Annotated in this window: 426 protein-coding genes, 5 tRNA genes and 1 riboswitch (2 of these 432 cut by a window edge); of the genes, 225 read left to right on the top strand and 206 right to left on the bottom strand. The window is 65.6% G+C overall.

The features are described 5' to 3' along the window. From ASG11_RS03015 to ASG11_RS02985, 7 genes are all read left to right on the top strand, one after another. On the top strand, positions 1–1,008 hold the 3' portion of the coding sequence (locus ASG11_RS03015; RefSeq protein ID WP_082472767.1) for a flagellar basal body P-ring protein FlgI. 204 nt of this gene lie to the left of the window's left edge; the window shows 1,008 of its 1,212 coding nt (coding positions 205–1,212); its start codon lies off the left edge, out of view; the stop codon is at positions 1,006–1,008. Continuing rightward, positions 1,005–1,361, top strand: a complete 357-nt coding sequence (locus ASG11_RS03010) for a rod-binding protein (protein ID WP_055774995.1) — start codon at positions 1,005–1,007, stop codon at positions 1,359–1,361. The genes ASG11_RS03015 and ASG11_RS03010 overlap by 4 nt, the downstream gene beginning before the upstream one ends. Beyond that, entirely contained in the window at positions 1,358–2,701 is a 1,344-nt protein-coding gene (flgK, locus tag ASG11_RS03005; protein ID WP_055774992.1) for a flagellar hook-associated protein FlgK, read from the top strand. The genes ASG11_RS03010 and flgK overlap by 4 nt, the downstream gene beginning before the upstream one ends. Before the next feature lie 11 nt (positions 2,702–2,712). Further along, positions 2,713–3,624 carry a flagellar hook-associated protein FlgL gene (flgL, locus tag ASG11_RS03000; RefSeq protein ID WP_055774989.1) on the top strand — a complete coding sequence of 304 codons (912 nt, stop codon included), beginning with the start codon at positions 2,713–2,715 and terminating at the stop codon, positions 3,622–3,624. 97 nt (positions 3,625–3,721) lie between these two features. Further along, positions 3,722–4,585: a flagellar motor stator protein MotA gene (motA, locus tag ASG11_RS02995; RefSeq protein WP_055774986.1), complete on the top strand. Its 864-nt coding sequence runs from the start codon at positions 3,722–3,724 to the stop codon at positions 4,583–4,585. 3 nt (positions 4,586–4,588) lie between these two features. Beyond that, complete coding sequence (locus ASG11_RS02990; RefSeq protein WP_055774983.1) at positions 4,589–5,494, top strand: flagellar motor protein MotB; 906 nt, start codon at positions 4,589–4,591, stop codon at positions 5,492–5,494. A 59-nt stretch (positions 5,495–5,553) separates the two neighbouring features. After that, complete coding sequence (locus ASG11_RS02985; RefSeq protein ID WP_055774980.1) at positions 5,554–5,997, top strand: DUF3429 domain-containing protein; 444 nt, start codon at positions 5,554–5,556, stop codon at positions 5,995–5,997. Here ASG11_RS02985 and ASG11_RS02980 read toward each other — a convergent pair whose 3' ends face one another. From ASG11_RS02980 to murI, 3 genes are all read right to left on the bottom strand, one after another. Further along, positions 5,998–6,426 (bottom strand): DUF695 domain-containing protein, encoded by a 429-nt coding sequence (locus ASG11_RS02980; RefSeq protein ID WP_055774978.1) that lies wholly within the window; start codon positions 6,424–6,426, stop codon positions 5,998–6,000. It lies immediately after the preceding gene. Next, positions 6,426–7,670 carry a 5-aminolevulinate synthase gene (hemA, locus tag ASG11_RS02975; protein WP_055774975.1) on the bottom strand — a complete coding sequence of 415 codons (1,245 nt, stop codon included), beginning with the start codon at positions 7,668–7,670 and terminating at the stop codon, positions 6,426–6,428. Before hemA ends, ASG11_RS02980 begins: the two co-directional genes overlap by 1 nt. Positions 7,671–7,756: 86 nt before the next feature. Then, the gene (gene murI / locus ASG11_RS02970; RefSeq protein ID WP_055774972.1) at positions 7,757–8,554 is read right to left on the bottom strand and encodes a glutamate racemase; all 798 of its coding nucleotides are present in this window, start codon (positions 8,552–8,554) and stop codon (positions 7,757–7,759) included. A gap of 97 nt (positions 8,555–8,651) precedes the next feature. Here murI and plsY point away from each other — a divergent pair, with 97 nt between their 5' ends. The 7 genes from plsY to ASG11_RS02935 all read left to right on the top strand — a co-directional run bounded on the left by plsY (position 8,652) and on the right by ASG11_RS02935 (position 19,792). After that, on the top strand, positions 8,652–9,257 hold the full coding sequence (plsY, locus tag ASG11_RS02965) for a glycerol-3-phosphate 1-O-acyltransferase PlsY (RefSeq protein WP_055780150.1): 606 nt from the start codon (positions 8,652–8,654) through the stop codon (positions 9,255–9,257). Then, positions 9,250–10,356 (top strand): DNA-processing protein DprA, encoded by a 1,107-nt coding sequence (dprA, locus tag ASG11_RS02960; protein ID WP_055774970.1) that lies wholly within the window; start codon positions 9,250–9,252, stop codon positions 10,354–10,356. Before plsY ends, dprA begins: the two co-directional genes overlap by 8 nt. 606 nt (positions 10,357–10,962) lie before the next feature. Beyond that, positions 10,963–13,395 carry a TonB-dependent receptor domain-containing protein gene (locus ASG11_RS02955; RefSeq protein WP_236697360.1) on the top strand — a complete coding sequence of 811 codons (2,433 nt, stop codon included), beginning with the start codon at positions 10,963–10,965 and terminating at the stop codon, positions 13,393–13,395. Between the two features lie 194 nt (positions 13,396–13,589). Then, positions 13,590–16,082 carry a TonB-dependent receptor domain-containing protein gene (locus ASG11_RS02950; RefSeq protein ID WP_055774965.1) on the top strand — a complete coding sequence of 831 codons (2,493 nt, stop codon included), beginning with the start codon at positions 13,590–13,592 and terminating at the stop codon, positions 16,080–16,082. Positions 16,083–16,209: 127 nt separating this feature from the next. After that, on the top strand, positions 16,210–17,247 hold the full coding sequence (locus ASG11_RS02945) for a DUF2332 domain-containing protein (protein ID WP_156363625.1): 1,038 nt from the start codon (positions 16,210–16,212) through the stop codon (positions 17,245–17,247). 55 nt (positions 17,248–17,302) lie between these two features. Continuing rightward, positions 17,303–19,102, top strand: coding sequence for a methyl-accepting chemotaxis protein (locus tag ASG11_RS02940; RefSeq protein ID WP_082472766.1), 1,800 nt, complete (start codon positions 17,303–17,305; stop codon positions 19,100–19,102). A gap of 345 nt (positions 19,103–19,447) precedes the next feature. Beyond that, positions 19,448–19,792, top strand: a complete 345-nt coding sequence (locus ASG11_RS02935) for a response regulator (protein WP_236697359.1) — start codon at positions 19,448–19,450, stop codon at positions 19,790–19,792. On the opposite strand, the gene ASG11_RS02930 is transcribed toward ASG11_RS02935, so the two are convergent. Both ASG11_RS02930 and ASG11_RS02925 read right to left on the bottom strand, forming a co-directional pair. Then, positions 19,789–20,967 carry a PAS domain-containing sensor histidine kinase gene (locus ASG11_RS02930; RefSeq protein ID WP_082472557.1) on the bottom strand — a complete coding sequence of 393 codons (1,179 nt, stop codon included), beginning with the start codon at positions 20,965–20,967 and terminating at the stop codon, positions 19,789–19,791. The genes ASG11_RS02935 and ASG11_RS02930 overlap by 4 nt on opposite strands. Further along, a complete protein-coding gene (locus ASG11_RS02925; RefSeq protein WP_055774953.1) occupies positions 20,897–21,685 on the bottom strand; it encodes an alpha/beta fold hydrolase in 789 nt (262 codons plus the stop codon). The genes ASG11_RS02930 and ASG11_RS02925 overlap by 71 nt, the downstream gene beginning before the upstream one ends. Positions 21,686–22,496: 811 nt before the next feature. On the opposite strand from ASG11_RS02925, the gene ASG11_RS02920 reads away from it, so the two are divergent. Next, complete coding sequence (locus ASG11_RS02920; protein ID WP_055774950.1) at positions 22,497–23,720, top strand: SGNH/GDSL hydrolase family protein; 1,224 nt, start codon at positions 22,497–22,499, stop codon at positions 23,718–23,720. A 51-nt stretch (positions 23,721–23,771) separates the two neighbouring features. Here ASG11_RS02920 and ASG11_RS02915 read toward each other — a convergent pair whose 3' ends face one another. The 3 genes from ASG11_RS02915 to ASG11_RS02905 are packed head-to-tail and all read right to left on the bottom strand — an operon-like array spanning position 23,772 to position 25,908. Then, positions 23,772–24,902 (bottom strand): HlyD family secretion protein, encoded by a 1,131-nt coding sequence (locus tag ASG11_RS02915; protein WP_082472556.1) that lies wholly within the window; start codon positions 24,900–24,902, stop codon positions 23,772–23,774. Next, positions 24,899–25,318 carry a PaaI family thioesterase gene (locus ASG11_RS02910; RefSeq protein ID WP_055774948.1) on the bottom strand — a complete coding sequence of 140 codons (420 nt, stop codon included), beginning with the start codon at positions 25,316–25,318 and terminating at the stop codon, positions 24,899–24,901. The genes ASG11_RS02915 and ASG11_RS02910 overlap by 4 nt, the downstream gene beginning before the upstream one ends. Continuing rightward, positions 25,315–25,908: a TetR/AcrR family transcriptional regulator gene (locus ASG11_RS02905; RefSeq protein WP_055774945.1), complete on the bottom strand. Its 594-nt coding sequence runs from the start codon at positions 25,906–25,908 to the stop codon at positions 25,315–25,317. Before ASG11_RS02905 ends, ASG11_RS02910 begins: the two co-directional genes overlap by 4 nt. A gap of 126 nt (positions 25,909–26,034) precedes the next feature. On the opposite strand from ASG11_RS02905, the gene ASG11_RS02900 reads away from it, so the two are divergent. Continuing rightward, positions 26,035–27,585, top strand: coding sequence for a DHA2 family efflux MFS transporter permease subunit (locus tag ASG11_RS02900; RefSeq protein WP_055774942.1), 1,551 nt, complete (start codon positions 26,035–26,037; stop codon positions 27,583–27,585). Positions 27,586–29,208: 1,623 nt separating this feature from the next. Here ASG11_RS02900 and ASG11_RS19065 read toward each other — a convergent pair. The 7 genes from ASG11_RS19065 to ASG11_RS02870 form a co-directional block, all read right to left on the bottom strand. Beyond that, positions 29,209–30,258 (bottom strand): type ISP restriction/modification enzyme, encoded by a 1,050-nt coding sequence (locus ASG11_RS19065; RefSeq protein ID WP_201781255.1) that lies wholly within the window; start codon positions 30,256–30,258, stop codon positions 29,209–29,211. After that, positions 30,240–32,414, bottom strand: a complete 2,175-nt coding sequence (locus ASG11_RS02885) for an N-6 DNA methylase (protein WP_201781254.1) — start codon at positions 32,412–32,414, stop codon at positions 30,240–30,242. The genes ASG11_RS19065 and ASG11_RS02885 overlap by 19 nt, the downstream gene beginning before the upstream one ends. A gap of 36 nt (positions 32,415–32,450) precedes the next feature. Beyond that, a complete protein-coding gene (locus ASG11_RS02880; protein ID WP_055774933.1) occupies positions 32,451–33,569 on the bottom strand; it encodes a tyrosine-type recombinase/integrase in 1,119 nt (372 codons plus the stop codon). Continuing rightward, complete coding sequence (locus tag ASG11_RS18580) at positions 33,566–34,051, bottom strand: helix-turn-helix domain-containing protein (RefSeq protein ID WP_156363624.1); 486 nt, start codon at positions 34,049–34,051, stop codon at positions 33,566–33,568. The genes ASG11_RS02880 and ASG11_RS18580 overlap by 4 nt, the downstream gene beginning before the upstream one ends. An 11-nt stretch (positions 34,052–34,062) precedes the next feature. Then, complete coding sequence (locus ASG11_RS02875; protein WP_055774930.1) at positions 34,063–34,230, bottom strand: helix-turn-helix domain-containing protein; 168 nt, start codon at positions 34,228–34,230, stop codon at positions 34,063–34,065. A gap of 110 nt (positions 34,231–34,340) precedes the next feature. Next, a complete protein-coding gene (locus tag ASG11_RS18575) occupies positions 34,341–35,141 on the bottom strand; it encodes a hypothetical protein (protein WP_156363623.1) in 801 nt (266 codons plus the stop codon). 371 nt (positions 35,142–35,512) lie between these two features. Next, on the bottom strand, positions 35,513–35,905 hold the full coding sequence (locus tag ASG11_RS02870) for a hypothetical protein (protein ID WP_055774927.1): 393 nt from the start codon (positions 35,903–35,905) through the stop codon (positions 35,513–35,515). A 1,424-nt stretch (positions 35,906–37,329) separates the two neighbouring features. On the opposite strand from ASG11_RS02870, the gene ASG11_RS18570 reads away from it, so the two are divergent. Beyond that, the gene (locus ASG11_RS18570; RefSeq protein WP_156363622.1) at positions 37,330–37,863 is read left to right on the top strand and encodes a hypothetical protein; all 534 of its coding nucleotides are present in this window, start codon (positions 37,330–37,332) and stop codon (positions 37,861–37,863) included. A gap of 99 nt (positions 37,864–37,962) precedes the next feature. On the opposite strand, the gene ASG11_RS18565 is transcribed toward ASG11_RS18570, so the two are convergent. Together ASG11_RS18565 and ASG11_RS19145 are read right to left on the bottom strand one after the other, a co-directional pair. Beyond that, positions 37,963–38,520: a hypothetical protein gene (locus ASG11_RS18565; protein WP_156363621.1), complete on the bottom strand. Its 558-nt coding sequence runs from the start codon at positions 38,518–38,520 to the stop codon at positions 37,963–37,965. A 72-nt stretch (positions 38,521–38,592) separates the two neighbouring features. Beyond that, on the bottom strand, positions 38,593–38,856 hold the full coding sequence (locus ASG11_RS19145; RefSeq protein WP_156363620.1) for a hypothetical protein: 264 nt from the start codon (positions 38,854–38,856) through the stop codon (positions 38,593–38,595). A 217-nt stretch (positions 38,857–39,073) separates the two neighbouring features. On the opposite strand from ASG11_RS19145, the gene ASG11_RS02865 reads away from it, so the two are divergent. Further along, positions 39,074–39,307 carry a hypothetical protein gene (locus tag ASG11_RS02865; RefSeq protein ID WP_156363619.1) on the top strand — a complete coding sequence of 78 codons (234 nt, stop codon included), beginning with the start codon at positions 39,074–39,076 and terminating at the stop codon, positions 39,305–39,307. A 1,290-nt stretch (positions 39,308–40,597) separates the two neighbouring features. Here ASG11_RS02865 and ASG11_RS18555 read toward each other — a convergent pair. After that, a complete protein-coding gene (locus ASG11_RS18555; protein ID WP_156363618.1) occupies positions 40,598–40,945 on the bottom strand; it encodes a hypothetical protein in 348 nt (115 codons plus the stop codon). Here ASG11_RS18555 and ASG11_RS02855 point away from each other — a divergent pair. Beyond that, entirely contained in the window at positions 40,944–41,558 is a 615-nt protein-coding gene (locus tag ASG11_RS02855; protein ID WP_055774918.1) for a hypothetical protein, read from the top strand. The two genes, ASG11_RS18555 and ASG11_RS02855, sit on opposite strands and share 2 nt — an antisense overlap. A gap of 1,742 nt (positions 41,559–43,300) precedes the next feature. On the opposite strand, the gene ASG11_RS02845 is transcribed toward ASG11_RS02855, so the two are convergent. Further along, positions 43,301–43,699, bottom strand: a complete 399-nt coding sequence (locus tag ASG11_RS02845) for a VOC family protein (protein WP_055774912.1) — start codon at positions 43,697–43,699, stop codon at positions 43,301–43,303. Positions 43,700–43,937: 238 nt separating this feature from the next. Between ASG11_RS02845 and ASG11_RS02840 the strand changes: the two genes are divergently transcribed. After that, positions 43,938–44,381 carry a hypothetical protein gene (locus ASG11_RS02840; protein ID WP_055774910.1) on the top strand — a complete coding sequence of 148 codons (444 nt, stop codon included), beginning with the start codon at positions 43,938–43,940 and terminating at the stop codon, positions 44,379–44,381. Positions 44,382–44,479: 98 nt separating this feature from the next. Here ASG11_RS02840 and ASG11_RS02835 read toward each other — a convergent pair whose 3' ends face one another. From ASG11_RS02835 to ASG11_RS02825, 3 genes are all read right to left on the bottom strand, one after another. Then, positions 44,480–44,785: a hypothetical protein gene (locus ASG11_RS02835; RefSeq protein ID WP_055774907.1), complete on the bottom strand. Its 306-nt coding sequence runs from the start codon at positions 44,783–44,785 to the stop codon at positions 44,480–44,482. A gap of 43 nt (positions 44,786–44,828) precedes the next feature. Beyond that, positions 44,829–46,061, bottom strand: coding sequence for a tyrosine-type recombinase/integrase (locus ASG11_RS02830; protein WP_055774904.1), 1,233 nt, complete (start codon positions 46,059–46,061; stop codon positions 44,829–44,831). 174 nt (positions 46,062–46,235) lie between these two features. Beyond that, positions 46,236–46,322: transfer RNA gene (locus ASG11_RS02825), tRNA-Leu, on the bottom strand. A gap of 101 nt (positions 46,323–46,423) precedes the next feature. Between ASG11_RS02825 and ASG11_RS02820 the strand changes: the two genes are divergently transcribed. The 8 genes from ASG11_RS02820 to ASG11_RS02785 all read left to right on the top strand — a co-directional run bounded on the left by ASG11_RS02820 (position 46,424) and on the right by ASG11_RS02785 (position 56,545). Next, positions 46,424–47,359, top strand: coding sequence for a complex I NDUFA9 subunit family protein (locus ASG11_RS02820; protein WP_055774903.1), 936 nt, complete (start codon positions 46,424–46,426; stop codon positions 47,357–47,359). 33 nt (positions 47,360–47,392) lie between these two features. Continuing rightward, positions 47,393–48,199 carry an undecaprenyl-diphosphate phosphatase gene (locus ASG11_RS02815; protein ID WP_055774900.1) on the top strand — a complete coding sequence of 269 codons (807 nt, stop codon included), beginning with the start codon at positions 47,393–47,395 and terminating at the stop codon, positions 48,197–48,199. A 159-nt stretch (positions 48,200–48,358) separates the two neighbouring features. Then, entirely contained in the window at positions 48,359–49,795 is a 1,437-nt protein-coding gene (locus tag ASG11_RS02810) for an NAD(P)-dependent oxidoreductase (protein WP_055774897.1), read from the top strand. 182 nt (positions 49,796–49,977) lie between these two features. Further along, a complete protein-coding gene (locus tag ASG11_RS02805; RefSeq protein ID WP_168371682.1) occupies positions 49,978–50,436 on the top strand; it encodes a DUF2059 domain-containing protein in 459 nt (152 codons plus the stop codon). Beyond that, positions 50,433–54,950: a glutamate synthase large subunit gene (gene gltB, locus ASG11_RS02800; protein ID WP_055774891.1), complete on the top strand. Its 4,518-nt coding sequence runs from the start codon at positions 50,433–50,435 to the stop codon at positions 54,948–54,950. The genes ASG11_RS02805 and gltB overlap by 4 nt, the downstream gene beginning before the upstream one ends. A 60-nt stretch (positions 54,951–55,010) precedes the next feature. After that, a complete protein-coding gene (locus ASG11_RS02795) occupies positions 55,011–55,682 on the top strand; it encodes a glutathione S-transferase family protein (protein WP_055774889.1) in 672 nt (223 codons plus the stop codon). Then, a complete protein-coding gene (locus ASG11_RS02790) occupies positions 55,682–56,053 on the top strand; it encodes a tRNA-binding protein (protein ID WP_055774886.1) in 372 nt (123 codons plus the stop codon). Before ASG11_RS02795 ends, ASG11_RS02790 begins: the two co-directional genes overlap by 1 nt. 78 nt (positions 56,054–56,131) lie before the next feature. After that, positions 56,132–56,545, top strand: coding sequence for an endonuclease domain-containing protein (locus ASG11_RS02785; protein WP_055780140.1), 414 nt, complete (start codon positions 56,132–56,134; stop codon positions 56,543–56,545). On the opposite strand, the gene pepN is transcribed toward ASG11_RS02785, so the two are convergent. Further along, positions 56,542–59,151, bottom strand: a complete 2,610-nt coding sequence (gene pepN / locus ASG11_RS02780) for an aminopeptidase N (protein WP_055774883.1) — start codon at positions 59,149–59,151, stop codon at positions 56,542–56,544. The genes ASG11_RS02785 and pepN overlap by 4 nt on opposite strands. A gap of 225 nt (positions 59,152–59,376) precedes the next feature. Between pepN and ASG11_RS02775 the strand changes: the two genes are divergently transcribed. Continuing rightward, entirely contained in the window at positions 59,377–60,951 is a 1,575-nt protein-coding gene (locus ASG11_RS02775) for a M28 family metallopeptidase (RefSeq protein ID WP_236697486.1), read from the top strand. Positions 60,952–60,957: 6 nt separating this feature from the next. After that, a complete protein-coding gene (locus tag ASG11_RS18205; RefSeq protein ID WP_082472554.1) occupies positions 60,958–61,794 on the top strand; it encodes an NAD(P)-dependent oxidoreductase in 837 nt (278 codons plus the stop codon). On the opposite strand, the gene ASG11_RS02765 is transcribed toward ASG11_RS18205, so the two are convergent. Both ASG11_RS02765 and galE read right to left on the bottom strand, forming a co-directional pair. Then, positions 61,704–62,636 (bottom strand): DMT family transporter, encoded by a 933-nt coding sequence (locus tag ASG11_RS02765; RefSeq protein ID WP_055774875.1) that lies wholly within the window; start codon positions 62,634–62,636, stop codon positions 61,704–61,706. The genes ASG11_RS18205 and ASG11_RS02765 overlap by 91 nt on opposite strands. After that, positions 62,633–63,628: a UDP-glucose 4-epimerase GalE gene (galE, locus tag ASG11_RS02760; protein WP_055774872.1), complete on the bottom strand. Its 996-nt coding sequence runs from the start codon at positions 63,626–63,628 to the stop codon at positions 62,633–62,635. Before galE ends, ASG11_RS02765 begins: the two co-directional genes overlap by 4 nt. 136 nt (positions 63,629–63,764) lie before the next feature. Between galE and msrA (ASG11_RS02755) the strand changes: the two genes are divergently transcribed. Further along, positions 63,765–64,310 (top strand): peptide-methionine (S)-S-oxide reductase MsrA, encoded by a 546-nt coding sequence (msrA, locus tag ASG11_RS02755; protein ID WP_055774869.1) that lies wholly within the window; start codon positions 63,765–63,767, stop codon positions 64,308–64,310. Between the two features lie 208 nt (positions 64,311–64,518). Here the strand turns inward: msrA (ASG11_RS02755) and ASG11_RS02750 are convergent, their stop codons facing one another. Further along, positions 64,519–65,487, bottom strand: coding sequence for an L-threonylcarbamoyladenylate synthase (locus ASG11_RS02750; protein WP_055774866.1), 969 nt, complete (start codon positions 65,485–65,487; stop codon positions 64,519–64,521). A gap of 44 nt (positions 65,488–65,531) precedes the next feature. On the opposite strand from ASG11_RS02750, the gene ASG11_RS02745 reads away from it, so the two are divergent. Continuing rightward, on the top strand, positions 65,532–67,253 hold the full coding sequence (locus ASG11_RS02745; protein ID WP_055774863.1) for an acyl-CoA dehydrogenase: 1,722 nt from the start codon (positions 65,532–65,534) through the stop codon (positions 67,251–67,253). Next, entirely contained in the window at positions 67,250–68,065 is an 816-nt protein-coding gene (locus ASG11_RS02740) for an arylamine N-acetyltransferase family protein (protein ID WP_055774861.1), read from the top strand. The genes ASG11_RS02745 and ASG11_RS02740 overlap by 4 nt, the downstream gene beginning before the upstream one ends. 105 nt (positions 68,066–68,170) lie before the next feature. On the opposite strand, the gene ASG11_RS02735 is transcribed toward ASG11_RS02740, so the two are convergent. Continuing rightward, the gene (locus tag ASG11_RS02735) at positions 68,171–68,527 is read right to left on the bottom strand and encodes a GntR family transcriptional regulator (RefSeq protein ID WP_055774858.1); all 357 of its coding nucleotides are present in this window, start codon (positions 68,525–68,527) and stop codon (positions 68,171–68,173) included. 41 nt (positions 68,528–68,568) lie between these two features. Then, positions 68,569–69,144, bottom strand: coding sequence for a nitroreductase family protein (locus ASG11_RS02730; RefSeq protein ID WP_055780137.1), 576 nt, complete (start codon positions 69,142–69,144; stop codon positions 68,569–68,571). Positions 69,145–69,262: 118 nt separating this feature from the next. Here ASG11_RS02730 and ASG11_RS02725 point away from each other — a divergent pair, with 118 nt between their 5' ends. Continuing rightward, entirely contained in the window at positions 69,263–71,074 is a 1,812-nt protein-coding gene (locus ASG11_RS02725; protein WP_055774855.1) for a peptide MFS transporter, read from the top strand. A gap of 21 nt (positions 71,075–71,095) precedes the next feature. Here ASG11_RS02725 and ASG11_RS02720 read toward each other — a convergent pair whose 3' ends face one another. Beyond that, a complete protein-coding gene (locus ASG11_RS02720; protein ID WP_055774852.1) occupies positions 71,096–73,189 on the bottom strand; it encodes a RelA/SpoT family protein in 2,094 nt (697 codons plus the stop codon). 48 nt (positions 73,190–73,237) lie between these two features. Next, complete coding sequence (locus ASG11_RS02715; RefSeq protein WP_055780134.1) at positions 73,238–73,540, bottom strand: CC_3452 family protein; 303 nt, start codon at positions 73,538–73,540, stop codon at positions 73,238–73,240. Between the two features lie 131 nt (positions 73,541–73,671). Here ASG11_RS02715 and ASG11_RS02710 point away from each other — a divergent pair, with 131 nt between their 5' ends. Then, a complete protein-coding gene (locus ASG11_RS02710) occupies positions 73,672–74,163 on the top strand; it encodes a winged helix-turn-helix transcriptional regulator (protein ID WP_055774848.1) in 492 nt (163 codons plus the stop codon). Between the two features lie 64 nt (positions 74,164–74,227). Here ASG11_RS02710 and ASG11_RS02705 read toward each other — a convergent pair whose 3' ends face one another. From ASG11_RS02705 to ASG11_RS02695, 3 genes are read right to left on the bottom strand one after another with little or no spacing between them, the layout of a single operon-like run. Next, positions 74,228–74,647 (bottom strand): acyl-CoA thioesterase, encoded by a 420-nt coding sequence (locus ASG11_RS02705; protein ID WP_055774846.1) that lies wholly within the window; start codon positions 74,645–74,647, stop codon positions 74,228–74,230. Then, positions 74,644–75,273 (bottom strand): hypothetical protein, encoded by a 630-nt coding sequence (locus ASG11_RS02700; RefSeq protein ID WP_055780131.1) that lies wholly within the window; start codon positions 75,271–75,273, stop codon positions 74,644–74,646. Before ASG11_RS02700 ends, ASG11_RS02705 begins: the two co-directional genes overlap by 4 nt. Continuing rightward, positions 75,270–75,539, bottom strand: a complete 270-nt coding sequence (locus ASG11_RS02695; RefSeq protein WP_055780128.1) for a DUF3572 domain-containing protein — start codon at positions 75,537–75,539, stop codon at positions 75,270–75,272. Before ASG11_RS02695 ends, ASG11_RS02700 begins: the two co-directional genes overlap by 4 nt. 43 nt (positions 75,540–75,582) lie before the next feature. Here ASG11_RS02695 and ASG11_RS02690 point away from each other — a divergent pair, with 43 nt between their 5' ends. Beyond that, complete coding sequence (locus tag ASG11_RS02690; RefSeq protein WP_055774843.1) at positions 75,583–75,948, top strand: response regulator; 366 nt, start codon at positions 75,583–75,585, stop codon at positions 75,946–75,948. Between the two features lie 450 nt (positions 75,949–76,398). Here ASG11_RS02690 and rpmG read toward each other — a convergent pair whose 3' ends face one another. Then, positions 76,399–76,566 (bottom strand): 50S ribosomal protein L33, encoded by a 168-nt coding sequence (rpmG, locus tag ASG11_RS02685; protein WP_055774840.1) that lies wholly within the window; start codon positions 76,564–76,566, stop codon positions 76,399–76,401. A 177-nt stretch (positions 76,567–76,743) separates the two neighbouring features. Between rpmG and ASG11_RS02680 the strand changes: the two genes are divergently transcribed. From ASG11_RS02680 to ASG11_RS02670, 3 genes are all read left to right on the top strand, one after another. After that, positions 76,744–77,076: a hypothetical protein gene (locus ASG11_RS02680; protein WP_055774837.1), complete on the top strand. Its 333-nt coding sequence runs from the start codon at positions 76,744–76,746 to the stop codon at positions 77,074–77,076. Positions 77,077–77,080: 4 nt separating this feature from the next. After that, on the top strand, positions 77,081–77,647 hold the full coding sequence (locus tag ASG11_RS02675; RefSeq protein WP_055774835.1) for a TMEM165/GDT1 family protein: 567 nt from the start codon (positions 77,081–77,083) through the stop codon (positions 77,645–77,647). A 105-nt stretch (positions 77,648–77,752) separates the two neighbouring features. Next, positions 77,753–78,250, top strand: a complete 498-nt coding sequence (locus tag ASG11_RS02670; RefSeq protein WP_055774832.1) for a Dps family protein — start codon at positions 77,753–77,755, stop codon at positions 78,248–78,250. Here the strand turns inward: ASG11_RS02670 and ASG11_RS02665 are convergent. After that, the gene (locus ASG11_RS02665; RefSeq protein ID WP_236697357.1) at positions 78,247–79,122 is read right to left on the bottom strand and encodes a metallophosphoesterase; all 876 of its coding nucleotides are present in this window, start codon (positions 79,120–79,122) and stop codon (positions 78,247–78,249) included. The two genes, ASG11_RS02670 and ASG11_RS02665, sit on opposite strands and share 4 nt — an antisense overlap. Positions 79,123–79,171: 49 nt before the next feature. Here ASG11_RS02665 and ASG11_RS02660 point away from each other — a divergent pair, with 49 nt between their 5' ends. Next, positions 79,172–80,767, top strand: a complete 1,596-nt coding sequence (locus ASG11_RS02660; RefSeq protein WP_055780121.1) for a cisplatin damage response ATP-dependent DNA ligase — start codon at positions 79,172–79,174, stop codon at positions 80,765–80,767. Here the strand turns inward: ASG11_RS02660 and ASG11_RS02655 are convergent, their stop codons facing one another. Next, positions 80,768–81,277, bottom strand: coding sequence for a thioredoxin family protein (locus ASG11_RS02655; protein ID WP_055780118.1), 510 nt, complete (start codon positions 81,275–81,277; stop codon positions 80,768–80,770). Between the two features lie 152 nt (positions 81,278–81,429). Here ASG11_RS02655 and ASG11_RS02650 point away from each other — a divergent pair, with 152 nt between their 5' ends. Together ASG11_RS02650 and ASG11_RS02645 are read left to right on the top strand one after the other, a co-directional pair. Next, positions 81,430–81,852: a GFA family protein gene (locus ASG11_RS02650; protein WP_055774827.1), complete on the top strand. Its 423-nt coding sequence runs from the start codon at positions 81,430–81,432 to the stop codon at positions 81,850–81,852. Between the two features lie 435 nt (positions 81,853–82,287). Next, on the top strand, positions 82,288–82,602 hold the full coding sequence (locus ASG11_RS02645; RefSeq protein WP_055774825.1) for an antibiotic biosynthesis monooxygenase family protein: 315 nt from the start codon (positions 82,288–82,290) through the stop codon (positions 82,600–82,602). 151 nt (positions 82,603–82,753) lie between these two features. Here ASG11_RS02645 and ASG11_RS19400 read toward each other — a convergent pair whose 3' ends face one another. Then, positions 82,754–83,575 (bottom strand): cold-shock protein, encoded by an 822-nt coding sequence (locus ASG11_RS19400; RefSeq protein WP_055774822.1) that lies wholly within the window; start codon positions 83,573–83,575, stop codon positions 82,754–82,756. Between the two features lie 205 nt (positions 83,576–83,780). On the opposite strand from ASG11_RS19400, the gene ASG11_RS02635 reads away from it, so the two are divergent. From ASG11_RS02635 to rpoN, 6 genes are all read left to right on the top strand, one after another. Further along, on the top strand, positions 83,781–84,578 hold the full coding sequence (locus ASG11_RS02635) for a TerC family protein (protein ID WP_055774819.1): 798 nt from the start codon (positions 83,781–83,783) through the stop codon (positions 84,576–84,578). A gap of 31 nt (positions 84,579–84,609) precedes the next feature. Beyond that, on the top strand, positions 84,610–85,230 hold the full coding sequence (locus ASG11_RS02630; RefSeq protein WP_055774816.1) for a ribonuclease D: 621 nt from the start codon (positions 84,610–84,612) through the stop codon (positions 85,228–85,230). Then, positions 85,223–85,861 (top strand): LPS export ABC transporter periplasmic protein LptC, encoded by a 639-nt coding sequence (gene lptC, locus ASG11_RS02625; protein WP_055774813.1) that lies wholly within the window; start codon positions 85,223–85,225, stop codon positions 85,859–85,861. Before ASG11_RS02630 ends, lptC begins: the two co-directional genes overlap by 8 nt. A gap of 5 nt (positions 85,862–85,866) precedes the next feature. Further along, positions 85,867–86,421, top strand: a complete 555-nt coding sequence (locus ASG11_RS02620; RefSeq protein WP_055774810.1) for an LptA/OstA family protein — start codon at positions 85,867–85,869, stop codon at positions 86,419–86,421. Between the two features lie 156 nt (positions 86,422–86,577). Continuing rightward, complete coding sequence (gene lptB / locus ASG11_RS02615; RefSeq protein ID WP_055774807.1) at positions 86,578–87,354, top strand: LPS export ABC transporter ATP-binding protein; 777 nt, start codon at positions 86,578–86,580, stop codon at positions 87,352–87,354. A gap of 119 nt (positions 87,355–87,473) precedes the next feature. Next, on the top strand, positions 87,474–88,982 hold the full coding sequence (gene rpoN / locus ASG11_RS02610) for an RNA polymerase factor sigma-54 (RefSeq protein ID WP_055774804.1): 1,509 nt from the start codon (positions 87,474–87,476) through the stop codon (positions 88,980–88,982). A 252-nt stretch (positions 88,983–89,234) separates the two neighbouring features. On the opposite strand, the gene ASG11_RS02605 is transcribed toward rpoN, so the two are convergent. Beyond that, on the bottom strand, positions 89,235–90,236 hold the full coding sequence (locus tag ASG11_RS02605; RefSeq protein ID WP_055774802.1) for a ligase-associated DNA damage response exonuclease: 1,002 nt from the start codon (positions 90,234–90,236) through the stop codon (positions 89,235–89,237). A gap of 131 nt (positions 90,237–90,367) precedes the next feature. On the opposite strand from ASG11_RS02605, the gene ASG11_RS02600 reads away from it, so the two are divergent. The 3 genes from ASG11_RS02600 (at position 90,368) to ASG11_RS02590 (ending at position 95,273) form a co-directional block, all read left to right on the top strand. Further along, complete coding sequence (locus ASG11_RS02600) at positions 90,368–92,824, top strand: ligase-associated DNA damage response DEXH box helicase (protein ID WP_082472553.1); 2,457 nt, start codon at positions 90,368–90,370, stop codon at positions 92,822–92,824. A 44-nt stretch (positions 92,825–92,868) separates the two neighbouring features. After that, on the top strand, positions 92,869–93,780 hold the full coding sequence (locus ASG11_RS02595; RefSeq protein ID WP_055774798.1) for an aspartyl protease family protein: 912 nt from the start codon (positions 92,869–92,871) through the stop codon (positions 93,778–93,780). 83 nt (positions 93,781–93,863) lie between these two features. Beyond that, positions 93,864–95,273, top strand: a complete 1,410-nt coding sequence (locus tag ASG11_RS02590) for a M20/M25/M40 family metallo-hydrolase (protein ID WP_055774795.1) — start codon at positions 93,864–93,866, stop codon at positions 95,271–95,273. Between the two features lie 123 nt (positions 95,274–95,396). Here the strand turns inward: ASG11_RS02590 and ASG11_RS02585 are convergent, their stop codons facing one another. Then, positions 95,397–97,277: a potassium transporter Kup gene (locus ASG11_RS02585; RefSeq protein ID WP_236697356.1), complete on the bottom strand. Its 1,881-nt coding sequence runs from the start codon at positions 97,275–97,277 to the stop codon at positions 95,397–95,399. Between the two features lie 226 nt (positions 97,278–97,503). Here ASG11_RS02585 and pdeM point away from each other — a divergent pair, with 226 nt between their 5' ends. Beyond that, the gene (gene pdeM / locus ASG11_RS02580; protein WP_055774788.1) at positions 97,504–98,163 is read left to right on the top strand and encodes a ligase-associated DNA damage response endonuclease PdeM; all 660 of its coding nucleotides are present in this window, start codon (positions 97,504–97,506) and stop codon (positions 98,161–98,163) included. A 72-nt stretch (positions 98,164–98,235) separates the two neighbouring features. Here pdeM and msrA (ASG11_RS02575) read toward each other — a convergent pair whose 3' ends face one another. The 4 genes from msrA (ASG11_RS02575) to pabB form a co-directional block, all read right to left on the bottom strand. Then, complete coding sequence (msrA, locus tag ASG11_RS02575; protein ID WP_055774785.1) at positions 98,236–98,895, bottom strand: peptide-methionine (S)-S-oxide reductase MsrA; 660 nt, start codon at positions 98,893–98,895, stop codon at positions 98,236–98,238. Positions 98,896–98,975: 80 nt separating this feature from the next. Beyond that, positions 98,976–99,113 carry a hypothetical protein gene (locus ASG11_RS18935; RefSeq protein WP_168371681.1) on the bottom strand — a complete coding sequence of 46 codons (138 nt, stop codon included), beginning with the start codon at positions 99,111–99,113 and terminating at the stop codon, positions 98,976–98,978. 173 nt (positions 99,114–99,286) lie between these two features. Then, on the bottom strand, positions 99,287–100,486 hold the full coding sequence (locus ASG11_RS02570; protein ID WP_055774782.1) for a pyridoxal phosphate-dependent aminotransferase: 1,200 nt from the start codon (positions 100,484–100,486) through the stop codon (positions 99,287–99,289). 33 nt (positions 100,487–100,519) lie between these two features. Next, a complete protein-coding gene (gene pabB / locus ASG11_RS02565) occupies positions 100,520–102,316 on the bottom strand; it encodes an aminodeoxychorismate synthase component I (RefSeq protein ID WP_055774780.1) in 1,797 nt (598 codons plus the stop codon). Between the two features lie 83 nt (positions 102,317–102,399). Between pabB and ASG11_RS02560 the strand changes: the two genes are divergently transcribed. Next, complete coding sequence (locus ASG11_RS02560; RefSeq protein ID WP_055774776.1) at positions 102,400–103,068, top strand: MBL fold metallo-hydrolase; 669 nt, start codon at positions 102,400–102,402, stop codon at positions 103,066–103,068. Between the two features lie 136 nt (positions 103,069–103,204). On the opposite strand, the gene ASG11_RS02555 is transcribed toward ASG11_RS02560, so the two are convergent. Beyond that, a complete protein-coding gene (locus ASG11_RS02555) occupies positions 103,205–103,645 on the bottom strand; it encodes an MAPEG family protein (RefSeq protein ID WP_236697355.1) in 441 nt (146 codons plus the stop codon). A gap of 221 nt (positions 103,646–103,866) precedes the next feature. On the opposite strand from ASG11_RS02555, the gene rpmF reads away from it, so the two are divergent. The 5 genes from rpmF to ASG11_RS02530 all read left to right on the top strand — a co-directional run bounded on the left by rpmF (position 103,867) and on the right by ASG11_RS02530 (position 106,887). Beyond that, positions 103,867–104,046 carry a 50S ribosomal protein L32 gene (gene rpmF / locus ASG11_RS02550; protein ID WP_055774773.1) on the top strand — a complete coding sequence of 60 codons (180 nt, stop codon included), beginning with the start codon at positions 103,867–103,869 and terminating at the stop codon, positions 104,044–104,046. Positions 104,047–104,098: 52 nt separating this feature from the next. Continuing rightward, positions 104,099–105,130 carry a phosphate acyltransferase PlsX gene (gene plsX, locus ASG11_RS02545; RefSeq protein ID WP_055774770.1) on the top strand — a complete coding sequence of 344 codons (1,032 nt, stop codon included), beginning with the start codon at positions 104,099–104,101 and terminating at the stop codon, positions 105,128–105,130. Further along, a complete protein-coding gene (locus ASG11_RS02540) occupies positions 105,127–106,098 on the top strand; it encodes a beta-ketoacyl-ACP synthase III (protein WP_055774767.1) in 972 nt (323 codons plus the stop codon). Before plsX ends, ASG11_RS02540 begins: the two co-directional genes overlap by 4 nt. A 102-nt stretch (positions 106,099–106,200) precedes the next feature. Continuing rightward, the gene (locus ASG11_RS02535; RefSeq protein ID WP_055774765.1) at positions 106,201–106,500 is read left to right on the top strand and encodes an integration host factor subunit alpha; all 300 of its coding nucleotides are present in this window, start codon (positions 106,201–106,203) and stop codon (positions 106,498–106,500) included. A 42-nt stretch (positions 106,501–106,542) separates the two neighbouring features. After that, positions 106,543–106,887 carry a MerR family transcriptional regulator gene (locus ASG11_RS02530; protein WP_055774762.1) on the top strand — a complete coding sequence of 115 codons (345 nt, stop codon included), beginning with the start codon at positions 106,543–106,545 and terminating at the stop codon, positions 106,885–106,887. Positions 106,888–107,077: 190 nt separating this feature from the next. On the opposite strand, the gene ASG11_RS02525 is transcribed toward ASG11_RS02530, so the two are convergent. Together ASG11_RS02525 and ASG11_RS02520 are read right to left on the bottom strand one after the other, a co-directional pair. Further along, the gene (locus tag ASG11_RS02525) at positions 107,078–107,617 is read right to left on the bottom strand and encodes a SixA phosphatase family protein (protein ID WP_055774759.1); all 540 of its coding nucleotides are present in this window, start codon (positions 107,615–107,617) and stop codon (positions 107,078–107,080) included. 10 nt (positions 107,618–107,627) lie between these two features. Next, on the bottom strand, positions 107,628–110,384 hold the full coding sequence (locus ASG11_RS02520) for an ATP-dependent DNA helicase (protein ID WP_443024425.1): 2,757 nt from the start codon (positions 110,382–110,384) through the stop codon (positions 107,628–107,630). A 160-nt stretch (positions 110,385–110,544) separates the two neighbouring features. On the opposite strand from ASG11_RS02520, the gene ASG11_RS02515 reads away from it, so the two are divergent. The 6 genes from ASG11_RS02515 to ASG11_RS02490 all read left to right on the top strand — a co-directional run bounded on the left by ASG11_RS02515 (position 110,545) and on the right by ASG11_RS02490 (position 116,808). After that, the gene (locus tag ASG11_RS02515; RefSeq protein WP_055774754.1) at positions 110,545–112,125 is read left to right on the top strand and encodes a lysine--tRNA ligase; all 1,581 of its coding nucleotides are present in this window, start codon (positions 110,545–110,547) and stop codon (positions 112,123–112,125) included. A 63-nt stretch (positions 112,126–112,188) separates the two neighbouring features. Continuing rightward, on the top strand, positions 112,189–112,761 hold the full coding sequence (locus ASG11_RS02510) for a 2'-5' RNA ligase family protein (protein ID WP_168371680.1): 573 nt from the start codon (positions 112,189–112,191) through the stop codon (positions 112,759–112,761). A 169-nt stretch (positions 112,762–112,930) separates the two neighbouring features. Then, entirely contained in the window at positions 112,931–114,109 is a 1,179-nt protein-coding gene (gene nhaA, locus ASG11_RS02505) for a Na+/H+ antiporter NhaA (protein WP_055774748.1), read from the top strand. Between the two features lie 4 nt (positions 114,110–114,113). Continuing rightward, entirely contained in the window at positions 114,114–115,139 is a 1,026-nt protein-coding gene (locus tag ASG11_RS02500) for a histone deacetylase family protein (protein WP_055780109.1), read from the top strand. After that, a complete protein-coding gene (locus ASG11_RS02495; RefSeq protein WP_055774745.1) occupies positions 115,136–116,359 on the top strand; it encodes an MFS transporter in 1,224 nt (407 codons plus the stop codon). The genes ASG11_RS02500 and ASG11_RS02495 overlap by 4 nt, the downstream gene beginning before the upstream one ends. A 50-nt stretch (positions 116,360–116,409) precedes the next feature. Further along, on the top strand, positions 116,410–116,808 hold the full coding sequence (locus tag ASG11_RS02490; protein ID WP_055774742.1) for a (R)-mandelonitrile lyase: 399 nt from the start codon (positions 116,410–116,412) through the stop codon (positions 116,806–116,808). Positions 116,809–116,821: 13 nt separating this feature from the next. Here the strand turns inward: ASG11_RS02490 and ASG11_RS18200 are convergent, their stop codons facing one another. The 7 genes from ASG11_RS18200 to ASG11_RS02460 form a co-directional block, all read right to left on the bottom strand. Then, positions 116,822–117,103 (bottom strand): type II toxin-antitoxin system YafQ family toxin, encoded by a 282-nt coding sequence (locus ASG11_RS18200; RefSeq protein WP_082472552.1) that lies wholly within the window; start codon positions 117,101–117,103, stop codon positions 116,822–116,824. Then, positions 117,090–117,353, bottom strand: a complete 264-nt coding sequence (locus ASG11_RS02485; RefSeq protein ID WP_055774738.1) for a type II toxin-antitoxin system RelB/DinJ family antitoxin — start codon at positions 117,351–117,353, stop codon at positions 117,090–117,092. Before ASG11_RS02485 ends, ASG11_RS18200 begins: the two co-directional genes overlap by 14 nt. Before the next feature lie 110 nt (positions 117,354–117,463). Continuing rightward, a complete protein-coding gene (locus ASG11_RS02480; protein WP_055774735.1) occupies positions 117,464–118,393 on the bottom strand; it encodes an electron transfer flavoprotein subunit alpha/FixB family protein in 930 nt (309 codons plus the stop codon). Then, positions 118,390–119,136, bottom strand: a complete 747-nt coding sequence (locus ASG11_RS02475; protein ID WP_055774732.1) for an electron transfer flavoprotein subunit beta/FixA family protein — start codon at positions 119,134–119,136, stop codon at positions 118,390–118,392. The genes ASG11_RS02480 and ASG11_RS02475 overlap by 4 nt, the downstream gene beginning before the upstream one ends. A 54-nt stretch (positions 119,137–119,190) precedes the next feature. Further along, the gene (locus ASG11_RS02470; RefSeq protein WP_055774729.1) at positions 119,191–119,433 is read right to left on the bottom strand and encodes a hypothetical protein; all 243 of its coding nucleotides are present in this window, start codon (positions 119,431–119,433) and stop codon (positions 119,191–119,193) included. A 19-nt stretch (positions 119,434–119,452) separates the two neighbouring features. Next, entirely contained in the window at positions 119,453–120,652 is a 1,200-nt protein-coding gene (gene sucC, locus ASG11_RS02465) for an ADP-forming succinate--CoA ligase subunit beta (protein ID WP_055774726.1), read from the bottom strand. A 96-nt stretch (positions 120,653–120,748) separates the two neighbouring features. Then, positions 120,749–121,048 (bottom strand): hypothetical protein, encoded by a 300-nt coding sequence (locus ASG11_RS02460; protein ID WP_156363617.1) that lies wholly within the window; start codon positions 121,046–121,048, stop codon positions 120,749–120,751. Positions 121,049–121,198: 150 nt separating this feature from the next. Between ASG11_RS02460 and ASG11_RS02455 the strand changes: the two genes are divergently transcribed. Further along, positions 121,199–121,717: a sterol desaturase family protein gene (locus ASG11_RS02455; RefSeq protein ID WP_055774720.1), complete on the top strand. Its 519-nt coding sequence runs from the start codon at positions 121,199–121,201 to the stop codon at positions 121,715–121,717. Further along, on the top strand, positions 121,714–122,463 hold the full coding sequence (locus ASG11_RS02450; RefSeq protein ID WP_055774717.1) for a sulfite exporter TauE/SafE family protein: 750 nt from the start codon (positions 121,714–121,716) through the stop codon (positions 122,461–122,463). The genes ASG11_RS02455 and ASG11_RS02450 overlap by 4 nt, the downstream gene beginning before the upstream one ends. 144 nt (positions 122,464–122,607) lie before the next feature. On the opposite strand, the gene ASG11_RS02445 is transcribed toward ASG11_RS02450, so the two are convergent. Continuing rightward, positions 122,608–123,543 carry a ribose-phosphate pyrophosphokinase gene (locus ASG11_RS02445; protein WP_055774714.1) on the bottom strand — a complete coding sequence of 312 codons (936 nt, stop codon included), beginning with the start codon at positions 123,541–123,543 and terminating at the stop codon, positions 122,608–122,610. Positions 123,544–123,647: 104 nt separating this feature from the next. On the opposite strand from ASG11_RS02445, the gene ASG11_RS02440 reads away from it, so the two are divergent. From ASG11_RS02440 to ASG11_RS02400, 9 genes are all read left to right on the top strand, one after another. Next, on the top strand, positions 123,648–124,973 hold the full coding sequence (locus ASG11_RS02440) for a glutamate--tRNA ligase (protein ID WP_055774711.1): 1,326 nt from the start codon (positions 123,648–123,650) through the stop codon (positions 124,971–124,973). Between the two features lie 238 nt (positions 124,974–125,211). Continuing rightward, positions 125,212–125,883, top strand: a complete 672-nt coding sequence (locus ASG11_RS02435) for an energy transducer TonB (RefSeq protein ID WP_055774708.1) — start codon at positions 125,212–125,214, stop codon at positions 125,881–125,883. Positions 125,884–125,939: 56 nt separating this feature from the next. After that, complete coding sequence (locus ASG11_RS02430) at positions 125,940–126,287, top strand: hypothetical protein (RefSeq protein WP_055774705.1); 348 nt, start codon at positions 125,940–125,942, stop codon at positions 126,285–126,287. A 14-nt stretch (positions 126,288–126,301) separates the two neighbouring features. After that, on the top strand, positions 126,302–127,249 hold the full coding sequence (gene ribD, locus ASG11_RS02425) for a bifunctional diaminohydroxyphosphoribosylaminopyrimidine deaminase/5-amino-6-(5-phosphoribosylamino)uracil reductase RibD (RefSeq protein ID WP_055774701.1): 948 nt from the start codon (positions 126,302–126,304) through the stop codon (positions 127,247–127,249). A gap of 35 nt (positions 127,250–127,284) precedes the next feature. Continuing rightward, the gene (locus ASG11_RS02420) at positions 127,285–127,902 is read left to right on the top strand and encodes a riboflavin synthase (protein ID WP_055774698.1); all 618 of its coding nucleotides are present in this window, start codon (positions 127,285–127,287) and stop codon (positions 127,900–127,902) included. A gap of 219 nt (positions 127,903–128,121) precedes the next feature. Next, complete coding sequence (gene ribB, locus ASG11_RS02415; RefSeq protein WP_201781253.1) at positions 128,122–129,423, top strand: 3,4-dihydroxy-2-butanone-4-phosphate synthase; 1,302 nt, start codon at positions 128,122–128,124, stop codon at positions 129,421–129,423. Positions 129,424–129,453: 30 nt separating this feature from the next. Next, positions 129,454–129,873, top strand: coding sequence for a 6,7-dimethyl-8-ribityllumazine synthase (gene ribH / locus ASG11_RS02410; protein WP_055774697.1), 420 nt, complete (start codon positions 129,454–129,456; stop codon positions 129,871–129,873). A 2-nt stretch (positions 129,874–129,875) separates the two neighbouring features. After that, on the top strand, positions 129,876–130,424 hold the full coding sequence (locus ASG11_RS02405) for a GNAT family N-acetyltransferase (protein WP_055774693.1): 549 nt from the start codon (positions 129,876–129,878) through the stop codon (positions 130,422–130,424). A 47-nt stretch (positions 130,425–130,471) separates the two neighbouring features. Beyond that, positions 130,472–131,857 carry a cytochrome P450 gene (locus ASG11_RS02400; RefSeq protein ID WP_055774690.1) on the top strand — a complete coding sequence of 462 codons (1,386 nt, stop codon included), beginning with the start codon at positions 130,472–130,474 and terminating at the stop codon, positions 131,855–131,857. A 102-nt stretch (positions 131,858–131,959) separates the two neighbouring features. Here the strand turns inward: ASG11_RS02400 and ASG11_RS02395 are convergent, their stop codons facing one another. Both ASG11_RS02395 and ASG11_RS02390 read right to left on the bottom strand, forming a co-directional pair. Continuing rightward, a complete protein-coding gene (locus ASG11_RS02395) occupies positions 131,960–132,160 on the bottom strand; it encodes a hypothetical protein (protein WP_082472550.1) in 201 nt (66 codons plus the stop codon). Positions 132,161–132,253: 93 nt separating this feature from the next. Next, a complete protein-coding gene (locus ASG11_RS02390) occupies positions 132,254–133,342 on the bottom strand; it encodes an alkene reductase (protein WP_055774684.1) in 1,089 nt (362 codons plus the stop codon). An 83-nt stretch (positions 133,343–133,425) separates the two neighbouring features. Between ASG11_RS02390 and ASG11_RS02385 the strand changes: the two genes are divergently transcribed. The 6 genes from ASG11_RS02385 (at position 133,426) to ASG11_RS02360 (ending at position 139,376) form a co-directional block, all read left to right on the top strand. Continuing rightward, on the top strand, positions 133,426–134,364 hold the full coding sequence (locus ASG11_RS02385; RefSeq protein WP_082472549.1) for a DMT family transporter: 939 nt from the start codon (positions 133,426–133,428) through the stop codon (positions 134,362–134,364). Next, positions 134,361–135,023, top strand: coding sequence for a COQ9 family protein (locus tag ASG11_RS02380; protein WP_055774681.1), 663 nt, complete (start codon positions 134,361–134,363; stop codon positions 135,021–135,023). Before ASG11_RS02385 ends, ASG11_RS02380 begins: the two co-directional genes overlap by 4 nt. A 61-nt stretch (positions 135,024–135,084) precedes the next feature. Further along, a complete protein-coding gene (locus ASG11_RS02375; RefSeq protein WP_055774679.1) occupies positions 135,085–135,351 on the top strand; it encodes a FeoA family protein in 267 nt (88 codons plus the stop codon). Positions 135,352–135,373: 22 nt separating this feature from the next. Continuing rightward, the gene (feoB, locus tag ASG11_RS02370; RefSeq protein ID WP_055774677.1) at positions 135,374–137,233 is read left to right on the top strand and encodes a ferrous iron transporter B; all 1,860 of its coding nucleotides are present in this window, start codon (positions 135,374–135,376) and stop codon (positions 137,231–137,233) included. Positions 137,234–137,244: 11 nt separating this feature from the next. Further along, entirely contained in the window at positions 137,245–137,808 is a 564-nt protein-coding gene (gene ssb / locus ASG11_RS02365) for a single-stranded DNA-binding protein (RefSeq protein ID WP_055774674.1), read from the top strand. After that, positions 137,805–139,376: a PAS domain-containing protein gene (locus ASG11_RS02360; protein WP_082472548.1), complete on the top strand. Its 1,572-nt coding sequence runs from the start codon at positions 137,805–137,807 to the stop codon at positions 139,374–139,376. The genes ssb and ASG11_RS02360 overlap by 4 nt, the downstream gene beginning before the upstream one ends. Before the next feature lie 62 nt (positions 139,377–139,438). Here the strand turns inward: ASG11_RS02360 and ASG11_RS02355 are convergent, their stop codons facing one another. The 4 genes from ASG11_RS02355 to metX form a co-directional block, all read right to left on the bottom strand. Further along, entirely contained in the window at positions 139,439–139,840 is a 402-nt protein-coding gene (locus ASG11_RS02355) for a response regulator (protein ID WP_055774671.1), read from the bottom strand. 84 nt (positions 139,841–139,924) lie between these two features. Then, positions 139,925–140,512, bottom strand: coding sequence for a methionine biosynthesis protein MetW (gene metW / locus ASG11_RS02350; protein ID WP_055774668.1), 588 nt, complete (start codon positions 140,510–140,512; stop codon positions 139,925–139,927). Further along, positions 140,509–140,946 carry a GNAT family N-acetyltransferase gene (locus tag ASG11_RS02345; RefSeq protein WP_055774664.1) on the bottom strand — a complete coding sequence of 146 codons (438 nt, stop codon included), beginning with the start codon at positions 140,944–140,946 and terminating at the stop codon, positions 140,509–140,511. Before ASG11_RS02345 ends, metW begins: the two co-directional genes overlap by 4 nt. Then, a complete protein-coding gene (metX, locus tag ASG11_RS02340; RefSeq protein ID WP_055774661.1) occupies positions 140,943–142,076 on the bottom strand; it encodes a homoserine O-acetyltransferase MetX in 1,134 nt (377 codons plus the stop codon). The genes ASG11_RS02345 and metX overlap by 4 nt, the downstream gene beginning before the upstream one ends. Before the next feature lie 66 nt (positions 142,077–142,142). Between metX and hisC the strand changes: the two genes are divergently transcribed. Then, positions 142,143–143,255 (top strand): histidinol-phosphate transaminase, encoded by a 1,113-nt coding sequence (hisC, locus tag ASG11_RS02335; protein WP_055774658.1) that lies wholly within the window; start codon positions 142,143–142,145, stop codon positions 143,253–143,255. After that, a complete protein-coding gene (locus ASG11_RS02330) occupies positions 143,255–144,163 on the top strand; it encodes a prephenate/arogenate dehydrogenase family protein (RefSeq protein WP_055774655.1) in 909 nt (302 codons plus the stop codon). Before hisC ends, ASG11_RS02330 begins: the two co-directional genes overlap by 1 nt. A 7-nt stretch (positions 144,164–144,170) precedes the next feature. Here the strand turns inward: ASG11_RS02330 and ASG11_RS02325 are convergent, their stop codons facing one another. From ASG11_RS02325 to ftsE, 4 genes are read right to left on the bottom strand one after another with little or no spacing between them, the layout of a single operon-like run. Beyond that, entirely contained in the window at positions 144,171–144,863 is a 693-nt protein-coding gene (locus ASG11_RS02325) for a lysophospholipid acyltransferase family protein (RefSeq protein ID WP_055774652.1), read from the bottom strand. After that, entirely contained in the window at positions 144,860–145,396 is a 537-nt protein-coding gene (locus tag ASG11_RS02320) for a YdcF family protein (RefSeq protein ID WP_055774649.1), read from the bottom strand. Before ASG11_RS02320 ends, ASG11_RS02325 begins: the two co-directional genes overlap by 4 nt. 10 nt (positions 145,397–145,406) lie before the next feature. Then, positions 145,407–146,300 (bottom strand): cell division protein FtsX, encoded by an 894-nt coding sequence (locus ASG11_RS02315; protein ID WP_055774646.1) that lies wholly within the window; start codon positions 146,298–146,300, stop codon positions 145,407–145,409. Next, the gene (gene ftsE, locus ASG11_RS02310) at positions 146,300–147,013 is read right to left on the bottom strand and encodes a cell division ATP-binding protein FtsE (protein ID WP_055774643.1); all 714 of its coding nucleotides are present in this window, start codon (positions 147,011–147,013) and stop codon (positions 146,300–146,302) included. Before ftsE ends, ASG11_RS02315 begins: the two co-directional genes overlap by 1 nt. Positions 147,014–147,204: 191 nt before the next feature. Between ftsE and ASG11_RS02305 the strand changes: the two genes are divergently transcribed. From ASG11_RS02305 to ASG11_RS02290, 4 genes are all read left to right on the top strand, one after another. Next, complete coding sequence (locus tag ASG11_RS02305) at positions 147,205–147,972, top strand: MJ0042-type zinc finger domain-containing protein (RefSeq protein WP_055774640.1); 768 nt, start codon at positions 147,205–147,207, stop codon at positions 147,970–147,972. 89 nt (positions 147,973–148,061) lie between these two features. After that, positions 148,062–148,148, top strand: a tRNA-Leu gene (locus ASG11_RS02300). A gap of 119 nt (positions 148,149–148,267) precedes the next feature. Beyond that, positions 148,268–149,377, top strand: coding sequence for a hypothetical protein (locus tag ASG11_RS18550; protein WP_156363616.1), 1,110 nt, complete (start codon positions 148,268–148,270; stop codon positions 149,375–149,377). Further along, on the top strand, positions 149,374–149,685 hold the full coding sequence (locus ASG11_RS02290) for a hypothetical protein (RefSeq protein WP_055774633.1): 312 nt from the start codon (positions 149,374–149,376) through the stop codon (positions 149,683–149,685). The genes ASG11_RS18550 and ASG11_RS02290 overlap by 4 nt, the downstream gene beginning before the upstream one ends. A 71-nt stretch (positions 149,686–149,756) precedes the next feature. Here ASG11_RS02290 and ASG11_RS02285 read toward each other — a convergent pair whose 3' ends face one another. Both ASG11_RS02285 and ASG11_RS02280 read right to left on the bottom strand, forming a co-directional pair. Next, positions 149,757–150,971 carry a DUF1501 domain-containing protein gene (locus ASG11_RS02285; RefSeq protein WP_055774630.1) on the bottom strand — a complete coding sequence of 405 codons (1,215 nt, stop codon included), beginning with the start codon at positions 150,969–150,971 and terminating at the stop codon, positions 149,757–149,759. A gap of 18 nt (positions 150,972–150,989) precedes the next feature. Then, positions 150,990–152,522 carry a DUF1800 domain-containing protein gene (locus tag ASG11_RS02280; protein WP_055774627.1) on the bottom strand — a complete coding sequence of 511 codons (1,533 nt, stop codon included), beginning with the start codon at positions 152,520–152,522 and terminating at the stop codon, positions 150,990–150,992. Positions 152,523–152,743: 221 nt separating this feature from the next. Here ASG11_RS02280 and ASG11_RS02275 point away from each other — a divergent pair, with 221 nt between their 5' ends. Next, a complete protein-coding gene (locus tag ASG11_RS02275) occupies positions 152,744–153,727 on the top strand; it encodes a polysaccharide deacetylase family protein (protein WP_236697354.1) in 984 nt (327 codons plus the stop codon). Between the two features lie 23 nt (positions 153,728–153,750). Here the strand turns inward: ASG11_RS02275 and ASG11_RS02270 are convergent, their stop codons facing one another. Continuing rightward, on the bottom strand, positions 153,751–154,566 hold the full coding sequence (locus ASG11_RS02270) for an APH(3')-I family aminoglycoside O-phosphotransferase (protein ID WP_055774624.1): 816 nt from the start codon (positions 154,564–154,566) through the stop codon (positions 153,751–153,753). A gap of 263 nt (positions 154,567–154,829) precedes the next feature. Here ASG11_RS02270 and ASG11_RS02265 point away from each other — a divergent pair, with 263 nt between their 5' ends. From ASG11_RS02265 to ASG11_RS02250, 4 genes are all read left to right on the top strand, one after another. Next, complete coding sequence (locus ASG11_RS02265) at positions 154,830–155,915, top strand: type III polyketide synthase (RefSeq protein ID WP_055774622.1); 1,086 nt, start codon at positions 154,830–154,832, stop codon at positions 155,913–155,915. Continuing rightward, positions 155,912–156,598, top strand: coding sequence for a methyltransferase domain-containing protein (locus tag ASG11_RS02260; RefSeq protein ID WP_055774619.1), 687 nt, complete (start codon positions 155,912–155,914; stop codon positions 156,596–156,598). The genes ASG11_RS02265 and ASG11_RS02260 overlap by 4 nt, the downstream gene beginning before the upstream one ends. Next, positions 156,577–157,683 carry an NAD(P)/FAD-dependent oxidoreductase gene (locus ASG11_RS02255; protein ID WP_055774616.1) on the top strand — a complete coding sequence of 369 codons (1,107 nt, stop codon included), beginning with the start codon at positions 156,577–156,579 and terminating at the stop codon, positions 157,681–157,683. The genes ASG11_RS02260 and ASG11_RS02255 overlap by 22 nt, the downstream gene beginning before the upstream one ends. A 71-nt stretch (positions 157,684–157,754) precedes the next feature. Further along, on the top strand, positions 157,755–159,926 hold the full coding sequence (locus tag ASG11_RS02250; RefSeq protein ID WP_055774611.1) for a transglycosylase domain-containing protein: 2,172 nt from the start codon (positions 157,755–157,757) through the stop codon (positions 159,924–159,926). On the opposite strand, the gene ASG11_RS02245 is transcribed toward ASG11_RS02250, so the two are convergent. From ASG11_RS02245 to ASG11_RS02235, 3 genes are read right to left on the bottom strand one after another with little or no spacing between them, the layout of a single operon-like run. After that, on the bottom strand, positions 159,902–160,579 hold the full coding sequence (locus ASG11_RS02245; protein WP_055774608.1) for a M48 family metallopeptidase: 678 nt from the start codon (positions 160,577–160,579) through the stop codon (positions 159,902–159,904). The two genes, ASG11_RS02250 and ASG11_RS02245, sit on opposite strands and share 25 nt — an antisense overlap. 5 nt (positions 160,580–160,584) lie before the next feature. Beyond that, the gene (locus ASG11_RS02240; protein ID WP_082472546.1) at positions 160,585–161,019 is read right to left on the bottom strand and encodes a YcgN family cysteine cluster protein; all 435 of its coding nucleotides are present in this window, start codon (positions 161,017–161,019) and stop codon (positions 160,585–160,587) included. After that, the gene (locus tag ASG11_RS02235; RefSeq protein ID WP_055774601.1) at positions 161,016–161,612 is read right to left on the bottom strand and encodes an SCO family protein; all 597 of its coding nucleotides are present in this window, start codon (positions 161,610–161,612) and stop codon (positions 161,016–161,018) included. The genes ASG11_RS02240 and ASG11_RS02235 overlap by 4 nt, the downstream gene beginning before the upstream one ends. 98 nt (positions 161,613–161,710) lie before the next feature. On the opposite strand from ASG11_RS02235, the gene ASG11_RS02230 reads away from it, so the two are divergent. Beyond that, positions 161,711–162,316 (top strand): ankyrin repeat domain-containing protein, encoded by a 606-nt coding sequence (locus ASG11_RS02230; protein ID WP_055774598.1) that lies wholly within the window; start codon positions 161,711–161,713, stop codon positions 162,314–162,316. A gap of 115 nt (positions 162,317–162,431) precedes the next feature. Here the strand turns inward: ASG11_RS02230 and ASG11_RS02225 are convergent, their stop codons facing one another. From ASG11_RS02225 to ASG11_RS02175, 11 genes are all read right to left on the bottom strand, one after another. Further along, positions 162,432–162,932, bottom strand: coding sequence for an MmcB family DNA repair protein (locus tag ASG11_RS02225; protein ID WP_055774597.1), 501 nt, complete (start codon positions 162,930–162,932; stop codon positions 162,432–162,434). Positions 162,933–162,981: 49 nt separating this feature from the next. Next, a complete protein-coding gene (locus tag ASG11_RS02220) occupies positions 162,982–163,635 on the bottom strand; it encodes a cell wall hydrolase (protein ID WP_055774594.1) in 654 nt (217 codons plus the stop codon). A gap of 167 nt (positions 163,636–163,802) precedes the next feature. Continuing rightward, positions 163,803–164,144 carry a DUF1491 family protein gene (locus ASG11_RS02215; protein ID WP_055774590.1) on the bottom strand — a complete coding sequence of 114 codons (342 nt, stop codon included), beginning with the start codon at positions 164,142–164,144 and terminating at the stop codon, positions 163,803–163,805. Next, positions 164,141–164,611: a PaaI family thioesterase gene (locus ASG11_RS02210; protein ID WP_055774587.1), complete on the bottom strand. Its 471-nt coding sequence runs from the start codon at positions 164,609–164,611 to the stop codon at positions 164,141–164,143. Before ASG11_RS02210 ends, ASG11_RS02215 begins: the two co-directional genes overlap by 4 nt. Then, positions 164,601–165,068, bottom strand: a complete 468-nt coding sequence (locus ASG11_RS02205) for a PTS sugar transporter subunit IIA (protein WP_055780095.1) — start codon at positions 165,066–165,068, stop codon at positions 164,601–164,603. The genes ASG11_RS02210 and ASG11_RS02205 overlap by 11 nt, the downstream gene beginning before the upstream one ends. Positions 165,069–165,162: 94 nt before the next feature. Beyond that, positions 165,163–165,744 (bottom strand): ribosome hibernation-promoting factor, HPF/YfiA family, encoded by a 582-nt coding sequence (gene hpf / locus ASG11_RS02200; protein ID WP_055774584.1) that lies wholly within the window; start codon positions 165,742–165,744, stop codon positions 165,163–165,165. Between the two features lie 49 nt (positions 165,745–165,793). Next, positions 165,794–166,501, bottom strand: coding sequence for a DNA polymerase III subunit epsilon (dnaQ, locus tag ASG11_RS02195; protein ID WP_055774581.1), 708 nt, complete (start codon positions 166,499–166,501; stop codon positions 165,794–165,796). Between the two features lie 17 nt (positions 166,502–166,518). Then, positions 166,519–167,103 carry a dephospho-CoA kinase gene (gene coaE / locus ASG11_RS02190; protein WP_055774578.1) on the bottom strand — a complete coding sequence of 195 codons (585 nt, stop codon included), beginning with the start codon at positions 167,101–167,103 and terminating at the stop codon, positions 166,519–166,521. A 13-nt stretch (positions 167,104–167,116) separates the two neighbouring features. Then, positions 167,117–167,929: a shikimate dehydrogenase family protein gene (locus tag ASG11_RS02185; protein ID WP_055774576.1), complete on the bottom strand. Its 813-nt coding sequence runs from the start codon at positions 167,927–167,929 to the stop codon at positions 167,117–167,119. After that, complete coding sequence (locus tag ASG11_RS02180; protein ID WP_055774574.1) at positions 167,926–168,474, bottom strand: Maf family protein; 549 nt, start codon at positions 168,472–168,474, stop codon at positions 167,926–167,928. The genes ASG11_RS02185 and ASG11_RS02180 overlap by 4 nt, the downstream gene beginning before the upstream one ends. A 44-nt stretch (positions 168,475–168,518) precedes the next feature. Next, positions 168,519–169,355, bottom strand: a complete 837-nt coding sequence (locus ASG11_RS02175) for a pyruvate, water dikinase regulatory protein (protein WP_055774571.1) — start codon at positions 169,353–169,355, stop codon at positions 168,519–168,521. A gap of 301 nt (positions 169,356–169,656) precedes the next feature. Here ASG11_RS02175 and hemE point away from each other — a divergent pair, with 301 nt between their 5' ends. The 4 genes from hemE to ASG11_RS02150 all read left to right on the top strand — a co-directional run bounded on the left by hemE (position 169,657) and on the right by ASG11_RS02150 (position 173,679). Beyond that, positions 169,657–170,697, top strand: a complete 1,041-nt coding sequence (gene hemE, locus ASG11_RS02170) for a uroporphyrinogen decarboxylase (RefSeq protein ID WP_055780093.1) — start codon at positions 169,657–169,659, stop codon at positions 170,695–170,697. After that, complete coding sequence (locus tag ASG11_RS02165; RefSeq protein WP_082472543.1) at positions 170,697–171,143, top strand: CopD family protein; 447 nt, start codon at positions 170,697–170,699, stop codon at positions 171,141–171,143. The genes hemE and ASG11_RS02165 overlap by 1 nt, the downstream gene beginning before the upstream one ends. 257 nt (positions 171,144–171,400) lie before the next feature. After that, complete coding sequence (gene rho / locus ASG11_RS02160) at positions 171,401–172,657, top strand: transcription termination factor Rho (RefSeq protein ID WP_055774565.1); 1,257 nt, start codon at positions 171,401–171,403, stop codon at positions 172,655–172,657. A gap of 335 nt (positions 172,658–172,992) precedes the next feature. After that, positions 172,993–173,679, top strand: a complete 687-nt coding sequence (locus ASG11_RS02150) for a YjbE family putative metal transport protein (RefSeq protein ID WP_156363766.1) — start codon at positions 172,993–172,995, stop codon at positions 173,677–173,679. 101 nt (positions 173,680–173,780) lie between these two features. On the opposite strand, the gene ASG11_RS02145 is transcribed toward ASG11_RS02150, so the two are convergent. Next, complete coding sequence (locus ASG11_RS02145; protein ID WP_055780090.1) at positions 173,781–174,470, bottom strand: dienelactone hydrolase family protein; 690 nt, start codon at positions 174,468–174,470, stop codon at positions 173,781–173,783. Between the two features lie 5 nt (positions 174,471–174,475). Then, positions 174,476–174,958, bottom strand: a complete 483-nt coding sequence (locus ASG11_RS02140; RefSeq protein ID WP_055774555.1) for a methylated-DNA--[protein]-cysteine S-methyltransferase — start codon at positions 174,956–174,958, stop codon at positions 174,476–174,478. A 49-nt stretch (positions 174,959–175,007) separates the two neighbouring features. Between ASG11_RS02140 and ASG11_RS02135 the strand changes: the two genes are divergently transcribed. Genes ASG11_RS02135 through ASG11_RS02110 form a run of 6 tightly spaced genes read left to right on the top strand, consistent with a single transcriptional unit; the run spans position 175,008 to position 180,715 of the window. Next, positions 175,008–175,241 (top strand): DUF6489 family protein, encoded by a 234-nt coding sequence (locus ASG11_RS02135; protein WP_055780087.1) that lies wholly within the window; start codon positions 175,008–175,010, stop codon positions 175,239–175,241. Between the two features lie 2 nt (positions 175,242–175,243). After that, positions 175,244–176,533, top strand: coding sequence for a tRNA uridine-5-carboxymethylaminomethyl(34) synthesis GTPase MnmE (gene mnmE / locus ASG11_RS02130; RefSeq protein ID WP_055774552.1), 1,290 nt, complete (start codon positions 175,244–175,246; stop codon positions 176,531–176,533). 54 nt (positions 176,534–176,587) lie between these two features. Continuing rightward, a complete protein-coding gene (gene mnmG, locus ASG11_RS02125; RefSeq protein ID WP_055774548.1) occupies positions 176,588–178,417 on the top strand; it encodes a tRNA uridine-5-carboxymethylaminomethyl(34) synthesis enzyme MnmG in 1,830 nt (609 codons plus the stop codon). Continuing rightward, positions 178,414–179,028 carry a 16S rRNA (guanine(527)-N(7))-methyltransferase RsmG gene (gene rsmG / locus ASG11_RS02120; protein ID WP_055774546.1) on the top strand — a complete coding sequence of 205 codons (615 nt, stop codon included), beginning with the start codon at positions 178,414–178,416 and terminating at the stop codon, positions 179,026–179,028. The genes mnmG and rsmG overlap by 4 nt, the downstream gene beginning before the upstream one ends. Beyond that, the gene (locus ASG11_RS02115; protein ID WP_055774543.1) at positions 179,025–179,816 is read left to right on the top strand and encodes a ParA family protein; all 792 of its coding nucleotides are present in this window, start codon (positions 179,025–179,027) and stop codon (positions 179,814–179,816) included. Before rsmG ends, ASG11_RS02115 begins: the two co-directional genes overlap by 4 nt. Continuing rightward, positions 179,813–180,715 carry a ParB/RepB/Spo0J family partition protein gene (locus ASG11_RS02110; protein WP_055774540.1) on the top strand — a complete coding sequence of 301 codons (903 nt, stop codon included), beginning with the start codon at positions 179,813–179,815 and terminating at the stop codon, positions 180,713–180,715. Before ASG11_RS02115 ends, ASG11_RS02110 begins: the two co-directional genes overlap by 4 nt. A gap of 1 nt (position 180,716) precedes the next feature. Here ASG11_RS02110 and holA read toward each other — a convergent pair whose 3' ends face one another. The 4 genes from holA to ASG11_RS02090 are packed head-to-tail and all read right to left on the bottom strand — an operon-like array spanning position 180,717 to position 185,246. Further along, positions 180,717–181,730 (bottom strand): DNA polymerase III subunit delta, encoded by a 1,014-nt coding sequence (gene holA, locus ASG11_RS02105; protein ID WP_055774537.1) that lies wholly within the window; start codon positions 181,728–181,730, stop codon positions 180,717–180,719. Between the two features lie 21 nt (positions 181,731–181,751). Then, the gene (lptE, locus tag ASG11_RS02100; protein WP_055774533.1) at positions 181,752–182,264 is read right to left on the bottom strand and encodes an LPS assembly lipoprotein LptE; all 513 of its coding nucleotides are present in this window, start codon (positions 182,262–182,264) and stop codon (positions 181,752–181,754) included. Beyond that, entirely contained in the window at positions 182,261–184,819 is a 2,559-nt protein-coding gene (leuS, locus tag ASG11_RS02095; RefSeq protein WP_055774530.1) for a leucine--tRNA ligase, read from the bottom strand. Before leuS ends, lptE begins: the two co-directional genes overlap by 4 nt. A 13-nt stretch (positions 184,820–184,832) precedes the next feature. Beyond that, the gene (locus ASG11_RS02090; RefSeq protein WP_443024471.1) at positions 184,833–185,246 is read right to left on the bottom strand and encodes a DUF3576 domain-containing protein; all 414 of its coding nucleotides are present in this window, start codon (positions 185,244–185,246) and stop codon (positions 184,833–184,835) included. Between the two features lie 237 nt (positions 185,247–185,483). Here ASG11_RS02090 and ASG11_RS02085 point away from each other — a divergent pair, with 237 nt between their 5' ends. Continuing rightward, positions 185,484–186,245 (top strand): hypothetical protein, encoded by a 762-nt coding sequence (locus ASG11_RS02085; protein ID WP_236697352.1) that lies wholly within the window; start codon positions 185,484–185,486, stop codon positions 186,243–186,245. Between the two features lies 1 nt (position 186,246). Here the strand turns inward: ASG11_RS02085 and ASG11_RS02080 are convergent, their stop codons facing one another. Continuing rightward, positions 186,247–186,777 carry a thiamine phosphate synthase gene (locus tag ASG11_RS02080; RefSeq protein ID WP_236697351.1) on the bottom strand — a complete coding sequence of 177 codons (531 nt, stop codon included), beginning with the start codon at positions 186,775–186,777 and terminating at the stop codon, positions 186,247–186,249. Positions 186,778–186,823: 46 nt separating this feature from the next. Here ASG11_RS02080 and ASG11_RS02075 point away from each other — a divergent pair, with 46 nt between their 5' ends. Then, positions 186,824–187,492: a YggS family pyridoxal phosphate-dependent enzyme gene (locus ASG11_RS02075; RefSeq protein WP_055780078.1), complete on the top strand. Its 669-nt coding sequence runs from the start codon at positions 186,824–186,826 to the stop codon at positions 187,490–187,492. Beyond that, positions 187,489–188,202 (top strand): HAD family hydrolase, encoded by a 714-nt coding sequence (locus ASG11_RS02070; protein WP_055774524.1) that lies wholly within the window; start codon positions 187,489–187,491, stop codon positions 188,200–188,202. The genes ASG11_RS02075 and ASG11_RS02070 overlap by 4 nt, the downstream gene beginning before the upstream one ends. Here ASG11_RS02070 and ribA read toward each other — a convergent pair. The 4 genes from ribA to ASG11_RS02050 form a co-directional block, all read right to left on the bottom strand. Continuing rightward, a complete protein-coding gene (gene ribA / locus ASG11_RS02065) occupies positions 188,199–189,260 on the bottom strand; it encodes a GTP cyclohydrolase II (RefSeq protein WP_055780075.1) in 1,062 nt (353 codons plus the stop codon). The two genes, ASG11_RS02070 and ribA, sit on opposite strands and share 4 nt — an antisense overlap. A 14-nt stretch (positions 189,261–189,274) precedes the next feature. After that, entirely contained in the window at positions 189,275–190,069 is a 795-nt protein-coding gene (locus ASG11_RS02060) for an exodeoxyribonuclease III (protein WP_055780072.1), read from the bottom strand. Between the two features lie 687 nt (positions 190,070–190,756). Further along, on the bottom strand, positions 190,757–191,326 hold the full coding sequence (locus ASG11_RS02055) for a LolA family protein (protein ID WP_055774523.1): 570 nt from the start codon (positions 191,324–191,326) through the stop codon (positions 190,757–190,759). A 107-nt stretch (positions 191,327–191,433) separates the two neighbouring features. Next, positions 191,434–193,734: an FtsK/SpoIIIE family DNA translocase gene (locus ASG11_RS02050; RefSeq protein ID WP_055774519.1), complete on the bottom strand. Its 2,301-nt coding sequence runs from the start codon at positions 193,732–193,734 to the stop codon at positions 191,434–191,436. A 132-nt stretch (positions 193,735–193,866) separates the two neighbouring features. On the opposite strand from ASG11_RS02050, the gene ASG11_RS02045 reads away from it, so the two are divergent. Next, positions 193,867–195,084: a UbiH/UbiF/VisC/COQ6 family ubiquinone biosynthesis hydroxylase gene (locus ASG11_RS02045; protein ID WP_055774518.1), complete on the top strand. Its 1,218-nt coding sequence runs from the start codon at positions 193,867–193,869 to the stop codon at positions 195,082–195,084. 8 nt (positions 195,085–195,092) lie between these two features. Here ASG11_RS02045 and ASG11_RS02040 read toward each other — a convergent pair whose 3' ends face one another. From ASG11_RS02040 to ASG11_RS02030, 3 genes are read right to left on the bottom strand one after another with little or no spacing between them, the layout of a single operon-like run. After that, positions 195,093–195,497 (bottom strand): hypothetical protein, encoded by a 405-nt coding sequence (locus tag ASG11_RS02040; protein ID WP_055774515.1) that lies wholly within the window; start codon positions 195,495–195,497, stop codon positions 195,093–195,095. After that, positions 195,494–196,135, bottom strand: a complete 642-nt coding sequence (locus ASG11_RS02035; protein WP_055774511.1) for an LON peptidase substrate-binding domain-containing protein — start codon at positions 196,133–196,135, stop codon at positions 195,494–195,496. Before ASG11_RS02035 ends, ASG11_RS02040 begins: the two co-directional genes overlap by 4 nt. Continuing rightward, positions 196,132–197,028, bottom strand: coding sequence for a tetratricopeptide repeat protein (locus tag ASG11_RS02030; RefSeq protein WP_055774508.1), 897 nt, complete (start codon positions 197,026–197,028; stop codon positions 196,132–196,134). Before ASG11_RS02030 ends, ASG11_RS02035 begins: the two co-directional genes overlap by 4 nt. 182 nt (positions 197,029–197,210) lie before the next feature. On the opposite strand from ASG11_RS02030, the gene ASG11_RS02025 reads away from it, so the two are divergent. After that, a tRNA-Gly gene (locus tag ASG11_RS02025) sits at positions 197,211–197,285 on the top strand. Positions 197,286–197,434: 149 nt separating this feature from the next. Here ASG11_RS02025 and ASG11_RS02020 read toward each other — a convergent pair. Then, positions 197,435–200,047, bottom strand: coding sequence for a chemotaxis protein CheW (locus ASG11_RS02020; protein ID WP_156363615.1), 2,613 nt, complete (start codon positions 200,045–200,047; stop codon positions 197,435–197,437). 186 nt (positions 200,048–200,233) lie between these two features. On the opposite strand from ASG11_RS02020, the gene ASG11_RS02015 reads away from it, so the two are divergent. Beyond that, a complete protein-coding gene (locus ASG11_RS02015) occupies positions 200,234–201,031 on the top strand; it encodes a DUF72 domain-containing protein (RefSeq protein WP_055774499.1) in 798 nt (265 codons plus the stop codon). A gap of 48 nt (positions 201,032–201,079) precedes the next feature. On the opposite strand, the gene ASG11_RS02010 is transcribed toward ASG11_RS02015, so the two are convergent. The 3 genes from ASG11_RS02010 to hemC are packed head-to-tail and all read right to left on the bottom strand — an operon-like array spanning position 201,080 to position 203,592. Then, the gene (locus ASG11_RS02010) at positions 201,080–201,955 is read right to left on the bottom strand and encodes a hypothetical protein (RefSeq protein WP_055774496.1); all 876 of its coding nucleotides are present in this window, start codon (positions 201,953–201,955) and stop codon (positions 201,080–201,082) included. A gap of 31 nt (positions 201,956–201,986) precedes the next feature. Continuing rightward, complete coding sequence (locus tag ASG11_RS02005; protein ID WP_055774493.1) at positions 201,987–202,649, bottom strand: uroporphyrinogen-III synthase; 663 nt, start codon at positions 202,647–202,649, stop codon at positions 201,987–201,989. Between the two features lie 25 nt (positions 202,650–202,674). Further along, a complete protein-coding gene (gene hemC, locus ASG11_RS02000) occupies positions 202,675–203,592 on the bottom strand; it encodes a hydroxymethylbilane synthase (RefSeq protein WP_055774490.1) in 918 nt (305 codons plus the stop codon). 64 nt (positions 203,593–203,656) lie between these two features. Between hemC and tsaD the strand changes: the two genes are divergently transcribed. The 3 genes from tsaD to ASG11_RS01985 are packed head-to-tail and all read left to right on the top strand — an operon-like array spanning position 203,657 to position 206,204. Next, positions 203,657–204,688 (top strand): tRNA (adenosine(37)-N6)-threonylcarbamoyltransferase complex transferase subunit TsaD, encoded by a 1,032-nt coding sequence (tsaD, locus tag ASG11_RS01995; protein ID WP_055774486.1) that lies wholly within the window; start codon positions 203,657–203,659, stop codon positions 204,686–204,688. Positions 204,689–204,696: 8 nt separating this feature from the next. Further along, the gene (locus ASG11_RS01990; protein WP_055780068.1) at positions 204,697–205,671 is read left to right on the top strand and encodes an NAD(P)H-dependent glycerol-3-phosphate dehydrogenase; all 975 of its coding nucleotides are present in this window, start codon (positions 204,697–204,699) and stop codon (positions 205,669–205,671) included. Beyond that, positions 205,668–206,204 (top strand): DUF1697 domain-containing protein, encoded by a 537-nt coding sequence (locus ASG11_RS01985; RefSeq protein ID WP_055774483.1) that lies wholly within the window; start codon positions 205,668–205,670, stop codon positions 206,202–206,204. The genes ASG11_RS01990 and ASG11_RS01985 overlap by 4 nt, the downstream gene beginning before the upstream one ends. Here ASG11_RS01985 and ASG11_RS01980 read toward each other — a convergent pair. Both ASG11_RS01980 and ASG11_RS18190 read right to left on the bottom strand, forming a co-directional pair. Next, positions 206,201–208,066 carry an AsmA family protein gene (locus ASG11_RS01980; RefSeq protein WP_236697350.1) on the bottom strand — a complete coding sequence of 622 codons (1,866 nt, stop codon included), beginning with the start codon at positions 208,064–208,066 and terminating at the stop codon, positions 206,201–206,203. The genes ASG11_RS01985 and ASG11_RS01980 overlap by 4 nt on opposite strands. 45 nt (positions 208,067–208,111) lie before the next feature. Then, positions 208,112–208,276, bottom strand: coding sequence for a DUF1674 domain-containing protein (locus tag ASG11_RS18190; protein ID WP_082472540.1), 165 nt, complete (start codon positions 208,274–208,276; stop codon positions 208,112–208,114). Between the two features lie 104 nt (positions 208,277–208,380). Here ASG11_RS18190 and ASG11_RS01975 point away from each other — a divergent pair, with 104 nt between their 5' ends. From ASG11_RS01975 to purH, 4 genes are read left to right on the top strand one after another with little or no spacing between them, the layout of a single operon-like run. Beyond that, positions 208,381–209,661 carry an RsmB/NOP family class I SAM-dependent RNA methyltransferase gene (locus ASG11_RS01975; protein ID WP_055780064.1) on the top strand — a complete coding sequence of 427 codons (1,281 nt, stop codon included), beginning with the start codon at positions 208,381–208,383 and terminating at the stop codon, positions 209,659–209,661. A gap of 52 nt (positions 209,662–209,713) precedes the next feature. Then, on the top strand, positions 209,714–210,415 hold the full coding sequence (gene rpe, locus ASG11_RS01970; protein WP_055774480.1) for a ribulose-phosphate 3-epimerase: 702 nt from the start codon (positions 209,714–209,716) through the stop codon (positions 210,413–210,415). A gap of 38 nt (positions 210,416–210,453) precedes the next feature. Next, on the top strand, positions 210,454–212,133 hold the full coding sequence (locus tag ASG11_RS01965; RefSeq protein ID WP_082472762.1) for a heparinase II/III family protein: 1,680 nt from the start codon (positions 210,454–210,456) through the stop codon (positions 212,131–212,133). A 49-nt stretch (positions 212,134–212,182) separates the two neighbouring features. Beyond that, positions 212,183–213,748 (top strand): bifunctional phosphoribosylaminoimidazolecarboxamide formyltransferase/IMP cyclohydrolase, encoded by a 1,566-nt coding sequence (purH, locus tag ASG11_RS01960; protein WP_055774475.1) that lies wholly within the window; start codon positions 212,183–212,185, stop codon positions 213,746–213,748. Positions 213,749–213,986: 238 nt separating this feature from the next. Here purH and ASG11_RS01955 read toward each other — a convergent pair whose 3' ends face one another. The 4 genes from ASG11_RS01955 to nadB all read right to left on the bottom strand — a co-directional run bounded on the left by ASG11_RS01955 (position 213,987) and on the right by nadB (position 221,510). Continuing rightward, entirely contained in the window at positions 213,987–215,414 is a 1,428-nt protein-coding gene (locus ASG11_RS01955) for a lipopolysaccharide biosynthesis protein (RefSeq protein ID WP_082472761.1), read from the bottom strand. 231 nt (positions 215,415–215,645) lie between these two features. Further along, positions 215,646–218,420 carry a DNA polymerase I gene (polA, locus tag ASG11_RS01950; protein WP_055774472.1) on the bottom strand — a complete coding sequence of 925 codons (2,775 nt, stop codon included), beginning with the start codon at positions 218,418–218,420 and terminating at the stop codon, positions 215,646–215,648. Positions 218,421–218,505: 85 nt separating this feature from the next. Beyond that, positions 218,506–219,609, bottom strand: a complete 1,104-nt coding sequence (locus ASG11_RS01945; RefSeq protein WP_055774470.1) for a serine hydrolase — start codon at positions 219,607–219,609, stop codon at positions 218,506–218,508. Positions 219,610–219,920: 311 nt separating this feature from the next. Further along, entirely contained in the window at positions 219,921–221,510 is a 1,590-nt protein-coding gene (gene nadB / locus ASG11_RS01940; protein ID WP_055774467.1) for an L-aspartate oxidase, read from the bottom strand. Between the two features lie 147 nt (positions 221,511–221,657). On the opposite strand from nadB, the gene ASG11_RS01935 reads away from it, so the two are divergent. Then, positions 221,658–221,834 (top strand): hypothetical protein, encoded by a 177-nt coding sequence (locus ASG11_RS01935; protein WP_236697349.1) that lies wholly within the window; start codon positions 221,658–221,660, stop codon positions 221,832–221,834. Between the two features lie 110 nt (positions 221,835–221,944). Here the strand turns inward: ASG11_RS01935 and ASG11_RS01930 are convergent, their stop codons facing one another. After that, entirely contained in the window at positions 221,945–222,871 is a 927-nt protein-coding gene (locus ASG11_RS01930) for an ABC transporter ATP-binding protein (RefSeq protein ID WP_055774463.1), read from the bottom strand. A gap of 185 nt (positions 222,872–223,056) precedes the next feature. Between ASG11_RS01930 and ASG11_RS01925 the strand changes: the two genes are divergently transcribed. The 3 genes from ASG11_RS01925 (at position 223,057) to ASG11_RS01915 (ending at position 226,588) form a co-directional block, all read left to right on the top strand. Continuing rightward, positions 223,057–223,287: a zinc-finger domain-containing protein gene (locus ASG11_RS01925; RefSeq protein WP_055774460.1), complete on the top strand. Its 231-nt coding sequence runs from the start codon at positions 223,057–223,059 to the stop codon at positions 223,285–223,287. A gap of 19 nt (positions 223,288–223,306) precedes the next feature. Further along, positions 223,307–224,737, top strand: coding sequence for a metalloprotease TldD (tldD, locus tag ASG11_RS01920; RefSeq protein ID WP_055774457.1), 1,431 nt, complete (start codon positions 223,307–223,309; stop codon positions 224,735–224,737). Between the two features lie 102 nt (positions 224,738–224,839). Continuing rightward, positions 224,840–226,588 (top strand): aspartyl protease family protein, encoded by a 1,749-nt coding sequence (locus ASG11_RS01915; RefSeq protein WP_055774454.1) that lies wholly within the window; start codon positions 224,840–224,842, stop codon positions 226,586–226,588. A gap of 4 nt (positions 226,589–226,592) precedes the next feature. Here ASG11_RS01915 and ASG11_RS01910 read toward each other — a convergent pair whose 3' ends face one another. Next, positions 226,593–226,883, bottom strand: coding sequence for a hypothetical protein (locus tag ASG11_RS01910; protein WP_055774451.1), 291 nt, complete (start codon positions 226,881–226,883; stop codon positions 226,593–226,595). Positions 226,884–227,036: 153 nt separating this feature from the next. Between ASG11_RS01910 and ASG11_RS01905 the strand changes: the two genes are divergently transcribed. From ASG11_RS01905 to ASG11_RS01895, 3 genes are all read left to right on the top strand, one after another. After that, a complete protein-coding gene (locus ASG11_RS01905) occupies positions 227,037–227,240 on the top strand; it encodes a putative signal transducing protein (RefSeq protein WP_055774448.1) in 204 nt (67 codons plus the stop codon). Positions 227,241–227,392: 152 nt separating this feature from the next. Beyond that, positions 227,393–227,731 carry a P-II family nitrogen regulator gene (locus ASG11_RS01900; protein WP_055774446.1) on the top strand — a complete coding sequence of 113 codons (339 nt, stop codon included), beginning with the start codon at positions 227,393–227,395 and terminating at the stop codon, positions 227,729–227,731. A gap of 26 nt (positions 227,732–227,757) precedes the next feature. Continuing rightward, on the top strand, positions 227,758–229,122 hold the full coding sequence (locus tag ASG11_RS01895; protein WP_055780055.1) for an ammonium transporter: 1,365 nt from the start codon (positions 227,758–227,760) through the stop codon (positions 229,120–229,122). A 303-nt stretch (positions 229,123–229,425) separates the two neighbouring features. On the opposite strand, the gene ASG11_RS18545 is transcribed toward ASG11_RS01895, so the two are convergent. From ASG11_RS18545 to recQ, 6 genes are all read right to left on the bottom strand, one after another. Beyond that, entirely contained in the window at positions 229,426–229,602 is a 177-nt protein-coding gene (locus ASG11_RS18545; RefSeq protein WP_156363613.1) for a hypothetical protein, read from the bottom strand. Between the two features lie 38 nt (positions 229,603–229,640). Then, positions 229,641–231,221, bottom strand: coding sequence for a GMC family oxidoreductase (locus tag ASG11_RS01890; protein ID WP_055774443.1), 1,581 nt, complete (start codon positions 231,219–231,221; stop codon positions 229,641–229,643). Continuing rightward, positions 231,155–232,123 carry a sterol desaturase family protein gene (locus tag ASG11_RS01885; RefSeq protein WP_055774440.1) on the bottom strand — a complete coding sequence of 323 codons (969 nt, stop codon included), beginning with the start codon at positions 232,121–232,123 and terminating at the stop codon, positions 231,155–231,157. Before ASG11_RS01885 ends, ASG11_RS01890 begins: the two co-directional genes overlap by 67 nt. Positions 232,124–232,135: 12 nt before the next feature. Then, positions 232,136–232,525: a hypothetical protein gene (locus tag ASG11_RS01880; protein WP_055774438.1), complete on the bottom strand. Its 390-nt coding sequence runs from the start codon at positions 232,523–232,525 to the stop codon at positions 232,136–232,138. Then, on the bottom strand, positions 232,522–232,977 hold the full coding sequence (locus ASG11_RS01875) for a TIGR01244 family sulfur transferase (protein ID WP_055774435.1): 456 nt from the start codon (positions 232,975–232,977) through the stop codon (positions 232,522–232,524). The genes ASG11_RS01880 and ASG11_RS01875 overlap by 4 nt, the downstream gene beginning before the upstream one ends. 204 nt (positions 232,978–233,181) lie before the next feature. After that, on the bottom strand, positions 233,182–234,966 hold the full coding sequence (gene recQ, locus ASG11_RS01870) for a DNA helicase RecQ (protein ID WP_055780052.1): 1,785 nt from the start codon (positions 234,964–234,966) through the stop codon (positions 233,182–233,184). A 53-nt stretch (positions 234,967–235,019) separates the two neighbouring features. Here recQ and ASG11_RS01865 point away from each other — a divergent pair, with 53 nt between their 5' ends. Further along, positions 235,020–235,292 carry a GNAT family N-acetyltransferase gene (locus ASG11_RS01865; protein WP_055774432.1) on the top strand — a complete coding sequence of 91 codons (273 nt, stop codon included), beginning with the start codon at positions 235,020–235,022 and terminating at the stop codon, positions 235,290–235,292. A 1-nt stretch (position 235,293) separates the two neighbouring features. Here ASG11_RS01865 and ASG11_RS01860 read toward each other — a convergent pair whose 3' ends face one another. Both ASG11_RS01860 and ASG11_RS01855 read right to left on the bottom strand, forming a co-directional pair. Next, positions 235,294–237,369 carry a M3 family metallopeptidase gene (locus tag ASG11_RS01860; RefSeq protein WP_236697348.1) on the bottom strand — a complete coding sequence of 692 codons (2,076 nt, stop codon included), beginning with the start codon at positions 237,367–237,369 and terminating at the stop codon, positions 235,294–235,296. Between the two features lie 268 nt (positions 237,370–237,637). Next, complete coding sequence (locus ASG11_RS01855; RefSeq protein ID WP_201781252.1) at positions 237,638–239,452, bottom strand: ABCB family ABC transporter ATP-binding protein/permease; 1,815 nt, start codon at positions 239,450–239,452, stop codon at positions 237,638–237,640. Between the two features lie 105 nt (positions 239,453–239,557). Between ASG11_RS01855 and ASG11_RS01850 the strand changes: the two genes are divergently transcribed. Both ASG11_RS01850 and ASG11_RS01845 read left to right on the top strand, forming a co-directional pair. After that, entirely contained in the window at positions 239,558–239,791 is a 234-nt protein-coding gene (locus ASG11_RS01850) for a hypothetical protein (protein WP_055774426.1), read from the top strand. A gap of 249 nt (positions 239,792–240,040) precedes the next feature. After that, the gene (locus tag ASG11_RS01845; RefSeq protein ID WP_156363612.1) at positions 240,041–240,454 is read left to right on the top strand and encodes a hypothetical protein; all 414 of its coding nucleotides are present in this window, start codon (positions 240,041–240,043) and stop codon (positions 240,452–240,454) included. On the opposite strand, the gene ASG11_RS01840 is transcribed toward ASG11_RS01845, so the two are convergent. From ASG11_RS01840 to crtY, 5 genes are all read right to left on the bottom strand, one after another. After that, the gene (locus ASG11_RS01840) at positions 240,443–240,655 is read right to left on the bottom strand and encodes a hypothetical protein (protein ID WP_055774420.1); all 213 of its coding nucleotides are present in this window, start codon (positions 240,653–240,655) and stop codon (positions 240,443–240,445) included. The two genes, ASG11_RS01845 and ASG11_RS01840, sit on opposite strands and share 12 nt — an antisense overlap. A gap of 317 nt (positions 240,656–240,972) precedes the next feature. After that, positions 240,973–241,926, bottom strand: coding sequence for a phytoene/squalene synthase family protein (locus tag ASG11_RS01835; RefSeq protein ID WP_055774417.1), 954 nt, complete (start codon positions 241,924–241,926; stop codon positions 240,973–240,975). A 103-nt stretch (positions 241,927–242,029) separates the two neighbouring features. Beyond that, entirely contained in the window at positions 242,030–242,611 is a 582-nt protein-coding gene (locus ASG11_RS01830) for a TIGR00730 family Rossman fold protein (RefSeq protein ID WP_055774414.1), read from the bottom strand. Beyond that, positions 242,608–244,113 carry a phytoene desaturase gene (locus ASG11_RS01825; RefSeq protein WP_055774411.1) on the bottom strand — a complete coding sequence of 502 codons (1,506 nt, stop codon included), beginning with the start codon at positions 244,111–244,113 and terminating at the stop codon, positions 242,608–242,610. Before ASG11_RS01825 ends, ASG11_RS01830 begins: the two co-directional genes overlap by 4 nt. After that, positions 244,110–245,285 carry a lycopene beta-cyclase CrtY gene (crtY, locus tag ASG11_RS01820; RefSeq protein ID WP_055774409.1) on the bottom strand — a complete coding sequence of 392 codons (1,176 nt, stop codon included), beginning with the start codon at positions 245,283–245,285 and terminating at the stop codon, positions 244,110–244,112. The genes ASG11_RS01825 and crtY overlap by 4 nt, the downstream gene beginning before the upstream one ends. 257 nt (positions 245,286–245,542) lie before the next feature. Here crtY and ASG11_RS01815 point away from each other — a divergent pair, with 257 nt between their 5' ends. The 8 genes from ASG11_RS01815 to ASG11_RS01785 all read left to right on the top strand — a co-directional run bounded on the left by ASG11_RS01815 (position 245,543) and on the right by ASG11_RS01785 (position 254,015). Next, positions 245,543–246,337 carry a sterol desaturase family protein gene (locus ASG11_RS01815; RefSeq protein WP_055774405.1) on the top strand — a complete coding sequence of 265 codons (795 nt, stop codon included), beginning with the start codon at positions 245,543–245,545 and terminating at the stop codon, positions 246,335–246,337. Beyond that, complete coding sequence (locus tag ASG11_RS01810; protein ID WP_236697347.1) at positions 246,279–246,698, top strand: DUF2141 domain-containing protein; 420 nt, start codon at positions 246,279–246,281, stop codon at positions 246,696–246,698. Before ASG11_RS01815 ends, ASG11_RS01810 begins: the two co-directional genes overlap by 59 nt. Positions 246,699–246,772: 74 nt before the next feature. After that, on the top strand, positions 246,773–247,651 hold the full coding sequence (locus ASG11_RS01805; RefSeq protein ID WP_055774401.1) for a MipA/OmpV family protein: 879 nt from the start codon (positions 246,773–246,775) through the stop codon (positions 247,649–247,651). A 261-nt stretch (positions 247,652–247,912) separates the two neighbouring features. Beyond that, entirely contained in the window at positions 247,913–248,917 is a 1,005-nt protein-coding gene (locus tag ASG11_RS01800) for a ferritin-like domain-containing protein (protein WP_055774398.1), read from the top strand. Positions 248,918–248,978: 61 nt separating this feature from the next. Next, positions 248,979–250,028 carry a ferritin-like domain-containing protein gene (locus tag ASG11_RS01795; protein ID WP_055774395.1) on the top strand — a complete coding sequence of 350 codons (1,050 nt, stop codon included), beginning with the start codon at positions 248,979–248,981 and terminating at the stop codon, positions 250,026–250,028. A gap of 84 nt (positions 250,029–250,112) precedes the next feature. Beyond that, a riboswitch (TPP riboswitch) is annotated at positions 250,113–250,220 on the top strand. Between the two features lie 39 nt (positions 250,221–250,259). Next, positions 250,260–252,173 (top strand): phosphomethylpyrimidine synthase ThiC, encoded by a 1,914-nt coding sequence (gene thiC / locus ASG11_RS01790; RefSeq protein WP_055774392.1) that lies wholly within the window; start codon positions 250,260–250,262, stop codon positions 252,171–252,173. 61 nt (positions 252,174–252,234) lie between these two features. Next, the gene (locus tag ASG11_RS18185; RefSeq protein ID WP_082472539.1) at positions 252,235–253,587 is read left to right on the top strand and encodes an SIR2 family protein; all 1,353 of its coding nucleotides are present in this window, start codon (positions 252,235–252,237) and stop codon (positions 253,585–253,587) included. A gap of 2 nt (positions 253,588–253,589) precedes the next feature. Continuing rightward, positions 253,590–254,015 carry a VOC family protein gene (locus ASG11_RS01785; RefSeq protein WP_055774389.1) on the top strand — a complete coding sequence of 142 codons (426 nt, stop codon included), beginning with the start codon at positions 253,590–253,592 and terminating at the stop codon, positions 254,013–254,015. 216 nt (positions 254,016–254,231) lie between these two features. On the opposite strand, the gene ASG11_RS01780 is transcribed toward ASG11_RS01785, so the two are convergent. Further along, positions 254,232–254,495, bottom strand: coding sequence for a type II toxin-antitoxin system ParD family antitoxin (locus ASG11_RS01780; protein WP_055774387.1), 264 nt, complete (start codon positions 254,493–254,495; stop codon positions 254,232–254,234). 127 nt (positions 254,496–254,622) lie between these two features. On the opposite strand from ASG11_RS01780, the gene ASG11_RS01775 reads away from it, so the two are divergent. Then, complete coding sequence (locus ASG11_RS01775; RefSeq protein ID WP_156363611.1) at positions 254,623–255,654, top strand: hypothetical protein; 1,032 nt, start codon at positions 254,623–254,625, stop codon at positions 255,652–255,654. Positions 255,655–255,777: 123 nt separating this feature from the next. Here the strand turns inward: ASG11_RS01775 and ASG11_RS01770 are convergent, their stop codons facing one another. The 6 genes from ASG11_RS01770 to ASG11_RS01750 all read right to left on the bottom strand — a co-directional run bounded on the left by ASG11_RS01770 (position 255,778) and on the right by ASG11_RS01750 (position 259,273). Then, positions 255,778–256,239, bottom strand: a complete 462-nt coding sequence (locus tag ASG11_RS01770) for a pyridoxamine 5'-phosphate oxidase family protein (RefSeq protein ID WP_055774382.1) — start codon at positions 256,237–256,239, stop codon at positions 255,778–255,780. Positions 256,240–256,288: 49 nt separating this feature from the next. Continuing rightward, the gene (locus ASG11_RS01765) at positions 256,289–256,720 is read right to left on the bottom strand and encodes a DUF1810 domain-containing protein (protein ID WP_055774379.1); all 432 of its coding nucleotides are present in this window, start codon (positions 256,718–256,720) and stop codon (positions 256,289–256,291) included. Then, positions 256,717–257,352, bottom strand: a complete 636-nt coding sequence (gene ung / locus ASG11_RS01760) for a uracil-DNA glycosylase (RefSeq protein ID WP_236697482.1) — start codon at positions 257,350–257,352, stop codon at positions 256,717–256,719. Before ung ends, ASG11_RS01765 begins: the two co-directional genes overlap by 4 nt. A gap of 78 nt (positions 257,353–257,430) precedes the next feature. Further along, positions 257,431–257,730, bottom strand: a complete 300-nt coding sequence (locus tag ASG11_RS01755; protein WP_055774376.1) for an alkylphosphonate utilization protein — start codon at positions 257,728–257,730, stop codon at positions 257,431–257,433. A 3-nt stretch (positions 257,731–257,733) separates the two neighbouring features. Then, positions 257,734–257,859 carry a hypothetical protein gene (locus ASG11_RS19350; protein WP_269083364.1) on the bottom strand — a complete coding sequence of 42 codons (126 nt, stop codon included), beginning with the start codon at positions 257,857–257,859 and terminating at the stop codon, positions 257,734–257,736. Positions 257,860–258,253: 394 nt separating this feature from the next. Further along, positions 258,254–259,273 carry a GGDEF domain-containing protein gene (locus ASG11_RS01750; RefSeq protein WP_055774374.1) on the bottom strand — a complete coding sequence of 340 codons (1,020 nt, stop codon included), beginning with the start codon at positions 259,271–259,273 and terminating at the stop codon, positions 258,254–258,256. Between the two features lie 207 nt (positions 259,274–259,480). Between ASG11_RS01750 and hisN the strand changes: the two genes are divergently transcribed. Together hisN and ASG11_RS01740 are read left to right on the top strand one after the other, a co-directional pair. Continuing rightward, entirely contained in the window at positions 259,481–260,263 is a 783-nt protein-coding gene (hisN, locus tag ASG11_RS01745; protein ID WP_055774372.1) for a histidinol-phosphatase, read from the top strand. Positions 260,264–260,270: 7 nt separating this feature from the next. Further along, on the top strand, positions 260,271–260,663 hold the full coding sequence (locus ASG11_RS01740) for a ribosomal maturation YjgA family protein (protein ID WP_055774370.1): 393 nt from the start codon (positions 260,271–260,273) through the stop codon (positions 260,661–260,663). A 113-nt stretch (positions 260,664–260,776) separates the two neighbouring features. Here ASG11_RS01740 and ASG11_RS01735 read toward each other — a convergent pair whose 3' ends face one another. Next, a complete protein-coding gene (locus tag ASG11_RS01735; RefSeq protein ID WP_055774367.1) occupies positions 260,777–262,906 on the bottom strand; it encodes an AsmA family protein in 2,130 nt (709 codons plus the stop codon). Positions 262,907–263,066: 160 nt separating this feature from the next. On the opposite strand from ASG11_RS01735, the gene rpmI reads away from it, so the two are divergent. The 6 genes from rpmI (at position 263,067) to ASG11_RS01705 (ending at position 270,397) form a co-directional block, all read left to right on the top strand. Beyond that, positions 263,067–263,270 (top strand): 50S ribosomal protein L35, encoded by a 204-nt coding sequence (gene rpmI / locus ASG11_RS01730; RefSeq protein ID WP_017977259.1) that lies wholly within the window; start codon positions 263,067–263,069, stop codon positions 263,268–263,270. 13 nt (positions 263,271–263,283) lie between these two features. Continuing rightward, positions 263,284–263,649, top strand: a complete 366-nt coding sequence (gene rplT / locus ASG11_RS01725; protein ID WP_055774364.1) for a 50S ribosomal protein L20 — start codon at positions 263,284–263,286, stop codon at positions 263,647–263,649. Positions 263,650–264,019: 370 nt separating this feature from the next. Next, positions 264,020–265,105: a phenylalanine--tRNA ligase subunit alpha gene (pheS, locus tag ASG11_RS01720; protein WP_443024469.1), complete on the top strand. Its 1,086-nt coding sequence runs from the start codon at positions 264,020–264,022 to the stop codon at positions 265,103–265,105. Between the two features lie 121 nt (positions 265,106–265,226). Then, a complete protein-coding gene (pheT, locus tag ASG11_RS01715) occupies positions 265,227–267,623 on the top strand; it encodes a phenylalanine--tRNA ligase subunit beta (protein ID WP_055774362.1) in 2,397 nt (798 codons plus the stop codon). 141 nt (positions 267,624–267,764) lie between these two features. After that, a complete protein-coding gene (locus tag ASG11_RS01710) occupies positions 267,765–268,646 on the top strand; it encodes an aldose 1-epimerase family protein (RefSeq protein ID WP_055774360.1) in 882 nt (293 codons plus the stop codon). A gap of 179 nt (positions 268,647–268,825) precedes the next feature. Then, positions 268,826–270,397 (top strand): peptide chain release factor 3, encoded by a 1,572-nt coding sequence (locus ASG11_RS01705; RefSeq protein ID WP_055774357.1) that lies wholly within the window; start codon positions 268,826–268,828, stop codon positions 270,395–270,397. Positions 270,398–270,785: 388 nt separating this feature from the next. Here the strand turns inward: ASG11_RS01705 and ASG11_RS01700 are convergent, their stop codons facing one another. Both ASG11_RS01700 and ASG11_RS01695 read right to left on the bottom strand, forming a co-directional pair. Further along, complete coding sequence (locus ASG11_RS01700; RefSeq protein ID WP_082472538.1) at positions 270,786–272,054, bottom strand: spinster family MFS transporter; 1,269 nt, start codon at positions 272,052–272,054, stop codon at positions 270,786–270,788. Between the two features lie 78 nt (positions 272,055–272,132). Continuing rightward, on the bottom strand, positions 272,133–274,505 hold the full coding sequence (locus ASG11_RS01695) for a TonB-dependent receptor (protein ID WP_055774355.1): 2,373 nt from the start codon (positions 274,503–274,505) through the stop codon (positions 272,133–272,135). Positions 274,506–274,630: 125 nt separating this feature from the next. On the opposite strand from ASG11_RS01695, the gene ASG11_RS01690 reads away from it, so the two are divergent. Next, positions 274,631–275,305 carry a TetR/AcrR family transcriptional regulator gene (locus ASG11_RS01690; RefSeq protein WP_055774352.1) on the top strand — a complete coding sequence of 225 codons (675 nt, stop codon included), beginning with the start codon at positions 274,631–274,633 and terminating at the stop codon, positions 275,303–275,305. A 1-nt stretch (position 275,306) separates the two neighbouring features. Here the strand turns inward: ASG11_RS01690 and ASG11_RS01685 are convergent, their stop codons facing one another. Further along, positions 275,307–275,831, bottom strand: coding sequence for a YceD family protein (locus tag ASG11_RS01685; protein WP_055774349.1), 525 nt, complete (start codon positions 275,829–275,831; stop codon positions 275,307–275,309). After that, positions 275,828–276,334: a ubiquinol-cytochrome C chaperone family protein gene (locus ASG11_RS01680; RefSeq protein WP_055774347.1), complete on the bottom strand. Its 507-nt coding sequence runs from the start codon at positions 276,332–276,334 to the stop codon at positions 275,828–275,830. The genes ASG11_RS01685 and ASG11_RS01680 overlap by 4 nt, the downstream gene beginning before the upstream one ends. 111 nt (positions 276,335–276,445) lie before the next feature. On the opposite strand from ASG11_RS01680, the gene ASG11_RS01675 reads away from it, so the two are divergent. Beyond that, positions 276,446–276,928, top strand: a complete 483-nt coding sequence (locus tag ASG11_RS01675; RefSeq protein WP_082472537.1) for an outer membrane protein assembly factor BamE — start codon at positions 276,446–276,448, stop codon at positions 276,926–276,928. 125 nt (positions 276,929–277,053) lie between these two features. Then, positions 277,054–277,569 carry a DUF1090 family protein gene (locus ASG11_RS01670; RefSeq protein ID WP_055780035.1) on the top strand — a complete coding sequence of 172 codons (516 nt, stop codon included), beginning with the start codon at positions 277,054–277,056 and terminating at the stop codon, positions 277,567–277,569. 56 nt (positions 277,570–277,625) lie between these two features. Here the strand turns inward: ASG11_RS01670 and pbpC are convergent, their stop codons facing one another. After that, positions 277,626–279,752, bottom strand: a complete 2,127-nt coding sequence (gene pbpC / locus ASG11_RS01665; RefSeq protein ID WP_055774341.1) for a penicillin-binding protein 1C — start codon at positions 279,750–279,752, stop codon at positions 277,626–277,628. Between the two features lie 276 nt (positions 279,753–280,028). Continuing rightward, positions 280,029–285,839, bottom strand: a complete 5,811-nt coding sequence (locus ASG11_RS01660) for an alpha-2-macroglobulin family protein (RefSeq protein ID WP_055774338.1) — start codon at positions 285,837–285,839, stop codon at positions 280,029–280,031. Between the two features lie 161 nt (positions 285,840–286,000). Between ASG11_RS01660 and ASG11_RS01655 the strand changes: the two genes are divergently transcribed. The 5 genes from ASG11_RS01655 to ASG11_RS01635 all read left to right on the top strand — a co-directional run bounded on the left by ASG11_RS01655 (position 286,001) and on the right by ASG11_RS01635 (position 291,812). Further along, the gene (locus ASG11_RS01655) at positions 286,001–287,386 is read left to right on the top strand and encodes a glycosyl transferase family protein (RefSeq protein ID WP_236697346.1); all 1,386 of its coding nucleotides are present in this window, start codon (positions 286,001–286,003) and stop codon (positions 287,384–287,386) included. Beyond that, the gene (locus ASG11_RS01650; protein ID WP_055774336.1) at positions 287,383–288,363 is read left to right on the top strand and encodes a hypothetical protein; all 981 of its coding nucleotides are present in this window, start codon (positions 287,383–287,385) and stop codon (positions 288,361–288,363) included. The genes ASG11_RS01655 and ASG11_RS01650 overlap by 4 nt, the downstream gene beginning before the upstream one ends. Before the next feature lie 52 nt (positions 288,364–288,415). After that, positions 288,416–289,330 (top strand): sulfite exporter TauE/SafE family protein, encoded by a 915-nt coding sequence (locus ASG11_RS01645; protein ID WP_055774333.1) that lies wholly within the window; start codon positions 288,416–288,418, stop codon positions 289,328–289,330. Positions 289,331–289,362: 32 nt separating this feature from the next. Then, a complete protein-coding gene (locus ASG11_RS01640) occupies positions 289,363–290,082 on the top strand; it encodes a TIGR02186 family protein (protein WP_201781319.1) in 720 nt (239 codons plus the stop codon). Positions 290,083–290,159: 77 nt separating this feature from the next. Next, entirely contained in the window at positions 290,160–291,812 is a 1,653-nt protein-coding gene (locus ASG11_RS01635) for an ATP-binding protein (protein ID WP_055774328.1), read from the top strand. Between the two features lie 135 nt (positions 291,813–291,947). Here ASG11_RS01635 and ASG11_RS01630 read toward each other — a convergent pair whose 3' ends face one another. Then, positions 291,948–293,450, bottom strand: a complete 1,503-nt coding sequence (locus tag ASG11_RS01630; RefSeq protein WP_330218884.1) for a M23 family metallopeptidase — start codon at positions 293,448–293,450, stop codon at positions 291,948–291,950. Positions 293,451–293,670: 220 nt separating this feature from the next. On the opposite strand from ASG11_RS01630, the gene ASG11_RS01625 reads away from it, so the two are divergent. The 5 genes from ASG11_RS01625 (at position 293,671) to ASG11_RS01605 (ending at position 298,259) form a co-directional block, all read left to right on the top strand. Further along, positions 293,671–296,178, top strand: a complete 2,508-nt coding sequence (locus tag ASG11_RS01625) for a helicase-related protein (protein ID WP_055780028.1) — start codon at positions 293,671–293,673, stop codon at positions 296,176–296,178. Next, entirely contained in the window at positions 296,171–296,476 is a 306-nt protein-coding gene (locus tag ASG11_RS01620) for an RNA-binding S4 domain-containing protein (protein WP_055774322.1), read from the top strand. The genes ASG11_RS01625 and ASG11_RS01620 overlap by 8 nt, the downstream gene beginning before the upstream one ends. Before the next feature lie 55 nt (positions 296,477–296,531). Then, positions 296,532–296,873: a ferredoxin FdxA gene (gene fdxA, locus ASG11_RS01615; protein WP_055774319.1), complete on the top strand. Its 342-nt coding sequence runs from the start codon at positions 296,532–296,534 to the stop codon at positions 296,871–296,873. 300 nt (positions 296,874–297,173) lie between these two features. Continuing rightward, entirely contained in the window at positions 297,174–297,707 is a 534-nt protein-coding gene (locus ASG11_RS01610; protein ID WP_055774316.1) for a CarD family transcriptional regulator, read from the top strand. Positions 297,708–297,866: 159 nt separating this feature from the next. Beyond that, on the top strand, positions 297,867–298,259 hold the full coding sequence (locus tag ASG11_RS01605) for a VOC family protein (protein WP_055774313.1): 393 nt from the start codon (positions 297,867–297,869) through the stop codon (positions 298,257–298,259). Between the two features lie 158 nt (positions 298,260–298,417). On the opposite strand, the gene clpS is transcribed toward ASG11_RS01605, so the two are convergent. From clpS to ASG11_RS01590, 3 genes are all read right to left on the bottom strand, one after another. Continuing rightward, entirely contained in the window at positions 298,418–298,750 is a 333-nt protein-coding gene (gene clpS / locus ASG11_RS01600) for an ATP-dependent Clp protease adapter ClpS (RefSeq protein ID WP_055780025.1), read from the bottom strand. Positions 298,751–298,983: 233 nt separating this feature from the next. Then, positions 298,984–299,787 (bottom strand): phasin family protein, encoded by an 804-nt coding sequence (phaP, locus tag ASG11_RS01595; protein WP_236697344.1) that lies wholly within the window; start codon positions 299,785–299,787, stop codon positions 298,984–298,986. Between the two features lie 125 nt (positions 299,788–299,912). Then, positions 299,913–301,631 carry a PHA/PHB synthase family protein gene (locus ASG11_RS01590; RefSeq protein WP_055774309.1) on the bottom strand — a complete coding sequence of 573 codons (1,719 nt, stop codon included), beginning with the start codon at positions 301,629–301,631 and terminating at the stop codon, positions 299,913–299,915. Positions 301,632–301,740: 109 nt separating this feature from the next. Here ASG11_RS01590 and ASG11_RS01585 point away from each other — a divergent pair, with 109 nt between their 5' ends. From ASG11_RS01585 to ASG11_RS01575, 3 genes are all read left to right on the top strand, one after another. Continuing rightward, a complete protein-coding gene (locus tag ASG11_RS01585) occupies positions 301,741–302,961 on the top strand; it encodes an LL-diaminopimelate aminotransferase (protein ID WP_055774305.1) in 1,221 nt (406 codons plus the stop codon). Continuing rightward, positions 302,961–303,230: a DUF2061 domain-containing protein gene (locus tag ASG11_RS01580; RefSeq protein WP_055774303.1), complete on the top strand. Its 270-nt coding sequence runs from the start codon at positions 302,961–302,963 to the stop codon at positions 303,228–303,230. The genes ASG11_RS01585 and ASG11_RS01580 overlap by 1 nt, the downstream gene beginning before the upstream one ends. Positions 303,231–303,395: 165 nt before the next feature. Then, entirely contained in the window at positions 303,396–303,860 is a 465-nt protein-coding gene (locus ASG11_RS01575; RefSeq protein WP_055774301.1) for a RidA family protein, read from the top strand. A gap of 21 nt (positions 303,861–303,881) precedes the next feature. Here ASG11_RS01575 and ASG11_RS01570 read toward each other — a convergent pair whose 3' ends face one another. Further along, complete coding sequence (locus tag ASG11_RS01570; RefSeq protein WP_055774298.1) at positions 303,882–305,057, bottom strand: phospholipase D-like domain-containing protein; 1,176 nt, start codon at positions 305,055–305,057, stop codon at positions 303,882–303,884. 115 nt (positions 305,058–305,172) lie between these two features. Here ASG11_RS01570 and rpoZ point away from each other — a divergent pair, with 115 nt between their 5' ends. Continuing rightward, positions 305,173–305,517: a DNA-directed RNA polymerase subunit omega gene (gene rpoZ, locus ASG11_RS01565; RefSeq protein WP_055774295.1), complete on the top strand. Its 345-nt coding sequence runs from the start codon at positions 305,173–305,175 to the stop codon at positions 305,515–305,517. Between the two features lie 239 nt (positions 305,518–305,756). On the opposite strand, the gene ASG11_RS01560 is transcribed toward rpoZ, so the two are convergent. The 3 genes from ASG11_RS01560 to ASG11_RS01545 all read right to left on the bottom strand — a co-directional run bounded on the left by ASG11_RS01560 (position 305,757) and on the right by ASG11_RS01545 (position 309,240). Then, positions 305,757–306,926 (bottom strand): hypothetical protein, encoded by a 1,170-nt coding sequence (locus ASG11_RS01560; RefSeq protein ID WP_156363610.1) that lies wholly within the window; start codon positions 306,924–306,926, stop codon positions 305,757–305,759. 567 nt (positions 306,927–307,493) lie between these two features. After that, positions 307,494–308,165, bottom strand: coding sequence for an RlmE family RNA methyltransferase (locus tag ASG11_RS01550; protein ID WP_055774288.1), 672 nt, complete (start codon positions 308,163–308,165; stop codon positions 307,494–307,496). A gap of 10 nt (positions 308,166–308,175) precedes the next feature. Continuing rightward, positions 308,176–309,240 (bottom strand): Ppx/GppA phosphatase family protein, encoded by a 1,065-nt coding sequence (locus tag ASG11_RS01545; protein WP_055774286.1) that lies wholly within the window; start codon positions 309,238–309,240, stop codon positions 308,176–308,178. A 208-nt stretch (positions 309,241–309,448) separates the two neighbouring features. On the opposite strand from ASG11_RS01545, the gene ASG11_RS01540 reads away from it, so the two are divergent. After that, positions 309,449–309,522: transfer RNA gene (locus tag ASG11_RS01540), tRNA-Gln, on the top strand. Between the two features lie 10 nt (positions 309,523–309,532). Here ASG11_RS01540 and ASG11_RS01535 read toward each other — a convergent pair. From ASG11_RS01535 to ASG11_RS01515, 5 genes are all read right to left on the bottom strand, one after another. Further along, complete coding sequence (locus ASG11_RS01535) at positions 309,533–310,612, bottom strand: tyrosine-type recombinase/integrase (RefSeq protein WP_055774284.1); 1,080 nt, start codon at positions 310,610–310,612, stop codon at positions 309,533–309,535. Continuing rightward, positions 310,612–310,806 (bottom strand): hypothetical protein, encoded by a 195-nt coding sequence (locus tag ASG11_RS19125; protein ID WP_055774282.1) that lies wholly within the window; start codon positions 310,804–310,806, stop codon positions 310,612–310,614. The genes ASG11_RS01535 and ASG11_RS19125 overlap by 1 nt, the downstream gene beginning before the upstream one ends. Before the next feature lie 10 nt (positions 310,807–310,816). Then, positions 310,817–311,416 (bottom strand): hypothetical protein, encoded by a 600-nt coding sequence (locus ASG11_RS01525; RefSeq protein ID WP_156363609.1) that lies wholly within the window; start codon positions 311,414–311,416, stop codon positions 310,817–310,819. A 111-nt stretch (positions 311,417–311,527) separates the two neighbouring features. Beyond that, positions 311,528–312,148 (bottom strand): hypothetical protein, encoded by a 621-nt coding sequence (locus tag ASG11_RS01520; protein ID WP_055774274.1) that lies wholly within the window; start codon positions 312,146–312,148, stop codon positions 311,528–311,530. Beyond that, positions 312,145–312,417: a hypothetical protein gene (locus tag ASG11_RS01515; protein ID WP_055774272.1), complete on the bottom strand. Its 273-nt coding sequence runs from the start codon at positions 312,415–312,417 to the stop codon at positions 312,145–312,147. The genes ASG11_RS01520 and ASG11_RS01515 overlap by 4 nt, the downstream gene beginning before the upstream one ends. 907 nt (positions 312,418–313,324) lie before the next feature. On the opposite strand from ASG11_RS01515, the gene ASG11_RS01510 reads away from it, so the two are divergent. Continuing rightward, on the top strand, positions 313,325–313,978 hold the full coding sequence (locus ASG11_RS01510) for a hypothetical protein (protein ID WP_055774270.1): 654 nt from the start codon (positions 313,325–313,327) through the stop codon (positions 313,976–313,978). A 16-nt stretch (positions 313,979–313,994) separates the two neighbouring features. On the opposite strand, the gene ASG11_RS01505 is transcribed toward ASG11_RS01510, so the two are convergent. From ASG11_RS01505 to ASG11_RS01475, 7 genes are all read right to left on the bottom strand, one after another. Next, positions 313,995–314,492: a hypothetical protein gene (locus ASG11_RS01505; RefSeq protein ID WP_055774267.1), complete on the bottom strand. Its 498-nt coding sequence runs from the start codon at positions 314,490–314,492 to the stop codon at positions 313,995–313,997. Then, positions 314,489–318,610, bottom strand: coding sequence for a hypothetical protein (locus tag ASG11_RS01500; protein WP_055774264.1), 4,122 nt, complete (start codon positions 318,608–318,610; stop codon positions 314,489–314,491). Before ASG11_RS01500 ends, ASG11_RS01505 begins: the two co-directional genes overlap by 4 nt. Positions 318,611–318,654: 44 nt before the next feature. Next, the gene (locus ASG11_RS01495; RefSeq protein ID WP_236697343.1) at positions 318,655–319,761 is read right to left on the bottom strand and encodes a phage major capsid protein; all 1,107 of its coding nucleotides are present in this window, start codon (positions 319,759–319,761) and stop codon (positions 318,655–318,657) included. A gap of 78 nt (positions 319,762–319,839) precedes the next feature. Next, a complete protein-coding gene (locus ASG11_RS01490; RefSeq protein WP_236697342.1) occupies positions 319,840–320,673 on the bottom strand; it encodes a S49 family peptidase in 834 nt (277 codons plus the stop codon). A gap of 41 nt (positions 320,674–320,714) precedes the next feature. After that, entirely contained in the window at positions 320,715–321,209 is a 495-nt protein-coding gene (locus ASG11_RS19435; protein WP_443024468.1) for an HK97 family phage prohead protease, read from the bottom strand. 26 nt (positions 321,210–321,235) lie between these two features. After that, positions 321,236–321,922 (bottom strand): hypothetical protein, encoded by a 687-nt coding sequence (locus ASG11_RS01480; RefSeq protein ID WP_156363608.1) that lies wholly within the window; start codon positions 321,920–321,922, stop codon positions 321,236–321,238. A 100-nt stretch (positions 321,923–322,022) separates the two neighbouring features. Continuing rightward, on the bottom strand, positions 322,023–322,484 hold the full coding sequence (locus ASG11_RS01475; protein WP_156363607.1) for a hypothetical protein: 462 nt from the start codon (positions 322,482–322,484) through the stop codon (positions 322,023–322,025). 68 nt (positions 322,485–322,552) lie between these two features. Between ASG11_RS01475 and ASG11_RS18540 the strand changes: the two genes are divergently transcribed. Next, positions 322,553–322,816, top strand: coding sequence for a hypothetical protein (locus tag ASG11_RS18540; RefSeq protein ID WP_156363606.1), 264 nt, complete (start codon positions 322,553–322,555; stop codon positions 322,814–322,816). A 621-nt stretch (positions 322,817–323,437) separates the two neighbouring features. On the opposite strand, the gene ASG11_RS01465 is transcribed toward ASG11_RS18540, so the two are convergent. From ASG11_RS01465 to ASG11_RS01455, 3 genes are all read right to left on the bottom strand, one after another. Beyond that, entirely contained in the window at positions 323,438–326,509 is a 3,072-nt protein-coding gene (locus ASG11_RS01465; protein WP_236697480.1) for a phage/plasmid primase, P4 family, read from the bottom strand. Between the two features lie 537 nt (positions 326,510–327,046). Next, positions 327,047–327,883, bottom strand: a complete 837-nt coding sequence (locus ASG11_RS01460; protein ID WP_055774244.1) for an arginase family protein — start codon at positions 327,881–327,883, stop codon at positions 327,047–327,049. 12 nt (positions 327,884–327,895) lie between these two features. Next, positions 327,896–328,483, bottom strand: coding sequence for a TMEM175 family protein (locus ASG11_RS01455; RefSeq protein ID WP_055774241.1), 588 nt, complete (start codon positions 328,481–328,483; stop codon positions 327,896–327,898). Positions 328,484–328,627: 144 nt separating this feature from the next. Between ASG11_RS01455 and topA the strand changes: the two genes are divergently transcribed. After that, positions 328,628–331,216, top strand: a complete 2,589-nt coding sequence (topA, locus tag ASG11_RS01450) for a type I DNA topoisomerase (RefSeq protein WP_055774239.1) — start codon at positions 328,628–328,630, stop codon at positions 331,214–331,216. Between the two features lie 140 nt (positions 331,217–331,356). Here topA and ASG11_RS01445 read toward each other — a convergent pair whose 3' ends face one another. After that, positions 331,357–331,653: a hypothetical protein gene (locus ASG11_RS01445; protein ID WP_055774236.1), complete on the bottom strand. Its 297-nt coding sequence runs from the start codon at positions 331,651–331,653 to the stop codon at positions 331,357–331,359. Positions 331,654–331,814: 161 nt separating this feature from the next. Then, on the bottom strand, positions 331,815–332,657 hold the full coding sequence (panC, locus tag ASG11_RS01440; protein WP_055774235.1) for a pantoate--beta-alanine ligase: 843 nt from the start codon (positions 332,655–332,657) through the stop codon (positions 331,815–331,817). A 105-nt stretch (positions 332,658–332,762) separates the two neighbouring features. Here panC and ASG11_RS01435 point away from each other — a divergent pair, with 105 nt between their 5' ends. The 3 genes from ASG11_RS01435 to pgmG all read left to right on the top strand — a co-directional run bounded on the left by ASG11_RS01435 (position 332,763) and on the right by pgmG (position 335,299). Further along, on the top strand, positions 332,763–333,569 hold the full coding sequence (locus ASG11_RS01435) for a division plane positioning ATPase MipZ (RefSeq protein ID WP_055774234.1): 807 nt from the start codon (positions 332,763–332,765) through the stop codon (positions 333,567–333,569). Continuing rightward, a complete protein-coding gene (locus tag ASG11_RS01430; protein WP_055774232.1) occupies positions 333,569–333,838 on the top strand; it encodes a molecular chaperone DnaJ in 270 nt (89 codons plus the stop codon). Before ASG11_RS01435 ends, ASG11_RS01430 begins: the two co-directional genes overlap by 1 nt. Positions 333,839–333,916: 78 nt before the next feature. After that, on the top strand, positions 333,917–335,299 hold the full coding sequence (gene pgmG, locus ASG11_RS01425) for a phosphoglucomutase/phosphomannomutase PgmG (RefSeq protein ID WP_055774230.1): 1,383 nt from the start codon (positions 333,917–333,919) through the stop codon (positions 335,297–335,299). A gap of 25 nt (positions 335,300–335,324) precedes the next feature. Here the strand turns inward: pgmG and ASG11_RS01420 are convergent, their stop codons facing one another. Genes ASG11_RS01420 through ASG11_RS01410 form a run of 3 tightly spaced genes read right to left on the bottom strand, consistent with a single transcriptional unit; the run spans position 335,325 to position 338,084 of the window. After that, positions 335,325–336,551, bottom strand: a complete 1,227-nt coding sequence (locus ASG11_RS01420; RefSeq protein WP_055774228.1) for an SAM-dependent methyltransferase — start codon at positions 336,549–336,551, stop codon at positions 335,325–335,327. Positions 336,552–336,591: 40 nt separating this feature from the next. Then, on the bottom strand, positions 336,592–337,350 hold the full coding sequence (locus ASG11_RS01415; protein ID WP_055774226.1) for a molybdopterin-dependent oxidoreductase: 759 nt from the start codon (positions 337,348–337,350) through the stop codon (positions 336,592–336,594). Continuing rightward, positions 337,347–338,084 carry a cytochrome b/b6 domain-containing protein gene (locus tag ASG11_RS01410; RefSeq protein WP_055774224.1) on the bottom strand — a complete coding sequence of 246 codons (738 nt, stop codon included), beginning with the start codon at positions 338,082–338,084 and terminating at the stop codon, positions 337,347–337,349. Before ASG11_RS01410 ends, ASG11_RS01415 begins: the two co-directional genes overlap by 4 nt. An 89-nt stretch (positions 338,085–338,173) precedes the next feature. On the opposite strand from ASG11_RS01410, the gene ASG11_RS01405 reads away from it, so the two are divergent. Beyond that, a complete protein-coding gene (locus ASG11_RS01405; RefSeq protein WP_055774222.1) occupies positions 338,174–338,785 on the top strand; it encodes a flavin reductase family protein in 612 nt (203 codons plus the stop codon). Between the two features lie 3 nt (positions 338,786–338,788). Here the strand turns inward: ASG11_RS01405 and ASG11_RS01400 are convergent, their stop codons facing one another. From ASG11_RS01400 to ASG11_RS01380, 5 genes are all read right to left on the bottom strand, one after another. Beyond that, the gene (locus ASG11_RS01400; protein ID WP_269083391.1) at positions 338,789–339,523 is read right to left on the bottom strand and encodes a sulfite exporter TauE/SafE family protein; all 735 of its coding nucleotides are present in this window, start codon (positions 339,521–339,523) and stop codon (positions 338,789–338,791) included. Between the two features lie 199 nt (positions 339,524–339,722). Further along, positions 339,723–340,124, bottom strand: a complete 402-nt coding sequence (locus tag ASG11_RS01395; protein ID WP_236697340.1) for a GAF domain-containing protein — start codon at positions 340,122–340,124, stop codon at positions 339,723–339,725. Between the two features lie 368 nt (positions 340,125–340,492). Beyond that, entirely contained in the window at positions 340,493–341,701 is a 1,209-nt protein-coding gene (gene rlmN, locus ASG11_RS01390; RefSeq protein ID WP_055774216.1) for a 23S rRNA (adenine(2503)-C(2))-methyltransferase RlmN, read from the bottom strand. A gap of 36 nt (positions 341,702–341,737) precedes the next feature. Further along, the gene (locus tag ASG11_RS01385) at positions 341,738–342,241 is read right to left on the bottom strand and encodes a hypothetical protein (RefSeq protein ID WP_168371677.1); all 504 of its coding nucleotides are present in this window, start codon (positions 342,239–342,241) and stop codon (positions 341,738–341,740) included. Next, positions 342,238–342,903: a histidine phosphatase family protein gene (locus tag ASG11_RS01380; protein WP_055774213.1), complete on the bottom strand. Its 666-nt coding sequence runs from the start codon at positions 342,901–342,903 to the stop codon at positions 342,238–342,240. Before ASG11_RS01380 ends, ASG11_RS01385 begins: the two co-directional genes overlap by 4 nt. 139 nt (positions 342,904–343,042) lie before the next feature. Between ASG11_RS01380 and ASG11_RS01375 the strand changes: the two genes are divergently transcribed. The 10 genes from ASG11_RS01375 (at position 343,043) to ASG11_RS01330 (ending at position 354,006) form a co-directional block, all read left to right on the top strand. Continuing rightward, entirely contained in the window at positions 343,043–343,660 is a 618-nt protein-coding gene (locus ASG11_RS01375) for an outer membrane protein (protein WP_055774211.1), read from the top strand. 153 nt (positions 343,661–343,813) lie between these two features. Continuing rightward, a complete protein-coding gene (gene dnaN / locus ASG11_RS01370; protein ID WP_055774209.1) occupies positions 343,814–344,926 on the top strand; it encodes a DNA polymerase III subunit beta in 1,113 nt (370 codons plus the stop codon). Between the two features lie 48 nt (positions 344,927–344,974). Beyond that, positions 344,975–346,534 carry a hypothetical protein gene (locus tag ASG11_RS01365; protein WP_055774208.1) on the top strand — a complete coding sequence of 520 codons (1,560 nt, stop codon included), beginning with the start codon at positions 344,975–344,977 and terminating at the stop codon, positions 346,532–346,534. Between the two features lie 52 nt (positions 346,535–346,586). Next, entirely contained in the window at positions 346,587–347,378 is a 792-nt protein-coding gene (locus ASG11_RS01360; protein WP_055774206.1) for a Coq4 family protein, read from the top strand. 41 nt (positions 347,379–347,419) lie between these two features. Beyond that, positions 347,420–348,496: a DNA replication/repair protein RecF gene (gene recF / locus ASG11_RS01355; RefSeq protein ID WP_055774204.1), complete on the top strand. Its 1,077-nt coding sequence runs from the start codon at positions 347,420–347,422 to the stop codon at positions 348,494–348,496. Between the two features lie 83 nt (positions 348,497–348,579). Beyond that, positions 348,580–349,341: an OmpA family protein gene (locus ASG11_RS01350; RefSeq protein WP_055774202.1), complete on the top strand. Its 762-nt coding sequence runs from the start codon at positions 348,580–348,582 to the stop codon at positions 349,339–349,341. 102 nt (positions 349,342–349,443) lie between these two features. After that, positions 349,444–350,115 (top strand): hypothetical protein, encoded by a 672-nt coding sequence (locus ASG11_RS01345; protein ID WP_055774200.1) that lies wholly within the window; start codon positions 349,444–349,446, stop codon positions 350,113–350,115. An 85-nt stretch (positions 350,116–350,200) separates the two neighbouring features. Beyond that, positions 350,201–352,699, top strand: coding sequence for a DNA topoisomerase (ATP-hydrolyzing) subunit B (gene gyrB, locus ASG11_RS01340; protein ID WP_055780015.1), 2,499 nt, complete (start codon positions 350,201–350,203; stop codon positions 352,697–352,699). A gap of 34 nt (positions 352,700–352,733) precedes the next feature. Next, positions 352,734–353,483 (top strand): class I SAM-dependent methyltransferase, encoded by a 750-nt coding sequence (locus ASG11_RS01335; protein ID WP_055774198.1) that lies wholly within the window; start codon positions 352,734–352,736, stop codon positions 353,481–353,483. A gap of 52 nt (positions 353,484–353,535) precedes the next feature. Then, positions 353,536–354,006, top strand: a complete 471-nt coding sequence (locus ASG11_RS01330) for a DUF1440 domain-containing protein (RefSeq protein ID WP_055774196.1) — start codon at positions 353,536–353,538, stop codon at positions 354,004–354,006. A 114-nt stretch (positions 354,007–354,120) separates the two neighbouring features. On the opposite strand, the gene ASG11_RS01325 is transcribed toward ASG11_RS01330, so the two are convergent. From ASG11_RS01325 to ASG11_RS01310, 4 genes are read right to left on the bottom strand one after another with little or no spacing between them, the layout of a single operon-like run. Then, positions 354,121–355,149 carry a sensor histidine kinase gene (locus ASG11_RS01325; protein WP_082472532.1) on the bottom strand — a complete coding sequence of 343 codons (1,029 nt, stop codon included), beginning with the start codon at positions 355,147–355,149 and terminating at the stop codon, positions 354,121–354,123. Next, a complete protein-coding gene (locus tag ASG11_RS01320; RefSeq protein WP_055774195.1) occupies positions 355,146–355,589 on the bottom strand; it encodes a response regulator in 444 nt (147 codons plus the stop codon). The genes ASG11_RS01325 and ASG11_RS01320 overlap by 4 nt, the downstream gene beginning before the upstream one ends. Continuing rightward, positions 355,586–357,112 carry a sensor histidine kinase gene (locus tag ASG11_RS01315; RefSeq protein WP_055774193.1) on the bottom strand — a complete coding sequence of 509 codons (1,527 nt, stop codon included), beginning with the start codon at positions 357,110–357,112 and terminating at the stop codon, positions 355,586–355,588. The genes ASG11_RS01320 and ASG11_RS01315 overlap by 4 nt, the downstream gene beginning before the upstream one ends. Positions 357,113–357,169: 57 nt before the next feature. Continuing rightward, positions 357,170–357,940, bottom strand: a complete 771-nt coding sequence (locus ASG11_RS01310) for a 3'-5' exonuclease (RefSeq protein ID WP_055774191.1) — start codon at positions 357,938–357,940, stop codon at positions 357,170–357,172. Positions 357,941–358,110: 170 nt separating this feature from the next. Here ASG11_RS01310 and ASG11_RS01305 point away from each other — a divergent pair, with 170 nt between their 5' ends. The 4 genes from ASG11_RS01305 to ASG11_RS01290 all read left to right on the top strand — a co-directional run bounded on the left by ASG11_RS01305 (position 358,111) and on the right by ASG11_RS01290 (position 365,639). Next, positions 358,111–360,480 (top strand): TonB-dependent receptor, encoded by a 2,370-nt coding sequence (locus ASG11_RS01305; RefSeq protein WP_055774190.1) that lies wholly within the window; start codon positions 358,111–358,113, stop codon positions 360,478–360,480. A 237-nt stretch (positions 360,481–360,717) separates the two neighbouring features. Beyond that, positions 360,718–361,935, top strand: a complete 1,218-nt coding sequence (locus tag ASG11_RS01300; RefSeq protein ID WP_055774188.1) for an argininosuccinate synthase — start codon at positions 360,718–360,720, stop codon at positions 361,933–361,935. Between the two features lie 287 nt (positions 361,936–362,222). Next, complete coding sequence (locus ASG11_RS01295; RefSeq protein ID WP_236697339.1) at positions 362,223–363,971, top strand: hypothetical protein; 1,749 nt, start codon at positions 362,223–362,225, stop codon at positions 363,969–363,971. A gap of 9 nt (positions 363,972–363,980) precedes the next feature. Then, positions 363,981–365,639, top strand: coding sequence for a hypothetical protein (locus ASG11_RS01290; RefSeq protein ID WP_055774184.1), 1,659 nt, complete (start codon positions 363,981–363,983; stop codon positions 365,637–365,639). On the opposite strand, the gene ASG11_RS01285 is transcribed toward ASG11_RS01290, so the two are convergent. Then, positions 365,617–366,762, bottom strand: coding sequence for a GNAT family N-acetyltransferase (locus ASG11_RS01285; protein ID WP_055774182.1), 1,146 nt, complete (start codon positions 366,760–366,762; stop codon positions 365,617–365,619). The genes ASG11_RS01290 and ASG11_RS01285 overlap by 23 nt on opposite strands. Before the next feature lie 63 nt (positions 366,763–366,825). Then, positions 366,826–367,371: a class I SAM-dependent methyltransferase gene (locus tag ASG11_RS01280; RefSeq protein WP_443024423.1), complete on the bottom strand. Its 546-nt coding sequence runs from the start codon at positions 367,369–367,371 to the stop codon at positions 366,826–366,828. 241 nt (positions 367,372–367,612) lie between these two features. On the opposite strand from ASG11_RS01280, the gene ASG11_RS01275 reads away from it, so the two are divergent. Both ASG11_RS01275 and ASG11_RS01270 read left to right on the top strand, forming a co-directional pair. Next, positions 367,613–367,936, top strand: coding sequence for an antibiotic biosynthesis monooxygenase family protein (locus ASG11_RS01275; RefSeq protein ID WP_055774178.1), 324 nt, complete (start codon positions 367,613–367,615; stop codon positions 367,934–367,936). Beyond that, the gene (locus ASG11_RS01270; RefSeq protein ID WP_055774176.1) at positions 367,933–369,231 is read left to right on the top strand and encodes an MFS transporter; all 1,299 of its coding nucleotides are present in this window, start codon (positions 367,933–367,935) and stop codon (positions 369,229–369,231) included. The genes ASG11_RS01275 and ASG11_RS01270 overlap by 4 nt, the downstream gene beginning before the upstream one ends. A 112-nt stretch (positions 369,232–369,343) precedes the next feature. Here ASG11_RS01270 and rarD read toward each other — a convergent pair whose 3' ends face one another. Both rarD and ASG11_RS01260 read right to left on the bottom strand, forming a co-directional pair. Next, positions 369,344–370,225: an EamA family transporter RarD gene (rarD, locus tag ASG11_RS01265; RefSeq protein ID WP_055774174.1), complete on the bottom strand. Its 882-nt coding sequence runs from the start codon at positions 370,223–370,225 to the stop codon at positions 369,344–369,346. A 154-nt stretch (positions 370,226–370,379) separates the two neighbouring features. Beyond that, positions 370,380–372,674 (bottom strand): CDC48 family AAA ATPase, encoded by a 2,295-nt coding sequence (locus ASG11_RS01260; protein ID WP_055774173.1) that lies wholly within the window; start codon positions 372,672–372,674, stop codon positions 370,380–370,382. 358 nt (positions 372,675–373,032) lie between these two features. Here ASG11_RS01260 and ASG11_RS01255 point away from each other — a divergent pair, with 358 nt between their 5' ends. Continuing rightward, the gene (locus tag ASG11_RS01255; protein WP_055774170.1) at positions 373,033–373,923 is read left to right on the top strand and encodes a LysR substrate-binding domain-containing protein; all 891 of its coding nucleotides are present in this window, start codon (positions 373,033–373,035) and stop codon (positions 373,921–373,923) included. Between the two features lie 326 nt (positions 373,924–374,249). Here ASG11_RS01255 and ASG11_RS01250 read toward each other — a convergent pair whose 3' ends face one another. Continuing rightward, positions 374,250–374,705 carry a peptidylprolyl isomerase gene (locus tag ASG11_RS01250; protein WP_055774168.1) on the bottom strand — a complete coding sequence of 152 codons (456 nt, stop codon included), beginning with the start codon at positions 374,703–374,705 and terminating at the stop codon, positions 374,250–374,252. Positions 374,706–374,851: 146 nt separating this feature from the next. Here ASG11_RS01250 and mgtE point away from each other — a divergent pair, with 146 nt between their 5' ends. Both mgtE and ASG11_RS01240 read left to right on the top strand, forming a co-directional pair. Further along, the gene (gene mgtE, locus ASG11_RS01245) at positions 374,852–376,255 is read left to right on the top strand and encodes a magnesium transporter (protein ID WP_055774167.1); all 1,404 of its coding nucleotides are present in this window, start codon (positions 374,852–374,854) and stop codon (positions 376,253–376,255) included. A 24-nt stretch (positions 376,256–376,279) separates the two neighbouring features. Next, entirely contained in the window at positions 376,280–376,708 is a 429-nt protein-coding gene (locus tag ASG11_RS01240; protein ID WP_055774164.1) for a DUF1489 family protein, read from the top strand. An 824-nt stretch (positions 376,709–377,532) separates the two neighbouring features. On the opposite strand, the gene ASG11_RS01235 is transcribed toward ASG11_RS01240, so the two are convergent. The 3 genes from ASG11_RS01235 to ASG11_RS01225 form a co-directional block, all read right to left on the bottom strand. Then, positions 377,533–378,255 carry a head GIN domain-containing protein gene (locus ASG11_RS01235; protein WP_055774162.1) on the bottom strand — a complete coding sequence of 241 codons (723 nt, stop codon included), beginning with the start codon at positions 378,253–378,255 and terminating at the stop codon, positions 377,533–377,535. A gap of 37 nt (positions 378,256–378,292) precedes the next feature. Next, positions 378,293–379,030, bottom strand: coding sequence for a head GIN domain-containing protein (locus tag ASG11_RS01230; protein ID WP_055774160.1), 738 nt, complete (start codon positions 379,028–379,030; stop codon positions 378,293–378,295). Positions 379,031–379,097: 67 nt separating this feature from the next. Continuing rightward, positions 379,098–379,796, bottom strand: a complete 699-nt coding sequence (locus tag ASG11_RS01225) for a Crp/Fnr family transcriptional regulator (protein WP_055774158.1) — start codon at positions 379,794–379,796, stop codon at positions 379,098–379,100. Positions 379,797–379,986: 190 nt separating this feature from the next. On the opposite strand from ASG11_RS01225, the gene murA reads away from it, so the two are divergent. Beyond that, a complete protein-coding gene (gene murA / locus ASG11_RS01220) occupies positions 379,987–381,285 on the top strand; it encodes a UDP-N-acetylglucosamine 1-carboxyvinyltransferase (protein WP_055774156.1) in 1,299 nt (432 codons plus the stop codon). A 4-nt stretch (positions 381,286–381,289) separates the two neighbouring features. Here murA and ASG11_RS01215 read toward each other — a convergent pair whose 3' ends face one another. The 8 genes from ASG11_RS01215 to lgt all read right to left on the bottom strand — a co-directional run bounded on the left by ASG11_RS01215 (position 381,290) and on the right by lgt (position 388,297). Continuing rightward, positions 381,290–381,805, bottom strand: coding sequence for a phosphoribosyltransferase (locus ASG11_RS01215; RefSeq protein ID WP_055774154.1), 516 nt, complete (start codon positions 381,803–381,805; stop codon positions 381,290–381,292). Next, positions 381,802–382,809: an adenosine deaminase gene (locus ASG11_RS01210; RefSeq protein ID WP_055774151.1), complete on the bottom strand. Its 1,008-nt coding sequence runs from the start codon at positions 382,807–382,809 to the stop codon at positions 381,802–381,804. Before ASG11_RS01210 ends, ASG11_RS01215 begins: the two co-directional genes overlap by 4 nt. 46 nt (positions 382,810–382,855) lie before the next feature. Then, complete coding sequence (locus ASG11_RS01205) at positions 382,856–383,254, bottom strand: DUF2147 domain-containing protein (protein ID WP_236697338.1); 399 nt, start codon at positions 383,252–383,254, stop codon at positions 382,856–382,858. A gap of 106 nt (positions 383,255–383,360) precedes the next feature. Beyond that, on the bottom strand, positions 383,361–384,704 hold the full coding sequence (locus tag ASG11_RS01200; RefSeq protein ID WP_055774149.1) for a cystathionine gamma-synthase family protein: 1,344 nt from the start codon (positions 384,702–384,704) through the stop codon (positions 383,361–383,363). A gap of 240 nt (positions 384,705–384,944) precedes the next feature. Next, positions 384,945–385,721, bottom strand: coding sequence for a peptidoglycan editing factor PgeF (gene pgeF, locus ASG11_RS01195; protein WP_055780006.1), 777 nt, complete (start codon positions 385,719–385,721; stop codon positions 384,945–384,947). 5 nt (positions 385,722–385,726) lie between these two features. Then, complete coding sequence (locus ASG11_RS01190) at positions 385,727–386,236, bottom strand: GNAT family N-acetyltransferase (RefSeq protein WP_055774147.1); 510 nt, start codon at positions 386,234–386,236, stop codon at positions 385,727–385,729. Beyond that, the gene (locus tag ASG11_RS01185) at positions 386,233–387,336 is read right to left on the bottom strand and encodes an SAM-dependent methyltransferase (RefSeq protein ID WP_082472530.1); all 1,104 of its coding nucleotides are present in this window, start codon (positions 387,334–387,336) and stop codon (positions 386,233–386,235) included. Before ASG11_RS01185 ends, ASG11_RS01190 begins: the two co-directional genes overlap by 4 nt. 88 nt (positions 387,337–387,424) lie before the next feature. Beyond that, positions 387,425–388,297, bottom strand: coding sequence for a prolipoprotein diacylglyceryl transferase (gene lgt, locus ASG11_RS01180; protein WP_082472529.1), 873 nt, complete (start codon positions 388,295–388,297; stop codon positions 387,425–387,427). 65 nt (positions 388,298–388,362) lie between these two features. Between lgt and ASG11_RS01175 the strand changes: the two genes are divergently transcribed. The 4 genes from ASG11_RS01175 to phbB all read left to right on the top strand — a co-directional run bounded on the left by ASG11_RS01175 (position 388,363) and on the right by phbB (position 394,719). Next, positions 388,363–390,057 (top strand): class I adenylate-forming enzyme family protein, encoded by a 1,695-nt coding sequence (locus tag ASG11_RS01175; protein WP_055774143.1) that lies wholly within the window; start codon positions 388,363–388,365, stop codon positions 390,055–390,057. A 151-nt stretch (positions 390,058–390,208) separates the two neighbouring features. Continuing rightward, positions 390,209–392,452 carry a xanthine dehydrogenase family protein molybdopterin-binding subunit gene (locus ASG11_RS01170; RefSeq protein ID WP_201781250.1) on the top strand — a complete coding sequence of 748 codons (2,244 nt, stop codon included), beginning with the start codon at positions 390,209–390,211 and terminating at the stop codon, positions 392,450–392,452. Positions 392,453–392,937: 485 nt separating this feature from the next. After that, positions 392,938–393,960 carry a ferrochelatase gene (gene hemH, locus ASG11_RS01165; RefSeq protein WP_055774141.1) on the top strand — a complete coding sequence of 341 codons (1,023 nt, stop codon included), beginning with the start codon at positions 392,938–392,940 and terminating at the stop codon, positions 393,958–393,960. Positions 393,961–393,996: 36 nt separating this feature from the next. Then, on the top strand, positions 393,997–394,719 hold the full coding sequence (phbB, locus tag ASG11_RS01160) for an acetoacetyl-CoA reductase (RefSeq protein ID WP_055774139.1): 723 nt from the start codon (positions 393,997–393,999) through the stop codon (positions 394,717–394,719). A gap of 430 nt (positions 394,720–395,149) precedes the next feature. Here phbB and ASG11_RS01155 read toward each other — a convergent pair whose 3' ends face one another. Next, on the bottom strand, positions 395,150–395,569 hold the full coding sequence (locus ASG11_RS01155; protein ID WP_055774137.1) for a glycine zipper 2TM domain-containing protein: 420 nt from the start codon (positions 395,567–395,569) through the stop codon (positions 395,150–395,152). A 172-nt stretch (positions 395,570–395,741) separates the two neighbouring features. Here ASG11_RS01155 and ASG11_RS01150 point away from each other — a divergent pair, with 172 nt between their 5' ends. Continuing rightward, a complete protein-coding gene (locus tag ASG11_RS01150) occupies positions 395,742–396,731 on the top strand; it encodes an esterase-like activity of phytase family protein (protein WP_055774135.1) in 990 nt (329 codons plus the stop codon). Positions 396,732–396,824: 93 nt separating this feature from the next. Here ASG11_RS01150 and rpmB read toward each other — a convergent pair whose 3' ends face one another. Further along, positions 396,825–397,121, bottom strand: coding sequence for a 50S ribosomal protein L28 (rpmB, locus tag ASG11_RS01145; protein WP_055774133.1), 297 nt, complete (start codon positions 397,119–397,121; stop codon positions 396,825–396,827). A 164-nt stretch (positions 397,122–397,285) separates the two neighbouring features. On the opposite strand from rpmB, the gene ASG11_RS01140 reads away from it, so the two are divergent. Continuing rightward, positions 397,286–397,525, top strand: a complete 240-nt coding sequence (locus tag ASG11_RS01140; RefSeq protein WP_055774131.1) for a hypothetical protein — start codon at positions 397,286–397,288, stop codon at positions 397,523–397,525. A gap of 52 nt (positions 397,526–397,577) precedes the next feature. Then, positions 397,578–398,018 (top strand): nucleoside deaminase, encoded by a 441-nt coding sequence (locus ASG11_RS01135; RefSeq protein ID WP_443024467.1) that lies wholly within the window; start codon positions 397,578–397,580, stop codon positions 398,016–398,018. A gap of 114 nt (positions 398,019–398,132) precedes the next feature. Here the strand turns inward: ASG11_RS01135 and ASG11_RS01130 are convergent, their stop codons facing one another. Continuing rightward, positions 398,133–398,810, bottom strand: coding sequence for an OmpA family protein (locus ASG11_RS01130; protein ID WP_055774127.1), 678 nt, complete (start codon positions 398,808–398,810; stop codon positions 398,133–398,135). 197 nt (positions 398,811–399,007) lie between these two features. Between ASG11_RS01130 and ASG11_RS01120 the strand changes: the two genes are divergently transcribed. Further along, complete coding sequence (locus ASG11_RS01120; RefSeq protein ID WP_055774123.1) at positions 399,008–400,324, top strand: hemolysin family protein; 1,317 nt, start codon at positions 399,008–399,010, stop codon at positions 400,322–400,324. A 315-nt stretch (positions 400,325–400,639) separates the two neighbouring features. Here ASG11_RS01120 and ASG11_RS01115 read toward each other — a convergent pair whose 3' ends face one another. Beyond that, positions 400,640–401,275, bottom strand: coding sequence for a hypothetical protein (locus ASG11_RS01115; RefSeq protein WP_055774120.1), 636 nt, complete (start codon positions 401,273–401,275; stop codon positions 400,640–400,642). A gap of 190 nt (positions 401,276–401,465) precedes the next feature. Continuing rightward, positions 401,466–402,728 (bottom strand): phosphoribosylamine--glycine ligase, encoded by a 1,263-nt coding sequence (gene purD / locus ASG11_RS01110; RefSeq protein WP_055774118.1) that lies wholly within the window; start codon positions 402,726–402,728, stop codon positions 401,466–401,468. Between purD and xseA the strand changes: the two genes are divergently transcribed. From xseA to ASG11_RS01095, 3 genes are read left to right on the top strand one after another with little or no spacing between them, the layout of a single operon-like run. Continuing rightward, positions 402,727–404,106: an exodeoxyribonuclease VII large subunit gene (gene xseA, locus ASG11_RS01105; protein WP_055774116.1), complete on the top strand. Its 1,380-nt coding sequence runs from the start codon at positions 402,727–402,729 to the stop codon at positions 404,104–404,106. The two genes, purD and xseA, sit on opposite strands and share 2 nt — an antisense overlap. A 14-nt stretch (positions 404,107–404,120) precedes the next feature. Next, the gene (locus ASG11_RS01100) at positions 404,121–404,324 is read left to right on the top strand and encodes a DUF2093 domain-containing protein (protein WP_055774114.1); all 204 of its coding nucleotides are present in this window, start codon (positions 404,121–404,123) and stop codon (positions 404,322–404,324) included. 52 nt (positions 404,325–404,376) lie between these two features. Then, a complete protein-coding gene (locus ASG11_RS01095; protein WP_082472754.1) occupies positions 404,377–405,258 on the top strand; it encodes a M23 family metallopeptidase in 882 nt (293 codons plus the stop codon). A gap of 1 nt (position 405,259) precedes the next feature. Here ASG11_RS01095 and ASG11_RS01090 read toward each other — a convergent pair whose 3' ends face one another. Continuing rightward, positions 405,260–406,225 carry a TauD/TfdA family dioxygenase gene (locus ASG11_RS01090; protein WP_082472528.1) on the bottom strand — a complete coding sequence of 322 codons (966 nt, stop codon included), beginning with the start codon at positions 406,223–406,225 and terminating at the stop codon, positions 405,260–405,262. Positions 406,226–406,275: 50 nt separating this feature from the next. On the opposite strand from ASG11_RS01090, the gene ASG11_RS01080 reads away from it, so the two are divergent. Beyond that, positions 406,276–407,262 (top strand): hypothetical protein, encoded by a 987-nt coding sequence (locus ASG11_RS01080; protein WP_156363603.1) that lies wholly within the window; start codon positions 406,276–406,278, stop codon positions 407,260–407,262. A 15-nt stretch (positions 407,263–407,277) separates the two neighbouring features. Here ASG11_RS01080 and ASG11_RS01075 read toward each other — a convergent pair whose 3' ends face one another. Continuing rightward, the gene (locus tag ASG11_RS01075) at positions 407,278–407,826 is read right to left on the bottom strand and encodes a hypothetical protein (RefSeq protein ID WP_156363602.1); all 549 of its coding nucleotides are present in this window, start codon (positions 407,824–407,826) and stop codon (positions 407,278–407,280) included. 224 nt (positions 407,827–408,050) lie between these two features. Between ASG11_RS01075 and ASG11_RS01070 the strand changes: the two genes are divergently transcribed. After that, entirely contained in the window at positions 408,051–411,197 is a 3,147-nt protein-coding gene (locus tag ASG11_RS01070; protein ID WP_055774104.1) for a TonB-dependent receptor domain-containing protein, read from the top strand. Between the two features lie 69 nt (positions 411,198–411,266). On the opposite strand, the gene ASG11_RS01065 is transcribed toward ASG11_RS01070, so the two are convergent. Further along, complete coding sequence (locus tag ASG11_RS01065; RefSeq protein ID WP_156363601.1) at positions 411,267–412,916, bottom strand: tetratricopeptide repeat-containing sulfotransferase family protein; 1,650 nt, start codon at positions 412,914–412,916, stop codon at positions 411,267–411,269. Positions 412,917–412,993: 77 nt separating this feature from the next. Between ASG11_RS01065 and ASG11_RS01060 the strand changes: the two genes are divergently transcribed. Then, positions 412,994–413,266, top strand: coding sequence for a hypothetical protein (locus ASG11_RS01060; RefSeq protein WP_055774101.1), 273 nt, complete (start codon positions 412,994–412,996; stop codon positions 413,264–413,266). Between the two features lie 8 nt (positions 413,267–413,274). Here ASG11_RS01060 and ASG11_RS01055 read toward each other — a convergent pair whose 3' ends face one another. Both ASG11_RS01055 and ASG11_RS01050 read right to left on the bottom strand, forming a co-directional pair. Then, positions 413,275–414,450: an aspartyl/asparaginyl beta-hydroxylase domain-containing protein gene (locus ASG11_RS01055; RefSeq protein WP_055774100.1), complete on the bottom strand. Its 1,176-nt coding sequence runs from the start codon at positions 414,448–414,450 to the stop codon at positions 413,275–413,277. Next, on the bottom strand, positions 414,447–415,499 hold the full coding sequence (locus ASG11_RS01050; protein ID WP_082472526.1) for a hypothetical protein: 1,053 nt from the start codon (positions 415,497–415,499) through the stop codon (positions 414,447–414,449). Before ASG11_RS01050 ends, ASG11_RS01055 begins: the two co-directional genes overlap by 4 nt. Positions 415,500–415,572: 73 nt before the next feature. On the opposite strand from ASG11_RS01050, the gene ASG11_RS01045 reads away from it, so the two are divergent. Then, positions 415,573–416,859 (top strand): aspartyl/asparaginyl beta-hydroxylase domain-containing protein, encoded by a 1,287-nt coding sequence (locus ASG11_RS01045; protein ID WP_055779995.1) that lies wholly within the window; start codon positions 415,573–415,575, stop codon positions 416,857–416,859. A gap of 6 nt (positions 416,860–416,865) precedes the next feature. On the opposite strand, the gene clpB is transcribed toward ASG11_RS01045, so the two are convergent. Continuing rightward, a complete protein-coding gene (gene clpB / locus ASG11_RS01040; RefSeq protein WP_055774096.1) occupies positions 416,866–419,445 on the bottom strand; it encodes an ATP-dependent chaperone ClpB in 2,580 nt (859 codons plus the stop codon). A gap of 128 nt (positions 419,446–419,573) precedes the next feature. Here clpB and ASG11_RS01035 point away from each other — a divergent pair, with 128 nt between their 5' ends. From ASG11_RS01035 to cyoD, 5 genes are all read left to right on the top strand, one after another. Then, positions 419,574–421,724 carry a penicillin acylase family protein gene (locus ASG11_RS01035; protein ID WP_055774094.1) on the top strand — a complete coding sequence of 717 codons (2,151 nt, stop codon included), beginning with the start codon at positions 419,574–419,576 and terminating at the stop codon, positions 421,722–421,724. Between the two features lie 188 nt (positions 421,725–421,912). Beyond that, positions 421,913–422,788 (top strand): ubiquinol oxidase subunit II, encoded by an 876-nt coding sequence (cyoA, locus tag ASG11_RS01030; RefSeq protein WP_236697337.1) that lies wholly within the window; start codon positions 421,913–421,915, stop codon positions 422,786–422,788. Beyond that, positions 422,785–424,809, top strand: coding sequence for a cytochrome o ubiquinol oxidase subunit I (gene cyoB / locus ASG11_RS01025; protein ID WP_201781249.1), 2,025 nt, complete (start codon positions 422,785–422,787; stop codon positions 424,807–424,809). Before cyoA ends, cyoB begins: the two co-directional genes overlap by 4 nt. Beyond that, a complete protein-coding gene (gene cyoC, locus ASG11_RS01020) occupies positions 424,806–425,450 on the top strand; it encodes a cytochrome o ubiquinol oxidase subunit III (protein WP_082472525.1) in 645 nt (214 codons plus the stop codon). Before cyoB ends, cyoC begins: the two co-directional genes overlap by 4 nt. After that, positions 425,447–425,845, top strand: coding sequence for a cytochrome o ubiquinol oxidase subunit IV (gene cyoD / locus ASG11_RS01015; protein WP_055774090.1), 399 nt, complete (start codon positions 425,447–425,449; stop codon positions 425,843–425,845). Before cyoC ends, cyoD begins: the two co-directional genes overlap by 4 nt. Before the next feature lie 214 nt (positions 425,846–426,059). On the opposite strand, the gene ASG11_RS01010 is transcribed toward cyoD, so the two are convergent. Together ASG11_RS01010 and ASG11_RS01005 are read right to left on the bottom strand one after the other, a co-directional pair. Next, the gene (locus ASG11_RS01010; protein WP_055774088.1) at positions 426,060–428,405 is read right to left on the bottom strand and encodes a TonB-dependent receptor; all 2,346 of its coding nucleotides are present in this window, start codon (positions 428,403–428,405) and stop codon (positions 426,060–426,062) included. A 100-nt stretch (positions 428,406–428,505) separates the two neighbouring features. Continuing rightward, a complete protein-coding gene (locus ASG11_RS01005) occupies positions 428,506–429,594 on the bottom strand; it encodes a Gfo/Idh/MocA family protein (protein WP_082472524.1) in 1,089 nt (362 codons plus the stop codon). A gap of 24 nt (positions 429,595–429,618) precedes the next feature. Here ASG11_RS01005 and ASG11_RS01000 point away from each other — a divergent pair, with 24 nt between their 5' ends. From ASG11_RS01000 to ASG11_RS00975, 7 genes are all read left to right on the top strand, one after another. After that, entirely contained in the window at positions 429,619–430,527 is a 909-nt protein-coding gene (locus ASG11_RS01000; RefSeq protein ID WP_055779985.1) for an aldo/keto reductase, read from the top strand. After that, positions 430,524–431,591 carry an LLM class flavin-dependent oxidoreductase gene (locus ASG11_RS00995; RefSeq protein WP_236697336.1) on the top strand — a complete coding sequence of 356 codons (1,068 nt, stop codon included), beginning with the start codon at positions 430,524–430,526 and terminating at the stop codon, positions 431,589–431,591. The genes ASG11_RS01000 and ASG11_RS00995 overlap by 4 nt, the downstream gene beginning before the upstream one ends. Before the next feature lie 122 nt (positions 431,592–431,713). After that, complete coding sequence (locus tag ASG11_RS00990) at positions 431,714–432,313, top strand: NADPH-dependent FMN reductase (RefSeq protein WP_201781248.1); 600 nt, start codon at positions 431,714–431,716, stop codon at positions 432,311–432,313. An 8-nt stretch (positions 432,314–432,321) separates the two neighbouring features. Further along, entirely contained in the window at positions 432,322–433,533 is a 1,212-nt protein-coding gene (locus ASG11_RS00985) for a molybdopterin-dependent oxidoreductase (protein WP_055774082.1), read from the top strand. Then, a complete protein-coding gene (locus tag ASG11_RS00980; protein WP_082472523.1) occupies positions 433,530–433,934 on the top strand; it encodes a hypothetical protein in 405 nt (134 codons plus the stop codon). The genes ASG11_RS00985 and ASG11_RS00980 overlap by 4 nt, the downstream gene beginning before the upstream one ends. Continuing rightward, the gene (locus ASG11_RS19345; protein WP_269083362.1) at positions 433,931–434,059 is read left to right on the top strand and encodes a hypothetical protein; all 129 of its coding nucleotides are present in this window, start codon (positions 433,931–433,933) and stop codon (positions 434,057–434,059) included. Before ASG11_RS00980 ends, ASG11_RS19345 begins: the two co-directional genes overlap by 4 nt. Before the next feature lie 33 nt (positions 434,060–434,092). Then, positions 434,093–434,389 (top strand): hypothetical protein, encoded by a 297-nt coding sequence (locus ASG11_RS00975; protein ID WP_055774078.1) that lies wholly within the window; start codon positions 434,093–434,095, stop codon positions 434,387–434,389. Positions 434,390–434,429: 40 nt separating this feature from the next. Here the strand turns inward: ASG11_RS00975 and ASG11_RS00970 are convergent, their stop codons facing one another. Then, the gene (locus ASG11_RS00970; RefSeq protein WP_055774076.1) at positions 434,430–435,299 is read right to left on the bottom strand and encodes a 3-hydroxybutyryl-CoA dehydrogenase; all 870 of its coding nucleotides are present in this window, start codon (positions 435,297–435,299) and stop codon (positions 434,430–434,432) included. A 104-nt stretch (positions 435,300–435,403) separates the two neighbouring features. Here ASG11_RS00970 and ASG11_RS00965 point away from each other — a divergent pair, with 104 nt between their 5' ends. Further along, complete coding sequence (locus ASG11_RS00965) at positions 435,404–437,200, top strand: aminopeptidase P family protein (RefSeq protein WP_055774073.1); 1,797 nt, start codon at positions 435,404–435,406, stop codon at positions 437,198–437,200. Here ASG11_RS00965 and ASG11_RS18920 read toward each other — a convergent pair. Continuing rightward, positions 437,190–437,327 carry a hypothetical protein gene (locus ASG11_RS18920; RefSeq protein ID WP_168371675.1) on the bottom strand — a complete coding sequence of 46 codons (138 nt, stop codon included), beginning with the start codon at positions 437,325–437,327 and terminating at the stop codon, positions 437,190–437,192. The genes ASG11_RS00965 and ASG11_RS18920 overlap by 11 nt on opposite strands. Before the next feature lie 67 nt (positions 437,328–437,394). Here ASG11_RS18920 and ASG11_RS00960 point away from each other — a divergent pair. From ASG11_RS00960 to ASG11_RS00930, 6 genes are all read left to right on the top strand, one after another. Further along, a tRNA-Thr gene (locus tag ASG11_RS00960) sits at positions 437,395–437,469 on the top strand. Positions 437,470–437,818: 349 nt separating this feature from the next. Beyond that, on the top strand, positions 437,819–438,313 hold the full coding sequence (locus tag ASG11_RS00950) for a MarR family winged helix-turn-helix transcriptional regulator (RefSeq protein WP_055774069.1): 495 nt from the start codon (positions 437,819–437,821) through the stop codon (positions 438,311–438,313). Then, positions 438,310–440,598: a TonB-dependent receptor gene (locus ASG11_RS00945; protein ID WP_082472522.1), complete on the top strand. Its 2,289-nt coding sequence runs from the start codon at positions 438,310–438,312 to the stop codon at positions 440,596–440,598. Before ASG11_RS00950 ends, ASG11_RS00945 begins: the two co-directional genes overlap by 4 nt. A 427-nt stretch (positions 440,599–441,025) precedes the next feature. Then, positions 441,026–443,140 (top strand): TonB-dependent siderophore receptor, encoded by a 2,115-nt coding sequence (locus ASG11_RS00940; protein ID WP_055774066.1) that lies wholly within the window; start codon positions 441,026–441,028, stop codon positions 443,138–443,140. Continuing rightward, positions 443,140–443,682 (top strand): hypothetical protein, encoded by a 543-nt coding sequence (locus tag ASG11_RS00935; RefSeq protein WP_055774063.1) that lies wholly within the window; start codon positions 443,140–443,142, stop codon positions 443,680–443,682. Before ASG11_RS00940 ends, ASG11_RS00935 begins: the two co-directional genes overlap by 1 nt. Next, a complete protein-coding gene (locus ASG11_RS00930) occupies positions 443,679–445,193 on the top strand; it encodes a PepSY-associated TM helix domain-containing protein (protein WP_055774062.1) in 1,515 nt (504 codons plus the stop codon). Before ASG11_RS00935 ends, ASG11_RS00930 begins: the two co-directional genes overlap by 4 nt. Here ASG11_RS00930 and ASG11_RS00925 read toward each other — a convergent pair. Both ASG11_RS00925 and ASG11_RS00920 read right to left on the bottom strand, forming a co-directional pair. Further along, on the bottom strand, positions 445,129–446,130 hold the full coding sequence (locus tag ASG11_RS00925) for a threonine aldolase family protein (RefSeq protein ID WP_055779979.1): 1,002 nt from the start codon (positions 446,128–446,130) through the stop codon (positions 445,129–445,131). The genes ASG11_RS00930 and ASG11_RS00925 overlap by 65 nt on opposite strands. Before the next feature lie 52 nt (positions 446,131–446,182). Further along, positions 446,183–446,896, bottom strand: coding sequence for a helix-turn-helix domain-containing protein (locus ASG11_RS00920; RefSeq protein WP_055774060.1), 714 nt, complete (start codon positions 446,894–446,896; stop codon positions 446,183–446,185). 428 nt (positions 446,897–447,324) lie between these two features. Between ASG11_RS00920 and ASG11_RS00915 the strand changes: the two genes are divergently transcribed. Continuing rightward, positions 447,325–448,773: an SGNH/GDSL hydrolase family protein gene (locus ASG11_RS00915; protein WP_156363600.1), complete on the top strand. Its 1,449-nt coding sequence runs from the start codon at positions 447,325–447,327 to the stop codon at positions 448,771–448,773. 6 nt (positions 448,774–448,779) lie between these two features. Here ASG11_RS00915 and ASG11_RS00910 read toward each other — a convergent pair whose 3' ends face one another. Further along, positions 448,780–450,897 carry a transglycosylase domain-containing protein gene (locus ASG11_RS00910; protein WP_082472521.1) on the bottom strand — a complete coding sequence of 706 codons (2,118 nt, stop codon included), beginning with the start codon at positions 450,895–450,897 and terminating at the stop codon, positions 448,780–448,782. 135 nt (positions 450,898–451,032) lie between these two features. Here ASG11_RS00910 and ASG11_RS00905 point away from each other — a divergent pair, with 135 nt between their 5' ends. Continuing rightward, positions 451,033–452,037: a LacI family DNA-binding transcriptional regulator gene (locus tag ASG11_RS00905; RefSeq protein ID WP_055774056.1), complete on the top strand. Its 1,005-nt coding sequence runs from the start codon at positions 451,033–451,035 to the stop codon at positions 452,035–452,037. Positions 452,038–452,067: 30 nt separating this feature from the next. On the opposite strand, the gene ASG11_RS00900 is transcribed toward ASG11_RS00905, so the two are convergent. Beyond that, on the bottom strand, positions 452,068–453,114 hold the full coding sequence (locus tag ASG11_RS00900) for a YeiH family protein (RefSeq protein ID WP_443024422.1): 1,047 nt from the start codon (positions 453,112–453,114) through the stop codon (positions 452,068–452,070). A gap of 204 nt (positions 453,115–453,318) precedes the next feature. Here ASG11_RS00900 and ASG11_RS00895 point away from each other — a divergent pair, with 204 nt between their 5' ends. Beyond that, a protein-coding gene (locus ASG11_RS00895) for an MFS transporter (protein WP_055774052.1) crosses the window boundary here: on the top strand, positions 453,319–453,933 show its 5' portion. Its footprint extends 639 nt past the window's final position; 615 of the gene's 1,254 nt are visible here — the first part of the coding sequence; the start codon lies at positions 453,319–453,321; its stop codon lies beyond the right edge, outside the window.

Here is a 453,933-nt window from a genome sequence, read left to right as displayed (position 1 = left end):
CAGGGCATCCGCTCCAACCAGCTGACCGGTTACGGGGTGGTCGTGGGCCTGCCCGGCACCGGCGACGACAATCTCGAATATACCGTCCAGTCGTTGAAGGCCGTCGCGTCGCGCTTCGGTCTGCAATTGCCCGCCTCCGCCAATCCGGGGATGAAGAACGCCGCAGTGGTGCTCGTCACCGCCGATCTTCCCGCGTTCGCCAAACCCGGCCAGCGGCTCGACATCACCGTCGCGTCGATGGGCAAGGCCAAGTCGTTGCGCGGCGGCAGCCTGATCCTGATGCCGTTGCTCGGCGCGGACGGGCAGATCTACGCCATGGCGCAGGGCAATCTCGCGGTCGGTGGCCTGGGGGCCGAGGGCAAGGACGGCTCCAGCATCGTCGTCAACGTGCCGTCCACCGGGCGCATCCCGGAAGGCGCCACGGTCGAACGCGCGGTGCAGACCGGGTTCGAAAGCAGCCCGACCCTGACCTTCAACCTCGCCCGCGCCGATTTCACCACCGCGCAGAATGTCGCCGCGTCGATCAACGCGCGGTTCGGCGCCGGTATCGCCGAGGCGACCGACGCCGTGTCGGTGTCGGTCCGCGCGCCGCAGGGCGGCGACGTCCGCGCGACCTTGATGAGCCAGATCGAGAATCTCGACGCCACCTCCGCCGAACCGTCGGCCAAGGTGATCGTCAACGCGCGCACCGGTACCGTGGTGATCAACAGCGCGGTGCGCGTCAGCGCCGCCGCCGTCACCCACGGCAAGCTCACCGTGCGCATCGACGAGAAGGAAACCGTCGTCCAGCCCGCGCCGTTCAGCCAGGGCCAGACCGCCAAGGAACAGAAGAGCGGCGTCGCGGTGGATGAGGAAAAGCATCCGATGTTCCTGATCGAAGGCGGCCCGAAACTCGCCGACGTGGTCAAGGCGGTCAACGCGATCGGGGCCTCGCCGGCCGATCTTGTCGCGATATTGGAAGCACTTAAGGAAGCCGGTGCGCTCAAGGCGGAGTTGATCGTGCTATGACCGATATGACCCTTTCGGCGCCAACTTCGCCAACTTCCGGCATCAGCACCGACACCAGCCGCCTCGGCAGCCGCGCCAACCTCGAAAAGGCCGGCAAGCAGTTCGAGGCGGTGTTCGTCGGCATGATGATGAAATCGATGCGATCGGCCCACCTTTCGAGCGAATTGTTCGAGAGCAAGGGCCTCGACACGTTTCGCGAGATGCAGGACCAGAAGGTCGCGCAGTCGATGGCCGACAGCGCGCCCCTGGGCATCGGCAAGGCGATGGTCGATTTCCTTGCCAAGGCCCAGGCCGCGCAAGCGCCCGCCGCCGATGCCGCCCCGGCCTCCACGGCTGGAAGCGCCACGTCATGAGCGATCTGCTCGGCATCGGCGCCAGCGGGATCCGCGCGTATCAGAGCGCGCTGACCACCGTATCCGAAAACATCGCCAACGCCTCGACCGCCGGCTACACGCGCCGCAGCTCGACGATCAGCGAAGTCTCGTCCACCGGCGGTTCGATCACGTCGCGGTCGGTGAACGACGTCAACGGCTCCGTGATCACCGGCATCAAGCGCATCGGCGATATGTTCCGCAGCGCCGACGTGCGCTCGGCCGGTGCCGATCTCGCGCGGTCCGAAGCCTCGATCGGCTGGATGGACAAGATCGAGACGACGCTGAGCAACAATCAGCTGGGCGATCGTCTTACCAGCTTCTTCAACGCCGCAAAGGCGATCGCCGCCGATCCGACGGCCACTACACCGCGTCAGGCGATGCTCGAGGCCGCGACGTCGGTGGCAGGTGCGTTCTCCGCGACGGGCAAGGGGCTGAACGCGATCGATCAGGATATCGACGCCACGGCGGACGATTCGGTCACGACGTTGAACGGTCTCGGTGCCTCGCTCGCCCGGGTCAACGATGCGATCGCGCGGGTCCAGCCGGGCACGGCGGGCGCGGCACAATTGGGCGACCAGCGCGATCAACTGCTCGAACAGATGAGCGCGATCAGCGACGTCGCCGTCACCACCGACGATCTCGGCCGCGCCACGGTGCGGCTCGGCGCGGGAGGGCCGGTGTTCGTCGCCGGCAGCGATGCGGGATACGTCACCTATGCGCGCGGCGATGCGGGCGCGGTCTCGTTCGCTTTGCACCGCGACGGCGCGTCCTCCACGATGACGCCCGGCGGCGGTGTGCTCGCCGGCGTCGGCGAGAGCGCGCAGCGCGTGGCGGCGGCCCGCGATTCGCTCAATACGATCGCCACCGGCTTCGTCGATGCCGTCAACACCGCGCAGGGGATGGGTCGCGATCTCGATGGCAATGCGGGTTCGGCGATGTTTGCCGTGCGCGGATCCCCGACCGATATCGGGCTGGGCCTGACCGACCCGCGCGGCATTGCCGCCGCGGCGGTCGGCGGCGGCACGCGCGACAACGGCAATCTCGCCAATTTCGAAGCGCTGCGCTCGTCGGGCAAGTTCGAGGCGAACACCACGGCGTTGGTCTCCGGCAATGCTTCGGCGCTCGCCGCGCGCAAGTCGGTCGCCGAGGCGCAGAGCGCGATCCGCGACAATGCCGTCGCCGCGCGCGATTCGGTGACCGGCGTCAACCTCGACAACGAAGCGGTCGATCTGATGCGCTTCCAACAGGCGTACCAAGCCTCGGCGCGCGTCGTTCAGGTGGCCCGCGAAACCTTCCAGTCGATCCTCACGATCCAATAGGCGCTCTTTCCATGCAGATCAGCACCAGCCAGCTTTACGATCGCTCGACGACGTTGATGCAGCAACTGACGGCCAAGGCCGACAAGCTTCAGACACAGATTTCGACCGACAAGAAGATCAGCACCGCGTCCGATGATGCGGTCGCCTATCAGAAGCTCGCCTCGATCAAGCGGTCCAACGCGAACGACACAGCGTACGGCGCGAACATCAAGGTCGTGCAATCGCTGCTCGCGCAATCGGATTCGACGCTCGGATCGGTCGAGAGCCAGTTGCAGAAAGCGGCCGAACTGGCGACGCAGGCGAACAACGACACGCTGAACGCGGCGGACCGCAAGGTAATCGGCGATCAGTTGACCGCGATCGTGCAGGATCTGGTCGGCCTGGCCAATACCAAGGACGTGCGCGGCCAGCCTCTGTTCGGCGGATCGTCCGGCGATACCGCCGTGGCGCAGGCGGCAGACGGCAGCGTCAGTTTCACCGGCACCGGCGAACCTTCGGCGATTCCGGTCGGCGACGGCGTGGACGTGCATGCGACCAACAGCGCGCAGCGCGTGTTCGGTGGCATTTCCACCTCCTCGGGCACCAGCGACGTGTTCGCGATCATCTCGAAACTCGCGGCGGCCCTGACCAGCAACACCGATGCCAGCGCGGCCGCGGCGGACGCGGGCAACAGCCTGAAGACGGCGCTGACGCAGATCGGTGCGGCCCGCGGCTCGGTCGGTGCGCGCGGCGCGCGGCTCGATCTGGAAACCGCGCGACTGACCGACGTCGCCGCGACGCGCGAGGCGGATCGCTCCAGCCTGGAAGATACCGACACGGCCGCCGCGATCACCGAATTGCAGAAGACGATGACCGTGCTGTCCGCGACGCAGGCGAGCTTCACCAAGCTCAGCTCGCTCTCGCTGTTCAATTACCTGAATTAACCATTTTTCCTGCCTTGGTTAACCGCTTGGCTACGAAGTCCGGTTAACCATCGCGGACGAGGGCCGCATCGGCCCAACGGGGGAATACGCACTCACCATGTTCGTCGTCATCGGCCTCGTCGTTCTGCTCGTCATGATCTTCGGCGGGTTCGCGATCACCGGCGGCGCGCTCGGCCCGGTGATGGAAGCGATTCCGCACGAGATGCTGATCATCGGCGGTGCCGCGGTCGGCGCATTGATCATCGGCAACTCGATGAAGGAGATCAAAGCGCTCGGCGGCGGCCTTGCCAAGGTGTTCAAGGGCCCGAAATACAAGAAGCAGGATTATCTCGACGTCATCTTTCTCGTCAGCAAGCTGATGAAGATGCTGCGTACCGAAGGCCCGATCGCGCTCGAACCGCATGTCGAGGATCCCAAATCCTCCGCCCTCTTCTCGGAATATCCGCGCCTGCTCAGCGATCACGCGCTGACCAACCTGATCGCCGATACCCTGCGCCTCGTCGTGGTGTCGTCCGGCACGCTCGACGTGCATGCGGTCGAGGACGTGATGGATAACATGATCAAGACCCACCATCACGAGGCGGAAGGGCCGCACGGCACGATCGCGTCGCTCGCTGACGCCCTGCCCGCGCTCGGCATCGTCGCCGCGGTATTGGGCGTGGTCAAGACCATGGGTTCGATCGACAAGCCGCCGGCGATTTTGGGCGCGATGATCGGCTCGGCGCTGGTCGGCACGTTCATGGGCGTGCTGCTCGCTTACGGTATCGTCGCACCGCTCGCCAACCGGCTGAAGCAGGTGCTGGATGCCGACGGCGCGATCTATCACGTCGTCAAGCAGATCATCATCGCCTCGCTCCACGGCCATCCGCAACCGCTCGTCATCGAGGCGGCGCGCTCAGGCATCGCGCACAGCAACCAGCCCGGTTTCGCCGAGGTGTTCGACGGTCTGCGGGGTCGCTAAGCCATGGCGGCGCGCGCTCCCCACGGCAACAATCAGCCCCCGAAGATCATCTACAAGAAGATCTACATCGAGGGACATGGCGGCCATCACGGCGGTGCCTGGAAAGTCGCGTACGCCGATTTCGTCACCGCGATGATGGCATTCTTCCTGCTGATGTGGCTGCTGGGGGCGACCAACGAGAAGCAGCGCAAGGCGCTCGCCGATTATTTCGCGCCGACCCTGATCGAACTGAAGCAGAACAGCGCCGGGTCCAACGGTCTGTTCGGCGGCGCATCGATCATCGACAAGGACAATTATCCCCACAAGGCGGCGCAGACCGGCACGCGATCGATGACCATTCCGGCGGATTCGACCGGTGGCCTGAGCGTCGGCACGGGGCAGAAGGGCAGCCTGAAGAACAAGTCCGGCCTGGGTGCCGAGGACCAGAAGAATTTCGAGCGCACCAAGCGTCGCGTTCAGAATGCGATGAAGGTCAATCCGAGCCTCGCCAAGCTCAGCAAGCATGTCCGCTTCATGCGCACGCAGGACGGCATGCGCATCGATCTGCTCGACGACGCCGATTATTCGATGTTCGCGCTCGGCACGACTCAGCTCGACAGCGAGGCATCGGCGCTGATCGGCCTGATCGCCCAGTCGATCCGCGACACCGACAATCCGATCATGATCCGCGGCCATACCGACAGCGTACCGTTCGGTGATCCGATGGCGATGAACAACTGGATCCTGTCATCAAGCCGGTCCGAGGCGACGCGCCGCCGGCTGCTGGCGGGCGGCATCCCCGAAAAGCGCTTCGAACGGATCGAGGGCGTGGCGGATCGCGAGCCGATGATCACCGCCAACCCGTCCGACCCGCGCAATCGCCGCGTCGCGATCACCCTGCTGTACCGGGCGGGCAAGTTCGGCGACTGATTGTCGACCGACGGGCGGCATCGACGCAACTTGCCGGCGCGCGCCGGGTTGAAAGCGGCATGACACCTCCCCCTATATGGCCGCGCTGGCTCGGTCTGGCCGGCCTGCTGCCGCAATTGCTCGCCATGCTGGCCCTGATCGGCGGCAATCCGGAGGCGCGGTTCGTCGCCCTGGCGTGTGCATTCGCTTATGCCGCGCTCATTCTCAGCTTTTTGGGCGGGCTGTGGTGGGGCTTGGCTGCGGCTCATGGGCGGGCGCCACTCTGGGTGTGGATCGCGGCGGTTGTGCCCTCGCTGATCGCCTTTGCCAGCGCCTATCCTTGGATGGTCGGCGAGCCCTGGCCGGGGCCGTCGCTCGTCGTGCTAGGCCTCGCGCTTATCGCGGCGCTGGGCGTGGACTGGAAATTGCGCGCGATTGGGGTCGCGCCCGACTGGTGGCTGGGGTTGCGCATCCCCTTGTCGCTGGGTCTGGGCGGGCTGACCTTGGCCATCGCCTCGCTGTGATCAGCCCTTGGGCTGTACGTCGCGCAGGCCCTGCCATTCGGGATCGTCCACCGCCTCCAGTTCGATCGGATAAACCGTTTCCCCGGCCAGCGCGGTCGTGAAGCGAGCGATGAAATCTTCCCCATCGGCGGTGTAGAAACGCCACTGCCGCGCGCCGTTGCCGGTGATTGCTGCCGCCTCGGTGGCCCAGTCGCTTTCATCCAAGGCGGCGAACAGCACCTCTTCGAAGCCCTCGATCCGGTCGTACACGGCCCGCGGCGGCATGCCGCCGGTCGCTTCGCCGTCATAGGCCCAGGTGATCGACACCAGCACCGGACGGCTTTTGCGCTGTTCGATCAATGGAACGCGGGCCAGTGCGCGGATGATCGTGGAATTGCCGCCCGCCTTGCCCTGTGCGAGCGTCCAGTCCTCGGCATTACGCTTGGGCATCAGGCCGCCTTGCGCAATTCCAGCCGGCTCCAGATTTCGACCAAAGCCCCGGTCAACTCGCGCATCATCGCCTCGTCATGCGCCGGGCCGGGCGTGAAGCGCAGGCGTTCGGTGCCGCGCGGCACGGTCGGATAATTGATCGGCTGCACGTACACGCCATATTCGGCGAGCAGGATGTCACTGATCTTCTTGGCCTTGACCGGATCGCCGACCATCAGCGGCACGATGTGCGTGGTGGAATCCATCACCGGCAGGCCCGCATCGGCGAACATGCCCTTGAGCATCGCGGCGGCGGCCTGCTGACCGTCGCGCTCCACGCTGGAAGCCTTCAGGTGGCGGACGCTGGCCAGCGCGCCGGAGACCAAGACCGGCGACAGCGACGTCGTGAAGATGAAGCCCGGTGCATAGCTGCGAATCACGTCGATGATCGTCTGGTCGGCCGTGATGTACCCGCCCATCACGCCGAACGCCTTGCCCAGCGTACCTTCGATGATCGTCAGCCGATCGGCGACGGCGTCGCGTTCGGAAATGCCGCCGCCGCGTGCGCCGTACATGCCGACCGCATGGACCTCGTCGAGATAGGTGAGCGCGCTGTACCTGTCGGCCAGATCGCAGATCGCGGCGATCGGCGCGATGTCGCCGTCCATCGAATAGACGCTCTCGAACGCAATCAGCTTGGGCGCGGCGGGATCGACCGCGGCCAGCAATTCCTCGAGATGATCGACATCGTTGTGGCGGAAGACGTGACGCTCGCAGCCGGAATTGCGGATGCCGGCGATCATGGAGGCGTGGTTGAGTTCGTCGGAGAAGATGATGCAGCCGGGCAGGATCTTGGCCAAAGTTGCCAAAGTTGCCTCGTTCGAGACGTATCCGCTCGTAAACAACAGGGCACCTTCCTTGCCGTGCAGATCGGCAAGTTCGGCTTCGAGATCAACATGATAGTGGGTGTTTCCACCGATGTTGCGCGTGCCGCCCGAGCCCGCGCCGACATCGTGCAACGCCTCTTCCATCGCCGCGATCACCGTGTGATGCTGGCCCATCGCGAGATAATCGTTTGAACACCAGACGGTTATCGGCTTCGGCCCGTTATGTCCGGCGAAGCAGCGCGCGTTGGGGAAGGCCCCCTTGTTGCGCAGGATATCGATGAAGACACGATATCGCCCCTCCACATGCAGGCGATCGATCGCCTGGGTGAAGATGCGCGAGTAATCGACTCCGCGCCCGGCCTTGAGGTCCGCGTCCATGGCAGCGCCCTAGCGCCGTTTTTCCCGGATTTCCAGCAACATTCCGCGATCAGTGTGATCGGACGGCACAGCCCTGGGTCCGATGTTCAAAGCGCCTCGAGCGCATGGAGCCCAAACCGTGCCAGTGCCGGGGCGAGCGCTTCCGCCGCCGGGTCGAACCGCGTGAAGACGGCAATACCTTCTCCCGGATGCTCCGGCCAGTCCTGCCCCCGCGTCAGCGCCAGGACGCGACGCGCGATCCCCGCGCTGCCATCGATGAAGCGGACGCCGGACGGCGCGGCGGCGGCCAGCTCTTCGGCGACCAGCGGGAAATGCGTGCAGGCGTTGATGATCGTGTCGATCCGATCGCCGCCGGACTGGCCGAACAGCCCGTGCAGGATCGCCGCATAGCGCGCAGGATCCGTCGCGCAGCCGTGCAGCTTGGCCTCGGCGAGCTGCACCAGTTCGGCCGAACCATGGCGGAGCACCACGCAATCGGCGGCAAATCGCGCGGCGAGATCGTCGACATAAGGCTGGCGTACCGTCGCCTCGGTGCCGAGCACGCCGATCGTGCGCGTGATGCTGGTCTCCGCCGCCGGTTTGATCGCGGGCACCGTGCCCACGATCGGCAGATCGAGCGCCGCGCGCACGTCGGCCAGCGCGATGGTCGAGGCGGTGTTGCAGGCGATGACGATCAGGCGCGGGCGATAACGCTCGGCCAGCCGCCCGAGCAAGGCCGGCACGCGCACCGCGATCTCGCGCTCGGTCTTGGTGCCATAAGGGAAGCCGGCCGAATCGGCGGCATAGACGAACGGCGCGTTCGGCAGCAGCGCACGGGTGGGGCCGAGAACCGACAGGCCGCCGACGCCGGAATCGAAGAACAGGATCGGTCGGATGTCGGCCATGATCCGCGTTTAGGCGAACGGGCATGGCTGTCGATAGGAGATGTTGGCACGGCGCGCGTCCGCCGCTATACGCGAACATAAGGGGGCCGCGCGCATCTTGCAGACCGAAATTCTCTGGATCGCGCCGACCTGCGCGCTGCTGCTGGGCTATCTGCTCGGCTCGATTCCATTTGGAGTGATCCTGACGCGCCTGGGTGGCGCGGGCGATCTGCGGGCGATCGGATCGGGCAATATCGGCGCGACCAACGTGCTGCGCACCGGACGCAAGGGGCTGGCGGCGGCGACCCTGCTGCTCGATGCGGCGAAAGGCTGGGCGGCGGTGATGCTGTGCGAGCAGCTCTGGCCCGGCACCGGCGTGCTGGCGGCGGCCGCGGCGTTCCTCGGGCACCTGTTCCCGGTGTGGCTGAAGTTCCACGGCGGCAAGGGCGTGGCGACGTTGATGGGCATCGTCCTCGCGCTGTGTTGGCCGAGTGCCCTGGTCTATGCCCTGGTGTGGCTCGGGTTGCTCGCGGCCCTGCGCATTTCCTCGCTGGCGGGGATGGCGGCGGCGGTAAGTGCGCCGGTCAGCGCAGCGCTGTTCGGGCGGTTCGACATCGTGTTCCTGCTGGTCGCGCTCGGGCTGCTCGTGCTGTGGAAACATCGCGAGAATATCGACCGGCTGCTGAGCGGCACCGAACCCCGGATCGGGCGCAAGAATGGCTGATGCGGATGCCGTTTCGCGCATCCGCCTGATCCGTACTGCCCAGATCGGCCCAGTCACCTACCGCCAACTGATCGCGCGTTTCGGCAATGCCGGTGCCGCGATCGAGGCGCTGCCCGGTCTCGCACGGCGCGGCGGCGGACGGGCACCGGTGGTCGCGCCCGCCGCGTTGGCCGAGCGCGAACTGACGGCGGTGGCGAAGCTCGGCGCGCGGCATCTGTTCGTCGAGGATGCGGACTATCCGGGATTGCTCGCCGAACTGGACGATGCGCCGCCGGTGCTGACCGTGCGCGGCGATGCCGGGCTGCTCCGACGGACGACCGTGGCAATGGTCGGCGCGCGCAACGCCTCGGCCGCCGCGTGCCGGTTCGCGAGACAATTGGCCTTTCAGCTGGCCGATCACGGCGTAGCGGTGGTCTCCGGACTGGCACGGGGCGTGGATACGGCGGCGCATGTCGGAGCGATCGACCAGAGACAGTCGGGCGGCGGCACGATCGGCGTCATCGCCGGGGGCATCGACATGATCTATCCGCCCGAGAATGCCGACCTGCAGGAGCGGATCGCCACCGAGGGCCTGCTGATCGCCGAGCAACCGCCCGGCACGGAACCGCGGGCGCGCCACTTCCCGTATCGCAACCGTATCATCGCCGGACTTTCGGTCGGAACTCTGGTGGTCGAGGCCGCGCCGAAATCGGGCTCGCTGATCACCGCGCGACTGGCCGGCGAGGCTGGACGCGAGGTCATGGCCGTGCCCGGTTCCCCGCTCGATCCGCGGGCGCAGGGGTGCAACGGTCTCATTCGCGACGGCGCGATCCTGATCCAGTCCGCCGCCGACATATTGGAGACGATCCGCCCGATCGACGCGCGCATGGTGCGGTCTCCCGGCACCCGCTTCGACGGCCCGCCGCCCGAGGATGCAAGCGACCTCGAGCGGCGCGATCTGGTGTCGTTGCTGGGGCCGGTGCCGGTTTCGGTCGACGAGCTGATCCGGCAATCCGGATTGCCACCGGCGATCGTGCAGACCGTCTTGCTCGAGCTGGAATTGGCCGGGCGGCTGGAGCGGCATGCCGCTGGACGGGTAAGTCTGGGCGCCGAACCGTGAGTTTTCCGCAATAGGGACCGCACCTTCCTAGCGCAAATTATCGGCTGGTTGTACTGGAGGACATCGGCCGGCCGCGCCGGATGGGCCATCGCGATCCAAAATCCCCAGATCGTCCCGCCATGGCTATCGCGTCGATCCCATGCAGGTCGCGTCAGTGTCGGCAATTCAAAAGGATTTCGCAGCACATCATCGTCGACGTAATGTCGTCTATCCTAGTATCACACGCATCGACGAACCGTCGCAATCGCCATAAAAGCGCGTTGCAAGCCGCAGCTGCGCACCGAAGCGCGAACGATTCTCATTGAATTCCATCCCCAAGCTCAAAAGCTGGTGGAAGCATGCTGCCAAGGCCGTGAAACGCCAACTCCGTTTTTCGACAGGCGATGTCCGAGCATGCGATTTCACGGCTGGTGCTCGTGATCTCGCAGCTCCTGAATACTTGCCGTTACTGCAAAAATCGAGCGAGATCGACCACCCGATCGAAACCTATCCTATCATGGCAGCGATGACCGCGCATCGTTGCGGACGGGATGCATATCGGGGGACTCGATGAAACTTTTTTATCTTAGCGCGGCAATTGCGCCATTTTGCGTGATGACGCCCGCCATGGCGGAAACGATGCCGGTGGCCGCCCCCGGCGATGCGGACGCGCAGCCCGCTTCATCCCATAAGGATGCCGATACGGTCACCACCGGCGTCGCCAAGGGGCGCGACCGTCTCGACAGCGCGACCTCGACCAGTTCGCTGCGCGAAGCCGATATCGCCAAGCTGGCGCCGCAGTCGATCGGCGAACTGATGCGCGACATTCCGGGCGTGCGGTCGGAAGCGTCGAACGGCGAGGGCAACGCCAACATCTCGATCCGCGGCCTGCCGATCGCGACGGCCGGTGCCAAGTTCGTCCAGTTGCAGGAAGATGGCCTGCCGGTACTCGAATTCGGCGACATGGCGTATACCGCCGCCGACATGTTCCTGCGCGCCGACCTCAGCCTTCAGCAGGTCGACGTGATCCGCGGCGGTTCGGCCTCGACCTTCGCATCGAACTCGCCGGGCGGCATCATCAACTTCATTTCGAAGACTGGCGAGACCGAGGGCGGCGCGGTCGCGCTCAGCACGGGACTCGACTACGACCAGTATCGCGCCGATTTCGATTACGGGATGAAGCTCAGCGATACGTTGCGCCTGCACGTCGGGGGCTTCTACCGTCAGGGGGAAGGCCCACGCCGCACCGGTTACGATGCGCAAAAGGGCGGCCAGATCAAGATGAACGTCACGAAGACGTTCGATGGCGGCTATATCCGCCTGTACGGCAAGTATCTCGACGATCGTACGCCCTATTACGAAACCGTCCCATTGCGCGTGACGGGTACCAACGGCGATCCGCAATATTCGGCCGTTGCCAATTTCGACCCCACAAGGGATTCGATACTGTCCCGATACAATCAGTCGCTCACTCTGCTCGGCCCGGACAATTCGGTCGTCACCGACGACGTCCGCGAGGGGCAGCACGCCATCGTGAAATCGTTGGGCGTCGAAGCGCAGTTGAATGTCGGTGGCTGGACCGTGATGGAAAAGTTCCGTTTCGCCGATATCGGCGGCCGGTTCGTCGGTTCGCTCGCTCCGGTCATCATGCCGGCGGCGGCCACCGCGGCGACCTATGGCGGCGTCGGCGCGACCCTGTCCTATGCCAACGGTCCGCAGGCCGGCACCGCCATCACCAATCCCGCCGGACTGAACGGCAACGGACTGCTGGCCGCGACGACGTTCCAGGACCGGCGGATCGACAGCCTCGCCAACGTCACCAACGATATCCGGGCGAGCCGGACCTGGAACATCGGCGGTGGCGAACTGACCACGACGGCCGGCTTCTACGCATCGCGCCAGTCGATCGACACGAATGTCATGTTCACCACCAAGCTGCTGGAAGTGCGCGGCGACGGTCGCGCGGCATTGGTCAACATCACCAACGCCGCCGGACAGCCGGTGACGCTGGACGGCGTGTTGTCCTACGACATCTATTTCGCTCCCGGCCGGGCACGCCGCCGCACCTATATCGATTATGGCATCAATGCGCCGTTCGGTTCGGTCAATTACCATATCGGCAAGGTCGCGATCGGTGCCAGCCTGCGGTACGATTTCGGCAGCGTCAACGGCACGCTCTTTTCGGCCGACGCCGGTGGCGGTCGCGTCGGCCGGGTGTCGCGCGACATCAATGGCGACGGCGTAATTTCAATCGCGGAAACCCGGGTCGGCATCACGCCGCTCTCCGCGCCGGCGCCGCTCGACTATGATTATCGCTATTTGTCCTATTCGGCCGGGGTGAACTACCGGATCGCCGACGCGTTCGCGGTGTTCGGCCGCTACAGCCGCGGCGCGCGCGCCTCGGCCGACCGCATCCTGTTCACGCCGAGCCTCAGTCAGATCGACGGTAGCCTGCTGGTGCCCAATGCAGCGTACGATCCGGTCCGCCAGGCCGAAATCGGCGCCAAATTCCGTCGATCGGGGCTTACGCTGAACCTGACCGGTTTCTGGGCCAAGGCGCAGGATACCAATCTCGACACCGGCGGCGGCGGGGTGATCAGCCGCCAGTACCGCGCATACGGTGCCGAATTCGAAGGTGGGATCCGCCGGGGCATTTTCGGCCTGACGGCGGGTGCGACCTACACCAAGGCCAACATCGTCGCCGACGGCGTCAATGCGGCGGTCATCGGCAACGTGCCGCGCCATCAGGCGAGCGTCATCTTCCAGGCGACGCCGCAGCTCACGACCGATCGCTTCAGCCTCGGCGCGGTGTTCATCGGCACGACCGGCAGCTATGCGCAGGACACCAACCTGCTCAAGATGCCGGGTTACGTCACGACCAACGCCTTCGTCCAGTTCCGCCCGATGCAGCGCCTGCTATTGTCGCTCAACGCGAACAACCTCTTCGACGTGACGGCGCTAACCGGCGTCGATAGCGCCGCCATCCCGGCGAGCGGGGTGGTGAACGCCAGAGTGCTGAACGGCCGGACCACGGCGTTGACGGCGCGCCTCGACTTTTGACGCGGCAGCGACCGGCCGCGCGAATCATTAACGATATCAGAGTCTTGATCGCAACGACTTGATGGCCGGCGGCGGTGGGATCGCCGGCCTGTGCATCGGGCCGGCCGGTCCCGGCGCGCGTCGTCGATGCGGCGATCGGACGATCCAAGGTTCGCGGGCATGGGGCCATGTCCTGTATATTCACCGGGGGGTTTATGAACAAAGTCACGTTATTGCTGGGTGCCAGCCTGTTCGCCATCGCCGGCCAGGCCCATGCACGCGACGCCGATCCGGCACCGACCGCGGTCGAGCCGGATGCTCGACCCGCGCCGTTGCGGAAGGATGCCGATACGGTCACCACCGGCGTCGCCAAGGGGCGCGACCGTCTCGACAGCGCGACCTCGACCAGTTCGCTGCGCGAAGCCGACATCGCCAAGCTGGCGCCGCAGTCGATCGGCGAATTGATGCGTGACATTCCGGGCGTGCGGTCGGAGGCGTCGAACGGCGAGGGCAATGCCAACATCTCGATCCGCGGCCTGCCGATCGCCTCGTCGGGCGCCAAGTTCGTCCAGCTTGAGGAAGACGGTCTGCCGGTGCTGGAGTTCGGCGACATCGCCTTCACCGGTGCCGACATGTTCCTGCGCGCCGACCTCAGCCTCCAGCAGGTCGACGTGATCCGCGGCGGTTCGGCCTCGACCTTCGCATCGAACTCGCCGGGCGGCATCATCAACTTCATTTCGAAGACCGGCGAGACCGAGGGCGGCGCGGTCGCGCTGACGTCGGGCCTGGATTATCGCCAATATCGCGCCGATTTCGACTATGGCCTGCATCTGAGCGACAGCCTGCGCCTGCACGTCGGCGGCTTCTACCGCCAGGGCGAAGGCCCGCGCCGCGCCGGCTACGACGCGCAGAAGGGCGGCCAGATCAAGCTGAACGTCACCAAGACGTTCCCGGGCGGCTATATCCGCCTGTACGGCAAGTATCTCGACGATCGCTCGCCATATTACGACAATGTGCCGCTGCGCGTCTCAGGCACCGACGGCGACCCCAAATATTCGGCCGTCGCCAATTTCGATCCGACCAGGGATACGCTCCTGTCGAGATACAATCCGTCGATCACCCTGTTGGGCGCCGACAACACCCCGACCAGCGTGGACCTGCGCGAAGGGCAGCATGCGGTCGTGAAGGCGTTCGGGGTGGAGGCCAGGATCGATCTCGGCGACTGGACGGTGATCGAGAAGTTCCGCTTCGCCGATATCGGCGGGCGGATGGTGGCGGCGATCAATCCCAATTTCCTGCCCGCGGCGCAGCCGGCCGCGTTCTTCGCCGGCCCGGGCGCGCGGCTGAGCTATGCCAGCGGGCCGCTGGCCGGTACCGCGATCGCCGATCCCACGACGCTGAACGGCAACGGCCTGCTGGTGGCGGCGACGACCCAGAACATCCCGTTTGCCGGAATGGACAACGTCACCAACGATCTACGGGCCAGCCGGACCTGGCACATCGGCGGCGGCGAACTGACGACGACGGCAGGCTTCTACGCCTCGCGACAGGCGATCGACCAAGACACGCTGTGGACCACGCAACTGATCGAGGTGCGCGGCGGCGGCAATGCCGCGCTGATCGACGTCGCCACCGCCGCCGGGGTGCAGACGACGTCGAATGGCGTGGGATCCTATACCTTCGCCTTCGCGCCCGCCTCGCTGCGACGGCGGCTTCGCGTCGATTACGGCGTCAATGCGCCGTTCGCCTCGCTCAACTATCATATCGGCAAAGTCGCGATCGGCGGCAGCCTGCGCTACGATGTCGGCAGTGCCCGAGGGTCGATCTTCGGGTCGGAGCTGGGCGGCGGACGGATCGGCGTGGTGTCGCGCGACATGAATGGCGACGGCGTCCTCTCGCCGGCGGAAACCAAGGTCGGCGTCACGCCGCTCACGGCTCCGGCACCGGTGGATTACGCCTACCGGTACCTGTCCTATTCGGCCGGCGTCAACGTCCGCATCGCCGAACCCTTCTCGGTCTTCGGGCGCTATAGCCGCGGTGCGCGCGCCAATGCCGACCGGATCCTGTTTTCGCCGATCGTCAGCGCCACCACCGGCGGTCTCAACCTCCCCGACGCGGTCTATGATCCCGTCCAACAGGCAGAGATCGGCGCGAAATACCGCGATGCCGGCCTGACGCTGAACCTGACCGGCTTCTGGGCCAAGGCACAGGACACGAATATCGATACGACGAACGGCCAGCCGATCGCCCGCCGATATCGTGCGATCGGCGCCGAGTTCGAAGGCGGCTACCGGCATGGCATCTTCAGTCTGACCGCCGGCGCGACCTACACCAAGGCGAGGATCGTCGCCGACGGTGTCAGCCCGGAGATCGTCGGGAACGTCCCGCGTCATCAGGCGGATCTGATCTTCCAGGCCACGCCGCAGATCACGACCGATCGCTTCGACATCGGCGCGGTGTTCATCGGCACCACCGACAGCTACGCGGCGGATGCGAATCTGCTTAAGATGCCCGGATACGTCACGACCAACGCGTTCGTGCAGTTTCGGCTCGCGCGACGGCTTCAGCTCTCGCTCAACGCCAACAATCTGTTCGACACCATCGCGATCACCAACATCCTGAGCGCGACGATCCCGGCGAACGGGGTCGTGAGCGCCAAGGTCCTGAACGGTCGCACGCTGTCCGCGTCGGCCCGTTTCGATTTCTGATGATGGGACAGAGCCGGTCGGGCGCGGCCAACATAATCCGGGCTCCGAGCGCCGACCGCGCCGAACCGACGATGCGGCGGACGACGATGATTCAGACCCCGCTCCCGAAAACGTGGACGACAACGCTATGATGCATGCCTGCGTGAATGAAGCTGAGCTGATCCGTCAGGCGTCGGTGGCCCGCAGACTGGGCTCGCCGTTCGTGGCCCGGATATTGGAAGCGGGGCAGCGCCAGCTTTCCCATGCGCCGACGACACGCCAAATGATCGCGAACTGGCCAGGGGATCCCGCCCGCGCCGCAATGGCGATGCGCTTCAACGGCGCGCTGCACGCGCTGGCCCGGCGCGGCGGCGTTCCGGCGCTCGGCGAGCTCTACGCCCGCAAAGGCGGCGATTTCGATGGGCCGGTCGCGGCGGCACTGGCGCAGGAAGACGATTTCATCGCGACATGGATGCGACGTACGCCGCAAACCAACGAGGTCGGACGGTCGGCGGCGATTGTTCTCGCGCTGCTGGTGGCGCACGCCGATCACGGGCTGCCGTTCGAACTGCTCGAACTCGGGTCGAGCGCCGGCCTCAACCTCAATCTTGCGCGCTATTCCTACGATCTGGGCGGGGTCGTCATCGGAGACTCCGCATCCAACGTCCGGCTTTCGCCGCACTGGACCGGGCCGGCAATCCGGCCCGCGGCGATCGACGTGGTGTCCGCGCGGGGCGTCGATATCGATCCGCTCGATCCCGCCGACGCGGCCACGCGCGAACGGTTGCTGGCCTATGTCTGGGCCGACCAGCCGGAACGCGCCGAGCGTCTGGAACGTGCGCTGGCGATCGCCCGCGATCATCCGCCGCGCATCGACCGGGGCACTGCCGCGGACTGGATCGAACGGCAGCTGCTCGGTCCGCAGGACGAAGGCGTCTGCCGCGTCGTGTTCCATTCGATGGTGCTGCAATATCTTCACGCCGACGATCGAGCGCGGGTGGCAAGCGCGATCCAGGCCGCCGCCGGCCGGGCCAGTGCGAAACGCCCCCTGGTGTGGATCCAATACGAATGGAACGCCGATCGCACGGACGTGGTGCTGCAGACGACGAGTTGGCCCGGCGGCATCAAGCGCGATCTCGCCCGCTGCCATGCCTATGCCGCCTGGATCGACTGGACCGGTCCATGACCTCGTCCCGACCGACTTTTCCTTCGAACGCCAACCTTACCCGGAGCATATGGCCATGTTGACCGCTCTCAGCATCCCGCGAAAGCTGGGTCTTTCCTTCATCGCCGTCAGCGCGGCGGCCGCGATCATGATGTTGGTGTTCTTCACGAATATCAGCCAGATCCGCGAATCGACCGAGAAGAACAACCTCAGTCAGTCGATCTTCGCCAAGGCGTTGACGCTGGAAACCTCGATGCTGCGTCAGAACAGCCAGTTCCGTGGCTTCCTGGTGACGTCGGACGCGACGTACCTCAAATCCTACAACGAAGCGCGCGACGAATACGACAAGACGTCGGTCGAGCTGGAAGGCTTGCTGACCGATCCCGCGCGCCGGGCACTGGTCGTCCAGTCGCGTAGCGAGACCTTGGCATGGCGGAAGAATTGGGGCGATCGGCTGATCGAGCGCGTGCGGGACGGCGGGCGCGAGGAAGCCCAGGCGGAAGTGCGCGCGGCCGGCGACAAGGTGCTGGTCAGCAAGGTCGCGATCCCCTTGCGCGAACTCCGTGCGACCGAAACCAAGAACATCGAGGACAATTCCGCGCAGCAGGACAAAGCCATCGCCACCGCGACGATCGCGCTGATCATCGGCGGCCTGGCCCTGATCGGCCTGGCGACTGGCCTGGCGGTGGTGTTGAGCCAGGCGATCGCGCGACCGATCACGCGCCTGACGAAATCCATGGCGGAGCTCGCCACGGGCCAGCACGATCTCGCCGTCCCCGACATCGTCCGCCGCGACGAGCTTGGCGACATGGCCCGCGCCGTCGTCGTCTTCCAGGATGCGGCCCGCGGCAAGCAGGCCGACGATGCCCGCAAGGCGCGTTCGGATGCCGAACAGAAGCTGGTGGTGGAAACGCTCAGCGACCAGCTCGCGACGCTGTCGACGGGCGATCTGACGGCCAGCATCTCGATCGATTTTCCGGCGGAATACGCGTCGTTGAAAAGCAATTTCAACGACGCGCTCGGCAATCTGCGAACGCTGATCGCAGCGGTCGGTGAAAGCGCGACCACGATCCACACCGGGTCGAACGAGATCGCCGAGGCGTCCGAGGATCTCGCGCGGCGCACCGAAAGCAATGCCGCCAGCCTGGAGCAGACCGCCGCGTCGGTGGCGCAGATGGACGGCCGGTTGCGGACCAGCGCCACGGCGGCGGCCCAGACGGCGGAACGCACCGATCAGGCATTGACCATCGTCAGCGACGGGCGGGACGTCGCGGACAAGGCCGTACAGGCGATGGGGCGGGTATCCGGCAGTGCCAAGGGCATCGATGCCGTGATCGAAGGGCTCGACAAGATCGCGTTCCAGACCCGCGTTCTGGCAATGAACGCTGCGGTCGAGGCCGGGCGCGCGGGCGAGGCCGGGCGTGGCTTCGCAGTGGTCGCGGACCTTGTTTCGGCCCTGGCGATGCGCGCCGAGGAGGAGGCCAAGACAGCGCGCGACCAACTGACCGTGACCCAGGCCGATATCGTCACTGCCGTCGATGCGGTTCACAAGGTGGACGACGCGCTGGTGACGATCTCCGACGATGTCGGCGAGGTCCACCGCCTCGTCGCCCGCATGGCGAGCGACAATCAGGCACAGTCCGCCGCGATCACCGAAATCTCCGCCGCGATCGGCACGATGGACCGATCCACCCAGCAGAATGCCGCCATGGTCGAGCAAACCTCGGCCGCCGCGCGCAATCTGGTGTCGGAAGTCGGCCGGCTTTCACAACGTTCCAGCCAGTTCATCGTCAGCAGCGGCGGTCGCGCGGCTGTAAAGCGAGCGGTCCACCTCAGCCCCCCTGCTCGGTCGAGGGCAGCGGAACTTGCCTGTTAAAATTGTGCCGGACCGGGCGTCGTCGCGAATATATTCCCCTTTTCTGGCCACCCACTTCGCTCGAGGTGAGGCTTGCCGTATTTTATGCATATAGGATTTGCGATATTCAGCGTGGGTGGGTGGCCAAAGCCGCCGTCCGAACGCCAGCGGCTTTTTACGGTACGCGAGAGAAAACGGACTAGCCGCAACCGCCCGACTCCTGTTCATCACGTCGTTTTCCGCCGCCAAATTCTGCCCGTCATGATGTCGACGAGCCTTCACGCACCCCACCGCAGTGCGCAATGTGCCCGATCCCATAGCTGACGCGTTGGGGTGGCTTGGGTCTGGAGAAGCGGTTTGTGCCATGTGCTGATCATCGAGGACGAGCCGCTTATCGCGCTCGATTTGGAAGACCTGCTTGGGCGCTACGGTGCGCTGACGTTCAGCTTCGCCGATAGCCAGCGGGGTGCGATCGATGCGTCCCGCACCATCCGGCCCGATTTCATCCTGTCGGACGTATCGCTGCTCGAAGGCACGGGCCCGCTTGCAGTAAAGGCGATCTGCGGTGAACTCGGGGCGATCCCCGTGATCTTCGTGACGGCGACACCGGAGGCCTGCTTGCCGTGCGCGCCGCCGGGACTGGTCTTCCGCAAGCCGATGGACCGACCCGCGATCGGTGCTGCCTTTCGCAAGATGGCGTTCGCGGCCTAACCCGGCGGCTGTCTCGTCAACGGCATCGAAAATGTGAAGCGCGTTTGGTGCTCGTCCGAAGTCACCTCAAGCGTTCCATCGTGCGCCTTGGCGATTTCGGAAGCGATGTGCAGGCCGAGCCCGAGCCCAACCTGGTTGGGTCGAAGCTCGCCTCTGAAAAAGGGCTGAAACAGCTTTTCGCGCGTGACCTTATCGATCGGTCGCCCTCCGTTGGCCACGGAGATTTCGAGCACGCCGTCCAGAGTCGCCGCCCGAACGTGGATCGGGTCGGCTTTCGATCCGTGAGTGACGGCGTTACCCAGGAGGTTGGACAGCAGTTGCCCGAGCCGAACGCGGTCGCAATCCACGTCCTCCCCGATCGCGATCTCGGTCTCTATCCGCCTGTCCGGCGACACCGACACGATCTCCGCGATAACCTGCTCAAGCACCGGAGCGAGTGGCGCCGAGGCGTCCCGGCTCAACGTCAAGCCGCCGCCGAGCCGGCCGCGCGCGAAATCGAGAACATTGTCGATCAGATCGGACGCTCTCAGCACGCTGCCCAGCATCAGAGACAGGATTCGCCGCCCTTTGGGGCTGACGATCTCGCCTTCCGTCAGCAACCGGACGCCGCTGCTGATCGATGCCAGCGGGTTGCGCAGGTCATGGCCGAGCACCGCTATGAACTGTTCGCGCAACTGCGACGCCTCCTGCTCGGCGAGCACGGCGCGGTCGGTCGCGTTCTTCGCCTCGATCAACGCGCGCTCGTAACGGCGACGTTCGGTTGCCTTGAAAATCGCCAGATCGATGCGCGCAAGGCCACCGGTCACGTCCCGGCGCTCGGCGGCGTTCATCAGCGTCTGGATCCTGCTTCCATCGCGCGCGACCAGATCCATCGCCACCTCGTCGACGAACCCCTGCATCCGCAGCAACGGAGAGATGTTCGTCTCGTGGAAGATACGCGCGGGCACGCTCAGCAGGTCTTGAAACCGCATGCCTGGGAGATCGTTCGCAGCGTAACCGATCCACTCCGCCAGCCGCCGATTGGCGGAGGCGATCCTGCCATCGGGCAGCAGCGACAAGAGACCGCAGGGCACGTCGTCGGCGTTATGCCTGTCGGGGCCTGGCTCAGACAAAGGCGCGGATCGCGGCGATGACGTCTTCGGGTGCACTGAGATTGGGGCAATGCCCGGTGGCATCCAGCAGCACCATCTCGCTGCCCGGAATATGGTCGCGGACATACTCCCCCACTTCGACGGGTGCTATCGTGTCCTCGCGACATTGCAGGATGAGCGTTCGTGCAGTGACCTTCGCAAGGTCGGCGCGATTGTCGGAGGTGAAAGTCACACGCGCGAAATCGTGGGCGATAGCCGGATCGGTCCGACAGAAACTGTTGGTCAGTTCCTCGCCGAGCTCGGGCCGGTCCGGGTTGGCCATGATGACCGGCGCCATCATCGCGGACCAGCCGAGATGATTGTCCGCCAGCGAAGCCAGCAGTTCGTCGATATCCGATGCGGTGAAGCCGCCGCGATAGGCGCCGTCATCGATATAGCGGGGCGACGGACTGACCAGAACGAGATCGGCGAACAGCGACGGATCGAGAAGCGAGGCAAGTACCCCGATCATCGCGCTCACGGAATGCCCTACAAAAACCGCGTCGCGCAGGTCGAGTTCGGTGGCGATTTCGATGAGATCGGCTGCATAGCCGGCAAGCGTGCCGTATCGCACGGGATCGTAGAGCGACAGATCGGACCCCCCGGCCCCGACCTGATCGAACAGCACCGTTCGGAAGTCGCGCTCGAACGCCGGCGCGACGAGACGCCACATATTCTGGTCGCAGCCGAATCCGTGCGCGAACACCATCGCACGCTTGCCGCCCCCGGCGATCCGCACATTGTTTCGCTGCAATACAGACATTTGTCCCCCGACACCGGACAGGCTCCGGAACATTGTCTCTAGCCTCCCTGTATCGCAGATCATAGCGTGACCGGCAGAAGAGGCCGCAGCGACACCGGGGTCGACCGATCGACGATCATCGACGGGCAAAACGGTTCCGCAGCACAAGACCAACCGACCGGTTCAGGTCGAGCTGATGGACACGGCCCGAGACTTTCCGCGTGTGATTGGAGCGGCGCGGCGGCACGCTGGGCGATTAGGTCTTTTCACTCGAAAAAGCTGCCCTCGCCCGCTCGCCGACGACCCAAGTTCGGCGGTCCGGCGCAATTTCCAAAGTTCGTCGTTCAGTCGGGCTAGCGGAAAGACAACTTGCCGCCGCGGTCTGCGATCGAATGAGGGAATAACGTTGCAGCCCGGGGTTGCAAGGCGTCGCAAGTTCTCGGCCGCTCGGCAGATGTCTTTGACCGACACGCCAACTTGGACCCGGCTTCAGGTCGTCGCGCTGTCGCAAGGCGTAATGTCTTCCCATTTCCGTTTGAAGAGCGCTTGCCAAGGCCGCACCTATCAGAAACCATCGGTGCCGGTAGCCCGATCGATTCCGTCCGGCTAGATAACGATACGATTTAGGTTGCGGCGATGGATACCGACGAACGCTGGAGACGACCTCTCGACCGTTACGCGTGGGACAGCCCTTGGCCGCTTGGCGGCGTGGGCCGCCGCCTCGGCTGGCGAAGCTCGGCAAGCACGCGCGAGCCATGCCTGTCGACCGGAACTGAGCGGTGACGATCCGGATCGAACTGACCGAATGGATTAAAGTGAAAGCGAGAACGTGATGTCTTTACGTACGGTGGCCTTCGCGCTGATCGTCTCCACGCTGGCGGCCAGCCCCGCCGTTCCACGGTCTCGGCCCGTGTGGTCGGCGAGTTGGGCGGCGTCGCCTGCACCGCCCTTGGCATCGGCGCCGGGGCTGCCTGCCGCCGCCATGGCGCGCGCCTTCAACAACCAGACCGTCAGCCAGATCGTGCGCCTGAGTGTCGGTGGCGACGAGCTCCGGCTGCGGCTGACCAACGAATATGGCAGGAACCCGCTCAAGATCGGTGCCGCGCATATCGCGTTGGTCGATCCGACAGGCCGGGTGATCGGCGGCACGGACCGGATCGTGACCTTTGGCGGGCGTGGCGAGGTCGTGATCCCGCCCGGTGCGCCATGGGTCAGCGATGCCGTCAAGCTGCCGGTGCCGGCACGCGCGCGACTGCGGATCAGCCTGTTCTTCCCCGAAGATACCGGACTGTGCACGTGCCACGCGATCGGCGGACAGACCGCCACGGTGTCGCCGCCGGGCGATTTCAGCGGCAAGGATTTTTCGCCGGTCGCGACGTTTATCGCCCGCGCATTTATTTCCGAGGTCGATGTCGGCGGGCCGCGTGCGAGACCCGTCATCGTTGCCTTCGGCGATTCCATTACCGACGGCTATCTGTCGAGCGTCGATCAGGATCAGCGTTGGCCGGATCGGCTTGCGGAGCGCCTTGCCGCCGACCCGCGATATGCCGGCCACGGCGTCGTGAATGCCGGCATCGGCGGCAATCGCATTCTGGCCGACGGTGCCATCGCGCTGTTCGGCCAGAGCGCGGTCGCGCGGTTCGATCGCGACGTACTGTCCGTTCCCGGCGTCAGCACCATTATCATGCTCGAGGGCGTGAACGATATCGGCCAGGCCCGGGCCACGCCCATCGACGCGGAGACGTTGATCGAGGGCTATCGCCAAATCATCGTACGCGCGCATGCCAAGGGCATCAGGATTATCGGCGGAACGATCCTCCCCTATGAGGGCGCGGCCTATTATCGACCGCAGGGCGATCTGGTCCGTACTGCCGTCAACCGCTGGATTCTCGGGTCGGGGGAGTTTGACGGCACGATCGATTTCGACGCGGCGATGCGCGACCCGTCCAGGCCGAAACGTCTGCGAGCGGAATTGCAGTCCGGGGACTGGCTGCATCCGAACGATGCGGGATACCGCGCGATGGGCGACGCCATCAGGCTGGCGATGTTGCACTGAAGAGGATCGGATCGGCCAGCAGCCGTCCCGATCGTACCGCGTACGGCCCGGTTACTGCACCCGCACCCGAGCCGTAACCGACAGGCCCGACCGCAGCCGGCCGAGCATGGCCTGATCGGGATCGAGCCGGATCCGGACCGGAATGCGCTGCACGATCTTGGTGAAATTGCCGGAACCCGGCTCGAACGGCAGCAAGGCGTATTCCGAACCCGATGCCGGCGCAAAACTCTCGACCCGGCCGGTCAACTCGCCGCCGCCCAGGGCATCGACGGAGATTGATGCCGGCTGGCCGACACTCATGTGCCGCGTCTGGGTCTCCTTGAAGTTGGCGATCACGAAATAGCCCCGGGTCGGCACGATCGTAAGCAATCGCGTGCCCGGCTGCACGAAATCGCCGGTCTGGGCCTGGCGATTGCCGACCACGCCGGAAATGGGCGCCCGGATCAGAGTGAAATCACTATCTTGCCGCGATAGCGCCAGCGTGGCGCGGGCGCGGGCTTCCGCGGCCTGCGCGCGCGCCAGTTCGGCCACCAGCACCGGGCGGCGGGCATGCGCGACCGCGGCCTGCTCGAGCGTCACATCGCGATCGGCGCGCGACCGGTCCCGCGCGGCGTCCGCCCCGATCGCATCGGCGCGCACGCGTTCGGCGTCGCGGCGCGTGGCGAAACCTAGGCCGACAAGAGCCTCGAACCGGGTGCGATCGCTCGCCGCGCGGGCATATTCGGCCTCCGCCGATCCGATCGACGTACGCGCGACACGCACCCGCGCCGCGGCCAGCCCCTCGTCGGCAGCAAGCGCGGCAAGCGCCGCGCGTGCGGTGGCGACGCCGGCAGCGGCATCGGCGACGCCGGCCTCCGCCGCCGCGCGCCGCGCATCGTATTCCTGCGCGTCGATCCGGATCAGCGGATCGCCCGCGCGCACGATCTGATTATCGCGCACCAGCACCTCGGCGATCAGCCCGCCGACCCGCGGCGCGACGGACGTGCTGTCGGCCTTTACGAAAGCGTTGTCGGTCACTTCGCTGGTGCGCGGCCCGAGCAGGTAGAACAGGCCGGCAGCGGCGATCGCCGCTGCGATCAGCCCGATGATTATCGGTCGGCGCACCCCGGAGCTGCGTCGCCTGGGCTGGGCGTCGGTCCTCGGCGCATCGGTCTGCAGGGCCTTGGCGGTCACGGCCGTCATGGCGTGATGACCAGCAGCGTCGATGTCGCGGATGCCATCAACTTGCCCGCCGCATCGACGATCCTGGCCTCGGCAAAGGCGACGCGACGCCCGACCGACAGGATCTTGCCCTCGGCGCGGATCGGCCCGGTCGCCGCCGTCATCGCTCGATGATAGGCCACCTTCAGCTCCAGGGTGGTATAGCTCTGGCCCTCGGCGAGCTTCGAATGTGTGGCGATGCCGCAAGCCGAATCGAGCAGAGTCGCAGCATAACCGCCATGGACCGTGCCAAGCGGATTGTAGGTCCGCGCGTCCGGATGACCGACGAACACCGCGTGACCGTCACCCACCTCGATCAGTGCAAAATCGAGCGTACGGCCGATCGGCGGCTGGTTATCGGTCGCGATCATCGTGCGTAACTGCTCGAGACCGGTCATGTCCGCACGCCCAGTTTCAGACGATGCTTGAGGTCCATTTTCGCCGCGCCGAGGATCGCATCGGACTGCTCCGGCTCGGCAACCGATCGCGCGAGCGCCAGCGCACCCACCAGTTGCGAAAGCATCGCCGAAGCCGTCGCCAACGGATCGGCCACCCCATGGCGATCGAGCGTGTCCGCCAACCAACTGGTCAGCGTCGCCGTCCCCCTGCCGAACCGCTCCCGCGAGATCGTGCCAAGGCGCGGAAGATCGGAGGCCAAAGCAGCCAGCGGGCAGCCATGTTCCCGCGCATCGCGGTGCGCCGACGAGAGATAGAAATCCACATAGGACGACAAGGCGGCGGCCGGATCGCGTTCGGCCAAGCCACGATCGAAACGTGCACGCGCATCTTCGAACATCGTGCCGATCGCTTCCGCGATCAGATCGTCCTTGGACGCGAAATGCGCGTAGAATCCACCATGGGTCAGCCCCGCCCGCGCCATCACTCCGCCGACCGCAACCCCCGCCGGCCCCTTGGCCCGGATTTCGCGCGCCGCCTCCTTCAACACGCGGGCGCGGGTCACGGTCTTGTGTTCGCCATCATAGCGCATGGCCTTGCCTCCGATCTTTATATGATGCACATAATATAAACCGCTGGGATGAGGCAAGGGGTGAACGTGACGACCATTGCTACCCCCGTCCCCCAAGATGCGCGCCAAGCCCCCCCGATCGATCCAATGACGCTGCCGGACGCCACCAAGTTCCTGATCTTCGGGATCATGGCGTTCGGGCAGTTCATGGCACTCGTCGATATCCAGATCGTCGCAGCATCGCTGAACGAGGTTCAGGCGGGCCTGGCGGCGGGGCCGGACGAGATTTCGTGGGTGCAGACCGCGTATCTGATGGCCGAGCTGGTGATGATCCCGTTCGCCGCCTTTCTCGCCCAGGCGATGTCCACCCGCTGGCTGTTCGCGGCCTCGGCCGGGCTGTTCACGCTGGCGAGCGCGTTGTGCGGAACGGCATGGAGCATCGAATCGATGATCGTGTTCCGTGCGATCCAGGGCTTTGTCGGCGGCGCGATGGTGCCGACGGTGTTCGCCACCGGCTTCGCGATGTTCTCGGACAAACAGCGCGCGATGATCCCGGCGATCCTGGGTATGGTCTCGGTCCTCGCGCCAACGCTCGGGCCGACATTGGGGGGGTGGATCACCGATGCGGCCGGGTGGCGCTGGGTCTTCTATGTCAACGTTCTGCCCGGCGCGATCGTCACCGTGCTGGCGATCACGGTGATCCGCGTGGATCGCCCGAACCCAAAGATGCTCGGCCGAGTCGATTGGATCCATCTCGGGTCGATGGCGGTGTTTCTGGGCGGGCTGGAATATGTGCTGGAGGAAGGGCCGAAAGACGGGTGGTTCGACGACGCGGACATCGCCGCGATCGCATGGATCGCGCTGGTCGCGTTCGTCCTGTTCCTCGAGCGATCGTTCCGTTCCGACGGGCCGATCGTCAAACTGACGCCGTTCCGCAAGCCGACGTTCGCCTTTGCCTGTCTGTTCAATCTGGTGATCGGCTTCGGCATCTATGCCGGGACGTATCTAGTCCCGCTCTATCTCGGGCGGGTGCGTGGCTATACCGCATCGGACATCGGCACGACGGTGTTCATCGCCGGGGTCACCCAGTTCCTCGGCGTACCGATCGCCGCCGGCCTGTCGCAGCGCGTCGATCCCCGGATCATGATCACGTTCGGGCTGGTGCTGTTCGCATGCGGGCTGTGGCTGTTCTCGTTCATGACGCCGGAATGGGGCTTCCACGCGTTGCTCTGGCCGCAGGCGGTGCGCAGCTTCGCGATCATGCTATGTATCGTGCCGAGCGTCGGCCTGGCGCTGAACGGGTTCGAAGGCCCCGAGCTGCGCTACGCATCCGGACTGTTCAATCTGATGCGCAATCTGGGCGGGGCGATCGGCATCGCATTGGTCAATACCTGGTTGCAGGATTGGACACGGCTGCACGCGCTACGGCTGAGCGAGACCTTGGGGACGATGCCGCGCATGGCGAGCGATACCGTCGCCGAAGTGGCGCGCCGGATCGCCGCGACGACGCCCGATCCCGATCGCGCACTCGCGATGGCGCAGGCGATGTTCGGCCAGATCGTCGGCCGAGAAGCGCTGACCCTGGCCTTCAACGACGTGTTCCGCACGATGGCCTGGCTGTTCATCGCGGCATTGGTGATGGTGCCGTTCTGTCGCCCACCCAAGCAAGTGGGTAGCGCAACGATCGAGGCCCATTAGGTTAATGAAATAAGGTCTCGGGCAATAACTTGCGGCAACGGGAAAGACGTCCGTGCAGACGTTCGGTATCTGGAACCCGTAACAAATCCCCACGGATCATCGTCTTCCGATGGAGAGACCAGCGACCAACCGTGCAACCATCGGCGAAGAACGCGCCACCGTCCCGACGATCTGGACGAATGCGGTCGGTGCCGTACGCTTGGCGGCGACATGGCTTGCGCAAATCTGTTATGCGAAAATATTGCGAGCAATCGAAAACGGCCGCCCAGCCTTGGAAATCGAACTCCTCACCCGCCAAAACGTCCTGATCCGGTCAATGACGTCCGCCTTGCGCTGAACGCGAAACTTGCTCGCCAGCGCCTCAGGATCGCTGCCGGCTAAATAGTCCGATCTGGAGCGCAGGAACGTTTTTTCGGTATGGCTGCGTTAGACATGGCTCGGGTGAGGTTGGGTCGACGCCCGTGCCATGCCCTTAGGCCTCTACTGCACCAGAACACTCGGCCGGCCTCGAAAAAGTGCAGGTGGCCGCGACTATCGCGCTGATCTTCGGCTCCACACCCGGCGTGCCAGTCGCCGCTGCACTTGCTCTGGCAGTGGCCGAGTCATACGACAGCTATCATCGCCCTGTTATTAGGCAGCAGTGTCGTGACGGATCCCTTCTCATCGGCGCATTTTCTCCCTATCGCGACGCCATCGGCTCCGGTGTCCCGTCACCCTGATCGATGGAGTGGAGGCGCACCGCTGGTCGCTCGACCGGCTCGTCCGTCCGATCGAGACCCTGATCGCCGATCTGCAGAGCTCCATGACGCTTGGAAATGGCGATGCCTTGCTGTCGGGCTGGCCGGAGATGCGCCGACGGCGCGGACGGGACAGGAAATCGTGGTGGAACATGATGCCCTGTCGCCGATCCGAACGCGGCTGGTGGCGGAGGTGCCGGCATGAGGCGCGCGCGGATTAAGCCATGGCGGCCAAGCGATGTGGGATCTGTCGACCGACGGCACGACTGCATTCACCAATTCACTGAAAAATGCTGTAAAACCTGCGGTTTGATGGACGTCTCCGGACCTCGCCGGAAACGCCCTGGTGCCAGAAGAGGCACCTAACCTGCCCACTAAGCAATTGATTATAAACTCTTTTAGTTCATCGTTTTGTGGAAAGGCCCCCAAATAGGCCCCCACCGTTGAAATTCATTTCGCTGAGGCAAGGGTCCGGTGCGCGAATATCGCGATACCCAGGGTGGATCCGTTTCGGCTTTTTCGATGGTTTCGGAAGCGTTAATCGGCTGTGATGATCTACAAGGTGTCCGTCGCGTAGGGTTTGGTCATTTGCGATTTAAATCCGTGCCCATTCCGCTTCTAGCTGTGCTGGCGTTTTCGAACGTGGCGGTCACTTTGCTTTCGCGCGCGGCTTGGATGTTGGCGAGGAGGAGCGGCGTAACGTCGCCTTGGCAAAGCCAGCGCGGGTTATAGTAATCATCCGCCTCGAAACCGAATTCCCCGTGCGGGCGTGGACGTCTAGCTTGGGGCGGCGGTGCCGATCAGTGCGGCGGCACGATCGATGATGATCAAGGCTCCTAACCGTCGAACAGAAGCGGCGGGACGTTGGGTGTTAGGTTGCGTATTGTCATCCGTCGCCAATCGCCGCACCGTCCAAGGGCAACTCGATTTCGTGCATGATGCGATCCGTCTCGGCCAGAATCTTGATGATTTTCTGGTAGTGGCGAATGTCATTCCAACTTAGGGCGCGGCCCCTGCGGTCCTTCAACCACTTCTGTGCTGGCTGATAGCCGCCGATATGGAACCCCCAAGCCACGGCGGGCACATTCTCGAAATACTGCTCCGCGTTGATCCACACTCGTCCCCCAAAGTACCTTGGCTTTCCCACCCCGCCGTCGCGGTCGCCGTGGAACGGATAGGGCGTATCGCCAATGGCAGCTTCTTCCATCAGGTGCAGGCGGCGCAGCGCCTCTCCCTTAGCGCTGACATCGGCGAACACCTCAGGCGAGGGCGGGAAGGGGACACGCGGGAAGTCGATTTTCAGAAATGCGGCATACGTCTCGCGATAGGCCGGGCAATGCAGCACGCCGTAGATGTAGTCGAGCACCTTGACCTCATCGGGGCGTGCACCGCCCGTGGCCTTGCGGAAGGCTTCACTGCCATCGGGCGCGGCTGGGGTGCCGGTGAGGCCCGCCGTCTTGCGTATTCGCGCATACAGCTTCTTATCGAAATTGACCCGAATGGTTTGATCTAGTGTGCCTTTCTCGGGGATAAGATACAGCGGCATGTTATATGTAATGTCGTATGCGCTGAATGCCTTGTGCGCTGCGATGCTATCGCCCACCAATGCTCCAATTTCGTCCTTTGTTTGGCGCGTCATCATGAGGTTAAGATTGCAAGGAGTTGTGAGGTGGCGCATCACGCTTTCGCGCCATCGCCAAAGTAGTCGATTGTCGAAATACGTCCAACGTGTATCGAATGGTCGATAAGAGATTGGGACAATCAGTGCTTCGTCCAGGGAAACTTTAGATCGCCCGTCAACCACCCAATCAGCGTAGTTTTTTCCTAACCCATAACGCGTTTTCAATTCGGATGCGCTGCAGCCTGAGTTGAGCAGATAATCGATGTTTGTTTTTATTTGAGCTGGGCTATCAGCGATTATAAAACCGTCACCCATAGTGACGATTCCGGTGACATTGACTGGCATAAGTTCTGCGACCGAAAAGCTTCGTAATATGCGACTTCCAAACCGTAGTCGCGTATTACGAAAGGATATTGCGGTGCTTTGTGAGGTAGCGGCGTAGCGGCAAGCTGAGCTTTGGAACTCTCCCAAAGCTGGGCATACTTGCCCTCGCGTGTTCCCCAAACTTCGCCGTGGCGGACCGCCGCCAGCGGCTTAGGCGTCTTAGTCTTGTTCCGATGTTTTACGGCGATGATGATCGCGACACCTTGCATAATGTCGAATACATTCTTGTCTGGCGAGCCGTCTGGGCTGACTTCCTTTTTGTTGGCATTGCCGTGCAAGTCCAACACGTGGATCTGATCAAATGTCTGCATCAGGTGCCAGCGCATTCCACGAAAAGTCGGGTTATCCAGATAACCGTGGTTAGTGATAAAGCCTAAAACGCCTTCGCCGTTCTGCTCAATCATGTGTTCGGCAAGGCGCAAGAACTTCACATAGTCATCTTGCAACCAGTGCTTGCGTTCCCCGAAGTGGACGCCATCAACATATTTGTAGTCCTCGATCTTATCGCTGATCCATTTTCCGTTGTTCTGGCTAATTCCTGAATAAGGCGGGTTTCCGATCACGCACATTATGGGCGTCTGGCGCTTGATGTCGCTGGCGGATTTGGCTTCCTCGGCAATTGCCCGGGAGAGGCCGAACAGGGTCTGTTCCACCCGCTCGCCTTCCTCAAGGCTGTTGGTAAGATATACGCCAAGGCGAGGCGGACTGGCCGATGGCTTGTAGCCTAGTCCAGTGAGGATCATGTCCAGCTTCATGTGGCACATGGCATAGCTGGCCATGAGCAGCTCGAACCCGTGGAGGCGCGGGATCAGGTCTTTTTCGACATAGCTGGACCACTGGCCCGGCGCGATGCCCTTCACCCGCTCCGCCACCAACTTCACCACTTCGGCGAGAAAAGTGCCGGTGCCGGTGGCGGGATCAAGAATCTGGACGCGGTGTACTGCCTTGCGGATCGTGGCGGGCTTGCCAGTCTTGTCGTTCTGGCCGGTGTCCCAATCGATGGTAATGCGGCTGGTGTCGGCCAGCCCGTCAGCCAGCCCGAACTCGGTTTTCAGCACCTCGTCCACCGCCCGCACTATGAAGTTCACAACCGGTTCGGGGGTGTACCAGACGCCACGCGCCTTGCGTTTGGCCGGATTATATTCCGCGAGGAACACTTCATAGAAATGCAAAAACGGGTCTTGACGCGCACTGACCTTGCCGAAGTGCCTCAGCACCTCGCCCATATTGACCGCCAGAAACACGTTGCACAGTTCATCGATCACCCGGCGCAGGCGTTCGTCCAGATTCGGCCCGGCGATGTAAAGAAACAGTTCGCGCAGGAACGGGTTGGACTTGGGCAGAAGATTCAGCGCCTCACTCCGCGTAAAGGTGGCGGGCGTCTCATCATGCAGGCGCGCTGCAAACAAGCCGTAGGCTATCGTTTCGGCGTAGATGTCGGCAAAGTCCTCCACGGTGATATCGTGGATCAAATTGGTCTTGAACGCCTCATATTGGCCGATCAGGTCGCTTGGCTGGCTACCGCCTTCCCGTGCTTTCACATCCGCCACCAGCGCACGGCCCATAATGTCCTTGATGATCGCAGCCTTGCCCGCCATCATTTCGGCCAGTCGCTTTGAGGACGTGATGGTGAGCGGCGTGGCGCTGGCAAAATCACTCAGCCGGTTTTTTAGCAAAAGAAAGTCAGCAGGGCGTGCGGGCAGGGTTGGAATCAGATCGGCAATGGTAATAAAATCTACCACCTCGCCTTCGCGGATGAACTCGAAGTCCAACCCGTTGGTGTAAATCAGGTTCGGTAGACCCTTTTTGTATCGTTCCTTTTGGGCCTTACTGTAGTCGTTAGCTGCGAATTTTCGCACATCCTTGCCAATATCTTTGGCCTCGCACCAGCCAATAGCCACCTCGCCCCGATTGAACACAAAGTCAGGCGCGCCAACGTCTGTCAGGTGCTTGGGTTCATTGATAACCGTGATGTCTGGCGCAATCGATCCGAACAGGCGGGCTAGCGCCGGGCGGAAACTGTGTTCGGTGGATTGCCCGCTGGCGTAGAGGTTGCGGATTTCAGTCAAATAACCTTGAATATCCATGTTTCCGCCCCTGGTTGCGGATATGGCGTAGCGACTTCAACTGGCCTCCGACAAGAGCGAAGGTTGATTGGCCTTCAACGAAGCTAGAACGCTTTCCAGCGCCGCAATATGGGCATTGGCGGGAACCTCACGCTGGCGGCTGGCGGTCCGGATCAACTCACCTTGCCGATGGGTCGGTACGTTGCCGTAGCTCGTGAAGGTCGTAAGCACGTCGGCATGGCCAAGGTTTTGCGACCACGCCTTCATTTCTTCGGCAGAAAGGCCAAGTGACATGGCGTGATGCACCAGCATATCGCGCAAGCTGTGCGGGTTGAAATAGGGCAGATCCGCCGCCGTGAACGCTCGCCGGAATATGTCGCGGATCGGCGATGTCGTGGCCCAGCCATTTCGTGATAGCCCGGTTGCAAGAAAGCCACCGGCCTGGCCTAGCCCCATTTGCGACGCAGGGAACAGCGGATCGCTCGCGCTCCACAAATGATCGCGGGCCAGTTCGACGCACCATGCCGAAAGGGTTGCGAGCGCGTCGCCGCCGATCGGCATGAAATACGTCCTGAACGTCTTCGCGAATTTGGTCCGCACCGCTCGCGCATCTTGTTCAACATAGCCGCCTGCGACATCCACGTGGCGAAGCTGGAAAGATGCGAGCGCAGCGACCCTAGCGCCGGTGAGCGCGGTGAAGGCCATAAGCGCACGATCGCGTCGCTCCAATGCCGTAGCGACCGGCATGGCCGACAGGACATGGTGAACCTGTTCCAGTGTCGGCACGCGTTTCTCGCGGACCGCTGTGGCGACTGCGACGTCCTTGTGACTGAGGTTGAAATAGTCGGCGTCGGCATATTGGATATGCGATTTAAAGCCCGGGACGTGCGCCAGCCAAAAGAAGAACGCGCGCAGGTCGCGCATCGTTGCGTTAAGCGTCGCCTTGCTCAATCGTTCGCCGGTTCGCGCGTTAATGGCATCGGCAAGTTTAACCTTGAACGCCACCGCCTGTTCGCGGTGAAACCGCTTGAAGTCGCGCCCCTTCGTTGATTCCTCGAACCGCGCCAGCGACTTTGCGACGCCATCAATCGTGGCCTCGTCCTGCCGCTTCGCCTCCACGAGGTAATGAAAATATTCGCGCTTGATTCGCTCATTTGCCGGGTTGTGTTTCGTCATGTCGTCGGTTGCCTTTCCGCTTCACTGTTTAGGGAGGGCCGCGCGCTCCCCATTAGGCGTTGCGGTGCATCCAGAATCCGAATCTCGATTGACGGCATAATCCGGTGCAGATCGGCCTGGCGTGCGCGACGGTGCATCATGCCGCCGCACGTCTCGCACAGCGCGCGAAGATTGCCGGTGGCGGGATTTAGCGGCACATAATCGACCATTCCCAACGCGGGAGCGCACGGTACGCGGCACCGAAAACAGAAGATCATCCCCGGTCCGCACGGGCGCTTACGATCCGCATTTCGCCTAGTTAGGAACGCCCGGACAATTGCACCTTGAAACAGGATTGGGCGGGCAGTGTCGATCGGCTTCAGGCCGCCGCGTTGCCATTCGCGGACGGTGTTGGGGTGAACGTTCAGGCACACCGACAATTCCGGCACGCTGTAGCTACGGTGCAGCTTTACCCGTTGCGGGTTTGCGCGGCGCGTCGCCATCGCAGATCGTCTCAGACCTGCCCGTTGATCAAGCGCCGGATCGAGTCCGTTTTGATCAACATGCGACGCCCGAGCTTGAATGCGTCGAGCCTACCTTCTCCAATAAGCGCGTAAATAGATGTTCGACCAAGGCTCAGTACCTTCGCCGCGTCGTTGATTGAAATTGCTAAAGGTTCCATGATGGTCGCTCCATTGCCCGCATGAACACCAGCGGACGCGATCGATCATTTCTCGCATGCAAGATTTCGCGGCTAGTTTCGCGGCGATTTCGCGGCGATTTCCCGCGAAATTATTTTGGTCCAGTTTTTCGCGGCCCCATCAATTGACGCATGCGGTCGCGGGAAACGTGATTTTCGGGATAGTTCGAGCGAACCAGCGCCACCAGATCGGCCTCACTTAACAAGTCTCGAACTTTAGAACGCTTCTCCCACCATTCTTTCAGCACCGCGTCGGCCAGCGGTGGTCTGACTCCAAGCGATAGAGCTTCAGAAACAACCGCTTGGAAAGACACCAAGGCGTTGAGCGACTCGCGCAAGAAGTTTACGCTCGAAAGGGTGATGAAGCGAAGGCCGTCCGGTGAGCGGCCCTTCCCAGAAAATTTGCCAAGCTCCCAATCTTGCGCACTTGAGCCATTCGAAGTGAAACCTTCCCAAAACCAAAGCGGGATATCCCATTCTCGTTGTTCCCAACTGTTCTGCACTTCATAGCGATCGCCTTTGAACGCCTCAGCGTGGACAGCGCGTGCAGTTAGAAAGCCGAGTCGTGCTTGCTCTATAACCGCCGTTCCAGCTTTTCCCGGTGTTATACCCCCGCGCTCATAGGCGAATTGTCTCGCCCCCTTTGCCGGAATCCACTCTGGCGAACCGGCCACAGAAAGACCGTGCGCGACGACTCCACGCCGCTCGACCGGCAACATCTCCAGTAGGCCAGACAGACCGAAAGTGACGCCAAAAGCCTGCCAGTGAGCGGAATGATCTATCCATGTTGAAAAATCGCCAGACACCCAATCTTGATCGAGCGCTTCGTGTCCTTCGGCCCCCCAAAATTCCTGCGGCACTTCAACGTCTTCCTGTCGCTCGTCATCGATCAAAAGAACGCTAGCCCGAGCTTTTACTAGTCCCGCTCGAAGCCGCGAGCATATTGACGTGTTTGAGCCAGCCAAACTAAGCGCCGTTGCAACACCGATCCACTGTTCTGTCATAAGGTCTAATATGTTTTACGATTGTGAGCTCGCAAGGCACGCCGCCCATAGTTGCAGGATATTGAATTTGTCGATTTCTCGCCAGAACAGCCGTTATCCCTCGGAACCGCTCTGGGGCGCTTTTGGTTGCAAATTCGATCGCACGGAACGTCTGTCATTGGGCGTTTCCGGCCTGTCCGCCTTCGGGAGGGCGATCGCTCGCGCCGAACGTCCGCTTGTGGTGGAAGGTGGACGGCAGCTTTCGTCCTTTGCCGATGGCGCTAAGCCACCCTCCGAAAACAAATCTCGACGTTGCCGCTTCTGATCGAGCATGCGGTCGAAGCACCTCTCTCGTTGTCCATTATTATCTCTGCGGGTTTTTTGATGCCCGTCGTGTCGAGTACGTAGAGGTCGCCTATGATCGATTTTGTGGAAAGAAACCGCTTACCCTTGCCTGTCCACAGATCATACGGCGCGTGAGAGTTCCCGTAGGAGATCGCGCCGTTTCGCACCGTGATGACCGATCCACTATCGCTGTCTCTGAATGTTCCCTCCTCCAATTTCGGGATTTGGGAAGGTCTTATCAACGAGACTATCGCGATCAGAATGCAAAATATCATAATGGCGGCGAGGTATTTGAGAGGCAGGCTTTCCAGCCGCAACGGCTTCTGCATGCGCTTTTCCCCAAAGCGTCGGTGGGAAAACTTTGCCCAACCGTCGTGAGCATACGGTAGTTTTTTGGGTTGCGCGATCATGTTTGAAATGACCGAGTTTGGGCGTTTTTGGCTTGACCTCCTACAGCATCGCGACCGGATACCCAGAACGGTCAATTGTGATGGTTAGCTGCCGTTCGCGCGAGCAAATACAATGTCATCTCCATTCGTATCGTCACTGATCTCGATCCTACTTGGCTTCGGAACATTGTCCAGCCGCAGCTTTAAGGGATTGCCGTTCCGCTTGACGAACAGCCCACGTTCGGTCGCGCCGACGTAACTCTCTGGCAAGCTGTAACGCGCCGCATTGTCGTGCTCGACGACATAGGCAACTTCTCGCCCTCCTTGAAGTGTTAGCCGCCCATCGCGAAGCCGCACCGCCCCACAGCAGGCACTGCTGTAGACCCCATTGGCCGTGCTGACGGGCAGCCTTGGCGGAAACGCATCCAGTAAAGCGGCATGCCGATAAAAATCACCGCGACCAGGGCAACGCGGAGGAGGAACGTCCGGCTCATTCCGCTGCTATGCTCCAAATGCGATTGAAAGCAACGTCTGCAGTTGGGCGTTTCCAACCTGTCCGCTTTTGACGCCATCGTCTGCCATGCTGAACGACCGATTGTGGAGGAAAGCAATTTATCCGCTTTGAAGCCCGAGACGGCCAACGCCGTAACTTCAAAACAGGCCTTTTCACATTCCAGCCGACCTCCACACAACGGCGCTGCTTACATAGGCCGCTGGCGATGACTTGTCTTCGGACCCACCCCACGCGGGCCTGCCGGGTACCCGGCTCGAACGCTACGAAGAGGCGGCCTGCGCTGTGAGGCAAAGCCGCCCATTGCGCGAGATAGGTCTTGAGAACCACCTGATCGACCGGTGTGCCGTTCCACAGAAAGTCACCGTCAACCGGCACACGAAGGGTGTAGCCGTTTAGAAAGCCGGTCGAACCGTCGAACGGAAGCCCGGCGGGACCGCTCTTTTGGTCGCCGCCTTCCGACGTGCTGGCGCTGCTCGGCAATGCGAAACCGCCTAACACCATCGCCGTAGCTATGATCCTGTATCTCATTGAATTTCACTCTAATGCACTAGCCGTGCCTCGGCTATCGGGAACGCCGAAGCAGACCCGCTATGACCGGGTTCGGGGCGTTTGCGGCCTGTCCACTATCGGCGCGGGCCGTTTCCGTCGCCAACGACCGGAAGAGGTGGGAAGCGGCCATTGCTTTGACCATTCATATGCCTGCGACCATCCGCTGCTCGGCGACTAGCGGACGTTCGCCCGACGGTCATACCAACCGCTAATGCCAACACTGATCCAATAGGCGGCCACCGTCCAAAAGAACACTTTTCGGTAGTTCGGCGACCAGAACCCTAGAGCATCCGCGCATAAAATGACACTGCCGAACAGAAGCAGCGGAACCAATATCGTCAGATGGGCGGGTGAGGTCAGGGCCTTTATTATTCTGCGCATGGGACAAGCTCCTCGGGAGCCTGAACGTCCGCAATTGGGCGTTTCCGGCCCGTCCGCTTTCGGGAAGGCGATCGATCGCGCTGAATGTCGCATTGTGGTGGAAAGCAGACATTTGCCCACGAAGATGATAAGCGTGCTACCGATGTTTACAGTCCGCTACAGCGCCACGATCTCGCGCAATCATATCAGCCTGACCAACACATCGACGGGCGAAACTATCGCGCGAACAGCGTCGAAGGCGTTTTCGTCAGAAGCGCATTTGATATCGGATCAGGAAGGTGCCGCATCGTTCGCGGGCGATTTAATCCGACAGATCGAAGGACGCGGTCGGTGGCTACGTATCTTCCCAATCATATCAGTGAAGATCGCCGGAGAACCTCTGGCGCGGCAAGATTTCGATGACGTCCGTCGCCTCTTCCACGAACAAGGTTTTGTCCGAGTGAAAGTGAAATAGCCCGCGAAAGTCCGCAAATGGACGTTTACGGCCTCTCCGCTTTCGGGAGGGCGACCTATCGCACGGAATGTCACATTTTGGTGGAAAGCGGACATTGCCTTAGGGCTTATCAAAGGCTTCCACTTGACGTGCGGCAGGACACGCGTGCGGCGCAATTTCAAGCTTCACGATTTCACGTCGGCCGTAAGCCGGACTGGCAACGAACGAGACTCGCACTCTGGAATCTGCTCGAACTGCGCCTCCAGCCGTGGAAACTGAGTGAAATGCCGGGCGCACTTCTCCCGCACCATAACTGAATACGAGGCCGCTAACGCTCCATTCTTCATTGCCTGCGGTAGTCTTAGTTCCGTAAGGAGAGCCGGGGCGAAAATATTCTAAGCAGCCCTCTGCCACCTGTATTTTGCGTGCCACGACGGCATTGCGAATTGCGGCAGTATCGCGAACGTCGGTCGCGATGCCGTAGGTGCAGATTGCAACCCATACGGTCGCAAATATCGGTAGTGAGCGACGCCAGCGCCAACGCCTTCTCACTGCCAGCCAAGCCAACATCGCGAGAAAGACGCCAACGAGCGCAAAGATCGCGATAAACCAATATGCGGGGTGGATCAGTGCTGGCTGCCGGGTAAGATCGAAGACGGTGTTGAAGGACCGGTGCATGGTCCGAGGCTAAGCTTCGGGTCGAATGTCCGCAACTGGGCGTTGCCTGGCGTTCAGGCTGCCGCCGTGCGCTTATGATCGAGAGCGCAGATATTCCGCAATGATCAACGACAGCAGCGAACCGATGAACACCCAAAACGATATGTGGTAAGCATGGGCAGTCCAAGCAGATATAATTTTGGGCGGTCCAAGATCAGAAAACATTACTCCGGACAAGCAACATTGCGGATCATGCAATTCGCTGATCGCTTTTTGCTTCAAAAATAGATTTGCAACGATGGATACCGCCGCGATAGCGGGAAGCGTCTTACGCGATGCGCTATAGATCAACCCCATCGCGTCTCATCCCCGTCACGACACAAAGAGGATCAGGGATAGGAGCGTTGTTGAATGTCTGCAATTGGGGCGTTTCCGGCCCGTCCGCTTTCGGGAAGGCGATCGATCGCGCTGAATGTCGCATTGTGGTGGATAGCGGACATTCGTGCTCTACGATGAGCGTATGTCGCTCCCGCCTCGAATAATCCTCCATTCACCCATAGCAGACCACGCAGCCTTGGCGGAATTCGTCGAGCGCTGTCTCCGGGACGGTGTTCGTCTCATATCCATTACGGGTGACGATGCCGAGAAAGTGGAACTTGAGGTTGATTTGCTGGTGATCGGCGACGGACGCAACGAGGGGCGGTTTTTGGTCACAGCGGCCCACCCCGGCGAACCGCTTAACGAAGTGCTGGAATTTGCATCATCTTGGGTTTGCGACCGCGAAGGTCTGCTTGAAGTTCGGCTCTGATGTCGATGTCCGCTATTGGATGTCAGCGGACTGAGGTGGCCCCCCAAATTGCCTGACAGGGTCTTGCTCTTGGATAAGCGATCCGTCGGTCCTCGGATCGCGATTGATCGCGCAGAACGTCCGATCGTGGTGGTTATCCGACAGTCAGCTTTTATACCTCGCGGTCGCCGTTGGGTTGAGCCGGTAGCCCTTTGCTGTCCTGATGAGATCGCGGCGTAGCGGTATGGTGCGACGATCTAATATTGGAAGCGATAGAACGTCCGGCCATCGTGCAGCTATGTCGCGCATGCCTTGTTGCCGAAAGCTGCGAGCCTGCGCTTCGTTGCGTCCTCGCGCAAACATGATCCAGACTTGCCCAATGTGATCCGACTGATCCATTATCGTCGCCCAATTCTCCTCGTCCTTCGCTCCCTCCCATACGGCGGCGTGAACGCTCATCTTAGCCAGTGGCGACGCCTCCGCCGTGGAACGAAGCTCCTTATCACTCGCGGCGTCTAGATGGCCGCCTGCCGCCGTTGCGGTTGTACGCAAGATCGTGAGGAGGGCGGCGCGATCCTTCGCGGTCGGAAGGGCAACTTCGAACGCAGCTACTGTTTCGTTACTTGTCGGCTGCTCCCTTACACTACAGCCCGCCATCGCGAACGGCAGTACCAAAGACCGAAATCGTATAAACATTCCGAGACGCTACTCCAAGCTAGAGCGCCGTCAACCCGTCCGCATCAGCCAGTGAGCAGTGTCCGCAACCGGGGCGTTAGCGGATCGTCCGCTTTAGAGCAGCCGTTTATCGCGCTGTATGTCGCTTTGTGGTGGTTAGCTGCCATTTTTGCGTCGGCTGCTCGCTTTTGTCGCGCTCTCCGTAGCGCGATATTCAGACGGAAGCATATGCTTCCCTTGTCGATCGTATAATCGATCAGTCCTTGTCGCGAATGCCTTAAGCCGTAACCAAGCCCGACAACCTACAAATATCAACCATAGTATATCGAACACTATTATTATCATCGAAGGCAACGACGATGAAATCCTTATTGGCCGAGGTGCAAACAGCACGACAGCAAGCCAAGGCGTAGCTCCAACAAGGAACGATATTCTCCCCCTTGTGGTGAACGGCTGTTGATCTAAATCACGATCAACGAAGCGGATAAGATGAGAAAATATGTTCACGGGTGTCTTTTCGCACGTTTCTCAAATGACCGCTATTGGGCGTTAGTGGCCTGTCCGCTCTCGGGATGGCGATTGACCGCGCTGTAGGTCGCATTGTGGTGGAAAGCTGCCGTGGTGTTGCTTGAGAAATTAGGGGTTCTTGCCGGTGGCAACCGCCACCACAACGCCGATCAACTCAAGAGCGAAAAGCGTGCCAGCGAAGGCAAGAAAGCCAAAGAAATAGCCAACAATCAATGAGATGAGAAAATTGATTGCGTAGGCTTTTAGGCGTGGCTTCGTCCAGCGCGCTCCCATTTCCGACCTTTCGATGCGTCCTGCGGTGCTAATATTAGATGCGTTTCGGTAGTAAATGAATGTCGTCTTGTGGGGCGTAAGCCGCCCGTCCGCTTTCGGGATGGTAACCAGGCACGCTGAACGTCTTATTTTGGTGGAAAGCGGACCTAGATCGCCGGAATTGTAGGGCGTACGGCGGGTCATGGCTTTCACCCGTCATCCCATAGCCCAAGCCGATCTCGTAGACTTGTTACTGTCTCGCAACGGCAGCAGAACCTGCATTACCACTGTTGATGGCGAACCCATGAAGGTCCGAGAGGTCGAAGTGACAGATCTACCTACTGCGGTTGAGTGGGATCATTACGCCGCGCTCGGAGGCGTCGGCCTAAGCGCAGAAGATGGAAAATATTTCTTTTACTCCACGGAAATTGACACGGTCGAGGATAGCGACACCGGTCGCATCATCTTCGCTCGGAATGTCGGAACGATCACGCTAAGTGTGTTGCAGGCTCGCTTGGCGAATATACTGCTGGTGGAAGAAGCGTCCGCACCCGACTGGTTTGCCGTCGAGCAGCTTTGCCAGGAGCTGGACCGCGAGCTTGACGCATCTGGGGATGATGTTCCCGAGATCGTGACGCATTTCCTTTCCGACGCCGACATTCGTGCGCGTGATCGCCGCTATGGAGACACTCAGCGAGAGGCGATCCGTTTGTACGTCGCGACCGGCAAATACGATGATGGAGTGGCATTGCCGTGGTGGGGGTGCTTGGCGCTGCTTGTCTTGATCGGGGCTATGATTGCTTGGGCTTCTGCCTAGCGGAATGTCCGCAATTAGGCGTTTTCGGCCTGTCTGCTTTCGGGATCGCGATTGATCACGCTGAATGTCGCGTTGTGGTTGAAAGCGGGCATTGGCGAAATGCCATTGAGTACGTAAACTAGGCAGATGCGTAGTCCTGTCGTCACGATCCTAATTTCCGCAGCGCTGGCAGAATCCGGATGCACCTATGGCGAAGAGAAACTGCCTGACTGCTTGAGCGAAAATGTCGGACCAAGCGTCAAGGTTCTGTCTCACCTGCCGTCCATCGGTGGGCCTGAAACCATTATACAGCACTCCCTCTGTAGCACCCATGCCGATCGCCTGATCCAAGCTGAAAGGGCGCTTACCAGCGGAGGATTCAGCCATGTTCGTCACACGGCAGAGATAGGCGAGTGTTTGGACGTCGACGTTCATGGTCAAGTTTCGGCATCAACGATAAAAGAGCAGGTTGAAATCATATGCACAATCGCGGCCGCGTCGCGCGTCGATTACTCTGATTGGAGTGGGAACATCGGCGGGCGCTTTGTTTTCGTGCATGGCAAATACGTGTCAGTGCGCGCTCATAGGTAGTAAACGCCGTAATTATCTGGCCCACTCGACGAATGTCCGCTTCTGGGCGTTTCCGGCCCGTCCGCTTTTGGGAAGGCGATCGATCGCGTCGAACGAGCGTTTGGTGGAAAGCCGGCGTAGATCAAACTTGCCTGATGACGCGTCGGCCCGCCTGAAATGCGTCACCTTCTCGAAGGCGGTAGCACTCGGCACATAGTATACCGATGCCGCCCGGCACCTCTACGCTGCCCTCGATCCAATTGCCTCCATGATTATCAAGATATGCGTCGCACTCGCCGCACCAAGCATCGCGGAGGTCGTCTCTACCTTTGGATGGGTAGCTTACAAAACCGATCGTGTTTGGCCGGGACGTCTTCAATATATGCTTACAGACGAAGGTAATCGGCTGGTCGCCGTGCTGACTACAGGCATACACATCATCGCTCATCCGCACGCCTCACCACACAGGAGGCCTATGATAGCGGCTGGACGGGATGTCTGCTATTGGGCGTAAGCGGATTGTCCGCCTTCGAGATCGCGATCGGTCGCGCTGAATGTCCGATCGTGGGAATGGTGGACACTACCCTATGGCTGTTGCCCGGCATGCAACCAGGATAGGGCCGCCTTTCTATCGCTGCACAGCGCCATACCGGGTCTGAGCGAACAAAGCCGATAGATTTGCCGCGCAAGCAAAGGCGAAGCCCCGAAATATGCCACGCGCCTTGCCGCTAACTCTGTTCGCGCTGGATCCATAATCTCTTGTGCCAAAGCGGCAATTGTATCGGGCGATGCAACCTTAGCCTCCGTCAGATCGATCAAACGGCTGTGGCCTCCGGATAATTCGCCCAGTTCAGGTAGACGCGTATCGAGCCGGGCCGATAGGCGAAGTACCTGCTCGACATCTAGATAGCCGACCGCCGCGCAAATAGGATTGAGCTTGAACGGTTCACTGCGGTTAATGGCATGGACGCTCACCTTAATACGTCCGCTTCGGTACAAATCTTGGCTTAATTGATCGTAAACAGGACAGTTATTGGGCCTCGCCGAATGTCCAAGGTTGGGCGTATGCGGCCTGTCCGCTTTTGATAGGGCCGTGTGACCTGCTGAATGTCGCATCGTGGTGGAAAACGGACATTCGCACGACCGCATGATCGAGGTCCGCCAACGTCAGAAGCGGACCCTTGCCGGACGGATCAGGCAGGAAAATGAATTCCGCACAGTTTGTTACCGTCGGGATCACGAAAATAGGCCAGTTCGATGGTGCCCATGGAGGCAGTTTCGCGCGGTCCGGGCGGAGCTTCGATCGAGGTTCCGCCAGCGGCGACGGCAGTGTCGTGAAGCTGCTTCACCTGCTCGGGCGAGTTGCACGAAAAGGCGACCGTGCTACCGTTAGCGACGCTTGCCGGTTCGTCGTTGATCGGCTGGCTGACGATAAAGTTAGTTCCGTTGCCATTATTGTAAATCAGACGTGTATGGCCGCTATCGGCGATGTTCCGCGCCCCTTCCCCTGCACCCAAGGTGCCAAGCACCGTGTCGTAGAAGCGCTTGGACCGTTCAATGTCGTTCGATCCGACCATGGTGTGAAAAAGCACGCATACTCTCCTGAAGCTTGATCGGCTGCCGATCGCCGTTAGCGGTCTTATCTAACCGGCACACAACCCGCAGTCACCCCTGGGCCCGCGGAATGCCCGCTATTAGGCGTTTTCGGCCGGTCCGCTTTCGGGATCACGACCGGAAGGGCGCCACGTCCGGTTGTGGGTGGTTAGGCGACAGTCCGCTTTTGAGAGCATGCGGGTGGCAAGGTGCCGTTGGACCGGCTAGGATCTTTCTGTGGAACTGACATTCGTAAAGCGCAGTGGCAAAACCGATGAACTGACCATCGTGCGGGGCGAGGGTCTGGCCGAAACGATCAAATGCCCAAAACAGGGTATCATTCCGCACGACATGGTGCATTACGGCGTCGAAAGCGTGCTTGCCCATCGCGGCTTCCTGTCGCTCGTAAAAGAAGGGCAAGCAGCCAGTTTCGCAACCGGCAGCGAAGAGAGTGAGGAGGCTGTTGAGCGTCTGGTCGAGACGTTTCAGGCCGAGATGTGGGGCGGGCGCGTCGCCGCAGCGGACCTGCTCGCCACGTATGTTCACGCCTGCAATGCTCGGGGGCACGCTGTGGCTGCCGTCTCTATCAGCGATGTCGAGGCGATCCGTAGTCGCCTTGATGAACTTACGCTGCAATGGGCCACGCTGCCGACGAATGAAGGACTAACCGTCCGCTTCTGATCGATGAGTCAGTGCTCGCGAACGTCCGCAAGCGGGCGTAAGCGGCCTGTCCGCTTTCGAGATCGCGATCGATCGTGCTGAATGTCTGATTGTGGTGGTCAGTTGCCGTTGGGGTTGTGTGACCGGAACGTCCGCAGGATCAAAATACCGAGCATAGCGACGAACAAACCGCCAAATCCAAGCATAGCAATAATAGCAGCTACTGCGGTCGGATCACTTATCTGCCCATTGTTCTTATCATACATCGGAACGCCGTAGCCGTAATGCACGACGGCCAGAACGCTCGCAAATACAAAGACAAGGGAGCCAGTAGCGGTCCACCACCTTCCAAGACGGCGGTAGAAGCTGGTCGGCTGCTTGCGTATCGTGCCAAGAGGGTTTTTGATCGGGTCAATCAATGCCATGTCGGGCAGCTTTGCTCATCCACACAATGACCGCAAGTGGGCGTTAGCAGCCGTCCCCCCCGCCAACGCGGCGAAGCAGAATGACCGAAGCCCCGTCGCGCAGCGTGTCGAGGTAATCGCTCCACCATTGAGCCATCTCAACCCTTTCCGGCCAATGCGCACCACGGTGATAAGCGGCGCGAACTTGATTGGCATCGGCATGCGACAGCGCCCGTTCGATCGCATCAGGGTTCCATTTGCCGCTTTCGTTCAAAAGCGACGATGCCGTCGAACGGAAGCCGTGCGCAGTCATTACGTTTCCGCGAAATCCCATCCGACGGAGTGCGCCGTTGACGGCATTTTCACACATCGGTTTCAGCGGCGAGCCCAGCTTTGGAAACACGTATTTACTGTGTGCGGACAGCGAAGCAGCTTCCCGCAAGATAGCAATGCCTTGACGGGATAACGGCACACGGTGCGGTTGCCGTTGCTTCATGCGTGCCGCCGGGATCGTCCACACCGCCGCGTCGAGGTCGATTTCGCTCCACTCAGCTTGGCGTACTTCTCCCGGACGCTGGAACACGTTCGCGGTGAAGCGCATAGCCAGCGCAGTGATCGGCTGGCCGGAATAGCTTTCGATCGCGCGCAGTAACCCGCCGAACGCGATCGGATCGGTTATCGCGGCGTGATGCTTTGGGACGGGCGAAACCAGCGCCCCTTGAAGAGCCTGCGCGGGGTCGCCGGTGGCGCGGGCGGTAGCCACCGCATACCTGAATACGCGACTGCAAAAAGATCGCAGCCGCCGCGCCGTCTCCCGTTGCCCGGCCTTCTCTGACTTCCGCAGAACCGCCAGAAGTTCGTGGGGGGTTATCTCGGCGATCGGGCGTGTTCCAAGCGATGGTGAAAGCTTTGTCAAAAGCCATCTCGTTTTGGCAACCGTCAGCTCTGCCCGCCCTTCGGCCTCCAGCTTTTCAATAAACTCTTCGGCAATTGCGCCGAACGTGTTCGCGGATGCGATTCGCTGCAAAACACGCGCATCGCGTTTAGCCAAGGACGGGTCGCTTCCCGCCTGAGCAGCTTTGCGCGCCTCATCTCGCTTCAGCCGCGCTTCCTTCAAGCCAACTTCGGGATAAGAACCCAGCGCCAACTTCTTTTCTTTACCGCCGATGCGGTACTTAAACCGCCACAGTTTCGATCCGGTGGCGGTGATTAGGAGATAGAGACCCTTTTCATCGGCCAGTTTCCGGTCGCTTTCCTCTGCCTTCGCCAGCCGGATTGCCGTGTCGGTCAACGCCATTATCGTCCCTTTCCCATCGGTGCGATTGGCCGCTCGCGAAAGGCCCCCAAAAAGGCCCCCGCTTTTCCGCGATTGTTAGCGAACGCCAGCAACCGGAGGCGGTCAATGAATGGGCTAAACTAGCGGATTTCTGTGGTTTTTTCAACCTATCGCGGGCGTCGGCGAATAGGGAAATGGTGCCCAGAAGAGGACTCGAACCTCCACGGCCTTGCGACCGCCAGCACCTGAAGCTGGTGCGTCTACCAATTCCGCCATCTGGGCACGGGGTAGGGGGCGGCCTTTAGGGGTGGGGCGACGGCCTTGTCAACACAGGCTTTGCTGGGGCAAGGGGATCGGCGGAAATAGTTGAGGCAGGCGGTGCGATGAAGGACAGGCTGGTTACGCTGATCGGAGGCGGCGGATTCGTCGGCCGCTACGTCGCGCAGGAACTGCTGAAGGCGGGTGCACGGGTGCGGATCGCACAGCGCGATCCCAAGGCCGCGTTCTACCTGAAGACGCAGGGCGGCCTGGGCCAGACGCAGTTCGCCGCCGTCGACGTGACCAAGCCGGAGTCGGTCGCACGCGCGGTGCACGGATCGGATGCGGTGGTGAATCTGGTCGGCATCCTTTCCGGCGATTTTCACAGGATCCAGGTCGAAGGCGCCGCCAATGTCGCCAAGGCGGCTGCAGCGGCTGGGGTTTCGGCGCTGGTACAGGTCTCGGCGATCGGGGCGGATGCCGAATCGCCGTCGGCTTACGGACGATCGAAGGCCGAGGGCGAGGCCGCGGTGCGGTCGGCATTTCCCGGCGCCACGATCCTGCGGCCCTCGATCGTGTTCGGGCGCGAGGACCAGTTCGTGAACCGCTTCGCGGCGATGATCTCGGCCGCGCCGGTCGTGCCGGTGTTGCGCGCCGGCGCGAAGTTCCAACCGGTCTATGTCGCGGATGTTGCCGAAGTTGTCGCGCAAGCGGTATCGCAACCCGATCGTTTCGGCGGCGAAACGTACGAGCTGGGCGGACCGGACGTGCTGACGATGGGCGCGCTGATTCGCTGGATCGCGCAGGCGATCGGACGTGATCCGACGGTCGTGGAGCTGCCGGATTTCGCGGGTTCGGCGCTCTCCAATCTCGGTTTCCTACCGGGCGCACCGATTACGCGGGACCAGTGGAAGATGCTGCAGACCGACAATGTCGTCTCCGGCACGGACGGGCTCGCCGCGTTCGGCATCACGCCCACACCGCTCGACGCCGTCGCGCCGGGCTGGCTGGTGCGCTATCGCCGCGAGGGGCGCTTCGGCACGCTCGGCCAGGCCGCCTGAGGCATCGGCGCCGCTCCATAAGGGGAAAATTCCGTGGACCTGTTGATCATCGTCCTGCTCGGCATCGTCGAGGGGGTGACCGAATTCCTGCCCGTCTCCTCGACCGGGCATCTGATCCTGGCCGGCGCGCTGCTCGGCCTGCCGCAGGCGGATGCGACGTTCGACATCGTCATCCAGCTGGGCGCGATCCTGGCGGTCGTCGTGTTGTTCTGGGGACGGTTCATGAAGGTCAGGCGCGGACTGCTGGCGCGCGACGCTGCGGCGATCCGTTTCACCCGCAATGTGCTGCTCGGCTTCCTGCCCTCCGCCGTGGTCGGGGCGATCGCATACAAGGCGATCAAGGCGGTGCTCGAAGCGCCGACGATCGGCCCGATGGTGGTGGCGATCGCCCTGATCGTCGGCGGCGTGCTGATCCTGATCATCGAACGGATGTCCAAAAGGATCGTCACCCGCTCGGTCGAGGACATGCCGTGGCGCACCGCGCTCACCATCGGCGTGGTGCAATGCCTGTCGATGATCCCGGGCGTCAGCCGATCGGGCGCGACGATCATGGGCGCGTTGACGCTGGGCGTGGATCGCGAGACGGCGGCGGAATACAGCTTCTTCCTCGCCATCCCGACGATGATGGGCGCAACGGCCTTGGCGTTGTTCAAGAGCCGCCACGAACTGGGCGACGCGCACCTGACCGCGATCGCAATCGGCTTCGTCGTATCGTTTCTGGTCGCTTTGGCGGTGATCCGCTGGTTCGTAGCCTTCGTGGCTCGGCATGGCTTCGCGCCGTTTGCCTGGTACCGCATCGGGGCCGGCGTCATAGCGCTGATAGCGCTCAATTATAGATAAGTCCGATGCGGCCATTTTATTACCGAATCTAATTCGGATCGGCGCGAAATCTCGTTCTGTAGGGTCATATAGGTAAGCTTATCTTACCTAAAAGTCGTTTCTGTCGTGACTCCGATGGAAAGTTGAAATAAAGGGTCCGCAATCAAGCGAGCGAGGCCCATGACCGAGACCATGCTGAAATTCGTGGAGACGCCGCAGGCGTTCCCCGGCAAACGCGCGCCCGAATTGCGCGCCGAGGATTTCCGCGAGATCGCCGATCGCTATGCCACGCCCACCGCCGAGGATCAGGCCGGGCGCTGTTCGCAATGCGGCGTGCCGTATTGTTCGGTGCATTGCCCGCTGCACAATCATATTCCGGACTGGCTGCGCCTGACCGCCGAGGGACGGCTGCGCGAGGCGTACGAGCTGAGCAATTCGACCTCGACGATGCCGGAGATCTGCGGCCGCATCTGCCCGCAAGACCGGTTGTGCGAGGGCAATTGCGTGATCGAATTTTCCGGCCACGGCGCGGTGACGATCGGATCGGTCGAGAAGTTCATCACCGACACGGCGTGGGAAGAAGGCTGGGTCGAACCGCTTGCCGCCGGACAGCCACGCGGACAATCGGTCGGGGTGGTCGGCGCGGGGCCGGCTGGGCTGGCGGCGGCGGAATATCTGCGCGGCTATGGCTATGAAGTGCATGTCTACGATCGCTACGACCGGGCGGGCGGACTGCTGACCTACGGCATTCCCGGCTTCAAGCTGGAAAAGCATGTCGTGATGCGCCGCGTCGAACGGCTGAAGCAGGGCGGCATCGTGTTCCACGAGGGCTTCGAGGTCGGCCGCGATGCGAGCCTCGACGAACTGCGCCAGCGCCATGACGGCGTGCTGATCGCCACCGGCGTTTACAAACCGCGGGCGATCAAGGCGCCGGGCGTGGGCAGCGACGGCGTGGTCGACGCGCTGGATTTCCTCACCGCGTCCAACCGCAAGGGCTTCGGCGATGCGGTACCGGCGTTCGACGACGGATCGATGAACGCGGAAGGGAAACATGTCGTGGTGATCGGCGGCGGCGATACGGCGATGGATTGCGTGCGCACCTCGATCCGCCAGGGCGCCGCGAGTGTGAAGTGCCTCTACCGCCGCGACCGGGCGAACATGCCGGGATCGCAGCGCGAAGTCGCCAATGCCGAGGAAGAAGGCGTCGAATTCGTCTGGCTTTCCGCGCCCGAGGCGTTCGCCGCGTCGGAAAGAGTCACTAGCGTGAAGGCCAGCCGCATGCGCCTAGGCGCGCCCGATGCAAGCGGCCGACGCGCGCCGGAGGTTGATCCGGCCGGCGGTTTCGACGTGTCGGCCGATTTGGTGATCAAGGCCCTGGGCTTCGATGCGGAGGATCTGCCGACGATGTTCGGCGCGCCGGAACTGGGCGTAACGCGCTGGGGCACGTTGCTGGTTGGCAAGACGCTGATGACCTCGCTCGACGGCGTGTTCGCGGCGGGCGATATCGTGCGCGGTGCCTCTTTGGTGGTGTGGGCGATCCGCGACGGGCGCGACGTTTCGGCGGCGATGCATAAGTATCTGAAGGCCAAGGCGGCAGCGGCAAAGGTGGCGGCATGATAATCCGGTTTTCAACGCTTACCCTGCTCGCTCTGGCAACACCGCTGGGGACGCAAACCCCCGCCGCCCCGACGGCGCAGGTCATCCCCGATCCAGTGCGGCAAGCGGCGGCCCAGCGGGTGATCGAGCGGCTTTGGCCACTTGGCACCTATCGCCGGCTGATGGACGGTACGATGTCAAAGATGGTCGATGCGATGATGGACCAAATGTACGCCATGAAGCCGAGCGATGTGGACCCCACAGCGACCGGCAAGCCTGGCGATGAGACGATGGGCAAGGCGATCGCAGCCGAGGATCCCTACTTCCGCGAACGCATGCAGCTCAGCACCAAGGCGATGTTCGATGCGATGCTGCCGCTGATGGACAAGATGGAGCCGACCGTGCGCGACGGCATGGTGCGTATCTATGCGCGCAAATTTTCTGTCGAGGAATTGCGTAGCATGGACGGCTTCTTCGCCACGCCGGCGGGGCAGGCCTATGCCCGCGAATGGCTGCTGAGCTTCATGGATCCGGAGATCGTGAAGGGGATGCAGGGCTTCGTGCCCGAGATGATGAAGGAAATGCCGGCGATTATGAAGAAGGTGGAAGCGGCAACCGCCCATCTGCCGCCGCCGCCGAAAACAAAGGTCACCAAGCCATGAGCATGGAATCCGAGCGCGAACGCCTCGCCGTCGAAGGCATGTATCGCCCCGAATTCGAGGGCGACGCTTGCGGCGTCGGCCTCGTCGCGGCAACCGACGGTTCGCCGTCGCGCCGGGTCGTGCAATCGGCGATCGATGCGTTGAAGGCGGTGTGGCATCGCGGCGCGGTGGATGCCGATGGCAAGACCGGCGACGGCGCCGGGCTGCATGTCGACCTGCCGCTCAAATTCTTCGACGATGCGGTGGCCGCGTCGGGCCACAAGGCGATGCCGAACCGGCTGGCGGTGGGCATGATCTTCCTGCCGCGCACCGACCTGGGCGCGCAGGAGGCGTGCCGGACGATCGTCGAGAGCGCGATCATCGAGGAAGGCTATACCATCTATGGCTGGCGCCAGGTGCCGGTCGACGTCTCTGTGATCGGACAGAAGGCGCAGGCGACGCGGCCGGAGATCGAGCAGATCATGATCGCCGGGCCTTTGCCCGACGAGCAGAGCGCGGCCGAGTTCGAGAAGAACCTGTACCTCGTCCGCCGCCGGATCGAGAAGCGGGTGATCGCGGCGCAGATCCAGGGCTTCTACATCTGCAGCCTGTCGTGCCGGTCGATCATCTACAAGGGCCTGTTCCTCGCGGAATCGCTGTCGGTCTTCTATCCCGACCTGCAGGACCAGCGCTTCGAAAGCCGCGTGGCGATCTTCCACCAGCGCTATTCGACCAACACCTTCCCGCAATGGTGGCTGGCGCAGCCGTTCCGCTGCCTGGCGCATAACGGCGAGATCAATACGATCCGCGGCAACAAGAATTGGATGCTGAGCCACGAGATCAAGATGGCGAGCCTGGCGTTCGGCGAGCATAGCGAGGACATCAAGCCGGTGATCCCGGCCGGCGCATCCGACACCGCCGCGCTGGATGCGACGTTCGAGGCGATCTGCCGCTCGGGCCGCGACGCGCCGACCGCCAAGCTGATGCTGGTGCCCGAAGCCTGGGGGCCGAAAGGCGAGATGCCGCGCGCGCATCTCGATATGTACAAATATCTCGCCTCCGTCATGGAGCCGTGGGACGGCCCGGCGGCATTGGCGATGACCGATGGCCGCTGGGCGGTCGCGGGGATGGACCGCAACGCGCTGCGGCCGTTGCGCTATACGTTGACCGGCGACGGGCTGCTGATCGTGGGATCCGAGAGCGGCATGGTCGTCGTGCCCGAATCGACCATCGTCGAGAAGGGACGATTGGGGCCGGGCCAGATGATCGCGGTCGATCTGGACGAGGGCCGGCTGTTCAAGGATCTGGAGATCAAGGACAAGATCGCCGGCGAGGCGGATTATGCCGCCATGATTGGCAAGTTCCTTAGCGTGGACGATCTCACGCTGCCCGAAGGCGATGCCTGCACGCGCTTCACCCGTGGCGACCTGACGCGGCGGCAGATCGCCGCCGGGCAGACGCTGGAGGATATGGAATTGATCCTGTCGCCGATGGTCGAGGGGGCGAAGGAGGCGATCGGATCGATGGGCGACGACACCCCGCTCGCCGTCGTATCGGACAAACCGCGCCTGATCAGCCAGTTCTTCCGGCAGAATTTCAGCCAGGTGACCAATCCGCCGATCGATCCCCTGCGCGAACGGCACGTGATGTCGCTCAAGACGCGCTTCGGAAACCTGGCCAACATCCTCGACACCGGCGCGCGACAGGACGGCGTGCTGGTGCTCGAATCCCCCGTACTGACCGGCGCGGACTGGGCGCGACTGAAGGGATTCTTCGGCGCGCAGGTGGCGGAGATCGATTGCACGTTCGAGACCGGTGGCACGCCCGAAACGCTGCGCGGCGCGATCGCGCGGATCCGGCAGGAGGCCGAACAGGCGGTGCGCGAGGGCAAGAGCGAATTGTTCCTGAGCGACATGGCGATCGGGCCAGACCGGGTCGGCATCGCCGGCGTGCTGGCGGCGGCCGCCGTGCATACGCATCTGGTGCGCAAGGGGCTGCGCTCCTACGCCAGCATCAATATCCAGACCGCCGAGTGTCTCGACACGCATTATTACGCCGTGCTGATCGGCGTCGGCGCGACGACGGTGCATGCATACCTGACCGAGGCGTCGATCGCCGACCGGCACGACCGCAGCCTGTTCGGCGATCTGTCGCTCGACGAATGCCTTACGCGACACCGCAAGGCGATCGACGAGGGTCTGCTGAAGATCATGTCGAAGATGGGGATCGCGGTGATCTCCTCCTATCGCGGCGGCTATAATTTCGAGGCGGTCGGGCTGTCGCGCGCGCTGGTCAACGATTTCTTCCCCGGCATGCCGGCGAAGATTTCGGGCGAGGGCTATGCCTCGCTGTTCGTCAACGCGACCGACCGGCACGAGGCGGCGTACGATGCGGTGGTCACGCACCTGCCGATCGGCGGCTTCTATCGCCAGCGCCACACCGGCGAGACGCATGCCTATTCCGCGCAACTGATGCATCTGCTGCAGAGCGCGGTCGCGACCGACAGCTATTCGACCTATCTGCAATTCTCGCGCGGCGTGGAGGCTTTGCCGCCGGTGTACCTGCGCGATCTGTTGCAGTTCAACTTCCCCGACGAGGGCGTGGCGGTCGATCAGGTCGAGGCGATCACCGCGATCCGCAAGCGCTTCGTGACGCCGGGCATGTCCTTGGGCGCGCTGTCGCCCGAGGCGCACGAGACGCTGGCGATCGCGATGAACCGGATCGGCGCGAAGGCGGTGTCCGGCGAAGGCGGCGAGGACAAGGCGCGCTACACACCCTATGCCAACGGCGACAATGCGAATTCGGGCGTCAAGCAGATCGCCTCGGGCCGGTTCGGCGTGACGGCGGAATATCTGGGGGCGTGCGAGGAGATCGAGGTCAAGGTCGCGCAGGGTGCCAAGCCCGGCGAGGGCGGGCAGTTGCCCGGCTTCAAGGTGACCGAGTTCATCGCGAAGTTGCGCCACGCAACTCCGGGCGTGACGCTGATCTCGCCGCCGCCGCATCACGACATCTATTCGATCGAGGATCTGGCGCAGCTGATCTACGACCTGAAGCAGATCAATCCGCGCGCCCGCGTGTGCGTGAAATTGGTGAGTTCGGCCGGCATCGGCACGGTCGCGGCGGGCGTCGCCAAGGCGCATGCCGACGTGATCCTGGTCGCCGGCCATGTCGGCGGCACCGGCGCTTCCCCGCAGACCAGCATCAAATATGCCGGCACGCCGTGGGAGATGGGCCTTTCGGAGGTCAACCAGACGTTGACGCTCAACGGGCTGCGCGGGCGCATCAAGCTGCGCACCGACGGGGGCCTGAAGACCGGGCGCGACATCGTCATCGCCGCGATCCTGGGTGCCGAGGAATTCGGCATCGGCACGCTCAGCCTCGTCGCGATGGGCTGCATCATGGTGCGGCAATGCCATTCGAACACCTGCCCGGTCGGCGTGTGCACGCAGAACGACGCGCTGCGGGAGAAATTCACCGGTACGCCGGAGAAGGTCATCAATCTGATGACCTTCATCGCCGAGGAAGTGCGCGACATCCTCGCGCGGCTGGGCTTCCGCAGCCTGGACGAGGTGATCGGGCGGACCGAACTGCTGCGTCAGGTCAGTCGCGGGGCCGAGCATCTCGACGATCTCGATCTCAACCCAATCCTCGCCAAGGTCGATGCACCGGACGACCAGCGCCGGTTCAGCCTGACGACGTGGCGCAACGAAGTGCCCGACAGTCTCGACGCGCAGATGATCAGCGATGCCGCCGCCGTGTTCAGCCGGGGCGAGAAGATGCAGCTGACCTATTCGGTGCGCAACACGCACCGTGCGGTCGGCACGCGCCTGTCGAGCGAGATCACGTCCAAGTTCGGCATGTCAACGCTGGCCGACGGGCACGTCCATGTCCGCCTGCGCGGCTCGGCGGGGCAGAGCCTGGGCGCGTTCCTGTGCAAGGGCATCACGCTGGAGGTGTTCGGCGACGCCAACGATTATGTCGGCAAGGGCCTGTCGGGCGGCAAGATCGTCGTGCGGCCGATGGTCAGCTCGACGCTGGCCAGCCAGGACAATACGATCATCGGCAATACCGTGCTGTACGGCGCGACCTCGGGCAGCCTGCTCGCGGCGGGCCAGGCCGGGGAACGCTTCGCGGTGCGCAATTCCGGCGCGACCGTGGTGGTCGAGGGCTGTGGCGCCAACGGGTGCGAGTATATGACCGGCGGCATCGCGGTGGTGCTGGGCAGCGTGGGCACGAACTTCGGTGCCGGCATGACCGGCGGCATGGCCTTCGTCTACGACGCCGACGACAGTTTCGAACGCCGCGCGAATCCGGAGAACATCACCTGGAACCGCCTGTCCTCGATGCATTGGGAAGCGGTGCTGCTCAATCTGGTGCGCGCGCACCACGCCGCGACCGACAGCAAATGGTCCGGCGCGCTGCTCGACGATTGGGGCCGCGCGGTGGAGCGCTTCTGGCAGGTGGTGCCGAAGGAAATGCTCGGTCGCCTCGCGCATCCGCTGGACGACAGCCTGGAGGTGATCGCGGCGGAATAACCTTCGCCACGATCGTTTCGCCGCTTCCTTCCCCTGCCCGTCGGGCGTAAACCGGCGGGCATGTGGCAACTCCATCAATTCGCGCTGTGTCCCTTCTCCCGCAAGGTGCGCCTGCTCCTGGGCGAGAAGGGCGTCGGCTACGAACTCGTGCGCGAACGGCCGTGGGAGCGGCGCGACGAATTCCTCGACATGAACCCCGCCGGCCAAGTCCCTGTGATGACTGACGAGACTCGCAAGATCCTGCTGATGGATTCGATGGCGATCTGCGAATATCTCGAGGAAACAGTCGACAAGGCGGCGATGATCAACGGAACGGCGACCAACCGCGCCGAAATCCGCCGGCTGGTCGCGTGGTTCGACACGCAATTCTTCGCCGACGTCACCGCGCCCCTGCTGCACGAGCGCATGATGAAACGGCTGGTGACGAAGGAGTCGCCCGATTCGAAGACTCTGCGCGAATCGATGAAGGCGGCGGTCAGGCATCTGGATTATACCGATTACCTGCTGGGCCATCATAACTGGATCGCCGGCACGACGATGAGCCTCGCCGACCTGGCGGCGGCGGCGCAGATTTCGGTGGCCGATTATCTCGGCGGGATCGACTGGAAGAATCACGAGGAAACCGCGCGCTGGTATGCCGGCATGAAGAGCAGGCCCAGCTTCCGCCCTTTATTGTCTGAGCGGATGGAGGGCATCTCTCCACCCGCGCATTACGACGACGTGAACTTCTGATGCACGCGGCGCACGATGCCGGAGCGGGCGCGGCCGAAAGGATCGCGTTCGACGATTTCCTGAAGGTCGATATCCGCGTCGGCACGATCCTGGAGGCGCTGCCGTTCCCGGAGGCGCGCAAGCCGGCGTACAAATTGGTAATCGATTTCGGGCCGGCGATCGGGGTGAAGCGGTCCTCGGCGCAGATCACCGAGCATTATGCGCTGGCGGACCTGCCGGGGCGTCAGGTTGCGGCGGTGGTGAACTTCCCGCCGCGCCAGATCGGGCCGGTGATGTCGGAGGTGCTGACGCTGGGGTTTCCGGACGCGGAGGGCAAGGTGGTGCTGGTGACGCCTAGCGCGGGTGTGCCGGACGGGGGGCGATTGTTCTGATTCTCCTTGCTCCCCTCCCTGGAAGGGAGGGGTTGGGGGTGGGGTGCCATCCTCCAGCTCTGTGGTCAGATTTGGCGGATGCCGCGTGTCTTACCTGTGATGAAAGAGCGCGCTCGCGACTTGCGCAAGCATCGCACCAAAGCGGAAGCGCTGATCTGGCGGCGGCTCCACGACTACCGGCCACGCTTCACAACGCAATTACCGATCGGAAGCTACATCATCGATCTGGCATGCCGTCGGGTAAAGCTGGCGGTAGAATTCGACGGAAGCCAGCACGCGGATTCCGAATATGATCTGAAGCGAACCGTCTGGCTGGAAAGCCTCGGTTGGACCGTGCTGCGGTTCTGGAATTCGGATGTGATGGCTAACCCGGACGGCGTGGCGGAAGCCATCATCGCCGAGGTTGGGAAGTTGGTCGGGCCGACCCACCCCCAGCCCCTCCCTTCCAGGGAGGGGAGAAGAGAGCGGGTGCCTCGTACTCGCTCTATCTAACCCGCCAGGCTCTTCGACGCCTGTTCGAACATGTCCTTCGACAGGCCCGGCGTCGCTACGATCCGCTCCAGTTCGCCGCGCATCAGCGCCGCCCGTGCCTCGCCGAAGCGGCGCCAGCGTCCGAGCGGCGGGATGAGTTTCGCCGCGGTCTGCGGGTTGAGCTTGTCGAGCGCGATCAGCTGGTCCGCGACGAAGCGATAGCCCGCCCCGCTCGCGGCGTTGAATGCGCGCTGGTTGACGCTGAACGCGCCGATCAGCGAGCGCGCGCGGTTGGGGTTGGCGAGCGTGAAATCGCGGTGGCGCGACAGCGCCTCGACCTGCGCCAGCGTGTCGTCGCGCGCCGACAGCGCCTGGGTCTGGAACCATTTGTCGAGCACCAGCGCATTGTCCGAATAGCGATTGTAGAAGATGTCGAGCGCCGCGATCCGCTCCGGCGAATCCCCGGCGACCAACGTCGCCAGCGCACCCTGCCGATCGGTCATGTTGTCCGCCGCCTCGAACTGCTTAAACGCGAGCGCCGCCGCATCCGCCGCGCCGCTCGCCGCGATATAGCCGAGCGCCACCGTCTTCAGCCGACGCAGGCCCTTGGCCGCAGGGGAATAGACGAACCGGTCCGCCCGCGCGCCTTCGTACACCGCGCGCCAGCGCGCATCGAGCGCGCGGCCGAGATCGCGGCGCAACGCTTCGCGTGCACGGAAGATCGCCTCGGGATCGACCAGCATCATCTGGTCGCCGATGAAGCTGTCCGACGGCAGCAGCACCGCCTCAGCGATGAACGCGGGATCGAGCGCGGCATCGTCCAGCGTGTTGGCGACCGCAGCGATCACCGCCTTGTGATCGGCCCGGCCAGTGGCCGCGCCCTCGACCAGAGTGTCGAGCATGAGTTGCTGCATCGCCTCGTAGCGCGCGAACGGATCGTCGTCGTGCGCGCTGAGGAAGGCGAGATCGGCCGGCGTGCGATCCGTTTCCAGCACGATCGGCGCGGAGAAGCCGCGATTGATCGACAGGACCGGGCGTTCGCCGATGCCTTCGAACACGATCCGTTCGCTTGCGCCGTCGAGCAGCACAAGGCGTTCCGGCACCAGCGTGCCCGCCGTTTCCGCGCCGAACAGCTTGAGGCGCAAGGGCAGCACCATCGGCTGCTTGTCCGGCTGGCCGGGCGTCGGCGGTACGCGTTGCGTGAGCGTCAGCGTGGCGCGCGCGCCGCCCGCTTCGTGCGAAAGCGCGGCGGTGACGCGCGGCGTGCCGGCCTGCGAATACCATAAGCGGAATTGCGACAGGTCCGCGCCGCTGCCCGCCTCCATCGACGCGACGAAATCCTCGCATGTCGCCGCCGTGCCGTCGAAGCGATCGAAATACAGGTCCGATCCGGCGCGGAAGCGCTCCGGCCCCAGGATCGTGGCGATCATGCGGATCACCTCGGCGCCCTTGTTGTAGATCGTGGCGGTGTAGAAGTTCGAGATCTCCTGATATTCGTCCGGGCGGATCGGATGCGCCAGCGGCCCCGAATCCTCGGGGAATTGCGCCGCGCGCAGGCCCCGCACATCCTCGATCCGCTTGACCGCGGCGCTGCCCTGATCGGCGGAGAAGCCCTGGTCGCGGAAGACGGTGAAGCCCTCCTTCAACGACAGTTGGAACCAGTCGCGACAGGTGATCCGGTTGCCCGACCAATTGTGGAAATATTCGTGCGCGACGACGGCGGCGATCGCATCGAAATCGTAATCCGTCGCGGTATCCGCATCGGCCAGGATGTAGCGGCTGTTGAAGATGTTCAGCCCCTTATTCTCCATCGCGCCGAAGTTGAAATCGTCCACCGCGACGATGTTGAACACGTCGAGATCATATTCGCGGCCATAGACGTCCTCGTCCCATTTCATCGCGGTCTGCAGCGCGGCGAGCGCATGCTCGGTCTTGGCCAGATCGGCGGCGCGCACCCAGATGGCGAGCGCGACGTCGCGGCCCGACCGCGTCGTGAAGGTCGCGGTGTTGGCGACGAGATCGCCCGCGACCAATGCGAAAAGATAGCACGGCTTGGGAAACGGATCGTGCCACTCCGCCCAGTGCCGCCCGTCCCCCAGATCCCCCGCCGCGACCGGATCGCCATTGGCGAGCAGCACCGGATACCGCTGTCGATCCGCCGCCATGCGCACCTTGTAGGTGCTGAGCACGTCGGGGCGATCAGGGAAGAAGGTGATGCGCCGGAAGCCTTCCGCCTCGCATTGCGTGCAGAGATTGCCACCCGAGGCATACAGCCCCATCAACTGCGTATTGCGATCGGGCGCGATCTCCACCTCGGTTTCGATCACATGGCTGGAACCGGTCAGCGGAATGACCAGAGCGCCCTGCTCCAGCCGCCAATCGTTGACCGCGACGCCGTCGACCTTGACCGATAGCGGCGTCTGCCCGCCGCCGTCGAGCACCAAGGGACGATCGTGCACATCGCCGCGCACGACGTTCAGCGTCGCGCGAACCTGCGTGGCGGACGCGTCCAGCGCGAAATCGAGCGCGATCGCGGGCACCTGCCAGTCGGGCGGGGTATAGTCCGCGCGGCGGGTGACGTGCGGGCCTGCCAGGGACGATGGAGCGGCGGTCTGTATGTCGAGCATGGACCCGACTTACAGGAGGGCGCGGCGGCTATGCCATAGAAATCGCCACACTTGCGCGCCGGCCCGCGCATGCTACCCCGATAATGCGGGGCAGGTAAAAGGCGGATACGGATGGTTCGGACGATCGGCGCAGGCATTCTCCTGGCCATGGCAGCGGCGGCGAGCGCCCAGAAGAAGCCCCCCGCCCCGCCGCCGCCGACGGCACCCGTAGTCAAACCGCGCGACATGAAGGCCATCAACGCCGAGCTGACCAAGCCGCTGCCCGACGATCAGGCGGCGATGAAGACGCATGTCGTGTTCCTCGCCTCCGATGCGATGCGAGGACGCGAGGCGGGCAGCCCGGAATACGATATCGCCGCGCAATATGTCGCGTCGCAATTCTACGCCGCGGGGCTGCGCCCGGCCGGCGACGACAATGGCTATCTGCAGAAGGTACCGCTGACCACGTACCGTGCGACCGATCGCGGCGATTTCATCCTGACGCGGAAAGGCGCCGCACCACAGAAGCTGGTGTTCGGCGAGGATTATACCCCCGGCGTCAATCCCGGCGCGCGCGCGACGGTGATTGATGCTCCGGTGGTGTTCGTCGGCTACGGCCTGATCGCGCCGGACGCCAAGCGCGACGATTATGCCGGGGTCGACGTGAAGGGCAAGATCGTCGCCTATTTAGGTGGCGCGCCGGGCAGTTTGCAGAGCGAGGAGCGCGCGCACTTCTCGTCGCCCGCGACCAAGGCGGCGATCGCCGAGGCGCAGGGCGCGATCGGCGCGATCGTAATCGCGCGTGACGGCGGCCCGGTGTTCGCCCGGACGGCGCAACGCTGGGACGGGGCACGCACCACTTGGGCCAAACCCGACGGCACCGGCGACCGCAACGGCGTACCGGTGCTCGGCACGCTCAGCCCGGCGGGTGCCGCGAAACTGTTCGCCGGCACCAGGACCCCCTGGGCCGACGTGCTGAAACGCTCCGCCGACAGCGAGGCGACGTTCGTCGCCGAGGCGCTGCCGGGCAGCCTCGCGGTGTCGATCAAGACGAGTTTCGAGGCGGGCCTGAGCAGCAATGTCGTCGGCGTCATTCCCGGCAGCGATCCGAAGATCGGCAAGGAGGTCGTCGTCCTCTCGGCGCATCTCGACCATCTCGGCGTCGGCCGTGCGGACGAGACCGGCGACACGATCTATAACGGCGCGGAGGACAATGCGGTCGGCATCGCCAGCCTGATCGAGGAGGCGAAGCGCTTCAAGACCAGCGGCAAGCCGCCGCGCCGCACCGTGATGTTCCTGGCCGTGACGGCGGAGGAGAAGGGCCTGGTCGGCGCGGATTATTTCGCCAACCACCCGACCGTGCCGATCGCGACGATCGTCGCCGACGTCAATCTCGACATGCCGATCCTGACCTTCGCGTTCGAGGACATGACGGTGTATGGCGCGGATCGATCGACGCTGGGGCCGATCGTGTCGAAGGCGGTCGAGGCGCTCGGCGTGCACATGGGCCCGGATCCTGACCCGAGCCAGGGCTTCTTCGTCCGCTCCGACCATTACCGCTTCGTGCAGCAGGGCGTGCCGTCGGTGTTCCTGTGGCCGGGACAGGCCGGGCCGGGCAAGGCGGCCTATGCCGACTTCTTCGCCAAGCACTATCATCGGCCCTCGGACGAGGCGTGGCAGCCGCTGGATTGGGCGCAGGGCGTGCGCTTCGTCAGCGTAAACTACGCGATCGCGCGCGAGATCGCCGACGGCGACGAACGGCCGCGCTGGAACAAGGGCGATTTCTTCGGCCTGCTCTACAAGGGCTATGGGGCCAAGTAGCTATCCATGCCGCGTCTGTTGATCTTTGGTCTGGGCTACACCGCCGTCCGCATCGCCGCCGCGCTGAGCGCCAAGGGCTGGCAGGTCGTCGGCACCACGCAGGACGGGCGTGGCGGCACGCTACGCTTCGGCGACACGCACGCCATCACCCGCGAACTCGCGCTGGCGACGCATATCCTGTCTTCCGTCCCGCCCGCCGACGAGTCGGACCCCGCCCTCGCCACCTATGGCGAGGCGCTGGCCGGATCGGACGCCTGGCTCGGCTATCTGTCTTCCACCGGCGTCTATGGCGACGCGGGCGGCGCGTGGGTCGATGAGCGCGCGCCGATCCGCGGCCGGCGCGGCGCGCGGGCGGCGGCGGACGCGGCGTGGCTGGCGCTCGGCGCGCGTGTGTTCCGCCTGCCCGGCATCTACGGCCCCGGTCGGTCGGCGCTGGACCGCGTGTCGCAAGGCAGGGCGCACCGGATCGACCTGCCCGCGCAGGTCTTCAGCCGCGTGCATGTCAACGACATCGTCTCCGGCGTGATCGCGGCGCTCGACGCACCGGCGGGCGCGTACAACCTGTCCGACGACGAACCGTGCGGACAGAATGACGTCATCGCGCTCGCCGCCCGCCTGCTGGGCCGGGACACGCCTCCCTTCGTTACGCTCGACACGCTGTCGCCGATGGCGCGCGCCTTCTATGCCGAGAATCGCCGCGTCACGAACCTCAAGGCGAAGCGCGTGCTGGGCTGGCGCCCGCTCTACCCCGACTATCGGTTGGGCCTGCGTGCCCTAAGCGCGATGATCAGCCCGGCCCCCGCCAATAAAGCGCCGGATATCGCCAGCGGCGACCAAAGATAGCCCTCGAAGAGGGTGGACAGCAGCATCGCGATCACCGGCACCATCACGCCCGAATAGGCCGCCTTGGCCGGCCCGATCTGCCGGATGACGTGGAAGTATAACGGGAAGCTGAGCGTCGATCCGAACAAGGCGAGATACATTATGCCGCCGGCATAGCTGGCGCGCCATTCGAACGCCGGCGGTCCCGACAGCGACAGCGCGACGACGGCGTCGATCGCCGCGCCGATCAGCATCGCCGCCGCCAGCGTCGGCACCATCGGGTAGCGCCTGGCGGTTTCGGTCGCCTGCAGGATGTTCGCGCTCGACGCGCACAGGATCGCGATCAGGGTGAAGCCGATGCCGAGCATCGTCTCGTCCGCGCCGTTCGGCGACAGGCGTGCCTCGTGGAGGAACAGCAGGACGATCCCGGCCATCGCCACCGCCGATCCGACGATCAGCTGGCCGCCCATGCGCTGCCCCAGCAGGATGCGCGCCAGCACCGCGTTGGGCACGAGCATCAGCGCGAAGACCACGGCGACGATGCCGGACGTGATGTGTTCCTCGGCGCGGTACACGAAGTTGAAGTTGAGCACGAACTGGCTGAGCCCGAGCGCGGCGGCGAACGCCCAGCCGCGCACGTCCAGCGCGAAGCGCTCGCGCCGGAACTTGGCGACGACGATCATCGCCAGCCCCGCGACGAGGAAACGATAACAGACCGACCAGCTGGGCGGGACGCTCGACACCTGGTCGCGGATTACCAGCCAGGTCGAACCCCAGACGAGCGTCACGATGCCGAACGGGATCAGCACCGCCGCCCGCGTCGATCGCGGCGGCGCCCGGTGCGTCGCCGTGTCGTCCGTCACTGGCGTTCGGAGAGTTTGCGCTCCCACGCCACCGCATCCGCCACGATTCCGTCGAGATCGGCGCGCTGCGGCGTCCAGTCCAGCGTGGCGAGGATCGCGCTGTTATCCGCGATCAATTCGCCCGCATCGCCCGCGCGCCGCCCCTCGATCTTGCGATCGAGCTTGATGTTGGTGACGCGATCCACCGCGTCGAGCACTTCGAGCACGGAGAAACCACGGCCATAGCCGGCGTTCAGCGTGTGGCTCCTGCCCGGTTCGGCGATCAGCACCGCCAGCGCGGCGACATGCGCGGCGGCGAGATCGCTGACATGGATGTAATCGCGCACGCCGGTGCCGTCCGGCGTGTCGTAATCGGTGCCGTACACCCCGACGCCGGCGCGCTTGCCCAGCGCCGCCTCGACCGCGATCTTGATCAAATGCGTCGCGCCGACGGTCGACTGACCCGAACGCTGCTGCGGATCGGCACCGGCCACGTTGAAATAGCGCAGCGCGCAATAATTGATCGGGTGCGCCGCAGCGACATCGCGCAGCATCGCCTCGGTCATCAGCTTGGACGTGCCGTAGGGGTTGATCGGGATCGTCGGATCGCCCTCGGCCACCGGCACCTTCTCCGGCGTGCCGTAGGTCGCGGCGGTGGAGGAGAAGATGAAATGCTTCACGCCACACACGACGGCGCTTTCCAGCACGGCGCGGCTGGCGACGGTGTTGTTGCGATAATATTTGAGCGGATCGCTGACCGATTCGGGGACGATGATCGATCCCGCGAAATGCATGATCGCGCCGACCCCATGATCGCGGATCGTGCCGCGCACCAGATCGTCGTCCTCGATGTCGCCTTGCACCAGGGTCGCGCGGGGATCGACCAGCCAATCGAACCCGGTGGTGAGATTGTCGACCACTACCACGCGATATCCCGCATCGAGTAGCGCCAACACCGCATGGCTGCCGATATAGCCCGCACCGCCCGTCACCAGCACCGTCATATCGTGCATGCCTGCCACTCCCCAAACCGCCGCCAATTCGCTCCCGCGTCGGGCGCTGCCTATCAGCGCCGATTGCGCCGCGCCACCGGCTTCCTATCTTGGGCATACATGCTTCCTTGTTGAAGCGAGTTTGGGAGTTTCGAAAATGGCAAATGAAGTCGCCACCCTAGCGGGGGGATGTTTCTGGTGCACCGAGGCCGTATTCAACGACGTGATCGGCGTGACCAAGGTCGAAAGCGGCTATATCGGCGGTCATATCGCAAACCCGACGTACAAGCAGGTATGCGGCGGCGATACCGGCCATGCCGAGGCGATCCGCATCACGTTCGATCCCGCGCAGCTGCATTACGGCGATCTGCTCGACATCTTCTTCGCGACGCACGATCCAACCCAGCTCAACCGCCAGGGCAACGATGTCGGCACGCAATATCGCTCGGCGATCTTCCCGCATTCCGACGAGCAGGAAACCGAAGCCCGCGCCGCGATGGCGCGCGCCGGCGCGACCTCGTCCGGCCCGATCGTGACGACGATCGAACCGCTCAGCGAATGGTATCCGGCAGAGGATTATCATCAGGAATATTGGGAGACGTCCGGCTCCAGCAATCCGTATTGCATGGCGGTGATCCCGCCCAAGCTGCAGAAACTGCGCAAGAGCTTCGCTGCGCGGTCGAAGGCGGCGGTTAGCGCTTAAACAGGATTTTTTCACGCTGAGGCAAAGAAAAAAAGGCGGCAGCACCCCCGACTCCTTCGTTGCGCGCCGCGTGAACATTATCGGGATTCTGCTGGATGATGCAGGCCGAGATTTTTTTCACACAAAGTCACGAAGACACTAAAAGAAGCTAAGCCGACTGACAGTTCTGCCGTCTTTTCGTGGCTTTGTGGCTTTGTGTGAGAAAATTCTATCGATACGCCGCCCGCGCCAACCGGTCGTTGATAGCGGCGCCAATGCCGGTGGCCGGGATCGGCGCGACGGAAATGGTCTCCCGATCGCTGGTGTCGGCGCGGTGGAGCGCATCGAAAAGGTTTGCAGCCGCTTCTGTGAGATCACCTATAACTGACAGAGTGGCGTCACCTTCTATTTCTCCGAAGCCGATCAGCCATTCGCCCTGTTCCGCCTCCGTCGCATTCAGCCGCAAACGCTTGTTGGGCGCATAATGGCTCGCGAGTTGCCCCGGTGCAGTAACCTTCCCCGGCACCGTCGCTGTTTCTCCGCCTTCGTGGGGAAACAAGCCAAGCTGCTCGTGCGTGATCGGCCCTTCGCGCAGAATCCGCACATCCCCCGTCGTCGCGACGATTGTGGACTCGACCCCCGCCTCGGTCGCGCCATCGTCGATCACTAGCGGTATCCGGCCGTTCAAGGTCGCCAGGACATGCGCCGCCCGCGTCGGGCTGATCGCGTTGCTGGCATTGGCGGAGGGCGCGGCGAGCGGCACGCCGCAGGCCGCCAGCAACGCGCGCATCGCGCGGTGCGCCGGCACCCGGATCGCCACGGTGTCCAGCCCCGCCGTCACCAGCGACGCCAGCCCGGAGTCCGCGCGCACGGGCAGAACCAGCGTCAACGGGCCGGGCCAGAATGCCGCCGCCAGCGCGCGCGCATCCGCATCGAACACCGCCAGCGCTTCCGCCGCCGCGAGATCCGGCACGTGCACGATGAGGGGATTGAAGCTCGGACGCCCCTTTGCGGCATAAATCCCCGCCACCGCGCGCGCATTGGTCGCATCCGCCGCCAGCCCGTAGACCGTCTCGGTCGGCACCGCGACGCACCCGCCACCGGCGATGACCCGCGCGGCTTCGGCGATCGCAGCCGCGCCATACGGTACAACGCACGTATCGATATCGGTCTCGACGGAGAGATTTGGATCGGCCATGGCCCGACGCTATAGCCCGTGCAAAGCAACAGGATAAGAGAGCGATGCCCTTCACCCCCGCCATTGCCGACCAGCGTTTCGTGCTGGACCATATCACGCGCATCGCGGATCTCGCCGCGACCGACCGTTTCGCCGCCGCCAGCGACGATGTGGTCGATGCCGTGCTCGAAGGCGTGGGCCAGCTGGCGGAAGGCGAATGGGCACCGCTTGCCCGCGCCGGCGACACGGTCGGCGCGAAATGGACGCCTGAGGGCGTGGTGATGCCGGACGGCTTCGTGCAGGCCTATCACGATTATGTCGAGGGCGGCTGGGGCACGATCGGCGTGCCGGAGGAATTCGGCGGACAGGGCCTGCCCTTCGCGATCCAGACGGCGGTGCTCGACACGTTGGGCAGCGCGAACATGGGCTTCGCGCTCGCCCCCACGCTGACGGTCGGTGCGATCGAGGCGCTGGCGCATCACGGCTCGCCCGAACAGCAGGCGTTATATCTGCCGCACCTCGCGACCGGGGAATGGACCGGCACGATGAACCTGACCGAACCGCAGGCCGGATCGGACGTCGGCGCGCTGCGCACCCAGGCCAAACCGCTGGGGGATGGCAATTGGAGCATCAAGGGCACCAAGATCTACATCTCGTTCGGCGATCACGACATGGCACCGAACATCGTCCATCTCGTTCTCGCGCGCACCCCCGACGCGCCGGTCGGAACCAAGGGCATCTCGCTGTTCCTCGTCCCCAAATACCGTCTGAAGGAGGATGGCACGCCGGGCGAGTTCAACGACGTCCGCGTCGTTTCGATCGAACACAAGATGGGCCTGCATGCCTCGCCCACCTGCGTGCTGAGCTTCGGCGATCATGACGATTGCATCGGCGAGCTGATCGGCCACGAATATGGCGGCATCCGCGCGATGTTCACGATGATGAACAACGCCCGCCTCAACGTCGGCCTGCAGGGCGTGCAGGTGGCCGAGGGCGCGACTCAGATGGCGGTCGCCTACGCGCTGGAGCGCGTGCAATCGGCCCGCGCCGGATCGACCAGCCGCGATTCGGTCAAGATCGTCGAACATCCCGACGTGCGCCGCATGCTGATGCGGATGAAGGCGCAGACCCAGGCCGCGCGCGCGTTGGTCTATCTCGCTGCCGCACAGGTCGATCGCGCGACGTTGGGCGAGGCCGGCGCGCAGAACCGGCTGGAAATCCTGACGCCGCTGGCCAAGGCGCACGGCACCGATATCGGTTGCGAGGTCTCCTCGCTCGGCGTGCAGGTGTTCGGCGGCATGGGCTATATCGAAGAGACGGGCGCGGCGCAGTTCTTCCGCGACGCGCGCATCACCCCGATCTACGAAGGCACGAACGGCATCCAGGCCGCCGATCTGGTCGGGCGCAAGCTTGGCCTCGATAATGGCGGGGCGTTCAACACGCTGATCGCCGACATGAAGGCCGAGGCGCAGGACCGTACGCTCGTGACGCTGATCGACACGTGCGACGAGATCGGCAGGGCGATGATGGCGCTCGACGCCGACGACAAGCTGGCGGGATCGTATCCGTTTCTCACGATGCTTTCGGTCGCGGTGTGCGGCTGGCTGATGGAGCGGCAGGGGCGCATCGCCGCGGCTGAGGCACCGTCCGATTTCCTGGCGATGAAGATCGCGGCGTCGCGCTTCTACGTGGACCAGATCGTGCCGGAGGCGTTGGGGTTGAAGGCGGCGGCGACGGCAAAGGCGGACGTGTTGTACTCGATCGCCGCCGACGTCTTCGCGGCATGAGCTTCGACCTCGACGCCTATCTGGCCCGCGTCGCGCTTGGCGCGCGGCCGTCGCCCGACGCGGCGGGACTGGAACGGCTGCAACGCGCGCACCGCATGGCGATCCCGTTCGAGAACCTCGACGTGATCTTGGGGCGCGGCATCCGCATCGACAGCGAATCGGTGTTCGCCAAGCTCGTGACCGCGCGGCGCGGGGGATATTGCTTCGAACATAACCGCCTGTTCGGCGATGCACTTGCGGCTTTGGGGTTTGCCGCCCGCCCGTTGCTCGGCCGGGTGTGGCTGATGCCGATCGACACCGCCGATGCGGTGCCGGGACAGACGCACACCTTGAGCCTGGTTCAGGCAGAGGGGCAGGACTGGATCGCCGATCCCGGGTTCGGCGGCAGCTACACTCCGCCGATGCCGCTGGCCGATGGTGCCACCGCGACCGCGCCCGATGGTTCGACGTTCCGGCTCGAGAGCGACGACACGTTCGGCTGGATGCTCCTGCGCGACGGCGGCGACGGTTTCCAGCGGCAATACAGCTTCACACTGAACCCGGTATGGGAATCGGACCTGCTGATGGGCAACCATTGGTGCGCCACCGCCCCGGCCAGCCGCTTCACCACGTCGCGCATTGTCAGCTCGGTCCTGCCCAAGGGTTTTGCGAGCCTGAACGGCAATGTCTATCGCCGCCGCGCCGGCGACGAGGAGACGGTCGCCGAAATCACCGACCCGCGCGTGTACCGGCTGCGACTCAGCATGATGTTCGGGATCGATCTAAGCGTGGAAGAGGTCGAGGCTTTGGGAGTGTTTCCGGCTGCCATTTAACGCCGTCACCCCAGCGACGGCTGGAGTCTCCTGCGGCTCTCGTCCGCGCATCGCTAGAGATCCCGGCCTTCGCCGGGATGACGATAACGGCATGACGCAATGGCGTCAGACTCGTTCGCGCTCCAGCAGATCCGCCGCGTCCAGACCGAGCAGATCGATATGGCTGCGAATCCGCGGCCAGCTGGTTCTCAGGAAATGGTCGCGCTCGGCGACCTTTAGCTTCTCCGCCGCCCCCGGAAGCACGAACATGCCGACGCCGCGCCGCACCTCGACATAGCCGTCGTCCTGGAAGCTTTGATAGGCCTTGGCGACCGTCAGCGGATTCGCGCCATGTTCGGCGGCGAGTGCGCGGACCGAGGGCAATTGATCCCCGGCCCGGAATTCACCGCGCAGGATCGCGGCGGAAATCGTCGCACGCAGCTTCAGGTAAACCGGGCTGTCTTCGCTGTTTAGCGCTGTCATGCTGCCTTAATACACCAATGAACCGTTTCGTCCAGCGCAAACTATCTCCAGAAGGAGACGATTTTGTCCATATCGGGACGGGGGCGTTCGTCCAGCGGCCGGCCCGGCGTGCCGATGAACATGAAACCGGCGATCCGTTCCGGCGCCGCGCCGAACGCATCGCGCACCGCATCGCTGAAGCTCGGCCACCCGGTGAGCCAGCCGCCGGCGAACCCGCTGGCATGGACCGCGTGCAGCAGGTTCATGCACACCGCGCCGGCCGACAATTCCTGCTCCCACAGCGGGATATGACTTTCCGTCTTCGGCGAGAACATCACCACCACTAGGGCCGGTGCCTGATGCGCGAATTGCTCCAGCGATTCGATCTCCAGTCGCGCCGCCTGCGGTCGCTCCGCCCGATACGCATCGGTGATGACCTGTGCCAGCGCGCCCCGCCGGTCGTCCGGCACGATCACGAAGCGCCAGGGGGCGAGCTTACCGTGATCCGGCGTGCGCGCGGCGATCCTGAGGATGTCGGCGATCTGCGCGGCGTCCGGCCCCGGCAGGGTCAGATCGCGCGGCTTGCCCGAGCGGCGCGTGGCTAGAAGCGAGAGCGGCGTGGAGGAGTCGTTGAACATGTCCGCCATCTAGGCACGACGCATCCGTATTTACACCCGGGCGATTGGCGTTAGTCTCCGCGCGCATCAAGGTGCCGCTCTCGACGGTGCCGCCAAGTGTTTCAGGGAGCTTAAAAAGATGGTCGACACCCCCACCGCGGATTCCCGCGGCGAGCCGGATATCAGCCACGTCAATCCGGCCGAAACCAAGACCTGGTTCGGCCATCCTGCGTCGCTGTTCTGGCTGTTTGGCACCGAGATGTGGGAGCGCTTCGGCTATTACGGCATGCGCGCCCTCCTGACGCTATATCTCACCAAGCATTTCGTGCTGGGTGATCGCGCATCGACCGGATTGTACGGCGGATATACTGCGCTCGTCTATCTCACTCCTCTCGTCGGGGGCTTGATTGCGGACCAGTATCTTGGTGCCAAGCGAGCGGTTCGCTTCGGCGCAATCCTGATGGCGATAGGCTATTTCACGCTTGCGTTCGGCGGGCAGTCGGCGAGGCCTTATCAGGTGATCGACGGCACGCGCTATGAAGTGCTTATCGAGAATTTTCGCGACGCGCCGACCAGCGATGCGAAGGAAGCGCGCTATTTGATCGACGGTGCGCAAAAGTTAAAAATGCAAGGCAATGAGGATGGCAGCCTTGCATTGCTGGCCGCTAATGGCAGCGTTGCCAAAACCGTACCCGCCGGCCATTTCGTCGAAGGAGCGGACCGCAGCCCGATCCTCGTCACGATCCTGCTGATCGCGCTGTCGTTGATCTCGGTCGGCAACGGCTTTTTCAAACCCAATATCTCTACCATGGTCGGCGAGCTCTACGCTCATGGGGACCGCCGCCGCGACGCAGGGTTCACGATCTTCTACATGGGCATCAACACCGGCTCGATCCTCGGCCAGTTCCTCTGCGCATTCTTCGCAGATTCGTTCGGCTGGCCGTTGGGCCTTGGTTTGGCAGGCGTGGCGATGCTGATCTCCTTCTTCATGATCAGCTATCATGGCGGTCGATTGGACGGCATCGGCAATACGCCTATGCGCAGTGGCCCAGATCGCTCAATGCTGATCTACCTAGGCGCGTTGGTCGCGGTGCCTGTCATGTATTTCCTTTTTGTAAATCTGATGAGCGCGGAGACGCCAGTCGAGGGATCCGGCTTCATCGGCTATCTCGTTTCGCTGTCGCTGATGGGCAAATTGCTGTTCGGCACTTTCCTGATCAGCGTTCCCGGCATCTTGATCTGGTCTTTCGCCAACGGCACGCGCAAAGAATTTCAGATGATGCTGGCGGCTATGGTGCTGGTCGTATTCAACGTTTTCTTCTGGACGCTGTTTGAGCAGGCTGGGTCGAGCCTCACGCTATTTGCCGACCGCAACACCGACCGCAGCGTATTTGGCTTGTTCAGCCTGTCCGCGCCTCAAACGCAGAATTTCAACCCAATCGCGATCGTATTGCTAGCACCTGTCATGAGCGCCCTGTGGGGCGTTTTGTCACGGCGCAACTTGGAGCCATCGATACCCATCAAGTTTGCCATCGCGCTAATGGCGGTCGGCGCGGGCTTTCTGTTCCTCGTGTGGGGTTCGACCTTTGCCGGCACCGATTTCAAGGTCGGCCTCTGGTGGCTCGCCGGCCTTTATGTGATCCACTCGATTGCGGAATTATGCATTTCGCCGGTCGGCCTATCGATGATTACCAAATTGTCGATCGCACGTGTTGTCGGGCTGATGATGGGCGTATGGTTTCTGTCGATCTCGGTTGCGCAGTATTTTGCGGGTATCGTTGCCCAGTTCGCAAGCGTTGATACGGTAGGCGGACAGGTGACCAATTTGAAGGTCAGCCTCGACACATATACAGGGACATTCACAACGATCGCGTGGATCGCAATAACTGCAGGCCTCCTGCTGCTGCTGTTGTCCTGGCCGCTCAAGAAGTGGATGCACGGCATAAACTAGGCCCGGACGGTGGGGCTGGGTTCAGACCCGCTCCACCGCATTCACCGCATCGGCGGCACGTAAAGCGCCGATCACGCGCATCAGATGCTGCGCGTCGTGCACCTCGACGTCGATCGTGTTGGTGTGGAAACCGGTATCGCGATTGTCGAGCCGCAGATTGACGATGTTGGCCATCTGCGCGCCGATGATCGTCGCGATCGTGCCCAGCGCACCGGGCTCGTTCTTGACCTCGACCAGGATGCGGCCCGTCGCGCCTTCGGTCTTGTCGCCCCAGGCGAGATCGACCCAATCGGCATCGTCCGCCGCCGCCAGCACCGGGCAATCGATCGTATGCACCTCGATTCCCGCATCGGGCCGACGCAGGCCGACGATGCGGTCCCCCGGCACCGGATGGCAGCATTCGGCCAAATCGAACGCGACGCCGGGCGTCAGCCCACGGATCGAGATCGCGCTGGATTGCGGCGGCAGCTCGCGCAGGGCATCGGCCCCCGCCGATCCCGGCATCAGCGCCTCCATCACCTGCGCATCGGTCACGCGCCGCCGGGCGATCGCCTCCATCAAGGCCGCCTCGTCGGCAAGCTTCAGCCGGGTCAGCGCCGCCTTCTGCGCGTCCGCCGCCATGGTCGCGGGCAAACGCACGACCAGTTCGTCGTAGATCTTGCGCCCCAGCGCCTGGGTCTCCTCACGCTCCTTCAGGCGCAGATGGCGGCGGATGCCGGCCAGCGCCTTGCCGGTGATCGCAAAGTTGAGCCAGGCCGGTTGCGGCTCCTGCGCCTTGGAGCGCAGGATCTGCACCTGATCGCCATTGTCGATCGGCGTGCGCAACTGCACCACGCGCCCGTTGATCTTGGCACCGACCGCCTGATCGCCAAGGTCGGTATGCACGGCATAGGCGAAATCGACCGGCGTCGCGCCCTTGGGCAACTGGATCAATTCCCCCTTCGGCGTGAAGGCGAAGATGCGATCCTGATACATCGCCATCTTGGTGTGTTCGAGCAACTCCTCCGGGCTTTCCGCCGTGTCGAGGATCTCGACCAGGTCGCGGATCCAGCTGACCTGGGTCTCCGGCTTCACCTTGTCCTGCTTGTAGGCCCAGTGCGCGGCAAGGCCGAGTTCGGCCTCCTCGTGCATCGCCTCGGTGCGGATCTGGATTTCCACGCGCGTATTGTCGGCATGGATCACCGACGTATGCAGCGAACGGTACCCGTTGCGCTTGGGCGTCGAGATGTAATCCTTGAACCGTCCTGGCACCATCGGCCAGCGACGATGGATCTGGCCCAGCGCGGCGTAGCAATCCTCTTCCGTCGGCACGATCGCGCGGAACGCCATGATGTCGGAGAGCTGTTCGAAGCTGATGTGACGTTCCTGCATCTTCTTCCAGATGCTGTACGGATGCTTTTCGCGGCCCGAGATATCGGCATTGATGCCATGCCGGCCGAGCAACAGCTTCAGTCCCGACCCGATCTTGGCGATGCGATCCCCGCCGCCACCGGTCTTCAGCGACTCCAGCCGGCGAGTGATCGATTCGTACGCTTCCGGCTCGAGTTGCGCGAAGGCGAGCGTCTGCATCTCCTTCATGAATTCGTACATGCCGATCCGCTCGGCCAGCGGCGCGTAGATATCCATCGTCTCGCGCGCGATGCGGCGGCGTTTCTCCGGCTTGGCGATATGATGCAGCGTGCGCATGTTGTGCAGCCGATCCGCCAGCTTCACCAGCAACACGCGGATATCGCCCGACATTGCGAGCAGGAACTTGCGCAGATTCTCCGCCGCGCGCTCGTTCTCGGTCTGCGCCTCGATCTTGCTGAGCTTAGTCACGCCATCGACGAGACGCGCGACATCGGGACCGAACAGCGAGGTGATCTGTTCGATCGTCGCGACCGTATCCTCGACCGTATCGTGCAGGATCGCGGTGGCGATGGTCTGATCGTCGAGGTGCAGCTCGGTCAGGATACCGGCGACTTCGATCGGATGGCTGAAATAGGGATCGCCGGACGCACGCTTCTGCGTGCCGTGCGCATTCACCGAAAAAACGTAAGCGCGGTTGAGCAACGCCTCGTCGGCGTCGGGATCGTAGCTCAAAACCCGATCGATGAGTTCGTATTGCCGCAGCACGCGCCCACAATGTGGCCGCGTGCCGCTGCTTTGCAACACAAGTTTCAGTTATTTGGCGCGCGCATTGCACTTCGCCAGCGCGGCCTCGTCGAACGCCTTGCCGTCGGCCGCGAAGCTCGTCAGCGCGCCATAGCGCTTGACGACCTGCTCGCACACGATCGGCGCGCGCGTCGTGGACGCGGGGGCGGTGCATACGCCGTCGGCGCACTTCCACATCACGCCGGCGGTGATCGAGCTGACCTTGGCCGGCGCAGCGACCGGCTTGGCATCGTAAAAGCCCGCACTTGCAGCAGAAACGGCGAGCAGGGCAGACGCGGCGAGCGTGGTGGCGAAAGAAGCAAAACGGATCATCATGACCTCCCGAATATATTGCGCAGCACAATAGGTTGCTAAAGGCCACTTATGCCTATAGGTTGCCGCTTGCAACTGAAAATCGATAAATCGTTGCGACCCTTTTCGGAAATGCGATAGGCTGCGGGATTATGGGCGAAAAATTACGCGAACCGCTGCGCGACCTGGCCGAATGCAGCCTGCCCGCCGCGCTGGAAGCGATGGGCGAACGCTGGTCGTTCCTGATCCTGCGCGGGTCGTTCAACGGCCTGCGCCATTTCGAGGAGTTCCAGTCCGAACTGGGCATCGCGCGCAACATTCTCGCCAACCGCCTGTCCCGGCTGGTCGAACATGGCATCCTCAAGCGCGATGCGCTGCCCGAGGATCGCCGCAAGATCGAATATCGCCTGACCGACAAGGGCGAGGCCCTGCTGCCGACGATGCTGGCGCTGCGCCAATGGGGCGAACGCTGGGAAACCGGCTATGCCGCGTCCCCCGTGCTGGTCGACAAACGCGACATGCGCCCGATCGCCCCGATCCTGGTGCGGGCCTGGGACGGGCGTGCGCTGAGCAAGGGTGAACTGGTCTGGGCCCTGCCCGAGGATGTGGCGACCGGGGAGCCCCACGCCGAGGCCGCGGAATAAAGTCAGGTACCAGACCCCTTTCTCGTCCTCCCCGCCTGCGCGGGGTGACGGAAGAATTCGTGTCTTAACTTCCCGCCAGCCGCTCCAGATACGCGCGCACCGCCGCGCCGTGCGCCACCGGCCGTCCGGTCGCCAGATCGACGTTCACGATCACCATATTGACCGTACAGTGCAATTCGCCGGTGATCGCGTGGCACAGGTCGAAGCGCTGCGTCAGGCTGCTATTGCCGATGCGGTCGATCGCCACGAACGCCTCGATCTCGTCGCCGAGCCGGAAGGGTTTGAGATAATCGATCTCGGTGCGGCGCACGTTGAATTCGGTGTCCTGCCATTCCGGCAGCGCCTCGATCCCGGTCCACGGCCAGAATTCAGTGACGGCGACATCGACATATTCGAGATAGCGCGAGTTAAAGACGATCTTCTGCCCGTCTATCTCGGCATAGCGCACCTTGAAGCGCGTCGAGAAGGTGAACCCCTCCCTCATATCGCGTCCGCCGGCACTCCGGCGACGAAGCGTTCCATGATCCACACCTCCGCATCGTTCCAGTCGTCGATGCGGGCATGCGCAGCCGGCGCCTTGGCGACGTGCGGTGCCATGGCCGGTTCCGAGATCATGTGGAGACGGTGGACTTCCGGAGCGTGGCGGGCGACCGACTCGTGATGGATCGCCAGATCGTCGACGAACACCGTGACGCTCGGATCATATTCCGCGATCAGCCGCGCGACCGGCGTGCCCTTGCCGCCCTGATTGCATTCCACGCGGTGCTGGATGCCGAACCTGGCCAGCTGCTCGATGCGCGGCTGGCGGCAGACGTCCTGCAGATTGGTCAGCACGACGATATCGGCGATCTCGGACAGCGCCGCCAACGCTTCGCGCGCATGCGGGACCAAGGTCTGGCGATCCATCTCGGCCGGGAAGAAGCCGTCGAGCATCCCCCACATATCCTCGCGGGTCAGCGCCGGGCCGCCGCCACGCCGTTGCATCGCGGTCGAGAAATCGCCGCCGCCGATGGTGAAATCGACATCGTGAGTCTCGCCCAGCCAGACGCCGAAATGCCGCACCATGTGCAGCAGCACCTCGTCGCAATCGGTGATCAGCAGCGGCTTTATGCGTCCAGCTCCCCGCGCGCCGCAACCAGGGCCGCCGGGGTTACGCCGAGCCCGTCGGCGCAGGCGATCAGGTCCGGCTCGTGATTCTCCAGGAAACTCAAAGTCGCGGCGAGCACCGCCGGGTCGCTCGCCCGCGTGCGGAGGTCGGCGGGCGTCAGGCCGGTCACGTCGAGCAGGCGGATGGCGCGTTCCGGCTCCACCAAGGTCCATACCAAGGCGCGTAACGCGAGCGCGCTTGCGTCTTCATTTGTCTCGGACGCGCGCATTGCCTATCACTCTCGCATTATCGGCTGGAAGGATCGTGCGGGCGTGGCAAAAAGGGTGCTCGTTGTCGAGGACAATGAACTCAACTTGAAGCTGTTCTGCGATCTGTTGCGCGCGCACGAATATCTCCCCGAAGGAGTCCGCGACGGCCGCGAAGCGGTCGACCGCGCCCGCGATTTCCGGCCCGACCTGGTCATCATGGACATCCAGTTGCCGCATGTCAGCGGATACGAACTGATCCTGCAGCTGAAGGCGGACGCGACGCTGCGATCGATCCCGATCATGGCCGTCACCGCCTATGCCGGCCGCGACGACGAGGACCGCATACGCGCGGCGGGGGCGGATTCCTACGTGTCGAAACCGATTTCGCTGGCGCGCTTCGTGGACGAGGTGAGCGGGCTACTGCCTTAGTGCTTGATGACTCTGGTGCGAATTGCGCCTTCCTTCAATCGTCAATCCCGCGAAGGCGGGAGTCCATAGTCATCGCCCTTTGGGAAACTCACTCGGTTCAGCCGGTATGGATTCCCGCCTTCGCGGGAATGACGGAGTATGTGGCTCAACCTTCCGTCACATGATTTAGCGCCGAGCGACAGTCAGCCGTTGGAGTGCATTTTGTTCTCTACTCACCGTCACCCCGGACCTGTTCCGGGGTCCACCGTGCCGCAAACTCGCCGTCCAATTCACTGTTCGTATCGAAAGCCGCCTCGTGGACCCCGGAACAGGTCCGGGGTGACGAAAAATGCTTAATGTCGATCCGTCCCAGAGATTTCATCCAGGCAGACAAAAGCAAAAAGCCGCAAGGCTTGCGCCCGCGGCTCGGCATCCCGGAGACGGGAACCGGTGGCTCACGCCACCGCAAGATCACTTGATCTTGGTTTCCTTGAACTCGACATGCTTGCGCACGACGGGATCGTACTTCGAGAAGCTCAGCTTCTCGGTCTTGGTGCGCGGATTCTTCTTCGTGACGTAGAAGAAGCCCGTGTCTGCCGTGCTCAGCAGCTTGATCTTGACGGTGGTCGGCTTTGCCATGACCCGAATTCCTGAATCTGTAAAAAAGCAAAAGCGGCAGACGCGCTGCCGCTCACAAGCCGCGTCCGTTGGGCCAAGCGCGCGGCCAAGTCAAGTCCGACGTGCTTCCAAACGGCTCTTCACGGCCTGTTTACCATCACCGGTGCACGCTCGCGACCTTAAGCGGGAGCGTGGGGCATGGTACAAAAAAGAGCGGTGGGCGGAACACTCGGCAGCGTCCGGGAGGAGCTGGCGGCGCGAATCGGCATGCTCGATGCGTGCATCGGCCTGAAACGCCCCGACGACCTAGCGCGCGAGATCGATGCGATCCGCGATCTCGCCAATAGAAACGGCATGCGCCCCGCCGTCACCGTCGCGCAGGCGCTGGAGATGGCGCTGGCACGCGGCGAGCGCGGGCCGCTGATCCATGGCTGGCTCGCCATCCTGCGCGACGCGATCGGCAGCGAACGGCACGACGATGCCGCCTGCGACACGTTCCGCGCCGCCTGCGCCGTGCGCATGTTCGGATGATGTCTTGGACGCATTGATGGCGGCTTTGGTCGCGGCGCTGATGGCGCAGGCGACCGACCGCACCCCCTGGCTGACCGCGATTCTCGCCACCCGATTCGGCCGGCCCGGCGCGGTGATCCTCGGCACGGCGATCGCGCTGGCAATCGGCAATGCGATCGCGGCGGTGTGCGGCGTCCTGATCGCGACGCAGATGTCGCCCAATGCGCGCGACCTGTTCCTCGCCATCGCCCTGATCTTCGCCGGCGGATCGTGCCTGGTGGCGATCAAGCCGCCCGAACGACTCGACAGCTGGAAGATCGGCGCGTTCGCCACCAGCCTGTTCGGCGTGGCCATCCTGGCGCTCGGGGATCGCAGCCAGTTCATCACGCTGGCGATCACGGCGCGCAGCCCCTCGCCCGTGCTCGCCGCGATCGGCGCGACGATCGGCGCGCTGGCGATCAATGTCCCCGCGATCCTGCTCGGCGAGCCAGCGCGCCGCAAGCTGCCGATCACCGCCGCACGCTTCGTGGTCGCCGCGATCTTCCTGGTCGCCGGTCTCGTCATGGCCTTGGGCGCGATCCGGCTGATCTGACCGGTCGATCAGACCAATCGGGCATTTCGGACAAGCTGGGTGGAGCGTTTCGGCTATCGGATCGTTATCGCAACGACTCCATTCCCAATCATCAGGACCCTATCCATGGCCGATCCCGTCGCCCCGCTGAAGACTCCGACCGACATCAAGAGCAATGCCGCCAAATCCGTCGCCGAGGCGCTGAACGGCATCCTCGCCGACAGCTTCGCTTTGTATCTCAAGACCAAGAATTTCCACTGGCACGTTTCCGGCCCGCATTTTCGCGACTATCATCTGATGCTCGACGATCAGGCGACCCAGATCCTGGGCACAACCGACGCGATCGCCGAGCGCGTGCGCAAGACCGGCAACACCACCTTGCGCTCGATCGGCGATATCGCGCGCCACCAGACGATCAAGGACAATGACGACAGCTTCGTCAGCCCGACCGACATGCTGGTCGAGTTGCGCGAGGACAATCTGAAACTGGTCGAGGCGTTGCGCGAGGCGAAGGAGATCGTCGACGATGCCAAGGACAATGCGACCAGCGGCATCCTCGACGAATGGACCGACCTGGCCGAGGAACGCGCCTGGTTCCTGTTCGAAGCCAGCCGCAACGGCTAAGGCTCAGGTCGCGTTGCCGCCGGGCCGAGGGTCAGCACCCAGAGGTCCGGCGGCGCGTCGATTCGGATCGGCAAGATGCTGGTCCCGACCCCGCTGGTGACGACCACCTTGTCCCGGCCCGCGGACGATACGCCACACCGGAATGTCGTCCGGTGATCGATCAGCGTCAGTACGGGCCCCAGCCCCGGCACCGCGATCTGCCCGCAATGCGTATGCCCGGCCACGATCAGGCGTGGGCCGTTATCCGGCAATCGGGTCTCGAGACTGTGCCTCCGCATCGCGCGCACCGCATCGGGATCGTGCATCATCACGATCCGCGCCCCGGGCAGCGACGCCAATGCCCGCATCGTTCCTGGGATATCACCGTGGCGATGGCCGATATCGTCGATCCCGCCGATCGCCAGCGGCCCGCGCCGGGTCGCCTCGTTCTTCAGCACCGTGATGTTCGCCCTGGCCAGCGTGCGGAGCACCGCCGCCACGTCCGTTCCGTAGTCGTGGTTGCCCAGTACCGCGACGACGCCCAGCGGCGCGCGCAATCGCGACAGGCCGGCGGCGAGATCGGCTGACGATGCCCGGGCCAGATCGGCGGTGTGGCCGGCGATGAAATCGCCAGCGATCAGGACGATGTCGGGCTTCAGCGCGTCGATCCGCTCGACGATCCTCCCCAGCCGCTGCCGCCCCATCGCCAGATTGCCGAAATGCACGTCGCTGATCAGCACCGCCCGCACCGGCTTCGCGCCGGCCGGCCAGTCGGCGAGCGGCAATGTGATCCGCCGTACCGCCGGATCGCGCCGCGCCTCGGACAGGCCGTAGAGCGCGACGGCCAGCGCGATCAGGACGCAGGCGCCCAGAATTTTGAAGATCGTCCGCACATCCGCGCCCTAGCGGGAGCGGGAGCGCCGCGCCATGCGTTGTGCCGCCATGCGTGCCTTTGCCGATCTGCTCGATGCCCTGATCTACACGCGTTCGCGGAACGCCAAGTTGAAGCTGATCGGCGATTATCTGCGCGTCACGCCCGATCCCGATCGCGGCTGGGCGATCGCCGCGCTGACCGGCGACCTCGACCTGCCCGGCGTAAAGCCGGCCGTGATCCGGGCGCTGATCGAGGCGCGGGTCGATCCCGTGCTGTACCGCATGAGCCGCGATTATGTCGGCGACAGTGCCGAGACGATTGCCCTGCTGTGGCCCACGCCCCCCGTCCCCCCGGCCGAGGCGGAACCTTTGACCATCACGCAGGCGGTGGAGAGGCTGAATGCGCTGTCGCGCTCGGACGCCCCAGCGGCGCTGGCCGGCATGCTCGACCGGCTGGATGCCGAGGAACGTTTCGCCTTGCTCAAGATGGCGACCGGCGCGTTGCGCATCGGGGTCAGCGCGCGGCTGGCCAAGACCGCGCTCGCTACCGCGTTCGGCATCGATGTCGAGGCGGTGGAGGAAGTGTGGCACGGCATCGACCCGCCTTACGCCGCGCTGTTCGCCTGGGCGGAGGGAACAGGAGAGCAGCCGACCGCCGCCGACGTGCCGGTGTTCCGCCCGTTCATGCTCGCGCATCCGCTGGAGGATCTGCGCGTCGATCTCGCCGATTATGCCGCCGAGTGGAAATGGGACGGGATCCGCGTGCAGATCGTCCATGTTGCGGGGGAGACGCGGCTGTTCAGCCGCACCGGCGACGACGTGACCGGCAGCTTCCCCGACGTGGCGCGTGCCTTCACCACGCCCGGCGTGATCGACGGCGAACTGCTGGTGAAAGGCGAGCATCAGGGCGGCACGCTGGAGGATGGCGGGGGCGCGGCGAGCTTCAACGCGCTCCAGCAGCGGCTGGGCCGCAAGATCGTCTCGGCGAAGATGCTGACGGAGTATCCCGCCTTCGCGCGCATCTACGATATCCTGTTCGACGGCGCGGAGGATCTGCGCGAACTGCCCTGGACGGAGCGGCGCGTGCGGCTCGAGGCGTTCGTCGCGAAGCTCGACCCCGACCGCTTCGATCTCAGCCAGGTGATCGAGGCGGAGGATTTCACCGCGCTCGAAGGCATCCGCGCCGGTGCGCGCGACGCCGCGATCGAGGGCGTGATGCTGAAGCGACGCAATTCGCCCTACGTCACCGGGCGGCGTGTGGGGCTATGGTACAAATGGAAGCGCGATCCGCTGACCGCGGATTGCGTGATGATGTACGCGCAGCGCGGCTCGGGCCGTCGCTCATCGTTCTACAGCGACTACACGTTCGGCTGCTGGACCGAGGATGGCGAGCTGCTCCCGGTGGGCAAGGCCTATTCGGGCATCACCGACGAGGAGTTGAAGATGCTCGACAAGTTCGTGCGGGGCCACACGCTCAACCGGTTCGGCCCGGTGCGCGAGGTCGAGAAGACGCTGGTGCTGGAGATCGCCTTCGATTCGATCCACGAATCGAAACGCCACAAATCCGGCGTCGCGATGCGCTTCCCCCGGATCGCGCGGATCAGGACCGACAAACCGGCCGCCGAAGCGGATACGGTGGCCGGGCTTAGACGCCTGATCGTCTGATCACTTCACCCATCGCGCCAGCCAGTCGGCCAGTCCCTGCGGGCTCATGCTGCGCGCATCGGCCAGCGCGGCGGTGCGGCCGGCATTGATCAGCTTGTCGGTGCGTGGATCGACGATCAGCAGGTTGGGCACGCCTTCCAGCCGCTTGGTGATGCCGTAATGCGCGGGCACCTGAAGGTTCTTGTCGAACCGGCCGATATCGACCGTGACGATCTCGTAATGCTTGTCGACGAATCCCTTCAGCGTGGGCGTATCCATCGTGCCGGCGAGCAGGCGGCAATCGAGGCACCAGTTTCCGCCGAGGTCGATCAGCAGCAATTTACGCCGTGCCTTCGCCCGCGCCTTGGCGGCGGCGACCTGCGCGTCGGCATTGGCCTGTTCGTCGTACGGCAGCGGCAAGGGCTTGGCGAGTTGCTCGAAACTCGCGATGCCGACGCGCGGCGGGGTGGCGGCATTGGCGGCGGGCACGATCAGCGCGAGCGCGGCGAACGTAGCGAGGATATGGCGCATCGAAATCTCCTTGGGACGCGGCACGTTATCACGGCAACCGAGCAGGATTCGAACAACTTTGCCTTTGCGCGTCGAAGCAAACGCCATCGCCTACCCGATACGCCGAAACCCGACGACTTTCGGGCCGGCGGCGGCGCTGCTAGACGGCGGGGATGATCGAACTTTCGTGCCTGTGCGGGCAGATCCGCGTCGAGATGGGCAAGCGTCCGGACTTCATCCACGAGTGCAACTGTACGTTGTGCAGCAAGACGGGCGCGCGCTGGGGCTATTTCGATCCGTCCGACGTGCGCGTCGACGGCAGGACGAAGGGCTATAGTCGATCCGACAAGGACGATCCGTCGGCGGAAATCCGCTTCTGCGCGACATGCGGATCGACCACCCATTTCGTGCTGACCGACGGGGCCGTGGCGAAATTCGGCAACACGATGATGGGCGTCAACATGGCGCTGGCCGACGAACGCGATCTGGCCGGGATAGAATTGCGCTTCCCCGACGGGCGAGCGTGGGACGGAGCGGGCGAGTTCGGCTATGTGCGGGAGGCACGCGTCATCGGAGAGGCCGCAATCGTGCAATGACGTCGGGGCCGAATGTCTTTGCAGTTCAGCACTATTTTCGCAATTTCGACCTCGGCGATACGGGCGAAGGTCACACAAAGTCACACGCTATCGGGGATTGTACGCGCCCGTATACGGGCAGCGCACCGATAATCAGAACGGATAAGGAAGACTGGCATATCCGAGGGTTGTAGGACAGTGCGAGTATCCAGGTCTGGCGACAAAAGCCGTGCGGTTTTTGACCATGGGTGCTGACAAACCGGTGACCGGATGATAGAAAAGCCGCGTCGAGAAGGACCAGAACGGCATCGGTAAGCCCGTTCCCTCGCAAGAGGCTCCGTGCCGCCGCAAGGCGGCCCCGCGACAAGCAACCGGCGCGATCCGCCGGAGCTTGGCGCACGTTGTTGGATGATGGCGGCAAACTCCGGCTGATGCGCTCATCAAGGAGCCACACCCATGCCGATCATCACCGCCAACACCGATATCATCACTCAAATCAACGTCTTCACCGTTCCCCCCGGCGAACAGCAACGACTGATCGAATATCTGTCGAACGCCGCCCAAGTCGCCCGCGAAGTCGATGGCTGGCTGTCGGCCAGCCTTCATCGCAGCCTGGATGGCACGCGGGTCGTAAATTATGCCCAAAGCACGGATGGCGATGCGGCTAGCCGCGTTTATGAACATTTGCAAAGTCGGGGGTTGATCGCGGGCAATCGTCGCTATGGCGATGCTCATCCAGGACTCTACGAAGTCGCCTTTACTTTGGAATGATTGAGGAGCTGCGATCAGGATCACCGTATTCGGAGATCAGACTTTTCAAACTTCACGAAAGTCGGCGCGCTCCCAATCACCGGCACAAAGAAAAACCCGGCGGACCGTGTGGTCCGCCGGGTCTATTCTATCGGCGACTGGACCGGAGCGCTTAAGCGATCGAGGTCAGGTTCACCGCTGCGTGCTTGCCGCGACGATCGACTTCCAACTCGAATTCGAGCCGGTCGCCTTCGTTCAGGCTGGTCATCCCGCCACGCTCGACGGCGGAGATGTGCACGAACGCATCGGGCTGCCCGTCATCGCGCTGGATGAAGCCGAAGCCTTTCATAGCGTTGAAGAACTTGACCGTGCCGGTCGCCTTCTCACCAGTCAGCTGGCGCTGCGGTGCCGCGCCGAAGCCGCCGGCCGCGCCACCACGGGGTGCGCCCGGACCAGCATCACGCTCGCGCGGCGGGCCGCGGTCGGTGACGGCCATGGGCTCGCCGTCGATCTTGAGATCGGTCGCCGAGATGCGGCCACCACGATCGACCAGGGTGAAGCCCAAGGGCTGACCCTCGGCCAGACCGGTCAGGCCAGCCTGCTCGACCGCGCTGATGTGCACGAACACATCCTCGCCGCCATCATCGCGAACGACGAAGCCGAAGCCTTTCTGGCCGTTGAAGAACTTGACCACGCCGGTGCCTTCGCCGACGACCTGCGGGGGCATGCCGCGGCCACCGCCGCCTGCGCCACCACCGCCGAAGCCGCCACCGCCGCCGCTGCGGAAACCGCCGCCGCCGCCGCCGCCGCCGAACCGGTCGCCACCGCCACCGCCGAAGCGATCACCGCCGCCGCCGAAACGATCGCCGCCGCCACCGAAGCGGTCACCGCCGCCGAAGCTGCTGCCGCCGCCGAAATCATCGCCGCCGAAACCGTCCCGCTTGTCGCGGCCACGCCCGCCGCGATCACCGCGGCGTCCTTTATCGAAACTCATGCCCTGTTCGTCTTCCCGGTCCGCCCAACTTGCCTATGAAACCTGGACGCCGGACGAAAAGCGCAGGTCTCCGGACACCAAACCAATCGTGCCGCCGATTCGGTCTAGCCTAAAAACGTCAACGCTGCGAACGAATTCGTCCAAATTGCGGCACGACCCGCATCATATGCTTGCAGCAGTGTGGCCCGGACGGCACAGCGGGACCATGTCGATCCTCGCGCTCCTGTCCGAACCGGCCACCTGGGCTGCCCTCGCCACGCTGATCGTACTGGAGGTGGTGCTCGGCATCGACAACCTCATCTTCATCTCGATCCTCTCGAACAAGCTGCCGCCGGAGCAGCAGGTCAAGGCACGTCGCCTCGGTATCGGGCTGGCGTTGGTCCTCCGCCTTCTTCTGCTGTCGATGATCGCGTGGATCGCCGGGCTGACCGCGCCGGTGTTCGACCTCGGCATCCAGGGTGCCGTCGGGGCAACGGGCGCACCGAGTTTCGAGACCGCGTTTTCGTGGCGCGACCTGATCCTGATCGCCGGCGGGCTGTTCCTGCTGTGGAAGGCGACCAAGGAAATCCATCACAGCATGGACCCGCACGAATCGGGCGAACCGCTCGACAAGAAAGGCAAGACCGCACTCAGCTTCGGCTCGGCGATCGCGCAGATTCTGGCGCTCGACATGGTCTTCTCGATCGATTCGATCCTCACCGCGATCGGCATGACCGACGATCTGCCGGTGATGGTGATCGCCGTGATCGTCGCCGTCACGGTGATGATGCTGGCGGCGACGCCGCTCGCCAATTTCATCGAACAGAACCCGACGGTGGTGATGCTGGCGCTCGGCTTCCTGCTGATGATCGGCGCGGTGCTGATCGCCGACGGCTTCGGCGTGCATGTGCCCAAAGGCTATATCTACGCCGCGATGGCCTTCTCGGCGGGGGTCGAGACGCTCAACATCCTGGCGCGCAAGCGGCGCGAGCGGCGTGAAGCGGCGGCCGCTACTCGCCATTGAGCGTTCAGCTTTTCACGGCTAGGCGGTATCGATGACCGTTTACCTGCATGAAGAAGATCTGCCCGCCGGCGTGTTCGCCGACGGCGCCGACATCGCCGTCGATACCGAGACGATGGGACTGCTGACGCCCCGCGACCGGCTGTGCGTGGTGCAACTGTCGGATGGCGGGCCGGACGAGCATCTCGTGCGCTTTTCGCCCGGCAGCGATTATGCCGCGCCCAACCTGCGCGCGCTGCTCGCCGACCAGAACCGCGTGAAACTCTATCATTTCGGCCGCTTCGATCTAGCCGCGATCAAACATTATCTCGAGGTCGATGCCACGCCGGTCTATTGCACCAAGATCGCCTCGCGGCTGGTGCGCACCTATACCGATCGCCACGGCCTGAAGGAATTGGTGCGCGAATTGCTGCAGACCGACATCTCCAAGGCGCAGCAATCGTCCGACTGGGGCGGGCCGATACTGTCCGACGCGCAGAAGGATTACGCCGCCTCCGACGTGCGCTATCTCCACCGCCTGCGCGAAGAACTGGACCGGCGGCTGGTGCGCGAAGGCCGCGCGGCGCTGGCCCAGGCGTGTTTCGATTTCCTGCCGCATCGTTCCGACCTCGACCTGGCCGGCTGGCCCGAGACCGATATCTTCGCGCATGTCTGACATCGCCGCGAGGACCAGATCCGAGCGGCAGGTCTGGGCCGCGCCGGGCAGCAGCCACGATCGGCTCGTGCGCCTGTCGAGCATCGTGCTGCCGGTGGCGATCGGCGTGCTGGCCGCCTTCCTCGTCATGGCGCCGCTCACCATGCGCGGTGACGTGTCGTTCCTGCTCGACAAGAACAAGGTTGAGGTGGCCAAGGAACGGCTGCTGATCCAGAAGGCGCTGTATCGTGGCGAGGACGGCAAGGGCCAGCCGTTCGCGCTGACCGCCGGCAACGCGACGCAGAAGAGCTCGTCCGAACCGATCGTGAAGCTGAGCGAGCTTTCCGCCGCGATCCGCCTGCCGGACGGCCCGGCAAGCCTGATCGCCAATCAGGGCCGTTACAACATGACCACCGAACAGGTGATGATGGACGGCCCGGTGCTGTTCCGGGCGGCGAACGGATACCGGCTCGACACGCAGAATTCGATCGTCGACCTGAAGACCCGCAAGCTGCAGAGCGGTGGTGCCGTGACCGGCACCGTGCCGCAGGGCAGGTTCAGCGCGAATGCGATGAAGGCCGATCTGGAAACGCATATCGTGACGCTGGATGGCAACGCGCGCTTGCGGATCGTGCCGGGAAGGGCGAAATAGCCGCGATGTCCAACCTTCATCGTCTCGTGGCGCTGGCCGCCTTGCTGTCCGCCGGTGCCGCATCGGCCCAGTCGAAGCACAATTCGAACGCGCCGATCGATTTCGGCGCGGACCATATCGAATTGCAGGACAAGGCCAACCGCGCCGTGCTGTCGGGCAATGTATCGGTCAAACAGGCCGAAATGACGCTGAATTCGGCGCGCATGACCGTGGCCTATACCGGACAGGTGATCGACGGCAGCCCGCAGGTGTCGCGGCTCGACGCGTCGGGCAATGTCGTCGTCACGCGACCGGACCAGACCGCACGCGGCAATTTCGCGGTCTACGATCTCAACCGCCGCGTCGTGACGATGCTGGGCGCGGTGACGCTCACCCAGGGCGGCAATACGGTGAATGGCGGGCGGCTGACGATGAACCTCGACAGCGGGCGCGCGGTGATCGACGGATCGTCGGTCGGCGGCGGGCGCGCCAATGGCGACGGCACGACCACGGCGGCACCGGGCGGGCGAGTCACCGGGCGCTTCTCCGTCCCCAAGCGCGATCAGCCCGCGAGCAACTGATTCCGCGCCGTTCCGGGGCGGCATATCGCGCAAATCGCCGGAGTTCGCCGCTTCGCCCTTCCAACCGGCGCGCGTCTGCGGCATGAGCCATGCAGGAAGCTTGCCAATTTGCTTATGGTAAGCCTTTGCTAACCCTATGCTGCGAGCAAGGATGCGATGACCGACACTGCGATCCTCGAAAAGATGCCGCCGATTCACGAAAAGCCCGTCGCGCAGGGTCTGGCCGTGGTGTCGATCGCAAAATCGTACGACAAGCGCGTCGTGCTGACCGACGTGTCGGTCAGCGTGGGGCGTGGCGAAGTGATCGGCCTGCTCGGCCCGAACGGCGCGGGCAAGACGACGTGTTTCTATTCCGTGATGGGCCTGGTGAAGCCGGATTCGGGCCGCATCATGCTCGACGGCGACGACATCACCGGCCTGCCGATGTACCGCCGTGCGATCCTCGGCCTCGGCTATCTGCCGCAGGAGACCAGCATCTTCCGCGGCCTTTCGGTCGAAAAGAACATTCTGACCGTCCTCGAACTAGCCGAGCCGGACAAGGCGGCGCGGGCCGAAAAGCTCGAAAAGCTGCTCGGGGAATTCGGCCTGACGCGGTTGCGCGACGCGCCGGCGATGGCACTGTCGGGTGGCGAACGCCGCCGCGCCGAAATTGCCCGCGCGCTGGCCGCCGAACCCTCGATCATGTTGCTCGACGAGCCCTTTGCGGGCATCGATCCGATCTCGATCTCCGACATTCGCGATCTCGTCTGCCAGTTGAAGGATCGCGGCATCGGCGTGCTGATCACCGATCACAACGTGCGCGAGACGCTTGACATCGTGGATCGCGCCTACATCATCTATGACGGCCGCGTGCTGTTCACCGGATCGCCGGCCGAACTGGTCGCCGACGCCAATGTGCGCCGGCTGTACCTGGGCGAGAGTTTCTCGCTTTAAGCTTATGACCGCGTTCGCCCCGCCTTTTTCCGTCATCCCGGCGCAGGCTGGGATCTCCCAGTCGCAGAGCGCCCCCTTGCGGCACGAGACCCCGGCCAGCGCCGGAGTGACCTCCTGACATGAGTCTCGCGCCACGCCTCGACCTGCGCCAGTCGCAATCCCTGGTGATGACGCCGCAACTGCAGCAGGCGATCCGTCTGCTCGCGCTGTCGAACCTGGAGGTCGAAGGGTTCATCGCGGAAGAGATCGAGCGCAATCCGCTGCTCGAATCCTCCGCGCCTGACGACGACGGCCCGACCCAAGAGCGCGAGGCTCCGCCCGAGGCACGCGAACCGGCCACCGCCGACCAGCTCGTGATGGGCGGCGATGCCAGCGGCGAGGCCTCGCTCGACGTCGATTTCACCGCCGAGAGTTTCCACCACGACAGCCCGGCCGACGCGATCGGCGGCGACGGTGCCGGCATGGACGGATCCCTCGGCCTGAGCGGCGCCGGCGGGGGTGGCGTTGGAGAGGACGGGCCGGACTTCGATTCGTTCGCCGCCGGCGACATGACTTTGGCCGAGTTCCTGATGGCGCAGGCCGGACCGGTGGTCGACGGATCGGACGCGTTCATCGCCGCGCATCTGATCGACCAGATCGACGATTGCGGCTATTTGACCGTACCGCTGCTGGAGATCGCCAACCGATTGGGCGTGCCGCTCGCCCGCGTGGAATATGTCCTGTCGCTGATCCAGACGTTCGAGCCGACCGGGGTCGGCGCGCGCGACCTGGCCGAATGCCTGAAACTGCAGGCGATCGAAGCCGATCGCTACGATCCGTGCATGGCGCGCCTGATCGAGCATCTCGACCTGCTCGCACGCGGCGAACTTGGCCGGTTGAAGCGCATCTGCGAGGTGGACGACGAGGATATGGCGGACATGATCCGCGAATTGCGCGGCTATGATCCCAAGCCCGGCTGCCGCTTTGGTGGCGAGCCGGCCCAGGCGGTGACGCCGGACGTGTTCGTCGCGCGCCGCAAGGATGGCTGGGCGATCGAGATCAACGCCGCCACCCTGCCGCGCCTGCTGGTCAATCGCGGCTATTATGTCGAACTGTCGGGCGGCGAGCAGGACAAGGCGAGCAAGGCGTGGCTCGGCGAGATGTTGGCCAGCGCGAACTGGCTGGTCAAGGCGCTCGACCAGCGCCAGCGCACGATCGTCAAGGTCGCGACCGAGATCGTCAAGCAGCAGGAGGCGTTCTTCCTGCACGGCGTCGCGCACCTGAAGCCGATGACGCTGCGCCAGGTCGCCGACGCGATCGAGATGCACGAATCGACCGTCAGCCGCGTGACGAGCAACAAATACCTCTATTGCGCGCGCGGCCTGTTCGAGCTGAAATACTTCTTCACCAGCGCGATCCAGTCGTCCGAGGGCGGCGACGCGGTATCGGCGCAGGCGGTGAAGGCGGCGATCCGCACGCTGATCGCCGCCGAGGGCAATGCGATCCTGTCCGACGACACTTTGGTCGAGCAGCTCAACGCCAAGGGCTTCGACATCGCGCGCCGCACCGTGGCGAAATATCGCGAGGCGCTGGGCATCGGCAGTTCGGTGCAGCGCCGGCGGGCGCGGGCATTGGAGGGCGCGGGCTGAGGCTGCCTCTTCGTCATGCCAGCGAAGGCTGGCATCTCATGGGGCTTAGAGCATGATGACCTTACCCTTACCCGTTCGTTTCGAGCGAAGTCGAGAAATCGTCACGAGGGCTGCACCAAGTTTCTCGACTTCGCTCGAAACGAACGGACAGGGGGACGACTCGAACTGAAGTCATCATACTCTCGTACCGCACATCGCCTGATATCCCAGCCGGCGCTGGGATGACGATTGAAGCTAACCTTTACGCCTCCGTCAATCGTCCTCGTCCTCATAGCCGATCAGCGCCAGCGCGCGCGCCTTGATCTGGCGGGTCATGCACCAGTGGACCAGCGCATCCTCCCGACCGTGCGTCACCCACACCTCCTTCGGCGCGATCTCGGTCAAGGTGTCGGTCAGTTCGTCCCAATCGGCGTGGTCACTCAGGATCAGCGGCAGTTCGACATTACGCTGCACCGCGCGCTGCCGGACGCGCATCCAGCCAGACGCCATGGCGGTGATCGGATCGGGCAGCCGCCGCGACCAGCGATCGTTGAGCGCACCGGGCGGCGCGATCACCACTTTGCCCATCAGGTCCGCCTTGGGCGTATCCGCCACCAGCCGCAGATCGCCCAGATCGACGCCGAGTTCGACATACAGGTCGCACAATCGCTGCACCGCGCCGTGCAGGTAGATCGGATCGTCATGCCCGCGATCGCGCAGTTCGCGGATCACGCGCTGCGCCTTGCCCAGGGCATAGGCACCGACCAGCACGCATCGCGTTGGGTTGGCGCGCAGGGCGGCGGTAAGCTTGTCGATCTCGTCGCCGGTTTCGGGATGGCGGAACACCGGCAGGCCGAACGTCGCCTCGGTGATGAACACGTCGCACTTTACCGGCTCGAACGGTGCGCAGGTCGGATCGAGGCGGCGCTTGTAATCGCCCGAGACGACGATGCGCTCGCCGCGATGATCGAGGATGATCTGCGCGGAGCCGAGCACATGGCCGGCGGGCACGAACGTCGCCTCGACATCGCCGGCGAGTTTCAACGTCTCGCCGTACGCGACCGGGTGGCCATTCTGCGGGCCGTAGCGCGTCGCCATGATCGCCAGCGTTTCCGGCGTGGCCCACACCGCATCGTGTCCGCCGCGCGCATGATCGGCATGGCCATGCGTGACAAGCGCCTTGGGGCTCGGACGCGAGGGATCGACCCAGATGTCGGCGGGCTTCACATAGATGCCGTGCGGATGCGGTTCGATCCAGTCGCCGAGCTTTGCCATTGTCCCTATATGGTTGGAATGTCTTTGAGTTCCATCCTTGAGGCGCGTGCCGCCTGCCCCCACTGCCGTCACCCTGAGCTTGGTTCAGGGTCCATCGTGCCACGCGAATGGTTGTCAGCGGAGCGCGATGGATGCTGAAACAAGTTCAGCATGACGGCGGTTTGGCAGGCGGGGCGCAGCCCACCGATCTCCCCGCCCCGATCGCCGACTGGTTCGCCGCCAAGGGCTGGTCGCCGCGCCGGCACCAGCTCGAGATGTTCGACGTCGCGCGGGCCGGGCGGCATGGACTGCTCGTCGCCACCACCGGCGCGGGCAAGACGCTGGCCGGGTTCCTGCCGACGCTCGCCGAACTGATCGAACACCCGTCCAAAGGCCTGCACACGCTCTACGTCTCGCCGCTCAAGGCGCTGGCGGTGGACGTGCAGCGCAACCTGATCACGCCGATCGAGGAGATGGGCGTTGACCTCCGGGTCGAGACCCGCACCGGCGATACGCCGAGCGACCGCAAGGCGCGCCAGCGCATCCGGCCGCCGCAGATCCTGCTGACCACGCCCGAATCGCTCAGCCTGCTGTTAAGCTATCCCGACAGCATGATGATGTTCGCCGGACTGAAGACGATCGTGGTCGACGAGGTCCACGCCTTCGCCACCGGCAAGCGCGGCGATCTGCTGGGCCTGTGCATGTCGCGACTGCAGACGCTCGCGCCGGGCCTGCGCCGCGTCGCATTGTCCGCGACGGTCGCGGATGCCGATGGCTATCGCGCCTGGCTCGCGCCCGATGGCGACATCGATACCGTCACGCTCGTGCAGGGCGAGAATGGTGCCGATCCCAACATCGCGATCCTGCTGCCGCAGGGCCGCGTGCCGTGGTCGGGCCATTCGGGACGCTATGCCGCCGAACAGGTGATGGCCGAGATCGAGACCCACAAGACCGCGATCGTGTTCTGCAACACGCGCAGCCTGGCCGAGCTGATCTTCCAGGATCTGTGGAAGGCGAACGCGATGGGGCTGCCGATCGGCATCCACCACGGTTCGCTCAGCCTGGAAGCGCGGCGCAAGGTAGAAGGCGCGATGGCGGCGGGCAAGTTGCGCGGGCTCGTCGCCACGTCCAGCCTCGATCTCGGCGTCGATTGGGGCGATGTCGATCTCGTCATCCAGATGGGCGCGCCCAAGGGATCGTCGCGGCTGCTGCAGCGCATCGGTCGCTCCAACCACCGGCTCGACGAGCCGAGCGAGGCGGTGGTCGTGCCCGGCAACCGTTTCGAATATCTCGAGGCGCGCGCTGCGCTGGACGCGGTGCTGGCGGGCGAACTCGATCCCGATATCTTCCGCCCCGGCGGGCTCGACGTGCTGGCGCAGCATATCATGGCCTGCGCCTGCGCCGCGCCGTTCCGGGAAGCGGACCTGCTCGACGAGATACGATCCGCGCTGCCCTATTCCGCCCTGACCGACGAAACGTTCAGCCGCGTGCTCGGCTTTATCCGCGACGGCGGCTATGCGCTGAAAGCATACGACAAATTCCGCCGCCTGACGCAGGATGCCGATGGCACGTGGCGCGTCAGCCACCCGAAATTCATCGCGCAGCACCGCCTGAACGCCGGGATCATCGTCGAGGCGACGATGCTGACGGTGCGCTTCAAGAACGGCCGGTCCTTGGGCAAGGTCGAGGAAGGGTTCGCCGCGACGCTGACGCCCGGCGACACCTTCTTCTTCGCCGGGATGAGCGTCGAGGTGGTCGGCATCAGCACCGAGGATCTGCTTGTCCGCGCCACTGCTAGGCCCGCGCGCATCCCGACCTATGGCGGCGCGCGCATGGCGCTTTCGACCAATCTGGCCGATCGGGTGCGCGGCTTCCTGTCGCAGCCGGAGGAATGGCACCGCTTCCCCGACGACGTGCGCGAATGGCTGGAAGTGCAGGCGGTGCGATCCACGCTGCCCAGGCCGGGCCAGTTGCTGGTCGAGACCTTCCCGCACGAGAACCGGCACTACCTGATCGCCTACAGCTTCGAGGGCTGGAACGCGCACCAGTCGCTCGGCATGCTGGTGACGCGGCGGATGGAGACGCTCGGGCTGAAACCCTTGGGCTTCGTCGCCAACGATTATGCGCTGGCCTGTTACGGGCTCGATCCGATCACCGATCCGCAGGCATTGTTCTCGGCCGATATATTGGAGGACGAGTTCGTCGATTGGGTGCAGCAATCGCACCTGCTGAAACGGGCGTTTCGCGAGGTGGCGGTGATCGGCGGGCTGGTCGAGCGCCAGCATCCGGGCAAGCGCAAGACCGGCAAACAGGTGACCTTCTCGACCGACCTGATCTACGACGTGCTGCGCAAGTACGAACCCGGCCATTTGCTGCTGCAGGCCGCATGGGAGGATGCCCGCGCGCGGATGACCGATGTCGGTCGCCTCGCCGGCCTGCTCGATCGCGCCGCCGATACGATGCTGCACGTCGATCTGCCGCGAGTCTCGCCGCTCGCGGTGCCGGTGCTGACCTTGATCGGGCGCGAGAAGGTCGCCACCGGAACCGCCGATGACGCGCTGCTGATCGAGGCCGAGGCGCTGGCCGAGGTGGCGATGCGGCTGGATTGAACGGCGCGCTTGCAAAAGGTCCGGATCGGGCGCACCCTCCGCACATGCCGATCGTGTCCGCCCTGATCGCCCTGCTTCTGGCCACCCCCGGCACCGCTGCGCCAGCGCCGCAGGAACCGATCGACCCGGCCACCACCGAGACCGCGCCGACCTTGAATTTCGGCGATGACGAGGATCGCATGACCCTGCCGGTGACGATATCCGGTGCCGGGCCGTACCGCTTTATCGTCGATACCGGCGCGCAGCGTACGGTGATCTCACGCGAGCTGGCCGGTCTGCTGAAGCTCAACCCCGGCCGCGACGTGCGCATGACGACGATGACCGGATCGAGCAGCGCCAACACCGTGATCATCCCGCTGATCTCGGTCGGTGCGTTCGGCGGCAGCCGGATCGAGGCGCCGGCGCTCGAAGGCGTCAATCTCGGCGCGGCCGGGCTGCTCGGAATCGACACGTTGCAGGATCGCGCGCTGTCGATCGATTTCGACCTGCAGCGCATGACCGTGCGGCCGTCCGTGCGACGCCACAAGGCCGAACGCGCCGGCCCCGACGAGATCATCGTCCACGCCAAGAGCATCTACGGCCAGCTCGTCGTCACCGATGCCTATTACGGTGACGTCAAGGTGCGCGTGGTGCTCGATACCGGCACGGCGGTGACGATGGGCAATCTCGCGCTCAAGAAACGCGTACGCCACGGCAAGATGAAATCGATCGACGTGACGAGCGTCACCGGATCGGTGCTGCAGGCGGACTATACCAGCATCAGCGCACTCAAGATCGGCAGCGTCAGCTTCAACGATCTGCCGATCGCCTTCGCCGATGCCGCGCCGTTCGCGCATTTCGGACTGGACAAACGGCCGGCCCTTTTGCTCGGCATGGATGCGCTGCGCCTGTTCCGCCGCATCGACATCGATTTTCCCAACCGCGAGTTGCGCCTGGCTTTGCCCCGGCGGTTCTAAGGCGAGATCGCGCCACCCTCCCCGTTGCTTTGATCGCGCGGCGCGTTACGCTGGCCCCCTGGAACGACTAAAGGGGCTGAAGCATGCGGATCTTCACACGGGCAATGACCGGCGCGGTGCTGGCGGGGATCGCGCTGCAGCCGGTCGCGGCGGAGACCACGCTGAAGCCGGATCAGCAGGCATTCTTCGGCCTCTACAAGGAATTGGTGGAGACCAACACGACGCTGTCGGCGGGTAGCTGCACGCAGGCGGCGGCGCAGATCGCCACGCGGTTGAAGGCGGCGGGCTATAAGGATGCCGAAGTCACATTGTTCTCCGTGCCCGATCACCCGAAGGAAGGCGGCCTCGTCGCGATCCTGCCCGGCAGCGACAAGAAGGCCAAGGCCGTCCTGCTGCTCGCGCATCTCGACGTGGTCGAGGCCAAGCGCGAGGATTGGGTGCGCGACCCCTTCACGCTGATCGAAGAGGGTGGCTATTATTACGCTCGCGGCAGCGTGGACGACAAGGCGATGGCCGCCGTCTGGGCCGACAGCATGATCCGCTTCAAGCAGGCGGGCTACACGCCGAAACGCACGATCAAGCTGGCGCTGACCTGCGGCGAGGAAACCACCTTTGCGTGGAACGGCGCGCAATATCTGACCAAAACCAAGCCCGACCTGATCGCGGCGGGCGTCGTGCTCAACGAAGGCGGCGGCGGTCGGCTCGATGCGGCGGGCAAGCAGCAGACGCTGGCGATGCAGGTCGGCGAGAAGGCGGCGCAGAATTACACGCTGACCGCCACCAACCCCGGCGGCCACAGCTCACAGCCAGTGCCGGACAATGCGATCTACGAACTCGCCGACGCGCTGGAGGCGATCCGCGCCTATGAATTTCCGATCAAGTTCAGCGAAACGACGCGCGCCTTCTTCACCGCCACCGCGCAGGGCACGCCGGGTCCGATGGGCGATGCGATCCGCAAATTGCTCGCCGATCCGAGCGATGCGGCCGCCGACAAGATCGTCAGCGCCGACAAGACCTTCCACTCCACGCTGCGCACCACCTGCGTCGCCACGCTGCTGAACGCCGGCCATGCCGAAAACGCGCTGCCGCAGCGCGCCACCGCGAACATTAACTGCCGCGTCTTCCCGGGCGAAACGGTCGAGGCGACCGCCGCCAAACTGCAGGAACTGGCGGGGGCGAAGGTGAAGCTGACGATCAATCAGCCGATCCGCCCGACCGCGATCCCCACCCCGCTCGACCCCAAGATCATGGGGCCGGCCAAGGCGGTGGCGGCAAAGCATTTCCCCGGCGTGCCGCTGGTGCCCCTGATGTCGACCGGCGCGACCGACGGCATCTTCTTCCAGGCGATCGGCATCCCGGTCTACGGCGTGCCCGGCATGTTCATCGACAGCGATTTCAACGGCATCCATGGCCTGAACGAACGCATCCGGGTGAAATCCTTGTACGACGGGCGTGATTATCTGTTCGATCTGGTCAAGGCGTATGCGGGATAAGGGGCAGGTTTGAGCCCCCCACATAATCGCCGTCACCCCAGCGAATGCTGGGTTCTTAATCGGGCGGGCGTGCCGCGCGCCTCGCTGAGATCCCGGCCTGCGCCGGGATGACGATCGTGGGGATCACACCGCGACTTGCTCGCCCAGTTCCAGCACCTTGCCCGGCGGGATGCGCAGGAAATCGGTCGGATCGCTCGCGTTACGCTGCAGGAACATGAAGATATGGTCCTGCCATAACGGCATGCCTTCCTTCGCGGCGGGCTTCAGCGTGTTGCGGCCGATGAAATAGCTGGTCTTGGCCGGGTTCAGCGGCTTTTTCGCCGCCGCTGCGCCGAAGCCGAGATCGGCCGGCACGTCGGGCGTCTCCATGAAGCCATAGGTCAGCACGATGATGACGAAATTGTCGTCGACCCGTTCGCGCTTCACCCGGTCCTCGTCCGCCGCGATCGGGCGATCGGTGGTGCGGATGCTGACGATCAGATTGCGTTCGTGCAGCACCTTGTTGTGCTTCAGATTGTGCAGCAGCGCGCCCGGCGCGTTGTGCGGATTGCCGGTGAGGAACACCGCCGTGCCCTCGACGCGCTCTGGCGGGCGGCGGGCGAGCGCGGCGGCGAGATCGGCCAGCGGCACGCTCTGCCGCTCCTCGAACGCGCGCACGATGCCGCGGCCGCGCACCCAGGTATAGATCAGCAGACCGATCGCCGCGGCGATGACCAGAGGCACCCAGCCGCCCTCCACCACGCGCAGGATGTTCGCGCCGAAGAACACCAGATCGAGCGTCAGGAACGGCAGGATCACCGCCAGCGCGAGCGGCCGACCCCAGTTCCAGCGATGCCGCACGACGATATAGGCGAGGCAGGTGGTGACGACCATCGTGCCGGTCACCGCGATGCCGTACGCCGCGGCCATCGCCGAGGATGTCTTGAATTGCACCACCAGCACCAGCACCCCGGCCAGCAGCAGCCAGTTGATCGCCGGCAGATAGATCTGCCCGGCATGATGCGCCGAGGTCTGGCGAATGCGCAGGCGCGGCAACAGGCCGAGCTGGATCGCCTGCTGCGTGAGCGAATAGGCACCGGTGATCACCGCCTGGCTGGCGATGATCGTGGCGAGCAGCGACAGGCCGACCAGCCACGGCCGGAAGCGGTCCGGCGCCATCAGGAAGAACCAGTCCTGATTGACGAAGTCCCTGCCCGTCGCCAGCGCCGTCTCCTGCGCGGCGAGCGCGAAGGCACCCTGCCCGAGATAATTCATGCACAAGGCCGGGAAGACGAGGAAGAACCAGCCGATGCGGATCGGCTTGATCCCGAAATGCCCCATATCGGCGGTCAGCGCCTCGGCCCCGGTCACGGTGAGGAACACCGCGCCCAGCACGAACAGGCCGGGCACGCCGTGGCTGGCGAGGAACAGCACGCCGTAATGCGGCAGAAAGACGCGCAGGATCGTGGGCTCGTCGGCGATGTGCCACAGGCCGAGCCCGCCGATCGCCAGGAACCACAGGATGCACACCGGCCCGAACATCGCGGACACCCGCGCGGTGCCGCGCGCCTGGATCAGGAACAGGCCGACCAGAATCACGATCGTCAGCAACAGGATGAGGTTGCCGTCCACGAACGTCAGCCCCGGAATCGTCTTGATGCCCTCCACCGCCGACAGCACCGACAGCGCTGGCGTGATGATCGCATCGCCGTAGAACAGGGACGCCCCCGCCGCGCCGAGCACGATCGCGATCAGCGAGCGCTTGCCGAGCGCGCGCCGGGCCAAAGCGGTCAGCGCCAGCACGCCGCCCTCGCCCTGATTATCGGCGCGCATCAGGAACAGCACGTATTTGACCGTCACGACGAGGATCAGCGCCCAAAGCGCCAGGCTCAGCACGCCGAGAATCTCGCTCGGGTCGATCCCGCCCTCCGCCGTCTGCCCCAGCGCCTCGCGAAAGGCATAAAGCGGGCTGGTGCCGATATCGCCGAACACCACGCCGATCGCACCGATCGTCAGCGCGATCATCGCCGGATGCGGGGCGGAATGCTGCGTGGAAGTTGGGGAAGGTTGCGCCGATCCGGGCGATTCAGCAGCAGATGACATGCATTTTCGACCGATGATGGAAGACGGCGCGCTCTACGCCTGTTGCGGTGCGGCGCAAGAGGATTCGTGGCCGGTGGCCAGGGGAGATTCGTCGGGCCGTTCGCGGCAAGCCGTTGATCGGCCCGCGCAAACGCGCCATAGCCGGGCGATGGTTCCCTTTTCGTTCGCCGGGCACGATCTGTGTGCATTGCCAGAAGGCGCATTGTTCTGGCCGGCGCGACGCGCGTTGCTGGTCGCCGATCTGCATTTCGAGAAAGCGAGCTGGTTCGCCAAAAGCGGCCAGATGCTGCCGCCTTACGATTCGATCGCGACGCTGACCGATCTGACCGCACTGGCCGAAGCGACCCAGGCGCGCGAGATCTGGTGCCTGGGCGACAGTTTTCACGACTCGGCCGGCTGCGACCGGCTGCCCGAACGCGCGCAGATGCTGCTCCGCGCGCTGACCGCCACGCGCCGCTGGATCTGGATCACCGGCAATCACGATCCCCGCATCGATCGCTGCGGCGGCGAAGTGCTGGACGAGACGATCGTCGACGGGCTGGTGTTGCGCCACGAAGCCGAGCCGGCGGATGCCCGCCCCGAATTGTCGGGGCATTTCCACCCGAAACTGCGCTTGCGGGTACGAGGCAAATTGGTGTCGCGGCGTTGCTTCGTGACCACGCCGGCCAAGATCATCCTGCCCGCGTTCGGATCGCTGACCGGAGGGCTGGACGCGACGCATCCGGAGATCGTGCGCGCGACCGGCGGCGGCGCACAGGCGCTGATCGCGGTGGAAGACCGGTTGCTGCGGTTCCCGCTGGCGGCTTGAGGGTTAACCTCCGGCCCATCGCCACCGTCATCCTGGCGAAGGTCAGGATGACGGCAGTTTTAAAGTCAGGCCTCACCGCGCGAGCGTCGGGAACCCGGCCTTGAACGCGGCGACCTTCGGCTTGTCCCACGTCACGATATACGGATGCGTCGGGTTCCGATCGAAGAAGTTCTGGTGATATGCCTCGGCCGGGAAGAACTGCCCGCCTTCCAGCTTCGTCACGATCGGCTTGCCGAACGCCCTGGTCTTGCCGAGTTGCGCGATATACGCCGCTGCCACCGCCTTCTGCTGCGCATTCTGCGGGAAGATCGCGCTGCGATAGCTCGGGCCGCTGTCCGGCCCCTGGCGGTTCAGCTCGGTCGGGTCGTGCGCGATCGAGAAATAGACCCGCAGCAGCGTGCCGTAGCTGACCTGCGCAGCGTCGTAGACCACCTTGATCGCCTCGGCATGGCCGGTGCCTTCGGTACTGACCTGATCGTAGCTCGCGGTCGCCTTGGTGCCGCCGGCATAGCCTGCCGTGACGGTCTTCACGCCCTTCACATGTTCGAACACCGCCTCCATGCCCCAGAAGCAGCCGCCGGCCAGCACCGCCGTCTGCAGGCCGGGCGTTCTGGGCACATCCTGCGCGGCGGCGGGGATCGGCACGGCGCGCTCGGCACTGGCGCTGCCGGAGAACAAGGCGACCGCGCCCAATCCGGCAATGGCGGCGATCGGCAGGATGGTTTTCAACATCGGAAGCTCCTTGGCGTCGAACCTGTTCGCGCCAGCAACTCAGATAGTTACGCGCAAGGCCGATCCCAAGGGCAGGTTACTTAGCGGTCTGCGTGCGCCACCGACGCGAAGGGGTTCTGGATCGCGCCCTGCGGCTGCAACGTGACCATGCCGACCGCACCGAGCAGGAAACCGGCGGCGAACTGCCAGAGAAAAGCGGACTTCAGGAAACTGCGCATAACTCACCTCCACGGGCCCTGCTACGGGCCGGGCGTCTCGCCTGCATTGCATGGCGGACATAAATCGAAACCATGTCGGCTCGGCAGATCGTCCTTCGACGCGCCACCGACAATGCCGTATTATGAAACGGAACGTTAACGGCCGCTGGCGAGCCCGTTCACCCAGCGCCCATCTACCGTATGTTGGCGCAGGCCGCCTGGATGCGTTCGCACGCCTCGCGCAGCAGATCGTCCGACGTGGCGTAGGAAATGCGCATCGCCGGCGACAGACCGAACGCCGCCCCCTGCACCGCCGCCACCTTGGCGTCATCGAGCAGATAGGCGACGAAATCCTCGTCGGTCGCGATCACCTTTCCGTTGGGCGTGCTCTTGCCGATCAGCGCGGAGAATTCCGGATAGACGTAGAACGCGCCTTCGGGGCGCGGGCACGTGATGCCGTTCGCCTGGTTGAGCATCGACACGACCAGATCGCGGCGCGACTGGAACAATGCGGCATTGTCCTTCAGGAAAGCCTGATCCCCGGTCAGCGCCGCGACGCTGGCGGCTTGCGCGATCGAGCAGGGATTGCTGGTCGATTGCGACTGCAGCTTCGACATCGCCTTGATCAGCCATGGCGCGCCGGCGGCGAAGCCGATCCGCCACCCGGTCATCGCATAGGCCTTCGAACAGCCATTGGCGGTCAGCGTGCGATCGTAGAGCGACGGGCAGACCTGAGCGATGGTGGTGAATTCGAAATCGTCGAATACGATATGCTCGTACATGTCGTCGGCGAAGATCCACACGTGCGGATGCCGCTCCAGCACCTCGCCCAGCGCCGTCAGTTCGGCGCGCGAATAGGCCGCGCCAGTCGGGTTGGACGGCGAATTGAGGATCACCCACTTGGTGCGCGGCGTTATCGCGGCGTCCAGTTGCTCGGGCCGCAACTTGTAGTTCTGCTCCGCGCCGGCCGCGACGAACACCGGCGTGCCGTTCGCGAACAGCACCACATCCGGATAGCTCACCCAATACGGTGCCGGGATGACGACCTCGTCGCCCGCATCCAGCGTCGCGACCATCGCATTGAACAAAGTGTGCTTGCCGCCGGCGTTGATCGTGATCTGGTTGCGCTCGTAGCTCAGTCCGTTGTCACGCTTGAATTTGGCGACCACCGCATCCTTCAGCTCAGGCGTGCCGTCGACATTGGTATATTTGGTCTTGCCGTCGCGGATCGCCTTGATTCCGGCGTCCTTAATGAACTCCGGCGTATCGAAATCGGGTTCGCCGGCACCCAGGCCGATCACGTCGACGCCTTCCGCTTTCAGCTCCGCCACGCGCGTGGTGATCGCCAGCGTCGGCGAGGGCTTGATGCGGTTCAGCGCGGCGGAGGGCTGCATAAGCTGGTTCCTGAAATTGGGGAAGCGCGGGCGCTATAGACTTGGCCGCGTCCAGTTCGCAACCGCAACAACCGCCGGAACCCGCCCGCGCAGGGCATTGCCGAGCGAGAAACCGAGCGTGAGGTCGTCGGGCGTCAGATCCGCTTCGATCGCCTGCCCGCTCTCGATCAGTTCGGCCCGCAACACGCCGGGCAACAGGCCGCGCGACACAGGCGGGGTGAGCAGCACCCCGTCCCGCTCCACGAAGATGTTCGTGAAGCTGCCCTCGGTCAGGAAGCCTGCCCGATCGACGAACACCACCTCGTCCGTTCCCGCAGCGTGGCGAGCGTCATCGTAGAAGGCCCGGTCGCTGGTCTTGTGGCGTAGGCGGAAGTCGGCGGACGCGACCGGCAACGGCACCACCGCCACGCGCGCCGGGCCGTCGAACGGCGCGGGCGCGGGGGCGACCTCGATCGCGATCGCGCCGCTTTTCGCCAGCAGCAGGCGCACGCGACTGGCCCCACGCAGGCGGAAGGTCGCGGCCTGCAATTCGTTGCGCGTATCGTGCCGGTCGAAGGTGAAGCCGAACAGCTCGGCGCTCGCCTTCAGCCGCGCGAGGTGGCGTTCCAGCAGCATCAGCCCGGCCATCGGATCGAACGCCATCGTCTCGATCAGGTCGAAACTCTTTTGTCCCGAGGTGAGGAAATCGCCCTTGGCCAAACTTTCGTCCCATTCTTCGCCGCCACGGGAATCCGCGACGATACCGCCCCCGGCACCGAACATGGCATGATCGCCGCCGATGGGAATCGATAATGTGCGGATCGCGACGTTGAACATCGCATCGCCGCCCCCGCGTCCGGTGGCCGCGTCGATCCGGCCGATCGATCCGGTATAGGTATTGCGGGGCGCCTGCTCGATCTCGGCGATCGCCTGCATCGCGCGGATCTTTGGCGCTCCCGTGATCGAACCGCAGGGGAACAAAGCAGCGAGCACGTCGATCGCGTCCTTGCCCGGCGCGAGGCCGGCGGTGATCGTGGACACCATCTGATGCACGGTCGGATAGGTTTCGATCGCGAACAAGCGCGGCACCGCGACGCTGCCGGCGCGCGCGACGCGCGACAGATCGTTGCGCATCAGATCGACGATCATCAGGTTTTCCGCACGCTGTTTCTCGTCATTGCCGAGCGACACTATCCGTGCGGTGTCGTCCGTCGGCGTCTCGCCACGCCGCATCGTGCCCTTCATCGGGCGGCAGCTGAGCGCATCCCCCTCCAGCGTGAAGAACAGTTCCGGCGACAGCGACAGCAGCAGATCACGGCCGGTCGAGACCAACGCGCCATAGCCGGCGCGCGCCCGACCCCTGAGCGCGGCATAGAGCGCCAGCGGGTCGCCGGCGAAGCGGCAGGTTGCGCGATAGGTGAGGTTGGCCTGATAGAGATCGCCCGCCGCGATAAGATCCTGTACCCGGGCGAAGTGCGCGTCATAAGTGGCACGGTCCTCGTCCGGCCGCGGCGCGCCGATCCACGCGCCCGCCGGATCGGGCAGCACAGCGGCCACGTCCTCGGCGGAAATCTCTTCGTAGCGATCGAACAGGCCGAACCACACCAAGGGACCGCCACCCGAAACAGGCGTTCCGAGCACCGGCTCGAACGCCGCCCCGGCCTCATAGGACAGGAAGCCCGCCGCGTGCAGCCCCGTGGCACCGGCCGCCCGCACCTCCGCCAGCGCCGGCATGACACCCGCCAGCTCATGCGCCGCGATCACGCGCACCGGCGCGCGGTACAGCCGCGCCGGCACGCCACCGGCACGGGCGTCGTCGAGCAACACGAAGGGGGCGTCGAGCGCGAGCATGGGCTCAGCGCCTTGCAATGCGCCATGGGCCACGGCAAGCGCCAAGGTTGCCGCCCGGCCGCTGCCCGCCTATTTCGGGCGCCATGACCACTCAACCGACCCCGCCGCTGCGTGCCGCGATCGTGCCCGTCACCCCGCTGCAGCAGAATTGCACCTTGTTATGGTGCACCGAAACGATGCGCGGCGCCTTTGTCGATCCCGGCGGCGACCTGCCCAAGCTGAAGGCGGCGGCGGCGCAGCACGGGGTGACCATCGAGAAGATCATCCTGACCCATGGTCACTTCGACCACTGCGGCGAGGCCAAGCCGCTGGCCGAGCAACTGGACGTGCCGATCGAAGGGCCGCACGAGGCCGACCTGTTCCTGCTCGAAACGCTCGCCGAGGACGGGATGAAATACGGCATCATGGGCGGCAAGGCGTTCGTGCCCGACCGCTGGCTGGTCGAGGGCGATACCGTCACGGTCGGCAATCTCACGCTCAACGTCTATGAAACGCCGGGCCACACGCCGGGACACGTGATCTTGCACCACCCCGAATCGAAGCTGGCGCTGGTCGGCGACGTTCTGTTCCAGGGCTCGGTCGGCCGTACCGATTTCCCGCGCAGCAATCACCAGGATCTGATCGATTCGATCGTCGCCAAGCTGTGGCCACTCGGCGACGACACCGCCTTCATCCCCGGCCACGGCCCGATGAGCAATTTCGGCCATGAGCGGAAATACAATCCATTCGTCGGCGCGGGCGCCACGGGCTAGCCAAATATCGTCGTCGTCCTGAACTCGTTTCAGGATCCAGGCGCGGTCGGTTCCATAAAAGACGATGTCCGTTAAGCGGCCGACCGCGCCTGGATGCTGAAACAAGTTCAGCATGACGATACTATAGAGGCCTGGCTCACCCCGTCGCCGGCACCACCTCCACCGCCGCCTTGGGCGCGCCGTAATGCGCGATCAGCGGTAGAGCGATGGCGTAGCCGCCCAGCGCCAGCAGCAGGAGGAAGGTGATCAGGATGCCGATCATCCGGCCGCCCTTCATCCCGTCCATGCCAAAGGCGTGGAGCACGCGCGCGATCAGGAACAGGATCGCCGCCACCCACAGCCAGGTCGACGTGCCGCAGGTGAACTCCAGCGCCGCGATCAGCATCACGATGAACGGGGCGTATTCGACATAGTTGGCCTGCGCGCGCATCCGGGCGATCAGCGCCGCATTGCCGCCGTCGCCGATATCGACCTTCGCGGAAGATCGGACCCTGCCGGCGCGCAGGCCGAGCCACAATGCGATGATCCCAGCGCCGCCCGTCGTGACCAATGTCACCGGCATCGTGATGCTTTGCATGTCCGTCCCCCAAATCGTTGAAGCCGCGATTATCGTCCGTGCCGGAGCCTGCCACCCGGCGCGGCGGGTTGCAACGTTCGCAGGAATCGCTATAGGCGCATCGCTTCGCGCGTGTGTCCGGCCGCTGGTGCCACTGCGGCCGACTTCACGTCGGTTGCGTGGGGCCTTCGATTCGGGCTTGCCGCAAAATCAGGTCCGATCAAACACAAGGTTTCGCCGAAATGGCCGTCCCCAAGAGAAAAACCACGCCGTCCAAGCGCGGCATGCGCCGTAGCCACGATTCGCTCAGCATCGACGCGTTCCAGGAATGCCCGAACTGTGGCGAACTGAAGCGGCCGCACAACATGTGCCCGTCGTGCAACCACTACAACGGTCGCGAGATCATCGCGGACAAGGCCTGATACCGGGCCTGACACTGGGCCTAGATCAGGTTCCGAACAGGAACGGAGCGACGTGACCGACAGCTCCTTTATTGCCGTTGACGCGATGGGTGGCGACAAGGGGCTGGCCGTGATGCTGGCCGGCGTCGCGCGCGCGCGTCATCGCTTTCCCGACATGCGTTTCCTGCTCGTGGGGGACGAGGCGGCGATTCATGACGGATTGCGGTCGCATCCGAACCTGACCGCCAATTCGGAAATCGTCCATGCGCCCGAAGTGGTCGGCTCCAGCGAAAAGGCTGGCGTCGCACTGCGTCGTGCTAAGAAGACGTCGATGGGCATCGCCATCGACATGGTGAAGCAGGGCCGCGCGGGGGCCGCGGTGTCGTCGGGCAATACCGGCGCGCTGATGGCGATGGCCAAGATCAGCCTGCGCATGCTGCCCGGCATCGACCGGCCTGCGCTCGCCGCGATGCTGCCGACGCTCGGCGACAATGATGTCGTGGTGCTCGATCTCGGCGCCAATACCGAGTGCGACGCGCGCAACCTGATCCAGTTCGCGGTGATGGGCGCGGCCTATGCTCGCACCAACATGGACCTCGCCTCCCCCCGGGTCGCGTTGCTCAACATCGGCAGCGAGGACCAGAAGGGCACCGACGAGATCCGCGACGCGGCCAGCGCGCTTCGCGCGGCGACTCACCTGCCGCTGACCTTCACCGGCTTCATCGAGGGCGACCGGCTGTCGCGCGGCGAAGTCGACGTGATCGTGTGCGACGGCTTTTCGGGCAATATCGCGCTGAAGACCGCCGAGGGCACCGCCCGGTTCGTCGGCGATCTGCTCAAGCGCGCGTTCAGTTCGTCGTTGCGCTCGAAGGTCGGCTTCCTGATCTCGCGCCCGGCAACCGAATTGCTGCGCCATCATCTCGACCCTAACGTGCATAACGGCGCGGTCTTTCTTGGTCTCAACGGCATCGTCGTGAAGAGCCATGGCGGTGCCACCGAACTCGGCGTCGCCACCGCGATCGCCGCCGCCGCCAAGATGGTGCGCGACGATCTCACCCGCCGGATCAGCGAAGACCTCGGCAATTTCGAGGCGAAAGCGGCATGATTCGTTCGGTCATCACCGGCACCGGTTCCGCGCTTCCGGCGCGCCGCGTCTCGAACGCCGAACTGGCCGAAACCGTCGATACGACCGACGAGTGGATCGTCGAGCGGACCGGCATCCGCTTCCGCCATATCGCCGGCCCGGACGAGACGACGGCCACGCTCGCCGCCGATGCCTGCAAGGCCGCACTCGCCGCCGCCGGCGTTGCGGCGCAGGAGATCGACCTGATCGTGCTCGCCACCGCCACGCCCGACCAGACCTTTCCGGCCAGCGCGACCAAGGTGCAGGCGATGCTCGGCATCGACGATTGCGTCGCGTTCGACGTGGCGGCGGTCTGTTCGGGCTTCCTCTATGCGGTGCAGGTCGCCGATGCGATGCTGCGCTCCGGCACCGCGCGCCGCGCGCTGGTGATCGGTGCCGAGACGTTCAGCCGCATCCTCGATTGGGAGGATCGCACCACCTGCGTCCTGTTCGGCGACGGTGCGGGCGCGATCGTGCTGGAGGCGCAGGAAAGCGACGGCGGCCCCGAGTCGCGCGGCATCCTCGCGACCAAGCTGCATGCCGACGGGCGCCACAACCAGTTGCTCTATGTTGATGGCGGCCCGTCGACCACCGGCACGGTTGGCAAGCTGCGCATGAAGGGCCGCGAGGTCTTTCGCCACGCCGTCACCAATCTGGCCAGCGTGATGAGCGAATCGCTCGCGTTGGCCGGTCTCGAATCCTCCGACGTCGATTGGGTCGTGCCGCATCAGGCGAATGCCCGGATCCTCGATGCGACCGCGCGCAAGCTGGGGCTGCCGGCCGAGAAGGTCGTCATGACGGTCGACCAGCATGCCAATACCTCCGCCGCCTCCGTCCCGCTCGCGCTCGACAGCGCGGTGCGCGACGGACGCATCAAGCCGGGCCAGTTGCTCGTGCTGGAGGCGATGGGCGGCGGTTTCACCTGGGGCGCGGCGGTGGTCCGATTCTAGCCCCGGGACGGCGATCGAAACGGGAGCGTCACAAAGACCTTTCCGCCCGCTTCGTCATTGTGCTAGACCATTGTCCTGCCACGCTGTGGAGAAGGGGAGCGCATGGCGCCTGCTGGAACATTGACCAGGGCCGATCTGGCCGAAGCACTTCACCACCAAGTGGGGTTGTCGCGCGCGGATTCGGCGAAGCTGGTCGAAGATATTCTCACGCACATGTGCGAATCGCTGTCGAAGGGCGAGAACGTCAAGATCTCCGGTTTCGGCACCTTCGTATTGCGCGACAAGGGCGAGCGGGTCGGGCGCAATCCGAAGACCGGCATCGAGGTGCCGATCGCGCCGCGCCGCGTGCTCACCTTCCGCGCCAGCCAGATGATGCGCGATCGCATCGTGAGCGGGGCCTGATGTGTCCTGTAACGGCTCATCGCACGACCGGCGGCTGCTGACATGACCGAGTCCGGCGCTCCCGACAAGGCGGCGGGCGCGTTCCGGACGATCGGCGAACTGTCGCGCGAGACAGGCCTGCCGCAACATATCCTGCGCTATTGGGAAACGCGCTTTCCCCAACTCCGCCCGCTGCAGCGCGCCGGCAATCGCCGCTATTACCGCCCCGCCGACATCGCCTTGGTGCTGCGCATCCAGAGCCTGCTCGAGCAGGAAGGCTATACGATTCGCGGCGTGCAGAAACTCCTCATGACCGAGCGCAAGCGCGGCGGCGGGAAGGTCGATCTGGCGGCGGTGCAGGAGATACGCGATTCGCTCGCCGACGGGCTGGAGCAGGATAAGGGCTGAGGCCCGTAATTATCTTTGACTGCGTTTTCCATCACCCCGGACTTGCTCCGGGGTCCACCAAGCGGCTTTCGATGTGAACATGATGTGATCGCCGAGTTAGCGGCACGGTGGACCCCGGAACAAGTCCGGGGTGACGGTTCTGGTTTGGAAACCGCTAGCAAAGCTGCCGGAAATTGAATTTAAGTCAGACTTAATCCTGATCCGGCCCCAAGGCCGGATCCAGGTCGCGGGGGCGGATGAAGCGCGTCAGCGTCGCCGTGTTCTGGGCGACCTCGACCCAGGCCCCGTCGAACGTCAGTTCCGCCGTGCTCGCGGTAGGAAACTTCTCCTCCACTGTATCGCGCAGCGCGTCGCTCGCTTTGTCCGGCACCAGCATCAGCACGAGATCCTCGAGACCCGGATTGTGCCCGATCATCAGCACGCGCTCCGCGCCTTCGGGCAGTTCATGGATCACGTCGAGCAACGTCACCGCCGAGGCGAGATAGATCCGGCGATCGACCACCGGCGCGATCGTCTCGCCATAGCCGCTGGACAGTTCTGCGATCGTCTCGTGCACCCGTACCGCCGGAGAGGCCACGACATGATCGAAGGAGAGGCGAAGATCGCGCCAATGCCGCCCGACACAGGCGGCGGCGCGCTTTCCTTTGCTGTTGAGGGGACGATCTACATCGCGCACCACCTTGTCGTCCCACCCGGATTTGGCGTGGCGCAGCAGGGTCAGCGTCTTCATGGGCTCTCCGTCAGGCGTCCAGCCGCGATTCATGCACGAGGCGCGTGACGGAAGGAAGACGCGATGCACGCAATACCGCCTCGTCGAGCGTGACGCGTTCGATTCGCACGCCCGGCGGGAAGGCGGTGAGCAGGCGCGACGGCATCGCGGCGGACAGCAGGACGAACATGCCCTTGTCGTCGGCGCGGCGGATCAGCCGCCCGAACGCCTGCGCCAGCCGCGCGCGGACGATGCGGTCGTCATAGGCGCTGCCCCCGCCCGCCAGCCGTCGCGCGGCGTGCAGCACGGTCGGCTTCGACCAGGGCACGCCCTCCATCACCACCAGCCGAAGCGATTCGCCCGGCACGTCCACCCCGTCGCGCAGCGCATCGGTGCCGAGCAGGGAAGCCGAGGCATCGTCGCGGAAGATGTCGATCAGCGTGCCGGTGTCGATCGGATCGACATGCTGGGCGTAGAGCGGCAATCCGTCGCGCGCGAGCCGGTCGGCGATCCGCGCATGCACGCCGCGCAGCCGCCGGATCGCGGTGAACAGGCCGAGCATCCCGCCATGGCTGGCGCAGCCCAGCCGGGCATAGGCGTTGGCCAGCGCGCCCATGTCGCCGCGCTTCACATCGGTGACGATCAGCACCTCGGCCTGGGTCGCGTAATCGAATGGCGAGGGTGCCTCGAAACGGCTCGCCCCGCGCAGCAGGTGCGTGGCCCCGGTGCGGGACTCGGCCACCTCCCACCCCTCGTGGGGATCGGCGCCGCCGCCGCGCAACGTCGCCGACGTGACGAGCGCGCCGTGCGCCGGTTTCAGCACCGTCTCGGCGAACGGCTTGCTGGGATCGAGCCAGTGGCGATGCAGCCCGATATCGTATTCGCGCCCCTCGACCCGGTCGACCGCCATCCAGTCGACGAAATCGGGCGTCGCCGGCCCGCCGATCCGCGCCAGCAGCGACAGCCACGCGGCGACCGTCTCGGCGCGCCAACCGATCGAGGCGATCGCGCCTTCGATCCGCGCCCGCGCCGGCCCGTCCATCCAGTCCGGCCCTTCCTGCAGCACCGCTTCGAGCCGGCGGCCGAGCCCGACCAGCGGGCGCACCAGAGCATCGAGCGCATGCGCCGCCGGCCCCGCCGCCTCGACGAGTGCCGCATCCGGCTCGGCCAGCTCGGTTTCGAGGCCATAGCCCGCATCGCCTTCCGCCTCGGCGCGCGCATAGGTGAGGCCGCGCACCGCCGCGAGCAACGTCTCGATCGGCCCGAACGGCGCGCCCTCGCCCAGCCGCTGCAGCCAGCCCTCGCTCGCCAGCGCACCGGCCGCCGCGACCGCGTCGGAGATCGCGCGCGCGCCGCCCTCGTCATAGCTGGCGACATCGGACAGGCGCGCCTGAAGTCCGCGCCGCCGCCCGCGCCCGCCGGATTCGGGGCCGAGGATCCAGCGCCGGATCTCGATCGTCTCGCCACCGGTCAGCGCGGTCGAGAACATCGAATCCGCCGCATCGAAGATGTGATGCCCCTCGTCGAACACGTAGCGCGTCGGCCGCGTGGTCAGTTCGCGCCCGCGCGCGGCGTTGACCATCACCAGCGCATGATTGGCAATGACGATATCCGCCTCCGCGCTGGCCCGCGCGGCGCGTTCGATGAAACATTTGCGGTAATGCGGGCAACCGGCATAGACGCATTCGCCGCGCCGGTCGGTCAGCGCGGTCGATCCGTTGCGCCGGAACAGGGTCGGCAGCCAGCCGGGCAGGTCGCCGCCGACCATGTCGCCATCCGCACTATACGCAGCCCAGCGCGCGACCAGTTGCGCGAGGATCGCGGCACGCCCGGCGAACCCGCCCTGCAACGCATCCTCCAGATTGAGCAGGCAGAGGTAATTCTCACGACCCTTGCGCGTCACCACCTTGGCCTTACGCACGCCTGCGTCGGGGAAAAGCCGCGCGCTTTCCTGCCCCAATTGGCGTTGCAGCGCCTTGGTGAAGGTGGACACCCATACCGCGCCGCCGGCCTTCTCCGCCCAGAGCGAGGCTGGGGCGAGATAGCCCAAGGTCTTGCCGATCCCCGTGCCCGCCTCGGCCAGCACCATGTTGGGCGTGTCGCGCATCATGCGCGGGCCGAACGCATCCATCGCGGCCTGTGCGAAGGCGCGCTGCCCGGGGCGTTGCTCGGCCGCGCTCCCGGTGAGTTGCGCGAGACGACTTTGCGTCTCGTGCGCCTCCAGCGTGATCGTGCGCGGTGCCGGGCGCGGCGCGCCTTCGGACCACTCGGGCAGTTTCGAAAAAAGCCAGCGCTCCGCCTCGGTCGGCTTGGTCAGATGATCGCCGACCAAGGGTGCCCAGGGCCAGCGCAGCCGGAACAGCGACTGCGCCGAGGTCCATGCGCCTTCCTTTTCCGGCCAGTCGCCCTTGGGCAGCGCGAGCAACGCCTCGGTCGCGTCGAGCAGAAACGCAGCGACCTCCTCGTCGCGCGCCGGCGCGGCCAGCCCGGTCACGCGCGCCAGCCCACGCGGCGTGGGCACCATGAAGCGCGCCGGGCACATGAAGGCGAACAGTTCGAGCACGTCGAGCCCCGACAGATCGGCATAGCCCAGCCGCTGCCCGACCAAGGCGGCGTTGAGCACGATCACCGGCGTGTCGGCGGCGATGCGGATCGCCTCGCCCCGCCCGATCGGGCGCGTGCCGTCCACCGTGGCGATCCAGATGCCGCTATGGCTGGCGTGGATGGCGGGATAGGGCAGCGGTGTGGGCACGGGCGCGACAGTGGCGCGGACGGAACGAAATGGCAACGCCTCACGCTTGCTTCCATCCAAACCGTCATCCCAGCGCAGGCTGGGGTCTCTGCGGGGCTGGCGTCGTGCGCGCCTCGTGGAGATCCCAGCCTATGCCGGGATGACGATGGAGGGGCGGGTTGTGCGTGTCAGTCACCATGCGCTAGGCGAAACCGCTATGACCGACGCCCTCCGCACCGCCGCCCTCGAGTCCAAAGCCTGGCCTTATGAAGAGGCGCGCAAGCTGCTCAAGCGCTATCCGGACGGAAAGCCGGGCGGCGCGCCGATCCTGTTCGAGACCGGATACGGCCCGTCCGGCCTGCCGCATATCGGCACGTTCAACGAGGTGCTGCGCACGACGATGGTGCGCAACGCCTTCCATGCGCTGAGCGACCAGCCGACGCGCCTGCTCGCGTTCAGCGACGACATGGACGGCCTGCGCAAGGTGCCGGACAACGTGCCGAACAGGGCGATGCTGGCCGAGCATCTCGGCAAGCCGCTGAGCCGCATCCCCGATCCGTTCGGTACCCACGAAAGCTTTGCCGCGCACAACAATGCGACCTTGCGTGCCTTTCTCGACCAATACGGCTTCGACTACGAATTCGCCTCCTCGACCGATTATTATGCCAGCGGGCGCTTCGACGAGAAGCTGAAGCAGGTGCTGCGCAACTATGCCGCGATCATGGCGATCATGCTGCCGACGCTGCGCGGCGAGCGGCAGGAGACCTATTCGCCGGTCCTGCCGATCAGCCCGAGATCGGGCATCGTGCTGCAGGTGCCGGTCGAGGTGGTGGATGCCGATGCGGGCATCATCGCGTTCATCGACTCCAGTGTTCCGGGGGGCGAGCGGATCGAGCAATCGATCCTCGGCGGGCAGGCCAAGCTGCAATGGAAGCCCGATTGGGGTATGCGCTGGGCCGCGCTGGGCGTGGATTACGAGATGCACGGCAAGGATCTGATCGATTCCGCGCAGCTCGGCGGGCGCATCGCGCAGGTACTCGGCGGGCGCAAGCCGGAGGGGCTGATCTACGAGCTGTTCCTCGACGAGAAGGGCGAGAAGATCAGCAAGTCGAAGGGCAATGGCCTGAGCCTGGAGCAATGGCTGACCTATGGCCCCGAGGAATCGGTCGCTTTCTACGCCTATCGCGAGCCAAAGAAGGCCAAGCAGCTGCACATGGGCGTGATCCCGCGCGCGGTGGACGAATATTGGCAGTTCCGCGGTAATTATGCCGGGCAGGTGCCGAAGGAACGGCTCGGCAATCCGGTGCATCACATCCATGACGGCGCGCTGCCGTCGGGCGAGATGCCGGTGACGTTCGGGCTGCTGCTCAATCTGGTCAGCGTGATGGGTGATGCGACCAAAACGCAGGTGTGGGGCTATCTCGGCAATTATGTCGCCGACGCCACGCCGGAAAAGTATCCCGAACTCGACCGGCTGATCGATCGCGCCTTGGCCTATGGGCGCGATTTCGTGACGCCGACGTTGAAGCGGCGGGCGCCGGAAGGTGTCGAAGTTGCCGCGCTCGAGCGGTTGGACCGAGAACTTTCGGACCTGCCGGAAGGGGCAAATGCCGAGGATATTCAGAACCTTGTCTATGAAATCGGCAAGACCGGCGGGTTCGAGAACCTGCGCGACTGGTTCAAGGCGCTGTACGAGACGCTGCTGGGTGCCGAACAGGGCCCACGGATGGGCAGCTTCATCGCGCTGTACGGCATCGACAATTCGCGCAAGCTGATCGCGGAGGCGCTGGCGCGCTGAGCGATTCGACACCGGATTTCAGAACATATAAAGAACATGCTTGCCGAGTCGGAGGGTGAGTGGATGTTCGAGAAACGGATCAAGGCAGCGCATCGCTTCTTCTTCGCACTGTATCCGCCGCCGATCCTGGCGCGGCAGACGGTGGAGGCGATGACGCCGTTCGCCGAGGGCGCGCGGATGATGCGGCCCGAACGGCTGCACGTGACGCTCGATATCCTGAACGATTACGCCGAATGGCCGGACGAGATCGTGCCGGCGCTGGTCGCGGCGGGATCGACCGTGTCGGCCGCCCCGTTCGACGTGACGCTGGATACCGTCTCCGGCGGGGCGCATACCGTCGCGCTGCGGCCGCGCCTGAAGAATGCGCCGCTGGAGCGGCTGCACCGCTCGATCGCGGCGGCCCGCGCCGGTCTGGGCGTGGACGGCCGCTACGGCTACGATTTCTCGCCGCACATGACATTGGTCTATCGCAAGGGCGAGTCGGTCAGCCGCCCGGTCGCGCCGATCAGCTGGGCGGCGGAGGAGTTCGTGCTGGTCCACAGCCTGATCGGCCCAGCGCGGCACGAGGTGATCGCCCGCTGGCCGCTGAACGGGGTGCCGGATGCGGCCGATATCGGGCAACTCGCCTTATTCTGAGGCGAGATCGTTGGCGGCCCCCTTGACCGTTCGTTTCGAGCGCAGTCGAGAAACCGGGGCCGGGCGCTACGTGGCGGTTTCTCGACTGCGCTCGAAACGAACGGAGAGGGTTGGCTACCTCGAACCCTGTTCCGATTGCCTGATCGGCGCTGCGCGGTAAGGGTGGGGCATGGCCCGCACTTCCCCCATCTCGGCGCTGCGTGCCTTCCTGAAAGACGAGGCGGCAGGCGGGATCGTGCTGATCGCCGCCGCCGTGCTGGCGATGATCGCGGCCAATGCGCCGTTCGCGGAAAGCTATTTCCACCTGCTCCATGCCGAGACCGGCCCGACGATCTCGCCCGCTTTGGGGCCGATGACCGTGCATCTGTGGATCAACGACGGGCTGATGGCGATCTTCTTCCTGCTCGTCGGGCTGGAGATCAAGCGCGAGCTGCTCGACGGCGAATTGGCCGACCCGCGCAAGCGCCGCCTGCCGGTGATCGCCGCCGCCGCCGGGATGATCGTGCCGGCGCTGATCTATCTCGCCGTCGCGGGGGGCGATGCGGCGCTGGTGCGCGGCTGGGCGATCCCGGCGGCGACCGACATCGCCTTTGCGATCGGGGTGATGGCGCTGCTCGGCAAGCGCGTGCCGGCCTCGCTCAAGCTATTCCTGACCACCGTCGCGATCGTCGACGACATGGGTGCGGTGGCGATCATCGCCATCGCCTACAGCCACGGCCTCGATCTTGGCGCGCTGGCCGCGGCGGCGGGCGTCCTAGCGATCATGGCGGCGCTGAACCGCCATGGTGTGCGCGCCCTAACGCCGTACCTGATCGCCGCCGCTTTGCTGTGGTGGCTGGTGCTGCTGTCCGGCGTGCACGCCACGGTGGCGGGCGTGCTCGCCGCCGCGCTCATCCCGATCGACCGCGACGACCGGCGATCGCCGCTGCACCGGCTGGAACATGCGCTCAGCCCGTGGGTCGCGTTCGCGATCGTGCCGTTGTTCGGGTTCGCCAATGCCGGGGTCGCGCTCGGCGGCATGTCGGCATCGGTGCTGATCGAGCCGCTGGTGATCGCGGTGGCCGCCGGCCTGTTTCTGGGCAAGCAGATCGGGATCCTGGGCAGCATCGCGCTGGCCGAGAGACTGGGCATCGCGCGCCGGCCCGAGCGCGCCAGCTGGCTGCAGGTGTACGGCGTGGCCTCGCTGGCGGGCATCGGCTTCACGATGAGCCTGTTCATCGGCGGCCTCGCCTTTCCCGGGGATGCGGCGTCGATGGACGAGGTGAAGATCGGCGTGCTGGGCGGATCGATCCTGTCGGCGCTCGCCGGTTTCGCGGTGTTGCGCTTTGCCTGGCCGATACGGAGATGACGTGATGCGCCGGTTCTTCGATCCCCGCCAATTGGCCCATGCCCCGGCCAAGGAACTGCACAATGGCGGGTTCGTCGATTATGCCGAGACTCCGCCCCGCGCCGAGGCGATTCGGGCGGCGATCGGTGCGACGGAGGCACCGCACGATCATGGCGAGGCCCCGATCCTGGCGATCCACGACGCCGGCTATGTCGATTTCCTGAAGAACGCGCCGGCGCGCTGGGCGGCGGCGGGCCGGCCGGGCGACGTGATGGGCTATATCTGGCCGATCGTCGGGCGGCGGCCGCTGAAGCTCGACCGGATCGATGCGCTGGCCGGGCGCTACAGCCTCGATGCCTCCACCCCGCTGACCGCCGACAGCTGGACTTCGGCCTATTGGAGCGCGCAGGCCGTGCTGTCGGCGACGCAGGCCGTGCTGGCGGGCGAGCGCGCCGCCTTCGCCTTGTGCCGTCCGCCGGGGCACCATGCCGGGGCGGATTATCTCGGCGGCTATTGCTACCTCAACACCGCCGCGATCGCCGCCCAATACGCTCTGACGTCGGCGCGCGAGGCGGGCGCGAAGCGGGTCGCGATCCTCGATATCGACTATCATCACGGCAACGGCACGCAGGACATCTTCTGGACGCGCGGCGACGTGTTCTACGCATCGCTGCATGCCGATCCGGCGACCGACTATCCGTTCTTTTGGGGCCATGCCGACGAAACCGGCGAGGCCGAGGGAGCGGGCACGACGCTGAACCTGCCCCTACCGCAGGGCGCGACGCTGGACGCGTTCCGCCGCGCGCAGGCGAGCGCCCTGGCGGCGATCGGGCGGTTCGCGCCCGACCTGCTGGTGCTGAGCTTCGGCGCGGATACGTGGGAGGGCGATCCGATCTCGCACTTGAAGCTGACCACCGCCGATTATGCCGTGCTGGCGCGCGATATCGCCGCGTGCGGATGGCCGACGGTGATCGCGATGGAGGGCGGCTATGCGATCGACGCGCTGGGCGCGAACGTGGCGAGCCTGCTCGCCGGGTTCGAACCGGGGTGAGCGCGCTCGCCAAGGGCAGCGCGGGCTATCGTCGGCTGACGCTGGCGATGCTGTTCGCCGGGTTCTCGACCTTCTCGCTGCTCTACGCCGCGCAGCCGTTGCTGCCGCTGTTCGCGAGCGATTTTCAGCTGAGCGCGGAGGGTGCCAGCCTCGCGATCGGGCTGGCGACGGGTCCGCTGGCGATCGGCATCCTGTTCGCCGGCGCGCTGTCGGATCGCTGGGGACGGCGGCCGATGATGGTCGCGGCAATGTTCCTGGCGGGGGCGCTCGGCCTCGCCACTGCTGCCGCGCCGAGCTGGCCGGTGCTGCTGGCGGTCCGCTTCGCCACCGGCGTGGCGCTGGCCGGCGTGCCGGCGGTGGCGATGGCCTATGTCAGCGAGGAGGTCGATCAGGTTTCGGTCGGATCGGCGATGGGCCTGTACATCGCCGGCAGCGCGATCGGCGGGATGGCCGGGCGGCTGGGGGTGAGCCTGCTGACCGACATCGCCGGGTGGCGCTGGGCGATGGCGGCGGTCGGGCTCGCCAGCCTGGCGATGGCGGAGGCGTTCCGGCGGCTGGCACCCGAATCGCAAGGGTTCGTGGCCTCAACGCCGTCGGTGCGGCATGTCGCGCGCGGCATGATCGCGCTGTTTCGGGACCGCGCGATGGCTTTGCTGTTCGCCGAGGCGTTCCTGCTGATGGGTGTGTTCGTCAGCATCTACAATTATGCCGGTTTCCGTCTGATGGGCGCGCCGTACGGGCTGAGCCATGCCGCGGTCGGCGCGATCTTCCTGCTCTATCTGCTCGGTTCGGTCAGTTCGGCCTGGTTCGGCGGGCTGGCCGGCACCTTGGGGCGGCGGGTGTTCTGGGTGCCGGTCATTCTGTTGATCGCCGGCGTCGCGCTCACCGCCGCGCGGCCGTTGGCGCTGGTGATCGCCGGGATCGGCATCGTCACGATCGGCTTCTTCGGCGCGCATTCGATCGCCAGCGCATGGGTCGGCCGTCGCGCCTCGGCTCGCCGTGGGCAGGCGGCGGCGGTGTATCTGTTCTTCTATTATGCCGGATCGAGCGTGCTGGGGTCGCTGGGCGGCATGGCGTGGACGCGAGGCGGATGGAGCGCGGTGGCGTGGTATTGCGGCGGGCTGGGCGCGCTCGCAATTCTGCTCGGGCTGGTGTTGCGGACGATCCCGCCCTTGCCGGAGAATGTCGCGACACCGGCCAAGCCGCTGGGGACCGATTGAACGATCGGCGTGCCGGGTGGTTTCCCCGGTTCATCCTGGGAGACACGATTATGCATATCACCCGCAGCGGATCGACCCCCTCGGTCAAGGGCCCGGCGGACTGGTTCACCGGCACGGTGCGGATCGACCCGCTGTTCGGCGCGACCGATCCCGCGCGTACCGCCGGCAACACCGTGACGTTCGAACCCGGCGCGCGGACGGCGTGGCACACCCATCCGCTCGGCCAGACGCTGATCGTAACGTTCGGCCTGGGCTGGGTGCAGCGCGAGGGCGGCCCGGTGGAGGAAATCCGCCCCGGCGACGTGGTGTGGTTCAAGCCCGGCGAGAAGCACTGGCACGGCGCCAGCGCGACCAACGCGATGATCCATATCGCGATTCAGGAAGCACTGGACGGCAAAGCGGTGGAATGGATGGAGAAGGTGTCGGACGCGGAGTATAGAAAAGGATAGCGACGGTACGCGTTTACCAGCCTAGTTCGGCGTGCGAGCCAAGGCGAACCAACTGCAGCGTGTGATCGTCCGGTTTCCGATAGATCAGCACCAGATCGGGCTTCACATGGCAATCGCGATGATCTTTCCAGTCGCCGATGAGAGCGTGATCGCGGTAATTTGGAGAGAGTGTGCCGTCGCTGGCAAGTTGAACGAGTAACACGGCAAGGTCGCTGGATAGCGTTTGGCGGTGACGTCCTCTGCTTTCGCGCTTGTAATCTTTTTTGAATTGCCCGGTGCGCTCAATCGTCCGCATCGAGATCTGCCATCAAGGCATCGATCGAGGTAAAAGATTTCAATCCGCCGCCGCGCGCTTCCTTTATCGCGGCAATCGTTTCAGCGTTCGGGGTAAGCGGGTCAAACGGCAACGCCTTGTCATGCGCGACACGCGTCAAAAGAAGCCGAACCGCATCCGAAACGGTAAGTCCCATCGTTGCAAGAACGGCGGCGGCCTCATCCTTGACGATGCCGTTGATCCGAGTTTGAACGAGAGCGTTTGCGGCCATGTATTACATTGTAATGCAGGTTACGGCGGTTTTCAACACGGGGCCAAAACGAAAAGGGGCGACGCGATTGAAATCGCACCGCCCCTCTGCAATCTATTTCAAGCTTGGCGTCAGAGCTTCTCGGTCAATTCCGGTACGATCTTGAACAGATCGCCGACCAGGCCGATGTCCGCGACCTGGAAGATCGGGGCGTCCTCGTCCTTGTTGATCGCGATGATCGTCTTGCTATCCTTCATGCCGGCGAGATGCTGAATCGCGCCGGAGATGCCGACCGCGACATATACTTCCGGAGCGACGATCTTGCCGGTTTGGCCGACCTGATAATCATTCGGAGCATAGCCCGCGTCCACCGCCGCACGGCTCGCGCCGACGCCGGCGCCGAGCTTGTCGGCAAGCGGATCGATCAGCGCGTGGAACTGTTCGCCCGAACCGAGCGCGCGGCCTCCCGAGACGATGATCTTTGCGCTGGTCAGTTCGGGGCGCTCCGACTTGGCGATCTCGCTGCCGACATAGGTCGAGACGCCGATGTCACCGGTGGTCGCGACGGCCTCGACCGCGCCCGAACCGCCTTCGGCGGCGGCCTTGGCGAAGGCGGTGCCGCGGACGGTGATGACCTTCTTGGCGTCCTTCGTCTGCACGGTGGCGATCGCGTTGCCCGCGTAGATCGGCCGCGTGAACGTGTCCTCGCTCTCGACCGACAGGATGTCGCTGATCTGCATCACGTCGAGCAAAGCGGCGACGCGCGGCGCGATGTTCTTGCCGCCCGAGGTGGCAGGGAACAGCACGGCGTCGTGGTCGCCCATCAGCTGGACGATCAGCGGCGCGACGTTCTCGGCCAGCGCATGTGCGTAGGCCGCGTCGTCGGCGACGTGCACCTTGCCGACGCCGGCGATCTTCGCGGCTTCGGCGGCGACCGCATCGACGCCCTGGCCGGCGACGATCAGATGGACTTCGCCCAATTGCGAGGCGGCGGTGACCACGGCGAGCGTGGCATCCTTGACGGTGGCGCCGTCATGTTCGACCCAGACCAAAGTCTTCATTTCGCGACTCCCATCGCCTTCAATTTACCGACCAGCTCATCCACGTCGGCGACCTTGATCCCGGCGGAACGCTTGGCCGGCTCGACCACCTTCAGCGTGGTCAGGCGGGGTGCGACGTCGACGCCGTAATCGGCGGCGGTCTTCTGCGCCATCGGCTTGGACTTCGCCTTCATGATGTTGGGCAGCGAGGCGTAACGCGGTTCGTTGAGGCGCAGATCGGTGGTGACGATCGCGGGCAGCTTGAGCGTTTCGGTTTCCGAACCGCCATCCACTTCGCGCGTCACGGTGACGCTGTCGGCGGTCAGCTCGACCTTCGACGCGAACGTCGCTTGCCCGACGCCGAGCAGGCCCGCCAGCATCTGGCCGGTCTGGTTGTTGTCGTCGTCGATCGCCTGCTTGCCCAGGATCACCAGATCGGGCTTCTCCTCGTCCACGATCGCCTTGAGCAGCTTGGCCACGCCCAGCGGCTCGACCTTCTCGTCCGAGACGACCAGGATCGCGCGGTCGGCACCCATCGCGAGCGCGGTGCGCAGCGTTTCCTGCGCCTTCTGCTCGCCGATCGAGACGACGACGATCTCGGTGACGCCCTTGTCCTTGAGACGGATCGCCTCTTCGACCGCGATCTCGTCGAACGGGTTCATGCTCATCTTGACGTTCGCCAGATCGACGCCCGTCCCGTCCGCCTTCACGCGGGGCTTCACGTTATAGTCAAGCACGCGCTTGACCGGCACCAATACCTTCATCTGCGTTCCACTCCAAAGTCCGACCACATTTCCTGGGGAGGCGTGGTTCAATGCTCAGTTCGATAGTTCGAGGCGACGTTCGATGCGGTCGAGCCGATCCTGCATGCCATCCAGCTGTAGCTGTAGATGGGCCGAGATCTCGGCATCGTTGACCTGATCGCGACGCAAGCCGATCACGGCGGTATGCGTGTCGCCTTGCCGGGTCTTCACATCGCGCAAATCACGCTCGATCCGATCGAGCGTAGCCTGAAAGCGCTTGAGATGCTCCAGAATCAGGTTCTCGACATTCTCGGTCATTCTCCACCTATAGCACGAATTACGCCGCCTTCTGCACTTCCGCGACGATCTTCTTGGCCGCATCGCCGAGATCGTTAGCAGCAACGATCGCCAGGCCGGAATTGGACAAAATGTCCTTGCCCTGCTGAACGTTGGTGCCTTCGAGGCGAACGACCAGCGGCACGGAAAGGTTCACTTCCTTCGCCGCCGCGACGATGCCCTCGGCGATGATGTCGCAGCGCATGATGCCGCCGAAGATGTTGACCAGGATGCCCTTCACCGCCGGATCGCCAAGGATGATCTTGAACGCCGCCGTCACCTTCTCGGTCGTGGCACCGCCGCCGACGTCGAGGAAGTTGGCCGGGAACATGCCGTTCAGCTTGATGATGTCCATCGTCGCCATGGCGAGGCCGGCGCCGTTGACCATGCAGCCGATGTCGCCGTCGAGCTTGATATAGGCGAGATCGTACTTCGAGGCCTCCAGTTCGGCCGGATCCTCCTCGGTCTCGTCGCGCAGTTCCATCAGATCCTTGTGGCGGAACATGGCGTTGCCATCGAACGCGACCTTGGCGTCGAGCACCAGCAACTGGCCCTGCTTGGTGACGGCGAGCGGGTTGATCTCGATCTGCTCGGCATCGGTGCCGAGGAAGGCGTCGTACACGTTGGACGCGGTCGACGCGGCCTGCTTGGCGAGATCGCCGGTCAGGCCGAGCGCCGCGGCGACGGCGCGGCCGTGATGCGGCTGGAACCCGGTGGCGCAATCGATGTCGATCGACTGGATCTTTTCCGGCGTGTCGTGCGCGACCGCCTCGATATCCATGCCGCCCTCGGTCGAGACGACCATCGAAACCCGGCCGGTGGCGCGGTTGACGAGGAAGGCGAGATAGAATTCCTTGTCGATGTCGGCACCATCGGTGACGTACAGGCGGTTGACCTGCTTGCCATGCTCGCCGGTCTGGATCGTCACCAGCGTGTTGCCGAGCATGTCGGTCGCCGCCGCACGGACCTCATCCTCGCTCCAGGCGAGGCGCACGCCGCCCTTGGCATCGGGGCCGAGTTCCTTGAACTTGCCCTTGCCGCGACCGCCGGCATGGATCTGCGCCTTCACGACGTAGAGCGGCCCGGGCAGCTTCTTCGACGCCTCCACGGCCTCCTCGACGCTCAGCGCGGCGAAGCCGGCGGGGACGGGGACGCCGAACTTGGCCAGCAATTCCTTGGCCTGATATTCGTGGATGTTCATGAGACGCGTTCGCACCTTTCGCTGAAACGGAGGTTTGCATGGGCCTTAAGCACAGTGGCCGACGCGAATCCACCCCGGGCGTCCACGCCCGCGCGCTCAGTTCAGCCCGACCGAACACAAAGCGGCGGCGGTGGCGGTGACCGAGACGATCTGCGGATCGTCGAGCGACCGGATGCGCTTGAGAAGATGCTTGCGGCCGTGCCCCTCCCCGGACTCACCCGCCGATGTCCCCAGTTTGGCCAGCTTGCGCAGCTGCGCGACCGAAAGCTGTTCGGACATCGGCTTGGCCATGCAGGTGGCGAGCTTGGGCGACAGGCCGGCGCGGATCAGACCATCGCGCGTGCGACTCTCGATCGGCGAGCAGGCGGCGAGTGCGAGCATCAAACCGAGTGCCACCGCCACTCCCGTTCGTTTCGAGCGTAGGCGATAAGCGGGCCGCATGCGCTGCGCTCGGTTTCTCGACTGCGTCCGATACGAACGGGGATGGGTGTAAAAAGGCACGGGTTTACCTCGCAAGCCGAACAGGTAGCCGCTATATCGCAGCGCATGCACTGGGCAACCGGACTCCTTATCGCGCTGGCGACGATCGTCTTCATGGAAGGCTTCGCCTATGTCGCGCATCGCTGGGTGATGCACGGCTTCGGCTGGTTCCTGCACGAGAGCCACCACCGGGTGCGCCACGGCAATTGGGAATTGAACGATCTCTACGCCGTGATCTTCGCGGTCCCCTCGTTCGTCCTGCTGCTGGGAGGCGTGCAACTCGGCTGGTGGCCGGGCTTCGCGTGGATCGGCGGCGGCATCGCGGCCTATGGCGCGATCTATTTCGGCTTTCATGACGTCATCGTCCACAAACGCCTGAACCACCGCTATCTGCCCAAGTCCGCATACATGAAGCGCATCATCCAGGCGCACCGGCTGCATCACGTGGTCGAGACCAAGCACGGCACGGTCAGCTTCGGCTTCCTATGGGCCCCGAAGCCCGAGGAGTTGAAGGCCGAACTCAAGCGCCGCGACCGGGCGGGGGTGCGGGCGCCGGTGGAGCGGTCCGAAACGCCCCCCGCTTGACCGAAAGCGCTTTGTTCTTCGCGCTGGCGGTGCCGGCGGTGATCCTGCTCGGGCTGGCCAAGGGCGGATTCGCCGGGATGGGTGCGTTGTCCTTGCCGATGATGGCGCTGGCGATCTCGCCGGTGCGCGCGGCGGCGATCCTGCTGCCGATCCTGATCGTACAAGACGTCGTCGGCGTGTGGGCGTTCCGCAAGAACTGGGACGGGTACGTACTGGGCTGGACCCTGCCCGGTGCCGCGATCGGCATCGCGCTCGGCTATGTCTTCGCGGCGCGGGTCTCGGCGGATGCGGTGCTGGGGTTGGTCGGCGCGATCAGCCTGGTGTTTGGCGCATACCGTCTGTGGCGCGAGCGCGGCCATCAACTGGCCGCCGCCGCCAACTCCCCCGGCTGGGTCGGCACGGTGTGCGGCGTCGCCTCGGGCTTCACCAGCCAGATCGCGCATGCCGGGCAGCCGCCGTTCCAAGTCTGGGTGCTGCCGCGCCGCCTGTCGCGCGACGTGCTGGTCGGCACGACGGCGATCTTCTTCGCGATCGTCAACTGGGCGAAGGTGCCGGCCTATTGGGCGCTGGGCCAGTTCAGCCACGACAATCTGGTCACCGCCGGGCTGCTGATGCCGGTGGCGATCCTTTCCACGCTGGGCGGCGTGTGGGTGGTGCGGCGGATCGCGCCGGAACGCTTCTACACCGCGATCTACGTGCTGATGATGCTGGTGGGAGTGAAACTGATCTGGGATGCGGTGGCTTAGGTTCGGCCGGCCTGATGCCATTCTCACCCCCCGGTCGTGCCGAGCTTGTCGAGGCGCTGCCCTTTTCTTCGAGCTCCAAAGAGGACGGCCCGTCGACTGGCTCAGGGCGAACGCAAGCGGGGAAGCCGCGTGGCCCGGACGACCCTAGTCGAACAGCGAGGAGACCGAACTCTCGTCCGCGATGCGGCGGATCGCTTCGGCCAGCAGGGGGGCGATGGTCAGGTGGCGAATGCGCTTGGCGGTGGCGACGATGTCGTGGCTGCCGATCGAATCGGTGATCACCAGTTCCTCCAGCGCCGATCCCTCGACCCGCGCCACCGCACCGCCCGACAGCACGCCGTGGGTGATATAGGCGGCGACGCCCGCCGCGCCCGCTTCCTTCAGCGCGGCGGCGGCGTTGCACAGCGTGCCGCCCGAATCGACGATATCGTCGATGAGGATGCAGAAGCGCCCCTCGACATCGCCGATAATGTTCATCACTTCGGATTCGCCGGCACGTTCGCGGCGCTTGTCGACGATCGCGAGCGGCGCGTTGTCAAGTCGCTTGGCCAGCGCCCGCGCGCGCACGACGCCGCCGACGTCGGGCGACACGACCATCAGGTTGCGCCCGCCATAGCGCGTCAGGATATCCGCCGACATCACCGGCGCGGCGAACAGATTGTCGGTCGGGATGTCGAAGAAGCCCTGGATCTGTCCGGCGTGCAGATCGACCGACAGGACGCGGTCGGCCCCCGCGACGGTGATCAGATTGGCGACCAGCTTGGCCGAGATCGGCGTGCGCGGCCCCGGTTTGCGATCCTGCCGGGCATAGCCGAAATAGGGCACGACGGCGGTGATCCGCTTGGCCGATGCGCGCTTCAGCGCATCGATGCAGATCAGCAATTCCATGAGGTTGTCGTTGGCGGGATAACCGGTCGATTGCAGGACGAACACGTCCTCGCCGCGCACATTCTCCTGGATCTCGACGAAGATCTCCTCGTCGGCGAAGCGCCGGACGCTCGCCTGGGTCAGCGGCAGCTCGAGATAGCGCGCCACGTCGCGCGCCAGCGGCAGGTTCGCATTGCCGGTCAGAAGTTTCATCGCGATTTGCTCCCCTGCGCTCCGAGTCCGCGATCCTTTAGGGGCGAATCGCTCGCGGTAAAGGGGGCATTGCCGCTGAGGCGCGCGCTGCCTAGAGCGATGGCATGACCGTCATCACCCGTTTCGCGCCCAGCCCCACCGGGCGGCTGCACGTCGGCAACATCCGCGCCGCGCTCCACAATTGGCTGTGGGCGCGGAAGCATGGCGGGCAATTCTGGCTGCGCATCGACGATACCGACGCCGAACGCAGCGAGGAACACTATGTCGACGCGATCCGCGCCGATCTCGACTGGCTGGGGTTGACCGCCGATGGCGAGGCGCGGCAATCGGCGCGCTTCGATCTGTATGAAGCGAAGTTCGCAGCGTTGCGCGCGGCCGGCCGGGTCTATCCGGCGTACGAAACCGCGCAGGAACTCGACCTGAAGCGCAAGATCGCCGCCGGGCGCGGCCTGCCGCCGGTATACGATCGCGCGGCGCTCGCGCTGAGCGATGCCGAGCGCGCGACGCTGGAGGCGGACGGCGTGCGCCCGCACTGGCGCTTCAAGCTGGATCACGACGCCCCGATCGCCTGGGACGACCTGATCCGCGGGCCCCAGAAGTTCGATGCCACGACGATGAGCGACCCGGTGATCCGCCGCGCCGACGGGTCGTGGCTCTATATGCTCCCGTCGGCGATCGACGATGCCGAGATGGGCATCACGCATGTCGTGCGCGGCGAGGATCACGTGTCGAACGCCGCGCTGCAATTGCAGATGTTCGATGCGATGGGCGCGGCCCGCCCGGCCTTCGCGCACGAGGCGTTGCTGGTCGGCAGCGAGGGCAAATTGTCGAAGCGGCTCGGCTCGCTCGGCGTCGATGCGTTTCGCGAGGCCGGAATCGAGCCCGGCGCGGTGCGGGCGCTGCTGGCGCGGATCGGGACGAGCGATCCCGTCGAGCCGATCGGCGATGTCGCGCCGCTGATCGCGACGTTCGATTTCGCCCGCTTCGGGCGCGCGCCGGCGCGGTTCGACGATAGCGAACTGGCCGGGCTGAACGCGAAGATCGTCCACAGCCTCGATTTCGACTCGGTCTCGGCGCGCCTGCCCGAGGGCATGACCCGCGCGGAATGGGATGCGGTGAGGCCGAACCTGAAGACCGTGGCCGAGGCGGCGGACTGGTGGACCGTGATCGAGGGCGACGTGGGCGGCGGGCGCGACCCCGCCGATGCGGATTTCCTGGCCGAGGCGGCGCGAGTCGCGGGCACGATCGACTGGTCCGCCGACCCGTGGCACGCGCTGACCGGGGCGTTGAAGGCGTCGAGCGGGCGCCAGGGCAAGGCGCTGTTCCTGCCGCTGCGCCGTGCGCTCACCGGGCTGGATCACGGGCCGGACATGGCGGCGTTGCTGCCGCTGATCGGGCGCGAGCGGGCGATCGCGCGACTGGGCGGGTGACTCTATAGCCTTACCCTTCGTGCCGAGCGTGTCGAAGCACCGTAGTTCGAGTCGCGAATGCATCGCTTGGTGATCAAAGAACGGTGCTTCGACAGGCTCAGCACGAACGGGTGAAATGTGATTCCACTCCTTCCCTCATGTAACAAAGTATCACTTGCCTCCGTGATGTTATGATGTATCGTTTCCCGATCAAGTCCGGCGAAGACCGGATTCCTCGAGGAGAGATGGAGACGGAAACATGTACGCGGATCGATATGGCAAGACCGGTATCAAGCCCGGTGCCCTGACTATCGCGATCGGGCTGAATGGCGCGGTGCTGGCGGCGCTGATCTTCTCGGCACCGGAACTGATCAAGCGGGTCGACCCGAAGCCGCTGATCACGACGAATATTCCGATTCCCGTTCCGCCACCGCCGCTGAAGCCGGTCGAACAGAAGATCAAGCCGAAGATCGAACAGCGCGTCATCGATCCGCCGCCGCTGGAGCGTCCGCAGACGGTGGATCCGATCGCGCCGACGCGTACCGATTTCACCTCGACTGGACCGACCGGCCTCGACGGCGGCGTGACCGGCGGCACCGGCACCGTGACGCCACCGTATGTTTCGCCGCACCAGCCGGTGATGATCGGCGCCAAGGTCGATCCGCGCTATGCCCGCTTCCTGCAGCCCGATTATCCCCCCGGCGAACGCCGCATGGGCCGCGAGGGCCAGGTGATGGTGCGCGTGCTGGTCGGGGTCGACGGGCGGGTCAAGCAGATCGAGCAGGTGAACGCGGCGAGCGCGGCGTTCTTCGAAGTGACTCGGCGTCAGGCGCTGGACAAATGGCGCTTCACCCCCGCTACGCGCGACGGCGTGCCGCAGGAGGATTGGCGGACGATGACGGTGACGTTCGTACTCAACGAAGGCGAGTGAGCTTTCGGGCGCGGGGCTAGCGCCGCGAGCCCCGCGCGCTTATCTTGGCCGACAGGATGCAGATTCTCCGCCACTTCAACATACTGCGCGCGATCAACGACCTGCGCGGGTTCCTCGCCCAGGAGGCGCCGCACAAGCTGGCGTTCCTGCTGCTGTCGGTCGTCCTGTTCGGCGCGCTGCTGATCGGCTTCACGATCGATAGCCACGAAGAGCCGGTCTATCACCGCGACATCGTCTACGTGCAGCAATGGCCGGCGGATCGCACGAACGCGCAGATCATCGCGCAGCAGAAGATCGACGGCCCGATCGAGGCGAAGCGCGCGGCCGAAGCGGCGGCGCGCGAGAAGGAGACCCAGGAGGGGTTCAAGCGCCTCGACGACAAATTGAAGAAGCTGGGAATCTGAGCGACGCGCGCTGGATGGCGGCGGCGCTGGCGCTCGCCGAGCGCGGGCGTGGCCGCACCGCGCCCAACCCCAATGTCGGGTGCGTCCTCGTCAAGGACGGTGTGGTGGTCGCACGCGGCTGGACGCAGCCCGGTGGACGCCCGCATGCCGAGGCGATGGCACTGGCAGGGGCCGGCGAAAAGTCGCGCGGCGCGACCGCCTATGTCACGCTCGAACCCTGCGCGCACCGTTCCGCGCGCGGCCCGGCTTGCTCCGATCTGCTCATCGCCGCCGGCGTGGCGCGAGTCGTGGTGGCGCTGGGCGATCCCGATGCGCGCACCGATGGCGCGGGGATCGCGCGGCTGCGGACGGCGGGGATCGTGGTGGATGTGGGGATCGGCGCGGAGGGGGCGCGGCGATCGATGGCCGGTTTCCTGACGCGCACGGCGCTGGGGCGGCCGTTCGTGACGTTGAAACTGGCGTTGTCCTTGGACGGGGCCGCCGCGATGGCGGACGGATCGAGCCAGTGGATCACCGGACCCGAAGCGCGGGGGCACGCGCATCTCGAACGCGCGCGGCACGAGGCGATCCTGGTCGGGCGCGGGACGCTGGAGGCGGATGCGCCCCGGCTGGATGTGCGGCTGGCCGGGCTGGACGACCGTTCGCCGAAGCGTTTCATTCTGTCATCCGCGACCGGAGGTCATGGTTGGGGAACGATTGCCCAACCCGGGGACATTGCCACGCTGGAGGGCGTGGATCACCTGCTGGTCGAGGGCGGCGCGCGGACCGCCGCCGCGTTTCTCGCCGCCGATCTGATCGATCGGCTCCTCCTGTACCGCGCGCCGATCCTGGTCGGCGGCGGGCGCACCTTACCCGAGATCGGGCTGGCCGATCTGTCGCAGGCGCACGGTCGCTGGCGGTTGCACGACGCGCGGCAGCTTGGCAGCGACCGGCTCGAAGTCTACGAGCGGGCCAGAAATTGAGGCGCTCCGCAAGCGCATCGGGGAGCTAAACGCACATGTTCACCGGAATCATCACCGATGTCGGCACGATCGACCGGGTCGAGACGCTGGCCGACACGCGCGTGGTGGTACGCAGCAACTACGATCCCGCGACGATCGATCTCGGCGCGTCGATCTCCTGTTCGGGCGTGTGTCTGACGGTGATCGACAAGGGATCCGACGCCACCGGCCATTGGTTCGCGGTCGACGTCTCGGGCGAGACGATCAGCCGCACCGCCGAGGGCCAGTGGAGCATGGGCCGCCGCCTCAACCTGGAACGCGCGATGAAGCTGGGCGACGAGCTGGGCGGTCATATCGTCACCGGCCATGTCGACGGGATCGGCGAGATCGCCTCGGTGGTCGAAGAGGGCGGATCGAAGCGCATCCGCATCACCGCCGGACCCGATATCGCGCCGTTCGTCGCGGCGAAGGGCTCGATCACGCTCGACGGAGTCTCTCTGACGGTGAACGAGGTGGAGGACGGTCCCGGCACGGTCACGATCGGCGTCAACATCATCCCGCACACCGCCGCCGTGACGACGATCGGGGCGTTGAGCGTGGGGGAGCCGATCAACATCGAGATCGATGTTCTGGCGCGGTATCTGGGGCGGATGCGGTCGTTTTTGCCGGGGTGATTTTTTGTGGCGGGTGTCGATGATTTCACACGAAGCCACGAAGACGCAAAAAGAAGAAAAGGGAAAGATGGCTGCGCCGCGATCGCGGAACGACCTTCTCGAATACCGCTTCAGCATTCACTTCTTTTCGTGCCTTTGTGCCTTTGTGTGAACCCTCTTCTACATCTAATGTGAAAACTCGGATTGACGATCACATCATGATGTGATTTATATCCGCTCATGAGCACATTGTTGATCCAGAAACTGCGCAACCTCGTCACCGATGGTGGCATGTCGCGCTCCGGTCTCGCCCGTGCGGCGGGGCTTCATGCCAATACGTTGCGCGATCTCGACCAGCCCGACTGGAACCCGACCGCCGACACGCTGCGCAAGCTGGAGACGTTCATCTTCTCCAACGACGATACGCCGGCGCTCGTATCGATCGAGGAGATCATCGACGAGGCGCGCAACGGGCGGATGTTCATCCTGGTCGACGACGAGGACCGGGAGAACGAGGGCGACCTGATCATCCCGGCGCAGATGGCCACGCCCGACGCGATCAATTTCATGGCGACGCATGGCCGTGGCCTGATCTGCCTGGCGATGGGCAAGGCGCGGATCGATTCGCTCGGCCTCGAACTGATGAGCCGCGCCAACGGCACGCGCCACGAAACCGCCTTCACCACCTCGATCGAGGCGCGCGACGGCGTGACGACCGGCATCTCCGCCGCCGATCGCGCGCGCACCATCTCGGTCGCGATCGATGCGTCGAAGGGCAAGGACGACATCGTCACGCCGGGCCATGTCTTCCCGCTGGTCGCGCGCGACGGCGGCGTGCTGGTGCGCGCCGGCCATACCGAGGCGGCGGTGGACGTCGCGCGGCTTGCCGGGCTCAACCCCTCGGGCGTGATCTGCGAGATCATGCGCGACGACGGCACGATGGCGCGGATGGACGATCTCGTCGCCTTCGCCCGGCTGCACAACCTGAAGATGGGCACGATCCGCGACCTGATCGCCTATCGCCGCCGCCACGACCATCTGGTCGAGAAGCGCGCGGAAATGGCGTTCGAGAGCAAATGGGGCGGCGACTGGAAGGCGATGACCTTCTTCAACAAGGCCAGCGGCGACGAGACGATCGCGCTGGTGAAAGGCCATATCGACCCCGCCAAGCCGACCTTGGTGCGGATGCACACGATGTCGATGTTCGTCGATGCGTTCGGCGAGGAATCGGAGCGTTCCGGCCTGCTGTCGGGATCGATGCAGATGATCGCGGACGAAGGCGCGGGCGTGATCGTGGTGATCAACCGGCGCATGGTCGACGGCATCACCCGCTTCATCAGGCTGCGCGGCGAGGGCAAGGGCGCCGGCGCGCCGGAGGTCGAGGAATTGCGCGATTACGGCGTCGGCGCGCAGATCCTGGCCGAACTGGGCGTGGAAGAGATGGTGTTGCTGACCAACACGCACCATACGCTGGTCGGACTTGAAGGGTATGGCCTGTCGATCGTCGGCGAACGGCCTATTCCCGGCACCGGAGGCGAATGAGATGCCCCCCCTGAGCGGAGCGAAGACCTGATGGCTACCATTCTCATCGTCGAGGCGCGCTTCTACGATCATCTCAACGATCTGCTGCTCGACGGCGCGCGCTCGGCGATCGAGGCGGCGGGCCACACGCACGAGACGATCACCGTCCCCGGCGCGCTGGAAGTGCCGGGCGCGATCGCACTGGCGGCGGACAGCGGGCAGTATAGCGCGTTCGTCGCGTTGGGCGTGGTGATCCGCGGCGAGACCTATCATTTCGAGATCGTCGCGGGCGAAAGCGCGCGCGGACTGATGGCGCTGTCGATGGACGGCGTGGCGATCGGAAACGGCATCCTGACCACCGAGAACGAAGCGCAGGCGCTGACCCGCGCGAAGAAGAGCGAGAAGGATAAAGGCGGCGAAGCGGCCAAGGCGGCGCTGGCGATGCTGGAGTTGAAGGGGCGGTTCGGCTGATCATGCCGCCGGTGCTGCACACCGAACGCCTGATCCTGCGACCGCTTTCCGGCGAGGATCTTGAGGATTGGGTCGCATTCCATGCCGATCCGGTCACGATGGAATTCCTCGGTGGCGTGCAGGAGCGCTCGGCCGCGTGGCGCGGATTGTGTGCGATGCGCGGCAGCTGGGACATTGCCGGTTTCGCGATGTTCGCGTTGATCGAACGAAGCAGCGGGCGCTGGATCGGCCGGGTGGGACCGTGGCAGCCCGATGGCTGGCCCGGCACCGAAATCGGCTGGGGCGTGGCGCGCGCCTTTGCCGGCCGAGGCTATGCCCATGAAGCGGCCGTGGCGACGATGGACTATGCGGTCGACGTCCTGGGCTGGAGCGATATCATCCACACCATTCACCCCGACAATGCCGGATCGATCGCGCTTGCGAAGCGACTGGGATCGGAAAACCGCGGGCCGACGCGACTGCCGCCACCGATGGGTGATTTTCGCGTCGATGCCTGGGGCCAGAGCGCCGATGCATGGCGCGCGCGCCGGGCGGGGCAAAGCGCACGTTGATTTGTACCGCCGCTTACTGATATCAATGTCAGTAAGGGAGAGATGGCATGGCGCTCGCACATAGCTTCAAGGCCAATCCGCATTGGGCACCGCGCCAGAAGAAGGGCGCGCTGAACGCCATTCCGGGCGAGGACGGCCTGCCGTTCGTCGGCAATACGCTCAGGCTGTTGAAGGATCCGGTCGGGTTCGGGCGGCGCATGGCCGACACCTATGGCCCGGTGTACCGCAACAATACGTTCGGCGGTCCGAACGTCGTCCTGCTCGGGCCGGAAGCGAACGAGCTGGTGCTGTTCGACCGTGAGAAGATCTTTTCGTCCGAGCAAGGCTGGGGACCGATGCTCAACCTGCTGTTCCCGCGTGGCCTGATGCTGATGGATTTCGACCATCACCGCGCCGATCGCAAGGTGCTGTCGGTCGCGTTCAAGCCCGAACCGATGCGCCATTACGCCGAGGCGATGAATGCCGGGATCGCGGCCCAGGTTTCGACCTGGGGCAACAAGCCGATCCGGTTCTACGACGCGATCAAGTCGCTGACGCTCGATCTGGCGGCGGACAGTTTCTTCGGCATGCCGCTGGGCCCGGAAGCGGACAAGATCAACCAGGCGTTCGTCGACGAGGTGCAGGCGTCGATCGATCCGATCCGCGTTCCCCTCCCCGGCACGAAGATGCGGCGCGGCGTCAAAGCGCGCGAATATCTGGTCGGCGTTTTCGGGCGGGAGATTCCGAAGCGGCGGGCGGGCGCCAGTGGGTCCGGGGGGCAGGATTTCTTCTCGCAATTCTGCCGCGCGACCGACGATGCGGGGCAGCCGCTGCCCGATGCCGCGATCATCGATCACATGAACTTCCTGATGATGGCGGCACACGACACGATCACGTCTTCGGCGACCAGCCTCGTCATGCTGCTCGGGCGCAATATGGAGTGGCAGGAAAAGTTGCGCGAAGAGGTGCTGTCGCTCGGCCTGAACGACGACGGCCAGGTGCCGCATGGCCAGCTCGACCGGCTGGTGCTGACCGAATATGCCTTCAAGGAAGCGCTCAGGATGATCCCGCCGGTGCCGTCCTTGCCGCGGCGCGCGCTGAAGGCCTTCCGTTTCGGCGGCTACGATATCCCCGCAGGCACGCCGGTGGGCATCAATGTCGGCCATACGCACCGCATGCCGGACTATTGGCCGGACCCGGACACGTTCGATCCGCTGCGTTTCCTGCCCGAAGCGGTGCGCGCGCGGCACAAATATGCCTGGGTGCCGTTCGGCGGCGGCGCGCATATGTGCCTGGGGCTGCACTTCGCGACGATGCAGATGAAGCTGCTGATCGCCGGGCTGCTCAGCCGCTATCGCATCGTGCTGGACGAGGGATCGGGCGCGCAATGGCAGGCCTGGCCGATCCCCAAGCCGCGCGACGGCTTACCGCTGAGGCTGGTGCCGTTGGATTGAGCTGGGTCGGGGAGCCTCATCCCCCGTTCGTGCCGAGCGTGTCGAAGCACGTGCCCGGAACACGCCCTTCGACAGGCTCAGGGCGAACGGTGAGGGAGGCGCTCAGCCCTTGGGCGTGACCCATACCGTCACCGGTACGGCGAACTTGCCGGGGGCGGGCTTGCCGACATCGACGCGGTCGGCCGTCACCAGTTCGCCGGTTTCGAGATTGAACGATACCCACGGCTTGGGCATGCGCCCGAAGACGAATTTCTGGATCGGCTGGCCGGTGGCCGTATTCATGATCGTAGCGGAAACACCCATGCGCGGGCGATACCAACCGTGCCGGACGTGTCCACCCGGCACCGCATGGGTCGCCGGAATTTCCTGTGGGAAACCCCGGCGACCGGCATCGGATCAGGCGTCCGCCGTCTCCAGCGCAGGGTAATCGGTATAGCCTTCCGCGCCCTGGCTATACATCGTCTTCGGGTTCATCGCGTTGAGCGGCGCGCCGGTGCGCAGGCGTTCCGGCAGATCGGGATTGGCAAGGAAGGTGCGGCCGAACGACACCGCGTCGGCGGTGCCGGCATCGATCACCGCCTGTGCTTCCTCGACCGTCGTATAGTCCGAATTGACCACCAGCGGCCCGGTGAACACCTTGCGGATTTCCGGCGACAGCTTGGGCACGTCGGTGCGGCCGAACGTGCCGTCGGGGCCGGGTTCGCGCAGTTCGAGAAAGGCGATGCCGAGATCGCCGAGCGCCTTGGCGGCGGCGGTGAACAGCGGCTGCGGATCGCTGTCGTCCACGCCCTGCGATTCGCCATTGGGCGACAGGCGGACCGAGGTGCGATCCTTGCCCGCGACCGACACCACGCGCTCGACCACCTGCTTGAGCAGGCGGATGCGGTTCTCGACGCTGCCGCCATATTGATCGTCACGGAAATTGGCGTTGTCGCGCAGGAATTCGTCGATCAGATAGCCGTTCGCGGCATGCACCTGCACCCCGTCGAACCCGGCGGCGAGCGCGTTCTTCGTCGCGCGCTCGTAATCGTCGAGCAGACCGGGGATCTCGCTCACCTCCAGCGGCCGTGCGGTCTCGAACGGCTTCTTGCCTTCATAGCTGTGCGCTTCGCCCGGCGTGGCGGTGGCGGAAGAGGAAACGGGCTGTTCGCCGGTGACCGACGAATGGACCTGCCGGCCCATATGCCAGAGCTGCGCGATGATGCGCCCGCCGGCATCGTGCACCGCCTTCGTGATCGGCGTCCAGGCGGCGACCTGCTCGTCGCTCCACAGGCCCGGCGCGAACGGCCAGCCGAGCCCCTGGCGGCTGATGCCGGTCGCTTCGGAGATGATCAGGCCGGCGGAGGCGCGCTGGCGATAATATTCGATCATGATCTCGGTCGGCACATGCGCCTTGGTGCTGCGACCGCGCGTCAACGGTGCCATCAGGATGCGGTTGGGCGCGGAAATGGCCCCCAGTTGAATGGGATCGAACAGACTCGGCATTACGTTTCCTTTTGCTACCTGACTGCGCACAGATAGGGCGCTACAGGGCGGCATGCATCCCGCCACCCCCAAGAAAAACTAACATGTCGCAAACCGACGCCTTGCCGCAGGAGCCGCCCGTGGGACAGCCAGGCGCGCCCCACCGTCTCGCCTTCCTGGCGCTGATCGGGGCGAACGTCGCGCTGGCGTTCGGGCCGTGGTTCGTGCGGCTGGCCGATACCGGGCCGGTGGCGGCCGGGTTCTGGCGCGTGACGCTGGCGGTGCCGCTGCTGCTGGCGATGTCGCTGGCGAGCGGGTGGCGGCCGGTGCGGCGATCGCCCGGGCTGGGCATGGGATTGTGGCTGATGATCGGCATCGCCGGCGTCAGCTTCGCCGCCGATCTGGCGAGCTGGCATCTCGGCATCCTGCGCACGACGCTGGCCAATGCGACCCTGTTCGGCAATTCGGCGACGTTGATCTACCCGCTCTACGGCTTCCTGATCGCGCGCGCCTGGCCGAGCCGGACGCAGGGAATCGCGCTGGTGCTGGCGGCGATCGGCGCGGCGCTGCTGATGGGGCAATCGTACAGCCTGAACCCGCGCAACCTGGTCGGCGACCTGCTCTGCCTGTTCGCGGGCGTGCTTTATACCTTGTATTTCATCGGCATGGCGCGGGTGCGCGATACGATGGCGCCGCTGCCGGCGCTGCTGCTGTCGAGCGTCGCGGGGATCGTACCGCTGCTGATCTTCGCGCTGGCGCTCGGCGAGAAGGTATTGCCCGATCACTGGACCCCGCTGATCGGTCTGGCGTTGTGCAGTCAGGTGATCGGTCAGGGCCTGATGATCTATGCGCTCGGCCAGTTCTCGCCGCTGGTGGTCGGGCTGGCGCTGTTGACCCAACCGGTGGTCGCGGCGGCGATCGGCTGGAGCGTCTATGGCGAGCGGCTGGGCGTAGCGGATGCGACCGGGGCGGTGCTGGTCGCCATGGCCTTGGTGCTTGTGCGCCGGCCGGCTAAGACGGATGTGGAGGAACGCGCGCGATGAACATTCTGCCGGAAGACCCGACGCTGGACGAGATCCGTGCCGCGATGGCGCCCGTGGTGGCGAGCAACGCCGCGTTCGACGGCTGGGGCGATGCCGCGCGGGATGCCGCCGCCGACGCGCTAGGCGTGGATCGCGACGTGGCGCTGCTCGCCTTTCCGGGCGGTGCGGTGGAGATGATCGCGGCGTGGTTCGCGCATATCGACGCGGGGATGTTGGCGAAGGTGCCGCCGGAACGGCTCGCGACGATGAAGATCCGCGAGAAGATCGCCGCGTTGGTCGAGGCGCGACTGGACGCCGTCGCCGCCGATCGCGAGGCGTTGCGCCGCGCGCTCGCGATCCTCGCCCTGCCCCAGAATCTCGCACGGGCGGCGAAACTGGGCTGGCATGCCGCGGACGTGATGTGGCGCGCGGCCGGAGATACCGCGACGGACTATAATCATTACACCAAGCGGACGATCCTGGCCGGCGTGTACGGCGCGACCGTTGCGGTGTTCCTGGACGACGATAGCGACCAGCTTGCCGATACCCGCGCATTCCTGGCGCGACGGATCGATGGGATCATGCGCTTCGAGAAGGCCAAGGCAGGGTTTCTGGGGCGCACGCAGCATCGGCCGAGCCTGTCGCGCTTCATCGGACGGTTACGGTATCCGGCGGTGTAGCCATGCCGAGGGATAATTTGTCACTGGCGCATCCGCCTAGTTATTGATAATCAGTCGCATCATGAACGCGACCGTCGCCAATGCGATTCCTCTCAGCCTCGAAAAGCTTCCGCGCCGCCAGCATGCGACCGTGGCGGCGATTGACTGGCAGGGGCTGAGTGCGCCCGAGGCGCGGCGGTTGCGCGAATTGGGTTTCGACGAGGGCGTCGATATCGAGGTGCTGCACAAATCGCTGTTCGGCACCGGCCCAATCGCCTGCCGCATCGGCCGCATGACGGTGGCGCTGCGCCGTACCGTCGCCGCGGCGATCGCCGTTTCGCCCGTCTGAAGACCCTCACGTTGATCACATCATGAGCACGCTGCCGCTGGTCGCCTTGGTCGGCAACCCCAATGCCGGCAAGAGCGCCCTGTTCAACGCGCTGACCGGGGCGCGGCAGAAAGTGGGGAATTATCCCGGCGTGACCGTGGAGCGGCATTCGGGCCGGCTCGCTCTGGACGACGGCCGGCCGATCGAACTGGTCGATCTGCCCGGCGCGTACAGTCTCGACCCCTCCAGCCCGGACGAGCGCGTGACCCGCGATGTCGTCATGGGGCAGCAGGCCGGCGAGCGGTTGCCCGATGCGATCGTCGTCGTGGTGGACGCGTCGAACCTCGACAACCACCTGCGCTTCACGTTGCAGTTGATCGCATTGGGCCTGCCGGTGGTGGTGGCGCTGAACATGATCGATCTGGCCGAGCGCGACGGGCTGAAGCTGGATGCCGCGATCCTCGAACGCGAACTGGGCGTGCCGGTGGTGCCGACCGTCGCGGTGCGCAAGCGCGGGCTGGACAAGTTGAAGGCGCGCATGTCGAGCATCGTCGGCCGCGGCGCCGCGATCCGCCTGCGCCCGAACGAGGGCCATGTGGCTGAGGATATCGTCACGCTGCAACGTCGCGCGCGCGCCCTCTCGGTCAAGGCGACGGTGTCGGAGACGAGCGGGCGGCGCTGGACGCACATGCTGGACGCCGTCGCGCTGCATCCGATCAGCGGGCCGGTGCTGCTGCTGGGGCTGCTGTTCGTGATGTTCCAGGCGGTGTTCGCCTGGTCGCAGGCACCGATCGGCTGGATCGAGGCGCTGTTCGCGTGGATCTCGACCGGCGTCACCGAGGCGTTGCCCGCCGGGTTCGTGCGCGACTTCCTTACCGATGGCGTCATTGCCGGCGTCGGCGCGGTGATCGTGTTCCTGCCGCAGATCCTGATTCTGTTCACCTTCATCCTGGTGCTGGAAGCGACCGGATACATGGTCCGCGCCGCCTTCATGATGGACCGGTTGATGGCCGGCGTCGGCCTGTCCGGGCGCGCCTTCATTCCGTTGCTGTCGAGCTTCGCCTGCGCGGTGCCGGGGATCATGGCGACGCGCACGATCGACGACGAGAAGGACCGGCTGACCACGATCCTGATCGCGCCGCTGATGACCTGCTCGGCGCGGCTGCCGGTCTATACTTTGATCATCGGCGCGCTGATTCCCAACAGCCGCGTGCTGCCGTTCGTGGGGTTGCAGGGGCTGGTGATGTTCGCGCTCTACGTGCTCGGCATCGTGTCGGCCTATGTCGCCGCCCTCGTGCTGCGCAACACGGTGACGGCGGGCCCGTCCTCCGGCTTCATGATGGAGATGCCGAAATATCAGTGGCCGCGCCTGTCGGACGTGGGCCTGGGGCTGTGGAGCCGCGCTTTGATCTTCCTGAAGCGTGCCGGCACGACGATCGCGGCGACGGTGGCGATCCTGTGGGTGCTGGCAAGCTATCCGGTCGCGCCCGCCGGCGTGCGGCAGAGCGAATATTCGATCGCCGGGCGCATCGCGAGCGGGATCGAGGTCGTCGTGAAACCGATCGGCTTCAATCACGATATCGCCCTGTCGCTGCTGCCGGCGATGGCCGCGCGCGAGGCGGCGGTGGGCGCGATGGCGACGGTCTATGCGATCGACAATCCGGAGGAACCGGCGGGCGAAGGCAAGCTGGCCGAGAATCTGCGCGGCCGCTGGAGCCTGCCGACCGCGCTGGCCTTCCTGATGTGGTTCGTGTTCGCGCCGCAATGCATCTCGACCATCGCGGTGACCCGCCGCGAGACGAACGGGTGGAAGTGGCCGATGTTCATGGTGGGCTATCTGTTCGCACTGGCATATATCGCCGCCGGGGTTACATACTGGGCCGCAATAGGACTCGGTTTGTAGGAACGAACAATATGGCGGGCAGCGTCAACAAGGTGATCATCGTCGGCAATCTCGGCCGCGATCCCGAAAGCAAGAGTTTCCAGAACGGCGGCAAGGTGGTGAACCTGCGCATCGCCACGTCCGATTCGTGGAAGGACAAGAATACCGGCGAGCGCAAGGAAGCGACCGAGTGGCATTCGGTGGCGATCTTCAACGAAGGCCTGGCGAACGTGGCCGAGCGTTATCTGCGCAAGGGCAGCAAGGTCTATATCGAAGGCGCGCTGAAGACCCGGAAGTGGCAGGACGCGCAGGGCCAGGACAAATATTCGACGGAGATCGTGCTGCAGGGCTTCAATTCCGTGCTGACGATGCTGGACGGGGCGCCGGGCGCCGGTGGCGGCAGCGGCGGTGGTTCGGGCGGCGGCGGCGGCTATGGCGGCGGCGGGCGTGACGATTTCGGCGGCGGCAACGAGTTCGGCGGTGGATCGGGCGGTTATGGTGGCGGCGGTGGCGGAAGCCGTGGCGGCGCGTCCGCCGGCGGCGGTGGAAGCCGGCAGAGCTTCGCCGACGATCTCGACGACGACGTGCCGTTTTGAGGCTCGACAGCGCGCCCGGCAACACCGAACGCTACGACCCCAAGCCGTCCGCCGGCCGCGGCTGGCAGCTTGACGAATCCGCGCGCGCGGCGACCATCGCCAAGCACGACATAGAATCGCTGCGCGACGCGGCGAACCTGCAGGGCATCACCGATTTCGCCGCCGCGCTGTGCGAGGCGCCGATCGCGCTGGTCAGTCTCGTCGAGGAGCGCCGCCAGACGTTCCTGGCGCGTACCGGGCTGAATGCCAGCGAGACGCCGCGCGAGACGAGCTTCTGCGCATTCGCGATGCTCGACCATGAGATCATGATCGTGCCGGATGCGGCCCGCGACCCGCGCTTCGCCGAGAATCCGCTGGTTACGGGCGATCCGAACATCCGCTTCTATGCCGGTGCACCGCTGATCGCGGACGATGGCATGCCGCTGGGATCGCTGTGCATCATCGATACCGAGCCGCGCGCGGGGCTGACCGTGTTGCAGCAGCAGGGGCTGACGACGCTGGCCGAGGCGGTGATGGCGCGGCTGCGCGACAGCCGCGATGCCGCGGCGTGGCGCGATGCGGACAATGCCAATCACCGCGCGCTGACCGAAAGCCATAACCGGTTCCGCGTATTGGCGGATTCGATGCCGCAAATGGTGTGGTCCACGCTGCCCGACGGCTATCACGATTATTACAATGCGCGCTGGTACGATTTCACCGGCGTGCCCGAGGGGTCGACCGACGGCGAGGAATGGAACGGCATGTTCCACCCCGACGATCAGGAACGGGCCTGGGCGGTGTGGCGTCACTCGCTGGCGACGGGCGACCCTTATCAGGTCGAGTACCGCCTGCGCCGCGCGGACGGCGAATATCGCTGGACGCTGGGTCGTGCGCTACCGCTGCGCAACGAGGCGGGTGAGATCGTGCGCTGGTTCGGCACCTGTACCGAGGTGCACGAACAGAAGCAGGCGAGCGAGGAGCGCGAGGTGATCGCGCAGGAACTCAGCCACCGGATCAAGAACATCTTCGCGGTGATCTCCGGCCTGATCGGGTTCGCGGCCCGCGCCAATCCGGGCTTTCGCGGCATTTCCGACGATCTGCGCGAACGCGTGACGGCGCTGGGCCGCGCGCACGATTTCGTGCGCCCGCATAGCGCGCAATCCCGCCCGGCCGCGGCGCAGTCGAGCCTGCACGGCCTGCTCGACGAGCTGTTTCGCCCCTATCAGCAGGGCGAGGGCATGCGGATCTCGGTGATCGGCGGCGATGTGAATATCGACGATCGCTCCGCCACGCCGCTGGCGCTGCTGTTCCACGAACTGGCGACCAATGCGACGAAATATGGCGCACTGGCCAATGACGACGGGCGCATCATGGTCGAGATCGCGCCGAACGACGACAGGGTGTGTCTCACCTGGAGCGAGACCGGCGGACCCCACGTGGTCGGCACACCGGAACCTTCGGGCTTCGGATCGCAATTGATCGAGATGAGCGCGGTCCGCCAGCTCGGCGGCACGGTGGATCGGGACTGGCGGCGGGAGGGCCTCGTCGTCACCACGTGCATACCAGTCAAGGCGTTCAGCCGCACGTAGCGAGCCGCCCACGATGCTGACGATTTCCTGCCCGATCTGTGCGCAGCGACACCGCGTTGGCGTCAGCCGATCTGGGTTTGCCCGATCAGGACGACGTCGTCATTTGCCGGATGGTCCGCCGACGCGCTCGCCAGCGCTGCCGCGGCGAGAATCGCGGCTTCGCTGAACGGCTTGCGGACATAGGCCAACGCGCTGCCGGGATCGCCGATCTGGCCGGGGTTGGCGGTGACGAACACCACCTTCAGTCCATATTCCTGCGCCAGCGTGCGGGCGAGATCAGGGCCGGTCGGGCCGTCGCGCAAATTGATGTCGACCAATGCAAAATTGCATTCGCCCGCTTCCTGCAAAGCCGTCGAGCGATCGGCCGCGATCGCCTTCACCTTGTACCCGGCATCCGTCAGGATTCGCTCGAGATCGAGGGCGACGAAAATCTCGTCTTCGACAATGAGGGCGGTGGCGGTCATTCTAATCCCGTCGGCGATGGTCCGGTACAAACCATCGGTAGAGTGCTTGGTTCCTTGATCCAGATCAACTCGAAATAGGAAAGATCAGCCTTTCAAAAGGAATACGGCATGTTCGGCGCGGAAGTTCGCGGCCGCCGAGCTGGTTCGACGGTCGCCGGACAAAAACCACGCCCCCTCCACCGCCAGCCCGCGATCGGCGACGAAGGCGCGGAAGTCGTCCACCGTGACGTGGTGGATGTTGGGCGTATCGTACCAGCGTTCGGGCAGCAGCCGCGTGACCGGCATGCGCCCACCCCACAAAAGCGACGCCCGCACCCGCCAATGCGCGAAGTTCGGGAACGACACGAAGGCGCGCTGGCCGATGCGGAGCAGATGATCGAGAACGACATCCGGCCGGCGCGCGGTCTGCAGGGTCTGGCTGAGGATCGCATAATCGAAGCTGGCGTCGGGATAGGCGGCGAGATCGGTATCGGCATCCCCCTGGATCACCGATAGCCCGCGCGAGACGGCGGCGGCGACGTTGCTGGCCGCGATCTCCAGCCCGCGCGCGTCGACGCCCTTACGATCCCGCAGCGCCGCCATCAACTGCCCGTCGCCGCAACCGACGTCGAGGGTGCGCGATCCGGCGGCGACATGATCGGCGATGATCGCGAGATCGGGGCGGAGCGTCATGCCGCGCCCCGCGCAAAGGCTTCCGCCTCGGGCGAGAGACGTTCCATATAGCGATCTGCGCGGATCAGCGGGTGGAAGCCGATCTTGTCGTACACGCCGTGCGCGTCGCGCGTGACCAGCCCGATGCGGCGGATGCCGGCAAAGTCGGGATGATCGACGAACCATTGCACCATTCGGCGGCCAAGCCCCTGCCCGCGCCCGGCCTCGTCGACCCACACGTCTGCGATCCAAGCGAAGGTGGCATGATCGGTGATCGCGCGGGCGAAACCGATCTGCTTACCGTCTCGATACGCGCCCAGCGCGTGCGATCCGGCGATCGCGCGTTCGACCAAGGCGCGTTCGATGCCCGGCGACCAATAGCTGCTCGCCAGCCAGTGGTGGATTTGTTCCACGTGTAACAATGCTTTGCCGTCGGATAATAATATGTCGCTCATATTCCGGCCCTCAGGAAGCCGTCCACAACGCGGTTCAACTCGGGTGCCTCGAGCAGGAAGGCGTCGTGCCCGAACGGGCTCGACAGTTCGACGAAGCTGACCGGTGCGCCGGCGGCGTTGAGCGCATGGACGATCGCGCGCGATTCGGCGGTGGGATAGAGCCAGTCAGTGTCGAAACTCACCAGGCAGAAACGCGCCTTGCTTGGCCGGAACGCGCTGGCGAGGCGACCGCCATGTTCCTCGGCAAGATCGAAATAGTCCATTGCGCGAGTGATGTAGAGGTAGGAATTGGCATCGAAGCGATCGACGAACGCGATGCCCTGATGGCGCAGATAGGATTCGATCTGGAAATCCGCGTCGAACCCGAACGTCTTCGTTTCACGCGCCTGCAGCTTGCGGCCGAACTTCTCGGTGAGGCCGGCTTCGGAAAGATAGGTGATGTGGGCGGCCATGCGCGCGACGGCGAGACCGGCGGCCGGCGGATCCGCATCCGCGTAATAATCGCCGCCGCGCCATTTCGGATCGGCCATCACCGCCTGCCGCCCGACCTCGTGGAAGGCGATGTTCTGCGCGGTGTGGCGCGCGGTCGAGGCGATGACGACCACCGCCTTTACGCGCTCGGGGAAGGTCGCGGGCCAGCTCAGCGCCTGCATTCCGCCCATCGATCCGCCGACCACCGCCTTCAGCACGCCGACGCCGAGATGATCGAGCAGCATCGCCTGCGCGCGCACCATGTCGCGGATGGTGATGACAGGGAATGCCATGCCCCATGGCGCTCCGGTCGCGGGATTGATGCTCGCCGGACCGGACGAGCCCATGCAGCTGCCCAGCACATTGGCGCAGACGATGAAGTGCCGCGCGGGATCGATCGGCTTGCCCGGCCCGACCATGCGCGTCCACCAGCCGGGTTTGCCGGTGACCGGGTGATTGCTCGCGACGTGCTGGTCGCCGGTCAGCGCGTGGCAGACCAGGATCGCATTGCCGCCATCCGCGTCGAGCGTGCCGTACGTCTCATAGGCGATATCGACCGGCGACAGCAGCACGCCGCCATCGAGGCGCAGCGGGCCCGGCAGGGTGACGGTGCGCGTCAGTCCGAAGCGCCGGTCGCTGGTGGGATCGTTGAAGCTCACGCATCGGGCGCTAGGGCGGGCGGCCTCGCCTTGTCAATTTCCACGGTGCCGCTATGCCGCGCGACCATGAGCACACCCCAAACCAAGCCCGTTGCGAAGCCCTGGATCATGGCGATCGCCCCCTATGTGCCGGGCCGGTCGACTACCGATGACGGCCGCAAGGTGGTTAAGCTGTCGTCGAACGAAAATCCGCTCGGCACCAGCCCCCGCGCGAAGGAGGCGTTCGTTTCGGCCGCCGACCGCCTGGAACGTTATCCCGACGCAAGCGCGACGGAGTTGCGCGATGTGCTGGCTGAGAAGCATGGGCTCGATCCCGAACGGATCATCTATGGCAACGGATCGGACGAGGTGCTGCATCTCGCCGCCGGGGCGTTCGCCGGCCCGGGCGACGAGGTGATCTACGTCCGCTACGGTTTCGCGGTGTACGAGATAGCGGCGCGACGCGTGGGAGCGACGCCGGTGATCGCGCCGGACACGGACTATGCCACCGATGTCGATGCGATCCTGGCCTGCGTCACCGAGAAGACGAAGCTGATCTACATCGCCAATCCCAACAACCCGACCGGGACCTATTCGACCCGGGCCGAAATCGCACGCCTGCACGCCGGGCTGCGGCCGGACATCCTGCTGGTGCTCGATCACGCTTATGCCGAATATATCGAGGGCGATGCGGAAGACGGCGGCATGGCGCTGGCCGAAAGCGCATCCAACGTGCTGGTCACGCGCACCTTCTCGAAGATGTATGGCCTGGCCGCGGAGCGGATCGGCTGGGGCTATGGATCGGCCGAGATCATCGACGCGATGCACCGCATCCGCCTGCCCTTCTCGATCACCATTGCCGGCACGGCGGCGGCGGTCGCGGCGTTGGGGGATGGCGAATTCGTCGAGTCGACCCGGGCGCATAATGCCGAGTGGCGGCGCTGGTTTAGCCAGGAAATCGACAAGCTCGGCAATGCCGGCCTGCGCGCCGTGCCGAGCCAGGCGAATTTCGTGCTGGTGCTGTTCGAGGGCAAGCTGACCGCGGAAGTGGCATATAAGGGCTTGATGGACGCGGGCTATATCGTGCGCTGGCTGCCCGGACAGGGACTGCCGCACGGCTTGCGCATCACGATCGGCACGGCGGAGGAAACGCAGGGCGTGATGACGGCGCTGCGCGATCTGGTCGAAGCCGCCGGCTGATGCTGCCGTTCGCCAGGGTCACGATCATCGGGCTGGGGCTGATCGGCTCGTCGATCGCCCGCGCGGTGCGCGTCGCGATGCCGACGGTGCGGCTGACCGGGTACGATGCCGACCCCGACGTCCGCAGCGTCGCCGACCGGCTGCAATTGTGCGACGACATCGCGGAGTCGGGCGGCACGGCGGTGATCGATGCCGATCTGGTGATCCTGTGCGTGCCGGTTGGGGCGATGGGCGCGGCGGCGGCGGATTTCGCCGCCGATCTGCCGGCCGAGGCGATCGTCAGCGATGTCGGATCGTCCAAGGCCGAAGTGCTGCGCGTGCTGACCGAGGCCCTGCCCGGCACCATCGTGATCCCGGCGCATCCGGTGGCGGGCACCGAGCGCAGCGGGCCGGAAGCTGGCTTCGCGAGCCTGTTCCACAAGCGCTGGTGCATCGTGACGCCACCCGAGGGCGCGGATGCGGCGGCGGTGGAGCGCGTCGCCGAATTCTGGCGCCGGCTGGGCGCGGATATCGAGATGATGGCACCCGAGCATCACGATCGCGTGCTCGCCGTGACCAGCCATCTGCCGCATCTGATCGCCTATACGATCGTCGGCACCGCTTCCGATCTGGAGGAAGTGACCCAGTCCGAGGTGATCAAATATTCCGCGGGAGGCTTCCGCGATTTCACGCGCATCGCCGCCTCCGACCCGACGATGTGGCGCGACGTGTTCCTGACCAACAAGGACGCGGTGCTGGACATGCTGCAGCGCTTTTCCGAGGATCTGACCGCGCTGCAACGCGCGATCCGGCTGGGCAAAGGCGAGGAATTGTTCGACCATTTCAGCCGCACGCGGGCGATCCGGCGTGGGATCATCGAACAGGGGCAGGACGATCCGGCCCCCGATTTCGGGCGCAGCCACGACTAGACTGACGTCACGCCTTCACATCCAGCGCGTTGATCGCAGCATGCACCCGCGCCTCGGCCTCCTCGCGCGGCAGGCCCGCCGGAATCGCCTCGCCGAAGCGGAACGTAACCGTGCCGGGCTGTTTCGGCCCCTGTCTCGGCCAGACCATCCCCGAATCGATCGCGATCGGGATCACCGGGATCTTCAGCATATGGTACAGGCCGGCAAACCCCGCGCGGAGCGGCGGCTGATCCCCGGGCGCGACCCGCGTGCCCTCCGGGAAGATCAGGATTGACCGCCCCTCGGCCAGCGCCGCCTTGGCCTCCCTGACCATCCGCCGCAGTGCGCCGGCCGACGCCTCGCGATCCACGACGATGCAGCCATAGATGCGCGCGGCCCAGCCCCAGACCGGGATGCTGGCGAGTTCCTGTTTCATGACGATCGCCGGCGTATCCAGCATGCGGCCGAGTTCCAGCGTCTCGTACATCGCCTGATGCTTTGCGGCGTAGATCACCGGGCCATCCAGGAATTGCGTACCCTCGACATGCTGGTGGATACCGAGAAAGGTCTTCGTCGCCCAATGGTGGAATTTCGTCCAGATATGCGTGTTGACGATGATCGCGCGGCGCCCGAACACGGCGCTGATCGGCGTGGCCAGCACGATCGGCACCGAGATCGTGTAGAATACGATCTGGAACAGCAGGTTGCGCAAGCCGATCATCGTCCGATCCCCGTCCACAACGCGACCTGGCGCAGCAGCAATTTGTTGTATTCCGCGATCAGCGTGGCGAAGCGCGGATGGCTCGGCACGCCTTCGCCGATCACCTGCACGTCGCGGTCCAGCGCATAGGCCAGCTCGAGCCGCGCGCGCGCCATATGCCAGTCCGACGTGACGAGCCGCACCGTCTTGTAGCGATGGTCGCGCACCCAGCGCGCGGTCTCGATCGCGTTGGAGCGGGTATCGACCGCCTCCTGCCCGAGGTCGATACAACAATCGAACAAGGCCAGCGGGGCCTTGTATTCCGCCGCAAGTTCGTCGGCCTCGACCTCGGGCGCGACGCCGGTGATCAGCATGCGCTGTGCCGCATGCGCCTGAAGCAGTTCCAGCCCGCGCTGAATGCGCCCCGCGCCGCCGGTCGGTACGACGATGGCGTCGGTCTTCGCATCCTCGAGCGGGCGCGGCAGCAGCAGCATGAACACCGCGAAGCCGAGCAGCCACAAGATCAATGCGAGCGAGAGCAGGCGCCGGATCACGGAATCGTGCTCACAAGATCTTACTTAACGCCGCCGTCACCGCGACGCGCGCGGCGAGCGTGGCGAGCAGCGAGAAGATCACCGGCAGCAACAACAGCAGGATCCAGTCGCGCGGACTCAGCGCCACGCCGCTCAGCAGATCGGATCCGATCGCACCGAGCCGGACGCCGATCAGCAGCACGAGTGCGCAGGCGATCCCCGTGCCGAGCAACCCACCGACCAGGGTATCGAGCGCGATGCGCCGCTGGAACAGGCGCGAGACCTGGATGTCGGTGGAGCCGAGCATGTGCAGCACCTGGATCGTGTCGCGGTGCGTATCCAGCCCTGCGCGTGCGGCGAGGATCACCACCGCCGCGGTCGCCGCCGCCATCAGCAGCACCAAGGCGCCCGCGAGGCTGGTGATCATCGCCATGAAGCTGCTGACCGGGGCCATCCAGCTTTCCTGCCGGTCGATCCGCGCGGTGGGCGCGACCGCCTGCACCGCCGCCGTCGCCCGCGCGACCGCCGCGTCGCTCGGCGTGGCGAGGTCGACGTCGATCATCGCCGGGATCGGCAGATCGGGATCGGCCCCGTCGCTGCCCAGCCACGGGCGCAGCAGGGCGGTGAGTTCGGCGCGATCGACCTGCCCAGCGCGCTTCACCTCGGGCAGGGCCGTCAGCGCACGGAGCGCAGCGGCCGCCTCCCGCTCGCGCTCCGTCGCGATTGGCGCGACGATCTGCACGGTCAAACGCCCGGCCAGCTGCCGGTCGAGCGACACAGCCGCGGACCTCGTGCCCAGCCCCAGCGCGCCGGCCAGCACCGTCAGGAACAGCATGATCGCCATGATCCACGTCATCGCACGCGTGCCGCGGCTTTCGTCGAGCAGGCGGCGATCGGCGGCGGAGGGGATCAGCTTGACCGGCATCAGTCTTCGCCGTCCTGGCTGGGCGGCGGAAAGCGCAGCGAGCCGGTGGGATCGAGGAGACGACCGCCGTCGAGCCGCATCATGTGTGCGCCGGGGATGCGGCCGAGCAGGTGGAAATCGTGCGTCGCGACGACGACGGTGGTGCCGAGCCGGTTGAGCGAATCGAACAGGTGCAGCAGGCGTTCCGCCATGTCGGGATCGACGTTGCCGGTCGGTTCGTCGGCGACGAGGATCTCGGGCCGGCCGATCACCGCGCGGGCGATGGCGACGCGCTGCTGCTCGCCGCCCGACAGTGTCGGCGGTTTGGCCTCGGCGCGGTCGCTGAGGCCCACCCAGGCGAGCATCTCGCGCACCGGGGCGGCGATGTCGCTCTCCGGCACGCCCGAGACGCGCAAGGGGAGCGCGATATTGTCATAGGCCGAGAGGTGCGGGACGAGCCGGAAATCCTGGAACACCACGCCGATGCGGCGGCGGAAGCCGGGCAGTCGCTTGCGCGGCAACGTCACCGCGTCCTCGCCGAACAGCCGGATCAACCCGCGCGTCGGGCGTTGCGCGAGATAGAGCAATTTCAGCAACGACGTCTTGCCCGCGCCGCTCGCCCCAGTGAGGAAGTAGAACGCCCCGCTGGCCAGCGTGAACGAAACGTCGGACAGCGTTTCCTGGCCGGTGCCGTAGCGCAGCCCAACATTCTCGAACTGCACGATATTGGCCATTACCGGCGTGTGCCCGCTTCGCTACCTGATTATGCCCCTGCGCCCAGCCTTCGCACGTTCCACGCCCACGCGGCAAGCCGGGCAGCATGCCGGCCGGCGGCAGGATATCGTGCGCACTTGCCAGTTGGCGTCATCGCGTGTTTAGTTTTGAAACACTCATGATCGTGGGTGCATAGCCGCGAAGTCCTTTCATGATCCTCGAATGCACAGAATGCCGGACCCGCTATATCGTCCCCGATAATGCGATCGGGGCCGAGGGCCGCACCGTGCGCTGCGCCAATTGCCGGCACAGCTGGTTCCAGGCCCCGGCGCCGGCGGACGAGCCCGATCTGGTCGAGCGTGCCGAGGCTCCTTCGGCCGTACCGCCGGCGCCGGTGGCCGCATCTCAACAAGCGCCGGAACCGGACGTCGAACCGCCAACGGCCGCGCGCGACACGCCGCCATCCACCCCGCCGCCGGTCCGCGACGTATATCCCGACGACGCTCAACCGGAATATGACGCCTTCGCCCACCGCGCACCGTTCCGCCCGCGCCGCAATCGGGCGAAGCAATGGACGGTGATCGCGTTCGCCGCCGGTTTCGCGATGCTCGTCGGATTGATCGCTCTGATCTACGCCGGGGACAGCAGCTTCATCCAGCGGCTCGGCCTGCCGATCGCGCCACAGGAAACGCCGCTGCGGCTGATCGACAATCCGATCGAGCGGCGCGAGCTGAGCAACGGCAGCGAGATGTTCGCGGTGAGCGGCAAGGTGACCAACCCGACCGACACGCATCAGAGCGTGCCGGACATCCGCGCCGAGCTGCGCGATGCGCAGGGGCGGCTGGTCTACAGCTGGACGATCCGGCCCGAAGTGACCGCGCTGCCGCCGCGCGGATCTGTCGATTTCAACAGCGCCAAGCTGGACGTGCCGGTCAATTCCGAAAAACTGGTGCTGAGTTTCTCGGGCGCGACGCGCTGAACCGCCCCAACCCGCGCTTGCCAATGGGCGAAGCGCTTGCTAGGGGCGCTCGCCTACCAGCTGCCGGGTCTGCCCGGCGAGTGTTACGTGCGGCCGTGGCGGAACTGGTAGACGCGCAACGTTGAGGTCGTTGTGGGCGAAAGCCCGTGGAAGTTCGAGTCTTCTCGGCCGCACCACTCTCCCATAGAATCTTTGGTATATTCGAGGCCCTCAACAGGACGGGGGCCGTCGCGCGCGCTTGACTTGTTGGAAAATGTTCCTGAAACGTTCCCACCGCAGCGACAGGTGGGGCGGCATGATCGAGACTTCCGGCAACAGGCGAAAAAGCGCGTTTTCACGTTGGCTGCGAACCGGCAGACGGCCGTCAACGCCCGATCCCGACGGCCTCGAATTCAAATACAATCCCTGGCACGATCCGGATGACGGCAAATTCACCTTCGCGGGAACCGGACGCCATTATGGCGCAGGCGGCGCCAGTGCGGCCAACCGCGCAGGCGGTCAGTCGGCGGGCCGTTCTGTCGGAGTGCCGGGCATCGACTCTCGCAAGCCCGCGCGGATCGCGGCAGCACCCAAGATGCCGGCGCCGCGCGCAGGGCCGTCAGCAGGAGGTGCTTCCAGGGCGGTCGATCGTGGCTCAGTCGACGCACCGCGCAAGCCTGTTCCGACGACTAGCCCCAACCAACGGGCAAATCCGGTCACTGAATTCGTCGGTGGCGTTGGCGAGCGACTGTACGGTGCCGCGAAGGGAACGGCGGCGGGAATATACTCCGCGGTCACCACCCACCCGGCCACCACCGGCTACAATATCGTTCGCAGTGCCGCAGGCATGATCGACGGTGCCATAGCGGTGGAGGATATACCGGCCCGTCGCCAGGTTGCGCGCGCGGCGGATGCGGTCGCCAACGCCTCGGCCCGCGATATCGGTCGCGCCGTAGGATCCGTCGCCGGGAACGTTGTGTTGACCGCTGCGCCAGGGGCGGCCGTGGCCAGGTTTTCCCAGCTGAACCGCCTCCGCACAATGCGGCCTCGCGTCACCTACGATCCGCCGCAGATCGGCTGGGTGAAAGAGAATCTGAAGAGCGACAAGCCCTGGAAAGCTTACAATGACTCGGCCCCCGGAGCACGGCCAGGCCAAGCGCCGACATTGACTCGCACGATGCCCGACGGCTCGAAGCGGCCGGTCAAGTTCGACGGCGTGCAGGGCGATTACATGATCGATCGCAAGTGGGGAGTGCGGGACGCGGCGCGGGGGCGCGCCCAAGCGGTCCGTCAGTCGGAAGTGCTGGCGCAGCACCGCTCCATCGGGCTTTGGGAGGTTCCTACACCCGTCCAGAAGACCAAGGCTCTCAAACTTCTCAAGAAGAAGAATATCACCAACATCAAGGTCAAGGTAGTCAAGCCATGATAGCAACGCAGATCGCACGTATCATTGCCAGTTTCGTCGTTTTTCTGGATCTTGCCGATGACGAAAAACTCGATGCCGACGATGCCGTCGAAATTATGGAATATATCGGAAGCCAGCTTGATGCGCTGGACAAGACGTTCCTTCGTGAACTGGTAGACGCTTTTCCGGTGGTTGCGTTGGAGTATAGCGGCGAGGCGCAAGAACTGGTGCGCGATATACCGTACAGCTTCTATCTTGAGGAAACGCTGGCGGCCGACGATCCGGTGCGATTGGCCGAACTCGAAGCCCTGCGCGACGCGAGGGATTGAAGACGGACGTCTAGCCGCGGCAGGACTACCGCGCTTCCGGGTGCTCGTCTGCTTCTACCGCAGGCCGAGATTCAGAGGAGGTGCAGATCCACCGGCGGGGTGGCCGGAAAAACCGTGGCCAGGCGGTCTGCTCCGAGCCCGTACTGCCGGGCGACGAGCCCCCCGATCATCGCTCGGTAATCGGTCAGCACCGGCAGGTCGCGACCCTGGTTGAGGGTCGTTTGCGATAGCGCGACCTGCGGCCCCGCCAGGCGGCCTCCGTTCACGCCGCCGCCCAATACCCAATAGATGCTGCCGTGACCGTGATCCGTGCCCTTGTTACCGTTCTCGTGAAAGGTACGGCCGAATTCGGACACGACGATCACCGTCGTGGTCAGCCAGGCTTGGGCCCCGATCTCGTCGGCGAAACCGGCCAGCCCGCGCCCCAGTTCGCCGACATGGGTCGCGAGATAGCCTTGCGCCCCGCCCTGATTCACGTGCGTGTCCCAGCCGCCGACATCGACGAAGGCGAGATTGAACTGATCGCGCATCAGGCGTCCGATCCGCCGCGCCGACAGCTCGAACCCCTTGGGGCTGACCGCGCCGCGGCTCGCCTGCCGCATTTCCTCATCGACCGTTCTGAACACGGTGTCGCGAACCTGGAACCCCTCGGCGACCGAACTGCCAAGGTCGTTCGCACCGCTGCGCTGCCCCTTGTACATCGCCGCGATCAGCGCGGCGTCCCTCGCCGGAACGGCGGGCTTCGATCCCACCGCATTGAGCGCGACATTGGGAATGACCGGGCCACCCCGAAAGCACAAAGGCAGTTGATCGGTGAACGCGATCGGCTTGTCCTGCCCCAGCGTCGCGGCGAGCCGTGCCATGAAGCCCGAATTGTAATCGCGATGGCCACCGATCGGCTGGCCCAGCTCGATCGTATCCTGCGTCTCGAAATGGCTGCGGCTCATATCGTCCGTCCCGACGAAGGGGATGAAAGCGATCTGCTTCTTCTGCCACAGCGGATAGATCGTATCTCTGAGCGCGGGATGCAGGCTCCAGTCGGCATCCAGCGCGAGCGGGGCATTGGGATCCGCCGGATCGGGCTTGCCGAGCGCGATCGTCGGGCGGGAAGTGTGGTAGAAATCGCTTCCCGTCGGCGCGATGACGTTGGCCGCATCGTAAGCGCCGCGCAGGAATATGACGAGCGTCCGGCTACCGGCTTGCGGCGCGGCGAACGCGCGGCCGGCGACGACGAGCGGGGCCAGCGCGACGGCACCGGCCAGAAGTTCACGGCGGTCGAGCAACATGTCCGTTCTCCGTTCGCGTCAGCGGCGCATGAATTCGGGCGAGGACAGGAACAGGGCGTTCCATTCCTGCGGCGAATTGGCCTGGGTGAGGGCGGTTCGGGTCGATTCGCCCAAGGTCGGGGCGATCGCGCCGTAATAGGCCGCCGCCTGTAGTCTGGGGAGCGGTGGCGGCGTGGTCGATCCGGCCGGTGGCATCTCGGCCAGCACCGGAGCCGATACCGTCGGCGCGGGCGGCCTGAACAGCGCGGCGGCACCTCCGCCGATCTGCCGCGCGATCTCGAAGCGCACCGACATCTGGCCCGGCCCGGTCCAGGCCGCGGCGGCGATCGGGTAGCCGTCGGGCGTCTCGTGCGCATAAAGGCCCTCGCCCATGCGGTTCAGCCAGCCGATGATCGGCCGGGCATTCACGATCGTTCGGTCGCCATACATCAGCCGCACGGCGGACACCGTATACTGCACCGGATCCTTGAACGCGGTCCCGAGCGACCGCCGGAATTTCGGTGCCTGGATCATCGTGCGCAGGACCGCGGAGATGGTGCCGTGGCTCCGCGCCCAGGTTCTGGTCATGCGATCGATCACCGCAGCGGGCGGATCGTCGCCCATGAAATAGGTCGCGAGCTGCCGGGACACGTGGCGCGCCGTCGCCGGGGCATTGGCGATCAGGTCGAGCGCGTCCTCGACCTCGCCAAATCCCCGGCCCTTGATCGTATGACCGAGAAACTGCTTGTCGCCGAAATCGTGGCGGTTGGGATTGAATTCGAACAGCCCGGCGCGGACGTAGAGCGGCCGTCGCTCCGCGCTGAGTTTGGGATCGGCGGTGTTCAGATCCACGCCCACGCCGGTCAGGATGCGCGCCAGCTCCTGCACGTCCTTCTGCGTATAATCGGACCCCACCCCCATGGAATGCAGCTCCATGATCTCGCGCGCATAGTTTTCGTTGACGTGGTTCGCCGCATTCTGGTCGTTGTCGAGATAGCGCAGCATCGCCGGATGCCTCAGCGTCGCCTCGAGCAGGTCGCGGAAGGTGCCCAGCGCATGCGCCCGGAGCGTATCCTCGTAATCGGCGATCATCGGCCGGATATCGCGCTTCTGCGCCTGAACGTTGAAGTGGTTGAACCAGAACCATGTCAGCTGTTCGCGAAGCTGGTCCGGCGCGTAGATGTCACGCAGCAGCGACCGCGTCGCCGCTTCGGTCGCCAGCCCGTTCATGTCCTGCTGATAGGTCTTGCGCGCGGCATCCCGCTGGGCCGGATCGGCGAGTTTGTTGGCATAGCGGCTGGCCGCGTCCGCATCGACCACCAGCGCCGCCATCGACTGGCGGGTGATGCGCATGGCCGCAACCTGCGCGGCGATCTCGGGCGGCAGCGTGTCGTCCGGATGCCCGAGTTGCGCGTCCAGCCAGCGCGCCGTGCCGGGCTGTGCGCCGTCCGCCGGCTCCGCCGACACGCCCCAGGTCAGGCGGTTGCTCCAGGCCGTATCGTTTCGCGCCGCCGCACGCGCACCGGGGGCGATCGTGGCGAGCAACGGGATGATCAGGGAAAATGCACGCATACCGGCTTTCCTTCGCCATCTGCCTACGCGCGAAAGCCTGAACTGCTCCTGTCTTGCGGGGAAGATGACACCGATTTCATGCGATCGTCATGCGGCGCCGGAGGCACATCAAACGCCATCGGTCCGGCATCTCCCCGGTCCGGAGCGCTCGCCAGGGGTGGACAGCGTCGGTCGCGGATGAAACGGAGCAGACCGACCGCAATATAGATCGAGGGGATGCCGTGACGTCGAACCTAGCCGCGCTGTGCCGTGCCGCCGTCGTCCTCGCAGCCGTCGTCCTTGCAGCCGTCGCCTTTCCCTACCTTGCCGACGCCCGGAACGATCGAGCGGAGATCGCCGTCACCTTCGACGATCTTCCGGCGCTGACCATTCTGCACGACCAGCCCTATGTCACCTATTTGAACAGGATGATCCTTCGCGGGCTGAAACGGCACCGGATACCCGCCACGGGGTTCGTGAACGAATCGAAGCTCGACGAACTCGACCGCGCGCAGCAGATTGAGATTCTTCGGCAATGGCTCGATGCGTCGATGGATCTCGGCAACCATACGTTCTCGCACGAATCCCCCAACACGCTCGGCGCGGCGGGCTATATCGCGGACATCATCAAGGGGGAGCCGGTCACGCGGGATTTGCTGGCGGCGCGCCACCGCCGCCTCGCATGGTTTCGTCACCCCTATCTGGAGACGGGCACGCCGCTCGCCGTGAAGCGCGAGATCGACGGCTGGCTGCGAACGCACGGCTACCGGATCGCGCCGGTCACGATCGACGGCGACGATTGGGAATTCGCCGAACCGTATGACGATGCCATCGCGCGCCACGACGAACCCCGTCGCCAGCGCATCCGGCGCGAGTATCTCCTGCACAGCGCCAGGACCGTTCGCTGGTATCGCGCCGCGGCACACGCCCTGTTCGGGCGGGATATCGCCTATGTCATGCTGCTTCACGCGACACGACTCAACGCCGATTGCATCGACGACATCGCAGCCTTGCTCAAGCGCGAGAGGCTGCAGCCCGTGTCGCTCGCCCGGGCCATGACCGACCCCGCCTATCGCACGCGAGATCCCTATGCCGGGAAGGACGGGATAGAATGGCTCGAACGGTGGTCGCTGACGCTGCGCAAGGACCTGCCTTGGGACAGCTATAGCGACGTCCCCAAGGATATTTCGGACGAATACGACAGGGTCGACGCCGATCGGCACTGACGGCGACGAGGCTTAGGCCGGCCTCAAAAGAGTTCGTCCAGCATCAGATGAAACCGGATCTTTCGCTCGTCGGGTTCGGCGATGCCGTAGCTGTCGAACAGCCGCCGCTGCAGAGCCGTACCGAATTCGGCGAGGCCGTGCCATAGGATGGCGAGGTCCTGATACCGGTCGGCCACGCCTGCCCTGCCGACATCGATGCACCCCGCTTCCGCGCCATCCGCCAGCAGGATGTTGTCCAGCGAGAAGTCGCCATGGGTCACCACCGGATCCGGCGCCATCGGCAACACCTCCGTCATGGCAACCCACACCGCTTCCGCCGACCAGCCGGCACGTTCCACATCGAAATCGTCGACATCCACCAATCCGCGATCGATGCGCCAACGCGCTTCGCCGAGCCGCAGCTGGTGATCGCTGTTGAACGGGCAGCTTGCGACCGGGATCGCATGAAGGCATCGCAACAGGCGAGCGAGCCGGTCGACGATCGCGGGTCGCTGATCGGGACAGGATTCCAGCCATTGATAGGCGGTCTTGCCCGGCAAGGCGGTGATCAGCAGCCATGCCTCGTCCGGCGTGGCGAAAAAGGCCCGAACGGCCGGAACGGCGATATGATCGCGCAGCCACTGCAACCGTACCATCTCGCCCGCGACGTCCCGAACGGATATGGCGGGCGCGCGCTTGAGAAACAGATCCGGCGCGACCCCAGTCTTCCGCAGCCGATACACGGCGTCGCCGGATTCGCCGACCATGTCGCGCGACCAGTCATAGCCGTCGAGCAGGTCCGTCAGGACCGTCGGCGTCTTCACCGGCCGAACAGGCTGCTCTCGCTGATCGCGTGTCATGGCCAAGGCGTCCGATCCCCGAATGTGCCAAATTGCATCAAGCGATGATGTGCACGTTCGGCGATATCAGGACAATGGGTGCGGGGCGGCTCGGTGATGCACGCGGGCACGCCGATCCCGACGATCGGCAATATCGCCGCCGATCTGGCGCTATAGATCCCGGTGGCTGCGGACCATATTCGCGCTGGCGGATCGAGAGCAAAGGAGTAGCGTTGTAGGGAACGACGCAAGGGCCGAACCCTCGCGCGCCTGAAAGCCGCTTCTTGCCCCTAACGTCACGGTCTGAATCCTATCTCAACGCGATCGGCACCGCCGTGCCGGAACACGACATCCACCACGCCTTTATCGGCTGGGCACGGGCGCGGCTCGGCGATCCACGCGAGGCGAAGCTGTTCGACCGGATGGCGGCACGCGCGGGAATCGGCCATCGCTGGTCGATCCTGCCGATCGGCGAGGATGGTGGATCGCCGGTCGATCGGGGCGGTTTCTATGCGGATGCCATCCTGCCGGGCACGGCCGAGCGGATGCGGATTTATGCCACGGCGGCGCCGGATCTTGCCGTGGCCGCCATCGATGCGCTGCGCGCCCGCCAGCCGTTGGGCGAGATCACGCATCTGGTCGTCGCCAGCTGCACCGGCTTCGTCGCGCCGGGCGTGGACCAGATCGTGGCGAAGCGCATCGGCCTGGCACCTTCGGTCGAACGGCTGCTGATCGGCTTCATGGGCTGCTATGCCGCCGTCGCCGCCTTGCGCAGCGCGCGACATATCGTGCGGTCGGAACCCGATGCGCGCGTGCTGGTCGTATGCGTCGAACTCTCGACGCTGCATCTGCAGGACAATCCCGCGATCGAACCGCTGCTCGCGATGTTGCAGTTCGGCGACGGGGCCGCGGCGGCGCTGGTGACGGCGGATCCGGCCGGCTTCGCGCTCGGCCAGCCGTTCGCGACGACCTTGCCGGACTCGGATGCGCTGATCCGCTGGGACATCACCGATCGCGGCTTCGCGATGCACCTGTCGGGCGAGGTGCCGGGCCGGATCGCCGCCGGGCTGGCCGATCCGGACTTCGCGCGGGCCGCCACGGGCGGGCGCATGCCGACCGAGATCGACGGCTGGGCGGTGCATGCCGGCGGCCGATCGATCCTCGACGCAGTGGAAAACAGCCTGCACCTGCCGCCCGAGGCGCTGGCGGCCTCGCGTGCGGTGCTGGCGGAGAATGGCAATATGTCGTCCGCGACGTTGATGTTCGCGCTCGCCCGGCTGCTGGACGGACCGCCGGTTCGCGACGGCGTGGCACTCGCGTTCGGGCCCGGCCTCGCCGCCGAGGGTTTCGCCTTTCGGAGCTTGTCGTGACCCTCGCGCGGCGCGCCATCGCCGAGGAGCTGATGGACGCCGACGATCTTGCGGCGGAGACCTATGCCGCCGTGGTCGGCGATCTGGCGCGGGTCAACGTCGTGACGATGGCGGGCCGGCCGACGCTCGATTTTCTCGCGCGCGGCACTGAGGGGATGACACGGTTCAGCCTGCTCGACGTCGGGTTCGGCGATGGCGACATGCTGCGCCGCATCGCGCGCTGGGCACATAAACGCGGGCTGGAGGCCGATCTGGTCGGCGTCGATCTCAATCCGCGAAGCGAGCGTGCCGCGCGTGCGCATACCCCGCCGGGCCTGCCGATCCGCTGGGTCACCGGCGATTATGCCGATCAGGCGGGTCCGTTCGATTTCGTGGTCAGCAGTCTGGTCGCGCATCACATGACGCAGGATCAACTGGTCGCGTTCCTGCGCTTCATGGCGGGGCACTCGGCGAAGGGCTGGCTGATCAACGATCTGCACCGCCACGGCTTCGCATATCGCGGCTTTCCGATCCTTGCGCGTCTGTTCGGCTGGCACCCGATCGTGCGGCATGACGGGCAACTGTCGATCGCGCGCTCCTATCGCCCGGACGAATGGCCACCGATCCTCGCCGAGGCCGGGATTTCCCGTGCCCGGATCACCCGCGTCTTCCCGTTCCGGTTATGCGTCGAACACCTGCTCTGATCCTGGGCGGCGGCCCGGCGGGGGCGAGCGCGGCGATCCGCCTTGCCGGCGCGGGCACGCCACATCTGCTGATCGAGCGCAGCCGCGAGACGGGCGATGCGATCTGCGGCGGGTTCCTCAGCTGGCGCACGCTCGAATCGCTCGCCAGCCTGGGGATCGAACCCGAAGCGCTCGGCCCGGCGCGCGTCTCCAGCGTCCGCCTCTTCACAGGCGACCGCGTGGCGGAAGCGCGTCTGCCCCACCCGGCGCACGGCGTGTCGCGCCGCCATCTCGACACGCTGATGCTCGCCCGGGCGGCCAAGGCCGGGGCGGCGATCGAACGCGGCGTAACGGTCAAGGAGACGACGAGTCGCGCGGCGCGACTTCAGGACGGGACGATCCTGGAGGCGGATGCGCTGTTCCTCGCCAGTGGCAAGCACGACGTGCGCGGCCTCGCCCGACCCGAGGCGGCACGCGGGGCGGATCCGACGCTGGGCCTGCGCGTCCGGCTCGGCCCAGCGCCGGCACTCGACCGCCTGATCGGAGAAGCGATCGAGCTGCATCTGTTCGACCGCGGCTATGCTGGGATCGTGCTGCAGGAAGACGGCACCGCCAACCTCTGCATGGCGGTTCACCGATCGCGCCTGACCGAGGCGGGCGATCCGGAGACGCTGCTGACGGCGCTCGGCGTGGAAAGCCCGCGCCTCGCCGAACGCCTCGCTTATCGCAGTGGCGGCGCGATCGATGCCGTCGCCAACGTTCCCTATGGCTGGCGCGTGCAGGCGGGCGAGGCCGGGCTGTTCCGTTTGGGCGATCAGGCCGGGGTGATCCCCTCGCTCGCCGGAGAGGGGATGGGCATCGCCATCGCCAGCGGCATCCGCGCCGCCGATGCCTATGGCAGCGGTGGCCCCGCCGCCGCGACGATGTTCCAGCGGCGGCTGGCGCGCGATCTGGCGCGGCCGATCGGGCTTGCCGGGTGGATTCGCGCCGCCGCCGAACGCCCGGGCATCGCGCGCGCGCTCCTGCCGCTGGCACGGACCAGTCCGATGCTGGTCGACACCATCGCCCGCGCCACCCGGATCGGGCACGTCGCGCCGCCCCGGTGACGTCAAAAAATCATCTCTGTCCGGGCGCTTGTTCACCTCACGTATAACGCCTATCCGTATCGGCGCTTCATATGGCCCGCGCACCCTCCCCCAAATCCAGTCTCAAGACCCGCTCGCCCTGGCGTCGCCGTTTCGTGCGCACGATCCAGGTGCTGATCGGGCTTGGCGTGCTCGCGCTGATCGGCGTGGTCGTCGCGATCTATGTCGCGCGCGCGCAGTTGCCGAGTTTCGACGAACTGAAATCCTCGCCCAACGGCCAGATGATCCGCGTTCATGCCGCCGACGGCACGGTGATCGTCTCGCTTGGCCCGAGTTACGGCGAATGGCTGCCCTACGACCGGATCCCGGCGGTGATGCGCGATGCGATGGTCTCGGTCGAGGATCGTCGGTTCCGCTCGCATCTCGGCGTCGATCCGATCGGGCTCGCCCGATCCGCCAAGCTGGCGTTCCAGTATCGCGGCACCGGGCGGCGCCTGCAGGGTGCGTCGACGATCACGCAGCAGGTGGCGCGCACGATCTTCCTGTCGAACAAATACGATGTCAGCCGCAAGGCGCGCGAGGCGATCCTGGCGCTGGCGATGGAACGCAAGTTCAGCAAGGATCAGATCCTCGAATTGTACCTCAACAAGGTGTATTTTGGCGGTGGCGCGTACGGCATCGACGCCGCGTCGCGCAAATTCTTCGGCCATGGCGCCGAATCGCTGTCGCTCAACGAGGCCGCGGTGATCGCCGGGCTGGTGAAGGCGCCGTCGCGTTATTCGCCCACCGCCGATGCCGAGGCCGCGATCGGCCGCGCCGGCGTGGTCATCAAGCTGATGCAGGAGACCGGCAGCATCACGCCCGCACAGGCCGCCGCCGCCGATCCCAAGAGCGTGACGCTCGCCCCCGAGCCGAAGCAGAACAGCGTCCGCTACTTCACCGACTGGGCGTTGCCGCAACTGGAAGTGCTGATCGACGAGACCAGCCGGCCGCTCGAGGTGTGGACGACGCTCGACCTGAACATGCAGCGCGCCGCCGATGCCGCGGTCCAGGCCAACGCGCCGAAGGGCGCGCAGGGCGCTCTGGTATCTATCGATCGCGACGGCGCGGTGCGCGCGATGGTCGGCGGCACGGATTATGTCAGCTCGATCTACAACCGTGCCACCCAAGCCGTCCGCCAACCCGGATCGGCGTGGAAATTGTTCGTGTATCTCGCCGCGCTGGAGGCGGGTCACAAGGCCGAGGACAATGTGGTCGACGAACCCGTGACGATCAACGGCTGGAGCCCGCGCAATTCCTCCGGCGCCAATCGCGGCGCGATGACGCTGCGCACCGCCTTCGCCTATTCGGTCAACACCGTCGCGGCCAAGCTAGGGCAGGAGGTCGGCTTCGGCACCGTCGCCGCGATGGCGCAGCGTTTCGGCATCTCGACGCCGATCGACACGCATCCGGCCATGGTGCTGGGCACCAGCGACGTGCGCCTAATCGACATGACCCGCGCCTTCGCCAGCGTCGCCAACAAGGGCGTGGCAGTGACGCCCTACGGCATCACGAAGGTGACGGCGCAGGGCGAGACGATCTATCAGCAGCAGGTCGATCGCAGCCATGTGCTGGTCGCCCCGTACGTGGCGGCGCAGATGACCGACCTGTTGCAGACCGCGGTCAACACCGGCACCGGCAAGGCCGCGCAGATCGGCCGTCCGGTCGCGGGCAAGACCGGTACGACCACGTCGAACAAGGACGGCTGGTTCGTCGGTTTCTCCTCGGGCCTCACCACCGGCGTGTGGATGGGCCGTGACGACGCGCGCGTCGTGCCCGGCCTGCAGGGCGGCACCGCGCCGGCCCGGGCGTTCGCCGCGTTCATGAGGCCCGCCGTCGCCAACCGCCCGATCGAGGAATTCGACACCAAGGTGACGCTGCCGGAATGGCAACTCGAGCCGGACGAGGAGAGCTATTTCGGCCAGGCCGACAACGGCCTGTTCGTCGATGCCGACGGCAATCCGGTCGATCCGGGCGCGCAACCTGGGCAGGGCGACCCGCAGGTCGATGCCGACGGCAACCCCGTCGCTCCGCCCGCCGCCGGCACGACGACGACCACCACCACGACTGCGCCGCCTTCGGAAAAGCTCGACCAGCAATGGATCGATCGCGTGCTCGATCGCAACGCCCCGCCGCGCCCCGCTCCCACGTCGCGCACACCGGCCGCCGCACCGCCGCCGGAGCGGCCGTCGGACCGTGCTCAGGAGTCGCGCCCGAACCAGTGAAGCGCCGCGCCATTGGCCCGAAGCCAGGCGCGCGAGTCTTCCGGATGACCCTCGGTCAGCGCATCGGCCAGCGCATGGAAATCCGGGCCGTGATTCATGTGCACGCGGTGCGCGATCTCGTGCGCGACGGTCGATCGGCGCACGAAGGCGGGGGCGAGGATCAGCCGCCAGCTGTAGCGGATCACCCCAGACGCACTGCAACTGCCCCAACGCCCCTTGGGATCGCCGATCGAGACCTGCGCAACGGTGACGTCCGCTTTCGCGGCGAACTCCGCCGTCTCCGCGCTCAGCACACGCAACGCCTCGCGCTTTAGCCAGGTCTCGATCCGCCGCGCCAGGCCCTCGCTCGGCCCGCCGCAGCGCAATTCCTCCCCGTCGCGCACGATCCGGCGCGGTGCGGCCCCGTCCCACACGATCGACAGCATGACGTCATCGAACGGCACGGCGGCGCCCGGCGCGAAGGGCCGCGCCCGGGGCAGGCGCGCGCGCTGCCGGTCGATCCAGGCCTGCTGCTCCTGCGCCCAGTGCAACGCAGCCTTCAGCGGCGCGCGCGGCGGGAGGGTCAGGCGAACGCGCCCGCTCGCCGGATCGACCGACAGCTTGGCCCGCCGCGACCGCGCGTTGCGCACCACCTCGATCTCGCCCGACGACATTGCCGTCACAACCGCCGATCGACGATGTGATTCTCCAGCTCTCCGGCATCGACCTCGGACACCGTCCAGCCGCGCACCGACTCGCCCGCGCGGTGCACCGCCTCCCGGTCGCCGCAGACGAGATAATGCCAGCGCGGCAAGGGCTCGTCCTCGCGGCGCAGGCGATAGGCGCAGGTACTGGGCAGCCAGTCGATCTCACGCACATTGTCGCGCGTGAGCCGCACGCACTCGCTGACGAAGGCGAAGCGATGCTTGTAGTTGGAGCATTGCGCGCTGCGCCGATCGAGCAACTTGCATGAGACGTTTGTCGTCAGCAGCTCGCCGGTTTCCTCATCTTCCAGCTTGTGCAGGCAGCATTTGCCGCACCCGTCGCACAAGGCTTCCCATTGCCCGCGATCGAGGTCCTCGAGACGCTTGGTCTCCCAGAAATTGTCGCTCAACGGACCCAGCGCTTCAGTTCGGTGGCGATCGCCTGGGGCGTGCCCTCGCTCGGCAGCAAGGCGAGCGGCTTGCCCTCCGGGCTCATCAGATAGGCGACGCGGCTGTGATCCATCATGTATCCGCCATCCGGCGATACATCGCCTTTCTTGTAATAGACGGCATAGGCCTTGGCGATGGCGGCTATCGCCTGGTCACTCCCGGTCAGTCCGACCAGGCGTGGATGGAAATTGCCGACGAACTGCTTGAGCACGGCGGGCGTATCGCGCGCCGGATCCACGCTCACGAACACCGGCACCACCTTGGTTGCGAGTTGGGGATCGCTCTTTTCGAACGTTCGCAGGCCGGAGGCGATATTCTGCATGTCGACCGGGCAGACGTCGGGGCAAAAGGTGTAGCCGAAATACATGATCGCATATCTGCCGGCGAATGTGCGCTCGGTCGCGGGCTTGCCGTCCTGATCGGTCAGCGCGAACGGGCCGCCGATCCGCGCACCTTCCAGCGGCGGGCTGGCGGCGGGTGCGGAAGGGCTGGAACAGGCGATGGGCAGACACGCGATCGACAGCGCGGCGGCCAGACGGACGATCTGGTTCATGGCGCCGCCAGCCATGATCTGTTAAGGGCGGGGACGCAAGTTGGGCGACGTTCAGGCCCGCAAATCCCGTTCCATACTCTGCCGAGGTTTCCGTCACGATGGTCGCAAAATCCATTCGCATCGCACTCGCCGCCGCCCTTATCGCCGCCGCACCGGGCATCGCCTCGGCCCAGCAACAATCCGAAGGCTACAAATTCCTCGATGCGGTGAAGAACGAGAAGGGCAACGATGTCGAGGAGGCGCTGAACAAGCCCGGCACCACGGTGATCAACACGCGGTCGGTGAGCAACGGCGAGACCGCGCTGCACATCGTGATTCAGAACGGCAACGGCACCTATCTCACCTATCTCCTGTCTCGCGGGGCCAATCCCAATGTGCGCGACAATGCCGGCACCGCGCCGATCGTGCTGGCGGCAAGCCGTGGGCGGAACGACCTGGTCGAGAAGCTGATCGCGGGCCGGGCGAACGTCAATTACGGCAATTCCAATGGCGAGACGGCTCTGATCGTCGCGGTGCGTCGCCGCGATCTGGCGATGATCCACACCCTGCTCACCGCCGGTGCGGATCCCGACCAGCCCGATCTGCTCTCCGGTCAGTCGGCACGCGATTATGCGAAGCTGGATGCGCGTTCGCCGGCTGTGGCCAAGGAACTGGCGGAAGCGCCAAAGGCGAAGCGCGCGGCGGTGGCAGGACCCAAATTCTAAAGGCTGTCAGTTAAAACTTTTGCCGTTCGCGCTGAGCCTGTCGAAGCACGTGCCCCGAACATGCCCTTCGACACGCTCGGGGCGAGCGGGGTTAGGCATGGCTCGAACGCAAACCTTACGGCCAGGTCAGGCCGTCCGCATCGGGATCGATCGCCCCGATCAACCGCCGCCCCGCCCGTCGGGCGAAGGCCAACGTGCAACGCTTGCGCGTCGCGGCCGGCAGCGGGTCGCTATGCGCCTCGCGTACGATCGCGGCGTCATAGCGATCTGCGACGATGATTCCGGTACGTTCGGGCAGGAACGCCGAACCTTCCAGCGGCGACGCGTCGAAACCGGCGGGAATCGCCCAGTAGAACCGATCGCAATGTCCGAGATAGTCGGTCCATTTTCCGTCGCCGAGCAGATCGGCGCGCGACACCTTGATCTCGACGATGACGATCTGACCCCGCGCATCTATCGCCATCAGGTCGGCCCGGCGCCCGCCGTCCAGCGGCACCTCGCCCATCGCGACGAGATCGTGCCGCAACAGCATCCGCGTCGTGCCGCGACAGACGTCGAGGGCGCACAGCGGCGAACCGGGGGCGTCGATACAGGAATCGGGCGGACGCGACAGCATCCGCCCGATCTAGAACATTACACGAACAGGTAAAGTCCAAACCGCTGTTTCAGCGGTAGAAGACATGATTTCCGATCGCCGCGACCTTCTGCATCCGCCAGCTCGGCGAGACGCGGCGGGCATGGAAATACAGCGCGTCGGGCGCGGGGCTTTCCCAATCGTCGCCCATCGCGACCTGAGCGACGGCGACAGCGGTGCGATAATCGCGGTTGTTGGCGACTGCGGGGATCTGGCCGCCGCGTACGAACGAGAATTGGCCACGCTGCTTGACGACACCGCAGATCGACGAGCCGAAGCGGCCCGACTTGGCGCGATTGATGATCACTTCGGCGACGGCGAGCTGGCCCGAAAGCGGTTCGCCCTTCGATTCGAAGTAGATCGCGCCGGCGAGGCAGGTGAGATCCTGGTTCAGATCCGCCGGCGTGTCCTGATCGGCGACGGCGGCGGAAAGGCTCTCATAACCGCCATCGTCCTGAACGACGTCCTGATCGGACTGGGCAACCGCAGGCTCGGCGGCCGGCAGAGCTGGAGAAAGCGTATCGGTCTCGGCAGGAATCTGTGCGGGCACGGGAACGATTGCCGGTTCGGCCGCGTTTACCCCATGATTGCGCTGATATGCGAAGCCCGGAGTGCTGGCACCGATCATGGTGACCATTCCGAGCGTCATCGCCGCAAAGGTCGCGGCGCGTTGAAGAAACGACATTCAGACTTCATATTATGCGGTTGGTGCGCGGAAGCGATCGCGATCTCCACCCTGAATGGAGCGATCGTCCGGGCGAGCCCCCCGACTGCGTAATCGACCCGGATCGCACCCGCTTCGACACAACGCTTTTGACAATCCGGTGCTCCTGCATGGTGCACCGCAACACGTCAATCGGCGAGGATCGTTTCAGCGGCGAACCGTTCGACAAACGGGATGTCCAGTTCGATCACCCACAGATCGGGATCGTTTTGCCGCCGACGTAGCCAATAGTCGGTGATCTGGCGACGATCCTCCCTATCCGGCGGCGTCCAGGCGATCAGCGTCACCTGTCCGTCGGGCCCGATGCCACGCTCCAAAGCGCGCGGATTAGCATTGTTTTCCAACGCGATAATTAGAATGCCACCGCCTTGCGAATCGCCCCGTGCGAGCATCATGCCCATCCCGCCGGCATCGTTGACCCGCCGCAGCAGCGCGCTGACGAGCATGGCGCTGGGCAGGCGCGCACTCATCGGGTGGCGCGGTATCCCGGCAAGCCGGCGAGCGGAATGCGCGACTTCATGAATGTGCCCGTGCCGCGCGCCGCTTCGTCGCCCTCGGCGTCGATCAGTCGCGCCTCGGCGACGAACACGCGACGTTGCCCGCTAATCCAGCGCCCCTCGGCGATCACCGGCCCCGCCTTCAACGGCTTGGTCAGCAGCAGGTTGAATGCGGTGGTGAGCATAAAGCGATCGGTGACCAGACTGTTGGCGGCATAGAAGGCGGCATCGTCGAGCATCTTGAAATAACTCGTGCCATGCGCCGCGCCGGCGGCATGGAAATAGCGTTCGTCGATCTGGAAATGGATCCGAGCGATGCCGCGTTCGGGGATTTCCAGCGCGGATTCGAACAGGCGGTTGATCGGCGCGGCGGCATAGAGCGCCTCGAGCGCGCGAAAATGCGCCTGTTCGCCTTCGACCGCGCCGGTCTCAGGCGGCATCGCGGGCTTCGTCGGCGGTGAGCAGAGCATACAGCGCGTCGCGCGACCCCGCACCGCGCAGCTTGGCGACGAATGCCCGATCGCGCAGCCGCCGCGATACGCGCGCCAGCGCCTTCAGATGCTCCGGCCCGGCGTCGACCGGCGAAAGCAGGACGAACACCAGATCGACGGGTAGATCGTCGATCGCCTGGAAATCGATTCCCTGCGTCAGACGGGCGAACAGCCCGACCACCTTGGTCAAACCGGGCAGCTTGCCGTGGGGAATGGCCACGCCGCCGCCGAAACCGGTCGAGCCGAGCTTTTCGCGCGCGATCAGCACATCGCCCACCGTCCTGGCGTCGAGATCGTGCGCGCCGGCGAGGATCGCGGCGAGCTGCGGCAACAAGGTCTTCTTGCTGGCTGCGGCAACACTTTGAACGACGGTGTCGGGCAGCAGCAGATCGCTGAAATCGGTCATCATGATATGTCGGCCACGGCCCTGTTCCCTGAACCGGCCCCCGGGCCGGTCAGCGCCTTTAACGCCGAACCGACCCGGAGAATAGCGTCTTGGATCAGCTGGCGCGCTGCGGCTCGACCCAACCGATCGTCCCGTCGCCGCGGCGATAGACCATGTTGTACGCGCCCGATCCGCTATTCTTGAACAGCAACGCCGTGGTGTTGCGCAGATCGAGCATCATCACCGCATCCGATACGCTCGATTCGGGCACGTCGACGCGCGTCTCGGCGATGATGAGCGGATGATCCTCGGCCTCGACATCCTCCGGCGATTCCCGGAACAGCGTGTAGCCGGCATTGTCGTAACCTCCGGCCTCCTGCACCGCGACGGCGGATCCGGCGTTGCGGTCCTTCAGGCGGCGCATGTAGCGGCGAAGCTGCTTTTCGATCTTGTCGGCGACGCCGTCGAACGCGACATGCGCATCGCGGCCCTCGTTGCTGCCTTTCAACACCAGGCCGTGCATCACATGCGCCACGATGTCGCAGGTGAAGCTGTCGTGCGGGCCTTTTCCGAAGGTGACGTGCGCGGATATGGCGCGTGCGAAATATTTGGTGGCGATGCCCTGGAGCCGATCCTCGACATGGGTTTTCAGCGCGTCGCCGGTGGCGACCTGATGGCCCGATACCCGGATTTCCATAGCATTCTCCTTATTGGGCCACCCAGATTGGGCGTCCTTGGCAGTGACGTCAACCGGACGCCCCGGCCCCCCCTTCGCCCACCCCCCAGATCGGATTGGTGAGTTTGGCGATAAACGCGGCATGGGCGACAAGTTCCGCCTCCGATGCCGAAAAAGTCCGCGCCGGACGCACCTTCGCGGGCGCGGCGTCGGGCTGGAAGCTGGTCTGCACCTCGATCGTCTCGCTGACGAGGGTGAGGCCGATCTGCCGCCCCCCGGTCAGCTCGACATACACCTGAGCCAGCAACTGCGCGTCCAGCAATGCGCCATGAACGACGCGGTGGCTGCGATCGATGCCATAGCGGCTGCACAAGGCGTCGAGGCTGTGCTTGGCGCCGGGATGGCGCGCGCGGGCGAGCACGATCGTGTCGACCATCCGCGCCAGATCGACCGCGGTGCGCCCGCAGCGCACCAGTTCGCCGTTGAGAAAGCCGAAATCGAACGTCGCGTTGTGCGCGACGAGCGGCGCGTCGCCGATGAACTCCAGCAGATCGTCGACACCGGTATGGAACAGCGGCTTGTCCGAGAGGAAGGCGTCGCTCAGCCCGTGCACGCGTTGCGCCTCGGCCGGCATGGGGCGCTCGGGATGGAAATAAGCGTGGAAACTGCGCCCGGTCTCGACCTTGTTGATCAATTCGACACAGCCGATCTCGACCAACCGGTCGCCGTCCTTGAAACTGAATCCGGTGGTTTCGGTGTCGAAGACGATCTCGCGCATGCCGATGAATATCAGCCCTATCCCGCGCTCACGCAAGCGATCACCGCGTCTACGGAGCGGCGTGTCTCGTCCAGTGACCTATCGGTCGGAATGACGACGTCGGCGCGGGCGCGTTTTTCGGCATCGGGGGTCTGCCGCGCGAGAATCGATTCGAACCGCGCCGCGCTCATGCCCGGCCGCGCAAGGACGCGGGCACGCTGGATTTCGGGAGTGGCACTGACCACCGCGACCTTGTCGACGCGCGATTCACCGCCGGTTTCGAACAGCAAGGGAATGTCGAACACGACCAGCGGCGCATCGGCATGCGCGGCGAGGAAGGCAGCGCGTTCCTCGCCCACGGCGGGGTGGACCAGCGCCTCGAGCCGCTGCAGCGCCGGCGTGTCGTTCAGCACGCGCGCCCCCAGCGCGGCGCGATCCACGCCATCGGGCCCGGTCGTGCCAGGAAACAGCGCCTCGATCTCCGCGACCAACCGCCCGCCCTTGCCCTGCAGCCGGTGCACGGCGGCGTCGGCATCGAACACCGGCACGCCGCGGTCGGCAAACATCTGCGCCACGGTCGATTTGCCCATGCCGATCGATCCGGTGAGGCCGAGAATGATCACCGGCGCATCATCTTCATGACGTCAAAAGATCGCGCAACTCCTCGTCGCGATCGCGTGGCGGTTCGGCACCGAAGAACAGTTCGAACGCCACCGCTGCCTGCCCGACCAGCATCTCCAGCCCGTCGACCGTATCCAGATCGCGATCGCGCGCCTGCGCCAGCAACGGAGTTTCGAGCGGGGCGTAAACGACGTCATAGACCAGAGCATCGTCCGGCAGCGGCGACAGATCGATCTCCAGCGGCGGCTGCCCCGCCATACCCAGCGCGCTGGTGTTGACGAGCAGGGCGGCGGCCGGGATCGCATGGCCGAGCGGCAGCGCCTTGCCCTTCAACCCAAACGCGGACAGCAACGCCGCGCCCTTCAGCACATTGCGGTTGAGGATCGTGACCGGACCGACCCCGATCCGCGACAGCGCGAACAGCACCGCCCGCGCCGCGCCGCCCGCCCCGATCACTACCACCGGCTTGCCCGCCAGATCCAGATCGGAGATCGGCGTGTAGAAACCGCCGGCGTCGGTATTGGTGCCGATGAACCCGCCATCCTCGCCCCGGAACACCGTATTGATCGCGCCGATCGACGCGCGCACGTCGCCCGGATCGGCGACATGATCGAGCGCGGCAAGCTTGTGCGGGATGGTGACGTTGCAGCCGCGCCACGCCGGATCGGCCTTGCGATGCTCGAAAAAGCCCCCGAGATCCTCCGCCGCCACCTGGGTCGCGCGATACTCGGCATCGATGCCCAAAGCGTCCAGCCAGAAATTGTGGATCAGCGGCGATTTGGCATGCTCGATCGGATCGCCGATCACCTCGGCATAGGCTTTCGTCATGACGCCAATATTCCCCGCACCCGCAGATAATCGAGCACCGGCAGCAATGGCAGCCCCAGCACGGTGAACTGGCTGCCCTCGATCCGCGCGAACAATTGCGCGCCCGGCCCCTCGATGCGGTAACAGCCGACACAGCCGGAGATCGCCGGCCATTCGGCATCGAGATAGGTTTCGATAAAGCCATCGGACAACGGCCGGACATACATCTTGGCACGATCGACCACGCGCCAGATCGGCTTGCACCCCTCGGCGATCACCGCGGCGCTGACCAGTTCGTGACGCTTGCCGGACATCAGGCGCAGATGTTGGGCCGCCTGATCGCGCGTCTCCGGCTTGTCGAGCAAGGTGCCGTCCTCCAGCGCGACGACGGAATCGCTGCCGAGCACCAAGGCATCCGGTTCACGACCCGACACCCTGAGCGCCTTCAGCTCGGCCAAAGCGTCAGCGAGATCGCGCGCATTGAGATCGCGCAACCCCGCCTTCGCCGCGTCCTCGTCCACCCCGGCCGACATGGCCGAGAACGGCACGCCGGCCGCCTCCAGCATCGTACGACGCGAGGCGCTCTGCGATGCCAGGATCACCTTGAGACTCATTCGTCGTCCGCCGCCCCGCTACCCTCGTCGCCGCGCCGTTCCTGTACCAGAGCGATGATTGCCGCCGCCGTTTCCTCGATCGAACGGCGCGTGACATCGATCACCGGCCAGCCATTGTCGGCGAACATGCGACGCGCAAATGCCACCTCGCGCGTGACGGCATCATGATCGACATAAGCCGTTTCCGGCGCCTGGTTGAGCGACAGCAGGCGATTGCGCCGCACCTGGATCAGCCGTTCCGAGCTGGTCGTCAGCCCGACGACAAGCGGATTCTTCAGACGATACAACGTGTCCGGCGGCGGAGATTCCACCACGATCGGAATGTTCGCGGTCTTGAACCCGCGATTGGCGAGATAGATCGAGGTCGGCGTCTTGGACGAGCGTGAGACGCCGGCCAGCACGATATCCGCCTCCTCCCAATTCTCCCAGCCGATGCCGTCGTCATGCGCCATCGTGAACTGGATCGCATCGACGCGATCGAAATAGGCTTCGTCGAGCACGTGTTGTCGCCCCGGCCGGGCCTTGGCCTGCTGTCCGAGCATGCCCGACAGCGCATCGTTCACCGCGTCGAGCGGCGCGACGGCGGCAAGGCCGAGCTTGCGGCATCGTGCCTCCAGCGTCGCACGCGCCGTGCTGTTGACCAAAGTGAAGATCACCAGCCCCGGATTTTGCGCGATCTCCTGCAGGATGCGTTCGAGATGCGCCTCGGTGCGGACCATCGGCCAGAAATGGCGGATCGTCTCGACATCGTCATATTGCGCCAGCGCCGCCTTGGCGATGTTCTCCAGCGTCTCGCCGGTCGAATCCGACAGCAGATGAAGGTGCAACCGCACGGGTCAGGACAGGTCTGTGGACAACATCGGCAGAATCGCTAGCGCAAGCGAACGCCCTCGCCAAGCCGGGGATAAGCGCCGACTTGTCCACAATCCCGTCCCCACCCGCCGGTTCCGCCCACAGGCTGTGGATAACGGGGACAATTTGCGGGAATCGCGAGCGCTGCGTGCGCCCGCTCCGGTCAAGCTGTTGGCATTTCGGGGACGAACGCATAAGCCCCGGCATCCACGCGCCAACAACTGCTACAACCTCTCTAAGATTCTAATTCTTTATAGAAGTAAGGGCTCGGCCAGCTTGTCGATAACATCTGAATCTCCCCACCCGACCAAAGCCCTGCTCGGCGTATTGAAGGGTGAACGCCGGGCGACTCCCCCGGTCTGGCTGATGCGACAGGCGGGACGCTATCTTCCCGAATATCGTGCGCTTCGGGCAGACAAGGGCGGGTTCCTCGCGCTCGCCACCGATCCGGAAGCGGCGGCGGAAGTGACGTTGCAGCCGATCCGTCGGTTCGGGTTCGACGGCGCGATCCTGTTTTCGGACATCCTGATGGTACCATGGGCGCTCGGCCAGGATCTGAGCTTCGGTGTGGGCGAAGGACCGCGACTGGCACCCGCACTCGTGAATACGGCGCTGACGAGCTTGCAGGCGGTGCCGGAGCGGCTGGAGCCGGTCTACGCTACCGTCGCGCGGGTCGCAGGTGCTCTGCCCCCCGAAACCACCTTCCTGGGCTTTGCGGGCAGCCCCTGGACGGTCGCGACCTATATGGTCGCCGGACAGGGCAGCAAGGACCAGGGCGAAACGCGCCGCGCGGCGTACGGCGACCCGCTTGCCTTCGCCGAGATCATCGATGCGATCACCGCGCTGACCATCGACTATCTCTCCGCGCAGATCGAAAGCGGCGTCGAGGCGGTGCAATTGTTCGACAGCTGGGCGGGTTCGCTCAGCCCGGCGCAGTTCGAGCGCTGGGTGATCGCGCCCAATGCGGCGATCGTCGCAGGACTGAAGGCGCGCCATCCGGAGACACCGATCATCGGTTTCCCCAAGGGCGCCGGCGGCAAGCTGCCCGCGTATGCGCGCGAAACGGGCGTCGATGCGCTCGGGCTGGACGAGACTGTCGATCCGGCATGGGCCGATCGGTTCGTGCCAAAGGATATGCCGGTGCAGGGTAATCTCGATCCGCTCGCGCTGATCGCCGGCGGGGCGGCGCTGGACGATGCGATCGACCGTGTGCTTGCGGCGTTCGCCGATCGTCCGCATATCTTCAATCTGGGCCACGGCATCCTTCCCGATACGCCGATCGCCCATGTCGAGCAGCTGTTGGCGCGGGTGCGGATGAGATGATGGAGCGAATGGTCGTGGCGTATAATTGGTATCTCGCGGGCCATATCATCTTCGTGATCTTCTGGATGGCCGGCCTGTTCATGCTGCCGCGCTATCTGGTCTACCATCAGGAGGCACTCGCCGCCGGCCGAACCGATGAAGCCGCCTTGTGGGTGACGCGCGAGGGCAAATTGCGCTCGATCATCCTGACGCCGGCGATGATCGTCGTGTGGCTGCTCGGCCTCACGCTGGCGACGATCGGGCAGCATTGGGGCGAGGCCTGGCTGCACGGCAAGCTGCTCTTCGTGCTGGCGCTCAGCGGCTATCACGGCTGGGCGGTCGGCTATGCGAGGAAACTGGCGGCAGGGAAGCCCACCTTGACCGGCAAGCAGTTGCGCATGCTGAACGAGGTGCCGGCGGTCGCGGCGACGATCATCGTCGTGCTGGTGGCGGTAAAGCCGTTCTGAAACTCTAAGACATCTTTCACGCATCGTTCGCCCTGAGCGTGTCGAAGGGTACGCGCCTGGGCTTCGACAGGCTCGGCCCGAACGGTTGCCGGGAATAAAGTCGGGCACAGTTGACTTGCGAGCGACCCCCTCTTAGGTCGCATCAATGTCGGAAATGCGGTTCTCGCGACCCGGCATCCTCCCTCCAGCATCGACCCGCTGAGTCCTTCGCGGAAAAGTACCGATGCCAAATCCCAGACGAGCCGGACGCTAGCCCCATGCATCTCAAAGACCTCAAGAACAAGAAGCCGGCCGAACTGGTCAGCATGGCCGAAGAGCTCGGTGTCGAAGGCGCTTCGACGCTGCGTAAGCAGGATCTGATGTTCGCCATCCTCAAGGTCCAGGCCGAAGAGGGCGAGATGATCATGGGCGAGGGCACCATCGAGGTGCTGCCCGACGGTTTCGGCTTCCTGCGCTCGCCACAGTCCAACTATCTCGCCGGCCCCGACGACATCTATGTCTCGCCCAATCAGGTCCGCAAGTTCGGCCTGCGCACCGGTGATACGGTCGAGGGCGAAATCCGTGGGCCGAAGGATGGTGAACGCTATTTCGCCCTGGTGAAGCCGTCGAAGGTCAATTTCGACGATCCCGATGCGGTGCGTCACCGCGTCAATTTCGACAATCTTACCCCGCTCTACCCCGAACAGAAGCTGACGCTCGACACGCTCGATCCGACGCAGAAGGACAAGAGCGCGCGCGTCATCGATATCGTCTCGCCGCAGGGCAAGGGCCAGCGCACGCTGATCGTCGCGCCGCCGCGCGTCGGCAAGACGGTGATGTTGCAGAACATCGCCCGCGCCATTTCCGAAAATCATCCGGAAGTGTTCCTGATCGTCCTGCTGATCGACGAGCGTCCGGAAGAAGTGACCGACATGCAGCGCAGCGTGAAGGGCGAGGTCGTCTCCTCGACCTTCGACGAACCGGCACAGCGCCACGTGCAGGTCGCCGAGATGGTGATCGAAAAGGCCAAGCGCCTGGTCGAGCACAAGAAGGACGTGGTGATCCTGCTCGATTCGATCACCCGCCTGGGCCGAGCCTACAACACCGTCGTGCCTTCGTCGGGCAAGGTGCTGACCGGCGGCGTCGATGCGAACGCGCTGCAGCGTCCGAAGCGCTTCTTCGGTGCCGCGCGCAACATCGAGGAAGGCGGCTCGCTCTCGATCATCGCGACCGCGCTGATCGATACCGGCAGCCGCATGGACGAGGTCATCTTCGAAGAATTCAAGGGCACGGGTAACTCGGAAATCGTGCTCGATCGCAAGGTCGCCGACAAGCGCGTCTTCCCGGCACTCGACGTCGGCAAGTCCGGCACGCGCAAGGACGAATTGCTGGTCGACAAGGTCAAGCTGTCGAAGATGTGGGTGCTGCGCCGCATCCTCATGCAGATGGGCACGATCGACGCGATGGAGTTCCTGCTCGACAAGATGAAGGATTCGAAGACCAACGAAGACTTCTTCGAGAGCATGAACCAGTAGCCGAGTGCGGCGAGGATTAGCGCGAGCTAATCCCGGATTCGCACCGGCTCGGGCGGCGGGCTGAAAGCCCGACCGCTGGTCGCAACTTCCTTCGGGCTCATGTCGCGGGACGTGCGTCCCGCCGCCAAACGAACCGGTTGCCATCTGCTGATCGTGATGCGGCAGGATATCGCGTCCCGTCGCGATGGCTTCCGCCCATCCGATCGATATGCAAAATGGCGCGACATGCCGCACGAATTCCATGATCCCATGCCGACCGTCACTTATTTCGCGGAGTCGATCCTTTGAGCCTCATCGCCCTGCTCTCCGCCGCCGCGACCCCGGCAGTCGAACCGATGTCGTTGAACTGGCTGTGGAATCACATCGTCAGCGATTTCGCCAACATCGCCACCGCTTCTGCGCTGACCGCGTTCGCCACCGTTGTCCTGCTCGACGTGGCGCTGGCCGGGGATAATGCGATTATCGTCGGCGCGCTTGCCGCGGGCCTGCCGGCCGATCAGCGCAAGAAGGTCATCGCGATCGGTATCCTCGCCGCGCTCATCCTGCGCGTCGTCTTCGCGGTCGCGGTGCTCTACGGCCTGGAGAGCTTCAAGCATTACGGCCTCGTCCTCGGCGGTGGACTGCTGCTGCTCTGGGTGGCGTGGAAGATGTATCGCGAGCTGCGTCCCAAGGACCAGCCCGGCGGCTCCCCGGAAGTGGACGGCGACGAAACGAGCGGCATCCGTCCGGCCAAGAGCTTCATCGCCGCCGCCTGGGCCGTCGCGGTGGCGGATGTGTCGATGAGCCTCGACAACGTCCTGGCCGTGGCCGGCGCCGCGCGCGAGCATCCCGGCATCATGGTCATCGGCCTGATCCTGTCGGTCGCTTTGATGGGCGTCGCGGCGAATATCATCGCCAAATATATCGAACGCTATCGCTGGATCGCCTGGGTCGGCCTGGTCATCATCCTGTATGTTGCCGGCAAGATGATCTTCGAAGGCTGGCACGACGTGCATCCGCTCGTCGGTTCGGTGATCGGCTGAGTTCAGCTCCTTCGGTTCGTGCTGACACTGTCGAAGCGTTCGCGTAATTGGAAACGCCCTTCGACAGTCTCAGCGAAAACGGATTTTACGGGGCCGAGCGATTAACCCAGATGCTCGGCGAAGAATTTTGCTGTCCGCTCGTCCGCCAGCTTGGCTGCCGCCTCGGATCGCCGCGCGCCGATCTCGGTCGCGAAGCCGTGATCTTCACCCGGATAATCGTACAGGGTGACCTTGGGATGATCGTCCAGCCCGGCGTGCATCCGCCCCTGCGCATCCTTGTCGACGAAATGATCCTCGACCGGCACGTGCAGCAGCACCGGGCGGGCAATTGCGTGCTTCTCGCCGAGTAGGCCGTCGATCCCGACGCCGTAATAGCCGACGCTCGCGTCCACATCGGTGCGAGCCGCCGTCATGAAAGCCAGCCGACCGCCAAGGCAATAGCCGACCGCACCGACCTTGCCGCCGCCCACTTTCTCGCGCGCGAAGCGGATCGTCGCCTCGATATCGGCGATGCCCTTGTCCTGATCGAACTTGCCCATCAGTGCGAGCGCGGTCTGCATCTGCTCCGGGATATCGGGATCGAGATCGATGCCAGGTTCGATCCGCCAGAACAGGTCCGGCGCGATGGCGAGATAGCCGGCCTCCGCCAGCGTATCACATTTGCGGCGGATGCCGGTATTCACGCCGAAGATCTCTTGGATAACGATGATCGCGGCCTTGGGTCTGCTCGAAGGCTCGGCGACATAGGCGGCAAAGCTGCCATCGTGAGAGATCGCATCGATGGAGATCATGGCGGTCACAATAAAGTCCTTCCGGAAAAGCGCCGCTCATGATCGAGCAGCCGGGATTTGGTTATCGGCCCTGCCCCGGCCGAGTAATGGCCGAGCGACCCGCTGGCGTCGAGTACGCGATGACAAGGCACGACGATCGGAAACGGATTGCGGGCGCAGGCCTGTCCGATTGCCCGGGCACTGGATCCAATCGTTCGTGCGAGTTCACCATAACCCATTGTTTCGCCATACGGAATCGCGATCATGGCATCGCGCAAGGCCGGGCCCCGCGGCGTTGCCGGTGGCACCAGTGACAGGTCGAACAGGCGCAACTCGCCAGCAAACCAGGCGCGCATCTGATCGGCGGCGGCCGCAACGGCACCGTAAAGCGGCTGGATCTCGTCGGTTATGGCCGATCCGATCTCAATCGATTCGACCGCCTGCGCATGGCCGATGATCCGCACCATACCGATGGGCGTTGCGATCTCGGCGATGTCGCGCGCATACATGCACAAAGCCTATGCGCCGCCGCGCCGTGGCTCAAGCGGAGAAGCGGTCATGAAATTCAATGTCGAAGTCGAATGCTCGCCCGAGGAAGCGCGCCGCATGATGGGCCTGCCGGACCTTACGCCGGTGCATGACAAATACATCGCCTCGCTGACCGACGCGATGGACGGGGTGATCGCACCCGAATTGCTGGAAGGCATGATGCGCAATTGGGCACCGATGGGCGATGCAGGGATGAATTTCTGGCGCAAGCTGTTCGACGGCACGGGCAAGACCGGCAGCTGAACGTGTTAGCCGAAGAAACGATCTTCGCGGTATCGAGCGGTGCCCCGCCCGCGGCGATTGCCGTGTTGCGGGTCAGCGGCGCAGGTGCGCTGGCTGCCGCGACAACTCTCGCCGGGGCTCTGCCCGCCGAACGGCACGCGGGATTGCGCCGTCTTCGTGATCCATCTGATGGAACCATGCTCGATTCGGCATTGGTGCTGGTGTTTCGCGGGCCTGCCACGGCGACCGGCGAGGATCTGGTCGAATTGCATCTCCATGGTGGTCGTGCCGTGGTCGCGGCCGTCGAACGCGTGTTGGGCGCGATGCCGGGGCTGCGCAGGGCCGAGCCTGGCGAGTTCACTCGTCGCGCGCTGATGGCCGGCCGGATCGATCTCACCGAGGCCGAAGGACTGGGAGATCTCCTCGCCGCCGAAACCGAAACACAACGCCGCGCGGCGATAACGGCAGCCGATGGCGGCGTACGCCGCAGAATCGAAGGCTGGTCGTCGCGGCTTTTGGCTTTGTCCGCGCGCGTGGAAGCGGAACTCGATTTCTCGGACGAAGACGACGTTTCTCCCCTCGCCTTGGATATCATCGCCGTCGAATCCGCGAAGCTCGCGGAGGATATCGACTCGGTCTTGGATCAACCTCCGATCGAGCGCCTGCGCAATGGCGTGCATGTCGTACTGGCGGGTCCGCCCAATAGCGGCAAGTCCACCCTGTTCAACGCGATGGCGGATCGTGAGGCGGCGATCGTGTCATCGATCGCCGGGACGACCCGCGATCGCATCGACGTCCCTGTGAGCCGCAATGGCGTGGCGTATCTGTTGACCGACACTGCCGGCTTGGCCGAGACCACCGCTGATCCGATCGAGGCGATCGGCATCGTTCGGGCGCAACGTGCGGTGCAGGAGGCAGACATCGTGCTGTGGCTGGGCGACGAGCAAGGTCCGACGACTGCGCTGTGGCTTCATCCCCGTGCCGATCAGCCGGGACGGGAGAAGATGCCATCAGATCGGAAGATAAGCCTGTCAGCAACTACGGGGTTAGGCCTTCCCGAACTTTGGGAGGCGATCGATAACAGGGCGCGTGCGATGTTGCCCCGACTCGACGAAGTTGCCCTGAATCGCCGTCAGCGCGACCTCGCTCTACAATGTTCGCAAATGGTGGTGGCGGCCTCGGAATCCACCGACGCGTTGATTATAGCAGAACATCTGCGCATGGCGCTGGCGATGCTCGATCGGATTACGGGGCATAGCGATACGGAGGCCATGCTCGACACGCTGTTCGGAAATTTTTGTATCGGAAAATGATGTTCCACGTGGAACGGTTTTGACTTGGCAGCGCAGACTACCTAGCTGCAAGTCATGACGAAATTCGATGTCATCGTCGTAGGCGGCGGTCATGCGGGCGTGGAAGCCGCCGCGGCGGCAGCGAGACGCGGCGCCCGCACCGCTTTGCTCAGCTTCGATCCCGCGAAGATCGGCTTCATGTCTTGCAACCCTGCCGTCGGCGGATTGGGCAAGGGGCATCTGGTACGGGAAGTCGACGCGTTTGACGGCCTCATGGCGCGGGCCACCGATGCTGCGGGTATCCACTACCGCATGCTCAATCGCAGCAAGGGCAGCGCGGTGCAGGGTCCGCGGGTCCAGGCAGACCGCAAGCATTATGCTGCGGCGATCCAGCAGATGATTGCTGGGCAGGATAATCTCGACATCGTCGCCGGCGAAGCCGTGGCCCTGTCTTTCGATCTCTCGAACGCCGTGAATGGCATTCGTCTGGCCGACGGTCGCATATTGCAGAGCCGGGCGATCGTGCTGGCGACTGGCACCTTTCTTGGTGCGCGCATGTTCCGCGGCGAGGAGCGGCTGACGGGCGGACGAATTGGCGAAGCCGCGGCAACGGAACTCGCGCTGCAATTGCGCGATGCAAACCTGCCGATGACCCGCCTCAAGACCGGTACCCCGCCCCGCCTTGATGGCCGCACCATCGATTGGGCCGGACTGGATCAGCAGTACAGCGATGCCGATCCCTGGACCATGTCTCCGTCATCGCAGGGGCGCGATTTGCCGCAGCTATTCTGCGCGATCACTCGAACCACCGAACTGACGCACGACATCATCCGCGCCTCGCTCCACCGATCACCATTGTTCGGCGGAGATATCGCTGGTGTAGGACCGCGATATTGTCCGTCGATCGAGGACAAGATCCACCGCTTCGGTGATCGCGACGGGCATCAGGTTTTCCTCGAGCCCGAAGGACTCGATGATCCCCTAATCTATCCCAACGGGATCTCGACATCGTTGCCGAGCGATGTGCAGGAGGCGATGATCCAGTCGATTCCGGGATTGGAACGCACTCGGATCGTGATGCCCGGCTATGCGGTGGAGTATGATCATATCGATCCCCGCGCTCTGGCACCCACTCTGGAGGTTCGAGCATTGCCCGGTATATTCTGTGCCGGGCAGATCAACGGCACGACGGGATATGAGGAAGCGGCAGGGCAAGGATTGATCGCTGGACTCAATGCGGCGGCAAAGGCTCTGGATGTTGTGCCGGTGATCCTGGATCGTGCGTCGAGCTATCTGGGTGTGATGATCGACGATCTGGTTCTTCAGGGCGTCACCGAGCCCTACCGGATGTTGACGGCTCGCGCCGAATACCGCCTCCGCTTGCGGGCAGACAATGCCGAGACGCGGCTTGGGGCGATCGCTGAAGCAACAGGTTGTGTCGGTCCCGTACGTCGCAAGCGTTTCGCGGACCGCCGCCGAGCGCTAGCCGAAATCGCCGCGCGCCTCGAGGTTCCCGTAGCTGCCGATACGATTGTTGACCCCAGTTTGAGTGGTACCCGTTCTGGCGCGGAATGGTTGCGAATTGCGACGATTTGCATTGCGCAGATCGCGCCGGATTTGGCGAAACGATACGATCCGGCTGTGATTGCAGAGGCCGTCGAAGATGCACGCTATGCACCCTATGTCGCTCGCCAAGCCGAGGACGTGATACGACTACGCTCCAATGATGCGATCGCCCTCCCCACGGCATTGGACTATGCTGCCATCCCCGGGCTGTCGAACGAGATGATCGAGCGCTTGGCCACCGCGCGCCCCGCCACGTTGGGTGCTGCCGGGCGTATTCGCGGAATAACGCCGGCCGCGCTCACCGCCATCATGCTGCACGCGAAACGGATCGCTGCATGACGGAAGATGAGGCCAGGAATTGGATCATAGAGCATTTCGGCGATATCGCACTCCGTCGGCTGGTCGATTTCGCGCATATGGTGGAAATGGAATCGACAAGACAGAATTTGGTTTCTGCCTCGACTCTGCCGATGATCTGGTCCCGCCATATCCTCGATTCGGCTCAACTCGTGCCCTTGGCGGCGAAGGCTGAAGGGCCATGGATCGATGTTGGGACCGGAGCGGGCTTCCCAGGAATAATCGCCGGTCTTCTGAGTGGCTTACCTACCGTGTTGGTAGAACCGCGTCGCCGCAGAGTTGAGTTTCTTCAGGATGCGATCGAGCGCTTGAACATGGCGGAAACAATATCTGTTATCGGTTCGAGGATCGAGACTGCCAAACTGAAGGCTGGCGTCATTTCCGCTCGCGCCGTTGCCCCAGTGGCCGCGCTGCTAGAATCCGCAGTGCATACCGCCCGAAAGGATACACTTTGGTTGTTGCCAAAGGGTCGCAGTGCGCGCGAAGAGGTGGCGCAGGCGAAGCTGTCGTGGCATGGTACGTTCCACGTGGAACAGAGCATTACTGATCCCACATCGCTCATCGTAACTGCCAGCGGGATAGCGCGTCGATGAATGTCATAGCGGTCGCAAATCAGAAAGGCGGCGTCGGCAAGACGACGACCGCGATCAATCTCGGCACGGCGTTGGCCGCGACCGGCATACGCGTGTTGGTCATCGACATGGATCCGCAAGGCAACGCATCGACCGGGCTCGGGATCAACCGCGCGGATCGTGAGAAGTCGATCTACGACGTGCTGCTCGGCGAGATGCTGGTCACTGAAGCTGCCGTGCCGACTTGCGTTCCCAAGCTCGACATCGTTCCCGCGACTGCCGATCTGTCCGGTGCGGAAATCGAACTGGTCGAATATCAGGAGCGCACGCATCGCCTCAACCGTGCTTTGGAACGGTGCGAGGATCGTTGGGACGTGGTGCTAATCGATTGCCCGCCGTCGCTTGGCTTGCTTACACTCAACGCGATGGTCGCGGCCAACTCGCTGCTCGTGCCGTTGCAATGCGAGTTCTTTGCACTGGAAGGACTGAGCCAGTTGTTGGGCACGGTCGAGCGCATCCGCGAAAAGTTCAATCCTGGGCTCTCTATTCTTGGTGTGGCGCTAACGATGTATGATCGCCGCAATCGCTTGACCGATCAGGTTTCGGCCGATGTGCGGGCGGTGCTCGGTCGGGTAGTGTTCGAGACGGTCATCCCACGCAATGTTCGCTTGTCCGAAGCACCGAGTCACGGCCTGCCGGCCTTGATCTACGATTATCGCTGTTCGGGATCGGAGGCGTACATCGCGCTCGCGCGTGAACTGATCGTCCGACTGCCGAAAACTACCCCTCCGTCCGCGAAGGCCGCATGACCGATCCTCTCGCTCCCGAATCGTCTCGTCCCAAGCCTCGGTCCGGCCTCGGCCGGGGCCTCAACGCTCTGCTCGGCGACATGGCACGTGAAGAGCCGGTCGGTGCCGGTGAAACTGTATCGGCGGGATTGCGTACCCTGCCGGTCGGATCGCTCAGCCCCCACCCCGGCCAGCCGCGCCGCCATTTCGATGAGGCCGCGCTAGAGGAACTCGCCACGTCGATCGCGGCACGTGGGCTGATCCAGCCGATCGTCGTTCGGCCACATGGTAAGGGCTATCAGATCGTCGCCGGTGAACGGCGCTGGCGCGCAGCGCAACGCGCGCGTCTGCATGAAGTGCCCGTGATCGTTCGCGACTTCGACGATGCCGAGACACTCGAAGTAGCGCTGGTCGAAAACATCCAGCGCCAGGATCTCAACGCGATCGAAGAGGCCGAGGCCTATCATCGCCTGATCGACGATTTCGGCCACACGCAGGAGGTGCTTGGCAAGCTCGTCCACAAGTCGCGCAGCCACATCGCGAACCTGTTGCGCCTGCTCGATCTGCCACGCCCGGTGCAGGAACGGGTGGTGACCGGAGAACTGACGATGGGCCATGCCCGCGCGCTGATCGGCGCGCCGGATGTCGAGACGCTGGCCGATCAGGTCGTGGCCAAGGGCTTGTCGGTGCGCGAGACCGAACGACTCGCGCGGGCAGCCAAGCCGGACCAGCGCGCACGATCGGGCGGCGATGGTGGGCGGGACGCGGATCTGGCGGCGCTGGAAAACCAGCTCGGCGATCTGCTCGGACTGTCGGTGCGCATCGCACATAGCGCAAAGGGCGGATCGCTCACCCTGAGCTACGCCACACTCGATCAATTAGACATGGTTTGTCAAAGACTTACGGGAGAACGCATCTAGCTCACCGCTGCCGGGCGGCCATCCGCCCCACGGCGACGATCGCGGCCTTGGCCAAAACCGCGCCGGCCGTGGCGGAGCCCATCATCGCGCGCTCGGCATGTCGCACTCGGCCGATCGCCTCGGCCAGCTTGTCGCTGCGCCAATGGCGTAATGCCCGCGCGGTGATCGCTTTCTCGCGGAAGAACACGCTTTCGGTAACCTGAGCGACCCCTGCCCCGGCATCGACCTGCGCGCGCAGGTCAGCCAGCGATATCAGCCGTCGCGCGAGCTGCCGCAGCACGGGGATCGGCGAAACGCCCGCCTCCTCCAATCGCGCCAGTTCCGAACCGACCAAATCGGGCTGGCCCTCGATCGCCGCGTCGATCGCACGGCTCATTTCGGCATCGCCCAGATCCGCGCCGATCGCGTCGAGCGCGGCATCGTCGATCTCGCGCGGGCGATCCGGCGCGGCATCGAGATAGAGCGACAATTTCTCCAGTTCGCGCGTCATCACCGCACGATCGCCGCCGCTTGCGCTCGCCAGTCGCGTCGCGGTGTCGCCGGTCGTGCGCATGCCGAGTTCGCGCGCGATGGTGGAGACGATCCGGTCCGCCTCAGCGCCCTCCGGCACGTAGCAGGCGAAGGCCATCGCGCGGGGCGACCCCTGCGCCAGCTTGACCACCTTGGCGGTGCCCTTGAGCGACGGCGCGATCGCGACCACCGGGTTGCCGGCGCGTTCGGTATCGAGCAGCAAGGTGAAGGCTTCGAGGCTTTCCTCGCCCGCGCCAGAGATACGGATATGCCGCGCACCCCCGAACAGCGACAAGGATGCCGCCTCGTCCGCCAGCCGGCCGGGGTTCGCTTTCAACGTCGAAGGTTCGAGATCGACCCGTTCCGCCTCCGGACCCATCTTGCGCGCCAGCCGGATCGCGAGATCCTGCGCACCCGCTTCGTCGGGCCCGTGGAGCAGGAACAGGCGGATATCGGGGCTAGCGGCGTCGATCGCAGCGCGAATCTGGTTGGCGTTAGCTTTCATCTGGCGCCTTCACGACCGGCGCTATGGCGTCTTGGGCGCGGTTCGCCGATCATAGAGCGCGATACGCGAGACGATCTGGTCGGCGACGATGCCGGACAGGCGCTCCAGCATGGTGTTTTCCGCCGCGATCGTGGCATATTCGGAGCCGACCACGTCGATGCCGGCGTCGGAACCGGCGGTCGCGTCGAGCAGCACCGTGCCATTGGCGAGATCGACCAGTTGGTAGCGCGCCCGCAGCGTCCGCCGTTCGCGTGCGACGCTGTTGTCGGCGCGCACGCCCAGGCCGCTGATCTTGTCGTCCAGCTTCACTTCCAGCCGGTAGAGCGGCGTGGTCTTGCCCGCCGCCAGCCGGTCGCTCAGCGCATTGGCCATCAGCCAGCCCGATTTGCCCTCGATCGGGGCGACCTCGATCCGGGTGAGCGCCGTCGCCACCGCACCCGATCCGCCACCGCTGTACAGCGGTTGCAGGCCACAGCCCGACAGGAGACCGGCGCCGAGGAGAAGGACGGGAGCAAGGCTGGCGAGACGCTTCATACGACGAGGTTTACCAGACGATCGGGGACGACGACGATCTTTTTCGGTGTCGCGCCGTCCAGAATGCGCAGCACATTGGCATTGGCCAGCGCCAGCGCCTCCATCGCGTCCTTGGGCGTGCCCTTGGCGACCTTCACCGTGTCGCGCAGCTTGCCGTTGACCTGCAACGCGATCGTCACCTCGTCCTCGACCAGCAGGGCCGCATCGACCTCCGGCCAGGGCGCATCGGCGATCAAACCCGATTGCCCGGCGATCGACCAGGCCTCCTCGGCCAGATGCGGAGCCATCGGCGCGACCAGCCGCATAAGCGTGGCGATCGCCTCGCTGCGCGACGCGGACGGCGCGGCTTTCTCGATCATGCCGGTCAGTTCGTAGAGCTTGGCGACCGCCTTGTTGAACGACAGCGCCTCGATATCGGTGGCGATGCCGGCGATCGTCTGGTGCAGCTTGCGATCGAGCGCGGCATTGCGGCCCTCGGCCGGTGCGGACGCCTCGGCCTCGCCGTCGAACAGCCGCCACAGCCGCTGGATGAAGCGCCACGATCCGTCGATCCCGGATTCGCTCCATGGCAGATCGCGTTCCGGCGGCGAATCCGACAGCATGAACCAGCGCACCGCGTCCGCGCCATATTGATCGACGATCGGTTCGGGATCGATCGTGTTCTTCTTCGATTTGGACATCTTCTCGACGCGGCCGACCGTCACCGCCTCGCCCGTCGCCTTGTCGAACACGCCGCCATCGCGCCGCTCGATATCGTCCGGTCCGAGCCAGAGCGGCTTGACGATCATGTCGCTGCCATCGGTGCCGAGGTGCTCGATCGTGCGGCTATAGGTCTCGTGAGTCACCATGCCTTGCGTGAACAGGCCGGCGAACGGTTCCGCCACGTCGAGCTGCCCGATATGCTTCAACGCCCGCGTCCAGAAGCGCGCATAGAGCAGGTGCAGGATCGCATGCTCCACGCCGCCGATATATTGCCCGACCGGCAGCCACTTCTCGGCGACCTCGCGATCGAACGGCCTGTCGTCCGGCTGGCTGGCGAAGCGTATGAAATACCAGGAGGAATCGACGAACGTGTCGAGCGTATCTGTCTCGCGCCGCGCCGGCTTGCCGCAGGATGGGCAATCGACCCGGTTCCAACTGGTGTGGCGATCGAGCGGATTGCCGGGCACGTCGAACGTCACGTCCTCCGGCAATACCACCGGCAATTGCTCGCGCGGCACCGGCACCGCGCCGCACGCGTCGCAATGGATGATCGGGATCGGCGTGCCCCAATACCGCTGGCGGCTGACGCCCCAGTCGCGCAGGCGGAACACGGTCGATCCCTTGCCCCAGCCCTCGCCCTCGGCGCGCTGGATGACGATGCGCTTGGCATCCTCGACGTCCATGCCGTCGAGGAAATGCGAGTTCACCAGGGCGCCTGGCCCGGTATAGGCGGTGTTGCCGACAAACACCGGATCCTCGATCTCGCCTTCGGAAACGACGCGTTTGACCGGCAGGTCGTATTTCCGCGCGAAATCGAGATCGCGCTGGTCGTGCGCCGGCACGCCGAACACCGCGCCGGTGCCGTATTCCATCAGCACGAAATTGGCGATATAGACCGGCAGGCCCCAATCCTTGTCGAACGGATGCGCCGCGCGCAGGCCGGTGTCGAAACCCAGCTTTTCCTGCGTTTCCAGCTCGGCCGCCGTCGTGCCGCCACGCTTGCACAGCGCGATGAAGGCGGCGGCGTCCGGATTCGTTTCGGCCAGCTGGCGCGCGATCGGATGATCGGCGGCGACCGCGACGAAGCTCGACCCGAAGATCGTGTCGGGGCGCGTGGTGAAAACCTCGACCTTGCCGCCCTCCGACAGATCGAACGAGAATGTCAGCCCCTGGCTGCGGCCGATCCAGTTCTCCTGCATCAGCTTGACCTTGTCCGGCCAATGTTCGAGCGCGCCCAACCCATCGAGCAGTTCATCGGCGAAATCGGTGATCTTCAGGAACCATTGCGACAACTTGCGCCGCTCGACCAAGGCACCCGAACGCCAGCCACGCCCGTCGATCACCTGTTCGTTGGCCAGCACGGTCATGTCGACCGGATCCCAATTGACCGCCGATTCCTTGCGATAGACAAGGCCCGCCTTGAACAGATCGAGGAACAGCGCCTGTTCCTGCCCGTAATAGTCCGGCTCGCACGTGGCGAGTTCGCGCGTCCAGTCGAGCGCGAAGCCCAGCCGCTTCAGCTGCGCCTTCATCGTGGCGATGTTGGCGCGAGTCCAGGCGCCGGGATGCACGCCCTTTTCCATCGCGGCGTTTTCCGCCGGCATGCCGAAGGCGTCCCACCCCATCGGGTGCAGCACCTCATGCCCGATCATCCGGCGATAGCGCGCCAGCACGTCGCCCATCGTGTAATTGCGCACATGGCCCATATGGATCCGCCCCGACGGGTACGGAAACATCTCGAGCACATAAGACCGGGGCTTGGGCGAATCGTCGCGTGCCGCGAAGGTGGAACGCTCGTCCCAAACCTTCTGCCAGCCTGCGTCCGCCTTCAAGGCATTGAAGCGCGACGCCATATTTCTGTCTCTCTTATCCGGCGACGGCGGCGCGGCGCAGGTCTCGCGCACGCGTCAGGATCGCATCTTCAAGTTTCTGGACCGTAGCGGCCTTGACCGGCGCGGCGACCCACTGGCCGTTCTGGTTCACCTCGCGCAGCGCGGCGACGCGCAGCCCGTCGGCGCGCAGATCCTGGTCGAGGATCGTCACCGTCACCTTGACGCGCTCGGTCGAGATCGCCGGGTTGATATACCAGTCGGTCACGATCACGCCGCCGTTGGAATCGGTCTGCACCAGCGGCATGAAGCTCAGCGTGTCGAGCGTCGCGCGCCACAGATAGGCGTTGACGCCGATCGTCGTCACCTTGGACGCCGCGAGATCGGTCTTCGGCCGGTCCTTGCCGCCGCCGCAGGCACCCAGAGCGAGCGGAAGGGCGAGCGCGGCCATCAGCGCGAGCGCTCTGGCTGGGGCCTTAATCGGGGCCTGAAGGCGGATCATCGGCAGGTTCCTGGGCAAATTACGGATACTAGGGATGCGCATCTATAGATGGTCTCGCGCTTGCCGCAAGCAGCAGGCGTGTGCGAGCGGATCGGTCCGCGTGTGGGCGGATTGCAACACTCGTTCAGAAAGTGATTCCGTATGGTGGCGACGCGGGATCGAACCGTGATAAGCGCAGTTTGAAGGATGCGGCGCGAACTGTGCCGTGTTGGGGACGTGAACGTGGTCGCTGGTCGCACGATTGCCGGGATTGCACTGGGGGCGCTGGTCGCCGCCGGCATCGCCGTGGCACCGGCGATCGGGGCACCAGAGAGCGGGAATCGCACGGAAAAGCGCGTAAGTCTTACGCGCGGTGCCGGTTCGTTCACCCCGGCGTCGGCGGATCCTCGGCTGGCCGCGGTGTTCGCCCGTGGCGGACTCGACTCGGCCGGATTCAGCTTCACGCCTTCCGAATCGCGCCGCGCCGGCAGCCATGCCGTGACGGTTGCGGTACGCGCTCGTTCGACCCGCAGCGCGATGTATGCCGAACGCAACGGCGTCGCCGCGTCGGTTGCCGCACCGCAGGTCAGCCTCGCGCCGATCGCCTATAATCTCGGCGTTGCCGTCGGCTGGAAGCGCTTTGCCTTGTCGAGTGACGTGGGGCGGGTCGATATGGCCGGCCTGCCGGGTAGCCGCGAACGTATGGATCTGGGCCTGAGCTATACCGGCAAGCGGTTCAGCGGTCAGGTAAAGGCGATTTCCGATCGTCCGCTGGCCGGCGCGCCGAAGCTGGTCGAGGAAGCGCCGAACTACGCGCTCGATGTCGGCGGTTCCTATTCGCTGACCCGCAACCTCGATGTGACGGCGGGCGTGCGCTACAAGACCGAGCGTGATCGGCTGGAGCGGCTCAAGGACGACAATCGTCTCGACAGCCAGGCCGTCTATATCGGCACCGCGTTCCGCTTCTGATCTAGCGGCGAGGGGTGATCCAGGCATCGATGGCGGCCCAGCCGTGAAAACCCAATCGTCTCAGGCGTAATCCCCGCTGCTTCGTCATTCCGCCGAGCGCGATGGCGGGCACCGGCAGTCCTTGGATGATTCGCGCCGCGCGGATCGGTCCAAGCGCGGGTGCACCGGGATGCGAGGCGGTCGGGAAGACCGGCGATACCAGGATCAGGTCGGCCCCGGCACGCGCCCCTGCTAGCGCTTCGCGACGCGAATGTACCGGCCAGGTGCGGATCTGATCGCTGCGGATAGCGCCCTTGCCATGGACGCCTCGCTCTCGCCCGAGGCTGACCGGCCCGGCCCGAACCAGCAGAAATCCCCTTAGGTGCGCCACCTTCGCCAACTTCCGGAACATCGCACGCCGCTCCTTTGCGGGCGTGGCATAGTGCCGGAACACGATCCCCGATCCGCGCGGCAGCGTTTGCAGCGCGCGCCACAGGTCTTCGCCCATGCGTTCGTCCGTCATCAGCCACAGGCGGGGCAGCTTGAGCGGCAATCTGGCGGGGTGGCGGCGTGGCACGGGCCTGCCTATAGCAGCGCCGATGTCCGCACACGATCCCGCAACCGCCCTCGATACCGTTCGCCAGTCGATCGCCCACTCAGCCGCCCTCGCATCGCGCAAGGCCGACGAAGTGACTCTGATCGCCGTCTCGAAGACGCAGACCGCCGAGGCGATCCTGCCGCTGCTCGAAGCCGGGCAACGCGATTTCGGCGAGAACCGGGTGCAGGAGGCGGAAGGCAAATGGCCCGCGCTTTTTGAAGCCTATCCCGATGCAAAGCTTCACCTGATCGGGCAATTGCAGTCGAACAAGGTTGAGGCTGCGGTGGCGTTGTTCGAGGTGATTCATTCGGTCGACCGCCCGTCGCTGGTGACGGCGCTGGTCAAGGCGATGGAACGGACCGGCAAGCGCCCCGAGTGCTTCCTTCAGGTCAATATCGGTGCCGAGGACCAGAAAGGCGGTTGCGCGATCGCCGATTTGCCGGCCTTGCTGGCAACCGCACGGGAGGCCGGCCTGCCGGTCGCGGGGCTGATGGCGATCCCGCCCGCCGACACCGAAGCCGCGCCCTATTTCGCCCTGCTCGCCAAGCTCGCGCGCGAATCGGGTCTGGCCGGGCTCAGCATGGGCATGTCGGGCGATTTCGAAACCGCGGTGATGATCGGCGCGACCCATGTCCGCGTCGGCACCGCCTTGTTCGGAGCGCGCGCATGAAGTTCGACGATGGCACCGAACGTGATCGATCCCCCGGATCGATCACCACGAGGTTCAATGCCATCATCTTCGATTTCGACGGCGTGCTGATCGAGAGCGAAGCGATCGGCAACCGCCAGATCGCCGCCTATCTGACCGGCATCGGCCATCCGACCACCACCGAACAATCGATGGCGAACTTCATGGGGCTGGCCGGCGCCGACTTTATCGGCGCGGTCGAGGCGTGGATCGGGCGGACCCTGCCCGACGATTTCCACACCGCGCGCAAGGCCGAGGATGCGCGCGTGATGGCGGCCGGGATCGACGCGGTGGCCGGTGCGGTCGGATTCGTGCGCGGCCTGCCCGCCGATCTGCCGGTCGCCATCGCCTCGTCCAGTTCCACCGCCTGGATCGCACGCCATCTCGACCATATCGGCCTGCGCGACCGCTTCGGCACGATGATCTTCTCCGGCCGCGAGCATGTGACGCGCGGCAAGCCGGCACCGGACCTCTACCTGCACGCGGCCGCAGCGCTCGGCGTCGATATCGCCGCCAGCGCGATCATCGAGGATTCGCCCGTCGGCGCGACCGGCGCGGTGGCGTCGGGTGGGCACGTCATCGGCTTTGTCGGCGGCAGCCACTGCGCCCCCGATCACGCCGATCGGCTGCGGGCGATCGGCGTGCACGATCTCGCCGGCAGCTTCGACGAGATCGCGCTGCTGGTCGCTTAGAACTGGTGCCCGGTGCGGTCGCGCTTGGTCGCGAGATACTGCTCGTTGTGCGGGTTGGCCGGCAGCACGTGGCGCACCCGCTCGACCACCGCGATCCCCGCGCCCTCCAATTGCGCGACCTTTTCCGGATTGTTGGTCAGCAACCGCACCGATCGTTGGCCGAGCAGCTCAAGCATCCGCGCCGCGACCCGGAAATTGCGCGAATCGACCGCGAAACCGAGTCGGGTATTGGCATCGACCGTATCGAACCCCTGATCCTGCAGCGCATAGGCACGCAGCTTGTTGATCAGCCCGATCCCGCGCCCCTCCTGCCGCAGATAGAGCAGGATGCCCCAGCCGTTGGCCGAAATCGCTGCGATCGCCGCGTCCAGCTGCGGCCCGCAATCGCATTTCAGGCTGCCGAGCACGTCGCCCGTCAGGCATTCGCTGTGCAGGCGGACCAGCGGGGGCTGCCCATTGGGCGTGCCGATCAGCAATGCGATATGCTCGCCCGGCATTTCCGGCGTGCGGAAGGCGACGATCTCCGCATCCTCCGCCCCGCCGACCGGCAGGCGCGCGCGCGTGGCGATGGCGAGCCGCGCCGCATCCTCATGGCTCGCGATATCGCCCACCTGCAGCGTCAGATCCGCACTGCCGCCGGGAATCGCGAAGAAGGCCGGCAACATCCCGCCGATCCGCGCCAGCCGCAACGCCGCCGCCCCGGCATCCTGCTCGGTCAGGCAGATCGCGCGGAACGGCCCCTTCATCGGCGTCTGCAGGTCGAATTGCGGATCGGCCAGCGCCGTCGCCGTATCGAAATCGAGCCAGTCGACACGCCCGACCAGCACCGGCGCGTCCGGCACCGCCGCGTCCGCCTGATTGGCCAGCTTGAGCGTCAGCGCGCGTCCGGCCGAGAATAATACCGGCGCGGTCCCGGCGGGGTCGAACGCCGCCAGCCGCACCGGATCGGCCGTCTCGATCGGCAGCAGCGCTAGCACGCCGTCCGCACCGCGAATCGCGATCGGCCAGCCCCGGCGCAGCGCATCGATCGCCAAGGCGGCCCGATGAGGATCGCTCAAGGAGCGCGGATCGCTCAAAACGCGAACTCGGTCATGATCGGAATATGGTCCGACGGTTTCAGCCACGATCGGCAATCCTCGAATACCGTGTGCGACACCGCCTTTGCAGCAACCTCGGCGGTCGCCCACATATGATCGAGCCGCCGCCCGCGATCGTTGGCGGTGAAATCGGGCGAGCGATAGCTCCACCACGTGTGCAGCCGCGCCGGTGCGGGATGGAAATGCCGTCCGAGATCGACCCAGCTATTGGAGTCCTTCAATCGGTTCAGCGCCTCCACCTCGACAGGGGTATGGCTGACCACGTTCAGCAATTGCTTGTGGCTCCACACGTCGGATTCGAGCGGCGCGATGTTGAAATCGCCGGTGACGATCGTCGGCGTCGTGAGATCCTCCGACCACCTCGTCATGCGCTCGACGAAATCGAGCTTCTGGCCGAATTTCGGGTTCACCTCGCGGTCCGGCACGTCGCCGCCGGCCGGCACATAGACATTGTCGAGCCGCACGCCGTTCGGCAGCCGCACGCCGACATGCCGCGCCTCCATGTTCGCCTGCCAATCGTAGCGATCGTCCTCGATCAGCGGAATGCGCGACAGGATCGCGACGCCGTGATGCATCTTCTGCCCATGCAGGATGATCTGGTCGTACCCCAGCGCGCGGAACGGAGCGCTGGGAAAATCGCCGTCGATCACCTTGGTTTCCTGCAGGCACAATATGTCCGGCTGGACCTCGCGGAGGAAGCGTTCGACGATCTCGATGCGGAAACGGACCGAATTGATGTTCCAGGAAACGATCTTGAGCGGCTGTGCCATCGGCCGCATGTAGCCACGCCATGGGGGCAGCACCAGAGGTCGCGGGATTGCGAAGGGCGGTGGCGACGAACGGACCTGCCTTACGAGACGGTGATCTGGATGCGGTCGTCGTTACCCGTCACGCTGGGCTCGATGCAGGGCCCAGCTTCTCTTCACCTCGGCCTATGGATCGCGAGCGATCAGGCGACCGGGTGTACAGCATGGCTAACCGCTAGCGCGGCACGATGTATGTCGGCGTTTACAGCGCACCTTTCTGCCTGCGTCGATCAACATCGCAGCGGTAGCGGTTCGGATGTCTGCGCCAAACATCGCCTTGTTCGCGTCGCGGGCCGAACAGGTGACGACATCGAAGCCTGCATTGCGCAAAAAAATGGATCGAACGCTGGCGACGTGACTGCAAGTTCGAACTCGTCGAGCGCGCCAATTCCGATTGGCGCGACCTGTACGATGATCGCATCTGACGGAAAAGCTGCGCCCCGGCTCGAGGCCGGGGGTGACGATAGGATGACGCCCGGCCCCTAAAAAGGAATGGCCCCCGCTCCGGGGGCATGGAGCGAGGGCCGACCTGGCGTTCGTCACGCAGGCGGGATGCGCACTTAATTCGAGCAACAGGGGGGAAAATCCCGAACCGCGCCGCATCCGCAACACCGCCTTTAGGTCAGCAAACCTGTCGCCAATATGAATGGATTACTTTCTCGGGCCGGAATTGCGCTGCGGCTCGTTGAAACGGAACGTTCCGTCGCTCACCGGCGCGTTGAAGCGCTGGCCGGTCAGGCGGATCGTGGTGCGGTTGTTCTGCGCATCCAAAACGACCCAGCCCTGCAGCATCAGCCCGGCGGGCGCGGCGGCGTTGCGCACGAACACCAGGGTGATGCGGCCATATTCGGGATGCTTGGGGTCGGCGGCATCGACCGAGATGATACGCGGATCGTTGCCCGGCACGACGCGCGCCACCTTCGTGATGTCGCCCATGGGGTTCAGAAGCACCCCAAGCGGCGAATTGCCAATCGGATAGCGCTGCTTCTGTCCTACCGAATAATCCAAGTACCACAGGGACTTGCCATCGCTGACAACGAGGATGGGGACGCCCTTCTCATACTGGAAGCGGATCTTGCCGGGCTTCTTCAGCGTCAGCGTCCCGTTCAGCACCTTGCCGGTGCGATCGGTCTGGGTGAAGCTCGCGGTCATGCTCTGCACCGCCTGAAGGTGAGTCTGGACCAGGCCGAGATCGCCCGGCGCGGTCGCGGCGACCAGCATTGGCGCTACGGCAAGCGCGGATATGAGGCGGAAATTCACGGAATTCTCCTGAAGACGGATCGCCCTTATCAATGGGCGGCGTTGAACCCGCTCTGAACCGTCCGCGCCTAAAGCGGGTTCCCGTCGCGATCGCGGAGCACCTCGCGACGGCCTACATGGTCGGGTCGCCCCACGATGCCATCCTTTTCCATCCTCTCGATCAACCGGGCGGCGCTGTTGTAGCCGACGCGGAGCTGGCGCTGGAGCCAGCTGGTCGACGCCTTCTGGCTTTCGACCACCAGCTGGATCGCGCTGCGATATTGCTGGTCCTCGGCCGAATCCTCGCCATCGGGCGCGCCGTCGAGCGCGAAGCCGTCCTCCGGCTCCTCGGTGACCGACTGGATGTAATCCGGCTTGCCCTGGCTGCGCCAATGATCGGCGACGGCACGCACCTCGTCATCGGACACGAACGGGCCGTGCACGCGCACCGTGCCCTTGCCGCCCGGCATGTACAGCATGTCGCCCTTGCCCAGCAGCTGTTCGGCACCCTGTTCGCCCAGGATGGTGCGCGAATCGATCTTGCTGGTAACGTGGAAGCTGATGCGCGTCGGCAAATTCGCCTTGATCACGCCGGTGATGACGTCGACCGAGGGGCGCTGGGTCGCCATGATCAGGTGGATGCCGGCCGCGCGCGCCTTCTGCGCCAGGCGCTGGATCAGGAATTCCACCTCCTTGCCCGCGGTCATCATCAGGTCGGCGAGTTCGTCGACGATCACCACGATCTGCGGCAGCACCTGGAAATCGAGCGTCTCTTCCTCGTAGATAGGTTGGCGCGTGTCGGGATCGTATCCGGTCTGCACCTTGCGCCCCAACGGCTGGCCCTTCGCCTTGGCCGCGCGCACCTTGTCGTTGAAGCTGGCCAGGCTGCGTACGCCGACCGAGGACATCTGGCGATAGCGGTCCTCCATCTGCTCGACCGCCCATTTCAGCGCGCGCACCGATTTGGCCGGATCGGTGACGACCGGCGACAACAGGTGCGGGATATCGTCGTACATGCTCAGTTCGAGCATCTTGGGATCGATCATGATCATGCGGCACTGGTCCGGCGTCAGCCGGTAGAGCAGAGACAGGATCATGCAGTTCAGGCCGACCGACTTGCCCGAGCCCGTCGTACCGGCGACGAGCAGGTGCGGCATCGGTGCCAGATCGGCGATCACCGGATCGCCGGCGATGTTCTTGCCCAGCACCAATGGCAGCGAGGCGGACTGATCCTCGAACGTCTGCGATGCGATCAGTTCGTGCAGGCCCACCGTCTCGCGCCGGGCGTTGGGCAGTTCGATGCCGATCACGGTACGCCCCGGGATCGTCGCGACGCGCGCGGAAATGGCGCTCATGTTGCGCGCGATATCGTCGGCCAGTTGGATCACGCGACTCGCCTTGATGCCGCTGGCCGGTTCCAGTTCGTACATCGTGACGACCGGGCCGGGCCGCACCTCGACGATCGAACCCTTTACGTGGAAATCGTCCAGCACCGATTCGAGCAGGCGGGCATTGCGTTCCAGCGACGCCTTGTCGATCGCCGTGCCGGGCGCGGGCGGGGCGGGCACCAGCAGGTCGATCGAAGGCAGACGATAATTGTTGTCGCGCAGGTCGAGGCGTTCTTGGGTTGCTTTTGGCTTTGCGACGGAGGGTGGGACGTTTCGGTCGGCGATCACCGGGCCGGGCCGGGCATCGGGCGTCGCCACCGCGCGTGGCACCGGCATGGCCTTGCGCGCGGGTTCGGCGACGAATGCCTCGCGTTCGTCGGTCAGGCGGGGCGCGGCACGAAATTTGGGCAGGCTCGGCAGGCGCGGCGCGGTCAACGCGACCTGCAGGCTGCGCGCCCAGACGACGACCCCGATCACCCCGGCGAGCAACCCGATTCCGCGTCCGGCCCACAGCATCGCCACCGGTTCGCCGATGAAGCCGATCGCCCAGCGCAGGCCATCGGCCAGGCCCAGGCCCAGCACACCGCCCCATCCGGCGGGCAGCGTCAGCACCGAGGACGCGGCGAAGAACGAGACCGCCGTGCCGATCAGCACCGCGCCCAGCGCGCCGCCGCCCAGCATGCGCAGCCAGCGCCCGGCCGGCTCGTCGCGCCACAGCCGGAGCGCGACGATCGGCGCGACCGGCACCAGCAGCAGCACCGTCCAGCCGAACATCGTCAGCGCCAGATCGGCGAACCACGCGCCCGGCAGCCCGAGCAAATTCTCCGCCGGCCCGCCCGATGCGGTGTTGAGCGAGGGATCGCCCGAATGGTAGCTGGCGAGTGCGGTGACCATCAGGAGCGTCGCGGCGAACAGCGCGAGCGCGCCGAGCAGCGCGCTGCTGCGCACCGCCCCCGCCTTCACCGTCTCGCGCCACAGCGCTGGTCGAGCCCGGCTCGCCATGATGTTCGTCCCCACTCTGTCCGCTGTTCGTTCCCGAAATCATCCGCTTTCGGGAGTCCGACGTCAAGATGGAGCATGCCGGCGTGCGGCCGCGCATTGGCAGCGGCGGCGCACGGCTCTAGGGTCTGGCCCATGGAAAAAGCAGATGTCATCATTCTCGGCGGCGGACTGGTCGGCAGCGCGCTGGCCGTGGCGCTGGATGCGCATGGGCTGAGCGCGATCGTCGTCGATATCGCCGATCCGGAGGTGATTCTCGCCGCCGGCTTCGACGGCCGAGCGTCGGCGATCGCCAGCGCGCCGTACCGCATGCTGGGCGCGATCGGCGTGCTCGATCGACTCGGCGACGCTGGCTGCCCGATCGCGGGGATCCGGGTCAGCGACGGGCTGGAACCCGGCGCGCTCGATTTCGAACCGACGGCCGACGACGGCGCGCTCGGCCATATGTTCGAGAATCGCCTGTTGCGGGGCGCGTTGTACGCGGCGGCACAGGCCGCGCCGCGGGTCGATCTGCGCATGAAGACGCGCGCCATCGCGGTCGAACGCGGCGACCATGGCGTCACGGCGACGCTCGATTCGGGCGCGACGATCTCCGCGCCGCTGCTGATCGCGGCGGAGGGTCGCAACTCGCCGACCCGCGATTCGGCCGGCATCCGCACCGCGCGCTGGAGCTACGATCACGCCGCGATCGTCACCTCGCTGCACCACGAACACAGCCACGAGAACGTCGCGTTCGAAATCTTCTATCCGCAGGGCCCGTTCGCGATCCTGCCGTTGAACGACGATGCGGCGGGCCACCGCTCGGCGATCGTGTGGTCGGTATCGCGCGCCGAGGCGCCGGGCATGCTGAAACTGTCCGAACGCGGTTTTCTTGCCGAGGCGGAGAAGAAAATGGGCGGCTTTCTCGGCAAGCTCGGGCCGCTCGGCGGGCGATCGAGCTATCCGCTCGGGTTCCATCACGCGGCGCAGATCGTGTCGAACCGGCTGGCCCTCGTGGGGGATGCCGCGCATGGCATTCATCCGATCGCGGGACAGGGCGTCAATGTCGGGTTCCGCGACGTGGCGACGTTGGTCGAGGTGCTGGTGGAGGGCAAGCGGCTCGGCCTGGATCTCGGCGATCCCGCATTGCTGGCGCGCTACCAGCGCTGGCGCAGCCTCGACACGCTGATGGTGTCGATCGCCACCGACGGCCTGCAACGCCTGTTCGGCATCCCCGGCAGAACCGCCAACGCTGCGCGCCGCTTCGGCCTATCGGCGGTGCAGAAACTGCCCGCGCTCAAGGACCGTTTCATGGCCGAAGCGCGCGGCGAGAGCGGCGAGGTGCCGAAATTGCTGCAGGGGATGATGGTGTGACGTCGAACCTAGCGAACGGTCTCTGCGATTTCGCTTTCTATGGACGCGGCATGACCCACTTGCCGGAACATGATGAACGTTCCTGACCAAATGCCGGGAATGTCCCAAATTCCGGCTATCTCGGTGCCGTCACCTTTGACCGATCCGCTATAGGCGACGGTATAATCCGCCCTGCTGGCATCATCGTAACATTTAACGAAATGTACATTGTCGCCGTCATGCCGGCCTTCCAGCCAAGCGTGAAACGTGGTCGATACATTCGGCAGATCGTCACCGGGTTCGATCGTCTCTCCGACAATTATGCCGCCGGCGTCCTGCAGCGTCGCATCGAACGCGGTCGACGGGGAACCGTCCGGATAGTTGAAAATGCCGCTCCAAGACCCCGTGAGGTTATCGGAAGCGGCGTCGTTCACTGCAGCGTCACCGATTCCTCGCCGTCGTGCCGGCCGAAGAATTGCATCAGCTGGATGATCAGTTCCGCCCGGTCCTCGATCGCGGGCGCCTCCAGCAATGCCTGTTTCGCGGCGACGTCGAACGGTGCGATCTGGGCGATGCCGTTGACCAAAGCCTCGTCGTCGAGCCGGTTCACCGCTTCCCAATCGACCGCATAGCCCTGCGCGTCGGCGAAGCGGCGCGACTCCATTTCGAGCGAGGAGCGGCGTGAGAGCGACAGCACCTCGTCATCCGCGACGATCGGCAGCAATTCCGCCTCGACCTGACGAAAGGCCGTGGTGACGTCCAGCTCGCGCAGGATGCGGAACAGCGACAAGCCTTCGAGCACGAGATTGTAGCGCCCGTCCTCCAGCGCCTCGAACTCGGCGATCTTGCCGACGCAGCCGATGTCGAACAAGGGCGGCGGCTCGTTCGGGGCATAGGCACCGGGGCGCGGCTGGATCATGCCGATGCGACGATCGCGCGCCATCGCGTCGCTCATCATCGCGCGATATCTGGGCTCGAAGATATGCAGCGGCAGGTGCATGCCCGGAAACAGCAACGCGCCGGGCAGCGGGAAGACCGACAGGCGCGTGATGCTGTTCACGGGCGCGCTCATCCGAACAGGATCGCGGAGAGCTTGCGACGTTGCGCGGACACCCATGGGTCTTCGAGGCCGACGACCTCGAACAGCTTGAGCAATTGCGCGCGGGCGGCGCCCTCGTTCCAGTCGCGATCGGCGGCGACGATCGCGAGCAGGGATTCGGCGGCGGCGTCGCGGTCGCCCGCCGCCATCTGGCCGCCGGCGAGTTCGAAGCGCTTGGCATGATCGTCCGGATGCGCGGCGACCTCGGCGGCGAGGCCGGACAGGTCGTCGACCGGCCTGGCATCGCGCGCCAGAGCAAGCGCGGTCCGCGCGCGCTCCAGCTCGGGCGACTTGGCGGCCTCCTCGTCCAACGCGGCGAGATGCGCATCGGCCTCGTCGAGTTGTCCCGCCGCCACCAAGGCGCGGACGAAGCCGGAATGCACCGCGGGATGCGCCGGCGCGATATCGGCGACCTGACGGAAAATCTCGATCGCGCGATCGGCATCGCCTTCGGCCAGCACCTGTTCGCCCATCGCGATCAGCGGCTCGATCTCGGCTTCCAAGTCCGCCGCCGGGCTGGGTACCGGCAGCTTGGCGAGAATCTGGTCGAGCATCGTCTTCAGCTGCGATTCGGTGCGCGCCGGGGTCAGGTCGGCGACCAACTGCCCCTGGAACATCGCATAGACGGTGGGGATCGACTTGATCTGGAACTGGCTGGCGATGAACTGATTCTTGTCGGTATCGACCTTGGCCAGGATCACGCCCTTGTCGGCATAATCCGCGGCGACCTTTTCCAGCACCGGGGTCAGCGCCTTGCACGGGCCGCACCATTCGGCCCAGAAATCGATGACGACCAGATTTTCCATCGACGGCTCGACGACGTCGCGCCGGAAATCCTCGACCGCTTCGCGTTCCGCCGCACTCAATCCCAGGGTGGCCAAGACAGACTCCGTTTTTGCTTGAACGCCTTATGTGGGGCGTCGGCGCGGCAAGCCAACCCTTTTCGCACGAATGCGCCTTGCGGTGCGAACGGGGCTTGCCGGGGTGATATGTCGCTGCTAAAGGCCCCGCTCCCCGCCCGGTGTCACCACCGCGGCACGGCGCCAGAGCGGGCGTAGCTCAGGGGTAGAGCACAACCTTGCCAAGGTTGGGGTCGAGGGTTCGAATCCCTTCGCCCGCTCCAGTTTTCCGAACGATGTCAGCAGGATATCGTGCAGCGCCGGTGCTATCCCCGCCCGACCGCAGCGCGGACCACGCTCCGCCGCTCCCGACCGATCGGCCATCTCGCACGTCGCATGCGACGAAGGCGGTGCCACGCGCGAAGCGCGGCGGCTACGATCCGGCCGGCGATGGCGCGCTCGTGGGGAACAGCAGGGCGCGCGCCAGCGCCTCGGCGTCGAGCAGCATGATCATCTCGCCGCCGCCGGCCGCCGGCCTGACGACGCCGGTCACGATCTGCCGGTCGTCGCCGATTCCCGGCCGGGCGATGCGATCGGCATCGACATCCATGATGTCGTCCAGCACGTCGACCGCAAGGCCGATCAACCGTCCGTCATCGCCGCGAAACACGATCACCGGCCGGGGCAGGGCGTCCGCCCCCAGCGGCGGCAGGCCCAGATAGCCGCGCGCATCCAGCACCACGATGCCCTTGCCGCGATAGGTCGCGTATCCGGCGACCGCCGCGGCCGTGTTGGGCGCGGGCAGGACATGATCGGGCAGGATCGCCTCGACCGCATCGTCGCGATCGAAGGCCAGCCGCTTGTCGCCGATCACGAACGTCGCCACCTCGCGGCGCGCGATCGCCCGCCGATGTCCCGGCCGATCCGCCGGCGAGACCGGGGATACGGGGGCCTGCCAGCCGGCGTCCGACACCGCGTCGTCGGCACCCAGATGAAGCAGCGACACGGCGAACACCGTGTTGCGATACGCATCGTCCGGGCCCTTATATTCGCGATAGCCGATACTGGCGCAGACCCCGGCGGCGAACAGCGCGCCGTCGATCGCCAGCACGCGCGATACCGGTCGGCCCGCGCCGGCCTGGGCCTGGGCGAACAGGTCCGGCGGCAGGTCGAGCGGCGTGCCGACGACATCGGTGGCCGCCGCGCTGGCGATGATCCGGCGCTGGCCATCGACGAACAGCGTGCGGCTGCCCGCGATGCTCCGCCCGGCGGTATCGCTCAGCCCCGCATCCGCCAGCATCGCGCGAAACTGCGGCTCGGCATCGAACACGATCGCGATCCCGCCGGCCACGACGCTCGGATCGTGCGCCAGCAGCACCGGCGCGCCGTAGATATAGGTGGGGCGATTCCCGTAGAGCGCGCTCGAATCGAAATCGGACACGGCATAGAAAGCGGTCTCGGGCTTCGCGGTGAAGCGGCGCACCAGATCGGGCGGCAGCATCGTGCCGATCAGCGCCCCGTCTCCGGCCGCGGACACCGCCTGGATCGTGCCGTCACGGTCGAACAGAATCAGATTGGTGTAGACCGTGTAGAGGTCGTTGATCCGGGCGAGGATACCGGCCAGTTCCGCGCGGTCGGCCGCCGTGATCGCCGGGTGCGCCAAAATCTCGCGGAACCGGGTGGTCAGCGCCCACCAGCGACAGTCGTTGGCGCGTTCGTAGAGGTTGCGGTCCATCAACTCGATGGCCAGCGCGGCGGCGAAGCCGCAATTGGCGACCAGCGATCCGATCGCGGTGCGATTGAGCGCGCCGACCGCGCCGGCGAACACCTGCCGCGTTCGGCTGCCCGCGGCGCTGATCTCGGACAGCAGGGTCCGGCGCGACGAGGCATCGTCGGTCGCGGGATCGGCGGCGTCGCTGCCGCGCGGCATCGCCAGCTTGCCGTTCCACACGGTGCGGTTCAATTCCGCCTGGATCGCGTCGGCGCGACCCGGGATCTGGCGGACGGCGTCGGAGAACAGGTGCGCGTTGCGCGTGATCGCGCGGTAATGCCGGTCGTCCAGATCCAGCGCGGCACCGTCCTCCGCCTCGAACGCGACCTCGATCGGGATCAGCGCGCAGCCGTGCCAGCCCGGCCCGATATATTTCTGGTATCCCTTGGTCGCGCGCGCCACCGCGATGTATCGCCGGCCGGCGTGACGGATGAAGGCGTAATCGTGCGCCGGATCGACCGCGAGGCGGCTGCCGATCGGCAGCTGCACGACATCGCTGCACGCGAGCACCGATCCCCGGGCGTCCAGCAACGCCAGCACGATCCAGTCGTCGGGCGCCAGCAGCTTGGCGAAGATGCCGTCCAGTTCGTCGGCGAAGCGGAACAGCAGGCCCAGCACGCCCAGCGTTGCCGCGCCCGGCATATCGGATGCGACGATCCGGCAGGCATAGCTTAACGCCGGCGCGCCGCCGGGGACGAGGTCGGACGGCGCGAAGGTCTCGACATAGGCGTCGTGCGTGTCCAGCGCGCGGCCCACCCAGGCGTCGTGGCACGTTTCGGGCAACGCCGCGCCGCCCGCCTGCGCGCGGACCGTCCCGTCGGGATCGAGGACGACGATATTCTCGTAGACCGAATATTTCCGCTGATACTCGATCAGCCGCGCGCGGATCCGCTCCGGCGACGGTGCGCCCCCGGCTCCCGTCAGGAACCGCCGCAGGTCGTCGTCGGTGGCGAGGAAGCCGATATCGGCGGTCCGTTCGAACAGGTTGCGGACGACGATATCGATCGTCACCTGTGCCTTCGCCCCCAGCGCGACGAGCAATTTGCTCAGGCTCTCGTCGGCCAGCGCGCCGATCAGCGCCGAATTGAGCAACCTGAAATCGGTCCTGGTCTTGTCGACCTCCGTCCCCGTCCGGACGACCCGGCTGAGCACGTCGAGCAGGTCCCATTGCTGGCTGAGGACCAACAGCGCCTCGCGCGTCTCCGCGATCAGCGCCATGTGCGGCAGGACGCCGTACAGATGATCGGGCACGTTCATTCCGCGATAGGTCGCCACGTCTTCGTCTCCGGGATGCCTCATTATAGGAGGGATCCGCCCCGGCCCCGAACGCGACGAGGCAAAAACCTTCGCCGGATCGCAGCGCCCGCCGACCGCGCGATTCCGGCACTTCGCAGGTTGAGTGGCCCTGGCGCGGCGCGGACGATTTTGCCGCACCGCCCATTCCCCCGCTATATCGCCCGGATGACACATGCATCGATTCGCGTCGGCATCGGCGGCTGGACCTACGAACCGTGGCGCGGCACCTTCTTTCCCGAAGGCCTGGTCCACAAACGCGAACTGGAATTCGCCAGTCGCGCGATGACCGCGATCGAGGTCAACGGCACCTATTACAGCCGCCAGAAGCCGGCGACCTTCGCCAGCTGGGCCAAGACCGCGCCCGACGGGTTCGTGTTCGCGCTGAAGGCGTCGCGATTCTGCACCAACCGCAAGGTGCTGGCCGAGGCGGGCGAATCGATCGGCAAGTTCGTCGGGCAGGGGATCACCGAACTGGGCGACAAGCTCGGCCCGATCCTGTGGCAGTTCATGGCGACCAAGACGTTCGATGCGGACGATTTCGGCGCGTTCCTGAAACTGCTGCCGGAAAAGCAGGACGGCGTCGCGCTGCGCCACGCGGTGCATGTGCGGCACGAATCGTTCGCGGTGCCGGAATTCGCCGCGCTGGCGCGGGCGGCGGGGGTGGCGATCGTCTTCGCCGATTCGGCCGACTATCCCGCGCTGGCCGACGTGACCGGCGATTTCGTGTACGCCCGGCTGGAGAATGCGCAGGAGGCGGTGGCGACCGGCTATACCGATGCCGAACTCGATCGCTGGACCCAGGTGGCGCGCGACTGGGCGGCGGGTGGAGCGCCCGAGGGGCTGCCTTATGCCGATCCCGCCAAGCCCGCCAAACGGGCGCGCGACACGTTCATTTTCTTCATCAACGGGGCCAAGGTGCGGGCACCGGCCGGGGCCATGGCGATGATCGCGCGGTTGAAATAGCTTCCCGGCCCAGTTTCACGCGACGGCGCGAACCGATCTTGCGTCCGATCAGGCCGCCGGGGCGTCCGTGCCGGGGATGTCGGTCGGGTTGGTCTGGCCGGTGATCGCCGCCGCCTCAATCGTGTCGAGCGCCTGGCGCGCGCCGATGTAGCGGCGCGCCGCCGCGGTCCAGCGCACCGCCTGCGGCGCGCCGGGCATGCGCGCGACCTCGGCCAGTGCCGCCTCGACCTTGTTGGTCTCCAGCATCTGCTTTGCGCGCGCCAGGCGATCGACCGGCAGCGGGGAGGGCGTGTCGGCGCGGTGGATGACGACCAGATTGCCGAGTTCGCGGCGCAGGCTGTGCAGCCAGCCGTTGCTCGCCTGCCCGGTGACCAGTTCGGTGCCGATCCCGTCCAGCCCGGCGCGCAGCTCGGCGATCGTCACCGGCTCGCGCGCCGCCTGCAGGATCGCGGCGACGGCGTGCGGCTGCGTCGTGCCAAACCGGGTGCGCAGCTGATCCTCGATATAGCCCAGTCGCAACCCGCGATCGAGCGCGCGGCGCGCGGCGAAGGCGACCATCATCCCTTCCGCGCGCGTGGCATAGCCCGAGGCGGCCTGAGCATCGCCGCTCACCCGCGCGGTGCGCTGTTCGAGATCGGCGAGCCGGCCGGCGAGTTCGCCCTCGCGCTTCGACAATTCGTTCAGGTCGATCACCGGCGCGGCTGCCGCGGGCGCTCCGGCGGCGGGCACCACGACCACCGGCAACTGCCCTTTGACGGTGGCCACCGGCGCGGCGGTCTCGGTCGGGAACCAGACGCTCCAATAATGCATCGCCACCGCCATCGCGGCGAGCCCGAGGAAGAACGCCGAGGCGGCGACGATCGCCGGCCAGCGCACGCGGGGCTTGGCCGGGGCCACCAATGGGGTCGGCGTGAAATCACTCATGACGGCCTTATCCCTGCGTCTGCCGGGCCGGTCAATCGGCGAGCGCGGCGGCGGCGGCGATCAGGGCGTCGTCGGTCGGCACCGCGGCACTGACGGCGCGGTCCCATCCCCCTTCTGCGGCGGCGAGGATCGCCGGGCTGAGCGCGGCGATGCGATGGGCGGCGCGGTCCCCGACCAGCCCGGCAAAGGCGCGCGCGGCGCGGACCGAATGGAGCAGCGCCACCTGATGTCGCAGACGGACGATCCGCTCGGGCCGGATCGGCAGAGCGAGGCTGGCATAGACCGCGATCGCCGCCGTCACGATGCCACCGGTCGCCACCATCCGATCGCGTCCGCCGAGATAAAGTGCGCGCGAAACGCCGTGCGTTTCGGCCTGGGCGAGAAGGGTCGCGGCGTCCGCCGCGCCGATGGCGACGACGCGAAAGCCCGCTTTTCTCGCCGCCGCGGCCGTGACGGCGCCGACGGCGAAGACCGGCAACGCGCGCAAGGCGGCCAGCCCGACCCCGCCATGCCGCAACGCATTCGCGCTGGTCAGGATCAGCGCGTCGTGCGCTTGCGCGTCGGGCGGCGTCCAGGCCAGCGGCGCGACCTCGAACAGCGGCAGAGACATCGCGCGCATCTCGAGCGCTTCGATCCGCGCGACGGTGGCGGCGTTGCCCGGCTCCGGCCGCAGCACCGCCAGCGCCCGGTTCATCTCACCGGCCTCATGCCGCGAACGCTCATGCCGCGAACAATGCCCGGACCGCCGGCGGCGCACGGTCGAGCAGATCGCGCGCGACTTGCTCGGCCAATCCGTCCGCCTCGATCGGCCCGTGCGCCTCGCCCGCCACGAACAGGCCGCCATCCTCGGCCAGCAGTTCCGCGCGCAACGTCAGCACATCCCCCGCGATCGTCGCGAGCGCGGCGACCGGCGAATGGCAATCCGCCTGCAACGCCGCCAGCAAGGCGCGCTCGACGAGCACGCAGGTGCGCGTCGGCGGATTGTCGATCGCCCCGATCACGTCGCGCGCCCGCGCATCGTCGGCGCGAGTCTCGATCCCCACCGCGCCCTGCGCCGGGGCCGGCAGCATCGTAGCGATCGGGATCGCCACGCCGATATCGTGCCGCCCGAGCCGGTCCAGCCCGGCAGCGGCAAGTAATGTCGCATCCACCTCGCCCGCCGCCAGCTTGGTCAGCCGCGTGTCGACATTGCCGCGAAACAGCACGATCTCCAGATCGGGCCGGGCGCGCAGCAATTGCGCGCTGCGCCGGGGCGAACTGGTGCCGACCACGCCGTTCGGGCGGATCGCGGCGAGGCTCTGCGCGCCGATCAGCCGATCGCGCACGTCGGCCCGCGGCAGCATCGCCCGGATCGCGATGGCCGAAGGGCGCAGCGTCTCGACATCCTTCATCGAATGCACCGCGCAATCGATCTCGCCGTCCAAAAGTGCGCGATCGAGTTCCTTGGTCCACAGCGCCTTGCCGCCGATCTCGGCCAGCGCGCGATCCTGCACCCGGTCCCCGGTGGTGCGGATCGGCACGATCTCGACCGCGCCGTCGCTCCAATTGTGCGCGGCGTAGAGCGCATCACGCACCATGCCCGCCTGGGTGAGCGCGAGCGGCGATCCGCGGGTGCCGAGACGAAAGGGCTGGGTCATCGCAAACCGGCTAGAAGAAGCACGGCCCTTCGACAAGCTCGGGGCGAGCGGTTAAGGACGGGACATGCTGATCCTCGGCCTGGAATCTTCCTGCGATGAAACCGCCGCCGCGCTCGTCACCGGCGACCGGCGCATCCTCGCGCACCGCCTCGCCGGGCAGGAGGCGGAGCATCGCCCGTTCGGCGGGGTCGTGCCGGAAATCGCCGCGCGCGCACATGTCGAGGCGCTGATGCCGCTGATCGAGGGCGCGCTGTCCGATGCCGGGGTGACGTTGCGGGAGGTCGATGCGATCGCCGCGACAGCCGGGCCGGGGCTGATCGGCGGCGTGATGGTCGGTCTCGTCACCGGCAAGGCGCTGGCGCATGCGGCCGGCAAACCGCTGATCGCGGTCAACCATCTGGAAGGCCATGCGCTGTCGCCGCGCCTGACCGATCCCGATCTGGACTTCCCCTATCTGCTGCTGCTCGTGTCGGGCGGGCATTGCCAGTTGCTGCTGGTCGAAGGGGTGGCGCGCTATCGCCGCCTCGCCACGACGATCGACGATGCGGCGGGCGAGGCGTTCGACAAGACCGCCAAGCTGCTCGGCCTCGGCTTTCCCGGCGGCCCGGCGGTGGAGCGCGCGGCGGCGGTGGGCGATGCTCATGCCGTGCCGTTGCCACGACCGCTCAAGGGGTCGGCCGAGCCGCATTTCTCCTTCGCGGGGTTGAAAAGCGCCGTGTCGCGCGCGGCCGATTCGAAGCAATACAGCGCGGAGGACATCGCGGCCTCGTTCCAGCAGGCGGTGGTCGACTGCCTGATCGACCGCACCCGGCGCGGCCTCGATCGCGCGGACGGCGCGACGGCTTTGGTCGTGGCCGGCGGAGTCGCGGCCAATCAGGCGGTGCGCGGCGCTTTGCAGCGGCTGGCGACGGAGAACGGCCTGCGCTTCGTCGCGCCGCCTTTGTGGCTGTGTACCGACAATGCCGCGATGATCGCCTGGGCCGGGGCGGAACGCTTCGCCGCCGGCCTCACCGATCCGCTCGACGTGGCCGCCCGCCCGCGCTGGCCGCTCGATCCGGCAGCGGAAGCGGTGCGCGGCGCGGGAGTGAAAGCGTGATCGGCGATATAACTGGCGTGGTTGGCGGAGGCGCTTGGGGCACCGCGCTCGCTCAGGTGATAGCCTCGGGCGGTCAGGAGGTGCGGCTATGGGCGCGGGAGCCGGAAGTCGTCGATGCCATCAACGCCACTCGGAAGAACACCATCTTTCTTCCTGGCATCACGCTTTCGCCACTGATCCATGCAACGTCCGATATAACCTGGGTCGGCGAGGCTCATACCGTGCTGGTGGTCACGCCGGCACAACACACCCGAAGCGTGCTCGCCGATTTGCCGAACCACGGTCAACCGCTCGTGCTTTGCTCCAAGGGTATCGAAAGCGGCAGTTTGAAATTTCTGCATGAAGTTGCAGCGGAGGCCAACGCCGGATCGCCGATTGCAGTACTTTCGGGCCCCACTTTTGCGCATGAGGTAGCGAAGGGGTTGCCGACAGCGGTAACTCTCGCCGCAGAAGATATGGAGCTAGCGCATCGATTGGCGAAGCTGTTCGCGCGACCGGCCTTCCGCACCTATGCCTCCGCCGATGTCGTCGGTGCGGAGATTGGCGGGGCGGTGAAGAACGTGCTGGCGATCGCCTGCGGCGTGGTCGAGGGCGCGGGGCTGGGGCAGAACGCGCGCGCCGCGCTGATCGCGCGCGGTTTCGCCGAGATGACTCGCTTCGGCCTCGCGCGCGGGGCGCGGGCGGAGACCTTGGCCGGCCTGTCGGGCCTCGGCGATCTGGTGCTCACCTGTTCCTCGACCAGCTCGCGCAACTTCTCGCTCGGCGTCTGGCTCGGCCAAGGCCGGGCGGCGGCCGAACTGATGGCCGATCGCCGCACCGTCGCCGAGGGTGCCTTCACCGCACCGGTCCTGCGCGAGGCGGCGCGCGAGGCCGGCGTCGACATGCCGGTCAGCGAGGCGGTCTGCGCCCTGCTCGAGGGGGCGAACGTGCGCGACGTGGTCGGCGCGCTGCTCGCCCGCCCGCTGACGCGCGAGGCGGAGTGAAACGCTGGGCGGCGTTGTTGCGCGGGGTCAATCTCGGCGGGCGCAAGCTGTTGATGGCCGATCTGAAGCGCATTGCCGAGGGGCTGGGCTTCATCCGAGTCGAAACCTTGCTCGCCTCCGGCAACGTCGTGTTCGACGCCACGCAGGCCGGGCCGGAAATCGAAGCGATGCTGGAGGCTGCGCTCGCGACGCACGGCCTGAAGACCGATGTCGTCGTGCGCGATCTCGCCGATCTGCGTGCGGTGATCGCCGCCAACCCGCACGTCGCGGCGGTGCTCGATCACCCCAGCCATGTGCTGGTCACGTTTCACCGCGAACCGTTTCCGACCGATCGCCTTTCCCGCTTGGCCGAAGTGTATGACGGGGCCGAACGCCTCCACGCGTTCGGCCGCGAACTCTATACCGACTATCTCGGCCAGCAGCAGATGCGCGAAACGAGGCTGTTGCAGGGCATGAACAAGGCGAAATTCCCCAAGGTCGCCACCGCGCGCAACTGGAACACCGTGATCAAGCTGGCGGACATGCTCGGCTAATTGCCCAGCGCCCGCGCCGACAGCGCCGCGCAGTTCGCATCCCCGGCGATCGGCCCCTGCCTGCCGGTAATCGCGCGGCCGATTGCCTTCAGGATGTTGCCGGCGGATTTGGTCTCCTGCGGAATGACGATCGAAGGCGCGCGGATCGTGCCGCCCAAGGTCACCGATCCGGGCAGGCGCAGCACGCTGTCCTTCTTGGGCGCACCGGTCAGGCGGATCGCCAGCGCCTCGGACGGGAAGGATACGGTGCCGGCCCCGTGCGAACCGCTGGCGCTGGTGTCGATCACCAGCGGATCGACCCGCCCGACGCCGCCGCGCAGATCGAGCCGGAGCGCCGCGCAGCGCAGGGTGGCGCGGCTTCCCTTGCCGGCGGTCAGCGCGCGCCCGGCGTCGAAGCCGATCAGGGCGGCGATCTTCTCGGGCAGCGATCCGTCATGCGCGATCAGCCCGATCCGGCCGTTCGACCGCCCCACCACCTCGCGGATCGTGCTGCCCGTGCCGGTGAGGCGGGCGCGCCCCTCGACCCGCCCGTCGATCGCGTCAGCCCCACCGGCGAGCGCGGCGACCGTGCCGTTCCTCAGCGCCAGATCGATCGTGACCAAAGGCTCGGGCGTGCCGCCATGCTGATCGACCCGCACCGATCCCGAGATGGTACCGGTCTTCAGCCCGACCTGGAGCGGAGCGAGGATCAGCACCTGGTGGTCGAGCGCTATCCGGCCCTTGAGCCAGGTCAGCGACGACGGTTTCGCGTCGTCGACGATGCGCCGGGCGGTCACGCTCAGCACCCCGTCGGTGCGGGTGATCTTGCCGAGGTTGATCCGCGTCGTCGGCACCAGCTTCGGGCCGATCCGTCGTTCCAGCGCGCGGCCCCTGGCCAGCCCCTCGTCCGAGGAGAGATCGTCGAAATCCAGCGTGCCGAACACGACATCGCCGTCCAGCTTGGTCCGCCCGTCGCGCTTCCGGACGGTCAGTCGTCCGGACAGGTCGGATCGCCCGATCGTGCCCTTCAGCGTGTCGATCGTCCAATCGGGCGCGTCGCGGCGGACATGCGCGGTCAGCCGCACCGGCTGCGTGCCGAACAGTCCCGCCTCGACGATCGCGTCGATCATCCTGAGGTCGTCGGCGCGGGCGGCGATGTCGATCGTCATCCGGTGCGTGTCGAGCGGCGCCGCCATCGTGCCGCGCACCTGCATGCCGAGCGCCGGCCCGTCGAGGATCGCGCGGAATGGCCATCGCTTGCCGCCCGCCCCCTCGATCGCCGCGCCGCTCAGTGCGATCCGCACCGGGCTGCCGCGCACCTTGCCGCTGCCCGACACGCGCAGACCGTATACCGAATCGGCGGTGAGCGCGGCGGTGAAGCTGCGGTCGGCCTTGGCGTCGGCATAGCTGATCATGCTGTCGGCGATGGTCAGGCCGGTAAGGTCCGGCCCCGATCCGCCGCCCGGCCCCTCGCTGTCCGAGCGCCAATTCTCGCGCTTGTCGGCGGTGCGCACCAGGGCGAGGCGCATGCCGCTGACCCCGATCGTCTCCGGGCTGAAGCGACCGAGCAGCAGCGGCAAGGCCCGGAACCGCATGTCGACCCGCGCGATCCGCGCGAGATCGCCGCTGCCCGCCCAGCCCGGCTGCGGCACGCGGACATCGCGGATCGCGATCGTCGGGGTGAAGGACAGGCGGTCCAGCCGGTCGATCGATCCGATCGTCACGGTCCGGCCGAACCGTTCGCTCAACCGCGCCTCGATCGTGGATTTCAGCAGTCCCCAGGGAAAGGCGGCGAGCAGGATCAGCAGCAGGCCAGCCAGCACGGCGATGCCACCGGCGGCCCGATGGAGCCGTCGGTCGGCGAGGAACGTGCGGATGGTCACGCACCGCTTGACGCGCACGGCAAGCGAACGGTTCCGCACCGATCGTCAGAAATCGACCGCGATGCCCTTCAATTCCCAATCGCCATACCGGGTCGGATCGCGGCCCAGCGGGTCTTCGGGCGCGGGTTGCGGCTCCGCGTCGGGCGCGGGCACGGGCGGGCTCTTCGACAGATAGGCCGGCGGTTTCACATGCGGTGGGCGCTCGGCCATGCTCTCATCCTTGCGGTTCGAGGACCCAACATCGGCGCTGAACGGGGCGGCCGCAAGGCGTCGCGCGGCTTTACATGCGGGCGAAGCTGTCCAATGGCTATGCGATGCCTGCAAATTCCTATTCTCCCGATCCGCCGGGCGTGCCCGCGCGCCGCGCGGCGCTCCGCCTGCTCGATGCGGTGCTGCGCCAGGGCCTGCCGCTCGAATCCGCGCTCGATCGCGCCACGGCGGGGATCGACCGCGCCGACGATCGCGCGCTCGCCCGCGCCATCGCGGCCGAAACCTTGCGCCGCCTGCCCGATCTCGACGCGCTGATCGATTCGGCCACCGCCCGCCCGCTGCCGGAAGATGCCAAGGCACGCTTCGCGCTGCGCATCGCGCTGGTCCAGACGCTGGCGCTCGGCACGCCATCGCATGCCGCGATCGCCACCGTGCTGCCGCTGGTCGAGGGCGGTCCGCGCAAGCTGGTCCACGGCGTGTTCGGCACCCTGTCGCGGCGGGGCGACGCGCTGCCGGAAATCCCGACCCTGCCCGATGCGACCGCGATCCGCTGGCACGCCGCCTGGGGCGACGACGGCATCGAGGGCGCGGAACACGCCATCGCCGTACCGCCGCCGCTCGATCTCACGCTGGCCGATCCCGAGCGCACCGGGGAATGGGCCGAAGCGCTCGGCGGCGAATCGCTGATGCCCGGCCATGTCCGGCTGCCCGGTGGGCACGTGCCGGAAATGCCGGGGTTCGACGACGGCGCGTGGTGGGTACAGGATCTCGCCGCGTCGCTGCCCGCGCGGCTCATCGGAACCGGAACCGGCACGGCACTCGACATCTGCGCCGCGCCGGGCGGCAAGACGATGCAGCTCGCCGCCGCCGGCTGGGCCGTCACCGCGCTCGACAATTCGCCGACCCGGCTCGAACGTCTCGCCGACAATCTCGCGCGGACGAAGCTGACCGCCGAGATCGTCACCGCCGACGCTTTATTGTGGAAGCCCGCCGAGCCCGCCGACGCGGTGCTGCTTGACGCGCCGTGCAGCGCGACCGGCATCTTCCGCCGCCACCCGGACGTGCTGTACCGCGTGCGCCCGTCGATCATCTCGGAGATGGCGGCGCTGCAGGAACGGCTCTTCGCCCGCGCCGCCGATTGGGTGAAGCCGGGCGGGACGCTCGTCTACGCCACCTGCTCGCTCGAACCGGCCGAGGGCGAGGACCAGTTGCGCCGTTTCCTGTCGGTCCGGTCCGACTACCGCATCGATCCGGTGCGGCAGGACGAACTTCCCGCGGGACTTGCCCCGCATGCCGACGGTTACTTGCGTACCTTGCCGGGAATGCTTGCGGAGGTGGGCGGATTGGACGGGTTCTTCATGGTGCGTTTGATCCGCGCCGCCTGAACATTTCGATCCCCGTCTTGCGGCCCGAGTCAGCCATGCTAGAGACTTCGCCATGTCCCCTGTTCCGAGCCAGCGCCCCGTCCGTATCGCCCCCTCGATCCTGTCCGCCGATTTCGCGCGTCTGGGCGAGGAGATCCGCGCGATAGACGCCGCCGGCGCGGACTGGATCCATGTCGACGTGATGGACGGGCATTTCGTGCCCAACATCACGATCGGGCCGATGGTGGTGAAGGCGATCCGCCCCTACACCGCCAAGCCGATCGACGTGCATCTGATGATCGCGCCGGTCGATGCCTTTCTGGAGGATTTCGCGACCGCCGGGGCGGACACGATCAGCGTCCATCTCGAGGCCGGGCCGCATACGCATCGCAGCCTCCAGCACATCCGGTCGATGGGCAAGCGCGCCGGCGTGGTGCTGACGCCGCAGACCCCGGCCAAGGCGCTCGACTACCTGCTCGACTCGGTCGATCTGGTGCTGGTGATGAGCGTCAATCCCGGCTTCGGCGGGCAGAGCTTCATCGAGAGCCAGCTGAAGAAGATCGCCGCGATCCGCAAGATGATCGATGCCGGCGGGTTCGATGTCGATCTGGAGGTCGATGGCGGGATCGACCATAACACCGCGCCGCGGGCGATCGCCGCCGGGGCCGATGTGCTGGTCGCCGGCACCGCGACGTTCCGGGGCGGGCCGGATGCGTATGCCGCGAACATCGCCGGCCTGCGCGGCGGCCCAGACGCGGGAATGCCAGCCGGGTGAGCGACGCGGGCGACGGCATCGACGAAGGCAAGCGGCTGATGCGGATCGGCGGCGATACCGGCCTGTCGCTCGCCGAACGCCTGACCGAACGATTCCATCGTCTTACGTGGCGCACCCCGATCCACGGCGTGAAGCTGAAGGGGCGCCATCCGCTGAAGCTGATCGCCGTGCCCGACGATCCCTTTATCGGCGACGTGCGGCGCGGCCATGCCTTGCTCGCCGGACAGATGCTGTTTCGCGGCGACAGCCATGCGCTGGAGACCCTGTTCGATCGCAAGACGACGCAGACGCGCGCCTTCGCCGAATATCTCCAGAGCTTCGCCTGGCTGCGCGACCTGTCGACCGTGGCGACGCGCGCGCAGGGCGCGCCGATCGCCGAACAGGTGATGCGCGGCTGGCTCGCCCTGCATGCCGACAAGGTGACCGAACCGGCGTGGCGCGCCGATCTGTGGGGCCGGCGCATCCTGTTCTGGACCGCGCATGCGCCGTTGATCCTGTCCTCGGCCGACCTGGTCTATCGCAGCAGCGTGCTCAACACGCTGGCGCGCGGCGCGCGGCATATCGATCGCGGCGCGGAGAAGATGGCGCCGGGCGCACCGCGCATCGCCGCGATGTGCGGCGTGTGCGCGGCCGGGTTGCTGATCGCCGGCGGCGATGCGCGGCGCGGCGGGATGGAGGCGGCGCTGAACCGCGCCATTGCCGGGTCGGTGTTCGAGGATGGCGGCAGCGTGGCGCGCTCGCCTGCCGCGCAACTCGACATCATCATGCTGCTGACGATGCTGCGCGAGACGTACGAATCGCGCCGGCTGGGCGCGCCCGCCGCCTTGTACGACGCGCTCGCGCGGATGGTGCCGGCGCTGCTCGGCGTGTGCCTCGGCGATCGCGGCCTGTCGAGCTGGCAGGGCGGCGGCCCGGTGCTGGCCGAGATCCTGGCGCAGATCGTCGATGCCACCGGCATCCGCGCGCGCCCGCTGCGGCAGGCGCGCGAATGGGGCTATCAGCGCCTGTCGGCCGGGTCGGCGATCGTCATCATCGATGCCGCGCCGCCGCCGGTCGCTCGGCTGGTCGAGGGCGGTTGCGCCTCGACTTTGGCGTTCGAGATGTCGGATGGGCCGCACCGGCTGGTGGTCAATTGCGGCGGCGCGCGCGCGGCGGTGGCGCAATTGCTGCCCAGCCTCGCGGAGGGGTTGCGCACCACCGCGGCGCATTCGACGCTGATCGTCGGCGACAGCAATTCCACCGCGATCCATGCCGACGGCACGCTCGGTCGCGGCGTGGCCGAGGTCGAGCTGACGCGCCAGGAATCGGAGAATTCCAGCCGGATCGAGGCGAGCCATGACGGTTATGCCCGGCGCTTCGGCTTCGTGCATCGCCGGCAATTGGTATTGGGCAGCGACGGCCGCGAGCTGCGCGGCGAAGATATGCTGCTGCCCGCCGGCAAGCGTCGCAAGAGCGCCGCCGCGACGCCGTTCGCGCTGCGTTTCCATCTCGGCAAAGGCGTTCAGGTCTCGCCCACCGCCGACGGCATGGCCGCGTTGCTGCGCATGCCCGGCGGCGCATTGTGGCAATATCGCTGCCGCGGCGGCACGCTGGGGGTCGAGGACAGTTTGTGGATCGATCCCGACGGCCGCCCGGTCTCGACCCAGCAGCTCGTCGTGACCGGCGAATCGCCCGCCGGCGGCGCCAGCATCAGCTGGGCCTTGAAGCGCGCCAACTGAACAGGCAAAGCGCAGCGCGCCTGCCTCACATCGTTGGAATTGTCCCGCCATGACGACCATCCCCATCCGCCGCGCCCTCCTGTCGGTGTCCGACAAGACCGGCATCGTCGATCTCGGTCGAGCGCTCGCGGGGAAGGGCGTGGAGCTCGTCTCCACCGGCGGCACCGCCCGGGCGTTGCGCGATGCCGGCCTCGACGTGCGCGACATCAGCGACCTGACCGGCTTTCCCGAGATGATGGACGGGCGCGTCAAGACGTTGCACCCGATCGTCCATGGCGGCCTGCTCGCGGTGCGCGACGATGCCGAGCATGTCGCGGCGATGGAACAGCACGGGATCGGCGCGATCGATCTCGTCGTCGTCAACCTCTATCCCTTCGCCGCGACCGTCGCCAAGGGCGCGGACCGGCCGGAGATCATCGAGAATATCGATATCGGCGGCCCGTCGATGATCCGCTCGGCGGCGAAGAACCACGCCTTCGTCGCGATTGTCACCGATCCGACGGATTATGCGCTGCTCACCGAGGGCACCACCACGCTGGAGCAACGCCGCAAGCTCGCCGCCAAGGCCTATGCCGCGACCGCTGCTTATGACGGCATGATCGCGCAATGGTTCGCCTTCGCCGATCAGGGCGAGGCGTTTCCGGACATCCTGCCGCTGACCCTGAAGCACGGCCAGTCGCTGCGCTATGGCGAGAATCCGCACCAGTCCGCCGCTTTCTACACCGCCACCGGCCCCGCCGCGCGCGGCATCGGCCAGGCGCGTCAGGTGCAGGGCAAGGAACTGAGCTACAACAATTTCAACGATGCCGATGCCGCGCTGGATCTGGTCAGCGAATTCGCGTCGGCCGACCCCAGCGTCGTGATCGTCAAGCACGCCAACCCCTGCGGCGTCGCCACCGCCGCGACGCTGGCGGAAGCCTACGAAGCCGCGTTCGCCTGCGACACGGTGTCGGCGTTCGGCGGGATCATCGCGCTCAACCGCGCGCTCGATGCGGCGACGGCGCGCGCGATCACCGGCATCTTCACCGAAGTCGTCATCGCGCCCGATGCCGATGAGGACGCGCTGGCGATCTTCGCGGCGAAGAAGAACCTGCGGCTGCTGCTCACCGGCGACCTGCCGGACGCGGCGCGGTCCGGGCTGCTCGCCAAGTCGATCACCGGCGGCTGGCTGCTCCAGACGCGCGACAACGGCACGCCGGGCGAATTGCGGGTGGTGACGAAGCGCGCGCCCACCGAGCAGGAACTGGCCGATTGCCGCTTCGCCTGGACCGTGGCCAAGCACGTCAAGTCGAACGCGATCGTCTATGCAAAGGGCGGCAGCACCGCCGGGATCGGCGCGGGCCAGATGAACCGCCTCGAATCCGCGCGCATCGCCGCCTGGAAGGCGAAGGACGCCGCCGACAAGGCCGGCTGGGGGCAGGCCCGCACGGTCGGCTCGGCGGTCGCCTCGGATGCGTTCTTCCCGTTCGCCGACGGCCTGCTCGCGGCGGTCGAGGCGGGCGCGACGGCGGTGATCCAGCCGGGCGGCTCGATCCGCGACGAAGACGTGATCGCCGCGGCGGACGCGGCCGGTCTGGCGATGGTGTTCACGGGCATGCGCCACTTCCGCCACTGATCGGCGGCGCAGCCTTTCGGATTTCACACAAAGCCACGAAGCCACAAAGAAGAAGAGAAAGTTGATCCTCTTTTTCTTTGTGGCTTCGTGGCTTCGTGTGAAAAATCGACCTGTGCCCGAAAGCACCGCCGAATGATTTTGCGCTAAGACGCTAAGACGCCAGGGGTAAGGTCAGAAAATACTTTCCGCTTCGCGTCTTCGCGTCTTCGCGTCTTAGCGCGACACAATCTTAAGCCGTTCAGGCCGGAACCGCAGCGCCCTCCTTGGGCATCGACTTGAACAACGCCCGGTCGGCCGGGGTCAGCGCCCAGCGGAACAGCACGAACAGATAGGTGCCGGCGATCGCCGGGATGCCGATCACCACCTCCGCCCATTCGAAGCGCTTGGGCAGCATCGTGAATGCGCCGCCGACCAGGATCGCCGCTAGCGCGCCCCACAGCATCGGCCAGCGCCACCCCGCGACGCGCGCCTTCAGCAGGTGCGACAGGAAGCTCGATTTGATGATCGACGTCAGCCCCACGGACGTGAACAGCGCGATCGCCGGCCCCGCCGCCTGATAATTGACCGGCCAGCCGATCCCGCGCATCGCGAAGATCAGGGCGAAGCTCAAGCCGATCTGGAAGCACAGCATGCCGGCCGAAATCAGCAGGTTCCGGAACCGCGCGATATAGACGAGCGCACTTTCGGAGACCGCTCCGGTCGATGCCGCGGCCTCCGCCGACAGCAGGAAGCCCAGCGCCGCCGTGCCCGCGACGAATTGCGGGCCGACGATGCCCATCACCGCTTCGCCCGGGATCGATCCCATCAGCGCGAGGCCGACCTGCGCCGCCATGATCCAGAAGCCGACCTGACGCACCTGCGCCGCCACCGCCTCCTTGTCGTCGCGCGCCAGCGCGGTGGTGACGACGGGGCCGAGGATCGGATCGAAGCTGGTCTTCAATTTGCCCGGGATCGAGGCGACCTGCTGCGCCATGTAATAGATGCCGACGATCTTGGGTTCGAACATCACGCCCAGGATGAAGCGATCGACGTTGCGCGTGCCCCATTCGATCGCGTCCGCCCCGGCCAGCGGCACGTTGCGCCGGGCCAGACCGATCAGGATGCTGGGGCGCGGTCGCCAGCCGTAAGGCAGGCCGTAGCTGCGCACGAACGGGATCAGCGACGCGATCAAAGCGGCGACCATCGATGCGATGTACGAGAGGACGAGCCCGTCGCGCAGCGAGTAGAAGGAAAAGGCCCAGGCGGCGATGCTGATCGTCCACGGCTCGATCACCGCGCGCGCGGTGACGGTCGCCTTCACGTTGCGGCGATAGGCGAGCGCCGCCAAGCTGATGTCCGACCAGGCGGTGGCGAACACGATCAGCGCCAGCCAGCGGTCCATGCCGCGGATCTCGCTGTTGGGGTACATCACCTCCGGCACCATCACGAGCACCGCGCTGGCGATCAGCGACGCGATCAGCGCCACCGCCATCGCATCCCACACCACGCACACCGCCGGCCGATCGCCCTCCGACAGTGCCTGGGCCAGCCCGCGCTTCAGCCCCAGCGTGGCGATCAGGGCGGCCAGCTCGACCACCACCACGGCAAGCGCGAACCGCCCGACCTGATCCGGGCCATAGATGCGCCCGGCGATGAACAGGAACGGCAGGCGCGCGACGAGGCGCATCAGAAAGCCGATGATGTTCGTCCGCCCGCCCTTGGCGAGCGCGTTCAGTTCATCGGTGCCGGAAGCGATGGCGGGATCAGGCAAGATGGGTTTGCCTGTCTATCGCCCCACAACCCCAAACACCCGTCCGTCCCGAGCCTGTCGAAGCACTGTCTTTTTTCGCGACAGTCGAAAAGAAAGGCAGTGCTTCGACAGGCTCAGCACGGACGGGAAATGAGAGACGGGGGTAGATCAATGCGCCGCGCCCCAGCTGAGCCCGGTGCCGATCTCGATCCCGAGCGGCACATCCAGCGTCACCAGAGGCTCGGCCGCCGTCGCCATCACGCGCTCGATCACCGGCCGGGCCGCGTCCACATCGCCCTCAGGCAGTTCGAACACCAGTTCGTCGTGCACCTGGAGCAGCATGCGCACGTCGGGTAAGCCCGCTTCGAGCAAGGCCGGCCCCATCCGCACCATCGCGCGCTTGATGATGTCGGCGCTGGTGCCCTGGATCGGCGCGTTGATCGCCGCGCGCTCGGCGCCCTGGCGTTCGTGCTGGATCTTGGAGGCGATGCGCGGGAAATGCGTCTTCCGCCCGAACAAGGTGACGGTGTAGCCCTTGTCGCGCACGAATTCGGTCGTCGCGGCGATATAGTTGCGGATGCCGGGAAAGCGTTCGAAATAGCGATCGATCATCGCCTGCGCCTCGTCCGCCGTCACGTCGAGCCGCCCCGCCAAGCCCCAGCGGCTGATGCCGTAGAGGATCGCGAAGTTGATCGTCTTGGCCCGCCCGCGCGTGTCGCGGTTGACCTCGCCGAACAATTCTTGCGCGGTGAGGCTGTGGATGTCGTCGCCATTGGCGAACGCGGCCTTCAGCGCGGGCACGTCGGCCATGTGCGCGGCGAGGCGAAGTTCGATCTGCGAATAATCGGCGGCGAGCAGGACGTTGCCCGGCTCGGCCACGAACGCGTCGCGAATCTGACGGCCGATCTCGGTGCGGATCGGGATGTTCTGCAGGTTCGGATCGGTCGAGGACAATCGCCCGGTCTGCGCACCGGTCAGCGAATAGGACGTATGCACGCGCCCCGTCGCCGGATTGATCTGCGCCTGCAACGCATCGGTATAGGTGGATTTCAGCTTCGACAGCTGCCGCCACTCGAGCACTTTCCGCGCGATATCCTTGCCGGGGGAATCCTTATCGGCGGCGATCCGCTCCAGTTCGTTGACGTCGGTCGAATAGACGCCCGACTTGCCCTTGCGCCCGCCCTTGATGCCCATCCGCTCGAACAGGACGTCGCCGAGCTGCTTGGGGCTGCCGATGGTGAACGCGCCACCGGCCAGCGCGTGGATCTCGACCTCCAGCGCGCCCATCTGTTGCGCGAACTCGGTCGACAGCGCGGACAGCTTGGCGGCATCCACCTTGATCCCGTGCCGTTCCATCTGCGCGATCACCGGGATCAGCGGGCGATCGACCATCTCGTAGACCCGCGTCGCGGCTTCGGCCGGCAGGCGCGGCTTGAAGCGTCGCCACAATCGCAGCGTCACGTCGGCATCCTCGGCGGCGTAGCGGGTCGCCGCCTTCAGGTCGATCTCGGCGAAGCTGCGCTGCGTCTTGCCCACCCCGACCACGTCCTTGAACGCGATGCAGCTGTGCGACAGATGGGTCGCGGCCAGTTCGTCCATGCCGTGGCCATGCAGCCCGGCGTCGAGATCGAAGCTCATCACGATCGTGTCGTCGTGCGGGAACACGTCCAGCCCGCACCGGCCCAGCACGATCATGTCGTATTTCAGATTGTGGCCGATCTTCAGGACGGACGGATCCTCGAACAGGGTCTTCAACTTCGCCAGCGCCACCGCCCGGTCGAGCTGTACCGGCACCTCGGCGAACATGTCGGTGCCGCCATGCGCGAGAGGTACGTAGCAGGCGAGGTTGGGATGCAGCGCCATGCTCACCCCGACCAGTTCGGCGCGCGTGGCATCCACCCCGGTCGTCTCGGTATCGATCGCGATCCAGCCCTGGTGCCGCGCGACCGCGATCCAGCGATCCAGCGCGGCCTCGTCCACCACCGTCTCGTACCCGTCGTGATCGCAGGGTGGATCCTCCTCCGCCGGCACCGTGATCAGGCCGGGGTCGGAATGCGGCGCGGCGACCGGCGCATCCGCCACCGCCGACAATTTGGCGAGCAACGACTTGAAGCCGTGATGTTCGAGAAAGGCGCGCAACGGCGCATCGGGAATCCCCTGCAACACCAGATCGTCGAGCGGCTCGGGCAGCGCCACATCGCACCGCAATTCGACCAGTTCGCGGCTGAGGCGCGCCATATCGGCGTGCGCGATCAGATTGTCGCGCAGCTTGCCCGCCTTCATCGTCTCCGCCGCCGCCAGCACGGCGGTCAGGTCGCCATGTTCGAGGATCAGCTTCGCCGCGGTCTTCGGGCCGACGCCCGGCACGCCGGGGACGTTGTCCACGCTGTCGCCCATCAGGGCGAGCACGTCGCCGAGCTGCGTGGGCGCGATGCCGAAGAACTTCTCCGCGACATGCTCGGCGCCCAGCCGGCGGTTGTTCATCGTGTCGTACAGGTCGAGGCCCGGCTCGATCAGCTGCATCAGGTCCTTGTCGCTCGACACGATCGTCACCGACCAGCCCTGCGCCAGCGCCGCCTTGGCGTAGCAGGCGATGATGTCGTCCGCCTCCAGCCCCTCGGTCTCGATGCACGGCAGGCTGAACGCGCGCGTCGCATCGCGGATCATCGGGAATTGCGGGACGAGATCCTCGGGCGGCGGCGGACGGTGCGCCTTGTACTGGTCGTACAGATCGTTGCGGAACGTCTTGCTCGATTTGTCGAGGATCACCGCCATGTGCGTCGGGCCGTCCGCCGCGTGCAGCTCGTCGACCAGCTTCCACAACATGGTCGTATAGCCATAGACGGCCCCCACCGGCTCGCCATGCTTGTTGGTCAGCGGCGGCAGGCGGTGATAGGCGCGGAAGATATAGCCCGAACCGTCGACAAGATAGAGATGCGGCATGGGCGGGGGATAGCAGCGACTTGGCCCGGCCCCAAGCCCGTTACTGACGCTATTCTCTTTCATTCCCGCATGACCGCGGGAATCGTCAACCGTGGTTCATCACCACCGCGGCGACCACCGCCTGCATCAACGCCTGGCGCTCGGGGATCGGGCGGGGCGTGTCGCCGATCATCACCGCCAGCGAATAGCTGCGCCCGTCCGGCGCCATCAGCACGCCGACATCGTTGTATCCCGCCGTGCGCCCGGCAAGGTCCTGGCCCGTTCCGGTCTTGTGCCCGAAGCTCCAGCCCGGCGGCACCGCGCCGTGCATTCGCTGCTTGCCGGTCCGCGACGATTCCATCGTGCCGATCAGATAGTCGGTCGAACTCGCCGACAGCAATTTGCCCTGTTTTAGCTTGGCCAGTGCGCCGGCGATCGCCAGCGGCGCGGCGCCGTCGGGCGGATTGGCGACATAGCGATCGAACGCCGCGATCCGGTCCGATTTCGGCAGCCGGTCGCGCGCGCGGTTGAAGGCGTTGCCGAACGCATATTCGGGTTTCCACTCGAGCCCGGCGGTGGCGCTCTGCAACAGCCGCTCGCCGGGTCCGAAGCGGATATCGCCCAGATTCTTGCGCGCGATGAACGCCCGCACCGCAGCGGGGCCGCCGACATATTGCAGCAGCCGGTCGTTGCAGGTGTTGTCGCTCATCGTCAGCGCGCGCTGCAGCAATTCGCCGACCGTCGTCTGATACCCGTCGCCCTTGACGAGCGCCGCGACCGGCTGATGGAACAGGGTGAGATCCTCACGCCGGATCGTCACCGGATCGTCGAGTTTCAGCCGCCCGGCGTCGCGGAAATCGAGCACGGTCATCGCGACCCACAATTTGCTCACGCTCTGCTGCGGCATGCGGGTCTCGCCGTTGCTCTGCACCGTCCAGCCCTGGTCGATGCTGTGCACCGCGATGCCGACCTTGCCCTGGAAATTCGTGCCCAGCGTCGTGACGTTGGCGACCAGTGCCTGCGGCGCGGCGACGAATTTGGGCGCGCGTGGCGGCACCGGCAGGATCAGTTGATAGGCGGGGGCGGACATCGCGTCGGCAAGCTGCTTGTCGTTGCCGTAGGCGCAGGATCCGAGCATCGCGACGAGCACCAGCACGGCCACCGAGCGGCGCGTAAAACTGTTGCTGGCCGTGAAGATGTTCAAATTCATGCCCCGTATCCCCGCGAGGATCAGCCTAAACGAGGAAAGTTTCCGACAAACAGCTTTATGAAAGGTCTGCGATGAACCGCGCCTGACCTGCGGTGGGACGAGTCGGGGTCAACTGCCTGATGCGGTTCGGGGATTCCGAGGTCGCACGGTCTGCGCGAGTTCCTCAAAATTCCTTTGTCACCCCGGACTTGTTCCGGGGTCCACCAAGCGGCTTTCGATATAGTTAGAAACTGATCGCCGGATGCGCGGCACTGTGGACCCCGGAACAAGTCCGGGGTGACGGCGAAGAGAAAAATCTATCGCGAAGATCCTCAAGGCACCAGAACCGTATCCACCGCCTCGGCCAGCGTCTCGGGATAATCCAGCGTGTAATGCAGCCCGCGGCTCTCGTGCCGGTGCAGCGCGCTGCGCACGATCAGTTCGGCGGTCTGCAGCAGGTTGCGCAGTTCGATCAGGTCGGGCGTGACGCGGAAATGGCCGTAATAATCGTTCACCTCCTCGGTCAGCAGGCGGATGCGGTGCTGCGCGCGTTCCAGTCGCTTGGTGGTGCGGACGATGCCGACATAATTCCACATGAAGCGGCGGATCTCGGTCCAGTTCTGCTTGATCACCACCTCCTCGTCCGAATCCTCGACCCGGCTTTCGTCCCAGGCGCGGATCGCCGGCGGCTCGGGCAGGTGGTCCCAGCAGGAGATGATGTGCTTGGCGGCACTTTCGCCGAACACGAAGCATTCGAGCAGCGAATTGGAGGCCAGGCGGTTGGCCCCGTGCAGCCCGCTCTCGCTGCATTCGCCGGCGGCATACAAACCGGGCAGGTCGGTCCGGCCGTCCAGGTCGATCACGATCCCGCCACAGGTGTAATGCTGCGCCGGCACCACCGGGATCGGCTCTTTGGTCATGTCGATGCCGAGCCCGAGCAGCTTTTCGTAGATCGTCGGAAAATGGTGGGTGATGAAGTCCGCGCCCATATGGCTGATGTCGAGATGCACGTAATCGAGGCCGAGCCGCTTGATCTCGTGGTCGATCGCGCGCGCCACCACGTCGCGCGGCGCGAGTTCGGCGCGGTCGTCGAAATCGGGCATGAAGCGATACCCGGTTTCGGGGATCAGCAAGCGCCCGCCCTCGCCGCGCACGGCCTCGGTGATCAGGAAGTTCTTGACCTCCAGATTGTACAGGCAGGTCGGGTGGAACTGCATCATCTCCATGTTCGACACGCGGCAGCCCGCGCGCCACGCCATGGCGATCCCGTCGCCGGTGGCACCGCGCGGGGCGGTCGAAAACAGGTAGGTCCGCCCCGCCCCGCCGGTCGCCAGGATCGTCGCCCGCGCCGTGTACAGCTCGACGCGGCCGCTCGCGCGGTTGACGGCATAGACGCCCCAGACGTTGCCGGCACCGGAATAGCGTTCCTCGTGCCGGCTGGTCGCCAGGTCGATCGCCACCCGGTCCGGCACCAGGGTGATGTTGGGATGCGCCGTCGCGGCGTTCTGCAACGCCTCCTGCACCGCCCAGCCGGTCGCGTCGTCGACATGCACGATGCGGCGGTGCGAATGCCCGCCCTCGCGCGTCAGGTGGCGCGTGTCGCCTTCCATGTTGAACGGCACGCCGAGCTGCGCCAGCCGCTCGATCGCCGCCGGCGCGCTCTCGACGACGAATTCCACCGTCGCGCGATCGTTCAGCCCCGCGCCGGCGATCATCGTATCCTCGATATGGCTTTCGAACGTGTCGCCCGGCTCCAGCACCGCGGCGATCCCGCCCTGCGCCCAGGCGGTCGAGCCCTCGTTCAACTGCCCCTTGGCCAGCACCGTCACCTTGAAGCGATCGGCCAGGTTCAGCGCGGCGGTCAGGCCGGCGGCGCCGGAACCGATGATCAGCACGTCGCTCTGATGCCCGTTGGTCGCCAAGTGCCGTCTCCCGAATTCGGCCGGTGTTAAAGGCGTTTGCGCTGGCCATGACAAGCACGCAGGCACGTTTCCGGCACGGCAAACCTATCTTACAATCGGATGCGACGAACCGAGGAACGTCGCGCGCCCCTGCGGCATTTGCCAATCGTGACCAAGAATTCGAAAACGGCCCGCGCCCGGGAACGGGCCGCGCGCCTCCACCAGGAAGCGCTGAATTGCCTGACCATCGCCGTGAAGGAAGACGAGACCCGTCATAGCGCCGATCTGATCGACGAAGCGCTGAAACTGGCGAAACGCGCCCGCGAACTGAACGCGGTGGAATAACCTCCGCCTGATCGTGTGCGCTCACCCGACCCCGTTCGTGCCGAGCCTGTCGAAGCACATGCCCCGAACACGCCACTCGAGACTCGTAGTCGGTGGGGAAAAGCCTGCCCTCAGGCGGCGTTGGCCGCCCGTGTCAGATTGAGGAACACGTCCTCCAGATCGGCCTCGCGCGTCGAGACGTCGACGATGCCATACCCCTCCGCCTGCACCGCGCCCAGCACCTCGCCGGCATTCACCCTGTCCTTGGCATAGGTGATCGCCAGCGTGCGATTGCCCTTCAGCTCGATCTTCTGGAAGAATGCGTTGTGCGGAGCGACCGCGACGTCGCGGTCCACCGTCACCTCGACCAGCTTTTCCATCGCCATCCCGACCAGTTCGCGCGTCGGCTTGTTGGCGATCAGCTTGCCCTGGTTGATGATCGCGATCCGGTCGCAGAGTTCCTCCGCTTCCTCCAGATAATGCGTGGTCAGCACGACGGTGACGCCCTGCTCGTTCAATTGCCGGACATAGGCCCAGAGCTGCTGGCGCAATTCGATGTCGACGCCAGCGGTCGGCTCGTCCAGCACCAGCACGGGCGGCGAATGCACCATCGCCTTGGCCACCATCAGCCGGCGCTTCATGCCGCCGGAAAGCGTGCGGGCATAGGCGTTGGCCTTGTCCTCCAGATGCACCGCGCGCAGCAATTCCATCGAGCGGCGCTGCTTCTTCGGCACGCCGTACAGCCCGGCCTGGATCTCCAGCACTTCGAACGGCGAGAAGAACGGGTCGAACACGATCTCCTGGTTGACGATGCCGATCGACGCCTTGGCGTTGCGCGGATGCGCGTCGATGTCGAAACCCCAGATCGATGCCGTGCCGCTGGTCTTGTTGACGAGCCCGGCCAGCGTGTTGATCAAAGTCGATTTGCCCGCGCCGTTCGGCCCGAGCAGCCCGAAGATCTGCCCGCGCGGCACCTCGAACGACACGTCGTCCAGCGCGCGCTTGCCGCCCGCATAGGTCTTGCAGAGATTGGCGATCGATATGGCGGCTTCGGTCATGGCGGGGTCTTTGCCACCCTACACCCGTTCGTGTCGAGCGAAGTCGAGACACCGATCGAGCGCAGCGAGATCGCCCGGGCTGGAGGAAGGGGCCTCGGCTGCGCTTGGCACAAGTTCTCGACTTCGCTCGAACCGAACGGCGGTTGGTGATTGTGGGAGCATCGTCGGCTTGCTATCCCGCCCGCATGATCGCCCCAGAAACCCTCCGCGTCTCCCACAAGCGCAACGCCTGCGATGGCGCGACCGACATTCCCGGCGGCGCGGCGCTCGGCCATCCGCGCGTGTTCCTCGAGATCGACGAGACCGGCTATGTCGATTGCGGCTATTGCGACCGGCGCTTCATCCTGATCGGCGGGCCGGCAGACGGCGCGGATCAGTCCACGCTCCCCGATCATGGGGATGGCGCGGGCCGATAAGCCCCTTATATTGCCGGGCATGACCAGCCCGACAGACCCCCGCGCGTTCCTCTACCACGATGGCCAGCTCGATCCCGGCGAGGCGCAGGCGCTCACCGCGCAGGTGCTGGGCAAGGCCGATGACGGCGAACTCTATCTGCAATATCGCAAGTCCGAGGCGTTCGGCTTCGATGACGGACGGCTGAAGACGGCGAGCTACGATACGCAGTCGGGCTTCGGCCTGCGCGCGGTATCGGGCGAGACGACCGCCTTCGCGCATGCCAACGAACTCTCCTCCGCCGCGATCCTGCGCGCCGGCGAGACGATGGCGCTGATCGACCCGTCAAAGGGTGCCAAGGCCGGGCCGCCGCAGGGCACCAACCGCCACCTCTACACCGATGCCGATCCGCTCGATCTCGTGCCCTTCGCCGACAAGGTGAACCTGTGCCAGACGATCGACGCCGCGGCCCGCGCGCGCGATCCGCGCGTCGCGCAGGTGTCGGTCTCGCTGTTGGGCTCGTGGAGCGTGGTCGAGATCGTCCGGCCCGACGGCTTCGTCGCCACCGACATCCGCCCGCTCGTGCGGCTCAACGTCTCGATCGTGGTCGAACAGAATGGCCGGCGCGAAACGGGCAATTTCGGTATCGGCGGCCGCTATCTCTATCACGATCTGATGCAGCCCGAGACGTGGAACCGCGCGATCGACGAAGCGCTGGCCCAGGCGGTCGTCAATCTCGATTCGGTCGCCGCGCCGGCCGGCGAGATGACCGTGCTGCTCGGGCCGGGCTGGCCCGGCATCCTGCTGCACGAGGCGATCGGCCACGGGCTGGAGGGCGATTTCAACCGCAAGGGCACGTCGGCATTCTCGGGCCGCATCGGCGAGCGCGTGGCGGCACCCGGCGTGACGGTGATCGACGACGGATCGATCGCCGACCGTCGCGGCTCGCTCAGCATCGATGACGAGGGCACGCCGACGCAGGAGAATATCCTGATCGAGGACGGTATCCTGAAGGGCTATATCCACGATCGCCTCAACGCCCGCCTGATGGGCGTCGCGCCGACCGGCAACGGCCGCCGCGAATCGTTCCAGCACGCGCCGATGCCGCGCATGACCAATACCTTCATGCGCGGCGGCAGGGACGATCCGGCCGAACTGCTCGCGCGGATGAAGACCGGCATCTTCGCCAAGAGCTTCGGCGGCGGTCAGGTCGATATCGTCTCGGGCAAGTTCGTGTTCAGCTGCACCGAGGCGTACAAGGTCGAGAACGGCAAGTTGGGCGCGCCGATCAAGGGCGCGACGCTGATCGGCGACGGCCCCAGCGCGCTGACCAAGGTGATCGGCATCGGTAACGATTTCGCGCTCGATGAAGGCGTCGGCATGTGCGGCAAGGGCGGCCAGAGCGTGCCCGCCGGCGTCGGCCAGCCGACGATCCTGATGAGCGGCCTGACGGTGGGCGGGACGGCGGTCTGAGTCGCCATGCCGAGGTCCCGGCGACCTCGGCTTCATGACGCTTTCTTCATTTGCCGGAACTTGGCGGGCGTGGAATATCGGCTGGCCTTGAGGGAGGCCGGTATGTTGCGGTGGTTCTGCGCGGTTGCTTCGCTGGCCGGCCCAATGCTTGCGCCGGTCCCCGCATCGGCCAAGTGCGAAATCGCCAAATATGTCGATATCCCGGTGACGATGACGGGCCGCAGCCCGATCGTCACCGCGCAGATCAACGGCCGCGACGCGCGCTTCATCCTCGATAGCGGCGCGTTCTTCAGCACGATCGCCAAGGCCAACGCGCTGGAATACGGACTGTCTGTACGCGACCTCGGCGGCGCGCGGCTGAAGGGGATCGGCGGCGATACCTCGCTCGGCGTCGCCACGGCGAAGACGCTCGGCCTCGGCGGCCAATCGATCCCGCATGTCGATTTCGCCGTCGGCGGCAGCGACACCGGCCATGCCGGGCTGCTCGGTCAGAACATCCTCGGGCTGGCCGATGTCGAATACGATCTGCCGCACGGGATCGTCCGGCTGATGAAGGGCAAGGACTGCAAGGGGGCCGACATGGCCTATTGGGCCGGCACCAAGCCGGTCTCGATCGTCCCGATCCTGGCCATGGACGCCGGCCAGCGCCACACGATCGGCACGGTCAGGATCAACGGCGTGGCGATCAAGGCGGTGTTCGATACCGGCGCGCAGATGCCGCTGCTCACGCTGTCGGCGGCGAGGCGGATCGGCGTGACGCCGGACAGCCCCGGCGTCACCGCCAGCGGGTTCGCCTATGGCCTGGGCACCAGCCGCTCGCGCTCCTGGCGCGCGCGCTTCGATGCGATCGAGATCGGCGGCGAGCGCATCCCCAAGCCGTGGATCCAGATCGCCGATCAGTCCTTCAGCGATGCCGACATGCTGATCGGGATCGATTTCTTCCTCACCCACCACATCTATGTCGACAACCAGAACCATCGCATGTTCGTCACCTATGAAGGCGGCGCGCTGTTCGGGCTGGCCCCGAAAAGCGCGGTCGACAGCAATGGCACGGCGATCGACCTGACCGATCAGGCGGCCGAGCCGACCGATGCCGCCGGGTACAGCCGGCGCGGCGCGATCCTGGCGTCGAAACGCAAGTTCGATGCCGCGATCGCCGATTTCGACAAGGCGATCGGCTTGGCACCGGCCGAATCGCATTACCTCTTCCAGCGCGCCACGGCGCGGCTCGCCAACGGCCAGCCTCTGCTCGGCGCGAAGGATCTCGATGCGGCGATCGCGCTCGCCCCCAACGACGCCGATGCACGGCTGGCACGTGCGCAGCTTCGGCTTGCCGCCCGCGATCCGGCCGGCGCGCTGGTCGATCTCGCTGCCGCGGATCAGGCGCTCGCCCCGTCCTCGGATGCGCGGATGCGGTTGGCCGGGCTGTACGATTCGGCCGGCAGCTACGAACCCGCCCTCGCCAGTTACGATCGCTGGCTGAAGAGTCATCCGGAAGATAGCGGTCGCGCGGTGGCATTCAACGGCCGCTGCTGGGCCAGGGCGCTGCTGAATCGCGATCTCGACAAAGCGCTGGAGGATTGCAACGCGGCGCTCCGGCTGCGCCCGGGCGAGGCCGCCTATCTCGACAGCCGCGCGCTGGTGCGGTTGCGGCGCGGCGAGATCGACAAGGCGCTGGCCGATTACGACGCGGCGGTGGCGCGGCAGCCGCGCAACGCCTGGTCGCTTTATGCGCGCGGGATCGCGGCACGGCGCGCGGGGCGGACGGTGCAGGCCGATGCGGATCAGGCGACCGCGCTGGCGATCGATGCGCAGGTTCAGGCCCGCGCCAAACGCTACGGGCTGGAATGACCGGTCAGGCGGTGACCGAGTAGGTCGTCGCCTTGTCCGCCGGTGTAATCAGGATGGCATTGGGGGCGTAGGACAGGATCCGTTCGGCCTGATCCGATCGAGCGTCGTCCGGTTGGCGCTGTGCCTGGGCGGCGGTTCCCGCCTTCGCATCGGTAGCCGCATCGCGGCCGCCCGGGCCATATTCGGGTCGCGCGGGATCGATATCCCGGTTCGCCAGTTCGACTTCGGCCTGGGTCAGGCACGCATAGCCGTTGACGATCGTCGGAAGGGGATAACTGATGCGATCTATGGACATGCGGCCTCCGAGCAGAGGGAAGGGCTTCGATCCTGCCATGATCGCACGATGCCCTTGCGCAAGCGTCACCATAATACCTTTCCGCCGTCGTAACGACTTTCGGGGCATGACCATGCAGCAGCGACCTTCCACCGACCCGAAGGGTGCGCGCGCATGAGCCTCGTCGAACTCGGCCGCTTCGCGCGCAACGAGGCGCATATCCTGATCGGGCGGCTCGAATCCGAGGGCATTCCCGCCATCGCCTTCGACGGTGAAACCAGTATCGGCGACGGGAGTTACCTGTTCATCCCCGTGCGCGTGATGGTCGACGACAGCGACCTCGCCACGGCACGGGCGATCGTCTCCGCGTCTGCCTGATTCTCGGGCAGCTGTTCGCATCTGCACAAATTTTTACCTGCGATTAAGCTTTGGCGATGGGTTTGCGCGCGTCTTCCCCGCCTTCGCGCGTCGTTTCGGTTCTGGCACGACGATTGCTGTGTGATCCCCGGGACAACCAGAAGGGGGCGCGCATGAAGCTCGTCATTGCCATCATCAAGCCGTTCAAGCTGGACGAGGTGCGCGAAGCGCTCACCGAGATCGGCGTGGCGGGCATGACCGTCACGGAAGTGAAGGGCTTCGGTCGCCAGAAGGGCCAGACCGAAATCTATCGCGGCGCGGAATACAGCACCAACATGGTGCCGAAGATCAAGATCGAGGTGGTCTGCGCGAGCGATCTCGCCGCCCGCGTGGTCGAGACGATCCAGGCATCGGCCAATACGGGTGCGATCGGCGACGGCAAGATCTTCGTCCTCGATGTCGGGCAGGCGGTGCGCATCCGCACCGGCGAAACCGACAACACCGCCCTGTGATTGTTGAACCCATGAAGGGGGTAATGATGAATCTGAAATCCAAGATCGCGACCGCCTCCGGGCTCGGACTGGCGCTGTTCGCCGCCTTGCCCGCCTGGGCGCAGGATGCCGCCTTGCAGGCACCGCCCGCTGCGGCGACCGCGGCCACCGTCAACAAGGGCGATACCGCCTGGATGATGACCTCCACGATCCTCGTGCTGATGATGATCGTGCCCGGCCTGGCGCTATTCTATGGCGGCCTCGTCCGCACCAAGAACATGCTGTCGGTGATGACGCAGATCGGCGCGGTCGCCGCCCTCGCGATGCTCGTCTGGGTGATGTGGGGCTATTCGATGGCGTTCGGCCCGGATTACACCACCGGCCTCAGCAACTTCGTCTCGACCTTCGACAAGGCGTTCCTGAAGGGCGTGACGCCGGCATCGCAGGCGGCGACCTTCACCAAGGGCGTCGAGATCCCAGAATATGTCTTCGTCTGCTTCCAGATGACCTTCGCGGCGATCACCGTCGCGCTGGTCCTGGGCTCGGTGGTCGAGCGGATCAAATTCTCCGCCGTGATGGTCTTCGCGCTCGTCTGGCTGACGATCGTCTATTTCCCGATCACGCATATGGTGTGGGCATCGAGCGGCTATTTCTTCAAGCTCGGCGCGCTCGATTTCGCCGGCGGCACCGTCGTGCACATCAATGCCGGCGTCTCGGCGCTGGTGCTGGCATTGCTCGTCGGCAAGCGCGTCGGCTTCCCGACCGAACGCATGGCGCCGCATTCGCTGACGATGACCGGGATCGGCACCGGCCTGCTATGGGTCGGCTGGTTCGGCTTCAACGCCGGCTCCGCGCTGGAGGCCAACGGTTCGGCCGGCCTGGCGATGATCAACACCTTCGTCGCCACCGCATCGGCCGGCCTGTTCTGGATGCTCGCGGAGCGCGTCGCCGGGCATAAGGGGTCGGCTTTGGGCTTCTGCTCGGGCATCATCGCCGGCTTGGTCGCGGTGACCCCGGCGGCGGGCAATGCCGGTCCGTTCGGCGCGATCGTCCTCGGCGCGGTCGCCTCGATCGTCTGCTTCCTCGCGGTGACGATCGTCAAGCCGAAGCTCGGCTACGACGATTCGCTCGACGCCTTCGGCGTGCACGGCATCGGCGGCATGATCGGCGCGCTCGGTACCGGTATCGTCTACCAACCCGTGTTCGGCGGCCCGGGCAGCGGCGCGGTCGCGATGGGCGCACAGCTGGTCATCCAGCTCCAGGCGGTCGTCACCACGATCGTCTGGGCCTCGATCGGCACGACCATCGCCTATTTCATCGCCAAGGCGGTGACGGGTGGCCGGGTGACCAAGGATGTCGAGCTCGAAGGGCTCGACCTCGGCGAACATGGCGAGCGCGCCTACAATTATTGACCAGATCGGGGCACCGGCCGGCAGAGCCGGTGCCCCCACGATGTTCCTCCTGCGGACGACCTCAGGCCGGTGCGGCGACGCACCGGCCCTTTTTTCGGGGGGTGGGCCTGCCGGCGCGGTGCGGGATGCAGATTCCCGTCCGAACGAGAGCGAGCCAATTCTGCGTCGGCGAAACCGGGCGTATCTCACCCCGTTCGTGCTGAGCCTGTCGAAGCACGTGCCCGAACATGCGTACCGCTCCGGACACGCCCTTCGGCAAACTCAGGACGAACCGAGGAAAAGCTGCCTCGTCGAAGTAAAACGTCAGACGGAGTCTTCGTCGTCCTCGTCTTCCGCCTCACCGGCCTCGGCTGCGGCCTTCTCCGCGCTCCGCTTCCGCCAATAGCGCGCCGCCAGCGTAGCGCCCAGGACGAACCCGCCCGGCGCGAGCAGGATCACCGCCGCGAGCCCGGCTTTCTTCAATGCGTCGTTCGTTTCCACGCCCCCGCCTTACACGGCCGAGCCTGAACGGAAAGCGATCAGCCGAGATCGGCGGCGACGAAATCGGCGCAACGCTCGCCGATCATGATCGACGGCGCGTTGGTGTTGCCCGACACCAGCTTCGGCATGATCGCCGCATCGGCGACGTACAGCCCCGCCACCCCGCGCACGCGCAGGCGCGGATCGCAGACCGCCACGTCGTCCGATCCCATCCGCGCCGTGCCGACCGGATGATAGATCGTGTCCGCCCGCGCCCGGATCAGCCGTTCCAGCGCGGCATCGTCGTCCAGATCGACCGGATAGCGATCGCGCGGCGCGTGCCCGCTCAGCGGCGGCGTCGCGACGATGCGGTACATCGCGCGGACGCCCTGCTTCATCAGGTCCATGTCGCGCGCATCGGTCAGGAAGGCGGGGTCGATCAGCGGCGCGGTGCGTGCGTCCGTCGATGCCAGCCGCACCGTCCCGTGGCTTTCCGGGCGCAGCACGCAGACATGCACGCTGAAGCCATGCGCCTTCACCTTGGTGCGGCCATGATCCTCCAGCACGATCGGCACGAAATGCAGCTGCACGTCGGGCGCCGGCGCATCCGGTGCGATCGTCAGGAACGCGCCCGATTCGGCGAACACCGACGTCATCGTGCCCGTGCGCCGCCGGAACCATTCGACGATCGCGCCGATCATGTGCAATCGCCCCTTCAGCGATTGGCCAAGGAAGAAATGTCCGCCGGTTTCGAACGCCCCGACATAATCGACATGATCCTGCAGATTGGCGCCGACCGCCGGCCGGTCGATCCGCACGTCCAGCCCGTGGTCGCGCAGGTGCGCGCCCGGCCCGATGCCCGACAGCATCAGCAATTGCGGCGTGCCGAACACGCCGCCGGCCAACACCACCGCGCGCTTCGCCTTCACGACGTGGGTCTCGCCGCCCTGACGATACGCCACCCCGCACGCGCGACCATCCTCGAACAGAACGCGTTCGGCGATCACGTCCATGCGGATGTCGAGGTTCGCGCGCGCCTGGCCGAGATAGGCCCGGCCCGCGCTCCAGCGCTCGCCGTTATGCTGCGTGACCTGGAAGACGCCCGCCCCGTCCTGCCGTGCGCCGTTGAAATCCTCGTTGACCGGGATCTGCAGATGGCGCGCGGATTCGACGAATTCGATCGATCCGGCATGCGGCGAGGTCTGGTGGCTGACGTGCAGCGGCCCGGACCGGCCGTGAAAGGCATCCGCGCCATGGTTGTTGCGTTCGGCGTGCTTGAACCAGGGCAGCACCTCGTCATACGACCAGCCGGGGCAACCCATCGCGGCCCAATTGTCGTAATCCCATCGGTTGCCGCGCAGATAGAGCATCGCGTTGATCGCGCTCGATCCGCCGAGGCCACGCCCGCGCGGCTGGTATCCGCGCCGGCCGTTCAGCCCGGCCTGCGGCACCGTCTCAAATTGCCAGTTGGTCTTCGGCGTCTGCATCGCGATGAACCCGGGGATGCGGGTGCGGTACCCCGTATTGGCCCCGCCCGCCTCGAGCAGGACGACCGAATGGCGCCCGTTCTCGCTCAGCCGCCCGGCGGCGGCGCTCCCGCCCGAGCCGCCACCGACGACGACGATATCGGCTTCTTCCAAGGTCCGTCTCCTGTGCGGAGCCGCTGTCTCGCGGCCCATCTCTCTTTGAGGATTTCCGACGTGTCGCGGCTGCCGTCATGGCTCCACCCCGGCGGTTTGATCATGTAGTTCAGTCTGGCACGCCAGTCGGGCGCCGCCCAGACGTCTTTCGCGATCCCGATCCATTCGTGGAACGCGGCCCAGAGCAGGTTGAAGCTGCCCAGATTGTGCACGATCCCGTAGCGCGGCGGATCGTCCGCACGTTCGGGCGTGAACGTGCCGAACATCCTGTCCCACACGATGAACACGCCGGCATAATTGGTGTCGAGATAGCGCGCGTTGGTCGCGTGATGCACGCGGTGGTGCGACGGCGTGTTCATCACCGCCTCGAACCAGCGCGGGCACTTGCCGATCGTCTCGGTATGGATCCAGAATTGGTAGACCAGATTGATGCCGGCCACGAACACCAGCATCGGCGGCGGAAAGCCGATCAGCGCCAGCGGCAGGCGGAACAGGAATCCCAGCGAGATGAACCCGGTCCAGGTCTGCCTGAGCGCGGTCGACAGGTTATAATGCTGGCTCGAATGGTGGATGACATGGCTCGCCCAGAACCACCGCACCCGGTGCGCCATGCGGTGGAACACGTAATAGGCCAGATCGTCGATCACGAACGCCAGGACGAACCAGTACCAGGCATAGCCGATCTCGAAGATCCGGAACTGCCACACCCACATCGCCATCGCGAACGCGACCCCGGCGGTCAGCGCCCCCGCCACCGTGCTGCCGAGGCCGAGGCCGAGCGAGGTCAGCGTGTCCTTCGGTTCGTACCGCGTCCGGTCGCGCACCCGCGCCACGATCATCTCGACCAGCACCAGCAGGACGAAGCCGGGAACGGCATAGGTGACGATATCGGGCAGGTGCATGACGCACCTTGCTTACACCCTTGTCAGCTGCGCTTCCAGTGCCCGCACGTCGCTTTCGACCACGCCGAACAGCAGCACGCGCCCGAACAGCCGCTCACCCGTGGCAACTTCGACACCTTCCACCGCGGTGAACAGCTGCAGCGGCGGTAGCAATCGCCGCGCCGCCACCTTCGCGCCGTGCCGCTTCAGCACCGCGATCGTCCCGTTGCCCAGCACCAACGCCGCTTTGCCATCTGTACCGACGATCGCGCCATAGGCATCGAACCCGGCCAGCATCTCCTCGGCCATCTCGCGCGCCTTGGCGGCATCGCCGATCCGGCTTTCGCCCAGCCGCAGCATCCGCGCGACCCCGGCCAGCGCGAAGATGGCGGCGAGCGATCCGCCGAACTGCAGCCAGTTCATCTGCCGGAGGCGCCAGTACCCCCGCCGGAGGCAAGCGCGTCGAGCAGCGGGCGGATGCCGGTCAGATCGTATCCGGTCGCCGCCGCCTTCGCCATCAGCGTATCGGGATGGTCGCCCATCTTCGCCCGCGCCAGCGCCCACAGGTTGCAGCTGCGCGTACCCGATCGGCAGAACGCCAGCACCGGCCCGTCCGCCGCCTCCAGCACCGCGATCATCGCATCGATCTGCGGGTGCGAGAAGCCGGCATGCGTCACGGGAATAGCGGCATAGCTCAGCCCGGCCTGCTCCGCCGCCGCGCGCACCTCGGCCCCCTCGGGCTGTCCGGCATCCTCGTCGTCTGGGCGGTTGTTGACGATCGCCGCGAACCCGGCGGCCGCGATGTCGGCGAGGTCGGAGGGCGCGATCTGCGGCGCGACCGAGATGGAATCGTCGATGTGGAGGATGTTGGCCATGGCGGACGTCTTAGCCCCACCCTCGGCCGCGCGAAAGCGAAGAAGATCTGCTCGCGACGGCGCGACGGGAAGTCCTGTCCCTCCGTTCGCCCTGAGCCTGTCGAAGGGCCTGTTCCAAACGCAGGTGCGCATTTGGGCCACGTGCTTCGACAGGCTCAGCACGAACGGAGGGGGGCAGAGGCGCAGACCTGTCGGAGAGCGGGCTCACCCCTCGCGTATCACCGCCAGGAACGCCTCGCCATACGCCTCCAGCTTGCGCTGCCCGATCCCGCTGATCTCGCCCAGCGCGCGCAACGTGCCCGGCCGCATCGAGGCCATGTCGCGCAGCACCGAATCGTGGAAGATCACATAAGGCGGCACGCTCGCCTCCGCCGCCAGCGTCCGGCGTTTCGCGCGCAGCGCCTCGAACAGCGGATCGCCAGTCGGGTTCGCCACCGTCCCTGCCGAACTGCCGCGTCGCCCCCCGCTCTGACGCCGCTCGCGTTTCGGCGGCACGATCAGCGAGACCGTCTCGCCCTCCTTCAGGATCCCGCGCGCGCCGGGTCCGAATTCCAGCCCGCCGAAATCGTTCGCGCGCAAGGCATCGCGCAGCAGCAGCGCGCGCGCCACCGGCTTGATCAGCGCCTGCTCCTCGCCCGACGACGCGATCCCGAACACGCCCAGCGCCTCGTGCCCGTTCATCAAACTGCGCTCGCTCGAAACCCCGGTCAGCACCTGCTCGATATAGCCGACGCCAAAGCTCTGCCCCGTGCGAAAGACCGCGGAGAGGAATTTCCTCGCCACCTCCGTCGCGTCGATCGCCGCGGGCGGGTTCAGGCAATTGTCGCAATTGCCGCAATTCTCCGGCGCATCGTCACCGAAATGCTTGAGCAGGATCCGCCGCCGGCACCCCGGCGTCTCGACCAAGGCCCCCAAGGCGGCCAGCCGCGTGCGCTCGCCCGCCTGGCGCGCCGGCTCCACCTCGCCGATGCGTTGCCGTGCTCGCACGAAATCCTCCGCGCCCCAGAACAGGTGCGCCACCGCCGGATCGCCGTCGCGCCCCGCGCGGCCGGTTTCCTGATAATAAGCCTCGATCGATTTCGGCAGCCCGGCATGCGCGACGAAGCGCACGTCCGGCTTGTCGATCCCCATGCCGAACGCGACCGTGGCGCAGATCACCATATCCTCGGAGGCGACGAAATCGGCCTGATTGCGCGCCCGCACCTGCGGGTCGAGCCCGGCATGATAGGCCCGCGTCGGCCGGCCGGACTTGGCCAGCGCCTCGGCCATCTTCTCGGTCCCGGCGCGGCTCTGGACATAGACGATCCCCGCCCCCGACGTCTCCGCGATCAGGTCGGCGATCTGCCGCGTCGTATTGTCCTTGGGGCTGATGCGATACTGGATGTTGGGCCGGTCGAACCCGGCGACGATCATCCCCGCGCGCGGTATGCCGAGCTGATCGAGGATGTCGGCACGAGTATGTTCGTCCGCCGTGGCGGTCAGCGCGAGCCGCGGCACGTTCGGGAAATGATCGAGCAGCGGGCGCAGCAGCCGGTAATCGGGCCGGAAATCATGCCCCCATTCCGAAACGCAATGCGCCTCGTCGATCGCGAACAGCGCCAGCTTGGCCTGGCTCAGCAGATCGCGGAACGCCCCGCCCGACGCCCGCTCCGGCGCGACGTACAGCAGGTCCAGCTCGCCGCGTCGAAAGCGCGCCATCGTCTCCATCTGGTCGGTATCGACCGAGGTGAGCGTCGCGGCCCTGATCCCGATCGCGGTCGCGGCGCGCAACTGATCTTGCATCAAAGCGATCAGCGGCGAGACGACCACGCACGTCCCCTCCAGCGTGACCGACGGCAATTGATAGCAGAGCGACTTGCCCGCCCCGGTCGGCATCACCGCCAGCGTATTCTCCCCCGCCAGCACACGGGTGACGACCTCCGCCTGCACCCCGCGAAAACCGGAAAAGCCGAAGGTGGATTGCAGGACGGGCAGCGGATCGAGGGGCATCGCCATGCACCTAGTCATTTCACGCCCCGCGTCCAACCTGCTAAGCACGGGACATGACCGAACCGCACGACAACCCGGCGCAGAGCCGCTTCGAACTCGAACAGGACGGCGACACCGCCTTTGCCGCCTATCGCCTGACCGGCGACACGATCACCTTCACGCACACGATCGTGCCCAAGCCGCTCGAGGGGCAGGGCATCGCCAGCCGCCTGATCGCCTTCGCGCTGGCCGAGGCGCGCGCGAAGGGCTTAAAGGTCGTGCCCGAATGCAGCTTCGTCGCCGCCTATATCGAGCGGCATCCGGACACGCAGGACCTGCTCGCTTAGGCTATTTCGCCGCCGGCACCGCGTTCAGCCCAAGATAGTCGAGCATCGGCCCGACATCCGGATCCTTGCCGTAGAACGCCTTGAACATCGGGCCGTAGTCCAGCGTATGGCCGCGCGACAGGATCAGGTCGCGGAAGCGCTGGCCGTTGGCGCGGGTCAGGCCGCCATGCGCGACGAACCACGCATAGGCGTCGTGGTCGAGCATCTGCGTCCAGGCGTAGGCGTAATAGCCCGCCGCATAGCCGCCGCCCCAGATGTGCGAGAAATAGCTCGTGCGGTAGCGCGGCGGAACATATGCGGTCTCCAGCCCCATGCTCGCCAGCGTCTTCGCCTCGAACGCATCGACGTCCTGCTTGGGGGCGTCGGCCGGCAGCGCATGCCACGCCATGTCGAGCTGCGCCGCCTCCTGCGCCTCGCCGGTGGCATAGCCCTGGTTGAAGGTGCGCGTGGATTTGATCTTGTCGACCAACGCCTGCGGCATCGGCGCGCCTGTCTTGTAGTTCACCGCGTAATGCGCGAGCACCTTTGGGTCGAGCGCCCAATTCTCGTTGAACTGCGACGGGAATTCCACGAAATCGCGCGCCGTGTTGGTGCCCGACAAGGTCGGATACACCTGATCCGCGAACAGGCCGTGCAATGCATGGCCGAATTCGTGGAACATCGTCGTCACGTCGTCGAAGCTGATCAGTGCCGGGCTGCCTGCCGCCGGCTTGGTGAAGTTGGCGACGTTGTAGATGACGGGCTTGGTGCCGAGCAGCTTGGACTGGCCGACGAAGTTCGACATCCACGCGCCGCCGGACTTGTTGTCGCGCTTCCAGTAATCGAAATACATCAGCCCGATCGTCGTGCCGTTCGACTCCGACACTTCGAACACGCGCATGTCGGGATCGTAGACCGGCAGGTCCTTCCGCTCCTTGAAGGTGATGCCGTACAACTGGTTCGCGGCATAGAAGACGCCGTCCGTCAGCACTTTGTTGATCTCGAAATAGGGCTTCAGCGCATCGCCATCCAGCGCGTATTTCGCCTTGCGCACCTGCTCCGAATAGAAGTTCCAGTCCCACGGCTTCAGGTCGAAATTACCGCCAGTCGCCTTGATCTGGGCCTGCAGTTCCGCCGCCTCGGCGCGCTGCTTGGCGGCCAGCGCCGGGCCGAACTGCTTGAGGAACCCGAGCGCCGCCGTCGGCGTCTTGGCCATCTGATCCTGCAGCGAATAATCGGCATAGGTCGGGAAGCCGAGCAGCTTCGCCTTCTGCGCGCGCAAGCGCGCCAGCTCGGCGATCGTCGCGCGCGTATCGTTGGCGTCGCCCTGTTCGGTGCGCGTCCAGCTCTTGTTGAACAACGCCTCGCGCGTCGCCCGGTCGGTCAGCGAGGCGAGCGCCGGCTGCTGCGTGGTGTTCTGCAGCGGCAGCACCCACTTGCCCTTCAGGCCGCGATCCTCCGCCGCCTTGGCCGCGGCGGCGATGCCGTCCGCGCCCAATCCGTCGAGCTTCCGCACGTCGTCCACCACCAGCCCGCCGGCCTTGGTGCCGGCGAGCAGCTTTTGCTGGAATGCGGTCTGCAGCGTCGAGATCTGCGTGTTGAGCGCGCGCAATCTGGTCTGGTCGGCGGCGTTCAGCTGCGCGCCGGCGCGGATGAAGCCCTGATACGTCACGGTCAGCAACTGCGCCTGTTCCGGCGTCAGCTTCAGCGTGGCGCGCTTGTCCTGCAACGCCTTCACGCGCGCGAACAGCTTCGCGTTGAGCGAGATCGCATCGAAATGCTCGCTCAGCTTGGGCGTGACCTTCGTTTCGACATCCTGCAGCGCATCGTTGGTGTTGGCCTGGCTGATCGCGAAGAACACCTGGCTGACCCGGTCGAGCATCCGCCCGGATTTCTCCATCGCCACGATCGTGTTGTCGAACGTCGGCGCGGCGGGATTGGCGGCGATCGCGTCGATCTCGGCCAAGTGATCCTTCATCCCCTGCTCGAACGCCGGCATGTAATCCGCATCCTTGATGATGCGGAAATCGGGCGCCTGATAGGGCAGGGTGCTGGGCTTGGCGAACGGGTTGGCGGTGGTCTGGGCGGTTGCAGGCATGGCAAGTACCAGGGCTGAAGTGGCGAGCAGGCGAGCGATCATCGTGGTTCCTCGGAACGGGTGGATGGCGCGGTTTGTCGATCCTATGTCGCGGAACGGCAAGTGAATTCGCGCGGTCCTTCTCCCATCCGTCATCCTGAACTCGTTTCAGGATCCAGGCGCGGTCGGTGGCCAAGGAGACAGGGTCGGTGCGGCGGATGACCGCGCATGGATGCTGAAACGAGTTCAGCATGACGGTGGGGAATCGACGGCAGCTCGCCGGCGAAAATTACTCCGCCGCCAGCACGCCCTCTTCGTCCGCGCGTTCCTGCGCCTGGCGGTTCCACATCTCGGCATACAGGCCGTTCCGTCGCAGCAATTGCGCATGGCTTCCGCGCTCCACCACCGCGCCCGCCTCCAGCACGACGATCTCGTCGGCATGCACCACGGTCGACAGGCGGTGCGCGATGACGATCGTCGTGCGCCCGCGCTCGATATCCTCCAGCGTCGCCTGGATCTCGCCCTCGGTGCGGCTGTCGAGCGCGCTGGTCGCCTCGTCCAGGATCAGGATCGGCGGGTTCTTCAGCAGCGTCCGCGCGATCGCCACGCGCTGCTTCTCGCCGCCCGACAGTTTCAGCCCGCGCTCCCCGACGCGCGTGTCGTATCCGTCGCTCTGCCCCTCGATGAAGGTCGAAATCGCCGCACCGCGCGCCGCGCCCTCGATCTCGGTCCGGCTCGCGCCCTCGCGCCCGTAGGCGATATTGTAGCCGATCGTGTCGTTGAACAGCACGGTATCCTGCGGCACGATTCCGATCGCGGCGCGCAGCGACGCCTGGCTGACCTGGCTGATATCCTGTCCGTCGATCGTGATCCGACCACCGGTCAGGTCGTAGAAGCGGTACATCAGCCGCGCGAGCGTGCTCTTGCCCGCGCCCGACGGCCCGACCACCGCCAGCGTGTGGCCGGCCGGAATGTCGAGATCGATGCCCTTCAGGATCGTGCGATCATCGTCGTACCCGAACCGCACGTCCTCGAACCGCACATGCCCCCTGCCGACCACCAGCGCCGGCGCATCCGCCACGTCGGTCACCTCGCTCGGCGTATCGATCAGGTCGAACATGCTGCCCATGTCGATCACGCCCTGGCGGATCGTGCGATAGACCATGCCGAGCAGATCGAGCGGGCGGAACAACTGCGCCAGCAGCGTCGATACCAGCACCACGTTGCCGGCGGTGAATTCGCCCCGGTTCCAGCCGAACACGATCAGCCCCATGCCGAACGCCATCATCGCATTGGTGATCAGCGACTGGCCGATGTTGAGCCAGGCGAGCGAATTCTCGCTCTTCACCGCCGCCCCGGCATAGGCCGCCATCGCCGCATCGTAGCGCTTCGCCTCGCGCTCCTCGGCACCGAAATATTTCACCGTCTCGAAATTGAGCAGCGAATCCACCGCATGCGCGACCGCACCGGTATCGAGATCGTTCATCCGCGTGCGCAAAGCGGCGCGCCAGTCCGTCACCCAGCGCGTGAAGGCGATATAGGTGACGACCATCGCCAGCGTCGCGGTCACCAGCCACCCGCCGAACTTCGTGCCGAAGATGCCGACGACCAGCGCCAGTTCCAGGATCGTCGGCGCGATGTTGAACAGCAGGAAATACAGCATCGTGTCGATGCTCTTGGTGCCGCGCTCGACCACCTTGGTGACGGCACCCGTGCGCCGCTCGAGATGGAAGCGCAGCGAAAGCTGGTGCAGGTGCCGGAACACGTTCGCCGCCAGCCGCCGCGTCGCATCCTGCCCGACGCGCTCGAACACCGCATTGCGCAGATTGTCGAACAGCACCGAGGCGAAGCGCGCCGCGGCATATCCGATCACCAACGCGAGGATCAGGGTCGTCGCGCTGCGATCGCCCTTGGCCATCCCATCCACCGCGCCCTGCAACGCGAACGGCGCGCCATACACCTGGACCAGCTTGGACAGCACGACGAGCGTCATCGCGCCGACGATGCGCAGCCGCAGCGCGGGCGCATCGGCAGGCCAGAGATAGGGCAGGAAGCGCCTGAGCGTCGGCAGCAACGGGCGCTCGGCGCTGGTGGGTTGGGTCATCGGTGGCACGGGGCTTCATGTAGGGCGGGTCAAGCCCCCATGAAAGCGCCCCACGGAACAAGTAGCGCGGTTCGTCGATTTTACCGTTCGAACGGGAGACGAAACATGGAACCCTTGTTCTTCGTCATGGCGATCATGGGATGTTCGGACGGTAGTGCGAATTGCGCCGAGGCTCGGGTCGAACGCGCGCATTATGCGACGATGCAGCAATGCCAGGCGGCGATGCCCGCCGCGCTGATGCGCAACACGGATGTCGATTATCCGGTCGTGTCCGCGACCTGCCGGATGAACGGCCAGCAGATGGTTCAGGCTCGCGGTGGGGCAAAAAGCACCGGCTGATCCGGGCAGGTGCCTCAAGCCTCCTAAGTTGTTTCCCGCGCGCCCACCCCGTTCGCCCTGAGCCGGTCGACGGGCGTGCCTCGAATGCGGGTCCAAGTTCATGGCGCGTGCTTCGACAAGCCCATCACGAATGGGAAACTTATGAGCATACCGGCGATTGCACCAACCGTGCTTTCCCATCAGAAGCCTGTCACAGTTGTGGCAGGACCATTGATGCGCAAGACGAACCACATGCACAAAGCGCGTTGGATGCGCCGCATCCTCGGGATCGTGCTCGGTGCCATCGCGGCGACCGTGCTGATCGCGGGGATGGAGGCGCTCGCCACGCTACTTTATCCTTTTCCGCAGGAAATCGAGACGCTGGACCCCGTGGCGCTCGCGGCGACAATGTCCGCGATGCCTCTGCCGGCCAAGCTGATGATCGCGCTCGGCTGGACGATCGGTGCGTTCGGCGGTGCGTGGCTGGCGTTGCGCGTGTGCGACTGGCGCTGGGCGGGGTGGATCGTCGCCCTGCTCGTGGCGGCGGGTGGGATCGCCAACATCCTCGCGCTGCCGCATCCGGTGTGGATGCAGGTCGCCGCGATCCTCGCGCCGTTGCTCGGCGGTTGGCTTGCCCAGCGCATCCATCATAAACCTTATCGCGGCGAACCGTTACTCGGCTGAGGGATCGCCGTCGCGCTGCATCGGCAGCGACCAAAGGATCTGTTCGCGCAACAGCGCTTCCAGCTCCTCCGCCCCGACATTATGCGCCGCCGCGCGCTTGCGCAGCAGCGTCGCGAGCAGGCTTGCCCGGCTGTGCGGTTCGTGTTGCACGGCGCGCCCCTGCGACAGGGCCCGCGACAGGCGCAGGGAAAGCATCGTCATGACGGGAGGCTAAGCCCCGGCTGATGAGCGCCGCGCTACGGAATTCGGTTAGCGGCGGGTTATCTACGTCCTTGTCGCTTTCCCTTCTCGCGTCGGTCGTCACCCGGACGTGTTCCGGGGTCCACCGGGCCGCTATCTCGGCAATCACACCATTATTCGCATCGAAAGCCGCTTGGTGGACCCCGGAACCAGTCCGGGGTGACGGAGTGTTTGGGCTGAAATTTTCAACGCAAATGAATGTCGATCGGCTCTTGGTTCCTCCCAATCTCGTTCGCGCCGAGCCTGTCGCAGCACCTCCCCCAATCGTGCCACGCGCCTCACCGCCCCGGACGCACCCATTCGATCTCCCGCGGCGTCGGCGGATACAGCGCTTGCCGCCGCCCCGCCGCCACGAAGGCGCGCGCGATGAAGCGTATCTTGTCCAGCTTGGACGTGGTCACGCGGTGGTCCCAGGCATGTTCGCCCCGCTCCGCCACCGCGCGCCCGATCGCGCCATAGATGTCGGCCGCCGCCAGCACCGCCCAGGCCGACCGGAACGGCAGCTTCGGCGTGCCCACGCGCGCGCTCGCCTCGAATTCGGCCGATCGCTCCGCCAGCCGCCGCGCCAGCACCGCCAGCCGCGCGCGGAACGGCGGCTTCATGTGCTGGCCGGGCGGGATGTCCATCTCGACGAACCACTCCTCGGGCACGTAGGCGCGCCCGACCCGGTCGTCCTCCTCGATATCGCGCGCGATGTTCGACAGCTGGAACGCCATACCCAGGTCGCACGCCCGGTCCAGCGTCTCGGCATCGTCCGGCGACACCCCCATCGCCACCGCCATCATGCAGCCGACGACGCCCGCGACGTGATAGCAATATTTGTACAGGTCGGCCTCGCTGCGCGGCCGCCAGTCGCCCGCATCCAGCGCGAAGCCGGCGATCAGATCGCGCGCGAAGGCATGCGGCATCCCGGTCTCGGCGGCGACGATGCGCAGCGCGTCGAACGCCGGATCGCCGATCAGCGCTCCGGTCAGCGCCGCCTCGGTCATCGCCGTCATCCGCGCCAGCCGCTCCGGCGCATCGTCGACCACGCTCATCGTATGGCCATGGTCCTGCCCGTCGGCGATGTCGTCGCACGCCCGGCACCACGCATAGAGCAGCCACGCCCGCTCCCGCGTCCGGCGATCGAACAGCTTGCTCGCGGCGGCGAAACTCTTGGAGCCACGCGCGATCGATTCCTGCGCCGTCGCGACGATCGCATCGCGGGAGGGGAAGGCGGGGGCTTCGCTCATTCCTCGCCCTTCAACCCGTTCGTTTCGAGCGTAGTCGGGAAACGGGCCAGGGAAGTCGTCCAGGGTTCCTCGACTACGCTCGAAACGAACGGAGATCGTGGCATCAAAGGTCGCTGGCCTTCATCCTGGTGATCGTCTCGATCGGCACGTGCGCGGACATCTGCGCCAGCAGCCCGTCCAGCGCATCGTCGATCAGCAGGATGCCCTGATGCTGCGGCCGCAGGAAGCCGACCTCGCCCATCTTCGCGTAGAAGGCGATCAGATGGTCGTAATAGCCCGCGACGTTCAGCAGCCCGACCGGCTTGGCATGATAGCCGATCTGCGCCCAGCTCAGCGCCTCCCACAATTCGTCCATCGTGCCGGTGCCGCCGGGCAGGTTGATGAACCCGTCGCTCAAGTCGGTGAACGCCTGCTTGCGCTGGTGCATCGTGCCGACGACGTGCAGCTCGGTGCAACCGCGGTGCGCCACCTCGGCATCGACCAGGGCCTGCGGGATGATCCCGATCACCTCGCCGCCGGCCGCGAGTGCGCTGTCCGCCACCGCGCCCATCAATCCGAGCCGTCCGCCGCCATAGACGACGCCGATCCCCCGCTCGGCCAGCGTCCGCCCGACCTGGCGTGCGCTCTCGACGTAAACCGGATCGGCGGGCGTCGCCGACCCGCAATAGATCGCGAGACGTTTCACTTTGCGCCTTCCAGCATCAGCGCCGCCGTCGCCTTCGCGCTGCCCACCACGCCCGGAATCCCCGCGCCCGGATGCGTGCCGGCGCCGACGAAATACAGGTTCGGGATATGGTCGTCGCGATTGTGCACGCGGAACCACGCGCTCTGCGTCAGGATCGGCTCCAGCGAGAAGGCGCTGCCGAGATGCGCGTTCAGGTCGCGTGCGAAATCCTTCGGCGTGTACGAGAATTTGGTCACGATCCGCTCATGGATGTCGGGGATCAGCCGCCGTCCGATCTCGTCCAGGATGCGCTTTTCCAAGACCGGCGCAAGCTCGTCCCAATCGACCGGGAACTTGCCCATGTGCGGCACCGGGGCCAGCGCGTAGAAGGCCGAATGCCCCTCGGGCGCCAGGCTCGGATCGGTCACCGTCGGGTGGTGGAGATAGAGCGAGAAATCCTCCGGCAGCACGCCGGTGTCGTACAGATCGGCGAGCAAGCCCTTGTAGCGTGGGCCGAACAGGATCGAATGGTGCGGAATCCCCGGCCATGTGCCCTTGATCCCGAAATGCACCACGAACAGCGACGGCGAATAGCGTTTGCGTTCCAGCTTCGCCTTGGTCCGCTGGCCCGATCGGCTGGTCTTCAGCAGATCCTTGTAGACGTGCACGACATCGCCGTTGCACGCCACCATGTCGGCGCTGCCGCTCCAGCCGCTCGCCGTCGTCACGCCGGTCGCCGTGTCGCCCAAGGTCTCGATGCTGACGACCGGATCGGCCAGCCTCAGCACGCCGCCCAGCCGCTCGAAATGCGTCACCATGCCGGCGATCAGCCGGTTGGTCCCGCCCATCGCGAACCACACGCCGCCATCGCGCTCCAGCTTGTGGATCAGTGCATAGATTGCGCTGGTCGTCATCGGATTGCCGCCGACCAGCAACGTGTGGAAGCTCAGCGCCTGGCGCAGATGCTCGTCCTTCACGTACGACGACACGATCGAATAGACCGACCGCCACGCTTGGTATTTGGCCAGTGCGGGCGCCGCCTTGATCATCGACGCGAAGTCGAGGAACGCGACATGGCCGAGCTTTTCATAGCCTTCGCGGAACACCCCGGCCGAATAGTCGAGGAACTTGGCATAGCCCGCGACATCGTCGGGATTGAGCTGTGCGATCTGCGCGTTCAGCAGCGCATCGTCGTTGGTGTAATCGAACGTCGTGCCGTCCGGCCAGCTCAGCCGGTAGAAGGGCTGGACCGGGGCCAGCGTCACGTCCTCGCTCATCTCGCGCCCGGTCAGCGCCCACAGTTCCTGCAGGCAGGCCGGATCGGTGATCACGGTCGGCCCGGCATCGAAGGTGAAGCCGTCCTGCTCCCACACGTACGCCCGCCCGCCGGGCTTGTCGCGCGCCTCGACGATCGTCGTCTCGACGCCGGCCGATTGCAGCCGGATCGCCAGCGCCAGCCCGCCGAACCCCGCGCCGATCACGATCGCGGTGCGGCCCGCCACCCGTGGTGGAGCACTGCTCATGAAGCGGTCCCGTGCATGCCGCCGGTGATCGCGTGCAGCGCCCGGCCGATCGGCACCGGCGGCTTGCCGGAAAGAATGCGAGCCATGTCGGTCATCGAGGAGCGTCCTGCATAAAAGCGCCCGATAAGCTGGGGCGACAGCCGATAGAAGCGTTCGAGGATACGATAGCGTTCCGCCGGCTCCGCCGCCTTGAACAACATCTTGTCCAGCATGCGATAGAATCCGCGCCGGCGCCATGTCGAACGTGCGAAACCGTGCGTCAGATCGTGCAGCGCGGTGCCGCCCAGATCGGTCGCGCTCGCGATCAGGGCCGCGGTGCGGATCGCGTCGGGCAGCGAATAGCCGGTGGTCGGGTGGAACAGCCCGGCACGCATCCCGGCCTTGGCGGTGCTCTTGCCGCCGCTCAGCCAGTATCGCTCGAAATCGCCGCCCATCGCCACCGGCAGCACGCCCGCTTCCTCGCGCACCGTCCGCTCGGTCTGCCAGCCGCGCCGCTGGACATAGGCATCGATCCGGCCCCCCAGCAGCCTGGCATCCAGGTCCGGCGTGTCGCTGTAATAGGTGTCCTCGACGAACATCCGCGTCGCCGCGAACGGCAGGGCATAGACGAAGCGATAGCCGTCGATCTGCTCGACGGTCGCATCCATCACCGCCGGCCGCGCCAGATCGTGCGGCTCGGCCAGGCTGAATTCGCGTCCGAGGAATTTCTGCCAACCCAGGTCGAGCAGCCCCAGATCGCCCGTGCCGCGGCAATCGATCACGCCGCGCGCCTGCACCCGGTCGCCGTCGGCCAGCACCACCGCGGTCGGGCTCGCGCCCAGCACCTTGCGGCCCAGCAGCAGCGCGTCGTCGGGCAGATGCGCGCGCACCACCATGTCGAGCCGGTCGGACTCGATCGAATAATAGGCCGATTCGAGCGTCCGGGCATGGCCGGGGAAAGCGACGTCGTAACTCTTCCAGCCATAGGAGATCAGCGGCGCGACGATCCAGCGATGCCCCTCCGCCACGTCGCTGGCGAAGAACGACCACAGGTGATTGCCGCCGATCCGATCGCTCGCGTCGATCAGCCGGATATCGAGTTCGGGGTGCTTCCGCTTGAGCGCCAGCGCGATCATCCCGCCGGCGAGACCCGCGCCGACGATCGCCACATCGCATGGGATAATCGTCGCCATGGCGGAGCGGTTAGCCGATCTTGGCGCGCGCGCAAGCGCTTATGGCCGACATATGGCCTGATGTGCATGGACCGCGACGTTCTGCTCTCCTCCCTCGTGAAGGGAGGGGAGCAGGTGCGCGGCTACGGCCCACGCTGCCGTCATCCTGACGAGTGTCCGGATCCATCTCGCCCCCTTGAGATCGCCTGTGCGGCACGATGGCTGCCGAAACGAGTTCGGCATGACGGCGGGCAGGATGTCCGCTATAGCCGCGATCGATGACCGCAGCCCTTGCCATCCTGCTCTCCGCGCTCGCGATGAGCGCCATCGTCGGCGTGCGCTACCTGATCGTAAGCGGCGCGTTCGCCGCGCTCACCTCCGCGCGGCAGCCCGGCCTGTACAAGGGCCTCGACAAGCAGATGCGGCGCGAGATCGGCTGGAGCCTCGCCTCCGCCGCGATCTATGGTGTGCCGGCCGGAATCGTCGCCTGGGGCTGGCAGAATCACGGCTGGACGCGCGTCTATGCCGACGTGCACGCTTACCCCTTATGGTATCTGCCGCTCTCGATCCTGCTCTATCTGTTCGCGCACGATACCTGGTTCTACTGGACGCATCGCTGGATGCACCGGCCCGGCCCGTTCAGGCTCGCGCATGCCGTGCACCATGCCAGCCGCCCGCCGACCGCCTGGGCGGCGATGGCCTTCCATCCGATCGAGGCGCTGACCGGGGCTGTGATAATTCCGCTACTGGTCTTCGCAATTCCGATCCATCCTGCCGCACTCGGGGTGGTACTCACGGTGATGACGGTTATGGGTGTCACCAACCATATGGGCTGGGAGATGTTTCCGGCGTCGATGTGGAGAGGACGCCTGGGCGGCTGGTTGATCACCGCGAGCCATCATCAGCGGCATCACGAACGATACGGGTGCAATTATGGTCTCTATTTCCGCTTCTGGGATCGGCTCTGCGGCACCGACGCGGGGATCGGCACGTTCCGGCGCGCATCCGGCGCGCGTGGCCAGCGCGTCGCTGGCGCTGCTGTGCCTGTTGCCGGGGGCGACGCCGGTCACTGATCTGCACGTCGATGTCGCGAAATTGCGCAACGCCAAGGGCATGCTGCGCCTCTGCTTGACCGCCGACCCGAAGAACTTCCCCGCCTGTGTCGACGATGCCCGCGCCGTCACCCGGTCGGTGCCGGCCAGCCAGCCAGACATGGTGTTTGCCGGGCTCCCGGCGGGCGATTACGCGCTCGCCGTGATCCATGACGAAAACGGCAACAACAAGCTCGATACGATGCTCGGCATCCCGCGCGAAGGCTTCGGCTTCTCGCGCAATCCCACGATCACCTTCGGGCCGCCGCGTTTCACCGCCGCCCGCTTCACGCTTACCGGTGATGCCAATCGGCAACAGGTCCGCATGAAGTATATGTTCTGAGGGGCGAAGCCGGAGCCAAAGTGTTTCGCGCGCGTTGCTGCGAAAACGTTTCTCCGGGAGTATCACCTTTGAACATGCCGATCCGTACCGTGGCCCCCTTGATCGGTGTGGCACTGGCGCTGTGCGCCGCCCCCGCCTTTGCGCAGAATGCCGACACGTCCGGGCAGCCGCCGCTGCCCCAGCCCGAAGTCGTCACCGGCGGCGACAGCGTGTCGATCGCGGTCGGCGTCGCCACGATTCCCGGTTATGAAGGGTCGGACAAGAACCGCGTCCTCCCCGGCGCGCTGATCCGCGGCACCGTTTCCGGGATCAGCTTCATCACGCGCGGCGCGCAGCTGTTCGTGGATGTCGTGCCGAACAAGCCCGGCCCGACCTGGGATTTCCAGCTGGGTCCGGTCGCCGGCCTCAATTTCGATCGCACCAGCCTGAAGAATATCAACGATACCCGCGTCGAGGCGCTCGGCAAGCGCAAGACCGCGATCGAGGTCGGCGGCTATACCGGCATCGGCAAGACCGGCGTGATCACCAGCGATTACGACAAGCTGAGCGTCAGCGTGTCCTACGTTCAGGACATCAACAAGGCGCACAAGAGCTACATCATCACGCCGGAGATCGATTACGGCACGCCGCTCAGCCGCAAGGCCTATGTCGGCCTGTCCGCCAGCGCCAGCTATGTCGGCGGCGAATATGCCGATACCTATTTCAGCGTCGATCGCGCCGGGTCGCTGGCCAGCACGCTGCCGGTCTACAATGCCGGCAAGGGCTGGAAGAATTACCAGGCCTCCGCCTTCGCGACCTATTCGCTGACCGGCGATCTGTTGCACGGTTTGTCGCTGGTCGGCGGCGTGTCCTATTCGCGCCTGCTCGGCGATTTCGCGCGCAGCCCGGTGGTCAGCATCGCCGGCGATCGGAACCAGTGGCTCGGCGCGGTCGGGCTGGCCTACACGTTCTGATCCCGAAGCATCTCCGCTTCCCCGACGAAGGCCGGGGAAGAAACGCGATGCAGTTTGGCACTGGTTAAAATATTTCGTTGTTTTCCTCGGACTTGCTGCGTCCGGCCGATACATACGAACGTATAGGGTTGAAAAGCCGTGCGGATGTCCTCCATCGGGCATTCCAGACGGCGGTGATTTCCGGTCGATGGCCCTGAAACGGCGGATCAGGGCGATCGCGTTCGCGTATTCCGCCGCAGTGATCCAAGGGAGACGACCGGCATGACCGACACACACCAGCAGTTGATGGAGACGTTCGACAATCGCGTCGAACGGCGCAACGAGCGCCGGGAATTCTTCAAGGCGGCGATCGGCGCGGCGGCGGTCGCCGGGGCCGGTGCTGCGGCGGTCACGCTGGGCGGCGTCGCCACCGCGCAGACCTTCAGCGATGCCGACGTCCTGAACTTCGCGCTCAACCTCGAATATCTCGAGGCGCAATTCTATCTCTACGCGCTGAACGGCACCGGCCTCGCCGCCGCTGATACCGATGGCTATCTCGTCGCGGGCACGCTCGTCGCCGGTGGCACGACGGTCGCCGGGCAGAAGGTCGATTTCAGCGGCGATCCGGCCGTCGGCGCCTATGCCAAGGAAATCGCCGCCGACGAGCTCGCGCACGTCCGCTTCCTGCGCACCGCGCTCGGCACCTCGCGCGTGCCGATGCCGAACATCGACGTCAGCCCCACGGCGTTCAACGTCGCGGCGATGGCCGCCGGCGTCTCCACCGCCGCCGCGCCGTTCAATCCCTATGCGTCGCCGGAGAACTTCCTGCTCGGCGCGTTCATCTTCGAGGATGTCGGCGTCACCGCCTATAAGGGCGCGGCACCGCTCCTGACCAGCAAGACCTATCTCGAGGCCGCCGCCGGCATCCTCGCGGTCGAGGCGTATCACGCCGCGATCGTGCGCACGTCGCTATATGCCAAGGGCATCGCCACCCCGTCCAAGATGCTGCTCGAGACGACCGAGAAGATCTCCAACCTGCGCGATACGCTGGATGGCTCGCCGGCGGAGAATTCGACGATCGGCGTCGGCGCGGACGACGATCAGGGCATCACCGGTTCGAACACCTCGACCGGCTTCGCCTCGAACATCGTGCCGCTCAACGCCAACGGCCTGGCCTATAGCCGCTCGACCGGACAGGTGCTCAACATCGTCTATGGCAACACGACGACGCCCAGCGGCCTGTTCTTCCCCAATGGCGTGAATGGAACATTCAAGGCGAACGCATGAGGCGCACCTGCGCCCGGCCTAATCCTTTTGTTTCAGCATCATATTCCAGGGAATCTTCGACATGATCGATCACAACAACGCTCTTGAAGTCCTCACCGCCATCGACAAGCGGCGCGACGAACGCCGGCGCTTCATGAAGGTCGCCGGCACCGGCACCGCCGTCCTCGGCGGTGCGGCCCTGCTGTCCGCCTGCGGTGGCAACGGCACCTCCGCCACGCCGACGCCTACCCCGACGCCGACGCCAACCCCGACGGCGACCACCGCGACGCTGGATCTCGACATCCTCAATTTCGCGCTGAATCTCGAATATCTCGAGGCGCAATATTATCTCTACGCCGTCACCGGTTCGGGCCTGACCGCCAGCCAGACGGCCAGCGGCACCGGCACGGCCGGCGGCACCGTCACCGGTGGCGCTCGGGTCGATTTCTCGGGCGATGCGCTGGTCGGCGCCTATGCCCGGGAAATCGCGGCGGACGAGGCGGCGCACGTCGTCTTCCTGCGCTCGGTACTCGGCTCGGCGGCGGTCGCCATGCCGAACATCAACATCAGCCCGGCGATCTTCAGCGCGCTCGCCACGGCGGCGGGGATCGACCAGACCGCGGGCAACTTCAATCCCTACGCCTCGCCCGAGGCGTTCCTGCTCGGCGCGTTCATTTTCGAGGATGTCGGCGTCACGGCATACAAGGGTGCGGCCCCGCTGATCACCAACAAGACCTATCTGGAGGCAGCGGCGGGCATCCTCGCGGCCGAGGCCTATCATGCCGGGCTCGTCCGCACCGTGCTCTACAACAAGGGCATCGCCACGCCGTCGAACAACTTGATCACCAACGCCAACAAGATCTCCGACGCGCGCGACAGCGTGGACGGCACGGTGGTCAGCACCAGCGTCTCGGCGGCGGACGACGATCAGGGCATCACCAACGGCACCGACGCCAATCTCGTCCCGACCGACGGCAACGGCATCGCCTATAGCCGCAGCGTCTCGCAGGTGCTGAACATCGTCTATCTCAACACCGCGGCGAAGACGGCCGGCGCGTCGTCGGGGGCATTCTTCCCCAATGGCCTGAACGCCAACCTCGCGGCGTTCAAGACGAGTTCCGCCAACCCCTGATCGCCCCGGCGACTCACCGGCTTCGGATCGGCCGCGCGGAAATCCCGCGCGGCCTTTCCTTTGTCCGCCGAAGCGCTTAGGCTGAGTCCATCCCCGGGGGGCTGCGCCTGAGCAGCTGAGAGGTGACTGACGTCACGACCCGCCGAACCTGATCCCGTTAGCGCGGGCGGAGGGAGGGAATGGTGTCCGCGCCCGGAAACCATCCTCGCTCCGATCATTGGAGCTTGAGACATGGCCGACATCCCCGCCCGCACCGAAATTGGCGTTACCACCGGCCCGATCCGCGGCAGTCGCAAGATCCACGTCCCCTCGCCGACCAACCCGAACGTCAAGGTCGCGATGCGCGAGATCATGCTCGATCCCACGTGCAGCGAACCGCCCTTGCGCGTCTACGACACGTCCGGCCCGTACAGCGATCCCAGGGCGCGGATCGACATCAATGCCGGCCTGCCCGAACTGCGCCGCGACTGGATCATGGCCCGCGGCGACGTCGAGGCGTACGACGCGCGCGAACTGAAGCCGGAGGATAACGGCCAGGTCGGCCCCGATCGCTCCGGCGGCGTCCCGCAATATCCGAATGTCATCCGCCGCCCGTTGCGCGCCAAGGCCGGCCAGAACGTCAGCCAGATGCATTACGCCCGGCGTGGCATCATCACGCCCGAGATGGAATATGTCGCGATCCGCGAGAATCTCGGCCGTGCCGAGCTACGCGAAAAGGCGGTGCGCGACGGCGAGAGCTTCGGCGCGGCGATTCCCGATTACGTCACGCCCGAGTTTGTTCGCGATGAAGTCGCGAGGGGCCGTGCGATCATCCCCAACAACGTCAACCACCCCGAATCCGAACCGATGGCGATCGGCCGCAATTTCCTGGTCAAGATCAACGCCAATATCGGCAACAGCGCGGTCGCCAGCAACGTCGCGGCCGAGGTCGACAAGATGGTCTGGTCGATCCGCTGGGGCGCGGACACGGTGATGGACCTCTCCACCGGGCGCAACATCCACGACACGCGCGAATGGATCCTCCGCAACTCGCCCGTCCCGATCGGCACCGTGCCGATCTATCAGGCGCTCGAAAAGGTCGGCGGCGTCGCCGAGGACCTGACGTGGGAGATCTTCCGCGATACGCTGATCGAACAGGCCGAACAGGGCGTCGATTACTTCACGATCCACGCCGGCGTCCGCCTGGCGTACATCCCGATGACCGCGAAGCGCGTCACCGGCATCGTCTCGCGCGGCGGCAGCATCATGGCGAAATGGTGCCTCAGCCACCACAAGGAGAGCTTCCTCTACGAACGCTTCGACGAGATCACCGAGATCATGAAGGCGTACGACATCGCCTACAGCCTGGGCGACGGCCTGCGCCCCGGCTCGATCGCCGACGCCAACGACGAAGCGCAGTTCAGTGAACTCTACACGCTCGGCGAACTCACCCACCGCGCGTGGAAGAGCGACGTCCAGGTCATGATCGAAGGCCCCGGCCATGTGCCGATGCACAAGATCAAGGAGAACATGGACAAGCAGCTGCAGGTATGCGGCGAGGCGCCCTTCTACACATTGGGGCCACTCACCACCGACATCGCGCCCGGCTATGATCACATCACCAGCGGCATCGGCGCCGCGATGATCGGTTGGTACGGCACCGCGATGCTCTGCTACGTCACGCCCAAGGAGCATCTCGGCCTGCCCGATCGCGACGACGTGAAGGTCGGCGTGGTGACCTACAAGCTCGCCGCCCACGCCGCCGATCTGGCGAAAGGCCACCCGGCGGCAAAGATGCGCGACGACGCGCTGAGCCGCGCCCGCTTCGAATTCCGCTGGCGCGACCAGTTCAACCTGTCGCTCGATCCCGACACGGCCGAACAATATCACGACCAGACCCTCCCGGCGGAAGGCGCCAAGACCGCCCACTTCTGCTCGATGTGCGGGCCTAAGTTCTGCTCGATGAAGATCACCCAGGAAGTGCGCGACTTCGCCGGCAAGCAGAATCAAGGCGTCGAAGGCTTCATCGCCGCCGGCCCGACCGGCGCGGAGACGGCGGCCGCCAGCAAGGCGGCGGCGATCAAGGGGATGGAAGAGATGAGCCGGCTATATAACGAGACCGGCCGAGAGTTATATATCGGCGCAGGCGGTCGGGAGCACGATTGACTGTCTGTATCGGCATGATAGCTTTCCGCGATGCCGTGCAACGCGGGTGGCGGGAGGAGCTATGGCCTGCGAATGCGCAATCTGTTCGCTGAAACTAAATTTTGAACTCGACTTACACCTGCTAGATGAGATTGAGGCTGGGCGATGTGTCGTTTTCGCTGGTGCCGGGATAAGTACAGAAACTCGTGGCGCTCATGATTATTTCTTTTATGAGCAAATTGCTCAACTAGCCGATGTTAAAGGTGATGAAACTTTTCCAGAGCTTATCGATCTATTTGAAACTCGACCTAATGGGCGTCAGAAGCTTATAGAGCAAATAAAATCACGCTTTGATTATATTGATGGCTTTAGTGATTTAAAACAAAATGCGACACGGTTTCACCGCCAGCTATCAGTTGCTCCATATTTAAGAACAATTATTACAACGAACTGGGACAGATATTTCGAAGATATTCTTCGTGCAACGCCATTTGTCTATGATGCGAATTTAGCTTTATGGGAAGGGGCGAAGAGGCCGCTTATAAAAATTCACGGATCTATTGATAATCTGTCCACTATCGTGGCGTCGACTGTAGATTATCGAGAGTGCGAAACCAGACTAAAGACCGGAAGACTTGGCGATATACTGCGACATATTTTTGCAACGAAAACCGTGATATTTTTCGGTTATTCAGCGACCGACAGTGATTTTCTGAGCGTCTACGGCCTAGTGCACGCTAGCATGGGAAGATTTGCTAGAACCCATTACCTCGTATCGCCGTTCGTTACAAATTCCGAGGCCGTCAAGCTAGGTGATTTGGGTATAAAGCCTGTTGTGACCGACGGTTCCTATTTCATCGAAACGGTGGCCGAACACATGCGGTCCAAGTTTTGCTATGCTTACGATGATTCTTACAAAATTATATTTTCTAGTCTTGTGGAACTGATCAAAATCCATGAGGACTTTGTCTCAAGTTATGAAGTAGAGGATGAGCCGCATCTGATTTTCGCTACGGCCTATCAGGATGGATTAATTCATTGTTTACAAAGAATAATTGATAGAAGATATGCTGGCGATTTTGCAGAACTTCATTATGTTCGCGGTCAAATCTCGCTTTATCAGGACCGAATAGATAAATATCGGAAGCAAAGAAATTATTGGGATTCATCGTATTTCGTCGGTTATCAGACCGGTCTAATGTTTTTCGATTTTATAAATGCTAATTTCGATCCTGACCAAGAGGTCACCCCTGAGCTTCTGGAGCTCCCATTTTTCTACCATCCGAAGATCGACCGAATGGACAAAGAGACTTATGAGGCGGAGGTGCGTGCCCACCCTGAAATTCATAAGGCGTCTCTGAAGCAAGCTGCACGTTTCGCTAAGAAGTTTGCGAACTCAACAGGCATTCGTGCTCAGCACCCTCCGTTTGGCTGACGTTGCCCCACCTAGCCCATATCGCCCTCGTCGTCCGCGATTATGATGAGGCGCTCGCTTTTTATGTCGGCAAGCTCGGCTTCACGCTGGTCGAGGACACGTACCAGCTCGAACAGGACAAGCGCTGGGTCACGATTCGCCCGCCCGGCGCGCCCGAACACGGGACCACCATCCTGCTCGCCCGCGCCTCGACCGCCACTCAAGAGAATTATATCGGCGATCAAGCCGGCGGCCGCGTGTTCCTGTTCCTCGCCACCGACGATTTCGCGCGCGATCACGCAGCCTTCACCGCCGCCGGGGTCGAATGGGTTCGCCCGCCCGCCGATTACGACTACGGCCGCGTCGCGGTGTTCAAGGATCTCTACGGCAATCTATGGGATCTGGTGCAGTTCACCGAACCGGGAACCGTTACTTCCGCATCCATTTAGAAGTCGGCTCCGCCACCCGCTGCTTGCCGTCCTTGATGCCGTCCCGGTCTGCACTGCCGAAAGCGTAGCGGTTGGATGGTACGGAATCGCCGTCCGTCGTCTGGCCGAGTGTCTGATGCGCGGCCCGCCTCACGCGCCGGGCATGTTGTTGCTTCCACGGCTTGTCGCTGGGCGCGGTCGTGTGGCCCACAAACGGCGACGTTTTGCGGCTCCTGCTCACACCGCGTCCGCCGGTCGGGCGCGACGGCCATCCCGCTTCCGGCGATCGGCAATGATATCTTCGATCGTCCGCTCGCTCACGCCAGACGCCAGCCCCTCGTCGATCGCCGCCACCAGCGCGCGGTGCTTCTCGGCATGTTCCTGATCGCGTCGCACCAGATCGCGCACATAATCGCTGGTGCTGCTGTACCGCCCCTCGGCCACGCGCGCTTCCGCCCAGCTTTTAAGCTGGTCGGGGATCGAGATATTCATCTGTGCCATGCGCCGAATATACGATTCTGCGCTAATTCTGACAAGGCGCGCTGATGGATGCCCGCGCGCAACACCCGGCGCGAATACCATCCAACATCGCTGTCATAGTTGGAAGTCGTCTGGTTTATTCTGGCGGATGGCAAGCAACCCCACCCGCAACCGCGCCTCCGCTGCTGGCCGAGGCGTCCCCGAAACCCCTGCGGCGGCATCCACGTCGCCGGTGGCCGATCCGGTGCGCGATGCGCTGATCCCGCCGATCCGCGCGGCGTCGCCCTCGGCTTCGCTGCCCGCCACGGCTCCGCCCGAGGCGCCGCCCGAAGCCAGATCCGATCCCAAACCCGATCCCCGGCCAGCGCCCACGCCCGCGCTGGACGCGCACGGCTTCGATCCGGATCACTATGATTGGGTGCCCGTGCCGCGCGCGCGGCGGGTCGATGGCTGGAGCCCGGAACGGCAGCGCAGCTTTATCGGCTATCTCGCCGATACCGGCAGCGTGCGCACCGCCGCCGATATGTCCGGCATGTCGCCCTCCAGCGCCTATCGCCTGCGCCGCGCGCCGGAGGGCAAGGCGTTCGCCGCCGCCTGGGATGCGGCGATCCAGCAGGCGGCGTTCGGCCTGGTCGATGCCGCGTTCGAACGCGCCGTGCATGGATCGGAGGAGCCGGTGTACGATCGCGACGGTCGTGTCATCGGCCGCCGCCTCCGTCAGAGCGATGCGATGATGATGTTCCTGCTGCGCAAGCATTTCCCCGATCGCTACGGCGATCTCCACCGCGATCGCGCCGCGCCCTCCGTCTCCGCCACCGCGCCGTATCCGCCCCCCGTCGACGACGCGCTGGCGCGGCTCGGCCCCGTGCCGCCCGCCGATCCGGGCGCGACGCTCGATCCCCATTTGCGCGATTTTCGCCTGCGCCACGCCGATGCCGGCTATCTCCCGCCCGATCTCCGGCACCCGGAGGAGGACGCCCAGCTGGGCCACAGCCCGGAAATCGAGGCGATGCTGGATCGGGCCCGGCGCGGTCTTTACCCCGGGGACAAGGATCCGGAGGACCACGGCTCCTACTATGACGAGGAGGACGACAGCTGGGACGAGTCGGACGATTGGGACTATGACGACGAGGAGGAAGAAGAGGACGAAATCGAAGGCGAAGACCCCGATACCGCGTGACCTTGTGTGAACTTCGGGTGCGCCGGGCGGGTGCCGGAACCCGCCCGAGGCCCGATAGCGTGTGACTTTGCGTGAACTTCGGTGCCGAGTGGCGCGGCGTGGACCTCGCCGCCGCCCCTTCGATCAGGCCGGCGCGTCGGCCTTCAACACGATCTCGCCTTCGTCCTCGCCGTCCCAATAATGCGCGCGGACGCCGTGGACCTTGATCAGCACGAGGCCGGGCGTGTCGACGCCCTGCTGGAACCAGCGGTCGAGCCCGCTCGTCCAATGTTCCTCGAACAGCGCCTTGTCGCGGATCAGCACCGCGCGGCCCTCGATCGCGATGAACAGCGGGCGCAGGCCGAGCAATCCGGCCTTGCCCTGATAGGCCAGCGACACGTTCGGATCGGCGGCGATATCGTCCACCATCCGCGTATCGTCGGTGGTGAAATACCAGCTGTCGCCGTCATAATCGACCTGGCGGTTGTTGCTCATCGGCCGCGCGCCGATCATCCCGTCCTCGGTGCGGGTGGAGAGCATCGCGAAGTCGATCTGCTTCATCGCCTCGGCGATGTCGGCCAGCGTCTTGGGTTCGGTCTTGGACATGATGTTCCTCCTGTACGGAGACCAACGTGCGCCCGCGCACTTCGCTCCGCTAACGCCCGATCAGCCGCAACGTGGCCGCATCGCGGGCGCCGTCGAACAGGGCGTCGAGGCAGGCGGCGAACACCGGTCCCCCGCCCGCCGCCCCGACCCCTGCGGCCTCGAACAGCGTACAGCTCGATCGCAATTTCATCGCATCGATCCCGCCGAGCATCGCCTCGGCCGATCGCCGCCCCGCCCAGCCGGTCACCGCCTGCACGCTGCGCTCCAGCCGCGCGGCAAGCAACGGATGAGCCAGATAGTCGCGCGCCTCGTCCAGGTCGCGGATCGCGAAGTGCCGCGCGGTCGGCGACTGGCCGAGGCCAGCGATCTGCGGAAACACGAACCACATCCAGTGGCTCGTCTTGTGCCCGGCGCGCAATTCGGCCAGCGCCTGGTCGTAGACGCCACGCTGCGCCTCGACGAAGCGATCGAGCCCGCTCATCGCGTCGCCGGCGGCAGGGCCCAGTCGATCGCCCCGCGGCCATGCGCCTCGAGAAAGGCATTGGCTTGGGAGAAAGGCCGGCTGCCGAAGAACCCGTTATGCGCCGACAGTGGCGAGGGGTGCGCCGCCTTCAGCACCAGATGCCGTCCGCCGCTTGCCACGTCGTCGATCAGCGCCGCCTTCTTCTGGGCGTGCGCGCCCCACAGCATGAACACCACCGCCTCGGCCTTGGCGTTGACCGCCGCGATCACCTTGTCGGTGAAGCGCTCCCACCCCCTGTCGCGGTGCGACGCGGCCAGCCCCATCTCGACCGTCAGCACGGTGTTGAGCAGCAGCACGCCCTGCTCGGCCCAGTGTTCGAGAACGCCGTGAGCGGCGCGCGGCACGCCCAGATCGGCCTCGATCTCCTTGTAGATGTTGACGAGGCTCGGCGGCGTCCGCACCTCCGGCCGCACCGAGAAGCACAGGCCATGCGCCTGCCCCTCGCCATGATAGGGATCCTGCCCGAGGATCACGACGCGCACCTGGTCGAGCGGCGTCAGGTCGAGCGCCCGGAACCAGTCGGCCGGCGGCGGAAAGATGCGCTTGCCGGCCGCACGCTCGGCGGCGAGGAAGTTCTTCAGCGCGGCCATGTACGGCTGGTCGAATTCGCCCCGCAGCGGCGCGAGCCAGCTTTCGGGCAACCGGATCTCGACCGATCCCGTCACCACTCAGCGTTTCTTGACGAATTCGGCGCGCAGCACGAGGCCCTTGATGCCCTCGTACCGGCAATCGATTTCCTGCGCGTCGCCGGTAAGCCGGATCGACTTGATCAGCGTGCCGCGCTTCAGCGTCTGCCCCGCTCCCTTGACGGTCAGGTCCTTGATCAACGTCACCTGGTCGCCATCGGCCAGCACGTTGCCGACCGCATCGCGGACGATCACGCCGTCGTCCGTGGGGATGCCGGCATCGGCGGCGCTGATCCACTCGCCGCTCGCCTCGTCATAGACGAAGCTGTCGTCGTCGCTCACTGGTCAGCTCTTTATGGTGACCATGTCGACGGCCTTGTTCTTGGTGGAGCTGTTGGCGGCGATCGCCTTGACCTTTTCGGCCTTGGGCTTGCGCACTTCCTTGTTCGATTTCTTCTGGCTCTTGGCCATGTCATCGTCCTCGCCGGGCGTCATGCCCGGGGCCGATATAGACCGATCCGGCACGAGAAGCGCGCGGATTCGGACAAAGGGGGCCGGCGGCCCCTTCCGATCATGCGATCGGAAGGACGGGAACGGCGGCGCTGATCATCACGGCGGCGACGAATACGGCGGCGACGAGCGAAACGGCGACGCGCTGGGCGGCTTCGAAATGGAACGACATGGTGGTTACTCCCTAGCTTGGCGGCGGTCCGGACCATCCGTCCGCCGATGCCAGAAACTTTGCAGGGAGCGTGCCAATTCGATAAGTATTTGTAATCGCTACATTCCGAAAGTTCGACGCGCCGCGCATGTGAAACCGCACCAAATCAGGCGGGATTTTCCACCAGATGTTGGCGTGAAGCCATCAGCCGATCTGAAGCTGGTTCCGCCCGGCGTGCTTGGCCGCATAGAGCAGCTTGTCCGCCCGCCCGAACACGGTGCCCAGCGACTCGCCTTCCGCCCCCTGGGTCAGCCCGGCGGAGAAGGTCACCGCACCCAGCGGCTCGTCCGATTCGCGCAGGCGATAGCGTTTCGCCGCCACCGTGATGCGCGCGCCCTCCAGCGTGGCGAGCGCGGTAGCGCGGTCGGTGCCGGTGAACAGGATGGCGAATTCCTCGCCGCCATAACGTGCGACCATATGGCCGGAACAGGCGGTCGACAGCGCCTCGGCGATCGCCTTCAGCACGCGGTCGCCCACCGCATGACCGAAGCGGTCGTTCACCGACTTGAAGTGGTCGACGTCGCACACCGCGACGCACAAGGCCGCGCCGTTCGCGCTCTGCGTCTTGAACGCTTCCTCGAACGCGCGGCGGTTGGGCAGGTCGGTCAGCGGATCGCGCCGGGCATTGTCGCGCGCCTCTTCCAGCTTGGCGCGAAGCTCGCTCGCCTCGTGCGTCGCCGCCTCCAGCCGGCTTTCCGCGCTGCGCACGCGGTCGAGCATCGCGCCGGTCAGCCGCACGACCTCGTCGGTGCCGAGGCCGGTATCCCTCATCGCATCCGCGCTGGCGGCGAGATCGCGGCCGAAATCCTCGGTTTCGATCCGCATCGCCTGCACCATGTCGGTGAAGCCCTCGACCTGCATCTGGGTCTGCGCGACCAGCCCGTCGCTCTTGGCCCGCGCCGCCTGCTGGCTCGCCGCGTCCATCGCGACGGCGCCGCCCAGTTTCTCGATATCCGCCCGCGACAGCCGCACGCCGCCATCGGTCAGTTTCGCCACGGTCTGCCCGAACGGGCCCTGCGCCTCGGTCATCACCCGGTAGGCGAAGGCGTAATGTTGCGGGTCTGGGCTCAGGCGCTGCTCCCACAGGAACTCGCCGATGCGCGCGAACAGGTCGTCCTTCGCCTTGCCCGTCTCGGCCTTGTAGAGTGCGTTCCCCGTCTTCATCACGCCCCCCAGCGATCGATCGGATCGCTACGCCCGTTGTGGATGTAGCGCAACCTGCTGCCCTTTCTTGCCCTCATTATAGAACCGAACCGCTAATAACCGGTGTGCGACGCCACCGGATCGGTTCGTTTCCCCGGTCCGTCCATGTTCGCGATCGCCGCGACGACGGGGCTGGCGACGCGGCGGCGGCCCGGCTAGGCAAAGCGGATGCGCAGTTCCAGCCCCGAAATCGCCTTTGCCGGCCAGCTCGCCGATGCCGCCGGCGTCGCGATCCGCCCCTATTTCCGCAGCGCTCATGGCCTGGAGGCGAAGGAAGACGCTTCGCCCGTCACGCTCGCCGACCGCGCGGCGGAGGCGGCGATGCGCGCGCTGATCGAGAAGGCGTACCCGCACGATGCGATCATCGGCGAGGAATATGGCGTGAAGGAGGGGACGTCCGGCCGTGCCTGGGTGCTCGATCCGATCGACGGCACGCGCGCCTTCATCTCCGGCCGCCCGATCTTCGGCACGCTGATCGCCTTGATGGTCGAGGGCTGGTCGATGCTCGGCGTGATCGATCAGCCGATCTTGGGCGAGCGCTGGGTCGGCGTCGTCGGCCAGCCGACCCTGTTCAACGGCAAGCCCGCCGCCACGCGGCGCTGCCCCGATCTCGCCAAGGCCCTGCTCGGCACCACCTCGCCCGCCGCGTTCGACGACAGCCAGTTGCACGCGTTCGAACATCTCGACAGCGCGGTGATGAGCACGGTGCTCGGCGGCGACTGCTACAATTACGGCTGCGTCGCCAGCGGCTGGCTCGATATCGTGGTCGAGGCGAATTTGAAGATCCACGATTTCGCGGCACTCGCCCCGGTGATCGAGGGCGCGGGCGGCCGCGTCTGCGACTGGGCCGGCGATCCGCTCACCGCCGACAGCGTGGGCGAGGTCATCGCCTCGGGCGATCCGGCGCGCGTCGAGGAGATCATCGAGGCACTCGCCTGTCGCGGCCATTGATCGGCGGATGAACAGTCGGCGTCTGGTCTACGGTTGCGCGACGCTCGCCCTGTTCGCGATCGAGGTGCTGATCGCACGCTACGTTCATGATGGGCTGATCCGCCCCTATGCCGGGGACAGCATCGTCGTCGTCCTGCTCTACGCCGCGCTCCGCACCATGACGCCACTCGATGTCCGCGCCGCGATCGGCGTCGCCTTCGCCGTCGCCTGCGCGGTGGAGGTCGGCCAATATGTCCATCTCGTCGACCGTCTCGGCCTTGGCCATAGCGCGCTCGCCCGCACGGTGCTCGGCACGAGCTTCGAGGTGAGGGACTTCATCGCTTACGCGATCGGCGCGCTGATCGTGCTGGCGGCGGAACGATTGTGGCGTGTCCATACAACAACCCCCCGTTCGCCCTGAGCCGGTCGAACGGCATGTCCCAAGTGCGAGTTACGTTCATGGCACGGGCTTCGACAAGCTCAGCACGAACGGAGAGTGGTTAAAGGTCGTGCGGGGAGCCCGAAGCCGTGCCCTCAAAAAATTCCCAGGATCTTCTTCCGCTCGCCTTTGTCTTCCACCTTGGCCGTACCGGTCCCCACATCGTCGCGCGGCTTGCCCTTCACGGTGCGCTGCTGCGCCGCCGTCGCGCCGGCCAGCACCGGGCCGCACGCCGCCGCCTTCGCGTCCCCCACATCGACGAACGCCAGCACCGCGCCGATCGGCGTCGCCACCAGCCCGAGGCCGAGGCCGACCCCCGCACGGGTCAGCAGTTGCGGGCTGATCGGGTTGATCGCCGGCGCCGCGAAATAGCCGCCCAGCCCGACCGGCGACTGGCCGGAGAACAGGCTGAACTTCTTGCCGTCGGCGCGGAACGCGAGGTCCAGCGCCTCGGTGCGGAAGCTGAACCCGCCGCGCCCGGCGATCACGTTCTTCTCGGTATCAATCAGGATCGGGTCCGCCGCCGCGATGCCGTTGCGCACCGTAAACGCGATCGCACCGCAATTGATCGTCACCGGCTTCTTCAGTTTGTCCTGGATCAGCTTCTGCACGAACGTGCCGATGTCCAGTTCGGCCAGCTGCACGTTGCGCGTCCAGAACGTCCCCTGCGGCATCGTGAACGCGATCCGCCCGTTCGCGGAGCTGAGCGAATCGTGCACCGTGTCGCCGTCGCCGGCCAGCTGGACGCGACCCTTGATCGTCCCCGTCGTGCCGGCCTCCGCCACGCCGAACCCGGCGAGCAACCGGCCCATCGGCGTCGAGGCGAGGCGGATGTCGTAGGTCGTGTGCGCCGGGCGGCGGCGCGTATCGATCGTCACGTCGGCGGCGACGTCGCCACGCGACATCGTCATCGTCAGCGGCGACAGGGTCAGCACCTGATCCTTCAGCTTCAGTGTCAGCGCGATGTTCGAGATCGGCACGTTCTTCGACCGTACGATCCCGACGCGCCAGTTCAGGTCGGCGTCGAACGCCTTCATCGCCTCGATGTTCAGCGGCGCGTCGGGCATCACCCGCGCCGGCGCCGCGCCGGTCGCGGCGGCGGCGGCGACCGCGCCCTTGGTCGCGACGATATCGGGATTGTAGCCGATGAACGGCGCGACATCGATGATATCCAGCCGCCGCGTGGTCAGCGCCGCGTCGATATGCACCTTGGGCTCGGTCTGGCTGACCGTGAAGCGCCCGGCGATGTCGCTGTCGCCGAACCGCCCGGTCAGCCCGGTAAAGGTGTAGTCGATCCCGCTTTTCACCAGTTGCGCGTTCAGCCGGTAGGCGCGGGTCGCGGGGGTCACGACGCCGATGATGCCGAGCAGTTCGGCGACATTGCGTCCCCGTGCCTCGACCTTCAACGGCACGTCCTCGATCTCGGCGATGCTGGGCAGCGTGCCGGTCACGTCGATCCGGTTGTGCGCGGCGAAGGCGCGCAGCAGCAACTGGTTCTTGCCCCGCGCCACGGTCGCGTCCGGCGACATCAACGCGCCGGAAAGCCGGAACGGTGTCGCCCGGACCGTGCCCGTGCCGGTGAAGTGCACCGCATCGCCGATTCGTGCGTCGCGCGACGTGATCGTCTCGAACTTCAGGTCGGTTTCCAGCCGCAACCGCGAATCGAGATAACGCAGCGTCGTGCCCGCCACGGTCGCCCGGCCGATGATCGGAAACTCCAGCCGCTTGCCGCCCTTTTTCTCGCCGAACGTCCAGGTGTTGCGGTCGTGCGCGGCATTCCATTCCAGGTCGATCGCGGCATCGCTCAGGTCCAGCCAGCGCATCCGTCGCTTGCCGAAGATCAGCGACAGCGGTGCGATCCGAGTATCGATCCGCTTGGCGTCGAACAGGTTCGGCCGCGTCGCCCAGGCGGGGTTGGAGATCGTGATTCCCTCGGCCAGGAACTTGATGTCGAGCGGCGCGAAATACAGCTGGAAATCACCACGCACGGTAACGGTGCGATCGGTCAGCCTGCCCACCACGCGTTCGAAGGTCGATTTCAGGAACCGTCCCTTGGTGACGAACAGGATCACCCACACCGCCGCGATCAGCGCGAGCAGGCCCAGCAGGATACGTCGCAGCCAGCCGAGCGGAGTCGCGCCGCGATAGCGCCGCCTGTACCAGCGCGGCGCGGGCGGCGCGGGGGCGGCTGGCGGGGTCGTTGCGATCTCGGGTTCATCGGCCATCCGCGTGCAAGCGCGCCGCGACGGCGAATCGTTCCGCCGGGTTGCATTTGCCCGACCCTGCGGCTATGCGCCCCGACTTCTCCGCGAGTAAGAGGAATGGTCCGGCCGGTATGGGCTGCCGTGGCTATTCATAAGCGCCCGCGATTTTGAAAGGACGAAAATGCCCAAACTGAAGACGAAGAGCGGCGTCAAGAAACGCTTCAAGCTCACCGCCAGCGGCCTGCTGAAGCACGGCGTCGCCGGCAAGCGCCACCGCCTGATCAGCCACAACAGCAAGTATATCCGCCAGAACCGCGGCACCAAGGTGCTGTCGAAGGCCGATACGGCCACCGTAAAGGCGTGGGCGCCTTACGGGCTCAAGTAAGGGGATATAGGACATGGCACGCGTAAAACGGGGTGTAACCACCCACGCAAAGCACAAGCGGATCCTCGGCCAGGCCAAGGGCTATTATGGCCGCCGCAAGAACACCATCCGCATCGCGCGGCAGGCGGTCGAAAAGGCCGGCCAGTACGCGTATCGCGATCGCAAGGTTAAGAAGCGCTCGTTCCGCGCGCTCTGGATCCAGCGCATCAACGCCGCCGTCCGCATGGAAGGCCTGACCTACGGCACGTTCATGCACGGCCTGAAGCTCGCGAACATCGATCTCGACCGCAAGGTCCTGGCCGACATCGCGATGCACGAAGGTGCCGCATTTAGCGCCATCATCGCGCAGGCGAAGGCGGCTCTGCCCCAGGCCGCCTGAGGCGACCTGCCGCGAGCAGCGAGATTTGGGGCGTCGGTGGTTTCCCACCGGCGCCCTTTTCTTTATCGCTTTCCTCGTCATTCCCGCGAAGGCGGGAATCCATGTCGGAGGAGCGAGACAAGCAGGATGACGTGGTTTTGACTTGCATCCCTTTTGCCGTTCGTTTCGAGCGAAGTCGAGAAACCCTAGCCTTGCACGCGCGGCTTGTTTCTCGACTTCGCTCGAAACGAACGGGACGACGTAAATTCATCGGGTTCCGATGAGGCGCCAACCGCGCGGCTGTATGCGCGCCAGCGGCAAGCACACATTATGGATCCCCGCCTGCGCGGGGATGACGGAGTAGCCAGTGATCCCAGATCCATCGACCGATATCGACCAGCTCAAGACGGACCTCATCGCGGGCATCACCGCCGCCGGCGGCCTCGACGCACTGGAGGCGTGCCGCGTCCACGCGCTGGGCAAGGCCGGCGTCGTCACCGCTTTGCTCAAGACGTTGGGCGGCATGTCGCCCGACGAACGCCTGACGCAGGGTCCGCGCATCCAGGGTCTGCGCGAAGCCGTCACCACCGCCATCGCCGAGCGCAAAGCCACGTTGGAGCGCGCCGATCTCGATGCGCGCCTGGCCCGCGAGACGCTCGACATGACGCTGCCCGCGGACGCCGTGCCCGCCGGTACGATCCACCCGGTCAGCCAGGTGATGGACGAACTGGCCGAGATCTTCGCCGATCTCGGCTTCGCGGTCGCCACCGGCCCGGAGATCGAGGACGACTGGCACAATTTCAGCGCGCTCAACATTCCCGAGACGCATCCTGCACGCGCGATGCAGGACACTTTCTATCTCGCCGGCGATCACGAACCGCCGATGGTGCTGCGCACCCACACCTCGCCGGTGCAGATCCGCACGATGGTCGATGTCGCACGCCGCACGCAAAAGGCCGGCGAGCCGATCCGCATCATCGCGCCCGGCCGCGTCTATCGCTCCGATTGGGACGCCACGCACACCCCGATGTTCCACCAGATCGAGGGCCTGGTGATCGACAAGGGCATCACGCTCGGCCATCTGAAATGGACGCTGGAAACCTTCCTGCGCGCCTTTTTCGAGCGCGACGACGTCGTCCTGCGCCTGCGCCCGAGCTATTTCCCGTTCACCGAACCCAGCGCCGAGGTCGATGTCGGCTTCAGCCTCGCAAAGGGCAAGCGCGTCATCGGCGGCAGCGACGGCTGGATGGAAGTGCTGGGCAGCGGCATGGTCCACCGCAAGGTGATCGAGGCATGCGATCTCGATCCGAACGAATGGCAGGGCTTCGCCTTCGGCTGCGGCATCGATCGCCTCGCCATGCTGAAATACGGCATCGACGATCTGCGCCCCGTGTTCGAAAGCGATATCCGCTGGCTGAAGCATTACGGGTTCTCCGCGCTCGACGTACCCACGCTCAGCGGTGGGGTGGGCGCGTGACCACGGCTCGTCACCCCGGCGCAGGCCGGGGTCTCCCCGTTGGCGCACGCAACGCCCGCCTCACAAAGACCCCAGCCTGCGCTGGGGTGACGATCATTTTGCATGTGACGGATATTCGGTCATGAAGTTCACCCTCGACTGGCTCCGCCAGCATCTCGACACCAATGCCTCGCTCGACGCGATCGTCGAAACGCTGACCCGCATCGGCCTCGAAGTCGAAGGCGTCGAGAATCCGGGCGAGAAGCTGGCCGCGTTCAAGGTGGCGAAGATCCTCACCGCCGAACGCCATCCCCAGGCCGACAAACTGCAAGTCCTGTCGGTCGATGCCGGGGACGGCCCGATGCAGGTCGTCTGCGGCGCGCCAAACGCCCGCGCCGGGCTCGTCGGCGTGTTCGGCGCGCCGGGGGCCTATGTCCCGGGCAGCGACATCACGCTGAAGGTCGCCGAGATCCGCGGCGTCGTGTCGAACGGCATGATGTGCTCCACGCGCGAACTCGAACTCGGCGAGGATCACGACGGCATCATCGAACTCCCCGCCGACGCCCCCGTCGGCACGGCCTATCCCGACTATGCCGGCCTGAACGATCCGGTGATCGACGTCAGCATCACGCCCAACAAGCAGGATTGCATGGGCGTGCGCGGCATCGCGCGCGATCTGGCGGCCACCGGCATCGGCACGCTGAAGCCGCTGGCCGAGGCCTATCGCGTCGACGCGATCCAGCCGGTCGCCGGCGAGGGCCCCGGCCCGGACGTGCGCACCGACGATCCCGAAGGCTGCCCGGCCTTCTACGCGCAATCCGTCAGCGGCGTCGTCAACGGTGCCGCGCCGGCCTGGATGGCGCGCTATCTCACCGCGATCGGGCAGAAGCCGATCTCGGTGCTGGTCGACATCACCAATTTCGTCTCGGTCGATCTCGGTCGCCCGCTGCACGTCTATGATCGCGCCAAGCTCAGCGGTGGCCTCGTCGCGCGCAAGGCGGTCGCCGGCGAACAGGTGCTGGCGCTCAACGGCAAGACCTACACGCTCGATCCGACGATGACCGTCATCGCCGACGACGCCCATGTGCACGATATCGGCGGGATCATGGGCGGCGAGGAATCCGGCGTATCGGATGCGACCACCGACGTGCTGATCGAATGCGCCTTCTTCGATCCCGACGCGATCGCCCGTACCGGCCAGAAACTCGCGCTCACCAGCGATGCGCGGCAGCGCTTCGAACGCGGCGTCGATCCCGCCTTCCTCAAGGACGGTCTGGCCATCGCCACGCGCCTCGTACTCGATCATTGCGGCGGCACCGCGAGCGGAGTCACGCGCGCCGGCACGCCGCCGACGGACCAGCGCACCGTCTCCTATGATCCGTCGCTGGCCGAAACCCTGGGTGGCCTCGCCATCGCGTCCGATCGGCAGCAGGCGATCCTCGAAAGCCTCGGCTTCACCGTCGATGGCAACTGGCAGGTCACCGTCCCGACCTGGCGTCGCGACGTCGACGGCCCGGCCGATCTGGTCGAGGAAGTGATCCGTATCGAAGGCATCGACAAGGTGCCGTCGATCCCGCTTGCCCGCCTGCCCGGCGTCGCCAAGCCTACCGCCACGCCCGAACAGAAGCTCGAACGCCGCGCCCGCCGCGCCGCCGCCGCGCGCGGTCTCGATGAAGCCGTGACGTGGAGCTTTCTGTCCGACACGCAGGCCGCTCCGTTCGGTGGCGGGGCCTGGACGCTCGCCAATCCGATCAGCGAGGAATTGAAGGTCATGCGCCCGTCGCTGCTGCCGGGTCTGCTCGCGGCGGCGGAACGCAATCTCAAGCGCGGCGCGACCAGCGTCCGCCTGTTCGAGATCGGCCGCCGCTATCTCGCCGACAAGGAGCGCGCGACGTTGGGCGTCGTCCTCGCCGGATCGTCCCGCCCGCGCGGCTGGCGCGGCGGCAAGGCGGCGGCATTCGACGCGTTCGACGCCAAGGGCGAGGCGCTGGCCCTGCTCGCCGCCGCCGGAGCACCGGTGGAGAACCTGCAGGTGATGGGCGAAGCTGGCGACGCCTGGCACCCCGGCCAGTCCGGCACGCTCCGCCTCGGCCCGAAGACGGTGCTGGCCGCCTTCGGCATGGTCCACCCCAGCGTGCTGAAGGCGTTCGACCTCGACGGCCCGGTCGCCGCGGTCGAACTCTATCTCGATGCGCTTCCTGCGAAACGCGCGCCATTGAAGGAAGGGGGGGGCTTCATGCGCCCGGCCTACACGCCGCCCGCGCTGCAATCGGTGACGCGCGACTTCGCCTTCGTCGTCCCCGCCGATCTCGCCGCCGATGCTCTCGTCCGCGCGATCAAGGGGGCCGACAAGACGAATATCGTCGCGGCCCGCCTGTTCGACGTCTTCACCGGTGCCGGCATGGAGGGCAAGAAGAGCCTCGCCGTCGAGATCACGCTCCAGCCGACCGCGAAGAGCTTCACCGACGAGGAGTTGAAGGCGGTCTCCGATAAGGTCGTCGCCGCGGCGGTCAAGCTGGGGGCGACGTTGCGGGGCTGATTCCAACTCTCCGAGGCTGCTTCCCGGCGAAGGCCGGGGCCCGGTCGGAAAGGTGGATATGATCGGGCGCAGCAGCCGTTTCCTTCTGCATCGCGACTGGACCCCGGCCTTCGCCGGGGAAGCACATTTTAGGCCATGCCCATGACTGAACCCAACCTCATCACGATCAAATCCCCCAAGCTCACCGCCGGGATCAACTATCATGGCGCCGAACTCACCTCGCTCACCGACAGGTCCGGCAAGCAGTTGATGACGGACGCCGATCCGGCTTTCTGGACCGGCCACGCCCCCATCCTGTTCCCGATCGTCGGTGCGCTCAGCGGCAACACGCTGCGGGTCGACGGCAAGAGCTACAGGATGGACAAGCACGGCTTCGCCCGCCGCAGCGATTTCGAGGTGATCGAGCATCAGGCGCATCACGTCGTCCTGCGCCTCACCGACAGCGACGCGACCCGCAAGAGCTACCCCTTCGCCTTCGCGCTCGACCTGAAATACGCGCTGGAAGGCGCGACGCTGACGATCACCGCGACGATCGCCAATCGCGGCGACGTGCCGCTGCCCGCCAGTTTCGGCTTCCACCCGGCCTTCGCCTGGCCGCTGCCGTACGGCGAGCAGCGCGACAAGCATCGCATCCTGTTCGGCCGGCAGGAGCCGGGAGCGCTCGAGACGATCGCCGCCGACGGCACGATCGCGCCCGACACCCGCGAGAGCCCGCTCGACGGCCGCACGCTGCGCCTGCGCGACGATCTGTTCGTCGACGATGCGCTGATCTGGGATCCGGTCGCTTCGCAGGCCGTCACCTATGGCGCGTTCGGCGCCCCCACGCTCGACATCGCCTTCCCCGATACGCCCAGACTCGGCATCTGGACCAAGCCCGGCGCCGCGTTCGTCTGCGTCGAACCCTGGCACGGCATCGCCGACCCGCAAGGCTATGCCGGCGAATTCCGCGACAAGCCCGGCGTGTTCGAGGTGCCGGTCGGCGGCGAGAAGATTATCACGATGAGCGTGACGCTCACCGTCTGACGGTGACCGTTGCCCTCAATAACCGCAATCGTCACCCCGGCGCAGGCCGGGGTCTTTGTGGGGATGGCACCCGCCCGCCAACCGGCAGGCCCCAGCCTGCGCTGGGGTGACGGATGTGCGGGGGTGTGAAGGATGCGCGCCGGGGTGACGAACGCGGCCAGGATCGATAGGGGAGCGCAATGTCCCAGATATCCGACCGCCGCACCTTCGCGATCATCTCCCATCCCGATGCCGGCAAGACCACGCTGACCGAGAAACTGCTCTATTTCGGCGGCGCGATCCATCTCGCCGGCGAGGTCAAGGCGCGCGGGGCGAACCGCCGCGCCCGTTCCGACTGGATGAAGATCGAACAGCAGCGCGGCATCTCGGTCACCTCCTCGGTGATGACGTTCGAAAAGGACGGCCTCACCTTCAACCTGCTCGACACGCCGGGCCACGAGGATTTCAGCGAGGACACCTATCGTACGCTGACCGCCGTCGATTCCGCGGTGATGGTGATCGACGCGGCGCGCGGCATCGAGGCGCAGACGCGCAAATTGTTCGAGGTCTGCCGCCTGCGTTCGGTGCCGATCATCACCTTCGTCAACAAGGTCGATCGCGAGGGCCGGCCCCCGTTCGAGCTGCTCGACGAGATCGCCGACATGCTGCAGCTCGACGTGTGCCCGATGAGCTGGCCGGTCGGCATGGGCAGCGATTTCGAGGGCGTCTACGATCTCCACGCCAATGCGCTCAGCCAGCCCGAGGGGCCGAGCCGCGAATTCATGGGCAAGGCGATCCAGTTCACCGGCATGGACGACCCGAGGCTCGCCGCGACGATCTCCGCCCCCGGCCTCGCCACGCTCAAGGACGAATCCGAACTGGCGATGGGCGGCTATGCCGCGTTCGATGTCGAGGCGTACCGTGCGGGCGATCTGACCCCGGTCTATTTCGGTTCCGCGCTCAAGGATTTCGGCGTGGCGGAACTGATCGCCGCGCTCGGCCGGCACGCGCCGGGGCCGCGCCCGCAGCCCGCCGAACCGGCCCCCGTCACGCCCGACCGGCCCGACGTCACCGGCTTCATCTTCAAGGTCCAGGCGAACATGGACCCCAACCACCGCGATCGCATCGCCTTCATGCGGCTGTGTTCCGGCACGTTCAAGCGCGGCATGAAGCTGACGCCGACCGGTCACGGCAAGCCGATCGCGATCCACTCGCCGATCCTGTTCTTCGCGCAGAACCGCGAACTCGCCGACGAGGCGTTTCCCGGCGACATCATCGGCATCCCCAATCACGGCACGCTGCGCGTCGGCGATACGATGAGCGAGCGTGCCGACGTGCGCTTCACCGGCCTGCCCAATTTCGCCCCCGAAATCCTGCGCCGCGTGGCGCTGAAGGATCCGACCAAGACCAAGCAGTTGCGCAAGGCGCTCGACGACATGGCCGAGGAAGGCGTGACCCAGGTCTTCTATCCGGAGATCGGATCGAACCTGATCATCGGCGTCGTCGGCCAGCTGCAGCTGGAGGTTCTGCTGTCGCGTCTCGATGCCGAGTACAAGGTCGACGCCGGGCTGGAAATGGCCCCGTACGACACCGCGCGTTGGGTGACGGCGGAAGACCCCGCCGACCTGAAGGCGTTCACCGATCTCAACCGCTCGTCGCTGGCCAAGGATCGCGACGGCAACCCGGTCTACATGGCCAAGACCGCGTGGGACGTCGGCTATGTCGCGGATCGCTATCCGAAGGTGAAGTTCGCCGCGACGCGCGAGCGCTAGAGGCGAACGACTTCACCTTTCCCCTTCGTTTCGAACCCCGCCCGTTTCAGGCCCCGTTCGTTTCGAGCGCAGTCGAGAAACCGCGACCGGGCGTGGCGAGGCTGTTTCTCGACTACGCTCGAAACGAACGGAGAAAGTGCGATTCACTCAACAGATTCCTGCGCCATGCTCGCTTTCGATCAATGTCACCCCCGTTCGCGCCGAGCCGTCGAAGCGCATTCCCCGAACACGCCCGTACACCGCAATCGCTCGCTTGCAATGTTGGGTTTTGTCTGAAAACCTCGCCGACGATCTTTCTCATTGCGATCGATGCTCGCTACGTTCGGATCGGGCGCGCAGACACATATCGCGTGAACTTGTGTGAACTTCGGGCCGGCGGCGGCCGGTATCAGGCGGCCGGTTCGTCCACCCAATCCTTGCGCAACGGCTTCACCGCGACGAATGCTAGGATCGTCGCCAGCACGTAGAAGCACGCCACCACGACGGCGGAATAGCGCAGCGCCTCGGTCCCGAACCGCGCCGTCAGCCCGTCCGACAGCGCGCCGATCGCGAACGATCCCACGCCCAGCCCGATCAGGTTGTTGATCAGCAGGAAGCTGGCCGAGGCGGTGGCGCGCATGTGCGGCGGCACCAGATGCTGCACGGCGGTGGTCAGCGGCCCGAGCCACAGGATGTTGAGCGCGTTGGGGATCACGAACAGGAACCAGGCCAGCACCGGGGATGGCGACAGGAAGCCGGCGACGAACAGCGGCGCGGTGATCATCCACGCGAAGGCCGGGATCTTGGCATAGGTGCCGCGATCGGCCTTGCCCATCCGGTCGGCCAGCACGCCGCCCAGGAACACGCCGCTCGCACCACCCACCAGCAACAGCGATGCGAAATACAAGGCGGTGGTCTGCAGGTCGAAGCCGTAGGACCGGATCATCAGCGACGGCACCCAGAAGGCGAGGCCATAGCCCGCCAGGCTGCTCATCGACGCGGCGAACGCCATCAGCCAGAAGCTCGGCTTCTTCGCCAGGATCGCGAACACCGCGCTCACCGGCGCCCGGCCGACCGGGGCCGCGACCCGAACCGGATCGCGCACCAGCCAGCGGAAGATCGGCGCGATGATCAGGCCCGCCACGCCGACCGCGACGAACGCCGCGCGCCAGTCGATATAGGTCGCGATGAACGCGCCGAGCAACGTGCCCATCGCCAGCCCGATCGGGATGCCCATCGAATAGATGCCGAGCGCCCGGGCGCGGCGTTCCGGCGGGAAGTAATCCGCGATCAGCGCGTAGGACGGCGCGACGCCGCCCGCTTCGCCCACACCCACGCCGAGCCGGAACAGGAACAATTGCCAGAAGCCCGTGGCCGCGCCGCACAAGGCGGTGAACAGGCTCCACACGCTGAGGCTGACGGTGATCACCCAGCTCCGGCTGGTCCGGTCGGCGATCAGCGCCAGCGGAATGGCGAGCGTCGAATAGAGGATGGCGAACGCCGTGCCGCCGAGCAGCCCCATCTGCGTATCGCTCAGATGCAGGTCGGCCTTGATCGGCTGCACCAGGATGCCGAGGATCTGCCGGTCGAGGAAATTGAAGGTGTAGACGAGCAGCAGCATCGCCAGCACCAATGCGGGGGAGCGCGACCGTCCGGTCGCTGCACGCGTCGCCATCATCTCTCTCCCACAACACTTGACCGGACGCTCGTACCGCGTCGAGCGTCCGGTTCCATCCCCTAAACGACGTTCCGGTCGTCAGAACTTCGCGGTGAAGGTCGCGAACACCTGGCGCGGATTGCCGTAGAAGGCGGTGGCGATGCCCTCCTTGCCCAGGGTCGGCGTGTAACCGCCGGTGCCGGTCAGGATCGGCGTGCCCGCCACGTTGACGTTGATGTACTGATAGCCGCCGGTCTTGTAGCGCTTGTCGGTCAGATTCTTGCCGTGCACGCCGATCGAATAGCGGCCTTCGCTGCCGATCGCATAGGTCAGGTGCGCGTCGAACAAGGTGTAGCCGGGCTGGTCGAGGAACGGGCTGGCCAATTCGAACTGATGCGTCAGGCTGCGGTAGGAGGCGACGCCCGATGCGGTCAGCAGGCCGCCCGCCACCGGCGCGGCGGCGCTCAGCGTGCCCGAGACGGTCCATTTCGGCGTGTTCTGAAACACGCGGAACTGCGCGATGTTGCTCGGTGCGGCACCCGCCGTCACGCTGCCCAGAAACGTCTTGTACTTGGCATCGAGATAGCCGAGCGTGCCGTTGAACGTGACGTGCGATCCGGTGCCGGCGAAATCGCGGGCCAGTACGGCGGTGGTTTCCGCCTCCACGCCCTTGATCGTCGCCTTCGCGGCGTTGGTGGTGATGCCGCAGAAGCTGGCCACGCCGCCCACGGTGCACCCCGACGAGCCGGGTACCTGAACGTCGTCATAGTTCGAATAGAAGCCGTCGAGTGCCAGCGTCAGGCGGCGGTCGAGCAGCGACCCCTTATAGCCGATCTCGTAGCTCTTCACCGTCTCCGGATCGAACGACAGATAATCGTAGACCGACTGGTACGATGCGCTGTTGGGGGCCTGCGTCGCCGAACCGCGCGGATCGAACCCGCCGCCCTTGAAGCCCTCCGAATAGGACGCGTACAGCATGTGGTCGGGGGTCGGCTTGAAGCTCAGCGAGGCGCGCGGCGTGAAGCGCTTGAAATTGGCCTCGCCGCGGAAGTTGGTCGCCGGCGCGCCGAACGGGATCGGGTTGCCGCCGAATTCCGCGCTCGCCCCGTTCAGCGGTCCGCCGAGATAGTTCTGCTTGAACACGAACGACTTGCGCTGGTCCCAGGTGTAGCGGCCGCCGAGCGACAGGCTGATCTGCCGGGTGAAGTCGTAGGAGAAATCGCCGTAGATCGAGCTCGTCTCGGTCTTCACGTCGCCGGCGGTGTTGCCGTTCAGATTGGCGAGCGTGGTGTTCAGCAACACGTCGAACCGGGTCGATGCCTCGGCCCCCAGGTAATAATAGCCGATCAGTCCGTTCAGCTTGTCGCTGTTGTACAGCAGCTGGAATTCCTGGCTGGTCTGATTGTTGCGATACACCGCCGGCACGTCGACATCGACCAAAGGCGTCGAATCGAAATCGATCGGCGTGAACGAGCGGTCGGCACGATACGCGCTGATGCTGCGGAACGTGACGTGATCGGTCAGTTGCGCCGTTACCGACATGGATCCGCCACCGGCCTTGATGTCCTGCTTGGGGAAGTTCAGCCCGGCATTCGTATCGAACACGTTGTTCAGCACCGGCGTGCCGCTCACCAGCCCGGGGATCAGCCGATGGCCGTTGCGCGGGTTCGACGTGTCGTGCGTGTAATCGCCGGTCAGGCGCACGAACAGGCGGGTGTCGGGCGAGGTGAATTCGATCGTGCCGCGTGCCGCCCAGATGCTCTTGTTGTAATTGTCGATGCCGAGGTTGAGGTTGCGTCCGAACCCGTCGCGCGTCAGCCGAGCGCCCGAGACGCCGATGCGGAGCATGTCGCCGATTGGGGTGGAGGCGCTGATCACGCCGTCGGCCTGGTTGTACGATCCGTACGAGCCCTTCAGGTTCGCCTCGAAATGGTCGGGCAGCTTGCGCGTCACGTATTTCACCGCGCCGCCGATCGTGTTGCGGCCGTACAGGGTGCCCTGCGGCCCGCGCAGGATCTCGATCCGCTCGACATCGTAGATATCGAGCACCGCGGCCTGCGGGCGGTTGAGATAGACGTCGTCGAGATAGATGCCGATGCCAGATTCGAACCCGGGCACCGGATCCTGCTGGCCGACGCCGCGAATGAACGCGGCCAGCGTGGAATTGGTGCCGCGTGCGCTCTTCAGCGTGGTGTTGGGGGTGATGTTCTGCAGGTCGGTCAGATCGACCGCGCCGGCCGCCTCCAGCTTCGCCGCGCTGAACGCGGTGACCGCGATCGGCACGGTGAGCAAGGTCTCCTGCCGACGGCGCGCGGTGACGACGATATCGGCGCTGTCGTCCTGCACCGTCTCGTCCGCCGCTTGCGCGGTCGCGGCCGGCGTCGCGTCCTGCGCAAAAGCGGGCGTGGCGATGACGGCGGCGAACGCGACACTGGCGTTCAGGAACGTGCGCGTGGATACCGTGCGTGACATGGTGATGATCCCCTCCTTGGCGCCTGCATCATGCCCCCGGTCGAAGCCGGGTTGTGCGCCGTGTGGAGCCGCTATAATGAAACATGAACCAGGTTTCAACTTGGGCGATGCGGGGAGGTGAAATAATGACGCAGCAGCGTGTCCAATCGGCAACGCCGCCCGCTGGAGCAGCGTCGGAGGGGTCCCCGCGCGAACATGCCGATGCCGCCAGCGCCGGCAAGACGCCGCGCACCGAACGCGGGCGCAAGACGATGCGCGCGATTCTGGATGCCGCCGCGCTGGAATTCGGCGAACGCGGTTTTCACGAGGCGTCGATCAGCGGCATAACCCGCCGCGCCGGCGTCGCCCTGGGCAGTTTCTATACCTATTTCGATTCGAAGGACGCGGTGTTCCGCGCGCTGGTACGCGACATGTCGGATCAGGTGCGCGATCACGTCGCGCCGGGTATTCGCGCCGCGCCCAACCAACTGGCGGCCGAACATGCCGGCCTGCGCGATTTCATCGCTTTCGTCCGCGGCCACAAGGAATTGTACCGCATCATCGACGAGGCGGAATTCGTCGATCCCGACAGCTTCCGCCTGCATTACGCCACCACCGCGGATCGCATTGCCGCCCGGTTGAAAGCAGCGGCGGCGCGCGGCGAGGTGCGTGCCGACGTGTCGGAAGTACATGCCTGGGCACTGATGGGGATCAACGTCTTTCTCGGCCTGCGCTACGGCGTGTGGGAGCAGGATCGGTCACCGGCGGAGGTGGCGGACGTAATCGCGGATCTCCTGGCGACCGGCATCGCCCCGCGCTGACTCACTTCTTCTCCAGCAGTCCCTTCAGTCCGGCGAGCGCGCCCAGCGGTTTCACCTCGTCCTCGGCCACCACCCCCGCCGCCTTCAATGCCGCCTCGGCATTCGGCCCGCGCGGGAAGGGATCGAGCGCCAGCGCGACCGTCTCCGCCGCCGCCTCGCCCAGATCGACCGCCGATCCGGTATAGAACATCGTATCGAGCGCATCCTCGGACAGTTCGATCTCCTCGTCGTCCACCGCATCCTCCTCGATGAAACGCAGCGCGACGTCTTCGCTGATCTCGACCGGGATCGGGTCGTCCGTCACCGAACAGGCCTGCACCACCGACGCCGATACGGTGCCGCGCGCGACGATCCCGGCGGCCTCGGCCCGCACCCTGAAGCTGGCCGTCAGAAGGTCGAGCGACAGCAAGCCGAACCGCGTCGCCAGCGCTGCGCGTTCGGTCGCATCGGCAGTGATCTCCACCACGCGCTCGCCCGCGCCGAACGTGTCGATCCGCTCGGGGCGGGAAAATTCCGGGGCGATCATGGCAGGCGCCCTTCGGCCAGGTCGGCGATCGGCGTCGCGTCGAGCTTCGCCCGGAACGCCAGCAGCCCGTCACGCACATGCGCCAGTGCGGCGGGGGCCGGCGCCGCGCCGCGATACAGGTTGCGCACCAGCGCCGCGTCGATCCCGTCCCCGGCCAGACCCGCGCGATACGCGCCCAGCCGCCCGCCGAGCATCCCCATCATCTTGCCGATATGCTTGCCGACCACGACGTCCCCGATGCCGATCTCGCGCAACTGCCCGTCCATGTCGTCCACGAACCGCTCGGTCAGCACGGCGGAGGTCGCCGCGCCCTCCGGCTCCTGTTCCAGCCGCAGCACCACGAAGCCCAGGATCGCGGCGATCATGTCGAATCGCCCGTCCACGCTGTCCGGCACCTGCCCGTCCAGATACCAATGCGGGGCGCGCGCACGCGCCACCACCGCGGTGTAGAGCGGCAGCGCCTCCTCGCTTTTGCGCCCCAGAATCTTCGCCAACCAGCCCATGTATGCTCCGTGCCCCGCGCTTGCCCTTGTTTGGCCGCGATCCCCGGCATATTGAGGCGATCGCCTGCCGGTGCAATGTGTAGTGTCGCGACGGGCCTTGGAGATTGTTCGATGAGCGTCACGAAAATCCGGCTGATGACGATCGCCGCCCTCGGGCTTGCGGCCATCGCCGCCGGGGGCTGCACGCCGCTCAAGTCGCATCAGGGCTATATCATCGACGTCGATCTGGTGAATTCGGTGCAGATTGGGGTCGATAACCGTGCCTCGGTGCTGCAGACGCTGGGCAAGCCGACCTTCACCAGCCAGTTCAACCAGGGCGACTGGTATTATATCTCGCGCGATTCGCGGAATTTCGCCTACAACAATCCCAAGGCGAAGACGCAGGTGACGTTGCGCATCTCGTTCAGCCCGTCGGGCACGGTCACGTCGATCTCCAAGGGCGGCGTCGAGCAGGTCGCCTCGATCAACCCCTGGGGCAAGACCACCCCCACCCTCGGGCGCCATCGCGGATTCTTCGACGAATTGTTCGGCAATATCGGCACGGTCGGCGCGATCGGCGGCGGGCAGGGCGGCGGCGATCGCGACACGCCGTGAAGTCGGGCGCAACCCTTACAATTTGCTGACCAACGCGTTCGCATACCGTTCAGTGCTGCGACTCCATAGATCCGGATATCGGCGGTTCCCCCCGATCTGCCGCCGGACAAGAAATGGAGTTCATCATGCGTAAACTGATCATCACCGCATTGATCGCCGCCACGGCATTCCCCGCCGTAGCCGGCGCGCAATCCAACGGCGAAATCCGCCGCGACCGGCGCGACGTGCGCCAGGAGCAGCGCGAGTTGAACGATGCGTATCGCCGTGGCGACCGCCACGACATTCGCGAACAGCGCCGCGACGTGCGCGAGGCGCGGCAGGAATTGCGCGAAGACGTGCGCGACCGTCGTGACGACCGCCGCAACTGGGGCCGCAACGATTGGCGCGGTTACCGCGACAGCAATCGGGGCCTCTACGCCCGCGGTAACTGGAACGCGCCGTTCCGCTATACCGCGTTTCGCAGCGGGATCCGCATCGCACCGAACTATTACGGCTCGCGTTACTACATCGCCGATCCGTGGCGCTATCGTCTGCCCAATCCGGGCTGGAACCAGCGCTGGATCCGCCATTACAACGACGTGCTGCTGGTCGATACGCGGCGCGGCATCGTGATCGACGTGATCCGCAACTTCTATTGGTAATTGCTCGGTAGAAAACTGGCCCGGGCGGAGCGATCCGTCCGGGCTTTTTTGCGCGATCAGCGCACGGTGAACATCACCTGATCCACCACGCGCCCGGCGACATCGATCAGCCGCAACAGATGCCGGCCCGGCCCGGCCAGGATCAGCGGCTTGCCGTCCGCCGCGCCGAGATCGCGCCGGTCGAGCATCAGCCGATGCGCCGTCACCTCGCCCGACACGCCGATCGCCAGCCGCTGCCGCGCGATCGGGATATCGGGGTCGAGCGCGTAGACGCTGCCCGACACCGGATTGACGATGCGCGGGCGGCGCGATTCGGGCGGCGCGGCGGCGATCTGGGCCTGCCCGGTGCCGGCGAGGAAATATTCGCGACGTGGCCGTTCGAGCGCCGAACCGAACGATATCGCCCGCTGCTCGATCCCGTCCGGCCGCTTCGGTGCCTGCCCGGCGCGGCCTGCGTGCAGCGCGAGCATCAGGTCGCGCCACACCGGTGCCGCGCCGCTCGTGCCGGAGACGGCACGCATCGGATCGCCCTCGAGATTTCCGACCCATACCGCGACGGTGTAGCGATCCGAGAAACCGATGCACCAATTGTCGCGCATCGCCTTGGACGTGCCGGTCTTCACCGCCGCCCAGAACGGCAGGCGCAATGCGCTGTCCGGCCCGAAGGTCTGCGCCCGCGCATCGGGATCGGCGATCATGTCCGCCACCAGCCACGCCGCCTGGGGGCTGGTGATGCGGCGCGGCAGCGGGCGGGGATCGTCGCGCGTCAGCCGGAGCGGAGTCCATCCGCCGCCATTGGCGAGGGCGCGGTACGCATCGGCCTGTTCCAGCAGCGTCACTTCGGCCGAGCCGAGCGCGAGCGAGAAGCCGTAATATTGCCCGTCCTCGACCAGGCCACGATAGCCCGAATCCCACAGGCGGTCGCGAAACGGCTCGACGCCGACCAGCAGCAGCGTGCGCACGGCCGGCACGTTGAGCGATCCGGCCAGCGCGCTTCGAGCGGACACCGGCCCCTTGAAGGCGTGGTCGTAATTCTGCGGCACGTACAAGCCGGAGGCGGTGTCGAGCTGCACCGGCGAGTCTTCGAGGATCGAGGCTGGGGTGAGATAGCCCTTCTCGATCGCCTGCGCGTAGAGGAACGGCTTCAGCGTCGATCCGGCCTGGCGATAGCTGTTCGCACCGTCCACTGCGGCGGCGGTCGATGCGCCACCGATCCCGCCGACATAGGCGAGCACGTCGCCGCTGGCATTGTCGACGACGACCACCGCCCCGTCGCGCGCGCGGGCACCGCCCAGCCCCTGCAACTGGCGGCGCAGCGCGATGATCGCCGCGCGCTGGATGGTCGCGTCCAGCGTGGTCGTCACCTTCAATCCTGCCTTGGTCAGCAGGCGCTGGCTGAGATGCGGGGCCAGCCCCGGATCGAGCGCGAGGCTGCGCGCCGGGCCGAGCATCGATGCCGCCTCGCCGGCGAAGCGCGAGCAATCCGCCTCGTGCGATGCCTTGCGTGATAGGGCGCAGGCCCGCCGAGCGACGGCGGCGGATGCGGCCTGCGGCTCCGGCAGCAACGCCGCCAGCAGCACCGCATCGTCGCGCGACAAGGCATCCGGCGTCTTGCCGAACAGGCCGAGCGCCGCCGCGCCGATCCCCTGCGCCTCCCCGCGAAACCCGGCGAGGTTGAGATAGGCTTCGAGAATCTGGTCCTTGCTCCACTGGTTCTCGAGCCCCCAGCCGGCGCGCAACTGGCGCACCTTGTCCCAGATCCCGCGCGCGCCCGGCGCGGCGAGTTCGGGCGCGAGAAAGCCGGCGACCTGCATCGACAGCGTGCTCGCGCCGCGATGCTGCCGCCCCCGGACGCGATCGCGCAGCGCCCCGAGCAAGGCCAGGCTATCGACGCCAGAATGGCTGTAGAAGCGCCGGTCCTCGGCCGCGACGATCGTCTCGCGCGTGACAGAGGAGACGGCGTCGAGCGGCGTCCAGGCCAGTCGACGCGCGGCGAAATCGACCCGCGCCGAATCGATCAACTGGCCGTGGCGATCGTAGAGCCACGCTTCGGAGGGATGCCAGGCGGCGCGCGTCCGGGCGTAATCGGGGAGGGGCGGCGGCAGGGTGGCATAATCGACGCCGGCGAAAGTGAGGATGATCAGGGTCAGTCCGAGAAGCGTGACTCCTTGTCGGGTAAACATCCTCTCCCAAACCCGTTCGTGCTGAGCCTGTCGAAGCACGTGCCGCAAGCGCAGCGCTTGGGACACGCCCTTCGACAGGCTCAGGGCGAACGGGTGTTTTGGGATTAGCTTGACCACCTCACCGCTGCGCCAACCCCCACCGTCACCCCAGCGAAGGCTGGGGTCTCGTGCGGCTTCTGTCCCGCCTTCACCGCCTGAGATCCCAGCCTTCGCTGGGATGACGGGGATTGGTGCGGCCTCCGCATCTTCGGGAGGGCCTGCTTGCTCAGCCACGCATCACCGCTGCGCCACGCTCACCGGCGCATTCGGCACCGCCGCGCGGATCGCGGGTGAATACATCGCCTCGACCCGGCTCGGCGGCAGCGAGAACCGGCCCGCCCCGTTCAGCCGCATGACGTAGACGATCGTGAAGCGCCCGCGCGGCACCCAACTGAAATAGCCGCGCCACGCATCGTTGCGGCGTTCGATATAGGCGGGCTGCACGCCGACCTGCACGTCCCAAGCCTTGCCGTCGCCGTCGACCGCCGCGAATTCGGTGCCGTCGCCGGCTTTGGCATCGGCATTCAGCAGTTTCGATTGGCCGCCAAGATCGCCGACGATCGTTGCCCCGGCGGGTATCGGATCGTTGACCACCACCCAGTTGCGCTCGGCCGAGGCTTCGACCGTGATCGTCACCTTCACCACGTCGCCGCGCGTCAATATGCCCTTGGTGCGCGCCTGCATCACCTCGGTCTTCTTCGCCATGCGGTATCCGGCAAACAATGGCTGGGTCAGCGGCACGGCGGCGGAGACCGACACGTTCGCCCACGGCCCCGCGCCGCTCGCCTGCGCCAGGCGCAGCGGCGTCTGCACCGCCGGCAGCGGAAAGCCGATCTGCCGCAGGTTCACCGCCAGCGGCCATGCGCGGCTGACCGTCGCACTGCCCAGCGACATCGTCGTCGCGCCGGTGATCGCGCTCGCCGGATAGATCGACGCGAATTTCTTCGCCGCGATCGTGCCCCACGCATTGGCGGTGGTCGTATCCCAATGCCCGCGCGACTGGCGCAGGCTCACGCCGACCATCATCTTCGGCGCATCGTCTTGCCAGCCGGGCCGGCCGAGCGTGGCGATCACCGCCTTGATCGCGCCTTCGTCGCCCGACGACATCAGCCACCACGGCGCGGTGTTCTGGTCCGACAGGTCGAGCCGCGTGCCTTCGTACACCAGCCGCGTCCGGAGCACGCTCTCCGCACTCGTCTTCAACGCCTGCGCATTGGCGAGGCCGGCCACGCGGTCCAGCGCGACGAGATAGTCGGACAGGGTCGAGGTCGGCATGTCGGCCGGCGTCATGCCGATCTGCCCGAGCATCGCCGGCGTCGCCGCCCCCTGTCGCGCCAGCGCGGCGAACGCTGCGACGCGCTGCAGGCGGACATCGCCATAATCCTCGTGCCGCAGGCGCCCGTCGAGCACCGCCTTCATCGCCTCGATCATCCGCGTGCGCGGCCCCTCGGGGATGGCGAGGCCGGCATCGGCCGTCAGCGACAGGACATAGGCGGTCAGCGATTCCGATCCGGTCAGGCTCTGCGACGGCCAGTACCGCAACAGCCCGTCCGGAGCCTGATAGGTCGGGATCTCGCCCGCCAGCCGGTTCCACGCCCCCGCGTCACCGAGCGCGACCGAGGTCGACAGTCGTTGTTCGAAACAAGTGTAGGGATAGGCCGCCATGAACAGCCGCACGCCGGCCAGCGGCGGCGCGAGCGTATCGCTGAGACGGATATCCACCGTGCCGCGCCCCGGCAACGCCCCTGCCGGCGGCGCGATAGGAATCGTCGTACTGGCTCCGATTTGCGCCAGCGTGCCGGCCCATACCTCGACCGGGATCGCCGGGATCACCTCCTGCGAGACGGTGATCTGGTCGCTGGCCTTCCCACCCTCGGCCACCGCCTTGACCTGCCAGCGCAGGCCCGCGACATGCTCTGGTGCGGTCAGGTTCCATGCCACCGGCGCGGCCCCGCCCGCCGGGATCGTCACGGTCAGCGGCTTGCCCTGCGCCACGCGCGGGAACACATCGACGGTCGCAGTTACCTTCATCGGCTTGGTCGATCCGTTGCGAAGCGTGAAGCCCGCGGCGTAGAAATCGCCCGATCGCACCAGTTGCGGCATGCCGGCGAAGATCGACAGATCCTGCGCGGTGCGCACATCGGCCATGCCGGTGCCGAACAATTGCGCGCCGTCCGTCGCGATCGCGACCAGCTTGAACGAGGACAAGGCATCCGACAGCGGCACCGCGATCCGCGCATGGCCCTGTGCGTCGAGCGCGACCCGCCCCTTCCACAGCAGCACCGGCTGGAAATTCTCGCGGTTCAGCCCCGACGAGTCGCCGCCGCCACCACCGCCGGCCTCCACCGCCTTGCGCCCGATGCGCCGTTTGCCGACGACCTGGCTCTGCGCGGTCGAGGTGAGCACGGAGAGCGATCGTTCGCCCATCATCGCGGTCAGCACGTCCCACGATTCGTTCGGGGCGAGTTGCAGCAAGGCCTCGTCCACCGCCGCGAAAGCGACATCCGCGCTGGCGGCGGGCTTGCCGTCCGGCGTCTTCACTTGAACGTCGACCTGGGCGGTATCGCGCGCGGCATAGCGTTCGCGATCGGCCTTCACCGCAACCTGAAGCTTGTGCGCTTCCCAGCCGACCTTCACCTTGGCGATGCCGAGGCGATAGGCCGGCTTGCCGAGGTCGACCAAAGCGGTCGGCTCGCTCGCCTGGGGCGGTCCATCGACCAGCCCCAATTTCTGCCCGATCCCGCTCAGCCAGCTCCAGAAGCCGCCCTGCACGCGCCCGCGCACTGCCATGACGGACACGAATACGTCGGGCGCGTAACTGCCCGGCATCTTCACCTCGACCACCGGATCCTTGCCCGACAGATCGGTGACGAAACTCGAGAGCACGCCCTCGCGCTCGACGGTGACGAGGACGGTCGCCTCGCGGAACGGCATGCGCACCTGGAAGCGCGCCGTCTCGCCCGCGGCATAGGTGGTTTTCTCGGGCACGATGTCCATGCGGTCGCCATTGTCGCCGCCGAACCACCAATCGTCGTCGCCCGCCAGCCACACCGATTTGGTCGCGCGTGCGATGTTGCCGTTCGCGTCGGTCGTCGTGGCGACGGCATAGACCTCGCCCGACACGCCCGGGTCGACCGCGCATTGCGCAAGGCCCTGCGCGTCGGTGGTGGTCGAACAGCTGCCCGCCAGCTTGGTCGTGCGCATCTGGTTGTCATAGGCGTAGAAGCCGCCGATCAGCCGCCGTCGCGCGGTCAGTACCTGCCGGCTGTAGAGCGCGACGTCGATCTTCTGGTTCGCGCGCGGTTTGCCTTCGGTGTCCAGCGCGACGAAGCGCAGGCGCAGATCGTCCTGCTTCATCAACCAGCCGTCCGTCTTGACGCCCAATTGCACCGCCGACGTGAAGATCGGCACGCGCCGGGACGCGGTCAGCACTTCGCCATTGGCATCCTGATAATCCATCTCCACCAGCATGTCGGTGGTGTTGGCCAGCGTCTGCGGCACGTCGATCGTGGTGCGCGCGGTGCCGTCGCCGCCGAGCGTCGAGGGCAGGGTCTGGGTCGGGGGCAGCGGCGTCCTGTCCTCCTCGCCGTCGCCGTTCAGCGGCTTCACGCCCTCGGCGATCTCGATCCCGCCGAAACTGTACGCCTCGTAATCGGCCGGCGCGCTGTCGTGCGGGCTGTATCCGACGCGCAGGTCGACCGGCATGTTCGACGCGCCACCGCCCGAGAGGTACCCGACGAACAGATCGAGCGGCAGCACCTTCGGCCGCACCGCCGCGTCCTTCGGGCCGGCCACGCTCGCGCGCATCGTCGGCAATTTGTATTCGTCCACCTTGAACGACTGGCTCGTGTAGATCGTGCGCTCGCCGATAATGACGCGCAGGTCGTAATCGCCCATCGGCGCGCCCGGCGGCGCGGTCCAGGTCGATTCCCCGATGCCGTTCGCATCCACGCTCAGCGGCAGATCGAACTGCGTGTCCGACCCGCGATGCGACAGCCTGAGGGTGCCCGTGAATGCCGGGGTCAGCGCGAAGCCAGCACCGAGCGGCTTGCGCACGATATGCTTCATATGGATCGTCTCGCCCTGCCGCACGAGCGCCCGATCGAACACCGTGTGCAGGATCTCCTCGCGCGCATCGTAACCGTAGGGCAGATCGAAATCGTACGGGCGGATGCCCTCGCTCCAACTCGTCAGCGTGAAGCTGAAATCGTCGCCGGCGCGCGCGGAGATCATCAGCGGCGGGGTCGAGCCGTTCTCGCATTCGCCATAGGTTTCGACCTGCGGCAGGCCCGGCTGCACGTACAGCCCGCCGGCCTTGTCGGTGATGCCGCGCGCGAGCAATCTGCCGGTGCAACTGTCGGTCACGCGCACCTCGGCATTGACGACCGGCTTGCCGCTGTCGAGCGCCGTCACCCAGGCGAGGCTGCGTTCGCGGCCCCATTTGAAATGCACCGCCATGTTCGTGACGAGCGCCGCGCTCGCCACGTAGCGCGGTGCCTTCCGCCCGAGCAGCGCCTGGCCGAGCACCGGACTGGCCAGTTCGACGACATAGAATCCGGGCTTGGCCAGCGGTACGCCGACCACTTCGAAATCCTTGCCCTTGCCCGGCAGGCCCAGCTTGAACGCGCTGCCCGCCATGGCGCCGGTCAGGATCGGCTTGGACCCGGTGTCATTGATCCGCACCGTCTCGCCGCCGCGCTTGATCTCGTGGCTGGCATAGCGGTCGGCGGCAGCGACGGTGCGCAGCCATTCCGCAACCTTGCCGTCCGATCCATCGACGCGCAGCGATTGCCCGGCGATGCCGAGGTTGCGGCCCTGCAGCGCCGGTTCGATGTTGCGCACCGTGACGGGCAGGACGCCGCCTTCCTTGGCCTCGAGAATGCCGAAACTGGCGGCGAATTTCACCAGCGGCGGCGCTTCGTCGAAGCGCACGTCGAGCGGGAAGCGTTCGGCATTGGCCAGCGCGCGGCCGCTTTCGTCCTTGATCCCGGCGGGAAGGCTCAGCTTGGCGGTCGTCGCGCTGGGCAGCGGCGCGGCGAAGCTGATGTCGCTTATCGTCGCCTTCTTCTTGTCGTCGTCGCTGAACACAGGTGCGATCGTCTTGCCGTCCGGCGTGGCGATACCGATCTTTTGCGCGTCGCTCATCGCGATCGGCGCGGTGAAGCGGACATACGCCTTTTCCACCGGCGAGCAGCCCGCCTGCGCATTGACGCGCGAACATTCGAAGCGCGCGGTGAACGGCTTACGCATGGTGTAGTCGAAACGCTGGTCGGCCCCGGCCAGCTTGCCGCCGGCCCCGGCGATCTTCGCGCCCCAGACGAGCGCCATCTCGCGCCCGGCGGGCAGCGGACGGCGGCACTTCAGCGCGGTTACGCCGGCCAGTGCCTTCTGCCGATCGGCCGCGCTGGCGGGGATCGCGGCGGGCAGGCCAGCGCTTTCCAGAAAGTTGCGCACCGTCCAGCCGGTCGTGCCCATCTCGCCGAGCAACTTGCCCGGCAGATCGGCCGGCAACACGTCGACGGCGATCTTCTCGCCGATGCCGTCGACCGAGCAATAGGCATTGGCGGCGACCGAGGCGGGCGTCGCGGGCAGGTTGGCAGCGACCAGAAACACCTGGTCCTCCTCGATCTCGCCACCATAACGCGCCGGCAGCACCGCGCGCGCCACGGGTCCGCCGGCATCGACCTTGAAATCTTGCTGGCCGGTGACGGCATAGCCACCGACGCTCTTCAGGCCCGCCTTGATCTTGAATTCGCACATCGTGCCGCCGGGCAAGGACGATTTGAATTCGTGGACGAAGGTTTGCGGGTCGACCCAGCGGCCCTCGCCTTCGACCGGGCAGGTAACGTCGAACGGCCCCGCCGTGCGCGGATCGCCCAGTGGCACCATCGGCTGGCTGAAGCGTACCGTGAAGCGCTCGATGCCTCCGCCCGAACCGGCATCCCCGATGCCCGGCGTCGCCATGATGACCTGCGGGCTATTGTCTCCGAAAGCCGCCACGGGAGCGATTGCAAGGCCGAGCAACGCGAGGCGCCATGCGAGCTTCATTGCAGTCCCTCTCCTGATTGTGGCCGAGGCTAATGCTTTTGTCGGTCCCGATCCAGCGACCTTTTACCATGGCTGAGGCGCACTCTTATCCTATATGGAAACGCGATTTTTGATGGGCGAATCGCGCGCGAGTGCCACGTGGAGGCAGGCGATTGGGGCACGTGTCGGGGGATTGGGCGAACATCCTCGCCGTGGTGGATGTCGTCGCACGCGAAACGATGCTGTTCGCGGCGATTGGGCTCCTGATCGGCGGGATCGACGATCTTGCGATCGACCTCGTCTATGCGCGTCATCGCCTGCGTCGCGGATCACCGCCGAGCCTCGATGATTTTCCGGTCTGCGCGGATGGCGGCCGTATCGCGATATTCGTTGCCGCCTGGGAAGAGGCCGAGGTGATCGGGCCGATGCTGCGCACTGCGCTGGCGCGGATCGATCATCCGGATTACCGGATCTATGTCGGCACATATCCCAATGATCGCGCCACGACCCTCGCCGTTTCAAAGGTGGCCGAATGCGATGCGCGGGTCCGCCCGATCATCGGCGACAAGGCCGGTCCGACGACCAAGGCCGATTGTCTCAACACGATCTGGCGTGCCCTGCTCCGCGACGAGGCGGCGGAGGGCTGGACGGCGAAAGCCGTGGTGCTGCACGATGCCGAGGATGTTGTGCATCCCGCCGAACTGCGGATTTTCGACGCGCTGATCGGGCGGCATCTGGCGGTCCAATTGCCGGTCCACCCGTTGATCGATCGGCGCTCGCGCTTCGTGTCGGGTCATTATGCCGACGAATTCGCCGAAGCGCATGGCAAGACGCTTGTCGCGCGCCAGGCCCTGGGTGCGGGATTGCCGCTTGCCGGGGTGGGTTGCGCGATCGAGCGCACCTGCCTCGGGCGGCTCGCCGATCTGCGCCGGAACGCGCCGTTCGATGCCGACAGCCTGACCGAGGATTACGAACTCGGCCTGCACATCGCCGCGTTGGGCGGCAGCGGCGTGTTCGCGCGCGTCGCGGAATGGCCTGGCGGGCCGCCGGTGTCCGTTCGCGCCTACTTCCCCACCCGCCTGGAGGCGGCGGTGCGGCAGAAGACACGCTGGATGATCGGCATCGCGCTCGCCGGATGGGATCGGGTCGGCTGGAGCCGCGCGCGCGACTGGCGCGACCATTGGATGCGCATGCGCGATCGCCGCGCGCCGATCGCGGTCCTCGTGCTGGTCGCTGCCTATCTCGCGCTATTGGTCTGGGCAGCCTCGGCGATCCTGCACTGGACGATCGGCATCGCGCCACACGCTTTGTCGCCGGCAATGGGGACGCTGCTGACGATCAATTCGGCGCTGCTGGTCTGGCGCCTCGCGGTGCGTGCCGCGTTCACCTGGCGTGCCTATGGCTGGCGCCAGGCCTGCTTGTCCCTGCCGCGGGCGGTGGTGGGAAATTTCATCGCGCTCGTGGCGGCGCAACGCGCATTGTTCCGCTACACCGCCATGCTGCGCGGCGCGACACCGACCTGGGACAAGACCGCGCATATCTTTCCCGACGACATCGAACGACCGTGATCGTCGGGCGGCCGCTGCGCTTCCTCGGCGTGATCGTCGGCGGCTGGATCGCGATGCGCGTGACGATCCTGTGGTGGCCGGATTCGTTAACGGTGGAGGTGGCCGAGGTCGCCCCGATCGGACCTCGCATCCCCGTCCCGCCTGCACCGGCGATCGAGCGATCGAACAGGGTCTTGTCGGTCGCGCGTCTCGAACCCTCGGCGCGATCCGCATCTGCGAACTTTGTCGCGCCGACAAATGTCCTTCTCCCTCGATCAGAAGCCCGCCCGACTGCCGCCGTCATCGCGCACACCGCGATCATCCCCGGATTGCCTGCGCCACTCGCATCCCCACCGGAACGCCGGACGCGATCGCGCTTCGCCGGCAGCGTCTGGCTCGTCGCACGCGATGGCGCCGGGTTGGACGGAATATTCGGTGCACAACTCGGCGGATCGCAGGCGGGCGCTCGCCTCACCTACGCGCTAACCGAAAGCCGGCGTCTCGCGCTTGCCGCACGGGTCAGCACGCCGCTCGGGCCGGGCGCGCAGGAATTGGCGTTGGGGTTCGAATGGCAACCGACCCGACTGCCCGTGCGGGTCGTCGCAGAGCAGCGCATTGCCCTGAACGGCGGGGGTGGCGGGCCGACCATCGGAGTGGTCGGCGGTTTCGGCCCGAGGATCATCGCCGCAGGCCTCGCGCTCGAAGGCTATGCGCAATCCGGCGTGATCGGGCGCGGCGAAGGCGAGGGTTTCGCCGACGGAGCGGTGCGATTGGCCCGTCCGCTCGCCAAGCTGGGCGATGTCCGCTTCGACCTCGGCGCGGGAGTCTGGGGCGCTGCGCAAAGGGGGGCGTCGCGCGTCGATCTCGGCCCATCGCTCGTCGCGCACGTTCCGCTCGTTCGGCAGCCGGTTCGCCTCTCGCTCGACTGGCGGCAGCGCATCGCCGGCAATGCCACGCCGGGTTCCGGGTTGGTGCTGAGCGTCGGGGCGGATTTCTGATCCCGTACCGCAACCGCTTCCGCCGCACGTCACTTCGGGCTAACCCAGCCGCGTGGATCTCTACCTTCCCATCGCCAATCTCTCGGTCAATGCGCTCGTCATCGTGCTGCTCGGCGGCGGGGTGGGCATGTTGTCGGGAATGTTCGGGGTCGGCGGCGGGTTTCTCACGACGCCGTTGCTGATCGTCTACGGCATCCCGCCGACCGTCGCGGCGGCCTCCTCGGCCAGCCAGGTGACCGGCGCGAGCATCTCCGGTGTGTTCGCCCACGTCCGGCGTGGCGGGGTGGATTTCAAGATGGGCGGCGTGCTGGTCGCCGGCGGCATTTTGGGGGCGCTGGCCGGTGCGTGGATTTTCCGCCTGCTTCAGGCGAGCGGGCAGATCGATGTCGTCATCGCCATCGTCTATGTCCTGATGCTGGGTTCGATCGGCGGATTGATGGCGAGCGAATCCTGGGGCGCGATCGCTGCGACACGGGCCGGCCGCCCGCCGCGAGCCAAGAAACGACGGCATCATCCGCTGGTCGCCGCGCTCCCGTTGCGGACGCGGTTCTACGCCTCCGGCCTGTACATCTCGCCCTTGGCGCCGTTGCTGCTCGGCTTCTTCACCGGCATTCTCACGATCCTTCTCGGCGTCGGCGGCGGGTTCGTGATGGTGCCGGCGATGCTCTATCTGCTCGGCATGGGCACGCAGGTGGTGGTCGGCACGTCGCTGTTCCAGACGTTGTTCGTGACGGCGGCGGCGACGATGGTCCACGCGACCACCACAAAGGCGGTCGATATCGTTCTCGCCGCGCTTCTGCTGCTCGGATCGGTGATCGGCGCGCAGGCCGGCGCACGTTTCGCCGGCAAGGTGCGTCCCGAATATCTCCGTCTCGCGCTTGCGGTGATCGTGTTGCTGGTGGCGGTCCGCATCGCCCTCGGCCTCGGATGGCGGCCCGACGAGATATTTTCGGTCGAACTTTCGTGAGATGGTTTCTGCTGCTGCTTGCGCCGCTGCTGATGGCGCAGGCCAAGCCGGTGCTGGTGCCGGACGTCAGTCAGCGCAATATCGAGATCGCCTATTCCTTCACCGGCGCGGAACTGCTGCTGTTCGGCGCGATCCTCTATCCCGGCGGGCGCCTGCCCGATGACGAGAAACCGACCGACGTGGTCATCGTCGTCAAGGGGCCGGTCCAGTCGATCCTGGTGCGCGAGAAGGAGAAGGTGGCCGGCATCTGGGTCAATTCCGCCCGACTGCGTTACAAATCCGCGCCGAGTTTCTACGCCATCGCCTCGTCCAAGCCGATCCAGCGCCTCGTCGACGATCGCACCCAGGCGATCTACGAGCTCGGCCTCGATTCGCTGCAACTCTCGCCGGCGAGCAACGCGCCCCCGGCCGAACAGGATCGCTTCGCGCGCGGGCTGGTCGATCTCAAGCGCCGCGCCGGCCTGTATTACGAGGCCCCCCGCGCGGTCGAGATCACCGATGGCGTGCTCTACCGCGCGCGCGTGACGATCCCGGCGCGCGTGCCCGTCGGACGCTTCACGGCGGAGACGTTCCTGATCCGCGACGGCCGCGTACTGGCGGCGGCAACGCGCGACATCGATATCCGCAAATCCGGATTCGAGCGCTTCGTCGCGCGTTCGGCGGACAATCACGCGATCCTCTACGGCCTGGTCGCGGTGGCGCTGTCGGTGTTGTTCGGCTGGGCCGCGGGCTGGGTCGCCCGGCGCATCTAGCCACTAAGTCACGAGCGGAACTCAATCTTTACCTCTCTCGGGCAGGGTCGGCCGATACTCCCTGAGGAAGATGCCTGATGACCGAGATGCTGGGCAGCGACGCATTCGTACGAGCCGCACCGACCACGCTGATCGGCGCGCCGATCGGCATCGTGCTGGAAATCGCCGGATCGAGCAGCCAGGTGGTGCTCGATGCTCGCGCGCTGGAACTCACCGCCGCCAACCCCGATTCCGTGGTCGCCAGCGCCGGATCGGTCGGCAGCCAGATCAAGATGCGCGTCGGTGCCACCTGGCTGATCGCCAACATCCGCTCGCTCCGGCTGATCGACGGAACGGACGACAGGATCGTCGCGCAGGTCGATTTCCTCGGCGAGGGCGACGAGGAGCGGTTGACCGGCAAGCTCTACAAATTTCGTCGCGGCGTGACGCGCTATCCCAATCCGGGCTGCCAGGTCTTCCCGGTCACCACCGCCGACCTCAAGCAGGTCTACGCCGCCGACGATCGCGCCACGATCGAGATCGGGACGGTCTATCCGACCCGCGACATCCGCGCCTCGCTGTACGTCGATGCCATGCTCGGCAAGCATTTCGCGTTGCTCGGCTCGACCGGCACCGGCAAGTCGACCAGCGCTGCCTTGATCCTGCACCGCATCTGCGAGCTCAGCCCGCAGGGCCATGTCGTGATGATCGATCCGCACGGCGAATATGCCGCAGCGTTCAGAACCAACGGTGCGATCTACGATGTCGGCAATCTCCAGATGCCGTACTGGCTGATGAACTTCGAGGAACATTGCGAGGTGTTCGTCACCAGCGACGGATCGGAAAATCAGGTCGATGCCGACATCCTCGCCAAATGCCTGTTGCTCGCGCGCGCCAAGGGGCGGCTCGGACAGGAGATCGGCAAGCTGACGGTCGATGCGCCAATTCCGTATCTGCTCAGCGACCTGACCAACATCATCAGCCTCGAAATGGGCAAGATGGACCGTGCAGGCGACACCGCGCCGTACCTGCGCCTGAAGACCAAGATCGACGAGATCAAGGCCGACCCGCGCTATGGCTTCATGTTTTCGGGCATGCTGGTCGCCGATACGATGGCCGATTTCCTCGCGCGCATCTTCCGCCTGCCGGGCGACGGCAAGCCGATTTCGATCATCGACGTGTCCGGCGTGCCAAGCGAGATAACGTCCGTCGTGGTTGCGATGCTCAGCCGGATGGTGTTCGATTTCGCGATCTGGTCGCGCGGCGAGCCGCAGCGCCCGATCCTGCTCGTCTGCGAGGAAGCGCATCGCTATATCCCGAACGAGCGCAACGCGGATTCCTCGTCGGTCGGCCGCATCCTCGGCCGTATCGCCAAGGAAGGGCGCAAATACGGCGTGTCGCTCGGGCTGATCACGCAACGCCCGTCCGATCTAGCCGAGGGCGTGCTGTCGCAATGCGGCACGATCATCGCCATGCGCCTGAACAACGATCGCGATCAGGCCTTCGTCCGCGCCGCGATGCCGGAAGGCGCGCGCGGCTTCCTCGATTCGATTCCCGCCCTGCGCAACCGCGAGTGCATCATCTGCGGCGAAGGCGTCGCGATCCCGATCCGCGTGTCGTTCGACGGGCTGGAAGACAATAAGCGGCCGGCATCGGACGATCCGATGTTTTCCGATCTGTGGCGCCAGGCGGGCGGCGAAGATCAGATCATCGCACGCACGATCAAGCGCTGGCGCTCGCAGGGGCGGTAAAGCGCCTTTCCCCGTCATCCCGGACTCGATCCGGGGTCCAACGTGTCGCACGGATCACGCTTAATCAGTATCGTGTGAACCAAGCCACCTGTTGGATCCCCGCCTGCGCGGGGATGACGGCAGAATTGGAATGGCTCAGCGCTGGCCCGGTTTGACCGACAGCAACGCCGCAACCCGCGCCTTGAACGCGCGCAGTTTCTCGCCCGACAGGGTGGCGACGCTCGAGAAGGAGAAGCCGCGCGGATTGACCGAGACGCCGTTGCGCCACACTTCCCAATGCAGATGCGGGCCGGTCGACATGCCGGTCGATCCGACCGCGCCGATCTGCTGCCCGCGCGCGACATGCTGGCCGGGGCGGACGAGGATCCGGCTCATATGGCCGTAGCCGCTGACGATCCCGCCGGAATGCGACAGCTTGACGAAATTGCCATAGCCCGCGCTGCGCCCGGCGAACTGTACCACGCCGTCGATCGCGGCGTAGATCGGCGATCCCCAGGCGGCACCGATATCGATGCCCTTGTGCATGCGCATGAAGCCGAGCAGCGGGTGCATCCGCATGCCGAAATTGGACGTGATCCGCCCGCTGACCGGCATGCCCATGAAGCCCTGGCGCTGGCTCTGGCCGTTCGCCTCATACCATTGCCCGTCGTCCCATTTGACGAGCTGGGTCTTCTTGGCATGCTGGTCGAGCCCGGCGAACATCAGGTCGCCCAATTGCACTTCGCCGGTCGCCGCGCGCGCCTGGCGCAGCACGAAATCGAACGTGTCGGACGGCGACACCGCGCCGATCGACACGCGGGATGCAATCGCCTTGATATAGGCTTCGACCGCCTTGGCCGGCGCGCCGGCGGCGCGTGCGGAGCGGTACAGGCTGGAGCCGGCCAGCCCCTGGATCCGCAGCGGCGTATTGTCGATCGCGATGCGTTGCTGCGTCATCGCCAGCGTGTCGCCGGCGCGCGCCAGCGACAGGTTGAGATCGAAGCGCGCGCGGAAGGCAAGATGATCGAGCGGACGTGCGACGTTGCGATTGGGGCGGCGGCCGAGCGTGAGATCGATCCGCGTGCCCGGCTTGATCCCGTCCAGCGGCACCGCGCCTTCGACAAGGTCGGCGGCGCGCGCGGCGTCGCTGGCGGACACGCCGGCGCGTTGCAGAAGGCGCGAGAAACTGTCGCCGCTGCCGAACGTCGCGGTCATCTCCAGCGTCGGGCGTTCGGGCGTCTCGGCGAGCGGCGCGACGAGATCGTTCGCCGCCATCCGCCGTCCGGTCGATCCGCCCCAGGCGAGCGGCGCGATCGATTGCGTGCGGGCCTCGTCCCATTCGCTGCCCGTCAGGGCCGGCGCGACGTTGCCCGGGATCGTGCGGTTCAGGCCCGGCGACAGCGCGCAGGTCGCGGTGATCAGCGCGGTGCAGGTCGCGGCACCCCGCCACCATTCGCGTGAGCCGATGCGCGAACCGAGATCGGGTGCCCAATCGGTGCTGGCGACTCCTTCGCGGATCTGGGCACGGATCCGGTCGAGCGGGGAGAGCTGTACGGGGACGAAGGGCGCGCGGCCGAAAGACAGCGTGGCGGTGCCACCGGCCTGATCGTGTCCATGATCGCTGCGCAAGAACAAAGCGGAGGTGCCCCCAAAGGTCACGTTCGCCGATCCCCCCGGCGTGGGTCGAATCACTGTGGGGGGCAAATGCTAAAGTCAAATTAACCGCGTGGCCGACGCGACTCGCATCGGGCGAAGCGTTCACGCGCTGCGGCGAAGCGAGGGGGATCGTGGAACTGCCAACCAATTGAGCGGGTTGCGCCACGTTGTCCGAATTCGGCGGTTGCGCATGGGCGTGTCCGCGCCGATGTTGCTTTTCGACATGCACGCTCGCGAAGAACGCCCGGTCACTGCGGTGCTGGGCCCGACCAATACCGGCAAGACGCATCTCGCGGTCGAGCGGATGTGCGGCCATTCGAGCGGCATGATCGGCTTTCCGCTGCGCCTGCTCGCGCGCGAGGTCTATGACCGGGTGGTGAAGATCAAGGGCGCCAATCAGGTCGCCTTGATCACCGGCGAGGAGAAGATCGTGCCAAAGGATGCACGCTGGTTCCTGTGCACCGCCGAGAGCATGCCGCTGGACAAGGATCTGGCGTTCGTCGGCGTGGACGAGGCGCAACTGGGCGCGGACCGCGAGCGCGGCCATGTCTTCACCGATCGCATCCTGCGCGCGCGGGGGCGGGAGGAGACAATGATTCTGGGGTCCGAGGCGTTGCGACCGATGCTCAAGACGTTGGTGCCAGGCATCGACATCCTCAACCGTCCGCGCTTTTCGACGCTCTCCTACGCGGGCGCCAAGAAGATCAGCCGCCTGCCTAAGCGCTCCGCGATCGTGGCGTTCAGCGCGGAGGAAGTGTATGCCGTCGCCGAGATGCTGCGCCGGTTGCGCGGCGGCGCGGCCGTGGTGATGGGCGCGCTTTCGCCGCGCACGCGCAACGCGCAGGTTGCGATGTTCCAGGCCGGCGAGGTCGATTATCTCGTCGCTACCGACGCGATCGGCATGGGGCTGAACATGGACGTCGCGCACGTCGCCTTCGCCAGCCTCGACAAGTTCGACGGCCAGCGCCAGCGCCGCCTGACCGTCGCGGAGATGGCGCAGATCGCCGGGCGCGCCGGGCGGCACCAGCGCGACGGCACGTTCGGCGCGCTGGTCGAGGACGGGCCGGGTGCGTTCACGCCGGAGGAGGTGCTGGCGATCGAGGAGCATCGCTTCCCGCGCCTCGATCACCTGTTCTGGCGCGAGGGGCAGCCCGATTTCTCCAGCGTGGACGATCTGATCCACAGCCTCGAGGCGCGGCCGGAGATGCGCGAACTGCGCGCCGCCCCGAAGGCGCTCGACCTGCTCGTGCTGAAGCGCCTCGCCGAGGAGGATTGGGTGCGGGATCGGGCGCGCGGGCCGGCGATGGTCAAGCGCTTCTGGGCGGCGTGCGGCGTGCCCGATTTCCGCAAGGTCGGGCTGGATCCGCATGCGCGTTTCTGCGCCAAGCTGTTCGGGTATCTGAGCGAGGGGCAGGGGCATGTTCCGCACACCTGGTTCGCCGAGGAGATCGCGCGGCTGGATAATGTCGCCGGCGATGTCGAGGTGCTGGCCGGGCGGATCGCGGCGGCGCGCAGCTGGGCCTATATCGCCAACCGCGCCGACTGGCTGGCCGATCCGGCGTATTGGGCCGGCCGCGCCGCGCAGGTCGAGGAACGCCTGTCCGACGCGCTGCACCTCAGCCTCACGCAACGCTTCGTCGACAAGCGAACGACGATGCTGCTGCGCCAGATCGGCGCCTCCCCGCGCGATCTGCCGGTTACGATTGGGGCGCAGGGGGAGGTCATGGTCGAGGACCATATGATCGGACATCTGCACGGCTTCGGCTTCACCGTGGCGCCGGATGCGCGGGCCGGCGACAAGCGCCTGCTGCTCGCCGCCGCCGAACGCCGGTTGGGGGACGAGCGCGCGCGGCGTGGCACCGCGCTCGTCGAGGCGCCGGATGTGGCGTTCGTCCTGTCGGCCGAGGCGGGCGAGCCTCCCGCGATCGCGTGGGACGGGTTGAAGGTGGCGACCTTGACCCAGGGGCCATCGCTCGTCCGTCCGGCGATCGCGCTCGATCGCACCCTGGAGTGCCTCGACGCCGGGTTGCGCGGGCGGATCAAGACGCGGCTGGCGGCGTGGGTCGGCGATCGGATGGCGCAGCACGTCCCCGCCTTGGTCGCGCTGGAGGCGGTGACGCGCGATGCCGGGGCCGGGCCGGCGCTGCGCGCGGTGGCGGCGGCATTGATCGATCAGGGCGGGCTTTTGCCGCGCATCGACCACCGCGTCGCGATCGACGGCCTCGATCCCGCCGCGCGCAAGCGGCTGCGCAGGATCGGGATCGCGATCGGCGCGCTCGACCTGTTCGATCCGCGCCTGCTGAAGCCCGTCGCCGCGCGCTGGCGCCGCGCGTTGCTCGCCGCGCGCCATGCCCGGCCGGTTGCCGCGGCCCCGGCCGAGGGGGCGACGGTGCTGCCGCGCACCGCGCCGGGCGCGCATCTGTCGCAGGGCTATCGCGCGATCGCGTTGCAGGCGGTGCGCGTCGATCTGGTCGAGCGGATCGCCAAGGCGGCGTTCGAGGCGCGCTCCGGGCGCAAGCCGTTCGCGCCCGATCCCGCGCTGGCCATCTCGATCGGCGTGCAGCCCGCGACGCTCGAACGGCTGATGGCCGGGCTCGGCTTCAAGATCATCCGGGTGGAGGACAGGGTCGCGCACTGGGTATGGCGTGGCCGTGCGCCTGCGCCCGTCGCCCCGCCGCCCCGTGACAATGCTTTCTCCGCGCTGGCGGACCTGAATATCCGCCATGGCTGAACGCGGGGACCCAGGCTCGATGCGGCTCGATCGGTTCCTGTGGTTCGTGCGCCTGGCCAAGACGAGAAGCGCCGCTCAGACCATCGCCGCGCATAGCCGCCTGCGCATCGACGGGCGAGCGATCGACCGCGCGCATGCCCAGGTCCGCATCGGCAACATACTGACATTTCTGTACAACGACCGCGTCCGCGTGATCCGCGTCGCGGCCCTGCCCACCCGGCGCGGCCCCGCCCCCGAAGCGCAGCGATGCTATGAAGAGCTGGGTGAGAATGCCTCGCATCAAGCCGCATCCGATTGACGGCGCGGAACGGCGGGCATAGCAGAACAGCGTTCGTCTAACGGGAAGACCAAGTATGACCTATGTCGTCACCGACGCCTGCATCAAGTGCAAGTATATGGATTGCGTCGAGGTATGCCCGGTCGATTGCTTCTACGAGGGCGAGAACATGCTGGTGATCAACCCCAGCGAGTGCATCGACTGCGGCGTGTGCGAACCGGAATGCCCGGCCGAGGCGATCCTGCCCGATACCGAATCCGGCCTCGAACAGTGGATGGAGCTCAACAACACCTTCTCCGCGCAATGGCCCAACGTCACGCGCAACGCCGGGCAGACGCCCGCCGACGCCGACGAGCACAAGGGCGAGGAGGGCAAGTACGACAAGTATTTCTCGCCCGAGGCCGGTGCCGGAGACTGATCCGGACGATGCGAGCGTAAGCGTGCGGCGCCGGCATGGTCGGCGGCGCGTTTTCAAAAGCCGAGCAGCGCCAAAATCGCCTCCGATGGTCCCAATTTCGGCCCGGGACGGATACTTAACGGCACGTCAGGCTGGTAATTTTGTTACGACTCTGCTAAACAGGCGGGGACGGAAGGCGTGTTCGCGCGTTATTCCGGTCTGGAGACACACCTAAACCCAAATCCCCTCCTCGCGCGTCCATCGGCCTAAAGTGCCTGGACGCTTCCACCCGGGGACCAGTTCACGGAAAGGCTCAACGGAATGGCTGCAAAAGCCCTATCCTTCGACGTCGGCGATTATGTCGTTTACCCCAAGCACGGTGTCGGCCGTGTGATCGAACTGCAAAAGTCGGAAATCGCCGGCATGCAGCTCGAACTTTATGTGCTGCGGTTCGAGAAAGAGCGCATGACGCTCCGCGTGCCGACCAACAAGGCGGAAAGCGTCGGCATGCGCAAGCTGTCGAGCGACAAGACATTGCGCGAGGCGCTCGATACGCTGACCGGCAAGCCGCGGGTCAAGCGCACCATGTGGTCGCGTCGTGCGCAGGAATATGAAGCGAAGATCAATTCGGGCGACCTGGTGTCGATCGCCGAAGTGGTGCGCGATCTGTTCCGGGCCGAAGACCAGCCCGAGCAGAGCTATTCGGAGCGCCAGATCTTCGAAGCGGCGACCAGCCGCCTCGCACGCGAACTCGCCGCGATGGAGCAGGTCGACGAGCCGACCGCGCAGGAAAAGATCCTCGACATCCTGCGCAAAGCCGCCGCGATCCACAACAAGGACAAGGCGCCGGCCTGACCGCCCGAGGTTGCGATCCGATCGACAAAGGGGCGGTCAGCGATGGCCGCCCTTTTTCGTCGTGGAACCGCGCGCGCCATGGCTTGCAGCGGCGGCGCGTCTTCAATAGCGCGGATCCGACGCCACCCGGCATCAGGCCGGGAGCGAAGGAGAGCGGGCATGTTGAATCATGTGATGGTCGGCACGGACGATATCGAACGGTCGAAGACGTTCTACGATGCGGTACTCGGCGTACTCGGTGCGGGCGAGCCGTTCCGGCACGTCGGCGATGCGGGCCAGACCCGCTTGTTTTACATGCATGGCGGCAACACCTTCGCCGTCAGCGAGCCGATCAACGGCGAGGCGGCGACAAGCGCCAATGGCGGCACGATCGGCTTCAAATGCGATTCGCCCGAACAGGTGAAGCAATTCCACGACGTCGCGGTCGCGCATGGCGGCACCTCGATCGAGGACGCGCCGGGCCTGCGCGAAAGCAACATGGGCGCGATGCACCTGTCCTATGTTCGCGATCCGGACGGCAACAAATTGTGCGGTATCCACCGGGTGAAATGAGCCTGGGCAGCATCAGCTAAACTTCCCCGGCGAAAGCCGGGGCCCAGTCGGGGCGCAGAAGCAATCGTGCGCCGCGCATTGCAACTTCGACCTGCGCGACTGGGCCCCGGCCTCCGCCGGGGAAGCGCAATGTCGGGCACCTGCCAAACGCTAGCGCGTCACGCCTTCTCCAGCGTGCATTGCAGCGGATGCTGGTTCTGCCGCGCGAACTCGGTCACCTGCGCGACCTTCGTCTCGGCGACCTCGTAGCTGAACGTGCCGCACACGCCGACGCCCTTCTGGTGGACGTGCAGCATCACCCGCGTCGCCGCCTCCATGTCCATGCGGAAGAAGCGCTGCAGGACGAGCACGACGAATTCCATCGGCGTGTAATCGTCGTTGAGCAGCAGGACGCGATACGGCGTCGGCTGCTTGGTCTTGGCGCGCGTGCGGGTCGCGATGCCGAGGCCGGTGCCTTCTTCGTCCCCATCGCCGTCGCGGCGTTCGGCCATGGCCGTGATGTCGTGCTTTTGGATCATGTGTCCGCAAAATATGGCATGCCGGGGCCCGAGGGCAAGGGGGCGCGCGCTTCTGACGACGGATAAGCCCCACTTCCAGCGCGGCGCATCGCTTCGGCCTGTCATCGCGTGCGGTCTCGGCCCGGTATCGAAGCGTCTCGTCGGCGCAAACGAAAAGGGCGGCCCCTCGCGGAGCCGCCCTGTCCCGACGATCGCTTGCGTAGAGGTTACGCGGCGATCTTCACCTTCTCGACCGCGATCGCGACGCGGTTCGAGATCGGCTGGGCGACTTCGCCGGCCAGCTTCATCATCGCTTCCGTGTTCTTCGAGGTCTGGGCGACCAGCGAATCGAACGCGCTACGGGCGTAATCGCTCTGCAGCTTGAAGAAATCGGTCGGCGACTTGACGGTCGACAGGCTCTTCAGCGCGGCGGTCGCGCCTTCGAACTGCTTGCGGCTGTATTCGGCGGCGTCCTGGCCCAGTGCTTCGATGCCCTTGGCGGCGATCTTGCTGCTCTCGACGATCGCTTCGATGTTGCCCTTCGAGAATTCGTTGATCTCGGCAAAGGCCTGGGTGCTCTTCGAATTGGCGTCGGTGAACAGGGTCTTGGCCTTCTCGGCGGCGTTCTTGATCGTGGCTTCCATGATATTCACTTCCTTGGTTGCGACGGCCTTCGCTTTCGCGACGACCGGCTTGACGGTTTGGATGGCTTTGACGGCGACGGTCTTGGGGGCGGCCTTCACGACCGCCTTCTTCTTGGCCACGGCCTTGACGACCGGGGCGGTGATGGCTTTGGCGATCGGCTTGGCGACCTTCGGCGCGGGCTTCGCCGCAACCTTGGCCACCGGCTTCGGCGCGACCTTGACGACGGGCGCCTCGACCTTCGCGGGCACCGGATCGGCCTTGGGCGCAGGCGCGCTATCGGATTCGGGGGCCGGCTTCGCGGACGACGCGGTCACGGGGGCGGCAACCGGAGCGGCGGGAGCATCCACCTTGGCGGCAGGCTCGGTGACGGGCGTCGTGCTGGCCAAGGGGGCCTCCTGATGGTTCGTTGTTGCACTGCAATATAATCGGTGCGGCCACGCCATGCAAGAGCTTTTTGTTGCACTGCAACATAACCGTCACGCAGGAGAAACGATCCCGCAACGCCGGCCGTTCAGCGCGTTTTCACATAGCTCCCCGGGGCATCCTCGATCGCCTTCAGGCTCCCCTCGCCGGGATGCCGCGCGCCCGTGGCCGGCACGGTCTCGTCGTCGCGCTCGCGCAGCCAGCCGATCCAGTCCGGCCACCAGCTGCCCTTGGTCTCGGTCGCCCCGGCGACAAACTCCGCGAGGCTCTCGACCGGGTTCGAATTGCGCCAATATTGATATTTGCCCTGCGCCGGCGGGTTGACCACCCCGGCGATATGGCCCGAGCCGGCGAGCACGAAGGTCATCGGCCCGCTGAACTGCCGCATGATCTCCCACACGCTCTCGACCGGCGCGATATGATCCTCGCGCCCGGCCTGGATGTAGGACGGCGTCTTCACCCTGGTCAGGTCGATCGGTGTGCCCCCGGCGGACAATGCGCCGGGTTTCACCAGCAGATTGTCGCGGTACAGATCGGTCAGATACGCCAGATGCCATTTCGCCGGCAGGTTGGTCGTGTCGCCGTTCCAGTGCAGCAGGTCGAACGGAGCGTAATCCTGCCCGAGCAGATAATTGTTGGTGACGTAGTTCCAGATCAGGTCGCGCCCGCGCAGCAGGTTGAAGGTCAGCGCCATATAGCGTCCGTCGAGGAACCCGTCGGGCGACAATTTCGCGATCGTCTCCAATTGCTCGTCGTCGATGAAGTTGAGCAGCTCGCCCGCCTGCCGGAAATCGACCTGCGCGGTGAAGAAGGTCGCGCTCTTCACCTTGTCGGCCTGATCGCGCGCCGCCAGCACGGCGAGCGTCGCCGCCAGCGTGGTGCCCGCGACGCAATAGCCGATCGTATGGACCGCCTCGACCTGCAGCGCGTCGCGCACCGTGTCGATCGCCTCGATCTGCGCGGCGATGTAATCGTCCCACACCACGTGCTTAAGTCCGGCATCGGCGGATTTCCACGATACCATGAAGACGGTGATGCCCTGGTCCACCGCCCAGCGGATGAAGCTCTTCTCCGGCGTCAGGTCGAGAATGTAGAACCGGTTGATCCAGGGCGGGAAGATCACCAGCGGCACCGCCAGCACATTTTCCGTCGTCGGCGAATATTGGATCAGCTCGTACAGATCGGTGCGGTGCAGCACCTTGCCCGGCGTCATCGCCAGATTGCGGCCGAGCTCGAACGCATTCGGGTCGGTATGCGTCAACTGGCCCTTGGCGATGTCGGCGAGCATGTTCTGCAGGCCCTTGAGCAGATTCTCGCCGCCGGTCTCGATCGTCCTTTCCAGCACCACCGGGTTGGTCGCGGGGAAGTTCGACGGGCTCATCGCCTCCAGGAATCCGCGCGCGGCGAAACGCATCTGCTCCTTCTGGCGCTCGTCCACGCCGTCCAGCGCGTCGATGCCCTGCATCATGTGGTCGGAGATCAGGAAATAGCTCTGGCGGATCCAGTCGAACAAAGGGTTCTCGCGCCACGCCGCATCCTTGAAGCGCTTGTCGCGGGCATGTTCGGGCGATTCGACATGGTCCGAGGCCTTGGCCGGATCGAGGAAGCGCTGCCACAGGTCGAGGCTGTCGGACCAGAAACTCTCCGCGCGCTTGAGCGTCGCCGGATCGGTGAGGCCAGGGATCACCGGCAGCGCGGCGGGCGCGCTCGGCACATTGCTTTCCAGCAGCATCTGCTGCGCCCGGCCCATCACCCAGGTCCAGTGCTGCATGTCTTCCAGTGTCGGCGGCTTCGGTGCGTCGGCCATATGTCTCTCCTGCCGGCACCCTAACCCAATCGGTCATCCTCGCGAAAGCGCGGATGACGAGAGGGGGCGGAATGCCGTAAGAGCGGCACTCCTCTAGTCGGGAAAGACGATGTCCGAAGAATTCTACCGCATGAAGCGCCTGCCGCCCTACGTGATCGCCGAAGTAAACGCGATGCGAGCGCAGGCGCGGGCGGCAGGCGAGGACATCATCGATCTCGGCATGGGCAATCCCGATCTGCCGCCGCCCGATCACGTGATCGAGAAGCTGGTCGAGGTCGCGCGCAAGCCCAACGCGCACGGCTATTCGCAGTCGAAGGGCATTCCCGGCCTGCGCCGCGCCCAGGCGAACTATTACGGCCGCCGCTTCGGCGTCGAGGTCGATCCCGAGAGCGAGGTCGTCGTGACGATGGGGTCGAAGGAGGGGCTGGCCAGCCTCGCCACCGCGATCACCGCACCGGGCGACGTCGTGCTCGCGCCGAACCCGTCCTACCCGATCCACACGTTCGGCTTCATCATCGCCGGCGCCACGATCCGCGCCGTGCCGACCACGCCGGATGAAGCGTATTTCGAAAGCCTGGAGCGCGCGATGGCCTTCACCGTGCCGCGCCCGTCGATCCTGGTCGTCAACTATCCGTCCAACCCCACGGCGGAGGCGGTCGATCTCGCCTTCTACGAACGCTTGGTGGCGTGGGCGAAGGAGAACCGGGTCTGGATCATCTCCGATCTCGCCTATTCGGAACTGTATTACGACGGCAATCCGACGCCCTCGATCCTGCAGGTGCCGGGCGCCAAGGACATCGCGATCGAATTCACCTCGCTCAGCAAGACCTATTCGATGGCCGGGTGGCGGATCGGCTTCGCGGTCGGCAACAAGACGCTGATCGCAGCGATGAGCCGGGTGAAATCGTATCTCGATTACGGGGCCTTCACCCCGATCCAGGCGGCGGCGTGCGCCGCGCTCAACGGCCCGCAGGATATCGTCGAGAAGAACCGGATGCTGTATCACAAGCGCCGCGACGTGCTGGTCGAAAGCTTCGGCCGCGCCGGCTGGGACATCCCGTCCCCGCGCGCGTCGATGTTCGCCTGGGCGCCACTCCCCCCTGCGCTGGCGCATCTCGGCAGCCTCGAGTTCAGCAAGCAGATGCTGACGCATGCCAAGGTCGCGGTCGCCCCGGGCGTGGGCTACGGCGAAAACGGCGAGGGCTTCGTGCGCATCGCGATGGTCGAGAACGAACAGAGGCTGCGTCAGGCGGCGCGCAACGTGCGCAAATATCTCCAGTCGATGGGCGTCAACACGCCCCCTTCGACGGCAGCGTCGAAGGCCGGCTGATGTTCCTGCTGCGGGGTCTCGAATCGCATCCACGCTCGTTCGTGAAGGCGGTGTCGTGGCGCACGGTGGGCAGCATCGACACGTTCGTGCTCGGCATGGTCTTTACCGGCGGCAATGCGAAGGTCGCCGGGTCGATCGCGGGCACGGAGGTGATCACCAAGATCCTGTTGTTCTACTTCCACGAACGCGCCTGGTCGCTGGTGAAATGGGGCCACCGACCGTACCCTCGCACGCCGGATCAATCGGGCGAGGGCCCCGCGCCGGTTTAGGTTTGGCCTAATCCATCAAACCCGTCCGTGCTGAGCCTGTCGAAGCACTGCCTTTTTTTCTCCACCGCCGAGAGGAAGGGCAGCCCTTCGACAAGCTCAGGGCAGACGGGGTTCCAGGCATCGGAAAGCATTGACGCGGCACCGCCGCCACGGCATCCCGCGCGGATGACCGATCGTATCGCCACCAAGCTCGCCGAACTCGGCCTCGACCTGCCGGTCGCGGCCGCCCCCGTCGCCAGCTACGTCCCCGCCGTCCAGGCGGGCGGGTTGCTGCACATCTCCGGCCAACTGCCGTTCAAGGACGGCGCGCTGATGACCGGGCGGCTCGGCGAAGACAAGGACCTCGCTTACGGGCAGGAGGCGGCACAGCGGTGCGCGCTGATGCTCGTCGCGCAGATGAAGGCGGCGCTCGGCGAATTGTACCGCGTGAAGCGCATCGTGAAGCTCGGCGTGTTCGTCAATTCCGCCGGCGATTTCACCGATCAGCCGAAGGTTGCCAACGGCGCGTCGGATCTGATGGTCGCCCTGTTCGGCGATGCCGGCAAGCATGCCCGCAGCGCGGTCGGCGTGCCCGTCCTGCCGCTCGGCGCGGCGGTGGAGATCGACGCGATCGTCGAGGTCGGCGAGTAACGCGCTTCCGGACCTGAGCGCCTAAAGCCGCTCGCGACCGAAATTGAGCCGCTTGGTCACGTTATAATCCAGCACCGTGATCACGAAATAGGCGGCTGCCTGCTTCACGCGCCGCCACGGCGTCGTGCGCGCCTTGTACAGCGCCTTGGTGATCAGTTCCGACTGAGCGATCTCCCCCTCGACATAGGCGCGAGCGTGGTCGGCGAACGCCGTGTCCTCGATCCGCAGCATGATTTCCAGATTGAGGAACATCGAGCGGATGTCGAAATTCGCCGACCCCACATACGCCACCGAATCGATCACGAAGAGCTTGGTGTGCAGCTTGGTCGGCAGATATTCGTAGATCCGCACCTTCTTGCGCAGCAGCCCGGCATAGGTGAAGCGCGCGGCCCAGATCGCCGCCGGATGATCGTTCGTCGAAGGCAGCACGATCCGCACCCGTCCGCGCTTGCCGATCCGGTCGAGCCGCCGCAGCATGGCCGGGTTCGGCGCGAAATAGCCAGCGATCAGATCGAAGCGATGCGCCTTGCGCAGATCGTTCTTCACCGCGCGTGCCCAGGGGCTCAGGTGCCGGGTCGGCCCGCCGAGCAGCCAGCGCGTCTGCCCCTCGTTTTGGCTCCACTGCGCGAGCAACCGGCGCAGCGCGCGGATCGGCGCCTTGGGGGTGCGGATCCACTTGGCCAGCGTATCGAAATAGCCGCCGAGCGCCGCCGCCGACGGCCCCTCGATCGACAGGCCCAGATCGCGCCAGGCCTGCTCGGCCGGCGTGCCGAAATACGAGTCCTGGATGTTGAACCCGCCGATGATCGCGCGGGCATCGGCGGTCTCGCCATCGGCCAGCGCCAGCTTCTGGTGGTTGCGCAGCAGGTACCGCCGTCCGAGCCTGGGCTCGAACCGGCACACCGACGCGCCCGCCGCGACGAGGGGGGCGAAGAAATCCTGCGCCGCGGCCGGCGCGCTGCCCATTCCGTCGACGATCACCGCCACGGTCACGCCGCGCAGCGCCGCATCGATCATCGCCTGGCGCACCTTCACGCCGGATTCGTCGTCGACATAGATGTAATAGAGGATGCGCAGCGAGCATTTCGCGCCGTCGATCAGCGCGATCAGCGCGGCCAACCGGCGCGGCCCGGTATCGATCATGGTCAGCCGATCGCCATCGACCAGGAAGCTCGGCTGCGGGGGCGGTTCGGCCATCGCCCGGCTGTGGCGGCGCGGGCGCGGCCGCGCAAGCCGGATTTCTTGACTCCGGCGGCCTCGCGGCCTAGATCGCGGCGCTTCACCTATTGTCCGTTCACGAAGGAAGCCATTCATGGCGCGCGTCACCGTCGAAGATTGCGTCGACAAGATCCCCAACCGCTTCGATCTGGTCCTGCTGGCCGCCCAGCGCGCCCGCCAGATTTCCGGCGGCGCCGACCTGACGATCGATCGCGATCGCGACAAGAACCCGGTCGTCGCGCTGCGCGAGATCGCCGAACAGACGGTCAAGCCGCCGCATCTCGAGGAGGCGGTGATTTCCGGCCTGCAGCGCGTGCAGATCGACGACGAGGACGAGGCCGATGCCGTCGGCAGCCTGGCCGCCTCGGCCGAGGCGCTGCGCCTGACCGCCGCCGCGCCGCCGCGGAACCAGAATTTGGGTGCTGATTACGAGGGCTGAGCATGAGGCCCGAGACTAACGCATCGCGTTAAACGAGGATCAGCCGAATGCCGGCCGGCGGGCATAGCCCGACCGACGACGTGGCTTCGGCGCGGCGCCGCCCAAAACGAAAAAGCCCGCGAGGTGATCCTCGCGGGCTTTTTCGTGCGTGGGGCAGTTGGGCAATGTCTTTTGAGGGTGGAGATCCGACAGGCGGCTTCCGCGCGCTGCCCGCTAAGCTACCGTTTTCTCAGGTCGATCTAAGTGCCGTCAGGACCGTAACGCCGGGCTATGCGCTCGGGACGCTGGGGAATGGCCGTAAGTGGATCGAGTTGGACGATCTTTGCGCCAGAGCGCTGCATCACTGCCGCCACTTCTGGCCAGTTCTGGTCGGACACCGCGATGAAAGCCGTCACTTTCGAAAGGGACCGACCCGGCAGCTTCGAAATCACCTTTTTCAGCACAGCTACGAGGTTGGGTTCCGAAAGTGATGCCAGCGCAACTTTATCCGCATAGCTTTCGGTCAGCGCGTCGTGGACCCATGTCTCCGACACGGCATAATCATCGGCTCCAGGCAGACGGAGGACGGTGGTGGAGGGCGTTTCATCGTCACCAATCAGCCGACCGACGGCTTCGCGCAGATAGCCGTGCCACTCACGTTCGGCATTCGCTTTCGGGCCTAATAGCGGAGCAAGAAACGCAGCCTTTGCGGATGCCTCGTAAGCGACCTGTGCAGCGAGAACCTTGCGGGCCGTTGCCTGCGCAGCATCCCAAGCGCCCGGATTGACTGGCGATACCCTTCCGTCAACGAGATCGACCGCAAGATCGATCGTGGCAGTATTCGAAACAAAGTTCTTGCCCGGGATCACGACGGGAACGATGACCTTCTGACCGTCAGATGAGAAGCGCGGAACGCTACGCCAGTGGATAGAACTAACGGAATGGGGCAATGCCTTGATATAGTCGGATGGCACGACATCGGATAGGGCGAGTGCACGAACCAACTTGCCCCCGGCACCGTAGATTACGGCAGCGTTAGGCCCGTAGCCGGTGCCATGCCAGTCATCGAATGTGACGGCATATTCGCCATCGTCTCGAACGAGCGCCAACACTGGAGCCACGTCGTTCGCGATTGGATGTTCCCAGGCTACTTGCCAGCGCCTGCCCACCAATCGTTCTAGTCGCGCGCGCGAGACCGGCGATCCGCCTTTCTTCTGTCCAGCGGGGGCAACATTTTTCACCTTGTCGTCGAGATAACCAAGCTGGCTCTGAAGATCGCGCGGGCGAACCGTGATGCGGGCATGGCCGCCACAAGAGGTGTAAGTCGTGGTCGTCGGCAACATCCAGCTATCGGCACAGGAAGGCGACGGTGCGACGGAGGTCAAAATTGCAGCCAACGCCAGCAGCCCAAACGCTCGAAATATCCTCATTGGCTGCACCTCTTAGGATACAATGTATCTTAATGCTGAGGTGTTTTGCAATCCCGTTCGAGCCGAACGGCGTTAGCGATCATTCGCGGTCTGATCGTCTCTACATTTAATCACATCGGCATCGGCATCACGAAAAACCGACAGGTCGCCGTCTATGAGACCTGTTTTGGCCATCACTCAAAACCGCCAAAGCAAGAATGCAAACCAGCCCACAGCGAACATGAGAGAGGGCACCAGCCACCACCTTCCGATGATCGGGGTCGCGAACATCGGCAACGTGCCGATCCCGTAGACCAGTTTTCCCGATGAGTAGCCAGCCTGCATCTCATCGGTCCAAAGGCGGAAGCTCCGATACAGACTCACCAGGCACCTCCAAATCCTACAGTAGCAGACCACTTGATGTCCGCTACGGGTAGGAACTACTAAAATTTCCGAGTGCGCCTTACCGTTCACGGCGCGGGGAAAGTCGCATGAGCCCCGTCGCGGCAAAGCCGCGCCGTCGGTCGGGTGCTGCGCCCCGCCGGCCGAGGCTCGGCGCTCGCTGGCGCGAGACGCCGATTAGCTTCGCTAATCGGCTCGCCGGCCCTTGAACCCCTGCGCCACCACGAACCACTCCACCGACCCCTTCCGGCTCGCCGGCGGCTTCGCATGCTTCACCGTCGCGAAGTTGCGCTTCATCTCCGCCACCAGTTCCGAATCCGCGCCGCCCGCGAACACCTTGGCGACGAACGCGCCGCCCGGTTCCAGCACCTCCACCGCGAACGCCAGTGCCGCCTCGACCAGCCCCAGCGTGCGCAGCGCGTCGGTCTGCGGATGGCCGACGGTGTTCGCCGCCATGTCCGACAGGACGAGATCGGGCGCGCCGCCCAGTTCGGCGATCAGCGTATCGGGCGCGGCGTCATTCATGAAATCCATCAGCAGGATCGTCACGCCGTCGATCGGATCGACCGGTAGCAGATCGATCCCGACCACCGCCGCCTTCGCCGCCTGCCGCCGCACGACCTGGCTCCACCCGCCGGGCGCGAGGCCGAGATCGATCACGCGCTTCTTGCCCTTCAGGAAGCCGAAGCGCTCGTCGAGTTCGATCAGCTTGTACGCTGCGCGGCTGCGATATCCGTCGGCCTTGGCGCGGCGGACATACGGGTCGTTCAACTGCCGCTCCAGCCAGCGCGTCGATTGCGCCGTCCGCTTGCGCGCCGTCTTCACCCGGACCCGGAGACCGCCCCCGTCCTTGCTCATGCGCCTCTACTCACAATCTTTCCCTGTTCATCAGACGCCGCAGGATTCCCTCCCGAATGCCGCGATCCGCCACGCCCAGCCGCTCGGCCGGCCACAGATCCATGATCGTCTCCAGAATCGCGCAGCCCGCCACGACCAGATCGGCGCGCTCGGTGCCGATGCACGGCAAAGTCGCGCGCTCGGCCAGATCCATGCCGGACAGATCGCGGCTGATCCGCCGCATCGACGCCGCCGGTACGATCAGCCCGTCGACCTGGCTGCGATCGTAATGCGACAATTCCAGATGCACGCTGGCGAGCGTGGTGACGGTGCCGCTCGTTCCCAGCAGGCGTGGCCGGGCGATCCCGCGCGGCAGGCGGGCGGCGAACCCGGCGAAGCTGTCGGCGACGATGGCGCGCATCCGCGCATAGGCATCGAGCCGCCCGGCACGATCCTGCGCATAGCCGATATGCTCGGTCAGCGAGACGACGCCCCAGGGCGCGCTGTGCCAGTCGAGCACCCGCGGCACCGGCGTGCTGGTGTCGACCAGCACCAATTCGGTCGATCCGCCGCCGATGTCGAAGATCAGGGCGGGGTCCTCGCCCGGCTCGATCAGCGCATGGCAGCCGAGCACGGCGAGGCGCGCTTCCTCCTCGGCGGAAATGATGTCGAGATGAATGCCGGTCTCGGCGAGCGCGCGGGCGATGAAGTCCGCCCCGTTGCTTGCGCGGCGGCACGCCTCGGTCGCCACCGATCGCGACAAGGTGACGTTGCGGCGCTTCAGCTTCTCGGCGCAGATCTTGAGCGCGGCCAGCGTGCGTTCGATCGCCGCGTCGCTCAGCCGTCCGGTCGCGGCCAGCCCCTCGCCCAATCGCACGATGCGCGAAAAGGCATCGACCACCGCGAACCCGTCGGCCTGCGGACGGGCGATCAGCAGGCGGCAATTGTTGGTGCCGAGATCGAGCGCGGCATAATGCGGTGCCGACGGCCAGCGCCCGCGTGGGCGGTCGCCCTCCTTGCCGAACGCAGGGGCCTTGCCGGAAACCGGCGCCGGACGGGCAGGGGGGCCATGGGGCGATCCCTGCCGGTACGGCATTCTGGGCGACTGATCCCCCATGCCGTGTGTACTCGCAATTCTGTTCTGCCGTCGCGGGGCCGCAAGGTGCGTCCCGTCCGGTGCTTGAATCCATAAGTAGCGTAACCGCAGGCCAGCGGCAAGCATGCCGCCTATGCGGCCGCTTCACGTGCGCTTCTCACGCGTGTTGACACCTTCAGGCGCGCCGCCTATCTCGCACCCCCGCTGATGCCCCGTCGTCTAATGGTAAGACTGCGGTTTCTGATACCGCCTATTGAGGTTCGAATCCTCACGGGGCATCCAGCGAATGGGGTCATTGTGCCCTCTTTTCAGTATGTTGCGCAGATGCGCTGGCTAACCTCAGGGATCGGTTAGCCATTACTTTGCCCATGGCGGCGTCTGCGACTTCCGGCCGCGCGTTCGATCCGGCGTAATAAAGATACTCTTTTTCGCTCTTGTGCCCGGTGATCGTCATTCCTTCCTCGTTGGTGCAACCCGCCTCTTTGCACCGCCTCGCAGCCGCCTTGCGCAGGCCGTGCGGGGAGCAATGGGGAATGCCGGCCTTGACGCAGGCTTTTTTCATCATCCCGTAGAAGCCCTTCTCGGTGAATGGCTCGCCATCTTTCGTCTCGATCAGCGTGAATTGGCCAACCGGGCCTTTGTCTAATGATGCCTGAAGCGGTGCGACGATCGGTATATCGACCGAGTTAGTGGTCTTGTTCTGCTCAAGCCTAATCCGTCCGCCAGCGATCATCGCCGGCGTCATGAGCCGAACGTCACCACTTCGCTGCGCGCCGTAGAGAAGGAGATCGAAGGCCAAGCGAGGCTTGGTGCCAACGGCAAAGTGGTTCTCGAAAGCTGTCAGCTCATCTTCGGTCCAGCTGTGATATCCGCCGCTCTCGGCCTTTGGTGCCTTGGTATCCTTGATCGGATCGAAGCCAACCGGGACCAGCTTCGCCCGGCGCGCGATCCGTAGCAGCTGCGCAAGCAATTTCCGAAGCCGGGCAGCTGCATGCGGTTTATGCCGCATGGCGGTCATCAGACGGGCGATGCGCTCGGCGTCGAACACCTTGATCGAGTCGTCGCCGAAAGCGTCCCGAAAGCGCTCTAAAACCCCTCGGTACACGCCTTGCGTAGAAGGGCGCAGATCGAGAAACGAATTGTCGCTGTAATAGCGGGCGATAACGTCATTGATGCTACCCGGAATAGACGCCCGCAACATGACGGGGGCTTGCTCGGCGTTCAGGCAGGCCGCGTATTCGCGCTCGAATTCCTTCGTCCCGTGAGGCGACTTGAATGAGTAGGGCGGATAGCCTTTGCGACGGAAACGCCATCTGCGCTTGCCGTGCCGATCGGTGAAGCCAGTCACATAGAGGAGGCGCTTTTTCGTCATTAGCGCGCAAACGCCGCTAGTTTGGCGTCGATCTCGTCATCGAGTATCGCAGGTTCGACCATCCCCTTCGGAACGATCACTATGCTTCCGTCCCGAAGGACGCTGACTTGGCCGATCTGCACACCACCCTCGATCGCGCCGCTCACTGCGCGGGCGACATCGGCTTTGCTGGGGGACATCGTTCTCTTTGTCATTTCGGCACCATCACTCAGGAGCGATAAGTTCGGCTGCGACCGCTTCCCAATCCGGTTCGGGCGGTGCGCCTTCCCCCAATACGGCCTCCTGGCAGACTTGCCGAACACGACGATCGACCATGTTCAGCAACACGATCTTCGCGCTCGATCGACCCCGGAAAAAGAGCGCGTTGAAAAACGCGGAGTGGGCAGCAGGGTCGTGAGGATTGATCCCCTCAATCCGGCATGGCCTTGAAGCCTCGACCGCTGTGTCCACTCCAACGACAAGATAGGTCATGAATGGATCTGCAAAGAGACCGCCGGCGTCACGACGCGCTGCCGCACCAACCTGTCCATCGACCGTTCCGTTGCCCATCCAATGCTCCGCACATTTGAACGCTTCGGCTGGCAGGCTTCCCAGCCGGACCAGCTCGCTCGTAACGGCGAGCATCAGGACGCTCCGCAACGTGAACTTGTTCGGCAGCCCGTTGATGTGTGCCTTGCTGTCACCATCCTTGAGTCGAACATGCTTTCGCTGAAACCAAGCGCGGATGGTCGGCGGCGCTACGTCAGCGGCGCGAGAGACGGTCGCCATCGTAAAAAGCGGGACATCTTCAGGTATCTGCCACATGAGTCTATGGTCCTTATGCGCAAGCGTCATGACCTAATGCGCCCGTTTTATCGTGGGGTCAATGAGCGATTGGAGAAGTCGTAAATTTATCCGGCGAAGCGCTGTATTGCCTCAGGGACTCACATTCGATTGCCCTGCGATAGCGGCGACGTCAGCCAACAATGCGGCCCGATGATCGCTACGAATATCCTCGTCGGTCATGCCGCCTTCCAGCGCGATCCCTACTTTGACGGCCAGCGCCGAGGCATGGGGCGCGGAGAAAGACATGAGCGCCTCTTCTGCTCGATCAACGGCCTCCCAAAGGAAGTGCATGCGATCGGAAATAGCTCTGTGTGCCGGCCGAGCTTCAGCGGCGGTTCGCGAGGCGATCCATCGATCAAAGGTATCGCAAACCGGTGCGGCTTCTCGGCCCCACACGAAACTCTCGCGCCACTCGTCGAAGTCCGCGTGCTTCATCCTGATTGTCACTGTATGCCCGTTCCGCGCGGTCGATGAGAACGAAGTGCCCGGACAGGGGCCACATTGCTCTTCGATCCTGTCCCAGGAGGGCTGGTAAGCGCCCGCCCGATATTCTTCCGCTTCCCGTACTGCCTCTTGCCAGCGGCTCAGTAGATCGTCCCAGCGGGAAGATGGCACCCCCGAGGTTTCGGCAGCAACCGGAAGCCCGCTCACAATCGCTGCGCTGGCGACGGCACCGATCATCATTCGCCTCGTCGGCATCATCACGCTCATGCCCGCGCTCCGATCTGGCCGAAAGCGCTCACGGGGCGATGCGCGGCCATCCAGCGCCGAAGCAGGTTTCTGTTGCCACCCCAATCGAGTTCGCCGCGCAACTTTGTACTGGCATCCTCGTCGCCCAACATATTCATGCAGAGCATCGGTTGCCCGCTCACGTCCCAAGCGACGGCGTTGCCGAGACGGTGCCAACGGAGGAGCCATGTTTCCGGATCGAAATGATCATGCCACGACGTGCGGCGCAGGACGATCGCGGCGGACGCCAAGGCACCCCCGGCTATCAAGCCGCGTCGTGTCGGCAACAGGGCGGAATTATTCGGGATTTTTCCCGGTGACGTACAGGACGCGGGAGCGCTATGAGCGCAGGTAGCTTGTGGCATCGGGTTACCTCCGTGCGATGAGTTAGGACCGAAGCGAGGTTGCCTCCTTGCTTCGGTTCGCCTTTTGCAATATCGTTTATTCGTGAACAGCGCAATAGATGATATTGGAAAATCCAAGCGAGGGCGTCCGCGTACCGATGCTCTCCCTGTCATGGTGCGGCTACAACCGGCTCAACTAGCGGCGCTCGATGCCTGGATAGCTACTCAAAATCCTACGCCCTCGCGACCTGAAGCCATCCGCGCAATTCTCAGCGAGCGTTTCGCCGATAACGTCAGAGGCTTGTAACAAGCCTCGCCGTAGACGACTCGTCAGCAGCGTGAACGGCTCGTCGTGTGTGACACCGCCACTTACCGGGGATGAAGCATGGAGAAGCCTCACGAATTTATACGCGATACCTTTTGGGCTTTCGGAATTGCAGCTGTGATTTTCGCCTCAATGGGACAGTGGGAGGCGCGCTTTGCAGATCCAACGGAGCTATCCGGGGCTGGCATTTTTTTTGGGTTAGCGATCGTTGCTGTTAATGGAGCGATGGCACCAAATCGACGCTGGCTCGTAAACCTTATTCTGGGAAGCTCTTTAATATTTCTGACTATAGCCGCCGTGAAACTTAGCTGGCAGGTTTCCAAAGCCGATCATGCAAGCTGGGCGAACGATAGACGATGCTTGGCGATTCAGAGGGACATGCTGTCTGCACGTCCTCACCGAAACGACGGCCCGGATTTGTTTCAAGCGCTTGGATGCCGTCCCCAAGGTGAAGGCAGCGTTCACGCCGCGCCAGCGAGGCCGTAAGTCATGTCGGACACTGTCCCCGAGGATCTTACCGCAGCCACGATGCGCGCGCTCGCACAGATGACGCGCGATGCGTTGATGGAAACCCAGAAGGCGCTCCTAGAAGAGCATTCGGCCATCGGGCGATGGCTTTCGGCGTCGCTGCTCGCTGTAAATGGCGCCGGAGCGCTTGCGATATTCAACGCTATCGACCGTCTCGAATATCCCAAGACGGCGGGACTGTTTTTTGTAGCCGGCGCGTTCTGCGCGCTTCTGGTCGGAGTGTTCAATCAAAGGGCTAATCGGCTCGGCGGAGTCTTCATAGGCGAGGCTCTGGCGCGATCGACAGTCGTGTCGGTGACAGGCGACTATAACGAAGAGCACGCCGAATTCGCCGACACGATGCCGGACAAAGTCGCCGCTCTGGGGCGAGCGGGACCGCTAGCGGGATGGGCTTCGGCTATCCTGTTTGGTCTTGGCGCGCTGGCTGTCGGGGTCGGTTTTCCTCAACCCGATCTTGCCCAGATCGCGCGATGCGCAGCGATACAGCGCGATATGCTGTCAGCGACCCCGTTGCGCCGCGACGGCAAGGAACTGTTTTCTACATTGGGCTGCAAACCGCACGGTGAGGGTAGCGTGCATGTGCGTATTGCTTCTGTCCGCAAGCCCACCGCCTGATGGCTTGGCCGGAGCATCAATCGTCGGCGCTGCCACCGCGCTTACCATCAATGTACGCTTGAGCGGCCGCGATGGCTTCGGCCTCTTTCAAGTCCAGCGCCGGCCGCAAGAACGGGTGAGGGCGCGCGCCCGGATGGTGCACCGTGTCGCCGACGAACTTGCCGCCAATCACCAGGCCGCCCGTCTTATTGATCCCCTTAACACTTCGACCGGCGCGCTGGCTTTCATCGACCATGATAAAATGCGGTGAGGTGCCGTATTCCAGCCAGAGCGCGAGCGAATTCGCCCAACGGCCTTCGATGGTCACTTTAGCGGTAGCCGTGATGCCGTCCGATCGAGGAACCTTGATAGTGATCGCTTCATCGACAACGTGCGATATCGAGCGCTGTTTCGCCTCTTCGGCGATTACTGTTGCACCCGCTTTCGCCGCGCCGCGCATTAGCGTCTTCAACCGCTTCGGCGTCTGCTCAAGCAAATAGCGGCGGACGGCATCGCGGCCCTTGATCGTCGTCATGCCGCGAGCGTCGTCGAGATGGCCGTGCCGCCGCTCTCCATCGTTACATCGTCGAGCTTCCGCGCAATTTTCCCGGTGTTGCCGACGATCGCGCTCTGGGTCGCCATGTTCTCCGATCGCAGCTGCTTCACTTCATCCGTCAGCCGTTCGACCGCCGCCTCAAGGCTGGCCGTCCGATCAGCGGTGCCTGTCGTCGCGCCACCGGCCGCTGCCGCCGCATCCGCCGTCGTCGTGGCCGTCGCTGACGTGCTAGCCATGGTGAGCGCACTCACGACACCGTATGTGGCCTCCAAGCTGGCGGCCGTCTGCGCTTGGACGCGAGCAAGTTCCTGTCGGCTCGTGGCCGCCGCTTGCGCCGCCGTCAGCAACGATTGCGACAAGCCGGGAAGCAGCTTGGCCGCATCCTGATCGCCGCCGCGCGCTGCTGTGGTGGCCGCGTTGAACTGACCCTGAAGCTGCGCGAACCCGCCGCCCTGCGCGGTGCCGGTGATCCCTCGGATACGGTTCACCTCGGCCATGATCGTATCTCCGACCGTCTGCCACGCCTTCCGCAGATCGTCCGCCGCCTTCGCGGCGTCCTGCGCATCCTTTATGGCGTTGATCTGCTCTTGCAGCGCGCGATTGCTTGGATCGAGCTTCGCCAGTTCCAGCGCTCGCAGTTCGGCCGTGTTGCCCTGCAATTCGAGCAACTGGCGTTGCAGGTCCGTTCGCTCGCTGGCGATGTCGGCCGCGCTCTTCGCGCCTTCAAGTGAAGATTGCAGGTCGGCGAAGGCCGGGGCGAGTTGTAGGAGGGTGGCATAGGTGGCCTGTCCCGCCGCCGTAGCGAGGTTCTGCGCCTCCACCAGCGCCCGGAAGCCGGCGAGGGTCGTGGGCATCGCCAGGCCGAGGCTATCGAACACCTTACCGAATTGGGCGGTCTTTGCCGCCGCCTGCTCGGCCTGCGTGTAATACCCCTCGAAATAGGCACCGACGGCGCTGGTGAAATCCGAGATGGATTCGAATTGGTCCGCCAGCCCGACCTTGGCCGCGATACTCAATTGCGGCCCGGCGCTGGCGAGCTGATCCAACGCGGAAGTCACGGCTTCAACCGTAGACGACACGCGGACCAGTGTTTCGAACGCGCCCTCGCCCACTTTCTGGAATTGCTGCATGCCGGGGAAGGCGGTGTTCGCCATCTGGTCGGCCGCCGCGCTGAACACCGCCGTAAGCTTGCTCTGGATCTCCGCGCCGGTGAGGCCCTGCAAATCGACCTTGCCGATGTTCACGACGAAGCCGTTGAGCTTGGCTTGGATCGCCGCCGTCGATTCCCCGAGCGGACCCGCCGCCGCCTTGATGGCGTCATTGAACGATCGAAGGATGAGCGTGAACTGTTCGCCAACAGCCGGGTCGGCCGCGCCGAACGTCGTGGAGGTTTTCTTGCTCGTGACGATGCCGAGGAACTTCGACACCTTCGTGATGTCGGAATAGGCCTGCGTGTTGAGGCCGCCGCTCAGCACCTGTTCCAGCGATTGCGCGGCAGCGTAAAGGCCGCTGGCGTTTACGTCGATGCGAGAGCCGAACAGGCTTCCGAGGATGCCGCTCGGCTTCGATGCCTGCACCGTTCCCGCGCCCACATCGCCCGATCGCACCAGCACCGCCGCCACGCCGCCGATCTGGCTGTCGATCGACTTCAGATATGCGGCCATTTGGCGCGAGGAACTGAGCATCAGCGTATCCACCTTACCCAGCGCATCGATCGCGTTCTTGATCGATTCCGACTGTGCGGAGCCGTCCCCCAGGACGGTGCCCGTTCCCTTGTTAGAGACTGGTGCCGACGCAGCGCCGCCGCCGCTGCCGCCGAACACCGAGATGCCCGCAGCGACCAGCGCCGCGCCGGTCGCGGCCATGGCGACGAGATTGTATGGGAAGGTCAACTTCGATTGATTGGCGATGCCCTCCGTCCCGGCCGCGACCTGCTTCGCCGTCGAATTGGCCACGAAACCCAGCGTTTCGGCGACGTTTTGCGCCATCGCCTGCACCGACATGGCGAATTGGGCGACCCTATAGACTTGTTCGGCCGCCGCCATCGCCTTGTAGGCGGTGCTGTGTTCCTTGAAGAGGTTCTTCGTCTGACCGATCAGATCCCCGGTCGCTTCGATCTGGAGCTTTGTCATCGCAACGCGTTTCTGCTCGGCGGAAAGTTTCGTATCGGCCCCGATCGCCTTTTGCGCCTTCGAATACTCGGCCAGCACGCCCAGCGCGCCGCCGATCGCACCGCCAACCCGCCCGAAGGCGTTCGCCAGCGCGTCCCCGGCCCGGTGCGCCGCATCGACCAGCTTATCCATCTCGTCGCGCATCTGCGCGATCTGCGAAGCCTCGGCCGCCGCCGCCGCGTCCTTCCCGATCAGGTTCGCCTTCGCCGCGTGATACTCACGCCACGCGTCGGCACCGTTCTTGGTGATGAACGTCTCCTTTTCCAGTTCCAGCGCGGCGGCGGCGCGGGCCGGGCCGACAAGGCCGTACAGCGCCAATTCGTCCTGTAGAGGCTTCATGACGTTGGCTTGGAAATCCGTCGCAGCCTTGGCGCTGTACGCGGCCTCGCGTGCCGCTGCCGCGTCCCGGATGGCCTGTTTCAGGGCATCGGTCGGAGCCTTGGCGATCGCGGCCGCGTCGGCATAGGCGCGCAACTGTTCCGCCGACAGGCCGAGCGTGTCCGCCGTCTTCCTCTGTGCATCGGCAAATTCCGTCGCGGTCTTTACCGAGGCGTCGTACACCCCCTGAGCTTTCTTCGCCTCGCTCGCGGCCTCCCGCTGCGCGTCCGTCAGGCCGTGGTGTGCGCCGGCAGCGGAGCGCTGCGCCTTCTCCGACTCCTTCAGCGCGTCACGCTCGCCGGCATACGTCTTTTCGAGCTTGAGCCGTGCCGCTGCATAAGCATCGACGTCGCCGGTTCGGCGAAACTCGACGTTCAGCCCGGAAAGCTGTTTCTGATATTCGCGGGTGAGGCCGGTTTCCTTGTCGAGCCGGCCGGCGATGTTCGCGCCGATGTAAACGGCTTGAGCTTCGCGGAATGAAACCGTCGTGCGCTCTAACTGCTTCTGCTGCACCGCGAGAGACGCATCGAGCGTCTTGATCTGGTTCTGGATCTGCCCCGCCTGCACCAGGTCGAAGTCGATCCCGCCATCCTGCCCACGCGACGGGTCCGGCTTCGCGCTCGCAGCCAGCGCGGCAGCCAGATCGGCGCGGGCAAGGCCGATCTTCTCGACAGTCAACGCGCGAGCATCGAGCGCCTGTTGCCGATATGCTGCGGCCGAGGCGAGCGTGGCGCGCTGCGATTCCCATTCCGTCGTAGTCGCAGCAGCGGTGCTGGACGCCAGCTTATCAACCGCGTCGGCCAAGTCTTTCGCCGCCTTCTCCTTGGTTTTCGCCGCGTCCGCGCCGTCGAACATGCCTTTGGTGAGCGCAGCCGCGACGAGTGTCGCGCCGGTGAGCGCGATCCCCCACGGCCCCATCATGAACCGGCCAAACGAACCTGCGGCCCCTTCAAGGTAGACCATCTGGCCCGCTGCCTGCCCGCCTTGGATCGCCAGCACGGATAGGACGTTCGTGCCCATCGAAACCTGCGTGAACGCGTCCTGCGCCTGAGGCGCGAGCGCGGCCATCGCGCCGCCTGTCTTGCGAACGCTGCCCTCTGCACGGCCGCCACCGGCTTCCAGGCGGTTCAGTTCTCCGTTGAGCTTTCGGATGTCGGCCGCAAGTACGGTGAGGCCGGACGAGTCCGCCGCCGTGGCTTTCAATTCGGCGTTCATGTTGCGGATCTCGCTCGACGTTTTGCCGAAGGTGTCGATCTGACGCTGCAACTGCCGGACCATGCCGTCACCGGCCCTTTCCGCTGCCGCTTGGGCTTTGGCGGTATCGAGCGCGGCGCGCGTTGAGGCGTTGCCATAGGCGGTCATTTCAGCCATCGAGCTGGCGAGTTTCAGGCCGCCGCCCATGACGGCCTGTACGCGCTGCCATTCGCGAACGGCGTTCGCCGCAGCCGTGCCGATCACGTCGTCGAGCGTTTGTATTTGCCCAAACGCGCCGTCGGCGTCGATCGTGAAACCTACCGAAAGTTCTGCGCCGCCTTCACCGTCCTGCACTGTCTTTTACTCCTGAAGATGCATGGATCTCGGCACGGCCGAGGTTACGCGCGCTCCGCCAGCGTCACGAAATAGGACTTCACGCTGCCGCCATTCGCAGGCGTGACGGGCTTCGACAGGATCGGCTGGCCGCCGACCCGAAATACCCAGCGGAAGGCCCGAATGTTGTAGTCGAAATACAGGTGGATCGAGTCCGCGAAGCTGACGCCATTCAGCTTGCGAAACGCCTCATAGCCCTTCGGATTTACGAACTGGATATCGCCGTACTGCCCCACCGATCGCGAATGCTCGGTGGTGAAAACCGGCCGGCCAAGCAGCGTTCCGGCCGGGCCTTCCTGATAATTGCCCTGCCACACTGGCAAGCCAGCACTGTTCTTCATGTCCATCAATGCCGGCAGGGCGTCGCTGTTTATAAGCCAGCTTGCATTCGTCGGATTGATCATTCGCGCCCACATCTGGGATACGTTGGTCGCCGTGATCGTCGCCGCGATCTGGTTCGCATCTTTCGAGATCATGACCGTAGCGGGCGAGTTCATCCACCCAAGCGGCTTTTCGATGCCGTCGCCGTACATAAAGGCGTCGGCTGCTTTCCAGCGGATGGCGGCAGCGGCATGCGTCGTCAGCAAGTTGGCGATGCGCGGCGCATCTTCCAGCAATTCTTCCGTCACCAGCACCAAGGCATAAAGCTCGCCGAGCTTCACTTCTCGCGGCGTCAGTGCCATGCGGCTTGGCAGCATCTGCTCGCCCTCCGAGCGCCATTGCGCCCGGACGCCGCTGTTGCCCCAAGGGGTCGTTTCGTCGCCGAGGCCGACGACGCGGTTGGACGCCGTAACCTCGGGCACGATCATATCCATCACCGGATCGGAGCCGTCCGAAAACACCAGGTTGACGATCTGTTGGCGGAACTCGGCCGGGACGAGGAAGCTGCCGGCGGCGTCGCCCGTTTCCATGTGGACATTGGCCGGCACCGCAAGGCGAGTGTCAAAGCGGAAGCGATCTCCGGCTGACGGATTGGCAAAACGAACGGCCTGCGCAAACTCGCCAAGGCTCGCGAAACCGTCGTTGTCGAGCGGGGCATAGTTCGTAGCGAATGTCGCCGCCTGAGACCGTGTTGCTCGCCGGGCGGCAGTCATCGTATTGGCCTTACGCATCGTTTTCTCCATCTTCGAAGATGGATGTGGCCGGTTCGACTGGCAGCGAAAAGTAACGTTCCGTTGCCAGCGGCCCCGTCAGATCGAGGCGGCCATTTCCGCGATAGCGGCCTGCCTCCGCATAAGTCCGAGCCGACCTTGCGGCGACACGTGGTGCCCGATCACGTCGCGCAGCGTGGCGATGCCGTCGATCGCGCCCCGACTTAGCGCACGTCGCGCGGAGAAAGTTCTGCCAGTGCCATGCACCATGGCGACGTCGCCAAGCTTCATCCCCCGGCCGCGCGCAATCGCGCGCATGAAGCTGCGATTAGATTCATCGACACCGAACTGGATCTCGCTGCGATCCTCGTCCGACAACGGCGCATGGGGATGCGCCGCGATCTTGTCCGGATGGGAGCCGATCAGCGTTGTTGTCATTCCCAACAGGCGCTCGAAACCGGACATATCCGTGTGGCCCGATCGAACACCAACCGATCCAACCTCTCCCGATTTGGTTACGTAGAATTTCGATGCCTGAGTTGAGAGCCAGTATGCCGCCGAAAAGCTAAAGGGGCTGGCGACCGCGATTACCGGCTTGATCGCTCGCGCGGCAAATATGGCGTCGGCCGCCTCGGCACAGCCCCATACTGTGCCTCCGGGGCTGCGCACATGAAGTATGATCGTGCCGATCCGGCTATCGGCAGCCGCCTCGCGCACGCCGTTCGCGATCGTCTCATAGGACGTGCCGCCGGCATACATCCCTTGCGGTGCAAGCACTCCGACCACCGGGAGGACGAACAATGCGCCGTCCCGTACCGGCTGAGCTGGCTTCGCCGCATCCTTCCCTCCCGAAAAGCCGGCCGCGAGCCGCATCAACGTCTCGGGCAAGAGCGTCTCAATCGCCGCGCGCTTCAGCATCGCGTCGAGGAACATAGGGTGCATGGCCCATTGGGTCTGCGCGGTGAAATCCGCGATCACGCCGCCAACCCGACACGGCCGCCCAGCCAATGGGGCAACACCGCCGCCGCGTGCGCCGGCAACCCGTGCGGCACGTTGGCTGCGTGCCAGCACGCGGTGCCAGGACATGCTCCGCGCGGACAGATGCTGATCTCGCTCAGCGCTGCCCTCGAAATACTATCGAAAACTACCCCGCCTTGGCTCACGACCGTATTCGCCTCGATCGCGAACCCAGCGGAGCATTGTGCGTACCGTCCGTCCGCGACTCCACACACGAGACTGTGAGCGCTGGCGGGCGGCCTGAAGGCGAACGCAAGCCCGTAAGCATCAGGCCAGATGCGCAGATCGAGAGACTCACCGGCTCCGTACGACTGTGCCCTGCGATGCATAAACCAGATTTCGATGCTGGCGGCGTCGTAGGTGAAACAGTTTCGCTCGAAGCGTGCAGGCCGCGAAAGATGCGGCGCATTCGGCCGGCCGATCGGTCCAGTGACGACACCCCAGCGGGCCACGTAGCCATGGATGCCGGCCCGCCAGCTCACCGGGTATACTCGCGGGCGCGGCGTTCAATTTCATCGAGCTGGCCACCCTGCCGCATGGCCGTGCCGGGGGAAAAACTCGGGAGGCGGGCATCGTACCCAGCTTTTGTCACCAGCGTTCGCGCTGCCTCTTCTCGGTCGAAAGCCTCCCGCAGTTGCGCGACAGCGACAGCGATATCGGCCACGGCCGCTTGGTGCGCAGGGCGCATAGCATCGGCCGCGTCTATCGAGCGCTCCGATCTGATCTCGGCAACGACTCCCTCCTGTGTTCGCAGTGCGACGCCATAGACCTTCAACTGTTGTGATAGGCGCGCCTGCTGACTCTTCAGCTCTTCGAATCCTTCGAATGCCTCATTGGCGCGCCCGTCTAAAATGGCCTGCGCCTGTTTAGCCGTCTGATCTTCCTGTCGCGCCGCGATACCGCGCGCAATTTCGGTAACGGCTTTTCTGAGTTCGGTCTCACTCACGCTCCGCGCACGAGCAATGTCGGCACGCTTTTCCGCCGCTGCGGCATAATCCGCGAAACTTGCGAGCGGCGTGACGTTAGGTAAGCGGTACTTTGACCAACGTAGCAAAGTTTCGCGCTCACCCCGTTTCAGGGCGCGGAGGGTCCACGGTTCGTCAGCATCCTCCCAATCGTCGGCGCGGACGGTGTTTTCGGCTTGCGATGCTTTGGAGAGCGTCATGGTTTCCTCTTTCGGTGCGTTGCGGCGCATTCAGTGGCCGTGGTTTCGGGGATCATGGTGGCAGCGAAAAGCGTCCTTCCGCTGCCAGCGGATTTCCGTTTCATGATGCCAACACTAGGCGGATGGTCCGCTCGCTGGGGATGGTCGTCGGCAGGCGGGCGATATGAAACAGGAACTCGCGCGGCATCCCGACATAGCTGCTTGGCATTTCCTCAAGCGTCGCGTCTGCTCGCGCGGCGCGCCGCCAGTATGTATTGGCAACAGCGGCGATCTCACGCGCTTGAGCGCTGGGGCACATCTCGGCGAAGTGGCGGCGCGCCATGCTGCGCAAGAGCTGATTACGGCTGGCGATCCGATCCACAGTCAAAGCCGATCGCTGTCCGGCCGTGGCTTTCAGCCCCAGAGCGGTAACAGGGTCCAGCCCGTTGAGGATCGCGCCGATCGCCTCGGCCACAGTCGCGACAGACGCCTCGCCGGCAGACGCAAGCACGTCGCGAGCGCGGCGTAGATCGCCGACCGTTGGGCGCACGCCAGGCACGTCGAGGCGGCCGGCATCCATCACGTTGCGGGCACGTCCGAAAGATCGAACAGACCCGGCAAAACATGTTGCTTCGACGGTATAACAGCCGCTTGCTTTTCCGCGAGGCGGCGCAGCCGGCGTTCGTTCCGGCCGTCGCGCCAATGTTCTCGAATGAATGCGGCAGCGGCATCGAGATCGAGAATGTACGGCTTGCCGTACTGCCCGCGCTGGATCACGGGAAAGTCCTTCCGCGCCGCGATCAGCCGGCGGATCGATGGAACGCTCGGCATGTCGCCGATCCGGCCCAGGTCATCGAGCGTCCCGAGGTTCATCGGCGCACCGAAGCGGTCAGAGAATTTATTCGCTTCAATTGAGGCCGCGAGCCGCCAAAGGTCGGCCGCATCTCACCTAGCCGGTTGGCAGCCCCACGATGCCCGGTGATGCGCGGGATGGCCGTCAGACCTTCCGAAGCAATCTCACGTCCAGAGAGGCATTCTGAGGCCGCTACGGCAGCCGATTTGGCCGAGGCGACCCCCGAAAATCCGCGTACCGAGAAAAAAGTCCCTGCGTGCGGGTACAGGTGGTCTAGGTCTGGACCCTCGTCCCAGATTTGACCCCCCCCGGGGGGCTGGCGGTCGCGCCCGCCGACGCACGCGCTGGCGACCGCGCCAGCATCTGCGTTCCGGCTCGACGGTGCGGGTTGAAGTCGAGACCGAGCCACCGGTAACGATCCTCCCGCAACCTTCCCACCAAAAGCCTCGATCCTCCCGACCCGGTTTTTAGGCATATCCTTAGTTCCTAATAACTTAGTTTCTTTCCATGGGAGGTTTGGGAGGGTTGGAAGGGTTATTGAATATGTTGTCCTGTGCATGCGCCTGCCTGCATGCGCATGATGTACGGAACATCGCCAAAACCGTTCCAACCCTCCCAAACCCGCAGAAAACTCCCGTTTCTGCTTCCCAAAACCTTCCCACTTCCTTCCCAGCACGGGAGGATTAGAGCGGACCATCATCATCCCAATCCGGCGGGGGTCTGGGGGACGGAGCCGGCGCGGCGGTGGGCAGGGCCTCTCCGAGGACGCGCACGCGCCCCTCATCATCCACGAAGTCGGAAGCGGCACGGACCAGCCGAAGGTCCAGCCAGTGCATCCCGTTCGACTTGTGCTTTCGGTATCCCTTGTCTGTCATCGCACCGGAGAAGCCCTTGTTGGACCACTCACGCTCGCCTGCCGCCTTGGCCCATGCGACGAAGACGCCATGAAGGATCGAGGACTGGACGCTGCTCTGGTCGTCGGGAACCACGCACTCACGCAGGAAACGGGCGAGCGGGTCGCTGGCGTCGCGGTACGCCTGAGTGTCCGCTGTCACCGTTGCCGGCTCGATCAACCCATGCTTGAGATAGTCGAGGAGGCCATCAACCAAGCGCATGAAGACGCCTGAGGCTTCGCGGCTCTTGATCTTGTCGAGGAGCTGCGGATCCTTTTTGGGCGTGCCATCATCGTGGAATTCGAGGTCGATGTTCTTCAGCCATGAGATGAGCTTCATCCGGCTCCAGATACCGTCATCGGTATCCGGGATGCCCGGTTTGCTGTTGCCGCTCATGATCAGCTTGAAGCGCGGTAATAGTTCGAAGAAACCGCGATGTAGGGCGCGCGTCGGGATCGGCTCGCCGCCGGTGACGAACTTGATGAGGGCTGCGTTGAGCTTGGCATCCCGATCTGGTTCGGACGCGCGCAGCATGCGCACACCGCCAAGCCGGGCGAGATCCGGTGACGCTTGATCGCCACGCTTCTTGATGCCCTGGTCGAGGAACGTCTCGATCAGCGTTGTAGCCGCATAGTCGCCCAGCGCGTGACACCACGCATCAATCGTGGTTGATTTACCGTTTCGGCCGCGCCCGTAATTGTACCAGAGCTTGTGTTCGCCGGTTAGGCCCGTCGCACCATAGCCGCCCACTTGGTGGAGGTATCTACGCATGACCGGGTCCGGCTGCGCCCATTCCAGCATCGAGTCGTACAGCGGGGCGGTGGCGGCCGGGTCGTAGACGATCGGCGCAAGCTTCGTATTGTAATCCTCGCGACGATGGTCCGAGAGTTCCACGCTAGCCCAACCGGTGCCGTCCGCGTGACGCCCATGATCGAACCGAAGTGTGCCGTTCAGGACGCCGATCGCCAGCGGATCGCGATCGAAATCCTCGATCGGCACCGTCAGCCAGCGGCGCGCCAGCTTCGCCACGCTCTCGGGTTTGCCCGTCGTTTCCGACCGCCGGCCGAAATTGCGCACTGTCTCAGAGAACAACTCAAACGATTTGCCCTTGTGGCTCCACCGGTCGAGCGCGTGCGCATCCTTCACATCGGGAGATATCACCTTGCGTTCGGTATCGAGATCGTGACGCACGCCCGTGCCGGCGATCGCCTTAGCCTCCGCCTGGATCATGCGAATGGTCTCGAAGACAGCTGCGATCACTTCAGCTGGCGGCGTTTTCTCCTCTTGATCGAGAACCTTCCATCGACGGCCGTCCCAGCCCAGCCAGCCCTTCGCAGTCGTGAAACGGTAATTGGCACCGAACCGTTCGCGGAACCGCTCTGCGATGCCGAAATCGGTAAGTGGGTATCTCGAACATGCCAGCGTCACGAGAATGGGTGTGATATCGAACCCGCGTTGCCCGCCGGCGGTAATGGAACGCTGAATTTCGTCGTCGGCGCCGGGAATATCTGTCGCCGCAGCCGCCAGCTTTCCAGATGCGGCCGAGAGATCCATCAGCCCTGCCGCGCTACGCCGGCCGATGGCAAAGGCAAGCGCCGTTGCGGCCTCGATCGTGCCGTCGAACCCGGCGAGCTGTCGCACGAACCACGATTCGGTGATGTTGATGACCCGCGTCCGATCCGCCACACTCAGCGCAGCAGCGTCGCTTACCTTCCCATCTCGGGAGGATTGATCATCGCCGCGTTTACGGTGGGAAACCGCGCGCCCCGCTTGCGCGGCCGGGTGGCTATCGTGGCTATCGATCGGCGCGAAGGGGCGATCCGCATCATGCGGGCGCGTGAGCTGGTGTGTCGATCGGCGCGCAGACGCGCCAATCAAGGATAGGTCGCGCGGCTTGGCTCGCCCGTTTTCGATGCCGTTATCGATCGCAGTGGCGTGGGACTGATAGGCAGATGGATCGAAACCCCTTACTACCTCCAGCAGCGACATCCGGACGATCGTTTCGGAGAGCGCGCCAGCGCCTACGAACTGCCCCAGATTGAACGCCGCATGGTAAGCCCCTTGGTTGCGGCCGTTATGTCGGCCGCCACCCTTAGGGGTTGCCGCCAGCTCTGATATCTCGCGATCGAGCGCGTTGAGCGCGTACCGGCGATGCGCTTCATCGACATCGACCGCGAACGATGTCGTGGTCATGCTAGCCTGCGAAGGATCGGCGCGAGTAGAGCCGGGCTTCGCGCGGAGCAATTCCACCACGGCCATCGGCAGTTCGGCGATTCGGGAGGCGTCGGCGTCCGATAGCCATCGATAATCACCCGGCGCGTTGTCAGCGTCGCCGTCGAAGTGGCTGGGGGAAACGATGACGTATCCGCCATCGCCGCGGACATCGATGTGTCTCGGTAGGCTGCCGGGGTTGCCGATCGGCGTGCCGGCCGGCATTTTGAACCAGTGATGTTCGCCACCCGAACGGGTGATGCCAATCAGCGTATCAGGCAGATCGCCGTCGGTGACTGCGGCTAGCGCTGCCTTCAAGCGATCGAGCGTCCAGACCTCCTGTCCAATGATTTCGCCGGTCGCGTCGTCAACAATATCATCGGTTCGTGGATCAAAGTCGATCACCAGCAAGCCAGCCGCGCCGACCGCTATACCGATCATTGCGCGCGGCCACTTCCGCCACCACTGCCGAATTTGCGCCTCGTCCGTTGAAGCCTTTTTGACGCCGCCGGAGTTTTTTATGGGCGTGCCATCCGCGTCCCTGTCGCGAGGCAATAGCGGCCGCTTTGTACGAGGATCACACGGAAAAACCGGCCACCCGCGTTCGGCGTAGCTCAGTGCGGCGGCAAGCAAATCGTCGCAAATGCTCACCGGCAACAATCCAGCCCGATCACATCGCCTGATCGAGCCAGGTCGATACCGCCACGGCGCGGGAGCGTGACGGGTTCACCTCCAACATCGGCAAGGCGATGAAGCGCCAAAAACTCTGCGCGCCTCCGGGAGGCGCACCCGATCGGCGGGAAGCGCAAGTCGATTCGACGGTTCGCGAAGAACGTCCAGATTACAAAGCGAGGGCCGCGCTCATGCTTCCCCCGTTCGATGAGCTGGACGGTGCGGCACGGTGAATACCAGCCGCGACCGCGCAATTTTTCGGGACCAACAGGCCAACTGGAGTTCTGCCGATTTAAATTGTCAGGACGGCCCGTTCTTGCCGTTACCGACTCGGTGGTGACCCCCCGATGTTTGGCCTTGGAAGCCTCAGAACGGTTAGCCACTTCATGATGCGGCCCCCTCGGTAACTGTTGCGCCGGTTCGGCCCGGTTTGACACGCTAACTTGTTGAATTTGCCTCTTAGAGCCAGCCCTCACGGGGCATCCAGCGATTTCCCCATGGAACGTGAATGTCGCGTCAGGTGCGACCGGCTGCCTGAAGCGCCGTCAGAACCGGGTGGATCGCGACGAGCAGTTCGGAACGCTCGCTCGGCGTACCGTCCGGCCACGTGGCTTCGTATTCCGCGATCTCCAACCCCACCGGCCGATGCAGTGCGAGCATTTCGAACGCTTCGCGCAGTTCGGCCCATCCGAGACCGCCGGCCATCTGATATTCGGTCGCCAGCAGACCTGCGTCGAGCACGTCGCAGTCGAGGTGGATGTACACGCGTCGCCCGCGCAGCGCCTGCTCCAGCCGCGCGGCCAACCCGTCGCCCACCGGCAGCGCAACGATCTGTCCCGAATCGATCCGTGCCTGTTCCGGCGGGTCCAGATCGCGGGCTCCGACGAGGATGACGTTGGCCAGGTTCAGACCCCGACCCAATCCGGTGTCCCACTCGCCGGCCGCGCCGGTCAGGACCATGCCGCCAAGATAATTGGCGGCGGCGGCGTCGCCCGTGGCCGGTACGTTGCAATCGCCGTGCGCGTCGAACCACACGATCGCCACGTCGGGGTGATGCCGCGCGATCGGCGGCAACGTGGCGATGCTGGCGGCACAGCGGCCCATGGTGAGGATCAGGCCGCCATCGTCGCGCTCGAGCCGTTCGGCGACCTGTTGCGACAATGATAGCAGGTTCGGCATCGCGGCGTGCAACTGTTCCGCCCATCCGCCGCGCACCGGCGGAACGGCTTCGCCGACGATCCGGGCGGGCACGCCGTATCGCTCGGCGATCGCCGTGCCGAGTGCGACGGAGCCGCGCATCCCGCGCTCGTTCCGGTCGCCCGCATTGCCGGCGTAGATGACGATCTCCATCATCGGATCACCAGTTCATTCCCTGGCCTTACGCCACTCGCGCCGCACCAGCCAGCCGATCAGCGGCGATCCGAACGTCAGCACGATCAGCGCCCCCAGCGGACGCACCATGCCGACGGCGAAGGCGAGCGACCCGATGATCAGCGGGATCCAGCTCGACCGGCGCATCATCCGCACGTCTTTTGGATCGGCGTCGTCGCGCAGCGCGTCGGCATCGCGCATCGCGGTGACGATCAGCCAGTGGTTCATGAGGCCGAGCACCATCAGCCACCCGGCATAGAGGCCGACGCCCACGCGCAGTTCGACATAATCGCTGAACACCGCGGTCGGGAACGGCATGAACGCCACCGCCATCAGGAACAGCAGGTTGATCCACACCAGCCGCTGGTCGAGCCCTTTCAACAGACCCATCGTCCGGTGATGCCCGACCCAGAAGCGCCCGACGACCATGAAGCTGACGACGAACCCGATATATTTCGGCAGTTGATCGAGCAGCGCCTGCGCCAATGCCAGGTCGGTGCGGACATGCACTTCCGGCACGCGCACCTCGATCACCAGCAAGGTCATGGCGATCGCGAACACCGCGTCGGAAAAGAACGTCATCCGTTCGAGTTGTTTGTGCCCGTGATCCACATTGCCCCCTGTTGCCCGGCCGTATCTATGCCGACCCTGTCCACCCGGCTATTGACGATGCCCGCGCCGGCTTGCCACCCTCGCGCGTACACGTAAGGACATTCGCACACCCCCATGCAGCTCGTCATCGTCGAATCGCCCGCCAAGGCGAAAACCATCGAAAAGTATCTGGGGAGCGACTACCGCGTTCTCGCCTCGTACGGCCATGTCCGCGATCTGCCGCCGAAGGACGGATCGGTGAACCCGGAAGAGGGGTTCGCGATGGAGTGGGAGAATTACGCCGACAAGTCGAAGCAGCTGAAGGCGATCACTGATCTCGCCAAGACCGCCGACCGCCTGATCCTGGCGACCGATCCGGATCGCGAGGGCGAGGCGATCTCGTGGCACGTGCGCGAGGTGCTGCGCGCGCGGAAGGCGCTGCCCAAGGAGGTCGAGCGGGTCACGTTCAACGCGATCACCAAGGCGACGGTGACGGAGGCGATGAAGCATCCGCGCGAACTGGACGACGATCTGATCGACGCCTACCGGGCGCGCCGCGCGCTGGATTATCTTGTCGGCTTCACGCTGTCGCCGGTATTGTGGCGCAAGCTGCCGGGCGCGAAATCGGCCGGGCGCGTGCAATCGGTCGCGCTGCGATTGATCGTGTCGCGGGAGCGCGAGATCGAGGCGTTCCGGGCGCAGGAATATTGGTCGGTCACGGCCGATCTGGAACAGGACGGCACGCCGTTCCTGGCGCGCCTGGTGACGTTCGAGGGCAAGAAGCTCGATCGCCTGTCGATCGGCGAGGAAGGCACCGCGCTCCGGGCCAAGGCGGCGGTCGAGGAGGGGCGCTTCTCGGTCCAGTCGGTCGAGACCAAGCCGGCGATGCGCAACCCGCCGCCGCCCTTCACGACGTCGACCCTGCAGCAGGAGGCGGCGCGCAAGCTGGGCTTCTCGGCCGATCATACGATGCGGATCGCGCAAGGGCTCTACGAGGACGGCTCGATCACCTATATGCGTACCGATGGCGTGCAGATGGATTCGAGCGCGATCTCGGCCGCGCGGCTCGCCGTCGCGAACCGCTATGACGCGAGCTATGTGCCCGACAAGCCACGGCAATATACGTCGAAGGCGAAGAACGCGCAGGAAGCGCACGAGGCGATCCGGCCGACCGATTTCGGCAAGGACAAGGTGGGGTCAGGCGATTTCGCGCGGCTCTACGATCTGATCTGGAAGCGCGCGCTGGCCAGCCAGATGGCGAGCGCGCGGATGGAGCGGACGACGGTCGAGCTGCTCGACGGTTCGGGCCGGACGGGGCTGCGTGCGACCGGGCAGGTGGTTCTGTTCCCCGGCTATCTCGCGCTCTACGAGGAAGGCAGCGACGACACGCAGGACGAGGACGCCAAGCGCCTGCCGCGCCTGCGCGAGGGCGACGCGCCGGCCAAGAAGGCGGTGCATGCCGAGCAGCATTTCACCCAGCCACCGCCGCGTTTCTCCGAAGCGAGCCTGGTCAAGCGGATGGAGGAGCTCGGCATCGGGCGGCCTTCGACCTATGCCTCGATCATCAAGACGCTGAAGGATCGCGCGTACGTCCGGGTCGAGAAAAATCGCTTCTTCGCCGAGGAAAGCGGACGCCTGGTGACGGCATTCCTCGAACGTTTCTTCGAGAAATATGTCGGCTATGATTTCACCGCCGGCCTCGAGGACGAACTCGACGAAGTGTCGGGCGGGCGCGCGGAATGGCAGGCGGTACTCGCGGCGTTCTGGCAGGATTTCAAGCCGCGCACGACCGAAGTGATGGAGCAGAAACCGTCCGAGGTGACGGCGGCGCTCGATCTGTTCCTGGAACCGTATCTGTTCCCGGCCCAGGCCGATGGCGGCGATGCGCGGCTGTGCCCGAATTGCGGTCAGGGGCGGCTCGCGCTGCGCGGCGGGAAGTTCGGTGCGTTCGTCGCGTGTTCGAACTATCCGGAATGCAAATATACAAGGCGCTTCGGGCAGGGCGGTGGCGAGGATGGCGGCGATGCCGGGCCGGAGACGCTGGGCAACGATCCCGAGACGGGCCTGCCGGTCGAGCGCAAGTCCGGGCGGTTCGGGCCGTATATCCAGCTGGGCGAAGGCAAGGAGGCGAAGCGAGCGTCGATCCCGAAGGACCTGCCCGGCGAACTCGATCTGGAATGGGCGCTGAAGCTGCTCGGCCTGCCGCGCACCGTCGGCACGCATCCCGAAAGCGGCGAGCCGATCACGGCGTCGATCGGGCGCTACGGGCCGTATCTGGCGCATGCGGGCAAATATGCCCGGCTGCAATCGACGATGGACGTGTTCGAGACCGGCATGAACGCGGCGGTGGTCAAGCTGGCCGAGGCCGCGGCGGGCGGCGGACGCCCGCAGCGCGGCGCGCAGGCACCGCTCAAGGTGCTCGGCCTGCATCCGCGCACGGAGGCGGAGATTAAGTTGATGGAGGGGCGCTACGGTGCCTACGTCACCGATGGCGAGACCAATGCGACCCTGCCGAAGAGCATCGAGAAGGATGCACTGACGCTGGAGGAGGCCGCGCAGTTGATCGACGCGCGCGCGGCGGCGGCACCCGTCAAGAAGGGCAAGAAGAAGGCCGCACCGAAAAAGGCGGCGGCGAAGAAGCCGGCTGGAGACAAGGCACCGGCCAAGAAGGCGGCGGTGAAGAAGGCTCCGGCGAAGAAGGCGGCCGTCAAAGCGGACGCATAATCCTCCCCGGAACGGGGAGGGGGACCGTTCGCGTTCTTCACGCGAAGGATGGAGGGTGTTGGCCGCAGCGTAGCGATCGCGGAGGCCTCCCTCCGTCATGCTGCGCATGCCACCCCCCCCGTGCCGGGGAGGATCGAGGCTTATGCCGCGCGGCGCTGCGTCATCTGCAGCCAGGCGCGGGCCGCGGTCTGCGCGGTGGCGATTTCGCGGGCCGACATGTCTTCGGCGATTTCGGCGCGGCAGGCTTTCGCCGCTTCGCTGCCGCCGACGGCGGCCAGGTTGAACCATTTGTGCGCTTCGATCAGGTCGATGTCCACGCCGCCGCTACCGCTCGAATATGCCATGCCGAGATCGTAATAGGCGTCAACATCGCCGCGTGCCGCGCCAGCCAACCGGCTGTCGATCAGGAACTGCGCACTCTTCAGGCTGCTGCCCATGGTCTTTAACCCCCGTTAACCAAAATCCATGCGACGACCATGCCGGGCCGGGGTCAAGAAATGGTTAACGACGATTGCGGAGGCGCGAAAAATGAAAAACCGTTTCGGGTCTATGGCGGCAAATCGCAAACAGTTGGTGAACGACCCGGCGAAAATCATACCTACGCGATCGGGGCCACCGCCAGATTGTCGATCAACCGCGTCGTGCCGATCCTGGCGGCGGCGAGCAGGCGACGTTCGCGCGTCGCATCGGGGGCGCCCAGCGTCTCGGCATCGACCAGTTCGACATAATCGATCGTGAACCCCGCCGCGATCAGCGCCTCGCGCGCCGCGTTCAGGGCGTCCTCGGTATCGTCGCCCTTGGCGATCGCCTTTGCCGCCACGCCGAGCGCCCGGGGCAGCGCGACCGCGCGGGCGCGCTCGCCTTCGTCGAGATAGATGTTGCGCGAGGACAAAGCGAGCCCGTCATCCTCGCGCTGGGTCGGCACGCCGACGATCTCGATCCCCATGTCGAGATCGGCGACCATGCGGCGGATGACGGCCAGTTGCTGAAAATCCTTTTCGCCGAAATAGGCGACGTCCGGGCGGACCTGGTTGAACAATTTGCTCACCACCGTCGCCACGCCGTCGAAATGCCCGGGCCGCGCCGCGCCGTCCAAGCCGTCGCTCACGCCCGAGACCGACACGTTGGTGGCGAAGCCGGCCGGATACATCAGATCCACCGGCGGCATCCATAGCAGGTCGCAGCCCGCCTCGGTCAGCATCCGCGTGTCGGCCTTTTCGCGCCGCGGATAGCGCGACAGATCCTCGTTCGCGCCGAACTGCTTGGGATTGACGAAGATCGACGCCACCACGCGCGTGCCGGGGCGCTTCGCCGCCTCGATCAAGGCGATATGCCCGGCGTGCAACGCGCCCATCGTCGGCACCAGCGCGATCCGGCCGCCACCCTCGCGCAGCGCGGCAATCCCGTCACGGAGCAGTTCGAGGGTACGGATGGTTTGCACGGGCGAGGGGCCTTCGATAAGGGTTCGGGGACAAGGGTGGCCGGGTCTTCTATGGGGGGCCTATCGACCTAGCAACCAAGCAGGCACCGGGGGCAAGTTTTCGAAGTGACGACGGTTGCGCAAAAGCCACACATCATCGTCTTCGCCAACGAAAAGGGCGGAACGGGCAAATCGACCACGGCGGTGCATGTCGCGATCGCGCTGCAGACGCGTGGCGCGCGCGTGGCCGCGTTCGATCTCGATCATCGCCAGCGCACCACGGGGCGTTATCTCGATCTGCGCGCCGAGACGCAGCGCCGATCGGGCAAGGATCTCGCGATCCCGCGCCACGCGACGCACGATGGCGAGAGCCTGGCGCGTTTCACCGAGACGTTCGATGCTCTGTCCGAGGGCAGCGATTTCCTGGTGATCGACACGCCGGGCCGCGACGATCGCTTCGCGCGGATGGCGGCGCAGCGCGCGGATACGCTGGTGACGCCGATGAACGACAGCTTCGTCGATTTCGATCTGATCGGTCAGGTCGATCCCGACACCTACAAGGTGACCCGGCCGAGCTTCTACGCCGAACTGATCTGGGATGCGCGCAAGGCCCGTGCGAAGGCGGATGGATCGACGATCGACTGGGTCGTGCTCCGGAACCGCGTCCAGCATATCGAGGCGCGCAACATGCGCCGCGTATCGGAGGCGCTCGACCAACTGGCCAAGCGCGTCGGCTTCCGGATCATTCCGGGGCTGGGCGAGCGCGTGATCTATCGCGAGCTGTTCCCGAAGGGGCTGACGATGCTCGACGCGCGCGACTTCGGCGAGATGGGGTTGAGCCACGTCGCCGCGCGGCAGGAATTGCGCGAGATGATGGCCGCGCTGGCCCTGCCCGAGATTGCGAGCTCCGCGAACCTTCCGCTCTTCGCCTGATGTCGAAGCTGCTTCTCGTCGGGCTGATCCTGTTCGCCGGCTGGCTGCTGCTGCGCAAGCCCGCGCGCCGGCCTGCGCCGAGGGTCGTCCGCCCGACCTATGCCGAGGCCGAGGCGCGCTCGCTGCTGGGCGTGGGCGAACAGGCCGATGCCGAGGCGATCCGCGCCGCGCATCGCCGTCTGATGAGTGCGGTCCATCCCGATCGCGGCGGATCGGCCGACCTCGCCAGCCGGCTCAACGCCGCGCGCGACCTGTTGTTGAAGCGTTAGAGTATCGCCGCATAAGAATTGAACATAATCCCGCCGCGCGCTTTTCAGCGTGTCGAGCCTGAATTTCAAGGAGCCCCGATGACGCACCGTTTCGATCCCACGTCCCTGCGCGAATACGATATCCGCGGCATCGTCGGCAAAACCCTGGGCACGGCCGATGCCAACGCGATCGGTCGCGGCTTCGCCACGCGCGTGCGGCGCGCAGGCGGTACGCGGGTTGCGGTCGGTTATGACGGGCGGACGTCGTCGCCGGAGCTGGAAGCGGCATTGGTTGCCGGCCTGACGGCGGGTGGCGTGGACGTGGTGCGCACCGGCATGGGGCCGACGCCGCAGCTATATTATGCCGAGGCGATCCTCGAGGTCGATGGCGGCATCCAGATAACCGGCAGCCACAATCCCGCCGAGTATAACGGCTTCAAGATGGTGCTGCAGCACAAGCCGTTCTTCGGCGCCGATATTCAGGATCTGGCCAAGCTGGCCGAGGCCGGGGACTGGGAAGAGGGCGAAGGCACGGTCTCGGACGTCGATATCGTCGACGATTATGTCGGGCGGCTGATGGCGGGCTATGCCGGCGGCGCGTACCGCATCGGCTGGGATGCCGGCAACGGCGCCAGCGGCCCCGTGATCGAGAAGCTCACCAAGCTGCTGCCGGGTGAGCATCACCTGCTGTTCACCGACGTGGACGGCAATTTTCCCAACCATCATCCCGATCCCACCGAGGAGAAGAATCTCGCCGATCTGAAGGCGCTCGTCGCGGAGAAGAAGCTCGATTTCGGACTGGCATTCGATGGCGACGGCGACCGGATCGGCGCGATCGACGGCGAGGGCCGCGTCATCTGGGGCGATCAGCTGCTGTCGATCCTGGCGGTGCCGGTGCTGAAGGAGATGCCCGGCGCGACGATCATCGCCGACGTGAAGGCGAGCCAGATGCTGTACGACCGGATCGCCGAACTGGGCGGCAAGCCGTTGATGTGGAAGACCGGCCACAGCCTCATCAAGACCAAGATGAAGGAGACCGATTCACCGCTGGCCGGCGAAATGAGCGGTCACATCTTCTTCGCGCACGAATATTACGGTTTCGACGATGCGCAATACGCCGCCGTCCGCCTGATCCGCGCGGTGCACATGATCGGCAAGTCGATGACCGAAATCCGCGGCGCGATGCCGGCGCTGGTCAACACGCCCGAAATGCGTTTCCAGGTCGACGAATCGCGCAAGTTCGCGGTGGTCGAGGAAGTGCTCGACCGGCTCGAGGCCGAGGGCGCCGATGTCGATCGCACCGACGGCGCGCGCGTGAACACTCCGGACGGCTGGTGGCTGCTGCGCGCCTCGAACACGCAGGACGTGCTCGTCGCGCGGGCCGAGGCGAAGGATCAGGCCGCGCTCGACCGGCTGCTGGCGATGATCGACGCGCAACTGGCGGCAAGCGGACTGGAACGCGGGCCGCAGGCGGCGCACTGAGTTCGCGACGTGCCGGCTGAGGGGGTCAGCCCCTCAGCCGGCGCTCTTCCTCGAACATATAGTCGCGCGTGATCGGCACGCCGAGCCGGCTGCGCGTCAGCTGCACCTGATAGTTGCACAGGCCGCCATAGCGGAACGCCTGGCTCGCGCCCGCCAGGTAGAAGGTCCACATGCGGTAGAATCGTTCGTCGTACAGAGCGACGATCTGATCCCTGGCCGCCACCGCACGATCGTACCAATCGTCGGTGGTGTAGGCGTAATGCAGCCGCAGCACCTCGATATCGGTCGGGAACATGCGCAACCCTTCATACCCGCGCACGATTTCCGACAAAGCGGGGCTGTAGCCGCCAGGGAAGATGTATTTCGCGGTGAAATCGTCGGTGACGCCGGGCTGGCCCATGCGCCCGATCGTGTGGAGCAGCATCACGCCGTCTTCGGTGAGCAGTTCGCGGCATTTGCGGAAAAAGGCGCGGTAATGCGCCGGGCCGACATGTTCGAACATGCCGACCGAGACGATCCGATCGAACCGTCCGGTAACGTGGCGATAATCGATCAGCTCGAACTTCACCTGGTCCGCGACGCCAGCGTCCCGGGCGCGGCGTTGCGCCACCTTCAGCTGCTCCTCGGACAGAGTGACGCCGAGCACCTCGGCACCGGTCTGGGCATGCAGGTACAGCGCCATGCCGCCCCAGCCGCAGCCGATGTCGAGCACCTTCATGCCCGGTTTCAACGCCAGCTTGGCGGCGATATGCGCCTTCTTGTCGGCCTGCGCCCGTTCGAGGCTGTTGGCGGGATCGGTGTAATAGGCGCAGCTATATTGCCGGTCGGCATCGAGGAAGAGATCGTAGAGCCGGTCGCTGAGATCGTAATGGTGCGCCACGTTGCGCTTCGATTTGCGCGCCATGTTGATGCGGTTGAGCCGGTGCGTGACGGCGGCGACCGCGCGACGCGCCGGGGACGGCTTCAGCCCGCGCCCGCCGGCTTCCCACGGGCCGTTGCCCGCCAGCAGGTTCACGAGATCGCGAATGTCGCCCTGCTCGATCAGCAGGCGTCCGTCCATGAACGCCTCCGCCGCGCCCAGCCCCGGATTGCGCACGATGAAGTTGGCCGCGCCCTTGTCGGCGAAGCGGATCGTCACGTCCCGAAAGGCGGGATCGGGCGTGCCGAAGTGGGAGGTGTTGCCGTCGGCGTGGTGGACGGTGAGTTGCCCGCGCTTGACGCGGCGAGCGAGAAACAGATCGATCAGAGCCATGACCCGGTTCCGTAACGATTCCGGCCGTCAAACGGAACGGTCAAATGCCCGCATACCAATCATAATCGATGCGATCTTCCCAATATCCGCCCTTGCCCTGGCCGATTCCGGCGAGCGACGCCACGGCGTCGACCGCCATGACGTACTTGGCATGCTTGTAACCGAGCTGGCGCTCGACGCGCAGGCGGATCGGCGCGCCGTGGCCGACGCTCAACACCGTGTCGTTCATCGACCAGGCGAGGATCGTCTGCGGATGGAAGGCATCGCCCAGATCGATCGATTCGTAATAGGGCGCGCCGCCATAGAGATCGGCGCAGGTGAACACGACGTAGCGCGCATTCGGCCGGATCCCGGCGGCCTGCAGCAGTGATTTCAGCGTCGGCCCGTGCCATTTGCCGATCGCGCTCCAACCCTCGACGCAATCGTGGCGCGTGATCTGGGTGCGCGACGGCATCGATCGCAGCTGCGCGAGCGAGAGCGAGAGCGGGCGCGCCACCAGCCCGCCGACTTTCAGGTGCCAATGCGCGAAATTCTCCGCCACCATCGCGGTGTAGGCGGGCGTGCCGGGATCGGCTGTGCCGTTGGTGCGGAAGCGCGGCGACATCTGGTCGGGACGGAATTCGGGGGCGAGCGCATCGCGATCGGTCAGCAGGCGCTGCAGATGCTGGTTGATCTTCTCGCCCGAGAACAGAATCTGCCGGAACTGCTCGTTCTGCGCGAACCGGTCGCATCCGCCGAGCAGCAGCCCGGCCGAGGCTGCCGCGCCGCCGATCAGCGTGCGTCTCGTCAGGACGGTCATGCCTCTTCCTCCGGCGGCACGGTCCAGCGCCCGGTGATCATCGATCGCACCTCGTTGATCGGCCCGGCGAGGATCACGAGTGTCAGATGCACGATGATGAACGCGACCAGCCCGGACGCGGCGATGAAATGGATCGAGCGCGCCGATTGCCGCCCGCCGAACACGTCCAGCAGCCACGGCCAAGCCGCGTTCATGCCCGGCGACATGGTCAGGCCGGTCAGGATCATCAGCGGGATCAGGATGAAGATCACCAGCACGTAGGACAGCTTCTGGAAGATGTTGTACGCGGACGGATGCTTCGGATCGTGGAAGCGGAAGGCGAGATGCTCTTTCAGATCGTGGAGCAGGGCGGCGGGGCGCAGCTCGGTGAGGCGGACGCGCAGGTCGCGCTGGAAATGCCGGTTGATCAGGCTCGACACCATCAGGAACACCAGGCCGAACGCGAAGACCAAAGCGAAGGTCAGGTGCCAGCGCCGCGCGATCGCGAGATTGTAGCCGGCAGGAATCGTCAGATAGCTCGGCCAATGCGGCGTGTGCAGCCAGGCGTGATCGAAATTCGCGCCATACGCGCCCCAATACAGATGCGGATGCGCGTTGAGGATGGTCAGCCCGCTGCCGATCATGATGAAGATCGTCACGACGTTCAGCCAATGCCAGATGCGCGTCGTCAGCCGGTGGCGGTAGATCGACCGAGCGGGAGCCTGCAGGGGATCGGGGGATGTCGAATTTTCCATCTCTGCCCTCATTCGTATCCGCCGTGCGTTCGGTTACATAGCGGGTAAGTCGATCCGTTGAACAGCGATACCGAAGGACCACGCCGCGCATGCCCGATCCCTATTTCTACCAGCCGGCCGATGGTCACGGTCTGGCGCATGATCCCCTCAACGCGATCGTCGCACCGCGCCCGATCGGCTGGATCAGCACGGTCAGCGCGGCGGGGGTGCGCAATCTGGCGCCCTATTCGTTCTTCAACCTGTTCAACTATGCGCCACCGCTGATCGGCTTTTCCTCAATGGGCTGGAAGGACAGCGTCGCCAACATCGCCGACACGAAGGAGTTCGTCTGGAATCTCGCCACCCGCCCGTTGGCCGAGGCGATGAACGCAAGCTCGACCGCGGCCAAGGAAGACGAATTCGTCCGCGCCGGTCTGGAGGCGGCGCCGTCCCGCCTCGTCGCCCCGCCGCGCGTCGCAGCCAGCCCGGTGGCGTTCGAATGCCGGCTGACGCAGTTGATCCGGCTGCAAACGAAGGAAGGCCGTGACCTCGATCAATGGCTGGTGCTGGGCGAGGCGATCGGCATCCATATCGACCCGGCATTGATCGAGGAGGGCGTGTACCGGACGGCGAAGGCGCAGCCGATCCTGCGCGGCGGCGGCTGGGGCGATTATTTCGAGATCGGCGAGGCGCAATTGTTTCGCATGCGCCGGCCGGAGTGATCGTCACGCATAGGCGCGCCAAAAGAACACCGCCGTCGTCACGCCCGTGACGAGCAAGGTCCAGATCCGCACGGCGGCCGGCGGCAGCCGGCGCCCGACCTTTGCGCCGAGCCAGCCGCCGACGATCGATCCGGCCAGCATCGGCAGGCACGCCGCCCAATAGACGAGACCGGCGGCGACGAACACGATCGCCGCCGCCGCATTGGCCACCGCGAGCATCAGCGTACGCGGCGCGAACAGGGCGCGCGGCGTGACGCCGGCGAGCAGGCCGTAGATCGCGGTGGTCATCAGCCCGACGCCGCCGCCGAAATAGCCGCCATAGATGCCGAGCAATGTCTGCGCCGCGACCAGGCTGCGCGGGCCGATCGTGACGCGCGCATGTAGCCAGTCGGCGGCGCTGCGCCCGAACGCCAATACGACGAAGGCGAACAGCAACAGCCAGGGGATGATCACGTCGAACGCATGGCTCGGTGTCACCACCAGCAGCAGGCTGCCGGCCAGCCCGCCGACGAAGGTGATCCCGGCGAGCATTTTGTAGTCGACCCCACCGACCGGCCCCAATTCGTCGCGAAACCCGAACGCGCTGGTCGCGGCACCGGGCAGCAGGGCGACGTTCGAGGTGGCGTTGGCGACGTTGGCGGGCAGGCCGATCGCGATCAGCGCCGGCAGGGTCGCGAAGGTGCCGCCGCCGGCCAGGGCATTCATCATGCCGCCGATCGTTCCGGCACCGAGCGTCAGCGCGATGGTGATGGGATCCAGAATGTCCGCGCTCCGCCAGTGTCGATCAGCGCCCTAGCCCGATACGCCGGGTCAAGGCTAGGCTGCGCGAGGCATATGCACCGCGCGACTACGTGTCGGGCGATCGCGGGGGCATCCCGAAACCCGCGGATCGGATATTGTGACGGGGATGCGGCGATCGGCCGGTCGCGCCCGTCGATCATCCGCGCGCGGTGCGATGCGGAGCGACGCCCGCGCCGGCATGCCGCCGGAGCAAGGCGGTCACCGCCTGCGATACCCGGCGGAGAAAGGCGATTTCGCCGCTGGTCAGCGCCTCTCGCGGTTTCGCATCGAATACCCAGAGCGTCCCCAACGGCAGATTGTCGTCATCGACCAGGGCGATGGCAGCGTAGAACAAAACGCCCTCGGCTTTTCCGACAAAGGGATTGCCGCAAAACCGTTCGTCGTTCCGCGTGTCCGAAATGATCAGCGGTTCGTCGGGGTTGAGGATGGCGTGCGCGCAAAAGGACGTCGCACGATCATAGACCCCGACAGGAAATCCCGCCGCCGCAACCAGGATGGCGGACTCCTGATAGACGATCGTAATACCGGATCCGGCCACGCCAAGTTCATCGCGAACGACGTTCAATACCGGGGTCAGCGCCTGTCTCTGCACAAGCGTTAAAACACCGGACCGGATCACGGCGCGCTCGCGATTTTCCTCGTCCGGATGTTTGCTGGGAATTCTGTAGGTAGAAATACTCATGGGCTTGAAATCAAAACGAAAGCTTATGCCACGTCAATTATTTTCAAACCCATTTTGATTCTTAAATATTTGCGGCCCCCCGGAACTTTTGCGCGGCGCAACGTAAGCCGCAAATCTTTTAGCCCTTGGGCGAAAATTCACAAACGCATGAACTTCTTTGACGTCGCCAAACTCGTGCCACGACGGCGACAATAGGCTGTTCTCCGCCGCTTTCCGACCAATCGTCAACCCAACGCGGCCAGCTTCTCTTCGGCTTGCCGGTCGAGATCGGCGCGGCTCTGTTTCTCGCTGGCGGTCTTCAGCTGGCCGCAGGCGGCATCGATATCGCGTCCGCGCGGGGTGCGGATCGGGGCAGAGATCCCGGCGTCGAAGATGATGTTCGAGAACGACTTGATCCGCTCCGGCGTCGAGCATTCGTACGGTGCCCCGGGCCAGGGGTTGAACGGGATCAGGTTCACCTTGGCCGGCAGGTCGTAATGCTTAAGCAGGCGGACCAGTTCGTGCGCCTCGGCATCGCTGTCGTTCTTGTCGCGCAGCATGACATATTCGAACGTGATCCGCCGGGCATTGTTGGCACCGGGATAGTCGGCGCATGCCTGCAGCAATTCCTCGATGCCATATTTCCTGTTGATCGGCACGATCTCGTCGCGCACCTCCTTCGTCACGGCGTGCAGCGACACGGCGAGGTTGACCGCGATCTCCTGGCCAGCGCGCGCCATCATCGGCACCACGCCCGAGGTGCTGAGCGTGATGCGACGGCGCGACAGGCCGATGCCGTCGCCGTCCATCACGATCTTCAGCGCATCGCGGACATTGTCGAAATTATACAGCGGCTCGCCCATGCCCATCATCACGATGTTGGTCAGCATGCGCCCCTCGGGCTGGCTCGGCCATTCGCCCAGCGCGTCGCGCGCCAGCATGACCTGGCCGACGATCTCGCCCGGCGTCAGGTTGCGCACCAGCCGCATCGTGCCGGTATGGCAGAAGCGGCAGTTGAGCGTGCAGCCGACCTGGCTCGACACGCACAGGGTGCCGCGATCCGCATCGGGGATGAACACCATCTCGTAATCCTGCGAATCGTCGCTGCGCAGGAGCCATTTGCGCGTGCCGTCGGTCGACACCTGCGCCTCCACCACCTGCGGGCGGCTGATCACGAACCTCTGTTCCAGCCATGGCTGCATCGTCTTGCTGATGTCGGTCATCAGCGAGAATTCGGTCACGCCGCGATTGTAGATCCAGTGCCAGATCTGCTTGGCGCGCAGTTTCGCCTGTTTCGGCTCGAGCTGGGACGTCTCCAGCGCCAGGCGCAGGTCCATCTTGGTCAGGCCGAGCAGGTCGATCCGGCCATCGGCACGCGGCTTGAAGTCGCGCGGCACGGGCACGGGGTCGATGTGCCCCGGAATGGGCATGAGAGTCGTCGCGGTATTGGGCATCGCCGCCACATAGGCGAAATTGCCGGGAATTTCCAGCTACCGCGCCGCACATCCCAGCGACGCGGCGTCGATCGCCGTCGCGGCCCCGCGCAGGGCATAGACGTCGGCAAAGGGCTGGCCGCTCCTGCTCAACGATTCCACGCTCATGCTGCGGCCGGATCGGATCGCGGCGACGATCGCGGCGTCGGTGCGCGGGTCGGGCGACCAGGCGTCGGCGGAGCCGACGATCAGCGCGAAGCGACGCTCGCCGACCGACAGGGTGACGCGCGCGCGGGCATCGCGTTCGCGGCTCAGGCGGATGTGCAGCTGGTTGCGCGCGCCGCGCGCCGGCCAGCTGGCGATGCTGGCGAACGGGCGCCAGCGCGAGGCGCCGCCGGCCTGCACGGGCTGGGCGATCGCGTAGCACCGTCGTGGCGCCGGGTCGGCGAACGCGCCCCAGCGATCGAACACCCCCAACGATATCTTGGGCGACACGTCGGGCGCTTCGGCCGAGAGGGCCGGCGCGGCGAGCAGTGCCAGCAGCAACGGTAGCGCCTTCACGCGCCCCCGCCGCCGGTGCCGAGATGGACGATCCGCTCCACGCCGCCGTGGATCTCCACCACCGATCCCTGCGGCAGCCCGCGCAGGGCGGGCGCGTCGAACCCGGGCACGTCGGGCGCGAAGGTCAGCACGCCGCGCAGCACGCGGCTGGAGATGCCGTGCATGATGACGAGCCGGTCGCCTGCGTCCCCCGCCGTGTCCCGCGCCCAGCCGCCGACGCGGGCGGCGATCGCGGGATAGCGCTCGCCATCGGGGGCGCTGAGCAACAGGCCGCTGGCGGGATCGAACACCGGCCCGGCCTCGGCGATGACGTCGGCATAATAGCGCCCGCCCCAGCCGCCCATGCCGATCTCCACCAGTCGCGAGTCGGTTTTCGTCTCGTGCCAGTCGAGTTCCAGGTGTTCGGCGATCACCGCCAGCGTCTGCAGCGCCCGGCCGGTGGGGGACGACCATAAGGTCAGCGCCGGTTTCGCGCCCAATTCTGCGCGCAACGCGCGTCCCATCTCGTCCGCCTGGGCAAATCCGGCACGGGTGAGCGGCGTATGTGCGGCCTCGCCCTGCAATCTTTTCGCCGCATTGAACACCGTTTCGCCGTGCCGCGCGATGAAGTCGCGGCCCTGCCTCGGGCGTTCGTGCGGCGGCATTGTGGCGTTGGGATCCATCGCCCGTCCTTCAACCCCGTGTGGCGCAAAAGCAACGGATTTCCGCGTTTATCTGAGGTTCATGCAACCTCGAACCGAGCCGTTTATTTAGCTCGTCCCAGCCGCGAAGACGGTGGGTCGCACAATTGGAGTTATGACAATGCGTAAGATCATCATCACCACCGCCGGCGCAGCCTTGGCCCTCGGAATCGCCGCCCCGGCCTTCGCGCAGGACGTGCCCGTCGAGCAGGCGCCGTTCACCGGCGCGCGCGCCGAAGCCATTCTCGGGTACGATCGGGTCGCCGACGGCAAGGACAATTCGAACGGCAAGGACGGCCTGCTGTACGGCGGCGCGATCGGCTACGATGCGCAGGTCGGTGGGGTCGTGCTCGGCGTCGAGGGTGAGATCACCGGCTCGACGATCAAGACCCGCAACAGCAACCTGCTGACCGCAGGCGACAATATCCGCGTCAAGGCCGGTCGCGATCTGTACGCCGGCGCACGGTTGGGCTTCGTCCTGTCGCCGGATACGCTGCTGTACGCCAAGGCCGGCTACACCAATGCCCGCTTCAACACCGATTACAGCATCGGCACCGCGCGGATCGAGCAGGGCGACAACCTCGGCGGCTTCCGGGTCGGCGCGGGGATCGAGCGCAAGTTGAGCGGCAACACCTATGTGAAGGGCGAATATCGTTACTCGCATTACGGCAAGCTCGACGGCTACGACATCGATCTGGATCGCCACCAGGTTCTGGCCGGCGTGGGCGTGCGCTTCTAAGCACGCCCGACACTCCGAATTTTCGGACAGCGGAAGAAGGGCTGGAGCGCTTGCTCCAGCCCTTTTTTTCGTTAAGGTTAGGAGACCGGCAATACCCCCGACTCCATACGCTCGGCGGGCACGAAATTTGGGCGGCGGCCCGGGGGAAATACGATGAAGGCGACGATCGAACGCGCAACCCTGCTGAAGGGGCTGAGCCACGTCCAGTCGGTGGTCGAACGCCGCAACACGATTCCGATCCTCAGCAACGTGTTGATCGAGGCGACCGCCGAGGGCGGGCTGAAGCTGATGGCGACCGACCTCGATCTGCAGATCAACGAGACGATCGCGGCCGCCGTGGACACGCAGGGCGCGACCACCGTTTCGGCGCACACCTTGTTCGATATCGCGCGCAAGCTGCCCGAGGGCAGTCAGGTGTCGCTCGCCGCGGCCGAGGGCAAGATGACGATCATGGCGGGCCGCGCCAAGTTCCAGCTCGGCACGCTGCCGCGCGACGATTTTCCGGTGATCGCGGAAGGGGAATTGCCGGTGTCGTTCGAACTGCCGGCGGAAACGCTCAAGCAGATTATCGACAAGACGCGCTTCGCCATCTCGACGGAGGAGACGCGCTACTACCTCAACGGCATCTTCTGGCACGTGTCGGACGATCCGCAGCCGGTGCTGAAGGCGGCGGCGACCGACGGCCATCGTCTGGCGCGCATCACGCTGCCGCGGCCCGATGGCGCGGAAGCGATGCCCGACGTGATCATTCCGCGCAAATGCATCGCCGAACTGCGCAAGCTGCTGGAAGAGATCGACGGGTCGGTCGGCGTGTCGCTGTCGCCGACCAAGATCCGCTTCGATCTCGGGCAGGCGCTGCTGACGTCGAAGCTGATCGACGGCACCTTCCCGGATTACAGCCGGGTCATCCCGACCGGCAACGACAAGATCCTGAAGATCGATCCGCGCAGCTTCGAGGAAGGCGTCGACCGCGTCTCCACGATCGCGACGGAAAAGACCCGCGCGGTGAAGATGGCGCTGGATCGCGACAAGATCACGTTGTCCGTCACCTCGCCCGAAAACGGCACGGCGGCGGAAGAGGTCCCGGGCGACTATACCGCTCTGGGGTTCGAGATCGGCTTCAACAGTCGCTATCTGCTCGACATCCTGGGCCAGCTGGACGGCGACACGATCGAAGTCCATCTTGCCGACGCCGCCGCCCCGACGCTGATCCGCGAGAACGACAAGAGCGCGGCGCTGTATGTCTTGATGCCGATGCGGGTTTGATGCAGGGGGCGTGCCCTTCGGTACGTCCTGTGGAACCCAGTCAATTTGATGGCTTTTGATGAACCCGCCGGCGGCGGGCCGGGACGGCGGGTCCGGCTGATCGATCGGCTTAGTGCCGACCCGACGTCGCGGGCCGTGGCGTTTCTCGCTTTCGCATTGCTGGTGCGGTGCATCCAGTTCGGCAATCCGGTGATCCAGCCGGACGACCAATTCTATCTGCTGACCGGCGATCGGCTGCTGCACGGCGATCTGCCCTATATCGACATCTGGGATCGCAAGCCCGTCGGGCTGTTCATCCTCTATGCCGGCATTCGGCTGCTCGGCGGCGTCGGCGTCATCCAGTACCAGATCGTCGCGACGATCTTCGCTGCGCTCACCGCCTGCGTGATCGCGCAGATCGCGCTGCGTTTCACCACGCGGCGGGGCGCTCTGCTCGGCGGATGCACCTATCTGCTGTATCTGTGCGTGTTCGGCGGCGAGGGCGGGCAATCGCCGGTCTTCTACAATCTGTTCACGGCGATGGCGGCGATGTGCATCGTCTGGATCCTGGATCGCGATCGCTTCGGCGCGCGCGAAATCGGGCTCGGGTCGGCGGCGATGGCGCTGATGGCGCTGGCGATGCAGATAAAATATCCGGCGCTGTTCGAGGGCGCGTTCTTCGGCCTCGCCTTGCTGTGGATCGCACATCTGCGCGGCGTGAAGATCATCGGCCTGTTGGCGCTGGCGATCGTCTGGATCGTCATCGCGCTGGCCCCAACCGCCGCCGCCTGGGGCTTCTACGCCGCGCGGGGCTATAACGACGCCTTCGTCTTCGCCAATTTCACCTCGATCTTCCAGCGCGGGCATCCGGCCTATGGCACCGTGTTCATGCGCTGGTTCGTGATGGTGGCGCAGATTTCGCCGCTGCTGCTGGTCGCGTACCTGTCATGCCGCCCGAAGGACGAAGCGGGTCGGATCGTACCGCTGACGCCGCACGCCACCCAGAAGTTCGTGCGCGACTGGGCGCTCGCGGCGGTCGGCGCGGTGATGGTGTTCGGCAGCTATTACGATCATTACGCGCTGCCGATGCTGCTGCCGCTCGCCATCGCAGGCGCGCCGCTGCTGGGCGATCTGGCGGCGGGCGTGGATTTCCATTCGCGCCATCGCCGCCTGCACGTGCCGGCGGTACTGTTCGTCGGGTTCATCGCCGCGGTGCTGGCGACGGTCGCGATCCTGACGCATCAGGAAGGGCGCGGGCGGGGCAAGGCGGTCTATGCGATAGCGGCCTATCTGAAGCCCCGACTGCACGACTGCCTGTACGTCTTCGCCGCCGAGCCGATCCTGTATCACCTGACCGGATCCTGCCTGCCGACCCGCTGGGCCTTTCCCGATCATCTCATCAATTCGGTGGAAGATGGCGCGATCGGCGTCGATCCGCTGGTCGAGGTGAAGCGGATCATGAGCCATCGGCCGGAATATGTCGTGGCGATGGAAAGCACGTTCAGCACGATCAATCTGCGCACCTGGAACTACATGCAGGCGGAACTGGCCCGTGATTACGCCCCGGTCTTCGTCGCACCGGTGGGGATGCATTCGCGGATCGTCTATCGCCGTCTGCCGGGGCATTGACGCAGCGCCCGAGGTCAACTACTTACAGCCTTGTCAGTAAGGAGCGACTCGGATGGCCAAGCTTCCCCCTTTCCCCGGCACGACCGGTCGGCGCGATTGGCGCACCGCGCTGGACGCGATCAAGAAGCTGATGGCGAACGGCGACGATACGACCCAGGTGTTCCGCATCATGCGCGCGCTGAACGTCGGCAATGCGCCGATGAACTATGCGCGCTTCATCGCCACCGAACAGGGCGGGCGGCTCGCCTATCAGCGCACCGAACTCGCTCAGGTCTTCGCGCAGCCGGGCTATGCCAAGCAATTCGCGCCCGGCACGGTCGGTGCGGCGTACAATCATTTTCTCGAAAGCACGGGCTATTCGGCCGATGGCCTCGCCGAAGTCAGCCGCATCAATGCCGAGGAGGATCTGCTTCACCCCTATGCGTGGTTCGGCCGCCGCGTGCGCGACACACACGACATCTGGCACGTGCTCACCGGCTACAAGGCCGACGAGAGCATGGGCGAGGCGGCGTTGGTCGCATTCTCCTACGCGCAGGTCGGCGGGCTCGGCTGGGCGCTGATCGGCACCGCCGCCGCGCTTAAGAGCATGCGCGTCACCGGCAACCGCCTGTTCGCCAAGGCGGTATGGGAAGGCTATCGGCACGGCCGCAAGGCGAAGTGGATTTCCGGCGAGGATTACGAGCAACTGCTGCACGAACCGCTCGACGCGGCGCGGGCGCGGCTCAACATCCTGACCCCGGTCGCCTATCGCAAGGCGCAGGTTGAACTGGGCGAAGAGATGGCCTCCTATCTCAGCACGCAGCGCGAGAAGGCCGCGCAAACCGCGGAGCGCCTCGCCGCGTAAAGCGCGCGACGGATCGCCATTCTGCGCTAAGAGGCGGGCCAATGCTCGCCCGCCTCGTCCTCACCGATTTCCGCAACCATCCCGATACCGTGATCGCGCCGGGGCCGGGCTTCGTCGTGCTGACCGGCGAGAACGGCGCGGGCAAGACCAACGTGCTGGAGGCGGTGTCGCTGCTCGCGCCGGGGCGCGGGCTGCGCCGCGCGGCGCTGGGCGAGATGGCGCGGCAGAGCGGGCCGGGTAGTTTCGGTGTCGCGGCGTCCTTGCAACCCCAGATGCAAGCGGACGGGGAGATCGACATCGCCACCGGCACGCAGGCGTCCGCCCCGGAACGCCGCATCGTGCGCATCCAGGGCGCGCCCGTCGCCGCGACCGCGCTGGCCGAATGGCTGACCGTATTGTGGCTCACCCCGGCGATGGACCGGCTGTTCACCGAACCGGCGGGCGAACGCCGCCGCTTCCTCGATCGCCTGACGCTCGCGCTCGCCCCGGGCCATGCGGTGCACAGCAATCGCTACGAAGCGGCGATGCGCGCGCGCAACCGGTTGCTCGGCGAGGACATGCCGCCCGATCCCGACTGGCTGTCCGCGCTTGAGGCGCAGATGGCCGAACATGGCGCGGCGATCGACGACGCGCGACGCGACACGATCGCCGCGCTGGCCGAGGCGCTCGCAACGCAACCCGAAGGGCCGTTCGCCCGTGCGAGCCTCGCGCTGGACGGATGGAGCGGCGGCGGATCGACGCTCGCCGCCGATCTGGCGCAGGTCCGCCGGCGCGATGCCGCGGCCGGGCGCACCCTGGTCGGCCCGCACCGCACCGATCTGTCGGTCACGCATCTCGGAAAAGGGCAGGCGGCGGCGCTCTGCTCGACCGGCGAACAGAAGGCGTTGCTGCTCGGCATCGTCCTCGCGCATGCCGATCTGGTCGCCGCACGCACCGGCCATCCACCGATCCTGCTGCTCGACGAGGTCGCCGCGCATCTCGATCCGGTGCGGCGCACGGCGCTGTTCGATCGGCTGTCGGGCCAGGGGCAGGTGTGGATGACCGGCACCGAGGATGCCCTGTTCGACGGCCTCGGCCGCGACGCCTTCCGCCTCACGCTCGGACCTCCGCCCCGCTGAACCTCACCTGTCGATCGAACTCATTCGCGGTTCAAGCGTCTCGTCCCATTGCCGCCGTTCGGCGGGGTTCGAGGAGAGATGAGATGACGAAGTTCACCAAACCAATGCTGGCCTTGCTGGCGATCGCCGGGGCCGCGACACCGGCACTCGCGCAGGATCGTTGGGATTATGGCGGCGGGCGCCCGGGCGACCGCGACTATCGCCTGGTCGGAGCGGGCGTGAGCCTGCTCTATCCCGAACTGCGCAGCACCAATCGCGGGCGCGCGTTCGTGATGCGCAATTTCGACGACAATCGCGACGGCCGCATCCAGCCGCGCGAGGCTCAGGCGGCCAACCGGGCGTTCGCCGCGATCGCCGGCCCACGCCGCGACCGTTTCGACTGGCGCACGCGCGACACGGTCGTCGTGGTCGAGGATCGTGGCCGTCCGGGCGGATGGGATCGTGGCGCGATGCGCGGCTACGGCTTCCGCCAGACCGCGCGCGGCGCGACGCTCAGGTTGCAGGAGGACGTGCTGTTCAAGACCGACAGCGCGGTGCTGCGCCCCGGTGCGATCGACAAGTTGCGCCCGCTCGCCGACTACCTGCGCGCCGAATCCGGCGTGCGCGTCGCAATCGACGGGTACACGGACTCGCGTGGCACCGACGCGCACAACCAGGATCTGTCGGAACGCCGCGCCGCGAGCGTGCGCAGCGCGTTCGACGATATGGGCGTCGTCCGCGCGCGCTTCTCGGTCGTCGGGCATGGCGAGGCCGATCCGGTCGCGACCAATGCGACGCCCGAAGGCATGCGGCAGAACCGGCGCGTCGAAGTGACGCTGCTCGGCCAGCGCGCCGACCGCTTCTGATCGTTTCACGGGGCGTCCGGCCTCGGCTGGTCGCCCCCGTAACGGAACTGTCGCCCGACGCCGGTCGTTAGGCGGCCGATATAAAAGACGAGAGGACTCATCATGACTAGCTACAAGACGATGCTCAATGCCGCCGTCGCATCCGCCCTGTTGTTCGGCGCCGCCGGGCCGGTGATGGCGCGCGGCAAGATGGATCGTGCCCGTGAAGCCGTCGCCGCCGCACGCGCCAAGGTCGAGGTCGCCGCGAAGCTCGGCGCGAGCGGCGAAGTGCCGCGCCTGCAGGCCGAAGCCGCCGCCGCGCTGCGCACCGCCGAGGAGGATGTCGCCAGCAGCCGCAAGGACGAGGCGATCGCCCAGGCCAACCGCGCCTCGCAACTCGCCGACACCGCGATCGGCATTTCGGAGCGCAACCGCAATGCCAGCGCCAACGTGAACGCCGCCGTCGCGGTTGATGCCGCGCAGCAGGCCGCCGCCGCCAATGCTCAGGCCCAGGCCGCGACGGCGCAGGCCGACGACGCCAACGCCCGCGCCGCCGCCGCCGAACGGGCGGCCCGCGCGGCCCAGGATGAGGCCGCCGCGGCCCGCGCCGCGCCGGCCCCTGCGCCGACCACCGTCATCACCACCGAGACGACCAAGACGGCCGCCGTGCCGGCGACCCGGACCGTGGTGAAGGCCAAGCCGCGCGTGGTGAAGAAGACGGTGCGCAGCACCACGCCGGTACGCGCCGCGACGACCGAGAAGACCACCACGACGGTGACGACCGCGCCGAACTGATCGCGCGTGCGAACGGGCCGTGCGTCCCATCGGCGCGCGGCCCATTTTGCTTCCGTTTTATGTCCCGCGACCCTATATGCTGGGCATGGCTGAAGACCCCAACACCAACGATTACGGCGCAGACTCGATCAAGGTCCTGAAGGGCCTGGATGCGGTGCGCAAACGCCCCGGCATGTATATCGGCGACACCGACGATGGCTCGGGCCTGCACCACATGGTGTTCGAAGTCTCGGACAATGCGATCGACGAGGCGTTGGCCGGGCATTGCGACCGGATCGACATCACGCTGAACGCCGACGGCTCGGTCTCCGTGACCGACAACGGACGTGGCATCCCAACCGGCATCCATACCGAGGAGGGCGTCTCCGCGGCCGAGGTCATCATGACCCAGCTGCACGCCGGCGGTAAATTCGAGAACACGTCCGACGACAATGCCTACAAGGTTTCCGGCGGGCTGCACGGCGTCGGCGTGTCGGTGGTCAACGCGCTGTCGGAATGGCTCGACCTGACGATCTGGCGCGATGGGCAGGAGCATTACATGCGCTTCGCCTTCGGCGATGCCGTCGCGCCGCTCAAGGTCATAAGCCCCGCCGCGCCCAATCAGAAGGGCACGCGCGTCACCTTCTTCCCGAGCCCCGCCACGTTCAAGATCACCGAGTTCGATTTCGACAAGCTCGAGCATCGCTACCGCGAACTGGCCTTTCTCAATTCGGGCGTCCGGCTGTTCCTCAACGATGCGCGGCACGAGGAGTTGAAGACGACCGAGCTCTATTACGAGGGCGGCATCGCTGCGTTCGTGAAATATCTCGACCGCAACAAGGTACCGCTGATGCCCGAGCCGGTGGCGATCAGCGGCACGCGCGACGACGTGACGATCGACGTCGCGTTGGAGTGGAACGATTCCTATTACGAGAACGTCCTCGCCTTCACCAACAACATCCCGCAGCGCGACGGCGGCACGCACATGGCCGCGTTCCGCGCGGCGATGACGCGCACGCTGAACAATTATGCCGAGAAGTCCGGTCTCCTGAAGAAGGAGAAGGTGACGCTGACCGGTGACGACATGCGCGAGGGGCTGACCGCGATCGTCTCGGTCAAGCTGCCCGATCCGAAATTCTCCTCGCAGACCAAGGACAAGCTGGTCTCGTCCGAAGTGCGCCAGCCGCTCGAAAGCCTGATGGCCGACAAGCTGGCCGAATGGCTCGAGGAAAACCCCGCGCACGGCAAGGCGATCGTCGCCAAGATCATCGACGCCGCCGCCGCGCGCGAGGCCGCGAAGAAGGCGCGCGAACTAACCCGCCGCAAGGGCGTGATGGATATCGCGTCGCTGCCCGGCAAGCTCGCCGATTGCCAGGAGCGCGATCCGGCCAAGTCCGAACTGTTCCTGGTCGAGGGAGATTCGGCCGGCGGGTCCGCCAAGCAGGGCCGCGACCGGCATTTCCAGGCGATCCTGCCGCTGCGCGGCAAGATCCTGAACGTCGAGCGCGCGCGCTTCGATCGCATGCTGTCGAGCCGCGAAATCGGCACGCTGATCCAGGCGATGGGCACCGGCATCGGGCGCGACGATTTCAAGATCGACAAGCTGCGCTACCACAAGATCGTCATCATGACCGACGCAGACGTCGACGGCGCGCACATCCGCACGTTGCTGCTGACCTTCTTCTATCGCCAGATGCCGGAGATCATCACCGGCGGCTATCTCTACATCGCGCAACCGCCGCTCTACAAAGCGACGCGCGGGCGCAGCGAAGTGTATCTGAAGGACGATAACGCGCTCGACGATTACCTGATCGAGAACGGCGTCGCGGCGACCGTGCTGGAAGGCGCGGGCGGGCCGCGCTCGGGTGCCGATCTGCGCAGTCTGGTCGATCATGCCCGGCGCATGCGCACGCTGATGCGCTACGTGCCGCGGCGCTACGATCCGACGATGGTCGAGGCGCTGGCAATGGGCGGTGCTCTCGATCCGAACGCCGAGCGCGCCGATCGGCTGGCGCATGTCACCGAAGTCACCCAGGGCCTGATGGCCGCCGATCCCGAAGCGCGCTGGACCGCCAGCCTGATCGAGGACGGCTCGATCCATTTCGAGCGCGCCTGGCGCGGCGTGACCGATCACCACATCATCGAGGCGGCGTTCCTGGTGTCGGCCGAGGCGCGCAAGCTGCATGCGCTGGCGATGGAACAGGCGGACAGCTTCGCGCAGACCGCCAAGCTCGTCTCGACCAAGGCCGCCGCTGCGCAGGCCGAAGCCGAAGATGCGGTGGCCGATGCCGATGACGATGCGCCACCCGCCCCGGTCGGCAAGGGCCAGACGATGGTCGCGCGGCCGAGCCAGCTGTTCGAGGCGATCCTGCTCGCCGGTCGCAAGGGGCTGGCCATCTCGCGCTACAAGGGGCTGGGTGAGATGAATGCGGAACAATTGTGGGAGACCACGCTCGATCCGCAGAACCGTTCGCTGCTGCGTGTCGAGATCGACCAGGCCGATGTGGCGGACGAGATCTTCACCCGGCTGATGGGCGACGTGGTCGAGCCGCGTCGCGAATTCATCCAGGAAAACGCATTGAGCGTCGCCAATCTGGACGTCTGATACGCAACGACCATAATCGAACAGGAGAGAGACGATGCAAGCTTGGGCCAAGGTAACGATCGTCTCTCTCGCCGCGGTCGCGGCGGTAGCGGGCGCGAAGACGCATTCGGCGAGCGAGAGCCAGCAGGCGATCGCCGCCGCGCTCGCCAATCCGGCGCGCGCCGATCAGGCCGCCGATGACGCGCGGCGCAAGGCGGCCGAGGTGCTGGCGTTCGCCGGCGTCGGGCCGGGCGACACGGTGGTCGATTTCTTCCCAGGTGCCGGATATTGGACGCGGATCTTCTCGGGCGTGGTCGGGCCGAAGGGACAGGTCATCTCGCTGTGGCCGTCGGGCACGAAGAAATATGCCGACAAGGCCGCCCCGGCGATGACGGCGCGCGGCCTCGCCAACGTCAAGGTCGATGTGCAGGAAGGGCCGCTGGCCGTGTCCACGCCGGTCGATCTGGTGTGGACCGTCCAGAACTATCACGACATCAACAATGTCGGCGGCGAAGCGGCGATCGCCTCGGTCGATGCCGGCATCTTCAAGATGCTCAAGCCCGGCGGCACGTACATCGTGATCGACCATGCCGACGCGCCCGGCTCGGGCCTCACCGGCACGTCGACCACGCACCGGATCGATCCGGCTGCGGTAAAGGCGCAGGTGATCAAGGCGGGCTTCAAGTTCGTCGGCGAGAGCGCGGCGCTGCGCAACCCGGCGGACGATCACAAACGCAACGTGTTCGATCCCGCGATCCGCGGCCATACCGACCAGTTCATCTACAAGTTCCGCAAGCCCGGTTGAACGAATCCGGGTGCCAAGGCGTTGGCGATCCTGATGAATTCGGGAGACGTGAATGCCTGACCTGCCGGTGTTGGTGCTGCTTGGGGCGGTGTGCGGACTGATCGCGTCGGCGGTCATGGAAGCGTATCAGACGATCGCCGCCAGGCCGTTCGGCCAGACCGGCGGCGGCGATTCCTCGACCGTGAAGTTCGCCGACATGATCAGCTCAGCGTTGACCGGCGAGCCGGTCACGCAGAAGCGCCGCGCCCTGGCCGGGCGGGTGGTGCATTACGTGACGGGATCGGTGTTGGGCGTGATCTACGTCGTGGTCGCGGCGATCGAGCCGGACGTCGCGATCCTGTTCGGCGTGGCCTATGGCGTGGTGGTGGCGATCGTGCTGGATTATGTCGTGGTGCCGACGCTCGGGCTCGGGCCGCCGGCGTGGAAGACGCCGTTCGCTACGCATCTGTATGGCCTGACCGCGCATATGGTGTTCGGCGCGAGCCTGGAGGCGGCGCGGCGGATCGGGTTCCTGCTGTTCTAGGCTAGATAGATTTTGGGGTATCCCACCCGTTCTGCCGAGCTTGTCGAAGCACATGCCCCGTAAAATGTTCTCCGACAGGTTCAGGGCGAACGGAGTAAGCCGGATCAGCCGGTCCTAAACCGCCGCGCGCAGCACCGCACGCACGCCGGCGCGGTCGGTGTCGTATTCCACGATCGACTGCAGGCTCATCGCCATCGCGCGGATCAATTTCGTGCCCAACCCGGTGCCGCGCGGCTTCGCGCCGACGTCCATGCCGATGCCGTCATCCTCCACCGCAAGCAGAAAGCGGCCCTCGCCCTCGCTGGTCAGCGCCACGCGGACCTCGCCGCCACGGGCAGGATAGGCATATTTGCACGCATTGCTGACCAGTTCGGTGACGATCACGCCCAGCGACACCGCGCGATCCGTCGTCAGGCGGATCGGTTCGGCCGCCAGCGACAGCGTGCGGGGCGCGTCCGGGGTCGACCACGTCTCGCTCAGTTCGCCGACCAGGGCGGCGAGATATTCCTGCATGTCGACGCTTTCGACATCGTTCGACGTATAGAGCCGGCGATGGACCTGCGCGATCGCGGCGATGCGGCGCTGCGTGTCGGCCAGCGCCTCGCGCGCCTCGCCGTCGCTGACCACACCGGCCTGCATGCCGACCATGGCGGAAACCATCTGCAGCGAATTCGCGACGCGGTGGTTGACCTCGCTCAGCAGCGCTTCGAGCCGCGCGTTGGTCGCGCGCAATTCGTCCTCCGCCGCGGCCTTGGCCTGTTCGAGCAGCGAGCGCGCCCGCACCTGCTGGAACGCGCTGGCCAGCAGGTCGAAGAAATCGTCGCCGACCGTCTTGATGACGTAATCCGACGCGCCGGCCTTCAGCGCGGCGACCGCGATGCTGCCCTCTTCCGATCCGGTGACGTAGACGACCGGCGGCGTGTGCGGCAGGTCGCGCAACCGGGTCAGCGTCTCCAGCCCGTTCATCTCGGGCATGTAATGGTCGACCGCGATCACGTCGAACGCGGTCGTGCCGGCGATCGCCACGCCCTCCGCGCCGCCGCCCGCCACCGTCACCTGATAGCCGCGCCGCGCGAGCGCCTTCGCCGCCAGCCGGCGCAGACCCTCGTCGTCGTCGATGTACAGGACGGCCGGAATGGTCACTGGCCCTCGAGATCCGGCACCTGGATCACCGACAGGAACAGGCCCAATTGGCGGATCGCCTGGGCGAAGCTTTCGTAATTCACCGGCTTGGTGATGTAGACGTTGCAGCCGAGATCGTAGCAGCGCTGGATCTCCACCTTGTCGTCGGTGGTGGTCAGCACGACGACGGGCGTACGCTTCAGCGCCGGCTCGCTCTTGATCTTGGCCAGGATATCCGTGCCGCTCATGTCGGGCAGGTTGAGATCCAGCAGCACCAAGGCCGGGCCGTTCAGGGCCGGGCCGTTCTTGTCGTTGAACAGATAATGCAGCGCCGTCGTGCCGTCGGTGAAATGCGTGATTTCGTTCATGATGCCGGCACGGCGGATGTTCTTCTCGATCAGGCGCGCATGCCCCTCATCGTCCTCGATCATCACGATGCTGACGGAGCGATGGTCGTTCATGTCATTTCCCCCGATCTTCTGAATTCGACCTCGGTCAAGGTCGCGGGCAGCGTTACCCGGAAAGTGGCACCCTTGCCCAGTTCCGAGCGTACGTCGATCACGCCGCCGAGGCGATAGACCAGCGCGCGGACATGCGCGAGGCCGATCCCTTCGCCGGGCTGGTCCTGATGGCCGGAGCGGCGGAACAGATCGAACACGCGCTGGTGATCGGTCTCGGCGATGCCGCGACCATTGTCCTCGATCTCATAGGCGATCCGCGATCCGTTTCTGGCGCCCCTGACCAGGATCCGCCCCGGCCGGCCGGGCTGCAGATATTTCACCGCATTCTCGATCAGGTTGGAGAAGATCTGCTCGATCGCCAACCGATCTGTGACGATGCCGGGCAATTCGCCGTCGATGCCGATCGTCGCGCCGCGATCCTCGGTCAGGTGCTTGAGCGAGGCATCGATCGTGCCGACCAGCCCGGCCATGTCGACCGGCTCGGGCGCGATCACGCGACGCCCCTCGCGCGACAGCTTCAGGATCGCGTTGATCAGCCGGTCCATCTTCTGGGTCGAGGTGCGGATGAAGCGGATCGCCTCGGGCAGGTCCTCGCGCGCGGCCAGTCGCGCGTCCTCGCTGACGATCTCCGGCGCCTGCGCCTCGGCGCGGTCGATCAGTTCGGTGATCGCGGCGGTCGCGGTATCGAGTTCGGCGGTGAAGCCCATCACGTTGACCAGCGGACTGCGCAGATCGTGGCTGACGATATAGGCGAAGCGCTGGATCTCCTCGTTCGCACGGCTGAGATCGGCGGTGCGTTCGGTCACCTGTTCCTCCAGCGAATCCGCGAAATCGCGCAACGTGTCGCGCGACGTGGCCAGTTCGCGGGTATAGCGCAGCACCGTCGCCAGCGAGGCGCAGGCGACGAACAGCAGCAACAGCCCGGCCACACCCAGGATGATGTAGAACACCCTCACGCTGGCCTGCAGCTCGCGGTCGCGGATCGTCAGCAGCCGGCGTTCCTCCGCGCCCATCGCGGCCAGCGTTTCGCGGATGCCCTTCATGCGCGCCGCGCTCGTCTCCGCGACGAACGACTCGATCGCGGCCGGTCGTCGTCCCGCCCGGACCAGCGCGATCGTCTCGTCGCGGTGCGCGACGATGGCCCGGACCATGTCGCGCAGCTGCGCGGAAAAGCGGCGCTGGCGGGGATTGTCGATCGTCAGCTTCTCGACGACGTCCAGCGCCGGATCGAGCTTCGCGGCGATCTCGCGGTAACTGTCGAGATACACCTGCTGGCCCGAAAGCAGATAGCCGCGCCGCACCGTCTCGGACTGTTCGATCACGTTGGCGACTCGCGTCACCGCCAGCTCGACCTCGTAGGTGTGCGCGACCCAGCGGCCATGATCGGTGGTTCGCGAGGTGGACCAGGCGGCGGCGGCGACCGCGACGATCAACGCGGCAAAGCCGATCGCCATGCAGGCGATCAGGAATCGCCGCGCCAGACCCTCCCGCACGCCTAGTCTCTGGAGGAAGGGTTGCGCCATCGCGTTTCCCTTACGCAGCCGTCACGAACAATGCCAGTACGGTGCGCTTGAGCGAAATCAATCGTCCCAGAGCAGCGACCCTTGCAGCGTCGGCCGCCCGACCAGCCCGCCGCCGCGCCGCCGGGCAAGCTCGGTCTCGGCCGTAAAGCGCACGTCGATGTCGCGATCGCCGAGGAACTTGGCGAGGCTGTCGTCGTCGATCTCCTGCCAGGTCTTGCCGCGATCCAGCCCGAAACGCACGCGCGGCAACAGGCCGGGCTGGTTCGACCAGGCGATCAGCTGCGCGACGCTCGCTTCGTTGAGCATGTCGCGCAGGTGGAAGGCGGTGACATAGGCGTCCGGGAAGGCGCGGTGCGCGGGCAACCCCCGCTCATGCTCGATCCCGTGCGGCTTGCGCCAGTATCGCAGCACCTGATTGGAGAAGCTGGGCGAATCCGGCCATAATCTCAGCGCGCATTTCCACGTGCAGATCCAGTCCGCGCCCCGCGTCAGCGCCGGCGTGCAATATTGCTCCTCGAACGAGGCGCGGTGCGCGGCGAGCGCGATGCGGCGCGGATAGGGATCGAGCACCGGCCGCGCGACGTCCTGCCAGAACGGCGCCCCCGCGACCTGTTCGTCCAGGATGTGGTGCACGGCCTGGGTGATCGGCGGGATCGGCCGGCCGGGATTGACGTAGCGCTGCCCGCCTTCGCCGTGGATCTCCCACCGCCCGTCGGCCCCGAGCGCGACATCCTGCCAGCCGATCTCGCACACGCCGTGCGCCGGCGGCGCCTGTCCGGTGGTTTCGAGGTCGATGACGCGGATGATCGAAGGCTGGGGGGGAGGCATTGGTCCTTAAGTGGCGGCTTGTGCGTGCGAATGCCAGCCTTTCCGGTGTTGCCTCAGCGTTTCGCCGGGGAAGCGTCACCTGAAAGCGGCTTGCGCTGCGTCCATCACTGTATATGGCGAGATATGGCGACTCGCGGTGAAGCGGGTGTCGATGAAATCAGGGAAATACAATGCGGTCGAAGGCGATTCTCCTCCTCTCGGTGGGGCTGTTCGGTGCGGTTCCGACGGTCTCGCAGGCAAAAACGGATGCGCCCGCGACGATCCAGCCCGACGATCTCGATGGCGACGTGATCGTCACCGCGCGCCGCCGCGACGAGAATGCGCAGAACGTGCCGGCCTCGCTCTCGGTGGTAGGCGGCGCGCTGCTCGACCGGTCCTATACCGTCAACACGCAGCAATTGTCGCAATTGGTGCCGGCGCTGAACTACAGTTCGGCCAATCCGCGCAACACCGCCTTCACCATTCGCGGTCTGGGCAGCAGCGTCGTCGCGGTCAGCCAGGCGAATGACGGGCTGGAGCCGGGCGTCGGCTTCTATATCGACCAGGTCTATCACGCCCGCCCGGCAACCGCCGCGTTCGACTTCACCGATATCGATCGGGTCGAGGTGCTGCGCGGGCCGCAGGGTACGTTGTTCGGCAAGAACAGCACCGCCGGCGCGATCAACATCTCCACGCGCGCGCCGACCTTCACGCCGGAAGCGACCGAGGAGATTTCGGTCGGCAGCTATAATTTCGTCCAGGCCAAGGCATCCGGCTCCGGCCCGATCACCGATACGCTCGCCTTCCGTATCTCCGGCGTGACGACGCGCCGTGACGGCGTGATCCGCAACGTCGTCACGGGTGCCAGGCAGAACAGCATCGGCAACCAGGCGGTGCGCGGGCAATTGCTGTTCCGCCCGTCGGAGGATTTCCAGTTCCGGCTGAGCGCGGACTTCACCAACTTCCAGAGCGAATGCTGCACCCAGGTCTATGTCCGCGCGGTCGAGCGGCCCGCCAGCCTGCGCACGCTCTCGCGCCAGTATCTCGCGCTCGCCGCGGGTGCGCCGGGCGGCCCGTACCGCCCGCCGAGCTTCGACCCGTATGACCGCGTGACCGATATCGACGCGAAACTGGGTGTCGACACCAACGAAGGCGGCGTCTCCGGCATCGCCGACTGGAAGCTGGGCGGCGCGACGCTGACATCGATCACGGCGTGGCGTTTCTGGAACTGGGATGCGGCCAACGACCGCGATTATACCGGCCTGCCGATCCAGCTCGAACAGCACATCCCCTCGCGCCAGGACCAGTACAGCCAGGAATTGCGCCTCGCCTCGAACACGGAGGGCGCGTTCGACTATGTCGGCGGACTGTATTTCTTCCGGCAGAGGATCATCGGCCGGCCGATCTCGATCTACGGGCCGGCCGCGACCTACTGGCTGCTCGGCGGGCCGTCCGCCGCTCTGCCCGCCAACCTGCTCGACGGCTATGGCACCGACGGACGCACCGATTTCCAGTCGAACAGCTATGCCGCGTTCGGCGAGGTCAATTGGCAACCGCTCGCCGGCCTGACGCTGACCGGCGGGCTGCGCTATACGCATGAGGACAAGAAGGGTGCCTACGACACCTTCACCTTCGGCGGCCCCGCCAGCGTCACCGCCGCGCAACGCACCAGCCAGCTGTCGATCCTGCGCGGGCAAAGCTATCGCGCCAGCGTCAAGGACGACGACGTCACCGGCCGCGCGAACATCTCGTACCGGTTCCTGCCCGACGTGCTCGGCTATGCCAGCTTCGCGCGCGGGGCCAAATCGGGCGGGATCAACATGTCCGGCCTGCCGCTCGATACCGCCAACCAGCCGGTGCTGAGCACCGCCGTGGTCCGCCCCGAACGCAACACCGCATACGAAATCGGCCTGAAGACCCAGGCGTTCGACCGGCGGCTGACCTTCAATATCGACGGCTTTTATACCCGGGTCACCGATTTCCAGGCGAACGTCACCGATACGGCGGCAACGGTCGCGTTGCGGACCTATCTCGCCAACATTCCCAAGGTGACGGTGAAGGGCTTCGAGGCGGATGCGACCGCCAACATCACCCGCGATGTCCAGCTGCGCGGATCGGTCGCCTATGCCGACGGCAAATATGTCAGCTATCCCCAGGGTCCGTGCCCGATCGAGCTGATCGGCAACACGACGACGGTGTGCAATCTGAGCGGCAAGGCGCTGCCGAGCCTGCCGAAATGGTCGCTCACGGTGGGCGGCGACTATGCGCATCCGATCACGGATGGCACGAGCCTGTTCCTGCATGCCGATGCCAACACGCGCACGAAGCAGTTCGGCGATCCGACCGGATCGGCCTTCACGGTGATCGGCGGCTATACGATCGTCAACGGCAGCGTCGGGGTCCGCTTCGGCAAGGGTCTCGAACTCGCGGTGTTCGCGCGCAACCTGTTCGACAGGGATTACCTGCAGAACGTGACGATCCAGGCGGGCAATTCCGGCCTGATCGTCGGCACCCCAAGCGACCCGCGCACGATCGGGGTGACGTTCCGCGCGCGGCAATAGGGGCGAGTTCTCTCCGAACTGCCCTTTCGTTCGTCACCCCGGACGTGTTCCCGGGTCCACCCAGCGGCTTGTGAACCGGCCGGAAAACTGATGCTGACTTAGCGTCAGGGTGGACCCCGGAACACGTCCGGGGTGACGAGGCGTTGGCGGATCGATCCTCCGCTGAAAGCGCGCAATGCTTGCCCTCCAACGACACGGCTGATACCCGCCCGCGACCCCAATGTCCGGAGTTCTCCCATGTCCGATCAGATCAATCGCGTCGTCCTCGCCTATTCGGGCGGCCTCGACACCAGCGTGATCCTGAAATGGCTGCAGCAGACCTACAGTTGCGAGGTCGTGACCTTCACCGCCGATCTCGGCCAGGGCGAGGAGCTCGAACCGGCGCGCAAGAAGGCGGAGATGGCCGGGGTGAAGCCCGAACACATCTTCATCGACGATCTGCGCGAGGAATTCGTGAAGGATTACGTCTTCCCGATGATGCGGTCGAACGCATTGTACGAGGGGCTGTATCTGCTCGGCACCTCGATCGCCCGGCCGCTGATCGCCAAGCGCCAGATCGAGATCGCCAAGATGCTGAACGCCGACGCGGTCAGCCACGGCGCGACCGGCAAGGGCAACGATCAGGTGCGCTTCGAACTCGGCTATTACGCGCTGGCGCCCGACATCAAGGTGATCGCGCCGTGGCGCGAATGGGATCTCACCAGCCGCACCAAGCTGATCGAATTCGCCGAACAGCATCAGATCCCGGTCAGCAAGGACAAGCGCGGCGAGGCTCCGTTCTCGACCGACGCGAACATGCTGCACACCTCGTCCGAGGGCAAGGTGCTGGAAGATCCGTGGGACGAGGTGCCGGATTACGTCTATTCGCGCACGGTGAACCCGGAAGACGCGCCGAACGCGCCGGAAGTCATCACGATCGATTTCGAACGCGGCGATGGCGTGGCCGTCAACGGCGTCGGCATGTCGCCCGCGACCTTGCTGGAAACGCTGAACGAGATGGGCCGCCGCCACGGCATCGGCCGGCTCGATCTGGTCGAGAACCGCTTCGTCGGCATGAAGTCGCGCGGCATGTACGAGACGCCGGGCGGCACGATCTATCACCTCGCGCATCGCGGGATCGAACAATTGACGCTGGATCGCGGCGCCGCGCACCTGAAGGACGAACTCGCCCCGCGTTACGCCGAGCTGATCTATAACGGCTTCTGGTTCTCGCCCGAGCGCGAGATGCTGCAGGCCGCGATCGACCACAGCCAGGAAAAGGTGACCGGCACGGTGCGGCTGAAGCTGTACAAGGGATCGGTGATCGTCACCGGGCGAAAATCGCCCTTCTCGCTCTATTCGGAAAAGGTCGTGACGTTCGAGGACGATCAGGGCGCCTACGACCAGCGCGACGCGGCGGGCTTCATCAAGCTGCAGGCGCTCCGACTGCGGCTGCTCGGACGGCGGGATCGGTAGGCGCGCTTCTTTCCAGACCAATACACCACCGTCACCCCGGACTTGATCCGGGGTCCAACACGCGGCTGTCGATGAGGTCGATGGGGAGGTCTTCGTCCGCGGCACTTTGGACCCCGGATCAAGTCCGGGGTGACGGGGAGTATATGACGCCGGTCTGTTGCAAATGGATCGCCGCGTAGGAACATGCGCGCCTCTCCAAGCGCCACGGCCGGATTTATTCCTTACAATTCCGGCACTCCACTTGCTCGAAGAACGGTGGATTAACCGTTCCGCGCTAAACTCGGCGCATGGCTTCGACGGCAGCAAGGCGCGATTGGCGGGGGGACGCATTGGCGGCGTTCGTGCTCGCGCTGGTGCTTGCGCTCGCATGGAGCTGGCGCGACTGGCACGATTTGTCCGCGCTGCGCCTGCCCGATACCGACGATGTGATGCGGCTGCAGCAGATCCGCGACTGGCTTGCCGGGCAGCGGTTCAGCGACCTGTCGCAGCACCGGCTGGGCGCCGATCCGGGCCTCGCGATGCACTGGTCGCGCCTGCCCGATCTGGTGCCGGGGGCGATCATCGCCGCGCTCGCGCCGATGATCGGGCGGCACGGCGCGGAAGTCGCCGCCGTCATCGCCTGGCCGGCGCTGCTGCTCGCCACCGCTCTGTTCCTGATCGCCCGGATAGCGCGTGCGCTCGGCGGGCCGGAGATCGCGCGCACCGCGCTGATCGTCGCCGCCATCGCCTATCCCTCCTCGACGATCTTCCTGCCCGGTCGGCTCGATCATCACGGCCTGCAAGTCGTCCTGCTCCTCGTGATCGTGCACGCGCTGATCGCACGGTCGGGCATGGCACGCGGGCTGATCGCCGGCTTCGCCGCCGCCGCCAGCATCGCGATCGGGCTCGAGACCCTGCCGCTGATCGCGGTCGCGGGTGCCGTAGTGGTCGTCGGGTGGATCGGGCGCGGATCGGACGATGCGCTGATGGGCTTCGGCATCGCGCTCGCCGCCGGGCTGCTCGCCGCCAACACCGCGCTTCGCACCGACCAGTTCCTCTATCCGGCCTGTGACGGCTTCACCGCGATCACCTGGCGGGTGGCGCAATTCGCCGCCTTCGCGCCGATCGTGCTGGCGATCGCCGGCTATGCCAGCAAACGCAGCGACGTGCGCAGCCTGCTGGCGGGCATGGCCGGCGCGGCGACCGCCTATTTCGTGTGGCACACCGCCCCGATCTGCCTGTCCCCTTACGGCCAGGTCGATCCGCTGCTGGCCCGCCTGTGGCTGGCGCATGTCGGGGAGGCGCAATCGCTGTTCGCGGCGCCGACGGTCACGGCGGTCGGATATGCCGGCCTGATGGTCGCCGGGATCGTCGCCAGCCTGTGGCGGCTATGGGTGACGCGTAACGGGCTGTGGTGGACGGTGCTCGCGTTCCAGATCGGCGCATTGGCGCTGACCTGCCTGCAATTGCGCGGTGCCTATGCCGGAGCCATCCTCGCCGCGCCGGCGCTGGCCGCGGTGATCGCGGTGGCGCGGCGACGGGGGACGCCGGCGCTGGCGGCGGCGTGGATCGGATCGGCGGGGATGCTCTATCCGATCGCCGCCAATGCCTTCGTCCCGGTGCCGCAGGGCGATGGCCGGCCCGGCACCGGCGGCGGATCGTGCACCTCACCCAAGGCCTTGGCGCGGCTCGCCCGCCTGCCGCGGGGTCGGCTGCTCGCCCCGCTCGATCTCGGGGCCTATGCGATCGGCGCGACCCGGCTGAGCGTCGTCGGCGCGCCCTATCACCGGGGCAATGCCGGCAACGGCGCGGTCTATCGCTTCTTCCTCGGCCCGCCGGCCGCCGCACGCGAGATCGCGAAAGGCTGGCATGTCCGCTATGTCGCTTTGTGTCCGGACAGCTTCGGCGAACTCGGCGCGGCCGATCCGCGCAGCCTGATGGCCCGGCTCCGCTCGGGCCACGCACCGGCCTGGATGCGACCAATCGAGGGGCCCGACGACGGTTTGACGCTGTTCGAGGTGCAACCGCGCTTGTTCGAGCGCCCCCCGACGCTGTAAGGCCGTTCGATGCAGGGCAAGTTCGAGCAGGGCGGGGAAGACAGGCTGCACTGGTGGCAGACGCGGTGGTTCGTGGCGCTGATGGTGTTCGTCGCCATCATTCCGTTGCTGAAGCCCGATATTCCGCCGCTGGTCGATCTGCCCGGCCATATGGGCCGCTACCGCGTTCAGCTCGACATGAACACGGTGCCGTGGCTGGCCGATTGGTACGATTTCCAATGGTCGATGATCGGCAATCTCGGCATCGATCTGCTGATCGTCCCGCTGGCGCCGGTGTTCGGGCTGGAACTGGCGGTCAAGCTGATCGTGATCTGCATCCCGGCGCTGACCGTGCTCGGGCTGCTGTGGATCGCGCGCGAGGTGCATGGGCGCATTCCGCCGACCGCTCTGTTCGCGCTGCCGCTGGCCTACAGCTTCCCGTTCCAGTTCGGCTTCGTCAATTTCGCGCTGGCGATGGGCATCGCGCTCAACGCCTTCGCCTTATGGCTCAGGATGGCGCGGCTCGGGCATCTGAAGTTGCGTGCCGCGATCTTCCTGCCGCTCTCGGTCGCCTTGTGGATCTGCCACACCTTCGGCTGGGGCGTGCTCGGCGTCCTCGCCTTCTCGGCCGAAATGGTGCGCCAGCACGATGCGATGACCGGGCGGCGTTTGCCCGGCACCCTGTGGCAGCGCGTGCGGCGCGGCCATTGGATCGAGGCATGGTTCAAGGCCGGGCTCAACTGCCTGCCGCTGGCCATTCCGATGGTGATGATGATCGTGTGGCGCTCGGGCGATCACGTGACCGGGCAGACCGGCGACTGGTTCAACTGGCAGGCCAAGATCAGCTGGCTCACCAAGGTGCTGGCCGATCGCTGGCAGGCGTTCGACATCGCCTCGACGGCCTGCCTCTATCTGATCCTGTTCAAGGGGTTCCGCGACCCGAACATCGAATATTCGCGCAACCTCGGCCTGTCGGCGCTGTTCCTGCTCGCGGTGTTCATCGTACTGCCGCGCATCGTGTTCGGCTCGGCCTATGCCGATATGCGCCTCGCTCCCTTCATGATCGCGATCGCGGTGATCGCGCTCCGGCCGCGCCCGGGCCTGTCGATGCGCGGCGCATCGACGCTGGCGATGCTGGGCTGCGCCTTCTTCCTGGTGCGGATGGGCGCGGCGACGGTCAGCTACTGGATGTTCGACCGCACCTATGATCGCGAATTGAAGGCGCTGGATCATGTGCCGGTCGGCGCGCGGCTGGTGACGTTCGTCGGGCAGGAATGCGGCAATCGCTGGTTCATGACCCGGCTGGAGCATTTCCCCGCGCTCGCGCTGGAGCGCAAGCTGGCCTATTCGAACGATCAATGGTCGATGGCCGGCGCGCAGCTCCTGACCACGAAATATACGCTGGCGGGCAAATTCTCGCACGATCCGTCGCAGATCGTCACCAGCATCCAGTGCCCGCGCGAATGGTGGCGTCCGATCAACCGCGCGCTCGCCCGCTTCCCGCGCCAGGCATACGACTATGTCTGGCTGATCGCGCCGCCGGCCTATGACGCGAAGTACAATCAGGGTCTGGTCGAGGTATGGCGCGACGGCACCAGCGTGCTGTTCAAGGTCGATCACTCGCGTCCCGGCGTGTTCGTCAGCGACGCCGAGATTCACCCCAAGATCATCTGGCGGGCGCCCTTCTGAACGGGGTGAGATCGCCGAGATAGTCCTGGTCCGCCGCGACCGACTCCCGTTCGCGCACCAGGAACTCGGCGATCGCGCGGCGGAAGTTCGGATCCGGGATGTAATGCGCTGACCACGTCGTGACCGGCGCATAACCCCGCGCCAGTTTGTGGTCGCCCTGCGCCCCGGCCTCGACCGTCGTCAGGCCGCGCGCGATCGCGGCGTCGATCGCCTGATAATAACAGAGTTCGAAATGCAGGAACGGCACGTCCTCGCGGCATCCCCAATAGCGGCCGTAGAGCGTGTCCGCGCCGATCAGGTTGAGCGCGCCGGCGATCGCCACGCCTTCCCGTTCGGCGAGGATCAGCAGCACCTTGTCGGCCATCTCCCGCCCGAGCAGCGAGAAGAATTCGCGCGTCAGATAGGGGCGGCCCCATTTGCGGCTGCCGGTGTCCTGATAGAAGATCCAGAAGGCGTCCCAGTCCGCCTCGGTGATCGCGTCGCCGGTCAGGTGGCGGATCGTCAGCCCTTCGACCGCTGCCGCGCGCTCCTTGCGGATCGCCTTGCGCTTGCGGCTGGCGAGCGCGTTCAGGAAATCGTCGAAGCCGGCATATCCCTCGTTGCGCCAATGGAATTGCGTGCCGGCGCGGATCAGCCACCCGGCCGCCTCGAACGTCGGCACCTGACCCGGCGCGATGAAGGTTGCGTGGGCGGAAGACAGACGATGCTGGTCGGTCACCGCCTCGATCGCGGCGATCAGCGGCGCGGCATAGGCTTCGTCTATCAGCAGCAGGCGCGGGCCGGGCACGGGAGTGAACGGCGTGGCGACTTGAAGCTTGGGGTAATAGCGCCCGCCGGCGCGTTCCCACGCATCGGCCCAGCCATGGTCGAAGACATATTCGCCCTGGCTGTGGCTCTTGGCATAGGCCGGGGCGATGGCGGCGGGGCGACCGTCGGCGCCGTCGATGAGGATCGGCACCGGCTGCCACCCGGTGCGCGCGGTGGCGCTGCCGGATCGCTCGAGGATCGAGAGGAAGGCATGGCTGAGAAACGGATTGTCCGAGCCCGCGCAGGCATCCCAGTCGGCGGCGGGGATCGCGGCGATGCCGTCGGCGATTCGGGCGGTGACGGCGGTATCTGGCATTGCGGTCTAGGTAGGACGTCGCAGGGTTCGCTCCAAGGCTTGCGCCTCACCCGACCGGGCGGATTATTCCTTCCAGCCCCAATAAAGCTGCGCCGGGGGCACGTTGAACCATTCCATCTCGTGATCGATGTTCGGCAGATAGGGTTCGATGAAGTCGCGGCATTTGGGCGAATATTGATAGACCAGGAATGCGCCGCCCGCGCGCAGCACGTCGCCCGTCGCCTGGCCGATCGCGTCGCCGACTCCGGCCGGCAGCGTCGAGAATGGCAGGCCGGACAGGACGTAATCGGCCTTTTCATGGCCATGATCCTGAACGATCCGGATCACGTCCGCCGCCGAGCCGAGCACGACCGAAAAGCGCGGATCGACGATCTCGTGGCGCAGATAGCGAACGAAATCCTCGTTCGTGTCGATCGCAATATAGGTCGCATCGGCGGGCAGATGTTCGAGGATCGTGTTGCAGAAGGTGCCGACGCCGGGGCCGTATTCCACGAACACCTTGGTGTTGGCCCAGTCGCAACGCTTGAGCATGCGGTTGACCAACGCCTGCGACGACGGGACCAGGGCACCGACCATCACCGGATGCTTGAAGAACCCCTTGAGGAACATGCTCCACGGCGAGGAAACGCCGGCTGCCTGCCGAAGCTGTCGGCGTTGGCGCCGTGCGGCAGCGGTAGAAACGGGCACAGGCAATCCTTGTTCTGGTAACGATTCCGGTGGTCTTGGCGACATGCTGCGGGCATCCGTCGCAAACTTACAACGAACATTCAAGCGCTCGGGTTGCACGCGTGTCAGGTGGAGACGATTTGCACCGTGTTGCACGCGAGGCCGAAACGTCTAAGCGGGTTTAATGCAGGACGACCGGACGGGGCAGATCGCGGTCATCTTCCTGTCGCGCCGCACCGCGGTGGACGATACGGGATATGGCGAGGCGGCGGACGCGATGGAACGGCTGGCGGCGACCCAGCCCGGCTATCGCGGCATCGTCTCGACACGGGGAGCGGACGGTCTGGGTATCACGATCAGCTATTGGGCGGATGAGGCGGCGGCGATCGCGTGGCGCGGCAATGCCGAACATGCCGCGATCCGCGAACGCGGCCGCGCGCTGTGGTACGACAGTTACGAAGTGATCGTGACGCAGGTCGATCGGCACTACGCCTGGACCCGCGCATGAGGGCGGCTGCGAAATCGGCGGCGAAGATCGAACGCGATTTCATCCTGCTGTTCGTCGTGATGTTGACGATCGCGGCGGGCAACACCGCGTTGCAGTCGGTGCTGCCGGCGCTCGGGCGCTCGCTGAAGGTGCCGGACAGCGCGGTGGCGGCGGCGTTCTCGGTTTCGGCCCTGCTATGGGTCCTGTCGGCTCCGTTTTGGGCGCACCGGTCGGACCGGCACGGGCGGCGCGCGATGATCCTGCTCGGGCTGGGCGGTTTCACCAGTTCGCTGCTGCTGTGCGGCCTGGCGCTGACCGCCGGGATCAACGGCTGGATCGGCGGGGTCACGGCGTTCGTCGCGTTCATCGCCGGGCGGCTGCTCTACGGCACGTTCGGGTCCGCCGCACCCCCGGCGGTGCAGGCGCTGGTCGCCGGACGAACGACGCGCGAGGAGCGGACGCGGGCGCTGACCCTGCTCGGTTCGGCCTTCGGGCTGGGCACGATTCTGGGCCCGGCGATCGCCCCGTATCTCACGCTCGGCCATATCGGCAGGATCGAGATCGGGCTGGCCGGCCCGGCCTTTTTCGCCGCCGCGTTCGGCGCGTGCATCTTCGTCGCGGTCCACCGCATGCTGCCCAACGATCTGGTGCCGCAGCCCGGCACGCACGGTGCGGCGATCGCCTACCCCTCGGTCGGCGGGCAATCCACCGGGGCCAGCGTGACGGCGGCGACGCACGAGGTGAGCGAACCGGTGCGCTATACCGATGCGCGGATCCGCAGTTGGATGATCATGGGCCTGATCATGGGGCATGCGCAGGCGATGACGGGCCAGGCGATCGGCTTTCTGGTGATCGACCGGCTGCATGTCGCGCCGGTCGAGGCGTTGCAGCCGACCGGACTGGTGCTGATGATGGGCGCCGGGTCCGCGCTGCTGGTCCAGTGGGGGCTGATTCCGATCCTGAAGCTCGACCCCAAGCGGCTCGTGCTGGTCGGGCTGGTACTGGCGGCGGCGGGCTGCGCGCTTACCGGGATCGCGACGTCGTTGTACAGCATCGCCATCGCCTATGCGCTGGCCTCGGCGGGGTTCGGCTTCACGCGGCCAGGCTTTACCGCCGGGTCGTCGCTGGCGGTCGGGCCGGAGGCGCAGGGGTCGGTGGCGGGCAAGGTCACGTCGGTCAACGGTGCCAGCTTCGTGCTCGGCCCGTCGATCGGGGTCGGCTTGTACGAGGCACAGCATTCGCTGCCGTATCTGACGGCGGCGGCGGCTTTGGTGGTGGTGTTCTTCTACGGCTGGAAGGCGCTCAGGACGGTTTAGGACGCCGCCTTTTATGTCATCGTTCGTGCCGAGCCTGTCGAAGCACGTACCCCGAACGCGCGCTCGCGCCCGAAACACGCCCTTCGGCAAGCTCGGGACGAGCGGTTGCGGGTCAATCGCTCACCAGCACGTTCGCGCGCCGCGCCGCCAGCGTCGTGCCGGTCAGATAGATGCCAAGCGAGAGCCAGATCAGCGCGAACGCCGTCCATTGCGCCACGCTCAGCATCTCGCCGAACACCGCGACCGCGAGAATCAGTTGCAGCGTCGGCGCGAGATATTGCAGCAGCCCGAGATCGCTGTAGCGGACCCGCTTGGCCGCGGCGGCGAACAGCATCAGCGGGATCGCGGTGACGATGCCGGCGACCGGCAGCAGCCCGAAGCTCGGCCCATGCGCGAGCGACGTGCCGGCCAATGAAAGCCACAGCAGCGACGGCGGCGTGAGGATCGCCGTCTCGATCAGCAGCCCGTCGAGCGCGTCGACCGGCGTCACCTTGCGGATCAATCCGTACAGGCCGAACGAGAAAGCGAGCGTCAGCGGGATGACCGGCACGCCGCCCTGTTCGTAGGCGAGAAACGCCACCCCGCACGCGGCGAGCGCCACCGCCAGCGCTTCGATCCGCCCCAGCCGTTCGCGCAGGATCAGCGTGCCGAGCATCACGTTGACCAGCGGATTGATGAAATAGCCGAGGCTCGCCTGCGCGACATGGCCGCCATTGACCGCGAAGATGTAGCACAGCCAGTTGACCCCGATCAGCATGGCGGACGCGGCGAGCGCGAGCATCAGCCGCGGCGTGGCGACGATGCGCCGCAGCGCCGGGCCGTGGCGGAAGATCGCGGCGAGGATGATCAGCAGTACCAGCGACCACAGGATGCGGTGCGCGAGGATATCCGGCGCGGGCAGCGGCTTCAGCAGCTTCAGGAACAGCGGCAGCAGGCCCCAGATCGCATAGGCGGCGACGGCATAGACGATGCCGGGATTGATCTTGCGGGTCATGCAATGCCCGTTGCGGGTTGAGCGATGTCGGTCAACCTTCTCCCCTCCCTGGAAGGGAGGGACGGGGGTGGGTTGCTATCGAGTGAGCGTCGATCTCACCCCCTGCCGACCCACCCCCAACCCCTCCCTTCCAGGGAGGGGAGAAGAGCGAGTCTCAGTCCGCGCCCTTCGACCCGTGCGGCTTCAACTGCCCCGGCGAGATGAACCCGATCGGCTGCAGCGCCGACGCGTCCTGCTTCAGCTGTGCCGCGATCTGCTGGTAATCGCGCTCCATGTCGGGCGTCACCGAGGCGCGGGAATCGGTCAGCGCTTCCTCGAAATGCGCCATCGTCACCTCGCGGATATCGAGCGAGGAACGCAGCGCGACGAGGCCGGCACGACGCACCAGATCCTCGAGATCCGCCCCGGTGAAGCGTTCGGTGCGCCCGGCCAGCACGCCAAGATCGACATCGCCGGCCAGCGGCATCTTCGCGGTCTGGATCTTCAGGATGCGCTCGCGGCCGGCGGCATCGGGCAGGCCGACATAGATCAGCTCGTCGAAGCGGCCGGGGCGCAGCAGCGCGGGATCGATCAGGTTGGGCCGGTTGGTCGCGCCGATCACGACGACCGATTGCAGTTCCTCCAGCCCGTCCATCTCGGCCAGGATCGTGTTGACCACGCGCTCCGTCACCTGCGGCTCGCCCATGCCGCTGCCGCGCGTCGGCACCAGCGAATCGAGTTCGTCGATGAACAGCACGCACGGCGCGACCTGCCGCGCACGGCTGAACAGGCGGGCGATCTGCTGCTCGCTCTCGCCATACCATTTGCTCAGCAGGTCGCTCGATTTGGTGGCGATGAAATTGGCCTGCGCCTCGCGTGCGACCGCTTTCGCCAGCAACGTCTTGCCGGTCCCGGGCGGGCCATAGAGCAGGAAGCCCTTGGCTGGGCGGATGCCCAGGCGACGGAACGCGTCCGGATCCTTCAGCGGCAGTTCGACGCCTTCCTTCAGCCGGTTCTGCGCCGCATCCAGTCCGCCGACATCCTCCCAGCGAACCTTGGGCGCCTCGACCATCACCTCGCGCATCGCGCTCGGCTGGACGCGCTTGAGCGCATCGAGGAAATCCTCGCGGGTGACGGCCAGTTCGTCGAGCACTTCGGGCGGAATCGTGCCTTCGGACAGATTCAGCCGGGGCATGATCTTGCGCACCGCCTCGATCGCGGCTTCGCGCGCGAGTGCCGCCAGATCGGCACCGACGAACCCATAGGTCGTGGCTGCCAGCTCGTCGAGATCGACCTTGTCGCCCAGCGGCATGCCGCGCGTATGGATGCCCAGGATCTCGCGCCGTCCGCGTTCGTCGGGCACGCCGACCACGATCTCGCGATCGAACCGCCCCGGCCGGCGCAAGGCCTCGTCGATCGCCTCGGGCCGGTTGGTCGCCGCGATGACCACGACGTTGGCGCGCGATTCCAGCCCGTCCATCAGCGTCAGCAACTGCGCGACGAGCCTTTTCTCCGCCTCGCCCGACACCTGTCCACGCTTCGGCGCGATCGAATCGATCTCGTCGATGAACACGATTGATGGCGATGCCTTCTGCGCCTCCTCGAACACCTGGCGCAGACGCTGTTCGGATTCGCCATAAGCGGATCCCATAATCTCCGGTCCGTTGATCAGGAAGAATTCGGCGGCGGATTCGTTGGCGACCGCGCGCGCGAGGCGCGTCTTGCCGGTGCCGGGCGGGCCATAAAGCAGCACGCCCTTGGGCGGATCGACGCCGAGCCGCTGGAACAGTTCGGGATAGCGCAGCGGCAGTTCGACCATCTCGCGCAATTGGTCGATCGTGCCGCCCATGCCGCCGATATCGTCATAGGTGACGTCGGCGCGGCGCGCCTCTTTCGGCTCCTCATATTCCGGGCGCAGTTCGATCTCGGTCGTCTCGTCGACATGCACCACGCCCTTGGGGGTGGTGGAGATCACCGCGAGCCGGATCTCCTGCAGCGCATAGGCCGGCGCGCGCAGGAATTGCTGCACGCCCGGCGGCATGTCGTCGACGCGCTGCTGCCCGGCGGTGGCGACCACGTCGCCCTGAGTCAGCGGGCGGCCGAAAAAGGTCCGCTTCAGCGCCTGGGACGAGCCCTGCAGCCGCAGGTTCTGTTGCGCGGGGGCAAACACGACCCGCGTCGCCGGCTTCGATTCGACCTTGCGCACTTCGACATAATCGCCCGATCCGACCCCGGCATTGGCGCGCTGCAGCCCGTCGATGCGCAGCAGGTCGAGCCCCTCATCCTCTGAATAGGGCGCGACGGCGCGGGCGGGGGTGGAGGACTTGCCGACGATCTCGATCACGTCGCCTTCGGCCAGCCCCAGCGCCGCCATCATCGAACGCGGCACGTGCGCCAGGCCGCGCCCGCTATCTTCGGGGCGGGCGTTGGCGACCTGCAATTTACGGATCGGTGTTTCGCTATCGGCCATCTTGTCTCTCAAACGCGGAATACGATTCTTCAGCGTGCGAGATAGGAAGCGGGTTCCGGGAATACGAGAAGAGCGGCGGCGGGTGGTGGCGCTTTGCGGCGTCGAAGCGGCCCAAGTCGTTGAAAAGACAAAAAAAGGGCCAGCCCCGAAAGGCCGGCCTTGAAAAGTTTTAGGAGAGGATGCCTGAAAGGCCCGATCTTTCTGCGCCCCGGCTGAAAATTGTGCAAGTGCGAAAAGAATCGCCGTGGTTGCATTTTTTGCACGCATTGCCGACATAATACGAAGGTGGAATGCGCGCTTCGGGTTGTCAGACGCTTGGGTGCGGTGCAGCATGTCGGCATGAAGGATCGGAGGGTCGATGCGTAGATTACCGCCGCTGACCGCGATCGAGGCGTTCGTGCAGGTCGCGCGCCTGGGGTCGATCAAGGCCGCCGCGCAGGAACTGGCATTGTCGCCGCCCGCGCTCAGCCGGCGGGTGCAGGCGCTGGAGCGCTTCATCGGCAAGCCGCTGTTCGAACGGCGCCATCAGGCGGTGGTGCTCAACATGGATGGCGAACGACTGCTGGCGCAGATCGCGCCGGCGATCGACAGCCTGTCGGACGCGGTCGAGACGATGACGAGCGGCGCGGACGTGCTGCGGCTGCGGCTCGGCATCCTGCCGCTGTTCGCCTCGCAACGGCTGTTCCCGAAGCTCGGTGAATTGCGCGCCAAGCATCCCGAACTGCATCTCGATATCGACACCGCGGCGCATGGCGTTTCGCGGCTCGGCGACGGGCTGGACGCGGTGATCGCGCTGGCACGGGAAATCGATCCGACTTTGTATGCCAAGAGGCTGGATCGCAATTCGGTCTATGTCATCGGGTCGAAAGCGCTGATCGAGGGGCCGAACCCGATCACCAAGCCGGACCAGCTTGCCGGGCTGACCGCTTTGGTCCACCGCGACATGCCCGATACGTTCAGTGCCTGGCGACGCGCGGCCGGGCTGCGCGACATGGAGCCGCTGGCGATCGACCATTTCGATTCCGGGCAATTGATGCTGGAGGCGGCGGCGCAGGGGCTGGGCATCGCGTTCATGCACGAAAGCCATTTCGAGGATGCGCGCGACGACCGGCTGGTGCGCCTGTTCGATATCGCGGTGGAAAGCCCGTACAGCTATTGGTTCGTCTGCCGCCCGCGTGCGCTGACGCAGAAACCGGTACGGCTGTTCCACGACTGGCTGATCGAGGCGGTCGCGGATTCGGATGTTTGAACGATAGCGGTGAGGGGCTTATCCCGACGGACGGCGGCATCCTGCCGTCGATTCAGAGGAGAAAAGCCCAATGTCTTTTGGTGACTTTTGCCTCTTCCTTGCGGCGTTGTTTGCCTTTGCCACCTTGATTCTCAAGGTGGTCGAGGTAGCTCGCCGCAAGTAGGCAACGGGAGGGGGGCAGGCGGCAACCTGCCTCCCGAACGGCCTGAAAAAGGTGAACCCCCGCCACGGCAATGACGGGGGTTCGGATTCAGAGGCATAAAGCCAATATCTTTTGGCAGATGGTATCTACACCCGCCGCGTTACCATTTCAATACCGTCGATCCTCAGGCGGCACTCGCCTTGACGATCTTGCCCGGGGTGCGGGGCGGTTCGCCCTTGGGCAGCGCATCGACCGCGTCCATGCCGTCGGTCACTTCGCCCCATACGGTGTACTGGCCGTCGAGGAAGCGGGCATCGTCGAGGCAGATGAAGAACTGGCTGTTGGCCGAATTCGGGCTCTGCGCGCGCGCCATCGAGGCGACGCCGCGGACATGCGGCTCCTTGGAGAATTCGGCCTTGAGGTTCGGCTTGTCGGAACCGTGCATGCCGGTGCCGGTCGGGTCGCCGCCCTGCGCCATGAAGCCGTCGATCACGCGGTGGAACACCACGCCGTCATAGAAACCGTCATTGGCGAGCTCGCCGATGCGGGCGACATGCTCGGGCGCCAGATCGGGGCGCAGCTTGATCTTCACCTCGCCGGTGTCGAGCGTCAGGGTCAGCGTTTCGAAAGTATCGGCCATTGTGGGCTCCTGGGATTGGAATGCTTGGCGCAGGTAGCGATGCGCTGCCTCAGTTGCAATGCGAAGGCGCTGGGCGACCGGGCGGGGATGACGAACGCCGGCCCTTGGGTTAGGGGCGGGGCACGCATGGCACATGGAGGTCGAAGATGAGCGAAGTCGACCTGATCCCCCAGGAGGACGAAGACGCCACGCAATTGGACGAGGACGATCGTCTGAAGCCCGAATTCGTGCGCAAGGTGCTGGATCGGGTCGAGGAAGGCAACGACGAGGCGGCGCGCGCTTTGGTCGAACCGCTGCATCCCGCCGACATCGCCGATCTGTTCGAACTGACCCCGAACGAACGTCGCGCCGATCTCGCCAAGGCGCTGACCGATCTGCTCGACGGCGACGTGTTCGCCGAGATGAACGATTACGTCCGCGAGGATCTGATCGATTCGCTCTCCGCCACGCAGGTCGCGGACATCGCCTCCGAACTCGATACCGACGATGCCGTCGCGATCATCGAGGACATGGAGCCGGAGGATCAGCGCGAGGTGCTGCGCGCGCTCGACCCGGACGATCGCGCCGCGATCGAGGAGGCGCTGAGCTATCCCGAGGAATCCGCCGGCCGCCTGATGCAGCGCGAGCTGATCGCGGTGCCCGAGCATTGGAGCGTCGGCGACGCGATCGATTACCTGCGCGGGCACGAGGAACTGACGACCGATTTCTGGGAGATCTTCGTCGTCGATCCCGCGCACAAGCCGGTCGGCACGTGCCAGCTGTCGTGGATCCTGCGCACACCGCGCACCGTCTCGATGGCCGACGTCATGAAGCGCGAACAGACCCTGATCCCGGTCGACATGGACCAGGAAGAGGTGGCGCTGCGCTTCCAGAAATACGCTTTGATCTCGGCCGCGGTGGTCGATCCCGGCGGGCGGCTGGTCGGCATGATCACGGTCGACGACATCGTCCACATCATTTCCGAGGAAGCGGGCGAGGATATCCTGCGCCTGTCGGGTGCCGGCGAAGGCGACATCAACGAACCGATCGCTTTGACGGTGCGGACGCGGATCACGTGGCTGGTCGTCAATCTCGGCACGGCGATGCTCGCCGCGTCGGTGGTCGGGCTGTTCCAGGGCGAGATCGCGCGCTTCGCGTTGCTTGCGGTGCTGATGCCGATCGTCTCGGGCATGGGCGGCAATGCCGGCACGCAGACGCTGGCCGTGGTGGTCCGGGCGCTCGCCACCAACCAGCTGACCAGTTCGAACACCGGCCGGATGATCGCGCGCGAATTCACCATCGCCGCGTCGAACGGCGCGATGCTCGGCGTGCTGATCGGCCTCGGCACGTGGTTCGTCTTCGGCAATCACGATCTGGCGATCGTCATCGCGATGGCGATGGTGATCAACAACCTGATCGCCGGTCTGGCTGGCGTGCTGGTGCCGGTGACGCTGGAGCGGGCGGGGGTAGACCCGGCCGTGTCCTCCGCCGTGTTCGTGACGATGATGACCGACGTGATGGGGTTCCTGTCGTTCCTTGGTCTGGCGACCTTGTGGGGCCTTGGCGGGTAGCGCACGGCTCCCCAAATATCTGAAATGACGCTGCATCTCACCAAAGTCGCGTTCGGCGTCGACAGCCTGGAAAGTTTCGTCGAACGCTGGCGCGCGCGGGAGGGGCTGCCACCCTACGAACTGACCACGCGCTATCTGCCCAAGCGGCACGCGGAGATCGCCGGGCCGGATGCGGACCCGGAAGCCGGCGGGGGTTCGCTCTACTGGATCCTCAAGCACCAGCTGGTCGCACGATCGCGCATCGTCGGGTTTGGCGAAGCGGAGGGCGGGCGCGTGGCGATCCGGCTCGATCCCAAACTGGTGCTGGTCCACGGCCGCCCGAAACGTGCGCATCAGGGCTGGCGCTATCTGGACGGCGCGGACGCCCCCGCCGATCTGGCCGAAGGCGCGGAACTGGATGACGCGATGCCGGCCGGGCTGATCGGGAAATTATCGGCGCTGGCGTTGATTTGAGGGCGGCTTTCAACTACTTGTTGACAGCCTAGAAGTGGCCCTCACGCGCCAGAGAGCGGCTATAGCTTGTGCCGAAATGGCCGTTGATAAGCGCCACGGCGAGCTGCTGGGTAGCCGCATGATTATAATTTTTTAGTGATCCCTCGTCACTATGGGCGCGTACCTGCTTATCATGGATAATAACATGCATCGATCAATGTTTGCGCTTGGTTTTACTCTGGCGGCCTGTTCTGCCGGCCATTCTGAAGAACCGATGACTCTGGAACAGAGAACCGCGGAAATTGCGCGCTTAATGAATACTGTCGCCCCAAAGGAACTCGGAAACGGTCTGACATTGATATCCGTCTCTTCTGAGGGAAAGACGTTGGTGATGTCCCTGAAGGGCTTAGTCGAGTGGCGGCCGTCTGTCTCAGATGCCGAAGTGGCTAAGATCTTGGGCGCGTCCCTTTGCGAAAACCGGAACATACAGGCAGCGGTGCGCAACGGAGCACTTTTTCGCATTGATGGCTTGACCGTCGAGGGCAAACGACTGCCTCCGCTATATGTCTGTAGCGGACAGTGACCAGTCGCCAAACTCCGCAAATTGCTACCAAGCACCTAAAGCCACCAGATCGCGCTCTACCAAATTCAGAAATCATTCCTGTCCTACAAGCCCGCTATCTGTCAGGTTCGCGGCGCTCTTTCCCATGGTCGGTTCCCCGAGCGGTTCCCGTGCTGCGACACCTCGACAGTGTGACCTTAGTGTGATCTTTGCCTAATAAACAGGCAGCCCCAGTCGCGCGAAAGGGTTCGTTGGTTCACCTTCCAAATATACCCGGTGCCACTCAGGGCGCCGCCGCCGCCCCGCAGTTCACCGGCCCCTGCACGTTCTTGTTCACCACGCAGGTGGGCGTGCCCAGCACCGTCACCGCGCCGATGCCGGCGGCATTGACGTTGGCGATGTAACGGGCCCGGGCGATTGTCTCCCCGTTGCCGTCGGTGCGCAGCGTAAGGTCGTCGGCGACGAGCTTGTCCGCCACGATGCGGGTGGAGCCGTTGGCGCTGAGGCGCGCGCGTGCCGCCTTGCCGGCCAGCGTCAGCGTGCCCGAACCGGTCACCGTCGCGATCAGCTGGTCGGCGGCGAGTCCGCTCGCGGTCAGTGCCCCGCTGCCGGTCAGTGCCAAGGTGAGCCGCTGGCCGCGCATCGGGCCGGTAATGGTCAATTGTCCGCCGCCGATCACGGTCGCGGCGGTCAGATTAAGCGTGGAGACCCGGATCACGGTCGCGGTCGGGCTTTGCGTCGGCCTCTTCGCGGCGGCCTGTTCCTCCCAGGCGCCGGTGCCGGCGCGCACGATCAGCGTATCGCCCTCGACGCGCAGGTCGAGCCGGTCGGTGCTGCGCGTGTCGCCCTCGGCCTTGCCCGACGGCGCCTTGCCGAGCGTCAGTTCGATCTTGAACGGTCCGTCGACCCGGATACGTTCGAAGCTGCTGACCGAATAGGTCCGCTCCGCCGCATTGGCGGGGACGGCGAGCAGCAAGAGGGGGGCGAGCGCGAGGAATCGGAGCATGCCACCGGCATCCTCCGATTCCTCGCGATGCGCAAGTTCAGCCGCAGGTCGCGTCGCCCGATCCGATCTTGGACACCGAGCATTTCGCGCCCTTGCCGAGATCGGCATCGCCCGATCCCACGATCGACACCTTGGCCGCGCCGGTGACGTTCGCCTTCACGCTGCCCGATCCGGCGATCGAGACGTCCGCCCCGTCGGATTTCACCCCGGCGGCATCGACGTCGCCCGATCCGGCGATGCTGACCTCCAGCGCGCGGACGCTGCCGGCGAGTTTCATGCCGCCCGATCCGGCGATGTCGAACGTACCCTTCTCGACGCTCAGCGCCGCGATCGACAGGTCGCCCGAACCCGCGGTGTTGGCGTCGAAATCCTGGCCCTCGACGCGGTCGATCGTCATGTTGCCGGAACCGGCGATGTTCGCCTTGGCGACGCGCGGCATCGTGACATAGACAGTCACCTTGCCCTTGCTGTTGTCGCCGCCGATCCAGCCCATGCCGTTCTTGTCGATCCGCCCGATCTTCAGTTCGTCGCCGTCGCGCTCGATCTTCAATTTGTCGAGTTCCTCCGATGGTCCCTCGGCGCGGATCGAGAAGCCGGTGCCGACGCGCACGTCGACATCGTCGGAACCGCGCAAGGTGACGCCAGTGAAGTCGGAGACCGCGAAGGTGCGCGCGGTGCCGCTGCCCGTGCCGGTGACCCCGGGCTTGGAATCATGCCCGTTCGCTCCGAACGAGCAGGCGGCGAGCGGCAGGGCCGCGAGGACGATGAAGCGCATGGAGACTCTCCCAATGTGTGTTGTTTGTCTAACACACTGGTGAGGGCCGTGCAAGGCGGCTGTTCGGCTACCGTGCTTCGGGCAGCCAGCCGAGGTCGAGCCCGGCATAGCGATCGACGTAATTCGCCTCCCGCGCCAGCGCGCGTTCGTCGGTGAAGGCGATCCGGCCGCCTTCGCGGGCGATCAGCTTCTCCTCTTCCAGCTGGCGCAGCATGCGGTTGACATGGACGGCGGTGAGGCCGGTGGCGTCGCCGATCTCCTCCTGCGTCAGGCCGAGTACGAAGCTGTTGCCGATGCTCTTGTTCATCATGCGCAACCGGTTGCGCATCTCCAGCAGCACGGCGGCGACGCGTGCCTTGGCGGACGTGCGGCCCAATGCGGCGAGCCGGTCGGTCAAGGCGGCGCGCTCGATCTGGTTGTAGACCAGGATCAGCGCGGCCAGGCGCGGATGCTCGGCGATCAGGCGGGACATGGCGGAGCGCTCGAACGGGCAGACCACGCAATCGGTCAGCGCGGTGATCGTCTCGGGCGCTTCCGAATAGACGAGGCTCGACACCGCCAGCATGTCGCCGGGAAACAGGAAGCGCAGGATCTGGCGGCTGCCATCGTCGAGCAGCACCGATGTCATCATCGTGCCCTTGCGCAGCATGAACATCTCGCCGGCGCGGTCGTTCTCGCGCACCAGCGTCCCGCCGCGGCGGAGCGACCGCTCGCGCTCCTCGAGCCTGTCGAGGGCGGCGTGCTCGGACGGAGTCAGCGCGGCCATGCCGCTCAAGCGCTCCGCAAAACAACTCCCTGGCACCCGGTCCGTCCCCCCAATAGCATCCACCAAGAGCATCGCCCGGGAATCGCTGCATTAAAGTCGATCAAGGCGCGGGGCCGATACGGCGGGCCGATCGGCACGGCGGCGGGCGGCGCACTTGCGCGGGCGTGGGCAGGCGATAAAGCTTTCGCCCATGGACAGAATTCTCATTCGTGGCGGCAATCGCCTTTCCGGCCGCCTGCCGATCTCCGGTGCGAAGAACGCCGCGCTGACGCTGATGCCGTGCGCCCTGCTGACCGACGAGCCGCTGACGCTGCGCAACCTGCCGCGCCTCGCCGATGTCGACAGTTTCGGGCATCTGCTCAACCAGCTCGGAGCCTCGACCCAGATCGAGGGCAGCCGACCGGAGGATTTCGGCCGCGTGATGACGATCCGCGCCGGCAAGCTCACCTCGACCGAAGCGCCGTACGATATCGTGCGCAAGATGCGCGCCTCGATCCTGGTGCTCGGCCCGCTGGTCGGCCGGGCGGGCGAGGCGACGGTGTCGCTGCCCGGCGGCTGCGCGATCGGCAACCGCCCGATCGACCTGCATCTGAAGGCGCTGGAGGCGATCGGTGCGGAGATCGAACTGGCGGCGGGCTATGTGAAGGCGACCGCGCCCGGAAAATCAGGGGGCGGCGGGCGCCTGTCCGGCGGGCGCTATACCTTCCCGGTCGTGTCGGTCGGGGCGACCGAGAACGTCGTGATGGCGGCGACGCTGGCCAAGGGCACGTCGGTGATCGAGAATGCGGCGCGCGAGCCGGAGATCGTCGATCTGTGCAACTGCCTCGTCGCGATGGGCGCGAGGATCGACGGGATCGGCACCGAGACGCTGACGATCGAGGGCGTCGATCGCCTGCACGGCGCGACCTATGCCGTGATGCCCGACCGGATCGAGGCGGGCAGCTATGCCTGCGCGGCGGCGATCACCGGCGGGTCGGTCGAACTGGTCGGCGTGGGGATGGACAATAACCGCGCGACGATCGCGGCTCTGGTCCAGGCCGGCGTGAGCGTCGAGGAACGCGGCGGCAGCCTGTTCGTCGATGCGCCCGACCGGCTGGGCCCGCTGACGCTGTCGACCGCGCCCTATCCCGGCTTCGCCACCGACATGCAGGCGCAGTTCATGGCGATGCTGACCAAGGCCGACGGGGCCAGCGTGCTGACCGAGACGATCTTCGAGAACCGCTACATGCACGTGCCCGAACTGGCGCGGATGGGGGCCGATATCAAGGTCAGCGGCCGCACCGCGATCGTGCGCGGCGTGCCCCGGTTAACCGGCGCGCCGGTGATGGCGACCGATCTGCGCGCCTCGATGAGCCTGATCATCGCCGGCTTGGTGGCGGAGGGGCAGACCGAGGTCGGCCGCGTGTATCACCTCGACCGCGGCTATGAGCGGCTGGAGGAGAAATTGAGCGCGGTCGGCGCGGATATCGAGCGCGTCGGAGACGGCTGAGCGGTCAGGCGATCCGTTCCGGCACCGCGGCCGAATCCTGCGCGATCACCGCGTCCGGCGCGACCGCCTCCCATGGGAAGATGAACCAGTCCTTGGTCACGCGGCGGTCGATCGTGCGGGCGCGATACTCGACGGTCTGTGACGAACTGACATTGTCGATCAGCGTGGCGAACCGGATGCTGCCCGGCACCGCGTCGCTATCGGCCAGTTTCGCGCGCAGATGGGCGATGGTGCGACCGGAATCGTTGATGTCGTCCAGAAACAGCAGGCGCTCACCGCCCTGCGTGCGCCTGGCCAGCTTCACCAAGGGTTCGTCGGCGAAGTCCTTCACCTGGCTCGAATAGTCCACCGACAGCATCGGCAGGCCGGTCGCATGGCTCAGAAACACGGCGGGGGCGAGGCCACCGCGGCCGACGCCGATGATGAAATCGGGCTTCCAATCGTCCTCGGCCAACGCCGCCGCCAGCGTGTGGATCGCGGCGACGAACTCGGCCTGCTCGATCGGGGTGAAGGTGGTCATGCGGCATGCTCCACATAGGCATCGAGTGTGGCGAGGTGCCCGGCCACGACATCGTCCGGCAGGAAACTGCCAAGGAAGGAATTGCGCGCCAGCAGGGCCAAATCGCCCCGGTCCAGCCCGCGCGCGGCGGCGGCGGCGCGATAATTGTCGGCGATATACCCGCCGAAATAGGCCGGATCGTCGGAATTGATCGTCGCGCGCAGTCCTTCGCGCAGCATGCGGTCGATCGGATGATCGGCCATGTCGTCCACGACGCACAGCTTGAGGTTGGACAGCGGGCAGACGGTCAGCGTCATGCCCATGCGTGCCAGGCGGGCGGTGAGCACCGGATCCTCCAGGCTGCGATTGCCGTGGTCGAGCCGGTCGATGTGGAGCAGGTCCAGCGCCTGATGGACGTATTCGGGCGGCCCTTCCTCGCCGGCATGCGCGACGAGCTTCAGCCCCAGCGCGCGTGCCTGCGCGAAGACCCGGGCGAACTTCTCCGGCGGATGGCCGAGTTCCGACGAATCGAGCCCGACCGCGTCGATCTTGTCGATCCACGGCCGCGCGGCCTCCAGCGTCGCGAACGCGTCGTCCTCGTCGAGGTGGCGCAGGAAGCTCATGATCAGTTTCGAGGTCAGGCCGTGCTTCGCCTCCGCCTCGGCCATGCCGGCGAGCAGGCCCTCGATCACCGTGGCGAAGGGGATGCCACGCGCGGTATGGGTCTGCGGATCGAACATGATCTCGGCATGAACCACGCCGTCCGCCGCCGCACGGTCGAAATAGGCGACGGCTAGGTCGCGGAAATCGTCCTGCTCGCGCAGCACGTCCGCCCCGGCATAATAGATGTCGAGGAAATCCTGCAGGTTGGAGAAGGCATAGGCCGCGCGCACGTCCTCGACGCTGGCGAAGGGGATCGCGACTTGGTTGCGCCTGGCCAGCGCGAACATCAGTTCGGGCTCCAGGCTGCCTTCGATGTGCAGGTGAAGTTCCGCCTTGGGCAGGCCGGTGATGAAATCTGTCATGTCGCCTTCATCGCCCGATCGCGCGGATCGAGCAAGCACGCGTTCGTCAGCGCATCCGGGTCCAAGTCTGGCTCTTGCAACCCAGCCCCGCGATCACGCAGCCTTCGCCGACCAATGTGTTGGCATCCATCTGGCGGATCGTGCCGGTCACGCTCTGGCCGATATCGGGGATCAGCACGCTGCCGCTCCACTCGCCCGGGCCTTCCTCGACGAAATCCTCGAACAGCATCGTACCGACCAGCGGCATGCCCGCCTTGGCCTGCGCCTCGGGGGACGCCCAGATCACCTTGCCGCACATCGCATCGCCGCAACGCTGGAACGTGACCCGGACGTTTTTCTTGGGATTGGTCCACACGCCCTTGGGCGCGGCATTGGCGGCGACGGCCATCGTCGCGGCCGGTATCATGGCCAGGGCGGCAAAAGCCGCTATCAATGGTTTCCGCATCGCTTGCGCTCCGTTATCAATGGCTTGCATTGCATCGAAGCGCCTGAGCGGCGGATGAATGGCGATCGCGCGGAAGGCGGCCGATCCTCCCGCGCGACAGCCTCGATCAGATCGCGTCCAGCGCCTGGGTGAAGTCCGCGATCAGATCGTCCGCGTCTTCCACGCCGATCGAGATGCGCACGAGATTGTCGGTGATGCCCAGTGCCTGCTTGCGCGCTTCCGGCACCGACAGATGGGTCATCGCCGCCGGGTGCGAGGCGAGCGTCTCGGTGCCGCCGAGGCTCACCGCCAGCTTGGCGATCTTCAGCGCGTCGAGAAAGGCGAACGCCTCCGTCTCGCCACCCTTGACGATCAGCGAGAAGGTGCTGCCCGCGCCGGTGCAGTGGCGGGCATAGATGTCCGCCTGCCGCTCCATGCCCGGCGTATCGGCGAGGAAGCCGAGATAGCCGACGCGTTCGACCTTCGGGTGCGAGCGCAGGTAATTGCACACCTTCACCGCATTCTCGCCCGCGCGGCTCATGCGCAATTCCAGCGTCTCCAGGCTGCGCATCAGCATCCAGGCGGTGTTGGGATCGCAGATCGTGCCGATCGTGTTGCGCATCAGGCGGATCGTGTTGATGTGCGCCTTCGATCCCAGCACGCCACCGGCGACCAGATCGCTATGTCCGCCGGCATATTTGGTCAGCGAATAGACCACGATGTCGGCGCCGTGCTTCAGCGGTTGCAGCCACAGCGGGCCGAGGAAGGTGTTGTCGATCGCGATCGGCGGCGTGGGCGAGCCGGTGAAGATCGCGTCGCGGCTCGCCGCCACGGCCTGGATATCGACCAGGGCATTGGTCGGATTGGCCGGGCTTTCGAGATAGATCAACGCGACATTGCCGGCCTGCGAGGCTTGCGTCAGCACCGCGTCGATCTCCTCACGCGTCGCGCCGGCGGGAAAATCGAGCCAGTTGACCCCGAACTTGCCGAGGATGCGGCCGATCAGCGTCTCGGTCGCGGCATAGAGCGGGCCGGAATGGACGATCGTGTCGCCCGGCTTGACCATCGACAGGAACAAGGTGGCGATCGCCGACATGCCGGAGGAGAAGACCAGTGCATCCTCCGCTTCTTCCCACACGCCGAGCCGGTCCTCGAGGATCTCCTGGTTCGGGCCGTTGAAGCGCGAATAGACCAGGCCTTCCGATCCGCCGGGACGCTTGCCGGTCACGCCCTCGAAATGGCGCTTGCCGGCGGCGGCGTTGGGGAAGACATAGGTCGAGGTGGCGAAGATCGGCGGTTTCAACGATCCTTCCGACAGCATCGGATCGTAACCGTGGCCCATCATCATCGTGGACGGCTTCAGCTTGCGGTCGCCGATCTTTTCGATCGAGGCCTTGGGCTTGGTGCGCGCGGCGACGCCGGTCAGGTCGACTTCTGTCTGGTCCGGGGTCTGGTCGGTAGGGTTCGGCATTGGGGGTAACTCCTGGGGATTCGGCCCGTCTGATGCGAGCATGTAGTATCGCCCTATACTATCCTCCCCGGTACGGGGAGGGGAACTGCCATGGGACGGGGAGGGCCATGCCAACTTCCGTCATCCTGACCCGTTTCAGGATCCATCGTGCCACAAGCAGAGCCGTAAACGGTGGAGAGATGGATCCTGAAACGAGTTCAGGATGCCGGCGCATATGGGGCGGGAATGCGCCTCTCTTTTTTACAGGCCGATGATCGAGATTTGCCGGCCATAGCCCGTTTCGCCGGCATGCGTGGCGCGGCGGAAGCTGAAGAAGCGGTCGGCGTGCGCATAGGTATCGAGCCCCGAAGCCTCGATCCGCGTCAGCCCGGCGGCGGCAAGTCGGTGGACGACATAGGCCTCCAGATCGAACTGGTAATGGCCGGGCTTGCCGGGGGCGAAGAAGCGTTCGTTGGCCGGGTCCGCCGCCTCGAACCGGCGGGCGAAAGCGTCGTCCACCTCGTAGCTGGCGCGCGCGATGCAGGGTCCGATCGCCGCGGCGATGCGGTCGCGTTTCGCGCCGAGCGCCTCCATCGCGGCGATCGTCGACTCCGTCACGCCGCCGATCGCGCCCTTCCACCCGGCATGCGCCGCGCCGATCACGCCCGCCGCGAGGTCGGCGAACAGCACCGGCGCGCAATCGGCGGTGATGATGCCGATCGCCAGGCCCGGACGATCGGTGACGAGGGCATCCGCGCGGGGCCGAAGGCGGTCCTCGTAGGGCGCGAGAACCGTGACGCAATCGGCGGAATGGATCTGATAAGGCGAAAGCAATTGCGCGCCGGGCAGCACGGCGTCCGTCGCTCGCGCGCGGTTTGTGGCGACCGCTGCGCGGTCGTCATCCGATCCGATGCCCACGTTGAGACCGGCATAAATGCCGGTGGAGACGCCGCCGCGCCGCCCGAGAAAGCCGTGTGCGACGCCGTCCAGCGCGCGCGCGCGGATCACGTCGACGGGTTGGGGGACGGATTCGGGCATGTCGGTCACAATACCAGCCGCATCAGATTGTCGTCGTCCACCGTCTCGCCCACGCGGAAGGCATAGCGGCCGATATCGCGGAAGCCATAGCGTTCGTAGAAACGGTGCGCGCGGTGGTTGTCGACATAGACGCTCAGGATGACTTCCTTCGCGCCGTGGCTGCGGCTGTGCTCCAGCGCCCAGGCCATCAATTCCTGCGCCACGCCCTGCCCCTGCCATGGCCCGAGCACGTAGAATTGATAGAGTTCGATCGCGTCCGGGCGCCATTCGCCGGGGAAGGTGACCGGCCCCATCTTGACGAAGCCGACGATCTGATCGTCCTCCAGGGCCAGACGGACGGCGAAATCGGGATCGGAAAGTTGCGCCGCGAGACCGTTCGCGCCGAACGCCTCATCGAGGAATGCCGCGAGATCGGACTGGCGATAGAGCGTGCCGAACGTCTCGGTGAAGCTGCGCCGGGCCATGGCCGACAGCGCGGGACCGTCGATCGCGCGAGCATCACGATACGCGATCATGCGAACCCTTCCGGGGCGGGCCAGCCCGGCGCGGTGATCGCGATGGCCTTGAACAGCGTGCCCATCGTCTCGACCAGACGGTCGCGATCGGCGGCGACGCCGGCGGCGCGATCGGGCGCGGCCTGCGCCAGCGCGGCAGCGCGCGGGGCGATCCCAAGGCGGGTGAGAAACATGCCTTGGTCGGTCGGTCCGTGGCCGTTTGCGCCAAGCGTGATCGCGGCGGCGAGCAGCGTGGCAAAGTCGACATGCGCGGTCAGGTCGTGTTCGCCCGGGGCTTCGAACGGGTTGGCGAATTTATGCGCGCGCATCGCCTGGAGCGTGTCGCCGACCGCCGGGCCTTCGTAACCATAGTCGATCGCCAGCAAGGCGCCGCCCTGTGCGACGATGCGGGTGGCGAGATCGCGCATGATGCCGACGCTGGCGGGCGAGGTTTCGACGATCGAGCCGGGCGGCGCATCGCGCAGGGGTTCGGGCAGGACGGCGTCGGGCACCTGTTTGCCGGCGATCGGCAGGAACAGAATGTCCTGGCAGGCGACGAGGCGCTCGTGCCAGCCGCCGATCGTGCGCACCAACTGGCGGATCGGCAGCGCGTCGAAGAATTCGTTGGCGATCACGATCAGCGGGCGATCGCCGGGGAGCGTGGCGACGCTGTCGTGCCAGCTCGCTTCGCCCATGCGTTCGGCCTGTGCCTTGCGGAGCGTGGGGCTGGTTTCGACGAAATGCACCGGCGGCGCGAGGCCGGCCTTTCCCATCGCCCGCAACGCATCGGCGGCGAGCGTGCCGCGGCCGGGGCCGAGTTCGACCCAGGCGATGTCCGGGCGGCCCGCGCGATCCCACAGGTCGGCGCACCACAGCCCGATCAGTTCGCCGAACATCTGGCTGATCTCGGGCGACGTGGTGAAATCCCCGCCCGTGCCGAGCGGATCGCGCGTCGCGTAATAGTGCGCGTTGGCGGCGGCCATATATTGCGCGATCGAGATCGGCCCGGCCAGCGTGATCGCACGGGCGAGCCGGTCGGGCAGCGGCGTTTCCAAATCCCCCTCCCGCTTGCGGGAGGGGCTAGGGGAGGGCCTGTTTGCGGAAGGGTCGGGATCGGTCATTGGCAGCGCCACATGCCCTCCCCCAGCCCCTCCCGCAAGCGGGAGGGGAGTTAAGATTGGCTCCCTCCCGCAAACGGGAGGGGAGTTTTCACGCGACGCTCTCGCTGCCGGCGATCGGTTCGATCCGCTCGCGGCGGCCCGCCGAGGTGGCGATCAGATACGCCCCGCCGAGGATCATCGGGACGCACAGCCACTGGCCCATGTGCAGGCCGCTCGCCTGCACGAAGGTGTCGGCGAACTGCGCATCGGGCTCGCGGAAGAATTCGACGATGAAGCGCGCGACGCCATAGCCGAGCACGAACAATCCGACGAGCCGGCCCGGCGCATAGCGCGCATTGGTCTTCCAGAACGCGAACCACAGCAATGCGAACAGCAGGATCCCCTCGAGGCCGGCTTCGTAGAGCTGGCTCGGGTGGCGCGCGACGTCGTCGCCGGTGCGCGGGAAGACGATCGCCCAGGCGGCGTTGCTCGGCTTGCCCCACAATTCGCCGTTCACGAAATTGGCGAGGCGGCCGAACAGCAGGCCCAGCGGCACGACGCAGGCGACGTAATCGTGGATGCGCAGCCAGTTCAATTTGTTGGCCCGCGCGAACAGGATCAGCGCCAGCGAGGTGCCGATGACGCCGCCATGAAACGACATGCCGCCGTCCCACAGCTTGAAAACCTGCCACGGGCTGAGCAGCATGTCCGGCGCGTAGAAGATCACGTACCCGAGCCGTCCGCCGAGGATGATGCCGAGCGTCGCGTAGAAGACGAGATCGTCGGCATGGCGGCGGGCCATCGGCGCGCCGGGCTGGGCGAGCAGTTTCAGCAGATACCACCAGCCGCTCAGGATGCCGGCGATATAGGCCAGCGAATACCATTTGATCTGGAAGAAGCCGAGATTCACCGCCACGGGATCGAGCCCGAGATCGGCGAAATGCAAATGCGGCTGAACGGCGGCGGCGGCAGACAGGATCAAGGCTTTTCCCCAAGCTTTGATGCCCTCATAAGGACCGCCGGGCCCAAGACCAAGCGGAGAGAATGATGCGGACGACACTCGACCAGCGGATGGACGACGGACTGGCCGCGCTGACGGCTGCGCAACTGCCGCTGGGCGAGATCGAGCTGAACGGCGTGACGCTGCCGATGATCGCCGCCGCGCCGCCGGCCCTGTCCTATTATTTCGCGCATTATTCCGCCGAGCATCGGCAGGCCACGTTCCTCGTCGCGGGCGAGGAGCGGCTGACCTTCGGGCAGGTGTATGACGAGGCGCACAAGGTCGCGCGCGCGCTGGCCGGGCGCATCGCCGTCGGCGACCGGGTCGGCATCGCGATGCGCAATTCGCCGTCGTGGATCACGCTGTACATGGGCATCACGATGGCCGGGGGCGTCGCCTGCCTGCTCAACGGCTGGTGGCAATCGGAAGAACTGGCCGACGCGATCGCCGAGGTCGAATGCGGCCTGATCTTCGCCGACGGCCCGCGCGTGAAGCGGCTCGCCGGCATCGCTGCGTTCGCCGTGCCGGTGGTCGCGATCGACGATACGCTGCCGCTCGGCGAAGCGCTGGCGGCGGTGACGGACGGCGCGCCGGACGTGGCGCTGCCCGCGCTCGGCGGGGATCATGATGCGACGATCCTGTTCACCTCCGGGTCCACCGGCCAGTCCAAGGGTGCGCTCAGCGATCATCGCGCCGTGCTGCAGGCGGTGTTCAACTATCTGGCACAAGCGCTGGTGATGCTCGGCATCGCGACCGAGGACGGCAGTCCGCCGACGACCCAGCCCGCCACGTTGCTCAACGTGCCCCTGTTCCACGTCACCGCCGAAGTGCCGGTGTTCCTGCAAAGCTTCGCGATGGGCCGCAAGCTCGTGCTGATGCCGAAATGGGATGCGGAGGAGGCGATGCGGCTGATCCAGGCGGAGGGCGTGACCTATTTCGTCGGCGTGCCGCTGATGAGCTTCGAGATCCTGACTCACCCCAATCGCCCGCACTACGACCTCTCCACCGTCACCGATTTCGCCGCCGGCGGTGCGCCGCGCCCGGTCGATCACGTGCGGCGCATCAAGGAGGAGATGGCCGGACCGAAGGGCGGGGGCGCGCCGCTCCTCGGCTATGGCCTGACCGAGACCAACGGCATCGGCTGCGGCAATTGGCGCGACAATTACCTCGCCAAGCCGAATTCGACCGGGCGCGCCTCCGCGCCGTTGGTCGATCTCGCGATCCTCGACGGCGCGGGCCGCGCGGTGGCGCAGGGCGAGCGCGGCGAGGTCGGCATCCGGTCGGTGTGCAACTTCAAGGAATATTGGGGCCGGCCGGAGGCGACCGCCGCCGCCTTCACCGCCGACCGCTACTTCCTGACCGGCGATATCGGCTATCTCGACGCGGAAGGCTATCTGTTCATCGTCGATCGCAAGAAGGACATCATCATCCGCGGCGGCGAGAACATCTCCTGCCAGGAGGTCGAGGCGGCGATCTACGAGAATCCGCGCGTGGCGGAGGCGGCGGTGTTCGGGCTGGCCGACGAACGCTACGGCGAGGTGCCGGCGGCGGTGGTCGTCTACCGCCCGGGCGAGGAGATGACCGCCGACGAACTGTGCGCGTACCTGTCCGCGCATATCGCGGCGTTCAAGGTGCCGCAGCGGATCTGGACGTCGCTCGAGCCGTTGCCGCGATTGGGGACCGAGAAGATCGACAAGGTGTCGTTGAAGGCGACGTACCGGGCCTTGGCGGCGGTCGGCTAAGCTCCCCTCCCTGGAAGGGAGGGGCCGGGGGGGGGTTGGTATGGGGTGGGGACAACGCTCCTTCGAGAGCGACCCACCCCCAACCCCTCCCTTCCAGGGAGGGGAGAAAGAGCGCCTTCCCCCACTCCCCCGCCCGCGATAGAGCATCTCCATGAGCGCCCGCGACACCCTGGCCAGTATCGACCGGCGCACCTTGCTGATCGGTGGCGGGGCGGGCGTCGGACTGCTGGTCGCCTGGGCCGTGTGGCCGCGCGATTATGCCTCGAACCTGACCGCGGTGAAGGGCGAAACGGTGTTCGGGGCGTGGCTGAAGATCGGCGAGGACGGGCATGTCACCGTCGCGGTGCCGCAATGCGAACATGGCCAGGGGGTCTACACCACTCTGCCGCAGATCCTGGCCGACGAACTCGGCGCGGACTGGCGCACCGTCGGGGTGCAGCCCGCGCCGCTCAACCCGCTCTACGCCAATGCACTGGGCGCGGACGAGCTGTTCGAGGGCGCGTTCGACGCACTGCCCGCCCCGCTGCGCGCCGGGCATGTCCAGCGTCAGGCGCTGGTGCTGACCGGCGGATCGACCTCGGTGCGCGCGTTCGAGGACGTGTTGCGCGCAGGCGGCGCGGCGGCGCGGATCCTGCTGAGCAAGGCGGCGGCGGCGCGCTGGGGCGTGGACTGGCAATCGTGCGGCGCGACCGCCGGCTTCGTCGTGCACGGCGACAAGAAACTGCGTTTCGCCGAACTCGCGGCTGAGGCGGCGGGCGGCAAGGTGCCGCATCCGATCCCGTTGCGCGGCGACGGCGGCGGCGATCGTCTTTACGGCAAGTCGCTGCCCCGGCTGGACGTGCCGGCCAAGGTGGATGGATCGGCCAATTTCGCCGGAGACATCCGCCTGCCCGACATGGTCTTCGCCAGCATCCGGCAGGGGCCGGTCGGCGACAGCAAACTGGTCCGGGTCGATCGCGCCGCCGCCGACCGGGTGCGCGGCGTGCTGGCGGTGGTGACGAACGACCGCTGGGTCGCGGCGGTGGCGAACACCTGGTGGGCGGCGAACAAGGCGCTGGATGCGCTGAAGCCGCGCTTCGCCACGACCGGCGCGATCATCGGCACCGCATCGATCGACGCCGCGCTCACCGCCGCGCTGGACGGGCCGGGCACGCGCATGGCGTCGCAGGGCGATCTGTCGGCGGCGTTCAAGGGCGCGAACGTGGTGACGGCGGAGTATCGCGCCGGGCTCGCCGTGCATGCCGCGATCGAGACGATGACCGCGACCGCGCAATTTTCGGGCGGGCGGCTGGAAGTGTGGATGCCGACGCAAGCGCCCGGCCTCGCCCGCGCCGCCGCCGCCGCGACCTTGGGCATCGCCGAGGACGATGTGGTGGTGCATCCGATGCTCGCCGGAGGATCGTTCGGGGCCAATCTGGAGCATCTCGTCGCCGAACAGGCGGCGTTGCTGGCGCGCGAACTGAAGCGCCCGGTGCAACTGGTCTGGTCGCGATCGGAGGATCTGCTCCACGATCGCTATCGCCCGCCGGCCGCCGCTCGGATGACCGCGCGGCTGGCCGCGAACGGGCAGATCGTCGGCTGGCTGGCCAAGATCGCCGCGCCCGCCACCGGCCGGGAACTGGCCGCGCGGTTGATGCCGAGCGACAGGATCGCCAATCTTGCGATGAAGGCGGTGGGCCGGGGCGATGCCTATGCCGTCGGCGGCGCGAAGCCGTTCTACCGTATCCCGAGCTTCGCGGTCGATCATCACCCGGCCGAGATCGGCGTGCCGACCGGCCATTGGCGATCGGGCGCGCACAGCACCAACTGCTTCTTCACCGAATGCTTTCTCGACGAACTGGCGCATGTCGCCAGTTCCGAACCCGTGTCGTACCGCATCGGCATGCTCGGCGGCGACGCGCGGTTGGCGCGCTGCCTGTCGACCGCCGCGTCGCTCGGCGGATGGGAGGGCGGCATTCCCGGCAGCGGGCAGGGCATCGCCTGTCACAGCTTCCGGGGCAGCTATATCGCGGTGCTGGTCGAAGCGCATATCGGGGAGGGCCAGGCGATCAGCGTCGACCGGATCGTCGCGGCGGTGGATTGCGGGCGTCAGGTGAATCCGGACGTGGTGTTGCAGGCGATCGAGAGCGGGCTGATCTTCGGCATGGCGCAGGCAATCGGCGCCTCCACCGGCTTCACCGAGAACCTCGCCGATGCGCGGACTTTGAGCGATCTCAACCTGCCGCGCCTCGCCGACACGCCGGACATCACGGTGGAACTGATCCGCAGCGAGGCCGAGCCCGGCGGCGTGAGCGAACTCGCCGTCCCGCCGGTCGCGCCCGCCATCGCCAACGCGCTGCAATCGGCGACGGGGTTCCGCTTGCGCGGCCTGCCGCTCAGAACCGGTGCGGGGTGATCCGGTATCAACCCGGTCGTCATTCCCACGCAGGCGGGAATCCATATCTCCGACATTGTGTTAGGACGGATCGACATTCTGCATTTTGTCACCCCGGACCTGGTCGGCGCTTATACCTCTCGAGCAAGCATGAAGCCGTCATCCCCGCGAAGGCGGGGATCCATAGGCTCTGACGGCGCTTACGAAGCGAAAGGTAAGCCAGTATGGATTCCCGCCTGCGCGGGAATGACGAATACTTGTTCGAAGGGTATAAGTACCGACCTGGTCCGGGGTACACCAGGCGGCTTTCGAACCAATAGTGAAGTGAACGCCGAGTTGGCGGCACGGTGGACCCCGGAACAGGTCCGGGGTGACGATGAATGGATAGCAGGATGCGCTCCAACGGCTGAAGGTCGATCGGCCCCAGGGCGTTCGAGGGAGGCCGTATGGATCCCCGCCTGCGCGGGGATGACGGTGATGATGACTTACGAGAGAATGACCGCGATATGATCCTGCCCCCCGACCACCCCGTGATTCCGAAGCCGAAGATCGGCGTGCTGCTGACCAATCTCGGCACGCCCGACGGGCCGGATGCGAAATCCGTGAAGCGCTATCTGCGGGAATTCCTGTCCGACCGGCGCGTGGTGGAGATACCGCCGATCGCGTGGCAGCCGATCCTGCGCGGCATCATCCTGAACACCCGGCCGAAGAAATCCGCGCATGCCTACGGGCTGGTGTGGCGCGAGGACGGATCGCCGCTCGCCGCGATCACCCGGCTGCAGGCGGCGGGGCTGAAGCATGCGTTCGGGCCGGCCGTGCTGGTCGATTGGGCGATGCGCTACGGCAATCCCGCGATCGCCGACCGGCTGGCGGCGATGAAGGCGGCGGGGTGCGAACGCATCCTGATCGCGCCGCTCTATCCGCAATATTGCGCGGCGACGACCGCGACCGCCAACGACAAGGCGTTCGAGGCGCTGGCGAAGATGCGCTGGCAACCCGCGCTGCGCACGTTGCCGCCTTATCACGACGATGCCGGCTATATCGCCGCGCTGAAGGCGTCGGTCGAACGGGGATTGGCAGCGTTGGATTTTGAGCCCGAGGCGATCGTCGCCAGCTTCCACGGCATGCCGCAGCGGACGCTGGAACTGGGCGATCCCTATCATTGCCATTGCCAGAAGACCGCGCGGTTGCTCGGCGAGGCGCTGAAGGAAACTTTGGGGGGGCGTGAGATCACGATCGCCTTCCAGTCGCGTTTCGGGCGCGCGAAATGGCTGACGCCGGCGACCGACACCATTCTGGAGGCGTTGCCGGGCAAGGGCGTGAAGAAGGTCGCGATCTTCGCGCCGGGCTTCTCGGCCGATTGCCTGGAGACGCTGGAGGAGCTGGCGATTCGCGGGCGCGAGAGCTTCGAACAGGCGGGCGGCACGCACTTCGCCTATCTGCCCTGCCTGAACGACAGCGACACCGGCATTGATATGTTACGAAGCTTGATCGCGCGGGAGCTTGAAGGCTGGACGCCGAGGCCGTAGCGTCACGTCGGGACTATTAGAATCCAGGAGAGTGATATGGCACGCGTCGCAATCGTAACCGGAGGTACGCGTGGGATCGGTGAGGCGATCAGCCTGGCGCTCAAGGACATGGGGCTGACGGTCGCGGCGAATTACGCCGGCAACGACGAACGCGCGCGGGAATTCACCGAACGCACCGGGATCAAGGCCTATAAATGGGATGTCAGCGATTACGACGCCTGCCAGGCCGGTTGCGCTCAGGTCGCCGCCGATCTGGGCGATGTGGATATCGTCGTCAACAATGCCGGCATCACGCGCGACGGCACGATCCTGAAGATGACGTATCAGGATTGGAAAGAGGTGATGGACACCAATCTGGGCGGCTGTTTCAACATGGCCAAGGCCGTCTTCCCCGGCATGCGCAACCGCAAATGGGGACGCATCGTCAATATCGGATCGATCAACGGGCAGGCCGGGCAATATGGCCAGGTGAACTATGCCGCCGCGAAATCGGGCATTCACGGCTTCACCAAAGCGCTGGCGCAGGAAGGCGCGCGGGCAGGCGTGACGGTGAACGCGATCGCGCCGGGCTATATCGACACCGACATGGTCGCGGCGGTGCCGGCCGACGTGCTGGAGAAGATCGTCGCGAAGATCCCCGTCGGGCGGCTCGGCCAGGCGCACGAGATCGCACGCGGCGTGGCGTTCCTGTGTTCGGAGGAGGGCGGGTTCGTTACCGGCTCCACGCTGAGCATCAATGGCGGGCAGCATATGTACTGACGGGCGCAGGCGGCGATCTTCGCCGCCGGTGCGGCTCCGCCGCAGCGCCCGGCACGGCCGGCGGACGGGGTAACACCCCGATCCGGCCGACGGCTTTGCCGGCGGCGTTGGGACAAAACCCAGTGCCCCCCGATCCGTTCGCCCTGAGCCTGTCGAAGGGCGCGTTCGGGGCACGTGCTTCGACAGGCTCAGCACGAACGGTGGAGGGGGTGGCCCCACGTCTCCCCAAAAGTTGAAGGCCGGCCCCCGAACGACGGGAACCGGCCTTCGCCCTCATTACGCCACACGAGGGATACGCAAACTCTTCGGGCGCGGACGCCGGCAAAGCCGCCGTCGGACGGGATCGGCAGAGGCCGACCCGCCGGCCGTGCCGGGTAATGCTCGGCTTTGCCGAGCATCGGTGGCGAGCCTCGCTCGCCACCTTTACCCGTCAGCGGCGGCAACCCCGCGGATCGTCCGACCGGTCGATCGCCCGCCCGGCCAGGGCACCGGCACCGGCGCCCAGCACGGTTCCGAGCAGGCGGTCGCCGCGCCCGGCCACCGTGTTGCCGAGCAGGCCGCCGGCAATCGCGCCGATCACCGTGCCGCCGGTATTGTCGCAACGGTTGCTGCGGCGATTGTTGTAATAGCGGCGGTCGTCGCGATAATTGCGGTTGTCGCGGTAATTGGCGCGATCGTCGCGATAGTAACCACGGTCGCCGCGATAGTCGCGGTACTGCACCTGGTCACGGTCGTACTGGTCGCCATAATATCCGCCATTATAGCGCTGCGCCGAAGCCGGCGTGGCCGAGACCAGAGCGGCCGAACCCATGGCGAGGGCGGTAACGGCGAGTGTGAATTTCTTGAACATCGAATTTCTCCTGTGCCTTGGCTTCGTCAAACACCTTCGACGAAGCTCCCGGCTCCCTCGATGTCATGACATATGGAGGAGTCGGATTGAGCGATCCCTGAATGGGTCCGTTATCCCGTGTTCATCGGCATGCGCGGGCTGGTCCGCCCGGCGTTCGCGGCTATGAGGGCGCGTGCGCACCTGGCTCCTGATCCTCCTGCTTCCCGTCCTCACCCCCGGCTGGGACGGTCCGTCGCGGCTCGGGCTGCTCGGCCCCAGGGTCGAATTCAGCGCGACGCCGGTGGCGCTCGACGCGGCCGATCCGGCGCGGCGGCGGGTCGGGCGGCTGACCTATCTCGGCGGGGTCGAGCTGAAGAGCCCGGATCTGGTGTTCGGCGGCTTCTCCTCGCTGATGGTCGAGCGCAAGCGGTTCACCTTGCTCAGCGACGGCGGCAACATCGTGCGCTTCGACATGGATGCGAAGTGGCGGATCGGCGCGCGGCAGTTCGCCGAACTGCCGGGCGGACCGGACAATGGCTGGCGCAAGCGCGACCGCGACAGCGAATCGATGATCGTAGATCGCAGGACCGGCGACGTGCTGATCGGTTTCGAATTCGCCAATGCGATTTGGCGCTACGATCACCAGCTCACGGCGGTGCACGCGCATGCCGCGCCGCGCGTGATGCACCGCTGGTACGAGAATGGCGGCCCGGAGGCGATGGTGCGGATGCCGGACGGCGCGACGATCGTCTTCGCCGAGACGGTGCAGCCCAAGGCACGGGACGGCAGCAAGACGCCCGGCCGAATCGCGATTCGCTTCGCCGGCGATCCGACCGTGAGGCCGAACGCCGGCTTCGGCTTCGTCTATCTGCCGCCCACAGATTACGACCCGAGCGACGCGGCGTTGCTGCCCGATGGGCGCATCCTGGTACTCAACCGCAAGTTCGCGCTGCCGTTCGATTTCACCGCCAAGCTGACGATCGTCGATCCCAGGGCGATTCGCCCCGGCGCGCGGGTGCGGGGCGAGGAGATCGCGACCTTCGCCGCGCCATTGCTACACGACAATTTCGAAGGGCTGGCGGTGCTGCGCGAGGGGCCGGATACGGTGATCTGGATGGTGTCGGACGACAACCAGCTGTTCCTGCAGCGCAGTCTGCTGCTCAAGTTCCGGCTGGAGCCCTAGCGACCGAACCACCTCCCGGAGCGCGACACGAACGCCGACGGCCCGCTCTCCAGACCGAAGAGCGGGCCGGCAATGTCGCGTCGCAACAGGATGTTAGGCGGCGACCGCCGTGTCAAGCTTCTTGCGGACGTCGCGCTTCAGGCGGCGTGCGCGCAGCGACAGCTTGTCGTCGGTCGTCTTGACCAGCCAGTTGTCGAGGCCGCCGACATGCTCGACCGAGCGCAGGCCGTGGGTGGACACGCGCAGCTTTACCGAGGTGCCGAGTGCGTCCGACATCAGCGTCACGTTCTGCAGATTCGGCAGGAACGTCCGCTTGGTCTTGTTGTTCGCGTGGGAAACGTTGTTACCCACCATCCGGCCCTTGCCGGTCAGCTCGCAAATGCGCGACATGTTCGCTAATCCTGAATTTCGGACCCCTGTAAGGTGTCCCGTAAAGGCGGCGCGGATAGCCGCATCGGGCCGGGGCGTCAACCGATTCACGCGTGTTCCGTGCAACCTTCCGCGCGACTGTGACGTTATTACGCTAACGATTCGACTTTCAAAGGGAGGTTTCCATGCGCGCCATTCTCATCCTGATCGGGCTCGCCGCCCTGGTCGTCGTCGGCCTGATGTCGTTCGGCCTGCTCAAGCTGAACGCCACGCCGGGCTCGCTGCCCAGCCTGAAGGTGGAGGGCGGCAGCGCACCGAAGGTCGATGCCGATATGGCCAAGATCGTCGTCGGTACCGAGAACAAGACGATCACCGTGCCGACCGTGAAGATGGATCGCCCGGAGGGCAATTCGACCGCTCAGTAAGGCGGGCTGGCAGACGCGCATCGGGGCGGGCATAGGGAGCGCGATGTTCCCCATGCCCGCCCCGATGCGCGTCGCGCTGGATGCCGCCGCCCGTGCCGCCGCGGCGGGCGAGGTGCCGGTCGGCGCCGTCGTGACGCGGGCGGGCGAAGTGATCGCCATCGCGGCCAACGCCCCCCGCACGCTGCACGACCCGACCGCGCATGCCGAAATCCTCGCGATTCGCGCCGCCGCGCTGGCGCTGGGTACCGACCGACTGGAAGATTGCGACCTGTGGGTCACGCTGGAGCCGTGCCAGATGTGCGCCGGAGCGATCGCCCATGCCCGGATCGCGCGGCTCTATTACGGCGCGGACGACGTGAAGGGCGGGGCGGTGGCGCATGGCGCGCGGTTCTTCGGTCAGGCCACGTGCCATCACCGACCGGACGTCTATTCTGGCATCGGCGAGGTCGAGGCCGGCGCGCTGCTCCGCGATTTCTTCGCCGCAAGGCGGTAGCCAAACCCCGTCATCCCGGGCTTGATCCGGGATCCAACGTGCCCCGAAAGTTACGTCTGATGCGTATGCGACACGTTGGATCCCGGCCTTCGCCGGGATGACGGAGAGCCGGTTCTATCGCCGCAGATCGTTCTGCGAGATCGGCACGATCTTGATCTCGACGCGACGATTCGCCGCGCGGCCCTGTTCGGTGTCGTTCGACGCGATCGGCTGCGTCTCGCCGTAACCGCGCGTCGCGATGCGCGCGGATTGCACGCCGTGGCCGGAAAGATAATCGGCGACCGAGATCGCGCGGCGTTCCGACAGGCCCTGATTGTAATCGTCGCTGCCGGTCGAATCGGTATGGCCGTACACGTCGATATAGGTCTCGCGATACTGGCCGAGCACGTCCGCCACGCGGTCCAGCGTGCTGCGGAACTGCGGCTGCACGTCGGCGCTGTTATACGCGAAATTGATGCCCGACGGGATGTTGAGGATCAGGTCGTCGCCCTGGCGGATCACCTGCACGTCGGTGCCGGCGGTGCGCGCGCGCAGCTCGCGTTCCTGCTTGTCCATATAGGCGCCGATGCCGGCCCCGGCGATGCCGCCCAAGCCTGCGCCGACGATCTTCGCGGTGCGATCGTTGCGACCGCCGACGATGTCGCCGAGCAGATAGCCGCCCAGCGCTCCGCCGATGCCACCCAGCGCGGTCTTCGAAATGCTGCGCTGGCCCGTCTCCGGATCAGTGACGCAACCGCTGACGGTGATGAGCGCGACCATCGCGGCGCCGATCAGCAATTTGGGGGCTGGCATAGAAAACTCCTTACATGGCGATTGCGCGACCGGCGTCCGCCGTGGGCGGATAGAGAATTCCGCGTCCGCCGTTCGCGGACAAACAACCCGTGTCCGGAGGCGATTGTTCCGGTTGCGATTTGAACGCAAGATGAAGCGCGGTCGCGACGAGGAGGTTGTTAAGCGCGGCGATGTGCTGCAAGAGCCTAGGCAGCGACATGGCACCGCTTCCCCCCTTCCCCTGGATCGACGTGGCGATCATCCTCGCGCTGATCGCGTTGAACGGCGTCTTCGCGATGTCCGAACTGGCGATTGTCTCGGCGCGCAAGGCGCGATTGGAGGCGATGGCGCGGGCGGGCAAGCGCGGCGCGCGCGCGGCGATGCTGCTCGCCGCCGATCCCGGCAAGTTCCTGTCCACGGTACAGATCGGCATCACGCTGATCGGCATCCTCGCCGGCGCCTATTCGGGCGCGAGCCTCGGCGCGCCGGTCGCGGCCCGGCTCGGCTGGCTCGGCTTTTCGCAGGAAACGACCGGCACGATCGGCTTCGCGCTCGTCATCGGGCTGACCACCTATGCCTCGCTGATCGTCGGCGAACTCGTGCCCAAGCAGATCGCGCTGCGCGCGCCCGAGACGATCGCGGCGTTCATGGCGCCGACGATGCGCTGGATCGCCTGGGGCACCGCGCCGCTCGGCGTATTGCTCGATTCGTCGAGTGCCCTGCTGTTCAAGCTGATGCGGCTGAAGCGCGAGACCGAGGATCACGTGACGGCGGAGGAACTGCACCTGATCGTCGCCGAGGCGAGCAAATCGGGCGTGATCGAGGAACACGAACGCTCGATCATTTCCGGCGTCGTGCGCCTGGCGGATCGCCCCGTGCGCGAGGTGATGACGCCCCGCACCGAAATCGAATGGATTGATATCGGGCTGGAGGAGGACGGTATCCGCGCGGCCCTGCTCGGCATGACGCACAGCCGCCTGCCGGTGGCGGAGGGGTCGGTCGATGCGGTGATCGGGGTGGTGCAGGCGCGCGACATCGCCATCGCGCTGCTCGGCAACGCCCCGCTCGATCTGCGCGCGCTGCTGCGTCCCGCGCCGGTGGTGCTGGACCAGCTGGACGCGATGGACGCGCTGAGCGCGCTGCGCTTGGCGGAAGTGCCGATGGCGTTGCTGCACGACGAATACGGCCATTTCGAAGGCATCGTCACCCCGGCCGATCTGCTGGCTGCGATCGCCGGCGAATTCGCATCGGACAGCAACCCGGAGGATTCGCCCTCGGTCGTCGTGCGCGATGACGGGTCGCTCCTGGTGTCGGGCCAGATGGCGGTCGATGCGCTGGCCGAACGGCTCGGCCTCGACCTGCCCGAAGACCGCGATTACGCGACCGTCGCCGGGCTGGCGCTGGCCGTGTTCCGCCACCTGCCGGGCGAGGGCGAAAGCTTCGTGCAACAGGGTTGGAAGTTCGAGGTGGTCGATCTCGACGGACGACGGATCGACAAACTGCTGGTCAGCGCGGTGGTGCACGCGCGCGGTTGAGCGTGGTGCGGGGGCTCGCCTCGGATTCGGTTTAACGCGCACCATCCCCGTTCGTGCTGAGCTTGTCGAAGCAATGTTCTTCTGTGTGCAGAGAAGAAGAACGGCCCTTCGACAGGCTCAGGGCGAACGGGGGGGCGGCTTGCTCAATCCGAGCGAAGATTTAGAAGATCGGCTCACACGAAGCCACGAAGCCACGAAGCCACGAAGAAGTAAGACACTAAGAAATATTGATTTCTTACGCTTACTTCTTCGTGGCTTTGTGGCTTTGTGTGACAATATCGGCCGATCCACGCATGCTGGCCGCCGTGAATAAAATCACCCGCCCAGCTTGCCGAACTCCGCTTCGTACGCCGCCTTGTCGCCCGCCACGAGCAAGCGCGCCTGTTCGGCCCAGCGGTCCCGCGCCGGGCGGCCCTTGAACGCGCCCAATTGGATATCGAGTTCCAGCAGTTGCGCCGGGGTCATCGCCGCGATCTGATCGACGCGGGTGACGCCGAGTTGCGCCAGCGTCGCGGCGAGCTTGGGGCCGAGGCCTTTCAGCTGCGTGATCTCACCGGCCAGCGGCACGGGGGGCGGGGCAGGCGGAGCCGGCGGAGCGACGGGTTCCACGATCGGTTCGGCTGGCGTCACGGCGGCCGGCGGCGCTACCGGGTCCGGCGTCGCGACGACCGGCGGTGCGACCTGCCGTTCGGGCGCGACCGGCGCGGGCGTCGGAGCAGGAACCGGGGAGGGCGCGGCGACGGCCGCCGGTGTGGCGACCTCGGCCGGCGCGTCGGCCTCGGGCTTCGCGATATCCTCGATCGCCTCGCGATGTTCCTCCACCTCGGCCTCGGCGTTGAGCCGGCGGCGCTTCAGCCGCATGCCGAACAGGATGCCGAAGATCGCCAGCACCGCGAACACGCCTATCAACGCGAATTGCGCGAAGGTGAAGATCGTCGTGGTCTCGGTCATCGGGCTACTCCGTGGGTTACAGGCCGGGGCTTATCGCAGGACGCGGGGCGCTGCGCTACCGGCTAGCGGTTATTCGGTCGGGTGCCTTTCCCGATCCCGTTCGTGCGGAGCCTGTCGAAGCACTGCCCTTCTTCTCGACCGCGAAAAAGAAGGACAGCCCTTCGACAAGCTCAGGGCAGACGAATGTTGCTTACTTTCGTCGCCGCGCGATCTCGCGCCAGCCGATGTCGCTGCGGTTGAAGCCGCTCGGGAAATCGATCTTCGCCACCGCCGCATAGGCCGCCGCCCGTGCCGCCGCGATGTCTCCGGCCAGTGCCGTCACCGCCAGGACGCGCCCGCCGGACGCCACCAGCTTGCCGTTCTCGAGCGCCGTACCCGCCTGGAACACCCGTGCGTCCACTTCCGCTGTCGCGATGCCACCGATCGGGCCGCCCTTTTCCGGCGTGCCGGGATAGCCGTTCGCCGCCATCACCACCGTCAGCGCGGTGCCCTCGGCGAAGTCCGGCGCGGGCTGTTCGGCCAACGCGCCGTTCGCCACCGCCAGCATCAGTTCCAGCAGATCGCCTTGGTAGCGCATCATCAGCACCTGACATTCGGGATCGCCGAAGCGCGCATTGTATTCGATCAGTTTCGGCCCCTCCGCCGTCAGCATCAGCCCCGCATAGAGCACGCCCGAAAACGGCATTCCCGCCGCCGCCATCGCCGCGACGGTGGGCGCGACGATCTCGTCCAGCGCGCGGGTTTCGAGTTCCGGCGTCAGCACCGGCGCGGGGCTGTATGCGCCCATGCCGCCGGTGTTCGGGCCGACATCGCCGTCGCCCACGCGCTTGTGATCCTGCGCGGTGCCGAACGGCATCAGGGCGGTGCCGTCGGTCAGCACGAACAGGCTGACCTCCTCGCCCTCCAGGAATTCCTCGATCACGGCCTCGGCCTGCGGCACCGAGAACAGATCGGCGATCGCGGCCTCGGCGTCGGCGCGCGTCATCGCCACGGTCACGCCCTTGCCGGCGGCCAGGCCATCCGCCTTGATCACGACCGGAATGCCGAAATCGTCCAACGTCGCCAGCGCCCCGTCCTTCGAGGTCGCCTTGGCATAGCCGGCGGTCGGGATGCCGGCGCGCGCGCAAAGATCCTTGGTGAAGCCCTTCGATCCCTCCAGCTGCGCCGCCGCCTTGTTCGGCCCGAACACCGGCAGCCCGATCGTGCGGATATTGTCGGCCAGGCCATCGACCAACGGCGCCTCCGGCCCGATCACCACGAAGGCGATCGAATGGCGATGGCAGAAATCGATCACCGCGCGGTGGTCCGCCGGATCGAGATCGACCAGTTCGGCATGCTCGGCGATGCCCGGATTTCCCGGCGCGGCGTACAGTTTCGTCGCACCCGGCGATTGCGCCAGCCGCCACGCGAGCGCATGTTCACGGCCCCCGGAGCCGATCAGCAGGATATTCATGGCCGACCCCTTTTTCGATACGTCGCACCGGCTGGTAGCGGAGGAGGCGCCCGGCGACAATTCCGCAGCGATGGGGGTCGGCGAACTCGCGCAGAAGCTGAAGCGCGTCGTGGAGGGCGAGTTCGGGCATGTCCGGCTGCGCGGCGAGATATCGGGCTACAAGCGCGTCAGTTCAGGCCATGCGTATATGAGCCTGAAGGACGATAGCGCGGTGATCGACGGCGTCATGTGGAAGGGCTCCGTGTCGAATCTCGCCTTCCAGCCGCAGGACGGGCTGGAGGTAATCGCGACCGGCAAGGTGACGACCTATCTCGGTCGTTCGAAATACCAGATCGTGATCGACCGGATGGAACTGGCCGGCGAGGGCGCGCTGATGGCGCTGCTCGAAAAGCTCAAGGCGAAGCTGGCGGGCGAGGGGCTGTTCGATCCCGCGGGCAAGAAGCGGTTGCCCTATCTGCCGCGCCGGATCGGCGTGGTCACGTCGCCGACCGGCGCGGTAATCCGCGATATCCTGCACCGGCTGGAGGATCGTTGCCCCACCCATGTGCTGGTCTGGCCGGTCAAGGTGCAGGGGCAGGGTTCGGCGGACGAGGTCGCGCACGCCATCGCCGGGTTCGATGCGATGCCGGCGGACACGCGGCCCGATCTGGTGATCGTCGCGCGCGGCGGCGGCTCGATCGAGGATCTGTGGGCGTTCAACGAGGAGGTCGTGGTGCGCGCCGTCAGTGCCTGTTCGATCCCGATCATCTCCGCGGTCGGGCACGAGACCGATACCACGCTATGCGATTTCGCCGCCGACCTGCGCGCGCCCACCCCGACCGCGGCGGCGGAGATGGCGGTGCCGGTGCTCGCCGACCTGCGCCTGGCGCTTCAGGGTTTCGGGCAGCGTACAGAACGCTGCGCGCGGCGCTATCACCAGCTCGGGCGCGAGCGGCTGGAAGCGCTGGTCCGCGTGCTGCCGAAGCGCGATGCCCTGCTCGGCCCGCAGCGCCAGCGCGCCGACGATATCGGTGCGCGGCTCAGCCGGGGGCTGGAACGGCGCATCACGCTGGCGCGCGGTCAGCTCGATCAATCAGGCGCCGCCCTCCGCCCCTCCCTGCTGGAGCGGCAAATGGCGTCGGCGAGCGAACGGCTGGACGCGACGTGGCGGCTGGTCAAATCGCTCAATCCGGACAAGCTGCTCGATCGCGGCTATGTCCGCGTGTCGGCGCGGCCTTCGGGCGATGTCGTCACCACGGCGGCGGCGGCGAAGGCGGCGGGGGCCATCACGCTCCACTTCCGCGACGGGCCGGTCGACGCGCGGCTTGAGCAAAAACCCGCGAAATCGTATGACAAGCCGGTGACCGGGCCGAAACCCGAACAACCCACCCTGTTCTGATCCGGACCTGTCTTATGCTGATGTCGAACACCGATCGCCCCGCGCGGCTTCATTATATGGCCAATGGCTTCCGCGTGCTGGCGCCGGGCGATCATGTCGTCTGTGCCGTCTCCGGCGAGCGGATCGCGCTCGAGGATCTGCGCTATTGGAGCGTCGCGGCGCAGCAAGCCTATGCCTCGGCCGAGATCGCGACCACCGCGATGAGTCCGGGGCGATGAGCCCGGTGGCGTGACGGCCCCAGCGCGCTGGGGGCTGGCCAGCGCGGGGCTGATGCTGCTCGGCGGTTGCGTCGCTGCGCCACAGGTGCCTCCTCGGATCCAGCCGGTTCCCCCGTCCACGCATGGCGACACGCCGACCGTCCAGCCGAACCGCCCGGCCGGCCCGATCACGTTCAGCTATAGCGGCCCGCGCATGCAGGGCGCGGCGGTGATCGGCATCGCGCCCGCCGGAACAGTCGCGCTGACCTTGAACGGTGCACCGGTGCCGGTCGCCGCGGACGGGCGCTTCCTGATCGCGTTCGATCGCGACGCCGGCCCCGCGGCCAGTCTGGTCGCGACGCTGCAGGACGGGCGGCAGGTGAGCGACGCGTTGGTGGTCGCGCCGCGCAGCTGGGACATCTCGCGGCTCAATTCGCTGCCGAAATATCCGGTGCCCGAAGACGAGTTTGCACGGATCCGCCCGGCCGAACTCGCGCAGATCGCCGCCGCTCGCCAGACGAAGGTTGACAGCGCGGGCTGGCGACAGCCGTTCCTATGGCCGACCACCGGCCGCATCTCGACCCTGTTCGGGTCGCAGCGCATCTACAAGAATGGCGAAGCCGGGTCGTACCATTCGGGGATCGACATCGCGCGGACCACCGGCACGCCGGTGCTCGCGCCCGCCGACGGCGTGGTCGTGCTGGCCGCCGACCGCCCCTTCACACTAGAGGGCAACCTGCTGCTGATCGACCACGGCGCCGACCTCAATAGTGCCTTCATGCACCTGTCGCGGATCGACGTGCATGTCGGGGACCGCGTGAAACGCGGCCAGGTGATCGGTGCCGTCGGCATGACCGGGCGCGCGACCGGGCCGCACCTGCACTGGGGCCTGAAGTGGCGCGAGGCGCGGATCGATCCGCTGCTGGTGGCGGGGCCGATGGTGGTGGCGCAATAATTCAGCGCGGCAATCCGGGCGGGAAAGGCGGATAAAAATCGGCGCGGCGCCAAAGCGGATCGGCAGGCTCCTCCGGATCGGGCTTGGCAAACCCGACATACCCAAAATACGTCGCGATCAATCGCTCCTTCGCATCAATGATCGGCGTGCGGCCGTGCATAAAACGCGTATTGTCCAACATCAGCAGGTCGCCGATGTGCCATGCGATCGGCACCGCGATCGAGTCGCCGGCTGCCTTGATCGCCTGTAGCCATGCCTCGGGCACCGGATAACCGTCGTCCAACACGGGGAAATCTCGACGGTTATTGTTGAAGCGCGCGAAGAGCAGGAAGTTGCCAAACGCCGGTTCGTCGATGAACATCGGGCGATGCAGCGCCGGTCGCGTGAAGAATCGTACGATTTGGTCCTCCAGTCGCCGGAATAGATAGGGGCAGTCGGAGGGCGGTGCGTCCAGCAAAGCATCGCTGGGATTTGGGTCGCCGAGCCAGAATTCGAGCAGTTCCGGCCATGTCGGCTTAATGTATAGCAGACGACGATGTTCGAGACCGCGTCGCACGACGTCGGGTAACGTGCGGACCAGCGCTACGCCGTCGCAAATCAGCGTGGCACCGCCCTGAGAAGGTGGAGACAGGCACGCGAAGAAGGCCACGTCTGGCTTCCAAGGCTCGCGCGACAGTTCGGGATGTAAAGAGAAGGCACCCGTCCCACCATCGACGGTATGGATATTGTGAGTGGGATCAATCGGCTGTCGGCCAGGACTTTCGTTGATGACGGAGGTTGGACAGAACAGCCGAGAGAAACTTCGAAACTGTCCGACATCGGCGGCAAAACCCCGAAAGAGCAACGCGCCATGCGCCTTAAACAGAGCGATGATCTGCGCCGGATCGATCGCCAGAATCGTCCGCTCTTCGGCGGGCTCAATCAGGACTTGCGGACGGCCGGGCTCCGGCAGGGAAATTTTAGGCATTACGCGATCTGGATAGCGACAAAATCGGTCGCCAGCTATAGGGTCGGGCGATGGCCCTGACACGCGACGACCTTTTTGCCTCGCCCGACCATTACCTCCATTCGTTCGAGGGTAATACAGCGGTTTTCATGCCAATGGACCGCACATCGTATCACCGCTCGATCTTCCTCGACGGTCGCATCTCGCCCGCCGCCAACGGAGCGATGCGCGTTCCTGTTTCGGCGCTGGAAGCCGCGCCGCGCCAACCTGCTGCGACCGGCTGGATCTTCCATGTCGCACATTGTGGATCGACGCTCTTGGCACGCGCGCTCGATCACCTGGATTCGAACCTTGTACTGCGCGAGCCGCTCGCGCTGCGCCAAACGGCGATAGCCCGCGCACCTGGCGAGATCGCTGCGGATCGTCTGGCTCTGGTTTCCGCAATGCTGTCCAAACGCTATAGGGTTGATACTCCCACGATCGTGAAAGCCAATGTCCCGGTCAACTTTCTATTACCTGCGTTGGCGACCCTCGATCCCAATGCTCCAGCCATCTTTTTGTATCTTCCGCTGCACGATTATTTGCTGGCAATCCTGCGCAGCGACAATCACCGTGAATGGCTGCGGCGCGTCACAACCCTGCTCGCGCCGTGGCTCGGCGATATGGAGCGTTGGTCGGATGCCGAGCGGGTCGCGGCATTATGGCTTGGACAGATCCGCGCCTTCGCCGCAGGACTTGAGACGATGGCAAGTGCGCGGAGCCTGAACGCCGAGGTCTTTTTTGCGGAACCCGCAGTCACTCTTGCAACCGCCGCCACCGTATTGCGCGTGCCGCTGTCGCCTGAATGTGTGGAGCGAACCATATCAGGCGCCTTGTTCTCGACCTACTCCAAGAACCCGGCAATCGCGTTCGACAATAGCGAACGGTTGGCGCGGCGCGCAACGTTGAAGACGATCCTCGCGGACGAGATCGCTCAGGCTCAGCGCTGGATCGAACCACGAGGGGCCCAGACCGGTGCCGCCCTGGCGGCGCTGGAGGCGCGCCGATTGGTCGGTTAAGCGTCGAAGCTTCCATCAGCGCAGGCGCGCGCCCCGCACAGAACGCTGCCCCTCGACATTGATGAAATAACTGCCGAGCGCGCCACGCTTAATAGAGACTTTTGCGCCTGCCCGCGGCGGGAAAGGCATCGGGTCGGTCGTGATCCATACCGCGCCACCTTCGGCTAATCGTAGCTGGACGTTACCGTTCGCCGCCGGCTGCGCGCTGACCACCGTGGTATCGAGTTGGTCGAAGGCGTCACGTCTTCTTTGCTCCGCCAAATGATCGCTGCCACCCAACAGCGGAATGCGCCCGATCGAGAATCCGAACAGTGACCGTTGCGCCGAGCGTACCTCCTGCCGATCGGCAATGGTGATGTCTCGCGCCTTGACCGCCTTCTCCAAGGCCTGCGCGGACTTGTCGAAACAATCCAATCGTGCTTCGGTCGCCTCGATCTGTCGGCAACGCGAGAACGATTGCACGATAGCGTCCGCCGAAGTGGTTTGTGCTGATGCCGTTCTGCCGGCCATCGCGAGCGCTAACATTGCCAAGTAAGTGGACCAAGCGATCAGTTCGGTTCGCATAAATCAGGTTCCTCAGTGGCCCTCAACGTTGGGTACGGGAGACGGCCCGGATCGACAAGCGGCCTGTAAGTGTGTCGAAGATGTTACACTGCGCTGGATTCTTTTGTCACAGCCACTAGCCAGATGGCGATACGAGGAAAAGTTCCATAAGCAGTCATATGGCGATCGTTAACAGGCGATCGGCGTCCGGTGCACCGGCGAGAAGATTTAAAAGGGGAACTTTCATGCGAGCTACGTATCGTCTGCGTCTGCTGACCTCGACCTTGCTGGTCGGTGCTGCCTTTGCGACCCAACCGGCCTTCGCCCAAGACGCCGATCCAGCCAACCAGCCAAAAACGGGCGTGCAGGCCTCCACGCCCGGCGCACCGGCGGCCGGGATTTCCAGCCAAGAGTCCGCGCCACCTGCTGATGAGACATCGGCCGGCGATATCGTCGTTACCGGATCTTTGATTCGTAATCCAAATTTGATCGCATCGAGTCCGGTCGCAGTTATTGGCCAGGAGGAAATCCAGCTGCGTCAGTCGAATACCGCCGAATCGATCCTGCGCGACCTGCCTGGCGTGGTTCCGAACATCGGTTCGGCCGTCAACAACGGCAATGGCGGCGCGTCGTATGTTGATCTTCGTGGTCTCGGCAGCTTCCGTAACGTCGTGCTGCTGGACGGCTCACGCATCACCCCCTCGGACTCGACCGGTCGTGTCGATCTCAACAACATTCCGCTCTCGCTGATCCAGCGTGTCGATACGCTTACCGGCGGTGCGGCAACGACTTACGGTGCCGATGCGGTTTCGGGCGTGGTCAACTTCATCACGCGGTCAGATTTTGGCGGCTTTGAAGCGAACGTGTCGAACCAGATCACCGGCAAGGGCGATGGCAAGTATTTCCGCGCTGACTTGACGATGGGTGCCAATTTCGATGACGGTCGCGGCAATGCCGTGCTGGCGATTGGTTACCAAAAGTCGGATCCGGTCTATCAGGGCGCGCGCAACGTCTCGCTCAACAACTACACCTCGACCTCCGGTGCGCAGGGCGGTTCGGGCACCACCGTTCCGGGCCGTTTCACGCTCGGTACGGCGTTCAACTCCATCGTGCCTTCCACTGGCGCGCTCCGTCCTTATTCGGGTGCGCGCGACGGCTTCAACTTCAACCCGTACAACATCTTCCAGACGCCGTTTAAGCGCTATAACATCTACGGTGCAGCGCATTACGACGTGGCTGACAACGTGAAGTTCTACACGCGTGGCATGTTTTCCAAGAATACGGTCAGCACGATCGTAGCTCCGTCCGGTGTATTTTCTCAGATCCTGACGATCCCGGTGAGCAATCCGTATTTGCCCGCTGCGGCCCGGACGCAGTTCTGTGCAAACAACGATTTCGACCCTAATACGGCTGGAATCCAGACTTTGACCCCGGCGCAGTGCGCCGCGGCGGCTCTGGCCACCAGCCCGACTGATCCGAATTTCCGCTCGTTCACCACCACGGTAGGCCGGCGCACAACCGAAGTCGGCACGCGTAACTCAGAATACACGACGACGTTCTTCGACTATCGCGCGGGGGTGAAGTTGGGAATCACCCATTCGATCGACCTCGACCTTTCGGGGTCGTACGGCGAGTCCGAGAATCGTCAGACCCAGGATGGCTATGTGCTAATTTCGCGCCTGCGCACTGCAGTGTACACGACTAGCACAACCAGCTGTAATCTCGGTGCGGCGCCTCAGCTCAACAACCCGAATCCGCTGCTTCCACCGCTCGCGGCGGGCGGCGCTAGCACCTCGGCCGGGTCGGGCTGCGTTCCCGTCAATATCTTTGGCGCCGACGGTAGCATCCTGCCCAACCAAATCCCGTATTTGACGGCTACGGCGACCAATGCGCAAAAGGCTTCGCTGACGCAGGCCCGGGCGCTGTTGAGCGGCGACTTCGGCACGTCGAGCCCGTTCGCAAGCGATCCGATCGGCTTCGCGGTGGGTGGCGAATATCGCAAATATTACGCAGCTCAAACGGCGGATGCGCTTTCTCAGACGGCCGGTGAATTGGGCGGTGCCGGTGGCGCGGTGCTGAATTTCCAGGGTAGCTATGAATCGAAGGAAGCGTACGGCGAATTGATCGCCCCGCTCGTGCAGGATCGGCCCGGTTTCCAGAGCCTGACGCTCGAAACCGGCATCCGCTACTCAGCATACAAGGTGTTCGCGGCGGGCAATCCGACTTACAACACCACCACCTACAAAGCGGGCGGTAGCTGGGAGCCTGTCGACGGCATCAAGTTCCGCGGTAACTATCAGCGTGCGGTTCGTGCGCCAAACATCACGGAATTGTTCTCGCCGCTCAACACGGGTCTGACCAACATCTCGGCGGATCCCTGCCGCCTGGCAACGGCCGGTACCGCACTGGCAACGCTCTGCATCGCGCAGGGCGCTCCTGCGGCGTCGATCGGCAACATCCGGAACCCGACCGCAAACCAAGGTAACGGGACGTTTTCGGGCGCCACGTACCTGCGTCCCGAGACATCGAACAGCTACACGTTCGGCGTCGTCCTCCAGCCGAAGAGCCTCATCCCCGGTTTCTCGATCACGGCGGATTATTACAACATCCTGGTCCGTAACGCGATTTCGTCGCCTTCCGGCCAAGATTTGGTCAATGCCTGCTTCGCCAACCCGACCACGGCAAACCCGATCTGTAACCTGATCAAGCGTAACCCAGTTACTGGTCAGCTCGATGGCGATCCCGCGACCACGCAGGGCGTTATCCTGCCGACATCGAACGCCGGCAAGTTGCTGACCGACGGTATTGATATCGGTGCGAACTATCGCCACGATTTCGGTGCGGTGAAGCTGAACCTTAGCTTCCAGGGCAACTGGACGCATCGTTCGCAGTTCCAGGCGATCGTTCCCGGCAGCGTTTTGCCGGCCGGAGCACCTGGTGGCGGCGGCGCACTTCCGGCAACGTCTGTCATCGATTGCGTGGGTATCTACAGCAACACCTGTGCGTCTATTCAACCGAAGTTCTCTTGGAACCAGCGGACCACATTGACGATCGGATCGGCCGATTTGTCGCTGTTGTGGCGCCATATCGACGCCGTTAACGCCGACCCGGATGCTGTGACCTTTAACGGCACGATCGCAACAGGTGCATTGGCTGGCCGGACGTTCAACTTCGGTCACATCAACGCCTACAACTATTTCGATCTGGCGACTCGGTTCAGCGTCAACGACCATTTCGACTTCACGATTTCTGTGATGAACATGTTTGATAAGGATCCGCCCGTCGTCGGTGGTACGATCGGCAACACGTCGTACAACAGCGGCAACACTTATCCGTCGACTTACGACGCGCTGGGCCGCCGCTTCGCGGTTGGTCTTCGCGTCAAGTACTAGACCTGGTCAAACCAGAAACGAGGAAGGGGGCGGGTTACCGCCCCCTTTTTTATTGTTCAAAGCAGATGTCTATTGGTCGAAACCGAGCCGTTCGACCCACGGCGCCAGAATAGGCAGGATCGGTGCCAGCTGATCGGCGTAGCGCCGCCATTGTCCGCGGCCGTCATACAGGCCGCGCCGCACCTGGGTTGCGCTCGCAGTGCGCACCCCACGCGTCTGGGCCGTCCGATTGAAGGCATGAAACGCCTCGGTCCATTCGATGCCGATGAACGCTGCAGTTTCGCGGACCGTAGTCTCGAAATCCGTCACCAGTCGATCGTAGCGGACATCGTGAAACGCCAGTGGCAGGCGTTCGCGACACAATTCGGTCAGTTGCATCAACGCGTCATAATGCCGCGCCGCCTCCTCGAGCTCGCTGAACGCCCAGGCGGCGGTGCTCGGTGTGAAGTTGATGCGATAACAACTGAGTATGACATCGCGAGGATCGCGCCGCATGATGAGGATCCTTGCCTGTGGGAACAGTCGCGCGATCACCGGCAGCTTAATTCCGTTGAAGGGATTCATATCGACGAAGGTCTTGTTCGAGACGTCGCCGGCCATCGTCCGTACGCGCCGCCAATAGCTCGTGCGCAGGCGCTGCAGCAGGTCCGGGGCGATCGCGTCCAGTGCTGGCATCGAACCGTCATTCCGAACCAAAATCTCGTCGGTATCGGCCAACGTTTCGCGTTCCTCCAACGCGGCGACGCCGGGCGCACTAGCGAGCACATTCTCGAGCAAAGTCGTGCCCGATCGGGGATAACCGAGCAGGAAGACATGGATAGCTGCAGCGCCTTCGATTTCCATCGCACCAACAGGTGGCGTCGGCATGGCTGACGCAGAGCGCACCTGCGCAGCAATGTTCTCGATAAATGTCCGATGCGAAGGACGGTCTGCGCGCGGCGCGAGATTTTTGGAATGAACTATACGGAAGTTGGCCTGCGCACGATTATAAGACGCAAACGCTTCGACGGTCCGATCCTGCCGGTCCAGCGCATCGCCGAGCAGCGTCAGCGCGCGTACGCGGACCTCCTCCGGCACGGCGCGATCCAACAAGGCGTTTAGCCGGGTCTCCGCCGCTTGCCCGTCGCGCGCCTCGATCTCCATCGTCGCCAGCGCGCATTGCGCGGTCGGCTCGTGGGGGTCGAGCGCCAGCGCTCGTTCCGCTAGCGACATGCCGCGGGCGACGTCGCCATCCTTCGCAGCCACATCGGCAAGTTTCGCCCAAGCCGGTGCCAATCTCCCATCGAGCGAAAGCGCGCGCTCGTAACTATGTTTAGCCTGCTGCGTCAATCGTAAACCGTCGAGCGTATATCCGCGTTCAAGCCATGTCGCTGCATGGCTTGGCTGGATCGCGATCGCCTGATCGAGCATCGCGAGCGCCTTGTCGAACAGGCTTTGCTTGCGAAACACCGCGCCTATCGCTCCCATGATGAGCGCATCGCCAGGCGATATCGCTAGAGCGCGGCTTAAGAGTTCGTGCGCGCGCAAATAATCTCCTGCTTCCTCCCTTCGCCACGCCGCGAGGTTGAGTAACATTGGATCGGCCGCTCCGCGCACGAGTGCCTGTTCTGCAAGGCGTGCCGCCTCGGGTATGTCGTTTGCGACAAGCGCGCGTTGTATCCTGGCGTTGAGCGCCGGATCAATTATGCGTTTTTGAGCGATCTTCTTAAGACGTTTCAATTGCACATCTTCATCGTTTCCGCTTTTCCTACAGTGCGGTTTGGGTATAACCGCACACTAATTCAAGGGAGACTTCCATGGTTCGCATGTTGTTGGGCCTGGCCGTGGCGATGGCGGTGAGTGGCCCGGTAGGAGCGCAGACCGAGGTCGTGACGCGCGCCACGGCCAAGGTAAAGACCGACGATTCCAGCACGATGGTGTGCAAGCGTGAAGTGGATACCGGGTCGCTGGTGGCGAAGCGCAAAATCTGCAAGACGAAGGCCGATTGGGATCGGGAGATGTTACGGGCGCGCGACAGCATGCGGCCTACACAATCCTGCCGTGGGAGCCAGGCCGGAACGTTCTGCTGAAGTAGCGATCAAGCGCCGGCCTGATCCGCAGATCCGCCGGGCGTGAACCGTCCGATCGCTTCGAACAGCTTGGTGAGCGCCTCGCGCTCGACCTGATCGAGATCGGGGCGCCAGATCTCGAAGAGCAAGACAACGCGGGTCTGATCGCTGTCATTCCATGCTTCGTGCTGGATCGAATCGTCGAAAATCATCATGCGGCCGGGTTCGACTGTCTGCGTGACATTGCCGACACGCAAACGGCAATTCCGCGGCACGATCAACGGCAAATGACAGATTAGCCGGGTGTTGAGCATTCCATGATGCGGTGGAATGTGCGTACCTGCACGCAACACCGAAAACATAGCCGTCGGGGACCGCCCGGCTATCCGGGGCATGGGCAGATCGGCGAGCGCTGCCATCGTCTCCGGACAACGTGCAGCGTGTTCGGCCAGCGGCTCGCCGTCTCCGTATAGATGAAATGCGCTCCAAGCGGGATCGTCGAGGAGCGAGTGGCGCTTGGCGGGGCGATTTGCCTCTGCCTTCACATAAGGGCTGAGAGCGGCATCATCTGCCAATATCGCTTTCAACTCCTTTCTGATGGCGTCGGAACGCGCCTCGAGCCCGACGACCCAGTCGAACTGCTCGCGATCAAAAAACGGGCGTGCAGCGAGACCAGGATAATAGAAATTCGTTGGCTGCTGGAGATGAACTTCCGCGCGGCCCGCCAGAATGTCCATCGCCTCGGTAAGGCGGGAACCGGGGGCAGGTGCTCCCAGCCCCGCATCGGACAGAGCTTCGTCCAACGCGGCCTGGAACGTCGCGCCAGCTTGGGCGACCGCCCCCTCGGCGCGGCGCAGGGCATCGATCAGATCTGGTGGCAGGGTGCCGGCACGTGGTGCCAGGGCCAGCGCCGCCTGATACCAACTGACCGCCGCGCGGGGGTCGTCGGCGTCGCGATACAGATCGCCGCGTAGGATGAGGGCGTACAGGTTGGTGGGTTCCGCATCGAGCACCTGATCCAGCGCACGATGCGCCGCCGCGCCGTCGCTTGCCAGCATGCAGGCCTGTGCCAGCAACAGGCGCAACTGATGCGTGCCGCGCCCGGCACGGTCGATCTGCTCGAAAGCCGCACGGGCGGCGGCTGGATCGCCGCGCTGCAACGCCGCGACGCCCGATTGCGCCAAGGCTGCCAGATCGTCGATCATCGTGATAACAGTGGTGCCGGAAGGACGACTGGCACGTTCATCGTCTCTGCAACGACTTCGGCCCAATGTGCGACCATCTCAATTTCGGGAGCATGCAGGCGATTGCCGTCGGCAACCTCCTGCGCGCGATCTCCCGCCGTGAAGGCTGTCTCCAATTTCGAATGTCGGGTAAAAGCCGGACCTGCGAGAATCTCGTCTAGCGTGGCCACCTCCAGTGGCAAGCCGAATAGCGTCGCCAGCGCGCGCATCGTCGCGGAGGGGTCGCCGGTGACCGCCGCACTGTCGATCGTTGCGACACGCTTCGGCCCGAACTGTTCGATTAGTCGCGCGAACAGCCCTTGCTGCGCAAGCCAGCCCACCGCCGCCGCCTGCATGTCCGTCAGGCCGAGATAGTCGCGCGGCGTAAAGCCGAAATCGACCAACTTGTCGTCCATCAGCCCCTGCAGCAACGTGCGAACCCACAACCGACCGTCCATCCCCTTACGTGCGATCGAACCGAGATAGGTGCGTAAAGGTGCGTGAAGCAGGACAGCACGGGCGTTCGGGCGCAAGGTCAGGATCGCCGCAGCGAGACAGTTGACGATGTTGGACGGCTTGACGATCACCGCCTCGCCCGGCGCAAATGGTCGCGCGAGCAGTGCCAGCACATCGTCGAGCACGGTCGCCATGTCAGCACCTTGCCCACCGCGCCGACGCCACCCCACGATATCGTTGAGGATAACGGGTTCTTTGAGACCCATCGCCCAGCCAGGTCGTTCGAAAGCGCGTGCCAGCATTGTCGAACAGCAAAACGCAGAATGGAACACGAAATGCAGCGGCGCTTCGGACGGCGTGCCGATCTTCGCCTGCGTGCGCGGCAGGACAATGGATGCGAGACCTTTCGGCAGATACTCGTCGGTAATAAAGGTCACTTGCTGGTGCATAGCGCGGGGCACAGGCAGGAACTGTATGGCATCCTGTGACGGATCGTAACGGTGCGGGAGCCAAGCGGGATCGCGGGCCGCAGCCATTGGCGCAAGGCCAACCATGGTTTGTAAACGCGCGTTCATCGCCCGCGGTAGTGCCCGGCATGCGCGCTGTTTGTCTAGGGGAAGTAGCGGATATAGAGGAGCTGAGATGACAATGAATCAAACGGACCTTCAAAATGCATTGGCTGCGGCCAGTCAGGCGCAGCGCGCGGGGCGGCACGACCAAGCGGCGAAGCTCTGTCACGAGATACTCGTTGGTAGTGGTGAGCATCCGCTGGCCCTCAATATTCTCGGGTTTCAAGCACTCACGCGAGAGGACTTTGCCGCCGCCGCCGCCATGTTCCGGCGCGCCACGCTGGCAGATCCGAACGCCCCCGAATTGCACCTAAATCTCGCGCGCGCGCTGCGGTCGAGCGGCGATGCCGTGGGCGAGCAGGCTGCGCTGGAAGGTGCGCTGGCGATCGACCAGCATCATTTCATGGCGCTGGTGCGGCTGGCCGAATTATTCGAGCGATTGGAAGCCACGGCGCAAGCAGCGGAGCGTTGGTCCGGCGTTTTGGCGCTAGGCGTGCAGATGGATGAACGAAGCCCGGCAATCGATGAGATGCTGTCGCATGCCCGGTCCTATGTCACCGCGCAGCAGGCGGATTTCGCTGCCGCGCTTGATCAAGGGCTTGCCGACGCCAGAAGTGCGATCGACGGTGCGGATCGTCGGCGATTCGATGCCAGCATCGATCATCTGCTCGGGCGACGCCAAATCTACTCTAATCAATGCGCGGGACTGCATTTCCCGTTTCTTCCGGCGGATGAATTCTTCGATCGCCGTCACTTCTCATGGCTTGAGGACATCGAAGCAAAGACCGCCATAATCCGCAGCGAGTGCGAGGCGCTGTTCGCCGAGGCATCGGCTGGCTTTTCACCTTATGTCGCGATGCCGGCGGGAACGCCGGAAAACAAATGGTCACCGCTCGACCATAACCTCGATTGGAGCGCTTTCCATCTTTGGAAGAACGGCATACGCGATGATGCCGCCTGCGCACGCTGCCCGCAAACCACAGCGGCAATCGAAGCATTGCCGCTTGCCGATCTTCCGGCCCGAGCGCCAACGGTATTTTTCTCGGTGCTACGCCCTGAGACGCATTTGCCGGCACATACCGGGGTGAGCAACGTCCGCACCATCATCCATCTGCCGCTGATCGTGCCCGACGGCTGTCGTTTTCGCGTTGGTGGCGAGACGCGGGTTTGGCGGGCGGGAGAGGCTTGGGCGTTCGACGATACGATCGAGCACGAGGCTTGGAACGAGTCGGACCAAATGCGCGCAATCCTAATCTTCGATGTCTGGAACCCTCACATCCGCCCCGCCGAGCGGGCCCTGCTGCGCGCATTCTTCCCGCTGGCGGACGCACACGGTTACGATTCGCGGGCGCAGATCACCGACTAGGATTGCTCACTCCATAGCCAACACCAACCTCCCATCGCCCTCCTCAACCCGCACGGTGGCGCCGTCCTTCACGTCGCCGCGCAGGATGAGGTCGGCGAGCGGATCTTGCAGATAGCGTTGGACCGCGCGCTTTAGGGGGCGCGCGCCGTAGACAGGATCATAGCCCACGCGCCCCAGCCACAGGCGTGCGCCCTCCGTCAGGTCGAGTGTGATCTTGCGGTCGGCCAGCAGCTTGCCGATGCGCGACACCTGGATGTCGACGATCGGGGCCATTTCCGATTGCCCGAGGCGGTGGAACAGGATGATCTCGTCCAGCCGGTTGAGGAATTCCGGGCGGAAGTGGCTGCGGACGATCTCCATCACCTGCGGCTCCACGCTCGACACGTCCTCGCCGTCCGCCAGTCCGGTCAGATACTGGCTGCCGAGGTTGGACGTCAGGATGATCAGCGTGTTGCTGAAATCCACCGTGCGGCCCTGCCCGTCGGTCAGGCGGCCATCGTCCAATACCTGGAGCAAGATGTTGAACACATCGCCATGCGCCTTCTCGACCTCGTCGAACAGGATCACCTGATAGGGGCGGCGGCGCACGGCTTCGGTCAGCACGCCGCCTTCCTCGTACCCGACATAGCCCGGAGGTGCGCCGATCAGGCGGGCGACGGCGTGCTTCTCCATGAACTCGCTCATGTCGATGCGCACCATCGCGCTGGGATCGTCGAACAGGAATTCGGCCAGCGCCTTGGTCAGTTCGGTCTTGCCGACGCCGGTCGGGCCCAGGAACAGGAACGATCCGAGCGGCCGGTTCGCCTCCTGCAACCCGGCGCGGGCACGGCGCACGGCGGTGGAGACGGCGCGCACGGCCTGTTGTTGGCCGATCACGCGCTTGCCGATCGCCTCTTCCATGCCGAGCAATTTGGCGCGCTCGCCCTCCAGCATGCGATCGACCGGAATGCCGGTCCAGCGGCTGACGACGCCGGCGATATCGTCGGCGGTGACCTCCTCGCGCAGCATCGCGCCCTTGGTTGCGCCGGCTGCATCCGCCAATTGCTTCTCCAGCCCGGGGATGCGCCCGTAGGACAGCTCGCCAGCCTTGCCGAGATCGCCCGCGCGCTGCGCCTGTTCGAGTTCGAGCCGCGCGGCGTCGAGCTGTTCCTTCAGCTTCGCTTCGGAGGCGATCTTGTCCTTCTCGGCCTGCCAGCGCGTGGTCAGTTCGGCGGATTGCTGTTCGAGATTGGCCAGTTCGCCCTCCAGCGTGACGAGCCGGTCCTTCGAGGCGGCATCGCTCTCGCGCTTCAATGCTTCGCGCTCGATCTTGAGCTGGATGATGCGGCGGTCGAGGGTCTCGATCTCCTCGGGCTTGCTCTCCACCTCCATGCGGATGCGGCTCGCCGCCTCGTCCATCAGGTCGATCGCCTTGTCGGGCAGGAAGCGATCGGTGATGTAGCGGTTCGACAGCGTCGCCGAGGCGACGATCGCGCCATCGGTGATGCGCACACCGTGATGGAGTTCGTATTTCTCCTTGAGGCCGCGCAGGATCGAGATCGTGTCCTCGACCGTCGGCTCGTCGGCGAACACCGGCTGGAAGCGGCGCTGCAGCGCGGGATCCTTCTCGACATGCTTGCGATATTCGTCGAGCGTGGTCGCGCCGATGCAATGCAGTTCGCCGCGCGCCAGCGCCGGTTTCAGCAGGTTCGACGCGTCCATCGCGCCCTCGCCTTTGCCCGCACCGACCAAGGTGTGCATCTCGTCGATGAACAGAATGATGTCGCCATCGGCGGCCTTCACCTCGTCGAGCACGCCTTTCAGCCGCTCCTCGAATTCGCCGCGATATTTGGCGCCCGCGATCAGGCTGCCCATGTCGAGCGACATCAGGCGGCGGCCCTTCAGCGTATCGGGCACGTCGCCATTGGCGATGCGCAACGCGAGCCCTTCGGCGATGGCGGTCTTGCCGACGCCGGGTTCGCCGATCAGCACGGGATTGTTCTTGGTGCGGCGCGCGAGGATCTGGATCGTACGGCGGATCTCCTCGTCACGGCCGATGACCGGATCGAGCTTGCCGTCGCGCGCCGCCTGGGTCAGATCGCGGGCGAATTTCTTCAGCGCATCGAACTTGTCCTCGGCCCCGGCGCTGTCGGCAGTGCGGCCGTTGCGCATCTGGTTGATCGCGGCGTTCACGCCCTCGGGCGTGATGCCCGCCGTCTTCAGCGCCTTGCCCGCGGCGGAGCTGAATGCGAGCGCGAGCGCGACGAGCAGGCGTTCGACGGTGACGAAGCTGTCGCCCGATTTCTGCGCGATCTGCTCGGCGGAATCGAGCACCCGCACCGCGTCGTTGTCGAGGCCGGGCGTCTGCTGCGCGCCGCCGCCCGACACGCTCGGGATCTTCGATAGCGCGAGATCGGTCTCGGTCACCGCTTTCTTCGCGTCGCCACCGGCGGCCGCGATCAAGCCGGCGGCCATGCCCTGATCGTCCTCCAGCAGCGCCTTCAGGATATGCTCGGGCGCGATGCGCTGGTGGCTCATGCGGATCGCGACGGTCTGTGCGGATTGCAGGAAGCCTTTGGCGCGGTCGGTGAATTTTTCGAGGTTCATGGTCAGCCCTGTTGAGTTGCAGGCAAGATGTAGTGTGATATTTTCGTCACACAAGCAGTGCGGTGCATTGGCGGGTCGACACGGCCGTAACCGGGGCATACCACAGTCGAAATTAGGTGAGGAACGTCATGCGCAAGCTTCGCAATGCTCTGCTCGGCTTCGCGCTGCTCCTGATCGTCGTCGCGATCGGGCTGATGGTGTGGGAGCCACTCTCCGCCACGACCCCCGCGCCGCCGCCGCCGTATCGCTACGACACCGTCATCGCGCGCGACAGGTTCGGCGTGCCGCACATCTTCGGCAAGACCGATCCGGATGTCGCGTACGGCGTGGCCTATGCCCATGCCGAGGACGATTTCTCGACCCTGCAGGAGGCGGTCGCGATGTCGCGCGGGCGCCTTGGCGCGCTGACCGGCGCGGACGGAGCGAAGGTGGATTATGCGCTGGCGCTGCTCGGCGCGCGCGCGACGGTGGACCGGGATTACGACAAGCAACCGGCCGATGTGCGCGCATTGCTCGACGGCTATGCCTCGGGCCTCAACCATTATGCCGACAGGCACCCGGGCGAGGTGCGCCTGCGCAAGCTGTTCCCGGTCGATGGGCGCGACATCGCGACCGGCTTCGTGCTCAGGACGCCATTCTTCTTCGGGCTGGATCAGGTGCTCGGCGCGCTCTCCGGCGACACGCCCTTGCCGAAGGAAACCGCAGGAGCAACGCCGGATTCGCCCGATCCTTCCGCGCTGCCGGCCGGACAGGATGCCAGCGAAGGCAACATGAACGGCTCCAACGCGTTCGTCGTCGCGCCGAAGCGGTCGTCGGACGGTTTCACGCGCGTCGTCTCCAATTCGCATCAGCCGTGGAAGGGGCCGGTGGCGTGGTACGAACTGGTCGTGCATTCGGGCAGTGGATGGAACTTCGCCGGCGCGACCTTTCCCGGCGTGCCGTTCCCGGTGCTGGGGCATAACGAGCATCTGGGCTGGACCAACACGGTCAACCGGCCCGATCTGGTCGATGTCTACAAGCTGGCGATGGAGCCGAACGGGACGCATTACCGCTTCGATGGGAAGTCCCTGCCGCTGGAGGCGATGCGCGTCTGGCTGCACGTGAGGTTCGGGCCGTTCGTCCTGCCGGTGCCGAAGACGGTCTACCGCGCGGTGCAGGGGCCGGTGATCGTCAACAAAAGCGGTGCTTACGCGATGCGCTATGGCGGCGCGGATCAGGTGCGCATGGTCGAGGAATATTACCGCCTGACCCGAGCGACCGATTTCGCCGCGTGGCAGAAGGCGCTGGCGATCCAGGGCGTGTCGGCGACCAATTTCCTATACGGTGACGCGGCGGGCAACATCGCCTATTTCTACAACGCCGCATTCCCCAACCGGAAGCCGGGCTACGATTACCGGCAGGTGCTGCCCGGCGACACGTCGCGCGACCTGATGGCGGGGACGGTGCCGTGGGCGAGCGTGCCGCGCAATGTGAACCCGGCCTCGGGCTTTCTGGTCAACGCCAACAACACGCCGTTCCAGGCGGCGGGCGCGGGATCGGAGATGAATCCGAAGGACTGGTCGCCTTTGCTTGGCATCGAGACCGACACGACCAATCGCGGCACGCGCGCGGTCGAGCTGATGGGGCTGGACGGCAAGATCAGCGACGCGGATCTGCACCGGATCAAATACGATACCGGGGTCAGCCGGCTGAGCTGGGCGGCGCGCTGGTATGACGATATCGCGAAGGTCGATCCGAAGGGCGAGCGCCAACTGGTCGCGGCCCAGGCGCTGATGGCGAAATGGAACTGGCGCTTCGATGGCAACAATCCGGCCGAGGCGCTCGCCGCGATCCTGCTGCGCGCCGGGCAATCCTGGCATTACACGCGCAAGCCGGAAAAGGATCCGCGCGAGGAACTGGCCAAGGCGGCGGCGTATCTGACCAAGTATTTCGGCCGGCTCGATCCCCCGCTCGGTACGGTGTTGCGCTTGCGTCAGGGCAAGGTCGATCTGCCCCTGGACGGCGCGCCGGACGTGCTGCGCGCCGCCTCGACCTGGGACGAGGCGCCGGATGGGCGACTGGTGGTGAAGCATGGCGACAGCTTCATCATGTTCATGGCGTGGGACAAAGCCGGGCGGGTCTCGTCCACCTCGATCCAACCCTACGGCGCGGCGACAACGCGACCGGACTCGGCGCATTACGCCGATCAGGCGGCGTTGTTCGTCGCGCACAAGACGAAGCCCGTCTGGTTCCGGCGCGCCGATCTGCGTGGGCATGTCGAGCGCGTGTATCGGCCTTAACTGCCTCTCCCCTCCCTGGAAGGGAGGGGGCGGGGGTTGGTCGCTCTCAAGGAAGTGCTGTCCCCACCCCATACCGACCCACCCCCAACCCCTCCCTACCAGGGAGGGGAGCAAGCAGCAGCCCCACTTGACCCATATCTATCCCTTCCCGCTGGTCGGACGCGCCGCGCGGGCGTAGCATCGCGGGCGTGACCGCGCCGATTTTCTCCCGCACCTCGCAATACCGTCTCGCCGCGCCGCTATTGCTCGGCGGATGCGCGCCGGGCGTGCTCGATCCCGCCGGGCCGGTTGGGGTGGGCGACCGGCTGGTGCTGCTGAATTCCCTGGCGATCATGCTGGCGATCGTCGTGCCGACGATCCTCGCCACCTTGGCCTTCGCCTGGTGGTTTCGCGCCGGCAACACGCGCGCCGAATATCGTCCCGATTTCGCCTATTCCGGGCGGCTGGAACTGCTCGTATGGTCGATACCCGCTCTGGTCGTGATCTTCCTCGGCGGGGTGGCATGGATCGGCAGCCACGATCTCGATCCGTCGCAGCCGCTAGCCTCGAAAGTTGCGCCGATCCGTGTCGATGTGGTCGCGCTCGATTGGAAATGGCTGTTCGTCTATCCCGATCAGGGTATCGCCAGCATCAACCGCGTCGTCGCGCCGGTCGGCGTGCCGGTCAGCTTCCGCATCACCTCGGCGACCGTGATGAACAGCCTGTTCGTGCCGCAACTCGGCGGACAGATCTATGCGATGGCGGGCATGGAGACGAAGCTGCATCTGCAGGCCGATAAACCGGGCAGCTATCGCGGCCTGTCGGCGCATTATAGCGGCAAGGGCTTTCCCGGCATGACGTTCCGGATGGACGCGGTGTCGCCCGAACAGTTCGCCGGCTGGGTCGCGGGTGCGAAGGCCGGCGGGCCGGTGCTCGATCGCGCCGGCTATCTCGCTCTGCTGAAAGATAGCGAGGACGTGAAACCCTATACCTATCGCGCGGTCCCGCCCGGCCTGTTCGATGCGGTGGTCAAGGATTCCGGCACGCTGTCGGCGAAGCGCGCGAAGGACGGCAGGCAGCAATGACCACGGATACAAGCTTCCTGTTCGGCAAGCTCGGCTGGGACGCTGTGCCGCTGAACGAGCCGATCCCGATGGTCGCCTCGGGCGTGGTCGCCCTGGTCATTCTCGGCATCCTGGGCTGGACGTGGCGCGCCGGATACTTCCCCTATCTGTGGCGCGAATGGATCACCAGCGTCGATCACAAGCGGATCGGCGTGATGTATTGCCTGCTGGGGGGCGTGATGCTGCTGCGCGGGTTTTCCGATGCGCTGCTGATGCGATCGCAGCAGGCGATGGCGTACGGCAATGCCGGATATCTGCCGTCGGACCATTACGATCAGGTGTTTAGCGCACACGGCACGATCATGATCTTCTTCGTCGCGATGACCTTCATGATCGGGCTGATGAACTTCGTCGTGCCGCTGCAACTCGGGGTGCGCGACGTCGCCTTCCCGACGCTAAATTCGGTCAGCTTCTGGCTGACGGCGAGCGGTGCGCTGCTGATCAACATCAGCCTGGTGGTGGGCGAATTCGCGAAGACCGGCTGGGTGGTCTATCCGCCCCTTTCGGAACTGCGCTTCTCGCCCGGGGTGGGGGTGGATTACTATCTCTGGGCGATCCAGATTTCCGGGGTCGGTACGCTGCTGTCGGGCGTGAACCTCGCGACGACCATCCTGAAGATGCGCGCGCCGGGCATGGGCTATACGCGCATGCCGATGTTCTGCTGGACCGCGCTGGCGGCGAACCTGCTGATCGTCGCGGCCTTCCCGATCCTCACCGCCACGCTCGGCATGCTGACGCTGGACCGCTATCTCGGCTTCCACTTCTTCACCAACGAACTCGGCGGCAATCCGATGATGTTCGTCAACCTCGTCTGGGCGTGGGGGCATCCGGAGGTGTACATCCTGATCCTGCCGGCCTTCGGTGTGTTCAGCGAGGTCGTCTCCACCTTCTCGGGCAAGCCTTTGTTCGGCTATCGCTCGATGATCCTGGCGACGATGGCGATCTGCATCCTCAGCTTCATGGTCTGGCTGCACCATTTCTTCACGATGGGGGCGGGGGCCGACGTCAACGGCTTTTTCGGCGTGATGACGATGATCATCGCGGTGCCGACGGGGGTTAAGGTCTTCAACTGGCTGTTCACGATGTATGGCGGGCGGATCCGCTTCGCCACGCCGATGCTGTGGTCGGTCGGCTTCATGGTGACGTTCACGATCGGCGGGATGACGGGCGTGCTGCTCGCCGTGCCGCCGGCCGATTTCGTGCTGCACAATTCGCTGTTTCTGGTCGCGCATTTCCACAACGTGGTGATCGGCGGCGTGCTGTTCGGTGCGTTTGCCGGGCTGACCTATTGGTGGCCCAAGGCGTTCGGGTTCCAGCTCGACGAGACGTGGGGAAAGCGCGCCTTCTGGCTGTGGATCACCGGCTTCTACGTCGCGTTCATGCCGCTCTATCTGCTCGGGCTGATGGGAATGACGCGGCGGCTGGCGCGCTACGACGTGCCGGGCTGGCAGCCATGGCTGATCGCCGCCGGGGTCGGCGTGTTGCTGATCGCCGGGGGCATCGCCTGCCAGATCATCCAGATCACCGTCAGCATCCGCAACCGCGACAGGCTGCGCGACACCACCGGCGATCCGTGGGACGGGCGCACGCTGGAATGGATCACCACCTCGCCGCCGCCCGCGTTCAACTTCGCGGTCTTGCCGAACGTCGAGGGCGAGGAGGCCTATTGGGGTGTGAAGGCGCTGGCCCGTGAGCGGCAGCGGCTGAGCGACCTGCCGGATTATGCCGATATCGAGATGCCGCGCAATTCGCCGACCGGCGTGGTCTGCGCTTTCTTCGCCACCGTCATGGGCTTTGCGTTGATCTGGCACATCTGGTGGATGGTGGCGCTGGGCTTTCTCGGCGCGTGGGCGACGTTCGTGGTGTTCGCGTGGCGCGATCATCCCGAATACGAGATCCATGCCCGCGATCTCGAGGCGCACGATCGCGATCGCCGCACCGGCAAGGCGAAGCTCCTCGGCCTCGACGGAAATCCGGTATGAGCGCGCACGCGGCGAAGGGCGGCGATCCGCACAATCTCGGCCATGACGACAGCGTGCCGATCAGCGAGCAGGGCCCGGCACCGAAGCGGATCGTCGTCGCCTACGGCTTCTGGATCTTCCTGCTGTCGGATTTCATCCTCTTCTCCGGCTTTTTCGCCGCTTATGCCGTGCTGTCGGGCGAGACGGCGGGCGGGCCATCGGGGCGCGAGCTGTTCGAGCTGCCCTTGGTCGCGACCGAAACGGCGTTGCTTTTGCTCTCCAGCTTCGCTTGCGGCATGGCCGGTATCGCGATGAGCGTGCGCCATATGGCATGGTTTCAAGCGGCGATGGCGGCGACGGCCGTGCTGGGGGCCGGGTTCCTCGCGCTCGAGGTCTATGAATTCACCCATCTGATCGCGGACGGTGCCGGGCCGGGGCGAAGCGCGTTCCTGTCGGCCTTCTTCGCGCTTGTCGGCTGTCACGGCCTGCACGTGACGCTGGGACTGGTGTGGCTGACGACGATGATGGCGCAGGTGAAGGCCAAGGGCTTTCGCGACGACATTCAGCGCCGCGTCGCCTGCTTCGCTCTGTTCTGGCACGCGCTCGACATCATCTGGGTGGCGGTGTTCACGATGGTCTATCTGCTGGGGATGCACGCATGACCGGGCATGAGGAACGCGTCCGGGGCGGTGACGATCTCGCGCCCGGCGAAGACGGCGGCAGCGCGCAATCGGTCGCGCAAGGCATTCGCGGTTATGTCATCGGGCTGGTGCTGGCCGCCCTGCTGACCGCGGCGTCGTTCTGGGCGCTGGGATCGGGGCTGATCTACGGACCCGGCGTGCCGGTCGCCCTGATCGCGCTCGCCGTGGCGCAGATGGGCGTGCACCTCGTCTTCTTCCTGCACATCACCACCGGGCCGGACAATGCCAACAACGTGCTGGCGCTGGCGTTCGGCGTGCTGATCGTCGCGCTGGTGCTGATCGGCTCGATCTGGATCATGTCCAATCTCGCCCACAATACGATGCCGATGGAGATGCTGCGGCAGATGCAGCGTTAGCGCGCCGCACGGGGGGCGCTTCACCCCCGTCACCCCCGCGCAGGCGGGGATCCATAATCCTCGAGCTTCGTGATACTCACTCAGCCCAGCCAGTATGGATCCCCGCCTGCGCGGGGATGACGGCGTTGTTTGGATCGCACGTTGGATTCGAGCCGCGCAGGATCCTCACCCGCCCGCCGACCCGTCGGGATCGGCAAGGCGGGTGAACCTCGGATCAGAACGTCACCCGCCCGGTCACGCCATAATAGCGATCGGCATCGCGCGGGATCTGGTAGCGATAGGCCTGGCCCGGTCCGCCATTGATGATCGATGCCGCGAAGCTCTGGTCGAACAAATTTCGCACCTGGAAGGTCAGGCGATAACGGTCGTCCTGCGAGGTGACGCCCGCGCTGAGGTTGACCAGGCCATAGCCCTTGATCGTGCCAAGCCGCCGCTGCACCGCGTCCGCCGCGAACAGCGCCAGTTCCGAACTCTGGTACGAGCCCTGCGCGCCGAGCAGCAGATCGACCGGGCCTTCGGTGCGCCAGCGATAATCGGCGCTGAGATTGCCCTTCCACTTCGGCGCAAAGCCGAGCGGCGTGCCCGACGGCACCACCGCCGCGCCGGCCGGGGCGTTGAACTGGTCGACCTTGGCGTCGGTATAGGCGACGCCGCCCGACAGGCTGAAATCGCGCGCCGGGCGGAAGATCGCGTCCAGCTCCACGCCGCGGGTCGAAACCTCGCCGGCATTGGTGAAGCGGGTCACCACCACGCCGGCCACCAGATCCGGGTTGTTGGCCTGGAAATTGTGGTACTTGGCATAATAGGCCGCCAGGTTCAGCACCAGCTTGCCGCCGGCCAGCGTGTTCTTCAGGCCGATTTCGTATGCGTCCGACGTTTCCGGCGCGATCACGTTGGTGCCGGTCGCGGTCAGGTTGAAGAACACGTTGTATGCCGGGCCCTTATAGCCGCGCGAATAGCTGGCATAGGCGGTCGAATCGTGCGACAGGTCGAACTGCAGTCCCGCCTTGCCCGACAGATTGTTGTTGCTGGTCTTGGCGGTGAACGGAACGCCGTTCGAGACGCCGGTATCGAACACGCCCTGGTCGAAATTGCCGTTGATTCCCGGTCCGGCCAGCGCCGTCACGCGCTTGTGGAACACGTCGAGGTGATCGATCGAATAGCGCAGGCCGCCGATGACGCGGAAGCGCGGCGCGACGTTGACCGTCCCCTGCCCGAAAAAGGCGAGGTTGTCGAAGGTCGATCCGAAATCCGCGGTGCCCGTGGGGAAGGTCGTCGCCGGCGCACCGGTGCTGCCGCACGGCACCAGCGGGCTGGGCGTGGTGCCCGGGTTGGTGTTGCACACCACGTCGTTGCGCGTGAAGATGCGTTCGCTCACGGCGCGCGAATAATAGGCGCCGACGACGTACTCGACGAACTGCTTGGCCGGCGAGGCGAGGCGGATTTCCTGGCTGAACGTATGCCCGGTCTGCGGCCCGAAATCGTGCAGCTGGTTGAAGCCGACATAGGCGTTCGGCAGGAAATCGCCGTCGCGGATTTCCGTGTTCTTGTAGTCGCGATAGGCGGTGATCGAGGTCAGCGTGTGATCGCCGATGTCGAGATCGCCCTGCAGCGAGAAGCCGTAGCCCGTCTCCTTGGTCGCGGTGACGAGGTTCTGCGCGACCTGCCGCGTTTGGTCCCCATATGGCGTCGGCAGCACGGCGGACGAAGGGTTGGTAGTCGCGGCACCGGTCGCGGTGTTGATCGGCGGCGTCGCGATCACCTCGGCGCAGCAATTGTCGTCGTTGCGGTGATAATCGGCGATGAAGCTCAGCTTCAGCCCCGGCGTCGCATCCGCCTCGATCTGCAACCGGCCGCCATAATGCTTGAAGCCGTTGACCGTCTTGTTGACGGCGGTGTTGTAGATGTTGCCGTCATAGCTGTTGTAGAACCCGGTGACGCGCGAGCGCACATTCTCGCCCAGCGGCAGGTTGAGCACCGCGCGGCCACGGAATTCGCTCTTGGTGAAATACCCCGCCTCGACATAGCCGCCCAGCTCGCGGGTCGGCTTCTTCGAGATGATGTTGATCACGCCGGCCGACGCATTCTTGCCGAACAACGTGCCCTGCGGCCCGCGCAGCACTTCCAATTGATCGATATCGACCAGATCGCCGAACGCCTCGCCGGCGCGGGCGAAGACCACGCCGTCGACCACGGTGGAGACCGAAGGCTCGCCCGCGATCGAGAAGGTCGCGGTGCCGACGCCGCGCAGGAACAGCGACTGGTTGAGCGTCGTGCCGGATTTGAGGAAGTTGAGCGTGGGGACGAGATATTGCGCCCCCTCCAGGCTCACCTTGCCCTGCGCGGCGAGCGCGTCGCCGGACACGACCGAAACGGCGACCGGCACGTCCTGCAGGCGTTCGCTGCGCTTCTGCGCGGTCACGATGATCTCGCCGGGCGTCGCGTCGTCCGCCGCCGGATCGGTGACGGGTGCGCCGGCCGGTGGCGCGGCGACCTGCGCGGAGGCGGGGGCGGCGATCGATGCGAGCAAGGCCGCGCCGGACAGATACAAGGCTTTCATTCTTCCCTCCACTGAATTCCCATTCATCCGATGGGATATTATCTTCATCGTTGTTATGACAGCGCAATCAGGCTTTGCCGCGACAAAGCCCCGCTTCGCGTCAGAATCCGAGTTCGCTCATCTCCACCACGCGGTGTTCGCGCGCGCTGATCTCCGCTGCCGTGCCGATCGCCACCGCCATCAGCCCGTCGCGCGCCGTCACCTCGACCTTGCCCTGCCCGCGCACCGCCGCGTTGAACTTCTGGTGCTCGTAGAAGGTCGATCCGTGATGGCTGCCGGCGTTCAGCGCGGTTTCGTCGGTATGGACCACGCGGCGCGTCGCCCGCTTGGCATTGCGGAAGCCGACGCGCGGCGAATGCACGATCGCGCCTTCGGGGATCAGCACTTCAAGCCGTGCTTGGTCGCCGACCGCCGCGATCTCTTCCTGATTCTCCGCCCCGTCGGCGAACATCGACAGATCGAGCATCGCGCGCACCCCGTTGGCGAAGTCGACGGTGGTGTAGCTGTTGTCGATGATGTCGGGTGTCTCGCCGCCATAGCGCTCGTCGAGATGGTTCACGTCCATCGCGCCGGAGCAATAGACTCGCACCGCCTCGCTCTGCGTGATCAGGCGCATCAGATCGAAGAAATGGCAGCATTTCTCGACCATCGTGCCGCCGGTGTTGCGGCTGAATCGATTCCAGTCGCCGACCTTTTCGAGGAACGGAAAGCGGTGTTCGCGGATCGACAGCATCCGCAACGTGCCGATGCGCCCGTCATGCACTTCGCGGATGAATTCGGCCGCCGGCGGCATGTAGCGATATTCCATCGCCGTCCAGAACACCTTGTCCGACGCTTCCGCCCGGTCGACGATCCAGCGCGCGTCTTCGATCGTCGTGGCGATCGGCTTCTCGCACAGGATGTGCAGGCCCGCGTCGAACAACGGCGTCAGCACCGCGCGGTGGGTGTAGTTCGGGCTGGCGACGATCACCGCGTCGCACAGGCCGCTTTTCGCCAGCGCTTCGGCCGAGTCGAAACTCGTCACGGAACCGGCTCTGTCGCCCAGCGCCTTCAGGCTCCAGTTGATCGACGTCGCGGTCGGATCGGCCAGCGCCGTGACCACCGCGCCCGGCGTGATCGCCAGATTGTTGATATGCTCGACGCCCATCATGCCGGCGCCGACCAGACCATATCGTACTTGCTCTCCCAACGATCTCGCCCTTATATGACAACGATGTCTGAAACCCACCTTACACCCGAAATGCGGCCGCTCGGCAAGAGCGGATTGCTGGTCTCACCTATCGCCTGGGGCATGTGGCGCTTCGCCGGCGTCTCGCCGGGCGAGGGCAGAGCCCTGATCGAGGCGGCATTCGACGCCGGCGTGACGCTGTTCGACACCGCCGATATCTACGGTTTCGACGGTGCTGGCGGGTTCGGCGATGCCGAGTCGCTGCTCGGAGAGATCTTTGTCGACTCGCCCGGTTTGCGCGACCGCATGGTACTGGCGACCAAGGGCGGCATCACCCCGCCGGTGCCGTACGATTCGAGCGCGGCCTATCTCGAGGCGGCGCTCGACACTTCGCTGCGCCGGATGAAGACCGACCGGGTCGATCTGTACCAGATCCACCGGCCGGACATCCTCGCCCACCCGCAGGAGGTCGCCGCGACGCTCGAGAAGATGGTCGCATCGGGCAAGGTCCGCGCGGTCGGCGTGTCGAACTACACGCTCGCCCAGACGACCGCACTGGCCAGCTACCTGACGATCCCGCTCGCCACCGTGCAGCCGGAATTCTCAGCCCTCGAACTGGAGCCGATCACGTCCGGCCTGCTCGATCTGACGATGGAACGCGACATCGCCGTGCTTGCCTGGTCGCCGCTGGGTGGCGGGCGCATCGCCGAACCTGGCAATGCCCGCGAACATGCCGTCGCCGCCGCGCTCGACAAGAAGGCGCAGGACGCCGGCGTCAGCCGCGCCAGCGCCGCTTATAGCTGGATCATGGCGCACCCTGCTCGGGTCATCCCGATCGTCGGCACGCAGAATGTCGGCCGGATCGCCGAGATCGCCGATGTGCACACGGTGCGCTGGTCGCGCGCCGAATGGTACGACGTGCTGGTCGCGTCGCGCGGGGAGAAGCTGCCGTGACCCGCGCGCCTTGCGAAATCTCCTGGTTTTCCGCGCTCTGCGATGACGATTACGAATTTCTCGGGGTGCCCGATGCCAGGCTGAAATCCAGCTGGGAACATTGCCGCGACATCGTGTTGCAGGCCGAAACCGGCGGGTTCGACAATATCCTGCTGCCCTCGGGCTATGCCCTCGGCATCGACACCACCGCGTTCGCCGCCGCGATCGCGCCGATGCTGCGGCGCATGGCGCTGCTGATGGCGGTGCGCATCGGCGAAAGCTGGCCGCCGCAGCTCGCGCGCCAGATCGCGACGATCGACCGGTTGCTCGGCGGGCGCCTGACCGTCAACATCATCTCCAGCGACCTGCCCGGCGAGACCTTGGCTAGCGCCCCGCGCTACGCCCGCACGGTCGAGGCGATGCACATCCTCAAGACCCTGTTGAACGGCGAGGCGCTCGACCATGACGGCGAGTTCTGGAAGCTGAAGGTCGATCCGCCGCGCATCGGCACCGTTTCCGGCAAGGCGCCCTTGCTCTATTTCGGCGGCCTCTCGCCCGACGCGCGCGATGCCGCCGCCAGGGGCTGCGACGTGTTCCTGATGTGGCCCGACAAGCAGGAAACGGTTGCTGCGATCATCGCCGACATGACCGCGCGGGCCGCCGCATATGGCCGCACGCTGAAATTCGGCTACCGCGCGCACGTCATCGTCCGCGATACCGAAACCGAAGCGCGCACCGCCGCCGATCGCCTGCTCTCCAAGCTGGACGATGCCGAAGGGGCCGCGATCCGGGCCAAATCGCTCGATTCCGCCTCGACCGGCGTCGCCGCGCAAGCCGCACTGCGCGAGAATGCCGCCGATGACGGCTATGCCGAGGCCAATCTTTGGACCGGTGTCGGCCGCGCCCGCTCCGGCTGCGGTGCCGCGATCGTCGGCGATCCGGATCAGGTGCTGGCCAAGATCCAGGCATATCGCGACATGGGGATCGAGGCGTTCATCCTCTCGGGTTATCCGCACGCGGCGGAGGCGGATCTGTTCGCGCGCCACGTGCTGCCCAATATCGATCACGCGCCGCTCGCGCGGTGATGTTCCTTAGGGCGCTGGCCCATCCCCGTTCGGGCTGAGCCTGTCGAAGCCCTGTTCTTCTTTTCAACCGCCGTTAGAAGTACGGTCCTTCGACAAGCTCAGGACGAACGGAAGAGAATTCAGTGCCGAAAACGAGTGAGTCTTCCGAACAGCCCCTGGTCGTCGGCATCGGCGGCACGATCGGCGGCATGTCCTCCACCGAGCGCGCGCTGAAGATCGCGCTCGATGCGGCGGGGCGGGAGGGGTTCCGCACCCGCATGTTCGGCGGCGTGGAGATGGGGCGCCTGCCGCTCTACGATCCCAAGGCCGCCACGCGCACGCCGGACGAACAGGATTTCGTCGAAACCGTGCGTGGTGCCTCCGCGCTGATCATCGCCTCGCCCGGCTATCACGGCAGCATCTCGGGCGTGGTCAAGAATGCGCTCGATCTGCTCGAGGAGACCGCGCGTGACGCGGATCGCCCGTATCTCGCCGACATGCCGGTCGGGCTGATCGCCACCGCCTATGGCTGGCAGGCGACCGGCAGCACGATCGCCGCCCTGCGCTCGATCGTTCATGCGCTGCGCGGCTGGCCGACGCCGTTCGCCGCTGCGATCAATACGCAGATCACCAAGTTCGACGACGAAGGTGGGGCGAACGACCAGGCGGTGGTCGATCAATTGTGCATGGTCGGGCAGCAGATCGCCCGCTTCGCGCCGCTTTCGCTGCAGACCAATGGGTGAACCGGCCGATGGATGATCTCAGCCGCCGCCGCGCGCTCGGCCTGATCGGGCTGGGTGGGGCAGGGCTGGTGAGTGCGCCGGTCTGGGCGCAGGGGATGATCGATCTCGGCCTGCCCGGTGGCAATGCCGCCCGTTCCGTCGCCAGCGGTTTTCCCGGCAAGGGCGACATGATCCTGCAGCGTGCCCGCGCGCCGTTGCTCGAAACGCCGATGGATGCGCTCGACGGGCAGGTCTTCACCCCCAACGAGCGGTTCTTCGTCCGCTGGCATTACAGCGACATCCCGACCTCGGTCGATGTGCGCAGCTTCCGCCTGAACATCGGCGGCGCGGTTCGGCGGCGGCTCAGCGTGTCGCTGGCCGATCTTCTGAAGATGCCGCGGGTCGAGATCGCCGCGATCAACCAATGTTCGGGCAATTCGCGCGGGCTGTTCTTTCCCCGCGTGCCCGGCGCGCAATGGGGCAATGGCGCGATCGGCAATGCGCAATGGGTGGGGGTCAGCCTGCGCCATCTGCTCGATCTCGCCGGGGTCGCGCCGAATGCGGTGGCGGTGCGCGTGGGTGGCCTCGACAAGCCACCGCCCGGCGCCGCGCCGTTCGAGAAATCGCTCGCACTCGATCATGCGCGCGATGGCGAGGTGATGGTCGCGTTCCAGATGAACGGGGCGCAATTGCCGATGCTCAACGGGTTTCCGATCAGGCTGATCGTGCCCGGCTGGTATTCGACCTATTGGGTCAAGGCGCTCGACCGGATCGAGGTGCTGGACGCGCCCGACACCGGATACTGGATGGACAAGGCGTATCGCATTCCGGACACGCCGGGTGCGAACGTGATGCCGGGCGCGAAGGATTTCCCCACCGTCCCGATCAATCGCATGATCCCGCGTGCCTTCTTCACCAATATCGCGAACGGCGCGAAGGTCGTGGCGCGTTCGCCGTTCTACATCCGTGGTTTGGCGATGGGCGGGACGAGCGCGGTCGCGCGCGTCGATCTGTCGATGGATGGCGGGCGCAGCTGGCACGCCGCGCCGCTCGGCCCCGATCACGGCAAATACAGCTTCCGCCTGTGGGAGGCGACCGTGCCGGCCCAGCCGCCGGGCACGTACCGGATCGACGTGCGCTGCACCAATGCCGCTGGGCAGACCCAGGTTCGGCCGGCGACCTGGAATCCATCCGGCTTCATGCGCAATGCGATCGAAAGCATCGGAGTGACGGCGGCATGATCGGGCGCAAGATCGCGATCGCCGCGGTGGCGATCTTCGCAGTGCTGGCGGTCGGCTGGCTGGCGCTGATCGTCATGGTTGCCCCTGGCCAACCTCTGCCGCCTGCTGTCGCCGGTGCTACGGTGTCAGGCGGCGACGTGACGTTGGCATCCGACAGCATCACCTTGCCGGAGGAAACCGCCGCGTTCCCAGCTTCACCCGGCAGCGACCTGATCACCGCCAGGTGCACCGCCTGCCATTCGCCCGAGATGATCCTCGCCCAGCCGGCGCTGAACGCTGAGAAGTGGCAGGCGACGATCGACAAGATGCGCACCGTCTACAAGGCTCCGATCGCCCCGGCCGACGACAAGGCGCTGATCGCCGCGCTGACGGCGCTGCCCGCGCAGGCGAAGCCGCAATGACCGACGGGATCCGCTGGCCGCCCGGTTTCGCGCCGGCGGACAGCCCGGTCCATGTCGTCAATCGCATCGAGACGACGATCGCGCCGGACATCGTCTGGATTCGCCTGATCCACGCCTCCGGCTAGCCTGCGATCTATGCCAATGCGCAGGACGTTCGGGTGGAGGGCGGCGGCGCCGACCTGTTCGCCGATGCCCGCTTCCGCTGGAGGACGTTCGGCGTCGCGCTCGACACCCGAGTCGTGGAATTCGAACCCGGGACGCGTATCGCCTGGATCGCGGAAGCGTTCGGCATCCGCGCCTATCACGCCTGGCTGATCACCCCGCTCGCCGACGGCGGCTGCACGATCCTGACCGAGGAAACCCAGCACGGCTGGATCGCGCGTATCGGTCGCCGGCTGTTTCCCCGGCGGATGGAGCACTGGCACCAGCGCTGGCTGGAGGCTTTGGCGGCGTAACCTGTCGGCCCCTTGCCTTTCGGGCAGGGGCCGGGGCGGGTCATCGCGTCGGCACCGGCTCCGCGCCCGAATAATCGTAGAAGCCGCGTCCGGTCTTGCGCCCGAACCAGCCGGCCTCGACATATTTCACCAGCACCGGCGCCGGCCGGAATTTGGGATCGCCCGTGCCTTCGAACAGCACGCGCGTGATCTCCAGGCAGGTGTCGAGCCCGATGAAATCGGCGAGCGTCAGCGGTCCCATCGGGTGGTTGAGGCCCAACTGGCAGGCCAGGTCGATGTCCGTGATCGTCGCCACGCCTTCGCCGAGCGCGAAGCACGCTTCGTTGATCATCGGCATCAGCACGCGGTTGACGATGAACCCGGGCGCGTCGTTGGCCCGCACCACCTTCTTGCCCAGCGCCTGCGCGTATTTTTCCACCGTCTCGACCGTCGCATCCGACGTGGCCAGCCCCCGAATCAGCTCGATCAACCCCATAACCGGCACCGGATTGAAGAAATGCACGCCGACGAAGCGCGCGGGGTCGGGCGACGCCTGGGCGAGGCGCGTGATCGGAATCGACGATGTGTTCGATGCGAGCACCGCGTCCGCGCCGAGCACCTTGCCGACCTCGGCGAAGATCGCGCGCTTAATCTCCTCGCGTTCGGTCGCCGCCTCGATCACCAGTCCGCAGGGTGCTATGTCGGCGACGCTGTCGACGCAGTCGATCCGCGCCAGCGCCTCGTCGCGCGCGGCGGTCGTGATCTTTTCCTTCGTCACCGCCCGGTCCAGCTGCTTGGCGATGCCGGCCTTGCCCGCCTCCGCGCGCGCCTTCGACACGTCGGACAGCAACACGCGATAGCCCGCCTGCGCCGAAACCTGCGCGATGCCGGCACCCATCTGCCCGGCCCCGATCACCCCTATCGTCTGCATGCCCAATCTCCTTCGCTGCCGCTCCTAGGCAATCACCGCCTGTTGCGCACGCGGGAAATCTGCCAGAAGTGATGCCGATCAGATCGCTACCGGGAACCGTTCCGATGTCCACCTATGCCGACCGCCTCCGTGCCCTGCGCGACCAGCTGAAGCGCGACCGCCTCGACGGCTTCGTCGTGCCGCTGACCGACGAACATATGAGCGAATATGTCGGCGCCTATGCCCAGCGCCTCGCCTGGCTCACGGGGTTCCAGGGCTCTGCCGGTGCCGCCGCCGTCCTGCCGGAGGATGCTGCGATCTTCACCGACGGGCGCTACACGCTGCAGGTGCGCCAGCAGGTCGACGGTGCGCACTGGCAATACGTGCCCGTGCCCGCCGTCAGCATCGCCGACTGGCTGGGCGAACATGCGCCGCAAGGCGGTCGTATCGGCTACGATCCGTGGCTGCATACCCGCGCCTGGGTCGAACAGGCGCGCACCGCGCTGGCGGCACGCGGAGCGGAACTGGTCGCGGTCGATACCAACCCGGTCGATGCGATCTGGCCCGATCGGCCGCAGCCGTCCGATACGAAGCTATCCGTGCAAAGCGACGACCGGGCGGGCGCGTCCTCGGCCGAAAAGCGCGCGCTGATCGCCGATTGGCTGGCCGAACAGAAAGCCGATGCGGTGGTGCTGACCGCGCTGGATTCGATCGCCTGGGCGCTGAACGTACGCGGCGGCGATGTCGCGCATACGCCGGTCGCCCTGGCCTATGCCATCGTCGATGCCGACGGCACTGCGGACCTGTTCGTCGCGCCCGACAAGATCGGCGAAGACGTGGCGCAGCATCTCGGCAACGCCGTACGTGTGCGGCCTCGCGCCGATTTCGCCGATGCGCTGTGTGTCTATGCCGGCAAGCGCATCGCCGCCGATCCCGAACGCGCGGTGGCGGCGATCTTCGATGCGTTGGAGCGGGGCGGCGCGACCGTCATCGCCGAGCGCGATCCCGTCGTGCTGGCCAAGGCGCTGAAGAACCCGGCGGAGATCGCCGGCCATCGTGCGGCCTCGGCCCGCGACGGCGCGGCGCTGGCGCGGTTCCTGCGCTGGTGCGAGATCGAACTGCCCAAGGGCGGCCAGAGCGAACTCTCCGCCGCCGCGAAACTGCAGGACTTCCGCGAGGCGACCGGCGTGCTGCTCGACACCTCGTTCGATACGATCTCAGCGACCGGTGCCAACGGGGCCAGCCCGCATTATCACGTCACCGAGGACTCGAACGCGCCGATCGAACCCGGCCAGCTCTATCTGGTCGATTCGGGCGGGCAATATGCCGATGGCACGACCGACGTGACCCGGGTCGTGCCCGTCGGCACGCCTACGCCCGAGATGCGCGACCGTTTCACCCGCGTGCTGAAAGGGCATATCGCGCTCGCCAGCGCGATCTTCCCGCCCGGCACCACCGGCGCGCAGCTCGACGCGTTCGCGCGCCGCCCGCTCTGGGAGGCTGGGCTGGACTACGCGCACGGCACCGGACACGGGATCGGCGCGTATCTTTCGGTGCATGAAGGGCCGCAGCGCATCGCGCCGCCCAATTATCCCGGTGGCGGACCTGCCGAGCCGCTCCGCGCCGGCATGATGATCTCGAACGAGCCGGGCTATTACAAAGCCGGCGAATACGGCATCCGCATCGAGAATCTCGTGCTGGTCGAGCCGCGCGCCTTTCCTCACGGCGATGCGGACATGCTCGGATTCGAGACGCTCACGTTCTGCCCGATCGAGCGCGGCCTGATCGTCGCGGACATGCTGACACAGGAGGAGCGCGCCTGGCTCGATGCCTATCATGCACAGGTGGTGGCGGTGCTCGGGCCCCAGATGGACGCGGGCGACCTTGCCTGGTTGCAGGGGAAATGCGCCCCTATCGCTTGACCGGATCGTCCTCCGGCGGCTGACTGGGCGGGGGCGCGTCGGCGCCGCGCGCCTGCGCCTTGCGCCGCCTGAGGTTCTCGCGCAGCGCCGCCGCCAGCCGCTCCGCTTTGTCGTTCTGCTGATTCATTGCCGTCTTCGCCTTGACATTCACGCCGCCCTCGTCTCTTAGGCCGCTTCCGCCGCAAAGTGGAAATGCTGCCGTAGCTCAGTGGTAGAGCGCATCCTTGGTAAGGCTGAGGTCGTGAGTTCAATCCTCACCGGCAGCACCATTTTTCCGTTTCATCACGGAAGACTGGCTAATTAGCAGCCCGAGTTCGGGCGGCTCATAGATACTTAGAAAATCCTGTCGGCAAGCCTTCCTGTCCAGCCCGGATAGGTCGTTATGTCCGAGAGCGTCGCCACGCCGGCGCGAACCCGTGGCTGTTGGTCGACTGACTCCCCGCGACCTAGAGACTCTTGATCCGACCTAGGCATCTGCCGAGAGGCGTCATCAAGCCTCCACCTCTTCATCATCACACTCGGCCCAGTACCCGGCAAAATTGCTGCTTGCCATAACTATACGTCAGACATACAATATCTCGACAGCGAAAACGCTGACGATAAATCGGGGGAGACAGCATGCCGCACGAGGATGCCGAGATCGGCGAGGTCGCGCGGCATATCGGCTATCAGCTGCGCCGCGCAGATATGCTGTCGATGGAAGCCCTCCACGAAGAGATGGCCAAGCTCGGCGTCCGTCCGGGGCGCGCCACCGCGCTGATCTTCATCGATCTTCATCCCGGCTGCGATCAGACCGAACTCGGCCAAGTGCTGGGGATCAACCGCGCCAGCACCATGGTGACCGTCAACGGTCTCGTCGCGCTGGGCGCGGTCGAGCGTCGGCCCGGTCGCGACCGGCGCAGCAACGCCCTGCACCTGACCGATGCCGGTCGTCGCCTGCGCGCCGAGATCTCCCAGTTGATCGCCGACCATGAGGCCGAGTTCTTCAATCCACTGACGCCGGACGAACGGGCGGAATTGTTCCGCCTGCTGACCAAGGTCCGCGCGGCGCATGGTGCGATCGCGCCGCGCGTCCCACCAAAAACACAAGCGATTCTCAGGAGGGTGAAATGAGGGGTCTATTGTTCAGCGGCGCAGCCGCGATTGCCATGGTCTTCGGCGGCGCGGCGCACGCGCAGGACGCGCCGCCGCCCGCAGCGGAGGACGCCGCCGCGACGGAGGGCAACGAGATTCTGGTCACGGCGCGCCGCACATCGGAACGTCTGCAGGACGTGCCCGTCGCCGTTACCGCCTTCGGTGGCGCGGCGCTGGCGGATCGCAACGTCGCCACGCTCGACGAGATCGCCAAATACACCCCGAACATCCGCTTCGACGGTGCCGCGGCGCTGTCGGGCGGCAATTACAACGCCACCGTGTTCGTGCGCGGCGTGGGGCAGAACGACTTCGCGATCTTCAGCGATCCCGGCGTCGGCTTCTATGTCGACGACGTCTATTATGCCCGGTCGATCGGTGGCGTGATGGACGCGGTCGATATCGACAATGTCCAGGTGCTGCGCGGGCCGCAAGGCACGTTGTTCGGCAAGAACACGATTGGCGGCGCGGTGCTGATCAACACCGCCACGCCGAACTTGAACGACTTTTCGGGCCGGCTCGAGGGCACCTATGGCCGTTTCGACCGGATCGACGTGAAGGGCGCGGTCAATATCCCGATCGCGCCGGGGCTTGCGGGGCTGCGCATCTCCGCGGCGAGCCTCAACCGCGACGGGTATGTCAAGCGGCTGCTGGACGGCGACACGCAGGGCGACCGATCGGCGCAGATGGTCCGCGCCAAGCTGCGCATCCAGCCCGAAGGCAGCGGGCTGACGATCGATATCGGTGGCGATTACACGCGGGCGCGCGAAACCTCGGCCCCGTCCGATCTGCTGGCGGTGGGCAACGCGCCCGGTATCACCGGCACGCCGTTCCTGACCAATTACAACCGCTTCGTCGCGCCGACGCGCGGGATCATCGCGCCCAATGGTCAGCCGACGCTGAACCCGAGCTTCATCACCGCCAGCCCGTTCGAGACCTGGGCCGGCGGGCCGAACGACAACGACCTCGACCTGTGGGGCGCGCAGGGGACGGTGAGCTACGAGATCGGTGGCGCCACGCTGAAATCGATCACTGCCTATCGCCACATGAAGGCCTATTTCACGCGCGACGGTGACAATTCGCCGTTCGTGTTCCGCCAGACCACCAACCGCGACAAGCAGTGGCAGTTCAGCCAGGAGCTTCAGCTGACCGGCAGCGCCTTCGGCGACCGGATGAAGTATGTGCTGGGCGGTTTCTACTTCAAGGAAAAGGCGTCGGACATCGCGACGGCCGATCTCGCGATCGGACTGTCGCCGCCGCTCGCCACCGCCGGGCCGTTCACGCCGGCGGTGTTCATTCGCAACTATACCGACAATCGCAGCCTGGCCGCATATGGCCAGCTCGATTTCGAGATCGTGCCGCGGCTCAGCGTCACGTTGGGCGCGCGCTATACCAGCGATCGCAAGATCTTCACGTCGATCAACGTGCGGCAGCGCGATCTCGTCGAGTTCGTCAACGTGACGAAATCGGCGACGTTCGAGAAGTTCACGCCCCGCCTGGGCGTGAACTTCAAGGCCTCCCGCGATCTGCTGATCTACGCATCCTATTCGGAGGGGTTCAAGCAGGGCGGGTTCAACGGTCGCCCGCTGGATAATGCCGGGGAGGTGACGCAATATGCGCCGGAGACGCTCAAGACCTACGAGGCGGGCATCAAGGCGCAATGGCTGGACGGCACGCTGACCACCAACGTCGCGGCGTTCCATTCGAAGTACAAGGACATCCAGCTGACGGTGAACCAGACACCGACGAATTTCGTGGCGAATGCCGCCGCGGGCACCATCAACGGCTTCGAGTTCGAAACGGTGATGCGTCCGGCGCGTTGGTTCACGTTCAATGCCGGCGTGGGATATCTCGACGCCAAATATACCAGTGTCGGGCAGGGCTTGGGGCCGACGCAGATCTTGCCGATCACGCTTGCCAGCCACTTCGTGAAGGCCCCCGAATGGACGGTCAATACGGGTGCCGAGATCCGCAAGGATCTGGCCGACGGCAGCGATCTGACGTTCCGGCTGGATTATACGATGTACAGCCGCATCTATCATGATGTCGCCAATTCGCCGATCATCACCGATGATGGCTACGGCCTGCTCAATGCGCGACTGGCCTATACGCTGCCGGGGCGGGATATCACGCTGGCGGTGTTCGGAACGAACCTGACCGACACGCTGTATCTGGTGTCGGGCAACGTATCGAGTGCGTTCGGTCTGGCCGAGGCGAGCTACGGGCGGCCGCGCGAATGGGGGATTTCCGCCGCCTTCAAGTTCTGAGCGGACCGACTATCCTCGTCGGGTAAAGCCGTTCGCCGGAATCCGGTCGCTTAGCAGACCGTTACCGCGGACCGCGATGCGCACCGATCGCCTTTCACGCGATCGGTGCCTTCGGGCCATCCCGAAGTGCCGGTCGCGCTGGATTCGCTGATCGTGCTCGATCGATGCTCGATTCCCGCGCTCGTGTCCCACATCCCGGGTCGTTATGCGTCCCCGGTCGGCCAAAGAGCCGTGATGGGATGTCACGTCCCAACGATCGCCATTTACCCGCCAGACCGATGATCGAGCCGGATCACGCAATTCCAGACATTTAGCCGCTGCGGCTTTAACCACTCGTCGGGCACGGTGATGAAGCTAATGATAATGATTTGCGTTAGTGATCGGTTTTGGTATTGGGCCGGTATCACAATTATAGGATACCCGATCGATGACCGCTTTTCTCGCGTTGCTGGCCGTTGCGGCAGGCCCTGTCGGCGTCGAAGATACCGACCCGCAACGTGACGAAAATATCGTCGTGGTGGCGCAGCGGACCGAGGGCAGCGAAGATTACGGCATCAAATCGCAAAGCACCGCGACCCGCTTGCCGCTCAGCCTGCGCGAGACGCCGCAATCGGTCAGCGTCGTCACCCGGGCGCAGATCGACGATTTTCAGCTCAACGACGTCAATGCGCTGCTCGCCACGGTGCCGGGCGTGAACGTGCAGGCGCAGGAAACCGATCGCTTCTATTTCTCGGCGCGCGGGTTCGACATCCAGACGTTCCAGATCGACGGCATCGGTCTGCCGTTCGCGTTCGGAGTCCAGACCGGGTCGATCGACACCGCGACCTACGACCATATCGAGGTCGTACGCGGCGCCCCCGGGCTGCTGTCGTCGACCGGCAATCCGTCCGCCGTGGTCAATTTCGTGCGCAAGCGGCCGACCAAGACGTTCGCGGCATCGGCCAGCGCGCAATACGGCTCGTTCGACAATATCCGTCTCGAGGGCGACGTCAGCGTGCCGCTGACCAGGGACGGCAGCGTGCGCGCCCGCGCGGTCGGCGCGTTGCTCGATACCGACAGTTATCTGGATCGCAACCATGTGCGCCGCTGGACAGGATACGGCATCGTCGAGGCGGATCTTGGCCCGAACACGGTCGTCAGCGCGGGCTATGGCCACCAGGATCACAAATCGTCCGGCGCGATGTGGGGGGCGTTGCCGCTTTATTATACCGACGGCACGCGGATCGACTTGGCGCGATCCGCCAATACGGGTCCGGAATGGGCGGGCTGGAACGTGATCGATCGGCAGATATTCGGCGATATCACGCACACCTTCGGCAATGGCTGGGTCGCCAAGATCAGCGCGCTGCGTCGCGCGGTGAGCGAGCAGGACAAACTGTTCTACGTCTACGGCAATCCCGATCGCACGACCGGCAACGGCGTGTTCAGCTATCCCGGGGCGTTCGATGCCGAGGGTCGCAACCTGACGCTCGACGCCTACGTGTCGGGCAAGGCGTCACTGTTCGGACGCGAGCATGATGTAATGATCGGCGTCAATCGCGGTGCGCAGAAATACACCCAGGGTTCGGCCTATGACTATTCGCAGGTCGGCATCGGGTTGCCGCTGTCGTCCACCTTGTTCGACGGTACGTTCCCCGAACCCGTCTTCCCCGCCTTCACGCCGAGCCTCGATACGCACACGCGCCGGGAAACGGCATACGGGCTCGTCCGCCTAAACCTTGCCGATCCGCTGAAAGTGATGATCGGCGGCAACTACACCCGCGCGCTGAGTGTAGGCACATCCTATGGCACTCCGACCGATTATGATCGGAAGCGGTTTCTGCCCTTTGTCGGCGCGACCTACGATCTGACGTCCAACATCAGCGCCTATGCGAGCTTCGCGACGATCTTCAATCCGCAATCGGAGTTCGACATCAACAATCGCCTGCTCGCTCCAATCGAGGGCGACAATCTCGAAGCGGGCGTCAAGGGGGAATGGTTCGGCGGCCGCCTGAACGCGAGCGCCGCGATCTTCCAGGCACGACAGAAGAACACTGCGGAAGCGGCCGGTTTCGATTCCGTACTCGGCCGGACCATCTATCGCGGCGTGGACGCGACATCGCAGGGCATCGAAGTGGAGATGAGCGGACAGCTTGCTCCCGGCCTTCAGGCAACCGGCGGATACACCATCATGCGCATCCGTGGCGAGGACGGCCAGCCGGCGCGTACCTTCGTGCCGCGCAACACCGCGCGCCTGAACGTCAGTTATGCCCCGCCATCGTTCGCCGCGCTGAAAGTGGGTGCGTCGCTCCAGTATCAGAGCCGCATGTATCTCGAGCCGACCGGGGTGGTGTCGTCCACGACCGGCCAGCAGGTGCGCATCACGCAGGACGCTTATGCCGCGCTAGACCTGTTCGGCCGCTACGCGATCACCGACCATCTTTCGGTCGGCGCGAATCTGAAGAACGTAACCAACGCCAAATATCTCGGCGCGCTGAACTACGACCAGGGTTATTATAGCGCGCCTCGTTCGATCCTCGGCACGGTGACCGTGCGATACTGATGGTGGGGCTTCTCCTCGCCATCGTTGCCGCGGCGATGATGCTGATCCGGATCGGCTGGGCCGGCCGGCGCGCAATCGCCGCTACCGGCTGGGGTCTGGCGGCCATCGGTCTCGCTCTTCTCACGGCGCGCGATGGTGCCTGGGGCCTTGCGGTCGGCATGGTCGCGGGCATCGCGGTGGCGTTGACCATGGTGCTGTACGCCGGATGGCGATCGCCTGCGAAGGCGCGCCGTGCGCCGCGGGAGGCACCGTCGATCGCGATTCCCCGGCGCTGGTCCGACATCGCCCGCCGCATGGCGGTCTTCGCACTCGTCGTGCCGGTCGGGTTCGTCGCCGCGCAATGGCTCGCGTTCGGCGCGCAGGCGCTGGCGCGGCGGGGCGGGATGGGTGATGCCGACGCGACCGTGTTGACCGTCTTCCTGCAACCGATCCTGTGGACGATCGTCATGGCGATCCAGATGACCCGTGCCAATGCCGCGAGGATGGCCGTCCCGCCGATTGCCGCCGCGCTGCTCGGCACGATCCTGTGGAGCGTATCATGACCACGAAGTCTCGCCCGCTCGCCACTTTGGTGCAGCGCGCGCTCGGCGGGCATGCCGCGATCGGCCTGCTCGCCAGCGCCCTGCTGTACATCATCGCCCTGACCGGCACGCTGATCGTGATCCACGATCGCTGGCAACGCTGGGAGCAGCCGGCCATCGCCGAGACCGAGACCTTGTCGCCTGAAGGGGCGCAGGCGGCGATGGGTACCGTCCTAGCGTCGGAGCGAGGCAAGACCAGAACCACGCACCTCTACATCCGCATGCCGACCGGCGACCTGCCCCGTGCGGTCGTGACGACCGATCATGGCGGCCAATATGTCGATGGGGCGGGGCGCATCGTCGGGCGCGAGGCACACGCCTGGACCGAATTCGTCATCGGCCTGCACGAATATCTGCATTTGCCCAGCACGCTGGGGCTGATCGTCGTGGGCGCGTTGGGCGTCGCGTTGAGCGCACTGGTGGTCACCGGCGTCCTGGCGCATCCCCGTATCCTGCGCGACGCCTTCCGGTTGCGCACCCGCCACGATGCGCAGATCGCCCGTGCCGATTGGCACAACCGGCTCGGCGTGTGGACCCTGCCGTTCGTATTGGCCGTCGCCTTGACCGGGGCGTTCATCGGGCTGGGCAGCGTCGGATTCAGCGTACTGGCCAAGGCCTATACCGGCGGCGACGCGGCGAAGATCTACGCCCCGATCTTCGGGCACGAACCCAAGCCGGATCCGTCTGGCGCGCCGTCGCCGGACATTGCGGCGGCGTTGCGCACGCTGGCGACGCGCGTACCCTATGCCGTGCCCACCTACGTGATCGTCCACGATCCCGGCACGCGTGGCCAGCACGTGCAGATCATCGCCGAACATCCCCGCCGCCTGATCTATGGCGAGACCTATGCGTTCGACGCACGCGGGCAGTGGCGCGGTGCGACCGGCCTGTCCGACGGTGCGCTGGGGCAGCAGGCCGCCGCCTCCGCCTACAACCTCCACTTCGGCAATTATGGCGGGCTCGCGATCGAGCTGGCCTATATGCTGCTCGGGCTCGGCTTGTGCGTCGTCACCGCGACGGGCACCACCTTATGGCTACAGAAGCGCCGTCGTCGCGGTCTGGGCGGCGATCGCCTCGCCGCGTGCTGGGAAGTGGTGATCTGGGGCACGCCGCTGCTGTTGGTCGCCTCGATCTGGCTGCGGGCCATCGTCGGGCCGGACGCTCCGCTGGTCTGGAGTTTCTGGGGCCTGCTCGTTGCCGGGCTGGCGATTGCCGCCGTGCATCCGTCCTGGCCCGCACGCCATCGACTCCAGCAGGCCGCCTTGCTGTCGGTCTTGGCGACGGCGGTGCTGCACTTGGCGATCTTCTGGCTGCCGGCCTGGCCGATCGTCGCGATCGATCTCTGTGCGCTGGCGCTTGCTTCGGCCGGACTTGTCATCCGGGGACGGGCCGCGCCGGTGTCCGATGCTAGAGTGCGGCGATCGCCTCCGCCAGGGGGCGGATCGCATCCGCTTGCTGGTCCCAGGACGTGACGAGCCGAGCTTCGCCGTCGGCCCAGTCGTAGAAATCGAACCCCCTGGCGCGCAGCGCGGCGGCTTCGGCGGCGGTGACGCGCAGGAACACCTCGTTGGCCTGGACCGGGTGGAGCAGGCGGTCGCCGGCGGCCTCGGCGAGCAACGCCGCGCCGGCATTGGCGGCGCGGGCGGTGTCGAGCCACAGATCGCCGTCCAGCATCGCGAGCAACTGCGCCGCGAGATAGCGGCCCTTGGACAGCAGCAGGCCGGCGCGCTTGCGGCGCATCGGCGTGGCGTCGGCCAGATCGCGCTTGAAGAAGATCAAGGCCTCCGCGCTCATCCCGCCATTCTTGACGAAGCCGAAGCTCAGCACGTCCACGCCCGCGCGCCAAGTAATGTCGGCGGGCGAGCAGCCCAGATACGCGACCGCATTGGCGAACCGCGCACCGTCCATGTGTAGCCCCAGGCTGCGGTCCTTCGCCAATGCGCCGATCGCGGCGACCTCGGCGGGGGCGTAGACGCAGCCATATTCGGTCGCGTTGGTGATCGAGATGGCATGCGGCTGGACGCGGTGCACGTCGTTGGCGATGGCGTCGATCACCTTGCGGATGCTGTCCGGCGTCAGCTTCGCACCGTCGCCCTCGCCGAGCATCAGCTTGGCGCCATGGGTGTAGAATTCCGGCGCGCCGCATTCGTCGTTCTGGATATGCGCGTCGCGGTGGCAGACCACGCCGCCATAAGGCGGGCAGAGCGCGGCGAGCGCGAGGCAATTGGCCGCGGTGCCCGATGGCACCCACAGCGCGCGGACCTCGGTTTCGAACAGGTCCGAGAAGCGGCCGTCGAGCTGCTTGCTCCACCCGTCGCCATCATAAGCGGTGTCGAGCGTGTTGGCGGAGGAAAGGGCGTCCAGCACGGCGGGATGCACGGGGGCGGCATTGTCTGAGAAGAAGCGCATGGAAAATTGCATGCGGGGTAGGGCGGGGTGCGTCAACCGGATGTAACGGCTTCTACAATTTCGCCAGCATCCGTGCCCTGATTCTCGCGATCGCGAACGTCTCTCCCCCGCTCAGGTCGGCGGCAGTGACGAAGCTGGTATCGGGCGGGTCACGGTCCCCGGCGATGCCGCGGTTGCTGTAGCGCGCGACGAACGGCCCGGCCGATCCGCGAAAGATGCACACCCATTTCTCGGCCGGGCCGGCGGCATCGATATCCGCACAGAGGATCGCATCGCCCTCCTCCAGCCCGAGCGCTTCGTAATCGGACGGCAGTTCGGTGATCCACAGCCCCGTGGCGGTGCCGAGCCGACGGGCGAGCCAATCCTTGCGGTACGGCACCATCTCGATCGGTTCGCCCTTGCCGGTGTCGGTCAGAGCCGCGAGGCGGTAGCGTGGAATGGAAACGAAGTCCGCATCCGCCACGTCGGCCAGAACCGATTCGCCGCCGGAATCCCCCTGGATCAGCCAGCGCGGGGACACGCGAAGCGCATCCGACAGGCGGAACAGATCATCACCCTTCGGCATGCTGTCGCCGGACTTGTAGCGCGCGAAGGTGCTGGTCGGGATGTCCGCCGCGCGCGCGAAATAGGCGTCGCTGAGATCGAGCCGCTCCAGGGTCGCGCGCAGGCGGTGCGCGAACGCCGCCTTTTCCGGATGGGATTGACTGTCCCGATTATGGGATATATGGTCCCGTTTATCGGATTTTATTGCCAGATTGCGGGGCATAGGTGACCTTTGCGTGCCTTGTTCTCGGTAGGAACCCGATCTTGGCTTGGACCAGCGCGCCCCGGGTCGAAATTCCTGTCCCTAAAACGGGATGATAGCAGCGCGAGTAGCGGCGTACATCGACTAAATGACGATCGAACGTGGCAATGCCGCGTCGCCCGCAGTCCATATGCCGGGGACGTTTGGCCGTGCCTGTTCCCGTCTCCAGCAAAAGGAACCTCTCATCATGGCGAAAGCATTTTCCGATCGCGGCTCTGCCGCCGCCGTGCCCGGAGCGTCGCAGTGACGCTGGGGCTGGGACTCTCGATTCCGCAGGTCGCGGCAAGGCGCGTGTCGACCGGGGGCGCACCCGTGCCGGCGGCACCGTTCTTCGGATCGAACACGCAACATTGGGGCGATAGCGCGCCCGCATTTGGAAGGGTTTCGTGATGGCAATGCAATTCATCGATACGACCGCCGGGGCCGGCGATTCCGCCAAGGCCGGCGGCGACAAGATCAACGCCAGCCTGCAGGCGCTCGCGCGGCGAACGGGACGCCATGCGCCGGTGCATTGCCTGTTCGACGGCGACAGCAAATACGCCGAGATCAAGACGGGCCTGCAATGGATGGCCGCGTTCGAGGGGCTGGATCTGCGCTTCGACGGCGGCGAATTGGGCATCGGTGGCAGCACCTCTGGGACGGGGGCGGGCAATCTGCTCAGCCCAGCACGCCTGGCGACGGCGCGCACCGTGCTGGACGCGCATTCGGCGGCGGGCCGCACGATCGATTATTATCTGACGATCGGCACGAACGATACGAGCGCCAACCTGCCACCCGCGACGGTGCTGGCGAATATCCGCAAGTTTCACGAGCAGGTTCTCCGACCGCAGGGCTGCTTCAGATATCTCGTGCTGGTGTCGGTCGATCCGCGGTCCCCGGGCTCGGCGACCGGTGCGTCCTACATCCATACGATCAACCGGCTGTACGACGAATATGCGCTGGCCAATCCGTTGGACGTGCTGTTCGTGGACACGACGGGCATGTTGATCGATCCGGCGCTGGCGAATGCGAATGGCTATCCGATCCCGTTCGGCGCGACGGCGGCACCCATGCCGGCCGGCGCGGTGACCGACGACGGCCTGCATTGTTCGAATTACGGAAAGTATCTCAAGCGCTTCGCGGTCGCCCCGCTGCGCGATCTGTATCGCAGGAAGCCGGCGCGAAGCCTGTCGCGCGCACTGGCGGCGGCCGGACCGAACGGCTCGGGTGCGAATATGGTGCCGGGCGGCCGGACGGTGGAGATCGGTGGGACCATCAGCCTGACGAACAACGGAACGGGTGCGATGACGGGTACGCCGCCGGCCGGCTTCACGCTGTCGGGCACGATCGACGGTACGTTGGGCGTCGGCTTCGCGGCGTCGACGGTGACGGTCGCGACGGACGGGGGGCTGATCCCACGCGGGACCTGGCCGTGCGTACGGGCCAGCTTCAGCGGAACGAGCGGCGCGAATACCACCGGCATCGCGATCAGCATCGTCGCAAATCCGGATCGCACGATCGAGATCGGTGATCTCGTGACATCGGGCGCGCTCGTCAATTTCAACGCGTTGACCGGCATTCTCGGGATCGCGGTGACGGCCAACAATCCCGGCGCGGTCAGCGGCGTGACGATCGGGGCGACCGGGGTGAACGGCTCGCCGCTGGCGCAGGCGATCGTCCAGGCGATCGACGGCCCGATGTTGCTGGAAGGCGATGATGTTCCAGCATCGTCGGCGCAGAACGCCTTTTTCCAGACGCTGAACCTGTACCTCCCGCCGAACACCGCGATCTCGGGCAGTGTGGATCTGCTGGCGATCTTTGCCGAGCGGATCGGGCCGCTTCCGGCCGCGACGCCGTAACCGGGCCTATTGTTCCTCGTCCGGGAACGGCTCATCGCGAGGCGCACGATCGTCGCGGCGCGGGGGCGGGCCCCGGTCGCGGTCGTTCGAGCGGTTGATCTCGATGCTGCCGTCGGGGCCGACATGCAGGTTGAGGCCGAGGCCCTCGATATCGCCTTCGGGCACTTCCAGACCGTCGATTCCGAACAGGTTGCCGCCCTCGCTGTCGTCCATCACCGGATCGGCTTCGGGGGCGACCGCCGGGCCGACGCGAAGCGCGCGCATCATGAAATCCCGCCATACGCGCGCCGGGATGCCGCCGCCGGACAAACCGGCGTTCGGCGTATTGTCGTCATTGCCGACCCATACGCCGACGACCAGGTCGTTGGCGAACCCGACGAACAGGGCATCGCGGCTGTCCTGCGTGGTGCCGGTCTTGCCATAGGTCTTGACCGACAAGGCCGCCTGCCGTCCGGTACCGGTCTCGGCCGAGGCGGAGAGCAGGTCGAGCATATGGTCGCGCACGTCGCCGGTCAGCGGATGCGAGCGATCGGTGAGCGTCTGATACCAGCTGCGATCTCCCGCCGCCTCGATTCCGCGCGCGCGCACCGGATAGCTCTGCGCGGCGACCGCGGCATAGGCCGAGGTCAGTTCGAGCAATGATACGGTCGAGGTGCCCAGCGCGATCGTCGCCTCGCTGGCGATCGGCGTGGTGATGCCGAGATCGCGCGCGGCGCGGATGACGTTCTTCACGCCGACCTGCTGGATCAGCCGCGCGGCCGCGACGTTGCTCGATTTGGCGAACGCGCGCCGCAGCGTGATCTTGCCCTCGTAGCGGCCGTCGCTGTTCTTCGGGCTCCAGTCGGCGATCGTCACCGGCTCGTCCTCGATCATCGAATCCGGCGTCAGCCCTTCGCGCATCGCGGCGAGATAGACGAACAGCTTGAATGCCGATCCGGGCTGGCGGCGCGCCTGGGTGGCGCGGTTGAACGGGCTGTCGGCGTAATTCTTGCCGCCGACCATCGCGACGACGCGGCCATCCGGGCGCATCGCGACGATCGCGACCTGCGCCTGGCGCAGGCCGGCGCTGCGCACCGCGCGCTCGGCGGCGGTCTGCAACCGGCGGTCGAGCGTCGTCTTCACGGTCGTCTCGCGCGCGATCTCGCCGGCACGATCGCGCGCTTCGGGAAGCACCCAGTCGGCGAAATAGGTGCCGTCGGGCAGCGGCTTGATGCTGTTGGTCGATAGCCGCGCCGGGCGCACCCGTTCCGCCTCGTCCTTGCTGATGAACCCGGCATCGGCCATCGCCGCGACGACCAGCTTCTGCCGGTCGCGCGCGCCTTGCAGGTTGACGGTGGGGGCGAGCTTGGACGGTGCCTTGACGAGACCGGCGAGCATCGCCGACTGGGCGATCGACAGATCGTCCGGCGCGCGGTTGAAATAATGCTTCGCCGCCGCAGTCAGGCCGTAGACGTTGTCGCCGAAATAGACGTTCGACAGATAGCGCGACAGGATCTCGTCCTTCGACAGCCACGCCTCCAGCCAGAAGGCGATCATCACTTCGCGGATCTTGCGCGCGGCGGTGCGGTCCGAATCGAGGAACGCGTTCTTGGCGAGCTGCTGCGTGATCGTGCTGCCGCCCTGGCTGCGTCCGCTCGACGTGACGTTGTGCCAGAAGGCGCGGGCGATGCCGCGCGGATCGACGCCCCAATGCGATTTGAAGCGTCGGTCCTCGATCGCGAGGAAGGCGTTGGTGACGTTGGCGGGCAGCTTCGCCGCGTCGACCGGTTGCCCGATGATCGCGCCGCGCCGCGCGATCGGGCTATTGTCATCGGCCAGCAACGTAATGCTCGGTGGGGTCAGCGGTTCGAGCGATTTGGAGAGGGGCGCGGTGAAGGCGAGCCAAATCACCGCCAGCACGAACAATACGATTCCCGCCCCGGCGATCCGCATCGGCCAGCGCCAGCGCGATCCCCGATACGGCGCTGGACGATCGAACGGATCGCGTGGGCCCTGGTCGGGCGGCGGAAGGTCGCTCGGCGGCATGGGCACGGCCGATTCGGAGCCGCGCGGCGGCCAAGCCGTGGACTGGCTCGACGATTGGGCCGGTGGCGCGGTCGCAGGATCGAAAGGGTAAGGACGCATCGTGTTTCCGGATCAGCCAGCCGGCCGTGCGGCGGAGAGCTGTATTATCAGCATAGTACAGTCCTTGCAAGCCGCTGGACGCGTGCGACGGGCTGGGGCACATCGCGGGACGGGGCGAACTTCCGGAGCAATTTCGTGCGCGTGACCATCAAGGACGTATCCCGCGAAGCGGGGGTCTCGATCAAGACGGTATCGCGCGTGCTCAACAAGGAACGCTATGTCGGCGAGGATACGCGCGAACGGGTGCAGGCCGCCGTCGCCCTGCTCAATTTCCGCCCCAGCACGGCGGCGCGCTCGCTGGCCGGCAAGCGCAGTTTCCAGATCGCGTTGATCTGCGACAATCCCAGCCCGTATTACGTGTACGAGATGCAGTCGGGCATCCGCGACCGCTGCGTGGCGGACGGGGTGCGGATGATCGCGCAACCCTATGATCGCGATTCGGCGACCTTGATCGACGATGTCGAGAGCTTGGTCGATGCGACCAGCGTCGACGGCCTGATCCTGACCCCGCCGGTGACCGATTATCCGGCGGTGCTGGATCTGCTGGCGCGGCGCGGCGTGCGCTTCGTCCGCGTGTCGCCGGGCGGGGATCCGGGGCTGACCTCGTCGAGCTTCATCGACAATCTGCGCGCGGCGAAAGTGATGACTGAACATCTGATCGGGCTCGGCCACCGTCGCATCGGCTTCGTGAAGGGGCATCCCGATTACGCGACCAGCGCGCATCGCCTGAATGGCTACCTCGCTGCGCTGGCGGACGCGGGGATCGCGCAGGATGCCGCCCTGATCCGGGGCGGCAGCTTCGATTTCGCCTCGGGGTCGCGCGCGGCGGAGGCCCTGCTCGATCTGTCACAGCCGCCGAGTGCGATCTTCGCGTCGAGCGACGACATGGCCGCCGGCGTGCTGGCGGCGGCGCACAAGCGCGGCGTGCGCGTGCCCAAGCAACTGTCGGTCGCCGGGTTCGACGATACCGCGCTCGCCGCGGTGGTGTGGCCACCGCTCACCACGATCCGCCAGCCGACTCGCAAGATGGGCTATCAGGCGGCGGACCTGCTGTTGATGGGCGACGATGCCCCGGTCGAGCAGCGCGAAGTGCCGTTCGAACTGGTGGTGCGCGATTCGACCGGGCCCGCGCTGACCTGAGCCCCTCCCTGAAGCGGGAGTTGGGTCGAGCTAGCCGATCAGCAGCATCGCCGCGCCCAGCGACAGCGCGAACGCCACCAATGTCGCCGCCAGGATCACGAACAACGGTTTCGGCCCGGCCTCCAGCAATTGCGACAGAGGCGATCGGATCGCCGTCGCGGTCACCGCCGCCGCCAGCAGGCCGGCGGCGATCTGCTCCGCGCTCTTGGCGAGCACCACCGGGATCACGCCGAACGAATTGACCCCGGCCAATACGAAGAAGCCCACGACGAACCAGGGAATGCCCGGCCCTTTGGCGCGCGACGCATCGCCGCGCAGGAACAGCGCCACGATCGCCAGCACCGGCGCGAGCAACGCGACCCGGGTCAGCTTGACGATCGCCGCGATGCCGCCGGCCGTGTCGGAATAGGAATAGCCCGCGCCCAGCGCCTGCGCGACATCGTGGATCGCCGCGCCGAGCAGGAAGCCGGCGCGCAGGTCGCTCATGTGCAAGGCGTGCGCGACGATCGGGTACAGCACCATCGCGCTGGCCGAGAGCGCGGAAATCCCGACCAGCACCATCGTCAGCTGCGCCTGGCTGGCGCGCTTCTCGCCCAGGGTCGTCGCCAGCGCCATCGCCGCCGACGCGCCGCAGATCGCCACCGCCCCGCCCGCCAGCGTACCGAACGCCGTGTCGAAGCCGAACTTGCGCGCCGCGAGAATCCCCGCGCCGATCGTCAGCGCGACGATTCCCAGCACGCACAGCAACGCCACCGGCCCCAGCGCCACGATCTGCCCGAAGGTGATGCGCACGCCGACCAGCACGATGCCCCAGCGCAGCAGCGAGCGCGAGGCGAAGGCCAGGCCGGGGGTCAGCCGTGTGTCGGCGCTGAGGAAGTTGAGCGCGAGTCCGATCAGCAACGCCATCAGCGTCAGCGGCGCGCCATAATGATCCGAGATGAACGCCGCCGCCAGCGTCCCCGCCGCGACGATCACCAGACCCGGAAGATAGCCGCGCCACGTCGCCTTGGGGGATGGCTCGATATCGCCGTACAGGTCCGCGGCCATCGGCAGGGGGCGTCTTGATATAGTCGTCATTCCACTCCCCCTCTGTCACCCCGGGCTTGTTCCGGGCGCCACGGTGCCGCAAACCAGGCCGTACCGATCATGCGGTCCGGTGGACCCCGGAACAAGGCCCTGCCGAGCGAAGTCGACGTGCCCGGGGTGACGACACAACTATTATCTAGCCGAACACATACGGGTATGACAACGTTATCGGAAACGAAAGACGGGAGCGGGACGATGGCGGGTTTCTGGGCGGCGAAGGGCGGCGCGGCGCGCTGGATCATCGTGGCGATGGTGTTCGTCGCGATCATGCTCAACTATGTCGATCGCCAGATCCTCGCGTTGCTGAAACCCACGCTGGAGGCGCAGTTCGCCTGGTCCGACCAGGATTACGCGAATATGGGCACGGCGTTCCAGGTCGCGACCGCGTTCGCGTTTCTCGGTACCGGCTGGTTCCTCGATCGCGTCGGCTTGCGCATCGGCTTTGCGCTCGGCGTATTGGTCTGGAGCTTGGCCGGCATGGCACACGCCTTCGCGACCACGGTGCCGGCCTTCTTCGCCGCGCGCATCCTGTTGGGAGCCGCCGAATCGGTCGGCACCCCGGCGGCGGTCAAATCCGCAGCGACCTATTTCAACCACAAGGATCGCCAGATCGCTTTGGGCATCGGCAATACCGCGCCCAACATCGGCGCGATCATCACGCCTCTTTTCATTCCGGCAATCGCGGTGGCGTATGGGTGGCAGGCCGCGTTCCTGCTCGCCGGGGGCTTGGGCATCGTCTGGGTGATCGTGTGGTTCGCGATCCGGGTGAAGCCGGTCGCGCTCGATGCGGTCGCCCCGGCCCCGGTGCCG

The organism is Sphingomonas sp. Leaf357 (genome assembly GCF_001423845.1).
GTDB lineage: Bacteria > Pseudomonadota > Alphaproteobacteria > Sphingomonadales > Sphingomonadaceae > Sphingomonas.
Note: the sequence above shows the minus strand (reverse complement) of the source record. Positions and strands in the feature narration are given on the sequence as shown.

Excerpts from the sequence above, each read along its gene's own strand:
- ASG11_RS03010 (WP_055774995.1), top strand. The coding sequence starts at position 1,005 with ATGACCGATATGACCCTTTCGGCGCCAACTTCGCCAACTTCCGGCATC.
- flgK (WP_055774992.1), top strand. The coding sequence starts at position 1,358 with ATGAGCGATCTGCTCGGCATCGGCGCCAGCGGGATCCGCGCGTATCAG.
- flgL (WP_055774989.1), top strand. The coding sequence starts at position 2,713 with ATGCAGATCAGCACCAGCCAGCTTTACGATCGCTCGACGACGTTGATG.
- motA (WP_055774986.1), top strand. The coding sequence starts at position 3,722 with ATGTTCGTCGTCATCGGCCTCGTCGTTCTGCTCGTCATGATCTTCGGC.
- ASG11_RS02990 (WP_055774983.1), top strand. The coding sequence starts at position 4,589 with ATGGCGGCGCGCGCTCCCCACGGCAACAATCAGCCCCCGAAGATCATC.
- ASG11_RS02985 (WP_055774980.1), top strand. The coding sequence starts at position 5,554 with ATGACACCTCCCCCTATATGGCCGCGCTGGCTCGGTCTGGCCGGCCTG.
- ASG11_RS02980 (WP_055774978.1), bottom strand. The coding sequence starts at position 6,426 with ATGCCCAAGCGTAATGCCGAGGACTGGACGCTCGCACAGGGCAAGGCG.
- hemA (WP_055774975.1), bottom strand. The coding sequence starts at position 7,670 with ATGGACGCGGACCTCAAGGCCGGGCGCGGAGTCGATTACTCGCGCATC.
- murI (WP_055774972.1), bottom strand. The coding sequence starts at position 8,554 with ATGGCCGACATCCGACCGATCCTGTTCTTCGATTCCGGCGTCGGCGGC.
- dprA (WP_055774970.1), top strand. The coding sequence starts at position 9,250 with ATGGCTGATGCGGATGCCGTTTCGCGCATCCGCCTGATCCGTACTGCC.
- ASG11_RS02955 (WP_236697360.1), top strand. The coding sequence starts at position 10,963 with ATGGCGGAAACGATGCCGGTGGCCGCCCCCGGCGATGCGGACGCGCAG.
- ASG11_RS02950 (WP_055774965.1), top strand. The coding sequence starts at position 13,590 with ATGAACAAAGTCACGTTATTGCTGGGTGCCAGCCTGTTCGCCATCGCC.
- ASG11_RS02945 (WP_156363625.1), top strand. The coding sequence starts at position 16,210 with ATGATGCATGCCTGCGTGAATGAAGCTGAGCTGATCCGTCAGGCGTCG.
- ASG11_RS02940 (WP_082472766.1), top strand. The coding sequence starts at position 17,303 with ATGTTGACCGCTCTCAGCATCCCGCGAAAGCTGGGTCTTTCCTTCATC.
- ASG11_RS02930 (WP_082472557.1), bottom strand. The coding sequence starts at position 20,967 with ATGCCACCGGGCATTGCCCCAATCTCAGTGCACCCGAAGACGTCATCG.
- ASG11_RS02925 (WP_055774953.1), bottom strand. The coding sequence starts at position 21,685 with ATGTCTGTATTGCAGCGAAACAATGTGCGGATCGCCGGGGGCGGCAAG.
- ASG11_RS02920 (WP_055774950.1), top strand. The coding sequence starts at position 22,497 with ATGTCTTTACGTACGGTGGCCTTCGCGCTGATCGTCTCCACGCTGGCG.
- ASG11_RS02915 (WP_082472556.1), bottom strand. The coding sequence starts at position 24,902 with ATGACGGCCGTGACCGCCAAGGCCCTGCAGACCGATGCGCCGAGGACC.
- ASG11_RS02910 (WP_055774948.1), bottom strand. The coding sequence starts at position 25,318 with ATGACCGGTCTCGAGCAGTTACGCACGATGATCGCGACCGATAACCAG.
- ASG11_RS02905 (WP_055774945.1), bottom strand. The coding sequence starts at position 25,908 with ATGCGCTATGATGGCGAACACAAGACCGTGACCCGCGCCCGCGTGTTG.
- ASG11_RS02900 (WP_055774942.1), top strand. The coding sequence starts at position 26,035 with ATGACGCTGCCGGACGCCACCAAGTTCCTGATCTTCGGGATCATGGCG.
- ASG11_RS19065 (WP_201781255.1), bottom strand. The coding sequence starts at position 30,258 with ATGGGTGACGGTTTTATAATCGCTGATAGCCCAGCTCAAATAAAAACA.
- ASG11_RS02885 (WP_201781254.1), bottom strand. The coding sequence starts at position 32,414 with ATGGATATTCAAGGTTATTTGACTGAAATCCGCAACCTCTACGCCAGC.
- ASG11_RS02880 (WP_055774933.1), bottom strand. The coding sequence starts at position 33,569 with ATGACGAAACACAACCCGGCAAATGAGCGAATCAAGCGCGAATATTTT.
- ASG11_RS18580 (WP_156363624.1), bottom strand. The coding sequence starts at position 34,051 with ATGGCGACGCGCCGCGCAAACCCGCAACGGGTAAAGCTGCACCGTAGC.
- ASG11_RS02875 (WP_055774930.1), bottom strand. The coding sequence starts at position 34,230 with ATGGAACCTTTAGCAATTTCAATCAACGACGCGGCGAAGGTACTGAGC.
- ASG11_RS02870 (WP_055774927.1), bottom strand. The coding sequence starts at position 35,905 with ATGCAGAAGCCGTTGCGGCTGGAAAGCCTGCCTCTCAAATACCTCGCC.
- ASG11_RS18570 (WP_156363622.1), top strand. The coding sequence starts at position 37,330 with ATGACACTGCCGAACAGAAGCAGCGGAACCAATATCGTCAGATGGGCG.
- ASG11_RS18565 (WP_156363621.1), bottom strand. The coding sequence starts at position 38,520 with ATGCACCGGTCCTTCAACACCGTCTTCGATCTTACCCGGCAGCCAGCA.
- ASG11_RS19145 (WP_156363620.1), bottom strand. The coding sequence starts at position 38,856 with ATGGGGTTGATCTATAGCGCATCGCGTAAGACGCTTCCCGCTATCGCG.
- ASG11_RS02855 (WP_055774918.1), top strand. The coding sequence starts at position 40,944 with ATGGCTTTCACCCGTCATCCCATAGCCCAAGCCGATCTCGTAGACTTG.
- ASG11_RS18555 (WP_156363618.1), bottom strand. The coding sequence starts at position 40,945 with ATGACCCGCCGTACGCCCTACAATTCCGGCGATCTAGGTCCGCTTTCC.
- ASG11_RS02835 (WP_055774907.1), bottom strand. The coding sequence starts at position 44,785 with ATGGCATTGATTGACCCGATCAAAAACCCTCTTGGCACGATACGCAAG.
- ASG11_RS02830 (WP_055774904.1), bottom strand. The coding sequence starts at position 46,061 with ATGGCGTTGACCGACACGGCAATCCGGCTGGCGAAGGCAGAGGAAAGC.
- ASG11_RS02820 (WP_055774903.1), top strand. The coding sequence starts at position 46,424 with ATGAAGGACAGGCTGGTTACGCTGATCGGAGGCGGCGGATTCGTCGGC.
- ASG11_RS02810 (WP_055774897.1), top strand. The coding sequence starts at position 48,359 with ATGACCGAGACCATGCTGAAATTCGTGGAGACGCCGCAGGCGTTCCCC.
- ASG11_RS02805 (WP_168371682.1), top strand. The coding sequence starts at position 49,978 with ATGGTCGATGCGATGATGGACCAAATGTACGCCATGAAGCCGAGCGAT.
- gltB (WP_055774891.1), top strand. The coding sequence starts at position 50,433 with ATGAGCATGGAATCCGAGCGCGAACGCCTCGCCGTCGAAGGCATGTAT.
- ASG11_RS02795 (WP_055774889.1), top strand. The coding sequence starts at position 55,011 with ATGTGGCAACTCCATCAATTCGCGCTGTGTCCCTTCTCCCGCAAGGTG.
- ASG11_RS02790 (WP_055774886.1), top strand. The coding sequence starts at position 55,682 with ATGCACGCGGCGCACGATGCCGGAGCGGGCGCGGCCGAAAGGATCGCG.
- ASG11_RS02785 (WP_055780140.1), top strand. The coding sequence starts at position 56,132 with ATGCCGCGTGTCTTACCTGTGATGAAAGAGCGCGCTCGCGACTTGCGC.
- pepN (WP_055774883.1), bottom strand. The coding sequence starts at position 59,151 with ATGCTCGACATACAGACCGCCGCTCCATCGTCCCTGGCAGGCCCGCAC.
- ASG11_RS02775 (WP_236697486.1), top strand. The coding sequence starts at position 59,377 with ATGAAGGCCATCAACGCCGAGCTGACCAAGCCGCTGCCCGACGATCAG.
- ASG11_RS18205 (WP_082472554.1), top strand. The coding sequence starts at position 60,958 with ATGCCGCGTCTGTTGATCTTTGGTCTGGGCTACACCGCCGTCCGCATC.
- galE (WP_055774872.1), bottom strand. The coding sequence starts at position 63,628 with ATGCACGATATGACGGTGCTGGTGACGGGCGGTGCGGGCTATATCGGC.
- msrA (WP_055774869.1), top strand. The coding sequence starts at position 63,765 with ATGGCAAATGAAGTCGCCACCCTAGCGGGGGGATGTTTCTGGTGCACC.
- ASG11_RS02750 (WP_055774866.1), bottom strand. The coding sequence starts at position 65,487 with ATGGCCGATCCAAATCTCTCCGTCGAGACCGATATCGATACGTGCGTT.
- ASG11_RS02745 (WP_055774863.1), top strand. The coding sequence starts at position 65,532 with ATGCCCTTCACCCCCGCCATTGCCGACCAGCGTTTCGTGCTGGACCAT.
- ASG11_RS02740 (WP_055774861.1), top strand. The coding sequence starts at position 67,250 with ATGAGCTTCGACCTCGACGCCTATCTGGCCCGCGTCGCGCTTGGCGCG.
- ASG11_RS02735 (WP_055774858.1), bottom strand. The coding sequence starts at position 68,527 with ATGACAGCGCTAAACAGCGAAGACAGCCCGGTTTACCTGAAGCTGCGT.
- ASG11_RS02730 (WP_055780137.1), bottom strand. The coding sequence starts at position 69,144 with ATGTTCAACGACTCCTCCACGCCGCTCTCGCTTCTAGCCACGCGCCGC.
- ASG11_RS02725 (WP_055774855.1), top strand. The coding sequence starts at position 69,263 with ATGGTCGACACCCCCACCGCGGATTCCCGCGGCGAGCCGGATATCAGC.
- ASG11_RS02715 (WP_055780134.1), bottom strand. The coding sequence starts at position 73,540 with ATGATCCGTTTTGCTTCTTTCGCCACCACGCTCGCCGCGTCTGCCCTG.
- ASG11_RS02710 (WP_055774848.1), top strand. The coding sequence starts at position 73,672 with ATGGGCGAAAAATTACGCGAACCGCTGCGCGACCTGGCCGAATGCAGC.
- ASG11_RS02705 (WP_055774846.1), bottom strand. The coding sequence starts at position 74,647 with ATGAGGGAGGGGTTCACCTTCTCGACGCGCTTCAAGGTGCGCTATGCC.
- ASG11_RS02695 (WP_055780128.1), bottom strand. The coding sequence starts at position 75,539 with ATGCGCGCGTCCGAGACAAATGAAGACGCAAGCGCGCTCGCGTTACGC.
- rpmG (WP_055774840.1), bottom strand. The coding sequence starts at position 76,566 with ATGGCAAAGCCGACCACCGTCAAGATCAAGCTGCTGAGCACGGCAGAC.
- ASG11_RS02680 (WP_055774837.1), top strand. The coding sequence starts at position 76,744 with ATGGTACAAAAAAGAGCGGTGGGCGGAACACTCGGCAGCGTCCGGGAG.
- ASG11_RS02670 (WP_055774832.1), top strand. The coding sequence starts at position 77,753 with ATGGCCGATCCCGTCGCCCCGCTGAAGACTCCGACCGACATCAAGAGC.
- ASG11_RS02660 (WP_055780121.1), top strand. The coding sequence starts at position 79,172 with ATGCGTGCCTTTGCCGATCTGCTCGATGCCCTGATCTACACGCGTTCG.
- ASG11_RS02655 (WP_055780118.1), bottom strand. The coding sequence starts at position 81,277 with ATGCGCCATATCCTCGCTACGTTCGCCGCGCTCGCGCTGATCGTGCCC.
- ASG11_RS02650 (WP_055774827.1), top strand. The coding sequence starts at position 81,430 with ATGATCGAACTTTCGTGCCTGTGCGGGCAGATCCGCGTCGAGATGGGC.
- ASG11_RS02645 (WP_055774825.1), top strand. The coding sequence starts at position 82,288 with ATGCCGATCATCACCGCCAACACCGATATCATCACTCAAATCAACGTC.
- ASG11_RS19400 (WP_055774822.1), bottom strand. The coding sequence starts at position 83,575 with ATGAGTTTCGATAAAGGACGCCGCGGTGATCGCGGCGGGCGTGGCCGC.
- ASG11_RS02635 (WP_055774819.1), top strand. The coding sequence starts at position 83,781 with ATGTCGATCCTCGCGCTCCTGTCCGAACCGGCCACCTGGGCTGCCCTC.
- ASG11_RS02630 (WP_055774816.1), top strand. The coding sequence starts at position 84,610 with ATGACCGTTTACCTGCATGAAGAAGATCTGCCCGCCGGCGTGTTCGCC.
- lptC (WP_055774813.1), top strand. The coding sequence starts at position 85,223 with ATGTCTGACATCGCCGCGAGGACCAGATCCGAGCGGCAGGTCTGGGCC.
- ASG11_RS02620 (WP_055774810.1), top strand. The coding sequence starts at position 85,867 with ATGTCCAACCTTCATCGTCTCGTGGCGCTGGCCGCCTTGCTGTCCGCC.
- lptB (WP_055774807.1), top strand. The coding sequence starts at position 86,578 with ATGACCGACACTGCGATCCTCGAAAAGATGCCGCCGATTCACGAAAAG.
- rpoN (WP_055774804.1), top strand. The coding sequence starts at position 87,474 with ATGAGTCTCGCGCCACGCCTCGACCTGCGCCAGTCGCAATCCCTGGTG.
- ASG11_RS02605 (WP_055774802.1), bottom strand. The coding sequence starts at position 90,236 with ATGGCAAAGCTCGGCGACTGGATCGAACCGCATCCGCACGGCATCTAT.
- ASG11_RS02600 (WP_082472553.1), top strand. The coding sequence starts at position 90,368 with ATGCTGAAACAAGTTCAGCATGACGGCGGTTTGGCAGGCGGGGCGCAG.
- ASG11_RS02595 (WP_055774798.1), top strand. The coding sequence starts at position 92,869 with ATGCCGATCGTGTCCGCCCTGATCGCCCTGCTTCTGGCCACCCCCGGC.
- ASG11_RS02590 (WP_055774795.1), top strand. The coding sequence starts at position 93,864 with ATGCGGATCTTCACACGGGCAATGACCGGCGCGGTGCTGGCGGGGATC.
- ASG11_RS02585 (WP_236697356.1), bottom strand. The coding sequence starts at position 97,277 with ATGATCGCGCTGACGATCGGTGCGATCGGCGTGGTGTTCGGCGATATC.
- pdeM (WP_055774788.1), top strand. The coding sequence starts at position 97,504 with ATGGTTCCCTTTTCGTTCGCCGGGCACGATCTGTGTGCATTGCCAGAA.
- msrA (WP_055774785.1), bottom strand. The coding sequence starts at position 98,895 with ATGTTGAAAACCATCCTGCCGATCGCCGCCATTGCCGGATTGGGCGCG.
- ASG11_RS18935 (WP_168371681.1), bottom strand. The coding sequence starts at position 99,113 with ATGCGCAGTTTCCTGAAGTCCGCTTTTCTCTGGCAGTTCGCCGCCGGT.
- ASG11_RS02570 (WP_055774782.1), bottom strand. The coding sequence starts at position 100,486 with ATGCAGCCCTCCGCCGCGCTGAACCGCATCAAGCCCTCGCCGACGCTG.
- pabB (WP_055774780.1), bottom strand. The coding sequence starts at position 102,316 with ATGCTCGCGCTCGACGCCCCCTTCGTGTTGCTCGACGACGCCCGTGCC.
- ASG11_RS02560 (WP_055774776.1), top strand. The coding sequence starts at position 102,400 with ATGACCACTCAACCGACCCCGCCGCTGCGTGCCGCGATCGTGCCCGTC.
- ASG11_RS02555 (WP_236697355.1), bottom strand. The coding sequence starts at position 103,645 with ATGCAAAGCATCACGATGCCGGTGACATTGGTCACGACGGGCGGCGCT.
- rpmF (WP_055774773.1), top strand. The coding sequence starts at position 103,867 with ATGGCCGTCCCCAAGAGAAAAACCACGCCGTCCAAGCGCGGCATGCGC.
- ASG11_RS02540 (WP_055774767.1), top strand. The coding sequence starts at position 105,127 with ATGATTCGTTCGGTCATCACCGGCACCGGTTCCGCGCTTCCGGCGCGC.
- ASG11_RS02535 (WP_055774765.1), top strand. The coding sequence starts at position 106,201 with ATGGCGCCTGCTGGAACATTGACCAGGGCCGATCTGGCCGAAGCACTT.
- ASG11_RS02530 (WP_055774762.1), top strand. The coding sequence starts at position 106,543 with ATGACCGAGTCCGGCGCTCCCGACAAGGCGGCGGGCGCGTTCCGGACG.
- ASG11_RS02525 (WP_055774759.1), bottom strand. The coding sequence starts at position 107,617 with ATGAAGACGCTGACCCTGCTGCGCCACGCCAAATCCGGGTGGGACGAC.
- ASG11_RS02515 (WP_055774754.1), top strand. The coding sequence starts at position 110,545 with ATGACCGACGCCCTCCGCACCGCCGCCCTCGAGTCCAAAGCCTGGCCT.
- ASG11_RS02510 (WP_168371680.1), top strand. The coding sequence starts at position 112,189 with ATGTTCGAGAAACGGATCAAGGCAGCGCATCGCTTCTTCTTCGCACTG.
- nhaA (WP_055774748.1), top strand. The coding sequence starts at position 112,931 with ATGGCCCGCACTTCCCCCATCTCGGCGCTGCGTGCCTTCCTGAAAGAC.
- ASG11_RS02500 (WP_055780109.1), top strand. The coding sequence starts at position 114,114 with ATGCGCCGGTTCTTCGATCCCCGCCAATTGGCCCATGCCCCGGCCAAG.
- ASG11_RS02490 (WP_055774742.1), top strand. The coding sequence starts at position 116,410 with ATGCATATCACCCGCAGCGGATCGACCCCCTCGGTCAAGGGCCCGGCG.
- ASG11_RS18200 (WP_082472552.1), bottom strand. The coding sequence starts at position 117,103 with ATGCGGACGATTGAGCGCACCGGGCAATTCAAAAAAGATTACAAGCGC.
- ASG11_RS02485 (WP_055774738.1), bottom strand. The coding sequence starts at position 117,353 with ATGGCCGCAAACGCTCTCGTTCAAACTCGGATCAACGGCATCGTCAAG.
- ASG11_RS02480 (WP_055774735.1), bottom strand. The coding sequence starts at position 118,393 with ATGAAGACTTTGGTCTGGGTCGAACATGACGGCGCCACCGTCAAGGAT.
- ASG11_RS02475 (WP_055774732.1), bottom strand. The coding sequence starts at position 119,136 with ATGAAGGTATTGGTGCCGGTCAAGCGCGTGCTTGACTATAACGTGAAG.
- ASG11_RS02470 (WP_055774729.1), bottom strand. The coding sequence starts at position 119,433 with ATGACCGAGAATGTCGAGAACCTGATTCTGGAGCATCTCAAGCGCTTT.
- sucC (WP_055774726.1), bottom strand. The coding sequence starts at position 120,652 with ATGAACATCCACGAATATCAGGCCAAGGAATTGCTGGCCAAGTTCGGC.
- ASG11_RS02455 (WP_055774720.1), top strand. The coding sequence starts at position 121,199 with ATGCACTGGGCAACCGGACTCCTTATCGCGCTGGCGACGATCGTCTTC.
- ASG11_RS02445 (WP_055774714.1), bottom strand. The coding sequence starts at position 123,543 with ATGAAACTTCTGACCGGCAATGCGAACCTGCCGCTGGCGCGCGACGTG.
- ASG11_RS02440 (WP_055774711.1), top strand. The coding sequence starts at position 123,648 with ATGACCGTCATCACCCGTTTCGCGCCCAGCCCCACCGGGCGGCTGCAC.
- ASG11_RS02435 (WP_055774708.1), top strand. The coding sequence starts at position 125,212 with ATGTACGCGGATCGATATGGCAAGACCGGTATCAAGCCCGGTGCCCTG.
- ASG11_RS02430 (WP_055774705.1), top strand. The coding sequence starts at position 125,940 with ATGCAGATTCTCCGCCACTTCAACATACTGCGCGCGATCAACGACCTG.
- ribD (WP_055774701.1), top strand. The coding sequence starts at position 126,302 with ATGGCGGCGGCGCTGGCGCTCGCCGAGCGCGGGCGTGGCCGCACCGCG.
- ASG11_RS02420 (WP_055774698.1), top strand. The coding sequence starts at position 127,285 with ATGTTCACCGGAATCATCACCGATGTCGGCACGATCGACCGGGTCGAG.
- ribB (WP_201781253.1), top strand. The coding sequence starts at position 128,122 with ATGAGCACATTGTTGATCCAGAAACTGCGCAACCTCGTCACCGATGGT.
- ribH (WP_055774697.1), top strand. The coding sequence starts at position 129,454 with ATGGCTACCATTCTCATCGTCGAGGCGCGCTTCTACGATCATCTCAAC.
- ASG11_RS02405 (WP_055774693.1), top strand. The coding sequence starts at position 129,876 with ATGCCGCCGGTGCTGCACACCGAACGCCTGATCCTGCGACCGCTTTCC.
- ASG11_RS02400 (WP_055774690.1), top strand. The coding sequence starts at position 130,472 with ATGGCGCTCGCACATAGCTTCAAGGCCAATCCGCATTGGGCACCGCGC.
- ASG11_RS02395 (WP_082472550.1), bottom strand. The coding sequence starts at position 132,160 with ATGGGTGTTTCCGCTACGATCATGAATACGGCCACCGGCCAGCCGATC.
- ASG11_RS02390 (WP_055774684.1), bottom strand. The coding sequence starts at position 133,342 with ATGCCGAGTCTGTTCGATCCCATTCAACTGGGGGCCATTTCCGCGCCC.
- ASG11_RS02385 (WP_082472549.1), top strand. The coding sequence starts at position 133,426 with ATGTCGCAAACCGACGCCTTGCCGCAGGAGCCGCCCGTGGGACAGCCA.
- ASG11_RS02380 (WP_055774681.1), top strand. The coding sequence starts at position 134,361 with ATGAACATTCTGCCGGAAGACCCGACGCTGGACGAGATCCGTGCCGCG.
- ASG11_RS02375 (WP_055774679.1), top strand. The coding sequence starts at position 135,085 with ATGAACGCGACCGTCGCCAATGCGATTCCTCTCAGCCTCGAAAAGCTT.
- feoB (WP_055774677.1), top strand. The coding sequence starts at position 135,374 with ATGAGCACGCTGCCGCTGGTCGCCTTGGTCGGCAACCCCAATGCCGGC.
- ssb (WP_055774674.1), top strand. The coding sequence starts at position 137,245 with ATGGCGGGCAGCGTCAACAAGGTGATCATCGTCGGCAATCTCGGCCGC.
- ASG11_RS02355 (WP_055774671.1), bottom strand. The coding sequence starts at position 139,840 with ATGACCGCCACCGCCCTCATTGTCGAAGACGAGATTTTCGTCGCCCTC.
- metW (WP_055774668.1), bottom strand. The coding sequence starts at position 140,512 with ATGACGCTCCGCCCCGATCTCGCGATCATCGCCGATCATGTCGCCGCC.
- ASG11_RS02345 (WP_055774664.1), bottom strand. The coding sequence starts at position 140,946 with ATGAGCGACATATTATTATCCGACGGCAAAGCATTGTTACACGTGGAA.
- hisC (WP_055774658.1), top strand. The coding sequence starts at position 142,143 with ATGAGCACACCCCAAACCAAGCCCGTTGCGAAGCCCTGGATCATGGCG.
- ASG11_RS02330 (WP_055774655.1), top strand. The coding sequence starts at position 143,255 with ATGCTGCCGTTCGCCAGGGTCACGATCATCGGGCTGGGGCTGATCGGC.
- ASG11_RS02325 (WP_055774652.1), bottom strand. The coding sequence starts at position 144,863 with ATGATCGGCTTGCGCAACCTGCTGTTCCAGATCGTATTCTACACGATC.
- ASG11_RS02315 (WP_055774646.1), bottom strand. The coding sequence starts at position 146,300 with ATGCCGGTCAAGCTGATCCCCTCCGCCGCCGATCGCCGCCTGCTCGAC.
- ftsE (WP_055774643.1), bottom strand. The coding sequence starts at position 147,013 with ATGGCCAATATCGTGCAGTTCGAGAATGTTGGGCTGCGCTACGGCACC.
- ASG11_RS02305 (WP_055774640.1), top strand. The coding sequence starts at position 147,205 with ATGATCCTCGAATGCACAGAATGCCGGACCCGCTATATCGTCCCCGAT.
- ASG11_RS18550 (WP_156363616.1), top strand. The coding sequence starts at position 148,268 with ATGATCGAGACTTCCGGCAACAGGCGAAAAAGCGCGTTTTCACGTTGG.
- ASG11_RS02290 (WP_055774633.1), top strand. The coding sequence starts at position 149,374 with ATGATAGCAACGCAGATCGCACGTATCATTGCCAGTTTCGTCGTTTTT.
- ASG11_RS02285 (WP_055774630.1), bottom strand. The coding sequence starts at position 150,971 with ATGTTGCTCGACCGCCGTGAACTTCTGGCCGGTGCCGTCGCGCTGGCC.
- ASG11_RS02280 (WP_055774627.1), bottom strand. The coding sequence starts at position 152,522 with ATGCGTGCATTTTCCCTGATCATCCCGTTGCTCGCCACGATCGCCCCC.
- ASG11_RS02270 (WP_055774624.1), bottom strand. The coding sequence starts at position 154,566 with ATGACACGCGATCAGCGAGAGCAGCCTGTTCGGCCGGTGAAGACGCCG.
- ASG11_RS02255 (WP_055774616.1), top strand. The coding sequence starts at position 156,577 with ATGCGTCGAACACCTGCTCTGATCCTGGGCGGCGGCCCGGCGGGGGCG.
- ASG11_RS02250 (WP_055774611.1), top strand. The coding sequence starts at position 157,755 with ATGGCCCGCGCACCCTCCCCCAAATCCAGTCTCAAGACCCGCTCGCCC.
- ASG11_RS02245 (WP_055774608.1), bottom strand. The coding sequence starts at position 160,579 with ATGTCGTCGGGCGAGATCGAGGTGGTGCGCAACGCGCGGTCGCGGCGG.
- ASG11_RS02235 (WP_055774601.1), bottom strand. The coding sequence starts at position 161,612 with ATGAACCAGATCGTCCGTCTGGCCGCCGCGCTGTCGATCGCGTGTCTG.
- ASG11_RS02230 (WP_055774598.1), top strand. The coding sequence starts at position 161,711 with ATGGTCGCAAAATCCATTCGCATCGCACTCGCCGCCGCCCTTATCGCC.
- ASG11_RS02225 (WP_055774597.1), bottom strand. The coding sequence starts at position 162,932 with ATGCTGTCGCGTCCGCCCGATTCCTGTATCGACGCCCCCGGTTCGCCG.
- ASG11_RS02220 (WP_055774594.1), bottom strand. The coding sequence starts at position 163,635 with ATGTCGTTTCTTCAACGCGCCGCGACCTTTGCGGCGATGACGCTCGGA.
- ASG11_RS02215 (WP_055774590.1), bottom strand. The coding sequence starts at position 164,144 with ATGAGTGCGCGCCTGCCCAGCGCCATGCTCGTCAGCGCGCTGCTGCGG.
- ASG11_RS02210 (WP_055774587.1), bottom strand. The coding sequence starts at position 164,611 with ATGCCGCCTGAGACCGGCGCGGTCGAAGGCGAACAGGCGCATTTTCGC.
- ASG11_RS02205 (WP_055780095.1), bottom strand. The coding sequence starts at position 165,068 with ATGACCGATTTCAGCGATCTGCTGCTGCCCGACACCGTCGTTCAAAGT.
- hpf (WP_055774584.1), bottom strand. The coding sequence starts at position 165,744 with ATGGAAATCCGGGTATCGGGCCATCAGGTCGCCACCGGCGACGCGCTG.
- dnaQ (WP_055774581.1), bottom strand. The coding sequence starts at position 166,501 with ATGCGCGAGATCGTCTTCGACACCGAAACCACCGGATTCAGTTTCAAG.
- ASG11_RS02185 (WP_055774576.1), bottom strand. The coding sequence starts at position 167,929 with ATGACGAAAGCCTATGCCGAGGTGATCGGCGATCCGATCGAGCATGCC.
- ASG11_RS02180 (WP_055774574.1), bottom strand. The coding sequence starts at position 168,474 with ATGCTGGAGGCGGCCGGCGTGCCGTTCTCGGCCATGTCGGCCGGGGTG.
- ASG11_RS02165 (WP_082472543.1), top strand. The coding sequence starts at position 170,697 with ATGGAGCGAATGGTCGTGGCGTATAATTGGTATCTCGCGGGCCATATC.
- rho (WP_055774565.1), top strand. The coding sequence starts at position 171,401 with ATGCATCTCAAAGACCTCAAGAACAAGAAGCCGGCCGAACTGGTCAGC.
- ASG11_RS02150 (WP_156363766.1), top strand. The coding sequence starts at position 172,993 with ATGTCGTTGAACTGGCTGTGGAATCACATCGTCAGCGATTTCGCCAAC.
- ASG11_RS02145 (WP_055780090.1), bottom strand. The coding sequence starts at position 174,470 with ATGATCTCCATCGATGCGATCTCTCACGATGGCAGCTTTGCCGCCTAT.
- ASG11_RS02140 (WP_055774555.1), bottom strand. The coding sequence starts at position 174,958 with ATGTATGCGCGCGACATCGCCGAGATCGCAACGCCCATCGGTATGGTG.
- ASG11_RS02135 (WP_055780087.1), top strand. The coding sequence starts at position 175,008 with ATGAAATTCAATGTCGAAGTCGAATGCTCGCCCGAGGAAGCGCGCCGC.
- mnmG (WP_055774548.1), top strand. The coding sequence starts at position 176,588 with ATGACGAAATTCGATGTCATCGTCGTAGGCGGCGGTCATGCGGGCGTG.
- rsmG (WP_055774546.1), top strand. The coding sequence starts at position 178,414 with ATGACGGAAGATGAGGCCAGGAATTGGATCATAGAGCATTTCGGCGAT.
- ASG11_RS02115 (WP_055774543.1), top strand. The coding sequence starts at position 179,025 with ATGAATGTCATAGCGGTCGCAAATCAGAAAGGCGGCGTCGGCAAGACG.
- ASG11_RS02110 (WP_055774540.1), top strand. The coding sequence starts at position 179,813 with ATGACCGATCCTCTCGCTCCCGAATCGTCTCGTCCCAAGCCTCGGTCC.
- holA (WP_055774537.1), bottom strand. The coding sequence starts at position 181,730 with ATGAAAGCTAACGCCAACCAGATTCGCGCTGCGATCGACGCCGCTAGC.
- lptE (WP_055774533.1), bottom strand. The coding sequence starts at position 182,264 with ATGAAGCGTCTCGCCAGCCTTGCTCCCGTCCTTCTCCTCGGCGCCGGT.
- leuS (WP_055774530.1), bottom strand. The coding sequence starts at position 184,819 with ATGGCGTCGCGCTTCAATGCCTTGAAGGCGGACGCAGGCTGGCAGAAG.
- ASG11_RS02090 (WP_443024471.1), bottom strand. The coding sequence starts at position 185,246 with ATGGCCGCGCTCGCCCTTCCGCTCGCTCTGGGTGCCTGCGGCGGCGGC.
- ASG11_RS02085 (WP_236697352.1), top strand. The coding sequence starts at position 185,484 with ATGCGGCGCGAACTGTGCCGTGTTGGGGACGTGAACGTGGTCGCTGGT.
- ASG11_RS02075 (WP_055780078.1), top strand. The coding sequence starts at position 186,824 with ATGTCCGCACACGATCCCGCAACCGCCCTCGATACCGTTCGCCAGTCG.
- ASG11_RS02070 (WP_055774524.1), top strand. The coding sequence starts at position 187,489 with ATGAAGTTCGACGATGGCACCGAACGTGATCGATCCCCCGGATCGATC.
- ASG11_RS02060 (WP_055780072.1), bottom strand. The coding sequence starts at position 190,069 with ATGGCACAGCCGCTCAAGATCGTTTCCTGGAACATCAATTCGGTCCGT.
- ASG11_RS02055 (WP_055774523.1), bottom strand. The coding sequence starts at position 191,326 with ATGCTGGTCGCCGCGACCGCGCCGGGCGATCTCGGCCTGGTCCAGACT.
- ASG11_RS02050 (WP_055774519.1), bottom strand. The coding sequence starts at position 193,734 with ATGGCGAGCCGGGCTCGACCAGCGCTGTGGCGCGAGACGGTGAAGGCG.
- ASG11_RS02045 (WP_055774518.1), top strand. The coding sequence starts at position 193,867 with ATGGAAAAAGCAGATGTCATCATTCTCGGCGGCGGACTGGTCGGCAGC.
- ASG11_RS02035 (WP_055774511.1), bottom strand. The coding sequence starts at position 196,135 with ATGAGCGCGCCCGTGAACAGCATCACGCGCCTGTCGGTCTTCCCGCTG.
- ASG11_RS02015 (WP_055774499.1), top strand. The coding sequence starts at position 200,234 with ATGACACATGCATCGATTCGCGTCGGCATCGGCGGCTGGACCTACGAA.
- ASG11_RS02010 (WP_055774496.1), bottom strand. The coding sequence starts at position 201,955 with ATGAGTGATTTCACGCCGACCCCATTGGTGGCCCCGGCCAAGCCCCGC.
- ASG11_RS02005 (WP_055774493.1), bottom strand. The coding sequence starts at position 202,649 with ATGAACCGGGCGCTGGCGGTGCTGCGGCCGGAGCCGGGCAACGCCGCC.
- hemC (WP_055774490.1), bottom strand. The coding sequence starts at position 203,592 with ATGACCCAGCCCTTTCGTCTCGGCACCCGCGGATCGCCGCTCGCGCTC.
- tsaD (WP_055774486.1), top strand. The coding sequence starts at position 203,657 with ATGCTGATCCTCGGCCTGGAATCTTCCTGCGATGAAACCGCCGCCGCG.
- ASG11_RS18190 (WP_082472540.1), bottom strand. The coding sequence starts at position 208,276 with ATGGCCGAGCGCCCACCGCATGTGAAACCGCCGGCCTATCTGTCGAAG.
- ASG11_RS01975 (WP_055780064.1), top strand. The coding sequence starts at position 208,381 with ATGCCTGCAAATTCCTATTCTCCCGATCCGCCGGGCGTGCCCGCGCGC.
- rpe (WP_055774480.1), top strand. The coding sequence starts at position 209,714 with ATGTCCCCTGTTCCGAGCCAGCGCCCCGTCCGTATCGCCCCCTCGATC.
- ASG11_RS01965 (WP_082472762.1), top strand. The coding sequence starts at position 210,454 with ATGCGGATCGGCGGCGATACCGGCCTGTCGCTCGCCGAACGCCTGACC.
- purH (WP_055774475.1), top strand. The coding sequence starts at position 212,183 with ATGACGACCATCCCCATCCGCCGCGCCCTCCTGTCGGTGTCCGACAAG.
- ASG11_RS01955 (WP_082472761.1), bottom strand. The coding sequence starts at position 215,414 with ATGCGCCTCGTCGCGCGCCTGCCGTTCCTGTTCATCGCCGGGCGCATC.
- polA (WP_055774472.1), bottom strand. The coding sequence starts at position 218,420 with ATGCCGCATCTCTATCTTGTCGACGGTTCGGGCTATATCTTCCGCGCC.
- ASG11_RS01945 (WP_055774470.1), bottom strand. The coding sequence starts at position 219,609 with ATGAATTTGAACATCTTCACGGCCAGCAACAGTTTTACGCGCCGCTCG.
- ASG11_RS01930 (WP_055774463.1), bottom strand. The coding sequence starts at position 222,871 with ATGACCGAAGCCGCCATATCGATCGCCAATCTCTGCAAGACCTATGCG.
- ASG11_RS01925 (WP_055774460.1), top strand. The coding sequence starts at position 223,057 with ATGATCGCCCCAGAAACCCTCCGCGTCTCCCACAAGCGCAACGCCTGC.
- tldD (WP_055774457.1), top strand. The coding sequence starts at position 223,307 with ATGACCAGCCCGACAGACCCCCGCGCGTTCCTCTACCACGATGGCCAG.
- ASG11_RS01915 (WP_055774454.1), top strand. The coding sequence starts at position 224,840 with ATGTTGCGGTGGTTCTGCGCGGTTGCTTCGCTGGCCGGCCCAATGCTT.
- ASG11_RS01910 (WP_055774451.1), bottom strand. The coding sequence starts at position 226,883 with ATGTCCATAGATCGCATCAGTTATCCCCTTCCGACGATCGTCAACGGC.
- ASG11_RS01905 (WP_055774448.1), top strand. The coding sequence starts at position 227,037 with ATGAGCCTCGTCGAACTCGGCCGCTTCGCGCGCAACGAGGCGCATATC.
- ASG11_RS01900 (WP_055774446.1), top strand. The coding sequence starts at position 227,393 with ATGAAGCTCGTCATTGCCATCATCAAGCCGTTCAAGCTGGACGAGGTG.
- ASG11_RS01895 (WP_055780055.1), top strand. The coding sequence starts at position 227,758 with ATGAATCTGAAATCCAAGATCGCGACCGCCTCCGGGCTCGGACTGGCG.
- ASG11_RS01885 (WP_055774440.1), bottom strand. The coding sequence starts at position 232,123 with ATGCACCTGCCCGATATCGTCACCTATGCCGTTCCCGGCTTCGTCCTG.
- ASG11_RS01880 (WP_055774438.1), bottom strand. The coding sequence starts at position 232,525 with ATGAACTGGCTGCAGTTCGGCGGATCGCTCGCCGCCATCTTCGCGCTG.
- ASG11_RS01875 (WP_055774435.1), bottom strand. The coding sequence starts at position 232,977 with ATGGCCAACATCCTCCACATCGACGATTCCATCTCGGTCGCGCCGCAG.
- recQ (WP_055780052.1), bottom strand. The coding sequence starts at position 234,966 with ATGCCCCTCGATCCGCTGCCCGTCCTGCAATCCACCTTCGGCTTTTCC.
- ASG11_RS01865 (WP_055774432.1), top strand. The coding sequence starts at position 235,020 with ATGACCGAACCGCACGACAACCCGGCGCAGAGCCGCTTCGAACTCGAA.
- ASG11_RS01860 (WP_236697348.1), bottom strand. The coding sequence starts at position 237,369 with ATGCCTGCAACCGCCCAGACCACCGCCAACCCGTTCGCCAAGCCCAGC.
- ASG11_RS01855 (WP_201781252.1), bottom strand. The coding sequence starts at position 239,452 with ATGACCCAACCCACCAGCGCCGAGCGCCCGTTGCTGCCGACGCTCAGG.
- ASG11_RS01850 (WP_055774426.1), top strand. The coding sequence starts at position 239,558 with ATGGAACCCTTGTTCTTCGTCATGGCGATCATGGGATGTTCGGACGGT.
- ASG11_RS01845 (WP_156363612.1), top strand. The coding sequence starts at position 240,041 with ATGCGCCGCATCCTCGGGATCGTGCTCGGTGCCATCGCGGCGACCGTG.
- ASG11_RS01840 (WP_055774420.1), bottom strand. The coding sequence starts at position 240,655 with ATGACGATGCTTTCCCTGCGCCTGTCGCGGGCCCTGTCGCAGGGGCGC.
- ASG11_RS01835 (WP_055774417.1), bottom strand. The coding sequence starts at position 241,926 with ATGAGCGAAGCCCCCGCCTTCCCCTCCCGCGATGCGATCGTCGCGACG.
- ASG11_RS01825 (WP_055774411.1), bottom strand. The coding sequence starts at position 244,113 with ATGAGCAGTGCTCCACCACGGGTGGCGGGCCGCACCGCGATCGTGATC.
- crtY (WP_055774409.1), bottom strand. The coding sequence starts at position 245,285 with ATGGCGACGATTATCCCATGCGATGTGGCGATCGTCGGCGCGGGTCTC.
- ASG11_RS01815 (WP_055774405.1), top strand. The coding sequence starts at position 245,543 with ATGACCGCAGCCCTTGCCATCCTGCTCTCCGCGCTCGCGATGAGCGCC.
- ASG11_RS01805 (WP_055774401.1), top strand. The coding sequence starts at position 246,773 with ATGCCGATCCGTACCGTGGCCCCCTTGATCGGTGTGGCACTGGCGCTG.
- ASG11_RS01800 (WP_055774398.1), top strand. The coding sequence starts at position 247,913 with ATGACCGACACACACCAGCAGTTGATGGAGACGTTCGACAATCGCGTC.
- ASG11_RS01795 (WP_055774395.1), top strand. The coding sequence starts at position 248,979 with ATGATCGATCACAACAACGCTCTTGAAGTCCTCACCGCCATCGACAAG.
- thiC (WP_055774392.1), top strand. The coding sequence starts at position 250,260 with ATGGCCGACATCCCCGCCCGCACCGAAATTGGCGTTACCACCGGCCCG.
- ASG11_RS18185 (WP_082472539.1), top strand. The coding sequence starts at position 252,235 with ATGGCCTGCGAATGCGCAATCTGTTCGCTGAAACTAAATTTTGAACTC.
- ASG11_RS01780 (WP_055774387.1), bottom strand. The coding sequence starts at position 254,495 with ATGGCACAGATGAATATCTCGATCCCCGACCAGCTTAAAAGCTGGGCG.
- ASG11_RS01775 (WP_156363611.1), top strand. The coding sequence starts at position 254,623 with ATGGCAAGCAACCCCACCCGCAACCGCGCCTCCGCTGCTGGCCGAGGC.
- ASG11_RS01770 (WP_055774382.1), bottom strand. The coding sequence starts at position 256,239 with ATGTCCAAGACCGAACCCAAGACGCTGGCCGACATCGCCGAGGCGATG.
- ASG11_RS01765 (WP_055774379.1), bottom strand. The coding sequence starts at position 256,720 with ATGAGCGGGCTCGATCGCTTCGTCGAGGCGCAGCGTGGCGTCTACGAC.
- ung (WP_236697482.1), bottom strand. The coding sequence starts at position 257,352 with ATGGCCGCGCTGAAGAACTTCCTCGCCGCCGAGCGTGCGGCCGGCAAG.
- ASG11_RS19350 (WP_269083364.1), bottom strand. The coding sequence starts at position 257,859 with ATGGCCAAGAGCCAGAAGAAATCGAACAAGGAAGTGCGCAAGCCCAAG.
- ASG11_RS01750 (WP_055774374.1), bottom strand. The coding sequence starts at position 259,273 with ATGAAGACGGGGAACGCACTCTACAAGGCCGAGACGGGCAAGGCGAAG.
- hisN (WP_055774372.1), top strand. The coding sequence starts at position 259,481 with ATGCGCAGTTCCAGCCCCGAAATCGCCTTTGCCGGCCAGCTCGCCGAT.
- ASG11_RS01740 (WP_055774370.1), top strand. The coding sequence starts at position 260,271 with ATGAACAGTCGGCGTCTGGTCTACGGTTGCGCGACGCTCGCCCTGTTC.
- ASG11_RS01735 (WP_055774367.1), bottom strand. The coding sequence starts at position 262,906 with ATGGCCGATGAACCCGAGATCGCAACGACCCCGCCAGCCGCCCCCGCG.
- rpmI (WP_017977259.1), top strand. The coding sequence starts at position 263,067 with ATGCCCAAACTGAAGACGAAGAGCGGCGTCAAGAAACGCTTCAAGCTC.
- rplT (WP_055774364.1), top strand. The coding sequence starts at position 263,284 with ATGGCACGCGTAAAACGGGGTGTAACCACCCACGCAAAGCACAAGCGG.
- pheT (WP_055774362.1), top strand. The coding sequence starts at position 265,227 with ATGAAGTTCACCCTCGACTGGCTCCGCCAGCATCTCGACACCAATGCC.
- ASG11_RS01710 (WP_055774360.1), top strand. The coding sequence starts at position 267,765 with ATGACTGAACCCAACCTCATCACGATCAAATCCCCCAAGCTCACCGCC.
- ASG11_RS01705 (WP_055774357.1), top strand. The coding sequence starts at position 268,826 with ATGTCCCAGATATCCGACCGCCGCACCTTCGCGATCATCTCCCATCCC.
- ASG11_RS01700 (WP_082472538.1), bottom strand. The coding sequence starts at position 272,054 with ATGATGGCGACGCGTGCAGCGACCGGACGGTCGCGCTCCCCCGCATTG.
- ASG11_RS01695 (WP_055774355.1), bottom strand. The coding sequence starts at position 274,505 with ATGTCACGCACGGTATCCACGCGCACGTTCCTGAACGCCAGTGTCGCG.
- ASG11_RS01690 (WP_055774352.1), top strand. The coding sequence starts at position 274,631 with ATGACGCAGCAGCGTGTCCAATCGGCAACGCCGCCCGCTGGAGCAGCG.
- ASG11_RS01685 (WP_055774349.1), bottom strand. The coding sequence starts at position 275,831 with ATGATCGCCCCGGAATTTTCCCGCCCCGAGCGGATCGACACGTTCGGC.
- ASG11_RS01680 (WP_055774347.1), bottom strand. The coding sequence starts at position 276,334 with ATGGGCTGGTTGGCGAAGATTCTGGGGCGCAAAAGCGAGGAGGCGCTG.
- ASG11_RS01675 (WP_082472537.1), top strand. The coding sequence starts at position 276,446 with ATGAGCGTCACGAAAATCCGGCTGATGACGATCGCCGCCCTCGGGCTT.
- ASG11_RS01670 (WP_055780035.1), top strand. The coding sequence starts at position 277,054 with ATGCGTAAACTGATCATCACCGCATTGATCGCCGCCACGGCATTCCCC.
- pbpC (WP_055774341.1), bottom strand. The coding sequence starts at position 279,752 with ATGTTTACCCGACAAGGAGTCACGCTTCTCGGACTGACCCTGATCATC.
- ASG11_RS01660 (WP_055774338.1), bottom strand. The coding sequence starts at position 285,839 with ATGAAGCTCGCATGGCGCCTCGCGTTGCTCGGCCTTGCAATCGCTCCC.
- ASG11_RS01640 (WP_201781319.1), top strand. The coding sequence starts at position 289,363 with ATGGCGCAGGCCAAGCCGGTGCTGGTGCCGGACGTCAGTCAGCGCAAT.
- ASG11_RS01635 (WP_055774328.1), top strand. The coding sequence starts at position 290,160 with ATGACCGAGATGCTGGGCAGCGACGCATTCGTACGAGCCGCACCGACC.
- ASG11_RS01625 (WP_055780028.1), top strand. The coding sequence starts at position 293,671 with ATGCACGCTCGCGAAGAACGCCCGGTCACTGCGGTGCTGGGCCCGACC.
- ASG11_RS01620 (WP_055774322.1), top strand. The coding sequence starts at position 296,171 with ATGGCTGAACGCGGGGACCCAGGCTCGATGCGGCTCGATCGGTTCCTG.
- fdxA (WP_055774319.1), top strand. The coding sequence starts at position 296,532 with ATGACCTATGTCGTCACCGACGCCTGCATCAAGTGCAAGTATATGGAT.
- ASG11_RS01610 (WP_055774316.1), top strand. The coding sequence starts at position 297,174 with ATGGCTGCAAAAGCCCTATCCTTCGACGTCGGCGATTATGTCGTTTAC.
- ASG11_RS01605 (WP_055774313.1), top strand. The coding sequence starts at position 297,867 with ATGTTGAATCATGTGATGGTCGGCACGGACGATATCGAACGGTCGAAG.
- clpS (WP_055780025.1), bottom strand. The coding sequence starts at position 298,750 with ATGGCCGAACGCCGCGACGGCGATGGGGACGAAGAAGGCACCGGCCTC.
- ASG11_RS01590 (WP_055774309.1), bottom strand. The coding sequence starts at position 301,631 with ATGGCCGACGCACCGAAGCCGCCGACACTGGAAGACATGCAGCACTGG.
- ASG11_RS01585 (WP_055774305.1), top strand. The coding sequence starts at position 301,741 with ATGTCCGAAGAATTCTACCGCATGAAGCGCCTGCCGCCCTACGTGATC.
- ASG11_RS01580 (WP_055774303.1), top strand. The coding sequence starts at position 302,961 with ATGTTCCTGCTGCGGGGTCTCGAATCGCATCCACGCTCGTTCGTGAAG.
- ASG11_RS01575 (WP_055774301.1), top strand. The coding sequence starts at position 303,396 with ATGACCGATCGTATCGCCACCAAGCTCGCCGAACTCGGCCTCGACCTG.
- ASG11_RS01570 (WP_055774298.1), bottom strand. The coding sequence starts at position 305,057 with ATGGCCGAACCGCCCCCGCAGCCGAGCTTCCTGGTCGATGGCGATCGG.
- rpoZ (WP_055774295.1), top strand. The coding sequence starts at position 305,173 with ATGGCGCGCGTCACCGTCGAAGATTGCGTCGACAAGATCCCCAACCGC.
- ASG11_RS01560 (WP_156363610.1), bottom strand. The coding sequence starts at position 306,926 with ATGAGGATATTTCGAGCGTTTGGGCTGCTGGCGTTGGCTGCAATTTTG.
- ASG11_RS01550 (WP_055774288.1), bottom strand. The coding sequence starts at position 308,165 with ATGAGCAAGGACGGGGGCGGTCTCCGGGTCCGGGTGAAGACGGCGCGC.
- ASG11_RS01545 (WP_055774286.1), bottom strand. The coding sequence starts at position 309,240 with ATGCCGTACCGGCAGGGATCGCCCCATGGCCCCCCTGCCCGTCCGGCG.
- ASG11_RS01535 (WP_055774284.1), bottom strand. The coding sequence starts at position 310,612 with ATGACGAAAAAGCGCCTCCTCTATGTGACTGGCTTCACCGATCGGCAC.
- ASG11_RS19125 (WP_055774282.1), bottom strand. The coding sequence starts at position 310,806 with ATGACAAAGAGAACGATGTCCCCCAGCAAAGCCGATGTCGCCCGCGCA.
- ASG11_RS01525 (WP_156363609.1), bottom strand. The coding sequence starts at position 311,416 with ATGTGGCAGATACCTGAAGATGTCCCGCTTTTTACGATGGCGACCGTC.
- ASG11_RS01520 (WP_055774274.1), bottom strand. The coding sequence starts at position 312,148 with ATGAGCGTGATGATGCCGACGAGGCGAATGATGATCGGTGCCGTCGCC.
- ASG11_RS01510 (WP_055774270.1), top strand. The coding sequence starts at position 313,325 with ATGTCGGACACTGTCCCCGAGGATCTTACCGCAGCCACGATGCGCGCG.
- ASG11_RS01505 (WP_055774267.1), bottom strand. The coding sequence starts at position 314,492 with ATGACGACGATCAAGGGCCGCGATGCCGTCCGCCGCTATTTGCTTGAG.
- ASG11_RS01495 (WP_236697343.1), bottom strand. The coding sequence starts at position 319,761 with ATGCGTAAGGCCAATACGATGACTGCCGCCCGGCGAGCAACACGGTCT.
- ASG11_RS01490 (WP_236697342.1), bottom strand. The coding sequence starts at position 320,673 with ATGTTCCTCGACGCGATGCTGAAGCGCGCGGCGATTGAGACGCTCTTG.
- ASG11_RS01480 (WP_156363608.1), bottom strand. The coding sequence starts at position 321,922 with ATGACGCTCTCCAAAGCATCGCAAGCCGAAAACACCGTCCGCGCCGAC.
- ASG11_RS01460 (WP_055774244.1), bottom strand. The coding sequence starts at position 327,883 with ATGATGGAGATCGTCATCTACGCCGGCAATGCGGGCGACCGGAACGAG.
- ASG11_RS01455 (WP_055774241.1), bottom strand. The coding sequence starts at position 328,483 with ATGACGTTCTTTTCCGACGCGGTGTTCGCGATCGCCATGACCTTGCTG.
- topA (WP_055774239.1), top strand. The coding sequence starts at position 328,628 with ATGCAGCTCGTCATCGTCGAATCGCCCGCCAAGGCGAAAACCATCGAA.
- ASG11_RS01445 (WP_055774236.1), bottom strand. The coding sequence starts at position 331,653 with ATGGGCAGCAGCCTGAAGAGTGCGCAGTTCCTGATCGACAGCCGGTTG.
- ASG11_RS01430 (WP_055774232.1), top strand. The coding sequence starts at position 333,569 with ATGTCGAAGCTGCTTCTCGTCGGGCTGATCCTGTTCGCCGGCTGGCTG.
- pgmG (WP_055774230.1), top strand. The coding sequence starts at position 333,917 with ATGACGCACCGTTTCGATCCCACGTCCCTGCGCGAATACGATATCCGC.
- ASG11_RS01420 (WP_055774228.1), bottom strand. The coding sequence starts at position 336,551 with ATGGCTCTGATCGATCTGTTTCTCGCTCGCCGCGTCAAGCGCGGGCAA.
- ASG11_RS01415 (WP_055774226.1), bottom strand. The coding sequence starts at position 337,350 with ATGACCGTCCTGACGAGACGCACGCTGATCGGCGGCGCGGCAGCCTCG.
- ASG11_RS01410 (WP_055774224.1), bottom strand. The coding sequence starts at position 338,084 with ATGGAAAATTCGACATCCCCCGATCCCCTGCAGGCTCCCGCTCGGTCG.
- ASG11_RS01405 (WP_055774222.1), top strand. The coding sequence starts at position 338,174 with ATGCCCGATCCCTATTTCTACCAGCCGGCCGATGGTCACGGTCTGGCG.
- rlmN (WP_055774216.1), bottom strand. The coding sequence starts at position 341,701 with ATGCCCAATACCGCGACGACTCTCATGCCCATTCCGGGGCACATCGAC.
- ASG11_RS01380 (WP_055774213.1), bottom strand. The coding sequence starts at position 342,903 with ATGGATCCCAACGCCACAATGCCGCCGCACGAACGCCCGAGGCAGGGC.
- ASG11_RS01375 (WP_055774211.1), top strand. The coding sequence starts at position 343,043 with ATGCGTAAGATCATCATCACCACCGCCGGCGCAGCCTTGGCCCTCGGA.
- dnaN (WP_055774209.1), top strand. The coding sequence starts at position 343,814 with ATGAAGGCGACGATCGAACGCGCAACCCTGCTGAAGGGGCTGAGCCAC.
- ASG11_RS01365 (WP_055774208.1), top strand. The coding sequence starts at position 344,975 with ATGGCTTTTGATGAACCCGCCGGCGGCGGGCCGGGACGGCGGGTCCGG.
- ASG11_RS01360 (WP_055774206.1), top strand. The coding sequence starts at position 346,587 with ATGGCCAAGCTTCCCCCTTTCCCCGGCACGACCGGTCGGCGCGATTGG.
- recF (WP_055774204.1), top strand. The coding sequence starts at position 347,420 with ATGCTCGCCCGCCTCGTCCTCACCGATTTCCGCAACCATCCCGATACC.
- ASG11_RS01350 (WP_055774202.1), top strand. The coding sequence starts at position 348,580 with ATGACGAAGTTCACCAAACCAATGCTGGCCTTGCTGGCGATCGCCGGG.
- ASG11_RS01345 (WP_055774200.1), top strand. The coding sequence starts at position 349,444 with ATGACTAGCTACAAGACGATGCTCAATGCCGCCGTCGCATCCGCCCTG.
- gyrB (WP_055780015.1), top strand. The coding sequence starts at position 350,201 with ATGGCTGAAGACCCCAACACCAACGATTACGGCGCAGACTCGATCAAG.
- ASG11_RS01335 (WP_055774198.1), top strand. The coding sequence starts at position 352,734 with ATGCAAGCTTGGGCCAAGGTAACGATCGTCTCTCTCGCCGCGGTCGCG.
- ASG11_RS01330 (WP_055774196.1), top strand. The coding sequence starts at position 353,536 with ATGCCTGACCTGCCGGTGTTGGTGCTGCTTGGGGCGGTGTGCGGACTG.
- ASG11_RS01320 (WP_055774195.1), bottom strand. The coding sequence starts at position 355,589 with ATGAACGACCATCGCTCCGTCAGCATCGTGATGATCGAGGACGATGAG.
- ASG11_RS01315 (WP_055774193.1), bottom strand. The coding sequence starts at position 357,112 with ATGGCGCAACCCTTCCTCCAGAGACTAGGCGTGCGGGAGGGTCTGGCG.
- ASG11_RS01310 (WP_055774191.1), bottom strand. The coding sequence starts at position 357,940 with ATGCCTCCCCCCCAGCCTTCGATCATCCGCGTCATCGACCTCGAAACC.
- ASG11_RS01305 (WP_055774190.1), top strand. The coding sequence starts at position 358,111 with ATGCGGTCGAAGGCGATTCTCCTCCTCTCGGTGGGGCTGTTCGGTGCG.
- ASG11_RS01300 (WP_055774188.1), top strand. The coding sequence starts at position 360,718 with ATGTCCGATCAGATCAATCGCGTCGTCCTCGCCTATTCGGGCGGCCTC.
- ASG11_RS01295 (WP_236697339.1), top strand. The coding sequence starts at position 362,223 with ATGGCTTCGACGGCAGCAAGGCGCGATTGGCGGGGGGACGCATTGGCG.
- ASG11_RS01290 (WP_055774184.1), top strand. The coding sequence starts at position 363,981 with ATGCAGGGCAAGTTCGAGCAGGGCGGGGAAGACAGGCTGCACTGGTGG.
- ASG11_RS01285 (WP_055774182.1), bottom strand. The coding sequence starts at position 366,762 with ATGCCAGATACCGCCGTCACCGCCCGAATCGCCGACGGCATCGCCGCG.
- ASG11_RS01280 (WP_443024423.1), bottom strand. The coding sequence starts at position 367,371 with ATGTTCCTCAAGGGGTTCTTCAAGCATCCGGTGATGGTCGGTGCCCTG.
- ASG11_RS01275 (WP_055774178.1), top strand. The coding sequence starts at position 367,613 with ATGCAGGACGACCGGACGGGGCAGATCGCGGTCATCTTCCTGTCGCGC.
- ASG11_RS01270 (WP_055774176.1), top strand. The coding sequence starts at position 367,933 with ATGAGGGCGGCTGCGAAATCGGCGGCGAAGATCGAACGCGATTTCATC.
- rarD (WP_055774174.1), bottom strand. The coding sequence starts at position 370,225 with ATGACCCGCAAGATCAATCCCGGCATCGTCTATGCCGTCGCCGCCTAT.
- ASG11_RS01260 (WP_055774173.1), bottom strand. The coding sequence starts at position 372,674 with ATGGCCGATAGCGAAACACCGATCCGTAAATTGCAGGTCGCCAACGCC.
- ASG11_RS01255 (WP_055774170.1), top strand. The coding sequence starts at position 373,033 with ATGCGTAGATTACCGCCGCTGACCGCGATCGAGGCGTTCGTGCAGGTC.
- ASG11_RS01250 (WP_055774168.1), bottom strand. The coding sequence starts at position 374,705 with ATGGCCGATACTTTCGAAACGCTGACCCTGACGCTCGACACCGGCGAG.
- mgtE (WP_055774167.1), top strand. The coding sequence starts at position 374,852 with ATGAGCGAAGTCGACCTGATCCCCCAGGAGGACGAAGACGCCACGCAA.
- ASG11_RS01240 (WP_055774164.1), top strand. The coding sequence starts at position 376,280 with ATGACGCTGCATCTCACCAAAGTCGCGTTCGGCGTCGACAGCCTGGAA.
- ASG11_RS01235 (WP_055774162.1), bottom strand. The coding sequence starts at position 378,255 with ATGCTCCGATTCCTCGCGCTCGCCCCCCTCTTGCTGCTCGCCGTCCCC.
- ASG11_RS01230 (WP_055774160.1), bottom strand. The coding sequence starts at position 379,030 with ATGCGCTTCATCGTCCTCGCGGCCCTGCCGCTCGCCGCCTGCTCGTTC.
- ASG11_RS01225 (WP_055774158.1), bottom strand. The coding sequence starts at position 379,796 with ATGGCCGCGCTGACTCCGTCCGAGCACGCCGCCCTCGACAGGCTCGAG.
- murA (WP_055774156.1), top strand. The coding sequence starts at position 379,987 with ATGGACAGAATTCTCATTCGTGGCGGCAATCGCCTTTCCGGCCGCCTG.
- ASG11_RS01215 (WP_055774154.1), bottom strand. The coding sequence starts at position 381,805 with ATGACCACCTTCACCCCGATCGAGCAGGCCGAGTTCGTCGCCGCGATC.
- ASG11_RS01210 (WP_055774151.1), bottom strand. The coding sequence starts at position 382,809 with ATGACAGATTTCATCACCGGCCTGCCCAAGGCGGAACTTCACCTGCAC.
- ASG11_RS01205 (WP_236697338.1), bottom strand. The coding sequence starts at position 383,254 with ATGCGGAAACCATTGATAGCGGCTTTTGCCGCCCTGGCCATGATACCG.
- ASG11_RS01200 (WP_055774149.1), bottom strand. The coding sequence starts at position 384,704 with ATGCCGAACCCTACCGACCAGACCCCGGACCAGACAGAAGTCGACCTG.
- pgeF (WP_055780006.1), bottom strand. The coding sequence starts at position 385,721 with ATGCCCGAATCCGTCCCCCAACCCGTCGACGTGATCCGCGCGCGCGCG.
- ASG11_RS01190 (WP_055774147.1), bottom strand. The coding sequence starts at position 386,236 with ATGATCGCGTATCGTGATGCTCGCGCGATCGACGGTCCCGCGCTGTCG.
- ASG11_RS01185 (WP_082472530.1), bottom strand. The coding sequence starts at position 387,336 with ATGACCGATCCCGACCCTTCCGCAAACAGGCCCTCCCCTAGCCCCTCC.
- ASG11_RS01175 (WP_055774143.1), top strand. The coding sequence starts at position 388,363 with ATGCGGACGACACTCGACCAGCGGATGGACGACGGACTGGCCGCGCTG.
- ASG11_RS01170 (WP_201781250.1), top strand. The coding sequence starts at position 390,209 with ATGAGCGCCCGCGACACCCTGGCCAGTATCGACCGGCGCACCTTGCTG.
- hemH (WP_055774141.1), top strand. The coding sequence starts at position 392,938 with ATGATCCTGCCCCCCGACCACCCCGTGATTCCGAAGCCGAAGATCGGC.
- phbB (WP_055774139.1), top strand. The coding sequence starts at position 393,997 with ATGGCACGCGTCGCAATCGTAACCGGAGGTACGCGTGGGATCGGTGAG.
- ASG11_RS01155 (WP_055774137.1), bottom strand. The coding sequence starts at position 395,569 with ATGTTCAAGAAATTCACACTCGCCGTTACCGCCCTCGCCATGGGTTCG.
- rpmB (WP_055774133.1), bottom strand. The coding sequence starts at position 397,121 with ATGTCGCGCATTTGCGAGCTGACCGGCAAGGGCCGGATGGTGGGTAAC.
- ASG11_RS01140 (WP_055774131.1), top strand. The coding sequence starts at position 397,286 with ATGCGCGCCATTCTCATCCTGATCGGGCTCGCCGCCCTGGTCGTCGTC.
- ASG11_RS01135 (WP_443024467.1), top strand. The coding sequence starts at position 397,578 with ATGCCCGCCCCGATGCGCGTCGCGCTGGATGCCGCCGCCCGTGCCGCC.
- ASG11_RS01130 (WP_055774127.1), bottom strand. The coding sequence starts at position 398,810 with ATGCCAGCCCCCAAATTGCTGATCGGCGCCGCGATGGTCGCGCTCATC.
- ASG11_RS01120 (WP_055774123.1), top strand. The coding sequence starts at position 399,008 with ATGGCACCGCTTCCCCCCTTCCCCTGGATCGACGTGGCGATCATCCTC.
- ASG11_RS01115 (WP_055774120.1), bottom strand. The coding sequence starts at position 401,275 with ATGACCGAGACCACGACGATCTTCACCTTCGCGCAATTCGCGTTGATA.
- xseA (WP_055774116.1), top strand. The coding sequence starts at position 402,727 with ATGGCCGACCCCTTTTTCGATACGTCGCACCGGCTGGTAGCGGAGGAG.
- purD (WP_055774118.1), bottom strand. The coding sequence starts at position 402,728 with ATGAATATCCTGCTGATCGGCTCCGGGGGCCGTGAACATGCGCTCGCG.
- ASG11_RS01100 (WP_055774114.1), top strand. The coding sequence starts at position 404,121 with ATGCTGATGTCGAACACCGATCGCCCCGCGCGGCTTCATTATATGGCC.
- ASG11_RS01095 (WP_082472754.1), top strand. The coding sequence starts at position 404,377 with ATGCTGCTCGGCGGTTGCGTCGCTGCGCCACAGGTGCCTCCTCGGATC.
- ASG11_RS01090 (WP_082472528.1), bottom strand. The coding sequence starts at position 406,225 with ATGCCTAAAATTTCCCTGCCGGAGCCCGGCCGTCCGCAAGTCCTGATT.
- ASG11_RS01080 (WP_156363603.1), top strand. The coding sequence starts at position 406,276 with ATGGCCCTGACACGCGACGACCTTTTTGCCTCGCCCGACCATTACCTC.
- ASG11_RS01075 (WP_156363602.1), bottom strand. The coding sequence starts at position 407,826 with ATGCGAACCGAACTGATCGCTTGGTCCACTTACTTGGCAATGTTAGCG.
- ASG11_RS01070 (WP_055774104.1), top strand. The coding sequence starts at position 408,051 with ATGCGAGCTACGTATCGTCTGCGTCTGCTGACCTCGACCTTGCTGGTC.
- ASG11_RS01060 (WP_055774101.1), top strand. The coding sequence starts at position 412,994 with ATGGTTCGCATGTTGTTGGGCCTGGCCGTGGCGATGGCGGTGAGTGGC.
- ASG11_RS01055 (WP_055774100.1), bottom strand. The coding sequence starts at position 414,450 with ATGATCGACGATCTGGCAGCCTTGGCGCAATCGGGCGTCGCGGCGTTG.
- ASG11_RS01050 (WP_082472526.1), bottom strand. The coding sequence starts at position 415,499 with ATGAACGCGCGTTTACAAACCATGGTTGGCCTTGCGCCAATGGCTGCG.
- ASG11_RS01045 (WP_055779995.1), top strand. The coding sequence starts at position 415,573 with ATGAATCAAACGGACCTTCAAAATGCATTGGCTGCGGCCAGTCAGGCG.
- clpB (WP_055774096.1), bottom strand. The coding sequence starts at position 419,445 with ATGAACCTCGAAAAATTCACCGACCGCGCCAAAGGCTTCCTGCAATCC.
- ASG11_RS01035 (WP_055774094.1), top strand. The coding sequence starts at position 419,574 with ATGCGCAAGCTTCGCAATGCTCTGCTCGGCTTCGCGCTGCTCCTGATC.
- cyoB (WP_201781249.1), top strand. The coding sequence starts at position 422,785 with ATGACCACGGATACAAGCTTCCTGTTCGGCAAGCTCGGCTGGGACGCT.
- cyoC (WP_082472525.1), top strand. The coding sequence starts at position 424,806 with ATGAGCGCGCACGCGGCGAAGGGCGGCGATCCGCACAATCTCGGCCAT.
- cyoD (WP_055774090.1), top strand. The coding sequence starts at position 425,447 with ATGACCGGGCATGAGGAACGCGTCCGGGGCGGTGACGATCTCGCGCCC.
- ASG11_RS01010 (WP_055774088.1), bottom strand. The coding sequence starts at position 428,405 with ATGAAAGCCTTGTATCTGTCCGGCGCGGCCTTGCTCGCATCGATCGCC.
- ASG11_RS01000 (WP_055779985.1), top strand. The coding sequence starts at position 429,619 with ATGTCTGAAACCCACCTTACACCCGAAATGCGGCCGCTCGGCAAGAGC.
- ASG11_RS00985 (WP_055774082.1), top strand. The coding sequence starts at position 432,322 with ATGGATGATCTCAGCCGCCGCCGCGCGCTCGGCCTGATCGGGCTGGGT.
- ASG11_RS00980 (WP_082472523.1), top strand. The coding sequence starts at position 433,530 with ATGATCGGGCGCAAGATCGCGATCGCCGCGGTGGCGATCTTCGCAGTG.
- ASG11_RS19345 (WP_269083362.1), top strand. The coding sequence starts at position 433,931 with ATGACCGACGGGATCCGCTGGCCGCCCGGTTTCGCGCCGGCGGACAGC.
- ASG11_RS00970 (WP_055774076.1), bottom strand. The coding sequence starts at position 435,299 with ATGCAGACGATAGGGGTGATCGGGGCCGGGCAGATGGGTGCCGGCATC.
- ASG11_RS00965 (WP_055774073.1), top strand. The coding sequence starts at position 435,404 with ATGTCCACCTATGCCGACCGCCTCCGTGCCCTGCGCGACCAGCTGAAG.
- ASG11_RS18920 (WP_168371675.1), bottom strand. The coding sequence starts at position 437,327 with ATGAATCAGCAGAACGACAAAGCGGAGCGGCTGGCGGCGGCGCTGCGC.
- ASG11_RS00950 (WP_055774069.1), top strand. The coding sequence starts at position 437,819 with ATGCCGCACGAGGATGCCGAGATCGGCGAGGTCGCGCGGCATATCGGC.
- ASG11_RS00945 (WP_082472522.1), top strand. The coding sequence starts at position 438,310 with ATGAGGGGTCTATTGTTCAGCGGCGCAGCCGCGATTGCCATGGTCTTC.
- ASG11_RS00940 (WP_055774066.1), top strand. The coding sequence starts at position 441,026 with ATGACCGCTTTTCTCGCGTTGCTGGCCGTTGCGGCAGGCCCTGTCGGC.
- ASG11_RS00935 (WP_055774063.1), top strand. The coding sequence starts at position 443,140 with ATGGTGGGGCTTCTCCTCGCCATCGTTGCCGCGGCGATGATGCTGATC.
- ASG11_RS00930 (WP_055774062.1), top strand. The coding sequence starts at position 443,679 with ATGACCACGAAGTCTCGCCCGCTCGCCACTTTGGTGCAGCGCGCGCTC.
- ASG11_RS00925 (WP_055779979.1), bottom strand. The coding sequence starts at position 446,130 with ATGCGCTTCTTCTCAGACAATGCCGCCCCCGTGCATCCCGCCGTGCTG.
- ASG11_RS00920 (WP_055774060.1), bottom strand. The coding sequence starts at position 446,896 with ATGCCCCGCAATCTGGCAATAAAATCCGATAAACGGGACCATATATCC.
- ASG11_RS00915 (WP_156363600.1), top strand. The coding sequence starts at position 447,325 with ATGGCAATGCAATTCATCGATACGACCGCCGGGGCCGGCGATTCCGCC.
- ASG11_RS00910 (WP_082472521.1), bottom strand. The coding sequence starts at position 450,897 with ATGCGTCCTTACCCTTTCGATCCTGCGACCGCGCCACCGGCCCAATCG.
- ASG11_RS00900 (WP_443024422.1), bottom strand. The coding sequence starts at position 453,114 with ATGACGACTATATCAAGACGCCCCCTGCCGATGGCCGCGGACCTGTAC.